Here is a 450,012-nt window from a genome sequence, read left to right as displayed (position 1 = left end):
CCTGAGCCGCGCTCTTGACCTGAAGCAAGCGCTGGGCAGTGGTTCATCGGCGGCTGCCGGCCCACGACCCAAGCGATCACTCTCCACACCAACTCAGAAAGCAAACATGACCACCCAACGCCGCGACATTCTCAAGTACACCCTGGCCGCCGCGGCAGCCAGCGCGCTGCCCGCAGCACATGCCCAGGCCCCGTCCGGCGCTTCAGCGGGAGCCGCAGCCACCGGCATCGACCCGCGCGACCGCGTCTTCATCACCAATGAAGACTCCAACACGCTGGTCGTCATCGACCCGAAGACGAACACCGTCGAGAGCACGATCAACCTGACCAGCTTCGACGAAGACCCGCGCCCGCCGTTTCGCTACGTCACCGCCGGCGTGGCGCCGACACACGCGGCGATGATCCACAAGCCGCTGTACCACGGCTGCATCGACGCCCACGGCGCGGTGCCGTCGCCCGACGGCCGGCTGCTGGCCACCAGCGGGCGTGGCTCGAGCAACATCTACCTGATTGACGCCGAGCAGCGCCGCGTGATTGGCAACACGCCGAACCCGGCCGCCGGCCCCAGCACCAACCCCGAACGGTTGAGCAGCGGCCTGCTGCTGGGCCGCGAACCGCACGAGCCCACCTTCACCCGCAATGGCCGTGAACTGTGGGTCACGCTGCGCGGCGAAGACCGTATCGCCATCCTCGGCGTTGACCAGGCGGTGCGTCAGTTGAAAGGCGCCGACAGCCCGGGTTCAACCGCCATCCGCCAGTTCCTGCCGACGATCAACGGCCCGGCGCAGGTGTGGTTCAACCGCGAGGGAACACTCGCCTTCGTGGCCAGCCAGAAGGTGTCGCAGATCGACGTGTTCCGCGTCAACCCGGGCGCCGACGGCCACAGCCGGCCGCAGCGCGTGACAACCCTGGACATCAGCGCACAGGACAAGCCCGGCTTCACGCCCTTCATGAAGACCACGCCTGACGGCGCCGAGGTGTGGTTCTCGCACAAGCTGGCCGATGCGCTGTCGTGCCGCTCGACGCAGGGCGGCTTCGACCTGATCGACAGCGTGCCGCTGGGCATGGGCGCGCGGCCCAACCACGTCGAGTTCGTCAGCAATGCGCGCGGCAGCGTGGTCTATGCCAGCCTGGCGCGCATCGACGACGGCGGGCCCGGCGGCGTGGCGTCCAGCCCCATCGCCATCATCGACCGCAGCGCCCCCGGCGGCCAGCGCAAGGTGGTGGGTACCTTCTTCAGCCACGGGCGCGAGTCGCACGGGTTGTGGACCAACCCCGAGAACACGCTGCTGTATGTGGCCCACGAACAGGACGAGCTGCCCGGCACGCCCAACGCGGGCCAGACCGTGTGCAGTGCATTTGATGTGAGCGACCCGCTGCGCCCGACCTTCATTGCGCAGATCCCCCTGGGCAATCTGACGCTGCCCTCTGGCGCGCTGCGCAACAAAAAGAGCATCAACCTCGTCTACGTGCGTGTGGGCGAGAAGGGCCAGACGGCATGAGCGGCGCGCACACCAGCCACGGCGCCAGCGCCGCGCACACCAGCGCATTCCAGCGGGATATGGACGAATCGATGGCCCGCATGATGCAGGCCATGCACAGCCCGGGCTACGCAGGCCAGGCCGACCAGGACTTTCTGGCGATGATGATTCCGCACCACGCCGGCGCTGTGGACATGGCGCGGCTGGTGTTGCAGCATGGGCGCGATCCTGTCACCCGGCAGTTGGCCGAGGAAATCATTGCCGGGCAGACGGTGGAGATCCAGAGCATGCAACGCCGACTGCACACCCTGCAGCAGCGCACAGCCAAAGGTGCGGAAGCGGAATTTCCGTCGCTGGGTGGGACGCGGGGGCCTTGATCGACAGCCCTAGGGAAAGTACCGATGAGCGCCACGGAATGAACCAAGCCACGCAGCGCTCTTGATCACCATGCTGTTCCAGTCTGCCGAGTCCCGCTATAACCAATGGGTGCGTGAGCACTACCGTTTTTTGCTGCGCAGTGCGTGGGCGCTCACTGGTTCGCGCGCCATTGCCGAAGACGTGGTGCAAGACTGTTTTGCCAACGCCTGGAAGCACCGGGAGCAACTGCGCGACGCTGCGCTGGCACGGGCTTGGCTCTTTCAGATCATGCGCCGCGCCGCCTTTCGCCAGGCCGCACCCAGCATGCAGTCGCTGGACGATGAAGAGCAGCCCGAGCAAGCGGCGCCCGACGCGGGGCTGGACGACAAACTCGATGTCGTCAAGGCGCTCGCGCGCCTGGCGCCCATCCACCGCGAGGTGCTGGTGCTGTTTTATTTCGACGACATGCCCACCGCCCAGATGGCCGAGGCGCTGGAGATCGCGCCCGGCACGGTGTTGTCGCGCCTAGCCCGTGCGCGCGACGCTTTGAAGCTGGCCATGGGGGTACCTGCGACACCCAAGGCCGATGTCAACGTTACCCCGTTTCGCAGGACCAAGACATGAGCCCCGATACCGACGCGCCTTTCCTGCCCGACAGCGAATTCGATTTGCGCGCGCGCGCCGAGTTGGCGATCGCCTTCGAGGCCAGCGACGCACCGGCACACCTGTACCGAAAGCCGCAGCCGCTGCTGGCGCGACGCGGCTTGCAGCGTTTTCTGGCGGCGCTTTTGCTGGCCGGTGGCACCAGCGGCGGGGTGCTCGCCGTGCGACCGCCAGCGATGGTGCGCGACGCGATCGACCACGAATACCACGAGCGCAGCTTGCGGGGCAGTTTCATGGAGCAGCGCCAGTTGCTCATGCACCTGGGCATGCGGGACGCCAACGTGGTGCCCGGGTTTCCCCAACTCATGCGGCCATGCGATATCGAAGGTCACCTCGCTTACCACCTCACCACGTTCTTCGAGAAGGGCGGCATGGTGACGGTGTATGCCTTTGACCAGCCTGTGGACCTGCGCGAGGCCAGCGGCTGGTGGAGCAACGTGCACTGGAAGGTGATCCGCTCGCGCGAGGGCAAGCCCTTGTTGCTGGTGGCCCAGAAAAAGAAGGCACTGGCGGTCGCGCAGACGGCACTGCAGGCACCTCCCGTGTCCGGGCCAGGCTGAGGCACCGCGTCCCTGTCAACGAATCAACCGCTCACCCCTTTCACCCCAACCGGCGCACGACGCCCAACCACCGGAGACCCCAGAAATGAACCAACAACCCACCTCGCTCCCCCGGCGCCACCTGCTGGCCGGCAGCGGCGCTGCTTTGGCTGCCGTTGGTCTGGCCAGCTTTGGCCGCACCGCAGCCGCTGCTGGTGAGACCGCGCCCGTCGCCGTGGCCGGTGCTGCCAAGCCTCTGCCAGCGTACGTGGGCTGGAAGGACCCGGCCAGCCTGATCGTGCACAGCAGCACCACCATTGAGACCAAGCGCAGTGTGTTCGGCACCAGCGTAATCACGCCGTCCGAGCAGCTCTACATCCGCAACAATCTGCCCGCGCCCGACGCCTCGATCCTGGGCAACCGCGATGCCTGGGAGATCAACATCGAGGGGGTGAAGAACCCGCGCAAACTCACGCTGGGCGACCTCAAGCGCATGGGCATCGAGACCACGGCGATGGTGTTGCAATGCTCTGGCAACGGACGCGGCTACTTCCCCAACAAGCCCAGTGGAACGCCTTGGCAAGTGGGCGCAGCAGGCTGTGTGGTGTGGAGCGGTGTGCCGGTGCGCTGGGTGGTGGATGCCCTGGGCGGCGTGGAGGCCGGCATGGCCTACCTCACCGGCACAGGCGGCGAAAAACTCCCCGATGGACTGGACCCCAAGAGCGTGATCGTGGAACGCTCGGTGCCTGCTGCCGCACTCGCCGATGCCCTGCTGGCCTGGGAAATGAACGGTGTGCCGATTTCGCTGGCCCACGGCGGCCCACTGCGCTTGATCGTGCCGGGTTACACGGGCGTGAACAACATCAAGTACGTCAAACGCCTGGCCTTCACCGCTCAGGAGACCGACGCACGCATCATGTCGCACGGCTACCGCATTTCACCGCCCGGCGCGAAGGGCGACCCGTCGCAGCCATCGGTGCAGGAAATGACGGTGAAGTCGTGGATCAACGGTCCCGGCACGGACGGCGCCCCGCTTAAAGCGGGTGACACACAGATCCATGGCGTGGCGTTTGGCGGCATGAACGCGGTGGCCAAGGTCGAGGTTTCTCTGGACGGCGGAAAAACCTGGCAGCTCGCGCGCATGGTGGGGCCCGACCTCGGCCGCTTTGCGTGGCGGCAGTTTGTTTTTGCGGCGCGCCTGCCGGCGGGCCAGTTCACCCTGGCGAGCCGAGCCACCGACACCGCAGGCAACGTGCAGCCCGAACAACGCATGGAAAACGCGGGCGGCTACAACAACACCAGCTGGGCCGACCACGCCGTGAAAGTGAGCGTGGCATGAAGCGCACAATCCAAAAACACGCGTTGGTCGCTGCCCTGTGGTCGTTGGCATTCACAGTGCTGCCCGTGCACGCCGCCGACGATGCCGCGCAACTTCAACAAGGCAAGGTGTTGTTCGGCCAAGGCGCGGTGCCTGCCTGCGCCCTGTGCCATGCGCTCAAGGACGCGGGAGCCGAAGGCGCCGTGGGCCCCAGCCTGGACGAGCTCAAGCCCGATGCCAAGCGCGTGGCCACCGCGCTGCGCAACGGCATTGGGCAGATGCCGTCCTACAACGGCAAACTCAGTGATGCGCAAATTGCCGCCCTGGCGGCCTACGTGGCCAAGGCTTCGGGTGGATCAAAGTGATGGCTGGTTGGCCACAGCGCTGCTGCGCCAACTGACAAAAAGGACGGGATCACCTGCAAACAGCGATCCCGACTGAGTGGCTGACCCAGGGCGGGTCAGCCACTCACCATCACTTGCCTGGTTTGATGTCGGGGACCACCATCCAGCCAGCCCCCATCATCACAACCGCCGGGAACTTCTCGCCGGCCTAAGTCTTGCCCAGCATGGCCTTGTGCTCGCGGTAAGCCATCAACGCTGGCGACACGCCCAGGTGATTGATCGCACCATGCTTGATGCTGCTGCAGTCTTGCTCGTCGAGCTTGCAGATCTCTGCACGCTGTTGTCAACTCTCTAGCAATGTCAACTGCGCGCCTGAAACCTGTCTCTGCGCATTACCACGATGCATGAATAGGAGTGATCGCAATCCGGCACGCCAAGGGCATTCACGTTGAAAACTCGAACGGCAGCAACCGCTGCAGAACGGTCACTCATAAACGCGGGGCGAGCGGTTTCACCGGATTGAGACCGACCGGCCACTGCCACACCGCGGGCACATTCAACCGCCCAGGGCCGACACACGCCCTCCACTCGGATCAGCAGAAACACCCGCTACACTCGCTATTCCAATTCGGGATAACGATCCCCCCTTTCCTTCCTGTTCCGTACAAAGGTCGCCATGCACTTCCATGTTCGCCCGCTGACCGCCCTGCTCTTCGCCACGCTAGCGCACAGCGCCGCCCAGTCCGCCGAAGCCCAGGTCGCCGTGGCCGCCAACTTCGCCGAGCCCATCAAAGCCATCGCCGCCGTTCTGGAAAAGACCACGGGCCACACGCTGAAGATCACGCTGGGCTCCACCGGCAAGCTCTACGCGCAGATCAAGAACGGCGCGCCGTTTGACGTGCTGCTGGCGGCCGATGCGAAGGTGCCCGAGGCGCTGGAGAAGGATGGTTTGACGCAGCCGGGCAGCCGCTTCACCTACGCCACCGGCAAGCTGGTGTTGTGGTCGGCCAAGGCGGGCCGGGTGGATGACCAGGGGGCTGTGCTCAAAGCGGCGGATCTGGGCAAGGTGGCCTTTGCTGCGCCCAAGGTGGCGCCGTATGGCGTGGCCGCGGTGGAGGCGATGGACAAGCTGGGCCTGAGCGCGGCGCTGGTGCCGAAGCTGGTGCAGGGCGAGAGCATTGGCCAGGCCTTCAACTTCGTCTACACCGGCAATGCGGACGTGGGCTTTGTCGCGCTGTCGCAGGTGCTCGCGGGCGGCCAGCTCAGGAGCGGCTCGGTGTGGGTGCTGCCGTCCACGCTGTACAGCCCGATCCGGCAAGACGCGGTGGTGCTCCAGCGCGGGGCGGGCAACGAAGCGGCGCAGGCGCTGGTGAAGCTCTTGCAGAGCCCGAGCGTCAAGGACCTGATCCATTCCTACGGCTACAGCATTTGAGCGCTGCCGTCCCATGCTCCTCACCGACTCAGACCTGCAAGCGATCTGGCTCACCCTGAAGGTGGCCACGCTGACCACGGTGATCCTGGCCGTGATCGGCACGCCGCTGGCCTGGTGGCTGGCGCGCACGCGCTCGTGGCTCAAGACGCCGGTGGCCACGGTGGTGGCGCTGCCCATCGTGTTGCCGCCTTCGGTGCTGGGCTTTTATCTGCTGGTGCTGATGGGGCCGAACGGCCCGGTGGGGCAGTGGACGCAGGCGCTGGGCCTGGGCACCCTGCCCTTCACCTTCACCGGCCTGGTGGTGGCCTCGGTGTTTTACTCGCTGCCCTTCATGGTGCAGCCGGTGCACAACGCCATGGAAGCCATGGGCAGCCGCCCGCTGGAGGTGGCGGCCAGCCTGCGCGCCTCGCCGCTGGACACGTTCTTCAACGTGGTGCTGCCGCTGTGCAAACCGGGCCTGATCACGGGCGGCATCATGAGCTTTGCGCACACGGTGGGCGAGTTCGGCGTGGTGCTGATGGTGGGCGGCAACATACCGGGCGTGACACGCGTGGTCTCGGTGCAGATCTACGACCACGTGGAAGCGCTGGAGTATGGCGATGCGCACCGGCTTGCCGCGGTGATGCTGGGCTTTTCTTTCGTCTGCCTGCTGGCGCTGCACCTTTACAACCAGCGTGGCCGAAGGAACGCCGCATGACGGCCCGCAGTACCACCGCCAACGGGCTGCAACTGCAGGCGCGGCTGGACCGTCCGGGTTTTGTGCTCGACGTGGACATGGCCCTGCCCGGCAAGGGCCTGACCGCGCTGCTCGGCCCGTCGGGCTCGGGCAAGACCACCTGCCTGCGCGTATTGGCCGGGCTGGAGCCGAACGCGCGCGGTGTCGTCCAGGTGCTGGGCGAAGCCTGGCAAGACAGCGCGCGCGGCGTGTGCCTGCCGGTGCACCGGCGCCCGCTGGGCTATGTGTTCCAGGAGGCCAGCCTGTTCGACCACCTGAGCGTGCAAGACAACATCCGCTTCGGTTTCCAGCGCACGCCGCCCGCGCAGCGCCGCCACGGCTGGGACCATGGCCTGGAGCTGCTGGGCATTGGCCACCTGCTGCGGCGCATGCCGCACGAGCTGTCGGGCGGCGAGCGCCAGCGCGTGGCCATGGCGCGCGCACTGGCCACCAGCCCGCGCGTGCTGCTGATGGACGAGCCCCTGGCCGCGCTGGACGCGGCGCGCAAGGCCGAGATCCTGCCCTGGCTGGAGCAGCTGCACGAGCGGCTGGACATCCCCGTGGTCTACGTGACGCACTCTGCCGACGAGGTGGCGCGCCTGGCCGACCACGTGGTGCTGCTGGAGCAAGGCCGGGTGCTGGCGCAAGGGCCGGTGCTGGAGCTGATGACCCGTGCCGACCTGCCGCTGGCCCACGGCGACAGCGCGGGCGCACTGGTGGAGGCCGTCACCTGCGGCCTGCAAAGCGACAGCGACCTGTGCGAACTGCGCTTTGACGGCGGCACGCTGCTGCTGCCGCAAACGCGGGCCACACCGTTGCCGGACCGCACGCCGGTGCGCGTGCGCATCCAGGCGCGCGACGTGAGCCTGTCGCTGATCCAGCCCGAGCAGACCAGCGTGCTCAACTGCCTGCCGGCCACGGTGGCCGACGTGAGCGAAGACGGCCCGGGTCAGGTGCTGGTGGGTCTGCACCTGGGGCAGGACACGCGCCTGCTCTCGCGCATCAGCCGACTCTCGTGTGAACGGCTGGGCATCGCGCCCGGCATGGCGGTGTATGCGCAGATCAAGGGCGTGGCGATGGTGCGCTGATCACTTCGTCGCGTTCGGGAAGAACAGCTGCTCGCCACCGATCTTGTAACCGGCAATGGCCGCCTGACCGGCCGGACCGGTGACCCAGTCGACGAACTTCTGGCCTTCGGCGGTTTTCACCTGCGGGTGCCTGGCGGCGCTCACCAGCATCACGCCGTACTGGTTGAAGAGGCGCTTGTCGCCTTCGACCAGCACCGCCAGGTCGGCGCGGTTCTTGAAGTTGAGCCACGTGCCGCGGTCGGCCAGCACGTAGGCGCCGCTGCTGGCGCCGATGTTGAGGGCCGGGCCCATGCCGCAGCCGCAGGCCTTGTAGCCTCTGCCCTTGTTGGCATCGGTGTCGGTCATCTTCCAGAAGCGCAGTTCGGCCGCGTGCGTGCCGCTTTTGTCGCCGCGCGAGATGAAGGGCGCGTTGGCCGTGGCCACCTTCCTGAGCGCGGCCACGATGTCGCTGCCCCGGGTGGCCGCCGGGTCGGCCTTGGGGCCGATCAGCACGAAGTCGTTGTACATGACGGCCTGGCGTTTTGCGGCAAAGCCGTCGGCCACGAATTTTTCTTCGGCCACCTGGTCGTGCACGAACAGCACGTCGGCGTCGCCCCGGCGCGCCATGTCGATCGCCTGGCCGGTGCCCAGCGCCACGACCTTCACGTCGATGCCACTCGCCTTCTTGAACTCGGGCAACAGGTAGCTGAACAGGCCCGACTGTTCGGTGGACGTGGTGGACGCCACGACGATGCTGCCTTGCGCCAGCGCGGCGGTGCTGGCCAGCAGGCCAGCGGTGATGAGGCCGGTCGCAGCCAGCAGACGCACGAAGGTGCGACGGAAAGAGATGGGCGTGTTCAAGCGGTTTCTCCCTTGACGAACAGGTGAGCCTGGGGGCAGTGGGCCTCCAGCAAGGCGTGGTTGAAAAAATCGTTCACCGGCAGGTCGGCCAGCAGCTGACCCTGCTCCAGGTAGATCACGCGGCTGGCCAGGCGCTTGACCTGACCCAGGTTGTGGCTGGCGAACACCAGCGTGGGTGGCAGGCGGCCGGGCGCGGGCGCTTCGTCGCCGAAGTCGGCGATCAGCGCCTCCACGTCGCGCTTGGCGTGCGGGTCGAGGCTGGCGGTGGGTTCGTCGAGCAGCCACACATCGGGCTGCAGCGCCCAGGCGCGCGCCAGCGCCACGCGCTGCTGCTGACCGCCCGAGAGGGCGCGGCCGTTGCGGTCGGCCAGGTGCACGAGTTCGACACGCACGAGCGCCTGCTGCGCACGGCTGCGCGTCTGCGCCCAGGGCACGCCGCTGAGCCACAGGCCCAGCTGCAGGTTGCGCCGCACCGACATGCGCAGCATGTGCGGCCGCTGGAACAGCATGGCGATGCGCGAGGCCAGTGGCACCCGACGCTGCCCCGAAGCGATGGGCAGCAGGCCGTGCAGCGCGCGCAGCAGGGTGCTCTTGCCGCAACCGTTGGGCCCGACCAGGGCCACGCGCTCGCCGGCTTCAATGGTGAGCGTGATGTTGCGCAGCGCTTCAACCTGCGCCGCCGGCCCCAGGCTCACATGCACACCGGCCAGTTCGAGCACGGTGCCCTGGCGCGCGCCCACGCCGGCCGCGCTGCCTTCGGTGGGGCGTTCGATCCTCATGCCGTGGCCATCCGCAGGTCGCCACCGTCCAGGTGTTCGCGCCAGCGGCGCAGCAGCGCCACCACGCTGTTGAGCAGCAACACCACGGCCAGCAACACGATGCCCAGCCCGAGCGCCAGCGGCAGGTCGCCCTTGCTGGTTTCGAGCGCGATGGCGGTGGTCATGACGCGGGTGAAACCTTCGATGTTGCCGCCCACGATCATCACCGCACCCACCTCGGCGATGGCGCGGCCAAAGGCGGTGATCAGCACCGTGAGCAGGGCATAGCGCTCGTCCCAGGCCAGCAGCAGGCTGCGCAGGCCCAGGCTGGCGCCGAGCGACGACAACTGTTCACCATGGCTGCGGTCGACGTCTTCCACCACCTGGCGCGTAAGCGCCGTCACCAGCGGCAGCACCAGGAGGGCTTGCGCCAGCACCATGGCCTGGAAGCTGAACAGCCAGCCCAGAAAACCCAGCGGTCCCGAGCGCGAGAGCAGCAGGTACACCACCAGCCCCACCACCACCGCCGGGACGGCCAGCAAGGTGTTGAGCAGCGTCAGCACCACGCCCCGACCCGGAAAACGCGATACCGCCAGACCAGCCCCCAGCGCCAGCCCCAGACTGCAGGCCAGCAGACAGGCCAAGGCGCTCACGGCGAGCGAGCGCAGCACGATGGCCCAGAGCCCCGCATCGCCCGAGAGGATCAGTTGCAGCGCGGTTCCCACGCTATCGGAAAAGGTATTCATAGGTTCCTGCGAAGCTTACGAGGACATGGCGGGCTTGAGAGTACGTAGTGACGCGGTATGAAGCCGCGTGCATAGGCGTCGGGCCAGCGGTGATGGCGATTGAGGCACACTCGCGCCCATGAGAAAGGTCGAGCTGTCGTATTCGCTCACGGCCCAGGGGACGGGCCGCACGCCCCACCATGCACTGTTGCGCAACGCCATGATGGACGTGCTGCACGCGGTGCGGGAACGGGGCTCGATCTCGGCCGCAGCGCGCTACCTGGGCCTGTCGTACCGCCACGTCTGGGGCCAGCTCAAAGCCTGGGAGGCCGAGCTCGGCCAGGAACTGCTGGTGTGGGAACGCGGCCAGTCGGCCCTGCTCAGCCCGTTCGGCGAGCGCCTGCTGATGGCAGAGCGGCTGGCGCAGGCGCGCCTGGGGCCGCAGATGGAAAGCCTGCGCGCCGAGCTGGAGCGTGCTTTTGCGCTGGCCTTCGAGCCCGAGACCAGCGCGGCCGGCGCCGAGGTGCTGACGCTGTACGCCAGCCACGACCATGCGCTGAACGCGCTGCAGGACCTGGCCGCCAGCCCGGTTGCCGGCGCGACGGGCCTGCACCTGGACATCCGCTTCTGCGGCAGCGTGGACGCCATCCGCGCGCTCAACGAAGGGCGCTGCGTGCTGGCGGGTTTTCACACCCAGCCGTTCGCCGACGCGACCAGCCTGAGCGCGCGCACCTACCGGCCACTGCTCAAGCCGGGCACGCACAAGATCATCGGCTTCGCCCGCCGCTCGCAGGGCCTGATGGTGGCGCCGGGCAACCCGCTGCGCCTGTGGGACATGCGCGATGTGGCCCGGCTGCAGGCGCGCTTCATCAACCGTGCCAAGGGCACCGGCACCCGCCTGCTGCTGGAGGAGCTGCTGGCCCAGGCGGGCATGGATCCGATCGACCTGCGGGGCTTTGACCGCGTGGAGAGCTCACACGCCGCCGTGGCACAGGCGATCGCCAGCGGGGACGGTGATGCGGGCCTGGGCACCGAATACGCGGCACGCAGCCAGGGCCTGGGCTTCGTGCCCCTGACCGATGAGCGCTACCTGCTGGTGTGCCTGAAATCGGCGCTGGAGCTGCCCGCTGTGAAGCGCCTGCTGGCGTTGCTGGGCAGCCAGGCGTGGCAGGCGCGACTGGACCGGCTGCCGGGGTATACGAGCGACCACAGTGGCGAGGTCGCCGCCATGAAACGCCTGCTGCCCTGGTGGCGGTGAATCAGAAAGCTTCTTTCTCGGCTTCGAGATACGCCAGGCTGGTGTACTTGCCGATGTTGCTGTCGAAGCCGTCCATGGTCTTGGCGCGGCTGGCGACGCGGGGATCTTTCATCACCAGGTCTTTGGCGCCATCGATGGGAATGCCTTCCTTGACGGCGTGCACGCTGGGCTCCCAGATGCCTTTCATGAACGTGCCGTAGGTGTCGAGCAGGTCCTTGCTGCCGCGACCGTGACCGGGCAGCCAGAGCTGGTCGCCCGCCGCCCTCTTCAGTTCGTCGTAAAACTTGAAGGTGCCGGGGTAGGAACCGTCGTCCATGTTGGCGATGCGGTTCGCCATGGCGATGTCGCCCACGTAGGTGAGCTTGTCCTGCACGATCTCGAAGCACAGGTCGGACGGGGTGTGGGCGCGGCCGTAGTGGTGCAGCTTGATCTGCACATCGCCGTAGTCGAACACCTGACCATGTTCGACCACTTTGTTGGGCGCCACCACCTTGGTGCCCAGCGTCGCCTGGTTGGTCCAGCGCTCCATCAGGCTGCGCCAGAGATTGCCTTCATTGCCCGCGATCTGGTCGCGCGTGTGGGCCAGCGCGTGAATCGGCAGGTCGGCGCCATAGGTTTCGGCAAAAGCCTGGTTGCCCAGCCAGTGGTCACCGTGGTAGTGGCTGTTGAAGACCGCGATCACCGGCTTGGGCGTCACGGTCTTGATCATGCGAATCGCCATCTGGCCAATCTGCACCGATGCACCGGAGTCCAGCACCACCACACCCTTTTGTGTGATGACGAAGATGATGCTGGCCATCAGCCCCTGGTTTTCCTGGGTTGGAAAGCCCTCTTTGGCATAGACCATCCAGACGTGCGGCGACAGCTGTTCGGGTTTCACGTCGGGCACCGGTGGCCCTTCGATGAACTCGTGCACCTGCTGGGCAAAGAGCCTCACTTCCGGAACCATGGCCAGCCCGGCCACCCCGAGCCCCGCGCCCCCCATCATGCGAAGCCACGCGCGGCGGCTGCGCGTGTTCGTGGGTGGGTTGAGGGCGTTGCCGGCCTGTGCCGGTGTGGACCGAGAGGTCATGGGGTGTCTCCTGTCTTTTGAATCGTCGAATAAGCATGTACTTATTTGATGATCATAAGACCGGAACCGCCGGACAGGCAAGCGGCAGGTCAGGTGGGCAGACGCAGCGCGATCTCGGCCACGAGCTGGCGCGCGAGCTGCAGCTTGGAGGCCTTGGGCAGGTCGGTCGTGCCCTGCGCGTCCACCAGCAGCAGGGCGTTGTCATCCTGCCCGAAGGTGTCGGGCCCGATGTTGCCGACCAGCAGCGGCACACCCTTGCGTTCGCGCTTGGCCTGGGCGTTGGCCAGCAGGTCGTGGCTCTCGGCCGCAAAACCCACGCAGAACAGTTGGCGGTTCTGGGCCCGGGCGCCCGAGGCGATACCGGCCAGGATGTCCGGGTTCTCAATGAAGGACAAGGTGGGAACCCGGCCGCTGCCGTCCTTCTTGATTTTTTCGTTGGCCGACTCAGCGGGACGCCAGTCGGCGACGGCGGCGGCGGATATGAACACGGTCGCTGTCTGGCTCAGCACGTTGAGCGTCTTCTGCATGTTCAGCGCCGACTTCACATTGATGCGTCCCACCCCACGCGGCGTGGGCAGGCTCACCGGTCCAGCCACCAGGGTCACGAGAGCACCCGCTTCGTGCGCCGCACGCGCAATGGCAAAGCCCATCTTGCCGCTCGAGAGGTTGGTCAGGCCGCGCACCGGGTCGATGGCCTCGTACGTGGGGCCGGCGCTCACCAGCACCTGCTGGCCCGCCAGCACCTTGGGCGTGAAGAAGCGCACCAGCTCGTACAGCAGTTCGTCGGATTCCAGCATGCGGCCATCGCCCGTTTCGCCGCAGGCCTGATCGCCCACGCCGACATCCAGCACGGTGGTGCCGTCGGTGCGCAGCTGGGCCACGTTGCGCTGCGTGGCCGGGTGCGCCCACATCTCGCGGTTCATGGCCGGCGCCAGGATCAGCGGCACCTTGTCCAGCGGACGCGCCAGACACATCAGGCTGAGCAGGTCATCGGCCCGGCCATGCAACAGCTTGGCCATGAAGTCGGCACTGGCCGGCGCCACCAGGATCGCATCGGCCTCGCGGCTGAGGTTGATGTGCGGCATGTTGTTGTCCGAGCCACCGGACGTGCGCTGGTCCCACTGCGAGGTGAACACGGGGCGACCCGACAGCGCCTGCATCGTGACCGGCGTGATGAACTGCTCGGCGGCCCCGGTCATGACCACCTGCACCGAGGCCCCCTCCTTGATCAGGGTGCGACAGAGCTCGGCCGCCTTGTAGCAGGCAATGCCGCCCGAGAGGCCGAGGACGATGTGTTTTCCGGCGAGGTCGTTCATGGCTTCAATGTATCAGTTTGTATGCGGTCGTGGTCAGCACATGCAGGCACAATCTCTCCCGACAGGTCTCCCGCATCACAGTGAACCGCAGTGATAATCCCCGCCTACACCTTCAACCCAACGACGAACACACAAAGCCATGCGTATCGCTTTCGTACTCCGGACCTGGATCCTTTGCGGCACTCTCGTGACACAGGTTGCCTGTGGCGGATCGGACGATCCCGACATCATCCCAACCGGGGGCGCTTTGCCCAATCTGGCGTTCGCGGACAACGATGGATACCTGCCACTGGACAAACTCAAAGCCGACGGCAGTTTTTATGCCGGCAATGAACCCGACTTTGGCACGCCAAACCCAGCCTACGCCGTCAGCAGCAAGACCGAATCGAAGTGGGCCATCGACACCTCGGCCAGCGTGCCGGCTGGCCATACGCTGAGCTACAGCTTCAAGGTCAGCGGGGTCAACGTTGGCGCTGCCGAGGTCGCCAGCCTGACCAGCAACCTACGGATCCAGGCGGACACCGGCCTGATCACCCAGAGTTGCACGGGCTTTCCCAATTGCTACGACAACCACAGCGCCCAGGACGACGAATTCCTGATCACCGCGACGGCCAGCGTCAATGGCAACAAGGGTTCTCTGACCCGCAAATTCGCGTTGCGCGTGCGCGCCAACAACTGAGCGCGTTCTGACAGTTGATCGGTCCAGCCCCACCGGGCTGGGCCCGGCCTGGTCCGTGGGGTGCCCTCTATAATCGCCATTTCCACCTCCTGCGAGCGACCGGCTCGCCCGAGACATGACCAAATTTGTGTTCGTCACCGGCGGTGTGGTGTCCTCCCTGGGCAAGGGCATTGCTTCTGCTTCCCTGGCTGCGATCCTCGAATCGCGTGGCCTCAACGTCACCCTCATCAAGCTCGACCCGTACATCAACGTGGATCCGGGCACCATGTCGCCCTTCCAGCACGGTGAGGTCTTCGTCACCGACGACGGCGCCGAAACCGACCTGGACCTGGGCCACTATGAGCGTTTCATCGAAACGCGCATGAAGAAGACCAACAACTTCACCACCGGCAAGATCTACCAGTCGGTGCTGGAGAAGGAACGCCGGGGCGACTACCTCGGCAAGACGGTGCAGGTGATCCCGCACGTCACCAACGAAATCCAGGAATTCATCAAGCGCGGCGCCGGCATCGGCACACCCGATGCGGTGGACGTGGCCATCGTGGAAATCGGCGGAACCGTGGGCGACATCGAATCGCTGCCTTTCCTTGAAGCGGTGCGCCAGATGAGCCTGCGCATGGGGCCGAACAACACGGCCTTCGTGCACCTGACCTACCTGCCGTGGATTGCCGCGGCTGGCGAGCTCAAGACCAAGCCCACACAGCACACGGTGCAGAAGCTGCGCGAGATCGGCATACAGGCCGACGCCCTGCTCTGCCGCGCCGACCGCCGCATCCCGGAAGAAGAACGCGCCAAGATTTCGCTGTTCACCAACGTGCCCGAGTGGGGCGTGATCAGCATGTGGGACGTGGACACCATCTACAAGGTGCCGCGCATGCTGCACGAGCAGGGCCTGGACGGCCTGATCTGTGACAAGTTGCGCCTGAACACACCACCCACCAGCCTCAAGCGCTGGGACGAACTGGTGCACGAGACCGAGCACCCTCAGGGCGAAGTCAGGATCGCCATGGTCGGCAAGTACGTCGACCTGTCGGACAGCTACAAGTCGGTCAACGAAGCACTGCGCCACGCCGGCATGCGCAACCATGTCAAGGTGACCATCGACCACGTCGATTCCGAGACCATGGAAGGCACGGACGCCGCTGAAAAGCTGGCGAAATACGACGGCATCCTCGTGCCCGGCGGCTTCGGCCAGCGCGGTGTCGAAGGCAAGATCAACACCGCCCGCTTCGCCCGCGAGCACAAGGTGCCTTACCTGGGCATCTGCCTGGGCATGCAGGTCGCCACCATCGAGTACGCGCGCCACGTGGCCGGCCTGAAGAACGCCAACAGCACCGAGTTCGACCCGGCCACCCCACACCCGGTGATTGCCCTGATCACCGAATGGAAAGATGCCGATGGCAGCATCCAGACCCGCAGCGCCAGCTCCGACCTCGGCGGCACCATGCGTCTGGGCGCGCAGAGCTCCGACGTGACCAGGGACACGCTGGCCCACAGCATCTACGGCGACGTGGTCACCGAGCGCCACCGCCACCGCTACGAAGCCAACGTCAACTACCTCGACCAGTTGCGCCAGGCCGGGCTGGTGATCTCGGCGCTGACACAGCGCGAGCAGCTGACCGAAATCGTCGAGCTGCCCAAGGCCGTCCACCCCTGGTTCATCGGCGTGCAGTTCCATCCCGAATTCAAGTCCACGCCGTGGGCCGGTCACCCGCTGTTCAACGCCTTCATCAAGGCCGCCGTCGAACAGCACGGCCTGCAAAAACTCAAGGCTGTGGCCTGAAACTGGAAAGCCCACCCATGAAGCTCTGCGGATTCGACGTCGGCCTGGACCAGCGCTTCTTCCTGATCGCCGGCACCTGCTCGATCGAGGGGCTGCAGATGTCCATCGACGTCGCCGGTCAGCTGAAGGCGGCCTGCACCGCGCTGGACATTCCGCTGATCTACAAAGGCTCTTTCGACAAGGCCAACCGCTCTTCGGGCACCAGCCAGCGCGGCGTCGGCCTGGAGGCTGGCCTGAAGATCCTCGATGAGGTGCGCCGCCAGCTGCAGTTGCCCATCCTGACCGACGTGCACGATGCATCGCACGTGGCCGAGGTGGCCAGCGTGGTGGACGTGCTGCAGACGCCGGCCTTCCTGTGCCGCCAGACCGATTTCATCCGCGCCGTGGCCCAGTCCGGCAAGCCGGTGAACATCAAGAAGGGCCAGTTCCTCGCCCCCTGGGACATGAAGAACGTGATCGACAAGGCCCGCGATGCCGCTCGGGAAGCCGGCCTGTCGGAAGACCGCTTTCTGGCCTGCGAACGTGGCGTGAGTTTTGGCTACAACAACCTCGTGGCCGACATGACCAGCCTGGCCGAGATGCGCAAGTCCGGCGCGCCCGTGGTCTTTGACGTGACCCACTCGGTGCAGAAACCGGGCGGCCTGGGCTCGGTCAGCGGCGGTGCCCGCGAGATGGTGCCGGTGCTGGCCCGTGCGGGCGTGGCAGCCGGGGTCGCAGGCCTGTTCATGGAAACCCATCCCAAGCCCGCCGAGGCCTGGTCGGATGGCCCCAATGCCGTGCCGCTCAGGCACATGAAGGCGCTGCTCGAAACACTGGTGGCGCTCGATGCCGTCGTCAAAAAAACACCCCTGCTGGAGAACAACTTCCAATGAGCGCATACATCATTGCGGAAGTGACGGTCACCAACGAAGACCAGATGAAACGCTACCGAGAATGGAGCACGCGCGCCATGCAGGAGTTCGGCGCTGAAGTCGTGGTGCGCGGGGGCCGTGTGGAGCCGCTCGAAGGGGACTGGAACCCGCAACGGGTGGTGGTGCTCCGGTTCAAGGACCTCGCGACCGCACAGGCCTACTACCGTTCTGAAACCTATACCCATGCCCGCCAGTTGCGGGAAGGCGCGGGCTCGATCCGCATGTTTGCTGTTGAAGGCGTTTGACCGGATTCCCGTGATCTACGTCTTCATCCTGGGATTGATTGTGTTGATCTATTTTGGATTTTTTTGAAGGACCGATATGAGTGCAATCGTTGATATCGTTGGCCGCGAAGTCTTGGACAGCCGCGGCAACCCCACCGTCGAATGCGACGTGCTGCTGGAGAGCGGTGTGATGGGCCGTGCGGCCGTGCCGTCGGGCGCTTCCACCGGCAGCCGCGAAGCCATTGAGCTGCGCGACGGTGACAAGAGCCGTTATCTCGGAAAAGGCGTCTTGAAGGCCGTCGAACACATCAACACCGAAATCTCCGAAGCCGTGCTGGGCCTCGACGCTTCCGAGCAGGCCTTCCTGGACAAGACCCTGATCGACCTCGACGGCACCGACAACAAGGGTCGCCTGGGCGCCAACGCCCTGCTCGCTGTGTCCATGGCCGTGGCCCGCGCTGCCGCTGAAGAAGCCGGCCTGCCGCTGTACCGCTATTTCGGTGGCATGAGCGCGGTGCAGATGCCCGTGCCCATGATGAACGTCATCAACGGCGGCGAACACGCCAACAACAACCTCGACATCCAGGAGTTCATGATCATCCCCGTGGGGGCGCCGAGCTTCCGCGAGGCCCTGCGCTACGGCGCCGAGGTGTTCCATGCGCTGAAGAAGATCCTGCACGACCGCGGCATCAGCACGGCGGTGGGCGACGAAGGCGGTTTTGCCCCCAACGTGGACAACCACGAAGCCGCGATCCAGATGATCCTGGAAGCCATCGACAAGGCTGGTTTTGTGGCTGGTGAGCAGATCGCCCTGGGCCTGGACTGTGCCGCTTCCGAGTTCTACAAGGATGGCAAGTACCAGCTGGCCGGCGAAGGCATGAGCCTCACCGCCCAGGAATGGACCGACATGATGGCCAACTGGGTCGACAAGTACCCCATCATCAGCATCGAAGACGGCATGGCCGAAGGCGACTGGGACGGCTGGAAGCTGATGACCGACCGACTGGGCAAGAAGGTGCAAATCGTGGGCGACGACCTGTTCGTCACCAACACCAAGATTCTCAAGGAAGGCATCGACAAGGGCATCGCCAACTCGATCCTGATCAAGATCAACCAGATCGGCACGCTGACCGAAACCTTCGCCGCCATCGAGATGGCCAAGCGCGCCGGCTACACCGCCGTGATCTCGCACCGTTCGGGCGAAACCGAAGACAGCACCATCGCCGACATCGCCGTCGGCACCAACGCCGGCCAGATCAAGACCGGCTCGCTGTCGCGCTCGGACCGCATGGCCAAGTACAACCAGCTGCTGCGCATCGAAGAAGATCTGGGTGAAGTGGCCGTGTACCCGGGCCGCGCCGCGTTTTACAACTTGAAGTGATGTCTGCGGGCCTCTTGCGCCGATAGACTCCTGCCACCATGGGTTCACGCTTCATCCCCGCCCTGCTGATCACGCTGCTGCTCGTGCTGCACGCGCAGCTCTGGTTCGGCCGGGGCAGCGTGCCCACGGTGTCGGGCATGAAGCAGGAACTGGCCCGGCTGGAGCGCAGCAACCGCGAGGCCAAGCTGCGCAACGACCAGCTGGCCAGCGAGGTGCGCGACCTGCAAGAGGGCCTGGACATGGTGGAAGAGCTGGCCCGCCAGAATCTGGGCATGGTCAAGCCCAACGAGGTCTTTGTCCAGATCGCGCAGACCCGGCCCTGAGCGGCTGAGCGTCTTTCGCGCATCACAGTCACCGCACGTCGTTGAACGCCCCACCTGTGGCCACAACGATCACGCTGCTGGGTGGTGAATCCACCGGCAAGTCCGACCTGGCGCAGGCACTGTGCCGACACCTCAACGAAGGGCTCCACATCCCCACCGCACTCGTTGCCGAACAACTCCGGCACTGGTGCGAGACCATGGGTCGCGCGCCGCGCGCCGATGAACAGTCCGCTCGCGCGGCCGAGCAGACAGCGCTCATCGCGCAGGCTGCCAGCCAGCATGGTGTGGAGCTCGTGGTGGCCGATACCACCTCGCTCGTGATCGCGGCCTACAGCGAGCTGTACTTCAACGACACCTCACTGCTGCCCGCCGCCCGGGCCGAACAGCGCGGCTACGACCTGACGTTGCTGATGGGGCTGGACCTGCCCTGGGTCGCCGACGGCCTGTTTCGCGACAGCCTGGCCGTGCGCGACGCCACCGACGCGGTGCTGCGGCGCGAGCTGCAGATCGCCGGCGTGCGTTACCAGACCATCTATGGAAAGGGGCCAGCGCGTCTGCAGCAGGCCTTGAGGGCCATCGGCAAGCACCTCGGCCGGCCGCTGCTGGCCGACGATCCGGCGCTGCGTCTGGGCCGGGGCCGCTGGGTCTGTGAGAGCTGCAGCGACCCGGACTGTGAACACCGCCTGTTCAGCCAGCTGGTGACCACCGATCACACCAAAGACCCGCCACCATGATCCCGGCACAACCCTTGCCCGACTTCCGCTCTCCCGATTTCCTGCGTACGCACGTGCGCGACTGCATGGCCTTCTACCACCCGCGGGCCATCGACCCCAGCGGCGGTCTGTTCCATTTTTTCCGGGACAACGGCGAGGTCTACGACCACCACACCCGCCACCTGGTCAGCAGCACCCGCTTCGTCGTCACCTACGCCATGGCCGTGCGCTCGGGGGCCGATGCCTCGCACCGCCAGGCACTGGCCCACGCCTTCGACTTCCTGCGCCGCGCGCACCGCGACCCCCACAGCGGTGGCTACATCTGGCTGCTGGACTGGCGCGACGGAAAAAAGACCGTGCTCGACGGCACCCAGCACGCCTACGGCCTGGCCTTCGTCCTGCTGGCGCACGCCCACGCCTTTATGGCCGGTCTGCCCGAGGCGCACGCTGGCATCGCCGAAACCTTCGAGTTGCTGGAGCAGCGTTTCTGGGAACCAGGCCACGGCCTCTACGCCGACGAGATCGGCCCCGACGGGGTGCTCAGCGACTACCGGGGCCAGAACGCCAACATGCACCTGTGCGAGGCGCTGCTGGCCGCCTTCGACGCCACCGGCGAAACCCGCTACCTGGTCCGCGCCGAGCGACTGGCCGACCACATCTGCATCCGGCAGGCGGCGCTGGCCGATGGCCTGGTGTGGGAGCACTACCGCGCCGACTGGTCGGTCGACTGGGACTACAACAAGGACGACAGGAGCAACCTCTTCCGCCCCTGGGGTTTCCAGCCCGGCCACCTGACCGAATGGGCCAAGCTGTTGCTGCTGCTCGATCAGCGCCGCCCACGCGCCGACCACCTGCCGCGCGCCAGGTTCTTCTTCGACACCGCGATGGTGAAGTCGTGGGACACGCTACACGGCGGCCTGTTCTACGGCTTCGCGCCCGACGGCAGCGTGTGCGACAGCGACAAATATTTCTGGGTCCAGGCCGAATCTGTCGCCACCGCCGCGCGCCTGGCCAGCGTCACGGGCGAAACCCGCTACTGGGCCGACTACGACCGCCTGTGGGCTTACGCCTGGCAGCATTTCGTGGACCATCAACACGGCGCCTGGTGGCGCATCCTGCGCGCCGACAACTCAAAAATCAGCGACGAAAAAAGCCCTGCGGGCAAGGTGGACTACCACACCATGGGGGCGTGCTACGACGTCCTCGACACACTGGGCCAGGGCGCGCGGCGGCTGCGCGCGACGACCTGACCCCGCCGCCGTTCACTGGAGATGGGGTGTGGCGGGCGGCTGCGCGTGCGGCTGCAGAAACACCTGCGCCGCATCCACCGGGTCAAACCGGTACATCGCACCGCAGAAGTCGCAGCCCACCTCCACCTGACCCTGCTCGGTGATGATCGATTCGATCTCGTCGCGCCCCAGGCTGCGCAGCATGCTGCTCACGCGCTCGCGCGAGCAGGTGCAGGCAAAACGCGGGCCTTCCTCGCCCGCCAGGGGCTCGAAGCGGCGCAGGTCTTCTTCCCAGAACAGGCGGTGCAGGATCGTCTCGGCGTCCAGCTCCAGCAGCTCCTCACGCTTGAGGCTGGCGGCCAGGATGGCAATGCGGTTGTAGTCCTCGTTCCGGCCGATCTGGTCTTCGTCGCTGGCCACCGCGCCCGCACCGGCCAGGTTGGCCTCGCCCTGCAGCGGCAGGCGCTGGATCAGCAGGCCCGCGGCCACCTTGTCATTCGCGGCCAACACCAGGCGTGTGTCGAGCTGCTCGCTCTGCAGCATGTAGTGTTCGATCACTTCGCTGAGCTTTTCCAGCTTCTCGTGGCGGTCACCAAACAGCGGCACCACGCCCTGGTAAGGCTGCTGGCCCGGCTGGCGGTCTTTCGGGTCGAGCGTGATCGCGCAGCGCCCCTGGTTGTTCACGTTGACCATGTGCGAGAGCGGCGCATCGGCCGCCACCTCGCCCAACACCGTGGCCGTGGCGCGCAGGCTCAGGTCGGGCTGCACCTCGGCCACGGCGAGCTTCACCGGGCCGTCGCCCATGATCTGCATCACCAGCGCACCGTTGAACTTGATATTGGCCTGCATCAGCGTGGCCGCCGCCGTCATCTCGCCCAGCAGTTCCTGCACCGCCGCGGGATAGCCGCCCGCCTGTTCGCGCCGGTGCAGGATGTCGGTCCAGGCATCGGTCAGGCGCACCAGCATGCCGCGCACCGGCAGGCCTTCAAACATGAATTTGTGGAGTTCGGACAAGGGGTTCTTTCGATTCGGTCAACGCTGGCAGATCGGGGTCAACCGATCTTTTTCAAGCCGCGCCTGAAGCGCTCCGCGTTCTCGACATAGTGTTTCGCGCTCTGGCGCAAGCCTTCGATCTGCTCGGGCGTGAGCTGGCGCACCACCTTGGCGGGGCTGCCGATGATCATGGAGCCATCGGGAAATTCTTTGCCCTCGGTCACCAGCGCGCCCGCGCCCACCAGGCAGTTCCTGCCGATCTTCGCGCCGTTGAGCACGATGGCACCGATGCCGATCAGCGATTCGTCCCCCACGGTGCAGCCGTGCAGCATGACCTGGTGGCCCACGGTCACGTGGGCGCCGATGGTCAAGGGCAGCCCATCGTCGGCGTGCAGCACGCTGCCGTCCTGGATGTTGCTGCCGGCGCCGATGGTGATGGTGGCCGTGTCGCCCCGCACCGTGGTGCCGAACCACACGCTCGCGTGCTCGCCCAGGCTCACATCCCCGATCACCAACGCGTTCTCGGCCACCCAGGCCGAATCGGCCACGCGCGGCGCCACGCCATCGAGTTCATAAATCGCCATGCCGGGTGTCTCCAATCCTGGTTGTTGTTGCGGGGCCCAGGGGGCCACACGCGAAACCTAGAATTGTAGGGATGCAGCGCCCCGATGACCGCCCCACTTCCGACATGCCCGGCACCAGCCTGAGGGAACGCGCCTTGCACACGCTCTGCATCCCCGACCCGGGCCACAAGGCCCGCGCGGCTCTGGCGCTGTGGGCCGCCCTGGGTGCGTGCGCCGATGCGGATCGATGCCTCGACGCCCTGCGCCCCAACGACCCCCTGAACCCCGTGCCCGGCGCTCCCCTGCCGGGTCGACCGGACCGACCCGCCCTGGTGCCACCCATGGACGTGCCGCACCGTTCGCCCTTCACCGCCGAGGGCCTGGCGGCGCTGTTGCATGCGGTCTGCCACATCGAATTCAACGCCATCAACCTGGCGCTCGATGCGGTCTGGCGCTTCGCCGGCATGCCCGTCGACTTCTACCGCGACTGGCTGCGCGTGGCCGCGGAAGAGGCCACCCACTTCGGCCTGCTGCACACGCACCTGCAAAGCCTGGGCTTCCACTACGGCGACTTCCCCGCGCACGATGGCCTGTGGGAAATGTGCGTGAAGACACAGCACGACATCACCGCGCGCATGGCGCTGGTGCCGCGCACGCTCGAAGCGCGCGGGCTCGACGCCACCCCGCTGATCCAGGCCCGCCTGCGCAAGGTCAACACCCCCGCAGCCCTGCGCACCGTCGAGATCCTCGACGTGATCCTGCACGACGAGATCGGCCATGTCGCCATCGGCAACCGCTGGTACGGCTGGCTCTGCGCGCAGCAGGGCCTGGACCCGCTGGCGCACTACCGCCTGCTGGCCCGCACGCACAGCGCCCCGCGCCTGAAACCGCCGTTCAACAACGTGGCCCGGCGCGCAGCGGGCTTCAGCCAGCAGGAACTTGACGACCTGCTTGGCGCCTGAGACCGCGGACCGTTCCGGCCCGACAACCCCGGTGCGGTCGCTGCCATCGGGCAAAAACCGATAATCGGGGATGACCACTGTTTCCCCCATCGCTTCCGCCGCCGATTTCAGCCAGTTACCGCTCTCGCCAGCCATGCTGGCCAACCTGCAGCAGCTCGGCTACCTGAACATGACGGCCATCCAGGCCGCCAGCCTGCCGGCCGCCCTGCTGGGCAAGGACATCATTGCCCAGGCCAAGACCGGCAGCGGCAAGACCGCGGCTTTTGCGCTGACGCTGTTGTCCAACCTGAATCCGCGCCGCTTCGCCGTGCAGACCCTCGTGCTCTGCCCCACGCGCGAACTGGCCGACCAGGTGACCACCGAAATCCGCCGCCTGGCGCGCGCCGAAGACAACATCAAGGTCGTCACGCTGTGCGGCGGTGTGCCGCTGCGCGGGCAGCTGGCCACGCTGGAGCATGGTGCACACATCGTGGTCGGCACACCCGGCCGCATCATGGACCACCTGGAGCGCCAGAGCCTGCAACTCGACGCGCTCAACACCCTGGTGCTCGACGAAGCCGACCGCATGCTCGACATGGGTTTCTTCGACGACATCGTGAAGGTCGCACGCCAGTGCCCGAAAGATCGCCAGACCCTGCTGTTCTCCGCCACCTACCCGGAAGGCATCGCCAAGCTGGCCGCGCAGTTCATGCGCGATCCCGTCACGGTGACGGTGGAGGCGCAGCACGCCGGTGGCCAGATTGAACAGCGCTGGTACCAGGTGAAGGACAACGAGCGACTGCACGCGGTGAGCCAGCTCCTGCTGCACTTCCGCCCGGCGAGCACGCTCGCGTTCTGCAACACCAAGGCGCAGTGCCGCGATCTCGTGGCCGTGCTGCAGGCGCAAGGCATGAGCGCTCTGGCGCTCTTCGGTGAACTGGAGCAGCGCGAGCGTGACCAGGTGCTGGTGCGCTTTGCCAACAAGAGTTGCTCGGTGCTGGTGGCCACCGACGTGGCCGCACGCGGGCTCGACATCGCGAGCCTGGCCGCCGTGATCAACGTGGACGTGACGCCCGACGCCGAGGTGCACATCCACCGCATCGGCCGCACCGGCCGAGCCGGCGAAAGCGGCTTGGCGCTGAACCTGGCCAGCATGAACGAGATGGGCAGCGTGGGCAAGATCGAGCAGCTGCAGGGCCGCGAATCCGAGTGGCACGAACTGGCCGAACTGGTTCCCACCGGCAACGGCCCGCTCATGCCACCGATGGTGACGCTGCACATCCAGGGCGGGCGCAAGGAAAAGATCCGCCCTGGCGACGTGCTGGGCGCGCTCACCGCCGACCTCGGCTACACGCGCGAACAGGTCGGCAAGATCAACGTCAACGACTGGTCCACCTACGTCGCGGTGGACCGCGCCATCGCCGAGCAAGTCGCCAGCCGATTGAACGATGGCCGCATCAAGGGCAAGAGCGTGAAGGTGCGGGTACTGGCCGATTGATGCCGCCGCACCGCCGCCTGCCGCCCCCCAGAACTCCCCGAAAATAGACCCATGAACGACACGAACACCCAACCGGCCCAACCGGCCCAACCGGCCCAACCCGCACTGCCCGACCGCCTCTCCATCGACCCGCGCAGCCCGCACCACGTGGCCGCCGTGTTTGAACACGACATCGGCATCCGTTTCAATGACAAGGAGCGCTTCGACGTGGCCGAGTACTGCATCAGCGAGGGCTGGGTCAAGGTGCCCTCCAGCAAGACGGTGGATCGCAAGGGGCAGCCCCTGCTGATCCAGCTCAAAGGCAAGGTCGAAGTGTTCTACAAGTAAGCCCCATGCACCGCCGCGTCTTGCTGACCGCCTGGATACCGCTGCTGCCCTGGATCGGCGCGGCACGGGCACAGGCTGCGCCTTCACCGGACGCGGCGCCCGCCTCGCCGCCCCGCCTGAACGTGCCGCTCGATGTGCTGCAGAACGAGGTGGGCAAACGTTTCCCGCTGCGTTACCCCGTGGCCGGGCTGGTGAACCTGGACCTGGCGGTGCCGCAACTGGGCTTGCTGCCGGCCTCGAACCGGCTGCGCGCCGAGATGGCGGTGAACGCGGCCGGCCCGATCCTGCAGCGCAACCAGCCGGGCACGTTCACCGTCGATTTCGCACTGCGCTACGAGCACAGCGATCGAACGCTGCGAGCCCACCAGCTCAAGGTCTACCGCATGCGTTTCCCCGGCCTGCCGGCCGACGCCGCCGAACTGCTCAACAACTACGCACCCGCACTGGCCGAACAATCCCTGCGCGAAGTGGTGCTGTACCAGTTGAACGCCCAGGAAACGGCGATGGCCGACCTGCTGGGTCTGCGACCGGGCCGCATCACCGTGACCGGGCAAGGTCTGGCGGTCGAGCTGGTCACCAGGCCGCTGTAGGCCCCGGCCGGCTGTCACTTCGCGCCTGACAACGGGTGCGATACTGCGCCCGCAGACCGCATTCAAACGATGACAGGGAACACAGCATGAGTGGGAGCCGATGGACCCTCTGGCGGGCCGCGAAAGTCCTGGCCTGGAGCCTGGCGGGCCTCTTCGTGGGCCTGCCCGTGCTGCTCTACCTCGGTTTCCTGGGTATCCAGGAAGCGAGCGAACGGCAGTGGCTGGGCAAGGCACCCACACACCCCGCCATCGACGTGCGCTCGCACGAGCCCCACACGGTGGCCCTGCTCGACGTGGGCTTCGACTCGCTGGCCACGCGCATGCGGCTCATTGAAGAAGCCAAAGAGTCCATCGAGCTGGAGTTCTTCATCTACGAGGTCGACACCGCGAGCCGGCTGGTGACGCAGGCCCTGGCCCGCAAGGCGCGCGAAGGCGTCAAGGTGCGCCTGCTGGTGGACTTTGCGCTGCCGGTCTTCAAGCTCGCGCCGCACTACGCCCAGGCGCTGGAGGTGGCCGGCGTGGAGGTGCGTTACTACAACACCGCGGGCCTGGCCCGGTTCTTCGCCTCGAACCACCGCACCCACCGCAAGCTGCTGGTGGTGGACCGCCAGAAGGCCATCATCGGCGGGCGCAACATCGCCGATGACTATTTCGACCTCTCGGAACGCTACAACTTCCTCGACAGCGACATGGTCATCGATGGCCCGGTGGTCTCGGGCATCACGGACAGCTTCGAGCTGTACTGGGCGTCGGACTGGGTGACGAACCCCATCGACGTGGCCACCGCATCGCAGCCCGTGCCCGGCCCGGAGCTGCTGGGTCTGCCTTCCCCCGCTGAAGTCGCGCTGGCCGCCGAACTGCAGCGCCACACCCCCCAACACACGTTCAGCACCTGCAACGACATGCACTTCGTCACCGACTACCCGGGCTCGGGCGTGGAGCGGCGCAAGGTGTTTCTGGAACTCACCCGGCTGGCCAAAGAGGCGCGCCAGCAGATCATGGTGGAGAGCCCCTACCTGGTCTTGCGCGACGACGGCCTCGCGGTGTTGCAGCAGGTGGCGCAACGCGGCGTCAAGCTGCAGATTTTGACGAACAGCCTGTATTCCACCGACGCGTTCTACACCGTGGCCAGTCTGGCGAATTCGCTCGATCGCCTGTCCCTGCCGAAGCTGGAAGTCTGGGCCTATGGCGGGCAAGCGCTGGCGGGCAGCGAGCGGCCCTCCGCTTCGCCGCGCTGGGGCGTACACGCCAAACGCGCGGTCTTCGACGACCACACGGTCGTCGTCGGCACCTACAACATCGATCCCCGCTCGGCCAACCTGAACTCGGAGCTGATGGTGGTCTGCCGCAACAACCGCTTCCTCGCCGAGACCCTGCAGCACAACATGCGCCTGCGTATCGCGCAGTCCCGGGCGGTGGTGGGTGCGGCCAACGCGGGCGGGCTGGAGGCTTTGGTGAAAGACGCCGACGAGAACACCCTGCTCAAGATGCGCGCCATCGCCCCGTTCGCCAACCTGCTCGACTTCCTGATGTAACGCAGCAGACCGCTCGGCGACGGACAGAGACGCCGGGCGCACAATCCCTGTTCCCCAAAACGCCATCGCCACCCCGATCCTTCGGCCATGAATCCAGCACCAGACTCCACCACCCCAACCGAACCCTCGCCGCTGTGCGAATCCTGCCAGGGCATCCAGCGCAACTGGCGCGGCGCGCCCGGCCACGCCGAGCTGCAGCAGGGCAACCACCGCAAGGAACTGCGCGGCGATGTCCAGGTGACGATCACCGGCTATTTCTGCGATCGCTGCGGTGCCCACTGGCACTACACCAACGACAAGACGAACCAGCGCGCCGGCTGGTCGCTGGCGCCCAAGTGAGCACTTCCCGCAACGGGCGCGGGTCCGCATGAAGGCGCCGCCCCGCCTGCAGGCGCTGATCGAAGAAGGTCTGATCGACTCCGTGGTGCGCCAGCTCATGAGCGGCAAGGAAGCCATGGTGTTTGTGGTGCGCTGCGGCGATGAAACGCGCTGCGCCAAGATCTACAAAGAAGCCAACAACCGCAGCTTCCGCCAGGCGGTGGACTACACCGAAAACCGCAAGGTCAAGAACTCGCGCCAGGCCCGCGCCATGGCCAAGGGCACGAAGTTCGGCCGCGAGGCGCAGGAGGCGGCCTGGCAAAGCGCCGAGGTGGACGCGCTGTACCGCCTGGCCGCCGCCGGCGTGCGTGTGCCGCAGCCCTACAACTTCTGCGACGGTGTGCTGCTGATGGAGCTGGTGACCGACGCCCACGGCGACGCCGCCCCGCGCCTGAACGACGTGCGCTTCACCCCCGGTCAGGCGCGCCAGCACCACGCCACCCTGGTGGCCGAGGTGGTGCGCATGTTGTGTGCGGGCGTGGTGCACGGTGATCTGTCTGAGTTCAACATCCTGCTCGCGCATTCGGGCGAAGCGGACGGTGAGGACTTCCCGGTGATCATCGACCTGCCACAGGCGGTGGACGCCGCCGGCAACAACCACGCACCGCGCATGCTGCTGCGCGACGTGGCCAACCTGCGCGATTTCTTCGGCCAGTTTGCCCCCGAGCTGCGGGCCACCCGGTACGGCCCCGAAATCTGGAGCCTGTACCAGCGCGGGCTGCTGAGCAACGACACCGTGCTCACCGGACGCTACACGCCGACCCACGCCGAAGTGGACCTGGCCAGCGTGATGCGCGAGATCGACGACGCGCGCGATGAAGACGCGGCGCGGCGTCTGCGCATGGCGCAGTGAGCTGCGCGGGTTGACTCATACGGGTTCGCCCTCAGCCGCGCGGGTGGTGCTGCGCCACGATGCTCTTCAGCCGCTCGCGCGCCACGTGCGTGTAGATGGTGGTGGTGGAAATGTCGGCGTGGCCCAGCAGCATCTGCACCGCGCGCAGATCGGCACCGTGGTTGAGCAGGTGCGTGGCGAAGGCGTGGCGCAGGGTGTGCGGCGAGAGCGGCGAGGTGATGCCGGCGGCCAGCGCGTACTTCTTCACCAGCTGCCAGAACATGGCGCGCGTCATGGCCTCACCGGCGCGCGAGCCGCGCGAGGTGACGAACAGGTCTTCGCTCTGCAAGCTGCCCAATACCTCGCGCCGTCCCTGGCCCAGCCAGGTCTGCAGCCAATGGCCCGCGATCTGGCCAAACGGCACCAGCCGCTCCTTGTTGCCCTTGCCGGTGATGCGCAACACGTGCTCGTTCATGCCGACGTGAAAGGTCTTGAGCGTGACCAGCTCGCTCACGCGCAGGCCGCTGGCGTACATCAGCTCCAGCATGGCGCGGTCGCGTTGACCCAGCGGCGTGCCGGTGTCGGGCGCGTTGAGCAGGGCCTCCACCTGAGCCTCGCTCATGGTCTTCGGCACGCGCATCGCCTGGCGCGCGGCCATCAGGCGCAGCGTGGGGTCGGCGGTGATGAGGCGTTCGCGCAGCGCCCAGCGGTAATAGCGCTTGAACACCGTGAGCCGCCGGTTGGCGGTGGTGGCGCGGGTCTGGGCGTGGCGTTCGGCGAAGTAGGCGTTGATGTCGCTTTCGCCGGCCTCGGGCAGCGCCGTGCCGCGTGCGGCCAGCCATTGGCCGAAGAGCGTGAGGTCGCGCCGGTAGGCGTCGAGCGTGTTGCGCGAGAGGCCCTCTTCGAGCCAGAGCGCGTCGGCAAAATTCTCCGCGCTCGCCTGGCTGGCGAGCAGCAGCGGTGATGCGGCGACGGGCGGGTCGGCGGGAAGGAGCGAAGGTCGTCGGGTTGCCATGGAAACGATGAAAAACCACGGACACTGTCACCTGCGGCACAGGCTGCGTCGGGGAAAACCCGCCCCCGCTCATAAGCGTTTACCGGGGGTGGTCTGCTATCGAATTGGGGTATTCTGCCCTTTTGTTTTCATCCCACCCAAAGGAGACACATCCATGCGTTTGATTCACAAGATCGGTCTGGGCTTGAGCGTGGCCGCGGCCATCGCATCGGGTGCTGCCGTTGCACAACAACAGCAGTTCATCAACGTGCTCACCGGGGGCCAGAGCGGTGTGTACTACCCCATGGGCGTGGCGCTGTCGCAGATCTTCGCCAAGGACATCCCCAATGCGCGCTCCACCGCTCAGGTGACCAAGGCCTCGGCCGAGAACCTCAACCTGCTGCAGGCCGGCCGTGGCGAGCTGGCGCTGGCGCTGGCCGACTCCGTGTCCGACGCCTGGAAGGGGGAAGCCGAAGCGGGCTTCCCCAAGAAGCTGGACAAGCTGCGCGGCCTGTCGGCCACCTACAACAACTACATCCAGATCGTCGCCAGCGCCGACTCGGGCATCAAGTCCCTGGCGGACCTCAAGGGCAAGCGCGTATCGGTGGGTGCCGCGAAGTCGGGCACCGAGCTGAACGCCCGCGCCATCTTCAAGGCCGCCGGCCTGGGCTACGCCGATCTGGCCAAGGTGGAATACCTGCCGTTTGGCGAGTCGGTTGAACTGATGAAGAACCGCCAGCTCGACGCCACGCTGCAGTCCGCCGGCCTGGGCGTGGCCTCCATCCGCGACCTGTCCACGTCCGTGAAGATCGTCGTGATCCCGGTGCCCGCCGACGTGGTGGCCAAGGTCGGCGACCCGGCCTACCAGCCCGCCATCATCCCGGCCAACACCTACGGCGGCCAGACCGAGGCCGTGGCCACCGCGGCCATTCCCAACTTCCTGGTGACCCACAGCGGGGTGACAGATGACGTGGCTTACCGCATGGCCAAGGCCATGTACGACAACATCGACACGCTCTACGCCGCGCACAACGCGGCCAAGAACATCAAACGCGAAAACGCCATCAAGGGCATGCCGGTGCCCCTGCACCCTGGCGCCGAGCGCTACTACAAGGAAGTGGGCCTGATCAAATAACCGGGCCCGCGGGCAGGCCTGCCGGCACTTCCCGTTGTGATGCGGCCCCGCCCCGGGGCCGTATTCATTTCTGCCAGCCGAGGATTCCATGAACGACAACGACAACAACAGCACCGACACCGGCCACACGGGCCATGGCGATCGCCTGACCGGCGGCATCTTCTGGGTCGCGATCGCCTTCTCCGCCTACCAGCTCTGGATGGCATCGTTTCATCCGCTCTCCAGCCAGGTGATCCGTTCCATTCACGTCGGCTTTGTGCTGCTGATGATCTTCGCGCTGTTCCCGCCCATGGACGGGCGCTCGGGCACCTGGCGCGCGCTGGGCTGGCTGCTGGGCATCGCGGGATTTGCCACCGGCCTGTACCAGTGGGTGTTCGAGGCCGACCTGACGCTGCGCGCCGGCGATCTCACGCAGGCCGACTGGATGGTGGGCGTGTTGCTGATCGCGCTGGTGTTCGAAGCCGCACGCCGCGTCATGGGCTGGGGCCTGCCGCTGGTGTGCCTGACCTTCCTGCTCTACGCCCTGTTCGGCCAGCACCTGCCGGGGGCCATAGCCCACCGCGGCTACGGCGTGGACCAGGTGGTGAGCACGCTGGGCTTCGGCACCGAAGGCCTGTACGGCACACCGACCTATGTGTCGTCGACCTACATCTTCCTGTTCATCCTGTTCGGCGCCTTCCTAGAACAGGCCGGCATGATCCGCCTGTTCAACGACTTCGCCATGGGCACCGTGGGGCACACGCGCGGCGGCCCGGCCAAGGTGTCGGTGATTTCCTCCGGGCTGATGGGCACCATCAACGGCTCGGGTGTCGCCAACGTGGTCACCACCGGGCAGTTCACCATCCCGCTGATGAAACGCTTCGGTTACAGCCCGGCGTTCGCTGGCGGTGTCGAAGCCACGGCCAGCATGGGCGGGCAGATCATGCCGCCGGTGATGGGGGCCGTGGCCTTCATCATGGCCGAAACCATCAATGTGCCTTACATCGACATCGTCAAGGCGGCGCTGATCCCGGCCATCCTGTATTTCGTCACCGCCTTCTGGATGGTGCATCTGGAAGCCGGGCGCAAGGGCCTCATGGGTTTGCCCAAGGACGAGTGCCCCAACCCCTGGACCGCGGTGCGCGAGCGCTGGTACCTGCTGTTGCCACTGGTGGGGCTGGTGGCCCTGCTCTTCTCGGGTTACACGCCGCTGTTCTCGGGTTCGGTGGGCCTGGGCCTGACCGTGATCCTGATCTTCGGTGCCGCGGTGATCAGCGGGGTCAAGGCCCCGGCGCTGCGCGGCCTGGCCTGGGTGCTGCTGGGCTTCGCCTGCGCCGGCTTCTTCCAGTTCGGCGTTGGCACCTTCTTCGTGGTGAGTGCGCTGCTGATCGCTTTGACCTTCATCCTGCGCACCGGAGGCGACGCCCGTGCGCTGGCGGTGAAGGCGCTGGTGGACGGCGCACGCCATGCCCTGCCGGTGGCGATCGCCTGCGCGCTGGTGGGCGTGATCATCGGCGTCATCAACCTCACTGGCGTGGCCGCCGAACTGGGCGGACACATCATCGCCATCGGCCGCGAAAGCCTGTTTCTGGCGCTGCTGCTGACCATGGTCACCTGCCTCGTGCTGGGCATGGGCATTCCCACCATCCCCAACTACATCATCACCAGCTCGCTGGCCGCGCCGGTGTTGCTGGAGCTGGGTGTGCCGCTGATCGTCTCGCACATGTTCGTTTTCTACTTCGGCATCATGGCCGACCTCACGCCGCCGGTGGCACTGGCCTGCTTCGCGGCAGCGCCCATCGCGCGTGAGAGCGGTCTGAAGATCAGCATGCAGGCGATCCGCGTGGCCATCGCGGGCTTCATCGTGCCCTTCATGGCGGTCTACAGCCCGGCGCTCATGCTGCAGACCGGCGACTGGCTGGACACCACCTGGATCGTGTTCAAGGCGCTGGTGGCGATATCGATGTGGGGCGCCGGCGCCATCGGGTTCCTGATCGGACCGCTGAACTGGGCCGAGCGCATCATGGCCATTGTGGCGGCCAGCTTCCTGGTCGTCGCGCTGCCGCTCACCGATGAAATCGGCCTGGGCGCGGTGGCGCTGTTTGTGCTGTGGCACGCCTGGCGCACCCGCCAGCAGCGTGCCCTGGGCACCGTGCGCTGACCCCATGCCCGGGCTCGGCGTCTGTCTGGCCCTGGCGGCATCGGCGGCAGCGCCGCCGGTGTTCGTGCCGGTCGAGCGCTTCACGCTGGCCTGGACGCACTCAATCGAAAAAGTGCGCTGGGAAGAGGATTACGCCGTGGTCGCCTCACCCACCGCCGGACAGCCCCCGGTGCTGCAGGCGCGGACGGCACGCGTGCGCGGCTCTGGCGCCGGCATGGAGCCGCCCGACGACGCGGTGCTGCGCAATGGCTGGTACGAGTACACCCCCCGCATGGGGTCGCCGCAGGGCCTGCGGCTCACCCGCTCGCCGTACACCGCCGACTACGCCTGGTGCGTGGACGGCCAGTGCGTGCCGCTGGGTCAATGGTTGCCGTCGGACGGCGGTGTCACCCTGCTCACCCCGTGCGCCCGGCCGCCCGCCCCGGAGCGATGACCCGGTGACTCGCCCACGGCAATGCCCAAGGTATGCTCGCGCCGGTGAACTTTGCCCAGTTGCTCTTCCCCGACTTCTCGCTCATCCTGATCGGCTACCTGCTCTGCCGCTTCACCGCGCTCGACCGCAAGGTCTGGGTACCCATCGAGAGCCTGGTCTACTATTTCCTGTTTCCGGTGCTGCTGTTCCAGTCCATCGTGAAAAGCCCGCTGGACCTGGGGGCCACCTCCAGCCTCATGGCCGCCGGCTTCACACTCGGCCTGCTGGGTATCGCGCTCTCGTATTCGCTGCCCCACTGGCCCTGGCTGGGCCGCCGGCTGGATGTGCGCCTGCACGCCGCCAGCGCACAGATCGGCTTTCGTTTCAACTCCTTCATCGCCCTGGCCCTGGCCAGCAAAGTGGCCGGGCCGCAGGGCCTGCAGCTCATCGCCGTGATCATCGGCGTGTGTGTGCCGCTGTTCAACGTGGGCGCCGTCTGGCCCATGGCCCGCCACGCCCAGAAGCACTTTGCCGGCGAACTGCTGCGCAACCCGCTGATCATCGGCACCGCCTCGGGCCTGCTGGCCAACCTGCTGGGCTTCCAGATTCCGGACTGGCTGGAACCGACGGTGAGCCGCATCGGCCAGGCCTCTCTCGCACTGGGGCTCATGGCCGCGGGCGCCGGCATGCAGCTGGGCTCCCTGCAGGCGGCCAAGACGCTGGGCGTGCTGGTGCTGACCGTGAAGCACCTGGCCATGCCGCTCATGGCTTTCGGCCTGTCCCGCCTGTTCCGGCTGGACACCACACAGACCACGGTGCTGCTCATGTTCTCGGCGGTACCGACGGCCTCCAGCTGCTATGTGCTGGCCGCCCGCATGGGCTACAACGGGCCTTATGTGGCCGGGCTGGTCACCTTGTCCACCTTGCTGGGCATGTTGAGTTTGCCGTTTGCACTGGGGTTTTTGCGCTGACGCAACGGCCCGGGACGGAACAGGCCAGTATGGCAAAATTGAGGACTTTTTTAGCGAAGTCGCGCGCAGGAAGGCCGTCCTCAGGCCGCCACGGCAGTACCCGCCCTCCGGCACGGCCTACGGCCACGACCCGCTCGTTTCCTCTGAAGGCGTTTCATGAAAATTGCGGTCGCAGGTACCGGTTATGTTGGGCTCTCGAATGCGGTCCTGCTGGCCCAGCACAACGAGGTGGTTGCACTCGACATCGTGCCGGAGAAGGTGCGGCTGATCAACGAGCGCAAAAGCCCGATCGCCGACAGCGAAATCGAACATTTCCTGGCCCACGAGCCGCTCCGCCTGAAAGCCACCACGGACAAGGAAGAGGCGTACGCCGGCGCGGACTTCGTCATCATCGCCACCCCGACCGACTACGACAGCGAGACGAACTACTTCAACACCCGGTCGGTTGAGGCCGTGATCCACGACGTCATGCGCATCAACCCGCAGGCCGTGATGATCATCAAGTCGACGGTCCCCGTGGGCTACACCGCCAAGATCCGGGCCCAGACCGGCTGCGACAATCTCCTCTTTTCGCCCGAGTTCCTGCGTGAGGGCAAGGCGTTGTACGACAACCTCTACCCGTCGCGCATCATCGTCGGCGAACGCTCCGGGCGTGCCGAGGTGTTTGCCGGTCTGCTGCGCCAGGGTGCCCGCAAACAGGACATTCCGGTGCTGTTCGTCGACTCCACCGAGGCCGAGGCTGTCAAGCTGTTCTCGAACACCTACCTCGCCATGCGGGTGGCCTATTTCAACGAACTCGACACCTACGCAGCGACCCACGGCCTCGATTCACGCCAGATCATCGAAGGCGTCGGCCTTGATCCGCGCATCGGCAGCCACTACAACAACCCGTCCTTCGGCTACGGCGGCTACTGCCTGCCCAAGGACACCAAGCAGATGCTGGCCAACTACAAGGACGTGCCCCAGAACCTGATCCAGGCGATCGTGCAGTCCAACACCACGCGCAAGGACTTCATTGCCAACAGCGTGCTCCAGCGCAGGCCCAATACCGTGGGCATCTACCGCCTGATCATGAAAGCGGGATCCGATAATTTCCGGTCTTCCAGCATTCAGGGCATCATGAAACGCATCAAGGCCAAGGGCATTCCCGTGATCATCTATGAGCCGGGGCTGGAAGGTGATCAGTTCTTCAATTCACCGATCATCAAGGACCTCGACGCTTTCAAGCAGCAATCCGACGTGATCATCAGCAACCGTATGTCCAGCAGCCTGGCCGATGTCCAGGACAAGGTCTTCACGCGCGACCTCTTCGGCAGCGATTGAACTCCAAACCCCCTTTGTTTCGTGCTGTGCGCAGACCATCGCGATCTAGCTTAAACCCCTTCTCACACCGATCAACACCATGAAGAAACGTATCAGCCCCCCCCTGTGCATTCCTTACTATCCATCTGTGTTGAGCTTAGCCACCGCCATGATCCTATTGTCTGGTTGTGCCAGCAGTGGCGGTTCAACCAAGGTTATCCCGGCGACACCCAATCCGTTCTCGATAGACGCTGCCGGGAGCAACGACCAGATCAAGGTCAACACCATGCGCGTCTTTGGAGACAGCTACTCTGATCCGGGGTACACCGGTCCAAATGGCATCTTGAACTGGGCCAGTGCATTGCAGGGAAGTGGCTACGTGACACGGGTCGAGAACTATGCAATTGGAGGTGCCCGAGCGCAGTTTTCACAAACCACATCATTTAACAGACAGCTGGCCACCTGGCGCAACAGGAATTCAGCGATATCCGAGCGCGACCTCTCCATCACGTACTTCGGCTACAACGACGTGGGTCGTAACGGCCGGTCACCTGAGGACTTTGCTGCGTCCAAGGCGGGCTACACAGAAGGCGTGAACCAGTTGGTGCAAGCCGGAGCAGCCAGCGGCACCAACCGCATCTTCGTGACCCAAATCCATGATTGGAGCCGAAACCCAGGCGTCAATCCTCTTCATACCCAAAGCATGATCGTTGACTTGAACAATCATGTGGCAGGACTGGCCAACAGCAATCCCAACATCATTGCGGTGGACCTCTACACCGTATTCAATCGCATCCTCAATGAGCCAACCAAGTACGGCTTCAACATCATCGACACAGAGAATCCTGCGCGGCACACCACAGATGCGCTGTTCTACGATGCCATCCATTTTGGTAGTCGCGGCATGGAAATCATCGCCAGAACCTATGCGCACTACCTGACGCGCGCATGGAACTGGGCCAACGCCATCGAGGCAGGCTCCGCAGCCGCGGCCCAACTGAATCAGGATATTGATCAGGGTCTTCTGGTACTGAGCATGGCAGAAAATACAAAGAACATCTCAGGCTCATCGTTCAGCCTGGTTCCACTGGGTGTGCAATCGCAAACATCGACTCCTGATCGCATGGCGCAGCATCGGTCATTCAACCACTACGCATCGGGCAACACGGCACCTGCCTTCACTGGTTTGGCCTTGAACTTCAATGCTTCTGACAACGCCTTGACCGGAGCATCCCAGATGGGCTTGGCGCTGCACCAGAAAAACGCCGGCACACAGATCAGCAGCACCGAGAGCCGTTCCAGCATCGGCTTTCAGTCGTATGCGGCCAGCCTGTACTGGATCAAACCGATGTCCGACTTCCTGTTCACCACTCACCTGTCTCAAGCCTCGCAGCGTTTCAGCCAGACTGCATCCGATGACCTGATCATGCGCACCGTTGACAACACCCGCCAGGGCAACAGCTGGTCGATGGAAAGCAAACTGCGCTACACAGTGAGCCACCCAATGTTCACGGTGACGCCATGGGCCTCTCTCACTCAAACGCGCCAAAGTCTCGATGCTGGCACATTGAAAACGCTCTACACATCCGACGTGCACTTTGATGCAACCAAATCCACAGAGTGGTTTTCTGGAGTGGGTATGGATCTGCAATTCTCGCCCATCAACCTGGCTGGTGGCCGCAAGTTGCAATGGGGTGGGAGCCTGATGCACCGGGAAAGCCTCAAACGGGAGGGGTTCGTCGTCAATATGCGCGAAACCGCCCAACCGCTGGTCGTGCAGCGCGAGCTGATTGATCGTGCGCGTATCAACCAGACTTACCTCGGACTGAATGCGCAGATGAATCTGTCCCGGCATTGGAACCTCAATGCGTCCTATGCCGCCAACATCAAGCAAGCCCGACAAACCCAGGCCGTGCAGCTGCGCGCCAATGCCCACTTCTGATCAGGCGACCCTCTGGTTTTGGCACACGTCTCCGAATCGGAGCTTTCATGAAAATTCTTTACGTTGCTGGCCGTGAGGCCAGCTATTCGCGCACGCGCATCATCCTGCGCGCCCTGACCGACATGGGGCACGAGGTGGTCACCGTCCTGCCGCCGGACCGTTCGTTCAAGAACTACCCCCGGCTGCTGTGGCAGACCCTGCTGGCCGCACCCCGCTGCGATGTGGTGCTGACCGGCTTCTACGGCCAGCTGATCACCCCGGTGATCCGCCTGCTGACGTGGAAGCCGATCGTGTTCGACATGTACATCACCACCTACGACACCATGGTGTTCGACCGCGCCAAGGCCAAGGAAGGCAGCTTCATGGCCTGGGTGTACGGTCTGAGCGACTGGCTGTCGTACAAGGCGGCCAACATCTCCATTCTGGACAGCCAGCACGTCATCGAACACTTCAAGCGCACCTTCAAGGTGGACGGCCGCAAGCTGCGCCGCCTCTTCCTGGCGGTGGACGACAAGGCCATCTACCCGCGCCCGCCAGCCGAGAAGAGCAGCGACTTCCTGGTGCACTTCCATGGCGAATACACCCCGTTCCACGGCGTTCGCCACATCCTGCGTGCTGCCAAGATGCTGGAGAACGAAGGCGTGAAGTTCCAGATCGTGGGCAAGGGCATCACCTACGAAGAAGACATGAAGCTCGCGAAGGAGCTGGACCTCAAGAATGTCCGCCTGGTCGACTCCGTGCCCTACGACCAGCTGGCCGTGCTGATGTCCAACGCCGACGTCTGCCTGGGCATCTTCGGCGAGAACACGCGCGCCTCCCTGGTGATGACCAACAAGGTCATCGAAGGCATCGGCATGGCCAAGCCGCTGATCACCCAGCGCAACGCACCGGTGCAGGAACTGCTCCGGCACGGTGAGAGCGTGTACCTGGTCGACGCCGCCAGCCCACAGGCGCTGGCCGACGCCGTGCGCACGCTCAAGAACGACCCGGCCCTGTGCCAGCGCATCGCCGACAACGGCTACCAGGCGTTCAAGGACCACTGCGCGATCCAGAAGACCGGGGAAGCCCTGCAGGCGATGTTTGACGAAGTCACGGGCAAAACCCGCACCTGAGCGGGGACAGGCACCCGGTTAAAATCGTCGGTTACCTCAGCTTTCCGACACCCATATGCAACACACCAAGAACCTCATCCTCGGCGGCGGCCTGACCGGCCTGAGCACCGGCTACCACCTCAAGAGCGACTACGCGGTCTACGAAAAACTCCACGAGGTGGGTGGACTGTGCCGCTCGGAAGAGGTCAACGGCTTCTTATTCGACTACGCGCCCCACATCCTGTACACGGTCAATCCCTATGCGCACGAGCTGATCCACACCTTGCTCAAGGGCAATCTCGAGATCAAGAAGCGCAAGGCCTTCATTTACCACGGCAAGTACGACCTTTACACGCAGTTTCCTTACCAGGCCCACCTGCATGGCCTGCCGGCCAAGGACGTCATCGAGTGCCTCAGCGGGCTGGTGGATGTGCTGCGAGACCCGGACCGTCCGAAACCGCAGAACTACCGCGAGTGGATGTACTGGCGCTTTGGCAAAGGCATCGCCGAGCAGCTGATGATTCCCTACGCCGAGCGCATCTGGACCATCGATCCCAAGCACATGAACTTCGACTGGATCGACCGTCGCGTACCCGAGCCCGACTTCGAAGCCGTGCTGCGCGGGGCACTGCAGGACGAAGATGACGAATCGGGCTTCAACCAGGAGTTCTGGTACCCCATCGAGGGTGCGATCGAATCCCTGCCCGTGGCGCTGGCCAAAGGCGTGCAGAACATCCACCTTAACGAAACCGTCACCCGGATCGACCCCGTCACCCGACAGGTGTCGTTCGAGTCCGGCAAGGTGGTGGGCTACGAAAACCTGGTCTACACGCTGCCGCTGACGCACCTGCCCAAGTTCATCGACGGCATTCCGCAAAACGTGCTGGACGCCATCAACGGGCTGCAGTTCAACCAGATCGAGTGCGTGAACATCGGCATCAACCGGCCGGACATCAGCCCCTACCACTGGCTGTACTTCCACGAAGCCGAAGATTTCATCTTCCACCGCATCAGCTTCCCGCGCAACGCCTCCGAGAAGACCTGCCCACCGGGCACCAGTTCCGTGTGCTGCGAGATTTCCTACTCCAAGCACCGCCCGCTGCGCGTGCAGGGTCGCGAAGCCTTGATCCAGGCCACGATCGACGGCCTCATCAAGGCCAAGATCATGCGCCCGGACGACGAAGTGCTGGCAGCAGACGTGCTGACCGTGGACCCGGCCTACGTGATCTACGACCTGGACTACGAAAAGAACGTCAAGACCATTCATGAGTACCTGGTCAGCCTCGACATCCATCCCACCGGCCGCTTCGGTGACTGGCAGTACTACAACATGGACCACAGCATCCTGGCCGGCAAGCGCGTCGCCGACCTGATCAACAGCCGAGCCGAATGATGCGCGGAGAGGCCTGAAACCTCTCTATCTCCTGTGCCCATGCCTTCGCCAGCCCCGCGGCCGTTTGCATGGGCTGCTTTTTGTGTGATCACGAAAGCCGGTGCGCCACGACGTGTACCGACAGCACAGACCCGAAAACATGACCCGCTCTCCTACCATGCAGCGGCTCGCCAAGTGGGCTGCTGTGATCATCCTGTCGATCACAGCGTTCTACTTCGTCGCAGCAGCCAGCAAACACTTCGACAGTATTCCGCCCATTCAGTGGGGCGCATCGGCTTGGCTCGCCATGACGGCCACGGTTTTTTGCATGTTCGTGAACTTGGTCTGTGGTGGGCTGATGTGGATGGCCTTGCTGCGTGATCAGGGCGTACGCCTGCCTGCAGCCACCGCATTCCGCATTGTCAGTATGGCCCAGGTGGCGAAATACCTGCCGGGCAATGTGGGACACCTCGTAGGACAAATCACGCTGGCCAGCGCCGCTGGCGTCCCGGTGGGCGTGTCGATCACCACCATGCTCATCTCCACCCTCTGGCTGGTTGCCACTGGTCTGAGCATGGGGGGCGCGGGACTGATCCTGTTCCTGGACACGACGGCGGTGCTTGAAGTACCCATGCCCAACGCCCCCGTCATGGCAGCCATGGGTGTTGCCGTGGCCATGAGTCCATGGGTGGCGGTCTGGCTGCTCAACCGATTCCTGCCCAAGCTGTCGCGCAAGCTAGGCAGTGGTCAACGGGTGGCACTGCCGCGCTTTCACACCGCAGTTCTGGTTGCGGTGGGGTTCATTTTCTGCTTTTTCGTCTTCGGGCTGATGCTCAAAATCCAGGCCACCTACCTGTTTGGTATTTCAGAGGGGGACATCCTGACCTTCACCCTGATGTTCACCTCGGCGTGGATCGCCGGCTACCTGCTCCCGGGTGCACCGGGCGGCCTAGGGGTTCGAGAAGCCCTGGTGGTGGCCTTGCTGGGCTCGGTGGTGGGTACCGGCACCGCCATCGGGCTGAGCGTCACCATGCGTCTGGCCACCGTGCTGGGCGATGGATTGGCCTTCCTGGTGGGAATGGGCTTGAAACTTTTTGCAAGCAATGGCGCTGCCGAACGCGTGACCTCGCACCGCACCTGAAAACCGCCAGATGAACCCACAAATGGCAGCACGCGAAACCTGGATCGATGTCCTCAAAGGTTGGGGCATGCTCTTGATCGTGGTCGGTCATGTCTGGTCGCTGAGCGACGTGTCCACCGCGTACATGTGGATATTCTCCTTCCATGTCCCACTGTTTTTCTTTGCCTCCGGCCTGACTCTCAAACCCGGCTCACAGCCGCTGAGCCGCTTCTTGCGCAACCGCGTCAGCAGCATCTTGGTCCCGTACATCCTCTATGCCTTGCTGGGCTACCTTTTCTACGTCCTGGGGTTTGCCGCAGCCGCACTGGCTGGCAAGCAGGTCGCACAGTTTGGATATGGCCTTTGGTGGCCATTGCTGGGTGCGTTTTACGGCACAGTCGGTGACGGACTGCTCGTCAACAGTCCTCTCTGGTTCCTGCCAGCACTTTTTTTGGCCTCAGGACTGGTGTACGCACTGAACCAGCGTGAGCACCCTCCGCTTCTGCGCTACGCCTTACTGATGGCGGCTTTTGCTCTTGGCGCATGGATTGAAGATCGACTGAAGCTGCCCATGAGTGCGGCTTCGGCCTTGTGCGCAGCTGTTTTCATGCAACTGGGGCTTGACACGCGCCGTTACGGTTGGCTGGAGAGACTGCGTCCAACTCAGCAATACTGGTTGCTAGCAATACTGCTGCCGCTGTCCCTTCTTTCACCGATGAACGGTGCTGTAGGTCTGGCGGGACCCACCGTCAACCATCCAATTATGTTTCTGGCTTTTGCCTTGGTGGGTATTGGACTGTCGGTGCTACTGAGCTGGCGGGTCGGGAACCGCATCCCCTGGATGGCGATGCTGGGACAACACAGCATGGGCATTCTGGTACTGCACATGCTGGTGATCAAAGGTGTGAAGGTGATATTCAGCCTGGGAACGGGTGTGAGCCTGGACACCATGGAACAGGAGTTGGGGTGGGGAGTGCTCGTGCTTGTCATCTCCGCTCTGATCATGTGGCCATCGATTTGGCTCATTGAGCGCTCGCTCCCCTGGACGTTGGGGAAACGGCACTCCGCAGGATAAGCGGGCTCACCGGAACTTCTACTGGACCAGACTGAGTGGAAAAGGCCGCCAGCCACACTGAAGCGCCGTCAACGCACTGTCTGAGCTATCCAGCCCAACCCGGTGAAACACCTGGTCGTCGTTCATGCGACTGCCCCAGCCGCTGGTGGTGAAAAACAAGTCAACCTCGCCGCGGACACGTTCATAGAAGGCGGGGGTGATGCCGCGATTTTTATAGGGAAAAGCGAAATAGCGGTAAGGCAGGTCAAAGGATTCGGACATATGGCGCATACTGCGACGCGTCTGCGACACCTGCTCATCCAGGGTGATTTCCCAATACCGAGGATGGTCACAGCTGTGTGCACCCAGCATGAACCCCCTACGCACCAGATCGGTGGCTTCCTGGTGCGTGATGTACGGTCGATCGGCGCGGAAGTAAGCATCGAGATCCACGGACAGCCTCGCTGCAACAGCGTCAAAAACAGCGCCATCAGCCTGACGAACTGACATCAGTGCTTGTCCAGGATGGGCGGATGCGTAACCCATTCGTGCCAGGATGGCGGCAACGTCAGTCTGATCCCGCTCGGAACGGGATTTCAACAGCTCCATCAAGAGACTGGCCTTGAACTTCTCCTCCACCATGGAAGAAGACGCCCCCCCCCCGAGGAAATCGGTGATCAAAAAGTGAATGGCCGGTATCCCCTTGCGCTCCAGAATGGGCGAAGCCACTTCGTAAGAAGAACGCAGGCCATCATCAAACGTGACAAGAAACCGATCAGCGCCAGCCCGTGCAATTCCTTCGGGCGACAGGTCTTCCAGTGGCTTGAAGTGGCGAAGAATTTCGTCCAGCACCCGCTCAAAACTTTCGGGAGTGTGGTAGTCGTAGAGATGCTTGATGTACGGCTTGGGGTGTGTTTCGACCGCATGAAAAATAAAAATAGGCAGTGTCCGTGCAGAGACTGCGCGAGATACCTCCAATGGAATGTGCCGCATGATCATGCGCATGCCGCGTGAGGCCGAGCGCAGGAGCTTTTCATTGACGAAGGACATGACAACCTGTGAGAGATGCGTGAAAAGTTGCTTAAGTTCGGTAGGCTGCCAGATGACCGGCCAAGGCACCCGACAGCCTCACCGCAAACGCAAAAGAAAAGCGTGTGGAAAACGCCATGCTCAAGGCAACAACCTTCTCAAGGGGGCGCGCGTGATTTGAACCGAGGAACGACATCAGGCTGTCACGCGTGATGCGCTCCAAGGAAGAAAAAATGGCTGGGTCGTTGGTTTGGGAGAGCACCATCTGGAAAAAAAGTCGCAAGCTCGATCGCGCCTTGCGAAATTGAACAAAGTTGAGCTGATACGCCACATCTGGATCGGTATGGGCTGCCATGCTTTCAACAGCAAGCAAGATGCTGGCGGTCCGCTGATCGACACGTTTCTGGGCAAAACTCGACTCAGTTGCCGACACCTGGTTGAAGCGGTAGTGGTACAGCACATCGCCCACCAGCCATGCCGATCGACAGTGCCTGTAGTACTGAACGAGAAACAACATGTCCTCTCCCACCGCGATCCGCCCATCAAAGCGCAGACGGAAATTCCGAATCAGGGCCATGCGGAACGCTTTGTTGCAGCACCCGCCCCCCACCATCTGAGTGCACAGGGTATGTTCGTACAGTGCTTTCATGCTCAACTCACCAGAGTCTCCCAGCACAAACGGCTGGGTGCCATCCGGCCGCACCCGGTCATAGGCACAGACGGCCACGTCATGCGAGGCCATCGGCTCGACCAGTTTGGTCAGAAAATCCGGCTCCACATAGTCGTCGGCATCGATGAACACAACACACTCGCCCTGTGCGGCGTCGAGCGCCTGGTTTCGAGCGGACGACACACCACCGTTGGCCTTGTGAAACACCCGGAAACGAGGATCCAGCAGGGCGAAGCGATCACAAATGGTGCCCCCTCCATCCGTAGAGCCATCGTTAACCAGCAGCACCTCGAAGTCAGAAAGCACCTGCGCCTGAACAGACAAAAGACACTGCTCCAGGAAGGGCTCGCAGTTGTAGACGGGAACGACGATGGAGATCTTTGGCATCGATGCAATGAGCGGCTCGGCAGCAGCGCGCGGCGATGTTGGGTAAACCCAACAGTATACAATTGAATGATGCCCACGAACACAGCCCCGCCGCCGTTGCACACACACAAGGATGAGGTGCAATCCCACCCGGCGTGGCGTTGGTCGTGGCTGATCGTGCTCATCGTGACGTTGAAGTCGGCCTACCTCGCCTTCTTTGTCATTCCACCAGCCGACATCCCTGACGAATCCGGGCACTACGCTTACATCAAAGATATCGCGAACGGCTCGTTTTTTCCACTGCTGGGCAATGCGACAATATTGAATGACCTCTGGATGGACCCTGCGGATAAGGTGATTCTGCACCCTCGTATCAATTACATAGTGCAACATCCTCCCCTATATTACACCCTTGCGGCAATTCCATATGCCCTCGCCAGCAAGGTGACTGACGACAGGTGGTTTCTGATCAGGATTACGAGGCTGGTTTCCGCTCTTTCGTTGGGACTGACAGTCTTGGTGGTATTCCGCATTCTGATGGATGTGGGACTGGATCCAGGACGCAGTCTGTTGGTGTCCACGTCCCTAGCGTTCATTCCTACGCTGAACAGCCTCTCAGCGGGGATTACCAACGACGTCTTTTTGCTCTTGGTGTGTGCAGTCGCCACACGCTATCTCGTCCGTTTTGTATTGGAGAATAGATTACGGGACGCCTACCTGTGCGCTATCTGGCTGACATTGGCGGGTGCAACAAAGATGACGGCATGGATCATAATTGCCGGCTTTGTGGCTGTCATGGTGCTTGAATTGCGTCAGCCCATCAAGGGCTGGTTAAGCCACACCATTGGTATCACGGTTGTGTCGCTACTTGCCCCATTGTGGTGGATGGGACGAAACCTGATGCACTTCGGCGACCCTTTCTACATTGGAATCTCGGCTGCCATTCAGCCGGTCATGCCGGGAGCCACCATGTTACAGTTCCTGGAAAGCCAGCCTTTCTTTTATTTTATGCTTGTGCATTTCTATGCACTGTTTGGTTTTTCGGGCTATTGCCAGACACCGAGTCTGGTGCACTTGTGCCAAGGAACACGGCTTACCCACATCAACAACGAGCCTTTCTTCTATTTCTTGTTCGTGTTGGCGTTGCTGGTGTTGCTCACCGTGGGTTTTGCGGCCAAGCAGGCCGGAAGATTCACCTCGCAGGTGCGGCCCCCAGAAATACCTCAATCATTGCAGGGATGGGTGCACAGCATGGTTGCGCGAAAACCCATCGGCATGGCGCTCTTGGTCATATCGATGTCGTCCGGCGTTTTCCTGTACGTTTATGCCATGCAAACCGTGCATGCCGAACCAGGCATTTTCAATGGCCTGGTCGTGAATGGTATTGCACTGGCACCACTATTGATCATTCCGTTCTCTCTCGTGGCCGTGCTGCTCGAAACGAACCCATCCAAACGACTGCCTCACCACCTGATTCTGGTTTTCGCCTTGTTCGGCATGATTTTCATCCTGCAGGCCCACAAGGCATACATGCTGGTCGGCGAGATGCGGGGCGCCCAGGGAAGGTACTTTTTTCCCTACATCCCCATGCTTTTGGCGGCCCTTGCCACGGCGCTAGTGGATCTGCGTTTCCCGATCAAGATCGCCCTCTGGATCGTATTGGGTCTCATGTTCGCCGAAATTTACACCTATCTCCAGCACGTCATACCGTTCTTTGAATCGGTAAAGATATGACGCAACAGACCGCCACCGCCCGCCAGTTTGGAAAGCTTGCACTGTTCAGTGTGCTGATGCTGCTGTTCATGTATTACCCAACGATTGAGCGGTACAAAAATAAACATGTGCTCAACGAAGGTATTGCATGGAAAGACATGCGTGTCACTGGTGAGATCACGCCGGAATTCAGTCTGCGCCAAAGCATTCGCGTTGAGCATACGGATCTTCTGCCCACCGAATTTCACAACCCGGTTTGCCTGGATATCCAATTCGCCAACTACGCAAACAGGAAAAACACTGGGCGTTTTCGGATCGTGGCATCCACAGCTTCAGCCTCCGAGGAGCGCGTCATAGAGGCCAGGAACATCGAAGACAACGAAATGGAACTGGTGTGTTTTCACAGCATCTCATTTAGAGAAATATTTCAGCAAGATTCGTGGGTGGACATACAGGGCATTGACAGCCCCCGCGGGAAATCCGTGACCACTGTCGGCAGCACTACCGCCGGTCCGCCGAGGGCGGTCATCAATGGGCGACCCAGTGACTTGACGTTGGTCTACATCGCTTCGATTCGCAAGGACCCTGAGCTGTACCAGATCAACTCGTATGTCCTGATTGTCTTTGCATCGTTGTTAATGACTGCGATCCTGCTGGCAAGTCGAACCATGGTTGCGCTTCCGGCTTCCAGAAAATAACTCCCACCCCGAAGTTACGGCGTCTTCGGGCCTCCTCTTGATCTGCACCGGGTTGAACCCATGACACTGCCTCCTACATGAATCACCCTGACCCGATGCGTGAACCTGGGTTCGAACTCCCGGATGCCAGCGACCCGGGCGACGTGGAAGTGGTCCGACTGCAGGCCCAACTCTCCTCGGCTCTTGAGGAACTCAAGCAGACCAGATCCGAGCTCGAAGCCATACAGAACTCGACGATATGGCGCATGTCATTGGCTGTTCGCGCGCCCGTCATGTTCATATTGAGGCTTCGGCATGGATGGGGTGGACTGCCTGGCCGCATTGCGCGTCATGGCGGCTGGTTTGGTCATCTCTGTGAATGGTGGAGAGACATCCAATCGTACGGATGGGGCTACTTTGGACGCGTTGCCACTTATGAACACAACCCTGGCCCAGGGTCAGGCGACCATGATCGCAACGATTACACAGCCTGGAAACATCGCTTCTCCCAAACGAAACCGGCAGCGACTATCCCAACAGACCCGTCCCCCTTGATGTCGGTGGTGCTCCCTGTGTATCGCCCCCCTTTGCACCTGCTGCAGGAAGCGGTCGCCTCTGTCCTAAGGCAACGCTATGCCAACTGGGAACTCTGCATTGCCGACGATGCATCGAACGATGAGCAATTAACAGCGTATTTGCACACACTGGAATCTCAACACGCCAACGTGCACGTCATTTTCAGAAAGACCAACGGCCATATTTCGCAATGCACAAACTCCGCGCTCGACTTGGCCACTGGCGAGTTCGTGGTTCTTCTGGATCAGGATGACCTGCTCCCTGAAGAAGCGCTGGCCGAGGTGGTCAAGTGTGTCGCCGAACATCCCGATGTGGGCATCATTTTTTCGGATGAAGACCGGATCGTCGAATCCGGAACGCGGTCACTGGGCGCCTATTTCAAGCCCGACTTCAACTACGACCTGTTCATGGGTCACAACATGGTGAGCCATCTGGGTGTGTACCGACGCAGCCTGCTCACTGCGATTGGCGGATTTCGTCGCGGTGTTGAAGGGTCCCAAGACTATGACGTGGCCTTGCGCGCCTTGGAGAGGCTGCGCCTCGATCAGGTGGTTCACATCCCTAAAGTGCTTTATCACTGGCGAGCCATTCAAGGCAGCACAGCACTGAGTCAGTCTGAAAAGACCTATACCACCACGGCAAGCTACAAAGCACTGGTGGATCACCTGGAAAGAACCGGGGTCGCGGCAGAGGTTCTGCCTTGTCGCCTGCTGCCAAATTTTCACCGAATCCGGTACACGCTGTCCTCCAACATGCAGCGCGCCACCGTGGTCTTGGCATTTGACTACCCTGTCCACCAAGTGCGCGAGTTGATCACCATGCTTGGCACCCGGGCAGGAGCCCGCGACACAAGCTTCATCTGGGTGACATCACAAGCAGTCACCGCAGCCGACATACAGACGGACCCACAATCGATCGCACCCACCATACAAGTCGTTTCTGCGCCGCCCGGTGGGTCTGCGCTGGCTCGTGTCGCCACCGCATTGCCACTGTCTGATGATCCGATCCTGGCCGTCTTGACCATGCCCTTCTCAGAAGCAACCGATGGCTGGCTGGATGAGCTCGCCAGATTCGCTGCACAACCGCGAGTAGGTTTCGTTGCACCCATGGTGGTAGACGCCGCAGACCAGATCAAGCTCGTGGACCATGGCGGCATACTATTCACCGACAACTTCCGAGCCGTCCATGCACACAAGGGGCTGCACATTGATCACACCGGCTACGCTGGCCGAGGTGCTCTGTCTCAATCATTTTCTGCCCTGTCGCCCGCGCTACTTGTCGTGCGTAGAGAATTGATCAATACAGCACTCCCTCTGACTTCGCTCTTTGGTGATCCTCTGGATTTTGTCGACCTGTGTCTGGAGTTTCGAGACCGCGGACTCGCCAATGTATGGACTCCAGAAGTCGAGCTTCGTTTCAACGATTTGCGCTTTGCTGGAAGAACCAATCTATTCACGTCACTGCCTCCTTTGAGTGCAAGACGTACAACCTGGATTCAGAAGTGGGGTCCCAAGCCAAAGGACCCCGCCTACAACCCGAATCTGTCGCTTGACGGTGATTTCTCTTTGAACTGGCGAGTCTGATGACTTCCAAACTCCATCACTCGCCTGCCACGTCACTGAACGCCGTGTGTGCTGTCGTGGTGAGCTACCACCCTGAGACGACCGTCCTCTTGGATCTGCTGAATCAGCTCGACCAAAGCGGATGTGACTTCATCCTGATCGACAACCACTCGAACAACATCGATCACTTCAAGACCAAGGCTTTGGGCTTCAACCGTTGTCGCGAAGTGATTTGCCTGCCTGAAAACTTAGGACAAGCCTCGGCTCTCAACGAGGCGCTGACGCGAATTGAAACTGCAGGTTACGAGTTGGCTTTGCTGTTCGATCAGGACAGCAGCATTGATGAAAACTTCGTTCCAGGCATGCTGACCTCCTGGAATTTGGGACAACAAATTGCACGAGGAACTGTGGCAGCCATAGGTCCGCGACTGATCGAGCCACGATCAAAAAGACGGATGCCCTTCCGCACTTTTCGAAGTCTGATCGAACGTAGTGAAACCGTTGCCGAACCACAGTCTCGGTTGATTGACACCGCTTTTCTGATCACATCCGGATGTTTGCTGGCTGTGGGTCTGCTTCCAAGGATTGGCCTCATGCGCAGCGACTATTTCATCGACAACGTCGATCTGGAGTGGTGCTTCAGAGCGAAGGCCCTCGGGTACCGGCTGTTTGGCACGGAACTCGCCACATTGCATCACCGCATTGGAGAGGACAGCGACAATGTCCTGGTTCGCCGAGGTGTCATCGTGCAACACAGCGCCTTGCGCTACTACTACTCCTCACGCAACCGCATTCATCTGCACAAGCAGCCTTACACCCCTTGGATCTGGCGCACAAAAGACATCGTTCGCTTCGTACTCAAGTCCACTTACCTGTTGATCACATCGGGTGACAGGCACAGCATCTGGATCAATCTACGACGTGCCGTGCGAGATGCGAGACATCTTTCATGACAAGCTCTCACGCCCACATCGTACATGTTGTGCAGAAAATGGTTGTTTTACTGCCTGTCTACAACGGCTCACGTTTCTTGCGTGCCCAACTGGACTCCATCCTCACGCAGAGCTTCCAGAACACGCTCATCCTTTGTCGTGATGACGCATCCCAAGACAACTCCGCTGCCATTTTGGCGGAATATGCCGCTCGGTATCCAGGGCGAATTCAACTGGTCCACGATACTCTGGGCAATCTGGGGGCAAGAGGAAGTTTCTCCCGTCTGATGGAGGAAGGGCTCAAACTTCCGGCACGTGAGGAAACGCCCGACACAGACACCTATTTCGCGTTGGCAGATCAAGACGACACATGGCACCCTGAGAAGCTGGCTGTGTTGCTTGACGAAATGCTCCAGCTCGAAAACGGCACACCGGACATACCGTGCCTGGTACACGGAGATCTGCGCGTTGTTGATCAGGACGGCAGAGAGATTGCACCCTCCATGGCCACTTACCAGGGGCTCCGGGCGGACCGCGACAGCTTGGCTGCACAACTGATCAGCAACACAGTCACAGGCTGTACCGCATTGCTCAACAGATCGCTCGTCGTGATCAGTTCGCCTGTGCCCGCCGATTCGATCATGCACGACTGGTGGATTTCACTGGTAGCCAGCGCGTTTGGCCGCCGTCGCTACGTAAAACAACCGTTGGTGAACTACCGACAACATGACAGCAACACCATCGGTGCCAAAGAATGGACAGAGCGCAACCGCTACAGGATGAAACCAGGGCTGGCGGCACTGCCGCGGAACACCTATCACGTGTTGCGTGTGCTCGCTATCGTCAGCATCCGGCTGTTCAACAACGAACACAGTCAAGCCTTTCAAGCCAACGCCCTGCAGGCTCGCACTTTTTTGCGGTATTTCGCAGCTCGCCTGACGTCGATGCAGCGCCTCAGCGTCTGGATGGCCTGTGGATTGGGCATCCCGTTTCCTCCACTCCAGCGAGCCTTGTTCCGGCTCCTGCGCACGCTATGAGCCTGTGCCTCTCAGTTGTCAGTCATGCCCAAGCCCCGCTGGCCAATTTGTTGCTGAACGACCTTGCCTATCACGCCACTCGACCCAACAGGATTCTTCTGACCAGCAATGTGCAGGAACCCGCGCCATGGAACGTTCACCAAGTGGCAGTGGATATCGCGACCAACTCTCAGCCTCTGGGATTTGGTGCCAATCACAACCAAGCCTTTCGTCGCAGCACCGAAACATTTTTTTGCGTCGCCAACCCGGACATCCGCCTTCCCCACGATCCGTTTCCCGCCCTTCTTGCCGCCATGAAAGACCCCCTCGTGGGGGTAGTTGCGCCCATGGTGGTGAGCCCGAAGGGGGCTACTGAAGACAGCGCTCGCCACTTCCCGACGCTCGCATCTCTGCTACGGAAAGCCATCGGTGGACGCGATGGCCGGTACAACATTCGTCCTTCTGCTTCGGCCGAGCCTGTACCCGTTGATTGGGCTGCCGGCATGTTCCTGTTGTTTAGAGCCTCCGCATTTCGGGATGTGGGAGGATTCGATGATAAATTCCATCTTTACTACGAAGACGTCGATATCTGTGCTCGCCTTTGGAATGCAGGCTGGAAAGTGATGGTATCGCCGCAGATCGCCGTGGTCCACGCCGCGCAGCGAACCAGCAGACGCCATCCTTTGTACATGTCCTGGCATGTCAGAAGCATGGCCCGCTACTTCCGCAAGCACCTGGGCAGACTGCCTGACACCACCGCCTCCGCAAGCTGAAGGTATGTGCTTGGCATTGCCGCCCGCCCGTTGATCTTCGGTGCAAGTCCTCGTCGCACAACCCTACAGGAGTTCCTGATGATTCTCGTGACCGGAGCCGCAGGCTTCATTGGAGCCAATTTCGTCCTTGACTGGTTTACCCAGTCGGATGAGCCAGTCATCAATCTCGACAAGCTCACGTATGCCGGCAACATGCAAAGCCTGGCCAGCCTGAAGGGCAAGCCGAACCACATCTTCGTTCATGGTGACATTGGGGATCGCGCCCTCCTGCAGCGCTTGCTTGCAGAACACAAGCCACGCGCGGTCGTGAACTTCGCGGCCGAAAGCCACGTTGACCGATCCATCCACGGCCCCGAGGATTTCATCCAGACCAATGTGGTCGGTACCTTCCATTTGCTGGAGTCGGTGCGCACCCACTGGGGCAGCCTGGACACAGAGGCCAAAGCCGCCTTTCGCTTCCTGCACGTCTCAACCGACGAGGTGTACGGCACGCTCGGCCCGGCTGATGCACCGTTCACCGAAACAACGCCTTTCGCCCCCAACAGTCCCTACTCAGCCAGCAAAGCCTCGAGTGACCACCTGGTTCGCGCCTACCACCATACCTACGGGCTGCCGGTACTGACCACCAACTGTTCCAACAACTACGGGCCGTATCACTTTCCGGAAAAGCTCATCCCGCTGATGATCGTCAACGCGTTGGCTGGCAAGCCCTTGCCCGTTTATGGCGATGGCATGCAAGTGCGCGACTGGCTGTTCGTCAAGGACCACTGCAGTGCCATTCGCCGCGTGCTGGAAGCGGGTGTTCCTGGAGAAACCTACAACGTGGGGGGCTGGAACGAAAAGCCCAACATCGAGATCGTGAACACCGTGTGCGCCCTCCTCAACGAAATGTCACCCCGTAGGGATGGCAAGGCCTATGCCGATCAGATCACCTATGTCACCGACCGGCCGGGACATGATCGTCGCTACGCCATCGACGCCAGCAAGATCCACCGTGAGCTGGGCTGGAGGCCTGCGGAAACTTTCGAAACCGGCATCCGCAAGACCGTACGCTGGTACCTGGACAACCAGCCTTGGGTGCAACAAGTACAAAGCGGAGAATATCGGCAATGGATGGACCAGCAGTACGGTAACAAAGCATGAACATCCTGCTGACCGGGAAGAACGGGCAGTTGGGCTTCGAACTCCAGCGCGCCTTGGCACCGCTGGGAACCGTTGTCGCCGTGGGAACCACCGACTGCGATCTCGCGGACGCTGATGCTGTGCGTCGCCTGGTGCAATCCGTCCAGCCGCAAGTCATCGTCAACCCGGCCGCCTACACCGCCGTTGACCGGGCAGAAAGCGACGCCCAAACAGCCCGCGCGGTCAACGCCATTGCGCCGGGAATACTGGGTGAAGAGGCCGCCAAGCTGGGTGCCTTCGTTATTCATTACTCGACAGACTACGTCTACGAAGGCAACAAAGCCGGCTACTACGTGGAATCGGACTCTACCAACCCGCAATCGGTCTATGGCCAGACCAAGCTGGACGGCGAACTGGCGCTCGCAGCAGCCAACGCTCAGCATGTCATCTTGCGCACCAGTTGGGTGGTCGGCGCGCATGGAGGCAACTTTGCAAAAACCATGCTTCGGCTGGCAGGAGACCGCGATGAACTCAAGGTGGTAGCTGACCAGTTTGGTGCGCCCACCTCGGCGGCCCTGATTGCCGATGTCACCGCCCATGTCCTGCGGCAACACCAGCACGAAGATGGTCAGGCTTTCCCTTTTGGCACCTATCATCTGGCGGCAGACGGTGAAACCAGTTGGCACCAGTACGCCCAGTTTGTCATTGGTGAGGCCCTTGTCAGGGGCAAGGTGCTGCGGGCGCACCCTGATCGTGTGCTTCCCATTCCGGCCTCGGCTTACCCCACTCCCGCAAAACGCCCCCAAAATTCCCGCCTGGATACGCAGCGCCTGCGCGCCGCTTTTGATCTGCACCTGCCTCACTGGCAACAGGGTGTGAGTCATGTCCTCCAGCAAATCCTCTGACCAGAAAGCCCCAAGATGGCACGCAAAGGCATCATTCTCGCCGGAGGTTCCGGCACCCGTCTCTACCCCGTCACGCAAGCCGTGAGCAAGCAGCTGATGCCGGTGTACGACAAGCCAATGATCTACTACCCGCTGAGCACGCTGATGCTCGCGGGTATCCGGGACATTCTGGTGATCTCCACCCCCATGGACACCCCCCGCTTCCAGGATCTGCTGGGAGACGGCAGCCAGTGGGGGTTGAACATCCAGTACGCTGTACAGCCCAGCCCCGATGGCCTTGCCCAAGCATTCATCATTGGCGAGAAGTTCATCGGTAACGACACTTCGTCGCTGGTTCTCGGAGACAACATCTTTCACGGGCACGACTTCGCCGAGCTGCTTCGCAACGCCACCCAGCGCGAAGAAGGTGCCACCGTGTTTGCCTACCACGTGCACGACCCGGAACGCTATGGTGTTGCCGAATTCAACGAGCATGGCAAGGTGCTCAGCCTTGAAGAAAAGCCGAGCCAACCGAAAAGCAACTTTGCAGTCACAGGCCTGTACTTTTACGACAATCAGGTTGTACAACTGGCCAAAGACCTCCAGCCATCCCCACGCGGCGAACTGGAAATCACCGACCTGAACCGCCTGTACCTGGAACAGAACCAATTGCGTGTCGAGCTGATGGGCCGCGGCTATGCCTGGCTGGACACGGGCACACACGACAGCCTTCTGGAAGCAGGCCAGTTCATCGCCACCCTGGAGAAGCGTCAGGGCCTCAAAGTGGCCTGTCCGGAAGAAATTGCATACCGTCATCACTGGATCAACGCTGAACAACTTGGAGCATTGGCCAAACCGTTGGCCAAAAATGGCTACGGCCAGTATCTGCAGCAGATTCTCAAAGAAGCCCTCGTTTGACAGGACTCCCCCATGAAAGCCACACCTCAAGCCATCCCTGACGTCATCCTTTTCGAACCCAAGGTGTTCGGCGATGACCGCGGCTTCTTCTTTGAGAGCTTCAACCTCTCCAAGTTTGAGGAGGCTATTGGACACCCCGTCAAGTTTGTGCAAGACAACCACTCAAAGTCGGTCAAAGGCGTGCTGCGCGGTCTTCACTATCAGGTCCAGCAACCCCAAGGCAAGCTGGTCAGGGTAGTCGAGGGAGCTGTGTTCGATGTCGCAGTGGATATTCGGCGCTCGTCACCCACGTTCGGGAAATGGGTGGGCGCCTTGCTGAGCGCTGAGAACAAACACCAGTTGTGGGTGCCGGAAGGTTTTGCTCATGGATTCGTTGTGCTGAGCGATACCGCAGAGTTCCTGTACAAGACCACGGACTACTATGCGCCTGCGCATGAACGCAGCATCCTGTGGAACGACCCCGATATCGCGATTGACTGGACAACGGATATCACACCGGTTCTTTCGACCAAAGATCAAGCGGCCAAGAATCTCCAGACCGCAGAACTGTTCGACTGAAGCGTATGAAAATAGTCTCCGTTATTCTGTCGGGTGGTGCTGGAACCCGGCTTTGGCCAGCATCTCGACAAGCTTATCCCAAACCCTTCATGAAACTGGGTGGCAGCGCTCTGCTGGAGCAGGCTATCACGCGCGGCCAGGCTTGCGGTACCGACGACGTGTACATCGTCACCAACCAGGATCACCTGTTCCTCACTCAAGGCCTGCTGGCCGCAATGAATGACCCGCCCCGGGTGCGTTACCTGCTGGAACCCAAGGGACGCAACACGGCGCCCGCCATCGCCCTGGCCGCCCTGGCCTGCCAGGCCGCCCAAGGGGACGATGCAGTGATGCTGGTGCTGCCCGCTGACCATCTGATCCCAGACACCGAAACATTTGTGGCCAATGCACTGGAAGCCGCGCGCCAAGCCCTGCAAGGCCACCTGGTGGTGTTTGGCATCCACCCCACCGGCCCAGAAACCGGGTTTGGCTACATCGAAGTTGCCAAGGTCGGGCGCCAGGCCCAGCCGGTGCTCAAGTTTGTGGAAAAGCCCGATCTGGAAACCGCCCAGGAGTATCTGGCCACAGGCCGCTACTACTGGAACAGCGGCATGTTCTGTTTCACGGTCGGCACCCTGCTCAGCGCCTTCGCCGAACACTCGCCCGACGTGCTGCACGCAGCTCGCGAGGCCATGGCCCACGCCAGCACCCAGCAGCACCCGGCCATGGGACCGGCCAGTCCGGAAAGTGTTACGCGTTTTGAAGTCCACAGCTTCGGCCTGCAACCCGACATCAGCATCGACTACGCCGTGATGGAACGCGCCGGCAACGTCACCATGGTGCCCGCCCGATTTGGCTGGAGCGACGTGGGCACCTGGCCCTCAGTCGCACGGGCCCACAGCGCAGATGCCAGCGGCAACACCCTGGGCACAGCAGACGACGCCGATTGGGTTGCAATCGACACCACCGACACCCATGTGCACATCGACAGCCACGGTCACAAGGTCGTGGCCACGGTGGGCGTCAAAGATCTGGTGATCGTGGACACGCCCGACGCGCTGCTGATCACCAGCAAGGAACAGGCGCAAAACGTCAAACGGGTGGTGGATGCGCTCAAGGAGCGGCATGTCGACAGCCCGCCGCACCAGACCACGCTGCTGCCCGCTGCGGTGCAACGCCCCTGGGGAACCTACGCCATGCTCAAGGAAGAGGTCGGCTACAAGGTCAAGCGCATCACGGTCAAGCCTGGGCAAAGCCTGAGCCTTCAGTACCACCACAAGCGAGCGGAACACTGGGTGGTGGTGCGCGGCCACGGCGACGTCCAGATCGGTGAGACGCTACATCCCACGGGACCGGGCGAATACCGCCACATAGCGCTGAACGAAAAACACCGTCTGAGCAACACCGGCGACGAAGAACTCGTCTTGATCGAAGTCCAGTGCGGTGACTACCTCGGAGAGGATGACATCGTCCGCCTGGCCGACATCTACGGGCGAAACTGATGAACGTGATACGTGCCCTCTGGGCCTACCGCGGGTTTATTCTGGGCAGCGTCAAGCGGGAGTTTCAGGTCAAGTATAGAAACTCGCTGCTGGGCGCTGCCTGGAACATCATCAACCCACTGTCGATGATTGTGGTCTACACGGTCATTTTTTCGGAGATCATGAAGGCCCGGTTGCCAGGGGTAGAAAGCATGCATGGCTTCAGCATCTACCTGTGCGCGGGCATCCTGACCTGGGGGCTGTTTGCAGAGATCGCAAACCGGTCTACCACGATGTTCGTGGACAACGCGAACCTGCTCAAGAAGCTGAGTTTTCCGCGCCTGTGCCTGCCGGTGGTGGTGGTCAGCAACGCCCTGCTCAACTTTGCCATCGTGTTTGCACTGTTTCTGGTGTTTCTGGTGTTGATCGGGCAGTTCCCCGGCGTTGTCGTCGTCGCCCTGTTTCCGCTGATCATGCTGCAGGTAGCCTTTGCTATCGGTCTGGGCATCACGCTGGGCATGCTCAATGTGTTCTTCCGGGATGTCGGGCAATTCTTCAGCATCTTCCTGACCTTCTGGTTCTGGTTCACGCCCATTGTGTATCCGGCGTCCATTCTGCCGGCCAGTGTGCAACCAATCATCCGATTCAATCCCATGGCCCGCCTGATCGCCGGTTACCAGGACGTCCTGGTGTACGGGCGCTGGCCCAACTGGGCCAGCCTCTGGCCCGTGGTGGTGCTGTCGGTACTGCTGTGCGCCTACGGTCTCTACCTGTTCCGTCGCCGGTCCGGCGAAATGGTCGATGAACTCTGAGCCACTTGGCCCTCTTACTCCAACCTAAGCGCCATGGGCACCATTTCCGTTTCCCACCTGGGCAAAGCCTATAAACAGTATCCGTCCCGATGGGCACGGCTGGTAGAGTGGCTGGTGCCGTTCAACCCGAAAAGACACACGCTCAAGTGGATCCTGCAGGAGATCAGCTTTACTGTCCAGCCCGGTGAAGCTGTCGGCATCATTGGAATGAACGGTGCCGGTAAAAGTACGCTGCTGAAAATGATCACGGGTACCACACAACCCACCACCGGTAGCGTTCAGTTGACCGGGAGGGTGGCCGCCATGCTGGAACTTGGTATGGGTTTCCACCCGGACTTCACCGGGCGACAAAACGCCTACATGGCGGGCCAGTTGCTCGGTTACTCGGTCGAAGAGATTGCGCGCCTCATGCCCGAGATCGAAGCCTTTGCCGAGATTGGCGAATACATCGACCAACCCGTGCGGGTCTACAGCAGCGGCATGCAGATGCGACTGGCCTTCAGCGTTGCCACCGCGCACCGACCCGACATCCTGATCGTGGACGAAGCGCTGTCGGTGGGTGACGCGTACTTCGTGCACAAAAGCTTTGCACGCATCAAGGCGTTCCGCGAACAAGGCACCACGCTGCTGATCGTCAGCCACGACAAGGGCGCCATCCAGTCCATCTGTGACCGGGCCATCCTGCTCAACGCCGGCCGGCTGGCCATGGAAGGTGAACCCGAAACGGTGATGGACTACTACAACGCGATGCTGGCCGAGAGGGAAAACCAGACGGTGCGGCAGGAAGTATCGGACAGCGGAAAGGTGCAAACCGTCTCTGGCACGGGCGAAGCCATCGTGCACAGCATCGCGCTGTTGAACGACGCTGATGAGCCCATTGAGATGGTGAATGTGGGGCAGCCAGTCCAGCTGAAGATCGTGGTAGGAGCCAGGGACCATCTGCCCGAGCTGGTGCTGGGCTACATGATCAAAGACCGCCTGGGGCAACCGATCTTTGGCACCAACACCTATCACCTGAGCAACGTGATCCATGACGTCCGCGCCGGTCACCTGGCGACCTATGTGTTCCGTTTCGATGCCTCGCTGGGGCCGGGCACCTACTCGATCGCCACTTCGTTGCACACCGGCGATACACACATTGCGAAAAACTACGAATGGAAAGACCTGGCCCTGGTGTTCAACGTGGTGAACCTCGACAAGAGCAGCTTTGTTGGCTGTGCCTGGCTTCCTCCCCAACTGCAATCCAGCCATGACTGATCTGTTTTACCGCGCATTCGAAGAGAAATTTCGGGGGTCAAGGTCATTGATCCGTTCGCGCCTAGATGTTTATCGGGCCTTCATTTCACCTCTGAAACAGATCTATTCCGATGCACGAGGTCTGGATCTCGGCTGCGGTCGCGGGGAATGGCTCGAAGTGCTTCAGGAGGAGGGCATTGAGCCACTGGGGATCGATCTGGACGAAGGGATGCTTGAAGCTTGTCGGGCATTGCACTTACCTGCCGTCAAAGGCGATGCTGTGGCCTATCTGGCTGCTCTGCCGAACGAGAGTCAGGCCATCATCTCGGCATTCCACATGGTTGAACACATTCCGTTCGATCAGCTGCAGGTCATCGTCTCGGAGTCGCTGAGGGTGTTGAAGCCGGGTGGGTTGCTGATCATGGAAACACCCAATCCTGAGAACATCGCGGTTGCCACCCGTGATTTCTATCTGGACCCCACCCACCAGGGTAATCCCCCCGAAAAACCAAAGTTCCCAGAAGTAGAATTTTCCAAGAAGGAAGTTCTACGTGAAGAAGTCGAGATTTACCGACAGCCAGATCATGGCTGCCTTGAAGCGAGTTGAGGCCGGTCTGGCGGTGCCAGAGATCTGCCGGGAGGTGGGGATCAGTACCGCTACTTTTTACAAGTGGCGTGCCAAGTTCGGCGGTATGGACACCTCCATGATGGCCCGCATGAAGGAGCTTGAAGACGAGAACCGGCGCCTCAGGAAGATGTATCTGGAGGAGAAGCTCAAGGCTGAAATCGCCAACGAGTACCTCGCAAAAAAGTAACACGGCCATCTCGTCGGCGCGAGATGGCCAAGGAAGTCGTGCAGCAGCGTGCCGTCGCCATACGAGTCGCCTGTGCGGTGTTCTCGATCAGTGAATCCTGCTACCGCTACGAGTGCAAACAAAACGCCGAGAACGAGGAGATTGCCAACTGGCTGATGCGCCTGACGGACAACCACCGCAACTGGGGATTCGGCCTGTGCTACCTGTACCTGCGCAACGTGAAGAATTTTGGCTGGAACCACAAACGGGTCTACCGCATTTACCGCGAGCTGGAGCTCAACCTGCGCATCAAGCCACGCAAGCGGCTGATGCGGGAGAAGCCGCAACCATTGGCCGTGCCGCAGGCTATCAATCAGGTCTGGTCCATGGACTTCATGCACGACAGGCTGGAGGACGGCAGGAATCTGCGCTTGTTCAACGTGATCGACGACTTCAACCGTGAGGCGCTTGGCATTGAGGTGGACTTCTCGCTGCCCAGTGAGCGGGTGATCCGGGCGCTGAAGCAGATCATTGCCTGGCGAGGCAAGCCGCTGGTGATTCGTTGCGACAACGGGCCGGAGAACATCAGCGGCACCATTCAGAACTGGGCCAGTGAATGGGGCATCCAGATCGAATACATCCAGCCTGGTAAGCCGCAGCAAAACGCCTACGTTGAGCGGTTCAACCGGACGGTGCGATACGAATGGTTATCCCAGTATCACTGGTCAAGCCTTGAAGAGGTTCAGGACTTCGCCACGCAATGGATGTGGTCCTACAATCACGACCGCCCGAACATGGCCCTGGGCGGATTCACCCCAAAGCAGCATCTGGCCATGGCTGCATAACCGTTCTACTTCTGCGGACTGTGGAAATTGGGGGGATTACCCCAGCGCCCCATCCCACCGCTACTGCTTTCCTTCCTGCCAGAGTATTACGGCTTCCAACGAAGCAAGATTCTGCGACTCCAACAATCTGCCCGCCTTGAACAAGATACCGATCCAAGCTTGATAGACGTCTTGGAAGGCGCCAGCCCTGACTACGCCGTGGTGGCGCAAAAGCGTGGACCGGCAGACATTCTGGAACGGTCCGATCAGGCCTTTGCCAAAGAGATCGGCTTGACGCTGAACGAACTTTGCGAGCGCCACGACCAAGCGAATGCGATGGTGCGGTCATGGGTTGCGACGCACCTCGAACTTGAAGCCAAGGTTGAACACGCAATTGAAGCGAATGCGATGTTGCGGTCGGCGCATCTCGAACTTGAAGCCAAGGTTGAGCACGCAATTGAAGCGAATGCGACGTTGCGGTCATGGATTGCTGCGCACGGCGAACTTGAAGCCAAGGTTGAACACGCAATTGAACTGGCGGCTCACGCGCAAGACCGTGCCATGCACATGGAACAGGCCTTTCAATCCCTCCACGCAAGCCGATCCTGGCAACTGACCCGACCTTTGCGTTGGGCCAGCCTGCAGCTCAGACTGCTGAGAACACATGGTCCGCAGGAGCGGCTGACAGCCCTCGTGCGCAAATTGACCGGGCGGCGCGTCATACCAACGGTCGATACAAACCGGGCCGGCCGGGATGATGTTTCTGCTCAGACGCAACTCGAAAGCGTGCCACTGTCACCTCACGCGCGCACTATTTACCTGCAATTGATCAACAAGATCAATGCATCACAAGATTGAACGGCCTGATGCGCATCCTTATTGATCTTCAAGCTGCCCAAACGGACCTTTTACCGTTTAGACGGAGCTCGACGGCGGTCATGTTGGCCAAACGCTTGCTGCAACAAGCCGTCGGCCACGAATGCCGCTTCATTCTGGACGAGCGCAACAGCGGCAATGTACTGGCCCTGAAAGAAGTGCTCGCACCCGATTCGAATGGTTGCGAATTCAGGCTGTTTTGCGTACCTCCGCAGGACCCCTCCAGTGGTCGCACAGTCTCTCGAGCTGTGTATACCGACTTCATAGAAAACAACCGGCCCGACCTGCTGATATGGCTGGGTCATGTCGATGAAGACAACCACCAGATCCTCAAGCCTTTGGATCGATACGCCCTGAGCTGTGCCACCCTGTCGCTGCGATCAGAAGAAGACCTGCCGGCAATTTTGAGCTGGCTGAACGATGCCTCAGCCGGTGCTGCCAAAACGCACGGCGCGGCGGCCACCGACCTCATGCAGTGTCTGGCAGACGAATTTAGACGGCATCCGACCAGCGACGAGGTCATTCGAAACGCGGCAAAGGCCATGGCCTACAACCGGCGCCCTGAAAAGAGGCAGTTGCTGCTCGACGTCTCTGTGCTCGCGATCACAGACGCCAAGTCCGGCATTCAACGCGTGGGGCGATCCATCTTCAATGAGTTGTTGATCTGTCCGCCCGTGAATCACACGGTGCGGGCCATCCGCTTCAGCGAAGGGCACTACCACTACGCCGATGCGTTTGCCGCCAAAGCAGGCCATGCTTTGAACACCGGATCCGACGAACCGGTCGATTTCTACCAAGGCGACATCTATTTGTCACTGGACCTGAACATGCACATCGTTTCCGAGGTCGAAGCGATTTACCGGGACATGGGCAACAAAGGCGTCGAGCTGTTTTTCATCGTCTACGACATGCTGCCGATTCAACACCCGGAATGGTGGCCGGCGGAGATTTCGCCCATGTATATGGGCTGGCTGGACTCCTTGACGCGCCATGCAAGCGGGCTGTGCTGCATATCGGCTGCTGTGGCGCGGGATGTCTCCACCTGGCTGGAACAGCACCCCCCCCAACGCGTTCGGCCAGGCCCCAGCGTACACAGCTTTCATCTGGGCGCCGACGTTCAAAACAGCCTGCCTACCATGGGGCTGCCCGAATCCGCCGAAGAAATACTGGACTCGATCCAAAACAGTCACAGTTTTTTGATGGTCAGCACCATCGAACCGCGCAAGGGACACCGCCAAACCCTGGATGCCTTTGAACTGCTGTGGAACCAAGGTCTGGATCTTAAACTGGTGATTGCAGGGCGTCGTGGATGGCTGGTCGACTCCCTGCTTCAACGCATCATCGAACACCCCGAAAATGGAAAACGTCTATTGTGGCTGGAGGGCCTCAGCGACGAATACCTCGAAAAAGTCTATGCGGCGAGCACCTGCCTGATCGCCGCCAGTGAGGGTGAAGGCTTTGGTCTGCCGTTGATTGAGGCTGCCCAGCATCGCCTACCCATACTAGCCCGGTCTTTGCCTGTTTTCAAAGAGGTGGCAGGTGAACACGCTCACTATTTCGAAGGTCTGTCCCCCCAGGCACTAGCCGTTGCCATACAGGAATGGCTGGCGCTCTACCAGGACAATCGGCATCCCCAATCCGCGCATTTTCCCTGGCTGAACTGGAAGCAGTCGGCCCAGCAATTGCTGGACGCCATAGGACTCAGCACGGGTCGGATGCTGCGAAATGCACCACGGCAAACCGAGACCTGAACCCATGCAAAATCTACAAGCGGGCTACAGCCAAAAGTCGGTTAATTCAACTGCCTACTATTTCGCATTGCTGTTGCTGGCGGTTGCAACATTTCACCCCATCATTTATGTTGGTCAAACAACTTTTGACGATTTGAATACCGCCGTCAACTACGGCAGCAACAGCATTGCAAACATAACACTGACAGCAGCCAAAAATCAGGGGCGATTTTCCTTTCTATGGGGTTATCCACTTCTGCAGGTACCTTATCTGATTGACAGCATTTATTGGCACGCAGCCACCAAAATTTTTTCTGTGCTCATGCTGCTGACCGCACTCGGCACGGTCGTTTATCAGGCATTCCGCTCACCCTGGCTCGTTGTTGCCGTCACCACGCTATTTTTGTCCCTACAACAAAATGGCTGGGAACACAATGCAATGACGGCTTACCCGTTTGCCTTCAATGCTTACGCCAGCTGTTTCTTGTTCTCATTGGCGGTATTTAGGAGATCCATCGAAACGAACAGTACAACGACGGCCATGTTAGCGGGCCTTCTTTATTTCGTCTCTTTGGGTATAGAACTGTTTGTACTCTTTTTCCCGTTATTTATATTGCTGGCCAGCATCGTTCCCAGCGGAAGATTCGAACCCCGCTACAATTTAAGAAAAAGCAGCCTCCAGATCTTCGTACAGCTGGCCAGCGTCACCACCTACCTGGTCTGCTACGTTCTATGGCGCCATTTTTTTCCTTCCGGCTATGATGGCAATCAAATCTATCATGGTAGTCTGCAGAGCATCGTCAATGTCATCTGGACTTACAGGGTAATCCCCCCAATTTCCACAGTCCGCAGAAGTAGAACGGTTATGCAGCCATGGCCAGATGCTGCTTTGGGGTGAATCCGCCCAGGGCCATGTTCGGGCGGTCGTGATTGTAGGACCACATCCATTGCGTGGCGAAGTCCTGAACCTCTTCAAGGCTTGACCAGTGATACTGGGATAACCATTCGTATCGCACCGTCCGGTTGAACCGCTCAACGTAGGCGTTTTGCTGCGGCTTACCAGGCTGGATGTATTCGATCTGGATGCCCCATTCACTGGCCCAGTTCTGAATGGTGCCGCTGATGTTCTCCGGCCCGTTGTCGCAACGAATCACCAGCGGCTTGCCTCGCCAGGCAATGATCTGCTTCAGCGCCCGGATCACCCGCTCACTGGGCAGCGAGAAGTCCACCTCAATGCCAAGCGCCTCACGGTTGAAGTCGTCGATCACGTTGAACAAGCGCAGATTCCTGCCGTCCTCCAGCCTGTCGTGCATGAAGTCCATGGACCAGACCTGATTGATAGCCTGCGGCACGGCCAATGGTTGCGGCTTCTCCCGCATCAGCCGCTTGCGTGGCTTGATGCGCAGGTTGAGCTCCAGCTCGCGGTAAATGCGGTAGACCCGTTTGTGGTTCCAGCCAAAATTCTTCACGTTGCGCAGGTACAGGTAGCACAGGCCGAATCCCCAGTTGCGGTGGTTGTCCGTCAGGCGCATCAGCCAGTTGGCAATCTCCTCGTTCTCGGCGTTTTGTTTGCACTCGTAGCGGTAGCAGGATTCACTGATCGAGAACACCGCACAGGCGACTCGTATGGCGACGGCACGCTGCTGCACGACTTCCTTGGCCATCTCGCGCCGACGAGATGGCCGTGTTACTTTTTTGCGAGGTACTCGTTGGCGATTTCAGCCTTGAGCTTCTCCTCCAGATACATCTTCCTGAGGCGCCGGTTCTCGTCTTCAAGCTCCTTCATGCGGGCCATCATGGAGGTGTCCATACCGCCGAACTTGGCACGCCACTTGTAAAAAGTAGCGGTACTGATCCCCACCTCCCGGCAGATCTCTGGCACCGCCAGACCGGCCTCAACTCGCTTCAAGGCAGCCATGATCTGGCTGTCGGTAAATCTCGACTTCTTCACGTAGAACTTCCTTCTTGGAAAATTCTACTTCTGGGAACTTTGGTTTTTCGGGGGGATTACCACAGCATCAATGCCTTTCCTTTACTGTCGCTGGATTTTGTTCACTCAGAGCACCATCAATCCTATATTTCCGGCGCCACCGGCCTGCGCCAGATTCTTGAGAATTTGCAATCCAGCAGCCTGCTAAAGGCACTTTGCGCAAGTGCTTTGATTTTTGGTCTTCTGAATAGCCAAAAACTGGCTGACCTGCAATATTCATCCATCAAGATCGGGCTGGCAGTCGCACTGGTTACCATCTTTCTACCCAATCTGCTCCTGGGTTTCGTTGAGAAACATCAGATCTGGGTAAGTGGCAATACCAGATCGTACCTCTACACCTATTATTCATTTATCGCTGTCTGCGTGTTTCTCGCTTTGCTGCTGGCGCTGCTGAGCAAACTCTCACAATCGTGCAGACCTTGGGTGCGGACCTTGATGGTAGCGCTGCTGACCTCTTGCACGCTGCTGATCACATTGGCCGTGGACGCCAGAAATCAATATATTGCTTTGGATCAAAAACTGGCTCAACGTAAAACTCAATTGGTCGAACAGGTCGTGGCAACGGAAGAATTCCAATCGATGCCTGAAGGCTCCACTATTTTGATTGGTGGTTTGATGGAAAATCACCGTGGTATAGCGGTAACTACCGATAACTTTTGGTCTTCGTTTATCAAGAAAAAAGCGACAAAACCCATGAGTTTTGACCGAGACACCTGTCCGGAAGACTCAGATTGTTATTCTCTTGTCTTTCGGCAAGCCAGTCACCAGGACAACCAGTACCTGATTTTCAGCAAACTGGATGATTCCACGCGCACCAAAAGTTCGGATTTGTGGATATTCATGCTGCCACCCATCAGCGGCATGATCATCACTGCGCCGTTTACTCCATCAACACAGCTTCCCACCCAAATTCAGATCAATAGACGCCCGATCGAGAGCCTGCAACAAAACTCCTTTGCCCAGCAGATTCGACGAACACGGACTGCGGACTCAGTTCAAAAAATCAGGCTCAGCGCGAATGTTGGACTGAACCCGAGAAGCGTGGTAATTTCAACCTTCAGCTTCCAGCCGGAAGAGTAATTTATTACACCTTGTCGCCGCTTCCAGCCATCCGAACAGACTTCGAACATCATGCCACACATTTCCATTGTTATTCCCGTGTACAAAGCGCAAGACTGTCTTGATGAGCTTTACACACGTATCAAGTACGCAGTCGAACCGATCACCCAGGATTTTGAGTTGCTGTTGGTCGAGGATTGTGGTGGCGATCGCTCATGGGAAAGAATTCAGGCCATGGCGAAAACGGATGCTCGTGTCAAGGGTATTCGTTTCAGCCGGAATTTTGGGCAACACTACGGTATCACGGCCGGCCTTGATTTCTGTGATGGCGACTGGGTGGTGGTCATGGATTGCGACCTGCAGGATCGCCCCGAAGAGATCCCGCGACTATATGAAAAAGCTCAGCATGGACATGACGTGGTTTTGGCCCGGCGCGGTAGCCGCAGCGACCCAGTCCTCAAACGCTTGACGTCCTGGGTGTTTTATAGGTTGTTCAGCTATTTGGCCGATATGGAATACGACGGTGAAACCGGAAATTTCCGCATCATGTCACGTAAAGTGGTGGCCAATTTCCGCTGCATGCGTGAACAGCTCCGGTTTTTCGGCGGCTTGGTAACCTGGCTCGGTTTTTCCACAGCCAGTATCGACGTCCAGCACGATGATCGATTCGCCGGTCAGTCTTCCTACACGTTTGCCAAACTGTGGCGCTTGGCCACCGAAACCATTATTGCCTATTCAGACAAGCCCCTGCGCCTGGCCATCCGTTTTGGTCTTACCATTTCCCTGCTGGCGTTCTGCTACGGCAGCTTCATCACTTACCACGCTCTGGTGAACGACACACCGATACAGGGTTGGAGCAGTCTGATTGTTTCGATTTATTTTCTCGGCGGCATCATCATCGGTATCCTCGGTATCCTGGGTGTCTACCTTGGAAAAACGTTCGACGAAGTCAAGCGCCGCCCACTGTATGTGGTTCGTGAAGTGACCTTTCAACCTGCTGATTTATGAAGAAATCATCGCCATGGGATAGCCGAATTTTCGGAATGCCCACTTTTGAAATCTGTGATGCGACCATCGATGAGTTGCAGGAAGCCGCCGCCAGCCCCGGCCATTACACCGTCAGGGTGCCGCCGCTGCAATCCAAGCAGCCGCTGCATGAGGCCGGGTTCTATTATTGCGATACGCTGATTCAGCCCTATTGCACATCAACCAGCTTCCATGGATTTCACGATGCAGCAGCCACCTTTTCATCAGACACATCGATTGAGGCTTTGCTTCCGATTTGTGCCTCGGCGTTCAAGCACGATCGATTTCACAAGGATTTCAACCTTCAACCAGCGTGGGCGGACTTGCGTTACTGCAATTGGCTTAGGGATCTGCATGCTGAACACAAAGTGTCAGGCCTGTATTATCAACAACAACTGGCCGGCTTCATGGCCGTCAATGGCAATCTGCTTGTACTGCATGCCCTGGCACCTGGATTCATGGGGCAAGGATTGGCGAAATATCTCTGGACCACGGTTTGTGAATCACTTTTTTCCCAAGGTCATGCTGAGCTTGTCAGTTCCATTTCCGTGAGCAACTTGCCGGTGCTGAACCTGTATGCCCGTCTGGGCTTCAAGTTCCGGGAGCCGATGGACCTATATCACAGGCTGACGCGGTGAGCTGTCTTTTTATCGCTTGTACTGTTATGCTGGCTACCTACAGGCAACTGATCATCAAATATCAAGCGCTCCGTGCTGATGAATTTACAAACAAGAAATTTTATTTCAAGATATCTCTAGAAGGCTTGATACTGTCATGAGATCCACTATTAGACAGCTGATTCGGTATGGGATAGTTGGGATTCTAAACAATATAGTCACCTATTTTTTATACCTTAGCATTACAGCCACAGGAGTGGAACCGAAGCTCGCAATGAGCCTGGTATATGTGCTTGGAATCATTCAGACTTTTTTTCTCAACAAAACATGGTCATTTCACTTTGATGGCGCCACCACCCCGGCATTGATTCGCTACATCACAATCTATATACTTGGATATGTTATTAATTTTCTGGCACTCTTGCTGCTGGTAGATAATCTTGGTTTTCCTCATCAATGGGTCATGGGTGGCTTGATAATATTCATGGCTTTATTTTTTTTCGTAGGCCAGAAATTTTGGGCGTTCCGTCCCAACCTAGCCCACCAGACAGGAAGCTGAAATTGTCTAAAGTGGCCTCCCTTATTGCCTCGAACTTGCGCGTAAAGCTCATACTATTCGGAGCCTATTCGTTCTTTGAAAATTTGACAGTTAAGTTATTGGATATTCTACCGCACCCGTTTCGATTTTTGATTTTTAAGCTTGCTCTTAAGAATTTGGGCTCAAATTCTATGATCGACTACGGAACCTATTTTCGCTACCCGTGGAAAATCAGCATCGGCAATGACGTTTCCATCAATCGGGGTTGTGAGTTTTTTGGTGCAATAGTTGCCGATGGCGCTTACATCTCCATTGGAAATCGTTGTGCCTTGGCTCCACACGTCAGGGTATTGAGTGCAACCCATGACTACCGAAGTTTGGATCTTCCCGATCAGTCCAAAAGTGTCTCCATCGGTAACTATGTCTGGATAGGTGCAGGAGCTACCATTTTACCTGGCGTGACAATTGGTGATGGCGCAGTAGTTGCTGCAAGTAGCGTTGTAACCGATGATGTAGCACCATTTTCAATAGTAGGTGGAAATCCAGCTCGTTTTATCAAATTTCGAAAAATAGAAGATACATATCCTATTTAATTACGCTTTGCGACAGAATTTCCCGTTTGCACCGGTTTTCTCGATCTCGGGCTTGACACCGGGTTATACTGGCTCAATGCCGATTTGCATGGAACTTGACCTTCAGCACCGGTGCGTGATGAGGGTGTGAAGCTGGCGGATGCTGCTGCCTTTTCGACCCTTGCGAGACCCAGCCCTTTGATCTCATGAGCCTGAGCACCGAAGCCCTGTTCACCGCAGCCCTTGGGCTGCAAGCCCCCTGGCGTGTGGAGCGCGCCGAACTCAACACCGCCAAGCGGCGCATCGACTTTGATGTGATCTGCACCGAGCGGCGCATGACCTGCCCGCATTGCGGCATGGTGGACCAAGGTATCCACGAACGCGTGCGCCGCTCCTGGCGCCACCTGGACTTCTTTCAGTTCGAAGCCTGGCTGCATGCCGATATTCCCCGCGTGAGCTGCAGCGCCTGTGGCAAGACCAGCCAGGTGCCCGTGCCCTGGGCGCGTGAGGGCAGCGGCTTTACGCTGCTGTTTGAAGCGCTGGCATTGAGTCTGTGTAAAGAACTGCCGGTGGCCCACGCGGCACGGCATCTGAGGGCCGACGCCAAGGCCCTGTGGCGGCGCATCGCGCACTACGTCAAGGTAGCCCGGACTCAGGACGACATGAGCGGCGTGCGCCACATCGGCATCGACGAGACCAGCCTGCGCAAGCGCCATGAGTACGTCACGGCGGTGCACGATCTGCAGCAAAAGCGCCTGCTCTTTGTCACCGAGGGGCGCGACCATCAGACACTCGACGCCTTTGCCAAGGACCTGGCCGAGCATGGTGGCAACGCTCAGGCGATCAGCCACGTGAGCATGGACATGAGTGCGGCCTACCTCAAAGGCGTGCAGCAGCAACTGCCGCAGGTGGCCATCTGCTACGACCGCTTTCATGTGGCCGCGCTGGCGGGCAAGGCGATGGACGAGGTGCGCGCGGCCGAGTTCAAGGCCCGACCCAATGCGGTCGCGCTGGCGCTGGGCGAGCTCGACCGCGCCAGCCGGCGCAGCCTGAGCTGGGCCATGCGCACGCACCACGCGGCCTGGAACCAGCGGCACATGCAGGCGATGTACAGCTTGCAGCGCACGAACCTGCAAAGTGCACGGGCCTGGCGCCTGAAGGTGGCGCTGGCTCAGGTGTACGAGGCGGCGGCGCACAGTCACAGCGAAGAGGTGGCCCGAGAGGGGCTGCAGCGCTGGATCGGCTGGGCCATGCGAGCGCGCCTGGAGCCCTTCAAACGGTTGGCGCGCACGCTCAAGACGCACTTGGAGGGCGTGATCGCGGGCATGCAGCAGGGGCGCAGCAATGCGTTTGTGGAGGCCATGAACGGACTGCTGCAAAACGCCAAGCGCGCCGCTCGCGGCTTCCGAACGAGCAAGAACTTCATCGCCATTGCGTACCTGCGCCTGTCCAAGCTCAAGCATTTGCCGGCCAATCCGTTCGAATACGCGGCTCCCCGCTTCGCTGGCCTCATCACGCACCGGTGCTGAAGGTCAAGTTCCATGCAAATCGGCATTGAGCCGTTATACTGTTCCGGAGGCACGACCAGTCGCGCACCCTTCAGGATACATGGCAAAATAATCTCCGGTCACGGTCTTTGGTAATTGCTCGGAAAATCTAATGAAAATACCTTTCAACAAGCCCCACATGACGGGCAAAGAGCTTTTCTACATTGCTCAGGCCAATTTCAACGGCATGCTGGCGGGTGATGGTCCATTCACCAAACGCTGCCACCAATGGCTGGAAGAGCGCACCCAGACCCGCAAGGCCCTGCTCACGCACTCCTGCACCGCAGCGCTCGAGATGGCAGCGATTCTGCTGAACATCGAGCCCGGGGATGAAGTGAGCATGCCCTCGTACACTTTTGTCTCGACCGCCAATGCATTTGTGTTGCGCGGTGCCATTCCGGTGTTCGTGGATGTTCGCCCAGATACCCTGAACATCGATGAGCGCCTGATCGAAGCGGCCATCACTCCACGCACCAAGGCCATCGTTCCGGTGCACTACGCGGGCATTGCTTGCGAAATGAACACCATCATGGATATCGCCGCCCGACATGGACTGATGGTGGTCGAGGATGCGGCACAAGGCCTGATGTCCAGCTACCAGGGGCGTGCGCTTGGATCCATTGGCCATCTGGGCTGTCTGAGTTTTCACGAGACGAAGAACATCATTTCCGGCGAGGGTGGCGCGCTGCTGATCAACGATGAGAAATTGGCTGCGCGTGCCGAGATCATCCGCGAGAAGGGCACTAACCGCAGTCAGTTCTTCCGCGGTCAGGTCGACAAATACACCTGGTGCGATATCGGGTCCAGTTTTTTGCCCGGCGAACTGGTTGCGGCGTTCCTCTGGGCACAAATGGAGGCGGCGGATGAGATCACGGCACGTAGGCTAGGGATGATGTTCAAAACCGGAGCGGTGAAGGGCGTTGAGCGCATGGATCTCGCGACATGAAACCGCCGTGCCCGTTTCGATCAGTTTCCACCGTTCAAAGGTCGATTTACCGGCCTTTCGGGGCCTCATCGAGGCCCATGGGCGCGTTGCAGGCGCACTCATCCCTGCGCCTTCTGCAAAAGCCGGTGCCGCGCCATCCACAAGTTGGAAAGTGCGAACAGCGTGTGCAGTTGCGCCGTGTTCTTGACCAATCCGCGGTAGCGCACCTTCACAAACCCGAACTGGCGCTTGATCACCCGAAACGGGTGCTCCACCTTGGCCCGGATGCTGGCCTTCACATGTTCGAGCTTGTCCATGATCGCGCCCATGGGCGTGCTCTTGTCCAACGCTTTGCGTTTGCCCGGGCGCATGGCCACGTGCCAGTTGGCATTGATCGCCTGCGTCTCCTCGCGCTTGGCCACACCCTGGTAGCCTGCGTCAGCGAACACATCGCTCTCTTCACCATGCACCAGCGCGCCGGCCTGCGTCACATCGTTGACGTTGGCCGCTGTGCCCACCACCGTGTGCACCAGTCCCGAATCGGCATCCACGCCAATGTGCGCCTTCATGCCGAAGTGCCATTGGTTTCCCTTCTTCGTTTGGTGCATCTCAGGATCACGCTCGCCGCTGCTGTTCTTGGTCGAGCTGGGTGCGGCGATCAGCGTGGCGTCGATGGCTGTGCCGTTCTTGAGCAGCAGCCCTTTGGCGGCCAGCGTGCTGTTGACGGTGGCCAGTATCTGCAGGCTGAGTTGGTGCTCTTCGAGCAGGTGGCGAAAGCGCAGGATGCTCACGCGATCCGGAATGCGCTCGCTGCCCGAGAGACCAGCGAAGTCACGGTACAGCGGCGTCTCGAACAGGGCTTCTTCCATGGCCAGGTCCGACAGGCCGAACCACTGCTGCAAAAAATGAATGCGCAGCATGGTCTCGTGTGCAAATGGTGGGCGCCCCGTGCTGGCAACCGGCGCGGCCGCTGCAATCAGCGCAATGAGTTCGCGCCACGGCACCACCAGCTCCATCTCGTCGAGGAACACAGCCTTGCGCGTGCGCCTCGTGCTCAGGTTCAGTCCCAGTTCCGCTTGTTTCTTCATGACGCCATTGTTCCTCGCCTCGCACCTTCAGACCATCGGGGACTGCACGGGGTTTTGAACACAATCCCTAGACATCTGGAACCGGTATCACCTTGCGTTTCAACCGCTGGAACAAACAGGATTGATTCGCCGACCGATAGTGCCAAGCACTTGTTCGCACAATGCTCACATGTATTATTTACTCCTTCCAAACCTCACTGCGCGCACCCGATTCATCGAATGCATGCGTGTACGGCATGTGCACACTGTGTTTCACTACATTCCATTGCATTCTTCGAAGTTTGGCTTGACAGTGGGTCGATCGGCGGGAGATTTGCCACTGACTGTGGAAGTCTCGGATCGACTGGTTCGTTTGCCTTTGTGGGTGGGGCTTGACGAATACCTCCAGACCGTGGTTGATGCAGTTTTCTCCAGCCTTGACGATTGCGTGCAATGATGGAGCCGCCCAGTGCAAACTCCAAGTCTTCCTAAACTTCGAATCCCTGTGTGGCGACTCAAGACTTGGCCCATTGTCTGGGCCTTTCTCGCATTTCTGATCCTGATACTGGCCGTGAAAGGCAAGACACCTGACTCCGAGTGGACTCCGTTCAGCGATCAATCTTCACACCTCATGGCAACAATGAGTTTGTGGCATGACCTTGATCTGCGATACACCCTTGATGACCTTGAACGCTTCAATGTCCGATTCCCTGCCGCCGATGGGCCGCGGGGCACGTTCCTGAAACAGAGCGCCAATGGCGAACTTCATTTCGCCAAGCCAGCGCTTTATGCGGCGCTAAACGCTCCCTTCTATGGCGCCTTTGGAACCGTCGGGTTTACGATCTTCAATCTGTTGGCAATCGCCATCATGGCGGCACTCACTCAACACATAGTCCGCCGAATTTTCGGTGGAACACAGAGCCACCTGATGACGGCCTCGCTGTTTCTGTTGGGGCCATTCATGGCGTGGACCACGGTCGTTCACCCAGACATCCTCATCGCACCATGCACCTTTCAGGCCTCAACCTGCTATGTCAATGGTGACCCCGAGGTGCACCCGCAAGTAGAAAGCTATTGGGGGCGCGTCAACCCGTTCGGTTTACGGTCTTGTACCCAATCCAATCCGGTTCAGTGATGCCTCGCCCGATTACCGCCAATAAACCTCTGAAACATTTATGCAAATCGCCATTGCAGGTACAGGCTATGTCGGCCTGTCCAACGCCGTTCTCCTCGCAGTGATCTTGTCGAACCGTCAATCCGAGTTTCCGGCAGATGTAGCAGACAAGGTCTATACACGCGATCTGTTTGGCAAAGACCGATTCTTCACCTGAAAGGCAACATGAAAACTGCATTGATCACCGGCATCACCGGACAGGACGGCGCTTACCTGGCCGAGCTGCTGCTCGCCAAAGGCTATACGGTGTACGGCACCTACCGCCGCACCAGTTCCGTCAATTTCTGGCGCATCGAAGAGCTGGGCATCCAGAACCACCCATCCCTGCACCTGGTCGAGTACGACCTGACCGACCTGGGTTCGAGCATCGCGCTGGTGCAGAAGGTCCAGCCGCACGAGATCTACAACCTGGCCGCGCAGAGCTTTGTCGGCGTGAGCTTCGATCAACCCAGCACCACGGCGCAGATCACCGGCATTGGGGCCCTGAATCTGCTGGAAGCGATCCGCCTGGTAAACCGCAAGATCCGCTTCTACCAGGCCAGCACCTCCGAGATGTTCGGCAAGGTGCAAGCCATTCCCCAGGTGGAGGACACGCCCTTCTATCCCCGCAGCCCCTATGGCGTGGCCAAGCTCTACGCGCACTGGATGACGGTGAACTACCGCGAGAGTTACGACATCTTCGGCAGCAGCGGCATCCTCTTCAACCACGAGAGCCCGCTGCGTGGGCGCGAGTTCGTGACCCGCAAGATCACCGATGCCGTGGCCAAGATCCAGCTGGGCCAGCTCGACTGCCTGGAGCTGGGCAACCTGGATGCCAAGCGGGACTGGGGCTACGCCAAGGAGTACGTTGAAGGCATGTGGCGCATGCTGCAGGCGGATGAGCCCGACACCTTCGTGCTGGCCACCAACCGCACGGAAACCGTGCGCGACTTTGTGCGCATGGCGTTCAAGGGCGCGGGCATCGCTGTGGACTTCCGCGGGCAGGGCGAAAACGAAACGGCAGTGGACGCTGCAAATGGGAAAGTGGTGATGCGCATCAATCCCAAGTTCTACCGCCCTGCAGAAGTGGAACTGCTGATCGGCTATCCTGCACGAGCCAAAGCCAGGCTCGGCTGGGAGCCTTCCACCACGCTGGAACAGCTTTGCCAGATGATGGTGGAAGCGGATCTTCGTCGCAATCTGGAGGGCTTTTCGTTTTGAAACACCGCGATTTACAGGAGGAACCCGGTTTGAAGATTTCGCATGGAATGCAGGAAAACGGGGTGATCACCGGCAATGTGTTCGACAAATACGGGTCCCGCAACCCGTTGGTGCGCGAGATCATGCGCGGGTTCAACAACGGCTTGGCCGATCTGGTCTCGCAAGCCGCTCCGGCCAACGTCCATGAATTGGGCTGCGGAGAGGGTCACTGGGTGCTGGAGTGGGCCCAACAAGGCATTGCCGCCCGGGGCAGCGATTTTTCCGAGAAGGTCATCGCCATGGCCCGGGACAACGCCGTCAGCGCCCAGTTGGACCCAAGTATCTTCTCCGTGCGCAGCATCTACGACATTGCGCCGGACACAGACAGCGCCGATCTGATCGTTTGCAGCGAGGTGCTGGAGCACCTGACCGATCCCTTGGCCGGTTTGGCCGCTATCCAGAGAGTGGCCAGTCGCCACGTCATTCTGACGGTGCCGCGTGAACCGATCTGGTGTGCCATGAACATGGCGCGTGGCGCCTACCTGCGGCACTGGGGGAACACACCGGGCCACTTGCAACACTGGTCCACCCGCCAGTTCATCGAACTTGCCAAACGCTATTTTGAGGTGATCGCGGTCAAGACTCCCTTGCCCTGGACCATGCTGCTGTGCCGGGTGAAAGCGCAGGCTGGGTGAACCATCGACCCCATCTCAAGCGCTGGGTTCACACCGCCAGCACCTTGCTGGCGTTTGCCGGGGCGGCTTTTGTTGTCCTGAAGATCGCAGACCACTCGGCCCAGATAGACATCACGCATTTCGGAGCCGCCTCTTGGGCCGGGCTGGCCCTTTTGGTGGTGGGGTACGGCGCCTCCAATGCCTTGTTGGCCAGGGCTTGGTGGCAACTGCTGAAATATTTCGAGCTCCAGGCGCCATGGCCGTGGACGCTGAAGACCTACGGTGTGTCGCAGATCAACAAGTACATCCCAGGCAACATTTTTCATCTGGCGGGACGGCAGGCGCTGGGCATGTCTGCGGGCATGGCGGCCCGTCCGCTGGCACAGTCGGCCCTGTGGGAACTGGCCATGCTGGCCTTGCTGGGTCTTCTGTATGGTTCGCTCGCTGCCCCCCTGGGTTGGCCCCAGATGTCAGCAACCACCGCCACCGTTTTGTGGGCATCGTTGCTGGCGTTCGGATATGCGGCACTCCGCCGCCTCGGTGCCAAGCCACTTGCCCTGGCCATGGGTTGGCAAGCGGGCTTTCTGATGATGTCGGGCACCGTCTTCATTGTGGTGCTCCTGATGAGCGGTCACACATCGGCTGTGTCCTACTCCACACTGTCCGCCGTGTGTGGCGCCTATGTGCTGGCGTGGCTGGCAGGCTTGGTCACCCCGGGTGCACCCGCGGGAGTGGGCGTGCGCGAAGCCGTGTTGTTGCTCCTGCTGGGCGGGTTGTTCGCGCCAGCAGATCTGCTCGTGGCAGTGGTCCTGGGGCGAGTGGTGACGGCCTCGGGCGATCTGTTGTTTTACCTGTACGCACTTTCCATCAAGACGAAAGCCCATGACCATGTCTGAGCACCCACGCGCCATTCATTGGACCCTGACGCCATTGTTAGCGCTCGGTGCCTGGTGTCTCATGCTGGTGATGCATGGCGCCGTGCCGTTCCTACTGTCTCCCACGTTGGCCCAAGCGGTATGGTCCACCGGGTTTTCCCAGTCGTTCGTCAATCAGTCCCTGTGGACGGTGTACGCGACCAATTTCGGCGCTCCCGAGCCAGCAGCCATGGCATTCGGTTTGCCCGGCGCTTGGCTGACCGCCCTCTATATCCAGTTGGGCCTGCAACCACCCGATGCCTACAGCGCCATGGTGGCCAGTTGGATGACGCTGGCCATGGGGTCGGCCTACGCCATGGCCCGGCACTTTTCTGTCAAGCCCGCCCTAGCGGTTCTGGCGGCGCTGGGGTGGATGAGCATGCCCGTCACGTGGGCACACGCAGGCTATTCCATGCTGTCCATCGGCATTGCCTTGCTGCCCATGTATTTCCTCAGCTCGCTGAAGTTGCTGGAGCACTGTGGGCCGGCCGACGGTGAACCGGTTCGCAAACAAGGCTTGTGGAAACTGATCTACCCGCTGGTGTGCATATTGGCCGTGTTCATGGACGGCTACAGCTTCATGTTTTTCGCAGTGGGTGCCAGCCTGCTCGGTGGTTGGTGGTGGCTGAGGACCAATCCAGTTGGGCGAAGGCGTCTCAACGTGGTGGTACTGCCACTGCATGTGCTCAGTCTGTTGGCGGCCTATTTGCTGTATGGAGCCTTCGTGGGCAAATCGGTCTATTCGGCTGCACCACTGGACTTTTTCCGTGGCTGGGGTGCCGATCTGACGTTTTTCGCTCGGCCTACGATGGGCATGCACTGGCTGCCTGACATCTTGGGATGGAGCATCGCCCGTTCCAATCAACAGTATTTTGGTGATGCCTCAGTCTGGATTACAACCTTCTCCATCCCTGTGGTTGTTGGAGGCATCTGGGCAGCATGGCGAATGGTGCGCGTACAGAGAGCAGCTTTGGGGCTGCTGCTGGTGGCGGGTTTTGGTTTTTACATGGCCATGGGGCCTTCCATTAAATTCAACTCAGTGAAAACGGAGGGACTTGCTCAGGGTCAGCTCATGCCAGCTGAAGCTGCGTTGGCGCCCACCGGCTCGGGAGTGCTGTCAAAAAAAATACCTGGTTTCAACAACATGCGGGCCAGCTATCGCTGGACAGCACTCGGTGTCTTTGGCGCCTGGGGATTGTTGCTGCTGGCGCTCTCCACACACAACAGCCGAGGTACCAAGGTGCTGGCGGCCTCGTTTATGGGTGTAGTCATCCTGCTCAACCTACCCGATCTGTCCAAAAAATGGCCGGCCTATACGTCGCACCGCTCAATGTTCTATCAAATCGAGGCCGATCTGGTAGACGACATGCGCACAGTGCTGCACAAAGGGGAACGTGTGGCGTTCCTTCCCTGGCGCAACGATTTCCTGGTCAACTACCTCGCAGCCCGCTTGAACATTGTCAGTTTCAACATTGGCGGGGACAAGAACCTGGAAAGCGCCAGAGAACACTGGCCCCGCTGGATGAGCGGTTTTTCCATGGGTCAGATCGATCCCAAGTTCGCCAGCCGCGCTGCGTTGTTGCTGGTAGAACGGGAAGCCGATGCAGTGGTATTCCCATACTTTGACATGCTTTTGGCAGCGCACAAATGGCCTCCAGCCAACACATTCAAGACAGAAATAGAACCTTCCATCGCATTCATTCGAAACTCATCTCTATTTGAAATTACCCATGGCACCAACTACGTGACCGTTCGCCTCAAACGGGAATACGTCAAATGGCCGACAGACACGTTGATAGGCAAAATCCTCTCGACCGAGTGCACGGTGTCTCCATGCCAAAGGTCCGTGAAACTCGGTGCCAATTCGCTGGCAAAGCATTCGTTTCTTGTGGACGGTTGGTCAGGGCCAGAGCCCTGGGGCCAATGGTCCGAGGGGGAAGTTGCACAAGTGGTATTGAACATCGCAGGGCAACCCCGCGGCGATCTTGAACTGCTGCTGGAGGGACATGCGTTTCTCGTTCCTGAAAAACATCCAGAACAGCAGGTCGACGTCTTCCTTGGTGATCGAAAGATCGGGCAACTGGACTATAGACTACCAAACGATGCCAATCCCTCAATCAAATCCATCACCATCCCTCGCGATTCACTGATCCATTCAACAGGGAAAATAGAACCGTGGATTTTATTGACTTTTCGATTCAAGACAATCAAATCACCCGCAGATCTTGGAATATCCACCGACTCCCGAAAAATTTCTCTAGGATTGACTTCATTGAGTTTGCATGAAAAACCTTTGACAGTACCAACCAAGTAAACAAGCGACCCCAGCTGTCGCGGCCCAGATGATATAATCGATGCCAAATGAGCCAATTTTCTCATGGTCAGATTGGTCAAGAGAAAACTGGTTCAAGATCTTGCCTAATTAATTGCACAAGCCCTTCATCCTCAATATTCCCATCGTGGCCCATCAAAGACAATGCGCATCCTTCTGACCGGCTCGGCCGGCTTCACTGGTCACCACTTTCGTGTCCGCGCCGAGGCGGCGGGCCACGAAGTAGTGCCGCTCACCGCCGATCTCACCGACAGACCCGCCCTTGCAGCCGAAGTCGCCCGCGCTGAAGCCGACGCGGTGGTGCACCTGGCGGGGATTGCGTTTGTCGGCCATGCCGACAATGCCGCGTTCTACGCGGTCAACACGGTGGGCACCACCAACCTGCTGCAGTGCCTTGTTGCCGAGACGGCTTCGGCCGTGCAGCCTAGGGTGCTGATCGCGAGCAGCGCCAACGTGTACGGCAACTGCGAACGCTCGCCCATCTCCGAAGAGCAGGCACCAGCACCCGTGAACCATTACGCCGCCAGCAAACTGGCCATGGAGCACATGGCCCTAACCTACACTGACCGCCTGCCCGTTGTCATCGTTCGACCTTTCAATTACACCGGACCCGGGCAGTCGCCCAGCTTCCTGATTCCTAAGCTCGTGGATCATTTTGCGCGCAGGGCGCCGGTCATCGAGCTGGGCAATCTGCATGTGGAACGCGAGTTCAACGATGTGCGCATGGTCACAGAAGCGTATCTCCGGCTGCTGGATGCAGGTGAGCCCGGCCAGACCTACAACGTGTGCTCAGGCCATCCATACAGTTTGCATTCGGTGCTGGAGCGACTCACCCAGCTGACGGATCATCGGCCCGAAATTCGAGTCAACCCAAACTTCGTTCGATCCAACGAGGTCCACCGTCTCTGTGGCGACCCCACGAAGCTGAAACGCTGTCTGGGCACACTGCCGAATTATTCGCTGGAGCAATGCCTATCTCTCATGCTCGGGCAATGGCAGCAACCCAGCCCTCTTCAAAGCGCGTGATTGCAATGATCTCAACTTGGCTCCACCGTCTGCTTCGCAAAGCGCCACCCGATCACAAAGAACCTCTGACAGCTCCTGCCTGGCCATGGGCGGATGAATTGGCCTGGCTGTATGAGCCGACTGAAACTCCCTGTGGTGAGCTGGCCCCGTATTTTTTGACCCAGCTCAACACCTTGTGGCCCGACCTGGACGATGCCAGAGGCATCAACATGAACTCTAGGCGGGGCTATGCCAATGCTGTGGCTTATTGGGAATCACCGCTGCGGCAACATTGCCCTGACATCGTCTGGCCGCGCAGCGAATTTCCGCCTGTTCTTTTTGAACCGGATGCCCAGACCGATCAGGATGGACCGTTGCCTTTCTCGCTAGGATTGGTTGCCATCCTGAATGTCCGCCCCGATATGGGCGACTTCGAATGCCACAGCCGCTTGGGGCGCATTCGAATGTTGCACTGGCGCCTGACGCTGGGAAGCAAGGAATACCGACATCTGGCGTTCACGCCCGAAGAGCTGGCCCAATTGCAAAGGCCTTGTCAACAACATGCAGGGAGACTGGCCCATCTATCTAAGCTGGCCGAGTTGTTGCCTGCGCTGTACACCCATCTGCCCGACCGCCTGCAACCGTTGCTGGAGGGAGACCGCCTCGCCTTCGACGCATGCTGGAAGGAGTCTGGAGATGGGCTCTTGGCCGCACTTCACTCCGCACCTCGGATCGGTCAATCTCTGGAATACACCCCGCCACCTGATATTGGAACCGCCGAGGCCAACGGCATCAACGTCGTGGGGTTTGCAACCGGTCAGTTCGGTGTGGGCGAAGACGCACGCATGGCCACGCGTGTGTTGATCCAGGCCGGGCTGAAGCCTTGCGTCTATGAACCCCCCATTCCTCTGGCAGTGGCCCACCGGCAGAGTGGCTGGATCGACCAGCACATGCAGCCAGAGCCTGCCTACCGCTTCAACCTGATCACGCTGCCGGCCGTAGACACGTTGCGGCTGCATTTTTTGCAGCAATCAGGGGTGCTGCACGGGCGCTACAACATCTGCGGGTGGCAATGGGAACTGCCCAAGTGGCCAACACACTGGAAAGGCATGATGGCCATGCCCGATGAGATCTGGGCACAGTCCCGTTTTCTTCAGGAGATGTTCAGCCAGGCTACAGACAAACCCGTCACTTACATACCGTCCGCTGTCGAGATCCCATCGTTCACGCCCAAGCATCGCCAGGATTTCAGGCTCCCCACCGAAGCGTTTGCCTTCTTGTCGGTATTCGATTGCAACGCCTGGTACCAGCGCAAGAACCCTCTGGCAGCTGTACGCGCCTTCCAAAAAGCCTTTCCCAAGACTGAGCGTGGCGTCCAGCTGATTGTGAAGATGATGAACTCACGCCCGGAGGTGCCTGAACACCAGGAGTTGATACGCCTGGCTGGTCTGGATGACCGGATCGTGATTATCGACACGTTTCTCAGCCGTGATGACATGCTGGCCTTGCTCAACTGCGCTGACGTGTTCGTGTCCCTCCACCGGTCAGAGGGTTTCGGTCGGGTGGTGGCCGAGTGCATGCTGATGGGCAAACCGGTGATTTCAACCAACTATTCGGGCAGCGTCGACTTTGCACACGAGGGTACGGCGTACGTGGTGGATGGCCCGATGATCAGCTTGAAAAAGGGTGACTACGCGGACCACGAGGGCCAGTCGTGGATGGACCCGGACATTGATCTGGCAGCAGACGCCATGAAGCGCTGCATGGACGATCCGGAAGGTACTGCAGCGATGGCCCTGCTTGGGCAGGCATACATACGGGAACACCACAGCATTGAAGCGGTGGCGAGGCTTTATGCCGAGCGCCTCAGGGCCATAGGGGTGATGTAGACACGCATGACGGGAGGTTCGGTCTTTGATCTCCGCACCCCTTAAACTAGAACGTTACCTACATCAGGTGTGTTGGCATATCAGTGCCACCGAGACCGGAGAGAAACTTGAAACTCATCATCCAGATCCCCTGCTACAACGAGGCCGAGACGCTTGGCATTGCCCTGTCTGCACTCCCGCGGGATGTGCCCGGTTTCGACAAGGTTGAGTGGCTGATCATCGACGACGGCAGTACGGACGATACGGTCAAAGTTGCGCTGGCACACGGTGTGGACCATGTGGTGCGCCACACGCGCAACCAGGGCCTGGCACGCGGATTCATGAACGGCCTTCAGGCCTGCCTTGAGCACGGGGCTGATGTGATTGTCAACACCGATGCTGACAATCAATACAACGCCGATGACATTCCTCTGCTGACCCAGCCTATCGTGGAAGGCAGGGCCGACATCGTCGTGGGTGCGCGCCCGATTCAGGCCATCGAACACTTCAGCCCTGTCAAGAAGTTGCTGCAAAAACTGGGCAGTTGGGTCGTTCGTGTAGCCAGCAAGACGGACATTCCAGATGCTCCCAGCGGATTCCGCGCCATGAGTCGGGCTGCAGCCCGCCGCCTTATGGTGTTCAGCGACTACACCTACACGCTGGAAACCATCATCCAGGCTGGTCAGAAGAACATGGCCATCACCTCAGTCCCAATCCGCGTCAATGGTGATCTACGCCCGTCTCGCTTGGTCAAGAGTATCTCCTCGTATATCCGCCGCAGTATCGTCACGATCGTTCGGGTGTTCATCATCTACCGGCCTTTCCGATTCTTCGGATCCATTGGCCTTGTCCTGTTCGCGGTAGGCTTCCTGGTTGGTCTGCGCTTTCTGTACAAGTGGCTGAGCACCGATTTTGGCTATGAAGGCCATGTGCAGTCATTGATCCTGGCCAGTTCGCTCATGGTGGTTGGTTTTCAAACCATTCTGATTGCTTTCGTTGCCGACCTGCTCTCGGCCAACCGGAAGCTGATTGAAGAAGTTCGCACCCTCGCACTGGAGAATCGGGACATCCGGCAACCATGATTGCGGTTACTGGCGCTTCCGGTTTTGTTGGCCGGGCCTTGGTCGAGCGGCTCCAATCCGATGGTCGTGCGGTACGTGCCCTCACCCGACGACAGACATCGATTCCTGGCGACCATGTGGTGCTCGGTGACATGGGTCCAGACACCGACTGGCGTTCGGCTCTCCGTGGTGTGTCCTGTGTCGTTCACTGTGCCGCCAAGGTGCATGTGATGGCTGAAGAACACCCGAATCCAGACGCAGCCTTCAACGCGGTCAATGCCGAGGGCACTCGCCGTCTCGCGGAACAGGCCGCATATGCTGGTGTGAAACGGCTGGTGTACTTGAGCACGGTGAAGGTCATGGGAGAGTCCACGCTACCCGGGCAGCCATTCACCCATACCAGCCCAGCGAACCCGCATGATGCCTACGCAAGATCCAAACTGGAGGCGGAACGGGCCTTGTGGTCCGTGGCGCGACATGCCGGCCTGGAAGTGGTGATCGTTCGGCCCCCATTGGTGTATGGCCCCGGCGTGGGAGCCAATTTTCGAGCCCTGGTCGAATGGGTCTCAAAAGGCTGGCCTCTGCCTTTCGGGTCGATTCCAAACCGCCGCTCTCTGATCGGGCTGGGGAACTTGACCGACCTTATCGCTCATTGTCTTGAACACCCCAAGGCTTCAGGGCAGACCTTCTTGGTCTCAGATGGTCGAGATCTGTCCACCGCCGATCTTGTCAACCACATCGCTGCCGCGATGAACCGCCCTGCGCGGATGGTGCCGGCTCCACTCTGGTTGCTCAATTTTCTGGGACAGGTCACTGGAAGGGGACAACAGATCAGCCGCCTCACGGAGTCACTTCAGCTGGACATCCAGCACACTCTGCGTACCTTGGACTGGCATCCACCCCATTCCGTCCAGGAAGAGCTTGTCCGGACCATTGAAGACTTCCCGAATGAAGCGACTGTTTGATCTGATCCTGTCCCTGATGCTGAGTGTCGTGTTGGTGTTGCCCATATTGGTCATTGCCAGCCTCATCCGGCTTAACTCCCGAGGCCCCGCGATCTACTGGAGCGCCCGCGTCGGGTATGACAATCGCATTTTTCAGATGCCCAAGTTCCGATCCATGAGAACGGACACCCCTGCTGTGGCCACCCATTTGCTGGAGCAACCGGAGCAGTACGTCACCCCGATCGGGCGGTTTCTGCGCAAGAGCAGTCTGGACGAGCTGCCCCAACTGTGGAGCATCCTGCTGGGAGATATGAGCTTTGTAGGCCCCCGTCCGGCGTTGTTCAACCAGTACGATCTCATCGAACTTCGGACCAAGCAGGGCGTGCACAAACTGGTGCCAGGCCTGACCGGCTGGGCACAGGTGAATGGCCGCGATGAGCTGCCCATTCCTCAAAAAGTACAATTCGACGCTGAGTATCTGCAAAGGCGGTCCTTCTGGTTTGATCTGAAAATCATGACCATGACTGCGTGGCGCGTCTTGCGCCGAGTGGGTGTCTCCCACTGACTCTCCAACTGAATCGGAACGCTGCCATGCTGAACCGCCTTGCGGTGCCTATTCTTGTGATGCCGAGATCGGCGAAGCGCTTGATCGTGCTTTTGGTTGATGCATCTCTGTGCATGCTGACTGTCTGGCTCGCTTACTACTTGCGACTTGGCGAGTGGGTCAAGTTCTATGGGGATCCCATGTGGCAGCCATGGAGCGCGGCAATAGCAGCTCTTGCCTTTGCCCTGCCCATGTTCATCGTCCATGGGCTCTATCGCGCCATCTTCCGCTACTCGGGTTTGTCTGCACTGATGACAGTCTGTAAAGCGGTTGCAATTTATGGCCTGCTGTATGGAACGGTCTTTACCGTGATCGGGGTTCCTGGCGTCCCCAGAACCATTGGGTTGATCCAACCGCTCTTGCTGCTCGTGTTTGTGGGGGCATCCCGTTTGCTTGCTCGCTTCTGGCTGGGTGGCATGTACCAAAACCAGCTAAGGTTGGCAAACTTGCCTAAGGTGCTGATCTACGGGGCGGGTAACGCTGGCCGGCAACTGGCTGCAGCCATGTCCAACAGCCATGAAATGCGCGTGGTGGGGTTCCTTGACGATGATGACCGACTGCACGGCCATGTGCTCAACGGGCTCTCTATCTACTGTCCAACAGATCTACCCGGACTTGTGGCCACTCTCGAGGTGAGCACCGTGCTGCTAGCGATTCCGTCTATCAGCCGTCAACGCCGCAACGAGATGATAGAGGGAATGTTGAAGGCCCACGTGCAGGTTCGGACCCTGCCAGCGGTCAGCGAGTTGGCGCGAGGTATGGTGAGCACCTCCGACCTGCGCGAGCTTGATATTGACGATCTTCTGGGCAGAGAGCCCGTCACCCCAAACCACATCTTGCTGGGCAAGAATATCAAAGGCAAGGTTGTGCTGATCACGGGTGCCGGCGGCTCCATCGGCAGTGAGTTGTGCCGTCAGATCCTGGCTGTCGCGCCCATCACACTGGTGCTCGTGGACCAGAGTGAGTTTGCTCTCTATGAAATTCACCAGGAATTGCAGGGGAAACTTGGTTCCAGCGACGAAATTCTGCTGGTTCCATTGCTGGCATCGGTCCGCGACACGACGCGCATGCGCGAAATCATGTCCAGCTGGCGGCCGGAGACCGTGTATCACGCTGCTGCGTACAAGCACGTCCCTTTGGTAGAACACAACCCGATCGAGGGCATTCGGAACAACACGCTGGGGACATTGGTGACGGCTCAGGTGGCAGCCGAGGTGGGTGTGAAAGACTTTGTGCTGATAAGTACCGACAAAGCGGTGCGTCCCACCAACATCATGGGTGCGAGCAAGAGATTGGCTGAAATGGCCCTGCAAGCGCTGTCAGCCAACGCGCCCGACACCCGATTTTCCATGGTTCGATTCGGCAACGTGTTGGGGTCCTCGGGCTCTGTTGTTCCAAGGTTCAGGCGACAGATTCGCGATGGTGGACCTATCACATTGACACACCCCGAGATCACCCGCTACTTCATGACGATTCCCGAAGCTGCCCAGTTGGTCATCCAGGCTGGCGCCATGGCCAAAGGGGGAGACGTGTTCGTTCTGGACATGGGTGACCGAGTGAAAATTTACGATCTCGCCGCGCGCATGATCGAATTGTCGGGGCTCACACTGCGCAGTGAGGAAAATCCCGATGGCGATATCGAGATTGAAATCACTGGCCTGCGGCCGGGCGAAAAGCTGTTTGAAGAGTTGTTGATCGGAAATGACCCGCGGCCCACCTCGCACCCGCGGATCATGAAGGCTCACGAAGAATTTCTGGCCTGGTCGCAGCTGACAACCGAGCTGTTGAATCTGGAACGCGCGCTGGACAGCAATGACACTGAAGTCATCAAGGCGATGCTTGTGCGCCTTGTGTCGGGCTACAAGCCACGCCCAATCGACGTCGACTCTGCTGGTCCAGAAAGCCGTTTGCGCTACAGCGTGTAGCCCCTCCCTAGGCGTTTCTTCGTAAGCGGTCATCCAACGTAAGCAATGGGATGAACGCCCCCACCCATAACGGCATCGACGTGCCAAAGTGGAGACATTGATCAACCACTTGTACCGAGAAGGGGCGTCCACCATGAAGCTTACGACTGATGGCATAGCCCTGGCGCAGAACGTGTTCCAGGTCCACGGAATCGACGAGCATGGCAAGGTGCTCGTGAAGAAGCAACGGCTGGCATAGGGGGCGTTCATGTACGTGCGACCATCCCACCCTTGAAGGCTTGAGCTGCGAAGTACGAAAAAAAGCTGGGGTCTTGCGACCCCAGCCTTTTTATTGGCTATCCCGAATAGATCAGCGTGGCTGACGACGCGCCACCGGACGTGCCGGGCCGCCTTCGCTGCGGCGCGGGGCGAATTCGCCACCACGCATGGCCACGCGTTCGGAGTTGCCACGATCGCTGAAGCGATCACCGCCGGCATCGCTGCGGCCGAAGCTGCCAAAGCCACTGGGTTTGCCAGCGGGACGCGCCGGGGCGCCGCGATCGGCAAAACCACGGCTTGGAGCGGCCGGACGGCTGTCCGAACGGTTGTCGAAACGACCGTCAGGACGCGGGCCGCCGCGGTTTTCAAAACGCGCGGGTTCGGCTCGGTTATCGAAACGGCCTTGCTCACCACGGCCTTCGAAGCGCGGTGCATCACCACGGCCTTCAAAACGCGGGGCGTCGCTGCGACCTTCAAAGCGCGGGCCACGGGCAGGACCACGGCGCTCGGCGTAACGCTCGTTGCCACCACGACCCGCCGGGCGGCCAGGGCCGCCGCGACCGAAGGGCTCGGCCATCGGCGCACGCTGGCGCGGCTCCAGGCCGGTGACGGTTTCCACGGCGATGCGCTGGCGCGTGAAGGCTTCGATGTCGCCGATCTTGCGGCGATCACGCAGCTCGGCAAAGGTCACGGCAAGGCCGTCACGACCGGCACGGCCGGTGCGACCGATGCGGTGGGTGTAGTCCTCGGCCTTCATGGGAAGACCGAAGTTGAACACGTGGGTGATGGTGGGCACGTCGATACCGCGTGCAGCGACATCGGTGGCCACCAGGATCTGCACCTGACCGCCGCGCAATGCCATCAGGCGGCGGTTGCGGATGCCCTGGCTCAGGGCACCATGCAGGGCCACGGCCGCAAAGTTGGACTGTTGCAAGTCGGTGGCCAGACCATCACATTCGATCTGCGTGCTGCAGAACACGATCGCCTGGTTGATACCGGTGTCACGCAGCCAGTGGTCCAGCAGCTTGCGCTTGTGGTCGGCGTTGTCGGCCCAGAACAGCACCTGCTTGATGTTGGCGTGTTGTTCCTGTGGGCTGTCGATCTGAACCTTCTGCACATGCTTGCCGCCATCGTGCATGACGCGCATGGCGAGCTGCTGGATGCGCGGCGCAAAGGTGGCGCTGAACATCATGGTCTGGCGGCGCTGGCTGGTCATGTCGTTGACATCGGCCAGGTCGTCGGCAAAGCCGAGGTCCAGCATGCGGTCGGCTTCGTCGACCACCAGGAACTGCACCTGGTCGAGCTTGATCTGCTGCGAGCGCTGCAGGTCCAGCAGGCGGCCGGGCGTGGCGACCACGAGGTCGGCGTTCTGCAGCTTGGCGATCTGCAACTGGTAAGGCATGCCGCCCACCACGTTGGCGATGCGCAGACCACGGCAATGGCGCACCAGGTCGATGGCGTCGTTGGCCACCTGCTGGGCGAGTTCGCGCGTCGGGCACAGGATCAGGGCGCCGGGGGTGGCGGCCTTGAAGTTGCGCGGGTTGGTCGGGTCCTTGCGCTTGGCGCGCTTCGGAGCCACTTCGCCGCGTGCCAGGGCATCGGCAACGCTCTGATCAAACTCGGCTTTTTCATTGGCTTCGGCCTGGGCCTGTTGTTGCAGCAAGGTGTGCAGCACGGGCAGCAGGAAGGCGGCGGTCTTGCCGCTGCCGGTCTGGCTGGAAACCATCAGGTCGGCAAAACGCTTTTCGCCTTCGCCGAGCATGGCTTTGGGCACCACATTGTTCTGCACCTGTGTGGGCTGCACGTAGCCGAGGTCGGCACAGGCCTGCACCAGCTCGGGCGCCAGACCCAGCAGCTCGAAGCCATTGGGTTCTGCGGGCACTTCAGGGGTGTCCAGCTCAACGGCCAGATCCAGCAGGTGGTCGGATTCGGTGGAAAGGATTTCGGGCGAGAAATCGCCGCGGGCTTCAAAAGAGTCGCTCATGTTCGTCCTTGCGCAGATACAGCGCAATTGATCGAATAAAGCACAAGGAAGATGCCCGCCTCATGGGCGGGCGCTCCTGGGCGCTTGATCCGTTCGTGGTTACAAAACATCAACCATCAAACGGTCAACGCGCTCGGTGCCCAGCTCAAAAGCAGGAGACACCGGGAGCGAATGGCCTCATCCGCAACGCCAGCGGCTTGAACCGTGGCGGGCTGGCTGATCCCCTTCCAGAGAAGGGGCAGACAGCACAAGAATCGGGAGGCTTTGTGTGTGAGGCAGATGCACAAATCAACGCAGTTTCCTGCGCAGCCAGCGATTATGGCAGATTTTCAGGGAAAACCCTAGAGAATATTCAAAACATCAACCCAGCACTGCAGAGACGACATGAAACAGGATGGCCGCCAGCACAGCGGTAGCGGGCACGGTGATGATCCAGGCGGCCACGATCCGCAGCACCGCAGAGCGTTTGACCAGCTCCTTCTTGTAAACCTTCTTCAGCGCCTTCTGTTCCTTCTTGGCGAATACGGCGCCTTCGGCCGCTTCGTGCAGCTTCGCGCGGCGCTTCATGTCGGCCAGCATGCGCTTTTTCTCCTGCACTTCGGCCGTCTCGAAACGCTGCAGATAGGCTTCGACCTCGGCCCGGTCTTCACCCGTGTGCCCGGCGAAGACCACCGATTCCATCTTGGCGTAGTTGACCTTGAGCAACTCGCGCAGGAAGCCCACGCCGAACACGGCGCCGATGGTGATGTGGGTGGTCGAGACCGGCATGCCCAGCTGCGAGGCCATGATGACGGTCAATGTGGCGGCCATCGCGATGGAATAGGCCCGCATGTTGTCCAGTTCGGTGATCTCCTTGCCCACGGTGCGGATCAGCTTGGCACCATAGAGCGTCAAGCCCACCGCCAGCCCGAGCGCCCCCAGCAGCATGACCCACATCGGCGTCGCGGCCTTGGTGGCAATGGCCCCCGACTTCACCGCTTCATAGATCGCCGCCAGCGGACCGACCGCGTTCGCCACGTCGTTGGCGCCGTGCGCAAAACTCAACAGCGCCGCCGAGCACACCAGGGGCCAGGTGAACAAACGATTGACACCTTCCTTGCTGTTGTCCAGTCGCATGGCCGTGCGCGCGATCGGTTTTCGCACCAGCGCCCACGCAACAACGCCAAAAAGTGCACCCGCAAGCACCGACACCCAGAAGTCCACCTTCACCAACTGTCCCAAGCCCTTGAGCAGCATGTACGTGGCAAAAGCCCAGGCCATCACCGCGATGAGCCATGGCACCGTGCGGGTGGCCGCCTCGGTCATTTCGTTGCGGTAGGTGATGCTGCGCTTGATCACATAGAGGAAGGCGGCGGCGATGGCACCGCCCATCAAGGGCGACACCACCCAGCTCACCACGATCGAACCGATGGTCGCCCAGTTGACCAGACCCCATCCCCCGGCCGCAATGCCCGCGCCCATGACCGCGCCAATGATGGAGTGCGTGGTCGACACCGGCGCCCCGATCGCTGTGGCCAGGTTCAGCCAGAGCGCACCGGCCAGCAAGGCGGCAAACATCACCCAGGCAAACAGTGTCGCGTTGGTGATCTGCTGGCTGTCGATGATGCCGCCCTTGATGGTGCCCACCACCTCGCCACCGGCCACGATCGCTCCCAAGGCTTCAAAGACTGCGGCGATGATGATCGCCCAGCCCATGGTCATGGCGCCCGAGCCCACGGCCGGACCCATGTTGTTGGCCACGTCGTTGGCGCCGATGTTCATGGCCATGTAACCGCCGACCACGGCAGAAATGATCAGCAGCCAGACCGCGGTGCTGGACAGACCCAGCACGTTCGCGCCGGTGAGCGACGCATAAAGCCCCACCAAAAGCAGAAAACCGATAGCGGAACCCAGTTGCAACACGTCCATGTGACGGGCGACGAACCTTGAGCGGGATTTTTTTGTCATGAAAGCTCTCGTGAATGACACGATTTTGACATGTTGCACTGACAGCTTTGAACGCCGCGTGCGCCTGTCGAAGCGCTGTGGCCCGTCCTGCGGAATGGGCCATCGGCGCTGAATCACCGCAGGAAATGCGAGCGATAGTGCTCCAGCTCGTCGATCGATTCGTGCACATCGGCCAGCGCGGTGTGCCTCTGGTGTTTTTTGAAGCTGTTGTAAACCTCAGGTCGCCAGCGCTTGGCGAGCTCCTTGAGCGTGCTCACGTCCAGGCAGCGGTAGTGGAAATACGCTTCCAGCTTCGGCATGTACTTCACCAGGAAACGGCGGTCCTGACTGATGGTGTTGCCGCACATGGGCGAGCCGTTTTTGGGCACGTAGCGGGCGATGAAGGCCAGCAGTTCGGCCTGCGCCTGCTCCTCATCCACGGTGCTGGCTCGCACCTTGTCGATCAGGCCGCTCTTGCCGTGCGTGCCCTTGTTCCAGTTGTCCATGGCGTTCAGCACCGCGTCACTCTGGTGGATCACGAGCACCGGCCCCTCCACGCGCGGTGTGAGCTGCGGCCCGGTGATGACGACCGCAATCTCCAGCAGGCGCTCTTTTTCGGGGTCGAGCCCGCTCATCTCGCAATCGAGCCAGACCAGATTCTGGTCACTCTTGGTCAGGACAGGGGTATCGCTCGGCGCGGCAAGTTCTGCGGCCGGCAACGAAGGGGTGGTGTGTTCGGTCATGCTGCCGATTTTCACCGATTGGCCTGTCCGCCCCGCCAGCGAGCCCGTCCGGGCCATCCCTCCCGGCACCATGTGCATGCGGTGTTGGATAGACTCCCCCTCATGGAATCCCCCGCCCTGATGCTTTCCCTCGTTTTCTGCGCCCTGCTCGTGGCCGGTCTGATCACGCGCACCGTGCTGGCCAGCCGGCAGATCCGGCACGTGGCCCGGCACCGCGCCACCGTACCGGCCGCATTTGCCCAGACCATCACACCCGAAGCCCACCAGAAAGCGGCCGACTACACCATCACCAAAGCCCGTTTCGGCCTGTTGGACACAGCCCTGGAAGCCGCTGTGTTGCTGGGCTGGACGCTGCTGGGCGGACTCGACTGGCTGAACCAAACCCTGCTCGCGGCGCTCGGTGGCGGCATGGTGCAACAGCTCACCCTGCTGGCCGCGTTTTCTTTGATCGGTGGCCTGATCGGGCTGCCATTCGCCTGGTGGTCCACCTTCCGCATCGAGGAGCGCTTCGGCTTCAACAAGATGACGCTCTCGCTATGGCTGGGCGACCTGATCAAGGGGGCCCTGGTGGGTGCGCTCGTGGGCCTGCCCATCGCCGCGCTGGTGCTGTGGCTCATGGGTGCTGCGGGCGCGAGCTGGTGGGTGTGGGCCTGGGGTGTCTGGATGGCCTTCAACCTGCTGGCGCTGGTGCTCTACCCCACCCTCATCGCCCCGCTGTTCAACAAGTTCGAACCGCTGCAGGACGAAACCCTCAAGACGCGGGTCAACGCGCTCATGCAACGCTGCGGCTTTGCCGCCAAGGGCCTGTTCGTCATGGACGGCAGCAAGCGCAGTGCCCACGCCAACGCCTACTTCACCGGTTTTGGTGCCGCCAAGCGCGTGGTGTTCTTTGACACCCTGCTGCAGCAGCTCAACCCGGCCGAGATCGACGCCGTGCTCGCCCACGAACTGGGTCACTACAAACGCCGCCACATCCTCCAACGCATCGTGCTCATGTTCGCCCTGAGCCTGCTGGGTTTTGCCCTGCTGGGCTGGGTGTCGGGCCAGATCTGGTTCTACACCGGCCTGGGGGTCATGCCGTCGCTGGATGCGCCCAACAACGCCCTCGCACTGCTGCTCTTCATGATGGTGGTGCCGCTGTTCACCTATTTCCTGTCGCCGCTTATGGCGCGTTTGTCGCGCAGCCACGAGTTTGAGGCCGACGCCTACGCCATGGCACAGACCAATGGCCAGGACCTCGCCAGTGCGCTGCTCAAGCTCTACAAGGACAACGCGAGCACCCTCACGCCCGACCCCGTGTTCGCACGTTTCTACTACTCCCATCCGCCCGCCAGCGAACGCATCGCCCGCCTGCGCGCCACCGGCACCCCGGCCTGATCCGCGTTGATGCCCCCAAAGCCCATGAACCCCATCCACCAGAACCGGCAAGCCCTGTCCGCCACTGCGGTCGTGACCCAGCTCACCCAGCTCAATGGCGACGCCGCCCAGGGCTGGAAACTGATCGACGGGGCACTGGAGAAGACCTACACCTTCCCCGACTTCCACAACACCATGGCCTTCGTCAACGCCGTGGCCTGGATCGCGCACCGGGAGAACCACCACCCCGATCTCGCCCTCGGCTTCGCGCGGTGCACCGTGCGCTACAACACGCACGACGTGGGCGGCATCTCGGTGAGTGACTTTTTCTGCGCCGCCGCGGTCGACGCGCTGCTGAAAGACTGAATGCATCTCCTGCCTGCCAACGGAACCACGCCTTGAGCAAACACCCCGCCACCCCCGCAGCCGACGCGCTGCAGCCCGGCCTGGTGGTCGCCGCCTTCGGACGGCATTGCCTGGTGGAGAGCCCCGATGGCACACGGGGCATCTGCCATCCCCGCGGCAAGAAAAATGCCGTGGTGGTCGGCGACCGGGTGGCCTGGCAGGCCACCGGTGACGAGGGCAGCATCGAACGCGTGGAACCGCGGCGCAACCTGTTCTACCGTCAGGACGAGATGCGTACCAAGTCGTTTGCCGCCAACCTCGACCAGATCCTGGTGTTGATCGCCGCCGACCCCGAGTTTTCAGAACGCCAGCTCGCGCGCTCGCTGATCGCCGCCGAAGCCGAGGGCATTCCGGTGCTGATCGTGCTCAACAAGAGCGATCTGCAACCCGCCTTCGACCAGGCGTGGGAGCGGCTGGAGAGCTACCGCCGCATGGGCTGCGATGTCCTGCCCCTGCGTCTCAAGGGCCAGACCGCCGCCGAAACCGAACAAGGCCTGATTGAGCTGGAGCAACGCCTGGCGGGCAAGACCACCCTGGTGCTCGGTCCTTCAGGCGTCGGCAAAAGCACGCTGGTGAACCGGCTCGTGCCACACGCCAAGGCGCTGACCGGTGAAATCTCGCGCGCGCTCAACTCCGGCAAACACACCACCACCAGCACCACCTGGTACTGGGTGGACGAGACGCGTTGCACCGCCCTGATCGACTCCCCGGGGTTTCAGGAATTCGGTCTCAACCACATTGAACCGATGCAGCTCGCGCACCTCATGCCCGACCTGCGCGCCACGTTGGGCCACTGCCGCTTCTACAACTGCACGCACCTGCACGAGCCAGGCTGCGCGGTGCGCGATCAGGTGATGGGCGCCGAAGACGCAGGCGGCGCGAGCAAGGAAAAAAGCATCGGGGACAACCGCTACCGGATCTATGGCGAACTGTTCGCCGAACTCTCCGCCCGCCGCAGCTATTGAGAAGGACCGCCCCCGCAGCGCTTCGCGCTACCCCCTCACGGGGGCGACACCAGCCGCCCGGCAAGCCAGCCCGGCGGTGTCCCCGGTTGGACCATGTCATTCAGTGCAAATCGCGCAGTTTCGAGATGAAACTGTAGCTCGCCCAACAGCTCATCCAATCAAGCGGGCCAGCGTCAGCAAGGCCAGCAGCAGCATCCACAGCACCACGCTGCGCCAGACCAGCCCCACGGCGCTCGCCAGGTGGGCGATCTGCGGTTCGGCCCTGGAACTGCCCTCCACGGATTCAGCCACGCCTTCAACCTCCGCGAGCTGCGCCAGCCGCACACCGAGCGCGCCCGACGTGGCTGCCAGCAACACGCCGTCGTTCCCGTGCGCAAAGCGATCGGACTCATCGCGCCAGCTGGCCACCGCCTCTTCGAAGTTGCCCACGATGGCGAAACCCAGCGCGGTCACACGCGCGGGCAGGTAGTCCACCCAGGCCCATGCGACGGCAGCCGCCTGCTGCAAGGCAACACTGGGGGTGCCATCGGGCCGGGCGCGCCAGTTGCGCGCCAGGTATTCGGCCATGCGGTAGAACACCGCCCCCGACGGCCCCAGCCCCAGCACCCAGAAAACCACAAAACAGGCCAGCACGCCAAACACATGGCGGTGGGCCGCCAGCACCGAGTGTTCGATGACCTGGCGCAGCAACTCGGCGCGAGGCAGGCTGGCCGCATCCACCCGCAGCCAGGCGGCCAGCTTCTCGCGGGCTTCCGTGTCGTTCCCGGTCTCCAGCGCCTGGCGGATGTCGGTGAAGTGGTGGCTGAACTGCCGGAACCCGACCATCACGTACAGCACCGCCACCAGCCACGCAAACGCCAGTACCGTGCTGAACGTCCAGAGTCCCCAGTACACCAGTCCGGCGACAAGCGCCGGCATCCCTGCTGCCAGCAACCAGGCCAGCCAGCCGTGGGCACTCTGCCCTGCATCGAGGTTGCGGCGCACCAGCCGCGCCCAGGCACGCAAGCCCGCATGCACCGGGTTGTCGTAGGCGAGCGGGCGCGTCTGTTCCAGCAGGAAAGCAATCAGGATGGCGAAAAAACTCATGGGGCAATGATAGTGTCAGGTTCTGCGTACGGTTGACTGGCACTCAGCGGGCGCGGCATTCAGAAGGGCGGCCCGCCCTGCACGGCCTGTCAGGCGCTGAGCAGGCGGTAAAAATTGCGCAGCATGCCGGCCGTGGCCCCCCAGATGAACCGCTCGTGCTCGCCGTCCTGGTACGGTATCGAGTACCACTCGCGCACCACACCCTCCCATTCCCAGGCATGCCGGCGGTGGTGCGCGGGGTCCATGAGGAAATCGAGCGGCACTTCAAACACATCGTCCACCTCGTATGGATTGGGCTGCAGGGTGAAGCCGGGCTGCACCAGGCCCACCACAGGCGTCACGATGAACGAGGTGCCCGTCACATAGATCGGCAGGCTGCCCAGCACCTCCACCCGATCAGGCGGCAGGCCGATCTCCTCAAAGGTCTCGCGCAAGGCCGCGGCCGTGGCATCGGCGTCCGTTTCATCAAGCTTACCGCCGGGAAACGCAATCTGGCCCGAGTGGGTGGACAGGTGTGCCGTGCGCTGGGTCAGCAACAAGGTCGGCCGCGCGTGCATCACCAGTGGCAGCAGCACCGCGGCCTGAGCTGGGATCCGGTCGGCAAACTTCACCTCGTGCCGCAACTCGGGCGTCCAGGCGGGCGGCCGTGCAAAGCGGTCACGCAGACCCTGCGCGGTCAGGTGATCGGCGTGGGCAGGCAGCAAGTTCTCCCGGAATGCGCTGGGCACCACCGGGATCAGGCGCGGATCAAAAGCAGGCAAGGTTTGAGACATGGAGATCCGAGCATAGGACACAAGGCTCTTGCCGGCCGTCCCGCCAGGAACAGCCCCAGCGGGCACAAAAAAGCCGCTCCAGGGAGCGGCTTTTTGCGAAGGAAAGCAGTCGCCGATCAAGCGCCCAGCTTTTCCTTGATACGTGCCGACTTGCCGCTGCGCTCGCGCAGGTAGTACAGCTTGGCACGGCGCACGTCGCCACGGCGCTTGACTTCGATCTTGGCGATCAGCGGGCTGTACAGCGGGAACGTACGCTCGACGCCTTCACCGTTGGAGATCTTGCGCACGATGAAGTTGGAGTTCAGGCCACGGTTGCGACGGGCGATCACCACGCCTTCGTAAGCCTGGAGGCGCTTGCGCGTACCTTCGATCACGTTGACGCTGACGATCACGGTGTCGCCAGGCGCGAATGCGGGAATGGTCTTGCCAAGGCGAGCAATTTCTTCTTGCTCAAGGGTCTGGATGAGGTTCATGGTTTCCTGTTTTCACGATCATGCCCGCGCTGCACTAAAGGCCACGAATCCGGCAAAAGCCCTGTCCAGCTGGCACCGGCGAACGGCGCTTGCTGCGGGCTGGCCCGGTCATGGCGGCCGGTCAGAGGATCGAAAAGCCTTGGATTATAGCCTTTTTGGCTGGCTCAGAAAAGACTCGTCAGCCTTGCTGAGGCGGCCGGCCGCCCTCGCCCGCTCCAGCAGCTCGGGCCGCAGGCGGGCAGTGAGCGCCAGACTCTGCTCGCGCCGGTAACGCGCGATGCGTTCGTGGTGCCCGCCCTGCAACACCTCGGGCACGGCCATCGGCCCTTGAGGGCCGTTCCAGACCTCGGGCCGGGTGTGGTGCGGGCTGTCGAGCAGGCCGTCGAGCGCCGGGTTGAAGCTGTCCTGCTGGTGGCTGCCTTCATCGCCCAGCACGCCGGGCATGAGGCGCGCCACCGCGTCGAGCAAGGCCAGCGCAGCAATTTCGCCACCCGACAGCACAAAGTCGCCCAGGCTGATCTGCTGATCGACACAGGCGTCGATGAAACGCTGATCGATGCCCTCGTAGCGTCCACACACCAGCACCGCTCCGGTGCTGGCGGCCCACTGTGTCGCGCCCGCATGGTCCAGGCGCTGGCCGATGGGGGAAAACAGCACCACGGGCGCGTGTGCATCGTCGGTTTCGGCCCGGTCGGCACGGATGGCCTGCAGACACAGCCAGAGCGGCTCGGCCATCATGACCATGCCAGGGCCACCGCCAAACGGCCGGTCGTCCACGCGGCGGTAGTTGCCCTCGGCGAAATCGCGCGGATTCCACAGACGCACATCCACCTGTTTCGACTCGAACGCGCGGCGGGTGATGCCGCTCTTGAAAAACGGCTCGAACAGCTCGGGAAACAGGGTGATGACGTCAAAGCGCATATGGGTATTCTCCCCCCTGCGCCGCTGCGCGGCTTCCCCTCAGGGGGCCGGCGCCCTTTGACCAGCAAAGCCGGATCGTTGGCGCCCACTGGGGAAGGCACCTCGCTCGCGAGCGTGCTGTGAATTCAGTTGTCGAGGTTTCTGCGGCCCTAGGGATGGCGGCGCGCCAAGGTCCAACCCAGTAAACGCCGAGGAACCGGCTTCGCCGGGCCTAAGGCGTTGTCCCCCTGGGGGGAAGCCGCGCAGCGGCGCAGGGGGGGGCTCCTAGTACTCAAGACCCCAGTCGGCGGTGATGCGGCGGGCTTTGAGATCGACGTCGTCGATGTAGGCAGCCACGAAGGGGATCAAACGTTCGGCGGGCTGCTCTTTACCGTCCACCGTTTCGGTGTATTCCATCACCAGCACCGAGTTCGGTCCGGTGGGCATGAGGTCGCGCACCACGCCCAGGTGCACGCCATCGCGGTTGACCACGGTGAGGCCGATCAGGTCGACCCAGTAGTACTCGCCGTCGGGCGTGGCCGGAAACGCACTGCGCGGCAAATAGATGCGCACGCCCTTGAGCGCTTCGGCGCCGTTGCGGTCGTCCAGCCCTTCGATCCGGGCCACGATGCCGTCGGAGTGGGCCTTGATCTCGGCCACTTTCACCCGGACGCCGCCCGCAAACGCCGAAAAGCCGCGCGCGAAGCGGGCTTCGGGCGGCTGGAGAAACCATTCGGACGATTCAAACAGTGCCGATGTGTCGGCACTGTGCGGCTGGATGCGGACCCAGCCTTTGATGCCCCATGCGTCCTGGAAACGGCCCAGCTCGATGGCGTCGTCCGGCAGGGACGCGGTGACGAACGGGCTGTTGGACATGCAGGAAAGAGGCAAACCGGCCAGCCCTGTGAGGGCCGGCCAGGCCGATCAGGCGGCGACAGCGGCCTTGGCGGCGTGCTGCTTGACCAGACGGGACACGGTGTCCGACGGCTCGGCGCCGACGCTGGTCCAGTAGGTCAGGCGGTCCACGGCAACGCGCAGGGGTTCTTCACCACCGCGGGCCAGCGGGTTGTAGAAGCCGATGCGCTCGATGAAGCGGCCATCGCGGCGGTTGCGCTTGTCGGCAACCACGATGTTGTAGAACGGGCGCGATTTGGAACCGCCGCGGGAGAGTCGGATGACGACCATGATTTATCCTTCGGATGGAGAAGCCCCAAAATCGGGACTTCAATGGGTTTTTTTGGCTGAATAAACCCCATTCATTGCAGCGCCTGAGACACACGACTGACCACCCGGCCAGCGAAACACCACAAAACCCGCGATTATAGCCCGTGTGGTACCCCCATCAGAGCGTCATCCCCAACCATTCGCCCTCCCTCACGACATGCCCCTCATCCGACCCAGCCGCGACGAAGATCTCGACGCCATCACCCGCATCTACGGCCACCACGTGCTGACCGGCACCGGCACATTCGAAACCACCCCACCCAGCGCCGCCGACATGGCGGCGCGGCGCGCCGATGTGCTGTCCAAGGGCCTGCCCTGGCTGGTGGCCGAAGAAGGTGGCCAGGTGCTGGGCTTCGCCTATGGCAACTGGTTCAAGCCGCGCCCGGCCTACCGTTTCTCGGTGGAGGACTCGATCTACCTGGCGCCGGAAGCCGCGGGCAAGGGCCTGGGCCGTGCCCTGCTGGCCGAGCTGCTGGCGAGTTTCGAGCGCGCCGGCGTGCGCCGGGTCATGGCGGTGATTGGCGACTCGGCCAACGCCGGCTCCGTCGGTGTGCACCGCGCACTCGGTTTCGAGCAGGTCGGCGTGGTGCCATCCTGCGGCTGGAAGTTCGGCCGCTGGCTTGACATCGTGCTCATGCAGCGCAGCCTGGGCGCGGGCGACAGCAGCCCGCCCGAGTCCAGCGAAAGCTTGGCATGACCGCGCGCCCGCGCAACAAGACGCTCACGGTCTGGCTCGCCGTGCTCGGCGGCAGCATGGGCCTGCACCGTTTCTACCTGCGCGGCCTGGGCGACTGGATCGGCTGGCTGCACCCCATCGCAGCGGGGCTCGGCTGGTGGGGCGTGGAACGGGTGCAGGAACTGGGGCAAGACGACAAGCTGGCCTGGGTGCTGATTCCGTTCCTCGGCGCGAGCATCGCCACCAGTTGCCTCGCCGGCATCGTCTACGCGCTGAGCGACCGCGCGAAGTGGAACGGCTGGTTCAACCCCGACCTGGACGCCGAATCGGTGGCCGGCGGCACCAACTGGCTCACCATGGGGGCTCTGGTGCTGGCGCTGCTGGTTGGAACCATTGCCTTCATGGGCAGCCTGGCGTTCGGCATCCAGCGCTACTTCGAATACCAGATCGAGGAAGCCAGAAAGATCAGTCAATAGCGCGCAGCGCGGCGGGGGTCAGTTCAGGTAAGACATGACCAGCATCACGAAGCTGAGCGTGAACAGTGCCAGCAGTGTGGACAGCCCCATTGCGGCCGTGGTGAGCTCCTGGGCCACTTCATAGCGCTGGGCAAACAGGAACACGTTGGCGCCCATCGGCAGGGCTGCGGCCACCACCATCACCGTGAGCGGCAGGCCGGTGATGCCCACCGTCCATGCCGAAAGGCCCACCAGCAGCGGCAACAGCAGGTTTTTTGACGCCGTGATCCAGAGCGCCTGGCGCAAGTGCCCGCCCAGCGGCGTGCGCGCCAGCGTCACCCCCACCAGCACCAGCGCGATCGGTCCGAACGCGCTGCCCAGCAGTTGCAGCGGCTTGTCCACGACCGTGGGCAGCGTCCAGCCGGTCTGTGCAAACAGCAGGCCGCTCAGGATGGGCAGCGGGATCGGGTGGATCAGCGCGCCCTTGAAGGCCGCCCAAGCGGTTTCCAGCACGTGCGGCACGCGCTCGCCGCCCGCGCGGGCTTCGCGCGCCACCACCAGTTCCAGCACCACCGAACTCACTGTGAGCAGGATCAGCGCGTGCACCGACACCAGGGTCAGCAGCGTCACCAGCGCCGCCTTGCCGTAGGCCAGTTCCACGAGTGTGATGCCGATCATGACCATGTTGGAAAACACGCCGCCCACCGCCATCACCACGCTGCCGCGGTTGAAACCGCGCCATGCGATCGAAGCGCCCAGCAAGCCCAGCGCCACCGGGAAGTAGGCCGCCAGCGGCCGCAGGTCCAGCGCCTGCACGTCGACCGCGCTCATGGTGCGGAACAGCAGTGCCGGGATCAGCAGCAGGAACACCAGGTTGGAGAGATCTTTCACCGCGCCCTCGCGGATCCATTGCAGACGACCGGCCAGGTAGCCCAGGCCAATGAGCAGGAAGACCGGGGTGAGCGAAGCGACGACGGGGTGGGCGGTGATGTTCACCGGGCGATGGTATCGCCGCGGTGCGCGCGCCCACAGGCCAGGGGCATTCGGACTTGCCCGTTCACTTCACACCGGCGGCCCCGGTGAAACGGTAGTAAAGGCCGTAGGGATCGGCCTGCAGCACATGGAATTTTCCTTCGACCACCACCGCGGCCTGGCTGTACTTCACCGGCTTCACGGTGCGCACTTCAACCATGCTCTCCGGCCCGCCCGGCGTGCAGAACGAACACGTCAGCGGCACCGAAGCCAGCAGGAAATGGCGCTGCTGCTCGCCCGGTTCAAGTGGCATCATGAAGCCCTGCAGCCGGATCGTCTTCTGGTCCAGCGCCGTCACCGCAGCCGGGTACACCGGCACGATGCGCTTGTTGCGGATCACCGTCTTCACATCCGTCAGCACCGACCAGGCTACGACATCGGTGCGTTGCTTGAGCGGCGCGAACGGGCTCAGCGGACTGTGTACCCCCGCGCCCTGGCCGTGCGGCACAGCCGACTGTGCACCTGCCGGAGCAGACGCAGCCGGTGACCCCAGCGGCGAGCCGAGTGTCTGTGCAAAGACGGACACCGCAGCCAGGCTCAGCAACGAAAAGACGGGGCGGGAAAAGTGATTCATGCCAACGAAGTGTCTCAAACCGTGAACGCCGCGGATCTGGCTTTGCCAGGCCGCCAGCGTTGCCCCTTGAGGGGCGGAGCGGCTAAGCGAACTACCGCTTGAGGCGGCAGTTCGGGGCGCAGCGAGCAAGCGACGGGGGTGGTCAATGACTGTGCCGCATGCCGCAGTACTTGCCAATCGCCAGACCCTTGCAGGCGGCCTGAAGTTCCGCCATGCAGACCTTTTCGCCTTTGCCCGCCTCCAGGCACCTGGCCGCGCCTTCGTGGGCCGCGGCCATGGCGCGGTGGCGCGCGATGTCGTCCTGGGTTTCCTTGTCGGCGTGTTGAGCGAAAGCGGCCGTGGCGAGCAGGGCCAAAGTCAGGGACAGCAGGTGTTTTTTCATACGGTTTACCTCGTTTGCAAAAGAGAAGTCACATCCACACGGTAGGCGCTCACGGCCGGCACAGCGGCCGCGGCGAGCGCCACGCCCAGGGCGGCCACCGGCACGCCGGCCAGCGCGGTCGGCCAGTGCCAGGCAACGATGGCCAGGCCCTGGTCGGCCATCCACAACCCGCCCAGCAGAGCGGTCAGGCCCTGCCCGGCCAGCAGGCCCAGCGCGCTGGCGAGCAGCGCCAGCCACAACGCTTCGCACAGCAACAGTGCGCCCACCTTCCAGGGCGGCGCGCCCAGCAAGCGCAACATGGCGATGTCGGCCCGGCGCTCGCGCACCGCGCCCCACAGCGCGATGAACACCGAGAGCGCCGCCACCAGCAGCAACACGGCTCCCATGCCCTGCAGCACCCGCGTGCCCACGCCCACCATGCCGAGCAGGCGCGTGATCTCCATCGCCGGTGCGGCGGCCTGCATCTTTGTCGTGGCGTTGATGAAGCGCGGAAAACTGATCGCCGCCATCGGCGTGTTGTAGCGCACCAGCGCCAGCGTCACCTCGCGCTCGGCTTCGATGGCTTCGCGGTCTTCGGCCGACAGGCTCTCGAATTCGCCCGGCGCCAGCCCTTCGTGCACGTTCCAGACCGACGCCGTGTCGGTGAGCACCAGCCAGTCCAGCACGCAGGCGCAGGGCGCGAGCACGCCCACCACGGTGTAGGGCATGTCGGCGTGTTCGTGGCCACCACCGCCCAGACCGTGTGAGCCGGTGAAACGCTGGCCCAACGGCAGCCCGGTGGCCTGCGCCACCTGTGCGCCCAGCACCGCCTGCATGGGCGCACTCCACAGCGCACCCTGCGCCAGCGCGGCGCCGTAGTGCGCCGGGTAGTCGGCGTTGGTCCCAACGATGCGGAACCCCGTCACGCTGTCGCCCAGACTGAGCGGGATCACCTGCGCCACCTGCGGGTGCGAAGCCAGCGCCTGCACCTCGGCCAGCGCCACATTGCCCGGCGGCACGTCCATGTGGAACACGCCCGCCAGAATGAGCTGCAGCGGGCTGCCCTTGGCACCCACCACCACGTCGATGCCCGCCAGATCGCGCTCGAAGGCGTGGTCAATCTGGTCCTGCGCGATCAACACAAAAGCCATCGACGTCAGCCCCAGCGTGAGCAGCAGCAGGTTCAGCGCCGAAGCCAGCGGACGCGACCACAGGTAGCGCCAGGAGAGCGAGAACACGTTCATGCATCGCTCCCCATGGCCAGCAGCTGCGCGCCTGGCACAGCCTGCAGCACGCGCGCGTCGTGCGTGGCGATCACCAGCGTGGCGCCTGCGGCCTGGGCACGCTCGCGCAGCAGCGTGAGCGCGGCGGCGCAAGCCGCGTCGTCCAGGCTGGCGGTGGGCTCGTCGGCCAGGATCACGCGCGGGCGCAACAGCAGCGCACGTGCCAGCGCCACGCGCTGCGCCTCGCCGCCCGAGAGCCGCGCCGGCTTGCGCGCGGCCAGGTGCGCCACACCGAGTGCATCCAGCGTGTGGTGCATCGCCACCTTGTCTTGCGGCAACCCGGCGGCGAAAAACACCAGACCCAGGTTGCCCGCCACCGTGAGCGCCTCACTCAGCAGCAGCCGCTGCGGCAGGAAGCCAATGGTCCTGGCCCGCCAGGCGTCGCGCGCAGCAGGCGCCAGCGCGCCCACCGATTGCCCAGCCACCACCATCTCGCCGCCCGTGGCCGAGAGCAGGCCCGCGGCCAGCGCGAGCCAGGTGGACTTGCCGCTACCGGACGGCCCGCGCAGCAGCAGCGTGCCGCCCTGGGGCACATCGGTATCGGCGAAGCGCAGCGTCCTGCCGTCGGCAAACCGGCAGGCCAGGTCGCGGGTGTGGATCACGCGGCCGGCTCCTGCGGCAGGCAGCTGGCGCAGGTGCCGTGGATCGCCACATCCACGCGCAGACCCTGATGGCCCAACCCGGCCAGCGTGCGCAAGAGATCGCTGGCCACCGCCTGCGTGGGTGCGCTGCCCTCAATCAGTCGGAACTGGCGATGGCAGGCGTCGCACTCAAAGCGCGGCGCCAGGCCCTCGTCGGTGTCGGCCAGACCGTAGCGCCAGGTGCGGGCGTCGTCGTTGGCGTGGCGCTGCAGCACACCACAGGCGGCCAGCCGGTCCAGCAGGCGGTAGAGCGTCACGCGGTTGATGTCCAGCCCGCGTGCGGTGAGCGAGGCCAGCGCCTGCGCGTGGCTCAGCGTGCCTTGCGGATTCGCCAGGAACAGGCCCAGCACGGCGCGTGTGGCCAGGGTGCGGCGCAGGCCCGCGCGCTCCAGGCGGGCCTGGATCTCGGCAGGCACCATGACGGATTCTTTGGGCGGGCGTGTGGACACGGGCATGGCTCCATTATTGCAACAAAGTTGCGTTAATATCATCGTTACTGCAATTCAGTTGCGATAGTTTATCGCCCGCCCACCATGCACAAAGCCCTACCCCAACCCGCTGTCCCGGCGATCGAACTGCACGACATCACGCTCGGCTACGACCGCCACCCGGCCGTGCACCACGTGAGCCTGCGCATCGCGCCAGGTTCGCTGCTGGCGCTGGTCGGCCCCAACGGCGCAGGCAAATCCACGCTCATCAAGGCGCTGGCTGGTGAGCTCCGCCCCATCAGCGGCACGGTGAGCGGCCTGGCCGGCCAACGCATCGCCTGGCTGCCGCAGCTCAGCGGGCTCGACCGCAGCTTCCCCGTCACCGTGCACGACATGGTGGCTCTGGGCCTGTGGCACCGCGTCGGCGCGTTCGGGCGCCTCACCGCCGAACACCGCCGCCTGTGCGACGAAGCACTGGCCGCCGTCGGGCTCACGGGCTTTGAACAACGCAGCCTGGACGCGCTCTCGGGCGGCCAGTTGCAGCGCGCGCTGTTTGCCCGCCTGATCCTGCAGGACGCACCGGTCGTGCTGCTCGACGAGCCGTTTGCCGCGGTGGACAACCGCACCACCAGCGACCTGCTGGCCCTGCTGCACCGCTGGCACCGCCAGGGCAAGACGGTGATCGTGGTGCTGCACGATCTGGCGCAGGTGCACGCGCACTTCCCGCTCACGCTGCTGCTGGCGCGCGAGCTGGTGGCCTGCGGCCCCACCGCCGAGGTGCTGACCGACGCGCACTGGGCACGCGCCCAGCGCATGCACGAGGCGTTCGACGAAGACGCCCCGCTCTGCGCGGCCACGCCGGACACGCACCCCCACACCCATGCAGCGGAGGCGTTCACATGAACGACATCGCCGTTTCACCGCTCATGGCCTGGTTGCTGGCCAACCCCTTGCTCGGCCCGTTTGCCGAATTCGGCTTCATGCGCGACGCCCTGCTCGGCTGTGTGGCGCTCTCGCTGAGCGCGGCGCCGGTGGGCGTGTTCCTGATGCTGCGGCGCATGAGCCTGACCGGCGACGCCATGGCCCATGCCATCCTGCCGGGCGCCGCCATCGGCTACCTGGTGAGCGGCCTCTCGCTCACCGCCATGACCATCGGTGGCATCGCCGCCGGGCTCACCGTGGCCGTGGGCTCCGGGCTGGTGGCGCGCAACACCGTGCTGCGCGAAGACACCAGCCTCGCCGCCTTCTACCTGCTCTCGCTCGCGCTCGGCGTGCTCATCGTCTCGGTGCGCGGCAACAGCGTGGACCTGCTGCATGTGCTGTTCGGCACCGTGCTCGCGCTGGACAACGCGGCGCTCACGCTGCTCGGCGGCATCTCGGCCACGACGCTGGTGGCGCTCGCCCTGCTCTACCGCCCGCTGGTGCTCGAATGCCTGGACCCGGGTTTCCTGCGCCAGGTCAGCCGCTGGAGCCCTGTGGCGCACTACGGTTTTCTGGGCCTGCTGGTGATCAACCTCGTGGCCGGCTTTCACGCGCTGGGCACGCTCATGGCGGTGGGCATCATGGTGCTGCCCGCGGCCACCGCGCGTTTCTGGGTGCGCCGCCTCGGCCCGCTGCTGCTGCTGGCCACCGCGCTGGCGCTGGCCGCCAGCCTGGCCGGCCTGCTGCTCTCGTACCACGCCGACCTGCCCACCAGCCCGGTGATCGTGCTCAGCCTGGGCGCGATGTACCTGCTTTCCCTGCTCTTCGCGCCGCAGGGCGCGCTGCGCCACCAGCGTCCCGCCTCGTCCCATCTGCAAGCCTAAGGATCTTTCATGAACACTTCCCTGCGCCATCACCTCATCGCCTCCGTCATCGGCCTCGCCACCGCAGCCCTCAGCCCCGCGCTGCTGGCCCAGACCACTGCACCGGTCAAGGCCGTGGCCAGCTTCAGCATCCTCGGCGATCTGGTGCGCCAGGTCGGCGGGGACCGCGTCGCGGTGGACGTGCTGGTCGGCCCCGGCAGCGACGCCCATGTGTTCCAGCCCACGCCTTCGCAGGCCAGGCTGGTGGGCCAGGCGCAGATCGTGTTCTCCAACGGCCTGGGCTTCGAAGGCTGGATGAGCCGGCTGCTGAACACTGCCAGCTACAAGGGCAGGCATGTGGTCGCCAGCCGCGGCGTCAAGCCCATCCATGCCGAAGGCGAACACGACCACAAGGCCACAGGCGGTCATCACCACGAAGAGAACGACCCCCATGCCTGGCAGTCGGTACCCAACGTCATGGCCTACGTGGGCAACATCGCCAAGGGCCTGTGCGAGGCCGACGCGGCGGGTTGCAACACCTACCAGAAGAACGCTGTCGCCTACAACGCCGAGCTCAAGGCGCTGGACACCGACATCCGCGCCACCTGGGCCGTGATTCCGGCAACGCAACGCAAGGTCATCACCTCGCACGACGCGTTCGGCTATTACGCGCATGCCTACGGCGTGAAATTCCTCGCGCCACAAGGCGTCAACACCGACAGCGAAGCCTCGGCCAAGGGCGTGGCGCAACTGGTGCGCCAGATCAAGCAGGAGCAGATCAAGGCGCTGTTCGTCGAGAGCATTTCCGACCCGCGCCTGATCGCACAGATCGGCCGCGAGACCGGCGTCAAGCCTGCGGGCGAGCTGTTTTCCGATTCCCTGTCCGACGCCCAAGGCCCGGCCACCACCTACGTGGCCATGATGCGCGCCAACACCACCGCGCTCACACAGGCCATCCAGGGCCACTGAGCGTCGCGCAGGCGCGCTGCCCCGGGGCGGCACGTGGCTACACTGGCGGGCTTTTCACCGGCCGGAGCCCCCTTTGCCTCTCAACCACCTGTTGCTCGCCCTCGCGGTGGTGTTCGTCTGGGGCACCAATTTCGTCGTGATCCGCTGGGGGCTGGACGGCCTGCCGCCGTTTCTGTTCGCGACGCTGCGCTTCACCTTCTCCGCCCTGCCCTGGCTGCTGTTCATCCCGCGGCCCACCGCGCCGTGGCGCAAGCTGGCCGCGTTCGGCGTGCTGCTGGGCGTGGGCCAGTTCGGCCTGCTGTTCCTGGCCATGCGCAGCAGCATCTCACCCGGGCTGGCCTCGCTGGTGGTGCAGGTGCAGGTGTTCTTCACCATCGGTCTCTCGCTGCTGCTGATGGGCGAGCGGGTGCGCGGTTTCCAGATCGTGGGTCTGTTGCTGGCGCTGGCCGGGCTGGGTGTGATTGCGTTGAACCTGGACGCCGCCGTGGTCACGTGGCTGGGTCTGGCCTTGGTACTCTCGGCCGCCTTCTTCTGGGCCGGCGCGAACCTGGTGGTGAAGTCGCTCGGGCCGGTGAACATGCTGCACTTCATGGTCTGGAGCAGCGTGTTTGCGGTACCACCGCTACTGGCGATTTCGTGGTTCATCGAAGGCCCAGCCCTGATGCAGAGTGCGGTCATCAACGCCACGCCGCTGGTGTGGGCCAGCGTGCTCTGGCAGGCGCTGGGCAACACTCTCTTTGGCTACGGCGTGTGGAACTGGCTGCTGGCGCGCCACCCCGCCGCCACCGTGGCGCCGCTGGCGCTGCTGGTGCCGGTGTTCGGCATGGGGGCGTCGGCACTGTCGCTGGGTGAATCGCTGCCGGGGTGGAAGCTGGGCGCTGCGGCGCTCGTGCTCAGCGGCCTGGCCGTGATCGTTCTGTGGCCCCGGCTGCGAGCCCGCCTGAACTGAGTCGAGTTACCTGGCCAGGCGAGCGAAGGTCTTCCGGAACTTGGCCACCTTGGGCGCCGCCACGGCCATGCAGTAGCCCTGGTGCGGGTTGCGTTCGAAGAAGTCCTGGTGGTAGTCCTCGGCGGGCCAGTAGTTTTCCAGCGGCATCAGTTCGGTCACGACCGGGCGGCCAAAGGCGTTGTCGTGCGCCAGTTCGTCCAGCAGCGCCCGCGCGGTCTCGCGCTGTTCGTCAGTGGTGAAGTAGATGCCGCTGCGGTACTGCGTGCCCACGTCGTTGCCCTGGCGGTTCAGCGTGGTCGGGTCGTGGATCACGAAGAAAATTTCGAGGATCTCGCGCGTGCTGATCACGGCCGGGTCGTATTCGAGCTTCACGACTTCGTTGCAGCCGGTGCGGCCGGTGCACACGTCTTCGTAACTCGGTCGTTCGGCCTGGCCGTTGCTGTAGCCGGACTCGACGTCGGTGATGCCGCTCACTTCCTTGTACACGCTCTCGGTGCACCAGAAGCAGCCGCCGCCGAGCACGATGGTCGATAGGGTCATGGTTGATTCTCCTTGGCCCGCAGTATGGGACAAGCACCAAGCACCCACCGCCCCTGGGGTCGGCCGCCTCAGGGTTGCTTCGGCCAGCCAATGCTGGCGCCCGCCAGACGGGACCGCAGCACCTGCAAGTCGTCCGGCGTGTCCAGGTCGGTGACGTAGGCATCGCGGTCGGCCTGGAGCCACTGTGTCGAGCCGGTGTTGGCCAACATCCACGCCCGCACTGCGTGGGGCCAGGGCTGCCCGGCGACCGCTTGCACGGCCTGCCAGGACAGCAGCACCGGATGACCGCGCACACCGCCGACCACGGGCACCTGCGCCTGCGTGCGCGCAGGTCGTTGCGCCCAGGCCCGCAGCAGTGGCCGGATGTCGTCGGCCACCAGCAGCGGCAGGTCCGCCACCAGCAGCATCAGGTCGGCGCCCGGCTGCTGCCGCAGGTGTTCATGCACCGCCAGCCGCTGTGAGGCCACCAGTTCGTCCGCGGGCCCGCTGTGCCGGATGACCTGCACATCGCAGCGCCGGGCCAGCGCCAGCAGGGTGTCGGCGTACGGGCCGATCACGGCGCTGATGGCCTGAATGCCCGACTGGCGCAGTGCACGCACCAGCCGCTCGAACAGGCTTTCTCCATCGATCAGCAGCGCGGTTTTGGGCACACCACCCAGGCGGCGGCCCAGCCCGGCCGCCAGGAGGGTGGCCGCCACCGGGGCGCTGGGGTGCACAGGCAGGTTCATTGGCGTACCTCCGCCCTCCGGGCTGCGGTGCGAGCTGGCTTGGGAACGGCCCGGCGCTGCGCTCATCGACTCACACCGAACAGATGGCCGGCAGGTCCGTGGGTGCTGCCCCACCGTCCAGCCAGGCCGCCTTGCCGTCGGCCACCGGCACCACCGCGGCCCGCTGAAGACCGTTCTTCGCCGCCACCACCTCGGCCATGATGGACAGCGCGATCTCGGCCGGTGTCTTGCTGCCGATGTACAGGCCGGCCGGCCCGTGCAGCGTGTCCAGCTCGGCCTCGCCCACACCGAAGTGTTCACGCAGGCGGTCGCGCCGCAGGGCGGTGTGCCGGCGCGAGCCGATGGCGCCGACGTAGAAGGCCTCGGACTGCAGCGCGTCGATCAGCGCCAGGTCGTCGAGCTTGGGGTCGTGCGTCAGTGCCACCACCGCCGTGCGCGCGTCGGGCTGCAGGCGCAGCACCAGGTCGTCCGGCATCTCGTTGCTGAGGATCACGCCGTCCAGCGTCCAACTGGCGCGCTGCTCTTCGCGCGGGTCGCAGACGATGACCTCGAAGTTCAGGCTCAGCGCCATCTGGCTCAGGAAGCGCGAGAGGTCGCCCGCGCCGATGAGGATAAGCCGGTGGCGCGGCCCGAAGTGGGTCACCAGGGCGTCGTCGGTCAACAGCGGCACGCCATCGCGCCGGCCCGGTTGCAGCTCCACCGCGCCGCTGCGCAGGTCCAGCCGGCGCTGTGTGCTGCGCCGCTCCAGGTTGGCCTGCAACAGCTGCGGCAACTGGCTGTGCGCGGCCACCGGCTCCAGCACCAGCTCCACCGTGCCGCCGCAGGGCAGGCCAAAGCGGTGCGCCTGGTCGGCCGAGATGCCGTAGCGCAGCGTGGCGGGCCTGCCCTGCGCGCACACCGCGTCCAGGCCTTCGTCGCGCACGCGGCGGATCAGGTCGTCCTCGATGCAGCCGCCCGACACCGAGCCCACCGTTTCACCCCGGCCGTTGATGGCCATGAGCGAGCCCGGTGGCCGGGGCGACGAGCCCCAGGTGCGCGTCACCGTGACGAGCAACACCGGCAGGCCTGCTGTGTGCCAGGCCTGCGCGCTGCGCAGGACCTGGGTGTCGAGGTCTTCCATGGGCTGGTTCCTTTCTGATTGTTTCAACGGGTTCCACCTGGGGTTGCGCCCCTGCGGTCTATCGGATCTGTGTGATGCGCAGCGGGACGTCTGCCGGGCCGCGCAGCTCCTCGGTGGAGCCGTCGAACCGGCCCAGAGGCACCAGGCCCGGCGAGGGCTTGCCGTCGGCATAGAACAAGGCCAGGTTGCCCCACGGCGCGTAGTAACAGAGATCCCCGGCCACCGGGGTGTGGGTCGTCGGCGCACCATGGGTGGTGAGCTTGCGCGGCAGGTAGGCCACCTTTTCGGTGGCCCCGAAGTCTTTGGCGCTCAGCGCCAGGGGCAGCAGCGAAAGAAGATCGCGTGCGATCAGCTGGTCGGTCAGTGTGGCCGTCAGCACGTGCGCGCCAACCTCCAGGCGCAGGCGAATGCCGGGCCGGGCCGGCGCGGTCTGTGCGCTCACCACACCAGCGCTGGTCGCCAGCCAGGCCAGCCAGGTCCGTCGGGAAAGGGCTTGCACGACGTGCTCACCCGCTCACGCCAGCTTGAACGGCAGCTCGCGCAGCGGCTTGCCCGTCAGGCGGCTGATGGCGTTGGCGAAGGCCGGCGCCAGCGGCGGCAGGCCGGGTTCGCCCATGCCGGTGGGCGGCTCGGCGCTGGGCACGGTGTGCACGGCGATGGCGGGCATGTCGGTCACGCGCGCCACCGTGTAGTCGCCAAAGTTCTGCTGCTCGACCACGCCGTCCTTGAGCGTGATGGCCGCCCCGGGCAGGCACATGCCCAGGCCCATCAGGGCCGCGCCCTGCACCTGCGCCTCCACCGTGCGCGGGTTGACCACCAGGTTGCAGTGCACGCCGGCCGTGACCGTGTGCAGCACCGGCTGGCCGTCCTTCACCGAGGCCTCGACCACGTAGGCGACCACCGATTCGAAGGACTCGTGCACCGCCACGCCCCAGGCGCGGCCGGCGGGCAGCTGCTTCTTGCCGTAGCCGCTCTTGTCCACCGCCAGTTGCAGCGCGGCACGGTGGCGCGGGTGCTGGTCGCCCATGAGCTTGAGGCGGTAGGCCACCGGGTCCTGGCCGGTCTCGCGGGCGATCTGGTCGATCAGCGTTTCCATGACGAAGGCCGTGTGGGTGCTGCCCACGCTGCGCCACCACAGCACCGGCACGTTGACCTTGGGGTGGTGCACCGTCAGCCGCATGGGCAGCGGGTACGGCGCGCGCATGCCCTCCACGGCGGTGATGTCGACGCCGTTCTTGACCATCATGCCCTCGAAGGGCGAACCGGTCAGGATGGACTGGCCCACGATCACGTGGTCCCAGGCCAGCACCTGGCCGCTGGCGTCAAAGCCCACATGAGCGCGGTGCAGGTGCATGGGGCGGTAGTAGCCGCCCTTGATGTCGTCCTCGCGGCTCCACAGCGTGCGCACCGGCGCACGCAAGCCGGCGGCCTGGGCCGCCTTGGCGATGGTGCAGGCCTCCACCACGTAGTCGCTGGTGGGGATGGCGCGGCGGCCGAACCCGCCGCCGGCGGACTGCACCAGCACCTTCACCTGCTCGGGCTTGAGGCCCAGCGCGCCGGCTGCGGCCATGCCGTCCAGCCCGGGCATCTGCGAGCCGACCCACAGCGTGGCGCCCTGCTCCGACAGCTCCACCGTGCAGTTCAGCGGCTCCATGGGCGCGTGCGCCAGGTAGGGGAAGACGAACTCGGCCTCGATCTTTTTCGGGGCATTGGCCAGCGGCGCCATGTCGGCATCGAAGTGTTTCGCACCGGGCTGGCCGGCCAGTTCGCGGTACTGCACCAGCTGGCGGGCGCTGTCCACCTTCTCGACCGCGCTGGTGTCCCACTCCAGCTTGAGCGCGTCGCGCGCGGTCTTGGCCGGCCAGTAACCGTCGGCGATCACCGCCACGCCCTCGGCACCGCGGTCCAGCGGCACGCGCAGCACCGCCTTCACGCCCTTCACAGCGCGCGCTGCGGTGTCGTCCACCGACTTCAGCTTGGCGCCGAACACGGGCGGGCGCGCAACCACGGCGGTGAGCTGGCCGGGGCGGCGCACGTCGATGCCGAAGTCCTGCCGGCCGCTGCTCTTGGCGGCGGCGTCCAGCCGCGTGGTGGGCTGGCCGATCAGGCGGAACTGCTTCGGGTCCTTGAGCGTGACGCTGGCGGGCACCGGCAGGGCCATCGCGGCTTCGGCCAGCTCGCCATAGCCCAGGCGCCGGCCACCGGCGCCGAGCACCGCACCGTTCTGTGTGCGCAGACTGGCCGCGTCCACGCCCCAGCGCGTGGCGGCCGCCTGCACCAGCATGGCCCGGGCGCGGGCGCCCAGCTCGCGGTACTGCGTGAAGCTGTGTTTGATGGAGTTGGAACCGCCCGTGAGGTGCATGCCAAACCGCGGGTCGGCGTAGGCCATGTGATTGGTGCCCAGCTGGCTGCGCACCTTGCTCCAGTCGGCGTCCAGCTCCTCGGCCAGGATCATGGGCAGCGCGGTCTGCACGCCCTGGCCGAACTCCAGCCGGTTGACCGTGACGGTGACGGTGCCGTCGGGCGCGATGGCCACGAAGGCGCCGGGCATCTCCACCGGCTTGAGGGCGGCGGCCTCAGCCGCAGCGCCCTGGCCCTGCGCGGCCAGCGGGAACAGGCCCAGCGCAAAGCCGCTGGCCGCGCCCAGCTTGAGGAAGGTGCGGCGCGGCAGCTCGGCCACGGGCGCCGGTGCCTGGTCGCGCGCCAGCAGCAGCTGCAGCGCGCGCGGGAGTTCTTGCATCGAATGGGTGAACATGGTGGGGGCTCCTTCAGGCCAGGGTGCGTGCGGCGTCGGCCACGGCGGCGCGGATGCGGGCGTAGGTGCCACAGCGGCAGACGTTGCCGGCCATGGCGGCGTCGATGTCGGCGGCGGCAGGTTGTTTGCCCCTGGGCAGCGATTTCAGGAACGCGGTGGCGCTCATGATCTGGCCGCTCTGGCAGTAGCCGCACTGCGCCACGTCGTGCTTCACCCAGGCCGCGTGCACCGCCTTGCCGACGCGGTCGGTGCCGCCGGTGACGGCTTCGATGGTGGTGAGCTTCTTGCCCTCGACGCTGCTGATGGGCGTGACGCAGGAGCGCACGGCCTGGCCGTCAACGTGCACGGTGCAGGCGCCGCACAGGGCCGCGCCGCAGCCGAACTTGGTGCCGGTCAGGCCCAGCGAATCGCGCAGCGCCCAGAGCACGGGCGTGGAGGGGTCGACGTCCAGCTGCTGGGCGCGACCGTTGACTTGCAGGGTGGTCATGGGGGGTCTCCTGAAAACATGGGGAACGGGGTGCGGGGTTCCCGTGACTGCAGCCCCGGGAAGGGCGCCAGTGTCGTCCTGGGCCCCCGCCCGGCGTTAGCCTGAACCTGCGTCATGTTTGCCCAATCCTGCGAGCGCGCTGCACAAACGGGCAAGGGCCGATACCATGGGCCGCCGAGACAACACCGCCCTGCCTTGCCATGCTCGCCCCTTCTTCTTCCTCACCACCCGCGCCCGGCGCGCGCGCATCCATCGTCCGGCGTTTGCTGGAGCGGGCGATCAACGGCCCGCCACAACAGCCACCCGAGATTCCGGGGCTGATGCTGGTGCGCATCGACCAGCCCTTCCAGAACATCTGCAGCGTCTATGAACCCTGCGTGGCCGTGATCGTGCAAGGCAGCAAGCGCGTCAAGCTGGGCGACGAGACCCTGTGCTACGGCGAAGACCGTTACCTGATCACGTCGATGGACATGCCGGTGAAGACGGCGGTGGTCGAAGCCAGCGCCGAGCGACCGTACCTCGGGGTGGCCCTGCGCCTGGACTGGCGCGAGATCGCCTCGCTGATGCTGGAGTCGCCCGCACCCGCGCTGGGCAACACCGCCCGCGACAGCCGCGCCATGACCACCGGCGCCCTCACCGCGCCGCTGCTTGAAGCGTTTGACCGACTGCTCGCCCTGCTGGACCAGCCCGAGCACATTCCGGCGCTGGCGCCACTGATCAAACGCGAGATTTACTACCGGCTGCTGGTTGGCGAGGCCGGCGCGCGCCTGCGCCAGATCGCCACCGTCGACAGCCAGAGCCACCAGGTCGCGCGCGCCATCGCCAGCCTCAACGCCCGCTTCACCGAACCCTTGCGGGTCGAGACACTGGCCCGCGAATCGGGCATGAGCCTGTCGACCTTCCACCACCATTTCAAGACGCTGACGGCCATGAGCCCGCTGCAGTACCAGAAGCAGCTGCGCCTGACCGAAGCCCGTCGCCTCATGCTCTCCGAAGGCATGGACGCGTCCACCTCGGCGTTTCGCGTCGGCTACGAAAGCCCGTCGCAGTTCAGCCGCGAGTACCGGCGCATGTTCGGCGCCCCGCCGTCGAAAGACATCGCCGACTTCCGCTGGCAGCAGGAGCCTGTCGCCGCATGATCCGCCGGGGTTGCCCCGGCCCTCAGCGCGCCGCCACCTCGCGCACCGCCGCCAGAAACGCCCCCAGCGCCGACTGATCGCGCCCGGTGCGCCAGAGGCAATGCGTGTCGTAGGGTGCCAGCGGCTGGGCCAGCGGCACGAAGGCCACGCCGGGCAGGCCGGCCTGCTGCAGCGCGGCGGGCACCAGGCCCACGCCCAGCCCCTGAGCGATGACCGAGACCACGCTCAGCCAGTGCCGCAGTTCAAACGCCAGCGATGGCTCAAACCCCGCGTCTGCGCAGGCGGCGAGGATACGGTCGTGGTAATCGGGCGAGACGGCGCGCATGACGATGGCAAAGGCCTCACCCTTGAGCTGATCAAGCGACAACAGCTGGGCATTCGCCAGCGGGTGCGATGAAGGCAGGCAGGCCATGAACGGCTGGCTCGACACCAGGATCTGAGAGAACCCCGCCGGCACGCGCGTGGTGTGCACAAAACCCAGGTCCAGCCGGTCGTGCACCAGCTCGACCAGCTGCTCGCTGCTGGAGAGTTCCCGCAGCGCCAGCCGCAGTTTCGGGTGCGCCGCCGCAAAGTCGCGCAGCACCTGCGGCAGGCCGCGATACAGCACCGTGCCGGCAAAGCCGATCTGCAACTGCCCGGCCAGCCCCTGCCCCACGTCGCGCGCCTCGCGCGCCGCCAGGGCGGCCTGCTCCAGCAGCGCCTGCGCGCGCGGCAGAAAAGCCAGCCCGGCAGCCGTGAGCGCCACGCCCCGGCTGTTGCGCTCAAACAGGCGCGCGCCCACCGAGGCTTCGAGCTGCTGGATGTTGAGCGAGAGCGGCGGCTGCGTCATCGCCAGCCGCTGGGCCGCGCGGCCAAAGTGCAGCTCCTCGGCGAGCACGGCGAAACAGCGCAGATGGCGGAATTCCATGAATATGTGATGCGTATTGATCAATCGGCAATCAATATTAGACAGCTATTCATGGGGCGCCGACAATCACTGTCAAACCCCTCTTCCAACCCGCCCCGGAGACACCCCATGGCCAGCCCCAAAAACACCTTCAACTGGGAAGACCCGTTCCACCTGAGCGCCCAGCTCACCGACGACGAGCGCCAGGTGCAGGACGCCGCCCGCGCCTACTGCCAGGAAAAGCTGCTGCCCCGCGTGACCGAGGCCTTCCGCCACGAAAAGACCGACGTCGCCATCTTCCGCGAGATGGGCGAGCTCGGCCTGCTCGGCCCCACCATCCCCGAGCAGTACGGCGGCAGCGGCCTCAACTACGTCTGTTACGGCCTGGTGGCGCGCGAGGTGGAGCGCGTGGACTCCGGCTACCGCAGCATGATGAGCGTGCAAAGCTCGCTGGTCATGGTGCCGATCAACGAATTTGGCTCTGAAGCACAGAAGCAGAAATACCTGCCCAAGCTCGCCACGGGTGAATGGATCGGCTGCTTCGGCCTGACCGAACCCAACCACGGCAGCGACCCCGGCAGCATGGTCACCCGCGCCAAGGCCGTGCCCGGCGGCTACAGCCTCTCCGGCGCCAAGATGTGGATCACCAACAGCCCCATCGCCGACGTGTTCGTGGTCTGGGCCAAGGACGACGGCGGCCAGATTCGGGGCTTCATCCTGGAAAAAGGTTTCAAAGGCCTTAGCGCCCCGGCGATCCACAGCAAGGTCGGCCTGCGCGCCAGCATCACCGGCGAGATCGTCATGGACGAAGTCTTCGTGCCGGAAGAAAACGCCTTCCCCGACGTGCGCGGCCTGAAAGGCCCGTTCACCTGCCTGAACAGCGCGCGCTACGGCATCGCCTGGGGTGCGCTGGGTGCCGCAGAAGACTGCTACTTCCGCGCCCGCCAGTACGTGATGGACCGCCAGCAGTTCGGCCGCCCGCTCGCCGCCAACCAGCTGATCCAGAAAAAGCTGGCCGACATGCTGACCGAGATCAGCCTGGGCCTGCAAGGCTGCCTGCGCCTGGGCCGCATGAAAGACGAAGGGACTGCTGCCGTGGAGATCACCAGCATCCTGAAGCGCAACAGCTGCGGCAAGTCGCTGGACATCGCCCGCATGGCCCGCGACATGATGGGCGGGAACGGCATCAGCGACGAATTCGGTGTCGCCCGCCACCTGGTGAACCTGGAGGTGGTCAACACCTACGAAGGCACGCACGATGTGCACGCGCTGATCCTGGGGCGGGCGATCACGGGCATTGCGGCGTTTTCGAACTGACCGGGTTCTCTCCGGAACAAGTAGGGCTGCCGTGGGCAGCCCTGCTTGTTTTCCGCATCACGTCAGGGCGTCACGCGTTTCCCGAAGATCCGGACGTCGCCCAGTTCACCCCTGCATAGATCAGGGCCGCGACGTACAGGGGCCCGAACAGGTGCTTGTTGTACCTCGCCAGCCACACCGGAAGGTAGATGTCGAAGTTGCTCTCGCGGTCTTCCGTGTACCTGGCTGCCACCGCCGTCAGCGGGCATGTCCACTCGTTCAGGGCCAGGATGATGACCTCGACCAACACCAACATCGCCAGCAGCCCGGCCAGGTGATGCCGACCCGCCCAGGACGCGATCGGCATCGCGAAGATGCAAGCGGCGAAAAAGGCCCAGGCCAGCGTGTGGATGAGCTTCACCGCCACCAGCCGAAGGTGGCTGGCGTCACGGTGTTGTGGAGCTGGAAACATGTGGGGTTGAGACGTTCAAGCAGTGGTTTCCCACCGAACCCGCACAACGGTGCGGGACGGTCCGTTTTTTTCGGGCGCCTGCTTGCTGCAAAGTGCCTGGCCTCTCACGCACCGGGCACGGGCCGATCGAAGTGCATCACGCCCTCCCGTGTGCCGGGCTTTGTATACAGCGCCACGGCGGGGTCGTCGCCGTGGTCGGCCTGCACGAACACCACCCAGGCGCCGCGCTGCGCAGCCAGGGTCTGCAGATGCCGGATGAGACACCCTGTGTCAACCCCCCCCGATTCTGAACCAGCTTGTTCCAACTCGCAGCGCAGGGTGTCGAGGCGGGCATGGCAGCCCGTCCCGTAGCGCCCTACGGCAGGGCCAACCCGACCACCCAGTACACGGCAATCCCCATCTGCACACCGAAAGCGGTGAACCGGGCCGTCACGGCGGCGGGTGAGGTCGAGGCGAGGTGGATGAGGGACTGCACGATCCGGGCGGCGAGCAGCGCCCAGGCCAGCGGGTCGGTGACGGCGGAGCGGTCCGCGACAACGGCAACGAGCATGAGCCCGCCGAAGATGGGCAGGCCTTCGAGGCAGTTCGCGTGCGCCCGGGCCAGGCGCTGCATGAAGGGCGAAAGGTTCGAATTCTCGGGGTCGAACCGGTTGGCGGGCACGGCGCCCTGCAGCACAAGCCAGGAGCGGATGCCCTCCATGAGCACCAGCAGGCACAGGGTCCAGGCGATGAATCCGAGAAGGGCTTGCAGTGTGATGCTCATGAAACGGCTCCCGGCTGATGGCGTGGGTGTGACCTGCCACGGGTGACCATGCAGCCTGACGCAATGTATCCCGCAGGCCTCCCTTTGGCACGCTTTCTGTTAGCTTCCACGCATGGCTCTCTCACTCGACTTTCTCACCCTGCCCCTCCTGGCAGCCGCCTCGCTGGTGTTCTTCAGCGTGCTGGCCGGTGTGTTTTCGGCGCGTGTCGGCTTTTCTTTTCTGCTGGTGTTTCTGGTGGTGGGCACCCTCGCGGGCGTGGACGGGCCGGGCGGACTGGTGTTCAACGACTTTCGCCTCAGTTTCTGGGTGGGCAACGTGGCGCTGGCGGTGATCCTGCTGGACGGCGGGCTGCGCACCGACATGCGCACGTTTCGCACCGGTTTGAGGCCTTCGCTGCTGCTGGCCACGTTGGGCGTGGTGCTGTGCACCGCCATCACCGGCGCGGCAGCGCACTGGCTGCTGGGCCTGTCGTGGCCGCTGGCCTTGCTGGTGGGTGCCATCGTCGGGTCGACCGATGCGGCGGCGGTGTTTTCGCTGCTCAAGTCGTCGGGTGTGACGCTCAACGAGCGGGTGGCGGCGACGCTGGAGATCGAGTCGGGCATGAACGACCCGATGGCGGTGTACCTGACACTGACGTTCATCGGTATTGCACTGGCGCTGGGCGGGGGTGGCAGCGGCACCGTCGACGTCAGCGAAGTGCTGCTGTCGCTGCTGCAACAGTTTGGCTGGGGTGCGTTGCTGGGCCTGGGCTGTGGCTGGGCCCTGGCCGAGCTGCTCAAGCGCCTGGGTCGCGGCTCGGATGGCGGCGGCGGCATCCGCGCGCTGCTGGTGGTGTCTGGTGGCCTCACGGTGTTTGCAGGCACCACCTGGGTGGGCGGCTCGGGTTTCCTGGCGGTGTACATGATGGGCGTGGTGGTGGGCAACCGGGCGCGGCGGCAGGTCAGGCCTTCGCTGTCGGCCATGGACGGCTATGCCTGGCTTTCGCAGGCGGGCATGTTCCTGCTGCTGGGCCTGCTGGTCACGCCCAGCGACCTGCTGCGCACGCTGTGGCCCGCGCTGGGTGTGTCGCTGGTGCTGATGCTGGTGGCCCGGCCCATTTCGGTGTGGCTGTGCCTGGCGCCGCTGCACTTCAAGCCGCGCGAGATCACCTTCATTTCCTGGGTGGGCCTGCGCGGTGCGGTGCCGATTGTGCTGGCGGTGTTTCCGCTGATGGCCGGGGTGCAGGGCGCGCAGACCTTTTTCAATGTGGCGTTTGTGGTGGTGCTCACCTCGCTGATGCTGCAGGGTTCGACCATTGCCTGGAGCGCCCGGCGACTGGGCGTGACCCTGCCCGACCCGGAGGACACGGCCCAGGCACGGCTGGTTTATGGCGACTTCGTGCTGGACGCCAGCACCTCGTTGGACAACCTCTGCGCCTTTTATGGACTGCCCGTCCCGGCGGGTTCCACCCAGGACATCGCCAGCTGGCTGCTCAATGAATTGCAGCGTCCGCCGGTGGTGGGCGACAGCATGCTGCTTGGACAGGCCGAGGTGAGCGTGCGCGAGATGGCGGGCCATCGCATCACACGCGTGGGCATCAAGCTGGGCTGAGCATTTCGGCGCCCGCAGGGTGTCTGGCATGGGCCCGGTCGGGCCGGCTGTACCGGTGATGGGTTATATTAATAACCAGTCGGTCATTAAATCCATGCCACCCTCCTCTCTCCCCCTCCCGCCCCCCATCGAAGAGGCCCCGCGCCAGCGCCGCGAACGCCGCAAGGAAGCGCGCCCGGGTGAATTGCTGGACGCGGCCTTGTCCCTGTTCGTTGAAAAGGGCTTTGCCGCCACGCGGGTGGAAGAGGTGGCCGCGCGCGCGGGGGTTTCCAAGGGCACGCTGTTCCTGTATTTCCCGAGCAAGGAAGACCTGTTCAAGGCGGTGGTGCGGGAAACCATCGCCGGGCGCTTTGGCGAGTGGAACCAGGAGCTGGACGCGTTCGAAGGCAACAGCGCCGAACTGCTGCGCCACTGCCTGCACGCATGGTGGGAACGCATCGGCATGACGGCGGCCTCGGGCATCACCAAGCTGGTGATGAGCGAGGCCGGCATGTTTCCCGAAATCGCGGCGTTTTACCAGCAGGAAGTGATCGGTCCCGGCCACGACCTGCTCAAACGCATCCTGCAGCGCGGCATCGACCGCGGCGAGTTCCGGCCCATGGAGCTCGAATACGCGATCTACAGCCTGATCGCGCCCATGATCTTTCTGCTGATGTGGAAACACTCCATGGCGCCGTGCTGCCCGGCCTCGCAGCAGATCGAGCCTGTGGCCTTCATCGACACCCAGCTGGACCTTCTGCTCGGCGGCATGCTGGTGCAGACCGCTCCATCCACCAACACCACCCCGCTCTGACCATGTCCTCCCACCGTTCTCCCTGGCTGAAATGGCTTCTGCTGGCCGCCCTGGTGCTGACCATTGCCCTGGGTGTAGCGCGCGCGCTGAACAAACGCAAGCTGCAGGGCGAAGCCGCCAGCACGGCCGCCGCGGCCATGCAGCAGGCACCGGTGTACCAGTTGACGCCGCAGGACGTGTTGACCGTGCAGGCACTGGATCTCGCGCAGACGGTGGGCGTGTCAGGCGCGCTCAAGGCACTGCAGACCGCGGCCATCAAGGCCAGGGTGGCCGGTGAGCTGCAGGGCCTGCAGAAGCGTGAAGGCGAGAGCGTGCGCGCGGGTGAGGTGGTGGCGCGCATCGACAGCACCGAGGCGCAGGCGCGCGTGCGCCAGGCCGAACAGCAGGCGAAGTCGGCCATGGCGCAGGTGAGCATCGCACGCCGCGCGCTCGACAACAACCAGTCGCTGGTGAAGCAGGGTTTCATCTCGGCCACCGCACTGGAAACCACCAGCAACAACCTGGCCGCAGCCGTTGCCAACCACCAGGCGGCCCTTGCGGCGCTGGACATCGCGCGCAAGACCCTGGGTGACACCGCGCTGCGCTCGCCGCTGACCGGCCAGGTGTCGGCCCGTCTGGTGCAGAACGGCGAACGCGTCGCCGTTGACGCCCGCGTGCTGGAGGTCGTGGACCTGTCCGGCTTCGAACTTGAAGCCGCCCTGGCTCCTGCCGACGCCATGGCAGTGGCACCTGGCCAGACAGCACAACTCACGGTGGAAGGCCTGGCCCAGCCGGTGGACGCCACCGTGGCGCGCATCAACCCCAGCGTGCAGGCGGGCAGCCGCAGCGTGCTGGTGTACCTGCGGGTGCCGGCGGTCGCGGGCATGCGCCAGGGCCTGTTTGCCCAGGGGCAGATCGTCACCGGGCGCATCAGCGCGCCGGCGGTACCGCTCTCGGCGGTGCGCAACGACAAGCCGCAGCCCTACATCCAGACCGTGCAGGACGGCAAGGTCGCCCACGTGCCGGTGGTGCCGGGCCGCCAGGGCCTGCACAACGGTGAGCCCATGCTGGTGATCGACGGCCTGGCGCAGGCCCCCGTGGGCACCACGCTGCTGCGCGTGCAGGCCGGCCTGATCCGCGAGGGCACGGCGGTGACGCTGACGGGCACGACCGCTGCGGGCACCGCGCCAGCACAGCCCACCCCATCGCACTGAGCAGCGCACCATGTGGTTCACCCAGATCTCGCTGCGCAACCCGGTCTTTGCCACCATGGTGATGGTGGCCTTCGTGGTGCTCGGGCTGTTTTCGTTCCAGCGCCTGAAGGTGGACCAGTTCCCCAACATCGACTTCCCCGTGGTGGTGATCACCACCGAGTACCCCGGCGCTTCGCCCGGCATCGTGGAGAGCGAAGTCACGAAAAAGGTGGAGGAAGCGGTCAACGCGATCGCGGGCGTGAACACGCTCACCTCGCGCAGCTACGAAGGCCAGTCGGTCGTCATCATCGAGTTCCAGCTGCACATCGACGGGCGCAAGGCGGCCGAAGACGTGCGCGAAAAAATTGCCATCCTGCGACCGACTTTCCGCGATGACGTGAAGGAACCGCGCGTGCTGCGCTTCGACCCGGCGGCGCGTTCGATCTGGTCGGTCGCTGTCCTGCCCGAAGCTGTCAATGGGAAAGCACCCTCGGCGGTTGAACTCACCACCTGGGCCGAGCAGACGCTCAAGAAGCGCATGGAGAACGTGCGAGGTGTGGGCTCGGTCACGCTGGTGGGCGGCACGCGGCGCGCGGTCAACATCGACCTCGACCCGGCCGCCATGGAGGCGCTGGGCATCACCGTCGAGCAGATCACCACCGCGGTGCGCAACGAAAACCAGGACCTGCCGGTGGGCACGCTCAAGACCACCGAGCGCGAACGTGTGGTCCAGGTGCTCTCGCGTCTGCAGAATCCGAAAGACTTCGAGGCCATCATCGTCGCGCGCCGCGGCGGCAGTGCGGTGCGCCTGGCCCAGGTGGCGCGCGTGAGCGATGGCACCGAAGAGGTGGAGAGCCTGGCGCTCTACAACGGCCAGCGCACGCTGCTGCTGCAGGTGCAGAAGGCGCAGGACGAAAACACCATTGCGGTGACCGACGGCCTCAAGGCCACCATCACATCGCTCCAGGCCGAACTGCCGCCGGGCGTGCGGCTGGAGCCGATCGCCGACGACTCGCGGCCCATCCGCGTGTCGGTGGACAACGTGCGGCGCACGCTGATCGAAGGCGCGTTGCTGACCGTGCTGATCGTGTTCCTGTTCCTGAACTCGTGGCGTTCGACCGTGATCACGGGCCTCACGCTGCCGATCTCGGTGATCGGCACCTTCTTCTTCATGAACCTGTTCGGTTTCACCATCAACATGATCACGCTGATGGCGCTCACGCTGTCGGTGGGCCTGCTGATCGACGACGCCATCGTGGTGCGCGAAAACATCGTGCGCCACGTGCAGATGGGCAAGCGCCCGTTCGACGCCGCCATGGACGGCACGCAGGAAATCGGCCTGGCGGTGCTGGCCACCACGCTGTCCATCGTGGCGGTGTTCCTGCCCATCGGCTTCATGGGCGGCATCATCGGCAAGTTCTTCCACGAGTTCGGCATCACCATGGTGGCGGCCGTGCTGATTTCCATGTTCGTGAGCTTCACGCTCGACCCGATGCTGTCGTCGGTCTGGCACGATCCGGAAATCGAAAAGCACGGAAAACACGCCGCGCCCGTGACGCTGTACGACAAGACCATTGGCCGCGTCACCGGCTGGTTCGACCGCGTGCAGGACGACCTGACCGAGCTCTACCAGGGCACGCTGCGCTGGTCGCTGAAACACAAGCTGGCCACGCTGGGCCTGGCGCTGGCCACCTTCGTGGGCAGCCTGTTCATGCTGCCGCTGCTGGGCACCGAGTTCGTGCCCAAGGCCGACTTCTCCGAGACCTCGCTCACGTTCCACACCCCGGTGGGCTCGTCGCTCGAAGCCACCGAAGCCAAGACGCGGCAGGTCGAGGCGATCCTGCGTGAATTCCCCGAGGTCAAGTACACGCTCTCGACCATCAACACCGGCAACGCCCAGGGCACCATGTACGCCAGCGTCTACGTGCGCCTGGTGGACCGCAAGGACCGCAGCCTGAACGCCGACACCATGGCCGCGAAGCTGCGCGACCGCCTGCGCACCGTGCCCGGCATCAACGTGACCCACGCCGGCCTGCTCGATCCGGTAGGCGGCAACAAGCAGGTCGAGTTTTCGCTGCAGGGCGAGGATCTGGCCGAACTGGAGCGGCTGACCGCTCAGGTGATGGAGCGCATCCGCCCCATCGTCGGCCTGGTGGATCTGGACGCCAGCGTCAAACCCGACAAGCCGACGGTGGACGTGGTGATGCGGCGCGAGATCGCCTCCGACGCCGGTCTGAACGCCGCCACGGTGGCGAGCAGCCTGCGCACCCTCGTGGCCGGCCAGACGGTGGGCAACTGGCGCGCGGCCGACGGCGAGAGCTACGACGTGAACGTGCGCCTGGCACCCGGGCAGCGCGCGCGCACCAGCGACCTGGAGCAACTGCCCTTCGTGGTGGGCAGCGCCACCGATGGCACGGCGCGCGTGGTGCGCCTGGGCCAGGTGGCGCAGGTGGTGGAATCCACCGGGCCGAACCAGATCAACCGGCGCAACCTCAACCGCGAGGTGGCGATCAACGCCAACGTGTACGGCCGCTCGGCCGGTGACGTGTCGGCCGATATCCGCGAGGTGCTCGACACCATCACCATGCCGCCGGGCTACCGCTACGAGTTCGGCGGCTCGACCAAGAACATGCAGGAGTCGTTCGGCTACGCGGTGTCGGCGCTGGCGCTCGCCATCATCTTCATCTACATGATCCTGGCCAGCCAGTTCCAGAGCTTCCTGCAGCCGCTGGCGCTCATGACCTCGCTGCCGCTGACCCTGATCGGCGTGGTGCTCGCACTGCTGATGTTCGGTTCGAGCATCAGCATGTTCTCGGTGATCGGCATCGTGCTGCTGATGGGCCTGGTGACCAAGAACGCCATCCTGCTGGTGGATTTCGCCATCCGTGCCCGCCGCGGGCTGGACGGCGCTGCGCCGCTGGACCGCGAAAGCGCCCTGCTGCTGGCCGCCAGGGTGCGGCTGCGCCCCATCCTCATGACCACGCTGGCCATGGTGTTCGGCATGGTGCCGCTGGCTTTTGCGCTCACCGAAGGCTCGGAACAGCGCGCGCCCATGGGCCAGGCCGTGATTGGCGGCGTGATCACCTCGTCGCTGCTGACGCTGGTGGTGGTGCCCGTGGTGTACTGCTACATGGACGATTTCGGCCACTGGCTGCGCCGCCTGTTCGGGGCTGGACGCGCCGATGACAGCGCGGCCGTCAGGGCCGCAACGGGTGGCGCTCAGTAAAATGCATCAGGATCGGCTAATATACCCACCGGAGTATCAAACATGACTTCTCAGACCCCCATCAGCTTCGACCAGGCCCGCTTCAACATGATCGAGCAGCAGATCCGCCCCTGGGAGGTGCTCGACCGTCAGGTGCTGGAGCTGCTGGCCAGGATGCGCCGTGAGGACTTTGTGCCCGCCGCCCACAAGGCGCTGGCCTTTGCCGACATGGAGCTGCCGCTGACGCACCCCGCCGTGGAGGGTGAATGCATGTTGGCACCGCGCGTTGAAGCCCGTGTTTTGCAGGACCTCGCCATCCAGCCGACCGACAAGGTGCTCGAAATCGGTGCTGGCAGCGGCTTCATGGCCGCCCTGCTGGCCAGCCTGGCTCAGCGCGTGGTCTCGCTGGAAGTCAACGAAGCCCTCGCGCGCACCGCGCGTGAAAACCTGCAGAAGGCCGGCTTCACCAACGCCGAAGTGCGCGTGGCCGATGCCGCAGCCAACAACTTTGCCGCCTGCGCCACCGAAGCGCCGTGGAACGTGATCCTGCTCAGCGGTTCGGTGGCCGAAGTGCCGCCTGCCCTGCTCTCGCTGCTGGCCCCCGGTGGCCGCCTGGCCGCCATCGTGGGCAACGAGCCTGTCATGCGCGCCACCTTCATCACACGCACCGGCGAAGCGTCGTACGTCACCGCCCAGCCCTGGGACACCCAGGCGCCACGCCTGCGGAACTTCTCCGAGCCTTCGCGCTTCCAGTTCTGAGCCGGCACACCCGCTGAAACGCTCACAGGTCCGACCCCATGATCTCCATCCACCCCGCCCAACTCACCGATTGGCTTGAACAGGCCCGCTCGAAGTCGCCGGACCTGCGCCCCGTCGTGCTCGACGTGCGCGAACCCTGGGAGTTCCAGACCGCGGCCGTCAAGCCCGATGGCTTCGATCTGGTCCACATGCCCATGCGCAGTGTGCCGGCACGCTACCTGGAACTCGACCGCAACCAACCCGTGGCCTGCCTGTGTCACCATGGCGCGCGCAGTGCGCAGGTGGTGCACTTCCTGATGCAGAACGGTTTCTCCGAGGTGGTGAACATCCACGGCGGCATCAACGCCTGGGCCCGCGAGCGGGACCCGTCCGTGCCGGTGTACTGAAACCGCCATCCTGCATTCCGCGCCTGTTATCCAAAGGAACCCTCATGACCGCCCTGTTCACCCCGTTGAAGCTGCATCCGCTTTCCCTGAAGCCGCTCGCGCTGGCGGCCTTGCTGGCACTGGGTGTGTCCGGCGGCGCACAGGCGCAGAGCCTGGTCGAGCTCTACGACATGGCGCGGGGGTTTGACACCACCGTGCAGGCGGCGCGCGCGCAGTACGAGGCGAATCTCGCCAAGGCCGATCAGGCCAGGGCGGGCTTGCTGCCCCAGGCCGGCCTGGGCGCCGGCGTCAACTGGGCGAACGTGGACAGCAGCGCAGCGGCCGGCAGCCGTAGTGCCGACAGCCAGAACCTGGCGCTTTCTGCCAGCCAGCCCCTGTACCGCCCCGCCAACCGCCTGACCCATGAGCAGGGCCAGCTGTCGATTGAGGTGGCCAAGGCCCAGCTGGACGCGGCCGAGCAGGACCTGATCGTGCGCACCGCGCAGGCGTACTTCGACGTGGTCGCTGCGCAGGACACGCTGACCTTCGTGCAGGCCCAGAAAACCGCCGTGGCCGAGCAGTTGGCTGCCGCCAAGCGCAACTTCGAGGTGGGCACCACCACCGTCACCGATTCGCGCGAAGCCCAGGCCCGCTACGACCTCGTGCTGGCGCAGGAGATCGCCGCCAGCAACGACCTGCGGGTCAAGAAGCTGGCGCTGGACCAGCTCGTGGGCAAGAACGACACCAGCCCCAGGCCCCTGGCGAGCGCTGTCACCCTGGAGCCGGTACAGCCGGCCGATCCCGAAGCCTGGGTGCTGCAGGCGCAGCGCGAGCATCCCCTGGTGCGCCAGGCCGATACCGGCTTCGACATCGCCGAGCTGGAAGTCAAGAAAGCCCAGGCCGGGCACAAGCCCACGCTGGATCTGGTGGGCCAGTACCAGGTGGCCCGCGGCCCCAGCACCACCATGCCCACGGCCGGCAACGTGCGCACCAACACCGCCAGCGTCGGCCTGCAGTTCAACCTGCCGCTGTTCGCCGGCTACGCCATCGAGAACCGCGTCAAGGAAACCCTGGCCCTGGTGGACAAAGCCCGCGCCGACCGCGAGACTGCCCTGCGCAGCATCGGCCAGGCCACGCGCAGCGCCTACTTCGGCGTGCTCTCGGGTCTCAGCCAGGTCAAGGCACTGGAAGCGGCCGAGGCTTCCAGCCAGAGCGCGCTCGATGCCAACCAGCTGGGCTACCAGGTCGGCGTGCGCATCAACATCGACGTGCTCAACGCCCAGAGCCAGCTGTTCCAGACCAAGCGCGATCTGGCGGTGGCGCGCTACAACGTGCTGGTGGGCCAGCTGCGCCTGAAGCAGGCCAGCGGCGTGCTCAAGGCCGAAGACCTGCAGCCGATCAATTCCCTCCTCGCGCGGTAAACTGCGGCACCTCGCCGGCCGGGCATGTTGCCCAGGGCTGCGCGATCCAGTGAAGGGTGATTCATGCAAGCGGTCAATGTGCTGTGCATCAAATGGGGCAAGAAGTACGGCCCCGAGTACGTCAACAAACTGCACAGCATGGTCAGCCGCCACCTGCACCGGCCGTTCCGCTTCGTCTGTCTGACCGACGATGGCGCCGGCATCGACCCGGCGATCGAGGTCAAGCCCATCCCCATGGTGGGCTTTGACGAGTTCGACCAGCGCAAACCCTGGACCTTCGGTCATGGCTGGCTCAAGCTCACCAGCTTCGCCAGCCCGCTCTACGACCTGCAGGGTCGCACCCTGTTCCTCGATCTCGACATCGTCATCCTCGACAGCCTCGACCCGTTCTTCGAGCGCGAGGGCGAGTTCATCGTGATCAAGGAGTGGGACAAGAGCGATGGCACGGGCAACACCTCCTGCTACGTCTACACCATCGGCGCCCACGCCGACGCGCTGGAGCACCTGAAGAACGACTACCCGGCCTCGATCAGCACCGTGCGCAACGAGCAGGAGTTCATCACGCTCTACCTCGCGCGCCAGGGCAGGATCAGCTACTGGCCCGACACCTGGTGCCGCAGTTTCAAGCGCCACTGCCTGCGCGGCGGCATCATGGGCTGGTTCCTGCCACCCACCATCCCTGAAGGCGCACGCATCATCGCCTTCCACGGCAAACCCAACCCGCCCGACGCGATCGCCGGCGTCAGCGGCAAGTGGTACCGGCGCGTGATGCCGACCCAGTGGGTCGCCGACCATTGGCGGTGACATCCATCCCGCTGGCGCAGCGCGGCTACCGCTTGCTGCTGAGGGGGCTGACGCTGCCGATGCTGGCCTGGCTCTGGTGGCGGGGCCGCAAGGATCCCGGCTACCGGCTGGGCTTGGCGCAACGCCTCGGCTTCATCGAACCCGCGCCCGCCTCTTTGGGCGGTCTGCTGATCCATGCGGCATCGGTCGGCGAGGTGCAGGCCGCGCGCCCCCTGATCGAGGCGCTTCGCCAGGAATGGCCCGACCACACGATCACCGTCAGCACCCAGTCGCCCACCGGCGCGCGTCAGTTGCGCAGCCATTGGGGAGGGGCCATCCAGCACGTCTTTTTTCCCATCGACACGCCGGGTGCAACGGCCCGTTTTCTGGACCGCCTGCAACCCCAGCTGGTGGTGCTGATCGAGCGCGAGCTGTGGCCGGAACTGCTGCTGCAATGCCGCCAGCGCGCGATTCCGGTGGCGCTGGTCAATGCCCGCCTGTCGCAGGCTTCCGCCCGGTCTTACCAGCGCTGGCAGGCCCTGATGCGCCCGGTGTGGGCACAACTCGCCCTGGTGGCGACCGCCGATGCGCCGACCACCGAGCGCCTGCGGGCGCTGGGCGTACCGGCTGACCGCCTGCTGGAAACCGGCAACCTCAAGTTCGACCAGCCGCTGGCGCAAGCCGGTTCACAGGCACTGCCCTGGCTGGACGGGCGCCCGGTGGTCGTGGCCGGCAGCACCCACGAAGGCGAAGAAGACGCCCTGCTGGCAGCCTGGCCGGCCTTTGCTGCGCGCCATCCTGGCTGCGTCCTGATCCTGGTGCCCAGGCACCCTGAACGCTTCGATGCCGTCGCCCGGTTGATCGATCAGACAGGACTGCCCTATGCCCGGCGCAGCCGGCAGGAAACGCTGGCGCCGGAAACAGGCGTGTACCTGGCCGACACCATGGGCGAACTCGGCCTCTGGTACGCCCACGCCAACGTGTGCTTCATCGGTGGCAGCCTGGCAGCCATCGGTGGCCACAACGCGCTCGAAGCGCTGGCCTGCGGCAAACCTGTGCTGTTCGGTCCTCGCACGCAGCATTTCCAGAGCCTTTATCAGGAGATCGAAGCCCACGGCATCGGCGAACGCGTCGCGTCGGCCCTGGAACTGCTGGAAACCGCCGGGCGCTGGCTGGACGAACCGGCCCGGCTGGCCGACAAAGGTGAACAGGCGCGCCACTTCGTCGAGCGGCAGCAGGGCAGCAGCCAGCGCAGCCTGCAGGCGCTCAAACCCTTGTGGCAACCCACGCAGCCCGGCTTGTTGACTCAGGTGTTGCAGCAGTCGCTGACGAACCAGACACTCTGGCACGACCCGGCCATGCTCACGCAATGCAGCCCCAGTCTGTTTGAACCCGAGAAAGACGCCACCGCATTGGCCACCGGCAGTGGTCGCGGTCAAGCCCACAGGCTGCAGCTTGAGGGCCAAGAGGTGGTGTTGCGCCACTACCGGCGTGGCGGAATGATGGCGCGGTTCAGCCCCGATCGCTACTGGCGCAGTCGGGCACCAGACAGCCGGGCCATGGGTGAATACGCCCTGCTGCGCCGGATGCGCGCCTGGGGGCTGCCCGTGCCAGCGCCGGTGGCAGCCAGACAGCTGCTCAGCGGCTGGTGGTACACCGCCGACATCCTGGTGGCCATGATTCCGGGCACGCAGAACGTCGCGCAACGCCTTTCACAGGCGCCGCTGGGCGACGACGAGTGGCGTGCGCTGGGCCGCGCGATCCGTCAGTTGCACGACCGCCAGGTGTTCCATTCCGATCTGAACTGCCACAACCTGTTGCTCGACGAAAGCCGGCAGGCCTGGATCGTGGATTTCGACAAATGCGAGGTCCGTACGGGTGAAACGTGGAAAGAGCAAAACCTCGCTCGACTGCTGCGTTCATTGCGCAAGGAACACACCCAACGTGAGATCTTCTGTTGGGAGGAAAACAACTGGAAGCTACTGACCACCAGCTATTCAGAAACACCGGTCGCCCGCCACAACCGTGCTGCGTCTTCCCACCTCTGACGCACCGAGCCACGTACACAACGCAAATCAGTGTTCTGGGGGCAATTCCCAGCTTTCGTCTTCGCCGTACCGATCGATGCCCACCAGGGCTTTGACGGTCCGATGGCGGAGTGTCTCTGCTCGAATTTCCCTGTTGGCCTCAAGCATGGATGCGGTGACGTATCCCCGACCATGATCAAGGTGAACGCAGATCGCGGAGTAGCGGACACGCCTGGCTTTAAGCCCCAGATGTTTTAGTCGGTCACCGAATTCACAATCTTCACCGCCGTATTGCATGCGCTCATCAAAGCCGTTCACGGCAAGAATGAACTCCTTGTGACAGGATGCATTGTGTCCGTTCCAGGTCAATTTGGCCGGACTCAGAGCATTCAACAGAGACGCTCTCCAGCCGCGAGCGGTCAGCTTCAGATTCTTGATTGACCTTTTCAAACCCTTCGAGGACAACCAGTTGATATCGAATATTTTCTGGGAAAGAATATCCTCATGAGATATCAACTGGCTGATGTGCATCGGCAGCTTGAAATAACCTCCGGACAAAAAAATCCCGTGGCCAGACAACTTCAAATGCTGCTCGACAAAATCTGCCCGAGGAATACAGTCTCCATCAGTGAATATCAGGTAGTCACCAGACGCAGCAAGTATGGCTTTATTCAGGATTTGACATTTCTGAAACCCGTTGTCCGGATGCCATACATGCCGGATCGGGACCGGTGATTCCAGTCGCATTTTTTCAACCACCGCCCGGGTGTCATCACGAGAACCGTCATCGGCAATGATGATCTCAAAATCCTGGACAGTTTGGCAGAAGAACCCCCAAAGCACCTTCTCCAGCCATTCCGGTGAATTGTATGTCGTGAAGATGACAGACGCCTTCATTTTCGGATACACCTTACGCAGGGATGACTTGGGCACACGCAGGCCCAGAATGGCACTCAATCACTCTGGGATCTTGCGAGCCGCAAGAAAAAGATAGATACCAATGACAAGCTGATCATGACACTGTAGTTATTTGTTTGCGAGTTGGCGTCGGTAAAACTCATCATGAAGTGGATGTAAGCCAATCCGCCTGTCGACATGGCCATCCCCGGGTACTTTTTACGCAGATGCCATGCCAGCCAAACCAACCCGATCATATAGGTCAAAGTGCTCAACAGGCCGAACACTCCATGATCCACCATGCCGTTGATGTACTCACTGTGAAGATGGGTCTGGTCCTTGACGATATGTGCATTGGCCTCGGCGCCCCATGTTTTTATGAACTCGATCCGCTGTGCCCTGCCATAGCCCAGCCAAGGGTTTTCATGAATCTTTTCCAGACTCCGCTGCCACATGTAAACCCTCGCACCAATGGAGGTATCGACAACATTTCTGCCCGCGCCCACACCACTCAACACCGCGCGAAGCTCAGAAACCGCAATGGAGATACGCTCCTTGGGAACCTCAAGCACTTTGGGTGCAAGAAACGGAACAGCGGCCACAAAAATGACGATCGTGATGATGAAACGATAAGAGACCGGTCCAGAGCGTCCATCGCACAAGTTCTTGCGAAGAACCACCAAACCGCAGAGAACAATCCAGGGAAATGCGAGATAAGCCCCTCTCGCTCCCGACATCAAAATGGCAGAAATATATACAAGGACACCGATAACCGCGAAAATTCTCCAGCGTGAATTTACCGTCTGCGATCCAGCGATCGGGAGCAATACACAAGACAACATGGCCAAGCCACCAGCCCAGTTGATCCGGTTTGACGGTGTTGGCCAATCGTACTGGGCATGAAGATAGCTGACGGCGATCGCTGAAAGACTTGCCAGTGTCAATGCCATCAACAACAAAAGCACTTGACCGGCAGACAACCGGATCCGTGGCACCAGAACACGGAGCGCAAACGCAATCAACAAGATTCTGAAGTCGAAATGGCGCGTCCCCCAGGGATCACTCCAATAGATCATTCCTACGGCCTTGAAGCCAAATGCAGCAAGACAGAAGTACAACCAGTATTTGACACCGGAGTACAAAACTACCTGCCCGGATGATGCTGGCGCCATGACGGGCAGGCGCCAGACAGCCCAAGCGCCCATGCAGACGATCAGAAACCAGGCCGATCCAGCCAGCTTCGTCGACGCGGGTGCCGCGACCAGCAAAGCCAGAAAAATCAACCATGCCCATCTGGGAAAACTGTTGGAAAACTGGGAAGGCAATTGAGGCTGACTCTCAAGAGTCGTCATAGGTTTCTGTCGATCTTTATCGTCGATCTTCTTGAGTCAATCAAAATACTTGCCCGGAAATAACTGCCACTCCAGATAGCCGAACAGCATCGCATGGGTTCTCGGGTTCTGCGTTCAGTGTGAGCTGGCGCCCACCACCGCGTCCGGCTTGGCCTGCCGGAGCAGGTCCAGCATGGCGGCTTCGATGCGATGCAGGGCTTCGGGGGTGTGCCCTTCAAAACGCAGCACCAGCACGGGTGTCGTGTTCGAGGCCCGGATCAGGCCAAAGCCGTCGGGCCAGTCCACCCGCACGCCGTCGATGGTGGAAATCTTGGCCGGCGCATCGAAGCGGGCCAGTTCGACCAGTTGAGCGACCACCGTGTGGGGTTCGCCTTCGGCGCAGGCCACATTCAGTTCGGGGGTGCTGAAACTGGTGGGCAGGGCGTCGAGCACGGCGTTGGCGTCCGGGCTGCGGCTGAGGATTTCCAGCAGGCGCGCACCCGCGTAGGTGCCGTCGTCGAAACCGTACCAGCGTTCCTTGAAAAAGATGTGACCACTCATCTCGCCCCCGAGCGGGCTGTCCAGTTCCTTCATGCGCGCCTTGATCAGCGAATGGCCGGTCTTGTAGATGTGCGCCACGCCGCCCGCGGCCTCGATGGCAGGCGCCAGGCGCTGCGAACACTTGACGTCGAACAGGATGTTGCCACCCGGCACGCGCGACAGCACATCGCGCGCAAACAGGATCATCTGGCGATCGGGGTAGATGTTGTTGCCGCCCCGGGTCACGATGCCGAGGCGGTCGCCATCGCCATCGAAGGCCAGGCCGAGTTCGGCGCCGGTCTCGCGCAGGGTGCGGATCACGTCCTGCAGGTTTTCCGGCTTGCTCGGGTCCGGGTGGTGGTTCGGAAAGTTGCCGTCCACTTCGCTGAACAGCTCGATCACCTCGCAACCGAGCGAGCGGAACAGCGCCGGAGCGGATGCACCCGCCACGCCATTGCCACAGTCGATCACCACCCGCATCGGGCGCTGGAGTTTCACATCGCTGACGATGCGGTCTTGGTAGGCGGGGCCGACGTTCACCTCGCGAACCCGTCCGCCGTCCGCACGCTGCCAGTTTTCGACCTCCATCATCCGGCGCAGCGCCTGGATGTCATCGCCGTAAATTGCGCGGCCACCCAGCACCATCTTGAAACCGTTGTAGTCCCTGGGATTGTGGCTGCCGGTGACCTGGATGCCACTGGAGCACAGCGTGTGGGCGGCGAAGTACAACATGGGCGTGGTGGCCAGGCCGATGTCGATCACCTCGACACCCGCCGCGACGAGACCGCGGATCAGGGCCGCCGACAGGGCCGGTCCGCTCAGCCTGCCGTCACGGCCCACGGCCACAGTGTGTTCACCCTGCTGGAGAGCCTGCGTTCCAAAAGCCAGCCCGAGGGCTTCTGCCACCTCTTCGTTGAGGGTATCGGGAACGACACCCCGGATGTCGTAAGCCTTGAAGATGGATGCCGCGAGTTGCATGGATGGGAGCTGTGGATGGCAATCCCCGCATTGTAGGTGGCGAGGCTGATCGAGGCCGGCAGCACAGGTCCGAAAACGGCCAGTCAAAAGGCGGGCGAGGTTCTAACATCGGCGCCATGGACACCCCCGAATCCACCGACGACGACGCCCGCTACCGCGCGCTGTGTTCACACGACGCCCGGTTTGACGGCCGGTTCTTCACCGCAGTCACCTCCACTGGCATCTATTGCCGGCCGGTCTGCCGCGTGCGCACGCCGCGGCGCGAGAACTGCCGCTTCTTCGAGCACGCGGCCCAGGCCGAACAGGCGGGCTTCCGGCCCTGCCTGCGTTGCCGTCCGGAGCTCGCACCACTGCAGCGGCACTGGTCCACCGAGGACGCGCGCAACATCCTCGTGCAACAAGCCACGCAATGGCTGGACAACCCGCAGAACTGGCCCGGGGCCATCGAAGGCGGCGCCACGGTGGCTCGACTCGCCTCGCGTCTGGGCGTGAGCGACCGCCATTTGCGCCGTATTTTTGAAGACCGGCTGGGCGTCTCGCCGCTGCAATACCTGCTCACGCGCAAATTGCTGGCGGCCAAACAGATGCTCGCCGACACGGCGCTGCCCATCAGCCAGATCGCCCTGGCCAGCGGCTTCGCCAGCCTGCGCCGCTTCAACGCCGCCTTTGGTGACCATTACAGCCTGAGTCCCAGCCAGATGCGCAGACAGCCGCCCAGCACCACCGGCCACGGCGACAGCACCCCGGTTCAGCTGTTCTGGCGACCACCTTTCGACGCCGCAGCGCTCTTGCGCTTTCTTGCCGAACGGCAACTGCCCGGCATCGAAAACGCCCAGCCAGAGGCTCCCCTCAGTCTGCAACGAACGGCACGGGTCGAATCCGGCGGATCGATGCACACGGGCTGGTTCTCCGCGCGATTCGACCTCGATGCCCACCGGTTGTGGCTGCAGGTGAGCGACAGCCTGCTCCCCGTGCTGCCGGCCGTGATCTGGCGGGTACGTGCCCTGTTCGACCTCGACGCCCATCCGCAGGCCATCAACAGCGTGTTGCACGCCGACTTTCCCGAGGGCGACGGTCTTCGCGTACCGGGCTGTTTCGACGGCTTCGAACTGGCCGTGCGTGCCATCCTGGGGCAACAGATCACGGTGGCGGCAGCGCGCACCCTGGCCATCCGGCTGACCGGGCGACTGGGGGAAACCATCACCACACCGCATCCGCCGTTGCACCGCCTCTTCCCGACCGCCCAGGCACTGGCCAGCGTCAGCGCCAACACGCTGGGCGAGCTGGGCATCGTGCGCCAACGCCAGGAAGCCTTGATATCCCTGGCACGTGCGGTGCTAGAAGGCAGCCTTGTGCTGAACGCCCATGCCGATGTGCGCACAACAACCCAAACGCTGCAGGCACTGCCGGGCATCGGCCCCTGGACCGCACAATACATCGCCATGCGGGCCCTGCGCTGGCCCGATGCCTGGCCCGAGGGCGACGCGGCACTGATCAAGGCGCTCGGTATCGAGGGGCGAGGCCGGGCGGCCACTCTCGAAGCCGGCCGGCAATCAACCGCTTGGCGTCCCTGGCGCAGTTACGCTGCGATTCGCGCCTGGGCCGGCACGTTTGATCTCTCCATCCCGACCTCAGGAGTACCCACACCGTGAACCACACCACACATCGGGTGAAAGCCACGATCGCATCACCATTGGGCCCGTTGCTGCTGGCCGCCACGCCCTCGGGTTTGAGTGGCGTCTGGTTCATGGACCAGCGCCACAGGCCTGCAGAAAGCCAGATCCTGGACTGGACACCCGTTCAGGACAACGCCACCCTGAACGCAGCGGCAGCCCAGCTGATCGCCTATTTTGAACAGCGCCTCGGCCAATTTGAACTTCCGCTGGATCTGTCCGCCGGCACCGCGTTTCAGTCTTCGGTCTGGCGAGCGCTGCTCGACATTCCGTTTGGCCAGACACGGAGCTATGGCGAACTGGCCCGCGCCATCGGCAAACCCGCCGCGGTGCGCGCGGTGGGCGCGGCCATCGGGCGAAATCCCTTGGGCATCGTGGTGCCATGCCACCGGGTGGTGGGCGCACAGGGCGCGCTCACCGGCTATGCTGGCGGGCTTGACCGCAAAGCGGCCCTGCTCCGGCTTGAGGGTGGCGACGGTCTGTTTGCCTGAATCGTCTGCACCATGTCGCTTTCGCTGATCGCCGAGTTCGTTCTGCTCGCAGCCCTCTGGGGCTCCTCGTTCCTGTTCATGCGCCTGGGTGCTGCCGAATTTGGCGCACTGCCCACGGCGGGTCTGCGGGTGGCGCTCGCCGCCCTGTTCCTGCTGCCGGTATTTCTCGTCAAAGGCGTCTGGGCCGACTTCCGGCAGCGCGCCAGACCCATCCTCTTCGTCGGCTTGTTGAACTCGGGCATTCCATTCGCCCTGTTTGCCTACGCCGTGATGCACATCACCACCGGCCTGACCTCCATCCTCAACGCTACCGTCCCCCTGACCGGTGCGGTGGTGGCCTGGCTCTGGCTCAAGGATCGACCGAGCGGCTCCCGCATGCTGGGTTTGCTGATCGGCTTTGTCGGTGTGACCCTGCTCGTGATCGGGAAATCCGGATTCAACGCCACCGGCGTGGCCGGCGCCGCATCCATCGGCACGACCTTGCTGGCCATGGGCGCCTGCCTGCTGGCCACCACGTGTTATGGCCTGGCCGCCAGTTTCACCAAGCGCTACCTGACCGGCGCACACCCCTTGGCCACGGCCACCGGCAGCCAGATCGGCGCTGCGCTCGGCCTGGCGCTGCCCACCTTCTGGTTCTGGCCCGAAACACCCGTGAGTCTGGGCGCCTGGGGTGCGCTCGCGGCGGTGGCCTTGTTCTGCACATCCATCGCGTACATCCTGTTTTTCCACATCATCGAGCAAGCCGGTCCATCGAAGGCGCTGACCGTCACGTTCCTGGTCCCGGTGTTTGCGCTGATGTACGGTGTGTTCTTTCTGGGCGAAAACATCACACCCTGGATGGTGACCTGTGGCGTCATCATCGTCTGCGGCACCGCGCTCTCCACCGGGCTGGTGCGCCTGGGAAGGCTGGAACGGGCAACTTGATGGCGGCACGCTGCTTATGGCGGCCGCACTCAAGACCAAACCCATTCTGAAGCGCACAAGAAAAAACCGCCGCAGTCTTGCAACTGGGCGGTTTGTCTTTAACTGGCGGAGTGGACGGGGCTCGAACCCGCGACCCCCGGCGTGACAGGCCTTAAATACCCTGTTCTTTGAGTCTTTGTAAACAGTGCACTGTACGAGTATTTGGCCTAAAATTTCGCCTCACGGGGACAATTTGGGGACAGCAGGACTTTCATGGCAGTGATCACTCAAAGAGAGAATGGAAAGTGGCAGGCAAAGATTCGGCGCCAGGGCACACCTGCGCAGAGCAAGACTTTCGTCACGAAGGCTGACGCAGAAAAATGGGCGCGCTCGGTCGAGCGCGACATTGATACAGGCGCATTCATCCCCACCGACGACGCTGCGCGACTCACGTTCGCTGAAGCAACCGAGAGGTATCGGCGTGAGGTCCTCCCAAATCTTCGCGGCAGGATGCAGGTTGAAACCCGTCTAACTCGTCTTCTTGAGACATTTGGAAAGTATTCGCTGTCATCCATAAGCGGAGCGATGGTCGCCAGCTACCGCGATGAGCGCCTGCGATCGGTATCCCCGCAGACTGTCGTTCATGAGCTTGGCCAGATTCAGCAGATATTCAAAAGGGCGACGCACGAATGGGGCATCCAATTGCCGAGAGGTCTGCCAACATTGCTCGTAAGTAAGCCTAGGCTCCCTCCCGGTAGGGATAGACGCTTAGAGGCAGGCGAAGAGGCACTTCTGCTTGATCAAGCCTCCCAGTTAACGCAACCCTGGGTTAGGGCAATCATCATTTTGGCCACAGAGACAGCGGGTAGGCAAAGTGAGCTCCTTTCCCTGACATGGAGCCAGGTGGACCTTCAGCGCCGTGTAGCCCGGCTTTTTGGCAAAGACGGCGCCGTCACCAAGAATGGAACACCTTTTCGCGATGTTCCGCTATCCTCCCGGGCAATTGCCACTTTGGAAGAACTTCCGCGCAACCTCAAAGGACCCGTCTTCCCTCTTTCCCAGAATGCGCTTCAACTAAGTTGGGAGCGCCTATGCAAATCCGCAAGAAAAAAACACCTGCTCACCCGGTTGAGATCAATGCTCGAAGGAGACGGAATGTCGGCAGAGGAGGCGGAAAGAGAGGTCAAGGCACTGGTATTTAAAAAGCGAGTACCGACCTCACTTACAACATCCCACTGGGCTGAATTGCAGCTACAGGACAAGATGCTGACAGATCTTCATTTTCACGACCTCCGACACGAAGCTACGAGTCGATTGGCGGAGCGGCTTCAATTACACGAGCTGATGAAAGTCACAGGCCATAAGACTTCTGCGATGGTTTCAAGGTACTACCTGTTGGCGCCGACCGAAAACTGAGCCACTTTTGAGGGTAGTGCCGACCCAAAACTGAGCCAGGTGAACAACCTACTCTGCTGTTTTTATGTGCAGCAGAGGACAAGGAGTGATCACCATGGACATGATTGGCAGGATCCGGCATTTGCATGCCCGGAAGAACAAATCGGAGCGCGAGATATCGCGCATGACAGGGCTCTCGCGCAACACGGTGGCGAAGTGGTTGCACGGCGAGGTGGACGGCCCGCCGAAGTACCGGCGCGGCGAACAGCCCAGCAAACTCACGGCGTTCCATGACGCACTCAGGCAGGCCTTGAAGGCCGATGCACGTCGGCCCAAGCACGAGCGGCGCACGGCCAAGGCGCTGTACGCCGAGATCAGGCGCGCGGGCTACGAGGGCGGGTACACGCGAGTGACCGACTTCATCCGGGCATGGCGCCAGAGCGAGGGTCAGGGGTCTGCGGGCAACGCCTTCGTGCCGCTGACCTTCGAGCTGGGCGAGGCCTTCCAGTTCGACTGGAGCGAGGAAGGCATGGTGATCGGTGGCATCTACTACCGGGTGCAGGTCTCACACATGAAGCTGTGTGCTTCACGGGCCTTCTGGCTGGTGGCCTACCCCAGCCAGGGCCACGAGATGCTGTTCGATGCCCACACCCGGTCGTTCGCGGCACTCGGCGGTGTGGCCCGACGCGGCATCTACGACAACATGAAGACCGCTGTAGACAAGGTCAAGAAGGGCAAGGGTCGCATCGTCAACGAGCGCTTTGCCACCATGTGCGCGCACTACCTGTACGACCCGGACTTCTGCAACGTGGCCAGCGGCTGGGAGAAAGGGGTGGTGGAGAAGAACGTGCAGGACAGCCGTCGGCGCATCTGGATCGACGCGGCCAAGATCAAGTTCGGCAGCTTCACCGAACTCAACGCCTGGCTGGGCCAGCGCTGCCGCGCGCTGTGGGACGAGGTGCGCCACCCCGAGCACACCCAGTTCAGCGTGGCCGAGATGCTCGAACACGAGCGCGCGCACCTCATGCCCATGCCGGTGCCGTTCGACGGCTACGTCGAGAAACCCGCGCGGGTCTCCAGCACCTGCCTGGTGTCGGTGGCGCGCACGGACCGCGCGATGCGCTCGGTCAGCCACCAGATGCACGCGGCGAAGTTCCCGGTGCACCGCGACATGGCGGGCTTTGACTTCGAGGTCTCGCCGGTGGACCGCAAGCTGGTGGAGACTCTGGCCACCACGGCCTTCACCGACGAGGCGCACAACGTGGTGCTGGTGGGCGGGCCGGGCACAGGCAAGACCCATCTGGCCACGGCCATGGGCGTCTCGGGCATCACCCGGCACGGCAAGCGGGTGCGCTTCTACTCCACGGTCGATCTGGTCAACGCACTGGAGCAGGAGAAGGCCCAAGGCAAGGCCGGGCGCATCGCAGCCAGCCTGCTGCGCATGGACCTGGTCATTCTGGACGAGCTGGGCTATCTGCCGTTCAGCCAGGCCGGCGGGGCGTTGCTGTTCCACCTGCTGAGCAAGCTGTACGAACACACCAGCGTGATGATCACGACCAACCTGGACTTCGCAGAATGGTCCAGCGTGTTCGGCGACGCGAAGATGACCACCGCGCTGCTGGACCGTCTCACTCACCACTGCCACATCGTGGAGACAGGCAACGAGTCGATCCGTTTCAGTCGCAGCACAGCTGCAGCCAAGAAGCGTATCAAGGCCCGCGAGCAGGCGCGAAAGAATACCTCGACGCAGGCTGAGCCCGACCCATTCTGAGCAAGTGCCGTGCTGTGCAAGCCGCTACAGGCTACGCCCTGCGCGGCTTGCACAGCGCCTTCAACACAACAACAAGGAGATCGCCGAACCAGGACAGCACCTACACTTATCCACAGCCGACCCCACAAAAGTCGGCTTCCACCCCTGGCTCAATATTCAGTCGGCACGGTGGCTCAAATTTGGATCGGCGCCGACACCTGTTCGTGGACATCTTCAGCCGCAAGGTGGTGGGCTGGCAGGTCTTTGATGGTGAGAGTGCCGAGAGCGCCGCGGGGCTGCTGGAAGACATCTGCCGGCGCCAAGGCATCAGAGCCAATCAGATCACGGTGCACTCGGACAACGGCGGGCCGATGAAAGGACAGACGATGCTGGCCACGATGCAGCGCCTGGGTGTGGCGCAAAGCCGCAGCCGCCCCGCGGTGAGCAACGACAACCCCTACTCGGAGTCGCTGTTCAAGACGCTGAAATACCGGCCGCAGTTCCCGCTCCAGCCGTTCGCTGACTTGCTCCAGGCACGGCGTTGGGTTGGCGAGCATGACCGGCAAATAGTCCAGCGTGACGAGACCATTGCCAGCAAGGATCGCGAGATCAAATACCGCCAGGCCAAGATCGACCAGCTCACGCACGAGATGGCGGTTCTCAAACGCTGGAAATTCGGACGCAGCCGCGAGCAACTCGATTCAGCCCAGGCCAGCCTGCTCGATGAGGCCATCGATGCGGACATCGCAGCCATTGAAGAAGAACTCGAACAGCTCGCGCCCAGCACCAAGACCAACCCCGAGACCCGCAAGCAGCCCAAACGCGCAGCGCTGCCGCCGGAGCTACCCCGCGTGGAGATGCACCACGAACTCGAATCCACTGCCTGCACCACAGCGGGCTGCGGCTGCACCTTGAAGCGCATCGGCGAGGACGTCAGCGAGAAGCTGGACTACACACCCGGGCTGTTCACGGTGGAGCGCCACATCCGCGGCAAATGGGCCTGCGCCAAGTGTCAGACCCTGACCCAGGCACCGGTGCCTGCGCAGATTATTGACAAGGGCATCCCGACGGCAGGCTTGCTGGCTCAGGTGCTGGTGGCCAAGTACGCAGACCATCTGCCGCTTTACCGTGAAGAAGGAATCTTTGCCCGTGCCGGCATGGCGCTACCGCGCTCCACGCTGGCCCAGTGGGTGGGCGTGTGCGGCGTGCAGTTGCAGCCGCTGGTTGGCGCCTTGAAGAACGAGATTCTCAGCCACGCCGTGCTGCACGCCGACGAGACGCCGGTGGCCATGCTCAAGCCGGGCAACAAGAAAACACATAGGGCCTACCTGTGGGCCTATGCGCCTGGGGCGTTTGAGGACATGAAAGCTGTGGTCTATGACTTCTGTGAAAGCCGCGCGGGTGAGCATGCACGCACCTTTCTGGGGGGACTGGAAGGACGCACTGGTCTGTGACGACTTCGCTGGGTATAAGCAGTCGTTCACCCTGGGCATCACCGAGGCAGGATGCATGGCCCATTCGAGGCGCAAGTTCTTTGACCTGCATGTGAACAACAAGAGCCAGATTGCAGGGCTTGCCCTGCAATACATCGCCCAGCTTTACGCCGTGGAGCGCGAGGTCAAGAATTTGCACGCTGATGAGCGGCTACAAATTCGCCAAGCCAAGTCCAAACCACTGGCTGACGCGTTGCACCAATGGATGCTGTTGCAGCGCAGGCAGATTACGGACGGCTCGGCCACCGCCAAAGCATTGGATTACAGCCTCAGGCGCTGGGGAGCACTCACGCGCTTCCTGGATGACGGGCAGTTGCCGATCGACAACAACTGGATCGAGAACCAGATCCGTCCGATTGCGATTGGGCGAGGCAACTGGTTGTTTGCGGGCTCGCTCAGAGCCGGGCAGCGTGCGGCTGCCGTCATGAGCCTGATTCAGAGTGCCAAGCTCAATGGGCATGACCCCTACGCGTATCTCAAAGATGTGCTGCAGCGCCTGCCCACGCACAAGAACCATCTCATCGCCGAACTACTGCCTCATCGCTGGCAGCCACTCCCCTCGTAACTGCAGTTCAGTACCTCCACGTCGACCGCGTCAAGGTGTGTTCGCCGGGTGCTTACCACGCAGCGACCGCCCGGCCCGCTTGTGGCTGGACTGGGCGACCACCTCCAATTTCGCGAACGCCACCCGGGTGCGCGGTCCCCATATGCTTGAAGACAGCGATTTCACGGGGCGTGTGGATCTGAGCGGGCTGCCTGCGGGTCAGGAAATTTTTTACCGGGTGGTCTTGCAAGACTTGCACAACGAGCGTGTGCTCTCCGAAGCTGTGCAAGGGCATTTGCGTTTGCCGCCAGCCGCAGTGGCTGGTCGAGCCAGCCGGGATGTGCGCTTTGTTTGGAGTGGTGATACGGCCGGTCAGGGCTGGGGCATCAACGAGGCCTGGGGCGGGATGAAAATCTACGAGCAAATGCGCAAGACCAACCCCGATTTTTTCTTGCACAGCGGCGACACCATCTACGCAGACGGCCCTATCACCGCAGAAGTGAAGCTCGCTGACGGCAGCATGTGGAACAACCTGGTGACCGAAGAGGTGAGCAAGGTGGCAGAAACCTTGAACGAATACCGAGGCCGCTACCGCTACAACCTGATGGACGCCAACGTGCGTCGCATGGCCGCCGATGTGCCACAGATCTGGCAGTGGGACGACCATGAAGTGGTCAACAACTACTCGGACTCCAAAGACTTGAGCGAAGACGTTCGGTACAAGGAAAAGAACGTTCCCTTACAAGTCAAGGCCGAGCTGGCCGCCGCTCAGCGTGAAGGTTTCGTGGCTGCCCATGGCGATCCATTTGGCAGCTCACAGCTAACCATTGCAGCATCCCAAGGACAATGTAGTCAGCATAGGTCGGCTCTTGCCCACCAAGATACGGCTGGTTCTCCAGCACCTTGCGCAGCGGTGCAAGTTCCGATCGAAACTGCGTCAAACAAGCAGGTGCTTGCCGGCAGATATCCTCCAGCGACATGCCAAGAGAGGCTTCTCGACTCGCTCGGAAGTAAGCCTGATCCAGCGGATGCAGACGGTGATACATCCTCAGCAAGGTCACCTGCCTTAGCAATGGGTGTAACTGTTGTTCCGTCCAATGCCTGAGGAAAGAGGCCAGCGAAGGATCAGCGCCAGATTGCGGCCCGAAAAGACCCGGACGATCGGGGTACGCCTCGTCCAGATAAAGCGCAATTCGCCAGGAATCACCGACCCAGCGATCACCGTCGACAAGCACGGGGACACTCCCTTGCCCTGCGGGGATCAGCCGTTCTTTTTGATGGTAACGCCAGGCAATAGTTTCAAAGTCCAAGCCTTTGTGTGCCAATGCGAGCTTGACCCGCCAACAATAGGGGCTCCAGCGTTCGCTATCGTCCGCGCCAGCCAAGTCGTATACCTTGATCATCGGTTCAAGTCTCCATTTGGCTTTCACCAAACTCAGCGCATGTAGTTGCCGCCATTGATGTCGAGGACGACACCATTAATGAAGCTGGCGGCATCGCTGCACAGGAAGGCCATAGGCCATGCAATTTCTTCCGGTTCGGCCAGGCGAGGAATTGGCATGGAGTGCGGCGGGTTCCACGGCTGATCAGCATTCATGGTGGTGCGCACAGGGCCTGGCGCTACCGCATTCACCAGCACCTCAGGTGAGGCACGGCGCACCAACCACTTCACCATGGCGTGCACACCGCCCTTGGAGACAACGTAATGCAGCGGCACGGTTTCCATGGTGCCACCTGTCCAGGCCACCACCGAGCCCATTAGCACGAAGCGACCTCGGCCGCGCTCTTTCATCCCCGGCAGCAAGGCGCGACAGAAATTGATGCTGCCAAGCACATTGACATCCATGGTCTGACCAAAAACGCTGTCAAAGTCATCGTCGGTCCAAGGCCCCCAGCCATTGACCCCTGCGTTGAGGATGCGCGTTGAGCCGGTTCAGCACGTTGACCACATGCTCCACGCTGACCTTGCCCGGTGGACCGCTCTCCAGTGCCAGCTCGATGGCCACCAGCACCGCGTCCAGACCGGCGCTGAGCACAATGGCCAGCACCTGCGCCATCACCCGGTCGCCACCCGGGTTGCGCAGCAGCCCTCGGCGCAGCCGCTGCAGGGCCTCGGGCATGTCGGCAAAGGGCGCGCCGTTCCTCAGGGCACCGGGCTTCCTCTGCAGCAGCGGGATGTAGTGCTGCCAGTCGTACCGGGTCTCGCCCGCGTTGCTCAGCCGCTCGTGGCGCGCCACGATGGTGTCGTCGGCCACGATGGCCACGCTGCCCGGGTACAGCCGTGTGCTGACCAACTGGCCGACCCGTTCGCACGGCACGGAATATCGGTTGCGCGCCACCGACACCAGGCAGGTGCTGGAGACCCGCGCGGGTTTCTCGACGTAGCCGTCGAACGGCACCGGCATGGGCATGAGGTGCGCGCGCTCGTGTTCGAGCATCTCGGCCACGCTGAACTGGGTGTGCTCGGGGTGGCGCACCTCGTCCCACAGCGCGCGGCAGCGCTGGCCCAGCCAGGCGTTGAGTTCGGTGAAGCTGCCGAACTTGATCTTGGCCGCGTCGATCCAGATGCGCCGACGGCTGTCCTGCACGTTCTTCTCCACCACCCCTTTCTCCCAGCCGCTGGCCACGTTGCAGAAGTCCGGGTCGTACAGGTAGTGCGCGCACATGGTGGCAAAGCGCTCGTTGACGATGCGACCCTTGCCCTTCTTGACCTTGTCTACAGCGGTCTTCATGTTGTCGTAGATGCCGCGTCGGGCCACACCGCCGAGTGCCGCGAACGACCGGGTGTGGGCATCGAACAGCATCTCGTGGCCCTGGCTGGGGTAGGCCACCAGCCAGAAGGCCCGTGAAGCACACAGCTTCATGTGTGAGACCTGCACCCGGTAGTAGATGCCACCGATCACCATGCCTTCCTCGCTCCAGTCGAACTGGAAGGCCTCGCCCAGCTCGAAGGTCAGCGGCACGAAGGCGTTGCCCGCAGACCCCTGACCCTCGCTCTGGCGCCATGCCCGGATGAAGTCGGTCACTCGCGTGTACCCGCCCTCGTAGCCCGCGCGCCTGATCTCGGCGTACAGCGCCTTGGCCGTGCGCCGCTCGTGCTTGGGCCGACGTGCATCGGCCTTCAAGGCCTGCCTGAGTGCGTCATGGAACGCCGTGAGTTTGCTGGGCTGTTCGCCGCGCCGGTACTTCGGCGGGCCGTCCACCTCGCCGTGCAACCACTTCGCCACCGTGTTGCGCGAGAGCCCTGTCATGCGCGATATCTCGCGCTCCGATTTGTTCTTCCGGGCATGCAAATGCCGGATCCTGCCAATCATGTCCATGGTGATCACTCCTTGTCCTCTGCTGCACATAAAAACAGCAGAGTAGGTTGTTCACCTGGCTCAGTTTTGGGTCGGCACTACCCTCAAAAGTGGCTCAGTTTTCGGTCGGCGCCAACAGGCGTGGTGTTTGGTACGAACTCAAGTGATGGGATTGATGGATGTTTAATTTGATCGTTTCGGGCGGTGGCTGGGAGCCCCATCGTGACTCGTTCGGCAGTTGGCCGCGTACTGGAGTACACCGACGCCGCCAACGGGCGTGATCTGATCCAGCACCTGTCGAGCACGATGCTGATAGGCAAGATTAGACGAATGCATGTGCGTGACAAGATGTCGGTGCGGGCCATTGCGCGGCGCACTGGGTTGTCGCTGCGATCAGCCTCCCGCAGCAAACGTCTCTTGTATCCCGATGCCCTCCCTCACAACTCCAAACGGCGCCGGGTTTGCGCCGGGATCCAAGCGTCCTTTTGCTCCGAACAATAGGCAAACGAAAAAAAGCCCGGAATGGCTCAACACCAGTCCGGGCTACACAAGCTCAAGCCAAATCAGGTGGTCATACCCACAAAACCGAATGCCTTCAGTTCTTCCCGCATATCAACAACTTCCCCTGACTTCACGCATTCAAAGGGTTGCTCCAAAACTGCCTCGTAGCGCCGAACAATGCTTGCCCCGCCGCACGCCATTTCCTTGACTACATCCACTTTTTCAATCTGGAGCCATTCAAGCATCCACGCCGCCCACTCTTTCGAACTCGCTTCCGCCAGGTGCACCGCCTCCCCATCGGCATAAACCAATCCCTTCATTCGAGCCGCCACTAAATCACTCGCGCTCTTGTTGCAGCCTGTCGAACCCACAATTTCCGCCCGAAGTTTCTCCGATTTTGCGAGACCCACGAGGTGTGCAATCGCAATCTCAATTGACCGTTCCGTTGCGGCATGGTGAAAAAATATCCCAAGGCTCAGCACTCGATCAACACTCGAATACTCAAAACCTTGCTCAATCCAGCGCAATCCATTCACGTAATCTAAGCAATCGAGACGTTTTGCAAACACCATCGCGGTGCTCTCGCATTCCAGCCGACGTTGTTCCAAAATCTTCAAGAACTCTTCATCATCTCCAGCAACATCGTTCGCCCACTTGTTCGAATCGGTCATATCAAAATCAACTTTTGTACCAAATTCTGCACTCATATCATTCTCCCAAAGTTACAACAAAACCCAACCTGCCAACACGAACATTCAGAGCATCAATAGCCACTGGATGCGCCTCAAGGAATTGATCAACACTCATTCGATCAACTTCTTTACCCTCTTCAACGATCTGCGCTGTGATATACGCCAGCTCCGCAGTTTCCGCTGGCAACTCAAACTGCCCAGCTTCAACAGCACTCTCAACCGGCTTCTCAGATACCCACAGCACCACTTTGGTTTTCGAACTCAGCACCATCGGCTCTGCAAATTCGTATCCCAAAAAATTACCAGCCTTTGCAAGTCGCTTATCAGACCCGTAATAAGCGTGCGTAATATCCTGCCTGTTGTGACCGAGCGCTTTTGAAGCATTGAATTTAGCCGATACACGCTTCATCTCACTCGACATCTCTTTCGTACCTCCCAACGTCGGCGGCAAAATACCTTTCAGCAACATCAAATCTTCCGCAAAGCCAGCACGAAGTCCGTGGCCCGTTACTCCGAAATGCTCTTTCGTCAGCCCCAACCGACTGTTGTAATAAAAATACCGACGCTCTGCCTGCTCAAGCGTCAACTCCGGCCAAGCCAGAGATTCAGACCTCTTGCATTGGCTTTTCGCGAAATCAAGCACCCGCCGCTGCATTTCACCGAACTCTCCACTCTCGATCTCAATATCCCTGGGTCGGCCATTCTTCGCCACGTTTCCAACTATCGACAGCCGATCGCCTTTATCCGACTTCCAGAGCTTGATCAGCAGCATTTCCTTCTTCCGAAGTCCAAACGCACGACCCACCATCAACATCGAAGCGTGCCTTCGATCGTTAAGCAGCGCAGCTTTGAACAACTGCTCAACATCCAATCCCGCACCCCTCCAGCTCTTTGACGACTCCGCAACGTTCTTCACTCGAAACCCCTTCGGGTGACTCTCCAAATACCGACTCTCAATCTGCGCAACGTACCGCACCAAACTAGATTTTCCTAATCTCTCGAAAAATATTTTCACCCTGGATTTTTGCGACTGCAAGGTCTTGTTCGACAACTTCCTCACCAACACCCATTGGTCAAACACCACGTCAATATGCTTCTCCCCCAGGTTCTCAATCTTCTCCAACTTGTACCCAGCAGCGTGAAGCGTCCTCGCAAAATTTCGCATCACCTCTACATCCATCCTTATCGTCCTGTCCGAGTTCACAGCTCCGTTCACTCGCAACTTCCCCTTCGCCTCTACAGCAACGTAGATCGAGTCCATCAATGCCTTCACAGCTTTCGTGTCATTTACAGCCATCTCTATCTCCTATATAGCCAGCACAAAAAATCACCCAAATTCACGACACTGTTACTTAAACGAAATTTCTTCATATCCATGGGTGTGTCAGCACCATGAATACCCTGGCCTCACAGCTTCAGGTGAGTTCGGTCGAGAGTTCTCTCGCACCAAACCGTAGGGACTTAACGTGCCCCCATCCGTGCCAGTTCCCCACAGCAGTGAGGGATGGAAGCTGGCAGCTCCCTAGTTATCGAATGTGCAAGTCCCTCACCACACGGCGAAGGCTGACCTCTCATACGAACCTAGTGCGTCGAAGCGCATGTCGAATTCGTCCCTGGTACAAGCAGGAATCGGTCGTTGACGGTGGTCTTGTGTCGGCGGAGTTTCGTTCTGTAGATGCTCTGTCGTGCAGTTTTTACCTGCAGTTCATTGATCTAGAACGACTTTTTGGCGGCAAATTGATACTCTGTATGCAGCCCTGAAGCAGAGCGATAAGAGTGAAGTTTCCCGTTCCTGGGGCCAGGAGCGAAAAATGGGCGCAGCTATGCCAACTGAGCCGGTATTCTTTTTTGTTATCCCTCGTCGAGAAGTTCAATATTCAGGCATTCCCGCAGTTGCGGATTTAAAAAACCTGTCGGCGCTGAGGCCATACCGAAAGTCTATCCCACCTCCCCACTAATGAATACTCCAAACGGCGTCACTTTTTCAACGCCTTTTGACTCTGGGTTCCATGGCGGTAGCGTGGGACTTCTTCATCGCAAATCAGAGGCCCCCCTCGCAATATTCGCAGTCTAAGACTCGTAATGTGCGTACTGCCTCTACGAAATGCGATATAGGCCACTTTTTGCGAGGAAGGCTGGAAAAAGCAGGCCCTCGTCGGGTAATCCCCCCAATTTCCACAGTCCGCAGAAGTAGAACGGTTATGCAGCCATGGCCAGATGCTGCTTTGGGGTGAATCCGCCCAGGGCCATGTTCGGGCGGTCGTGATTGTAGGACCACATCCATTGCGTGGCGAAGTCCTGAACCTCTTCAAGGCTTGACCAGTGATACTGGGATAACCATTCGTATCGCACCGTCCGGTTGAACCGCTCAACGTAGGCGTTTTGCTGCGGCTTACCAGGCTGGATGTATTCGATCTGGATGCCCCATTCACTGGCCCAGTTCTGAATGGTGCCGCTGATGTTCTCCGGCCCGTTGTCGCAACGAATCACCAGCGGCTTGCCTCGCCAGGCAATGATCTGCTTCAGCGCCCGGATCACCCGCTCACTGGGCAGCGAGAAGTCCACCTCAATGCCAAGCGCCTCACGGTTGAAGTCGTCGATCACGTTGAACAAGCGCAGATTCCTGCCGTCCTCCAGCCTGTCGTGCATGAAGTCCATGGACCAGACCTGATTGATAGCCTGCGGCACGGCCAATGGTTGCGGCTTCTCCCGCATCAGCCGCTTGCGTGGCTTGATGCGCAGGTTGAGCTCCAGCTCGCGGTAAATGCGGTAGACCCGTTTGTGGTTCCAGCCAAAATTCTTCACGTTGCGCAGGTACAGGTAGCACAGGCCGAATCCCCAGTTGCGGTGGTTGTCCGTCAGGCGCATCAGCCAGTTGGCAATCTCCTCGTTCTCGGCGTTTTGTTTGCACTCGTAGCGGTAGCAGGATTCACTGATCGAGAACACCGCACAGGCGACTCGTATGGCGACGGCACGCTGCTGCACGACTTCCTTGGCCATCTCGCGCCGACGAGATGGCCGTGTTACTTTTTTGCGAGGTACTCGTTGGCGATTTCAGCCTTGAGCTTCTCCTCCAGATACATCTTCCTGAGGCGCCGGTTCTCGTCTTCAAGCTCCTTCATGCGGGCCATCATGGAGGTGTCCATACCGCCGAACTTGGCACGCCACTTGTAAAAAGTAGCGGTACTGATCCCCACCTCCCGGCAGATCTCTGGCACCGCCAGACCGGCCTCAACTCGCTTCAAGGCAGCCATGATCTGGCTGTCGGTAAATCTCGACTTCTTCACGTAGAACTTCCTTCTTGGAAAATTCTACTTCTGGGAACTTTGGTTTTTCGGGGGGATTACCGTCGCATTTTGTATGCCAAGAGGCATCTCAAAGTGAGTTTGAGAGACGCAAGATGCGAACTCGCATTTTGTACCGCTCAGGGAGCACTTTCAGACGTTTGAACGATGCGTTTTGCGAACTGAATTATTAACAACCCAATGCAGTACAAAACTTTACCCGGATCTGTGAAACCTTCATCGTCTGGCCAGGGTATGTAATTTGTGTCTCCTGACCTTCTTTGCCACCACATATGATCGACAGATTCTTAGAAGTCAAGTTCACATATTTCCCTGCTGAACTAGAAATGCTGCCTACTTACGAACGTCTGGAAACATTCAAGGAGCGTGAATCCTCGAATGTTCTCAAGACATTTTTGGTCGTAGCAATGTAATTAAAAGCGATACCAAAGTGATTCAACGGAATTGAAAGCAAGCCGTTCTTAAGCCACCGGGGGCGAGCCCTAAGCTTGCGCTTTTATTCACATGAGCCCCAGTTTTCATGGTGGATACGTCATTTCACTCCACATTCTGTGGATGAAAATATTTTGTCCATTAGTCAGATGCTTAGGTTTTCATTAACAGAGAACAAAATAACAGATCAGCCGAAAACGGAAGATGTGTCGATACCTGCTCCACCCGATTCGGCGTCTAATCTCGCATCACCGGCTCCCGTACCGCATGCCAAACATCGAACGCTCAAACGTGATGAGGCAAAGAACAAGTCAAGCATGAAAAGCATGGCAAGTCTCTACCGGTAGATCAAAACATAATCAGAAAGCAACCATGCAAAATCATCAAAGAAACATTATTAGGGTTGATGTCGCCTACGGAAACACCAAGGTCGTCTCCGGCCACCACCTGAAAAAGCAGGTCGTTCACGTTGGTCTGAATCAATCTTCCCGAGCATCGCGCCCGAAGTTGTCGTGGATGAGGAAGCGGCTGGATTCTTGCACAATCCAGATCGAATTTTGATCGAATGCAAAGGTCAAAAACACTACACGGATCTAAAATCAACCTCAGGTGTTGTGGCGCGTGTAATTGAACAAAACTATATCGAAACCAACACTCACGAAATTTTTGTTCGTACCGCTATTCATGTCGCGATGGGTAAGAGCCGCCGTGTCATCACCGATATTGACATGGTCGTTGTCGGCTTGCCTGTATCGTTGCATTGATCGTTACGAGTTCAATGAAAAGAGTCTGCGTTGCAAACTCAGACAGTCCTCGAACCAACCGCGCTTCAAAAGAAGGGCAAACTCCTGCAGGTTGAAGTAAAAGTTTAAGACTGCATGGCTTTTCCACAGCCATCCGGCAACATGCCGTTGGCCACTCAAGATCTGAACAACGACCACGCCATCTTTCAACCGTGGTTTCTTTCAATAGTGGTCGATCGTGGGTATCGGACTCTGGATTGATTTTCGGCTGGAGCAATGACGCCCGACATCATGCTCTGTGGAAGCTACGATGGCGGTGTATCAAGCATCTTGCGCGATCTTAGCCAGTTGGTCTGTTTTGAGCATGGAACCGGTTCTCTTAAACTCGACACCATCGAATCTGGTCATAAAAGAGTTTCTATCAATCTGGGGAACAAAGTGATCGATATGGCCCCTACCTGAAGTAGGTGCGTGCGCTGGCATGGCGCGAAATTGGTTCTTTCCTATCGAGTCTTAAAGCTCGGCGCAACAATATTTCCAACCTATTCGTCACTGGGGGTGGAAGCAGCTCCTACGCGCAGGCATTACCCGACCAACTTCCAGGCTGTTCTATTTAGCTTGTGGAAGCTCCGGTCATGGCCAACTCGTGGATGTTGGCTCATCGGCTGCGACGCGATGGACGACTGAATCAACGTCTTTCATTTTTGACAATGCGCGTTTTTAATGCAAATTCTCCATAAGGCCGAGATCTATGACAAACCAAACAACTGAAGGAGATAGAAATGACGATGCGAACCAAAGGGTTCTTCGAGAAGACGGCGGAGCAATGGACGGAAGCAAGCGGAGATTTAAACATGAAGTTCACGCTGGAAGGAATTCAAAAAGCGCTGGTAGTCCTGGTGGCATTGAGCGCTCTAGGGCTCCTCTCAGGGGTGTTCGACGGTACACGACTGGAGAACCAGGTCGGCCGATGGCTCTTCTGGATTTGGATGCTGACGTGGTCGGTGGCGGTGATCGCCATTCGCGAGGAGATCGTGGCACGTCAGACTTGGGAGGAACAGGAGGAGCTGCCCTACCTGGACTGACCTCTGGCTAGATTCGGACGCTGCGGGCATGGCCAGCTGCACTTTTGAAACGAGGTAGTGACTCAAGGACCGCCCTAATTAGGTCGGTACCATCGACAAGACACCTTGCATTTCAAGAGGCCAGCCAAGAAGCAGCAGCACCAAACGCCCTTTAGCTACCGGAGCGTAGCCCTCAGAATCTGGCGGGGACTCACGCCGTGGGCAGAATACGATTGAAACGATGGTTGAAAACCAGAAGCATACTGTTTACCGATTCAAAATTTGACTTCATGAACCATCCTGTAAGCTGATCACATCGAAACAACCTTCAAGGAGAAATGAAAATGAAAAGCAGTAAACAATTGATGATAGTTGCGGTAGCAATCGCAGCCTTGACCGCATGTGGCGGTGGCAGCGATGATGCAACCTCCGGCGGCGGTGACCCGGCTGACGTGCCGTTGAGCCAAGCGCCCGCATCTGTACAGGAATACGCGGCACTGTTTAACGAAGCGAGGGCTACGGCGCGCAACTGCGGAGCAGAAGCAATGCCAGCCGTTCCTCCATTAACCAAGTTCAATCCAAAGCTACAGGCGTCAGCACAAGCACACGCTGATGATATGACAGCGAAGAACTATTTTGCACATGAACGCCGCGACGGGAAGACTCTATTGGATTTTGGATACACTGGCATAAATACGTCAGAGAACTTGATGCTTGGCTCTCCAAGTACCACGCCCAATAAGCACACCTCCGTTTGGCTTCAAAGCCCTGGCCATTGCAAGGGGATCATGAACGCGGATTCGAGAACCGTTGCTGTTGCAAGAAGTGGCCGCTACACGGTAATGGTATACGCATACTAACATTCAGCCCAACAAATGAAAATAGGCCGTTCCCGGCCCATTTTTTTACCTAACTCCTAGCGCTAGAAACAATCACCATCGTAACCGCCACATTGATACACAGTCCGGACAATCCACCTTCCGTTCACGCAAGAAGCCTTTGCTTGAACCCCGGCCCCACTATTATAGATGGAATCTGTAGGATTGTGAATAACAACACCAAACATATGTCCGGTCCATCCGTTTGGCCTTGATGCAGGCATCGACCTACAAGTATTACCATTCCCATAGAAGACAAACGAGCCAGAGCAGACCTGTGGATCAAGCGGGATCTCTCCATTCCCATTTCCATTGCCATTGCCATTGCCATTGCCATTGCCATTTCCTCCACCAGGCGGTGTCGGTATCGCCGTTGAGTTTGCCGATATGGATGTACTCACCGAACCGCGAACATTGGAAGCAGTAACCGTACAGTTGGTCCTTCCCACATTCCTCATGCTTCCAGGGCCATGGTTCGCAGACCGCCCAGCAAGCGAGTCGAGATTGCTCTCAGCGAAAGGCGTGAATCCAAAATTGGCGCCTGAACACGACATACGAAGCTGAGTCGCGTGTGGGCTACTCACGTTCAAAGTCACATTCGTACCAACCTGTGCAGAAAGGTTCTGTTGGCCATTGAATGAGGCATTGACCGTTGGTGGCATTGGGCACTTGCCAGCAATGGGAGGAAGCCCTGTGTTGGTACAGATCAGATCCTGAGGATGACACACACCATTGACACCCGACGTTCCGTTGGGGTCGTGGCGGGGTTCACGGCGCGAGTGAAGCAGCACGGTGTTCGGAGACCTTCAGAGCATCAACCCCATTTCTCGTACCTCGAACAATTTTTGCACCTGAGTGATCTGCGTGAAGCGGTGCCCACTCGAACGTGAGAATTCCTATTCGGTTGCTATGACGCCCTACCACATTGAGAGAAGGAATCGAACTCGAAACCTTCCGCGTTATGTGCACTTCTCAAGGTTGATTTCGGTCCAATTTTCGTTAGTCTTGGGCATTAACTCAGCATTTCGCCAAGAAACCGAATTCACACCTGAAGAAAATAGAATGAACACCCAACTTAGCCCCGCAGAAATTCGAAACTTAACCGGTTACCGCACACCTTCTCGGCAGTTAAAAGTCCTGCATGACCGTGGCTTCATTCGCGCCTACCGCGTGCCAGGGGGACCAGTAATATTAGAGCGGCCCCATTTCCAGTCAGTGTGCTGCGGTCAGTTTGGCAGCCCGCAAACCTCGACCAAGTCGACTGTCAACACATCCTTCTTAAGTGGCCGGCATGACGCGCCAACGCGATAAACCTGACGGCCTGCCATACCGGGTGTATGAGCGAAAAGGCCTGCGCATATACAGCATCGGATATAAACTGCCGTCCGGGAAGTGGGCCTTCCGCTATTCATGTGCAGCTGATGACAGAAACCAAATCGCTGTGCTGCGCGCGAATGCGATCACCGAATCTGCTCTGCTGGGTCAACAAGTCGCCTCGGCAGGCGGGACCCGCGACCTGATCGTCGCTTGGTTCGCACACCAAGACAGCCTGCCCCTTGGCGACCCTAACCGGCGCGCGGACTCGACATTGACAGAGAACCGGCGCGAAGCCGCGAACTTGTCCAAGGCATTCGGCCACATGGATCCCGCCGAAATCACAAAGACGGACGGCTACGCCTACCTTGACGCCTGCGCAACAGCCAAACGGCCAGCGAAAGGCAACAAAGAAATGGCACTCATGCATTTAATACTTGAGTTGTTAGCGGCGATCTAAACCCGCGTAAATCTGGCGGCGGTAAATGGTGACGGAATCCGGTGGTCATTTGTGGCGGCGGATTCTGGTGGCGGCTTTCGGTGCTGAGTGCGCCACCAACAGCAAGGGCCCCGTCAGGGGCCCTTGCTGTTGGCGTGGGAGATTCGTCGTTGTTCAGAACGGCAACTCCGGGTCAAAGTCGTCCAGCGATTCACTGTGTCACGCGCTGCTCGCGCAGCAGGTTCTGGATGACCCGGCCGTAATGGGTCCAGACGCGATCGCGCAGATCATCAAGCAACTCCATCACCGCCAAGGCCTGCTCTGGTGTCCAGGTGTCGTCCACCGTGAAGGGCAGCCCATGGTGCAGTCCTGAAGGCGGGTGCCACGGCTTCATGCTGTTTCCTTCGACGGTTTGCGCTTTGCGGTGCGCGCCCGGGCGCGTTCTTGTGCCTCCTTGTGCCGGTACGACTGGCCCTTGATACCGACAATTTCGGCGTGGTGGACCAGGCGGTCCACGAGTGCGACCACGCAGGCCGCGTTGGGGAACACTTCACCCCACTCGGCAAACGATTTGTTCGTGGTGATCAGCGTGCTCTTGTGCTCGTGGCGCCGGCTGATCAACTCGAACAGCAGATCGGCATAGCGGCTGGAATACGACAGATACCCGACCTCATCAATGGCCAGGAGCTCTGGCCTGGCGTAGTGGCGCAGCCGGGTGCGCAGTGCCGAATCGCTGTCCAGACTGGCCAGCTCGCCCAGCAGCTTGCCGGCGGTGGTGAACAGGACGGTGTGTCCCTGCAACACCGCCTGGTGCGCAATGTTCTGCGCGATCGTGGTCTTGCCGACCCCGGAGGGCCCCACCAGGATGGCGTTGCTGGCGTTTTGCAGGAACTGCAGCGTCATCAGCTCGCTCACGCTGGCCTGGTCAATCTGCTCGGGCCAGCGCCAGTCGTAATCCACCAAGGGCTTGAAGCGCCCGATGCGCGCACTGTGCAGGCGCCGCTCCATGGATCGGCGGGTTCTCTCCTGCTCTTCCCAGTCCAGCAATGTGCCCACCCAGGGTTCGGTGCAGCAGGTACTCCAGTTGGCCAGCACCCCGTGCAGTTGCAACGCCTGGGCGCGGTGTTTGAGTGTGGCCGAATCAGTTGCTGGCATCGTCACTCTCCTGCGTGAGACGGTCATAGCTGTCCAGGCTGTGGGGGCGCACGGCGATGTCGCGCGCGCGCACCTGCGCGGACAGGGCCACGCCCAGCGGGGGCGGGGTTTGCTGCTGGCGCTGGCGTTGGCGTTGGTGTTGCAGCGCCAGACGAACCGCATGGGGGTGCGGCACACCGCGGCTCATGGCATCGGCGACGGCGGCCGTCATCTGCGTGCGTCCATGCACATCCAGGAGTTCCTGCAACTCACGGGCGATGCGTCCCAGCGGCTCACCCCGCTTGGCCGCCTCTGTCAGCAAATCCTGCACCTGAGGCAGCGCGTGCACCAGGCGGTCCGTGTCGCGATGGGCTCGCGCGGCTCGCTTGTGCTGCACCAGTTCCTGCACATGGGCCTCGATCTCGATCTGCTGAGCCTTGTCCCAGCAACGCGGGTGCGTGGCCAGTGCCTGCTGGCCGTCCAGAATACGCACCTCATGCAGGCTGGCGTGCACGCTCAGGCTGCGCTGTACGTGGGTGTGGGGGATGGAATAGTCGTTCAGGTCAAAGCGAACATAGGGTGTCTTGGCCGCTGTCACGCCGCGGATCTCATCGCAACAAAACGGTGTGACCGGGATGTCCATCAGGTGCGCCTTCTCTTGGTCAAAGGCCTGCTGCACCGACAGCTGGGAGTCCTCGGGGCAGCGCCGAGCGCTGGCTGCCCCGTTCACCCAGGCATCGGCCTGGGCATTGAGATCGTCGAGGCCGTCAAAGGTGCGTCCCTCGAAGAAGGCCGTGCGGATGTAGCGGATGGCCCGCTCCACGCGGCCCTTCTCATTGCCCCGGGCCGGGGCCACGGGCCTGGCCTCGAAGCGGTAGTGCGCCGAGAGTGCCAGCAAGGTGGGATTGAAGCGGATGGCCTGCCCCCTGCGTTCGAGCACCGCGCTCTTGAGGTTGTCGTACAAGACGACCCTGGGAACGGACTCCCAGGATTCAAAGGCCTGGACGTGGCCGCGCAGGAAGTTCTCCATGTGCGCGCCCAGGAAGAAGCGCAGGAAGATGCGTCTGGACCAGGACAGGACCATCACAAAGGCCATCAGGGGTCGCCTGGCTTGCCCGATCTGGATGTGGCCGAAGTGGCCCCAGTCGCATTGCCCCTGTTCACCGGGCAAGGTGCGCAGGCGCAAGTAGGCCTGTGCTGGGGGGCGTGGACGGTGCCTGGCGACGATGTGGCGAAAGTGGTCGGGGCGTCCCTCGTAACCGCGCTCGGCGACCATGGTGTGCAACCGGCTGGCCGTGAGGTTGGGGAACTGCTTCAGGGTCTCTTCAATAAAGGGCAGGTAGGGGCTCACGCCCGAGGTGCGTTGTGCGGGCACTATGGGGGCGGCGCCGGCCTGGGTGAGCACGCGCATGACGGTCTCGCGGTGCACGCCCAGCTGGGACGAGATCGTTCCCACCGGCCAGTGCTCGGCGTGGTGGTAGCGCAGGATCTGCGCCGTGAGTTCAGGTGAAATGGCCATGTGAGTCGGTACTCCATACGGATGGTTTCGATGGGCGACGAAAGCGGCAACGCAAATAGTCCAGGCGTACAAAATTCGAGACCGAACGGCCGCAAAACTGGCACTTGCAGCGTTGACTTGCGTCTGGGATCAGAGCGGTTGTTTCGCCGGGTGGGAGTACATCAGTGCAGGGCGGTGGTGGGCTACCCTGATGCGTCACTGTTTGCTGGCGCGCCCTCCATTGCCCCTGGCGTCTGGCGTGAGCGTGACGGCCCTTGCGGCTGTCCTGGTAGCGTTTGCCGGCTGCGCGCTGGGCGCCACTTCTGGCCTGGTGCGAGCAGGCCGCGCTGCAGTAGCGCTGGCCGCGGTCGCAGTGGCTGCAGATGAGCACAGGGCAGCGGCACAGGGCGCACACAAAGCGTCTGGGCGGTGGTGACGGCGCGGGCTGGGCAGTGGGCATGGGCGCTCCATTCCCATGCGTGAGCCCATGCTATGGACAGCCACGCCCGCTTCGTGAAATACTGACAGCGGCAACGGCGCCCTCCAAAGCGGTGGGTCTCGGGGCGCGACAGTGGGTTTACCGGAAAGTGACTGTCACTGTCGCGCCTGCTTCTTACACGGGTAGGCGATATGTAACGCAAAACACCAGCGCTGCGCCATACCCCTGCGCTGACTCATGCCCGCCATGCCACGGCCAAAGCAGGCACGCCCCCCCCCCGGCACACCTCAGTGCCCTGCAGAACGGGCACCCCCCATTCAACTCAAAGGAAGTTCAAGGCATTCAGCTGACTGAAGCGGGTGAACGCGTCTGGCTTGCTCCCGACACCAGATTTACGCGGAAACTGACAGCCGTTCACATGAGTTTGGCGTGCGCATCGGACGTATTTCATCGAACGCCATGCAGGGCCTTCGGAAGCTCAAGATCAGGACAGTGAAGCGGTATGTCACCGATGTAGAGCTCGATCTGGCCATTGAGATAGGCCGCGCTAAAGGCGGGCCGAGGCACATCGTGGCGATGGCTCTCAAGACCGCGTACCTATGTTCTAGGCGCTCAGTCGAGGTTCGGGCTATCCAGCGCAATGCCATGACCGCGGAAGGCGTTGTTTGGCTGGACGGGAAGAACAAGGAAAAACCGCCTGTGCTGATCGAGTGGACGCCAGAGCTTCGCCAGACCGTCGACGAGGCGCTGCAAATCAAACGGAACAATGTCGCTGGGGCCATTTTCATTTTTGGCAACATGAAAGGCCAGCAATACACAAAGGGAGGCTGGAAGTCCGTCCTCGACGACCTGATGTTCGACTGCGTTGCTGAAGCACAGAAACGCAATATTCCGTTCAAACGATTCAGCTTGCAGGAGTGTAGGCCAAAAGGGGCAACAGACAAGCTTACAGCAGGCCACACAGACGCGAAAGACGCCTTGGGGCATACGACAGACCGATTGTTGGGACAGGTTTACGACCGACGCCAGATGAAGAAAGCTACATCTGTGCGGTGAAACGTATTCCAAAGTTTGGAATACAAATGGAAAAGGGTTAGCAGATACTTACCTGCTAACCCTTATGCTTTTTGGCGGAGTGGACGGGACTCGAACCCGCGACCCCCGGCGTGACAGGCCGGTATTCTAACCAACTGAACTACCACTCCGCAGTGGTGCAGCTTTTGCCTGAGGCTTTCGCTTCAGGCCAAGTGCCACAAACTTGGCGACCCTACGGGGATTCGAACCCCGGTACTCACCGTGAAAGGGTGATGTCCTAGGCCTCTAGACGATAGGGTCAAAACCTTGGAACTAACCGAACTTCGCATTGTATCAGTGCCTTTATCAAGACACCGGCACAAGCTTCACAAATTGTGGTGGAGGTAAGCGGGATCGAACCGCTGACCTCTTGCATGCCATGCAAGCGCTCTCCCAGCTGAGCTATACCCCCACAAGGTTTGTTGATTCACGCTTCGCATGTCACCGCTTGGTGCGAATCAGCAAGCCTCAAATTATAGGACATTTTTCAGCGATTTTGAAGTCGTGCCAAAACTGTTTGCTGATTTTGCAGTTCGAGCACCGCGTCCAGCGAAGGCGTCTGCGCCGTGCCCATGACCAGCACGCGCACCGGCATCGCCAGTTGCGGCATCTTGATGCCGTGGGCGGTGATGGTTTCCTTGATGGCCGCCGAGATGCTGGCCTTGTCCCAGGCACTGGCAGCCAGCTTCTCCGCCAGCGTGGCCAGCACGGGCTGAATGGCTGACGTGACATGCTGCGCGCGCTCTTCGGTGCTGGGCGTCACATCGGCGTAAAAGGCAGCGGCCCAGCCGGCCAGCGCTACGGTCGTATCACAGCGGTCCTTGAACAGGCCACAGATGCGCGGCAGGCGCTCGTCGGCGGTGATGCCACGTTTCGCCAGCTGCTCGGCCACCAGGGTGCTGAGCGCCCCATCGTCCATGGCCTTCATGTGCTGGGCGTTCACCCAGCGCAGCTTGGCTTCGTCGAACTGCGCGGCACTGCGGCCGAGGTGATCGAGGTTGAACCATTCGAGGAACTGCGCGCGGCTGAAAATTTCGTCGTCACCGTGGCTCCAGCCCAGGCGCGCGAGGTAGTTCACCATTGCGTCGGGCAGGTAGCCTTCGTCGCGGTACTGCGTCACGGGCTTGGCGCCGTTGCGCTTGCTCATCTTCTCGCCCTGCTCGTTGAGCACGGTGGGCAGGTGGACGTACACCGGCGGCTCTTTGCCGAGCGCTTTGAAGATGTTGATCTGGCGCGGCGTGTTGTTCACGTGGTCGTCACCCCGGATCACGTGGGTGATCGCCATGTCGATGTCGTCCACCACGACGCAGAAGTTGTAGGTGGGCGTGCCGTCGGGGCGCGCGATCACCAGGTCGTCGAGTTCGTCGTTGCGGATTTCGATCAGTCCCTTGACCTTGTCGTCCCAGGCCACGACGCCGCCCTGCGGGTTCTTGAAGCGCAGCACCGGCTTCACGCCTTCCGGTACCGGCGGCAAGACCTTGCCCGGTTCGGGGCGCCAGGTGCCGTCGTAGCGCGGCTTTTCCTTGTTGGCCATCTGGCGCTCGCGCAGCGCGTCCAGCTCGGCCATGCTCATGTAGCAGGGGTAGACGTGACCGCCGGCCACCATGTCGGCCAGCACCGCCTTGTACCGGTCCATGCGTTGCATCTGGTAGAACGGGCCTTCATCGTGGTCCAGACCCAGCCACTTCATGCCCTCGATGATCACATCCACCGCGGCCTGCGAAGAACGTTCGAGGTCGGTGTCTTCGATGCGCAGCACGAAAACGCCGCCGGTAGCGCGGGCGAAGGCCCAGGGGTACAGGGCCGAGCGGATGTTGCCCAGGTGGATGAAGCCGGTGGGCGACGGAGCGAAGCGGGTGCGAATGGGTGCTGTCATTTCAGGGTCTCTCGACGGGCCGCCCCTGGGGAGACCCGCACCCCCATGGGGGGAAGTGAATACACGAGGTGATGAACGTGGGGTTAACGCGCGCTGAGGCCGCGGTCGAGGTCGGTCTGGATGTCGGTGAGGTGTTCGAGCCCCACGGCGACGCGGATCAGGCCCTGGCTGACGCCGGAAACCTGGCGCTGCGCTTCGGTCAGACGGCCGTGTGACGTGCTGGCGGGGTGGGCGCACAGGGTCTTGGTATCGCCCAGATTGGTCGAGAGCGACAGGGTCTGCAACGCATCAAGCACATGGAATGCACGCGCGCGGGCTTCGTCGGCGTTGCCCGCCTGAACCTCGAACGACAGCACTGCGCCGCCGCAGTGCGACTGCTGGGCCATGGCCAGTTCGTGCTGCGGATGGCTGGTCAGCCCGGGGTAAAACACGCGCGCCACACCCGGATGCAACTGCAGCCACTGCGCCAGCGCCAGCGCGCGGGCGGATTGCGCCTGCATGCGGATCTCCAGCGTCTCCAGGCCTTTGAGCACGACCCAGGCGTTGAACGGAGCCAGCGTCATGCCGCCGCTCTTGAGCACCGGCAGGAAGGTTTTGGTCACCAGCTGCTGGCTGGCACACAGGGCACCGGCCATCACGCGGCCCTGGCCATCCAGGTACTTGGTGCCCGAGTGCATGACGATGTCGGCACCCAGCGTCATCGGGCGCTGCAGCGCCGGCGTGGCGAAGCAGTTGTCCACCGCCAGCAGTGCGCCCGCGTTGTGCGCGATGTCGGCCAGCGCACGGATGTCGCAGACGTCGGTCAATGGGTTGGTGGGCGTCTCGGCGAACAGCAGTTTCGTGTTGGGCTTGACGGCCGCAGCCCAGGCCGACACATCGGTCTGCGAGACAAAACTCGACTGCACGCCGAACTTGGCCAGATCCGAACCGATCAGCTTGATGGTCGAGCCGAACATGGAGTGCGAGCAGATCACGTGATCGCCGCTTTGCAGCAGACCCATGCACATCATCAGGATCGCCGACATGCCCGAGGCGGTGGAGATGCAGGCTTCTGCGCCTTCCAGTGCCGCCAGGCGCTGCTCGAAGCTGGACACCGTGGGGTTGCCGTAGCGGCCGTAGGTGTAGCCGTCTTCGTCACCCGCAAACCGCCGCGCGGCGGCTTCGGCCGAGGGCTGCACATAACCGCTGGTCAGGAACAGGGCTTCGGAGTTTTCACCGTAGGGGGTGCGCGGCACGGCGGCGCGCACGGCCAGGGTGTCGCGGTGAAGGTCGGGGTCTTTGTCTAAAGGCATGGGCGTGTTCAGGCGGTCTGGGCGTTGGGCAAGGCCAGACGCGAGTTGTCTTCCTGGCCTTCTTCGCTCTGGTCGCGGCCCTGGTTCATGCGTTCGATGGTCTCGAGCGTGATGTCGCCGGTGACATAAACGCCGTCGAAACACGAGGCGTCAAAGCCGGCCAGGTTCGGATTGAGCGAGCCGATGGCCTGCTTCATCGCGTCCACGTCCTGGTAGATCAGCGCGTCGCAGCCAATGCTCTCGCGCACCTGCTCCACCGTGCGGTCGTGCGCCACGAGCTCGCTCGAGGTCGGCATGTCGATGCCGTAGACATTGGGGTAACGCACCGGCGGCGCGGCGCTGGCCAGGTAGACCTTGCGCGCGCCGGCATCGCGCGCCATCTGCACGATTTCGCGGCTGGTCGTGCCACGCACGATGGAGTCGTCGACCAGCAGCACGTTGCGGCCCTTGAACTCGCTCGCGATCACGTTGAGCTTCTGGCGCACCGACTTCTTGCGCACGCCCTGCCCCGGCATGATGAAGGTGCGGCCCACATAACGGTTCTTCACGAAACCTTCGCGGTACGGCAGACCCAGCAACTGGGCCAGCTCCATGGCGCTGGGGCGCGAAGATTCGGGGATCGGGATCACGACGTCGATCTCGTTCGGCGGCACGGTGGACACCAGGCGCTTGGCCAGGGTCTTGCCCAGGTTCAGGCGCGCCTGGTAGACCGAGATGCCGTCGAGCACCGAGTCCGGCCGCGCAAGGTAGACGTACTCAAAAATACAGGGGTTGTGGCTGGTCTTCTCGGCGCACTGCTCGAACTGCGTGCTGCCGTCGTGGGCCACGAACAGCGCTTCGCCCGGCTGGATGTCGCGATCCAGTTCAAACCCGTTGCCTTCCAGCGTGACCGATTCGCTCGCCACCATCACGCTGTCGCCCTGCCGACCCACACACAGCGGCCGGATGCCGTAGGGGTCGCGGAAGGCGAGCAGGCCGTGGCCGGCGATCAGGGCAACCACGGCGTACGAGCCGCGAATACGCTGGTGCACGCCGCGCACCGCCGCAAACACGTCGGCTGGCTTCAGCGTGATGCCGCGGCTGACTTTTTCCAGCTCGTGGGCCAGCACGTTGAGCAGCACCTCGGAGTCGCTGTCGGTGTTGATGTGACGGTGGTCGGTCTGAAACAGCTCCTGCTTCAAGGCCTGTGCATTGGTCAGGTTGCCGTTGTGCACCAGCACCAGGCCAAACGGCGCGTTCACATAAAACGGTTGCGCTTCTTCTTCGCTGTAGGCGTTGCCCGCGGTCGGGTAACGCACCTGGCCCAGGCCGCAGTGGCCGGGCAGGCTGCGCATGTTGCGCGTGCGGAACACGTCACGCACCATGCCCTTGGCCTTGTGCATGAAGAACTTGCGACCCTGTTCGGTCACGATGCCGGCCGCATCCTGGCCCCGGTGCTGCAGCAGCAGGAGTGCGTCGTAGATGAGCTGGTTGACCGGCGCCTGGCTCACAACGCCAACGATTCCACACATGATCGGATCCTTACGGAAATAGTGACAAAAACTTCAAGGCAGGTAGCTCGCCAGAGCTGCCGGCAACAGGGGGCGCAGTGTGTGAACACTGTCCGCCATGGCATCGGCCACCACCGACGCCCGCCAGTCGGTTTCGGCACGCAAAGGGGTCATGCTGATCACCACCGTCAGGGCCAGCAGGATCAACACCCCCCGAGCCAGACCAAAGGCGCCCCCCAACACCCGGTCGATGGGCCTGAGCCCCACCGACGCCACCAGCTGTTTCACCAGCCAGGCCAGCAAACCACCCGCAAACGCGGTGGCAATGAACACCAGCGCAAACCCCGCCGCCAGCTTCAAGGCCGGCAAGGCATCCCCCATGGGCAACACCGCAGCCACCTCGTCGGCGTAGGCCTGGGCCAGCAAAAAAGCCGCCACCCAACCCGCCACGGAAATCACCTCGTACACCAGGCCGCGCCACAGGCCCAGCACCGCCGACAGCACCAGCACCGCCAGCAAAACACCATCGACCCAGTTCATGCGCCGGGGCCCGCGATAAAAAACAGCCCCATCACAAGGTCAGGATGGCGGCGGGCAGTCCGAGGGCCTTCACGCGCGCCGCCGCCTTGTCGGCCTCGGCCCGGCTCGCGAAGGGCCCCAGGCGCACGCGTATCCGCTTGCCTTGCGGCGTTTCGGCCACATGGGTGTATGTCGTGAGGCCTGCGCGCTCCAGTTTCAAACGGGTCTCGCGCGCACGGTCGGCCTCGGCGAAAGCGCCCACCTGCACCACGATGCGCACGCTGGCGGCCCCGGGTTTGTCTTCCAGCAAGGCCTTGGCCCGGGCGGCTTCGGTGGCGGTGGTGCTTTCTTTGGCAGGCGCTTCGACCTTGGCCACCGGCTTCGGTGCGGTCTTCGCAGCGACCTCGGTCGCGTCCTTCGTGGCGGGTTTGTCGGCCGCCGGCGCTGCCACCACCTCTTCACGCGCATCAAGCCCGCCACCGGCCGGCAAACGCCCCAACGGACTCTTGCTTTTGTCGATCTCTTCAGGAATCGGTTCAGGGGTCCGGGCCGGCGTAGGGGCCTGCTGGCCGGTGACTTTTTCGCCTGACAAGGGTTGCGCGGGCTGGCGTGCCGGAATCTCGATCGGAATGTCCACAGCGACAGGTCGCGGCTGCGTGTCAAAGAGCATCGGAAAGCCCATCACGCCAAGCAACACCAGCACGGCGGCACCGATCAGACGGTGACGGGCGCGGCGGCGAATGGCCTCGATGCTCTGAGGCGGAGGCGTCGTGGGGCTGCTCTGGGAACCTGAACGGGGTGTGAGCATTCGGGGGTGGACCAATACGCTTTCAAAGCCGTAGGCGAGGCGCAAAAACGCGCCAGGGCGTGATCGAGGAAGGGGTCAGGCGGTCAGGTGTTTCGCCGACAGCCGGGGTATCCCATCCTGCAAAATCCCACCCACGGTGAAGAAGGAACCAAAGACCACGATTCTATCAGCGGGGTCTGCAACCGACACCGCCGCCCGCAGGGCGTCCATGGGGCTGGAATGGCATCCTGCGACGCGGCTTTTCCCGTCCGGCGCGGTGCGTGGGTGGGCGTCGAGCAACTGGGCCAGCGCCTCGGCGCTGCTGGCGCGCGGCAACGGCAGATCCGTCACATGCCAGCGGTCGATCAGCGGCGCGATGCGCTCCAGCATGGCCCCCAGGTCCTTGTCGGCCATGGCACCGAAGACCGCGTGGGTGGTTGGGTAATAGCCCATGGCGTCCAGGTTTTCAGCCAGTGCGGCCACCGAATGCGGGTTGTGCGCCACATCCAGCACCAGCGTCGGGGTGCCAGGCACGATCTGGAAGCGCCCTGGCAACTCCACCATCGCCAGCCCATTGCGCACCGCCTGCGCGGTCACGGGCAGGCGTGGGCGCAGCGCCTCAAGGGCGGCCAGCACGCCCGACGCGTTCACCAGCTGGTTGGCACCGCGCAGCGCCGGGTAGGCCAGACCGGCGTAACGCCGCCCGCCGTGGGACGGGTGCATGGCCCAGCCCCACTGCTGCTGGTCACCGGCAAAGTGAAAGTCCTTGCCCAGGCGCCAGAGATTGGCACCCACTTCCAGCGCCCGGTCCAGCACGCTCTGCGGCGGCACCGGGTCGCTCACCACCACCGGGCGGCCGGTGCGCATGATGCCTGCCTTCTCGAAACCGATCGCCTCGCGGTCGTTGCCCAGCAATGCCATGTGGTCCAGCGCAATGCTGGTGATGACAGCACAGTCGGCATCGACGATGTTGACCGCGTCCAGCCGGCCACCCAGCCCCACCTCCAGAATCACCACATCGAGCCCGGCGCGCGACAGCGTGCGCAGGATCGCCAGCGTGGTGAACTCGAAATAGCTCAGGCTGATCGTCTCCTGATCACTTCCCTGCCCTTGGCGGGCCTGCTCAACCTCGGCAAAACCGGGCAACAGATCGCCGGCGGCCACCGCCTCACCCGCGATGCGACAGCGCTCTTCAAAGTGAACCAGGTGCGGCGAGGTGTAGACCCCGGTGCGGTAACCCGCCTGGCCGTAGATGGCTTCGAGCATGGCGCAGGTCGAGCCCTTGCCGTTGGTGCCCGCCACCGTGATCACCGGCATGTCCATGACCAGCCCCATGCGCTGGGCTACCTGCTGAACCCGCCCCAGTCCCATGTCGATGGCAACCGGGTGCAGGCGCTCGCAGTGTTCCAGCCATTCGGCCAGCGTGGAAGGGTGTTCAGGCAAGGCGATGTTCAACATGGCAGCTATTGTCCCATTGGTCTTCTGGCCCACCTGGCCGGCGGGCCATTTCTCCGACAATGGCACCATGACCATCCTCTACGGCATCCCCAATTGCGACACCGTCAAGAAGGCCCGCGCCTGGCTGACGGAACACGGCGTCGAACACACGTTCCACGATTTCAAGAAACAGGGCGTTCCCGAGGCCGATCTCGACCGCTGGCTGGCCGCCGCGGGCTGGGAAAAGCTCGTCAACCGCAAGGGCACGACCTGGCGCGGGCTGGACGAACCCACGCGCAACGCCGTGGTGGACAACGCCAGTGCCCACGAATTGTTGGTGGTGCACGCCAGCGTGATCAAACGCCCGGTGGTGGTCTGGGCCGACGGCCAGATCACCGTGGGCTTTGACGCCACGGACTGGGCACAACGAGCCAGAGCAACCCCGCCCGCCTAAAATCGCGGTTTCGCCTCCACTTTTCACACCCTCCTTCCCATGAGCACCACCCAGATCAGCGGCGTGTCCGTCACCACCCAGGCCAGCGTCTATTTCGACGGCAAATGCGTCAGCCACGGCATCACCTACCCGGACGGCACCAAGAAATCGGTCGGCGTGGTGCTGCCAGCCAACCTCACCTTCAACACCGGCGCGCCCGAGATCATGGAATGCGTTGCCGGCGGCTGCGAATACAAGCTGGCCGGCACCGACGCCTGGCTCAAGTCCGGCCCGGGCGACAAGTTCAGCATCCCCGGCAACAGCAGCTTCGACATCCGGGTGACCGAGCCCTACCACTACATCTGCCATTTCGGCTGAGCACACACATGGCCACCATTCTTCAGAACCTGCCCACGCAACAGAAAGTCGGCATCGCCTTCTCCGGCGGCCTCGACACCTCCGCCGCGCTGCTGTGGATGAAACAGAAGGGCGCAATCCCCTACGCCTACACCGCCAACCTGGGCCAGCCCGACGAGCCGGACTACGACGAGATCCCGCGCAAGGCCATGCAGTACGGCGCCGAAAAAGCGCGCCTGATCGACTGCCGCACCCAGCTGGCGCACGAAGGCATTGCCGCGCTGCAGTGCGGCGCCTTCCACATCAGCACCGCGGGCGTGACCTACTTCAACACCACGCCGCTGGGCCGTGCCGTCACCGGCACCATGCTCGTGGCCGCGATGAAGGAAGACGACGTCCACATCTGGGGCGACGGCAGCACCTACAAGGGCAACGACATCGAGCGTTTCTACCGCTACGGCCTGCTCACCAACCCCAGCCTGAAGATCTACAAGCCCTGGCTGGACCAGCTGTTCATTGACGAGCTGGGCGGCCGCGCCGAGATGTCCGCCTTCATGACGGCCAACGGCTTCGGCTACAAGATGAGCGCCGAAAAGGCCTACTCCACCGACAGCAACATGCTGGGCGCCACGCACGAGGCGAAAGACCTGGAGCACCTCAACAGCGGCATCACCATCGTCAACCCCATCATGGGCGTGGCGTTCTGGAAAGACGAGGTCGAGGTCAAACGCGAAACCGTGACGGTGCGCTTCGAAGAAGGCCAGCCGGTCGCCCTGAACGGCAAAACCTTTGACAGCCCGGTGGACCTGATCCTGGAAGCCAACCGCATCGGCGGCCGCCACGGCCTGGGCATGAGTGACCAGATCGAGAACCGCATCATCGAAGCCAAGAGCCGCGGCATCTACGAAGCCCCGGGGCTGGCGCTGCTGCACATCGCGTACGAGCGCCTGGTCACCGGCATCCACAACGAAGACACGATCGAGCAGTACCGCATCAACGGCCTGAAGCTTGGCCGCCTGCTCTACCAGGGCCGCTGGTTCGACCCGCAGTCCATCATGCTGCGCGAAACCGCCCAGCGCTGGGTGGCGCGCGCGATCACCGGCGAGGTGACCATCGAACTGCGCCGCGGCAACGACTACTCGATCATGAACACCGAGAGCCCGAACCTGACGTATGCGCCCGAGCGCCTGTCGATGGAAAAGGTGGAAGACGCGCCGTTCACGCCGCTGGACCGCATCGGCCAGCTGACCATGCGCAACCTCGACATCGTGGACACCCGCGCCAAGCTCGGCATCTACGCCAAGAGCGGCCTGCTGTCGCTGGGCGAAGGCGCGCAGATGCTGCGACTGGAAGGCGACAAGGGCGAATAAGTCCTGTCGTTTGCGCCCCTGAGAAGGCCGCTCCCCGGAGCGGCTTTCCTGCATCTGGGCGCGGCTTGCCGGGTGTCAGTGACCTTCGGCACCAGCCCCGGATGGTTCGACGACGTCAAAACGTTGATCGACCAGGTGCGGGTCGTCAAAATGCCGCCGCCCGACAAAGGCCGTGGCGTGGTGGCCCCACTGGCGCTGCGCGCCCGCATTGCGCACGCCCATGGGCCAGAACAGGTAACGCTCGCCCCGCTGCGTGCCCGCGATGATGCCGTCGGGACCGTAGAGGCTGCGATGACCACCGCCCGGCAGGGGCAGTGAGCGCAGCAGCCCCTCGGGCAAGCTCCGGTAGCGCTCGCCTTGCGGTTCGCGTGTAGCGGCCAGTCCGGTGAGGTAGTGGGTCCGGGGTGCCAGGTGCAACAGCATGCGCTCGCCCGTCGCCAGTTCGGGCGGATTGGCCGGCGTGAACAGCCATTCGATGCCGGGCTCGGGCGCAGGCTTCGCACGCAGGGAACGGGTGGGAAAAAACAGGTGGTAACAGCCGCAGGCGTGGATCGAGTCGTAGAGCAGCGGTCGGCCCTGATCGTCCAGCGTGACGCGCCAGACCAGTCCGTCCAAGGTCCCCGCGAGCAGGTCGACACTGCCGGCCGGAGGTCGCTCCGGAAACCAGGCGAGATACACCAGTTGCACCAGCGTCTTCTGCCCCTGGCGCACGAACGCGATGCGGCGGTACACCGTCGGCTGCGTGGTGTCCACGTCGGGCGTTCCGTCGCCGGCCAGTTTCAGCGCACCGATGCGGTCAAAGCCGCCCTCGACCGGCAGGGCAAACACGGGGGCATGTCGGTCCAGCAGTTGCTGCCGAAGGGCTTCGCCCAGTTGCGGAATACCCAGCGCATCGCGCGGGACGCGTGTGAATGCTTCGGTGCGGTATCCATCGCCAGGTTCGAGAGGCACGTAACGCGTGATGGGTATACCCTCCGAGGGCCCGGCCACATTGAAAGCCGCCACGGTGTCGGCCTGCCAGCGCCGCACACCGGCAGCAAAAGGCAGGCGGGTCAGCGCGTACATCCCCCACACCCGAGCAGCGGTGGAATACGCATCGGGCACGACCGCCCTGTCCAGCAGCATGGCCCGCCGATCGGGAGCAGCGCGATCCAGGTCGCTCAGCACCTGGGCGCAGTGCTGCGTCCGGGCCATGGCCCTTTCCCGGTTGTCGGACGCCGGTTCGTTGCCCGGCAACACGTCCACAACCGCCTCGGGCAGGTTGGCGATCTCGATCGCATGGGCCTCTGCGCCCAGGACTTGCAGCAGGTCCAGCCAGTCGCCGAAATCCGCCCGGTCTTGTGCAGCCTGGTCGCGAAACGACGCCGCAAAGCGGGAAACGCGCAGCTGGGGAAACCCCGCGATGCGCTGATCCTGGGCGTCGCCCACGCCGTGCTGCGCGATCTGCTGGTCCAGCAGGGAAAACCAGCGCCGGCAGCGGGTCTCCTCCGTGTCCGACGGGTCGGTGGTGCTGTCCACCGTCAGGCTGGAACAGGCCGACAGGATCAACAGCAGCAACGCCATCACGAGGCCGTGGCCAGCGTGCAGCACCTGGGTATTGGTTGCTGCGGCCCGCACGTCCAACTACTCCCGCGCGGCCTTGGCGCGCCGTTCGATCTCGGCCACCAGGCTTTCAAACCGGAGGCGGACGTTCTCTTTCAGCAGCGGCTGCGCCAGAAATCCCGGCACCGGCGATGCCAGCTCCAGTTTGCCTTTCCAGGTGAGGTCGTAGCGGTCCCGGACGCCCGGCACGCTCGTGAGCAGGTACTCCCCTTCGAGGTGCCTGAAATCGCCCCGAACCAGCTTCACGCCGATGCGTCCCGGCGGGTCCTCCTCGACCTCCAGCACGACATTGAGCGTCATGGTGAAAAACAGGATGTCTGCGCTGCCGCTCTGCTCGACCACCACGCGCCCGGGCATGCGCTGCAGGACCACGCTGCGGTCCATGCCCGTGATCCACTTCGCCGTGTTGTCGTAGTCGGTCAGGGTGGCCCAGATGACGCTTTGGGGAGCCAGCACGGTGGCGTGCATGCCGATCGCCACCATGCGGCCTTGACGGGTGGCCGTGATGTCGATGGGCTCGGCGCCCGCCAAGGCTTCTGGGTGTGCAATGGGTGCCATACAAAGCGCCAGGAAAAACCGCCTGGCCATGCGCAAAGTGTTTGGATCCCTCATGTCTCCGCATGCTACAGCGGTGTCGCCGCTGCCGTGCAGGCGCGGGTTCAAGCCCCCGCACCCGGCGCTCGACCCACCCTGAAACCGCTCAGACCACCACCGGCTCGGGCTCCAGCCGGATGCCGAAACGCTCGTAGACACTGGTCTGGATCGCCTTGGCCAGCGTCATGACTTCACCACCGGTGCAGGGGTGGCTGGGCCCTCCGCGGTTGACCAGCACCAGCGCCTGTTTTTCGTACACGGCGGCGTTGCCCACGCTCTTGCCCTTCCAGCCGCAGGCATCGATCAGCCAGCCCGCCGCCAGCTTGATGCTGCCGTCTGGCATCGGGTAGTGCACCACCTTCGGGTCGCGCGCGATGATGTCGGCGCACTGCTCGGGCGTGACGGTGGGGTTCTTGAAGAAGCTGCCGGCGTTGCCGATCACCGCCGGGTCGGGCAGTTTGGCGCGCCGGATCGCCACCACCCAGTCAAAGATCTGCTGGGCGTCGGGCGCGTGGATGCCGGTCTCGGCCATCTTGCGTTCCAGGTCCAGGTAGCCCAGCACCGGCTTCCAGGGTTTGGGCAGCAGGAAGCGCACGCGGGTGATCAGCGCCCGACCCGCCAGGCCGAAGCTGCGCGCATCCGTTGGTGCGTGCTTGAACACCGAATCGCGGTAGCCAAAACCGGATTGCGCCGCATCGAGCGTGAACGCGCGACCGGTCTGCAGGTCAATGGCGTCGAGGGAATGAAACCGGTCCTGCAGTTCCACGCCGTAGGCACCGATGTTCTGTACCGGCGAAGCCCCCACCGAGCCGGGTATCAGCGCCAGGTTTTCCAGCCCGGGCCAGCCCTGCTCCAGCGTCCAGGCCACGAACGGGTGCCAGCTTTCGCCCGCACCGGCCTCCACGACCCAGCCCTTGGCGGTTTCTTCCACCAGCCGGCGACCCAGGATGTCGACCTTGAGCACCAGTGCCTTGATGTCGCCCGTGATCACGAGGTTGCTGCCCCCGCCGAGCACGAACACCGGGGCGACCCAGTCGGGTCCGGACATCAAACCGGCGAGGTCCGCCTCGGAGCGCAGGCGCGCGAAACGCTGGGCCCGCGCCGCGATGCCAAAACTGTTGAAGGGCTGGAGCGCCACATTGTTCTCGACTAACATCCGAAGATTGTCTCACCCACGCTTTCTGGAACCACGCACCATGCCTTCTTTTGACACCGTTCTCGAAGCCGATCTTGTGGAAGTGAAAAACGCGGTCGAACAGGTCGCACGCGAAATCGGCACCCGCTTTGACTTCAAGGGCACCAGCGCCGGCATTGAACTCAAGGACAAGGAAAAGGAAATCACCCTGTTCGGTGATGCCGACTTCCAGCTCACCCAGGTCAACGACGTGCTGGTGGCCAAACTGGCCAAGCGCGGCGTGGACGTGCGCTTCCTCGACGCCGGCAAGGTCGAAAAGATCGGAGGCGACAAGGTCAAGCAGGTGGTGAAAGTCAAAAACGGCATCAGCACCGAAGACGGCAAAAAAATCCAGCAAACCCTCAAGGGCAGCAAAATCAAGGTGCAGGGTGCCATCCAGGGCGACGCGGTGCGCGTGACCGGCGCCAAACGCGACGACCTGCAGGCCGCCATGGCGCTGATCAAGAGCGAGCTGAAAGACCTGCCTTTGTCGTTCAACAATTTCAGAGATTGAGCTCACCCCCGCGCCGCGCCTGAGGGCGCGTCACCCCCTCAAGGGGGCGGCGCCTTTGGGCCGGCAAAGCCGGACCCTCGGCGCCCTCGGTCAAGGCACTTCATGCGCACATCGTTTCTTTGTCCCGCACTGCTTCTGGCCCTCGTTGCCAACGCCTCGCTGGCGCAGTCGGTCGCGCTCTCGGGCATGAGCGGCAGCAAGGCGCTGGTGGTGATCGACGGGGGCGCGCCCCGGTTCCTGAGCGCGGGGCAGACGCACCAGGGCGTGCGCCTGATCAGCGCCCAGGACGACACCGCGGTGATCGAGATCGAGGGCAAGCGCCAGACATTGCGGGTGGGTGATGCGCCGGTGAGCGTGGGTCGCATGGCCGCCAGCAGCGGCGGTGGCCAGCGCATCGTGCTGACGGCCGATGCTCGTGGGCACTTCATGCCGCAGGGCCAGATCAATGGCAAGACGGTGCAGTTCATGGTGGACACCGGGGCCACCGGCATCGGCATCGGCGAAGCCGAAGCCCGGCGCATCAACCTGAAGTTCGAACAAGGACAGAAGGTCCAAATGAACACCGCCAATGGCGCGGCCAACGGCTACCTCATCAAGCTGGATTCGGTGCGTCTGGGTGATGTCGTGGTGTACGACGTGGCGGCCATCGTGTCGCCGCAACCCATGCCCTTTGTGCTGCTCGGCAACACCTTCCTCACCCGCTTCCAGATGCAGCGCACCAACGACCAGCTCACCCTGGAAAAACGTTTCTGACCGTTCAGGCCTGCGCAGCCGTCACCACGATCTCGATCTTCCAGTCCGGGTTGGCCAGCGCGGCCTGCACCGTGGCACGCGGCGGCGCGGTGCCCGGCACCACCCAGGCGTCCCACACCTCGTTCATGATGCCGATCTCGCGGATGTCGGTCAGGTAGATCTGTGCGCGCAGGATGCGCGACTTGTCGCTGCCGGCTTCCTGCAGGCGCTGCTGAACCTGGTCGAGCACGTCCTGCGTCTGACCCCGGATGTGTGTATCGCCCCGTTCGGGCACCATGCCGGCGAGGTAGACCACGCCGTTGAAAACCGCCGCTTCGCTGTAGCGGGCCGCCACGCCGTGGCGCTCAATATCCTGGCTCATTTGCTTTTGGACCCCAGTTTGCTTTCTTTGCCGGCGAACAACCGGTTGATGTTTTCCGCGTGGCGCCACACCAGCAGGATGCCCATGACCGCCAGGCTCAACACCATCACATTCGGGGCATCCCAGGCCACCTGGCGGCCAAACAGGTAGTACGCCGGAGCGAACACCGCGGTGACGATGGAGGCCAGTGACGAGTAACGAAAGAAGAAGGCCACGATCACCCAGGTGGCCAGCGTGGCGAGACCGAGCCAGGGGTTGAAACCGAGGATCACGCCGGCCGCCGTGGCCACGCCCTTGCCACCCTGGAAGCGGAAGAACACCGGATACAGGTGCCCGAGAAAAGCCGCCAGGCCGACCAGCGCCACCGTGCCGTCGCCCAGCCCCCAGGCATCGCCCCACCACTTCACGGCCACCACCGGCAGCCAGCCCTTGAAGGCATCCAGCAGCAGCGTGACGATGGCAGCGGCCTTGCTGCCCGAGCGCAGCACGTTGGTGGCACCAGGGTTTTTGCTGCCGAAGGTGCGCGGGTCGTTCAGGCCCATCGCGCGACTGACCAGCACGGCAAAAGACAACGAACCGATCAGGTAGGCGGCCACGGTGGCGATGGCGGGGTAGAGGGATTCCAAGGCGACGTCCTCGTTGTTGTTCTGGGGGATCGCGTGTCCAGCGCGCGCGGGCGGTTCCGGTCGCCTATTCTGCCAGCGCGCACTGCACGGCCCTGGCCCCCAGCGGACCGCTGAGCACGGCCGGATCGATCCCGACCAGGAAACCGCGCCGCCCACCGTTGATCCAGATCTTCGGCAGCGCCAGCACCGTGGACTCCACCCACACCGGCATGTCGCGCTTGAGGCCAAAGGGCGAGGTGCCGCCCACAAAATAGCCGCTGTGCCGGTTCGCCACCTCGGGCTTGCAGGGCTCGACCGACTTGGCGCCGATCTGCCGCGCCAGGTTCTTGGTGGACACCGTGCGGTTGCCGTGCATCAGCACCGCCAGCGGCTTCGCCGCCTCGTCCTGCATGATCAGCGTCTTGACCACGGCGAAGGGATCGAAGCCCAGCACCGCCGCGCTGTGCTGAGCGCCACCGTGCTCCAGGTACTCATAGGGGTGCTCGGTGAAGACCACGCCATGGGCCTTGAGCCAGGCGGTGGCGGGGGTTTCAGAGATGTGGGTCTTCTTCGCCATCACTGGGCGGGATCGCGCAGTTCCCAGCGGATTTTGTCAATCTCTTTGAGCAGTTCGGGCGACAGCGCCGTGCCCCACGCATCCAGGCATTCGTCCAGCTGCGCCAGCGAGGTCACGCCGATGATGGTGCTGGCCACGCGCCAGTTGGTGTAGCAGAAGGCCAGCGCCAGTTGCGCCGGCGTCATGCCGTGCTCGCGGGCCAGCGCGTTGTAGCGGCGCGCGGCATCCAGCGCTTCCGGCCGGCCCCAGCGCTGTTTGCGCATCGAGTCGTACAGCGCCATGCGCCCGGCGTCGCCCACCAAGCCGTTGGCGTCGTATTTGCCGGTCAGCAGGCCGAAGCCCAGCGGTGAATACGCCAGCAGCGACACGCCCAGGCGGTGGCCGGTTTCGTCGAGCCCGTTTTCGTAGCTGCGGTTGATCAGGCAATACGGGTTCTGCACCGTGGCCACGCGCGGCAGCCCGTGCTGCTCGGCCAGGCGCACGAACTCGTGCACGCCGTAAGGTGTTTCGTTCGACAGGCCCACCGCCCGCACCTTGCCCGCTTTCACCAGATCGGCCAGCGCTTCGAGCTGCTCCAGCACGGAAACACCCGGCTTGTCTTTGGCCGGATCGAAATACAGCGCGCCGAAGGCGGGCACGTTGCGCGCCGGCCAGTGGATCTGGTAGAGGTCGATCACGTCGGTCTGCAGGCGCTTGAGGCTGGCCTCGCAGGCCTCGATGATGCCGGCCTTGCTCACCTCGGGGCGCAGCCAGGGCATGCCGCGGGCGGGGCCGGCCACCTTGGTGGCGAGCACGAGTTTTTCGCGCGCGCCCGGGGTCCTGGCGAACCAGTTGCCGAGGATGGTTTCGGTGGCGCCGCAGGTTTCTGCCCGGGCGGGCACGGAATACATCTCGGCCGCGTCGATGAAGTTGACACCCCGTTCCAGCGAGCGGTCCAGGATCCGGTGGGCATCGGCTTCGTTGACCTGTTCACCAAAGGTCATGGTGCCGAGGCAGATGGGGGTGACTTGCAGGGCGCTGGCGCCCAGTGAAACAGTGTTCATGAAGAAGTGTGCAAATGCGTATGGCGTGAAATCGGAAGACCGAAACGGTCTATAAGTTTAGGGCCGCGGGAATGCCCCGTGTGTCGCCCGTGAACCCGTCTGCCTGATTGCTCTGGAGTTGCCCATGTACCGATTCAAGCCCCTGTACCTGCTTTCTGCCCTGGCCTTGTGTGTCGCCGTGGCGGGCTGTGGCACGCCCGGCCGGGGTCCTGGCCCAGGGCCCGACCGTTCTGGCCCAGCCACTGGAACCGCGCTTGATATGCCCGTCGCGGAAGCATTTGCACCAGGGCGCTCGGCCGTCAAACCCGCCCTCGCCCGCGAGCTCAATGCCCTCGCGCAACGGCTGCAGGGGCGAGGCTATTCGCGCCTGCGCATCGTGGGCCCCGGCGACGAGACGGGCCGTGCAACGTCCAACCGGCTGCTGGCGCTGGACCGCGCGCACAGCGTGCGCGATTACCTGATCGCACGCGGTCTGTCGGTAACGCGGCTGCAGGCCGAAGGCCTGGCGGCGAGCCGCAGCCTGGAAATCCACGTCACCGCGCCGCCCGGTCGCGGCTCCCGCTGAGGGTCTTCACGCCAGCGCCCGGGCCCGCGCCTCTTCCTGCTGGCGCAACACGCGACGCTGCACCTTGCCGGTGGTGGTCATGGGCAGGGACTCGACGAATTCGATCTCTTTCGGGTACTCGTACGGTGCGAGCTTGCCCTTCACATGGGCCTGCAGTTCCGCCGTGAGACGCGCTTCAAACCCGGCATCACCCAGGCTTCGCCCTGGCTTGGCGTTGAGGTATTCCTGCGCCAGCACCACATAGGCCTTGACCACCGCACCGCGCTCGGCGTCGGGCTTGGGCACCACCGCCGCGTTGGCCACCGCCGGGTGCTTGACCAGGCAGTTTTCGATCTCGCCCGGCCCGATGCGATAACCCGCGGCCTTGAACACGTCGTCGGCCCGGCCCTGGTACCAGAGATAGCCCTCGGCGTCGCGGATGGCCATGTCGCCGGTGCGGCACCAGCCGCTGGCCATGTCGCCGGTGAACTTGGCGCGCGTGGCGGCCTCGTTCTTCCAGTAGCCGAGGAAAAAGATCGGGTCCGGGTCGCCGTGCACGTCCAGCCGGTGCACCGCCACGTCGCCCGGCACGCCCACCGGGCATTCGTAGCCCTCGTCGTCGATCACCGCCACCCGGTGCCCGGGGTAGCCTTTGCCCATCGACCCCGGCTTGGCCGGGTAGAGCCGCGCGCAGTTGCCCACGATGTAGTTGATCTCGGTCTGGCCAAACATTTCGTTGACCGTCACGCCCAGCTGCTTCTGGCAGTAGGCGAACACCGCGTCGCCCACGGCCTCGCCCGCGCTCATGATGGCCTGCAGCTGCACCCGGAACTGTTTTCGCGGCTGGGGATAGGCTTTCATCATGGCCTTGAGCGCGGTCGGAAACAGGAAGGTGTGCGTGACGCCGTGGCGCTCCATCAGCTCAAACGCGGCCTGCGGACTGAAGCGGCCGTTGAAGGCCACGATGGGGCGGCCGAAATACAGCGAGGGCAGCAGCGCGTCCATCAGGCCACCGGTCCAGGCCCAGTCGGCCGGTGACCAGAACACCGCCTGCGAAGGCTGGGCCACATCGAAGGGATCAAAGCCGAACCAGTTCTGGCTGCAGACAAACCCCGTGAGGTTGCCGATGAGCGCGCGGTGCGGAATCAGCGCGCCCTTGGGGTTGCCGGTGGTGCCGCTGGTGTAGATCAGCACCGCGGCTTCGTCCGCCAGGGTGTCCACCGCCTTGAACCGCGCGGAAGCCGAAGCCAGCAAGTCGGACCACGCCAGCGCACCCGGTGCCGGCGCTTCGACCGCGATCAGGGCGCGCAGCTGCGGGCACTGCCCGGCCACGGATTGCACCGCGGCCAGTGTGCTGGCATCGCAGATCGCCACCACCGCCTCGCTGTCCTGCAGGCGGAACTCCAGCGCCTCGGGGCCGAACAGCTGCGACAGCGGCATGCCCACCGCCCCCATCTGCAGCACGGCCATGTAGGCCACGGCGGTCTCGAAGCGCTGCGGCATCACGATGGCCACCCGGTCGCCGCGTCGCACGCCGAGCGCCGCCAGGGCGCTGGACAGGCGGTTCGCCTGCTGCTGCAGCTCGGCGTAGCTGTGGTGGCGGTCGGGCTGCCCCGGCGCGGTGGCGACCACCGCGGTCTGCTGCGCCGTGGCCGGATCGGCGGCCCAGCGGCGCGAGCAGACGGCCGCCATGTTGAAGCGGCGAGGCACCTGCCAGCCAAAGCGGCCATGCAGATCGGCGTAGTGGTCGGGGGTGTCGCTGGCTTGACGCTGGCGCATGAAGGGTCTCCGTCTCGTCTTTATGATGAATCGAATGTACCAAGCCCTGAAAGACTCGCGCAGCACGTTTGTGCCGATCCGCCACCTGTCCTACCACGTGCGTCAGTGGGGTGAACCGGTGCCCGGACAGGCGCCGCTGGTGCTGGTGCACGGCTGGATGGACGTGTCGGCTTCGTGGCAGTTCATGGTGGACGCGCTGAAGGCCGATCGCTGGATCGTCGCGCCTGACTGGCGCGGATTCGGCCTCACGAAAGCGCGCATCGGTGCCGGGCCGCCCCAAACCGATGCGAGCCCCCTCGGGGGGCAGCGAGCACACGAAGTGGCCAGCGTGGGGGCCACATGCCCGGCCCCGGACAGCTACTGGTTCCCCGACTACCTGGCCGACCTCGATGCCCTGCTCGACCATTTCGCGGATGAGCAGCCGGTCGATCTGGTCGGCCACAGCATGGGCGGCAACGTGGCCATGATGTATGGCGGTGTGCGGCCGCAGCGCATCCGCCGGCTGGTCAACCTGGAAGGCTTCGGCCTGCCCGCCACGCGCCCGGCCCAGGCGCCCGAGCGCTACGCGAAGTGGATGGACGAGATCAAGGCCCTGCACCGCGGCGAGATGGACCTCAAACCCTACGACTCGATCGAAGGCGTGGCCCGGCGCCTGATGAAAACCAACCCGCGGCTGCCGCAAAACAAGGCCGACTGGCTGGCGCAACACTGGGCCGCGCCCGATGCCCAGGGCCGCTGGCAGATCCTCGGGGACGTGGCCCACAAGGTGGTGAGCGCCCACCTCTACCAGGTGGAAGAAGCGCAGGCGATCTACCGCCGCATCAGCGCACCGGTGCTCAGCGTCACCGCCAGCGACGACAGCCTTTCACAGTGGTGGAAAGGCCAGTTCACGCTGGCGCAATACCTGGAGCGCCTGCAGGCGGTGCCCAGCCTGCAGAACGCGGTGATCCAGGACGCGGCCCACATGCTGCACCACGACCAGCCGGAAGAACTCGCCCGGCTGATCGAGAACTTCCTGATCTGAGAGGCTGCCCTGAGGCTATGCCGGGCCGTCAGTGCCAGGGGACGGCTGGCATGAGAAAATCGCGGATTCTGTCAACGGCGGCTTCCCGCCTGTCCGGCTGACTCCCATCCCCGAATTCCGATTGAGGCCCCATCATGGAAGCAGAACGCGTCAACACCATCCGCAGCCAGCTCGAAGACCTGACCACCCGCGTGGTCGAGTTACGGAGGTATCTTTGACTACGATGCCAAAGCATCCAAACTGAAAGAAGTCGAATCCGCGCTGGAAGACCCGACGGTCTGGAACGACCCCAAACGCGCCCAGGACCTGGGGCGTGAGAAAAAATCGCTCGAAGACGTGGTGCACGTGCTGGACCGCCTCACCGGTGAGCTGTCCGACAACACCGAGTTGTTCGAGATGTCGAGCGAGGACGGCGACGACGCCGGGCTGATCACCATCGAAGGCGAGGCCGCCAAGGTCGCGGTCGAGGTGGAGAAGCTCGAATTCCGCCGCATGTTCAACAACCCGGCCGATCCGCTGAACTGCTTCCTGGACATCCAGGCCGGCGCCGGCGGCACCGAGGCCTGCGACTGGGCCAGCATGCTGCTGCGCCAGTACCTGAAGTACTGCGAACGCAAGGGCTTCACGACCACGATCGAAGACGAGACCGCGGGCGACACCGCCGGCATCAAGGGTGCCACGATCAAGATCGAGGGCGACTACGCCTTCGGCCTGCTGCGCACCGAAACCGGTGTGCACCGCCTGGTGCGCAAAAGCCCGTTCGACTCCTCGGGCGGACGCCACACCTCGTTCGCCTCGGTGTTCGTCTACCCCGAAATCGACGACTCGATCGAGATCAACATCAACCCGGCCGACGTGCGCACCGACACCTTCCGCGCCTCCGGCGCGGGCGGCCAGCACATCAACAAGACCGACTCGGCCGTGCGCCTGACGCACATCCCCACCGGCATCGTGGTGCAGTGCCAGGATGGCCGCAGCCAGCACAGCAACCGCGACGTGGCCTGGAAACGCCTGCGCTCGCGCCTGTACGACTTTGAGCTGCGCAAACAGCAGGAAGAGCAGCAGAAGCTGGAAGACACCAAGACCGACGTGGGCTGGGGCCACCAGATCCGCAGCTACGTGCTGGACAACAGCCGCATCAAGGACCTGCGCACCAACGTCGAAATTTCCGCCACACAGAAAGTGCTGGACGGCGATCTCGACGCCTTCATCGAAGCGTCTCTCAAACAAGGAGTCTGAGCATGAGTTCACTGCGTGAAGGCCCCTCCACCGTGGTCCGCCGGGAAGACTACACCGCACCCGCCTACTGGATCGACACCGTCGACCTGAGCTTCGACCTTGACCCGGCCAAGACCCGGGTGCTCAACAAGATGCGCCTGCGCCGCAACCCGGACGTGGCCGCGCAGGCGCTGCGGCTCGATGGCGAAGACCTGAACCTGGCGCGCGTGCTGGTCAACGGCGCAGGCTGCTCGTTCAAGATGGACGGCAACCAGCTGGTGCTGGAAAACCTGCCCGACGGCGACGCGCCGATCGAGCTTGAAATCTTCACCACCTGTTCGCCCGAGAAGAACACCCAGCTCATGGGCCTCTACGTGAGCCAGGGCACGTTCTTCACCCAGTGCGAGGCCGAAGGTTTCCGCCGCATCACGTATTTCCTGGACCGTCCGGACGTGATGGCGAGCTACACCGTGACGCTGCGCGCCGACAAGAAGCTCTACCCGGTGCTGCTGTCCAACGGCAACCTGGTCGAAGAAGGCGCGCTGCCCGATGGCCGCCACTTCGCCAAATGGGTCGACCCGCACAAAAAACCCTGCTACCTGTTTGCGCTCGTGGCCGGCCAGCTGGTGGCGCGTGAGCAGCGCATCACCACGCGCAGCGGCAGCAACCACCTGCTGCAGGTGTTCGTGCGCCCCGGCGACATGGACAAGACCGAACACGCGATGAACTCGCTGATCGCCAGCGTGATCTGGGACGAAGCCCGCTTCGGCCTGCCGCTCGATCTGGAGCGCTTCATGATCGTCGCCACCAGCGACTTCAACATGGGCGCGATGGAGAACAAGGGCCTCAACATCTTCAACACCAAGTACGTGCTGGCCAACAGCGCCACCGCAACCGACACCGATTTCGCCAACATCGAGTCGGTGGTGGGCCACGAGTACTTCCACAACTGGACCGGCAACCGCGTCACCTGCCGCGACTGGTTCCAGCTCTCGCTCAAAGAAGGCCTCACCGTCTTCCGCGACCAGGAGTTCAGCATGGACCTGTGCGCCGAGCCTTCAGCGCGCGCGGTCAAGCGCATTGAAGACGTGCGCGTGCTGCGCACCGCGCAGTTCCCCGAAGACGCCGGCCCGATGGCGCACCCGGTGCGGCCCGACAGCTACGTCGAGATCAACAACTTCTACACCGTCACGGTCTACGAAAAAGGCGCCGAGGTCGTGCGCATGATGCAGACCCTGGTGGGACGCGCCGGTTTCGCCGCGGGCATGAAGCTGTATTTCGAACGCCACGACGGCAGCGCCGTCACCTGCGACGATTTCGCGCAGGCGATGGCGGACGCCAACCCGGACAGCGACCTCGCCCGCCTGCTGCCGCAGTTCAAGCGCTGGTACAGCCAGGCCGGCACGCCGCTGGTGCGGGCCCGCGGGGTGTACGACGCTGCAGCGCGCAGCTACACGCTCACGCTCACGCAAAGCTGCGCCCCCACGCCCGGCCAGGCGGCGAAAGAGCCGTTCGTGATCCCGGTCGCCATCGGCCTGCTCGACGCCCAGGGCCATCAGCTGCCGCTGCAGCTCGCACACTGGACCCAGCCCGAAGCCGGCACCCGCACTTTTGTGCTGACGCAGGACAGCGAAAGCTTCACCTTCGTCAACGTGGACGCCGAACCTGTGCCCTCGATCCTGCGCGGCTTCTCGGCGCCGGTGGTGCTGGACGCCGAGTACACCGATGCGCAGCTGCTGAGCCTGCTGGCCCACGACACCGACGCCTTCAACCGCTGGGAAGCCGGCCAGCGCCTGGCCCTGCGCCGCGCGCTCGGCGCCATTCGCGCCGAAGGCCCCGTGGCCAGCGAACCGCTGGATGCCGCTTACCTCGACGCCATGCGCGACGTGCTGCGCCACCCCACGCTGGACGCCGCGTTCAAGGAACTGGTGCTCACACTGCCGGGCGAAACCTACATCGCCGAGCAGCTCGACGTGGTCGATCCGCAGCGCGTTCACGCGGTGCGCGAGACCATGCGCGGGCAGCTGGCCGAAGCCCTGTTTGACGACTGGGCCTGGGCCTTTGAAGTCCACAAGGACAACGGCGCCTACCGCCCCGATCCGGTCAGTACGGGCCGCCGCGCGCTGGCCGGCCTGGCCCTGAGCATGCTCTGCCTGGCCGCACGCAAAACCGGCGATGCGGTCTGGCCCGGCAAGGCCTACCAGCGCTTCAAGGACGCCGGCAACATGACCGACCGCTTCAACGCGCTCTCGGCCCTGGTGGTCAGTGGCCAGCCGCTGGCGCTGGACGCACTCGCCCGCTTCCACGCCATCTTCCGCAGCGACGCCCTGGTGATCGACAAGTGGTTTGCGCTGCAGGCCGGCGCGCCCGACCGCGGTGGCAACGTGTTGCCCGCCGTGCGCCAGTTGCTGAACCACCCGGACTTCAACCTGAAGAACCCCAACCGGGCGCGCAGCGTGATCTTCAGCTACTGCAGCGCCAACCCGGGCGCCTTCCACCGCAACGATGCGTCGGGCTATGTGTTCTGGCGCGAGCGCGTGATCGAACTCGACGCCTTCAACCCGCAGGTCGCTGCCCGCCTCGCGCGCGCGCTGGACCGCTGGAAGAAACTCGCCGAACCCTACCGCAGTGCAGCGCGCGAAGCCATCGCCCGCGTGGCCGCGAAGCCCGATCTGAGCAACGACGTGCGCGAGGTCGTGACCCGCGCCCTCGCGGAATGACAGCCCCTTGCGTGCCGTGCTTATCAGCCCGGCCCGGGGCTCACACCGCTTCGCGGGTCGCTGCCCCCGAGGGGCGGGCCTTGCTTGGGGCGGCCCGGCGCTGCGGCCTGTTGCTGGACTTATCGAAAAACGTCAGGAACTGAAATGACCAAACGCATCTCCCTCACCCGCTACCTCGTCGAACAACAGCGCGTCGACGGCCACATTCCCGGCGACCTGCGCCTGCTGCTCGAAGTGGTGGCGCGTTCATGCAAGAGCATCAGCCAGGCCGTCAACAAAGGCGACCTCGGTGGCGTGCTCGGCGCCGCCACCACGGAAAACGTGCAAGGCGAAATGCAGAAGCAGCTCGACATCATCGCCAACGAGGTGCTGATCGAAGCCAACGAATGGGGTGGCCACCTCGCCGCCATGGCCAGCGAGGAAATGGAGGGCATCTACGTGGTGCCCAACCGATATCCGAAGGGCGAATACCTGCTGCTGTTCGACCCGCTCGACGGCTCGTCCAACATCGACGTCAATGTGTCCATCGGCACCATCTTTTCGGTGCTCAAGAAAGGCAACGACGACCCCGACATCATCGATCCGGTCAGCGAACAGGACTTCCTGCAGGCCGGCAGCCAGCAGGTCGCCGCCGGCTACTGCGTGTACGGCCCGCAGACCACCCTGGTGCTGACCGTGGGCGACGGCGTGGCCATGTTCACCCTCGACCGGGAGCAGGGGTCGTTCGTGCTCACCAAAGAGCACCTGCAGATCCCCGCCGACACCCAAGAGTTTGCCGTCAACATGAGCAACATGCGCCACTGGGACACCCCGGTGAAGCGCTATGTGGACGAATGCCTGGCCGGCAAGGAAGGCCCGCGCGGCAAGGACTTCAACATGCGCTGGGTGGCCAGCATGGTGGCCGACGTGCACCGCATCCTCACGCGCGGCGGCGTCTTCCTGTACCCCTGGGACAAGCGCGAACCCGACAAGCCAGGCAAGCTGCGCCTGATGTACGAAGCCAATCCCATGAGCTGGCTGATCGAACAGGCGGGCGGCGCCGCCACCAACGGACGCCAGCGCATCCTCGACATCCAGCCGACCAAACTGCACGAACGCGTCAGCGTGATGCTGGGCTCGAAGAACGAAGTCGACCGCCTGACCAGCTACCACAGCACGCTATAATCTTGGGCTACAAGCCGGTGTAGCTCAGTCGGTAGAGCAGCTCATTCGTAATGAGAAGGTCGGGTGTTCGATTCATCTCTCCGGCACCAAGTAAACAAAGGAAAGCCCGCTATCTTAACGATAGCGGGCTTTTTCTTTTGGGTTGGCTTGTAGACCATTTGCAGACAAATCGCGTCAAACCCTTTGTGTTTCCCCCGGTTTGGCGAGCGCCACCATGGGCGTGTTTTCAGGGCCAAAACACACGCTGTGTTCGGAGCAGGCCTCGCAGGTGGGCGAGCGGCAGATCGGCAGCTCTTCGCGCAGGCAGAGCTGTTTGTAGAGGAACTTCTTCCACCGCATGTGCTGCGTGTTGCGGGCCGCCAGGGCCGGAAACCAGTGGTCGATCAGTTGCGACAGGGCCTCGCGCGAGGGCAGGCCCATGTCTTGCCACAGGTGCTCATCACCCAGCGTGGCGCAGGCCATGGCCCACGACACTTGGCGCAGCTCGTCGGCCGAACCGGCCGCCATGTCGGCGTGCTCCAGCAGCAGGCTCATGACGTCGTCGACCTCATCGCGCCGGCGTTGCATCCGCTCGGCCAGGGCGCGCCAGTCGGGTCGGGGAGTGGCCAACTCGGGCATGGGGGTTCAGGCCGGTGCGGCGGCGTGGGTGTAGCACTTCTTCGGGCAGATCTTCGAGCAGGCGGTGCAGCCGATGCACAGTTCCTGGTGCGCGATGGTCATGACCTTCTTTTCGTATTCCTCGTCGTCGTCATCGTCGTCGAGGTTGACCGAGATGCGCTCGCCTTCGTCGGTCAGACCCACGAGTTCGAGCACGCCGCGCGGGCAGACCTTGAAGCAGCGGCCGCAGCCGATGCATTTGTCCTCGTCGAGCGAGGCCACGAAGGTCGGCGTCCAGGTGGCGCCGCTGGGCAGGGTGACGCTGAAATGTTCGCTCATGAAACAAACTCCTTGGCGGTGTGAGCGACTTCGTTCAAGGCACCCGTGGAACCGGCTGTGCCGGGCCACCAGGTGCGTCCCCCTGGGGGGAAGACGCGAAGCGGCGCAGGGGGGATCAGGTGATTGCGGCGACGGCCTTGCGCAGGTCCATCAGCGTGGCGTGGGTGTCGTGACAACGCTGCGCAACCGAGAGGATGTTTTCCCAACCCGTGGGCAGGTCCTCGGACAGGTCGTGCAGGTCCATCTTGGCCTGCGTGGCCTGCGCGTTGGCCTTCTTCAGGCGCGCCTTGAGTTCGTCGGCTTCGGTGCTCATGGTCAGGCTCCGTACTGGGCGACAGCGGGAAATTCGCGGATCATGGCGACGGCTTCGGTCAGGAACTTGGTGCCGGCGTCGGACAGCTTGGCCAGCGAGGGGAATCCGAAGCGGTGCACGTCGCGCAACTGCTTGTTGACGACCACCAGGCGGCCGGCGATCAGCACCATGCGGCCAAAACCTTCGTGGCTCATCTTCATCATGGGCGACACCATCTGGCCGGTCTCGCGCTCGATCGCGACCGCGATCGCGTTGTAGAAGATCTCCAGATGCCACAGGGTTTCCGGGTCCGGGTCCCCGAGGATGGGCAGGGCGCGGCGCTCTTCGGCGGTGTGGATGAAGGGCTTGAGCAGCTGCAGATCGGTCTTGCCTTCCCAGCTGCCGTGCGTGTCCTGCGCGCGCATCTGCTTGATCAGCTGCTGCACGAAGGGCGTGTTCAAAAAGGCCTCGTCGCTCTCGGGCGCGAGTTCGGGGGTGGCGGTGGCGTTCATGGGGTGACCTCGTCGTCTTCAAAATCGAATGCGCGTTCGCTGTCCTTGGCCATGGCCTTGCGCAGCCAGGGCGGCGGCGTGCCTTGCAGCACGGCCTGCAGCTTGTCCAGGATCTCGGCGATGTTTTCGGGTTGCGGCACCTTGATCGGGTGGATCTTCATGGCCACGACACGCGCCGCACCCGAGCCGCCGATGGCGGCCACGTAGAGGATCGCGCAGTCCTTGATGGCTTCGAGCTTGGGCGCGAGCTTGTCTTCGTCGCCGTCTTCTTCGAGCTTGTCGCCGAACTCGAAGCTCTCGACAAAGTGGTGGCCGGTGGCCGAGATCTCGTAGACATCGATGCTCTTGGCCCAGCCGAAGTGCGCGTCCACGCGCTCCTTGTCCTGGGTGGCGAAGGCGATCTTCATGGTGGACTCCTGGGTCAGGCGCTGGCGGCTGCCAGCGGGGTGGGTGGGAGGGGTTCGTGGTGGTCCATGCGCCTGGTGGCCAGCTGCGCTTCGGGCGTGAGCGGCCAGTCGCCCGCGTGGTGGTGGGCGATGCGCTCGATCATCAGGTTGGCGATTTCAAAAATCAGGTTCATCGTGCCGCGGTAGCCCACCGACACTTTGTGCGCGTTGCCGATGCGGTCGAACACCGGAAAGCCCACGCGCAGCAGCGGCTTGTTCAGGCGCTCCGCAGCCTGTCGGCCGTGCGAATGCGTGACCAGCAGGTCGCAGTCGGCCCCGGCCAGCTCCAGGTCTTCCAGGTCGCCGAGCAGCACCTGCTCGGCCGGCAGCAGCTCATGGGCCTTAGATTGCGTGGTGCTGATGCAGCAGGTCAGCTCGGCGCCCATCTCGTGCAGCAGGCCGCCCAGGGCCAGCATCAGGTCGGGCTCGGCGGCAATGGCCACCTTCATGCCGCCGGTGTAGAAGTGGCCGTCGAGCATGGCGTCGAGCAGCTGGCTGCGCTGGCGCCGGTACTTGGCCGGCACGGGCTTGCCCGAGAGCAACGAGAGGCGCTGCAGGAAACGGTCGTTGCTGGCCAGGCCGGTCAGGCGCTCGAAGATCTCCAGCGGCGTGCCGGCGATATTTTCCAGCGCCTCGGCGCCTTCGCGCGTCTGCTCGCCGATGCCCAGCGTGAAGGCCGAGGCGCCCGCGGCGCGGATCTGCTCCAGCGTGGTGCCGCCGAGTGTGGTGCCGCGCCAGTCGGGCGCGATGTGGCCGTCGAGCGATCCCGAGATGTCGGGCAGCACGATGGGATTCAGGCCAAACGCCTGGATGATCTCGCGCAGCTCGTCGATGTCGCTGGGCGTGAGATGGCTGCCGGGCAGCAGCGTGACCTGGTCGGCCACCACCGGCAGCGGCTTCACCTGCGACTTCACGATGGCGGTGATGGCGTGTTTGAAGCCGTCTTCAAACGCGTCCACGTAGTCGGGCGTGGAGACGTAGATGATCTCGGTGTCGGCCAGCTCGGGCTGGCGCTTGCGCGCGGTGACGAGGTAGCCGTCCACATCATCGCCCTTGGTTTCAGTGAGGCCCGTGGAGCAGATCGCGATCACCTTGGGCGCGGCGCGCTTGCGGATGTTGAGCAGCGCCGCCTCGATGTTTTCGTAGCCACCGAGGATGGTGGTCACCTCGTTCATGGCCGTGGTCTGCAGCGGGATCGCTTCCTTGAAGTGGCGCACCAGCAGCACCAGACCGAACGAGGTGCAACCCTGCGAGCCGTGCATCACCGGCATGCAGGCGTCCAGACCGAGGAACGCAAAGCTCGCGCCCAGCGGCTGGCTCATCTTGAGCGGGTTGACGGTGCAGGCTTTTTTGGATTCGACGACGCGGGCCATGGGGTGCTTTCGGTGCGGGTGAATCAGACGGGAATCTCTTCGGGCTCCAGGCCCATGGCGTTCGCCGCCACCGCACTGAGGTGGTCGGTCGAGGTGCCCGTCACGGTGGGCGTCAACGCGCCCAGGGTTTCGCCGTCGTCGCCCCAGGGCGCGGGGATGCGCACCTGCTGCCACACCGGGTTGAAGATGGCGCGGTCGATCTCGTGCACCAGCTCGACCATGCCTTCGTAACCGCCGTAGGGGTGGTGGCGTTCCTGGTTGATGTCCAGCCAGGGCATGCGCGCCTTGAGCGCCACGAACTGCGAGCGGCCACCGCTGAGCATGATGTCGGCGCGCGCTTCTTTCAGCATGGCGTACATCTCGCGCGGCGTCATGTCGTCGATCATGTGGGCGTCGGCGCCCTCGCCCATGATCTCCTTGATCTTTTCCTTGTCTTCCTTGGTGCTCTTCTTGACGCTGGTGCCGACGATTTCCATGCCGCCCTCCTGCAGCGCCGCCACCACCGACCAGGACTTCACACCGCCCGTGATCAGCAGCACGCGCTTGCCCTGCAGGCGTTTCTTGTATTCGGCGATGCGCTTGTAGGCGCGTGCTTCTTCCACCACGATCAGGCGCTCGGTGCGTTCGATGAGTTCGGCGTCGGCACCCTGCTTCACCAGCAGGCTGGCGATCTGGCGCAGGGTCTCGCTCATGTCGCTGATGCCGTAGAACGAACCTTCGAAATACGGGATGCCGTAGCGCTGTTCCATCTTGGTCGCGATGTTGATCATCGACTTGGAGCAGACCATCATGTTGACCTTGGCCCGGTGCGCGCTGGCGATCTCGTTGTAGCGGCCGTCGCCCGAGATGCACGAGAGGATGCGGATGCCCAGGGCGTCGAGCAGCGGCTTGACCTGCCAGAGTTCACCGACCAGGTTGTATTCGCCAATGATGTTGATGTCGTAGGCGGTGGTGAACTCGGGTTCGACGGTGCCGATCACGTAGTCCAGCAGGGCTTCTGCGCCGAGCTTGTTGCCGAGGTTCTTGGGGCCGGCGAAGCCGGGCGCGTTGACCGGGATCACCGGCTTGCCGAACTTCTCGGCGGCTCGCTCTACTGCACCATCATGACCCTGGCCTACCGGCCGCAGATGGCCACGGTGCGGCCGCGCGTGATGCTGATGCCGAAGGCCGACAGCAGCCGCACGGGCAACCTGGTCTACGACACCCTGGGCATGGTGGAGACGCATATCGTCACCAAACTGCTGGACTTCATCGCCGACGCCCACAGCAACAAGATCAACCTGCCCTACGCGGACGTGATCGTGAGCGGCGGCAAGGGCCTGAAGAACCCCGACAACTTCAAGCTGGTGTTCGAACTGGCGCGGGTGCTCGGCGGCGAGGTCGGTTCCACCCGCCCCTGCGTGCAGGCCGGCTGGGTCGAGGCCGCCCGACAGGTGGGCCAGACCGGCAAGACGGTGCGTCCCAAGCTCTACATCGCCGCCGGCATCTCGGGCGCGGTGCAGCACCGCGTGGGCATGGAGGGCTCGGACGTGATCGTCGCCATCAACACCGACCCGAACGCGCCCATCTTCGAATTCGCCCACTACGGCATCGTCGGCAACGCGATGCTGGTGCTGCCGGCGCTGAGCAAGGCGTTCGCCGAACACCTGTCCAAGCGCAGCCAGCAAGTCGCCTGATCCCGTCCACCTCTGGGGAACGCCATGAAAAAACCCTCTCAATTCGATGCCATCGTGGTGGGCGCGGGGCCCTCGGGCAACGCCTGCGCCTACACCCTGGCCAAGGCCGGCCTCAAGGTCCTGCAGATCGAGCGCGGCGAATACCCGGGTTCGAAGAACGTGCAGGGCGCCATCCTCTACAGCGACGCGCTGGAGAAGATCATTCCCGACTTCCGCGACGATGCGCCGCTGGAGCGCCACATCATCGAGCAGCGCGTCTGGGTGCTCGATGACAACAGCTTCGTCGGCACGCACTACCGCAGCGACGACTACAACAAGCCGCCCTACAACCGCTACACCATCATCCGGGCGCAGTTCGACAAGTGGTTCAGCTCCAAGGTGCGCGAAGCCGGCGCACTGCTGATCTGCGAGACCACGGTCAACCACCTCATCATGGACGGCGAGCAGGTGGTGGGCGTGCAGTGCGACCGCGAAGCCGGCGACGTCTACGCCGACGTGGTGATCATGGCCGACGGCGTGAACAGCACGCTGGCGCGCAAGGCCGGTTTCCACGGCGAGATCAAGGACAGCAACGTCGCGCTCGCGGTGAAAGAGATCCTCTTCATGCCCGAAGACACCATCCGCCAGCGCTTCAACATCGGCGAAGAAGAAGGCGTGGTGATCGAGATGGTCGGCAAGATCACCGACGGCATGATGGGCACCGGCTTCCTCTACACCAACAAGGAATCGCTCACCATCGGCATCGGCTGCATGCTGGGCGATTTCAAGGGCAGCGTGAACAAGACCAGCCCCTACGCCCTGCTCGAAAAGCTCAAGCAACATCCTTCCATCGCTCCGCTGATCCAGGGTGGCGAGATGAAGGAGTACGCGGCCCACCTGATCCCCGAAGGCGGCTTCTACGCCATCCCCAAGGTGTATGGCAACGGCTGGATGATCGTGGGCGACTCGGGTGGTTTCGTCAACGCGGTGCACCGCGAAGGCTCCAACCTCGCCATGACCACCGGGCGCCTGGCGGCCGAGACCGTGATCGCGGCCAAGGCGGCGGGCAAGCCCATGAGCAAAGCGGTGCTCAAGTCCTACAAGACCGAGCTCGACAAGAGCTTCGTCATGAAAGACCTGCACAAGTACCGCGACATGCCCGATGTCTTCCACAAGAACAACCAGTTCTTCACCACCTACCCCGAGCTCGTGTCCAAGGCCGCGCACAAGATGTTCACGGTCGATGGCGTGGACAAGAAGACCAAGGAACGCGAGATCCTTTCAAGCTTCCGCACCTCGCGATCACTCACCGGCCTGGTGGGCGACGCCGTCAAACTCTGGAGGGCTTTCCGATGAACGCCGTTGCCGTGAATGTCGAAGAGAAACTGTTTCAGAACCGCTACCGGGTGGACGCGGGCCGGCCCCACATCCAGATCAAGGACCCCGAGATCTGCGCCAACGACTGCGCGCAGAAGTCCTGCACCTACGTGTGCCCGGCCTCCTGCTACAAGGCCGAAGGCAACGGCAGCGTGACGCTGATCACCGACGGCTGCCTGGAGTGCGGCAGCTGCCGCATCATCTGCTCGGAGTTCACCAATGTGAACTGGGAGTACCCGCGCGGCGGGCACGGCATCCTATTTAAGTTTGGATAACACCCCGTTGCTTGCTCACTGCGTGTAGCCGCATCCCCCTCAAGGGGCAATGCCTGCGGCCCGGCAAAGCCGGTTCCGCGGCATTCTTGGTTGGCGCTTCTTCACGCGTGGCAGGCCTGCTACTTACGCACTTCCTGGAGTTCTCATGCCCCGTCCTCAACGCCACGTCTTCGTCTGCACCCAGAACCGTCCGCCGCAGCACCCGCGCGGCTCCTGTGCCAGCAAGGGCGGCACCGCCGTGCTGCAGGCTTTCTGGGCCGAGCAGCAGAAGCGCCAGGACTACGACCAGCTGTCGATCACCTACTCGGGCTGCCTCGGTCCCTGCGACCAGGGCGCCAACGTGCTGGTCTACCCGGAAGCGGTGATGTACCGCAACGTGACCGATGCCGACGTGGCCGAAATCTTCAACAGCCACCTCGAAGGCGGCGTGCCGGTGGAACGGCTGCTGGCGCCCAAGGCTATCTGGTGAACCTCTTCACAGGGGTCGAAACGAACGACTTTTTTGGTGGCGAGGTCTCACCCACCATCACGCACCTGGTGGAGCAGGCGCGCGGGGGATCGCGCGACGAGGCCGCTGCCCTGCTGTGGACCGCCTGCGCCATGGCACCGCAAAGCCTCCCGGTCTACTACCTGCTCTACAAGCTGCATGCGGGTCTGGGTCAACTGGATCGCGCGGAACAGGCGGCCTTGAAAGGGCTGGATGCGGCGGCCCGGGCTGCGGGGCTGAACGCCGACTGGCGCCAGGTGCAGCCGGGTGACTCGGACTTCGCATCGCCCGGTCCCGCACGCTTCTGGCTGTTCACGATCAAGGCCCTGGCGTTCATCCAGCTGCGCCGCGGCCAGCGCGACGCCAGCCAGGGCCTGGTGGAGCAGATCGGTCGGCTCGACCCGAGCGATCAGGTCGGTGCCAGCGTGGTCCGTGCCCTGCTGGCCGAGAGCCAGGCCCAGCCGCGACGCTCCTGACAGGACCGTCAGGACAGCACCGGAGCGCCACCCACAACGCATGAAACGGCCCAACCCAGGGCACCGCCGGGCCGGCTTTGCCGGACGGCCAGTGCCGCCCCCTTGAGGGGGTCGCGCGAAGCGCGGCGGGGGTGTTTCATCTCAAGCGGGCGTGAGCTTCTCAATGCCGCCCATGTAGGGCCGCAGCGCCTCGGGCACCGTCACGCTGCCGTCGGCATTCTGGTTGTTCTCCAGCACCGCCACCAGCGCGCGGCCCACCGCCAGGCCGGAACCGTTGAGCGTGTGCACCAGCTCGTTCTTGCCCTGGGCGTTCTTGAAGCGCGCCTGCAAGCGGCGCGCCTGGAAGGCTTCGCAATTCGAGACCGAGCTGATCTCGCGGTAGGTGCCCTGCGCCGGCACCCACACTTCGAGGTCGTAGGTCTTGCTGGCGCCAAAACCCATGTCGCCGGTGCACAGGCTCATCACGCGGTACGGCAGGCCCAGCTTCTGCAGGATCGCCTCGGCATGGCCGGTCATGGCTTCCAGCGCTTCGTAGCTCTTCTCGGGGTGCACGATCTGCACCATCTCGACCTTGTCGAACTGGTGCTGGCGGATCATGCCGCGCGTGTCGCGCCCGGCGCTGCCGGCCTCAGAGCGGAAACACGGCGTGTGGGCCGTCATCCTGATCGGCAGCTCGGCCTCGGCCAGCACGGTGTCGCGCACGACGTTGGTCAGTGTCACTTCGCTGGTGGGGATCAGGTAGAGCGCCTGCGTGTCCGGCATCTCCTCGCCTTCCTGTCCGCCCTTCCTGACGGCGAACAGGTCGGCTTCGAACTTGGGCAACTGCCCCGTGCCGCGCAGGGTCTCGCCGTTGACGATGTAGGGTGTGTAGCACTCGGTGTAGCCGTGTTCCTGCGTCTGCACGTCGAGCATGAACTGGGCGAGCGCGCGGTGCAGGCGGGCGATCGGGCCGCGCATGAAGGTGAAACGCGAACCCGAGAGCTTGACGCCAATGTCGAAGTCCAGACCCAGCTTTTCACCGATGTCCACGTGGTCGCGGACGTCGAAGTCGAAGACCTTGGGGGTGCCCCAGCGGCGCACTTCCACGTTGCCCTCTTCGCCCGCGCCCACCGGCACGCTCTCGTGCGGCAGGTTGGGCACGGCCAGCAACAGACCTTGCAGCTCGGTCTGAATGACTTCCAGTCGCGCGGCGGAGGCTTCCAGCTCGGCCTTCATCGCGCCTACCTGCGCCATCACCGCGTCGGCCTCGGCGTGCTGGCCCTTGCCCTTGAGCATGCCGATCTGCTTGGACAGGCTGTTGCGCTGGCTCTGCAGCTCTTCGGTGCGCGTCTGCAGCGTCTTGCGCTCGGCCTCCAGCGCGCGGAATGCTTCCACGTTCAGGAAAGCCTGGGGCTGTTTGCGGGTCTCGAGCCGGGCGATCACGGCGTCGAGGTCTTTTCTCAGTTGGACGATGTCAAGCATGTGGAAACCGTAGTTGGGGGGGTCAGTGCAAGTGATCGATCAGCGATGGGCCATCGCCATCGATCTTCAGGCCCTTGGGCAGCGGGAACTTGACCGTCTCGGTCAGCCCGTCCATGGTGCGCACAGAAATCGCGCCCAGTGCCTTGATGCGGTCGATCACCTGGCGCACCAGGATCTCGGGCGCGGAGGCGCCGGCGGTCAGGCCCACGCGGGCCCGGCCTTCGAACCACTCGGCCTGCAGCTCGTCGGCGCTGTCCACCATGTGGCTGGGCGTGCCGAGCTTGAGCGCGACCTCGCGCAGGCGGTTGCTGTTGGAGCTGGTGGGGCTGCCGACCACGATCACCAGATCGACCTGCGGGCTGAGCAGCTTGACGGCATCCTGCCGGTTCTGCGTCGCGTAGCAGATGTCCTGCTGCTTGGGCTCGCGCACGCTGGGGAAACGCGCCTTCACCGCGGCCAGGATGCTGGCAGCATCGTCCACAGACAGCGTGGTCTGCGTCACCACCGCGAGTTTCTCCGTCTGCGCCGGCGCCACGCGGGCCACATCGGCCGCGTCTTCGACCAGGTGGATGCCGCTGTCGAGCTGGCCCATGGTGCCTTCGACCTCGGGATGACCCTTGTGGCCGATCATGATGAATTCGAAGCCTTCCTTGTGCAGCTTGGCCACTTCCACATGCACCTTGGTCACCAGCGGACAGGTGGCGTCGAAGATGCTGAAACCGCGCGCCTGCGCTTCCTCCTGCACGGCCTTGCTCACGCCGTGGGCCGAAAACACCAGCGTCGAGCCCGGGGGCACGTCGGACAGTTCCTCGATGAAGATTGCGCCCTTGGCCTTGAGGTCGTTGACGACATAGGTGTTGTGCACGATCTCGTGGCGCACATAGATCGGCCGGCCGAACTTGGCCAGCGCGCGCTCCACAATCTCGATCGCGCGGTCCACGCCGGCGCAGAAACCGCGCGGTTCGGCCAGGATGACTTCTTTCGGCTCGTCCATCACAGCACCCCGATCAACTGCACTTCAAAACGCACCGGCTGGCCCGCCAGCGGGTGGTTGAAGTCGAACAGCACCGCGCCGTCTTCGCGCACCTCCACGGCCGAGCCGGCGAAGTTGCCCAGACCGTCGGGCGTGGGGAACTGCACCACGTCACCGGCCGCGTACTGCTCGTGCGGGTCACCCAGCTTGTTGAGCAGCTCGCGCGCCACCCACTGCACCATGTCCGGCTGGCGCTCGCCAAAGGCCTCGCCCTCGTCCAGATCGATCACGGTGCGGCTGCCCTCCTCCAGACCGATCAGGTGCTGCTCGATCGCGGGAGAAAGCTGACCCGACCCCAGACTCAGCGTGGCGGGCTGGCCTTCGAAGGTGTCGATGATCACCTGGCCCTGCGGTCCGGACATGCGGTAGTGCAGGGTGAGAAAGGAACCTTCTTGGACTTGGGACATGGTGTTCAGACGGGAGTTCGGGGAGGTGAATGGTGTGAATCGGCGTGCCGGGCATCACGGCGTCGGACACGGCAACGCGCCGATCAGAACCCCGTATTGTAAAAAGCAGGCTGGACCAGGGAGAAAAACATGAATGGCCTTGCCGGAACCGGGCTGAAAAGCCTGCCCCACGACGCGCGCCCGCGCGAAAAACTGCTCGCACGCGGCCCGTCGGCGCTCAGCGACGCCGAACTGCTGGCGCTGCTGCTGCGCACCGGCATCCCCGGAAAACACGTGGTGCAGCTCGCGCAGGAGCTGCTGAACACCTTCGGCGGTGTCGGCGGTCTGCTGCACACCGGGGCCGAGGCGCTCAAGGTCATCAAGGGCCTGGGGCCGGCGAAACGCGCCGAGGTGGTCGCCGTGCTCGAACTCGCGCGCCGGGCGCTGGCCCAGGAACTGCAGCAGAAAGCCCTGTTCGACAGCCCGAAGGCGGTGCGCGAATACCTGCAGCTGCAACTGGGCGCCCGCAACCACGAGGTGTTTGCCGTGCTGTTCCTCGACAGCCAGAACCGGCTGATCGCGCTCGAAGAGCTGTTCCGCGGCACGCTCACGCAGACCAGCGTGTACCCGCGCGAGGTCGTTCTCAGGGCCCTGCACCACCACGCCGCCGCCGTGGTGCTGGCGCACAACCACCCCAGCGGCGAGGCCCGCCCTTCGCGCGCCGACGAGGCACTCACCCAATCGCTCAAGGCCGCGCTGGCGCTGGTGGACGTGCGCGTGCTGGACCATTTCATCGTGACGCGGGACAACGCAGCCTCCATGGCAGAGCTCGGTCTGATCTGAAGGTCTTGGCGCCTGCGAGAGAATCGCGCCACCATGAAACTGCGCTCGTTCGCCGAACTCAAGACGCTGCAGAAGGTGATCGCCCAGCGGACGGCCGCCGAGGTGGCAGCGCGCGAGGCCGAGCGCCTGCGCCTGCAGCGGGTGGACCGGGAGAAGCGCCTGTTTGAGCTGGCGGTAGGCCCGGTGAAGCCGCTGGTCACCGCGCGGCGTGTGCACCACCCTCAGCGGCATGTGGACCCCTTGCCGCGCCAACGCCTGCTGGACGAAGCGTCCGTGATGCGCGAGGCACTGTCCGACGACTTCGATGTCGAAACCCTGCTGCACACCGACGACCAGCTGAGCTTCCGCCGCCCCGGCCTGGGGCCCGACGTGGTGCGCAAGCTGCGTGAAGGCCGCTGGAGCATCCAGCGCCAGATCGACCTGCACGGCCTGCGCGTCGACCAGGCCCGCGAGGCGCTCGGCCGGTTCGTTCGCGAGGCGCACCAGCACGGGCTGCGCTGCGTGCGCGTGGTGCACGGCAAGGGCCTGGGCTCGCCCGGCCGCGTGCCCGTGCTCAAGGGTCGGGTGCAGCGCTGGCTGGTGCAGAAGAACGAGGTGCTGGCCTTCGTGCAGGCGCGCCCGGCGGATGGGGGTGCCGGGGCCATGGTGGTGCTGCTGCGCCCGGCCTGAGCGGGTTCAGCGCGGCAAGAGACGCATCTCGCCTTGCAAGATCTGGATATCGAAGCGCGAGAGAAAGGCCTGCCCCAGCAGCGCCTGACCACCGTCTTCACCCACCAGCCCCACGGCCACCGTGGTGCCGGCCAGCCCGAGGTGGGCCGCCTGCACCGGCACGTTGCGCAACAGCCGGCCCGGCAGCAGGCCGTTCGCGGTCTGGAACGTGACGTTCTGCCCGCCCTCCAGCCCAGCGCTGCGGGCGAAGGCTTCGCTCACCGTGACCGAACTCGCCCCGGTGTCGATCAGGAACTCGACCGGCTGGCCGTTGACGCGGCCGGCCACGCGGAAATGGCCGTCCGGCCCGCGCGGGATCACCAGCTCGCCGTCACCGCCCTCATGGGCCATATAACTGGCCTGCTGACGGCGCTCCAGCTGGTCAAAGCCCAGGTAGAACGCGCCCATGAGCGCGAGCCAGAACAGCGTGATGCCCAGTGCGCCGCGGCGCGTGGTCCGTGCCACGCTGGTGTCAGGGTCGCTCATGGGCTGCTGCCTTCAGACGCCGCCGGCCCGGTTGCGCATCCAGTCGGCGGTCTTGAAGAAACTCTCGCGCAGGCGCACACGCAGGTCTTCAGGCACCCCCGTCTCGCCCATGGCCTGGTCCATGCAGGCCAGCCACTGGTCGCGTTCCTGGACGCCGATGGCAAACGGCATGTGCCGCTGGCGCAGGCGCGGGTGGCCGAAGCGGTCTTCGTAGTGCGAGGGGCCACCGAGCCAGCCACAGAGAAACCAGAACAGCTTCTGTCGCGCGTCATCCAGCGTGCTGCCGTGGGCGACGCGCAGCTCGTGGTAACCGGGCTCGATGTCCATCAGGTCGTAGAAGCGGTCCACCAGCGCGCGCACGCGCGCTTCGCCGCCGATCCATTCAAACGGGGTGGAGGGAGAGGCGGGAGATTCAGAGGTGTTCATCGTTGTCAAACCGCGGCGCGCCGAAGCGTCTCAACCACGGGCGTTTTCAGGATGCTGCGCAGCCCCCACCAGCCCGCCATCAGGGCCAGCAGGCCACCGGCCACGCTGCCGGCCAGCGGCACCCACAGCGAAGGCTGCCAGCTGAACTGGAAGGCGTATTTCGCCAGCGCCCAGCCCACGGCCATGGCCACCAGCGAAGCCAGGAAGCCGGCCAGCAGGCCCACGCCCAGCAGCTCGATGCGCTGCACGTTGCGCAACAGCTGCGAGCCCGCGCCCACGGCGCGCAGGACCGCGAACTCGCGCTCGCGCTCGCCGCGCGTGGCGGTGATGGTGGCCAGCAGCACGATCAGGCCCGCCGCCAGCGCAAAGGCGAACAGGAACTCCACCGCCTGGATCACCTGGCCCAGCACGCGCTGCACCTGGCCGATGGTCTGGCTCATGTCGACGTTGGTGATGTTCGGAAACTGGCGCACCAGCGTGTTGTCAAACTGCGCGTTGCCCTGTGGCGCCTGGAACGCGCTGATGTAGGTGACGGGCACCTCGGGCAGATCGGCCACCGGGAAGATCACGAAGAAGTTCACGCGCATGGAACCCCAGTCCACCTTGCGCAGGCTGGTGATGCGCCCCTGCACCGGCTGGCCGGCGATGTCGAAGCCGAGCAGGTCACCGAGCTTCAGACCCAGCTCTTCGGCCAGGCCCTCTTCCACGCTCAGGCCTCCCGCTTCGTCCTCGGTCCAGCGCCCTTGCGTGACCTCGTTGTGCGGCGGCCGTTGCGCCGTGTTCGACAGGTTGAACTCGCGCTCCACCAGGCGCTGCGCGCGGTCGGTGGCGTAACTCTCAGGCGCCACCGGCTGCCCGTTCACCAACACCAGGCGGCCGCGGATCATGGGGTACCAGTCGAAGCGCTGCACACCCGCCTGGCGCAGCGCCTGCTGGAACGGCTCGCCCTGCTCGGGCTGCACGTTGATGACAAAACGGTTGGGCGCGTCGGGCGGCGTGGCGTTGCGCCAGCTGGCGATCAGGTCGGTGCGCAGCAGCACCAGCAGCACCAGCGCCAGCAGGCCCACCGCCAGCGAGCTGATCTGCACCACCGCGTAGGCCGGCCGCGCCGAGAGCTGGCGCGTGGCCAGCACCAGCGCGCGCGGGGCGGTGGCCTCGTTCACGCTGGCGCGCAGCAGGCGCACCGCGCCGTAGCTGGCGAGCGCGAACACCGCCACCGCGGCCGCGAAGCCACCCACGGCGATCAGCCCCAGCATCAGGTCGCGGCTGGCGGCGAGCAGCAAGGCAGCAAAGCCCGCCACCCCCAGGCCCAGCACGGCCAGCGTGGCGGGCTTGAGCTGCCCCACGTCGCGGCGGATCACGCGCAGCGGCGGCACCTGGGCCAGCTGCAACACCGGCGGCAGGCCAAAGGCCAGCATCAGCGTGAGCCCCATGCCCAGGCCGAGCAGCACCGGCCAGATGCTGGCCGCCGGCAGCGCCGACTCCACCAGCCCGGCCAGCAGCAACACAAACACGTGGTGCAGCGCAAAGCCCAGCACCACGCCCAGCACGCTCGCGCCCAAGCCGACCAGCACGAATTCGAAGGTGTAGGCGCGCGCCATCGTCCCCTGCGACAGGCCGAGCACGCGCAGCATGGCGCAGTCGTCCAGGTGGCGCTGCGCAAAACCGCGCGCCGCGATGGCCACCGCCACCGCCGACAGCAGCGCTGCCAGCAGGGCCACGAGGTTGAGGAATTTTTCGGCCCGCTCCAGCGTCTGCTGCATGGCCGGCTGACCGCCTTCGAGCGATTCCATCCGCAGACCGCGCACACCGGGCATTTCGATCTGCGCCTGTGCCCATTGCACGAACTGCTTCACCGCCGGCTCGTTGCCGGCCACGGCGAGGCGGTAGGTCAGGCGGCTGGCGGGCTGCACCAGGCCGGTGGCGGGCAGGTCAGCGGCGTTGATCATCACGCGCGGTGCGAAGGTCAGGAAGCCGGCGCCCCGGTCCGGCTCGGCGACGATCACCTTGTCGATGCGAAAACGGCTGTCGCCCATCAGCAGCGGCGAGCCAACCTGCAGGTCGAGCGACACCAGGAGGGCCGCGTCGACCCAGGCGGTGCCGGGCGCGGGGATGTCGCGCGTGGGCGCATCCGGCGCCTGCGGCCCGTCGGCCACGCGCAGGGTGCCGCGCAAGGGGTAGCCGGTGTCCACCGACTTCAGCGCCACCAGCTTGGCGGCGCCGCCGTCTTCGTCGCGCGCGCGGCCCATGGTGGGGAAACCCAGCGTCTGCGTGGTCTGCAGCCCCAGCGCCTGCGCCTGCTGCGCGAACGCGGGTGGCGTGGCGTTGTCGCTGCTGATCACCGCATCACCCCCGATCAGCGCCCGCGCGTCGCGCGCCAGTCCGCCCTGCAGCCGGTCGGCAAAGAAGCCCACGGCGGTGAGCGCCGCCACCGCCAGCGTCACCGCGACCAGCAGCAACCGAAGTTCACCCGCGCGCCAGTCGCGCGTCAGCGAACGCCAGCCCAGGGACCAGAAAGAAACAGCAAGGGGAGCAGGAGCGACAGCCATGCCGCGACCTTAACTGAATTGATTCACCCCTGCGCCACGTCCGCATTCGCGGAGGAGGCACCCCCTCAGGGGGCGATGTGAGTGGCCCGGGAAAGCAGGTTCCACCGCATCCTGGGGCTGAGGCACACGCTCCGGAGGGGTCGATCGCATCAGCCGGAGCGCTCTCGAACCGGGAGCGTAGCGAAACTGGCTATGCGAGGCAGCATCCGGAGCGAGCTGCACAAAAACCCAGAACGCGGCGGAACTGGCTCCGCCAGGCCGCTCGCGTTGCCCCTTGAGGGGCGGAGCGGTTACGCGAAGCGAACAAGCGACGGGGGTGGTCTCATTTAGTGCCGAAAATGCGGTCGCCCGCATCGCCCAGGCCCGGCACGATGTAGCCGTGCTCGTTCAGGCCGCGGTCCACCGCCGGGGTGTAGACCGGCACATCCGGGTGGTGGTCGTGGAAGGTCTTGAGACCTTCGGGACAGGTCACGAGGCAGACGAAACGGATCGAACGAGGGTTCGTCTGCTTGAGCCGGTCCACCGCGGCCACGGCGGAGTTGCCGGTGGCCAGCATGGGGTCGAGCACGATCACGTCGCGCTCTTCCATGCCACTGGGCATCTTGAAGTAGTACTCCACCGCCTGCAGCGTCTTCGGATCGCGGTAAAGGCCGATGTGGCCCACGCGCGCACCCGGAATCACCTGCAGCATGCCGTCGAGAAAACCATTGCCCGCGCGCAGGATGGAGGCGAGCACGACCTTCTTGCCGTCGATCACGCGCGAGGTCATTTTCTCCAGCGGGGTCTCGATCTGAATCTCCTGCATCGGCATGTCGCGCGTGATTTCGTAGGCCAGCAGGGCGCTGAGTTCGTGCACCAGCTCGCGGAAACTCTTGGTGCTGGTGTCCTTGCGGCGCATCAGCGTGAGTTTGTGCTGGACCAGGGGGTGATCGATGACGTGGACGTCGCGGCTCATCGGCGAACTTTCAAAAAAACGGGTAGACGGGGCATGGCCGGAACGGCTCTGCCGACAGGAAGTCGAGTTTATGCCCGAAGCATCCCCGCTGCGGGCGAGGCCGCAGAGCCGCGCAGAACGGCGCCTCAGGCGACAGCGGCCACCGGTGCCACAACCAGCGGCTTGGGCACGGCATCAAAGACGATGCGCTGCGCGTGCGAATAACACAGGAAGCGCATGTGGGTCGCGCGACCGATGGCGCAGAGCCCCACGCGCTGGGCAACTTCGAGCCCCATCTGCGTGATGCCGCTGCGCGAGATCACCACCGGCACCCCCATCTGCGCCGACTTGATGACCATTTCACTGGTCAGGCGGCCCGTCGTGTAGAACACGCGTTCACCGCCAGGCAGGCTCTCCTGCATGGCCATCCAGCCGGCGATGGTGTCCACCGCGTTGTGGCGCCCCACATCCTCGACGAAGAACTGCAGCTCGCCGCCGACGAACAGCGCACAGGCGTGCACCGAGCCCGCCACCTTGTAGGTGGTGTCGCGCAGCCGGATGGTGTTGACGATGTCGTAGAGACTGGACTGGCGCAGCACCGCGTCGGGCGGCAGGCGGATGCTGTCGACGTCGTCCATCAGGTGGCCGAACACGCTGCCCTGGCCGCAGCCGGTCGTGACCACCTTGTGGGCGGTCCGGTCCTCGATGCTGTGAATGCCGTGGCGGGTCTTGACCGAAGCCGCGCCCACGTCCCAGTCCACGGTGATGGATTCGATCTCGTCCACCGACGCCACCAGCCGCTGGTTGAGCAGGTATCCCAGCACCAGCCATTCGGGATGGCCACCCAGGGTCATCAGCGTCACCAGCTCGCGCTTGTCCACATACACCGTGAGGTCGCGCTCCGCGGGTATGAAGATCGACTCGCGCAGGCCATGCTGGTTCATGACCTCAACTTCGCGTGTCAAGGGTGCACGGGCCTGGGTGAGGTGGGGCAAAGGCATGGCAGCAGACTACAACAATTTCGAGGGGAACAAAGTCAAAGGGCCGGCAACCGAAGGTGCGGCCCTTTCAAACACAGGCAAACCGGGAATGGGCGGCGCCGTGGCGAATCACTTGCCAGTGGGAACAGCCGCCGGCGCCTTGCCGCTGGGTGGACTGGCTGCCGTCGTCGCCGGAGAATGCGCACCCGCGGCTTCGACCGGCTTGGCCACGGCGGTCGCGGCGGCCGACACATACGTGAACGGTCCGGGATCGGCACAGGCCGGCAGCGCTGCAGCGGGCTTGACGGTCTTTCCACTGGCCGCAGCGGTCTTGAAGTAGCTGGCGGCGGCGCGGTCCATGGACAGGCAGAGCTTGTAGGCGTCGACCTTGCCGGCGTGCGCGGTCTTGGCCTTGGCTTCCTCGGCCTTGGCCTTGGCCGCGTCATCCAGCACCGGTGCGGGCAGCTTGGCCATCACGCTGGCCGAACCGGCGAGCAACAGGGAGATCAGCAGGATTCGTTTCATCGCAAATGTCCTTGGAGGGGGTTCAGGCTTTGGCCACCGCGTCGGCGGTGGGCGCCGACCGGGCTGGCTGGCTGCGCTGGGCGGGGATCTTGCCGGCCTTGACGTCGTCGTACCAGAGCTCGTGGTGTTCCTTGGCCCAGGCCTCGTCCACGTAGCCGGTGCGCATGGCGCCATACGCGCCCTTCGTGCCGACCGTGCCCATGTAGATGTGGCCCATGATCAGCGCCATCATGATCAACCCGCCCACGATGTGCAGCATGTGGGCAATCTGCATGTCGCCGCGCAGGTACAACATGCCCGGCACCAGCTTGTCGAGGAACAGGCCGGAGCCCACCACCACGATGCCGGGGATGGTCACACCCCACCAGAACAGACCTTTTTCACCGGCGTTGAAGCGGTGCGAAGGCACTTCCTTGTCGCCCAGCATGCCGCCCAGTTTGGACAGCCAGACGAAGTCGGCGGCGCTGGCGATGTTGTCCTTGATGAAGGTCACGACCACGATCAGCAGCGACACGGCGAAGAGCGGGCCCATGAAGTTGTGCGCGTTTTTCAGCGCAAACGTGAGCCAGCCGAACAGCGTGCTGCCGATCACCGGCAGGATGAAGAACTTGCCGAAGGCCATCACGATGCCCGAGATGGCCAGCACCACGAAGGCGATGGCGTTCGACCAGTGCGCCGCGCGTTCGAAGGGCGTGAAGCGCTCGATCTTGCGTCCGGTGTCCTTCAGGTGCCCACCCAGCGGACCCTTGGTCACGTAGAAGATGGCCAGGGCCAGCAACACGATGAACAGCAGCGCACCGCCATAGGGAATGAGCCAGTTGTTGCGCACCTGGCGCCAGGCTTCGCCGGCGTTGGTGAGGCGCGAACCCGGGTACTGCACGAAGGGCTGGATCAGGTTGCCGGCTTCCGGCGCCTGGCTGACGGGCAGGCTGCTGTAACCGGTAACGCCCTTGCCCACGTCGCGCCACATCGGCGCGTTGTTGCCCGGCTGCACCTGCTTGCGCTGGGCGTTGGTCTGGTTGGCGTAGTCCGGATCGTTGCTCGCATCGGGCGCGATCTCGAAGATGTTGGCGCTATTGATGCCGCCAACGGCCGCGGGCGCGGACTGGGCAGCGGGTGGTGCCGGATCGTCAGGCACAGGTGGGTTCTGGGTGGTCTGGGCGCTGGCCCAGCTGGCGCCGAGCGCCAGCAGGGCTGCGACGCCCCAGCCACGCCAGGCCGCGGAGTTCAGGATGGGGTGCCGGTTCATGGCTGTCCCTTCAAGGCTTGGCGCCCATGCGGGTGTAGTCGTTCTGGCCGTACTGGGCACGGCTCTTGAGCTGCTGCTCCCAGCTGCCCTTGTCACCGGCCTTCCAGCCGGTCTGGGCATACTGGCTGCTGCCCACACCCTGGAAGGGCGCATCGTCCTGTTTGACGCCACCGCCGGTCATGTCCTGCGGCTGCTCGCCACAGGCCGCCAGACCCAGCACCGCCATCATGGCCAGCAGACGCATGGTGATCCTGATTTTCATCATGACTTGGTCTCCTGTGCGGTGCCGTAAGCGGTGCCCCAGCCCCAGACTTCGGCGCCCTTGCCACGGCGCAGCACGCGGGTGCGGAAGATGTCGGCCACCACGTCGCCGTCACCAGCGATCAGGGCCTTGGTCGAACACATCTCGGCGCAGGCCGGCAGCTTGCCTTCGGCCAGGCGGTTACGCCCGTATTTCTCGAACTCGTCCTGGCTGCCGTGTTCTTCCGGTCCTCCGGCGCAGAAGGTGCACTTGTCCATCTTGCCGCGCACGCCAAACGTGCCTTCGGAAGGAAACTGCGGTGCGCCAAAGGGGCAGGCGTACGAGCAGTAGCCACAGCCGATGCAGACGTCCTTGTCGTGCAGCACCACGCCTTCGTCGGTGCGGTAGAAGCAGTTGACCGGGCAGACCGCCATGCAGGGTGCGTCGCTGCAGTGCATGCAGGCCACCGAGATGGATTTTTCGCCCGGCACGCCGTCGTTGAGGGTGACCACGCGGCGGCGGTTCACGCCCCACGGGACTTCGTGTTCGTTCTTGCAGGCCGTGACGCAGCCGTTGCACTCGATGCAACGCTCGGCGTCACAGATGAATTTCATTCTTGCCATGGTGTCGTTCTCCTGATTTTTCCGCCGGGCTGCCCCAAGGAAAAATGCGTTCCCTCGGGGGGCAGCGCATTACACGAAGTGAAAAGCTTGGGGGTCATGGTTATGCCCGCTCTACATTGCAGACCGTCGTCTTGGTTTCCTGCATCATCGTGACGATGTCGTAACCGTAGGTGGTGGCCGTGTTCACCGCTTCACCGCGAACCACCGGGAAAGCGCCATCCGGGTAGTGCGGCTTCATGTCCTGGCCCTGCCAGTGTCCCGAGAAGTGGAACGGCAGGAACACCGTGTCGGGGCCCACGCGATCCGTCACCAGCGCCTGCACGTTGATGCGTGCTCCGGTGGGGGTGTGCACCCAGACGCGCTCGCCATTGCGGATGCCGCGCTCGCTCGCCGCCGCCGGGTTGATCTCGACGAACATCTCCTGCTGCAGTTCGGCCAGCCAGGGGTTGGAGCGGGTTTCCTCGCCACCGCCCTCGTACTCGACCAGGCGGCCCGAGGTCATGATCAGCGGGAATTTTTCGTGAACCTTGTCGTCCACGTTCTTCTGCTGCAGCGACTTGTAGAGCACCGGCAGGCGCCAGCGGTTCTTCTGGTCATCATGGCTGGGGTACTTGGCCACGAGATCGGGGCGCGTGCCGTAGATCGGTTCGCGGTGCTGCGGAATCGCGTCGGGGAAGTTCCACACCACGGCGCGGGCCTTGGCATTGCCGAACGGATGGCAGCCGTGCGCCATGGTGACGCGCTGGATGCCGCCCGAGAGGTCGGTCTTCCAGTTCTTGCCTTCGGCGGCGGTTTTCTCAGCCTCGGTCAGGTCGTCCCACCAGCCCAGCTTCTTCAGCAGCACGTGGTCGAACTCGGGGTAACCGGTGGTGATCTCCGAACCCACCGAGTACGAACCGTCTTCGGCCAGCAGGCTCACGCCTTCTCGCTCGACGCCGAAGTTCGCGCGGAAGTTGCCGCCGCCCTCCATGATGTGTTTGGAGGTGTCGTACAGGTTGGGCGAGCCCGGGTGCTTGATGGCGGCGGTGCCGTAACACGGCCAGGGCAGACCAAAGTAGTCACCGCTCATGTCGTAGCCGGTTTCCTTGTCGACCACTTTGCCTTTGCATTTGAGGGACTTCACATCGAAGGCGCCCATGTTGCGCATGTGCGCCTTCAGGCGCTCCGGGCTCTGCCCGGTGTAGCCGATGGTCCAGACCGAGGCGTTGATTTCACGCAGGATATCTTCGGGCACGGGCTCGTCCAAGCCCTTGACCTTCTGCATCTTGTAGTTCTTCGACAGCTCGGCGCCAAAGCCCAGCTTCTCGGCGAACTGGTGCATGATCATGTGGTCGCTGCGGCTCTCCCACAGCGGCTCGATGACCTTCTCGCGCCACTGCAGCGACCGGTTGGACGCGGTGCACGATCCGCTGGTTTCGAACTGCGTGGCCGCCGGCAGCAGGTACACCGCGCGGTTGGGGTTGAGGTCTTCGGGCTTGCCGGGCATGGCCGCCATCGACGCCGTGGCCGAAGGATACGGGTCCACCACCACCAGCAGGTCGAGCTTGTCCATCGCTCGCTTCATCTCCAGGCCCCGCGTCTGCGAGTTGGGCGCATGGCCCCAGAAGAAGATGCCGCGCAGATTCGGGCCCTGGTCGATCAGCTCGTTGTTTTCCATCACGCCGTCGATCCAGCGCGAGACGGTGATGCCGGGCTTTTCCATCATGCCTTCGGCGTACTTGGACTTGATCCAGTCGTACTCCACGCCCCAGACCTTGGCGAAGTGTTTCCACGAGCCGGCGGCCAGGCCGTAGTAGCCCGGCAGCGAGTCGGGGTTGGGGCCGACGTCGGTGGCGCCCTGCACGTTGTCGTGGCCACGGAAGATGTTGGTGCCACCACCGCTCTTGCCCACGTTGCCCAGCGCCAGCTGCAGGATGCACGACGCACGCACCATGGCGTTGCCGATGGAGTGCTGCGTCTGGCCCATGCACCAGACGATGGTGGCGGGCTTGGCTTCGGCCAGCATCTTCGCCACCTTGAACATCTGCTCTTCCTTGACGCCGCAGGCCTCTTCCACCTTGTCCGGCGTCCACTTGGCCAACACGTCTTCACGCACCTTGTCCATGCCATAGACGCGGTCGTTGACGTACTGCTTGTCTTCCCAGCCATTCTTGAAGATGTGGTGCAGCAGACCGAACAGGAACGGGATGTCGGTGCCCGAGCGGATGCGCACGTACTCGTCGGCCTTGGCCGCGGTGCGGGTGAAGCGCGGATCGACCACGATCATCTTGCAGCCGTTTTCCTTGGCGTGCAGCATGTGCAGCATGGACACCGGGTGCGCTTCTGCGGCGTTGGAGCCGATGTACAACGCGCACTGGCTGTTCTGCATGTCGTTGTACGAGTTGGTCATCGCACCGTAGCCCCAGGTGTTCGCGACGCCGGCCACCGTGGTGGAGTGGCAGATGCGCGCCTGGTGGTCGCAGTTGTTGGTGCCCCAGAAGCTCACGAACTTGCGCAGCAGGTAGGCCTGCTCGTTGTTGTGCTTCGAAGAGCCGACAAAGTACACCGAATCGGGACCGCTGGCCTCTTTCAGCTCGTTCATCTTGGCGGTGATCTCGTTGAGCGCCACGTCCCAGCTGATGCGCTGGTATTTGCCATTGACCAGCTTCATCGGGTAGCGCAGGCGGTACTCGCCATGGCCGTGCTCGCGCAAGGCGGCGCCCTTGGCGCAGTGGGCGCCGAGGTTGATCGGCGAATCGAACACCGGCTCCTGGCGAACCCAGACGCCGTTTTCAACGATCGCGTCAGTGGCGCAGCCCACCGAACAGTGGGTGCAGACGGTGCGCTTGACTTCGATCTTGCCGGTGCCGTCGATGGACTTGCCTTCGGCGGCCTTGGCTTTCTTCACCAGCGTGAGCTGCGTGGCGGCCAGACCCACACCGACCCCGAGGCCGGAACGGCGCAGAAAGCCGCGGCGGTCCATGGTGGGCAGCGCGGCCGACAGGCCCCGCTGCAGGCTGTGGACGAAGGAGGTTTGTGCACGGGCGCCGTGGGCGCCGGGCGTGGAGGATTTTTTGGTCAGCAACATGGGGTTCTCCTGCTGGCTCAGATCTGGGTGGTCTTGTAGTACTGCTTGACGTGGTCCGACAAGCTGTAACCACCGCCCTTTTCAGGCGCCGGCCGGGCCGCCACCTCGGCCGTTTCTTCGGTCTGCACGCGGGGCAGGAGGGTGGCGACCGCCGCCAGGGCCCCCACGGTGGAAGCGCCGGCGAACAGCCGGCGGCGGTTCAGGCGGGTGCGGCCTTGAGGGGCCTCGGGAAGGGGCTTGCTCATGCATGTCTCCTGGTTGATCGAAAGCCCTAAGGACGCCGGATGTAACGACCTGTGGGCTTTTTGCATATGCGAATCTAACCGGCGCACCGACTCTGTGCAAGCGAGACCTGACACTCTTGACAGGGGTATGCCCAACCCTGCCATGTGGGTGGTATGCGGCGCTGCAGCATCGGTGACTGCTTCAAAATTCATAGCCAAAATCGTGCCATCAGTGTTTGCTTATGAAGCATCCGGCGACAGTGTTGGCAGATAGCCCGTCACCATGGGCGTGACAGCCCAGCACCTCTGCTGAATTTCAGGGATAACCCGTATACCGTTTCCGTGAGGCTTCGCATCCCGCGTCAAGCTGTCCAAGCCGCTTGCGACAAATTGTCGCAAGCCGACCATCACGACCGCTGTGTCAACCCGTGTCCAGGTGTCGTGTATTGGTCAATGACCCAGTGTTTTGATCGGCTTTATCCGTAGAATCCTCCGCGGTGGAACCCACCTCATTCACCCCCTTCCCCGAAAAGAACCTCGAAGGCTGGCCCGACTGGTCGATCCTGATCGTCGACGACGAACAGGGCATGCTCAACTTCCTGGTCAAGACCCTCGCCCCGCGTTGCCAGTTCGTGATGAGCGCGAGCAGCGCCGAAGAAGGCGCGGAATGGCTGCGTGGCCACCACGCCGATCTGGTGATCCTCGACATATCCCTGCCCGGCAAGAACGGCGTGCGCTGGCTCAAGGAACTGCGCGAGCAAGGCTTCACCGGCGAGGTGATCCTGATCACCGCGTTTGCCGATCTGGACACCGCCATCGAGGCCCTGCGCGCCGGTGCCTCGGACTTCATCCTCAAGCCTTTCCGGGTGCCGCAGATCCTCAACGCCGTGAAGCACTGCTACGAGCGCTCGCGCCTGCGCCGCGAGAACTTCGTGCTCAAGCGCGCCGTGGCGCCGCTGGCCATGGGCGGCCCGGCGCTGGTCGGCGATTCCACCGCGATGCAGCAGCTGCGCGAAGCCATCGCCCGCGTGGCGCCGGTGAACAGCACGGTGCTGCTGCAGGGCGAATCGGGCACGGGCAAGGAGCTCGTGGCGCGCGAACTGCACGCACAGGGCCCGCGCGCGGCCGGCCCCTTCGTGCCGGTGAACTGCGCGGCGGTCTCGCCCGAGCTGATCGAGAGTGAACTCTTTGGACATGCCAAAGGCGCGTTCACCGGCGCCACCCGCGCACGCGACGGCCTGTTCCACTACGCGCAGGGTGGCACGCTGTTCCTCGACGAAATCGCCGAGCTGCCGCTGCCCATCCAGGCCACGCTGCTGCGCGCCATCGAAGACCTGCAGATCCGCCCGGTGGGCAGCGAACAGCTGATGCCGGTGAACCTGCGCATCATGGCCGCGACCAACCGCCGCCTGGCCGATGAAGTGGCGGCCGGCCGCTTCCGCAAAGACCTCTTCTTCCGCCTGCAGGTGGTGGACCTGACGTTGTCGCCGCTGCGCGAGCACAAGGACGACATCGCCCCGCTGGTCGAGCATTTCATGGGCCAGCTCGCGCCCGCGCTCGGCGTGGCGCCGCTGCAGATCAGCGAACCGGAAATGGACTTCCTGCGCCAGTACCACTGGCCCGGCAACGTGCGCGAGCTGCGCAACCTGGTCGAACGCTCGCTGATCCTGGGCTCGCTCAACGTGTCGGCGCTCTACCCGGGCGACACGCCCCGGCAGGCCATCACCCCCGGCGCGGGCCCGACCGACCTGCACACGCTGGAGAAACGCCACATCCTCGCGGTGCTGGACTCGGTGCTGGGCGACAAGACCCGCGCCGCGCAGTTGCTGGGCGTTTCGCGGCGCACGCTGGAGCGGCGCGTGGCCGAATGGAACACCTTGTGAAGGCGCCCCCGCCGCGCTTCGCGCGACCCCACCAAGGGGACAACCCGATGCAGCCTGGCAAAGGTTCTATGGATCGATGTCAAGCGGGAGAGACAAAGCGCTGGGGATCAAACGGCTGGCCGCTGCGCCAGACGGCAAAGGCGATACGCAGCAGCTTGCGAGCCAACACCACCAGAGCCTCGGTTGTCTTCAGCCCCCGCAGTCGCAACGCCTTGTACGTGCCTTCAAACGTCTTCGTATGACAGGCCGACATCGCAGCCAGGTACATCTGGCGTCGCAGCGCCGGTTGTCCCCGCTTGGAGAGCCTTCTCCTGCCACGGCTGCTGCCCGAATCACAGGCGCGCGGGTCCAGCCCGCTGTAGGCCACCAACGCATCGCCGCTGGCAAAGCCCGCCTGCGCCAGCACACTGGCGAGCAACGCACTGCTCTGTGGCCCCACGCCCACGATGCTCTGCAGCAGCTTGCGCTGCGCGCGCAACGGCGCATCGTCATCGAACAACTGCATGATGCGTGCATCGATGGCTTGGAGCAACGCGGCGAAGGCCGCATCCAGGGCCTGGACCTGGCAGGCGATGGCCCCATCACAGCCTTGCAGCGACTGGCGCAGTGCCGTGCGCTTGCTCACCGCCGTCCAGCGCTGGCCCAGCAGGCACTGCACCTGAGACAGCAGGACATGGGGTACCTGCCACAGGCGCAGGCGGGTGTGCTGCTCGGCCACGTAGCGGGCGATCACGTGGGCATCGACCCGATCGGTCTTGGCGCGAGCCCCCAGGGCCTTGGCGTAGAAGTACACGTCGCGGGCGTTGAGCACGAACACCTGCAGACCTGCGGCACTGGCCAGGGTGGCGAGCAGCTGGTGGTAACGCCCAGTGGACTCCACGGCCAGCGCCGCACCGTCTGGCAGCTCACGCAGCCAGGCACTGATGGCGTCGGCCTCGTTGGCGATGCTGCGGCATCCTGCTTGATCATGGACCGCGGTCACCAGCTCGGCCTTGGCCACATCCACCCCGATAAACACGTTGACCTCTTGCATGGCGCTCTCCTGAGAGAAACAATGACAAGTGTTGGGGTGGACATTCCCGCCAGCCGCGTTGGCTTGCTCAAAGATCGGCGCTACTGGGTGCCGCTCAGTTCCTTATCGACGCTGGAAGGCGGGGTGGGGGCAATCTTTGCCAGTCGGTCTGAGCCGATAGCCGGAAGTTCAGGCCCTCCACCCCAACACCTCAACCATACAAGCCGGTTCTGCCGGGTTCCTGGAGGAGGCACTTCGCGCCGGAGTTGACCCGGCATGATCCGCTACAAGCCCCGCTGGCTCGCCACCTCGGTGCGCAACAAACTGCTGGCGATGGCGCTGCTGCCGCTGCTGGTGGTGTTCCCGCTGCTGGTGCTGGCCATCGCGGTCTGGAGCAACATCACCTACGACCGCCTGCTCATCACCAAGGTGCGCAGCGATCTGGCGGTGGCGCGCGGCTATTTCGACCAGGTGCTGATTGAGGTCGGCAGCGGCACGCGCGGCGTGGCCGGCTCGCAGCGGCTGCTGAGCGCCATGCAGCCGTCCGAGACCGTCCCCCAAGGCCAGACCGATGCGGCGTTGCGCGAGCGCCTGAGCGAGGCCCGGCGAGGGCTGGGGCTGGACTTCCTTCTGCTCTACGGCACCGACGGCCAGCCGCTCGGCAGTGCCGAAGACAACGGCCCGCATGCCGCCCTGCCGCTGGAGCTCCAGCGCCTGGTGCCCGAAGCCACCTTGGGACCCGGATCGCGATCGGCGCGCCTCATGCGCCTCGACACCATGGCCATCGCCCGCATGGCGCCCCAGCTGATGCCCCGCCTGCACATCCCGCTGGTGCCCACGCGCAACGCCGCCCCCGATGCGCGCACCACCGAAGACCGCGCCATGGTCGTGATCTCGCTGCAACCGGTGCGCGACGCTGCGGGGCGCACCACTGCCCTGCTGGCGGGCGGTCTGCTGCTCAACCAGAACCTCGACTTCATCGACCACATCAACCGCATCGTCTACCCCGACGGCGCCCTGCCCTTCGGCAGCGAAGGCACGGCCACGCTGTTCCTCGACGACGTGCGCATCACCACCAACGTGCGGCTGTTCCAGGACCAGCGCGCCATCGGCACCCGCGTCTCGCAGACCGTGCGCGACCGCGTGCTGGGACAGGGTCAGACCTGGCTGGACCGCGCCTTTGTGGTCAACGACTGGTATGTGTCGGCCTACGACCCGCTGCTCGACGCCACCGGTCAGCGCATCGGCATGCTCTACGTGGGCTACCTCGAAGCACCGTTCCGTCTCGTTCGCCTGGCCATGATCGGCGTGATGGGGCTGATCTTTCTCGCCGTCATGGCGGTGTCGGCCTGGTTTTCGGTGCGCTGGGCGCGCAGCATCTTCAAGCCCGTGCAACAGATGAACCAGACCATGCAGCGCGTCGAAGACGGCGAGAACCGGGCGCGCGTCGGCGCCCTGCCCGCGCGCGACGAACTCGGCGCGCTGGCCGGCCACCTGGACCAACTGCTCGACGCTATCGACGAGAAGACGCACGCGCTGCAGCGCTGGGGCGAAGAGCTCGACCACAAAGTGGCCGACCGCACGCGCGAACTCGAAGCCAGCAACGCCTCGCTGCAACTGGCGCAGCAGCAACTCGTCAAGAGCGAGAAGCTTGCGGCCATTGGCCAGCTCACCGCCAGCATTGCGCATGAGATCAACAACCCCATCGCCGTGATGCAGGGCAACCTGGACCTGATGCGGGAAACCCTGGGCGAACACAGCCAGCCGGTGCAGAGCGAACTCAGGCTGCTGGACGAACAGGTCGAGCGCATGCGCATCATCGTGACGCAGCTGCTGCAATACGCGCGCCCCACCGAATACGCGGGCTACGTGGAAAGCCTGGATCTCAACCGCACGGTGGATGACAGCCTGGTGCTGGTAGCGCACCTGCTCGCGCAGACCCGCATCGAGGTGGTGCGCGAGCTGCAGGCCACGCAGCGCGTGGGCTTCAACCGGCAGGAGCTGCAGCAGGTGATCATCAACCTGCTGATCAACGCCATCCAGGTCATGCCGGAGGGTGGCACGCTGCGGCTGGCGACAACGGACTGGTGCACCGCGGACAGTGCCCTGTGCGGTGCCGAACTGAGCGTGCAGGACACCGGACCGGGGCTGGCCCCCGCCGTGCAGGAGCGGCTGTTCCAGCCCTTCTTCACGACGAAGAACGATGGCAACGGCCTCGGCCTGTGGATCAGCCAGGGCCTGCTCGAACGCTACGGTGGCAGCATCACGGCAAGCAATCGCAGCGACGGCCGCGGCGCCACATTCAGCGTGCGCCTGCTGACCGAGCCGCGGGCACCCGACGCCGCGCGGGCAGGAACCCACGATGGCCGCCCCGGTGCCGTTGCGTGATCCTGCGCGGCCGCGGGATCAGGCCAGCATGTCGAACCCCTGCGTCTCCACCCCGATGAAGGCGCGCGTGAACCCCGCCAGTGCGGCATAGAAGCGCGCCTTGGGGTGGGCCGCAATGGCGTCACACATCGCCGGTGCCCAGGGCTGCACATGGGTGACAAAGAACTTCTGCTGCTGCGTCAGGTTGGCCACCTCGACCTCGTCGCCCGCGATCAGGTAGCGCATGACTTCGCACAGGTAGGCGAAATGGTCCTCGGTTTCCGACATCGTGTCATCGCGCCCGAGCCCGAGCGCTGCGAGGTCGCTGCGCAAGGCTGCCAGCGGCTTTTCGTTCAGGAAACCGCTGAGGTAATGAGAACCAAACAGAAACACCTCGGCCCGGCCCACGCCGCCGAACAGGGCGTCGAACTCGGCCACCACGGCTGCTTCGTCGATCGCACGCGCCGCGGCCACCACTTCGCGCCAGGGTTCTTCGAGAAAACCACCCGCTGCGGGCGCCTCGGTCACGGCCACGCGCAGCTGTGCCATGAGCGCCGGCGACGGTGCGGCGTAATACAGCGCGGCCAACAGGCCATAGACTTCGGCGCGGGCGGTTTCCTCGTCAAGCACAGAAGACACGGAAATCTGGTTGTTCATGGTCACAGGTCGGTGATGCGGGTCTCGCCCGGGTTCGAATAGATGTCCACCACGCGGCAGTCGCCGCACATTTTCAGGCGCTCCAGCGCCTCGCCCTGGAACATGGCGTGGCCGCCGAGCTTGGCCAGCATGACTTCGATGCCCTTGAGGGTGCCGAAGGGTTTGCTGCAGCGGATGCATTGATACGGCTGTGCTTCGTTGAGCACGCGCAGCTGCTTGCGTTGCTCGCCGAGCAGCAGGCGCGGCTGCAGGGTGATGGCTTTTTCGGGGCAGGTCTTTTCGCACAGGCCGCACTGCACACAGTTCTTCTCGATGAAGCGCAGCTGCGGGCGTTCGGCGTTGTCCTGCAGCGCGCTGGCCGGGCAGGCGCTGACGCAGCTCAGGCAGAGGGTGCAGGTGTCCTGGTTGACGCTGATCGTGCCCAGCGGCGAGGCCGCGGGCAGTTCGATGGTGTCGGCGGCGCGGGCGTGCGTGGAGCTGTCCTGCACCAGGTGGTCCAGGGCCAGTTCCAGCGTGGCGCGCTTCTCGGCCTGAACCGCAAAGCTGGCGCGGCGCTTCACGCCCTGGGCCGGCGCTTCGCCCAGTTCGGCGTCGAGCGCCATCAGGTCGCGTGCATCGCGGGCCTCGATCAGCTTGAAGTGGCGCCCGCTGTAACCCAGGCCGCTCACGATGGCCTGCGCCACCGCCATCTGCTCGCGCAGCGCGTCGCGGTACTGTGGCGCTTCCTCGCCGGTCATCAGCACCCAGACCTGCGAGGCACCGTAGGCGAAGGTGGTGAGCCACACGTCCAGCCCGGTCGACGCGGTGTGCCACAGCGGCAGCGGGATCACGCGCGCGGGCACGCCGCGCACCGATTTGTCGAGCGCGGCGGCACGGCCCAGATCGCCGATCAGTGCGGCCCCGGCTTCCTGGCTGTGCAGCAGAAAAGCCGCGTCTCTCCCCCCCGCCTTGGCGTAGGTGGCCAGCAGGGTGCGCAGCTTCACGCCCTGCTCGCTGGCGCGCGGGTAGGCGTAGCTCAGCGCGCCGGTGGGGCAGACGGTGGTGCAGGTGCCGCAGCCGACGCAGAGGTTGGGGTTGACGATGATCTGGTTGCGCTTGAGGTCGCTGCTGATGGCCGAGGCCGAGCAGATGTCGACGCAGGCGTTGCAGCCCACCTTCTCGTTGCGGCCGTGGGCGCAGAGCTTCTGCTTGTAGGTGAAGAACTTCGGCTTCTCGAACTCACCCACCAGGTCGCGCAGCTGGATCAGCGCCTGCATGGCCGCCGCATCGTTCAGGCCGCCAGGCAGGTGCATGTAACCCTGCGGCAGCGCGTGCTGGCTGAAGGCCGGTGTCTTGCGCAGGTCCAGCACCAGGTCAAACTTGTCGCTGTGCGTCTGCGGCTCGCGCTGGAAGTTGATGGCCCCCACGGCTTCGCAGGCCTTGACGCAGGCGCGGTGCGAGCGGCAGCGGTCCATGTCGATCTGGTAGTCCAGGCCGATGGCGTCTTCGGGGCAGGCGGCGATGCAGGCGTTGCAGCGCGTGCAGAGGTCGAGGTCGATCGGGTTGCGGGTGGTCCAGCTCACGTCGAAGGCGCCGAGCCAGCCCGTGATGTGCGGCGCATCACCGCCGATGACGGGGTAGCGGCGCGCCTGCATGCCCGCGCCACCCACGGCCATGAGGGTCACGTCCAGCGCATCGCTCACCAGCCCGGCGGCGCGTTCGGCGTCTTCCAGCGCCCCGATGATCAGCAGCCGGCCTTCGCTGGTGTAGGTCACCGTGGGCACGGGTTCGGCGTCGGGCAGGCGGGCGGCGGCGAGCAGCGCAGCCATCTTGGGTGTGGCCATCGCGGCCTCGCGGCCCCAGCCCCCGGTCTCGCGGATGTTGACGAAGCGGATCGGCCGCACATCGAGAGAGACCGCGCCCTCGGTCTGCTCCGAGAGTTCGGCAAACAGCCGGCTTTCCTGCGTGCAGGCCACCACCAGCTCGTCGCTGCTGCGGCAGGCCTTCTGGAAGGCGGGTGCGTCGCGGCGGCAGAGCGTGGTGTGCAGGGTCAGGTCTTCATCCAGCGCCTGGCCCAGGGCCTGGGGGTTCAGGGGCATGGTCTGGTTGCAGTTGCAGATCAGCGTGGTCATCGTGGGTTTCTTGTGGTTCCGGCTGGGCGACCTGTTCGGTCGCACCGGCCTGGGGTGCCTGAGCCTCTTCGGGCTCTGCGGCGTGTTCTTGGACGGCGGCAACGGAGGCCGCCGCCGGGGTTTTCACTTCGTTGGGGTCGTCCACCAGTTTCAGGAATTGTGCGCCGACCATCTTGGCCATTTCGACGGCGGACAGCGGGCTGGGCTTCGAATAATCATCGATGTAGATGTCGAGCCCGTCCATCACGTTGTAGTGCGGATCGGTGAAGAGCTTTTTCACCGCGGCGTTGCGCACGTCCGCTGGCACGCCGCGCGCCACGAAGGGCTTGAAGTCACCGTCCAGCGACAGGCGGGCCACGTCTTCCAGCGTGGGTGCGGGCGGCGGTTCTGCCGGCTCGGCGGGCAGCGTGGGCGGCACCAGACCGTCGACGGCACCTGGCACAATCACCGGCGCCACCACCGGTGCCACGGCCGCCACGGGTTCGGGCGCCGGCGGCTCGGCGGGCAAGGGTTGCCCGGTGCGCACCTGCACCTTGCGGCGCGACCAGCGCGAGAAGAAGTTGTCGTCTTCGGACGTCATGTTCGCGCAGGCAGGGGCAGGCCGGGGTGCACCTCGGCCGCGCCGCTCTGGTGGCGGTCGGCCCGGGCGCGCGCGGCGCGCAGGAAGTCCATCATCATCGGACCACTGTCGAGCAGGCCCTGCATCTCTTCACCCGGCGTGAGGTGGAACTCGGGATGCCACTGCACACCGAACACATAGCCAGGACCGGTGTGGCGGATGGCTTCGATGATGCCGTCCTGCGTACTGATGGCTTCCACCACCAGCCCCTCGCCCAGCCGGTCCACACACTGGTGGTGGATGCTGGTGACACGGTGCGGCGCGCTGTTGCCGTACAGGCGGTGCAGCGTGGAGCCGGTTTCGAATTGCACGTCGTGTATCAGCCGTTCGTAGCGCGTGGTGTCCTGGTGGTGGGTTGCCCCGGGGCGCTGAGACGGTATGTCCTGCACCAGGCTGCCACCAAAATAGACATTGATGAGCTGTGCGCCCCGGCACACCCCGAACACCGGCTTGCCCGCATCCACGAAACCGCGCAGCAGATTGAGCTCATAGCGGTCGCGGATGGCGTCGCCGGCCCAGGCCGGGTCGCGCAGCGTTTCGCCATAGGCCTCCGGACAGATATCGATGCCGCCCTGCAGGACCAGCCCGTCGAGAAGGTCAACGATCTCGGTCATGGGCGCTCGGTTGGCCGACAAGGGACTCTCCTCGTCGACGAAGGGCACCATCAACGCGATAGCGCGGTGGGCCATGATCCAGTGCGCCATCGTGCTTTCCAGAAATTGCAGCCGCTTCTGCGGCAGCCCCAGACCGGCCGGGGGGTGGTGCAGCAGACGGGCGCTGATGCCGATGCGAAGTGTCATGGTTTCGGACCTGTGCCGTGTTTTTCGGTGGAGATGCGCACTGGCTGACCGAAGCGGTCGGTCAGCGGCTTGAAACTGTCGGGCCGCTTGCGGCGTTTGGGTTCGGGCTGGTAGGTGGCGTCCACAAAACCGCGCAGCCAGTCCACCACCTCGTCGGCCGCCGCGACCTGGTCCACGCGCTCCTGCGCGTCGAGCCAGCGCCCTGCATCGTGGTAGCTCAGCGTCACGGTCTGCGGCACCGCCATGGGCTCGCCATCGAGCAGCTGCTCCTCGTCGGCGCGCCAGACGACCCAGAAACAGGGCTGGGGGCTGTTCAGGTTGAGGAAATACCCTTCGGCGTCATCGCGGAACAGTTCGACGCGAAATCGCGGGAACAGCCAGTGGGTGGATGACGGATCGGCCGCAGGCTGCAAGGGCTCGACAGCCTGCGGCTCGTGCCGCGTGTCGGGCGCGGCGGATCCGGTGTCTTCGGGGCTGCCGCAGGGCAGCACATCGGCGAGCACCCAGCGCCAGGGCTGCCAGCGGCTCATGGGGCCACTGACGGGTTCGCGGCGCATGACCACATCCACCTCGATGGCCGGGCGGTGTGGCGCTGATGTCTGGACAGGTTCGGTTGTCATGGGCAGACCCGCAATGTAAGCCATCGCCCGGCGGCGCCGCATGACCCACCGGGTTCACCCCAGCCACCCTGGTGTCTTGCGCGGGAAAACCCGAAGTCCGGACGCATGGCCCGGCGAGGCTTCAGAAGCTGAGCGCTTTTTTGCTCATGCCCGCTCAGTAGGTTTCCAGGTGCAGGCGCCCTTCGCGCTTGAGCGAAGCGCCCAACGAGTCCCAGTTCAGACCGGCCTGGGTGGCCACGTCGTGCAGCGCCAGCACCACACCTTCTTCCATGCTCTTCAGGCCGCACACGTAAAAGTAGGTGTTGGAATCCTGCAGCAGCACGGCGAGGTCGGCGGCGCGTTCGCGCATCGCGTCCTGCACGTAGCGCTTGGGCGCACCCGGCGTGCGGCTGAAGGCGAAGTGGATGTCGATGAAGTCCTTGGGCAGGTTCTGCAGGGGGCCGAAGTACGGCAGCTCTTCCTTGGTGCGGGCGCCGAAAAACAGCATCAGCTTGCCGCCCTCGAACTTGCCGCTGGCGCGCAGGCGCCGGCGCCACTCGGTCATGGCGCGCATGGGCGCCGAACCGGTGCCGGTGCAGATCATGACGATGTTGGACTTGGGGTGGTTGGGCATCAGGAAGCTGGTGCCAAACGGGCCGATCACCTCGACCTGGTCGCCCACCTGCAGGTCGCACATGAAGTTGCTGGCCACGCCGCGCACCGGCTGACCCGAATGGTCTTCCAGCACGCGCTTGATGGTGAGCGAGAGGTTGTTGTAGCTCGGGCGTTCGCCGTTGCGCGGGCTGGCAATGGAGTACTGGCGCGCGTGGTGCGGCCGGCCTTTGGCATCGGTGCCGGGCGGCACGATGCCAATGCTCTGGCCTTCGAGCACCGGGAAGGGCATGCCGCCGAAGTCGAGCACGATGTGGTGGGTGTCGTAGTCGTGGCCGGCCTGTTTGCCCACTTCGGTCACGCGCACGTTGCCGGTGACGGTGGCGGTCACCGTCTTCTGCGCGGCCTTGGGGCCGTAGAGGTTGGTGTAGGCGTGGGCGGCGCTCCAGGGCGGGATGGTGGCGCCGTAGGCGGCGGACTTGAAGGTGTCCTGGCCGGTGGGGTCGACGGGTGTTTCGACGGCGGGTTCGGCTTCGGCTTCGGTCTCGGTGGTGGCCGGTTCAGCTACTGCATCGCCCACGAGTGCGGCGCGTTCGGCCGCCGACAGTTCAGCCGGCAGGTTGTCCCAGCTGAGCTGCTCGGCCAGCGAATAGGCCTTGATGCGCGGCATGGTGCGGTAGTTGTCGATCGAGCCGGTGGGGCACGGCGAGATGCAGTCGTTGCACCAGTTGCACTTCTCGGCATCGACCACGTAGTTGCGCGAGTCGTGCGTGATCGCCTGCACCGGGCAGATCGCCTCGCAGGTGTTGCAGCGGATGCAGATTTCAGGGTCTATCAGGTGCTGCTTGATCACAGCCGATTCAGCTGGCGCGTTCATGGGTGTCTCCGGTGGTCTTTTTGGGAGTGTAGGTCTGAGTTCTGCTGGCGGTTCGAGAAGTGGTTTTGCGTTGGCGTGGCGCCGCGCGACACGGCGCGGCTGACTCCGTTCGTGTCCCCCGCCGGCCAGCGGCCGGCTCCTCCTTGACCTCACTGCGCCAGCCACACCGCGTCGCGCTCGTGGGTACTCGCGCAAGGTAAGAGACAGCTTCCCTTCCTGCGCGAAGTCTGTCGCCTCTCCGGAGCACGTGTCCCATCCAGGGATGCCGCGGAACTGGCTTCGCCAGGCCGCAGGGCATCGTCCCCCTTTTAAGGGGGAAGCCGCTTCAGCGGCGCAGGGGGTTAGCCAAAACGTACATACTCAAAGTCCACCGGCTGGCGGTTGATGCCCATCACCGGCGGCGCGATCCAGTTGGCGAACTTGCCGGGATCGACCACGCGGCCCATCAGGCTGGCGACGAAGGCGCGGTCGCCCTCGCTGGGCAGCCAGTTGTCGCGGTTGGCGTTCCATTCGGACTCGGACACCACGCGGCCATCCGGTGCGACCTTCACGCCCTTGAGCAGGCCGATGTTGCGGTGGAAGGCCTTGTGCGGCACGGTCAGGCGGAACGGGATGCCGGCCTTCTCGATCACCTTGTTCCAGCGTTCCACGCCACCGATGCTGTCCTTGATGTAGTCGTCGCGCAGCACTTCGTTGAGCGCGTTGAGCATCGGCACTTCTTTTTCGACCAGTTGGCCGTTCTGCACGTTGAGCACCTTGTAGAACTGGCCGCGCAGCTGGTGGTCGTCGGTGCGTTTGCCTTCTTCATAACGGCCCTTGAGGCCGGTGCTGTAGAAGGTGGCGGCGTTGCTGGATTCGTCGGCGCCGAAGAGGTCGATGGTGACGCTGAAGTGGAAGTTCAGGTAGCGCTGGATGGTCGGCAGGTCGATCACGCCGGCGGCGCGCAGCTTGGCCGGGTCGTCGGTCTTGAGCTCGTTCATCACCTGGCAGGTGCGGTTGATCACGCGGCTCACGCCGGACTCGCCCACGAACATGTGGTGCGCTTCTTCGGTGAGCATGAACTTGGTGGTGCGGGCCAGCGGGTCGAAGCTGGATTCGGCCAGGGCGCAGAGCTGGAACTTGCCGTCGCGGTCGGTGAAGTAGGTGAACATGAAGAAGCTCAACCAGTCGGGCGTCTCTTCGTTGAAGGCTTCCAGGATGCGCGGGTTGTCGGCGTTGCCGCTGTTGCGTTCCAGCAGGGCTTCGCCTTCTTCACGGCCGTCCTTGCCGAAGTACTTGTGCAGCAAATACACCATGGCCCAGAGGTGGCGGCCTTCTTCCACGTTCACCTGGAACAGGTTGCGCAGGTCGTACTGGCTGGGGGCGGTCAGGCCCAGGTGGCGCTGCTGCTCGACCGAGGCGGGCTCGGTGTCGCCTTGCGTCACGATGATGCGACGCAGGTTGGCGCGGTATTCGCCAGGGATGTCCTGCCAGGCGGCTTCGCCCTTGTGGTCACCGAAGTGGATCTTGCGGTCGGCTTCGGCGGGGTTGAGGAAAATGCCCCAGCGGTAGTCGGGCATCTTCACGTGACCGAACTGCGCCCAGCCCTGCGGATCGACGCTGACCGCCGTGCGCAGGTAGACGTCGAAGTTCTGCGAGCCGTCCGGGCCCATGTCGTCCCACCATTTGAGGTAGTTGGGCTGCCACTGCTCCAGCGCACGCTGCAGCGTGCGGTCTTCGCTCAGGTTGACGTTGTTGGGGATCTTGTCGCTGTAGTCGATGGTGGACATGTTGGTCTCCTGGGTATGGTGGATCAGACGCGGTTGAAATCGAAGGCTGCCTTGTCGCCTTTGCCGTAGACCTTCAGCGCGCCCTTGTCACCGACAGCGTTGGGGCGCTGGAAGATCCAGTTCTGCCAGGCGGTCAGGCGGCCGAAGACGCGGGTGGCCATGTTTTCTTTCTGCGCGAAACGCAGGTTGGCTTCCATGCCGGTGAGCGCGTCGGGCGACATGGCGGCACGTTCTTCGAGCGCCATGCGCACTTCGTCGGCCCAGTCGATGTCGTCGGGCGCGGCGGTCACCAGGCCCAAAGCCAATGCGGCGTCGGCGTCAAGTGCTTTGCCGATGGCGCCGCGCGCGGCTTCCATGGGGCCGGTCTCTTCATAGAAACGGCGCTGCAGGCGCGACTGGTCGTTCACCATCGGCAGAAAGCCGAAGTTGAACTCGCTCAGTTGCAGCTGGGGCGCCTTGTCGGCGTCGTCCGGCAGGGCCAGCATGTAGGCGCGGTCGGCGCAGAAGGCGAGCTCGGCCAGCGTGCCGGCGAAGCAGGAGCCGGCTTCGATCAGCGCGAACAGGCTGCGCGAGGACACATCGAGGCGGGCGAAAGTCCGGCGCAGCGCGCCGATGGTCTCGCGCACGAACCAGTGGTCTTTGTTCGCCAGCATCAGGGCGTCGTTGGCCAGCACGGCGGCCGCGTCGCCTTCGGTCTTGAGCACCCAGGTGCCGATGTCCAGCTCGTTGGTGCGCAGGTTGAGGATGGCGTCGTCCAGCTCGCGCCCCATCTGCAGCGGGTACCAGGCGGCACCTGCGGCTTCGATGCCGGCGATGTCGGTCGGCTGAGCGCCGCTCGGCGCTTTCAGGGTGATGGTGGCGTTGCGCCTGGCGCGGTCGATGGCGACGTTGACATAGGTGTAGGCGATGCCGTCGGCGCTGTCGGTGCGTTCCACGCGGGGCAGGCTCACGCCCTTCCCATCGGCTGGGCGGTCGCTCTGGGCGGCCAGCTTGGCGGCGCGCTCGCTCACGGCGGCGGCGAACTGCTGTGGCTTGGCCACGGCGTCCACCAGGCGCCAGTCCACGGCCTTCTGGCCACGCACACCTTCGCTGGTGGTGCAGAAGATGTCGGCCAGGTCGTGGCGCACGTGGCGCTTGTCGGTCACGCGGGTCAGGCCGCCGGTGCCGGGCAGCACGCCGAGCAGCGGCACTTCAGGCAGGCTGACCGCGCTGGAGCGGTCGTCCACCAGCAGGATCTCGTCGCAGGCCAGGGCCAGCTCGTAGCCGCCACCGGCGCAGGCGCCGTTCAGGGCGGCCAGGAATTTGAGGCCGGAGTGTTTGCTGGTGTCTTCGATGCCGTTGCGGGTTTCGTTGGTGAACTTGCAGAAGTTCACCTTCCAGGCGTGGGTCGAGACACCGAGCATGAAGATGTTGGCGCCGGAGCAGAACACGCGGTCCTTGCCGCTGGTGACCACCACGGTGCGCACTTCGGGGTGCTCGAAGCGGATACGGTTGAGGGCGTCGTGCAGCTCGATGTCCACGCCCAGGTCGTAGCTGTTGAGCTTGAGCTTGTAGCCGGGGCGGATGCCGGCGTCTTCGTCGATGTCGATCGCCAGCGTGGCGGTCGAACCTTCGCACTTGAGTTTCCAGTGGCGGTACTGGCTGGGATCGGTGCGGTAGTCAACGGTGGTGATGGCAGTGGTCATGGCTGTCTCCTGTTTGTGGGGTGGCGCGGGGCGGGAATACAAGGGGTGCCGACTTGCAATCACTCACCGGTGGGCACCGAATGATGTGAATAATAATGCAGCTTTTTAAGAACGTCAATGCATTTTTATGCATATTACAAAATACCCAGCACCTCTCGAACCTGGGTGCGCAGGCCGTCAAAGGCGTCGTCCACGCTCTGGCCACTGGTATTGAAGTGCAGGTCCGCCTTGGAATAAAAGGCCGACCGACCGGCCAGGATGCGCTTCAAATCTTCCATGGCTTCGCGGCTGGCGGCCATGGGCCGCATGTCGCCCTGCGCGGCCACGCGGCCCATGTGGTCGGCGGGGTCGGCCTGCAGCCAGACGGTGGTGCAGTGCGTGAGCAGCAGGTTGAAGTTGGCGGCGTCCGACACCAGGCCACCCGGTGTGGCGATCACCACCTCGGGGTAGATCTGGATCGCTTCTTCGAGCGCACGGCGTTCGTAGCGCCGGTAGGCCGGCGTGCCGTAGAGCGCATGGATTTCGTTGATGCTGCAGCCGGCGAATTTTTCGATCTCGCGGCTGAGCTCGATGAAGGCGTAGCCCAGGTCGTCGGCGAGTCGCTGACCCAGCGTTGACTTGCCCGCGCCGCGCAGGCCAATGAGTGCGATGCGGGCCTGTCGCCCGGCGTCGTTCACCGGCGCGGCGTGCCCATCCAGCAGGCCGCCGATGGCCAGACGCACGCGTTTCAGATCGGCCTCGTTGCGATTCTCCAGCAGCTCGCGGATCAGCAGCCATTCGGGCGACGAGGTGGTCACGTCGCCCAGCAGCTCGGTGAGCGAACATTGCAGTGCGTGCGCCACCTGCAACAGCACCAGGATGGAGGCGTTGCCGGTGCCGTATTCGAGGTTGGCGAGGTGGCGCTCTGACACGTCCGCCGCCAGCGCCACGGCCTTGCGTGTCATGCCGCGGCGCGAGCGCAGCGTGCGCACCCGCTCGCCCAGCGACACCAGAAACGGGTGGCGTGGCGGCTCGTCGGCCTCTGCAGCGCCGGATGCGGCTTCGGGCACAAGATCAAGGGCGACCGGTTCTTTCATGGGCATCGGTGATTTAAGGGTTATCCCTGCGGGGGCTTGCTTTCTGGACAAACATGCATTTTAATGCATGAACCCAAAGACGCAGAATAGTGCATTTATAGCGCCAATCCCGCGCGCCGACCAGCCCTGTTGATCAACCCACCCGAGTCCCGACATGACCACAACGCCCCTGCTTCCCAATTTCCTCGCCGGCCGCTGGCAAGACGGCTCCGGCAACGGCGCCACCCTGCTCGACCCGGTGCTGGGCACGCCGCTGGTGCGCGTGAGCAGCGCCGGGCTGGACCTGGCCGACGGTTTTGCCTTCGCGCGCGAACAGGGCGGCGCCGCCCTGCGGGCACTCACTTACAGGCAACGCGCCGCGCTGCTGGGCGAGATCTTGAAGGTGTTGCAGGCCAACCGCGACGCCTATTACGAGATCGCCACCGCCAACTGCGGCACCACCACCAGGGACTCGGCGGTGGACATCGACGGCGGCATCTTCACCCTGGGCTACTTCGCCAAGCAGGGTGATGCCCTGGGCGACGCGAAGCTGCTGCTCGACGGCGAGCGCATCCGCATGGCCAAGGACCCGGTGTTCCAGACCCAGCACATCCTGAGCCCCACGCGCGGCGTGGCACTGTTCATCAACGCCTTCAACTTCCCGAGCTGGGGCCTGTGGGAAAAGGCCGCGCCGGCCCTGCTCTCGGGCGTGCCGGTGATCATCAAACCCGCCACCGCCACCGCCTGGCTGACCCAGCGCATGGTGAAGGACGTGGTGGACGCCGGCATCCTGCCCGCGGGCGCGCTCTCGGTGGTGTGCGGCTCGTCCGCCGGCCTGATGGACCAGCTCGGCCCCTTTGACGTGGTGAGCTTCACCGGCTCGGCCGAAACCGCGCGCATCATCCGCAGCCACCCGGCGGTGGCGCAGCGCTCGGTGCGTTGCAACATCGAGGCCGACAGCCTGAACAGCGCCCTGCTCGACCCGGCGGCCGCCGCGGGCGACGAAGCCTTCAACCTGCTGGTGAGCGAGGTCGTGCGCGAGATGACAGTCAAGAGCGGCCAGAAGTGCACCGCCATCCGCCGCATCTTCGTGCCGCGCGCGCTGTACGACGCCACCGCCCAGGCCATCGGCGCCAAGCTGGGCAAGACCACCGTGGGCAACCCGCGCGTTGATGCCACGCGCATGGGCGCGCTGGTGAGCCGAGAACAATTCGACAGCGTGATCGCCGGCATCGCCCACCTGAAGACCGAAGCCGAGGTGCTGTTCGACGGCAGCGCCACCGCGCTGGTGGACGCCGACCCGGCCGTGGCCGCCTGCGTGGCGCCGGTGCTGCTGGGTCACCGCCAGCCGACACAAGCGAAGGTGCTGCACGAGGTCGAGGTGTTCGGCCCCGTGGCCACGCTCATGGCCTACGACAGCCTGGAGCAGGCGCTGGAGCTGATCCGCCGAGGCGAAGGCTCGCTGGTGGCTTCGGTCTACAGCAGTGACCCGGCCTTCATCGCACACGCCGCCGCCGAGCTGGGCTCCAGCCATGGCCGCGTGCACGCCATTTCGCCCGACGTGGCCGCAGCGCAGAGTGGCCACGGCAACGTGATGCCCATGAGCCTGCACGGCGGCCCGGGCCGCGCTGGCGGCGGCGAAGAGCTTGGCGGCCTGCGCGCGCTGGGCTTCTACCACCGCCGCAGCGCGGTGCAGGGCAGCACGGCGGCACTGGACGTGCTGGCGACTTCCGGCACACCATTCAAGCCCTGAGCACCCGTTCGCCCTGAGCCCTTCGACAGGCTCAGCCCGAACGGCGCTTTTGCAGCAGTACAAACAGGAGACAGACATGCCCCACGAAACCGCCGCCCCACCCGAACGCTTCAATTTCGCGAGCCACCTGATCGCACTCAACGCCGGCCGCGCCGGCAAGACCGCGCTGATCGACGACGCGGGCACGCTCACCTACGGCCAGCTGGCTGACCAGGTGCAGCGCTTCTCGGCGGCGCTGCAGGCGCTGGGCCTGAAGCGCGAAGAGCGCGTGCTGCTGCTCATGCACGACTGCAGCGACTGGGTGGTGAGCTTTCTGGGCGCGCTGCACGCGGGCGTGGTGCCGGTGGCGGTGAACACGCTGTTGACCGCCAAGGACTACGCCTACATGCTGGCCGACAGCCGCGCGCAGGCGGCCTTCGTTTCGGCCGCACTGCTGCCCACGCTGCAGACCGCACTGGAGACGGGCGGCCACGAGGTGAAGCACCTCATCGTCTCGCGCGCGAAGGACCCGCTGCCCGCAGGCGCGCACGACTTCGCGGCGCTGGCTGCGGCCCATGCCCCCGCTGAACCAGGTGCAGAAGGCGCCGACACGCACGGCGACGAACCGGCTTTCTGGCTCTATTCCTCCGGTTCCACCGGCGCGCCCAAGGGCACGGTGCACACGCAGTCCAGCCTCTACTGGACCGCCGAGCTCTACGGCAAGGCGGTGCTGGGTCTGAAGGAGAGCGACACCGTGTTCTCCGCCGCCAAGCTGTTCTTCGCCTACGGCCTGGGCAACGGCCTGTCGTTTCCGCTGAGCGTGGGCGCGAGCGTGGTGCTGATGGCCGAACGGCCCACGCCGCAGGCCACTTTCAAACGGATGGTCGACCACCAGCCCACGGTGTTCTACGGCGCGCCCACGGGCTACGGCGGCATGCTGGCCGCGCCCGACCTGCCGGCGAAAAGCGCGGTCGCGCTGCGCCTGTGTTCGTCGGCCGGCGAAGCGCTGCCGCGCGACATCGGCGAGCGCTGGACCGCGCACTTCGGCTGCCAGATCATCGACGGCATCGGCAGCACCGAGATGCTGCACATCTTTCTCTCCAACCGCCCGGGCGACGTGCGCTACGGCACCACCGGCAAACCCGTGCCGGGCTACGAGGTGCAGCTGCGCGACGAAGACGGCAGCGTGATCACCGGCCACAACCTGATCGGCGACCTCTACATCCAGGGCCCGAGCGCCGCGCTGCTGTACTGGAACAACCGCGCCAAATCGCGCGACACCTTCCAGGGCAACTGGACCAAGAGCGGCGACAAGTACACCCGCGACCCCGACGGCTACTACACCTACGCCGGCCGCAACGACGACATGCTCAAGGTCAGCGGCATCTACGTCAGCCCCTTCGAAGTGGAAGCCACCCTGGTGCAGCACCCGGCCGTGCTCGAAGCGGCCGTGATCGGCAAGACCGATGACGACGGCCTGACCAAGACCAAGGCCTATGTGGTGCTCAAGGCCGGCGCCCAGGCGACGGAAGCCGAGCTGCAGGCCTTCGTGAAAGAGAAGCTCGCGCCCTACAAGTACCCGCGCTTCATCGAGTTCATGACCGAACTGCCCAAGACCGCCACCGGCAAGATCCAGCGCTTCAAGTTGCGCGAACTGGAGAACCAGCGCCTGTTTGTGCGCCGCTGACACCGCCTGAAACGCCGCTCGTCCCGTTCACGACCCAAACCCCGGGAAAACCCGGGTGTCGCAGACTTGATCTGGTTCTGAAACATAACGAAACTCGCACCCCATCGTAGACAACGGAAAACAAGGGTTCGACATGCTTCATAGATGGGGACGGGGACTGGCACTGGTACTGGGATTTGCGCTCGCCGCGGCGGCACACGCAGGCGACGAAGGCGTCACGTCCACCGAGATCCGGCTGGGCGCCTCGCAGGTGCTCTCGGGCCCGCTGGGGCCGCAGACCGTGCAGTACGGCGAGGGCGCGCGGCTGCTGTTCGACGCGGTCAACGCAGCCGGCGGCATCCACGGGCGCAAGATCAGCTTCACCACCCTGGACGACGGTTTTGATCCCAAACGCGCGGTGGAGAACTCCCGCAAGCCGCTGGACGAACACAAGGTGTTCATGCTCTTCAACAGCACCGGCACCGCCCAGACGGCGGCCGTGCTGCCGATGCTCAAGGAAACAAAAACCATCCTGTTCGGTCCGGTCACGGGTGCGTCGGCCTTGCGTGACACCGTCAACCCCCACGTGTTCCACGTGCGTGCCGGTTACGCCAACGAGTCCACCCGCATCCTGTCCCAGCTCAAGCAGATAGGCGTCACCCGGGTCGCCTTTTTCTATCAGGACGACGGGCTGGGCAAGGCCCTGCTGGCCGAAGTCAGGAAGTCCTCTGCAGCAGAGAATCTGCCGCTGGCCGTCGAGGTCAAGGTCGATCCGGCCGCGCCCGATTTCGCGGCCGCTGCGGCCGCCACGGCGCAGGCCAATCCCCAGGCCGTCATCGTCGGCACCGCGGGACTGACGTTCACGAACTACGTCCAGGCGGTGCAGGCGACCGCCACCCGCCCGGTGTTCTATGGCTTCTCCGTCGCCAGCCTGGATGGCATCAACCGGGTGCTGAAAGACAAGGCGCGCGGCATCGTGCTCGCGCAGATCATGCCCTCGCTGCGCAACAACGCAGTACCCGTGGTGACCGAATACCTGAAGCTGCACGCCGCCAGGTCGCCCGACACCCCTCCCTCAGCCTCCCAGTTCGAAGGTTTCGTGCACGCCCGCCTGCTGGTCGAAGGCCTCCGGCGCACGGGACGGGAGCTGAGCACCGCCAGCTTCATCCGGGCCATGGAAGGCGCGGGTGAGCTCGCGTTCGGCCGTTTCACGGCCCAGTACTCGCCCCGATCACACAACGGCTCCAACTACGTGGAGCTGGCGATCATCGACGCCGCGGGACGCTTGCGCTACTGATGCCGGCTGCGACCGGCTGACACCCTCAGTCAGAAGGCGCCGGCGTCAGGGCGCGCCAGCGCCGATGCGGGCAGGCCAAACACGCGGTCGAAGAGCCAGGTGAAGACCACCGTGTAGACCAGGAAAAACAGCAGCAGGCCCAGGTTGGCCACCAGCGCCGCCCACAACGAGAGGCCGAGCCAGATGGCCATCACCGGCACCAGGATCATCGCCAGCCCAACTTCGAAGCCGATGCCGCCCGCCGCCAACGCGAGCGGCCCTTGACCGGCTGCCGTGCTTCCCAGCGCTCGAAGAAGAAGTTGAACCCGCAGTTCCAGGCCAGCGCGATGCTCGACATGGTGAGCGTGAGCGCCAGCGACGACAGCGGCGCCTGTCCAAACACGAACATGAGCACCGGAGCGACAAAAGCGACGGCGAAGGTTTCGTAAAGAACCGCCTGAACGATCCGGCGGGCGCGGGGGGCAAGATGAAGTGGCATGGGAAGGGCGCGATTGTGGCGTCTTCCGCAACCGTTGCCCGAATGCCCGCCCCCCCAAAGCGTGGTGAGTCCGCCGGCAGGCACTTGCAAGAAGCCAACCGCATCGCCAGGTGCCGCCGAACATCGACAAAGCCCCGCATTTGCGCCAAAGTGGTGATGCAATTGACCGCATGGGGTTTACGACACAAGCATGGGGGACAGTGTTCGATTACAGTGACTGAACACGAAAGACTTCCCCGGCGAGGATCCGCTACTGACCATGTTTTCCAGCCTGAAATTGCCCAACAACGAAATCGGACAGGCCCTGGCGGGTTTTCGGGGTGCCTTTCGCAGCGTGGGTGTGTTCAGCGCCATCATCAATCTGCTGATGCTGGTGCCCTCGCTCTACATGCTGCAGGTGTATGACCGCGTGCTCTCCAGCCGCAACGAGACAACGCTGATCATGCTCACCCTGATGATCCTGGGGGCGTATCTGCTCATGAACGGCCTGGAGTTCGTGCGCAGCTTCGTGCTGATCCGCGTCGGCGCCCAGCTCGACATGAAGCTCAACAAGCGGGTGTACACCGCCTCCTTCGAGCAGAACCTCAAGAAGTCGGGCGGCAACGCCGGCCAGGCACTGCAGGACCTGACGACGATCCGTCAGTTCCTCACCGGCAACTCGCTGTTCGCCTTTTTTGACGCCCCCTGGTTCCCGATGTACCTGCTGGTCATCTTCCTGTTTGACTGGATCCTGGGTGTTTTCGCCGTCGGGGGCACGATCATTCTGGTCATCCTGGCCTACGTCAACGAGGTTGTTTCGCGCAAACCGCTGGCCGAAGCCAACGGCATGGCCGTGACCGCCGGCGCGCTGGCCACCAACAACCTGCGCAACGCCGAAGTCATCCAGGCCATGGGCATGCTGCCCAACCTGATGTCGCGCTGGTTCAAGCTGCATGGCCGCTTCCTGCAGCTGCAGGCCGAAGCCAGCGAAAAGGCGGGCATCGTCACCGCCACCAGCAAGTTCGTGCGCATCTCGCTGCAGTCGCTGATCCTGGGCCTGGGCGCGTTGCTGGCGCTGGAAAACCGCATCACCCCCGGCATGATGATCGTCGGCTCCATCCTCATGGGCCGCGCACTGGCGCCGGTCGACCAGCTCATCAACGTCTGGAAAGGCTGGTCGTCCACCCGCAGCGCCTACCAGCGCCTGAGCGAACTGCTGGCCAGCAACCCGGCCCGCCGCGAAGGCATGCCCCTGCCCAAGCCGCTGGGCAACCTTTCTCTCGAAAGCGTGACGGCCGTGCCACCGGGCTCCAACGTGCCCGCCCTGCGCAACCTGAGCCTCACGGTGGCCGCGGGTGATGTGGTCGGCGTCATCGGCCCCAGCGGTTCGGGCAAGTCCACCCTGGCGCGCCTGCTGGTGGGCGTCTGGCCGGCCGCCGCCGGCAAGGTCCGCCTGGATGGTGCCGACGTGTTCCAGTGGAACAAGGCCGAACTGGGCCCGTACGTGGGCTATCTGCCGCAGGACATCGAACTCTTCGGTGGCACCGTGGCCGAAAACATTGCGCGTTTTGGCGAAGTGGACTCGCTCAAGGTGATCCAGGCCGCCGAGCGCGCGGGTGTGCACGACATGATCCTGCGCCTGCCGCAAGGCTACGACACGCCGCTGGGCGACGGTGGCGCGGGCCTTTCGGGAGGTCAGAAACAGCGCATCGGGCTGGCCCGGGCGATGTACGACGACCCGTCGCTGATCGTGCTGGACGAACCCAACTCCAACCTCGACGACACGGGCGAACAGGCGCTGCTCTCGGCGATTGCCGACCTGCGCAAACGCGGCAAGACGCTGGTGATCATCACGCACCGGACCAACGCCATCGGCATCACCAACAAACTGCTGTTCCTGCGCGACGGCATGCCCCAGATGTTCGGCCCGACCAAACAGGTGCTTCTCGATCTGGCCAAGGCCACCCAGCAGGCGCAAGGCGCCAATGGGGCTGCGCCGCCGCGCCTGGCGGTGCAGAACCCGGCCGCCGCCACACCCGCACAGCCACCGGGCCCCATCACCGACAAGACAGCCGCCCCCCCCGCCCCCACGGCCCCGGCGGCGCCCGCCACCGGCGAGACCGCCTGAACCCGCCGTCGAACCGATCACTTCCGGAGTGCCCACACGATGACCACCAACGCCATGGCCGTGACCGACGCCCACATCCGGTCAGAAGAAGAGGACAACCCGGTCAAGACCGACGTCCGCTCGCATGCCCGTCTGGGCTGGTGGCTCGTGCTCTTGGGTCTGGGCAGCTTCCTGATCTGGGCGACGTTTGCGCCGCTGGACAAGGGCGTTCCCATGGGCGGCACGGTCACCGTCGCCGGCAACAAGAAGGCCGTGCAACACCTCACCGGCGGCACGGTTGACGAGATTTTCGTCAGGGAAGGCGACACCGTCACCGCCGGGCAACCGCTGGTGCGCATGAACAGCGTGCAGGCCCGGGCCAACGCCGAAATCACCCGCATCCAGTTCCTGGCCGCGCGCATCACCGAGGCCCGCTTGCTGGCTGAACGCGACGGGCGCCCCAGCCTGGTGTTTCCACCCGACATCCAGGCCAGCGGCAACGATCCGCGCGTGGCCACCACGCTCGCCGTTCAAAAACAGCTCTTCGAGTCCCGCCAGGGTGCACTGCGCAGCGATCTGGCCGCCACAGAGCAGAACATCTTCGGACTGAACGCCTACGCCGCCGGTGTCGAAGAGTCGCGCCAGGGCAAGCTGCTGCAACTGCGATTGCTCCAGCAGCAGATCGACGGCATGCGCGACCTGGCCAAAGACGGCTACATGCCACGCAACCGCTTGCTGGAACTGGAACGCAATCACGCCCAGATTGAAGCCTCCATCGCGGAAGACACGGGCAACCTCGGCCGCAACCAGAGCCAGGTCAGCGAACTGCGCCTGCGGGCCCTGTTGCGCCAGCAGGACTACCAGAAAGAAGTGCGCACCCAGCTCACCGAAATCCAGCAGCAGGTGGATGCGCTGCGCAGCCGGCTGGAGGGGCTGGACTATGAACTGAACAACGCCGAAGTGAAGGCACCGGTCAGCGGCATGGTGGCCGATGTCAGCATCTTCACCGAAGGCGGCGTGGTCTCGCCCGGCTTTCGCATGATGGACATCGTTCCGCTGGACGAGCCCCTGATCGTTGAAGGCCAGGTGCCGGTGCACCTCATCGATTCGGTGCACCCGAAGTTGCCGGTCGAACTGATCTTCTCGGCCTTCAACCAGAACACCACGCCACGCATCCCTGGCGTCGTCACGCAGGTCTCGCCCGACCGCCTGGTCGACGAACAGACCGGCATGCCCTACTACCGCATGCGTGCCGAGGTCACACCCGAAGGCCGCAAGCTGCTCGCCGATCTGCAGGTGCGCCCCGGCATGCCGGTCGAACTGTTCGTGCGCACCGGCGAGCGAACACTCATGAACTACCTCCTGCGCCCCCTGCGCGACAACTTCCGCATGTCCATGACCGAGGAGTGAGCACCGTGGACGCCAACCCCATTCGCCCCAGCACCCGATCCGCGCAGCGGCGGATGCGCCTGATCTGCCTGAACGTGGCGCTGGCCTGGGCCACCTCTGCCGGCGCCGAAGCGCTGGACCTGGCCCGTGCCTACGAGGCCGCGCGCCTGAACGATCCCACCTTCCGCGCCGCGATCGCAGCGCTCGATGCAGGCAGGGAAGAAAAAATCCTCGGGCGGGCACAACTGCTGCCCAGCATCGCCGCCACCTATTCCACCAACCGGAACACCACGCGGTCGACCCAGGGCCAGGTCACCGCATCCACCGAAGCCACCCAGAGCAGCACGGCCACCAGCACCAGCACCATCACCAACGACCGGCTGCAGACGTCCAATGCATTCACCGGACCCCTCGCCGGCCAGCCCCGGGAATCGCAGCGCCGTGTCACGGATTCGGAAACCGACACCCACACGGACAGCACCGGGCACTCGACCGTTGACGAAACCGAGATCGAAACCAACAAGTTCCGGGACACCCGAACAGCCCTGCAGCTGCGCCAGCCCCTGATCAACTTCGGCGCCATGGCCGGCTACCGCCAGGGCAAGGCCCTGAGCGCCGCCAGCGAAGCCCGGTTCCGGAGCCAGCAGCAGGAGCTCATGGTCCGGGTGGCCGAGGTCTACGCGGGTGCCCTTTTTGCCGAAGAGAGCCGGCGGCTCGTGCTCACCCAGCTCGTCACCCTGACCGAGCAGCAGACCACCAACGAGCGCATGCTCTCCAGTGGCGAAGGCACCTTGACCGATGTGCTGGAAACCCGGGCCAAGCGCGCGCTCGCAGAGGCCCAACTCATCGAGGCCGAAGACGCGCTGCTGGTCGCCCGCAACCGCCTCATCGCGATGACCGGTGTTCGGGCAACCGCTTTCGCCCCCCTGAAAACCGACATCGTCACCTCGTCGACCCTGGCCTCCACCCCTGAAGACTGGCACGGACTGGCCCTGTCGCAGAACGGTCTGCTGGAAGCCCTGCGCTACCAGGTCGAGGCGGCCCACCAGGAGGTCAGCAAGGCTGAAAGCGGCCACTATCCCCGACTGGATCTGGTGGCGTCCGTGGGACGCGACAACTTCCGCTCCAACGTCAACCCGATCTCGAACACCACCACGAGCGCCAGCGACTCCACCAGCGCGAGCTCCACCACCGGCTCCACGTCCAGCGTGTCGACCGGCTCGGCCCCCCTCCTGAACGAGAGCGTCAACTCGAACTACACCACCACGTCCAGTTCCGCCGCCACCTCCAGCTCCCGGTTCAACGCCGAGCAGAACCTCAGCACCCGCCGGCGGACCACCAACCATGTGGTGGGCGTGGAGCTCAACATACCGCTGTATTCGGGCGGAGCCGTGTCGGCCAGAACCCGCCAGGTGGCGGCCCGCCTGGCTCAGGCCCAGGCCGAGATGGACGCCCGCGTGGACGAGGTGCTGCTGGAACTGAACCGCCAGCTCCGCCTTCAGCAATCCACCACCTTGCGCGTGCAAGCGCTGGAGCAGGCCGTGGAATCCGGTCGCATCGCCGTCGACGCGACCATCAAGAGCACGGCCGCCGGGGTGCGCACCAACCTCGACGTGCTCAACGCCCGCGAGCGGCTGGTGATCGCCGAACGCGAGCTGGCAGACGCCCGCTACGCCCACCTGCTCGCCTTCCTGCGCTTGCGCTTCAACGCGGGTGTGCTCACCGAAGGCGACCTGATGCAGCTGGCTGGTCGGTAGGCGCCGGACGCCAGCGCTCCCCCAGCAAAAAGGGCCCGCAGATGCGGGCCCTTTTTGCTGGAAGTGATACCCAACCGGGCTCAGGTTTCTTTGGAGATCTTGATGCTCGGAAATTTCGACGAGAAGTCCTTGGCCTGCTTCGCGATCTTGATCGCCACCTGGCGAGCCACCGACTTGTAGATCTCGGCGATCTCGCCATCGGGGTCGGACACCACGGTGGGCATGCCGCTGTCGGCCTGCACCCGGATCGACATGTTCAGCGGCAATGCACCCAGGTAATCCATGCCGTATTCGGCCGCCATTTTCTTGCCGCCATCGGCGCCGAAAATGTGTTCGGTGTGACCGCAGTTGGGGCAGCAGTAGACCGCCATGTTTTCCACGATGCCGAGGATGGGCACACCCACCTTTTCAAACATCTTGATGCCCTTGCGCGCGTCGAGCAGGGCAATGTCCTGCGGCGTGGTCACGATCACCGCGCCGGTGAGCGGCACGCGCTGGGAGAGCGTGAGCTGGATGTCGCCGGTGCCGGGAGGCATGTCGACGATCAGGTAGTCCAGGTCTTTCCAGTTGGTCTGGCGCAGCAACTGCTCCAGCGCCTGCGTGGCCATGGGGCCGCGCCAGATCATGGCTTCATCCTTGTCGACCAGGAAACCGATCGAGATCACCTGCACGCCGTAGTTCTCCAGCGGCTCCATGGTCTTGCCGTCGACGCTTTCGGGCCGGCCTTCCACACCCATCATCATGGGCTGGCTGGGGCCGTAGATGTCGGCGTCCAGGATGCCGACCTTGGCGCCCTCGGCGGACAGCGCCAGCGCCAGGTTGACCGCCGTCGTGCTCTTGCCCACGCCGCCCTTGCCCGAGGCCACGGCGATGATGTTCTTCACGCTCGGCAGCAGCTGCACGCCACGCTGCACCGCGTGCGGAATGATCTTGCTGGTCATGTTGATCGACACGTTCTCCACCCCGTCCACCGACTTGGCTGCCGTGATCAGGGCGCGACGCAAGGCAGGCATCTGGCTCTTGGCCGGATAGCCGAGTTCGACATCGAACGACACGTCTCCGTACTGCTCGTTCAGGTTCTTCAGTGCCTTGGTGGACACAAAGTCCTTGCCCGTGTTCGGGTCGGTCACGGTCTGCAGGGCATTGAGCAGCGCTTGTTGGTCGACGGCCATCGAAAGATCTCCTGAGGGAAAGACGTGGGTGGATATGCAGAAGTGGCCCGAAGTCTAACGCCCCGATGCCACACCCACCGCCGCACGGGCAAACACACAGCGGACGTGAGGGCTTGACGCGTCAGGCGCTGGCGACCGGGGCCGCCTAAAATCACGGGTTCCCCCGAAAGAAAGCCCCCAGCCATGAGCCCGCGTCGCCTGTTCGTCACCACCGCCCTGCCCTATGCCAACGGCCATTTCCACATCGGCCACATCATGGAGTACATCCAGGCCGACATCTGGGTGCGTTTCCAGCGCATGCAGGGCCACGAGGTGCACTTCGTCTGCGCCGACGACGCGCACGGTGCGCCGATCATGATCGCGGCCGAAAAGGCCGGCAAGACACCGCAGCAGTTCGTGGCCGACATCGCCGCCGGGCGCAAGCCCTACCTGGACGGTTTCCACATCGGCTTCGACAACTGGCACAGCACCGACGCCCCGGAAAACCACGAGCTGGCGCAGGACATCTACCGCGCGCTCAAGGCCAATGATCTGATCGAAACCCGCACCATCGAACAGTTCTTCGACCCACAGAAGAACATGTTCCTGCCCGACCGTTTCATCAAGGGCGAATGCCCCAAGTGCGGCGCCAAGGACCAGTACGGTGACAACTGCGAGGTCTGCGGCGCCGTCTACGCACCCACCGAGTTGAAGAACCCGTATTCGGCGCTCTCCGGCGCCCAGCCGGTGCTGAAAAGCTCGGAGCACTTTTTCTTCAAACTGTCCGACCCGCGCTGCCTCGCCTTCCTCGACCAGTGGACGCAGAGCGGCGCGGTGCAGCCCGAGGTGCTGAACAAGATCGCCGAGTGGATCGAGCCTGGCGAAGACGGCAAGCCCAGGATGGGCGACTGGGACATCAGCCGCGATGCGCCCTATTTCGGCATCGAGATCCCTGACGCACCGGGCAAGTACTTCTACGTCTGGCTGGACGCGCCCATCGGCTACCTCGCTTCGCTCAAGAACCACTTCAGCAAGACCGGCCGTGACTACGACGCCTTCATGGCCGACCCCACCACCGAGCAGTTCCACTTCATCGGCAAGGACATCATCACCTTCCACACCCTGTTCTGGCCCGCGATGCTCAAGTTCAGCGGCCGCAAGGTGCCCAATGCGGTGTTTGTGCACGGCTTCCTCACCATCAACAACGGCGAGAAGATGAGCAAGAGCCGGGGTACCGGCCTGAACCCGCTCAAATACCTGGAACTCGGCATGAACCCCGAGTGGCTGCGGTATTACCTCGCGGCCAAGCTCAGCGGCAAAAACGAGGACGTGGACTTCAACCCCGAAGACTTCATGGCCCGGGTCAACAGCGACCTGGTGGGCAAGTACATCAACATCGCATCGCGCGCCGCAGGCTTCATCGCCAAGCGTTTCGATGGGAAGCTGGGCGAGGTCTCGGCCGACGGCGACGCGCTCCTGGACCACCTGGAAGTGGCCGCCCCCAGCATCACCGAGCTGTACGCCGAGCGCGAATACGGCAAGGCCCTGCGCGAGATCATGCTGCTGGCCGACCGTGTGAACGCCTACGTGGACCAGAACAAGCCCTGGGAACTGGCGAAAAAAGAAGGCATGGAAGGCCGGCTGCACGACGTGTGCACCACCTGCATCGAAGCCTTCCGCCTGCTCACGCTCTACCTCAAGCCCGTGCTGCCCGCGCTGGCGAAAGACGTGGAAGCCTTCCTCAACACCGCCCCGATGGTGTTCGCCGACGCGAACCGCCTGCTCGGCGCCGGCCACGCCATCGGCGCCTACCAGCACCTGATGCAGCGCGTGGACGTGAAGCAGCTCGACGCCTTGTTTGAACCGCCACCAGCGCCCGAAGAGCCGAAGATCGTCCCCGGTGGTGAACCCATCGCCGACACCATCGGCATCGACGACTTCGCCAGGATCGACCTGCGCATCGCGCAGATCGTCAACTGCGAAGCGGTGGAAGGCTCCACCAAACTGCTGCGCCTCACACTCGACGTGGGAGAAGGCCGCACGCGCAACGTGTTCAGCGGCATCGCCAGCATGTACAAGCCAGAAGACCTGGTGGGCAAACTCACCGTGATGGTCGCCAACCTGGCGCCACGCAAGATGAAGTTCGGCGTCAGCGAGGGCATGGTGCTCGCCGCCAGTCACGCCGACGAAAAGGCCCAGCCCGGCATCCACATCCTCAACCCCTGGCCGGGCGCCCAGCCGGGCATGCGGATCCACTGACCGCCATCGATGTTCGAACCCATCCGCGGTTTCACCAGCCTCAAGCGCACGCCGCAGGCCGACCTGAAGCTCGGCACCGTGCTGGCTTTCGTGGCCGGTGCGACCAACGCGGGCGGTTTTCTGGCGGTGGGCCAGTACACCTCGCACATGACGGGCATGGTCTCGGCCATGGCCGACAACCTGGTGCTCGGCCAGTTCGTGCTGGCCGGCGCCGCACTGGCCGCGGTACTGGCCTTTCTGCTGGGCGCCATGAGCACCGCCTGGCTGGTGAACTGGGGCATGCGGCTGCAGCTGCGCAGCGCCTACGGCCTGCCACTGCTGATCGAAGCGGTGCTGCTGCTGGTGTTCGGCATCTTCGGCGCCGCCATGAGCCTGTGGCACACCGTGTTCCTGCCGGTCACGGTGGTGCTGCTCTGTTACATCATGGGACTGCAGAACGCCGTGATCACCAAGATCTCGCAGGCGCGCATCCGCACCACGCACGTGACCGGTCTGGTCACCGATCTGGGCATCGAGCTGGGCAAGCTGCTGTACGTGAACCGGCATCCGGACATGCGACCGGTGCGCGCTGACCGCGAACGCCTGCGCGTGCATGCGCAACTCGTGCTGAGCTTCCTGGTGGGCGGCATCGCCGGTGCCCTCGGCTTCAAATACCTGGGCTACATCAGCACCGTGCCGCTGGCGATCACGCTGCTGTTGCTGGTGATGCGCCCGGCGCTGGACGACTGGAAGCGCCTGCGACCCGACTGAGCGGGCTCAGCGGCTGCGATCCAGATCCGGATCGCGCACCGACATCGTGGAGACCACCCGCAGATCGGGGTTGAACACCACCGTGAACAGCTTGGCGTCGCCTTCGTTCGGACCATCCCGGTAACGCCAGTCGTAGTGGGTCTCCTGCTTCAGCGCGTAAGGCGTGATTTTCATCGGCTTGCCCAGCATGCGCCGCACCTCCTCCATCGGCATGCCGGGCTGGATGCGCTCGAAGTTGTGTGGCGCGAGCACCTGGCGCAGCGCGGCCATCTTGCCGTCGGCCCCGATGGTGATCTGGTAGTTCTGATACCCGGCGGGCTGCCGGTTGTACTCATAGATCTGAGCCCCGTCGTCGCCCTCCCACACCGCTTCGGGCGCGCCGAACCGCTCGCGCACATCGGCCTCGGTGGAAACGCCTTCTTCCAGTTCGCTGATGTTCTGCGGGTCGCAGGCCGTCACGCCCAGCAGGAGGCCGAGCGCCAGGGTCAGCCCAGCGAATCGGTGTGGTTGGCTTTTCATGGTCGGGTGCCCCTTCATGCCGTTTGCAACGGAAAAATCAGTGTAAACCCCCATCCAGAACCGTTCTGCCTGTAAGTTCCGGTCATCGTCGCCAAAGGTAACATTTGCGCATGCTGAAAAACCTGCCTCCGCTGGCCCCGTTTCGCCCTCGATTGCTGAACGACCTCAAAGGCTACAACGGCGAGAAACTGGTCAAGGACATGGGCGCCGGTGCCACCGTGGGCATCGTGGCCCTCCCGCTGGCGATGGCGTTTGCCATCGCCAGCGGGCTCAAGCCCGAGGCAGGCCTGTGGACGGCCATCATCGCGGGCTTCATCATCTCCGCCCTGGGCGGCACATCGGTGCAGATCGGTGGCCCGGCCGGTGCCTTCATCGTCATCGTCTACGGCATCGTCGAGCGTTATGGCGTGGCCAACCTGCTGATCGCCACCGCCAGCGCGGGTGTGCTGCTGTTCCTGCTCGGCCTGTTCCGGCTCGGCACCCTGGTGCGCTACGTGCCGGTGAGTGTGGTGATCGGGTTCACCAACGGCATCGCGGTGCTGATCGGGCTGTCGCAGGTGCGCGACTGGCTGGGGCTGGACATTGCCAAGATGCCGGGCGATTTCTTCGGCCAGATCGGCACGCTCAGCCAGCACCTGCAAAGCTTCAACCCCTATGCGTTCGGGTTGGGAACGCTGTGTGTGATCGGCCTCTTCATCTGGCCGCGCCTGTGGGCGGTGGATTCGCAGTTCCGCCGCCAGCTCGACCAGATCCACACCGTGAGCGCGCTCAAGGCCACCTCGCGCCTGCCGGCACCGGTGGTGGCGCTGGTCACGCTCTCGCTGCTGGCCTGGGCCATGAGCATGCCGGTGGACACCATCGGCAGCCGGTTTGGCGGCATTCCGCAAGGGGTTCCTGCGTTCGCGCTGCCGGCGTTCTCCTGGGACACGGTGCGCCTGCTGGTCACGCCCACGCTGACCCTCGCGCTGCTCGGCGCCATCGAGTCCTTGCTGTGTGCCCGCGTGGCCGACCAACTGAGCGACACACCCAAGCACGACCCCAACCAGGAACTCATGGCGCAAGGCGTGGCCAACGTGGTGGTGCCTTTCTTCGGCGGCATGCCGGCCACCGGAACCATCGCCCGCACCGTGACCAATATCCGCTCGGGTGCGGTGTCGCCCGTGGCCGGCATCGTGCACGCAGCGACGCTGGCCGCGGTGGTGCTGCTCGCGGCCCCCATGGCCCAGCACATACCACTGGCCGTGCTGGCCGGCGTCCTGCTGTTCGTGGCCTGGAACATGGGGGAGTGGCGCGAGTTCGGCCGCCTCAAACAGTTCAGCAACCACTACCGCCTGATGATGGTGTCCACCTTCCTGGTGACCATCGTCTTCGACCTGACCGTGGCGGTGGAGCTCGGCCTGGTGATGGCCTGCTTCCTCTTTGTGCGGCGCCAGAGTGACATCTTCCGGGCCGACCCGCTGGCCAGCAATCAACACCAGCTCACCTACCGCCTCTACGGTTCGCTGTTCTTCGGCGCCGTGGCCAAGATCGATCCTATCGTCACCGCGGTGGAGCAGGGCCCCGCAGGCATGAACGTGATGCTCGACGCCAGCCAGCTGATCTCGCTCGACACCACCGGTCTCGACGCACTGGAGCAGTTGCACAGGACGGTGGAAAAGCGCGGCGGGCATCTGGGCATGGTGGGTGTGAACCCTCAACCGCGATCGCTGATCGAGCGCTCGGGTTTTGCCGCCCACCTGCACACCTTCCACTGAAAACCCCAGCCGCAGGGTGACCGCCATGACCGTTCAAACCCTGCCGCACGACCAGCCCATCGCAGCGCGCATCGACTGGCTGTTCGGCCTGGCCGAACGCCACGCCCAGGAGTACGCGAGTCCCGAAGCCTCGCTGGCCCGGCAACGCCACCTGGCCCGTCATCCGACGGCCATCCTGGTGCTCAAGTGCATGGACGGGCGCATCAACATCCCGGTGGCCACCCAGACGCCCAAGGGCATCATCCAGCCGTTTCGCAACCTGGGTGGTTTCTTCCAGCTTGGCTGGCCCCACCTGGGCGAGACCCTGGTGGCCAGCGTGGACAAGGTCATGCGCTCGGGCCGGCAGGCGCTGGTGCTCATCACCTACCACCACTCGCGTGGCGATGAGCGGCGCGGCTGCGCCGGATTTCACTACCGCACCGCAGACGCCCGGGCCCACACCTTCGACATCCAGCGCGAAGTGTCCACGCTGTTCGGCGCCGGACATGGCAGCGTGTACCCCCTGGTGTGCGGCTTCGAGACCGACGAAGACGCCCTCGTCGTGCACGGGCAAGACGGCCAGACGCTGAACATGGCCGATCTGGGCGCCCAGGACATCGACAGCCTGCCCCAGCGCCTGCAGCAGTTGCTGCCCGACATGCCCACCCAGATCCGGCACGACCTGCTGCCGCTGCTGATCGGCAATCTGGCCCACATCGCCGACATCCGCGGCCACACGCGCCGGCTGGACATCGAGCACCGCGAGTGGATGATCTGCGTCGGCCGCGGCTTCGACTGGCTGCACCTGCCCAATGTGGCGCTCATCATCGGCCCCTACAGCCCCGATCTCGCCGATCCGATCCGGCAGGCAGCCGGCATCATCCAGGCCAACATGCGCGCCGGGCGCATCCCGGACGACGGTTTTCTGCTTTTTTCGTCGGTGCCCTATGAAGACATCGGTGTGGACCGTGCCCGCGCGGTGCTCAAATCGCGCTTCATGGCCCGGTTTGCCGCCGACGTGGTGCGCGAATCCCATCCGGACCTGGCGGCACGGATGACGGTGCGCCAGACGGTGCTCAACTGGCACAGCCGGGCGGTGGAAGCCCTGGACCGCTAAAATCGCCGGTCCAGCCCCAACCCACCCACCGACGAACACCATGTCCTTCTTCGCCCGCCCGCACTACGCGTCTGACGCGACACAGTTCCTCGACAAGCTCAAGGCCGACAAGCCACAGCTGGAGCGGGAGCAGCGCGAGGGCCGTTCGCTGCTGTGGGACAAGCAGGTCGACCGCGACTTCCAGTCCCAGGCCACCGCCTCGACCGTGCCCCAGCAGCCCTACGTGTACCAGACCGGTTCCGACCACACCTGAGCGCCGATCGCGCCCGCGGGTCCCACCCATGAGCAACGAGGCCAGCACACTCGACGTCGCCCCCGAAGGGCTCGACGCGGTGATGCCCGCTGTGGTGGACCAGGTGGCGCTGGCCCGCCTGTACGGTGAACCGCTGTTCACCATGCCGCGCGACCTGTACATCCCGCCGGATGCGCTGCAGGTCTTCCTCGAAGCTTTCGAGGGCCCGCTGGACCTGCTGCTTTACCTGATACGCAAGCAGAACTTCAACATCCTCGACATCCCGATGGCCGCGGTGACGCGCCAGTACCTGAGCTACGTGGACGAGATCCGCGCCAGCAACCTGGAGCTGGCGGCCGAATACCTGCTGATGGCCGCGATGCTGATCGAGATCAAGTCACGCATGCTGCTACCGCCCAGAAAGACGGCCGAGGGCGAAGAAGCCGAAGACCCGCGCGCCGAGCTGGTGCGCCGCCTGCTTGAATACGAGCAGATGAAACTGGCCGGTCAGCGTCTGGCCGAGATGCCGCAATACGGCCGCGATTTCCTGCGTGCGCAGGTTTTTGTCGAGCAGGCGCTGGCGCCGCGTTTTCCGGACGTGGCTGTGCTCGACCTGCAAAGCGCCTGGCGCGACATCCTCAAACGCGCCAAGCTGGTCCAGCACCACAAGATCAGCCGCGAAGAGCTCTCGGTGCGCGAACACATGAGCATCGTGCTGCGCCGCCTGCAGGGCAAAAAGTTCGTCGAATTCGGCGAACTCTTTGACCCGTCCAGGGGCCAGCAGGTGCTGGTGGTGACCTTCATTGCCATGCTGGAGCTGGCCAAGGAAACCTTGATCGAATTGACCCAGGCCGAGGCATTTGCCCCGATTTACGTGCGCCTGGCCTACACCCCGAATCCATGACCACCCATTCCTTTGACGTCCTCATCATCGGCAGCGGCCTGGCCGGTCTCACGGCCGCCCTGCGCCTGGCGCCCACCCACCGCGTGGCGGTGGTGACCAAGCGCGGCATCTCCGACGGCTCCAGCAACTGGGCCCAGGGCGGCATCGCCGCCGTGCTGGCCGAAGGCGACAGCTACGCCTCGCACGTGGACGACACCCTGGTCGCAGGCGCCGGCCTCTGCGATCTCGAAGCCACCCGCTTCACGGTGGAAAACGCACCGGCCGCCATCGCCTGGCTGCAGGAACTGGGCGTTCCCTTCTCCACCGAGAACGGCGCCCTGCACCTCACCCGCGAGGGCGGCCACAGCCACCGCCGCATCGTGCACGCCACCGACGCCACGGGCGCGGCCGTGCAGACCACGCTGAGCCAGCTGGCCCGATCCACCTCCGGCATCACATTCTTCGAGAACCACATGCTGGTCGACCTGATCACCGACAGCAAACTGCCCGACCACAAGCCCGGCGCAGCCCCCATGCGCTGCCATGGGGCCTACGTGCTCGATGTGGACCGCGACGAGGTCGAAACCTTCAGCGCGCCACACACCATCCTGGCCACTGGCGGCGCGGGCAAGGTCTACCTCTACACCACCAACCCCGACACCGCCACCGGCGACGGCATCGCCGCCGCCTGGCGCGCCGGCTGCCGCGTGGGCAACATGGAATTCATCCAGTTCCACCCCACCTGCCTCTACCACCCACACGCAAAGAGCTTCCTCATCACCGAAGCCGTGCGCGGCGAAGGCGGACAGCTCAAACTGCCACCGCGGCTGGGCAGCCACCGCTTCATGCCCGACCACGATCCGCGCGCCGAACTGGCCCCGCGCGATGTGGTGGCCCGGGCCATCGACTTCGAGATGAAGAAACACGGTCTGGACTGCGTGCACCTGGACATCTCGCACCACAGCCCCGAGTTCCTGCAGGAACACTTCCCGAACATCCTGGCCCGCTGCGCCGAACTCGGCATCGACATCACGAAGGAGCCGATCCCGGTGGTGCCCGCCGCGCACTACACCTGTGGCGGCGTGGTCACCGACCTCGAAGGTCACACGGACCTCAGCGGCCTGTACGCCGTGGGCGAAACCACCTGCACCGGCCTGCACGGCGCCAACCGCCTGGCCAGCAACTCGCTGGTGGAATGCATGGTGTTCGCCCAGGCAGCCGTGGGCGCGATACGGGCGGCCGACGCACCGCAGCCTCCCGAACTGCCGCAGTGGGACGAAAGCCGCGTCACCGACGCCGACGAACAGGTGGTGATTTCACACAACTGGGACGAACTGCGCCGTTTCATGTGGGACTACGTCGGCATCGTGCGCACCGACAAACGTCTCGAACGCGCCGCCCATCGCATCACCCTGCTGCAGCGCGAAATCCACGAGTTCTATTCGCAGTTCCACGTCACGCGCGACCTGCTCGAACTGCGCAACCTGGTGCAGGTGGCCGACCTGATCGTCATGTCGGCCATGATGCGGCACGAAAGCCGCGGCCTGCACTTCAGCCGCGACTACCCGGACCTGCTGCCCGAAGCCAAGCCGACCATCCTGGTGCCTCCGGCACGGTGAAACGGCGCCCAAGGACCGCGAATCGCGCTCAAGTGCACCCATCTGGAGCTATGCAGGCGTTGCAGCCAGCGCCGGCGCGGTTCTCGCGCTAAAGTAGGGGGATGCCCACCACCGCCGATCCGGACACCGTGAAGTCGACCTCCGCACAGGCCCATCCCGCGGCCAGTGCGGCTGCGGCCAGCTTTGCTGTGTTGGTCGGCAAGCTGGACTACCTGAGCGCGCCCGAGATCGAAAGCGTGCGTCAGGCCTACCGGTTTGCCGACGAAGCCCACCTGGGCCAGATGCGCAAGAACGGTGACCCGTACATCACCCATCCGATCGCGGTGGCTGCCCAGTGCGCCGAATGGAAGCTCGATGCCCAGGCCCTGATGGCCGCGCTGATGCACGATGCCATCGAAGACTGCGGCGTCACCAAAGAGGACCTGGTGGAACGGTTTGGTGCTCCGGTGGCCGATCTGGTCGACGGACTGACCAAGCTCGAAAAGCTGGAGTTCGACACCCGCGAACAGAACCAGGCGGAGTCGTTCCGCAAGATGCTGCTGGCCATGGCCAAGGATGTGCGCGTCATCCTGATCAAGCTGGCCGACCGCACGCACAACATGCGCACCATGGGCGACATGCCGCGCAGCAAATGGAAGCGCATCAGCAGCGAAACGCTGGAGATCTACGCTCCGATCGCGCACCGCCTGGGCCTGAATTTCACCTACCGCGAACTGCAGGACCTGGCCTTCCGCTTCCTGCATCCGTGGCGTTACGAGATCCTGTCCAAGGCGCTGAACAAATCGCGCAACCGCCGCAAGGACCTGATCGCCCGGGTCCAGGGTGAAGTGGAGACCGCGTTCCGGAAGTTCGGGCTTTCCGTGCGCACCATGGGCCGCGAGAAAACGCTCTACTCCGTCTACCGCAAGATGGACAGCAAACACCTGTCGTTTTCTCAGGTGACCGACATCTACGGCTTTCGCATCGTCGTACCCGAACTCAGCGACTGCTACACCGGCATGGGTGTATTGCACCAGCTCTACAAACCGCTGCCTGGCAAGTTCCGCGACTACGTGGCCATCCCCAAGGTCAACGGCTACCAGTCGCTGCACACCACGCTGATCGGTCCGTTCGGCACCAACATCGAATTCCAGCTGCGCACCCACGCCATGGACGTGGTCGCCGAATCCGGTGTGGCCGCGCACTGGCTTTACAAGGCCAGCGAACCCAACAGCGACACCTCGCAACGCCTGGGCACGCAGTGGCTGCAGTCCTTGCTCGACATCCAGCAGGAAACCCACGACGCCAGCGAGTTCTGGGACCACATCAAGATCGACCTGTTCCCGGACGCGGTCTATGTGTTCACCCCCAAGAGCAAGATCATGGCACTGCCCCGGGGGGCGACGGTGATGGACTTCGCCTATGCGATCCACAGCGACGTCGGCAACAGGACCGTTGCGGCCCGGATCAACAGCGAACAGCGGCCGCTTCGCACAGAGTTGAACAACGGCGACATCGTCGAGATCATCACCAGCGAAACCGCCGAGCCCAACCCGGCCTGGCTCTCGTTCGTGAAGACCGGGCGCGCGCGCTCCAAGATCCGCCACCACCTCAAGACCCTGGCGCAGGATAAGTCGAACGAGCTGGGCGAGCGCATGCTGGGTCAGGCCCTGAGATCGGAAGGCATCGCCACCCTGCCAACCGAAGACGGCCCCTACAAAACCACCTGGGAAAAACTGCTGCGCTTCACCGGCAACAAGACACGCAGCGAGCTCCTGTCGGACATTGGAATGGGCAAGCGCATTGCCAGCATGGTGGGCAAGAAACTCGCGGTGCTGTTGTCTGAAACCGGCCTCAAGCCCGACGCCCTGCTGATCAGCACCGAACGCTACGCCAGCGGAGAGGACGAATCGGTCTCCCAGGGCGTGGTCAGCCTGGACGGCAGCGAAGGCCTGTCGGTGCAATACGCCTCGTGCTGCAAACCCATTCCAGGCGACCGCATCGTGGGCTATCTGGGGCGAGGCGAAGGTCTGACGGTGCACGCCGAGGACTGCCCCACGGGCAGGCGCCTGCTCTCGCGTGACAGCGAGCGTTTCCTGCAGGTGGAGTGGGCCGACGAACCGGTGCGCCCCTTCGAAACCATGGTGGTCGTCACCGTGACCAACGGCAAAGGCGTGCTGGCGCGCGTGGCTTCGGCCATCGCTGCGGTCGAAGCCGACATCACCCACGTGGATATGGGCGACGAACCGGCCCAGACAGCCACCGACATCCGCTTCTCGGTCTCGGTGCGCGACCGCCAGCACCTGGCCGACGTGATACGCAGCCTGAAGCGAACCACCTCGGTCCTCAAGGCCCAGCGTTTCAAGCCCGCCAAGCCCTGACAGCCTGACAGATTTTTCAAGGCGCCGTGGGCGCCACCGGGTAGTCCACCGACAGGATCTCAAGCTCCTGTGCACCGCCAGGGACCACCAGACGCACCACGTCGCCCACACGGGCCTTGAGCAGGGCCCGGGCCACCGGGGAAACCCAGCTGATCTGGCCTTGGGCGCTGTCGGCCTCATCGACACCCAGAATGGTGACGCTGGTTTCAGCGCCAGACCCGTCGGCATAGCAGACCGTGGCACCAAAAAACACCTGGTCACCCCCGTGGTGCATCGACGCGTCAACCACCTCGGCAATCTCCAGGCGCTGGGTCAGAAAGCGGATGCGGCGGTCGATCTCTCGCAAGCGCTTCTTGCCATAGAGGTAGTCGCCGTTTTCGGAGCGGTCGCCGTTGCTGGCCGCCCAGTGCACGATCTCCACGATCCTGGGGCGTTCGTCGTCGATCAGGGCGAAGAGTTCGCTGCGCAGGCGCTCGTAGCCGGCGCGCGTGATGTAGTTGATGCCTGAAGGTGCGGATGGTGGCGGTGCAACAGCACCATCTTCATCACCGTCGGCATCGGACTCGCGGGTGAAGGCCTTGCTCATGATTGCCGGGCTCCTGGACGATGGACGCGACAGAAACGAAAAAGCCTGCAGCTTTTGGCTGCAGGCTTTCCATTTGGTGCGGCTGGCAGGAATTGAACCCACGACCCCTTGGTTCGTAGCCAAGTACTCTATCCAGCTGAGCTACAGCCGCTAAGCTTTGAATTATAGCACGGGTTTTCTGGTAGGCCGTGTTGGACTTGAACCAACGACCAAAGGATTATGAGTCCTCTGCTCTAACCAACTGAGCTAACGGCCCGCAAGGCGACGATTGTAGGGGCAGCGACCGTGGCGCCAGCGGGCTTCAGCCCTGTTTGCCGTGGCTCAGGGCGTTGCTCACCAGCTTGGCCGTCACGTCGACGATCTGGATCATGCGGTCGTAGGGCATGCGCTGTGGTCCGATCACGCCCAGTGTGCCCACCACCTGGCCATCCACCTCGTAGGGTGCGGTGACCACCGACAGGGCTTCGAATGGCACCACCTGGCTCTCGCCACCGATGTAGATGCGCACCCCATCGGCCTGCGCCGATACGTCGAGCAGGCGGATGAGCTGGGTCTTCTGTTCGAACAGGTCGAACATCCGCCGCAGGTTGCCCATGTCGCTGGAAAATTCGCTCACCGAAAGCAGGTTCCGCTCACCGGATACCACCACCTCGTCCTGTTCACCCGTGGCGTCCTCGCCGATGTTCACTGCGGCCTGCATGAGCGAGGCGATCTCGCCCCGCAGCGCATCCACCTCCACCTTCAGGCGCGACCGCACTTCCTCCATCGTCAGCCCCGAGTAGTGGGCATTGAGGAAGTTGGCCGCTTCCTGCAACTGGGTCTGGCTGAAGTTCACTTGGGTGTGGATGATGCGGTTCTGCACATCGCCATCGGGCGACACCAGGATCACCAGCACACGGCGCTCGGACAGGCTCAGGAATTCGATGTGCCGGAACACCGAGGCGCGTCGTGGCGCCATCACGACGCCCACAAAGTGCGACAGGCTGGACAACATCTGGGCGGCGTTGCTGATGACGCGCTGGGGCTGCCCCGCTTCGATGCCGTGCGTCCCCATGTCGCCCACCGCGGAGAACCCTTCCCGCCGCACCGTGAGCATCGTGTCCACAAACAGCCGGTAGCCCCGCGCCGTGGGAATGCGGCCCGCCGAGGTGTGCGGACTCGCGATGAGACCCAGTTCTTCCAGGTCGCTCATGACGTTGCGGATGGTGGCCGGCGAAAGCTCCAGCCCCGCTGCCTTCGCCAGCGTTCGCGAACCCACGGGCTGCCCGTCGGCGATGTATCGCTCGACAAGAGCCTTGAGCAACAGTTTGGCGCGGTCATCCAGCATGGCAGCCATTCTAAGGAGGCGCAGCGCCCGAACACGGAACGGTGGGTTTTGTACACAACAACTGTATTCACTGGCACACGAATTGCTGAGCAGATCGAAAGGCCATTCGTGCCAGCGGTTCGTGCACCAAGGGCGTCCAGACGCCCACCCTTGGTGCAGCGAGCGGCCACGGATCCGTCGAGGCAGCGAAGTGCCCCCGTGACGCTCCGCTATCGCCGGCCGGATGGCTTTTGTCGTGTCCCCACCCTGTTGTTCATCTGGAGAAAATTCATGAAGTCTGCTTTCAAACCTCTGGCCCTCGGCTCTGCCGTTTTCCTGACCGCACTCGGTGCGCAGGCCCAGAGTTCCGTTTCGGTCTACGGCCTGCTCGACCTCAGCATGGGCTCGACCAAGGCCCCGGGTGGCGCATCGGTCAAGTCTGTTGACAGCGGAAAAATGACCACCAGCTATTTCGGCTTTGGCGGCAAGGAAGATCTGGGCGGCGGCCTGTCGGCGGTATTCAAGCTGGAGAGCTTCATGCGCGCCAACACCGGCGCCCAGGGACGGTTCGACGGAGACCCCGCCTTCTCACGTTCGGCCAACGTCGGTCTGTCCCACCAGGACTACGGCACGTTGACCTTCGGGCGCAACACCACCGCGCTGTTCGTTTCCACACTCATGTACAACGCCTTTGGCGACTCCTTCGGCTACTCCCCCAGCATCCGCCACTACTTCACCAGCGGCACCACCACCGGTGACACCGGCTGGAGCGACTCCTTCGCCTACGCCAGCCCGACGTTCGGCGGCGTGCGTTTTGGTGTCTCGGGTGCGAACAAGAACAGCGGCTCCACCGTCAGCAACGGCGGCAACTGGAGTGCCAACGTGGGTTACGGCGCTGGCCCCGTGTCGGCATCGCTGGTCGTGCAGCGCGTGAAGAAAGACGGCGCCAGCCCGGTGGCCGACACCCGCACCACCCAGCTCGGCGGTTCTTACGACTTCGGCGTGGTCAAGGCCTTCGCCCAGTACGGCGAAGTCGAAAACCTGAGCACCCCCAACACCTACAAGATCAGCGGTCTGGGCGCACGCTTCCCCATCGGCACAGGGGCCCTGCTGGCGCAATGGGGCCAGATCAGCCCCGAGACCGGCGCGGATCGCAAAACCCTGTCGTTCGGCTATGTGCACTCGCTGTCCAAGCGGACCGAGGTGTACGCCGTGGGCATGAGCGACAAGGTGGAAGGCCTGTCCAGCGGCTCGGGTTACTCCCTGGGTATCCGTCACCGCTTCTGATGCGATCGGGGCGTTGGGCAACCCCTCTGGAACAGGGCTGTCCGGGCTGGCATGCGCCGTCCGGACAGTTCCAGTTTGTCGGTCGCGCACCGGAACGCACCCCCACGTGCAGTGCGGCTGAATCACAAGGGTTTTCAGGCGGGTCGGTGCCTTGCGGCTATGTTGTAATTTGGGCATGAGTCTGCCGCCCGACACCCGCTCCGCACCCGCCCCTGCCGTGCGAACCCTGCGTTTTTCGCATGTGGCCATCATCGGCAAATACCAGGCCCCGGGCTCGCGCGACGTGGTGGACGAAGTCGCCCATTTCCTGCACGACGAAGGCTGTGACGTTTCCCTGGAACGTGAAACCGCGCTGAACACCGGCCTGCTGCAATACCCTGCCCTGGACGTGCCCGACATCGGCCACGCCTGTGATCTGGCGCTGGTGGTCGGTGGCGACGGCACCATGCTGGGCATCGGACGTCAGCTTGCGCGCTATGGCGTGCCGCTCGTGGGCATCAACCAGGGACGCCTGGGTTTCATCACCGACATTCCCTTTGGCAGCTACCGGGACAAGCTGCGTGCCATCCTGCATGGCGAGTTCGAAGAAGACCCGCGCGCGCTGATCGCGGCCAGGGTCTGGCGCGATGGCCAATGCGTGTTCGAGGCCACCGCGCTCAACGACGTGGTGGTCAACCGCGGTGGTGTGGCCAGCATGATCGAGCTGCGCGTGGAGGTGGACGGCCATTTCGTGGCCAACCAGCGCGCCGACGGCCTGATCATCGCCACCTCGACAGGCTCCACCGCCTATTCGCTGTCGGCCGGCGGGCCGCTGCTGCACCCGGCCATTGGCGGCTGGGTGATGGTGCCGATCGCGCCGCACACGTTGTCCAACCGCCCCATCGTGCTGCCGGCCCAATGCGAAATCGCGGTCGAGATCGTGTCGGGCAAAGACGCCAGTGCCAATTTCGACATGCAATCCCTCACCAGTCTGCTGCACGGGGACCGCATCGTGGTGCGGCGCTCCGAGCACACGCTGCGCCTGCTGCACCCGGTGGGCTGGAGTTACTTCGACACGCTGCGCAAGAAGCTGCACTGGAACGAAGGCGGCTGAATACCGGTCAAAATACGACCGCTTCATCCACCGTTGCTCCTCTCCCTTTCACGCCCATGAGCCTCAGACGCATCGTTTTGCGCGACTTCGTCATCGTGCAGTCGCTCGACCTCGAACTCGAATCGAGTTTCAGCGTGCTCACGGGCGAGACCGGCGCCGGCAAGTCCATCCTGATCGACGCCCTGCAGCTGGCACTGGGTGCGCGGGCCGACAGCGGCGTGGTGCGCGAAGGCGCTGCGCGGTGCGAGATTGCCGCTGAATTTGATCTGCCGCCCCATCTGGCGCCCTGGCTGGAAGAACAAGGTTTCACTCGCGAAGACAGCCTGCTGGTGCGGCGCACCGTGGATGCCGATGGCCGCAGCCGCGCCTGGATCAACGGCAGCGCCGCCACCATGGCGCAACTCAAGGCCCTGGCCAGCGACCTCGTGGACATCCATGGGCAGCACGCCTGGCAAAGCCTGACCCGGTCCGATGCGGTGCGGGCCCTGCTCGACGGCTTTGCCGGCATCGACACCACAGCCGCCACCCAGGCGTGGACCCAGTGGCGGTTGCGCCGCAAGGCACTGGAAACGGCCACCGAACGCCAGAGCACCCTGCACCAGGAAAGCGAACGGCTGGCCTGGCAGATTGCCGAGCTCGACAAGCTCCAGCCCGCCGACGGTGAATGGGAAGAACTCAACAGCCAGCACAGCCGGCTGGCCAATGCCCAGGCCTTGCTGGACGCGGCCAACGCGGCCACGCTGGCGCTGGAAGAGGAAGAGTCCAGTGCCGCAGCGCTGATCCACCGTGCGCTTTCAGCCTTGCAGGCCCAGGCCGGCATCGAACCTCAATTCAACGAGCCGGTGCAAGCGCTGGAAGCGGCCCTCGCCCAGGTGCAGGACACCGTGCACAGCCTGCACCAGTACAGCCGGCGCACCGACCTCGACCCCGCCAGCCTGGCTGCGCTGGACGAGCGGATGGGTCTCTGGATGTCGCTCGCCCGGCGCTACCGTCGGGCCCCCGAGGAGCTGGCAGCGCTGCATGCGCAGTGGAAGTCGGAGCTCGCCGGCGTGGATCAGGCGCTGGATCTGGCCGCCCTGAACGCGGCCGAGCGCGAGGCCTGGCAGGCTTTCGCCGCCGAACTGCAGACCCTGAGCAAACGGCGCCAGCAAGCCGCACCCAAACTCTCCAAAGCGGTCACCGAAACCATGCAGACCCTGGGTTTGCAGGGCGGCCGCTTTGAGGTGGCGCTGCAGAAGCTCGCCGAACCCCAGGCCCACGGCTGGGAACAGGTGGAGTTTCTGGTGGCGGGCCACGCTGGCGTGAGCCCGCGCCCGGTGGGCAAGGTGGCGTCGGGTGGCGAGCTCTCGCGCATCGCGCTCGCCATCTCGGTCGTCACCAGCCAGCTGGGCCAGGCGCCCACGCTGATCTTTGACGAGGTGGACTCGGGCATCGGTGGCGCCGTCGCCCACACCGTGGGCCAGTTGCTACGCCAGCTGGGCCAGGACCGCCAGGTGCTCGCCGTGACCCACCTGCCCCAGGTCGCCGCCTGCGCCGACCACCACCTGCTGGTGAGCAAACAGCTGCAGGGCCCGCAGACCCTGAGCACGGTTGCCCCCATCACACGCGATCACCGGGTCGTCGAGCTCGCCCGCATGCTCGGCGGCAACGAACGCTCCGAAGTTTCGCTTGCCCACGCCCGCGAGCTGCTCACGCCATGAACGCCACCGTTCTCCCGCCTGCCGCCGGCGACAGCGAAGTGCCCCCCGCGATCGAGCTGGTGCTGATCACCGGCATGTCGGGCTCGGGCAAGTCGATCGCGCTGACCGCACTGGAGGATCTCGGTTTCTATTGCGTGGACAATCTCCCACCGGAACTGCTGACCTCGTTCATCGCCCTGGAGCAGAGTCATCGCGCCAGCAAAGTGGCCATCGCCATGGATGTGCGCAGTGCAGCCTCCCTGCCGGGTCTGCCCGAACGGCTTGAGCAGGTCAGGAACCAGCCTGGACAGAACATCCATTTGCGCACCGTGTTCCTGGAAGCGACCACCGACACCCTCGTGAGGCGCTTCTCCGAAACGCGGCGACTGCATCCGCTTTCGCTCAAACAAGCCGACGACCAGCACCGCGCGCTCACCGACGCCATCGAACACGAACGAGAGTTGCTGTCGGAGCTGCGTGAAACTGCGCTGGTGCTTGACACCAGCCTCATCCGGCCAGCCCAGCTGCGCAGCCACATCAAGGACCTGCTGGGTACCGGACAAGCCCCGCTCACCCTGGTGTTCGAGTCCTTTGCCTTCAAGCGTGGCGTGCCGATGGACGCCGACTTCGTCTTCGACGTGCGCATGCTGCCCAACCCGCACTACGAGCCCGCACTCAAACCCCTGACCGGGTGCGACGAACCGGTGGCCCGCTACCTGGCCGAACAGGCCGAGGTGCAGGCCATGGAGCAGCAGATCGGCGCATTCCTGCGCCATTGGCTGCCCCAGATGCTGAGAGACCACCGCAGCTATGTCACCGTGGCCATCGGCTGCACCGGCGGGCAGCACCGCTCGGTCTACCTGGTCGAGCGCCTGGCACAGGCTTTTGCGGCCGACTGGGCCACCCGGCTGCGGCACCGTGAAATCGATGGCTGGCCAGCCTCTGCGCGATCCGCCATGCCGTGATCCAGGGCGCAAAGCGCGTGGCCATGCGGAGCCTCAATCGGGCAGCTGCATGAGCAACTGGCGCACGGGTGCTGGCAGGCCCAGCCTGTCAAGGCCCTCCATGTCCACCCAGCGCCCGCTGTCATCGCCAGACACCGGCGTGTGAGACATCTCCAGCAACAACGGATGCAGGCGCAGTTCACGGTGCGTGAGGCTGTGCGCCACCGGCGCCAAGGCCTGCATGCGGCCGGTGTTCGGCGGCAGCACTGCCAGGGCCGAGGCCTCATCGGCAAACACGGGCGTGCAAAACAGACCGGCCCAGATGCCCGCGTTCGGACGGCGTTCCAGCCAGATCCGGTGCGCCCCGTCGTTTGACGGTGAACGCAGAACCAGCAGCCACCAGCTTTCGTGTCGCCGCTTGAGGGTTCGGGTCTTGACGGGATAGCGGCTGGCCGTGCCGTCCTGACCCGATCGGCACAGGACCAGCACCGGACACGCCGCACACGACGGCCGGCTGCGCGAACACAACGTGGCTCCCAGGTCCATCAGCCCTTGCGTGTAAGCCACCATGTCGCCCGCTGCGGGTTGCTCGGGCAGCAAGGCCTGCGCGATCTCCCACAGACGGCGCTGCTGCGCGGCCTGTGCCAGGTCCCCGTCAAACGCCAGCAGACGCGTGAGCACGCGCCGCACGTTGCCATCCAGAATTGAAATCCGCTCGCCATGGCAGAACGCGGCAATGGCTGCCGCCGTCGACGCGCCAATGCCCGGGAGGGTCTGCAGCTCGGTAGACGTTGACGGGAAAACGCCCGCGTGCTGTGCCACCACCACCTGGGCGCAGCGGTGCAGGTTGCGCGCCCGGCTGTAGTAACCCAGACCACTCCAGAGCGCCAACACCTCATCGGGTGTTGCGCTGGCCAGGGCCTGCACGTCCGGGAACCGCGCCAGAAAGCGCGGAAAGTAGTCCAACACGGTGCTGACCTGAGTCTGTTGCAGCATGACTTCGGACAGCCACACGCGGTAAGGGTCGCGCGTCCCCTGCCAGGGCAGCCCATGGCGCCCGCTGTGGCGTTGCCACTGCATCAGCACCTGTGAAAATTCGACAGGCAGGGCGGCTCCGGCAACCGCTGGTTTCCCGCATTCCGTCGCAACACTCATGCCGCAATGGCTTCGGCTTCGGGCGAGGCAAGAAGGTGGTTGGTCAGTTCGGCCAGCTTGGCGTCGGTCAGGTTCAGCTGGTTTTGCTGGCTCTGCAACTCACGGATGCGTTCATCCAGCCCGCCCGCGGCCTGCTGGATGCGCGAGACGGCTTCGATGCGGCGGGTGAAGTTGCGCCGACGCTCGCGCAATTGCGCATCCAGCTGGGCCGCGGCCGACTTGTTCCAGAGCTCCACTTCGTTGACTGCGGTGTCGTACACCACGCGCAGACGGCTCATGAGCGCGCGCGCCAGCCGCTCGGCAAATTCCGGTTGCGCCAGCCGCAGGGCGTTGCCCAGGCTCAGGTATTGCAGGTGGCTCTTTTCGATCAGCGCGAGGTCTTTGTGGTAAGCCGAAAGCTGGGGCGGCGTGGGCGGTTGCAAAGAAAACCCGTACTCCGTGTTCAGGTTCTTGAAGCTGCCCTCCAGCATGGACTGGATCTCTGCCGCCAACTGATCGGCCCGGTTCAGATCAACGGCCAGCCGCTCGAAGGCCTTGCGATAGGCGCTCCGCACACCGAGCTTGATACCCGGCTGCTTGAGCGCTCGCGCCAGCTCCGACACGCGGCTCTTGAGATTCGTGTTGCCCAACAGGGCAAACAGGTCTTTGAGCAGACGCAGGTGCACCGAGCGCACCGCCTGGATCTTGGCACCGCTGGCATCAAAATCGGCCTGCTCCTGTTCGATGCGCAGTCGCATCTGCTTGATCACGCCGGTGTTCTTGCCACGCAGGCCGTCCAGTTCCTGGATCTGCTCCAGGATGTCGCGGGCCCGGGTGTGCACCAGTCGACCGGTTTCCTGGCGCAACGACTGGATGCCTTTGGACACCGCTTCGGCCAGGATGCGCCTGCGCCGACCCAGCAAGCCTTCGCCCAGGGCGGCTTCGAATTCCTTCAGGTTGCTCGCCTGCAGCAGCTTGTCGTCCCGGCTGACCTTGGCCAGCAAACCCTTTTGCGCGGACACCGCCAGCACCTGCTGAGGCGACAGCCCCAGGATCTCGGCCGAGTCGGAGCGCTGCGAAGCGATCTGCAATTGCACCTGCTCGGGCGAACTCAGCGCATCCCACATGGTGTCGATCTTGTTGAGCACCACCAGGCGCGAGGCCTTGTCCTCCCCCACCACGGACAGGTGCTCCCGCCAGATGCCGAGATCGGATTTGGTCACGCCGGTGTCGGCCGCCAGGATGAAGACCACCGCGTGCGCCTGGGGCAGCAGGCTGACCGTCAACTCGGGTTCGGCACCGATGGCGTTGAGCCCCGGGGTGTCCAGGATCACCAGTCCCTGCTTGAGCAGGGGATGGGCCATGTTGATCAGCGCATGGCGCCACTTGGGAACCTCGATCAACCCGTCCACGCCGACCAAGGGGTTTTCGTTCGGCGTTTCGTCGTTCCAGAAGCCCAGGGAAGCGGCCTCGGCCTGGCTGACGCGGCGCACTTCGGCGACTTTCTGGATCGCGCGCGCGAGTTGCTGGGAATCGTTGACGTCCAGGTCCACCCGCTCCCATTTGTCGGGGGCGTTGCGCCAGTCCAGCAGCGACTGGGGTTGCAAGCGGGTTTCAATCGGCAGCAGCCGCAGGCAGGGCGGCACTTCAGCGTCGTAACCCAGCTCGGTGGGGCACATGGTGGTGCGCCCGGCACTGGCCGGCATGATGCGCCGCCCGTAGCCAGCGAAAAAGACCGCATTGATCAGCTCGGATTTGCCACGCGAGAACTCGGCCACGAAGGCCACCATGATCTTGTCGTTCTTGACCTGGGCGTGCAACTGGTCCAACCGCTCCCGCACCCCCGCTTCCAGCAGGTCGTGGTCGCTCAACCAGTCAGACAGGAGCTTGAGTCGCAGAGCAAACTGCTTGCGCCAAACACTGTGCTCGTCAAATTCCTGATTGAAAGTCATGTCACTTTTTTCTGCGTTCTGGGCAATATAGCATCGGCCCGGCTTTCAGGCGCGCTGGCAATGTGGGCAGAAAAACGACGAGCGCTGGCCCTGCCGGATGGCCCGGATCGGCGTCGCACAAACCCTGCAGGCCTGCCCCTCCCGACCGTACACCATGGCATCGAGCTGGAAATAGCCGGTCTGACCCTCGGCGCTGGAAAAGTCACGCAAGGTGCTCCCGCCCAGGGCCAGGGCACGCTGCAAAACCGCCACAATGGCACCCTGCAGGCGCGCCGCCCGGGGCCGGTTGATCCGGTCAGCCCTCAGCGTGGGCCTCAGACCCGCCATGAACAGCGCCTCCGACGCGTAGATATTGCCCACGCCCACGACGATATCGCCCGCCATCAGCACCTGCTTGATGCTGGCGCGGCGTTGCTGCAAGGCCTGATGGAACATGACGGGCTCAAACCCGGCCTCCAGCGGCTCCACACCCAGCCCGCCCAGCAGCTTGAGCGCCCGTGGGTCGGCCAGCGACTCGGCATGCACCACGGCACCAAAGCGCCGTGGATCGTGAAGCCGCAGCGTGCCGCGGCTGGTCTGCAGCTCAAAATGGTCGTGCACCCCACGGGGCGCCAACTCGGGGGCGAACTGCAGACTGCCCGACATGCCCAGGTGCAACAGCAACAAACCCCGATCCAGGTGCAGCAGCAGGTATTTTCCACGCCGCGTGACACGGCCCACGTTTTGCCCGATCAGTGCCTCGGGCGCACACCCCAGCGGCCAGCGCAGGGGTTTGCCCACCTGCACCCGCAGCACGCGGGCTCCCGCAATGCGATCGGCAAAACTCCGGCGGGTGACTTCAACTTCGGGCAGTTCGGGCATGGAACAAGGTGCTTTTTTCGGTGGATGCCGGAACAGTTCACAGGCCTTCGGATCACAACCCGTACCCATCCACCCTTCCATTATCATGAACGAATGAATACCCTGCACAGCCCCGTCGCCACCCAGGCCCATGGGCACCAGAAACCCCTTGCATGGTGGTTTCGAGGCCTGTTGGGCGCATCGCTGCTGGCGGGCGCCTGCGCCACCCAGGCCCAAGGCACGCCGCCTTCCGTGGGGGCCACCCCAGCCGCCGCAGAGGCCGCCGGGGTGCGCAACTCCGACCTGGATGCCCCGCTGTTCTACCAGTTGTTGCTCGGTGAGCTCAATGTGGGTTCTGGCGAACCCGGCACCGGTTACTCCCTTTTCCTTGACGCGGCACGCAAACAGAAGGACGCCCAACTGTACCGGCGAGCCGTGGACATTGCCCTGCAGGCGCGCTCGGGCGAAGCGGCCCTGACCGCCGCCCAGGCCTGGTCCAGGGACTTGCCCGACTCGCTCGACGCCGACCGCTTCGTGCTGCAGATCCTGCTCGCTCTCAACCGGCCCGGCGAAACAGGTCCGGTCTTGAGCTCCCTGCTCGCCCGCTCGCCGGCCGCCGAGCGCAACGACTCCATCAACGCGATTCCACAAACCTATGCCCGTGTCGCCGACAAGGCCCTCGCACTGAAGGTGGTCCGGGAGGCGATGACGCCCTTCCTCCAGCAACCGAAGCACGCCGCGGCAGCCTGGACCACCCTGGGGCGCATGGAACTCGCGCAGGACCAGTTCATCCAGGCGCTGGAATCGGCCCGCCAGGCACAGGCGGCTGAGCCCGGATCGGTGTTTCCGGCGCTGCTCGCCCTGGAGTTGATGGAGCGGGGACAGAAAGACGCCGAACCCCTGGTGCGCACGCAATTGCAGGCCAGCCCGCCTTCCGTTGCCAACGGCACCGCCGTGGCCCTGACCTACGCACGGATCCTGCTCGACCTGCAGCGCAACGCCGAAGCCCGCGCCCTGCTGGAGCGCCTGACCCAGGCCCAACCCGAACTGCCTGAGCCCTGGCTGCTGCTGGCCTCGCTGCAGGTGCAGGACAGCACCGCCCATGCCGCCGCCACCGCCTCGCTGCAGAAATACATGGGCCTGGCCCGCCAGTCCGGTGACGAACGCAGCGCCCGCGGCCTGACCCAGGCCTATCTGCTGATGGCCCAGGTGGCGGAGAAGCAGAAAGACTTTGTGGCCGCCAACGCCTGGCTGGACCGGATTGAAAACGCCGACGAAATCATGGCGGCCCAGATGCGGCGCGCTTCGCTGCTGGCACGCCAGGGACAGATGGCCCAGGCGCGCGCGCTGCTGCGCAGCCATCCCGAACGCCGCCCCGAAGACGCCCGGCTGAAACTCGTGGCCGAAGCGCAGCTGTTGCGTGATTTCAAGGACTGGCAGCAGGCCTACGAGGTGTATGGCGAAGCCGTCACCCGCTTCCCGAACGACAACGACCTGATCTACGACCAGGCCATGATGGCCGAGAAGGCGAACCGGCTGGACGCGATGGAAGGCCTGTTGCGCCAGCTGATCGCCACCAAGCCGGACCACCACCACGCGTACAACGCCCTGGGCTACTCGCTGGCCGACCGCAATGTGCGCCTGCCCGAAGCGAAGCAGCTGATTGAGAAGGCCGTGGAACTCGAACCCGATGACGCCTACATCCAGGACAGTCTGGGCTGGGTGGAGTTCCGGTTGGGCAATGTCCAGCGGGCGCTGGACATCCTCCAGGGCGCCTATGGCAAGCGCCCCGATGCCGAAATCGCGGCCCACCTCGGGGAGGTGTTGTGGGCACAGGGCCAACGCGAACAAGCGCTGAAGATCTGGCGTGAAGGACTGCTGCTGTCAAGCGACAACGAGACCCTGCAAGGCACCCTCAAACGCCTGCGGGTCCAGCCATGAATCTGGAAGCGGACAGGGGCGCATGGTCACGCCGCCACGCGATGCTGGCAGGACTGGCAACAGCCATCCTGCTCGCCGGCTGCGCTGCCCCCCAACGCAACACCGTCCCGGGCGAAGCCTTCTGGAGCGGGCGACTGGCCCTGATTGTCGAGAGCGACCCACCACAGTCCTATTCCGCCAGCTTCGATCTGCGCGGTTCGCCCGCAGCGGGCGAACTGCAACTGAATTCACCACTGGGCAACACCCTGGCCCGGGTGCTGTGGAAACCGGGCAGCGCCGAACTGCACCAGGGTGAACGCGTCACCCGGCGCCAGAACCTCGATGAACTGACCACCGAATTCGGTGGCACCACGCTGCCCGTGGCGGCCCTGTTTGCCTGGCTGCGGGGGCAGGCCAGCGAGGCCGATGGCTGGCAAGCCGATCTTTCGCGCCAGCCCGAGGGGCGGGTGAACGCCCACCGCCTTCTGCCGCTGCCCGCCGCCGAACTGCGCATCGTGTTCGAGCCATGACACCGGCCCACCCCCGCCCGGTGCTGCGGCACCTGCTCGGCGTTCCTGCGCCCGCCAAACTCAACCTGTTCCTGCACATCACGGGTCGCCGGGCCGACGGCTACCACCTGCTGCAGTCGGTCTTCATGCTCATCGACTGGTGTGACCGGCTGGATGTCGAACTGCGCACCGACGGTGGAATCAGCCGCCAGGACCTGCAGCCGGGCCTGCTGCCCGCCGACGACCTGACGCTGCGCGCTGCCCGGGCATTGCAACAAGCCACCGGTTGCCCGCTGGGCGCGCACATCACGCTGGACAAACGGATACCGGCTGAAGCCGGCATGGGTGGCGGCTCTTCGGATGCGGCGAGCGTGTTGCTGGCGCTCAACCGGCTCTGGGGCCTGGGACTGCGGCGAAACGAGTTGTCCGCCATCGGCCTTCAGCTGGGTGCCGACGTCCCCTTTTTCCTCGGCGGTCACAACGCCTGGGTCGAGGGCATCGGCGAGCAGATCACACCCGTTTCACTGCCCCCTGCGCGGTTTCTGGTGGTCAAACCGCCTGGAGGCGCATCCACCCAACGCATTTTTGCTTCGCCTCAGCTGAAGCGCGATACAAAAACTGCTACAATCCAAGGCTTTGCTGCAAACGACACACAAGATCTGCCGCGGCTCGATATCCAGAACGTTCTGGACTTCGGCCACAACGATCTTCAGCCCGTGGCCCAGGCCATCTGTCCCGAAGTGGGGCAATGCCTGGACTGGTTGTCCGCTCAGGGCCTGCAAGGCCGCATGACCGGATCGGGCACCGCGGTGTTTGCGCAAATGCAGCATCCGCTGGATGAGATTTCGGTCCCTGGTGACTGGACTGTCCGCGAATGCAGCAACATGGATGCACATCCATTGCTTGACTGGTGCAACGATTAGAATATCGGCTTGCGCACAGCCCCGGCAGTTGATGCGCAACCTGCGACATGTTTTTGGGTTGTCTGTCCGGCTTCATCGCCAAACAGATGACCTGCGTAGGGGAGTCGCCAAGTTGGTAAAGGCACTGGATTTTGATTCCAGCATGCGAGGGTTCGAGTCCTTCCTCCCCTGCCAGATTTTTTCGAAACACGTACCGGCCTGGCCGCTTTGATACACATGAAGCGGCCACTTTTTTTGCCGTAGATGCAGCTGGGAACACCATGCAAGTTCAACCCCCGGATTTCATGATCTTCACCGGCAACGCCAATCCGGTGCTGGCGGCTGAAATTGCCCAGCACCTCGGCACCCAGCTCGGTTCGGCCAACGTAGGCCGCTTCTCCGACGGCGAAGTCACCGTGGAAATCACGCAAAACGTGCGTGCCCGCCACGTCTTCGTGGTCCAGTCCACCTGCGCACCGACCAACGAAAACCTGATGGAGCTGCTCATCATGGTCGACGCGCTCAAGCGCGCTTCGGCCGAGCGCATTTCCGCGGTCATCCCCTATTTCGGCTATGCCCGCCAGGACCGCCGTCCGCGCTCCAGCCGCGTGCCCATCACCGCCAAGGTGGTGGCCAACATGCTGCAGACCGTGGGCGTGAACCGCGTGCTCACCATGGACCTGCACGCCGACCAGATCCAGGGCTTCTTCGATATCCCGGTGGACAACATCTACGCCTCGCCGGTGCTGCTGGGTGATCTGCGCCAGAAAAACTACGAGGACCTGCTGGTCGTCTCGCCCGATGTGGGTGGTGTGGTGCGCGCGCGTGCGCTGGCCAAGCAGCTCAACTGCGACATGGCCATCATCGACAAGCGCCGCCCCAAGGCCAACGTGTCGGAAGTGATGCACGTGATCGGTGACATCGATGGCCGCAACTGCGTGATCATGGACGACATGATCGACACCGCCGGCACACTGGTCAAAGCCGCCGAGGTGCTGAAAGAGCGCGGCGCCAAACACGTCTACGCCTATTGCACCCACCCGATCTTCTCGGGCCCGGCCATTGAACGCATTGCCAAAGGCAATGCGCTGGACGAGGTCGTGGTGACCAACACCATCCCGTTGTCGCAGGCCGCCCAGGCCTGCTCCAAGATTCGCCAGCTCACCGTGGCGCCGCTGATGGCCGAAACCATCGCGCGCATTGCCTCGGGTGAGTCGGTCATGAGTTTGTTTGCCGATCAGGACAACCTTTTCTAAGGCCTGACAGCAACAAAAAGCAGGCCGCCCTGCACATTCAGCAAGCGGCCTTTTTCAACCGAGGCGTTCTGGTCGCGGAACCCCTCAACAGGAGTCAGTTATGCAATTTGTCGCTTTTGAGCGCGCCAAGCAGGGTACGGGTGCGAGCCGCCGTCTCCGCATCACCGGTCGCACGCCCGGTATCGTTTTCGGTGGCGAAGCGCCTGCCACCACGATCGAACTCGATCACAACGCCTTGTGGCATGCCCTGAAGAAAGAAGCCTTCCACGCTTCGATCCTGGACATGGAACTCGCCGGCACGACCCAGAAAGTGCTGTTGCGCGACGTGCAATACCATCCCTTCAAGCCCCTCGTGCTGCACGTGGACTTCCAGCGCGTGGACGACAAGACCCGCCTGCACAAGAAGGTGCCGCTGCACTTCGTCGGCGCTGAAGAGTCGCCGGCCGTCAAGACCGACAAGTGCGCTGTCAGCCACGTGATGACCGAAATCGAAATCGAGTGCCTGGCCACCCAGCTGCCCGAGCACATCACCGTGGATCTGAGCAAGGTCACCACGGGCACGACCGTTCACACCGGCGACATCGAGCTGCCCAAGGGCATCAAGCTCGTGCTGCACGGCCGCACCAACCTGACGGTGGCCACGCTGGTCGAGCCGATCAAGGAAGTGGTTGTCGCTCCGGTGGTGGCCGCTGTCGACGACAAGAAAAAGGGCAAAGGCAAGAAGTAATTTCTGCCCTGGCGGTCCGGTGCCGGATCGCCTTGCCCCTCGAAGGCCCGCTCACGCGGGCCTTTTTCGTTCCTGCCACAGGATAATCTGCGCATGATCAAGCTCATCGCCGGCCTGGGCAATCCAGGCCCTGAATACGAACACACGCGCCACAACGCCGGCTTCTGGTGGGTGGATGAGGCCGCGCGCCTGCTCAAGGTCTCACTGCAGATGGAGCGCAGCCACTTCGGCCTGGTTGCGCGCACGTTGGTGGGTGGGCAGAACGTCTGGCTGGTCGAACCGCAGACCTTCATGAACCTCTCGGGCAAGTCGGTGGGTTCGCTGGCGCGGTTCTTCAAGATCGCTCCCGAGGAGGTGCTGGTGGTGCACGACGAGCTCGACCTGCCGCCCGGCGAAGTGAAGCTCAAGAAAGGGGGAGGTCACGCTGGCCACAATGGTCTGCGCGACATCCACGCCCAGCTGGGCAGTGCCGACTACTGGCGGCTGCGCGTGGGCATCGGGCACCCGGGTGACAGGAACGAAGTGGCCAACTGGGTGCTGAAAAAGCCTTCACCGGACGACCGCATCGCCATCGCCCAGGCGCTGGACCGCAGCCTCAAGGCCCTGCCCCAGCTGATCGCCGGCGAAATGGACAAAGCCACCGCGTTGATCCACACCAGCAAACCGCCTCGGCCCAAACTGCCAAGGCCTCCGAAAATGGATGCGGTGAACGATCAGGTGGTCGGAGCCGATGGCGCGTCGGTCGCTGCCGACAAGGGCTGACCCGCTTTCTGCAGGCGCTGGTATTTCTGCCAGAGCGTCTCGCGGCTCTCGATGTACTCAGGGTTCACCGGGATGCAGCTGACCGGGCAGACCTGCATGCACTGGGGCTCGTCAAAATGCCCGACGCACTCGGTGCACTTGGCGGGGTCGATTTCGTAAATCTCTGCGCCCATGTAAATGGCCTGGTTCGGGCACTCGGGCTCGCAGACATCGCAGTTGATGCACTCGGCGGTGATCATCAGGGCCATGGTTCGTGCTCCTGATCAGACCTGCAAGGGCCGCGGCGCCAGGCGCTGCGCCACCGCCGGACTGACCATCTGCGACACATCGCCACCGAGGGTGGAAATCTCGCGCACCAGCGTGCTGGAAATGCACTGCAGCTCGGCCTGCGGCAGCAGGAACACGGTCTCCACGGCCGGGTTGAGTTTGCGGTTCATCGCGGCCATCTGGGCCTCGTAGTCGAAGTCGGTCAGGTTGCGCACACCGCGCACCACGGCACAGGCGCCCTGCTGGCGGCAGAAATCCATGATCAGGCCTTCGAACGGCAGCACACGGATCTGCCCGCCCAGGCTGGCCACGGCTTCGGCGGCCATGTCCATGCGCTCCCGAAGGCTGAAGCGGGTCTTCTTGTGGTGGGCCATCGCCACGGCAATGATCACTTCGTCGAACAGCAGCGCGGCGCGGCGGGCCACGTCTTCGTGACCCAGTGTCAGCGGATCGAAGGTGCCGCTGTAGACCGCGATACGGGGGTTTCTGGCGGCCGGGGAGAGCTCGGAATTCATGCCGGAATTATGCGCGAGGGGTCTCGCCGCCGTGGGACCAGCGGCAAAAGTCACTGAGGCGGCAAGGGCCGCAGCAGGTGAAAGGCCACGACACCGGCCTTGCCCTGGCGGTGCACCTGAAGCCCCAGCTGGGCGAGCTCGTCCGCGCTCCAGATGCGCGGCGCCTCCAGGTAGATCAGGCCATCTTCGCGCAACGCCTGGCGCGCTGCCTGCAGTGCGGCGCTGAACAGTGCCTCATGGGCGCCATCGGCAAACGGGGGGTCGAGAAACACCACATCGAGCGCCTGGCCGCGGCGCTGCAGCAGCGCAGCCACGCCGTCGCCACGCTCCACCCGCACCGCATCGGCTTTCAGACGCGTTTTGATCCCTTCCAGGGTCTTGACCAGATGGGTGTCGTTGTCCACCAGCACCACCTCGGCCGCGCCGCGCGAGGCAGCCTCCAGACCGAGCGCACCGGTGCCCGCGAAAGCATCCAGGCAGCGCAGGCCGGTGAGGTCCTGGCCGAGCCAGTTGAACAGGGTCTCACGCACCCGCGCCGGCGTGGGCCGCAAGCCGGGCCGGTCGGCCACGGGCAACTTGGTGCGCTTCCAGAGCCCGCCAATGATGCGGACCTCGTGCGGTGCGTTGACGGTGGGGCGTGGCGCGGGTTTTTTCATGCACCGAGCTTACCAAGCCAGTGTGTCGGCGGAGGATTCCCCTCGGGGACACCGCCGGGCTGCTTTCGCCAGAAGGCTGGTGTCGCCCCCTTGAGGGGGTCGCGCGCAGCGCGGCGAGGGTGGGTCATCGCTCTGCGCCAACCACCACGGTCACCATGCGATCGGGCTGCAGCACCCGGGCAAAGGCGCGCCGGATGTCGGCCACGCTGACGCGCTGCACCTGGTCGGTCCAGGTGTCGAGGTAATCCAGCGGCAGACCGTTCCACGCGATGTTGGACACGTTGTCGAGCAGCTTGCGGTTGCTGTCGATGCGCAACGCGAAACCGTTGATCAGGTAGTCCTTGGCGGCCTGCAGTTCGGCCTCGGTCGGCCCCTGTTCGACGAACCGGCGCACCACATCCCGCGCCACACCGATGGCCTGATCGGCCTGGTCGGGCCGGGTGGTCAAGCCCAGCTGGAAAGCGCCCGCGTGCAGCCCGGGCGCAAAGTAGCTGTAGACGCTGTAGCTCAGTCCGCGCTTCTCGCGCACTTCGGTGGTCAGGCGGGACACAAAACCGCCGCCACCCAGGATGTAGTTGCCGACAAACAGGGGGAAAAAATCCGGATCGTTGCGCGGCACGCCCGGCTGCCCGATCAGCACCTGGGCCTGTGCCGCCGCAAACGGCAGGCGCTGCGTCTGTTCGCGAGCCAGTGGCTGCACTTCGGGCACCGGCGGCAAATCATCGCAACCGTGCGGCTGCACGGCGGCCATGAATCGGCCCACGATGCGGTCGGCAGCTTCCCGGTCGATGGCACCCACGAGGCTCACCTGCGCCCGGCAGGCCGCCACATGGCGCCGGTAGAAAGTGCGCATGTCCGCCACGCTGATGGCGCCCAGGGTCTTGGCGTCGGCTTCGAAGCCATAGGGGTGGGTGCCGAACACGGCGCGGGAAAAGGCGCGACCGGCGTGTGTGCCGGGTCGGTTCTCGGCTTCCTTGAGCGCGGCCAGCGTGCGCTCGCGGTCGCGCTGCCAGATCTTCTCGGGCCAGGCCGGTGCCGCCAGCTGGCGCGCGGCCAGAGCGACGGCGCGCTCCAGCAGCGCGGGCTCGGTGAGCGTGCGCAGGGACAGGCTGAAACGGTCACCGCTGGCGTTCGCGCCGAACTGGGCGCCCAGATCGGCCCAGGCTTCGCCCAACTGGTTTTCATCCAGCGCTTTCTGGTCGCCCTGGGCCAGCACGCCGGCCAGCAACAGACCAGCCGTGGCGCCGGCCAGTCCGGCCTGGCTGGCGGGATCGCGGCGACTGCCGCCGTCAAAATTCAGCTGAACATCCAGCATCGGGATCGACGGGCTGGCCACGAGATAGACACGTGCGCCGCTGGCGTGCGTCCAGTGTTGCACCGGAATCGCGGCTTGAGCGCCCGTGAGCGCCCCCAGTCCGGCGAGCAGCAGCGGCAACCATCGGCTGCGGGTCAGGAAACGGGAGAGGGTCGGCATGCGTGGAGATCGTGCAGGTGGGGCGGATCAGGTGGAACGGCTCAATGACGCGAGAGCGCGGGTCGGGGCGTGGTTCTTTGCTCCGCGGCCTCTCGGCGCGAGGGATCGGGCACCAGCACCGCGGTGCTGAGCTGCTCGTCGCTGAAATAGCGCTTGGCCACCGCCTGCACCTGGGCCGCCGATACCTGGCGCAAGCGGCTCATGAGGCGCTCGCCGGTGTCCACGTCCATCCCTTGAACCCAGTAGCTGCCCAGCTCCTGCGCCTGGTTGAACACCGAGTCGAGCTTGTAGATCTCGCCGGCCATCCATTGCGTCTTGACGCGCTGCAGCTCGGCCTCGCTGATGCCTTCACGGGCGATGCGGCTCACCTCGGTCCGGAGTGCGGTTGCGGCGGTGTCCGTGGACACCCCCTGGGCCGGCACGGCGATCAGCATGAACAACTGCGGACCGCGCCCCATCAGGCCATACGAAGCGCTGGCGCTGTCGGCGATGCGCTGGCCGCCGCTGCCCGTGCCCTGCACCAGCGAGCGCTCCAGGCGGGCGCCGCTGTAGCCATCGAGCACGGCCGAGAGCACGGTCAGCGCCAGCGCGTCCTGGCTGGCGGCATCCTCACCACCGCTCCAGCGCGGCACCTTGAAGCTCAGCGCCACCATCGCCTGGTCCGCGGCAGCGCGGTAGTCCAGCCGCCGAGGCCCGGCCTGCGGGGGCTCTTCGCGTGGCTTGCGCGGCGGTACCGCGCGCGCCGGTATGCGGCCGTAGATGCGCTCGGCCATCGCATGCACCTGAAGCGCGTCCACATCGCCGGCGATCACCAGAGCCGCGTTCGACGGCGTGTACCAGCGCTGGTAGAAATCGCGCACGTCTTGCGGCGTCATGGCCTCCAGATCGCTCATCCAGCCGACCACGGGCCGGCGGTACGGGCTGGCCTGGAACACCATGGCGCTGAGCGCTTCGAACATGCGGGCGCGCGGCGACTCTTCGGTGCGTTGACGGCGCTCTTCCTTGATGACCTCGATCTCGCGAACGAACTCGTCGTCGGCCCACTGGTTGCGGGCAAAACGGTCGGCCTCCAGTTCCATCATGGCCTCCAGCCGGCTGGCGGGCACCTGCTGGTGGTAGGCGGTGGCATCGCGGCTGGTGAAGGCGTTTTCGCGCCCGCCCAGGGCCGCCACGCGGCGCGAAAACTCGCCGGGCTTCATGTCGGGCGTGCCCTTGAACATCATGTGCTCCAGCGCATGCGCCACGCCGCTGGTGCCGTCCACCTCGTCCATGGCGCCCACACGCACCCAGAGCATGTGGGCCACCGTGGGCGCGCGCCGGTCGGGTTTGACGATCAGCGCCATGCCGTTGGAAAGCGTGAACTGCTGCGCCCGGGTTTCGGCGGAAATGGCGCTGGACGTGGTGGCGGCACCGGCCCATCCCACAGAACCGGCCAGCGCCAGCAGGACCAGAGCACGGCCCCAGAGAGAGTGAAAGCTGCGTTTCATAGAATGGTGAAGATACAAGAGATTCCCAAATGTTCTCGTTCTTCCGAAAAAAGCCCCCCACCCCTCCCGAACCCGCGCCCGCTCCCGCTGCTCCGGCGCCCATCCCCAGCGCCGCACCGGTTGCCCCGCAGGCACCCGCCCTGGTGATCGCGGCACCGGTGCCGGTTGCACCACCCGTGGCTGAGCCCCGCAAGGGCTGGCTCGACAAGCTCAAGGCCGGTCTGCGCAAGACCGGTTCGAGCATCGCCACGGTGTTCACCGGCACGCAGATCGACGATGCGCTCTACGAAGAGCTGGAAACCGCGCTGCTGATGGCCGACACCGGCGTCAAGGCCACCGAGCACCTGCTGGCCGACTTGAAAAAGCGAGTCAAGGACAACAAGACCACCGACCCCGCCGCCGTCAAGGGCCTGCTGGCCGAGTCCATTGCCGAACTGCTGGCGCCGCTGCAGAAGCGGCTGGTGATCGGCGAGCACAAGCCCACGGTGATCATGGTTGCGGGCGTCAATGGCGCGGGCAAGACCACCTCCATCGGCAAGCTCACGCGCCACCTGGCCAACGAAGGCGCCACCGTGCTGCTGGCCGCGGCGGACACCTTCCGCGCCGCGGCGCGCGAGCAACTCGCCGTCTGGGCCGACCGCAACACGGTGGAGATCATCACGCAGGAAGGTGGCGACCCCGCTGCCGTGAGCTTTGACGCCGTGAGCGCGGGCCGGGCGCGCGGCAGGGACGTGGTGCTGGTGGACACCGCCGGCCGCCTGCCGACCCAGCTGCACCTGATGGAAGAGCTCAAAAAGATCAAGCGCGTGGTGCAGAAGGCCGACGCCACGGCTCCGCACGAGGTGCTGCTGGTGATCGACGGCAACACCGGGCAGAACGCGCTGACGCAGGTGAAGGCGTTCGACGAAGCGCTGGGCCTCACCGGCCTGGTGATCACCAAGCTCGACGGCACGGCCAAGGGCGGCGTCATTTGCGCCATTGCGCGCGAAAAGCCGGTGCCGATCTATTTCATTGGCGTCGGTGAAAAGCTGGAAGACCTGGAAACCTTCGACGCGAAAGAGTTCGCTCAGGCGCTGCTGAACTGAACGGTGTGGTCCCCGCGCTCCGCCGCTGCGCGGGTCGCTGCCCCAGCATCGGGAGGGGACCCGGTGCATCCCGCGTCCGGGGGCTGATCCGGCTTGGGGCGGCCCGGCGCCGGACCGCTGAACCGACCTACTCCCCGGCTTCGCTGTAGTTGCGCCACTGCTTCATGGCGTTGCGCAGGGTCAGCACCTGCCGTTCGAAGCGCGGGCAGGCCTGGCACATGGCCATGTGCAGGCGCAGGGCCAGCCGTTCGCGCAGGGGCAGCGCCCGGTCCTCGCGCGCGATCAGCAGCGCGGACACTTCCTTGCAGGTGCGGCGAAACGGGTAGGTGGCTGTCATCGTGTCGGGGCTTGTGAAAACCAGTTGAGGTCCAGGCACTCGCGCAGGCGAAGGCGGGCACGGTGCAGCTGGACGTAGAGGTTGGTCGGCGTCAGCGCCAGTTCCTTACAGATCTCCTCACTCGACATCTCCAGCCACTCGCGCATCAGGAACAAACGGCCCTGCACCGCTGGCAGCTGGTCGGTGCAGGCCTCCAGGATGGCAAAGAACTGGCGACTTTTCAGGTCCTGCTCCGGGTTGCCCCAGTCGGCCGGCTTCTCGGCGAAATGGCCATCGGCCCTGAAGGCCATGAATTCCAGCGGATCGGCGTTGTCGTCGTCCGAGCCGCTGTCGAACGTCACCTCGCGCTGGCGCTGTCGCATCGAGTCGATGATCTTGTGTTTGAGGATGCCGATCAGCCAGGTCTTGAGCTGGGAGCGGGCCTCGAAGGCCTGCGGCTTGGCCAGCGCAGCCAGCAGGGTCTCCGACACCGCGTCCTCGGCCCAGGCGTCGTTGCGCAACTGCAGGCGCGCGAAGCGCATCAGGTAGCTGCGCTGCTCGACCAGTTGCTGCTCGAAGTCGGTGGAGGGGTGGGATGGCATGGTGGTGTGGGTTGGCCGCCAGTGTAAGGAGTGGAGCAGCCGGTCGACCAACGGGTGCCCACCGGAGAAACCCGAGGTCACTGGTTAACATCCCCCTCGGCACCCACCCCCACGACACCCTTCCGCCCGACGACCGCGCCATGCACGCCGCCTCCCTGCCGCTCTGCAGCCTGCCGCGCCAGCTTCGCTTTGCCGCGCTGTTCAACGGCGTGCGAAGCCGAGCGGCGCCCACGGCGGCCATGCCCGATGCTGGATAAGGCCATCCAGCAGGCGTTGCGCCCGCTCATGACGCGGGCCGCGCGCACCCTCGTGCGCCTGGGTGTGGGTGCCGACGCGATCAGCTTCGCGGGCTTTGCCATCGGCATGGCGGCCGCAACGGCCATTGCGTTCCAGCATTTCCTGCCGGGCCTGGCCCTGCTGATGCTGTCGCGCCTGATGGACGGCCTGGACGGCGCCGTCGCCCGCGCCACCCGGCCCACCGACCGCGGCGGGTTCCTCGACATCACGCTCGATTTTCTGTTCTACGCCGCCATCCCGCTGGCCTTCGCCATCGCGGATCCGGCCGCGAACGCCCTGCCCGCCGCGGTGTTGCTCGCGGCCTTCATCGGCACCGGCAGCAGCTTCCTGGCCTTCGCCATCGTGGCTGAGAAGCGGCGGCTGCAGTCCGTCGCCTTCCCGGACAAGAGCTTCTATTTTCTGGGCGGCCTGACCGAAGCCACCGAAACCATCGCCGCGTTTGCCGCCATGTGCCTGTGGCCCGGCCACTTCGCGTTCATCGCTTATGGCTTTGCCGCGCTGTGCGCCATCACCATCGCGCTGCGCATTGGCTTGGGCTGGCAGCGGTTTCGCTGAGCCTGCGCCTCAACTCAGACCAGACACCGGGATGCACGCGCCATGGATCGCGCGTGCCGCGTCGGAGGCCAGGAACAGCATCACGTCGGCCAGCGCCTCCGGCGCCACCCATTGCGAGGGGTCGGCATCGGGCATGGCGGCGCGGTTCTCGGGTGTGTCGATGATCGAAGGCATCACGCAGTTGACGTTGATGCCCTGCCCCTTGAGCTCGGCCGACATGGACTCGGTCAGGCGCATCAGCGCGCTCTTGGACGCCGCATAAGCCCCCATCTGAGCACCGCCCTTCAACGCGCCCAGGGCACCGACGGTGACGATGCGGCCGCCGCCGCCCGCCACCATGCGCGGCACCACGCTGGCCGCGATGGGCATCAGGGCGCGCACATTGAGGTCGAGCAGGAAGTCCAGTGTCTGCGCGCTGGTGTTGTGCACGGCATCGCCCATGCGGAAGCCACCCGCCAGGTGGCACAACACGTGCACGCCGCCAAAGCAGGTGGCGGCATGGGCCACCGCCAGCTCCACCTGGGCGGCGTCGAGCAGGTCGAGCTCCGTGCAGCTCAGCACTTCGGTGTCCGGCCCGTACACGCGCCGCAGGGCCTCGCCGTTGCGATCCAGCAGCACCAGGTGGTCACCGCGGGCCGCAAAGGCGCGGGCCACGGCCTGCCCGAGGTTGCCGGCTGCGCCGGTGATGAGAACGGTTCGGGCCTTCGGGTTCATGGGGTTCCTCCTGAGCGCCGGGCGCGGTGGTAACTGCCGTCGCCGCGGCTGAACACCTGGTCGGTGGGCAGCACGTCGCCGGGCTGCAGCTCGGAGGCCCGTGCGGCGTGATCGTACAGCGGCGCGAAGTCGATGCGGGTGAACTCCAGCAGTTCGTCGAGGTCACGGATCACGAAATAGCTCTCCTGGAAATCGTCGATGCGGTAGTTCGTGCGCATCACGCGTTCAAGGTCGAAGCGTATGCGGTTGGGCGAGGGGCTGTCCAGACAAAACTGCGATTCGGTGTAGGACGAGGCGATGCCCGAACCGTAGAGCCGCAGGCCATCGCCCTGCTGCAGCAGGCCGAACTCCACGGTGTACCAATAGACACGCGCCAGCTGCGCGAGCTTGCCGAGCTGCTGCGCGCGCAGGCCGCCCTGGCCATAGGCCTGGATGAAGTCGGCGATGGCCGGGTTCATCAGCATGGGCACGTGGCCGAACACGTCGTGGAACACGTCGGGCTCTTCGAGGTAGTCCAGTTCGTGCGGCCGACGGATGAAGTTGCCCGCCGGGAAGCGGCGGTTCGCCAGGTGGTCGAAAAACACCTCGTCGGGCACCAGCCCGGGCACCGCTACCACCTGCCAGCCGGTGCGCGGCATCAGCACCTCGCTCAGGCGTCGGAAATCGGGAATTTCATCGGCGCCGATGGGCAGGTCGCGCATGCCCTGCACGAACTCGTCACAGGCGCGCCCGGGCAGCAGCTTCGTCTGGCGTTGAAACAGCGTCCTCCAGGTGGCGTGGTCGGCAGCGGTGTAGTGCTCCCAGCCTTGTGAGATGGTCCAGTCGGCGCTCTCGGGCTGTGCGGCGGCTCCGGCGGCCAGGCCGTGTTTGGTGGGTTCGGGTACGGTGGTTGCCATGGTCACTCCGCGAGGGGGGCCACCGGGGTGTAGGCAGCGTCGGCGCGCGTGGCCCAGGCGATGTCGCGCGTGGACAGACCGCCCGCGTCGTGCGTGGTCAGCGTGACCTCGACGCGGTTGTAGACGTTGAACCACTCGGGATGGTGGTCCATCTTTTCCGAGACGATGGCCATCTGCGCCATGAAGCCGAAGGCCTGCGGGAAGTCGGCGAAGTGGAACGTGCGCCGGATCGCGCCGCCCTCACGGTTCACCGTCCACCCGGGCAGGCTGGCCATCAGTTCGCGGGTGTTCTGTTCATCCAGGGGGGTCATGAAATGTCTCCTTCGTTGTTGGGCCTCCAGCCTGTGGGCTGTGACCGGCTGTGCAGTTTGCGCCGCATCGCAGACAATTTGCTCTCGTATTCACCGCCCGACCGGCGCCTTTTGAAGAAACCCTTTCATGAACACCGACATGAGCGAAGATTCCTTGCACCCCTCGTTACTCGACCGGCTGGATCGCCGCATCCTGTCGGCCCTGCAGGCCAACGGGCGCATCAGCAACCAGGAACTCGCCCACACGGTGCACCTTTCTCCGGCGCAGAGCAACCGGCGCCACAGGCGGCTGGAGGAGGCGGGTTACATCCAGCGTTACGAGGCGCGGCTGGACGCGCACCGGCTCGGCCTGGGTGTGACCGCCTTCGTGCACGTGTCGATGGAGCGTGGCCAGCACAAGGAGGTGCTGAAGTTCCAGCGCACCGTGGGCAAGATGCCCGAGGTGCTGGAGTGTTACGCCGTGACGGGCGATTTCGACTACGTCTGCAAGATCGTCGCGCGCGACCTCAAGGGCCTGTCGGACTTTTTGCTCGGCACGCTGGCGCAGCTGTCGGGCGTGAGCGGCGTTCGCTCCAGCATCTGCCTGAACGAGCTCAAGTGCACCAGCGCGCTGCCGCTGGATTGAGTTCGCTGCCCCGGATCAGATGGCCCCGAGCGGCGGCAGCACGGTGGCCGTGCAATCACCAAAGCCAATGCTCTGAAACCCGTTGCGCGTGCAGCGGCCGCGCAGGGTGATGCTGTCGCCGTCTTCGAGGAAGGTGCGGCGTTCGCCGTTGCCCAGGGTGATGGCCTGCTTGCCGCCCACCGTGAGTTCGAGCAACGAGCCGGCCTGCTCGGGCTTCGGGCCGGAGAGCGTGCCCGAGCCGAACAGATCGCCCGCCGAAAGCGCGCAGCCGTTGACCGTGTGGTGGGTCACGAGCTGGGCCAACGACCAGTAGGCGGCGTGCGCGGCGTTGGAGCGGCTGATGACTTCGGGGGCGTGGCCTTCGGCGCGCATGCGCGCCGTCTGCAGCAGCACGTCGAGATCGATGTCGAACGCACCGGCGCTCTGACTGGCCTCGGCCTGCAGATACGGCAGCGGCGCCGGATCGCCCGCGGGCCGCTGCAGGGCCTGGCGGAACGGCGCCAGCGCTTCGAGGGTCACCATCCAGGGCGAGAGCGTGCTGGCGAAGTTCTTTGACAGGAAAGGGCCGAGCGGCTGGTACTCCCAGGCCTGGAAGTCGCGCGCGCTCCAGTCGTTGAACAGGGTCACGCCGAACACATGGTCTTCGGCCGCGGCCAGCGGGATGGCGTGGCCCATGGTGTTGGGCCGACCGATCACGTAGCCGAGCTCCAGCTCCAGGTCCAGCCGCCTGGTCGGGGCGAGCATGGGCGCGTCGGCGTCGGGGCCCTTGATCTGCCCGAGCGGGCGGTGAAAGCCCTGCCCGCTGGGCTGGATGGTGGAGGCGCGGCCGTGGTAGCCGATGGGCACCCACTTGTAGTTGGGCAGCAGCGGGTTGTCGGGCCGGAACAGCTTGCCCACCGCCGTGGCGTGGTGGATGCCCACATAGAAGTCGGTGTAGTCGCGGATCTCGCAGGGCAGGCCCAGCTCCACGGCGCCCTGCGCATGCAGGTGCCGCGACCATCGGTCTTGCTGCGGGCTGCCGGCAGCCAGACCGGCGCTGATCTGCGCGCGCAGTTCGCGCCGGGCCTCGGGCTTGAGCTGGAGCAAGCGGTTCATGTCGCTGAAGTCGATGAGGTCGGTGGCCCGCAGGTCCAGCACCTGGTCGCCGATGGCCACGCCGATGTGCCACCCGGGGTCGCCCTCCGGCTTGAAGCGGCCGAAGGGCAGGTTCTGGATGGGGAAGTCGCTCGCGGGATCGTTGGCGGATTCGACCCAGCTGCGCAAGGTCGGGTTGTGGGTGTGATCGATGGTGGTCATGGCTTGGCCCGCCTCAGTCCAGGGCCTTGAATTCCCGGTCGTGCATCCAGGCGGCGTGCTTGGGTGCGCGCTTGGTCTGCGCCCATTCGTTGAGCATGTCCCACTTCACTTCGTCGAGGTCCTTGTGCATGCGCGGCGTGCCCACGTCGGCACACAGCTCCAGCCGGTGGCCGTTGGGATCGAAGAAGTAGATGCTCTTGAAGATGGTGTGGTCGGTCGGCCCCAGCACCTCGATGCCCGCGGCCTGCAGCCGTGCCTGGGTGGCTTCGAGCATCTCCAGGCTGCCGATCTTGAAAGCGATGTGCTGCACCCAGTCCGGCGTGTTGGTGTCGCGCCCCATTTCAGGCGCATTGGGGAGCTCGAAGAAAGCCAGCACATTGCCCTGCCCCGCGTCCAGGAACACGTGCATGTAGGGGTCGGGCGCTTTGGTGGACGGGACCTGGTCTTCGGCGATGGCCAGCACGAAGTCCATGTTCAGATGCTTGACGTACCACTCGACGGTTTCCTTGGCGTCCCTGCAGCGGTAGGCCACGTGGTGGATGCGGTCGATCTTCAAAGTGCTCATGGTTCAGTCTCCGGTGGATTCGGTTGGCAAGGCGCTGCGGTGGATCAAGATCCCTTTCGGCCTGGCGCTGGATGAACCCGGAGAATACCGGCCCCGGCAGGGTCTGACAGAAACTTTGCGACAGCAGGGTTTCTCGCCGCCGGGGTGGGTCCGTCAATCCAGCTTGATGTTGGCTTTGCTCACCAGGCGCGCATAGCGGTCCTGCTCCGACTTCAGGAACCTGGCCGCGGCGTCCGGCGAGGTGGGATTGATGAGGTTGTCCTGCTTGGCCATGGTGGCTTTGACGTCGGGGTCGTTGAAGGCCGCCACCACGGCCTTGTGCAGGCGGTCCACCTGCGCAGCTGGCAGGCCCTTGGGGCCGATCATGGCGAACCAGCCGGCCACGTCGACGTCCGGGAAGCCCTGTTCGGCGAGGGTCGGCACGTCGGGCAGCGACGCCACACGCTCCTTGCCCATGACGCCGATGGCCTTCATGCGACCCGAGGCCAGGTGGCCCTGGGCGGCGGCCACGGCGGCCACACCGAACTCGACCTGTCCCCCGATGATGTCGGCCATCATCGGACCCATGCCCTTGTAGGGAATGTGTTGCACCTGCACGCCGGCTGCGTCCACAAACATCTCGCCTGCCAGGTGGATGATGGTGCCGTTGCCCGACGAGCCCATGTTGAAAGCGCCTGGCTTGGCCTTGAGCAGCGCCTGCATGTCCTTGGCGTTCTTCACCGGCACTTTGGCCGGGTTGACCACCAGCACGAAGGGCGAACCACCGACCACGCTGATGGGCGTGATGTCGGCGAGGCTGTCGTAAGGGAGGGTCTTGAACACGCTGGGGTTGACCGCGTGGTTGTTCGAAATGAAGGCCACCGTGTTGCCGTCGGGCGCGGCCTTGACCAGCGCCGAGGTGCCGGTGATGCCGCCCGCACCGGGCAGGTTTTCGATCACCACGGACTGGCCGCCGAGCGCCTTGGACAAGGCGTTCTGCGCAGCGCGCACGATGGTGTCCACACCCGAGCCGGCGCCCACCGGCAGGATCACGCGCAGCGGCGCGCCGGACTGCGCCCAGGCCGGCGCCGAGGCAAAAAGGCACGAGGCGGCCACGGTGATGAGGGTGCGGCGGCTGATGGACTGGGTGATGGTCTTGGTCATGGTTGTCTCCTGGTTCTGGTGGAAAAATCGGGGATCAAACGGCAGCGGGAACAGGGGCCCTGGTGAGGCGGGCAAGCACTTCTTCGGTGTGCTCGCCGATGGCGGGCAACGCACTGCGCACGCCCGGGCGGCGTCCACCCATCAGCAGCGGCAGCAGCACCACCTGTGTGGTGTCACCGGTCTCGGTGGTCATGGGCACCAGGCCGCCGGAAGCGATCAGGTGTTCGTCGTGCACCAGCTGGTCGGGGCGGACCACCTTGGCGTAGGGCAGGCCGGCGGCCTGCAGCTTCGCGCACAGGGTTTCCAGGTCCTGGTGTTGCAGGGTTTCGCCCAGCTTGTGCAGCAGCTCGGGGCGCACGGCCACGCGCTGGGCGTTGGTGGCCAGGGCCGGATCGCTGGCGAGGTCGGGCCGCTCAATCACCTGGCACAGCGTGGCGAACTGCTTGTCGCTCACCGCACCGACGAACAGCTGTTCACCACCGGCCACCGTGAAGGTGTCGTACACGCTCCAGGCCGAAATGCGCGAGGGGAACGGCGGCGGCACCTCGCCCGTCATCTGGAACTGCTGCATGTGCTGCGAGGCCAGCAGCACGCAGTTTTCGAACAGTGCACTCTGGACCTCCTGGCCCTGGCCCGTGCGTTCACGCTCGCGCAGCGCGGCCAGCACGCCGATGGCGCCGAACATGCCGCCCATGATGTCGTTCACCGAGCTGCCCGCGCGCAGCGGGCGGCCCACGGGGCCGGTCATGTAGGTCAGGCCAGCCATGTTCTGCACCACCTCGTCCAGCGCCAGGCGGCTCTCGTAGGGGCCGGGCAGAAAGCCCTTGTGCGAGACGTAGATGAGTTGGGGGAACAACTCGCGCAGCGCTTCGTGCCCCAAGCCCAGCTTGTCCATCAGGCCGGGGCGGAAGTTCTCCAGCAACACATCGCACTGGCCGATCAGTTCCTTCGCCGCGGCCAGACCCTCTTCGGTCTGGATGTCGAGCACCACGCTCTTCTTGTTGCGGTTGAAGCTGCGGAAGAAACCGATGCCCAGGCCCGGCAGGGTGCGCGTCTTGTCGCCGCCGGGCGGCTCGACCTTGATGACCTCGGCGCCGAGGTCGGCCAGGATCATGCCGCAGGTCGGGCCCATGACCATGTGGGTGAACTCGATGACGCGCACGCCTTCGAGGGGGAGTCCTGTGGATTCGGTTGGCATGGCTTGTGATCAGGTCGGTGAAAGGAAAAGGTCTTCAGTGGGCCGCGGTGGCGGCCAGCGCCGTCTTCGGCAGGCCGGCGCGCCAGAGCGCGCCGTGGGTGGGTTCGCCCGGCAACCAGCCCACCACCTTGGCGCGCAGCGCCAGCAGCTTCTCTATATCGATGCCGGTCTTCACGCCGCATGCCTGCAGCATGAAAGCCAGGTCTTCGCTGGCCGCGTTGCCGCTGGCACCGGGCGCGTGCGGGCAACCGCCGATGCCGGCGAGCGAGGCGTCGAATCGGCTCACGCCCACTTCGAGCGATGCGTACACATTGGCCAGGGCCAGGCCGCGCGTGTCGTGGAAGTGACCGCAGCAGAAACGGTCCCCAGCGATCTTCATCGCCTGCTCGAACAGCTCGCGCACCGAATGCGGGTCGGCGTAGCCCACGGTGTCGGCCAGGCTCACGCGGTCGGCACCGGCGTCGAGCAGGGCCTGCATCAGGCGCAGCACTTCGCTGGTCTTCACCTCACCCTGGATCGTGCAGCCGAAAGCCGTGCCCACGCCGCCTTCGATCAGGGTCGGGCTGCCGGCCGCGTCGCGCGCGGCGCGGATGCGCTTCATCTCGTTCACCACTTCGTCGGGCGTCTTGCGCAGGTTGGCCAGGCTGTGCGCGTGGCTGGCCGAGAGCGGCAGGATCATCAGGTGGGCGCCGCCCTCGATGGCGCGCTCGGCCCCTTTGAGATTGGGCACCAGCACGCTGGCTTTCAGGCCCGGCAAGGTCCTGGCGAAGGCCAGCACCTCGGCGGTGTCGGCCATCTGCGGCAGCAGCCTGGGCGGCACGAAGGAGCCGACCTCGATCTCGCGCTGGCCGGCCGCGAAGGCGTCGGCGATCCACTCGCATTTGTGCACGGTGGACACCCGGGTCTGGATGCTCTGCAGACCATCACGAAGACCGACTTCGCGGATCACGGCCTGGGCGGGCCATGCGGAATGAAGGGACTTGTTGCTCATGGAAGCGGAGTTTATGATTTCCACAAACAACATCAAGTGACCATATGGAAGGCTATAAATTCCATTTTGGAACTTAAACACAGGGTTTTCCCCATGCGCGACCTCGACCTCAAATCCCTGCGGCTGCTGGTGGCCGTGTGCGACCACGGCAACATGAAAGACGCCGCGGCGCAGGAACACATCGAGCCTTCGGCCATCAGCAAGCGCATCGCACAGCTGGAAGACGCGATCGGCATCCAGGTGCTGGTGCGCGGGCGGCGCGGCGCCGAGCCCACCCCGGCCGGCCGCGCCCTGCTGGAGCACGCCCGCAACGTGCTCTTCACCATGGACCGCATCGAGGCCGACATGGCCGCCTTCAAGGGCGGCATCAAGGGCCAGGTGCGCGTGGTGGCCAGCGCCTCGGCGATCGCCGAATCGCTGCTTGACGACCTCACGGCCTTCATGCGCGCGCCCGAGCACCAGGACATCAAGGTGGACATCGAAGAGCGCTTCTCCAGGGACATCGTGAGCATGGTGCGCGAGGGCGTGGTGTCGCTCGGCGTGTGCTGGAGCAACATCGATTTCGGTGGTCTGGAGCACCGGCCCTACCGCCGCGACGAGCTGACGCTGGCGGTGCCGCTGGACCACCCGCTGGCGCAGCACGAGGCGCTGCACTTCGAGGACACGCTGGCCTACGAACACGTGGGCCTGCCACCTTCCACAGCGGTCCACACCATGCTGGGCCGCGCGGCCGCCAAGGCCGGGCGCCACATGAGCTACCGCGTGGTGGTGTCGAACTTCGACGCCGCTTTCCGCGTCGTGGCTGCGGGCCTGGGCATCAGCGTGGTGCCGCGGCAGGTGAGCGAGATCTACGTCTCGGCCGGGCAGGTGCGCATCATCCCGCTGCTGAACGACTGGGCCCACCGCGAGTTCGCGATCTGCTACCGCCGCCACGGCGACCTCACGCCCGCGGCCGGGCGGCTGCTGGAATTCCTGGTGGATCAGGCCGCGCAGGCGGACGCGCTGGCCGCCTGAGCCGCCGGACTCACATGAACTGCACGCCCTTGCGCCGCAGCACCCATTTCTCGACCTCCACCGCCAGGAACACCGCCGCCGCCAGCGCGGTGATGAGCAGCCAGGAAGGCCCGTCCAGCGCGGCCGTGCCGAACAGCGCCTGCATCGGTGGGGCGTAGGTGATCAGCAGCTGCAACACGATCAGGATCACGCTGGCCCACAGTGCCATCGGATTGCCCGTGAGCGTGTCGCGGCTCAGCGCGGACGCCACAAAATACCGGGCGTTGAACAGGTAGACCAGTTCGCCGAACACCAGCATGTTGACCACCGCGGTGCGGGCCACCTCGATGCTGTTGCCGCGCGCGAGCTCCCAGTTGAAGACGCTGAACGATGCCGCCACCATCAGCAGGCTCACGAAGACGATGCGCGTGAAGAGCAGCCGGGTGATCAGGGGTTCGCCCGTGGGGCGCGGCGGGCGCTCCATGATGCCCAGCTCGGCGGGTTCGAAAGACAGCGCCAGCGCCAGCGTGACGCTGGTGACCATGTTGATCCACAGGATCTGCCCCGCCGTGACCGGCATGGCCAGGCCCGCAAACACGGCCAGCAGGATCACACCGGCCTCACCGCCGTTGGTGGGCAGGATGAACAGCAGCGCCTTCTTGATGTTGTCGAACACCGTGCGCCCCTCGCGCACCGCGTGGGCGATGGTGGCGAAGTTGTCGTCGGTCAGCACGAGGTCGGCCGCCTCGCGCGCCGCGTCGGTGCCGCGCTGGCCCATGGCCACACCGATGTCGGCGGCCTTGAGCGCAGGCGCGTCGTTGACGCCGTCGCCGGTCATGGCCACCTGGCGGCCCTGGGCCTGCAGCGTGGCCACCAGGCGCAGCTTGTGTTCGGGGCTGGCGCGGGCCACCACGTCGGTCCGGGCCAGGCGTTCGCCAAGCGCGGTGTCATCGAGCTGATCGATCTGCACGCCGTTGAGCGGCTGGCCCGCTTTCAGGCCGATCTGCTCGCCGATGGCCGCCGCCGTCACGGCGTGGTCGCCGGTGATCATCAGCACCCGGATGCCGGCCTGCTGGCATTCGGCCACCGCCGCCACCGCCTCGTCGCGCGGCGGGTCCATCAGCCCCACCAGCCCGAGCAGGGTGAAGCGCGGCGTGATGTCGGCCACGTCCAGCTCGCGCGTGCCGGCGGGCCACTCGCATTCGGCCAGCGCCAGCACGCGCTGGCCCTGGGCCGCCGCCCCATCCATGCGCACCTGCCAGGCCGCATCGTCCAGCGGGCCGTTGCTGTCCTTCACGCACAAGCCGAGCACGCGCTCTGGCGCGCCCTTGATCAGGGCGAACAAGTGGCCCGCGTGGTCGTGGTGCAGCGTCGCCATGTAGCGGTGTTCGGACTCGAAGGGAATGACGTCGATGCGCGGCGTGCGCTCGCCCGCTTCGGCCAGGTTCAGCCCGGCCTTGAGCGCAAGTGTGAGCAGCGCGCCCTCGGTGGGGTCGCCGGCCAGGGTCCAGCCGCCCGCTTCATCGCGGTGCAGTTGCGCGTCGTTGCACAGCAGGGCGCAGCGCGCCAGGCCTTGCAGGCCGGTGTGGGTGGCCACGTCCAGCGGCTGATCGCCCCGGTGAAAACCGCCTTCGGGCGCATACCCCGTGCCGCTCACGCTCAGCGTGTGTTCGCCCAGCATCACCTGCACCGCGGTCATCTCGTTCCTGGTCAGCGTGCCGGTCTTGTCGGTGCAGACCACGCTCACCGAACCCAGCGTCTCGACCGCGGGCAGGCGCCGCACCACCGCGCGGTGCTGCGCCATCGCCGCCGTGCCGATGGCCAGCGTGATGGTGACGATGGCGGGCAGGCCTTCGGGAATGGCCGACACGGCCAGACCGACCACGACCAGAAAGATATCGAGCGCGGGCATCTCCCGCACGTAGTAGCCGTACAGGAAGGTGATCACGCTCACCACCACGATCACCGCGGTGATCTGGCGCGCAAACTGATCGAGCCGCCGGGTGAGGGGTGTCACCAGCGTGGGCACGCCGCCCACCATGCTGCCGATGCGGCCCATCTCGGTCCGCGCCGCCGTGGCCACCACCACGCCGCTGCCCTGCCCCACGCCGACCACCGTGCCGGCATAGGCCATGCACAGTCGGTCGCCCAGCGGGGCGGCGCCCACCACCGCGGCCGGGTCTTTGTCGGTGGGCACCGATTCACCGGTGAGCGCGGCCTCGTCGATGCGCAGGTTCTTGACCGAGAGCAGCCGCAGATCGGCCGGTACGCGGCTGCCCGATTCGAGCAGCACCACGTCGCCGGGCACGAGGTCGCCCGCGTCGATCTCGTGGCGGTCGCCATCGCGCAGCACCATGGCGTGGCTCGCCAGCATGGCGTGCACGGCTTCGAGCGCGCGTTCGGCCTTGCCCTCCTGGATGAAGCCGATCAGGGCGTTGATGATGACCACGCCGAAGATCACGGCGGCGTCGACCAGATCGTCCAGCAGGAACGTGACCAGCGCCGCCGCCAGCAGGGTGTAGATCAGCATGTTGTGGAACTGCCCCGCCAGGCGCCACAGCCAGCTGGGGCGCGCTGCCGCGGCCAGGCGGTTGGGACCGTGCGTGAGCAGGCGCGCGGCCGCTTCGGCGGGCGTCAGCCCCGTGGCGCTGCTGTCCAGGGCCTGCAGCACCTGGTCTGGTGCCTGGGCGTGCCAGGGTGTCTGAGGGTCATCATGGGCGGGATGAGGCAGGGGGTGGGTGTCGGGGCGCATGGAACAACCATAACCCGAACGCCATGACACCGGCCACCGGCGCGATCAGGTTTCCAGCGAAGCCATCGCCGAGGGCGACCATTCCAGCGCGCGGTGGTCAAAGCCCGCGACCAGCGTGGGCTTGACGACCTCAAAATACGGCGAGACGTCAAAATCGCGCGGGGTGAACAGGCTGTGGTGGCGCACGTGCAGCACCTGGCGCACGCAGTCGGGGTGCCGTGGGTCGTCGGTCGCGGTCTCTTCGACGATGGGCAGGATGGGGTAGAGCACGGTCTCGAAAGCCTGCGCGATCAGGGTGGAACAGATGGCGCGCGTGGGGTCGCCGCTGCCCACGGCCAGCAGGCGCCGGCGCCAGCGCACCGGCACCGGTGGCGTGGGCAGCAGGTAGCGCGCGAGGTCCAGGATGTTCTTGAGGTCGTAACGGTGGCCGATGCGCTGCACCGCGAAACGGCAGACGGCCTGGACCTCGTCGATGCGCAGGCTGGCGGGGCGGCAGATGCGGCAGTGCAGCCCCGCGTAGGTGCCCAGCGGCACGGCGCGCACGCCCTCGCGGATGTCGGCCTCCACCACCATCAGCGGGCCGCCCGGCTGCAACGGCCCGACACAGAGCGCCGCGTGCGACCAGGTGGACTGCGTGAGGTACTTGATCGCCGTGCTCACGCGCGTGGTGCCTTCCACCAGCACCACATCGGCCGGGCGCAGCGCCGCGGCCAGCAGGCGCTGGTCGGTCGGAAAGCCGATGGACGCCGACCGGCCCGGCTTGGTCAGGTAGCGTGCCAGCGCACGCCCGATGGCTTGTCTGATCATCTGCGCCTCCCGGTGTAAGAATGTCGCAGTTTCGGCGACTCAATCCGAACAATGCCAACAAGGAATGGTCGTGAACATCCGGAAAATCTTGCTGCTGCTGGTGGTGCTTCTGGGCATTGTGGCCTTCTTCGCCTTCGGTCTGGACCGCTACTTCAGCCTCGCGTTCCTCAAAGAGAGCCAGGCCAGTCTTGCGGCGCTGCGGGAACAACAGCCGCTGCAGCTGGCCCTGGGCTATTTTCTGGTCTACGTCGCGGTCACCGCGCTCTCGCTGCCCGGCGCCACCATCGTCACGCTGGCCGGCGGCGCGATCTTCGGCCTCGGCTGGGGCCTGCTGATCGTGTCGTTTGCGTCCAGCATCGGCGCCACCCTGGCCTTTCTGACCGCGCGCTTCCTGCTGCGCGACAGCGTGCAGGCGCGCTTCGGCCAGCGCCTGGCCGAGATGGACCAGGGCATCCAGAAGGACGGCGCGTTCTACCTGTTCACCCTGCGCCTGATCCCGGTGGTGCCGTTCTTCGTGATCAACCTGTTGATGGGCCTGACCCAGATGAAGGCCTGGACGTTTTACTGGGTCAGCCAGATCGGCATGCTGGCCGGCACCGCCGTGTACGTGAACGCGGGCACCCAGCTCGGCCAGCTGGAATCGCTGCAGGGCATCCTGAGCCCCGGCCTGCTCGGCAGCTTCGTGCTGCTCGGCCTGTTCCCGCTGATCGCGCGGCGCATCGTGGAAACGGTGCAGAAGCGCAAGGTGTACGCCAGGTGGGCCAGCGTCCGCCCCGCGAAGTTCGACCGCAACCTGATCGTGATCGGCGCCGGTGCGGGCGGCCTGGTGTCGGCCTACATCGCCGCCGCCGTCAAGGCCAAGGTGACGCTGATCGAAGCGCACAAGATGGGCGGCGACTGCCTGAACTACGGCTGCGTGCCGAGCAAGGCGCTGATCAAAAGCGCGACGCTCGCGCACCAGATGCGCCACGGCGCGAACTATGGCCTCTCGGACACCACGCCCAAGTTCAGTTTCAAGACCGTGATGCAGCGCATCCACGACGTGATCGCCGCCATCGAACCACACGACAGCGTGGAGCGCTACATCGGCCTGGGCGTGGAGGTGCTGCAGGGCTATGCCAGGCTGGTGAACCCGTGGACGGTGGAGGTGGCGCTGAATGGCGGTGGCACCCAGCGCCTGACCGCTCGCAGCATCGTCATTGCGGCGGGTGCCCGGCCTTTTGTGCCTCCTCTGCCGGGGCTTGACGAAGTCGGCTACGTGACCAGCGACACGATGTGGGACGCGATCGCGAAGCTCGAAGAAGTGCCGAAGCGCCTGGTGGTGCTGGGCGGCGGCCCCATCGGCTGCGAACTGGCGCAGGCCTTTGCGCGCCTGGGATCGCAGGTGACGCAGGTGGAAATGGCGCCGCGCATCATGCTGCGCGAAGACGCCGAAGTGAGCGCGCTCGCCACAGCCGCGCTGGAGACCGATGGCGTGGCGGTGCTCACCGGGCACAAGGCGCTTCGCTGCGAAGTCCTGGACGGCGAGAGGGTGCTGGTGGTGGAACACGCGGGTGCTGAAAAATCCATTCCCTTCGACCAGCTCATCTGCGCCGTCGGCCGCGTGGCGCGTCTGCAGGGCTACGGGCTGGAAGAGCTGGGCATCCCGACCAACAAGACGGTCGAGACCAATCAGTACCTGCAGACGATTTACCCCAACATCTACGCCGCCGGCGACGTGGCAGGGCCCTACCAGTTCACCCACGTGGCGGCGCACCAGGCCTGGTACGCGGCGGTGAACGCGCTGTTCGGTGATTTCAGGAAGTTCAAGGCCGACTACTCGGTGATTCCGTGGGCCACCTTCATCGCCCCCGAGGTGGCGCGCGTCGGCCTGAACGAGCAGGAAGCCAGGGAAAGGAACATCCCCTACGAAGTCATCAAATACGGCATTCACGACCTTGACCGCGCCATCGCCGACAGCGAGGCCCACGGTTTCGTGAAAGTGCTCACCGTGCCCGACAAAGACAAGATCCTGGGCGTGACCATCGTCGGCACGCACGCGGGCGACCTGCTGGCCGAGTACGTGCTGGCCATGAAACACGGCCTGGGCCTGAACAAGATCCTCGGCACCATCCACACCTACCCCACGCTGGCCGAGGCCAACAAGTACGCAGCGGGTGAATGGAAGCGCGCCCACGCGCCGCAGAAGCTGCTGGCCTGGGTAGAAAAGTTTCACACCTGGCGCCGGGGTTGAACTGTTGTTGCGTCCCAGGAGTCCACACCACATGACCTCCCGCCGCCAGACCCTCGCCCTGTTCGCCGCCAGCGCCCTGCTGCCCTGGCCAGCCATCGCCCAGACCACCTTCGACCACACCTACGCCGCCTGGGACGCGCTGCTGAAAAAACACGTGCGCTGGCTGCCCGACGGCAAGCAATCGCGCGCCAGCTACAAAGGCTTTGCGGCCGACCGCGCCGCGCTGAAAACCGTGCTCGATGGCATGAGCGCCGTGCCCCAGGCCACCTTCGACGGCTGGAGCCAGCCGCAGCAGATGGCCTTCCTGATCAACGCCTACAACGCCTTCACGGTCGAACTCATCCTCACGAAATACCCGGACCTGAAATCCATCAAGGAACTGGGCTCCTTCGTGCAGTCGGCCTGGAAGAAGAAGTTCTTCACACTGCTCGGCGAACAGCGCCACCTCGACTGGATCGAACACGAACAGCTGCGCCCGCGCTACAACGAGCCACGCGTGCACGCCGCCGTCAACTGCGCCAGCATCGGCTGCCCCGCGCTGCGCGACGAAGCCTTCACCGCTGTGAAGCTCGAAGCCCAGCTCGAAGACGGCATGCGCCGCTTCATGGGCGACCGCACACGCAACCGGGTCCGGGGCAACCAGGTCGAAGTCAGCAGCATCTTCAAGTGGTTCCGCGAAGACTTCGAAAAAGGCCACGGCGGCTTCAAACAGGTGGAAGACGTGTTCGCGAAATACGCCGAACAGCTGAGCAACCAGCCCGCCGAGCAGGCCGCGCTGAAGGCCAGAACGCTGGGCGTGAGCCACCTCGACTACGACTGGTCCCTCAACGACGCGGGGCGCTGAGCGATGGACCGGGCGCCCGCAGGCCGTGATCCGTCAGTCGCCAGGACGCTGCTCCTGAACATCGGCCAGCTGGTTCATGGTCTTCAGGATCACGTCAGGCGCGTAGCGGATGTTCATGAACTCGCTCATGCTCAGGGCAGGCCAGGCCAGCGCGATGCGGTAGCGCCCCGCCAGCGCATAGACCTTGTTGTCGACGATGAACATCTCGTAAGGCAAAGCGGCCATGTGCTCCAGCCCTGTCGCACCGAGGCTGCCGACCCACCAGCCTTCGCCGCGCCCCGTATCGTTCAGCGCCACACCGAACACCGCCAGCTTGCGGTCGGCCATGACCACCTCGTACACCTTGGCGGTGGCGCCCACGCCGTTGGCCAGCCGCTTGCGCACCGTCTGCAAGGCCTCGTCAAAACTGCCGAAACTGCGCAGTTCGGCACGGAAGGAATCGAAGCGCTCCATGGACGTCATGTACTGGTAGTTCGCCAGCCGATCGGCCGGCACGTCACCACCGAAACCGTTGCCCGGCCCCAACGCCCTGGCCAGCCGCGCCTGCACCGAGCGGGCCGCTGCTTCGGCCTGCGGATACGCCTGTCGCAGGTAGGCCCGGTACCAGTACTCCGGCGTCGTGTACGACACGCGGCCGTCGCGCTGCACGCCGACCCGGATCGCTGCCGCCACGACGGCGCTGCCGCCCGCTGCCCGGATGGCCTGCAACATGGCGTTGTCGCTCACCAGCACCACACCGCCCGCCTCCAGCCCCTTGGGCAGGTGGCGCCCCAGCAGGGTGAAACCCTCGGCCTGCAACTTTTTCTCCACAGCCCCCATCTGCGCCTGCAACTCGCCCGCCGGCAACGGCGTGCCGCTCGTGTAAGGTGACAGGGCCTGACAGGTCGAGACCACCATGAACAGCCATCCAGCCAGCAGCAGTTTTTTCATCTTGCAGGTCTCCTTTAAGGTTGGAACGAACCTTAGCGCTGCCGCGGTGATCCCGCATCAGGGCTATTCCCATGCCGGTTGGGGTATTCGGGCTGTGCGCGGGCTTGTCGCCCTGACGCTGGCGGCGGCCGGCATGGCGCAGGCCGCGTCGCCCCTGCCTCCGCTGCTGCAGGCCGACGGTGCGCTGCACCCGGCCTGGCGCTTCGTGGGTTTTCCCAAAAGACACAGCGATCTGCCCGCCACCCGCTTCGAGGCCGCCCGCGTGGACGGCCAGGCCGCACTCCAGGTGGTCACCGCGTCGTCCTACGGCACGCTGGTGCACGAACTGAAAGACGCGGCCCAACCCGCGCGCCTGCAATGGCGCTGGCGCCTCGACCAGCCGCTCTCCGGCGGCCAGGCTCCGCCGAACCTGCTCACCAAGGCCGGCGACGACGCCGCGCTCAAGGTCTGCGTGATGTTTCACCACCCGCTGGGTCGCGTTCCCTTCGTGGAACGCACGGTGCTGCGCATCGCGCGGGGCATCAGTGGCGAGCGGCTGCCCGCGGCCACGCTGTGCTACGTGTGGGACAGCGGCCACCCGGCGCCGCTGCAGGGCGCCAACCCCTACACCCGGCGCGTGCGCTTCATCAGCCTGCAAGGCCAGGACGCGCCGCTGGGCCAGTGGGCGGGCGAAAGCCGCGACTTGGCGCAGGACTTCGCCGCGCTCTTCGGCGACGAACTGCCCGCTGGCGCGGACATCCCGCGCGTGAGCAGCGTGCTCATCGGTGCCGACAGCGACAACACCGCCAGCCGCAGCGTGGGCTGGGTAACCGATCTGCGCTGGGCCGACGACCCGCCCTGAAACACCCCGTACCATCGGGGCCCATGCACCACGGCATCCAGAAACTCCTGCTGCTCGGCGCCGGTCATGCCCAGCCCCGCTGAGCCCAACCCGGCCGACCGCAGCGCCTGGGCGGTCTTCCTGATCTTCCTGCGCCTGGGCCTCACATCCTTCGGCGGCCCGGTCGCCCACCTCGGCTACTTCCGCACCGAATTCGTCGAACGCCGCCGCTGGCTCGGCGAAGCCGCGTACGCCGACCTCGTGGCCCTGTGCCAGTTTTTGCCCGGCCCGGCCAGCAGCCAGGTCGGCATGGCCATCGGCCTCTCTCGCGCTGGTTACGCGGGCGCCTTCGCCGCCTGGGCCGGCTTCACGCTGCCCTCGGCCATCGCGCTGATCCTGTTCGCGCTCGGCCTCGCCAGCGTGGGCGACGCCGTGGCCCCCAGCGCGCTGCACGGCCTGAAAGTGGTGGCCGTCGCCGTGGTGGCGCAAGCCGTCTGGGCGATGGCGCGCAGCCTCTGCCCCGACGCGCTGCGGCGCACGCTGATGCTGGCCAGCGCCGCCCTGTTGCTCTTCTGGCCCGGCACCGCCGCGCAGCTGTTCGCCATGGCCGCCGCCGCCCTGCTCGGCCTGGCGCTGCTGCGGCCGCCGGCCGATGCACCGCACGAAGCCCTGGCCATGCCGGTGGGTCGCCGCGCGGGCGCGGCCTGGCTGGCCCTGTTCTTCGCGCTGCTGCTCGGCCTGCCGCTGCTCGCCGCCGCCCTGCCGACGCAGACGCTCGCGCTGGTCGACGCCTTCTACCGCGCCGGCGCTCTCGTGTTCGGCGGCGGCCACGTCGTGCTGCCGCTGCTGCAGGCCGAAGTCGTGCCCACCGGTTGGGTCAGCCAGGACGCCTTTCTCGCCGGCTACGGCGCCGCGCAGGCCGTGCCCGGCCCACTGTTCACCTTCGCCGCCTTCCTCGGTGCGTCCATGAGCGCCGCGCCCACCGGCTGGCCCGGTGGCCTGATCGCGCTGCTGGCGGTGTTCGCCCCATCGTTCCTGCTGGTCGCGGGCGCCCTGCCGTTCTGGGAAAACCTGCGCCGCCAGCCGCGCGTGCGCGCCGCGCTCATGGGCATCAACGCCGCCGTGGTCGGCCTGCTGCTCGCTGCGCTGTGGAACCCGGTCATCACGAGCGGGATTCGCGGGATGGGCGATGTGCTGCTGGCCGGGGTGGCGCTGGTGGCGCTGATGAAATGGACATGGCCGACCTGGGTGGTGGTGGCGGGGTGTGCGGGGGTGATGCCGTCACTCGGCTTCTTTTGGTGATCTGATTTATCTTTCCAGTGCACAAACCAAGCTGACTCATGCAAACCCATACCTCGAAAGAAAGCATTGACTCGTTCATCGACGCCGTTCGGCACGATCCTTCGGCCTATTTGGCTTCCCAGCTGTAGAGGTCATTGCTGCACACCGCTATCAGTACACCCAACAGAACATCCCGAATTTTTGGAGGATCTATGCTCCTAGAAAACACTGTCACCCCTTGGTCAACCCTTGTCGCCGACAAGACCCGTATTGCGGGGTTCATGGGCAACAGAGGCATCCTGCATGACACAACCCGTTCAATTGTCAAAAGATGGACCCATAAATCCTGGGTTTGCTGCGCAACTTCGTACAAAGGCATTGACCGGCGTCCCTTGTTTCGAACCGACCCTTTTCGCTACTCTGAGTTGTTTTTTCTCGACGAGGCAACTGCATACGCAGCTGGGCACCGCCCCTGCAACTACTGCCGCAGAGAAGCCTTGGTTCTGTTCAAAACCATTTGGTGTGCAGTGAACCGTACAGGGGCGCCTCCGAACAGCGTTCAAATGTCAGAGATTGATACCCAACTCCACAGCGAACGGGTGGTTCGCGGCGGAAGCAAAGTGAAATATACAGCGCCCATGAATTCACTGCCATTTGGCACCATGTTCGAACACGACCACAGCGCATACCTGATCGGAAAGCAAGCAATTTATCTGTGGTCGGCATCTGGGTATCACCCTGCCGAACTTGCTCCTGCTTCAGAAGTCCATGTTCTGACGCCCGCCTCAGTGGTTGCTTCGTTCTCGCATGGCTTAAAACCTCAAGTTCACGACAGCGTATCGAAGTAGCTCGCCCAGCTTGTGGCATCCTTTCACTCAACCGCTGGAGGCCCATCATGACCATTTCCGTTGAAGACCTCGCCGCCCAGGCCCTCGACCTGCCTGCGGAGGACGGGGCCAAGCTCGTCGAACGGCTGATCGCGAGCTTTGAGCCCCGCTCTCCGTCAGAAGTGGCCTGGCTGGCACTGGCCGCCCGCAGGCGCGATGACGTGCGCGCGGGCAAGGTGGCCATGGTGCGGGTGGACGATGCAATCGCTCGCGTTCGCGCCCGCATCGCGTGAGCTGCTGGCTCCATCCGGACGCCGAGGTCGAGCCGGCCGATGCGGCCGTCGCCGATCTCGAACACCGAACACTGACCTGCGGTGGAACAGGAGACCCATGAAACTCGGCTACACCATCATCTACGTCCCCGACGTCACCGCCTCGCTGGCCTTCTTCGAGCAGGCCTTCGGCTTCTCGCGCAAGTTCCTGCACGAAAGCGGCACCTACGGCGAACTCGACACGGGTGAGACCACGTTGTCCTTCGCCGCGCACGAGCTGGGTGACATGAACTTTGCCGGAGGGCATGTGCACGCGGACACGTCTGCTCAGCCGCTGGGTTTCGAGATTGCGCTGGTCACGGACGATGTGCCGGCCGCGCACGCCCAGGCCATCGCCGCCGGAGCCCACGAGATGGCGGCGCCTTCGCAGAAGCCCTGGGGGCAGGTGGTGTCGTATGTGCGTTGCCCGGACGGCACTTTGGTGGAGCTGTGCACGCCGACAGCTGCCTGAACCGTGGACCGTTTGCCGGCCGATTACCCGCTCGCCGCCAGCGAGGCCGTGCCGAGCACCCTGACCGGGAAGCGCGTGCATTACGCTTGAATCCGCGCCCGGCAACGGGCTGGCATTTCAATCGTTCGCGGTAGCCGCCTCAAGGTTTGGCCAGGTGCCAGACCCCGCCGCGAAAGCCGTCACCCGAACGGTCCCCTGGCTTCTTGTCGTTTGCCCACCGGTACAGAGGCCGGCCTTTGTACGCCCACTGCTGCTGACCGTCTTCGCGCACGATCAGCGAATAGTCACCGGCCGCCTTGGCGCCTTCCCTGGCCAGCATGGGTGGCCAGCTCAGGATGCAGACACCCGTGCACACGCTTTTGCCCGGTGTGGTCAGGTCGTTGTCCCACCAGTAGAGGCTCATGCCTTTTTCGTCGGTGATGACACCCTCGGTGGCCTGGGGCTGGGCCCCGGCGACCGACATCCACACCACCAGGGCCAAGGCGGAGAGGGCTTTCAGAGAAGAAGGGAAAGCGCGCATGTCTGTGTCTCCTGGGTCAAATGACCACTTGCACTGTAGGAGTGGCAGGCCGGGCGCCATTGAGCAGAATCAAGAAACGGCCGTTCCTGTTCTCTGGCGTCGTGTGGCGCATGGCAGGCGAACCCTGCAGAGGGTCCCATCAGGCCCACCCGATCCGCCTGCCTTGCGCTGCAAAATTCCCTCATGAAATCCGGCAACACCTCCGTCTGTGTCTCTGACGCACCGGCGCCGCAGCACACGCCCCGGCGACCGGTCGAGGCCTGGCGTCTGGGCGTGATCTCGGGAGCGGCCGTCGCCGCCCTGTGCTTCGCCTATCTGGTGGTGCTGGTCATTGGCCTGGCCACGCTGCCCTCGCCCGATCACCCGGTGCAGCAGCCCTGGTTTGCGCTGCTGGAGCTGCTGATCCTGTTCATCGCGCCCGCGATGGTGGTGCTCGCGGTGGCCATCTGTGGCTCAGCGTCGCCCGGGCGTTTGCCGCTGGCGCTGCTCGGACTGGTGTTCTTCGCCATGTGTGCGCTCACCACCAGCGCGGTGCACTTTTGCATCCTTGTGCTGGGCGGGCACGCGGCGTTCGCTGGCGAGCCCTGGTCCACCCTGGTTTTTTCGTTCCGCTGGCCGTCGTTGGCCTACGCGCTCGACATCCTCGCCTGGGATGTCTTCTTTCCCCTGGGCGCCCTCTTCCTCGCGCCCGCCGTGCGGGGCGCGGGGCTGGCCAGAGGCGTGCGCGCGCTGCTGGTGATCAGCGCCGTGCTGGCGCTGGCGGGCCTGGCGGGCGTGGTGCTGGGCGACATGCAGGTGCGCCTGATCGGTGTTGTCGGTTATGCGCTGTGTTTCCCGGTCGCGGCTGCGATGCTGGCGCTGCGGCTTCACCGGGAGCGCCGCGCGGTCGCGGGCTGAGACATTGGCGCCGGTTTGGCCGATCATTGCCGCGGGCATTCTGCTCACCAATCCCATCGAAACGCACCAGGAGGACACCGTGCAAACCGTCACCATGCCATTGCAGCTCGCGCCGACCAGCCTGACCCAGCCCATCTTGCCGAACTGGTCGTTCCATCTGTTCAACGTGAACCTCGGCTCGTCGTCGAACCCGGCGGTGGAACAGGCCGCGCTGGTGAAGGTGGGCAGCTACGGCCGACAGATCGGGCACCTGGCCGAGGCGCTGGAACTGATCGTGAAAAAGACGAAGCTGCTGGAGAGCCATGAACTCACGCAGGACGAGAAGGACGTGCTGCAGGTGTTCCTGGGTGACGTCTCGGCGATCCGGCAGATCAAGTCGTCGCAGCCGGCGGCGTAGGCCGGGTCCGTGCTTCGGGCCGCCATGGCGCCGAACCGCCCTACCCGAGATCTTCGTGGAGGCAGAGGTAGTTGCCTTCGGTGTCCTTGAACCAGGCGGCCTTCTCGGCACCCAACACGCAAACGTGTTCCACGGTCTTGAATCCCGGCAGGTCGTAGCTCTCGAACACCACACCCGCCTGCTTCAGTTTGGCGACGCTGGCAGCGATGTCCGGGACCTGGAAGCTGATCGCGGTGTGCTCGGCTTTGGTGCCCTCTGGCTTGGGGAAGAGCGCGAGGGTGGTGCCGCCCATCTGGTAGGTGAACTTGCCGTCGGGACGGAAGCCGCCGGGCGTCAAGCCGAGGCAGCGTTCGTAGAAGGTTCTCGCCCGGTCCATGTCGATCACGGGGAGCATGGTGGTGACGGAGGCATTGGCCAGCATATGCAGTCCTTTCGCTCGATCCCGCCGGTCTCGCACAAGAGCTACCGCGCCTGTGTACCGAGGGCGGGCCATCAGCATAGGCACAAATGCGGTCGCGCGCCAGTCCCGCCATGCGGCTCTTGTGGCCAGCACTGCTGCGTTTCGCCGGAGCGGTCGCTCAGCGGGAGAACGGCTTCATTTGCCGCGCAGGCCCTCCTGCTCCATGAGCAGGTAGGTGTTGTAGGCGTTCATGCGGTTCGCAAACTGGAACATCGGCATGTTTTCCCAGGCGCTCCAGTCGGTGCCGGCGTAGGCCTCTTCAAACGGCACCATCTCTTCCGATGCCTTGCCCATGGTGCTGCGCAGGTAGCCGAGGTAGTCGCGGATGACGCCGATGTCCTTGCGCGGGTCGGTGGACGCTGCCCCGTGACCGGGCACCACGGACTGGGCGTCGAAGGTGAGCAGGCGGCTGAGCGCGCTGATCCACTGGTCGCTGTTGGCCTGGCCCACAAAGGGCAGGCGCCCGCTGAAGATGAGATCGCCGGCAAACAGCACGCGCTCACCCGGCACGTAGACCGCCAGGTCTTCGGGCGTGTGCGACGGCCCCACCTGCTCGACCACAAAACGCGCGCCGGCCAGCTCCAGCGTGGTGGCGCCATCCAGCCAGCGGTCGGCAGGCACCAGCCGGGTCTGGTCATTCACCCAGGGCGCCAGTTCGGTGCGCGAGGCCTCCAGCCGCTGCTGGGCCGTCTCCGAATGCAGGTATTCCCGCGCGGCGCTGTGGGCAATGATCTGCGCGCCCTGGGCCTTGAAGGCCTGCAGGCCGTAGATGTGGTCGGCGTGGTAGTGGGTCACCAGCACGTGCGTGACCGGCTTGGGGGTGATCTCGGCGATCTTGCTCAGCAGGCGTTGCGCCAGCGCGGGCGAACCCAGCGCGTCGATCACCACCACGCCCTGCGGCGCTACCACGACACCGGCGTTGCTGATGAAGTTCTGGTTGGCGGGCGTGCCCAGCGCGGCCAGTCCTTGCACGTAGTAGGTGTTGGGGCCGACCTTCTGGAGCGTCATGTCGGGTGCGGGCTGTGCGCCCACCGCGGAAGCCGTCAACAGCAGCAGCGCCGAAGCGCCGTGGGCCAAGGCGCGTGGGAGCCGCCGCACCGCGGCAAACAACGGATTCAACATGATCGGCTCCTTCAGCGTTGAAAAAACGCGCTCAGTGCTTGGCCGGCGCGGTGGCTTTGGCGGCGGCGTCGAAGCCGCCCTTGGCCTTCCATTCTTCCATGCCGCCCTGCAGGATGCGCAGGTTGTCCCAGCCCGCCACGCGCATGGCAAAACCGGCCTGGGCCGAGAGCGAACCGGTGTTGCAGTAGATCAGAACGGGTTTGTCTTTGGGGATGGTGTTGCGCTTGGCCAGCACCTGGCGCCAGTCCATGTTGATGGCGCCGGGGATGTGGCCCTTGGCGAACTGGCCGGCGTCGCGCGCGTCGATGACCAGCATCTTCTTCCACTCGTCGGCCGGGATCTGCTCGGCAAAGATCACGCCACCGCCATAGTCCACGAACTCCAGATACGCCTCCATCTCGTCGACGGCGATGGCCTTGTTGTCGGCGTGGGCGGTGGGGGCCAGCAGCAGGGTGCTGGCGGTGAGGGCGGCCAGGGCCAGGGTGCGGATTTTCATGGGGTCTCCAGTTTCATAAATATAAATATCAGCAATAACGGATATTGTCGCTGGACCACAGCAGCAAACGGTCGAGGGTTTCTACTGCTCCAGGCGCGTTCAACGGGCCGTGATCGATTGCTTCAAATCGGCCAGCCAGCTGCGGATGCGCTGCGCATTGGTGCCGCGATCGATCTTTCCCAGGCGTGAGCGCGAGCGCATGTCGACGCGCGAACCACTGCCCTCCGGCGCGATGCGGATGGTCACTTCGTCGGCAAAGCCGAACAGGCGGCTGGTGGCCACCGCTTCGATGCGGCCTTCTTCGGCATCGCTGGCAACCACGGTCCAGCCACGCGCCTGCACCAGCAGCAGGGCCTGCTCGAACACGGCTGGGGGCGCTTGAGGAACGATCAGCGGCGCCAGGTCCGGGTAGCCCGCGCGCTGCTGCTGCGCCACCGCATCGCCGGGGTAGGCCATGGGGTTGGGCATGTCCCAGAACTCGGGTGGGTTGTCGGTGTCGGTGCTGATGTCGTTGATGGGCGGGTAGGTGCGGGTGGCGTAGTCCCATTGCAGCGCCATGCCCAGCACCGGTAGCGCCAGCAACACCCCCAGGAGGCCGGGCACCACCGCGCGCCGCTGGCGATGCGAGCGGAACAGACCCGCCAGCGACAACACGAGGCCCAGCGCGGCGGCGTAGACCGCCCACTCCGCAATCTGGAGACCTTTCAAAAAATGCCACCAGCCCTGGCGGTAGCCGATGCCGGCCACCAGCACGGTGCCGATCGAGGCCAGCCCGAGCAGCAGACCGGCCAACGGCAGTCTGGATCGCCGCGTTGTGCTTTCACGGTCCATCGCGTGCGAGGAAGTGGTGGTGCTCATATTCATACTTGGGCGTCTGTGGAAGGCGCCGACCCGTTGCGCCGGTTGATGGCGTAGTCAGTGATCTGGCCCTTGAACGGCAGCATCAGCATGCCGGGCAGGCGAGCCACCTCGTGCGGGTCGGTGTGGTCGTGGATGCCGATGGTCATGCCGAGTTGGCCGGCGCGCGGTTGCTCGCGGTAGGTGCCGAACAGGCGGTCCCACCAGGTGAGGTTGAAACCAAAGTTGGAATTGCTCTCGTCGTCTTCGACCGAGTGGTGCACCCGGTGCATGTCGGGCGTGACGAGGAACCAGCGCAAGGCCCGGTCCACCGCCGCAGGCAGGCGGATGTTGCCGTGGTTGAACATGGCACAGGCACTGAGCAGCACCTCAAAGATCACCACCGCCAACACCGGCGCGCCCAGCAGCGTGATGGTGGCGAACTTGATGCCCATGGACAGCACGATCTCGATGGGGTGGAAGCGTGCGCCGGTGGTCAGGTCGTAATCGAGGTCGGCGTGGTGCACCCGGTGCAGGCGCCAGAGCGCGGGCACGGCGTGCACCATCACGTGCTGCAGCCAGATGACGAAGTCCATCGCCACCACGGCCAGCGGCACCGCGAGCCAGTACGGCACGTCAAAGTTGTTCAGCAGCCCCCAGCCCTTCTCCACGCCCAGCGCGGCCATGCCCACCGCGGCGGCCGGGAACACCAGGCGCACGATCACCGTGTTGAGAAGCACGATGCCCAGGTTGGCGGTCCAGCGTTGCTGGCGGGTGAGCTGGAGCGCGCGTCGCGGCGACGCCAGCTCCCAGAGGGCGACGAGGGCAAACACGCCAAAGAAGAAGCCCATCCGGATCAGCGGCTCGTTGGCAAGGACAAATTGTTCAAAGTTCATGGTGGCGGCAGCTGGTTCAGAACACCAGCACCTTGTCGGCCTCGGCCGTCCAGTCGGCCAGCTGCGCCAGCGTGGAGCGCGTCGCGCCAGCCACCACGTCGCCCTCGTCCAGGCCCCGTGCATCCATGCAGGTGCCGCACAGCGCCACCTCGCCCTTGCGCAAGACCTTGCCCAGCATGAGCTGCACGTTGTAGTAGCCCTCGGGCACTTTCTGACCTGCCTTGGCGCAACCCACGGCATCGGCCATGAGGAACACGCGCACCTGCACGCCGTCCTTGGCGGTCATTGCGCCTGCCAGTCGCAGGCCGTTGTAGGCGCGCTCGTTCCCATAAGGGGCATCGTTGAGGATGAACAGCACAGAACCCATGGCGAACTCCTGATGTTTGAAATCAATCGGCCTGGGACGCCAGCGGCAAGCCAGCGGCCTGCCATTCGCTCACGCCGTCGGACACCTTGCGTGCCCGGTAGCCACGCGCCTGCAGCAGCGCCACGGCTTCGTCGGACAGCAGGCAGAACGGGCCACGGCAGTAAGCAACGATGTCTTTGTCGCGCGGCAGCGAAGCGAGGTGTCTTTCCACCTCGGCCAGTGGCATGGAGCGCGCGTAGGGCAGGTGGGCCACGGCGTATTCGTCGCTCGGGCGCACGTCGATCACCACCACCTCGCCGCGCCGGGCCTGCTCCATCAGCGCCTGGCGGTCCACCGGTGCCAGCTGGGCGGGGTGGGCGGCCATCTGGTCGAGCGCCAGGCGCAGTTCCAGCAGGTGCTCTTCGGCCACTTCGCGCAGCTTCACGCCCAGGCCCGCCACGTCGGAACCCGTGAGCCGGTAGTGGATGAACTTGCCTTCGCGACGGCTGGTCACCAGCCGCGCATCGCGCAGCGCTTTCAGGTGGGCGCTGGCGAGCTTGATGTCGATCGACAGCTCGGCCGCGAGCGCGTCGACCGACTTTTCACCCTGCGCGAGCATTTCCAGCAGCTCCAGCCGCTTGGGACTGGCCAGTGCTTTGCCGATGCGGGCGACCTGTTCGTACAGCAGGTCCTTGAGTTGGCGGTTATTCATGCCGTCATTCTAACGATCATTAGATTGATGACCAAAACCCGACGCGGTTGTGGGGACATGGGCGCACGGCTGCCGGATGCGGAACGGCCGGTGGCGCTCAGGGCTTCGGCCCTGGCGGCGGGTCAGCAGCCGAGCAGGTCCGCGAGGTTCAGCAGATCGCGCGCGTGCAGCGTGTTGGCCGGGTCGGGCGACACGTCTTTCGGCTGCCCGGCGCCGAACTCCAGCGGGCGCTCGATGTACGCGGTCATCAGGCCGCAGGCGCGGGCGGCGGCGAGGTCGTCCTGGTGCGCCGCGACCAGCATCACCTCGGCCGGCGCGGCGTCGAAGGTCTGCGCCACGCCGAGGTAGGTGCGCGGGTCGGGTTTGTAGGCGCGGAACACCTCGGCCGAGAGCACGCAGTCCCAGGGCAGGCCGGCGCGCTTGGCCATGTCGGTGAGCAGGCCGATGTTGCCGTTGGAGAGCGTGCAGATCAGGTGTTTCGATTTCAGGCGGGTCAGCCCGGCCACGCTGTCGGGCCAGGCATCGAGCCGGTGCCAGACGCGGTTGAGATCGGCGCGCTCGGCGTCGCCCAGGTGGTCCAGGCCGAAGCGCGGCAGCAGCTCGTCGAGGATCAGCCGGTGCAATTCGTCGATGCGTGTCCAGCCGAGTTCGCCCGATCGCACGCGCGCCATGGCCGGCTGGTAGCCCGCACGCCAGGCGAGCGCGAAGGCTTTGGCGTCGACCTGCGGGTGGCGTTCGCTCACTTCGCGCACGATGCTGCCGTGCCAGTCGACAACGGTGCCGAAGATGTCGAAAGCGAGGATGCGGGGCACGGGGTTCATGGGTGGGTGCCTTTCAGGCTCTCAGAGCCAGCGGCGCACGCGCCGGGTGTAGGCCGTGTAGACCTCGCCGAACAGCGTGGTGAGCACACGCTCTTCGGGCTGGATCTGGAAACGGGTGATGTAGAGCACAAACACCACCGGCCCCAGCAGCGGCCAGGCGGCGCCGAGCCAGACCGCCCAGGCGGTCAGGAACATCACCAGCCCCACGTACATGGGGTTGCGTGTGAAACGGTAGATGCCGGTGGTGACCAGCGCCGTGGTCTTGCGCGGGGCGAGCGGGTTGATGGTGGTGTGGCGCCGCAGGAAGGCGACCAGACCCATGAAATCGAAGCTGGCGCCCAGCAGCGCGAGCACCAGCGCCACCGCGCGGCGCGTGCCTTCGGGCCACGGCAATGCGGGCCCGAGCGCGGCAAGCGCCCACATGGCCAGCGCCAGCAGGAGTGCCACCACCGGCGGCGGGATTTTGAGTTCGAGCGCTTTCAAGGCGAATCCTTCATGGCGACGAAACGGGCCGCGACAACAGGCGCGCCAGCCCCCAGGCCAGCCCCAGCCAAAAACAGAGCAGGAAGGCCCAGCCGAACGGCGTCGGCATGCACCAGCCCCAGCCGCAGGCGCCGTCGTTCTGCAGCAGCCAGGGCACGCCCAGCGTATGGAACAGGTAAACCGACAGGTACGGGATGGCGGCCAGCACGCCGATGGGGCTGTCCAGATAGCCCGGAAACCAGGCCCCGGGCAACAGCACCGCACCGTACAGACCGACGATCCAGGCGAACACCTTCCAGGTGCGGCGCGGCTTCATGCGGCTCTCCTCTTTGACCACGACTGTTCGGAGCGAAGACGGGGATCGCCGATGTTGCCCCGGTTGCCACCGCGCATGAAAGCCAGCGGGCGCCTGACATGCACACCTCGCGAAAGTTGAAAGACGCGTCCTTCGGCGCACGACAGCCGCACACCCTCACCCCGTGGCCTCAGACCACGCGCAGGCGCACGCCGTCAGCCTCGGCGGCGATGATCTCGCCCACCTCGGCCGCCGCCGCAAAGCCGTGCCGCTCAAAGATCGCCAGCACCTCGGCCACCGCCTCGGGCGCGCAGGCCACGAGCAGGCCGCCGCTGGTCTGCGGGTCGCTCAGCAGGGCCTGGTCCACCGGCTGCAGGCCGGCGCCCAGGCGCACCTCGTGGCCGTAGGCGGCCCAGTTGCGGCCGCTGGCGCCGGTGACCATGCCTTGCGCCGCGAGCCCGCGCACGCCGGTGATCAGCGGAACACGCGCCATGTCAATTTTCACCGTGGTGTTGGAGCCGCGCGCCATTTCCAGCACGTGGCCGGCGAGGCCGAAGCCGGTGATGTCGGTCAGCGCGTGCACGCCGTCGAGCTTGGCCAGGTCGGGACCGGGGGTGTTGAGCTTCGTGGTGTTGGCGATCATCTGCGCGTAGCCTTCGGCGGGCAGCGCGTCCTCCTTCAGCGCGGCCGAGAGCACGCCCACGCCGATCGGTTTGCCGAGGATCAGGCGGTCGCCGGCTTTGGCGTCGGCGTTGCGCTTGACACGCTTGGGGTGCACCAGGCCCATGGCGACCAGGCCGTAGATGGGTTCGACCGAGTCGATGGTGTGGCCACCCGCGATGGGGATGCCGGCGGCCCGGCACACGTCCTGCCCGCCTTGCAGGATCTTGCCGATGGTCTCGGTGCTGAGCACGCTGATCGGCATGCCCACCAGGGCCAGCGCCATGATGGGCGTGCCGCCCATGGCGTAGACGTCGCTGATGGCGTTGGTGGCGGCGATGCGGCCGAACTCGTAGGGGTCGTCCACGATGGGCATGAAGAAGTCGGTGGTGGCGATCAGCGCCTGCTGATCGTTGAGCTGGTACACCGCCGCGTCGTCCGCTGTCTCGATGCCGACCAGCAGCTCCTTGGGCATGGGCATCGCGGCCGTGCCCTTCAGGATATCGCTCAGCACACCGGGTGCGATCTTGCAGCCGCAGCCGCCGCCGTGCGAGAGGCTGGTGAGGCGGGGTTCGGTCTGCTGGTGGGTGGTGGGGGCGTTCATGTGCGGGGGATCTCCGGTGCGTGCAGTGGGGCACTCTGGCTGGGTCGGCCAGGGTGGCATTTCTCTTACGGTTGTTCAGGCTGGCGCACGTCGGCCAGCAACGCCAGCAGGGCGGCCTGCTCGGCGCGCGGTTCGAACAGCGGCGCTCTGGCCGAACATTGTGCTTGCAGTTGGCACAGCAGGCCGGCATCCGAGCCGATGTCCGCACGGGCCTCTCGCAACAGAGCCGCCAGCGCGGCGGCATCGCCCGGCGGGAAGTAGCCGCCGTAGCCGGCGCCCAGCATGCCCACGTTGCCCGCGATGCGCGAAGCCAGCACCGGCGTGCCGCACAGCGCAGCCTCCATGATCACGTGGGCACCGCCCTCCATGCGGCTGGTGTGCACCAGCACATGGGCGCGCTGGATGCGCGCGCGGGTCGCGGCATGCGGCTGGATACCGAGCCAGCGGTAATGGGGGCAGGCGAGCGCGGTCTGGCGGGCGGCTTCGCCCAGCGCCGGGTCCAGCGCGCCGCCGATGTGGTCGATGAAGATGCCTTCGTCGGGAGCGATCAGCCGCGCCGCTTCAAACAGGGTCTGCGGCGATTTTTCGTCGCGCAGATGGCCCACCATGACGGCCCGCAGGTGGGCGCGGGTCTTGGGCAGCGTGGCGCGCCGCGTGCTCGACTGGAACACCACGCGGCACTTGGCGCGCAGCGCTTCGGGCAGTTCCAGCGGCCCCTGCTCCTGCAGCACGATGAGGCGCTGCGCCAGCACCAGCGAGCGCTGCGCGCTGGCGTCGCTCTGGATGTCGCGGTAGAGGTCGGTGCCGGTGAGCGCGAGCACCAGCGGTTTGCGCGGGTGCGCCTGCGCCCAGGCGGCCACGCTGGCGGCCGAGCGGCGCGCGTGCAGCGCGAGCAGGATGTCCGTGCCGTCGTCGGTGGTTTTTGATTCGGGCCATGCCTTCGCCAGGCGGACCGCATAATGCCCGCGAAGCAGGTGCGCCCAGCGGCGCGCGGTCTGCCAGTTGCCGTTGTTGGCATCGGCCAGGGCCGGGGTGACGATGCACAGAGAAGGTTTTTTCATGGGTGTGAATCTGAGCTCAGCGATTGTGTCCGATGCCGAATCCGCGCGCTGCGGCGGCAAAACGTGGCTGGCGGAAGCGCTGCGCGAAACGCGCACGCGCAGCCTGGCGCTGTTTGACGCCTACGAGGCCGCGCTCGGCCCGGGCCTGCGCGTGCCCAACACGCCCGAGCTGAACCTGCCGCTCTGGGAGCTGGGCCACATTGGCTGGTTTGCCGACTGGTGGCTGGCGCGCAATCCGCAGCGCCACCGGGGCGTGCGTGCCGACCCGTTGGCCACGCGCAGCCCCGCACGCCAGACCTCGCGCAGTGTGAACGCCGACGCGCTCTACAACTCCAGCCTGGTGGCGCACGACGCGCGCTGGCGGCTGGACCTGCCCGATGCCGACGCCGTGCGCGCCGACCTCGACGCCAGCCTGGCCGACACGCTGGCCCTGCTGGCCGACGCGCCCGAAGACGACACCGGCCTGTATTTCTTCCGCCTCGCGCTGTTCCACGAAGACATGCACGCCGAGGCCGCGGTCTACATGGCGCAGACGCTGGGCTTCGATCCGCAGGTTCAACACCCGGCCGCCCCGGCCACGGCGCGCCGGCCGCAAGCCCTGCGCATCGCGGCCACGGACTGGACGCTGGGCCGCAATGGCCCCGGCTTTGCCTTCGACAACGAACTCGGCGCGCACGCGGTGTCGGTCGGCGCCTTCGAGATCGACGCACGGCCCGTCACCTGGGCGCAGTTCCTGCCCTTCGTCGAAGGCGGCTCTTATGTGCAACGCCAGTTCTGGAGCACCGCGGGCTCGATCTGGCGGCTCTCGCAGGAGCGGCAGGCCCCGCGTTACCTGCGGCAAACCCCGCAAGGCTGGGAGCAGCAGGTGTTTGGCCGCTGGCAGCCGCTGGACCCGGTCGCACCGGCCAGCCACCTCACGGCCTTCGAAGCGCAAGCCTGGTGCGCCTGGGCCGGGCGGCGCCTGCCGACCGAGGCGGAGTGGGAAGTGGCGGCGCAAGACCCGGCCTTCGAATGGGGCGCCGTCTGGGAATGGACGGCCAGCGCCTTTGCGCCCTTCCCCGGCTTTGTGGCCCATCCTTACGTGGACTATTCGCGCCCGTGGTTTGACGGCCGCCCGGTGCTCAAGGGCGCGAGCTTGGCCACCGCGCCGCGCATGCGCCACCCGCAGTACCGCAACTACTTCACGCCCGAGCGCAACGACATCGTGGCGGGGTTCCGCTCGGTGCGCGCGGTCTGACACCCTCCCTCGCGATTCCACGCCGGTCCCCATCTCTGGCTTCCCCCAGAGGGGGCAGGGGTCGATCCGTTCAGGCCGGTGCAAAGAACACGCTGAACCAGCCGCGCGCATCGCTCCAGTGGGTTGACGGGCCGAAGCCCGCTTCGCGCAGCAGCGCGTCGAAATCGGCCGGTTGCCACTTGCAGGAGTTCTCGGTGTGCACCCGCTCGCCATCGGCAAAGTGGCGCTCGCCGCCGGGCCAGCGCACCGTCTGCGCGCCGTCGGACTGCAGGTGCATCTCGATGCGCGAATCGGCCTCGTTGAAAAAGGCCACGTGCTGCCAGCGCGCGGGCGCGAAGTCGGTGCCCAGCAGGGCGTTGGTGTGCAGCAGCAGGTTGCGGTTGAAGGCCGCCGTCACGCCCAGCGGGTCGTCGTAGGCGGGCTCCAGGATGGCCTTGTCTTTCACCCGGTCGACGCCGATCAGGATGCCGCCGCCCGGCCCGCCCGCGGCGCAAACGGCGTGCGCCTGGCGCAGCAGGGCCAGCGCCTCGGCGGGGTTGAAGTTGCCGATGCTGGAGCCGGGGTAGAACACGCAGACCGGCGCGGTGCTGAGGTCGTGCCGCGCCAGCCAGTCGGTGGCGGCGGGCGGCAGGGCCAGCTCGGCCGAGAAGTCCATGCCCAGCCCCAGCATGGGTATCCCGCGGTGGCGCTGCCGCAGCTCGCCCATGGTTTCGCGCAGGTAGTCCACCGAAATGTCCACCGCCACATAGGCGCCCGGCCGCAGGACGGGGAACAGCCCCGCGGCCTTGGCGCAGCTGCCCGCGCCCAGGTCGACCAGCACCGCGCCCGCCGGCACCTGCTGCGCCATGGCGGCACCGTGCTCGCGGAAGATGGCGGCCTCGGTGCGCGTGGGGTAGTACTCGGCCAGCTCGGTGATGGCGTCGAACAGGCGCGAGCCCAGCGCGTCGTAGAAGAACTTGGGCGCGACGCGCGGCGGCGTCTGATTCAGCCCCGCGGCCAGCTCGGCCTGCACGGCCGCCAGGTCTTCGCGGTGGATCTGTACAAAATGGGCGGTGGGTGTGTCGATGGGCATGCGTGGTGGTTTCCGTTCAGACCGGGTTATACCGGGTGGACCGTCTCTGCGGTCGGCTGCGTCCGGCTTTTCTTGCAGGGGAATCCCCGCATGGCCCCACCCGGCGCACCGGCGCCGTATCGCGGTTTAATACGCCTCCCCGTCCCTCTTTACCGGATAGCACCATGAAACCACTGTCTTATTCACGCACCGTTCGCGCACTCTTGACCTGCGCCGTGCTGGGCCTCTGCACCCTCGCGCAAGCGCAGCAGGTGTTCCGCGTCACCGCCATCCCCGACGAGTCGCCCACCGAGCTGGCGCGCAAGGCCGGCCCGCTGATGCAATACCTCGAAACCCAGCTGGGCATGAAGGTCGAATACATCCCCGTGACCGACTACGCGGCTTCGGTCGAAGCCCTGGTGAACAAGAAGGTCGACATGGCCTGGTTCGGCGGCTTCACCTTCGTGCAGGCCAACGTGCGCTCGGGCGGCAAGATCATCCCGCTGGTGCAGCGCGCGGAAGACGAGAAGTTCAAGTCGGTCTTCATCACCAGCGACCCGGCCGTCAAGACCCTGGCCGACCTCAAGGGCAAGGACGTGTCCTTCGGTTCACAAAGCTCCACCAGCGGCCACCTGATGCCGCGCGCCTACCTGATGGAAGCCGGCCTCAACCCCGACAAGGACTTCAGGCGCGTGGCCTACAGCGGCGCACACGACGCGACCATCGCGGCCGTGGCCTCGGGCAAGGTGCAGGGCGGCGCGCTCAACATCTCGGTGTGGGAAAAGTTCGTCGCCGACAAGAAGGTCGACACCACCAAGGTGCGCGTGATCTACACCACCCCACCCTACTTTGACTACAACTGGTCGGTGCACGCCGACATGCCCGCCGCCACGCGCCAGAAGCTGTCCGACGCCTTCCTCGCGCTGAGCCCGGCCACCCCCAACGGCAAGCAGATCCTCGACCTGCAGCGCGCCAGCAAGTTCGTGCCGACCAAGGCCGAGAACTACAAAGGTATCGAAGCCGCCGCGCGCAGCGGCAGCCTGCTCTGAGAGGCTGAGAGTCTTTCACTCATGCCCGCTCACCACGCCAAAACGCACCCACTCCGCGTTGCAAATGCGCGCCATAGCCCAAGCTATGGCTGTGCTTTGCGCCTTGATTGGACACGTTGTGGCGCGTTGCTCGGCCACGCCCGAAAAACTCTCAGCCTCTGAATCGGAGTCCCGCGCTTGAACATCGACCTGCAGGGCGTCAGCGCCCGCCACCCCGCCGCCCGACCGGGCGCAGCGCCCGCCCTCAAGGGGCTGACGCTGCGCGTGGCCCACGGTGAGCAGGTGGCCGTGATCGGCCCCTCGGGCGCGGGCAAGACGACGCTGCTGCAGGTGGTCGCCTGCGCCATGCAGCCCCAGGCCGGCACGCTGCAGCTGGAAGGCCAGTCGCCCTGGCAATTGCCGCGCCGTGACCTGCAGCGCCTGCGCGGGCGCCTCTTTCTGGCGCCGCAGGTGCCGCCGCTGCCGCCGCGCCAGCGCGTGGTGACGGCCGTGCTCGCCGGTCGCCTGCCGGCCATGGGCCTGTGGCAGAGCCTGCGCTCGCTGTTCTACCCGGTCGACATTCCGGCGGCTTTTGAAGCGCTGGACCGCTTCGATCTCGCCGACAAACTCTTCGAACGTGTCGACCGCCTCTCGGGGGGTGAACGCCAGCGTGTCGGTCTGGCGCGGGCGCTGCTGGCACCCGCTTCGCTCTGGCTGATCGATGAGCCCTTGTCGGCGCTCGACCCGGCGCGTGCGCGCCAGGCCATGGCCACGCTGCTCAACGGCGCGCGCGAGCACGGCGCCACGCTGGTGACCACGCTGCACCAGGTGGAAGTCGCCCTCGAACATTTCCCCCGCATCGTCGGTCTGCGCGACGGCGCGCTGGCTTTTGATTTGCCGGCGGCACAGGTCACACGCGAGCACCTGGCCCGCCTGTACGAGCAGCACGAAGACGAGCTGCACGGCCCTGCCCCGCTCGATGCGGCCCCGCCAACCACACCGCAACCGGTCGTCATGCACTGCCGGTGATCATGAAACACCCCCCGCGCCGCTTCGCGTGCCTTGCAGGCCGCAGCACCGCCAGAGTCGGTGCTTCTTCGAGCTGTCCAAGTCTGCGCAGGCAGACTTGGAGCCGCAGCTCTCAGCCCCCCTCCAGGGGGGCGCAACCAGCCGCCCGGCAAAGCCGGTTCTGCGGTTGCTGCTGGATTCATGCACCTCGCCATGGCTGAGCTGCGCTTGCGCCTTCCGCCCACCCGCGATCCGGCCTGGCTCGGCCGCGTGTTCTGGAGCCTGGCCGCGCTGGTGCTGCTGTGGCCGCTGCTGGTGGCGACCGAGTTCAAACCCTGGGTGCTGCTGGCGCCCGAGAGCCTCCAGGTCAGCGGGCATTTCATCGGCAGCTTCTGGCCGCTGGCCCACGGCGGCGAGTTCCTGGCCATGGTGGCGCGCGAGACCTGGCGCACGGTGGCCATGGCCACCGCCGGCATGACGCTGGCGCTCATCGTGGCGCTGCCGCTGACCCTGATGTCCACGCGCGTGCTGTCGATTTCGGCGCTGGCCGGCCCGATGGCCCGCGGCCCATTCTGGCTGCGCCAGAGCGTGCGCTGGCTGCTGGTCGTGTTGCGCAGCATCCCCGAGCTGGTGTGGGCGCTGGTGTTTGTGCGCGTGGTCGGCCTGGGCCCCACGGCCGGCGTGCTGGCGATCGCGCTCACCTACGGCGGCATGCTGGGCAAGGTGTACGGAGAGATCCTGGAAAGCGGCGAGACCGATGCCACGCAGAACCTGCTGCGCAACGGCAGCGGGCGCCTGCAGGCCTTCTTTTACGGTCTGCTGCCGGCCAGCGCGGCCGAGCTCACCAGCTACACAGTGTACCGCTGGGAGTGCGCGATCCGCTCGTCGGTGGTGCTGGGTTTCGTGGGGGCGGGTGGCCTGGGCCAGCAGATGGACAACTCGATGAAGATGTTCAACGGCGGCGAGGTCGCCACCATGCTGCTGGTGTTCATGGCACTCGTCGCGCTCGCCGACCGCGTGAGCGCGGGGCTGCGGAGGTCGCTGGGATGAACAAACCCCAGGCCGCGAATCAGACCTACCGGCTGCCGCCGCCGCTGTTCAACGCGCGCTGCAAGGCCTGCTGGTTCAGCGCCGCTCTGGTGCTGCTGGTGGTGGCGAGCTTCTGGTCGCTCGACCTGCAATGGGCCCAGTTCCTGTCGCTCGAAGCGGCGCAGAGCATGGGCCGCTTCCTGGCCGAGTTCGTGCCGCCCGACACCTCGCCCGCGTTCCTGAAAAAAGTCGCGCTCGGCACCTGGGAAACGCTGGCCATGTCGGCGCTCGGCACGCTGCTGGCGGCGCTGGCCGGGCTGGCGCTGGCGCTGCCCGCCAGCCGACTGCACGAGGGCGATGCCGCGCACAGTCGGGCACCCACGCGACTGCTGCTCAACGCGCTGCGCAGCATCCCCGAGCTGGTGTGGGCCGCGCTGCTGCTGATCTCCGCCGGGCTGGGCCCCTTTGCCGGCACGCTGGCGCTGGCGCTGCACACCACCGGCGTGCTCGGCCGGCTGTTCGCCGAAGCGATCGAAAACGCGCCGCCCGGCCCCGGTGATGCGCTGCGTGCGCAGGGTGTGGGCAACGGCCGCGTGTTCCTCTACGCCACGCTGCCGCAGGTGCTGCCGCAGCTCATGAGCTACACGCTCTACCGCTGGGAAAACAACATCCGCGCCGCCGCCGTGCTGGGCGTGGTGGGCGCGGGCGGTCTGGGCCAGCTGCTGGCTTTTCACATGGGCCTGTTCCACATGGGCAAGACCGCCACCATCCTGGCCGCGATGCTGCTGCTTGTGGCCTTCGTGGACGCCGCCAGCCACGGCTCGCGGCGCCTGCTCACGCGCTGAAGACAACGAACAAGGTGGACATGACGACCGACAACGACATCTCCATCGCGCTCTACCGCAGCAAGGCCGCGGGCTACGACGCCTCGGCCGAGTTCACCATGCCGCTGCGCCGGCGCACCATCGCGTTGCTGCAGCTGCAGCCCGGCCAGACCGTGCTCGACGTGGGCGCCGGCACCGGCCTGAGCTACCCTCTGCTGCGCGCGGGCGTGGGCGACACCGGCCGCGTGCTGGCCTTCGAGCAGAGCCCCGACATGTTCGCGTTCGCGCAGCAACGCGTGCAGCGCGAAGGCTGGGCCAACGTGTGGCACGTCAACGCAGCGGCCGAAACGGTGCAGCTGCCGACGCTGGCCGACGCGGTGCTCTTCAACTACACGCACGACATCTGCCGCAACCCGGCGGCGGTGGCCAACATCCTGCGCCAGGTGAAGCCGGGTGCGCGCGTGGCCATGGCGGGCATCAAGTACTTCCCCTGGTGGACCGGCCCGCTCAACCTGCTGGCCTGGCTGAAGAACCGGCCCTACAACGCCCGGGCCGCCGATCTGTGGGAACCCTGGAGCCACGTGGCCGCTCAATGTGAAAACTTCCACTGGAACAGCACGCAATGGGGCATGGGCTACATCGCCAGCGCCACGCTGAAAGGACCACCCCGATGACCGCCACACCTGCCCCACAGGCCGCTCCCAACGGCCTGGCCCGGCGCTACACCAGCGTGCGCGCCCAGACGCTGGCGTTGGCCGCGCCCTTGAGCGAGGCCGACTGCCAGGTGCAGTCCATGCCCGACACCAGCCCCGCCAAGTGGCACCTGGCCCACGTGACGTGGTTCTTCGAGACCTTCGTGCTGGAACGTTTCGAGCCCGGCTTCCAGCCTTTCCACACCGCCTTTCGGGTGCTGTTCAACAGCTACTACCAGGGTGTGGGCGAGCAGCACCCGCGCCCGCAGCGCGGCCTGGTCACGCGGCCTGGTCTGGCCGAAGTCAAGGCCTACCGCGCGAATGTGGACACGCGCATCGCCGCCCTGCTGTCGCGCACGGACCGCCCCGAGCTGCGCGAACTGATGGAGCTGGGCCTGCAGCACGAGCAGCAGCACCAGGAGCTGCTGCTCACCGACATCAAGCACCTGCTGGCGATGAACCCGCTGAACCCGGTCTACCACCCGCAATGGCCGCTGAGCAGCGTGGTCGCCACACCGGTGGACTGGGTGGAATACGCCGGCGGCATCGCCCAGGTGGGGCACGCGGGCGCCGGTTTCGGATTCGACAACGAAGCCCCGCGCCACGCCGTGCTGCTGCGGCCCTACGCCCTGGCCAACCGGCTGGTAACCCACGGCGACTGGCTGGCCTTCATGGACGGCGGTGGCTACCGCGACCCGCGCTGGTGGATGGCGGCGGGCTGGGACTGGGTGCAGGCCCAACAGGCCGTTGCGCCGCTCTACTGGCAGGCCACCGACGGCGGCTGGACCAACTTCACGCTGCACGGCCGCGTGCCGCTGGACCCGCACACCCCGGTGGTGCACATCAGCTGGTTCGAGGCCGATGCCTACGCGCGCTGGCGCGGTGCGCAGGACGGGCTGGCGCTGCGCCTGCCGACCGAGACCGAGTGGGAGTTTGCCGTGCAGACTCTGGGCGACACCTGGCAGAAACAGGGCAACTTTCTGGAGAGCGGTGCCCTGCACCCGATGCCGCTGGCGCGCAGGACACCCGGCCCGCGCCAGATGGGCGGCGACGTCTGGGAATGGACCGCCAGCCCCTACACCCCCTACCCCGGCTACCGCCCCTGGGCCGGCGCGGTGGGCGAATACAACGGCAAGTTCATGGTCAACCAGATGGTGCTGCGCGGTGGCTCCTGCGTCACGCCGCGCTCGCACATCCGCGCCAGCTACCGCAACTTCTTCCCCACCGACGCGCGCTGGCAGTTCAGCGGGGTGCGCCTGGCACGGGATCTCTGACACACCATTCAAACAAGGAGCACTTCATGAAAAGACGACACGCCCTGAGCCTCATGATGGCCAGCGCGACGGTGCTGCTGACGGGTTGCGCCAATGGGGCCACCGCTGCAGGGTCGGCCGACCAGGGGCCACCGTTTCGCACCATGAGCGACGCAGCGGCCGACAAGCTCATGCTGCTGGGCCACGACCCGGTGGCCTACTTCACGCAGAACGACGCCGTGGCCGGCAACCCCGCGATCCAGGCACAACACCTGGGCGTGACCTGGCGCTTCGCCAGCGAGGCGAACAAGGCCGCGTTCCTGCGCGAGCCCACCAGATACATGCCGCAGTTCGGCGGCTTCTGCAGCAACGGCATCAACTACGCCGTGCCCTGGGGCGCGGGTGGTGGCCCCAACACCTGGCGCATCTACCGCGGCAAGCTGTATGTGTTTGGTGGGCAGTCTTCGCGCGACCAGTTCGAGATGGACACCGAGCTCAACCTGCAGCGCGCCCACCAGTACTGGGACAGCGAAATCGCCGGCTCCAACCCACTCTTCGTGCGCTACAAGCGCCTGGTCTTCCGCGTGCCGCACTACAAGAGCGACGCCGCACTGCAGGCCGAATGGGAAGCCAAACGCGCGGCCGGCACGCTGCCGGTGATGCCGGGCGGGCCTCAGGTGGTGCCGGCGGCGCCTTGAACCTGACGGGGGTTCCAGTCAAAGTCAACTGCGGGTGGCGCTTGCCGACCCCTGTGCGGTCTGCAGTTGAGTCGGGTCGAGCAGCAGGTAGCCTGCAAAGCGCCCGGTGTCCCTGTTGCCGTCGTCGCTGACGACGACGATCCGCTCCAGTCCGTCGACGAAGGCAGTACTCACGCCCTCGGCCTTCCCGAAGCCGCTCAAGCCGGGCACCGTGACCCGGAGCGCCGGCGCACCGGGCTCGCCGCTCCAGCGCCACAGGTCAAAGCTGGTCCGTTTGCGAGAAACAGGGCCACCAATGACCAGATACGCACCCAGGGCGGGAACGTAAGACAAACCCCGGATGCCCTGGCCGCCAAGATCCAGTTCTTCGAGCACAGGCGCGATACGGGGTGCTTCATCCGATTCAAAGATGGCGGTGGGGTTGACGACACTGGCTATGAGCGCCCGGCCGTCGCGCAACGGGCTGCGGAATCCGATCAGCAGTCGCTTCTGGTCGGGGCTCATTTCAAGGGCTTCGATGTTGAGTCCACCACCGCCTTTGACGTCCCGCACCTCGGCCGCTACCGCGAGCACAGCATGTTGCTTCACAAGGGCCTGTTTCAAGCCGTCGACGACCTTGGCGTCGACCACCCGCGCACCTTCAACCCGGAACCGGACGAGCCTTTCACGGGACTTCTTCTTGCCACCATCGTCATCGCGCGAGTGCGAGGTGATGGCGTAGACAAACCCTGCCCGGTCGATGGCCAGTCCTTCGAGGTCGTCGAGTTTCCAGAATTCGCTGAACATCTGAAACAGCCCGGCTGTGAGCGCCGTGCTGTCGACACCGCCGCCGGCATCCAGGGTGACCAGACTCAAAGGGTGGCTCCTCTCGTCCTCCACCACGAGAAAACGCCCGTCCGGCAGTTGAACGATCGCCGACGGCTCGAAGATGCCGGTCAAGGGCTGGAAGGCTGTCGCCAGTTTGTTGGTCATGTGGGCATTGTGTACTTGTGCCGTTCCGATGCGCATGCCGAACAGGCTCGCGTTCTGCATTCAACGGATCCGTCGGTGCGCTGCTGACCGTCGTGTTTCTGGTCGCTCGTTCGCATGGCCGTATGGCGGCGCAGGGTCGGACCGCAACATGGCGGCGTCATCCGGCCACTGGGCACCAGACCTCCAGCCGTGGTGTTGCCGCGGCTCAGGAACTCGCCCAGGCAGCTCAAACCGCGTGCAGCGCGCGCAAGGCATCGGCCTGCGCCAGCGTCTCGCGGTAACCGGCGTCCATGGCGCGCTCGCGGAACTCGCGCGAGAGGCTGACCCAGTAGCCGAAGTCGGGCTTGAGCACCTGGTCGGCCATCCTGGCGTCGGCGTCCACCAGCGCCAGCTTGCGCAGATCACCCTCGCGGTAGCGCTGTGCGCCGGGCGGCGCGCGGTCCAGGTGGGCGGTGGCGTCCACCGCGAGCACCCGTTGCGCGCCCAGCGCGCGCGCCATGCGCACCGGCAGCGGGGTGGACCAGTCGGCATCCACATATTGCTCACCACGGATGCGCACCGGCGCAAAGCGCCCTTCGATGGCGGCCGAGGCCTGCACCGCCAGGCCCACGTCACCCGCGGTGAAGGCCATGGCCACGCCGTCGCGGCGCCGCGCGGCCACACAGGCCATGGCGATGGGCATGTGCTCCAGCAGCGGGACGGGTGAAGCGCTGCGCACGAGTTCGGCGATGGCGGTGCCGCTCAGGCGTTCTTCGGCCCCGAGCGCCAGCCGGGCCAGGCTCCAGGGTTGCATCTCCAGCGCCAGGGTTTCGATGGCGCTAGCACCGAGTCCGGCCGCGCAGAGGCTGCCCACCAGCGCACCGGCCGAGGCACCGACGATCAGGTCGGGCCGCAGGCCGAGCTCTTCCAGCGCCTTGACCACGCCCACGTGCACAAAGCCGCGCGGGCCACCCGAACTCAGCACCCAGGCGGTGTGCACCGGGCGGCGCAGCGGTTCGGCGCGGGGTGCGTCGGGGCCATCGTGGTCGCGGTCGGGCTGGAGGGTGCAGCCGCCCAGCGTTGCCGCGCCGGCAAGCAGCAGGTGGCGACGCGTCAGGCCCGAGGGGATCACGGTGCTGTGCCGCGTCAGGCCCACGCGCCGCCGCCGGGCAGGGTCGCGGCCAGCCCATGACCCGGCGGACGAACGGGAACGGTCATGAGGGCATCTCCAGTGGATGGTTCCGGTCCGGTGGTGACGCCGGGGTCGGCGCAGCGGGCAGTGTGGCGCTGTGCCCCGGGGCGCCGGCGCCGTGAGCTACCGGCGCCGCGGCAAGTTCGGCGTAGGGCGCGGGCCAGCCCAGCAGGGCGCTCGCGGCTTCGCAGCGCTGGCGCAGCTCGTGGGCATCGCGGCCGCCCAGGTGCGTGATGCCGTAGCGGTAGCTGCCCAGCCATTTGAAATCGCGCTCGATGGAGCCCTGCGATTTGGGGTACTGGAACAGCAGGCCGTCGGGGAAGGCGCTGGCGAAGGCCTGGCGCAAGGCGGTGTCGGGCAGCTTGACCCGGTCGGCCGGATCGAAGGCGCGGTAGACGAAGCTGGCCGCGGCGCCGGCGGTGGGTGCGCTGCGCGGCACGGTGTCGGGGTCCAGCCCGTGGGCGATGGCGATCTCGATGGCGTGCAGATCCACACCGAGCACGCGCTGGTAGAGGTCTGAATACTGCGAGGCCATGCGCGGGTTGAACTCGATCACGGTGAGCCGGTCGCTCGCCGCGTCGTAGAAGAACTCCATGTTGAACAGGCCGTGCGTGAAGCCCACTGCGAGCAGGAAGCGCCGCGCCACGTCGAGCGCGCGCGCCTGCACGGCGGGCGGCAGCGCGCTGGGAATCTGGTGGCGCATGAAGGCCTGGGTGCCGGGGAACATGATGGCGTCGACCACACCGATGGCGCGCACGTCGCCGTTGAACACCACGCCGTCGAGGTTGAACTGGTCGGCCGTCACCGGTGCCTCCAGCAGCATGCGGTGGGCGCTGGGCACTTCGGGCCCCAGGCGCTCGTGCAGCAAACGCTCGAAGGGTTCCACCAGGCGGCGGATCACCCAGAGTTCCCAGGCGCCGAAGCGGGTGTGGCGGTACAGCTCGGCGTGGCTGTCGACGCGGCGCGCGAGCACCGAAAACGCGGCCTTGACCGGCTTCACGAACAGGGGATAGGGCAGGCCCTCGGGAATGGGCGCTCCGTATTCGGCGTCGAGCAGCTGGAAAGGCACGTTGGCCTCGGGCGCCACGCGCTGCAGCACCTGGCGCGCGTAGAACTTGTGCTGGCAGGCCAGGATGGCGGCCACCGGTGTGCCGGGCCAGCCCATGCGCTCGGCCAGCAGGGCCGCGGCCAGCGCGCCGAACTGCTCGTTGCTGGACACCACGGCGGACCAGCCCCGCGCCGGGGCACGGCGGGCCAGGCCATCGACGAAGCGGGCCATGTCGAACCAGGCCAGGCGCGCGTTGCTGGGGAAGGAAAACAGGTCAAAGCCGTCTTCGTCGAAGCGAAGGCCCATCGTGCGGGCCAGGCGCAGATGCGCCACGGCGTCCCAGTCGTGGTTGAAGAGCAGCAGGGTGCGGTCGGCGAACAGCATGGGAGAGCAGTTCTTGTTGAAATACACCGGAGAGTAACGAATTCCAGGACATCGCCCAAGAGACGGCGCCTGGAACAACCGTCGCGCCGGAGCCGGAATTCTTACAGGTTCAGCCCGGATGCAGTCGCAACAGGCGCCCATTGCGTTCGTCGGTCAGCAGGTAGATGAAACCATCGGGTCCTTCGCGCACATCGCGCACGCGCGCGTTGAGGTCGGGCAACAGGCGCTCTTCTTTCACCACACGGCCACCGCTGATGTCCAGCCGCGCCAGGTAGCGGAACTTGAGCGAGCCCGCGAGCAGGTTGCCCTGCCAGGCCTTGCCGTAGCGTTCGCCCTTCACGAAGGCGAGGCCCGATGGCGCTATCGAGGGTGTCCACTGGAACACCGGTTGTTCCAGCCCGGCCTTGGCGGTGATGCCCTCGCCGATGGCGCCGCCGCCGTAGTTTTCGCCGTAGGTGATGACGGGCCAGCCGTAGTTCTTGCCGGCCTCGGGGCGGTTGATCTCGTCGCCGCCCTGGGGGCCGTGTTCGCTGGTCCAGAGCCGCCCGTCGGGCCCGAGCACGGCGCCCTGCAGGTTGCGGTGGCCCAGGCTCCAGATCTCGGGCAGTGCCCCGCTGCGGCCCACGAACGGGTTGTCGGGCGGCACGCTGCCGTCCTTGTTGATGCGCACCACCTTGCCGTGGTGGTTGTCCAGCGTCTGCGCGTCTTCCTTGCGGCTGAAACGGTCGCCCAGAGTGAGAAACAGCGTGCCGTCGGCCGCTTCAACGATGCGGCAGCCAAAGTGCGCACGGCTGCTGAACTTGGGTTGCTGGCTGAAGACCACCTTCACGGCCTCCAGCCGCGTGGCGTCGGCAGACAGCCGGGCCGACGCCAGCGCGGTGGAGTTGCCGCTGCCGCGGGCTGCGGGCTCGGCGTAACAGAAGTACACAGTGCGGTTGCGTGCAAAGTCGCGATCGGTGATCACGTCCAGCAGACCGCCCTGCCCGCCCGCGTCCACCGGCGGCAGGCCGGCCAGCGGCTCGCTCAGACGGCCGTCGGGCGCCACCACGCGCAGGCGCCCAGGGCGCTCGGTCACCAGAAAACGCCCGCCATCGATGAAAGCGACGCCCCAGGGGTTCTGCAGACCGCTGGCGACCACTTCAACACGCGGCGCAGGTGTCTGGCCGTGGGCCAGGGTGCCCAGCAGGGCGAACATCAGCAGCGCGAGGCGCTGGATCGGGATCAGAATCGGCAGGTGCATGACAAGGCCCTCCAGATGGAAACGGTTGGTGCCCGATCAGGGAGCTCAGGTTCCCGCTTCAGCCGAACGGGCGCACGCCAAACAGCCAGGCGTGGGCCCAGAACACGAACAGCGCGTACAACGCCAGCCCGCCCACCAGCGCGATGGCGTCGTTGGCGCCACCGGCCGGCAAAGCGGGCACCGGGCGCAAGGCACCGGCCAACGCGCGGCGCTTGAGGGAGATGCGGTCGGCCACGGCCCAGGCCAGGAAACCACCGAACAGCAGCACATCGGCCAGCGTGCCCCCGGTGACCGACTGGGCCAGCAGGTGCGCCAGCGCCCAGAGCTTGACGGCCAGCAGCATGGGGTGTTTCGCCGCGGTCTTGATGCGACCCGGCAGGTAGGCCGCGAGCAGCAGCACGAACACCGGCAGCATCAGCAGCGCGGCCAGGTGGCGAAAGCCGCCCGGCAAGGCGTAAAGCAGCACCGGCGTCTCGCGCGCTACGCCGTAGCCCCAGACGATGAGCGCCAGCCCCGCGAACGAGGCCAGCGAATACAGGCCCTTGAAAGCGTTCTCGCCCAGCTGGGCCGCCAGGCGGTTGCGACCGCCGGGCGAAACGATGGCGATGCTGTGCACGCCCAGAAACAGCACCAGACCCAGAACCAGCCACACCATGTTGAACTCCTGTGCCCTGACCCGGGCCGCAGGGCACCGTGCCCCGCTGGGGGCCACTGTAGCGGCTTGGGCTCAAGTCCGCAGCGTGCCGGGTCTTGCTGATCGATGTGCCGCCTGCAAGCATGGCTCCGGAGCGCGATCCCGGGGGCATGCAAAGGTCCAAGCCCAGGGCACCGCCGGGCCGGCTTTGCCGGACGGCCAGTGCGCCTTGCAGGCCGCAGCCTCGCCAGAGTCGAGGCTTCTTCTGTCCGTCCAAGCCTGCGCAGGCAGGCTCGGAGCCGCGGCCCTCAGCCCCCGGGGGGTAGCGCGAAGCGCTGCGGGGGTACTTCAGCCGTGCATGCCTTCGAGCAGATCGGCCAGTTCGTCGGCGTGTTCTTCTTCCACCGCCAGGATCTGCTTGAGCAGGCCGCAGGTGGTCGGGTCCTGGTCGCCGAGGTACAGGATCATGTCGCGGTAGCTGTCGATGGCGATGCGCTCGGCCACCAGGTTCTCCTGGATCATCTGCGTCAGCGTGTCGCCGGCCACGTATTCGGCGTGGCTGCGCTGGCTCAGGCTGTCGGGCGAAAAGTCGGGCTCACCGCCCAGCTGCACGATGCGCGCGGCCAGCAGGTCGGCGTGGCCCTGCTCTTCGTTGGAGTGGATCAGGAACTCGGCCCCCACGCTCTGGCCGTGGATGCCACGCGCCATGAAGTGGTGACGCCGGTAGCGCAGCACACAGACGATCTCGGTGGCCAGCGCCTCGTTGAGCAACTTGACCACCTGGTCGCGGTCGGCGCCGTAGCCGGCGGTCACGGCACCCGCCTCGATGTGCTGGCGTGCCTGGCTGCGTAGGGTGGCGATGTCGGTGAGCAGGTGGACGGCGTTCATTGTTTGACCATCAGTTCGTTCTTGACGCTGGTGACGCCTTCGGCGGCGCTCGCCAGCTGGCTCGCCAGGTCGATCTGTGCCTGGCTGTTCACAAAGCCGGTGAGCTGCACCTCGCCCTTGAACGTGACCACGCTGATGTCGAAGCTCTTGATGTCGGGATCGGCCAGCAGGGCGGTCTTGACGCGGCCGGTCACGGTCGCGTCATCGATCTTGGTGCCCACGGTGCTGGGCGTGCCCTTGAGGGTGACGGCGTTTTCAACCTCGGTCACACCGGCCACGCTGCGCGTGATCGCGAGTGCCTGGTCGATCTGGGCCTGGCTGTCGACAAAGCCGCTGAGCTGCACGGTGCCTTTGCGGGTTTCAACCTGCAGGTCAAAGCTCTTGACAAGATCGTCGGCCAGCAGGGCGGACTTGACGCCGGAGGTGATGACGGCATCGTCCACCTGGGTGCCCAGCGTGATGCTCGGCGCGGGTTCCTGCACCATCTCGGGCGGCTTGTTACAGGCCACCAGCGTCAGGGCGGCCAGGCCGATGAGGCTGCCGGCCAGCAGGAATGTCGGTTTGCGTTGGGTCATGGGGTACTCCAGAAAAAAGAAAATGGGTGGGGGGGAAGCGGGTTCAGCGGGCGAGGTAGCCGCCGTCCACCGGGTAGTACGACCCGGTCACGAACGACGCGCGCTCCGAGGCGAGCCAGACCACCAGCTCGGCCACTTCTTCAGCGCGACCCAGGCGCCCGATCGGATGGGCGGCGACCAGCAGGGCGTTGGCCGCCGGGTCCTCTTCGAGGCCGCTGATCATGGGCGTGTGGATGAAGCCGGGGCCGACCGCGTTGATGCGCACGCCCTGGGCGCCGTATTCGAGGGCGGCGGCCTGCGTGAGGCCCACAACGCCGTGTTTGGCTGCGGTGTAGGCCGACGCGGTGGCGAAGCCGACCGCGCCCAGAATCGACGCCACGTTGACGATGGCGCCGCCGCCATGGAGCAACATGGCCGCTATCTGCGCACGCATGCCGTAGAACACGCCGTTGAGGTTGATGTTGATCACCTGTGCCCAGGCGTCGAGCGGGTAGTCGGCCAGTGGCGCGGCGGCGCCGCCGATGCCGGCGTTGTTGCAGGCCACGTCAAGACGGCCGAAATGTGCCATGGCCTGGGACACCAGGGCCTGGCACTCGTCGGCGCTGCCCACGTCGGCCGCGACAAACAGCGACTCGCCGCCCTGCGACCGCACCAGCGCGCCGGTTTCGACGCCGGCGTCGGCATCGATGTCCGACAGCACCAGCAGCGCGCCTTCGCGCGCGGCCGTGAGGGCAATGGCCCGGCCGATGCCCGAGGCGGCACCGGTGACAAGCACCACTTTGTTTTTCAGCATGGGTTCCATCCAAAGGGGTGCAGCCTGGGGCTGCACGCTGCAGACCCCGTCGCTGGTGCGAGCCAACAGCGGGGATGTGGATGGACCTTAGGTGTCGGAGCGCCGGGCGTCTGTGCGCTGCCAGACCAAGCGCGGATTCAGCCCGCTCGCGCGGGCGCCGGCGCCGCAGCGGTTTCGGTGGTGACGAGCCAGATGCCCAGACACACCAGCGCCAGCGCGATCAGGTTGCGCCATTCGAGCACCGTCTCGCCCAGGAACAGGGCCGAGAGCAGCGCGCCGAACACCGGGATCAAAAAGTTGAACACCGTGACCTGCCCCACCCGGTTGTGCTTGAGCAGCGCGGCCCAGAGCGCAAAGGCCGCCGCCGAGAGCACGGCCATGTAGCCCAGCAAGGCCAGGGATCCAACTCCCCAGCCCGTGATGGCGCCGCCACCGGCCAGCCCGCCCAGCAGCAGCACCAGCCCGCCAATGGCGAGCTGCCAGGTGGTCATGACCATCGGGTCCAGCCGCTGCGACACGCGCTTGCCGTAGATGCTGGCGGCCGAGAGCACGAAAGCCGCGATGACGATGAAGCCTTCGCCCAGCAGGGTGAAGCTCGCGTCCAGCCCTTGAACGCCGCGCAGGTTCACCACCATCACACCGACAAAACCGACCGCACAACCGAGCGCCTTGCGGCGGCGCAGCCGGTCGTTGGCGTAGATGAAGTGCGCCAGCAGCACGCTGAAGAAGGTGCCGGTGGCGTTGAGGATGGAGCCCTTCACGCCGGTGGTGTGGGCCAGCCCGACGTAGAAGAACACGTATTGCAGCGAGGTCTGCGCCAGCCCGAGCAACGCCACCTGGCGCCATTGCCCCGTGGACAGCGCCCACACCGGCTTGCCCATCAGGCGCGCGATCACCAGCAGCAGACCACCCGCGAGCAGGAAGCGCCAGCCCGCGAAGGCCAGCTGCGCCGCCGTGTCGCTGCGGGCAATGCCGAGCAGCGCATAGCCACCCTTGATGGCTGGGTAGGCGCTGCCCCAGAGCAGGCAACACAGCGTGGCGAGCCCCACCAGGTTGCGCGGGCGGCGGAAGAACGCGGCTCCGGGGGCGTGCGCGGAAGAAGCGCCCGTGGGCCGGGCACTGTCGCGGGCCGTCATCCGTGCGGCGCGGCCTTCACGAAGGCACCGCCCTGGTACAGCGCGGCCGGGTCGTGGCGGTCTATGGCCGGCTGGCGCGCTTCCACCGCCGGTCGGAACACGTCGGAGCTGTCCTGCGGGCGGTAGCCAATGTGTTTCGCGGGCGTGTTGTCCCACCAGCTGGTCTGGTTGTCGGACACGCCATAGATGATGCTGTGGCCAACGATGGGCGCGGTGAGCGCGGCCACGATCAGGCGCTCCAGGTCGTCGTAGCTCAGGTAGGTGGCGAGCATGCGGCGGTCGCGCGGCTCGCTGAACGACGAGCCGATGCGCACGCTCACGGTCTCGATGCCCCAGCGGTCCCAGTAGAGCTGGGCCAGGTCTTCACCGAAAGCTTTCGAGAGACCGTAGAAGCCGTCGGGTCTGGGCGCGGTTTGGGGTGTGATGACTTCGTCCTGCCGGTAGAAGCCGGTGACGTGGTTGGAGCTGGCGAAGACGATGCGCTTCGTGCCGTGCTGGCGCGCCGCTTCGTAGAGGTTGACCATACCGACGATGTTGCCGGCGAGTATAGGTTCCCAGGGCTGCTCGGTGGAGACCCCGCCCATGTGCACCACGGCGTCCACGTCCGCCAGCATGGCGTGCACGCGGTCCTTGTCGGCGAGGTCGGCGGTGAAGACCTCTTCGCCCGCACCCGGGGCGCCGAGGTCGCTGCGGTGGCTCAGGCGCAAGACCTCGCAATAGGCCTTGAGGCGCGGGCGCAGCTCGCGGCCCAGGTTGCCGGCGGCACCGGTGAGCAGGAGGCGGTTGAACTTCAATGGGGTTGCGGGCTGGGCAAGCATGGTGGGGGCTCCGAAGAAAAATCAGCTTTTGAAACGGCCAGCCAAGGCCTGCGCGCTGTCGCGCAACAGATTCTGGTCGGCGCCCACAGCGACGAACAGGCAACCCTGTTGCACGTAATGGCGCGCCAGGGTCTCGTCGCCGGTCAGGATGCCCGGGGCCTTGCCGCAGGCGCGGATGCGGGCGATGGCGTCGTCGATGGCGGCGAGCACCTCGGGGTGTTTGGGGTTGCCCAGATGGCCGAGCGCGGCCGAGAGATCGCCGGGGCCGATGAAGACACCGTCGATACCGTCCACGTTGGCGATGGCTTCCAGGTTCTGCAGGCCCAGCACGGTTTCCACCTGCACCAGCACGCAGATTTCTTCGCCACAGCGGTGCGCATAGTCCTTCACGCGGCCGTAGCCACTGGCGCGCGGTGCGCCCGCGAAACCGCGCACACCGTGCGGCGGGTAGCGCGTGTAGGCCACGGCGTTGCGCGCCTCGTCTTCGGTCTGCACATAAGGCACCAGCAGCGTCTGAACGCCGATGTCGAGCAGGCGCTTGAAGACCACCATGTCGTTCCACGGTGGGCGCACGATGGCCGAGGCCTTCGTGCCCTTCATGGACTGCAGCTGCGACAGCAGCTCGGGCAGCTCGTTGGGCGAGTGCTCCATGTCCAGCAGCAGCCAGTCGAAGCCGCTGTCGGCCAGGATCTCGGTGCTCAGGTGGCTGCACAGGTGCGACCACAGGCCGATCTGCTTGGTGCCGGCGTGGATCGCGTGCTTGAAATGGTTGACGGGCAGGTCCATGGGTGTCTCCGTTGGAAGGTGGGGGTCGCCGGGTTCCGGGCGCTCGGCGCCGGTCTGTGGCTTCAGTTGCCGGCGATCTGGAAGTTGGCCGCCGATTCCAGCGCGCGCACCAGGCCCGAGTGGTCCCAGGCCGCGCCGCCCAGGGCGACGCAGCTGTTCATGAGCTGGGCCGCGCTGGCAGTGTGCGGCAGGCTGAGGCCCAGCGCCTTGGCGCCTTCGAGCGCGAGGTTCAGGTCTTTCTGGTGCAGCTCGATGCGGAAACCGGGGTTGAACGTGCGCTGGATCATGCGTTCGCCGTGCACCTCCAGGATGCGGCTGGCCGCGAAGCCGCCCATCAGCGCCTGGCGCACCCTGGCCGGATCGGCGCCGGCCTTGGCCGCGAACAGCAGCGCCTCGCCCACGGCCTCGATGTTGAGCGCCACGATGATCTGATTGGCGACCTTGCAGGTCTGGCCGTCGCCCACGCCACCCACCAGCGTGATGTTCTTGCCCATCAGTTCAAACAGCGGCTTGACGGTGGCGAACGCGGCCTCGGTCGCACCGACCATGATGGTCAGGCTCGCGGCCTTGGCGCCCACCTCGCCGCCGGACACCGGCGCGTCGATGTAGTCACAGCCCAGGGCCTGGATGCGTTTGGCGTAGTCCTTGGTGGCGATGGGCGAGATCGAGCTCATGTCCACCACCGTTTTTCCAGCAGCGAGGCCCTTGTCCAGCCCGGACTCGCCAAACAGCACCTCGGCCACGTGCGGCGTGTCGGGCACCATGAGGAAAATGATGTCGGCCGCGCGCGCCACGTCGGCCGCGGTTTCGCAGGCCTTGGCACCCGCATCCAGCAGCGCGGCCGGCACGCCGCTGCGCGACTGCGCAAACAGCTCGTGGCCCGCGGCCAGCAAATGACCCGCCATGGGCGCGCCCATGATGCCCAGTCCGATGAATCCCAGTTTCATGTTGATGTCCTTTAAGCGTAGGGGAAGAGCAAGCCGCTTCAGCGCACCAGCGCCGGCTGCTTGTTGTTGAATGTCCAGCCCGGTATCAGGTACTGCATCGCGACCGCGTCGTCGCGCGCGCCCAGGCCGTGCTGCTGGTAGAGCTGGTGTGCTTTCTGCACCTTGTCCATGTCCAGCTCCACGCCCAGGCCCGGCTGCTGGGGCACGTCCACATAGCCGCCTTTGATCTGCAGCGGTTCTTTGGTCAGGCCCTGGCCGTCCTGCCAGATCCAGTGCGTGTCGATGGCGGTCACCTTGCCCGGCGCGGCGGCGGCGCAGTGGGTGAACATGGCAAGCGACACGTCGAAGTGGTTGTTGGAATGCGAGCCCCAGGTCAGGTCGTGCATCTGGCAGAGCTGGGCCACGCGCACCGAGCCCTGCAGGGTCCAGAAATGCGGGTCGGCCAGCGGGATGTCGACCGACTGCAGCATCAGGCTGTGCGCCATCTCGCGCCAGTCGGTGGCGACCATGTTGGTGGCGGTGGGCAGGCCGGTGGCGCGCTTGAACTCGGCCATCACCTCGCGGCCGGAGAACACGCCCTCGGCGCCACACGGGTCTTCGGCGTAGGCCAGGGTGTTGCGGTGGTCGCGCAGCAGGCGCACCGCGTCTTTCAGCAGCCAGCCGCCGTTGGGGTCGAGCGTCACGCGCGCCTGCGGAAAACGCTCGTGCAGCGCGACGACGGCCTCGACCTCGGCTTCGCCACGCAGCACACCGCCCTTGAGCTTGAAGTCCTGGAAACCGTAACGCGCCTGCGCGGCTTCGGCGAGCTTCACCACCGCCTCGGGCGTGAGCGCGGCTTCGTGGCGCAGGCGCTGCCAGTCGTCCGCCGCGTCGGGCTCGCTGCGGTAGGCCAGGTCGGTCTTGTTGCGGTCGGCGATGTAGAACAGGTAACCCAGCATCTGCACGCGCTCGCGCTGCTGGCCCTCGCCGAGCAGGGCCGCGACCGGCACGCCGAGGTGCTGGCCCAGCAGGTCGAGTAAGGCGGACTCCACGGCGGTCACGGCGTGGATGGTCACGCGCAGGTCAAAGGTCTGGTTGCCGCGGCCGCCGCTGTCGCGCTCGGCGAAGCCGCTGCGCAGGCTGTTGAGCACACGGTTCCAGGCGCCGATGGGCTGCCCTTCGATCAGGGGCCGTGCGTCTTCCAGCGTCTGGCGGATTTTTTCGCCGCCCGGCACCTCGCCCACGCCGGTGTGGCCTGACGAGTCGGTCAGGATCAGCAGGTTGCGGGTGAAAAACGGGCCGTGCGCGCCGCTCAGGTTGAGCAGCATGCTGTCGTGACCCGCAACGGGGATCACTTGCAATCGGGTGACGGTGGGGGTGGCGTTCATGGGCGGTGCGTGAGGACAGGACAACAACGGCAAAACCGTTTAAGTTGACAGTCATCATACAACTTAGGTGAAGCCACCCCATCCGGGATAACCCTCGATTCACCCCTCCCTCACGACTTCAGGCGGCCTGGGTCTCGCTCTTGCGCAGGCGTTCGCGGCTGTTGGACAGGTGGGTGCGAATGGCCGCGCGGGCGCTGTCCACGTCCTGATCCCGGATCGCGTTGTAGATGCTCTCGTGCTCCAGGTGCACGCGCCGCAGGTACATCAGGCGGTTCGGGTCCTGGGCCGCGGCGGTGGCCAGGCGTACCCGCGGAAAGACACCCGGACCGAGCGAATTCATGACTTCGGCGAAGTGGCTGTTCTGGGTCGCCAGCGCGATCTCGCGGTGGAACTGGAAGTCGGCGTTGGCGGCGTCCTGCCCGGCCTCGATGGCTTCGGAGAAGGCATCGAGGGCGGCCTGCATGCTGACCAGATTCGCCTCCGTGCGGCGCGCCGCCGCGATGGCCGCGGCCTCGGTCTCTACGCCGATGCGCAGCTCCAGCAACGCAATGGTGTCGCGCAAGGTACCGAGTTGCTCGGGCCGGATGCGAAACGGAGCGCTCTCCTCCACCTTCAGCACGAAGGTGCCGATGCCGTGGCGGGTCTCGGCCATATTGACCGCCTGCAGGGAGGAGATGGCTTCGCGCACCACGGTGCGGCTGACGCCGAACTCTTCCATGATGGACGCCTCCTTGGGCAGCTTGGTGCCCGGCGGATAGTCACCGCCGCGGATGCGGCCGACCAGCACCTGCGCCAGCTCGGACGACAGGGTGCGCGATTTGTTGCTGCGACTGGAGAGATCCCGATTCATTAGGGTAAGCCTGATGTTTGCTGCTGGAGTCATCTGCTAGATTAGTTGTACGACAACTGATGATGAGATGTTTGCAACCAATGTAGCAGATGCATCACCTTGTTGGATAGGTCGTTCACCCTCTGATTCGCCCGAATTGCTTGCCCCTTCAAACCAGCGCCCCGGCGCCCAGGAGATACCGAGATGACATTCCGCAGAACCCTGATTCAGCTCGCCGTGGCCGCCGCGGGCACCTGTGTGTTCGGCCTGGCTTCGGCGCAGACCGTGCTCAAGGCCGCCGACGTGCACCCCGCCGGCTACCCCACTGTGGTGGCGGTGGAGGCCATGGGCAAGAAGCTCGAAGCCGCCAGCCAGGGCCGCTACAAGTTCCAGATGTTTCCGGGCAGCGTGCTCGGCGACGAGAAGGCCATGATCGAGCAGACCCAGGTCGGCGCGATCCAGTTGCTGCGCACCTCGCTCGGCCCGGTCGGCCCGGTGGTGCCCGAGGTGAACGTGTTCAACATGCCCTTCGTGTTCCGCGACGTGGCCCACATGCGCGCCGTGATCGACGGCCCGATCGGCCAGGAACTGCTGGACAAGATCAGCGCCAGCCCGGCCAAGATGGTCGCCCTGGCCTGGATGGACGGCGGCAGCCGCAGCCTCTACACCAAGAAGCCGGTGCGCTCCCCCGCCGACCTCAAGGGCCAGAAGATCCGCATGATGGGCAACCCGCTGTTCGTCGACACCATGAACGCCATGGGCGGCAACGGCATCGCCATGGGCTACGGCGAGGTGTTCACCGCGATCCAGACCGGTGTGGTCGATGGCGCGGAAAACAACCCGCCCAGCCTGTACACCGCCAACCACTTCAAGGCCGGCGCCAAGTACTACACCCAGACCAACCACCTCATCATTCCCGAGATCCTGGTGATGTCCAGGGTGGCCTGGGACAAGCTCACGCCCGCCGACCAGACGCTGATGAAGAAGCTGGGCCGCGAAGCCCAGCTGGAGCAGCGCAAGCTCTGGGACGCCGCCGTGGCCGACTACAGCGCCAAGCTCAAGGCCGAGGGCGTGGAGTTCATCGCCATCGACAACAAGCCTTTCTTTGACGCCACCGCCCCGGTGCGCGCCAAGTACGGCGCCCAGTTTGCCGACCTGATGAAGCGCATCGGCGAAGTGAAATAAGCCGAGCCTGCGCCCGTCGCCCCTCCAGTCACCCCGGCCTTGCGCCGGGGTGCCGCTTGCAGAAAACGATCCATGAAATCCCTCTACGTCGCGGCGATGGACCGCCTTTACCTGGCCTGCATCTGGGCCGCCGGCGTGGCCATCGTGTGCATGTCGCTGATCATTCCCTGGGGTGTGTTCACGCGCTATGTGCTGGGCACCGGCTCGCAGTGGCCCGAGCCCATCGCCATCCTGCTCATGATGGTGTTCACCTTCATCGGCGCGGCCGCGGCCTACCGCGCCAACGCCCACATCGCCGTGACCATGCTCACCGACGTGCTGCCGCCACCCCTGCGCGCGCTGTGCGCCTGGCTTGTGGACTTGTGCATGGCCGCGGCCTGCGCCTTCGTGGCCTGGTACGGCACCAGCCTCAGCCTGGGCACCATGGGCCAGTCGATCAGCGAACTGCCCTGGTTGCCGGTGGGCGTGACCTACGCGGCCTTGCCGCTGGGCTCGCTGTTCACGCTGCTGTTCGTGATCGAACGGCGCTGGATCGGCCCGCAGGACCACCGGCGGCTGATGCGCTACGAAGAACCGGAAAAGACCGACCGGGGCGCCGCCCTGGCCCACGGGGAGAGCCGCTGATGGACGCGTTCGTGCTGATCGGCAGCTTCATGCTGCTCATGGTGCTGGGCGTGCCCATCGCCTTCTCGCTCGGGCTCGCTGCGCTGGTGGGTGCCCTCTACATCGACATCCCGCTCGACGCGGTGATGATCCAGATCGCTTCGGGCGTGAACAAGTTTTCGCTGCTCGCGATTCCCTTCTTCGTGCTGGCCGGCGCCATCATGGCCGAGGGCGGCATGGCGCGGCGCCTGGTCGCTTTCGCCGGCGTGCTGATCGGTTTCGTGCGCGGCGGCCTGTCGCTGGTCAACATCCTGGCCTCCACCTTTTTCGGTGCGATTTCCGGTTCCTCGGTGGCGGACACCGCCTCGGTCGGCACGGTGCTGATCCCCGAGATGGAGAAGAAGGGTTATCCGCGCGAGTTCGCGACCGCCGTCACCATCAGTGGCTCGGTGCAGGCGATCCTGATCCCGCCCAGCCACAACGCGGTGCTGTATTCGCTCGCGGCCGGTGGCACGGTGAGCATCGCCGCGCTGTTCATGGCCGGCGTGTTGCCAGGCCTGCTGATGGGGCTGACGCTCTCGGTGCTGTGCCTCTACAAGGCGAAGAAACACGGCTACCCCAAGGGCGAGGTGATTCCGCTGAAGCAGGCGCTGAAGATCTGTGGCGAAGCCATGTGGGGCCTGATGACCATGGTCATCATCCTCGGCGGCATTCTCTCGGGCGTGTTCACGGCCAACGAGTCGGCCTCGATCGCGGTGGTCTGGGCCTTCTTCGTGACCATGTTCATCTACCGCGACTACCAGTGGCGCGACCTGCCCAAGCTGATGCACCGCACGGTCAAGACCGTGACCATCGTCATGATCCTGATCGGCTTTGCCGCCGCTTTCGGCTACATCATGACGCTGATGATGATCCCGCTGCGGGTCACCACCTTCCTCACCGAACTGTCGGACAACAAGTACGTGATCCTGGCGCTGATCAACGTGCTGCTGATCGTGCTGGGCACGCTGATGGACATGTCACCGCTGATCCTGATCCTCACGCCCATCCTGTTGCCGGTGGTGAAGATGATGGGCGTGGACCCGGTGCACTTCGGCATGATCATGATGGTCAACCTGGGCATCGGCCTGATCACGCCGCCGGTGGGCACGGTGCTCTTCGTGGGGAGTGCGATTGCCAAGCTCAAGATCGGCGTGGTCTCCAAGGCGCTCATGCCGTTTTTCGTGGCGCTGTTCGTGGTGCTGCTGATGGTGACCTACCTGCCCTGGCTGTCGCTGTGGCTGCCGCGCACGCTGGGCCTGTGAGACCCGAAGCCATGACACAGCGCTTCGTTTTCATCTCGCACGCCGACAGCGGCGACGTGCACACCCTCGCCCTGAACGCCGACGGCGACTTGCGGCCGGTGTCCGCCGTCACGCCCGGCGGCACGCTCATGCCCATGGCGCTGAGCCCCTGCGGGCGATGGCTCTACGTGGCCCGGCGCAGCGAACCGCTGGCCGTGGTCACGCTCGCCATCGACGCCTCCACCGGCCAGCTGCAAGCGCTGGGCGAAGCCGCCCTGCCCGGCAGCATGGCCTATGTGTCGACCGACCACTCTGGGCGCTGGCTGTTCGCGGCCTCGTACCCGGCCAACTGCGTGAGCGTGAGCCCCATCGCCGACGGCGGCATCGCGGGCGAAGTGCAGCAACTCGTGCCCACGCCGCCCCACGCGCACGGCATCCTGAGCGCGCCCGACAACCGCCATGTGCTGGCCACCAGCCTGGGCGGCGACCAGGTGCTGCAGTTCCGCTTCGATGCCGCCACCGGCCAGCTCAGCCCCAACACGCCGGCGGCCTGGCCGCAGCGGCCCGGCGCCGGTCCGCGCCACATCCGCTTCCACCCCAACGGGCGCTTCGTCTACCTGCTCAACGAGCTGGACGCCACGCTCGACGTGCTGGCCTACGACGCCGCCGCGGGCACGCTGGCGCATGTGCAGACCGCAGTCACCGTGCCACCCGGCTTCAGCGGCACACCCTCCGCGGCCGACCTGCACCTCACACCCGATGGCACCCTGCTCTACACCAGCGAGCGCACCAGCAGCACCCTGGCCGCGTTCGCGGTGGACGCCAGCACCGGCCGCGTCGAGCCCCGGGGTCACACGGCCACCGAAAACTGCCCGCGCGGCTTCGCCATCACGCCCGACGGCCAGCACCTGCTCGCCGTGGGCCAGCTCTCGCACCACCTGAGCCGCTACCGCATTCACCCGGCCACCGGCGCGCTGGCCTTGCAACAGCGCCTGCCCATGGGCCAGAACCCCAACTGGATCACTTTCAGCCACCCGGCTCGATGAGCCACACACCCCCGGAGCACCACCCCATGAAATTTGCCAGACGCACCCTCTGCCTGTCGCTCGGCGCCGCCGCCCTGATGCCCCTCGCCGCCTGGGCCCAGGACTGGCCGGGCAAGCAGCCGATCCGGATCGTCGTGCCCTTCCCCGCTGGTGGCACGTCCGACGTGCTCGCGCGCCTGATCAGCCTGAAGATGACCGAAAAGCTCGGCCAGACGGTGCTGGTGGAAAACCGGGCCGGCAACGCCGGCAACCTGGGCGCCGATCTGGTGGCCAAGTCGCCCGCCGATGGCTACACCTTTGTGCTGATGGACGTGGGCAACCTCACCATCAGCCCGGCGCTCTACAAGCTGCCCTTCGACGTCATCAAAGACTTCGTTCCCGTGGCCATGGTCGGCTACTCGCCGCACCTGCTGGTGGTGAGCACCAAGGTGCCGGCCAGCAACATCGCTGAACTGGTGAAGTACGCCAAGGCCAACCCCGGCAAGCTGAATTTCGCCGCCGCAGCCGGCATGGGCAGCGCGCCCCACATGGCGGGCGTGCAGTTTGCCCGGCGCAACGGTATCCAATGGAACTACGTGCCCTACAAGGGCGGCTCGCAAGCCATGACCGACCTGGTCGGTGGCCACATGGACGTCACCTTCAACGGCATGGTCGCCACCTACCCGCACGTCAAGGCCGGCAAGCTCAAGCTGCTGGCCGTTTCCAGCGCCAAGCGCTTCGGCGAACTGGGTGACGTGCCCACCGTCAGCGAAAGCACGCCCAACTTCCTGACCGGCAGCTGGCAAGGCCTGCTGGCCCCGGCCGGCACGCCACCGGCCATCGTGGCCGCGGTGCACGCCGAGGTGCAACGCATCACCGCGCTGCCCGACATCAAGGAGAAGCTGCAGTCCCTCGGCCTGGAACCGTCACACATGAGCGCGGCCGATTTCAATGCCTGGATCAAGGCCGAAATCCCCGCCATGGCGCAGATCGTCCGCGAAGAAAAGATCACCCTCGAATAAGCCCCTCGGCGGCGCCCCCGGGCGCCGCGTTCCTGCACCCACCGGAGACAACACCATGAAAAAATCCCTCATCACCCTGCTCGTGGCCGCGACCACCAGCCTCAGCGCCTTCGCCTGGCCCGACAAGCCCATCACCCTCGTCGTGCCCTTCCCGCCCGGCGGCTCCACCGACCTGATCGCGCGCACGCTGTCGGGCAAGATGGGCGAGAAGCTCGGCGGCGCCACCGTGGTCGTGGAGAACAAGGCCGGCGCCACCGGCACCATCGGCGCCACCTACATCGCGCGCGCGCCGGCCGACGGCCACACGCTGTTCGTCTCCTCGCTCGGCCCGTTTGTGATCGCACCGCACCTGTTCAAGGTCACCTACGACGCCCTCAAAGACCTGGAGCCCATCACGGTGGTCGTGCAGGCGCCCAACGTGCTGGTGGTGCCCGCCGCGTCGGCGCGCACGTCGGTTGCCGAAGTGATCGCCTACCAGAAGGCCAACCCGGGCAAGATGAGCTTCGCCTCCTCCGGCAACGGCAGCAGCGACCACCTCACCGCCGAACTCTTCTGGCAACAGACGGGCACCAGCGGCGTGCACGTGCCCTACAAAGGCGGCGGCCCGGTGATGAGCGACCTGCTGGGCAACCAGGTGGAGTCGTCGTTCATGAACATCAACACCGCCCTGCCGCAGATCAAGGCCGGCAAGCTGCGTGCCCTGGCCATCACCAGCGCCAAGCGCTCGCCGCTGCTGCCCGATGTGCCCACGCTGGAAGAAAGCGGCGTGAAGGACGCCAACGTGCAGTCCTGGCAGGCCGTGGCCGCGCCCAGGGGCCTGCCCGCCGACGTGAAGAAGCGCCTCCACGACGCCATCGTGGCGAGCATCAACGACCCCGCCGTGACGCCGAAGCTGCTGGAGCTGGGCTTCGAGGTGGTGCTCAACACCCCCGAGCAGTTCGCGGCGTTCCAGGCGTCGGAATACGCGCGCTGGCAGAAACTGATCACGAGCCGGAACATCAAAGCAGATTGATTTGACCCACCCCCGCCGCGGGGACGGTCTACCCCCCGCGCCGCCTGCAGCGTCACCCCCCGGGGGGGCGGCGCTGGCGGCCCGGCAAAGCCGGTTCCGCGGCGCCCTGGGTTGGGCTACCCCTCCCTTTGCGATGTCATTTGTCCACCAGCGGCTTTCTTCCTCTCTTTCGTGATATTCCTCTTTTCATGAGCAGCCTCTCCTCTCCTGTACCGCGCGGCATCCGCATGCACCCGGCGGACAACGTGGCCATCGTCGTCAACGACGGTGGCCTGAAACCCGGCGCCGCGCTGGCGGACGGGCCGGTGCTGGTGGAGGCGGTTCCCCAGGGTCACAAGGTGGCGCTGGTGGACCTGCCGGCGGGCACCGCCGTGCGGCGCTACAACGTGGTCATCGGCCACACCGGCGTGGCCATTCCGGCCGGCGGATGGGTCAACGAGCAGCGGCTGGTGATGCCGGCGGCGCGTTCGCTCGAAGGCCTGCCGGCGTCCAATCCGCCCGCCCAGTTGCCACCGCTGGCCGGCCACACCTTCCAGGGCTACCGCAACACCGACGGCAGCGTGGGCACGCGCAACCTGCTCGCCATCACCACCACCGTGCAGTGCGTGGCCGGCGTGCTCGACTTCGCGGTCGATCGCATCCGCAGCGAACTGCTGCCGCTGTACCCGAACGTGGACGGCGTGGTCGGTCTGGAACACACCTACGGCTGCGGCGTGGCGATCGACGCGCCCGACGCGATCATCCCCATCCGCACCTTGCGCAACATCTCGAGCAACCCCAACTTCGGCGGCGAGGTCATGTTGCTCAGCCTGGGCTGCGAGAAGCTGCAGCCCGAGCGCCTGCTGCCGCCGGGCTCGATTCCGATCAGCGATCAACGAGACAGCGAACTCGATGTGGTCACGCTTCAAGACGACGCCCACGTCGGCTTCATGTCCATGATCGATTCCATTCTCCGGCAAGCCCGTGTGCACCTGGAACGCCTGAACCGGCGCCAGCGCACCTCCTGCCCGGCGTCCGACCTGGTGGTGGGTGTGCAGTGTGGCGGCAGCGACGCGTTTTCCGGCGTTACCGCGAACCCGGCCGTGGGCTACGCCACCGACCTGCTGGTGCGCGCCGGCGCCACCGTGATGTTCTCGGAAGTGACCGAGGTGCGCGACGGCATCGACCTGCTGACCACGCGCGCGGCCAGCCCCGACGTGGCAGATGCCATGGTGCGCGAGATGGCCTGGTACGACGCCTACCTCAACAAAGGCCTGGTGGACCGCAGCGCCAACACCACGCCCGGCAACAAGAAGGGCGGCCTGTCCAACATCGTGGAAAAGGCCATGGGCTCCATCGTCAAAAGCGGCACCGGCCCGATCCACGGTGTGATCGGGCCCGGCGAGAAGGTCAAACAGAAGGGCCTGATCTTCGCCGCCACGCCGGCGAGCGACTTCATCTGCGGCACGCTGCAGCTCGCCGCCGGCATGAACCTGCACGTCTTCACCACCGGCCGCGGCACGCCCTACGGCCTGGCCGAATGCCCGGTGATCAAAGTCGCCACGCGCGACGACCTGGCGCGCCGCTGGCACGACCTGATGGACGTCAACGCCGGGCGCATCGCCAGCGGAGAAGCCACTATCGAGGACGTGGGGACCGAGCTGTTCCAGCTGCTGCTGGCCGTCGCCAGTGGTAAAAAAACATGGGCCGAACACTGGAAGCTGCACAACGCCCTGGTGTTGTTCAACCCGGCCCCCGTCACCTGAACCGACTGGACCGCCTCTGAACTGTCATGGACGCCGAAACGCTACCCGGCCTGCTCGAACCGGCCCGTTTTGAGGGCGGGTTCGATGGCCGATCTACGGCGCTCTTCCTGCTGCACAACGAGCGCGGCATGGCTGTGGCCGTTTGCAACCTGGGCGCCCGGATCCTGCAGATCGTGGTGCCCGACCGCGACGGTGTGCCGGGTGATGTGGCGCTGGGCTACGACAGCCTGGACGACCTGCTCCAGGGCGCGCCGTCCATGGGCGCCTTCATCGGACGCTACGCCGGGCGCATCGCCCAGGCCCGCTTCACGCTCGACGGTCACGAGCACCAGCTGGTCGCCAACGCCGGCCCGCACTGCCTGCACGGCGGCCCGCGCGGCTCGCGCCACCGCGTCTTCGAGGCCCGCCAGACCGACGCCCATACGCTGGAACTGCAGCACCGCTTCGACACCGCGGACGACGGTTTCCCCGGCACGCTGGCCCTGCGCCTGACCTACCGGCTGACCGAGCACAACGAGCTGGTGATCGAACACGTAGCCACCGCGGTCGAAGGCCACGGGCCGGCGAGCTTCACCTGCCATGCGTTCTTCAACCTCGACGGCCCCGGCCATGCGCGCATCGACGGCCACCGGCTGGAAGTGCGCGCCAGCCAGCTGCTCGCCACCGACGCCGACAACATCCCCACCGGCGAGCGCACGCCGCTGCGCGACCACCCGCTGGACCTGCGCACCCCGCAGACGCTGGGCAACCTGCCCGACATCGACCACAGCTACGTGATCGACGCCGACCCCCACACCACCAGCCTGCGCCTGTGCGCCCGCGCCGACAGCGAAGCCAGCGGCCGCACGCTGGAGGTCTGGACCACCGAACCGGTGCTGCAGGTGTACACCGCGGGCCAGCTCGGCACAGGTGGGTCGGCCGACATCGGCAAACGGGGTGTGGTCCACGGGCCGCGCAGCGGGCTCTGCCTGGAACCCCAGCAGTTCCCCAACGCCCCCAACTGCCCGGGTTTCCCGTTCAACCGCGTCACGGCCGAGCGGCCTTACCGCGCGCAGACGCGTTACCGGTTCGGTGTGCTGAACGGATAGACCTCAGCCCAACAATGCCGCCAACCCGCCTTCGGCCTCGAAACGCTGGTTGCGGTAGGTCAGGCGGGTCGGCCCGTCCCACACCGGCTCCCGGCGGCTGTGCCGCGGATCGCCGGGGTAGCAGATCACGCGGCAGCCGTCTTGATCGAAGGGTTCGGGCTCGATCAGCGCGGGCGGCCGGCTGCGCGCAGCGGCCTGCACCTGGGCCACATCGGCCAAGCGGCTGAGCTGGCAGAGGCTCATGATCTGCGGCGGCGCCAGGTCGATCTCGCCCGCCCAGTAGCGCTTCAGCGCAGCGCGCGGGGACAGCCAGACCGCTTCGGTGGCTTCGAAGGTGCAGTGGCTGGCGTCCTGGCCCGCCGGGGCCGCGGCCACGAAGAAGCGCGTGTCGAAGCGCTTGTTGGTCACCGAAGGCTGGCGCGGCGTGACCCAGCGCGACCACGGCAACAGGCTCGACACCGCCAGCGGCTGGCCCAGGCGCTGCACGGCAGCGGCAAAGGCCAGACCCGTGAGCGTGTGCTCACGCACCTGGGTGGCCAACCGCGCCCCGTCGCAACCGGCTGAAAGTGATTCGTGCAGGCCCAGCAACAGGCTGCATTCTTCAAAGGTCTCGCGCAGCGCGGCCAGGTGCAGCCCCACCGCGGTGTCCGGATCCAGCCCGGGTTCGGCCAGGGCGCTCAACAGCTCGGCCGCCGTGCGGTCCAGCGCAGCCGGATCCACCTGCCGGTCGGCCGCATCGAGCTTGCCGCCCGGAAACACGTGCACGCCACCCAGCACACCCGAGTTGCCGTGCCGGCGCACCAGCAGCACCTCCAGCCCGGCAGGACCGTCGCGCAGCACCATCACGGTGGCAGACGCCAGGGGCGGGGTGTGAATCACATCGGAGTTGATCGGTATGGCCATGCGGGCATTGTCCACGAGCCTTGCCCATGCCGGTCCCTTCACGCCGCCCCGTCCGGCGTCCGAGCAGACACCCGCAGCGGTCCGAAAAATTGGCGTGTCGCTCAGGCGGGCAGGAACAGTGACTGCAGATCGCTGAGGAAATCGAACCCGCGTTCGGTTGGTCGGACCCAGCCATCGGCCATCACCAGCCAGCCGCGGCGCACGCCTTCGTCCAGCGCCGTGGCCACGCTGGAGAGCGGCAGCCCGGTGCGGGCCGAAAAGTCCTGCAGCTCGAAGCCGTTGCGCAGGCGCAGCGCGTTGAGCATGTACTCGAAAGGCAGATCGCGCCGCGCCACCTCTTCCACACTCACCACCGCATCGCCCGCGCGCGCCTTGTCCATGTAGAGACGCGGTTCGCGCGCACGCACCTGGCGCACCACCCGGTGGGCAAAACTGAGCTTGCTGTGGGCACCGGCGCCGATGCCGAGGTAGTCGCCGAACTGCCAGTAGTTCAGGTTGTGCCAGCAACGGTGGCCTTCGCGCGCGTAGGCCGAGACCTCGTAGCGCGCCAGCCCCTGTTCGCCCGTCAGCTCGGTGATGCGGTCGAGCATGGCGTAGGCGTCGTCGTCTTCGGGCACCCGCGGCGGGAACTTGGCGAACACCGTGTTGGGCTCGATGGTCAGGTGGTAGATCGAGATGTGCGGTGGCGCGAACGCCAGCGCGGTGCGCATGTCCGTTTCGCAATCGGCCAGCGTCTGCCCCGGCAGCGCGTACATGATGTCCAGGTTGAAGGTGTCGAAGGCGATCGCCGCCTCTTCCACCGCGGCGATCGCCTGCGCCCGGTCGTGCACCCGGCCCAGCGCCTTCAGATGGTCATCGTTGAAGCTCTGCACCCCGATGGACAGGCGCGTGACGCCGGCCTGGCGGAAAGCCCTGAAGCGGTCCTTTTCAAAGGTGCCCGGGTTGGCTTCGAGCGTGATCTCGGCATCGGCGTCCAGCCGCAGCAGCGCGCGCACGTCGCCCAGCAGGCGGTCGATGGCTTCGGGCGAAAACAGGCTGGGCGTGCCGCCACCAATGAAGATGCTGTGCACCGAGCGGCCCCAGATCAGCGGCAAGGCGGCTTCCAGATCGGCACGCAAGGCGTCCAGGTAAACCTGTTCGGGCAACGCCTGACCGGGCGCGCTGGTGGCGCTCCACTCGTGCGAGTTGAAGTCGCAATAAGGGCACTTCTTCAGACACCAGGGCAGGTGGATGTAGAGCGCGAGCGGCGGCAGGCCCTGCAATTGCAGCGTGCCGGGTCTCATCCAGTGGCGGATGTCGCTCCAGTGTGGCCCTTCCGGCGGTGGGCTGCCGGCCGCGCCGGGCAGCGCCACCCGGACCTCTCTGGGCGTGTTCATGCGTCGGCCTGGGGCGCGAACCACCGTTCACGTATCAGGTTCAGCATCTGTTGCGCCGCTTTTCCGCGGTGGCTGTTCGCGTTCTTTTTCTCGTCGCTCAGCTGGGCGAAGGTGCAGCCGAACTGCGGCAGGAACATCACCGGGTCAAAACCGAAGCCGTTGTCACCGATGGGCTCGCGCGTGATCAGCCCCGGCGCACGACCGCTGGCCACCAGTGGCTCCGGGTCGTCGGCGCTGCGCACCGCGACCAGGGTGCTCACCAGCGCGGCGCGCCGGTCTTCCACATGCGACATCTGCTCCAGCAAGGCGCGCACGTTGTTGGCGTCGCCCTTTTCATAGCCGAACTGCGTCGCGTAGTAGGCGGTGTCCACGCCCGGCAAACCGCCGAAGGCCTCCACGCACAGGCCGGCGTCGTCGGCCAGCGCGGGCAGGCCACTGACCTGCGCCGCGTGGCGCGCCTTCGCCAGCGCGTTCTCGATGAAGGTGCGGTGCGGCTCGGGCGCTTCCGGAATGCCCAGTTCGGACTGGCGCACCAGTTCCACGCCGAGCGGCGCAAACAAGGCCTGCAGCTCGGCGAGCTTGCCTTTGTTGTTGGACGCGAGGACCAGTCTCATCCGGGCCTCTCAGACCAGGCCAAGGCTCTGCTTCTGCAAGGCCACCAGTTCGGCCACGCCCTTTTCGGCCAGCACCAGCAACGCGTCCATTTCCTGGCGCGTGAACGCCACGCCTTCGGCCGTGCCCTGCACTTCCACAAAATGGCCGGCACCGGTCATCACGACATTCATGTCGGTGTCGCAGGCCGCGTCTTCCACGTACTCCAGATCGAGCAGCGGCAGGCCCTTCAGAAGGCCGACCGAAATCGCGGCCACATGGCCCTTGATCGGCGAGGTGGTGACCTTGCCTTCGGCGAGCAGCTTGCTCACCGCGTCGTGCGCCGCGACGAAGGCGCCGGTGATGCTCGCGGTGCGTGTGCCGCCATCGGCCTGCAGCACGTCGCAGTCCAGCGAAATGGTGCGTTCACCCAGCGCCTTCAGATCGAACACGGCGCGCAGCGAACGGCCGATCAGGCGCTGGATTTCCTGCGTGCGCCCGCTCTGTTTGCCCTTGGCCGCTTCGCGGTCGCTGCGGGTGTGGGTGGCACGCGGCAACATGCCGTATTCGGCCGTCACCCAGCCTTCGCCGCTGCCACGCTTGTGCGGCGGCACCTTCTCTTCCACCGACGCGGTGCACAGCACCTTGGTGTCACCGAACTCGATCAGCACCGAGCCCTCGGCGTGGATGGTGAAACCCCGGGTGATGCGCACCGGGCGCAGGGCATCGGTGGCCCGTTGGCCGGGTCGTGTGGAAACAGTCATGAATACCTCAATCAAGTCGTGAATCAGTCAAAGGGAGGAACGGCCAGCTCGCCAGGTAACAAGGCCCGGAACGCGGCGGAACCTTTGCCGGGCCGCACGCGTTGCCCCTGGAGGGGCGGAGCGGTTACGCGAAGCGAACAAGCGACGGGGGTGGTTCATTTTCGCCAGGCCGCACGCGTTGCCCCCTGTGGGGTGACGCCGAAGGCGGCGCGGGGGTGTCAGGAATTTTTTTCGGCGGTGCGCCGGATCGCTTCGTTGATTTCTGCAATCGACTTTTCGATCGCCGCGTCGTCCAGGTCTTCGATGGTCGGGTCGGCCACGCCCGACTGGATGGTGGAGGCGAACACGCCTTCTTCAATGTCTTCGGTCGACACCCGCGTGGTCTGGAATTCGTCGGCCGTTTCCCACTCCATGGCCAGCACGGTGACGTTGTCGCAGCGCTGTCCACCACGCTTGAGGGCCATCTCCACCAGCTCGGGAACCGCCTGCTCCAGCGGATTGCGGGCCAGTTCGGCGGCGATCTCGAAGTCCTTCACCGTGCCCCAGAGGCCATCCGAGCACAGCAGCACACGGTCGCCCTGCAACAACTGCACCGGTCCCGACAGGTCAAACACCGGCTTGGCGGGCGAACCCAGACAGGTGAAGAGGATGTTGCGGTTGATGTGCTGGGTGGCCTTGCCCAGGTGGGCCTGCTGCTCCATGTAGGAATGGTCCCGCGTTCGCGTCAGCAACTCGCCATCGCGCACGAGATACAGGCGGGAGTCGCCACAGTGCACCCAGTGCATGTTGCCGCGCTCCATCACGGCCGCCACCAGCGTGGTGCGCGGCGTGTCGAGCATGCCTTTTTCGGCGGCGTAGCGAATGATCTGGTGGTGCGCCGCCATCAGGGCGCTGGAGAGGAACTCCGGCACTTCACGCAAGGTGGGGTTGGCGGCCTTCTGGAAGTAGGCTGAGAAGGTCTGCAGGGCGAGCTGGGCCGCCATCGCCCCTTCAGGGTGCCCCCCCATGCCATCGGCCAGCACGAACAGGCCTGACTCGCGCGTGTACGCGTAGCCCATGCGGTCTTCGTTGCGCTCGCGGCCACCCTGACGGCTGATCTGGTAAACCGAAAACTTCATCGGAACTTGGTCCCGGCGGCGGTCGATTTGCGCGGCGACTTCTTGTTGTCGGAAACGATGTTGTCAAACTGCAGACGCATCTTTTCAGCCACGGTCAGTTTGGTGTAGCTGCGTTCGGTCTCGCGGCTCAGCTCTTTCTGCAGCGCAAACACCGATTGCGGGCGCGACAGCGGATCCAGCGACATGCACCACTCCACCACCTCGATCAGGTTGTCGGAGTAGACGCCGCGCAGGCGAGAGAGTGCCAGCGACAGGCGGTCTTTTTCCAGCCGCTGCGGGGCGTCGTTGGGCGGGTAACCCTGCATGCTGGCGTAGATGCAGGCGCCGATGGCGTAGATGTCGGTCCACGGGCCCATGCTCGAATCGCGCCGGTACATCTCGGGTGCAGCGAACCCGGGCGTGTACATCGGGCGAATGAAGTTGCCTTCTTTGCTCAGCACCTCGCGTGCCGCACCGAAGTCGATCAGCACCGAGCGGTTGTCGTCGGTGACGAAGATGTTGGCCGGCTTGATGTCGAGGTGCAGCATCTTGTGCTGGTGCACGATGCGCAGGCCGCGCAGTACCTCGTCGTACAGCGAACGGATGGTGGACTCGCGGAACACCTTCTGCTTCTTCAGTTCGCGTGCCGTGATGATGAACTCCTGCAGGGACGCGCCCTCCAGATAGTTCATGACCATGTAGACGGTCTCGTTTTCGCGGAAGAAGTTGAGCACGCTCACCACCGACTGGTGAGAGATCTGTGCCAGGGCGCGGCCCTCTTCGAAAAAGCTCTTGAGCCCCAGCCGGTACAACGAGAGTTTTTCGGGCTGCACCTGCGGCAGCAATTCGCCCGGACCGCGTGTGGCCAGCGACGACGGCAGGTATTCCTTGACCGCGACCTGCTGCCCTTCGGTATCCACAGCCAGGTAGACCACGCCAAAACCACCGGCTGCGAGCTTGCGCACAATGCGATAGCCGCCGATCACGGTGTCCGGTGGCAGCGGTGCGGGTTTGACCTTTGACATAATTCGGATGGGTTCCGGAACGCCTCGTTTTGGACCACTCAACCTGATGGGACACAGTTCAATGGCAGTTTACAGCATGACCGGCTACGCCACGGCCCAGACCGGCGGGGCCGCAGCCACACTTGCCAGCGAGTCCCCGCGCGAAGCCAAACCGGGCCTGGGCATCGAAATCCGCTCGGTCAACAGCCGCTTTCTCGACCTGACTTTCAAACTCGCGGACGACCTGCGCGGCACCGAACCCGCCCTGCGCGAACTGCTGGGCGCTTCGCTCAAGCGTGGCAAGGTGGAGGTGCGGGCCTGGGTCGAGGGCCGCACCGACGCCGGACCACGCGCACCCAGCGCACCGGAGCTGCAGAAGCTGGTGAGCCTGCAGGACAACGTCCGCGCCTGGCTGCCCACCGCCGCCCCCCTGTCGGTGGCCGAGGTGCTGCAACTGACCACGCGCCAGACCGGCAACCCCGGTGAGCTGCACGAAGCCCTGCTCGCGCTGGCCCAGACGGGCCTGGACAAACTGCTCACCGCGCGCGAACGCGAAGGCCAGCGCCTGGCAGCCATGCTGCTGGACCGGCTCAAGCAGCTGCGCCAGCTCGCCAAAGACGCCCAGCCCCTGATTCCCCAACTGGTCGCGCAACAGCGGCAGCGCTTCATCGACCGCTGGAACGAAGCGCTCGGTGCCAGCGCGGCTGCCGGTGGCACCAGCAACACCCTCACCGGCGAGGCCGCCCAGGATCGTGCGCTGACCGAAGCCACCGCCTTCGCGATCCGCATCGATGTGGCCGAAGAACTGACCCGCCTGGACTCGCACCTGGTGGAAATCGAGCGCCTGATCAAGAAAGGCAGCGATGTGGGCAAACGCCTGGACTTCCTGATCCAGGAACTGCACCGCGAAGCCAACACCATGGGCTCCAAATCGTCGAGCCTGGAACTCACCCGCATTTCCGTGGACATGAAGGTGCTCATCGAACAGATGCGCGAGCAGGTCCAGAATTTAGAGTAGGGTTTCGAGGAGGTTCATGCCACCGCAAAACGACCTCTAAGTTGTTGATTTTTCAATGGAAACTTCTTTCATGGCGTAGCACAGCAATCCAGGCTAGCTCAAGCTTTGCGATGGGTTCATTGGTGGGTTCGAGGGCGAATCCACCCGTTCCGGGCGATCCCCGGAACAGGAACCCATCAAACACTGCTGGAGGCTGCGCCATGACTGGGTTTACACAAAATGTTTCAGATAGAACGCTGCGAGCTTGGCTGAATGCCGGGCCCGTGGACAGGATGATCGGTGGTGGACTGATCTTCTTTGCCAAGGAATCCTCCGCCCAACGGGGGCAAGCCTCCTGGATTCTGCGCTACCGCTTTGGCGGACGCCTACGCGAGAAGGTGCTGGGACGCTACCCAGACGTTTCCCTCAAAGACGCCAGAGAGCTTGCCCGGCGCGACCGATCGCAGATCCAGCAGGGCATCGACGTGGGCGCACAAAAGCGCTTGGAGAAGCTCAAGGCACTTGAGATGGAGGATGTCCAGGGCCTGGGGCATCTTTGGTATGAGCGGTACATCCTGAAGAACGTCAAGCATCCCCAGGTCGTGGAACGTGTGTTGCGGCGCCACATCTATCCCGTGATCGGCAAGCTCGCGATCAACGAGGTTCGGCCACACCACATCGATGGAGTGCTTACCAAGATCGTCGAAGCCGGCGCTCCCACTGTCGCCAACGACGCGATGCGCTACCTGTTCCGCATGTTCCACTTCGCTGCGAAACGAAAGTGGACCGAAGCAAATCCGGTTGCAGGATTCGACATCTCGGATGCTGGCGGAACGGAGACGCCACGTGAACGGTGGCTCAGCTACGAGGAACTCACGGCGCTGGCGCAAGACATGCGCGAAACGGCGAACTTTGGACGCATCAACGAGCTCTCTGTCTGGCTCCTGCTGGCGCTGTGCGTGCGCAAGATGGAACTGCTCTCCGCCAAATGCACGGACTTCGATCTTCGTAGCGGCGTCTGGAAACTGCAACGCAGCCAGACCAAGACCAGCGCGTACATCGAGATCCCGCTTCCTCGCCAAGTGATCGTCTGGCTCGAAGAAGTGATCCTATTCGCCTGCGGGAACCCGTACCTGTTCCCCGCGCGCCGCCTTATCCGCGTGAAGAATGGCCAACCTCGGCAAAACCGCTTCGGGCACATTAGTCCCGACACGCTCAACGTGGCGCTGAAGCGCCTTCCACGAAAGGACGTCGAGCACTTCACGGTGCATGACATGCGCCGGACAGCCAGGACACAACTGAGCGCACTCGGCGTGGACCCCTTCGTGGCCGAGCGCGCACTGAACCACAAGCTGCGGGGTACCCAGGGCATCTACGACCGGCACGACTACTTTCCGCAGCGCCGCCAGGCCTTGCATCAGTGGGCGGAAATGCTGGGGGCCATCAGTAGAGGCGATCCTGTCGACTTCACCGCCAGTCGGCGGCAGGGAACCTCGGGACAAAATGCCATCCCCCATCTGCCCGGCAAGCTCCCCCACTCCATCGTGGCCAGGCAGGCGGCCAATGAATGAACGGCACCGATAACGGGCACACAGTGCAGTCCAGGCCTGCCGAGCGAAACAATCGCACTCCGACCGCTGTGCGCAGTTGCGGCAGGCCTGCAGTGATGGGGCATAGGTTGGCGATTCACTTCTTTTGAGAACCGCCGAGCGCCGCCTGTCGATTTGCGCCCTAGCTGGAGCATCCAGCAGAACGACCGCAACGCCACCGGTGATCGGAGGAAACATGGTATGCGCCTCGGGATTGGCGCTGCATTGGAACGAGGCTTCTGCCGGCAGATCTCGGTGGCATTCAGGCGCACGATGCGAATTTCACCTCCGGTTACCGGGCGGCAACGTTTACCTTGTGCGCGATCTTCGACTCGAGTGCGCTGCGATCGGCAGCCACAAACGTCACACGACCCTCGCAGACCAGTTCAAGAGAATCATGGGCGCGCACATTGAATGTCACGCTTCGGGGTCCCAATCGTTCAACCCAACCCGAAAGACGAATCTCTGCGCCAGGAGGTATAGGTCCACGGTGTTCCAAGTGAATGCTGCGGCCCACGACAACCTCTCGTTCGTGGTCAACGTGCCGCTGCATTTCTTTGATGCAGATAGATTCGACGACGGCCACGAGATACCCCGTAGCGATGCACTCAATGAGCGTCTCAGCGTAACCACGCCCATGCGGCAACTGCGTGAACAGCGAGCGGGCGGTTTGATGAGACGGAACGACATAGACCTCGTCGAAGGAGATCTGGCTGATGCTCTCATGGTTCATGGATCGGGACGGCTCGCGCCAACGTGGATGATGACCAGAGCAATATCCCCGGCGATGCCCACACCAGTCCACGAGAAATCCTGTCCGAATTTCGAGCATTTCGCGATCAGGCCTTACCTGCGAACAGAAAGCCGGTCGCACTCCAACCGAAAGGCACATCCACTGCATGCCTTTGGCGAACGCGCATAAGTCGGCTCAATACGCCCCTCCAGGATCGCTTCGCGGCGACGCACAAGGGCGACGATTTCCTCGACTCCCAGCAATTTCACACTTTGCGAACTGCGTGTGTGCCTGCCCGTCGGGCTTGCGAAGCTCACGAAGGCTTGTGGCTCGACGACCTCCCCGGTCTGTGCCTCGATCACCAATTTCTGCACCGACAGTTGGATTCGGTCAGTTTCATGAACACGAGCTGCAAGACGCGTCTTGAGTTCGACCAGTACCAACATGCCATTGGCACGACGGTACACACGATCGACTCTGGCAACGAGGCGCAAGGGATGCCGCATGCGAAAGAGCCTCTCCATATAGACCAGTTCGGCACCGGCCAGCTCTCGCGGTCGGGAGGCCCGTTCGCCAGACCGATGGCGGCCCATCCATAGCAGCGCCAGCCACAGGACAAGCGCAACGAAACCGGCGAGCACATACATGGCAGACCAGGTCATGGCAGCCCCCTGTCGCTCATCGCCTTCGCACACCAGGCAACCACGATGCGCAGTACGCATCGCACCCCGATCACTATCCCAGGCGATCGCGCCATGATGCGGCAGCCCATTGGTGCCACCCGGTAGTACGTCGCAACCAGGGCTCTTCCCCAGCACTGGCGCAGGAGCACCGCATCGCGGTACGCGCGAAGTACCTGCGTCTCCGATGCATCCGGGCCAAACACGAAGGTCGCCACGAAGCACCGGCGATCCGCCGTCGCTGCCACGCCCTCTTCCCAATACCGCTGGTGGGCCACCTGCCCTCGGGCCATGGCCTTTCGCTGCTTCGGGGTAGCCCGCTCCCCATGGAGATGGGCCAGCTGCACTCGCTTCTCGCAGAAGCCCATCTCGGCCAAATCCTTCGCGGCCACCTCGCCCTGACGCCCCATTCCTTGTCTTGGCATATGCACCTCACTCAGCCAGGCTCGGCCCGAACACATCGTTGGTCACGCCCGCGGAAGCCAGCACCTCGCGGCCCGCCGATGCCAGCACAGGGCGAGGACCGTCGACGGCAAAGATTCCGTACTGCACCAGCAATCCGTCGTAGGCCAGCACGCGCAGCCGGTTGACCCGCTTGCCACCTTTCGGAAATCGCACCAGCTCGTCATACAGCCGCGGGTTGTCCGCACGCGCCAGCTCGAACACCAGCCGAACCGGCTTGGAATCCTGTTGTGTGTTTCCGTTCATGCGATCTCCCCTGCCCCGCGGTCGCGGCCGGGGGCTATCGCGCTGGCGGCATAGTTCTGCCCGGCGAGCTGGAATCCGCGGACGTTGGCGAACATCGGCTCCTTGACCTCGTGGATCCGGTGCTTCGGGAACGCCGCCTTCACGGCCTTCTTGAACAAGAAGGCACCACCGCCCACCAGAATGATGTTCTGCAGGCTCTCCGGCGTCTCGATCCACTGGCGCATCGTCGACACCGCCTGCTGCGCAACGCTCTCGGCCAGGGGCAAGTGCCGACCCATGTCGTAGGGTTTCTGGAAGATCACAGGCGACTTGCCGGAGCGCAAGGCCAGGTCGATGGCGTCGTAGTCGCGGTACGGCGAGCCGATATCCTTGGAGATCTCGGCTGCCAGCAGCCGCAGCACGTCCGACATGCCACGGTTGATCGAATGCGACTGTTTCTGCACCAGGCGCATGCCACGCGTGACCAGCCAGTCGAAGGTGCGAGAACCAGGGTCGATCACCAGGCTCTGCTCGGTTCCGATGGTTGCCATCTTCTTGTGCTCGGCCGCGTAGTGGACCAAGGCACCCTGCGGTTGGGCAACGGCCATCGCTTTGGCGACGGTGACGGTCTTCCCGCCGCCTATCTGATGTTCTCCTGCCATGGTCTTTTCCAGGGCCGATTTCTTCAGCGAGAAGAGCGCCACCGGCAACCCGACGATCAGCAGATCGATGTGGGACACCTTCATCATGCTGAGCGCGCCGCGCAGCAGGGCCATGTATTCCGGAGACTCGGTGTACTCGTCGTGCAGCTGTTTGGCACGGAAGGTGTCGGCCGCCAGGCCGACGTCGGGCCCGACCTCGTAGAACAGCGGCCCGACCGGGATGCAGACGGTTTTGCGCCGTTCGCTGGCCGGCCAGTGAGGCGTCTCTCCGCTGGACGGATAGGCGACGGACGGAAAGCTGGCGCAGCGGATTTCATTTCCCACGACGCCAGTGACGAATTTGGTGTTGCCGGACCCGACATCCACCGCTCGGACGATCAATTCCATGTGAGTGCTCCAAGTAAAGAACCATGTCGATCAGCATCGGCACGCCGATGCCTCCACGCCACGCGCAATCCGCCCGGAATGCCCCGCATTTCGGCATCAGGCTCTCTCTGCCGTCATCCGGGTGGAACGACAGCGACGATGCACTGACACCTGTCGCTGGCCTCTTCCTTCGAGACTTGCGCGTGTGTCACCACGGTCTCACTGCTTTGGCACTCGTCAACCCCGAACGCAAGCCACTGCTCCATTCAGCGGTGCTTGTCCCACACCCGCCTTGAGCGCCCCGTGTTGGACCAGAGGCAGGCGGTTCGCCTGTCAAGCCCGCATGCAGCCTCGCTCTGCCGCCCTGCGGGACACTAAATGGCCCCTATCAGGCCGTCGCGTCGGCGCAAGCGCCACCGGCAACCCAGGTTTCATGCCGTCGCATTGCCACGCCTGCATTGACCTGCAAGCCACTTTCGTCATCCACTACAGGTTCCCGAGGGCCAACCTTGGCCCGCTCCATCGCGGAGCAAAAGGCGTCGCAGTCGTTACCTGCCCTTCAAGCCCCGGTCCTGAACCGGGGTGGCCGTCGCCCCCGAGGCGACCGCCCCGAGGTTCTCTTTCGTAGTGCATGTGCCTATGACCTTCGCCAGCCCTGTGGCTGGGCGCTCCCAGAAGCGCGTCAAGGCCATCGATCTCCCGACCTGGCACCCGATGCCGGCTCCCGATCCCGCCATTACTGAGCACGCGTGTTTCACGCCGCAAGCGGTTGTGCTTGCCCCCGAAGGGGCTCCCCGCTTGTCCCCGCTCAAACGCTCGACACCGCCCTGGACTTTCGGTCAGGGGCGGACCCATGCGCGCGAATGGCGCTGCGAATTCCAGGATTGATCCACCAGATAGCGCGAGACCTGATCTCGGCGCCGATGCGACTGTTTGCCCTCGAGGCAGCAGTGCGTCACCAGCCTCCGCCGTTGCAGAAATGCATATGCGGAGCCGGATCACACGTTTTCATTTTTAAGACCGACCGAGCTGGCCCTGCACGCGCATGTGGCTGGCGCAACCCCTGGGTCGGTGGCGCATGTCGTGGTCGCGTGCGCCGCCGTGATGAATCGACCTCCCGCACCAGCGGCTGACGGAATCCGTCGCTGGTGCTGGCCTTACCGGATTCCTGCCAGTGCGCCGTTCGGGCGGCGTGCTGTCCCCTTTGATTTGGAGAACACCATGACGACCCCTTCCACTCAGTCAACCAATCCCATCAGCGCGAGGCGCATACCCGGCACAGATCGGCCACGGCGGCAAGCCTGGACAGACAAGACACCCCAGGAAATCCTTGCCCGGCTGCGGCCCGGCCATGCCGATCCCATGCGCGTGCTGGAGACACTGATCGAGCTGTTCAACACCCGGCACACGGCGCGCGAGAAAACCGTCTCGCACAAGACCCGCGCCGAGCGCGCCCGCTTCCTGCGGCGTTTCTTCCTCGACCTCAAGCTGAAAGCTGGCTTCCACACCGTGCCAGATCCGCGCAACCTGGGACAGAAGCATCTGCACGCAATGGTGCAGGTGTGGCAGCGCGAGCATCTGGCACCCGCGACGATCCAGACCTACCTGTCTTTTCTGCGCGGATTGGCATCCTGGATGAACAAGCCCGGCCTCGTGCTACTTCCGGCGCGCTATGGCTTGTGCCTGGAGGAATACCAGCGCCATGAGTACGCCCAGCACGACAAAAGCTGGAGCGCGCACGGCATCGATGTGGAAGCCATCCTCGCCCAGGTCACGCAGTACGACGCACGGATCGCGGCCTCGATGCGGCTGATGCACACGCTGGCGCTGCGGCGCAAGGAATCGGTGATGTTCCGCCCTTTTGAACACGTCGCGCCCTTCGAGGACACGGGCCTGCCTGCCGAGCGCCGCAAGGCGGATGAGTACGTGTGGATCAAGGGCAAGGGTGGGCGCGTGCGCTGGGTCGCGCTGGAAACGGAACAACAGCGGGCCTCGGTGGCACTGGCGCGCTCGCTGGTCACAAGCCGCGACGCCCACCTGGGCCACCCAGCGCTCGACCTGAAGCGCAATCTGCGCCGACTCGACTACGCCCTGGAGAAGTTCGGAATCACGAAACGCCTAGCGGGCACCACGGGGCATGGACTGCGCCATGGCAATGTGAACGATCTGTACGAGAGCATTGCGGGCGTGCCGTCGCCCGTGCGTGGAGGCGGAACCGTAGCCGCCGATGTGGACCATGCGGCACGACTGGCCGTGTCCGAGCGGGCCGGCCATTCGAGGGCCAGGGCTTCCGGCGCCTATATAGGAGCGGTACTGCCCAAGCAACCCACCGGCAACCGAGGCCCAATCTCCCCTCTTTGAAGAACCCGTGTCAGGCAACGCGCAAATCAGCCTCGGCTTTGCCGTTGGCAAGCGCTTCGACAAACCACTTGGGCTTGCGACCGAAGCCTGACCAAGTGTGGCCCGCATCGTCCTTGTACTTGACGCGACCAACTTCGGGCCTGAGTCTTTTGGCAGTACCGTATGCATTGCGCGAAAGGCCGTCCAATCCCAGGTCGGCGGCAGTGATGCCGTAGTAGGCTATCGCCTCTTTCATGCGGGCAATCACCCCTGCCTTCTCTGCAACGCGGGTTTCCTCCCGCTCCCTTTGCAGCTTGGCAATCTCTGCGTCGATTTCTAGAGCCGTCCGTTTGCGAACCATAGCAGTCTCTGGATATTGAGTGCGCGGAATTGCGCGGTCATGCGGCGCAAGGCATGGTGACCCAACCGCACTACAAGTCTATAGCAGTACGCATCCGGCTCGGTTTGGGAGTCCAATCGGCCAGCCAATCACAGCGCTGGCGATACGTCGAAGTCCTCGTCGGGATAGATCGCCGCGCCGCGCGGGCGTATTCCATCCGCTTCCACTTCGTCCTCGGACAGGCCGAAGCGCGACAACGCTGCGCAGCGCGCCAGTGCTTCGGTGGACTCGCCCACCTTTCCGATATGGACGGCCTCTCCGTCGCGCACAACGCGCACATTCCATTGCTGCATGCTCATTCGGCTTCTGCCTCCGTGAGAGTCCTGGATTCGGACTGGTTAGATTCACTGCCCGCATGGAAGAACCCGAAGCGCGCCCAGGTGCGAGGATCAACTTCGATGGGGCCTGCGCGCTTGGAGTCGAGATTGACCACCACCCCATGCTGCGCGAGCCGCCCCCTGGAAAACAGTTCGTAGAGCAGCTGCGCCGCGAAGCGCACCGCCACGTCGTTGACGAACAGCCCCTGGGATGCCAGCGACATGCGAACCGAGCAGGACGGCTGGTTGTCCTCGGGAGCCGTGTCGTCGAGCAGTTCAGGAAACAGTTCGGTCACGCACGGCAGCCGCGGCTCCGTTGCCCGCGGGTCCAATGCCCTCCCGCCTTCGGGCTGGCCGAGCACCACCTGCGCCATGGCTTCCGTGTTGCCCAGGTCGAGCCAGTAGCGGTAGCGGCTGGTGTCCCGCCAAGCGATGCGGTGCAGCGCACCCCGCGCCGAGCGGCTGTCCACGCAACTGATCAGCAAGTCCGTACCCGCCCAGTAGCGCTGGCCGTTCACATGCTCCTCATAGCGCATCGGGTGGGCGTCCCAGTCCAGGCCGTAGAACTGGTTCAGGCGGTGGATGGTGACCAACGCCTTGTGCCTGCCGATGTCGGCGGCGCTGTAGAGCTGCCGACCGACATTCGCTTCGCTGACACGGTCGGCGTCGAAGGCGGTGACGTGCAGGCCGCAGGGATGGCCCAGGGCGCGCATCGCAATGTCCAGGCGCGCGAGGCACGCCGCCATCTGCGCCCCGTTGCCGCCCACGCCGACCAGATGCACCGCAACGCGGCGTTCCAGCAACTTCGGATGAATCAGGTGTTCCACCAGCGCCTCCAATTCCATGTCCTGCCGTCAGTCTCTCGCGGGGAGGATGGCTTTCAAGCGCGGTGCCAGCGTCGCACCAAGCGCAGCACCCAGCCATCGCGGCCTGCACCGGGCTCCCCTACATCCGGCATGGATGCCAACGCCTGCGGCCCCTGCCACGGATGGTGCGGCAGCGATTTGTAGAGCCCGTTGATCACCAGCCGGAAGCACGCCACCGGCGCGGGCTGGTCCAGCAGCCCGAACACCCCGGCCACCTTGATGCCCTGGTCGTCCCGGTCATCGTCGGCCGACCAGAAGGCCGGGCCACGGCCATGCGTGTGCAAGTCCACCGCTACCGACTCGTCGCTGGCCATCGGCGGCCTGCGGTAGTCGATGCGCACGGGCGAGGCACGTTCGGCCTCGCAGATCGCCAAGCGCAGCCGCCCGGTGCTGCGCGAGTAAATCAGCACCCCGGCGGCCTCATCGGGCAGGTGCTGCCGCCCATAGGCCACGAATTCCTCGATCATCCTGATCGGCAGTTGCCCGAAGCTGAACCGCAGGGACTCCTGCACCTCCCCGTAGGGCAGGCGCATCGCAGGGGGCTCCAGCCCCAAGGCGGTGATGCTGTCGAGCCAGTCCAACCGGGTCTGCACGAACCAGCCGTTGCGGGCGACCACAATGCGCTGGCCGTTGGCCATGTCCGGCAGCGCGCCGAAGCGCGGCGCGGCCACAACGGGGCAGGCGGCGAGCAGGGCCTGGTCCCTGGGGTCTATCGTGTACGTCATGGGGCCTCCGGTTCGCCGAGCAGTTGGCCCAGCGTGGTCTTGGTATCGACCAGCACCCGTTCGGGAAAGCGCTTGAAGCGCTGGTTCAGCATGTCGCGCCAGAATGCATAGGAACCGCCCCGGTAGTTCAGCAGCTTGCCCGCCACGTTGGGGTGCGTGAAGTAGGAGTGGAAGAACGCATCGTTCCAGGCACCGATCTTCTCCACGGTCGTTCCCTCGGGCACCGGCACGTTGCCCTGGCAGATGTGGCCGTGGGCATTGACATTGAAGAACGGGGCCTGGAACAGCGGCGTGCCCAGCGTCGGGCGGCGGCTGCCCTTGACCGCCCACACCCGCCACGCTCGGCTGGAGGCCCCGAAAACCAGCCCCGGCAGCGGCACCGCCTCACCGCGCTCGCCACCGCCGAAGGATTCGGCATGGTCGGCGCCCACGCGGAACGCGATGTGCCTGCGCGCCGGTGGTGCCCACCACACCAGCACGTCGCCATGCACGTAAAGCACGGTCTCAGGCAGAAAGCCGCCGTGCGCGGCCCGCTGGAGCAAGGCCGAGGCCAGTTCCCGCGCCGCCTGGGCGGTCATGGCCCGTCCCGCGCCGATGACTGGCGCACCGTCCACGGTCAGAACCTCATGCACGGTGGCAAGCGCGCCACCCGAGCGTCCGTGGTACAGCAGCACGGCCTGATCCAGCGTCAGCACGTCGTCCGTGGGTGTGTGGATGGAAAATTCCGCTTCGCTCATCTTCGATGACCTCCTGCTGTCAGTGTCCAGCGGACAGCGCGTGGATCAAGCGGTCGATCAGTCCGATCGCCTCGAAGCGCTGGCCCATGCGGTGGAACCACGCCCCGAGCGCACCGGGGTCGCTCATCGGAATCTGCGCCTCGCCCATGCGGTCGCAGAACTCAGCCTGATGCGCCATCTGGAGCAGGTCGTCGTAGATGCGCGTGGTCACATCGCCCTCGTCCCAGGACAGCACCGCGCCGAAGCCGATGTACTCGCCGTCCATGTCGGGCAGGAACTCGTCGGTGATCGTCAGGCGCGACAGCGCCAGCGCATCGGCGGCGATCTGGCGCATCCGCGGGTCGGTGAGCGTCTTGGCCGCATGCCGCAGGTTGCACGGTTTCCACGCCTTCTTGCCCTTGGACCGCCGCTCGCCCTTGCGGGGCAGTGAGAGCCAGTTCCGCGCCCATTCGGGGTAGGAAGCATCCAGCTTGCCGCGCGTGACCATTTCCTCGCGCATGGCGTCGCGTTCGGCCTCGTCGCAGTCCTCGCACATCATGTCCAGGGCGGCTTCCTCGTCCATTTCGCCCTGCCAGTACACGTAGGACGCCACGTCGCAGGCGATGTCGGGGGTGAACAGCGGGTACACATGGCGGCTCTGTTCGCGCAGCACTTGCAGAACCGTGGCCCCCAGGTGCGGCATGGCGGCATTGAGCGCCTCCAGGCCCTCGCCCACGGCCCACTCGGCCTCGCGGTATTCGCACCAGTACAAGTCGAGTTGGGCGTAGGCGGTCTGCCGATCGCCGCGCATTGCCGGGCGGTGGCCATGCTCATCCAGTACGCTGACCGCGAAACGCGGCTCCAGGCACTGTAGCGGCCCGACCTGCCGCTTGACCCAGGCGTCGATGGCGCGCTCGCACGCCTGGAGCGGGTCGGACTCGCTCTCCGGCAAGTCCCCTTCACGCACCGCGCCCGCCTCGATCAGGAAGCGGCACAGCGCCGCGTTGGCCCGAGCCTGGGAATTCGATGCAACGGTCAGCGGCACCCCTGCGCCCAGGCCCGGCAACGCCAGGAACGGCGAACAGGGCAAGACGGTGAGCGCCTTCATGGCAATGGAACCAGCATGTCGCTGGTGGCGCTGGCCCGGTGGACAGAGGCGGCGTGGTGCTGCTCCTCCAGCATCCGATGCGCGAACTGGCTCCAGGCCGACGAACGGGTCTGCACGCTGCGACGCGACAAGGCGCGGGACAGCTTGCCCGTCGCACCCAGGTTACCGCGCTCCACGGCCTGCACACGCTCCAGCAGCGCCGCGAGGCGTGGGCCGGATGGTGCTGGCCGCACGGCGTCATGGGTGCCCGCGCCCTTGGTGCCCACGGCCTTGCGAAAAACAAAGTCCTGCCGCCCGTTGGCGACCTCGCCCGCCTCGACCTCGGCGCTTACGAGTTCGGGAAACTGGGCGCTGTACAGGTCGCGCACTTCGCGTGGCGCGAGGCCGGGCACGTCCGGCAGCAGGATGCCGTTGTAGGTGAAGGTACGCACGATGGGGGTGATTTCGATCGACATGGGGATGGTTCCTTGGGTTCGGATGCGGCCACCATGGCGATGGCCTTGCGGTCAGTCTCTCGCCGGACGCCTCCGGCGCAAGGGTGCTGCGGCGGGTCATCCGAACAGGTCGAAGGACTCGCCACTGCCCGCCGCCGCGCCAGCCGTTGCGGCCTGCGGCGCGGCTTCCCCGCCATCCGCCCCATCGTCATCGTCTTGCAGCGCCGGGCTGGCCGTGGTCGCAGCCGTGGATGCCGGGGCTGGCTTGGCAGCAGGCGGCTTGGGGGCTGCGGCTTTGGCCGTCGCATCGCTGGCCTTCTTGACCGATGCCGCCTTGGCCGCCTCGATCACTTCCTTGGTGGCCTCGGCCTGCTGCGCGAGGCTGCGCCGGACTTCGCGGTAGCCGCATAGCGCTTCAATGAAGCCTGTGTCGAACTCCTGCGGGGTCGCCGTCAGGCTCAGGGGCTGGGCCAGCGCGGGCTCGCCCGTGTCCTGCCTGGGCTTGGGAATCACGTTGACCGTCAGGCGGCCGGATTTCTCGTCGGCGCTCACCGTCATGGTGAGCGTGGCACTGCAAGCCAGCGCGAACAGTTCCTCGAACATCGTCATGTCATGCTCCTTGGTGGAATGGGGGGACATGGCCCCGTGGGGGGCCGTCCAGACCATGCTAGAACCGGCTCCCCCGCTGTCCAGGGGCCAATCCGGCATCAGGCCAGGGCCGGTTCTGGCTGCGGTTCGGCTGCGGTGTCGGTGGCCTCGGAGCCTTCCACTTCATCCGCTTCGCCGCTTCCGTCCTGCGCTTCATCGGCCAGGATCGGCTGGCGCGGATAGCACATCACGGCGGGCACGGTGCCTTGGTAGGCGAACCCCGGCACCTTGAGCAAGGCCGCGATGAACTCCTGCTTCTTGCCCGAGCGCGCCACCTTGAAGCCTGAGCCCATCGCCTTCTTCAACCCCACCTCGGCCGCGAGACTCTCCAGTTCGCTCATCGTGAACAGGTCGAGGAATGCCTTGTCCCACTGGAAGTACCGGCCTTCATCGACCTCGGCGTAGTTCAGGAGAAGTTCCAGGTCACTGGTGCTGACGCCGAAGGCAGAGGACGCGGTGGCGGCTTGCAGCAGTCGCTCCAGTTGTGCCTCGGGTGCGGCATCAGCGCGTTGCAGCCCGCCTCGCACACCGAAACCTGCGCGTCCGGGCTGGCCCGCGATCCGCTCGAAGGCGTTGCGGAACTGCGCCTCGCGCAGATCGGCACCGCGCCCGGCCAGCGCCAGGGCGATCAGCACGCGCTGGCTGCGCTGCGGTTGGGCCATCAGGGCCTTGGCCAGCCATTTGCGCCACTCCGACAGGCGGTGCGCCACCACGCGCTGCGGGGTCTGGTTCGCTGGTGCGACGGCTGCGGGTTTCGCAGCGCTCTTGTTCCTTTTGCCAGCCTTCGCACTCCCCTTGCCCGCTGCCTCGGCCACTGCCGCCTGCGCATCGCGCTGCGCCTTGCGCCACAGGGCGACCTTCTGGCTGTTGCACGCAGCATCGAAACAAAGCGACCGCGTGACCTCGCCGTAGCTGCCCGGCATCGCGGACACCGAACAGCCGAAGGACTGGCACCCCTGGCAGGAGGTGTACTGCGGGGCACCAACACCCAGGTCGCCCTCGGCGGTCAGCGGCAGCGGCGTGAAGCCATCGGACGCCTTCACGATGCGGATGACCGGGAACTCGTCGCGCAGCGCGTCGGCCCGGGCCTGGACTGCCTGCAAGGTCAGTTCCTCGAAATGGCTCGGGTGCTGGCAGTAGCCCTCGCCCAGGGATTCTGCGAACAGGCCCGCCTGCCGCGCCGAGTTGTGCGCGCAGCCGCCGCACTGCGCCGTGTCGAAGATCGCATCGGCCAGCCGACGCGCATAGCGGCCCAACTGCGCCTTGAGCACGGCCACCGGCACCTTCTGCGCCAGGATGCCCTCGAGCACGGTGTCCTGCTTGTCGGGGGGAATGCCCGAGAGCAGTTCGGCGTGGCCGAGCAGGATGGTGCGGCTGGTCAGCGCCTGCAGCACGGCAGGCGTACAGGCCAGCAGCGCCAGCCGCCGCTCCAGCACCTCGGGCGACCAGCCCATGAGGCGGGCGGTTTCCTCCTTGTCGCCGCGCTGGCGCAGGAGCTGGCGCTGGGCCGCATGGGCTTCCTCGGCGGGTGACATGTCCTCGCGGTGGTAGTTCTCGATCACCGACATGGCCTCGGCGGTCTCGTCGCTGGCGTCCTTGATGACCACGGGCATGTCGTAGCCGTCTCCGAATACGTTCCTGGCGGCACGCCAGCGGCGTTCGCCCGCGATGATTTCGTAGCGGTCGGTGCCCGGAATCGGTCTCACGACAATGGGTTCGAGCACGCCGACGGCGCGGATGCCCTCCTCCAGTTCGGCCATCTTGTCGGGATCGAAGTACGTGCGCGGGTTCCTGCCCTGGACGATCCTGCGGATCGGCAAGGTGGGCTGGCTCGGGTGGGGGGTATCGGTCACGGTGCCTCCTGTCTGCATCGGGTGGGATGCAGCCATGCTCCCGCGGCCCGGCTCACCTTCAAGGGTGCTCGCGCCCCTCGTCGGCGGGCGAGCGAACCATCTCCACCCAGGCTTGCAGCGCCAGTACCTGTTCGGCGCGGGCCGCTTCCTCCCGCGAGCGGAAAGTCACGTCGCCGGGCGCATTCAAGTCCTGCCTGCGTCTGTCGCAGACGATGCGCCACTTCTTGTCGGGGTAGTTGCTGCTGATGCAACCGCAGGCCCCGCTCGGATAGCGCACGCCATGGACATACCAACCGCCGTGCCGCCAGCGCGAATAGCCGGGCGAACGCGAGGTATCCAGCATGCGGAGCACCTGCTCGAAGGCTTCGGTTGCCGTGCAATGGTTCTGTGCCACGATGGCCCCTGCAATGCCTTGAAACACGTCATCCGGGCAAGGCAGCAATGCGGCGGTGTCGCGCATCGTCTGAGCGACAACCGAGTCGAGGTACAGGCCCTCGATGGGGCGTCCCTTGCTGGCGCAGTGGATGCAAAGGTCGCGCACGGCCACGGCAATGGCCATCGCGGTGAGGTAAGTCGTCATCTCCTTCTCCTTGAAACGGAGCGGCCATCGTTTCAGGCCGTGTGGCGACTTCAAGGTCAGGAGGCTACGCGCCGGGCTGCGCAACGGCGCACCACTGCGCCCATTCATCCATCAACCTGCGGCATTCATCGAAGCGATCGGGGCGGCGGTACAGGGCACACGGCGAATCGTGCTATCCCGCGAGGCAACCACAAGCGGTAGCCGCTGGGATCTCCCTTGCAGTTCTGGCTACGCAGGTACCGCCAATCGCTGGGCTTTGCGCTGAATCAGCTCGCCATATCTTGCGCTGACAGCCTCCGCGTCCGTGCATTGCAGTTGGAGGGACACGGCCTCGGCCACGCGCCGCCTCACCGAGGCCAAGTGGCGGGCCTCTGCAGGCGTCGGCATGCAGACAGGCCAGCCGGCTTCGTACAGCAGGTGCGCAGGAATTTCTGCTTCCGCCGCCTGCCGCTGCGCGGCGCGTTCCTTGGCTTCGAGGAGCTGCGCCCGCAACGCAGGATCGAGCAGCGCCGACGCCACGTCTCCGAGCCAGTACCCGGCCTGGAAGGAAAACGTGCTGCGCGCCTCCAGCCGCACCAGTTCCCGGTAGACGGCAGCGTTGCCCTCGCAGCGCGCCGCCGCCTGCAGGTCGCCGCGCGAGGCCAGCACGCAGAAGGCACAGGACACGCGACTGCTGCCATAGATGCGGTAGGCTTCATGCAGGACGCCACCACGCTGGCCGATGTAGTCGAGCACGTCCTGGCGCTGCCAATGGACGATTGCGTTCCAGGAGAGTCCGATGCCCCGCGCGCGGGTCAGCAATGTGTCGGATTTGGCGACTGGCTGGCGTGCCCGCGCCGTGCTCTCCTGCCAGCGCAGGCCGACAGCCGAGACCACCGGCCCGGTCGGATGCCGAGCACGCATGGCCCGCGCGAGAACCTGAGATTTCATTTCCGAGGTGCAGAACCTCTGCGATGCTGAACTCCAGGGCATGATCAGCTTGACGCACGACAGTGTGCGATAGCGCTCCACATTGGCGGCCCAGCGCGACAGCCAGCGATCCAACATGTCACCGGCCGGTCGGCGCACAGTCACCAGTTCCCAGCCCAGCCGCTCCGCAAGCCGCTCGCATACAGGGGCCGAATCGCGCCATTCGATACGCCCGAGGTCGCTATGGATCAGGGCGCGGGGACCTGCATGGCCGATCCCGTCCAGATGGGCCTGCACGCGGTAAGCCAGCGCCTGGGAGTCCTTGCCGCCGCTCACGCCCACATACACCGGCGCGTGGCCTGCCAGGGCGGTGTCGATCACCGGATCGCGGGCGACGCCGAAGCGCTGCGTGGATGGCATGAGAAGGGCTTGCGGCGCCAGGTGCTCGACCGGCGCCAGCCCGGGCAGTTCGATCTGTTGCACGATGGGCCTCCTGAAATCCAGGATAGGCAGCGCCATGCGGCATCAAGGGCTCAGGTTCGTCGCCCAACAGCTGCGAGACAATGCGCTGATGTGCGATGTCCATCTCGTCGAAACACGCCGAACCACCGAACCCGCTCCGGCGGGGCAGCGCTGCAGCTATTGCAGCGAGCCGTTGCACGGGCGGTGCGTCATCGTCGCAGGCTATCTCGACGACGGATCGCAAGAGCTGTACTGCTTTGCCTACCACGAGGACTGCGCATGGGACATGGAACATGACGACGAAGTGATCGAGACCCGCGAGGGCTGCTTCGACTACGGCACCCCGCTGACCATCGGCGCACTGCCGACAGTCGTAGCCAATGTCGTTCCCAGCCCGCCTGCCGGTGCATCGCGGATCGCCGCCGAGCAGGGAGCCCCATGACCTCCTGGAAGCTCAAGCAGACTGCGCAATGCGCCAAGTGCCCCTGGAGAGTGGACGTCGACCCGCACGAAATCCCGAATGGCTACAGCGTGGACAAGCATGCTGCGCTGGCATCCACCATCGCCGCGCCGGGCGCGCTGCCGGATCCTGGCGCGCCCCTGCGTGTGATGGCTTGCCATGAAACCGAGGACGCCCATTGCGTGGGATGGCTGCACCACCAACTGGGCCAGGGCAACAACCTCGCGTTGCGATTGCGCATGCTTTCCTGCGCGAACGCGGGCGAATTGCGGCTGCGCGGCGCACAGCACCAGACCTTCGAGGCCACCCTGCCTCGCGAAGCCGCACACGCGACGACGACGCCTTCCGGAAATGGATATACAGAGATGCCGCCCTGGCAACCTCGGCGCAGAAACGAAGAGACCGCACTGGATCAATAAAATCGAACCTTGCGCACGACGCAACCCATCAACGGGCTATTCACCATCCGACAAACAACGAGACCGACAACCATGGCAACTGCGAAAAAGACCACCGCTCCAGTGAAGAAGGCCGCCAAGGCACCGCCCGCCGCGACCGGCATCCGTCCGATCAAAGACACGTTCACCAAGAGCGCGCTGATCAATCACCTGGCCGAGCAATCGAGCGTCGAGCCCAAGGCCGTGAAGGCCGTCCTGGCCGCCCTGGAAGCCACCGTGCTCGGCTCGGTCAACAAGAAGGGCGCGGGCGGGTTCACGCTTCCCGGCCTGCTCAAGATCGACGTACAAAAGGTGCCTGCCAAGCCCAAACGCAAGGGCATCAACCCGTTCACCAAGGAAGAACAGGTTTTCGCGGCCAAGCCGGCCACCGTGCGCATCAAGGCCCGCGCCCTCAAGAAGCTCAAGGACGCCGCGCTCTGATGCGATGCGACAGTAGCGGCCCGGTCAGCCGGGCTGCCCTGTCGGCATGACCCGTTCCGACCTGCACCGCCCTACCATGCGCTGCAGCCGCTGCTGCACCATAGAAAGGTGCTCGGGAAATCGCGTGACGTTGGGATCGCTGGTTTCCCGGCCCCACCAGATGCTGGCGTAGTCCGAGACCGCGCCGTTGTAGCCGCAGTCCGGGCCGTCCTCCTCGAACTCCGCGCACAGGCGCCGCAGGGCCTCGCGGAAAGTCAGCCGACGCACGGCGACCAGCACTGCGGGGTTCCACACGACCCAGACGTTGCCCCAGAAATCGCGGGCCGCGTCGTTGCCCGAGCACTCGAAGAACCTGTCGTAGGCCTCGCCCACGTCGAAACGCCCCTCCGGTGCCTTGATCCCCTCGGTCCAGCGCGCCGAGGGCGCAACCCAGGCCTCCAACACACAGCCTCCCGCGCCGTACTCGCCGTACTCGTAGGCCACGGACAGCGATTCGCTCAGGCAGATCCCGGTGCCGGTGTAGCTGCATGATGCCGAGCGCCGAAACCCCTCCCGCAAGATGCGCCGCCCGCTCGCGCTGCGCGTGCCATGGAAGAGCGGCCCCAGGCGGCCATCGGTACTGGTGTCCATGCCCTGAGCTTCCCAGCGGAGCCTCCCGGTGCAAGGTCGCCGCCCACCGCGTCAATCATCGAAAAGCCTGAGCTGGGCAGCCACTTTCGGTTGCGACGCCTGACGCACCACCGGCCTGCGCTCGGGCCGCGCATCGCTCCTGTGCGCCCGTGCGGGATGGGGCACGGCGGGGGAAACGGTATCGGTGCGCTGCGGCTCGGGCTCGCGCGCCTGCCGCGCCTCGATGCGCCGCCGCCAGCCGCCCAGCACATGGGCTGGCGTGTACCAGCGGCTCCAGACCTCGTTGCTCAACGAATTGCCGTGCAGCACGATGGCCGGGATATGCAGCAGCGAAGCCTGGAGATAGGTCATGTGGACACAGCACAGGTCGATGTCGATGCAGGTTGCGTGCATCGCGCCCTGGTAGTTCAGGCCCGCCTGCTGCAGCGCATCGGCCATCGCGATCACCATGCCGCCCGCGCCGGAGGCTGGCTCCAACACGTCGAGGAAGCCCTTCGCCCTGGCCTCGGCCCCGTCGCCGACCAGCATGCGCGCCATCATCTGGGAGACGTGGTAGGGCGTGAAGAACTGCCCAGCCCGATCATTGCCCAGTTCGAGCTGCATGTAGACACCACCGAGCACGTCGCCCAGTCCGCCCGCGGCGCAGCGCTGCTCCATCGCGAAGGTCAGGTGTCCCAGCATGCGTGGGAAGCTCTCGAATACGTCGCGCGGATACCTCTTCGCGATCTGCAGGTAGCGCGCCTCGCGTGCGTAGAACTGGCGCCGGTCCACCGCGTTGCTGAACGACAGGCAGGACAGCTCGACGAAATCCGAGAACACCTCGTGCGGGTTCCAGCGGTGAGCGGTCTTGCGGATCAGTTGCAGCAGCTCCTTGGTGTGGTCGGTACCGTCCAGGTCCATCGCCATCCTTTCGCACCCGCCCATGCGGGTCGTCCAGAACAGCATCCCGCCCGGCAGGGGCGGGTCAACGGCACCGCCCGGCCGTCAGGCAGCAGCCGGTGCGCGCCCTCAGCCTTCGGCCGCCAGTCAGCCAGCCAGGCAGGCGGCATGGCGCGATGGAAGCGCACCCGTGCCCAATAGCGCCTTGCGCGGGCGCGCACGGCCTCGCGGTGGCAGCGGCTGCCGCTCGGCACGGCCCGCCGGGCAAGTTCACCGTCTTTCACCCGGCGCTGCACCGTCGTCGCCGAGTTGCTGCCAGTCTCATTTCGGAACCACCTTACGGAGCCGTGCTCACCCTGCAAGGGCACAGCTGCCAGCGTTGCTGCGGCGTCGTCCGGCCTACTCCACAAATGAAGGATTCATCAGATCGATCCCTGCCCCTTTGCATTTGATCCACGGGCCGCCGGGATGCTCCTGGCCGTCCCAGGCCGCGAGCGCCGCAAGGGCATCGGCCGCATGCTCGTAGCAATACCGGCGCTCATAGCCTTCGAAGTTCAGTCCGACCACGAGGCCGGTCGTGAAACTGAAGCGATGCAAGCCACACACGGCAGTGCCGATGACGCGGAGTTGGATGTAGCCTTGCGAAGCCAGGAAGGCTTCGAGTTCAGCTGTCGGGCCGTCTTCCTGAACACGTCGGCGAACGCGTTTCAACATGTGCTTCCTGGGAAAACGGAGGAGCGTTGTACTGCGGCGGAGCCGCTCACTCGACGATGGGCACCGGCTCGCGGTCCTCGAACGCCGACTGCACCGCCTCGACGACGCGCAGGGCCAGCGCCTTGTCTTCGAGCACTGCGTACTCCCTTGTCAGCTTGCCGGAGACCCGCCAACCGTTCTCCTTGATCGACCGGATCATGCGTACGGCATCAGGATCTGGCATCTCCAATACGTCCTTGATGCGGCGTTGCGCGACCTCGAACCGGATCAGCACGCGGGCCTCATCCGCCATCTCGTGCCGGATCGTGTTGGCGACGAGCTGGGCCGTGTAGACCGCGTGTTCCGTGAGATCCGGGTAGCGCCAGGCCGCATCGGCGTCCTCGTAGGCGTCGAACACGAGGTTCGAGCGCACGCCGTCTTCGTAGGTGAGCATCTCCCCGAAGCGGTGGGCATCGTCGTAGCGCCGCATGAAGGGGCGCGAGAACACCTCCAGGACGCGGTCGTATCCATGGCCGAACTCCCGCACGCCGGTGATAGTGGCCGACACAGGAAGGATCACGCCCGCGGGAAGGGCCCGATCGCGCTGCAGCGTGTCGTTGATGAGGAAGCGGTGGATGCGTCCGTTGCCGTCGCTCATCGGGTGGATGTAGACGAAGCCGAACGCGATGACGGCCGCGCGCGCCAGCGCCTCCCGTCCGCGCGTCGCCTGCTCGAACGCTTTGAGCCCGTCCAGCATTCCGTCCAGCGCAGCGAAGTCCGGGCCGATGTAGTGGACGATGTCGTCGCGAATGGTGGCCTGGCCCACGAAGACCGGCGATCGGCGCACGCCGAAGCGAAGCGCGGTTTCGCCCAGGATGCCCTTCTGCAGCACGGTGAGGCTGTCGATGCCCAGTGGCTCCTCGAGCTTGCCGCAGTGCTCGGCCATGACATGGGCAAACCGCTTGATGCGGTCGGTCTTGTCCGCCTCGTGCTCGATCAGGAAACTCGCCCGCGACTCCTTGAGCGTGAGCCACGCCGCGGCGCGCATCAGCACGTCCTCGCCGAACTGGCGGTCCAGCTCGGCGATCGCCCCGAAGGGATCGAACTGCAGCGCTTGGCCGAGGGCCGGGGTACGGCGCACGAGCGGACAGAACGCCGGGGTGCCCGGCAGGTTGTTGTTGATGCGCCAGCGCCGCTCCCGGACGGCCTCGGTGCGTGTCAGATAGGCGTCGGCGGACACCGCATCGACATAGGTTCCTGCGGCCAGGTCCGGCACGTCGAGCCGGTGCCCGGTGAGCCACTCGTAGAAGAAGCCGGCACGGCGTGCGTACTGCCCGAAGGGCTCAGCCCGGCACCACCGCTCCAGCGGCTCCGGCCCACAGGCTGCGAATAGCCGCGCGAAGAATTCGAGGTGGATCTCCTCGTACTTCAAGCCAAACTCGAAGTGGCCAGCGAAGCTGTCTGTCGGCCGGTAGACACCTGGATATTGGGTCAGGATGCGCTCGGGTGACTCCCGCACCGAGCGGGTGGTACCGATGGTCGATTCCACCCGCAGGGGCTGCACCAAGGCGATGCCGTACTGAGCCTCCAGGGCCTTGAAGCCAATCTGCATGTTACAAAAATCCCCTTATTCGCCTCAAAAAATGATGATTATCAACTCCGTTGGAGCAAAAACACTTCGGCATATGGTTACATAAATACGCTGACAACCCAAGAAAAACGATGATTAATGGCCGATATGTTGGAAAAACACCTCCGCACAAGCCGATGGCAGGGAGCACCACCGATCAGTAATAGCGTGACGCTCCCGGCCAGGTCAATGCCAACGCCGATGCCGATGCCGCCAGAAATCTCCCGCAGACCGGGGCGCTTGCGCGGCACTCCTTCATAAACGCCAACTGCTGCGCCGCGGCTGCCCTCACACTAGGGACTCCCTCGCTTCCCTTGCGGAAGACTTCCCAGCTCCGGCTGGGCGTAGCAGTCGTTACCTGCCTCTACGGGATTCGCCGCCATCGCCCGCGTGCGGTGGCAAAGCCATGCGCAGCATTGGTGGTCGCCGCCATCTGAGCGGCAACCCGGCCGACAACGGGATTCCGAGCGATCCCAGCCTCTCCTTCGCCGCCGGCCAGCCCACCATGGCTGCACGTCGGCGGCTTCTTCATTTCCCGCCACCCTTGCGGTGGCCAAGCAGTGGGCGAGTCGCCTGGGTCTTCAGGCCCAACCCCCGCCCTCCCTTTGACAGGAGAATTCACATGCAAGCAGAAACGCTCCAGGCGGCCCACCGGCCGCCTGAGATTGAGCGCACCCGCGTGGCAGTCGCCCTGCCACCGGATGCGACCTCCTCCGGCGAGGCGCTTTTCGTGCCGATCACCTGGGAAGATACGAACGACGACGGGGTGGGACGGCCCCGGATCCTGCGGGATCCGCACGATGCGCTGCCCTGCTTCACCAGCCGGAGACTGATCGGCTTCCTCTGCCAGGACCGGGCCACGCGCACGGTCGATGGCAATCTGAAGCTCTGGTACGGGGAGGTCAGCCCCGAAGACTACCTCCGGCTGTGGCGCGAGGCCCTCAAGAGCCCCCTGACGCCAGCGCAGCTGGCCGAGCGGCATGGCCTGTGCCTTCGCGTCACGCTGTGCGCAACCCTCGACAGGGTGCGCGGCATGCGCTGCCCCTGGCCGAATGCTCCATTCGAGACCTTCGAGCATCTGGAGGCCTTCTATGGAACGCGGCTGATCCACATCACGGCTGAAACCGGCGAGACACGCTTCGGGCTCTCGCTCGACCTGCGCGAGCCCGAGGCCGCGCGCCATACGTTCTACGTTGAATCGCTGCTGGCCCAGACCGGGGACACGCAGGCCGGGATGCGCGTGACGCTCGGGCGCGTGGCCCAGCCCCCGTACCGCCTGCCTGTCTTCGACTGGCAGGCCAACCTGTTCGAGGAGGCCACGCCATGAGCCACCGCGTCGAATACCAGTGGGCCGCGTTCCACGTGCCAGGCGCTCCGCTCGGGCTGGCCCAGGACCGCTACATCATCGCCATCGAAGGCGGCGACAACACCGTGCGCTGCGGAACCCACGGCAGACGTGCATGCAGTTGGAACGCCTGCATGGTAGGTGACCGCTCGCAGATCCTGCGGCAGGCCGTTCAGGCTGCCGGTGCCTGCGAGAACGGCAGCTTGAGGCCCCATGGACGCCGCTGGATGCCGGAGACCTACATCCGCCAGATCCGCTATCTGCTGGACGCGGCCGCCGCCACGCCCCCGCAGGGATCCTGGCATGCGCGGCTGCGCGCTGCGGCGGACCACCCCGCCATCGAGGCGCTGCGCCAGCTCGGCCTGGAACCGCGGCTGGAAACCCGCGACGGGCAGCAGCAGGCTCTCGTCGAGCCACGGCCCGAGCACCATGGCGCGTACTTCGCGCTGATCGATCGCTACGCCAGCGGACTGCCTGCGCGGTGCTGGATCGAGGTGTGCGGACTGCCGACCTCGTGAACGTCCGGCATCTCCTGGAGAAAAGCCCTGCCGCCATGCGGCAGGGCTTTCGTTTTCCAGCTCACGCCTGCGCGCGTTTCACGCCACGCGCCGTTCCTGCCCCGGCTCCGCACCTCGCACAACACGAAACGGCGGCAACCCCGCGATCAGACGCCGCCCCCACGGGGTGCTTCCGAGCCGCGTATCCAGCACCGTGATGCGGCCGCGGTCCTCGCACGTGCGCAGCAGCCGGCCCACGGCCTGCGCCAGCCGGATACCAACCTCCGGAACGCTGCGCTCCATGAAGGCCGACCTGCCTTGGGCCTCGATCCATTCGCGCCGGGCCTGCTCCACCGGGTCGTCGGGCACGGCGAACGGCAGCTTGGCCATGATCAGATGCGTGCAGTAGGCACCGGGCAGGTCCACGCCCTCGGACAAGCTGGCCAATCCGAACAGGACGGAGCGCTGGCCCTGGTCGATGCGCACCCTGTGCCGTTCCAGCAGCTCGCGCTTGGACACCGTCCCCTGCATCAGCACCTCCCCGCGCAGCGCGGACGGCAGGGCCTGCTCGACCTGGTGCATCTGGCGGGCCGACGCGAACAGCACCAAAGCGCCCGCCTGGGCCGCCAGCAGCGGAGGCAGCCGCGCCGCGACCTCCTGCGTGTGGGCCTCGGCATCGCGCGGGTGCGAGCGCATGCGGGGCAGGTGCAGTTCGGCCTGGGCCTGGTGATCGAAGGGCGATGGCAGGTTGAGCGCACGCACGCTGCCGTAGACATCCAGGCCGGACTCCTCCAAGAAGAGGTCGAACGATCCGCAGGCCTGCAGCGTCGCCGAGGTCAGCACCGCCGCGCCGGCGCGCTCCCAGAGCAGCGCGCGCAGGCGCTCCCCGCCGCTGATCGGTGCCGCACACACGTGGTACTCGGCCGTGCCGCCTGTCCTGCCGCCGCGCTCGACCCAGCGCGCCATGGGCTTCCCGCCATCGGGCACCGGGCACAGCATTCCGTCCCAGGTAGCGGCCAGGTGCTCCGCGCTGCCGAGGCAGGCACCGAGCGCCGCGACGTGGGGCTGCGCGGCCACCGCATCCTGGCGAGCGCGTTCCAACGCTGCATTCCGTACGGAACCCAGGGCCTCTCGGAGTGCCGCGGCGGCCGCGCGGATGCGGCTCCCCGCCTCGGCGATGCCCGGCGGCAGCGCGCCATGCGGGAAACGGTGAACCTCGCCGTCGTCGCCGAACGCGCAATGCCGGGACAATGCCGCGTGCAGCGCCGCCACATCCGTGCCGAGGCGCTGCCCCTCATTCTCGACGGCTTCCACCAACCCGCGGTCCAGCCGCAGGGCGCTGCCCGCCTCGGCCGCCACGGCGGCGGCCTCCTCAGCCCAGCGCGCGGCGCCGAGCACCGCGTGCCGCGACGCGCTGCGAGCGGCCGCCTTTGCTGGCAGGCCGTGGGCCTCGTCGAACACGAAGAGGGTTTCTGACGGGTCCGGCAGCAGCGCCCCGGGCTCCATCTCCAGCGCGGCCAGCACGAGGTCATGGTTGGCCACGATGACGTCCACTTCCTTGAGCCGCTGCCGGGCGGCCTGGTAGGGGCAGCGCGCGTAGTCCGCGCAGCGCGGCCCGAGGCAGCCCTGGCGGTCGGTGCTGATGCGGTTCCAAAGACCGTCCGGGATCGGCTCCGGCCATTCGTCGCGGTCGCCGGACCAGCTCTCGCCCGCGAAGGCATGGGCCAGCCGCCCTTCCAGGCGCACAGGCTGCGCCAACGCATGCGGGACCGGCGAGCCTCCGAGGTCGGCGACGGGCTGCTGGGCCTGCGGCCGCAGCAGCTTGGCCGGGCACACGTAGCGCCGCCGACCCTTCGCCAGTGCGCAACTGAACGCGACCGGCAGGTGCCTCTGCAGGGCGGGCAGATCCTTCGCCATGAGCTGCTCCTGCAGCGCTACAGTCGAGGACGACACGACCACGGTGCGTCCGCGCGAACGCGCGAGCACGATGGCCGGCAGCAGGTAGCCCAGGGTCTTTCCCGTACCGGTGCCGGCCTCGATCGCAGCGATACGCTGGGCTGGTGGCCGCAAGCCTTCTTCCGCGTCGCCAAGGCTGCCCAGGGCCTGCGCCACCTCGGCCATCATCACGAGCTGCCCCCGGCGGCTCGTGTAGTCCGGCATGGCCTCGCGCAGCGCGCGCAGGCAGGTCTGCATCTGGGATTTTTCTGCATCGGTGAGCATGCGGACAGCTTCTCGCGACATGCGGCGTCTTCAAGAGCCAGCACTCGCCGGGACGCCGAGACCCTGCACGCGCGCCGCCCGAAGCCCCATGCCCGCGGGGCTGCCTTCGTACCCCAGAAACAGCAACGCCCGGCCCGCCATCCAAGGCGGTCCGGGCGTTTTATTGCGCTCCTATCTATTTCGTTTGTCGGCCTCAGCCGATCTGGACCACGACCAGCACGGCGTCCAGGGTGCTGCCATGCTGCGCGCAGAACCGCTCGCAGGGCTCTGCCGCCCGGTCTCTCAGGCCAGCCTGTCGGGCCAGCGCGAGCAAGTGCAGCAACGCATCCGACGGCGCGAAGAGCACATCGCGGCCTTCTCCATCGACCCACAGGATGGCACCGGGCTCGGACTCGGGCCGGGCCGACGCGATGTCATCCACTTCATCGGCATAGTTCGACAGCAGGTCCTCCAGCCAGTCGGCCTGGTTCTCCCGCAGTCTCGCCGTCTCGACGTCCAGGCCGTGTGCGCAGGCGAGTGCCTTGCGCGCATGGAGCAGCACCTCCTCCAACATTGCGCTGTGCGAGAGCACGCCAGCCTGCGCATCGCTGATCCACAGCCAGGCCAGCACCCAGGCGCCGCCGTCGCCGACCGAAGTGGTGGTGTGGTCGTCGATCTCCGTGTCGTCGTCCGCATCGATAGTCGCGCGGGCCGCCGAGACGTAGGGATCGTCTCCGGGCACCGCGAAAGCCCGGATGCACTCTCCGATGGTCAGGCCCCCTGCGCACAGGGCTTCCAGGGAAGGGATGCCTGGTACCGCACCCGACGCCGGTACGGACGGCGCAGTTTCGCGGGACTGGTCCTGGTTGGCCGACTCGCGCAGGTAGTGGCGCGCTCGCTCGATCACGGCCCAGCAGTCTCCGGTGGCAGGCTCATCGTTGCTCTCGGCGAACCTGAGCGCGTACGCCAGCAGGTCGTCGATGAGCGTTCTCGGATCGGTGTTCATGTGGTTTCTCCTTCATGAAAATGAAGGGGCGCTACCCCCAGGGGCCAGCGCCCCTGGGGGTAATGGATGTGATGCCGGTAGCACGCCGGTGGCAGGCGCCGGGACTAGTGCACCGCGGCACCCAGATGCATCACGGTGTTCAAGAGGGTGTATTCCAGGGTCTGCTCGGCGTACTCGCTGCCGACATAGCCCCAAACCTCCTCGTCGCGGTCCTCGACGCGCCGTCCAGTGACGCGGTCCACCACGTAGACGACGATGCCGTAGACCTCGCCGTTGACCCAGGCGTTGTATTCATCGAGCACGCCGCGACAGTACCGCTCGGCTTCCTCGGCGAGCTTGGCCGCCACTTTGGACGGCGGGACGTCCAGGCCCGAGGCTTCGACCAGCGCCGCCATGGCCTGCGTCCGTGTCGCATAGCCGCCGATCCAGGTGGTCCCCCCGTCGAGGGAATAGTGCACGGCCGGCGGATCGCCCCGGCCGCCGGCCGTGCCGGACCAGCACGCTTCGCCAACGCCCAGTTCGCGCAGCACGTTGGACCGGATGTTGTCCTCGGCGTCCTCATCGGGCACCCAGATGGCACCGCCGCGCGTGGTGTCCCAGCGACACTGCATGCCATGGCCGGTCACGCTGTAGACGACGCCGCCATGGTCGTAGATGTCGAGCAGGACCGCCAGCGGGTAGCCGATGCTGCCTGCCGCGAGGGCACGCTCCCAGGCCGCCTCCGCCTCGCTTTCGCAGAGCAGGTTCGCCAGGTCCTTGAGCTTGTCGTGCCAGCACGGTGCCAGGTCGTTCCACCAGGGAACGTCGAGGAACTGCTTGGCGATGTAGTCGAGCGCGAACTCCCAGCCTTCCTGGTGGACGGCATCCTCGACCGTCTGCAGGACCGCGTTCCACGTGGCTGCCTTGTCGCGGCTGCGCAGGAGGTTGCCCAGCGTCGCCATCAGCGAGCGGTTCTTGCGGAGCGAAGCGACAACGCAGTCGGCCAACTGGCCGGACACACCCTCGTCGCCGAGATCCTTGTTGCCGTCGCCGTCGCGCCCCAGGGCGTGGAAGAAGTACCCCTCCTCGTCGCGCCGCGCGCGCCGCCCTCGGTGGTACAGACAGCCCATGGCATGGCCCTCGGCCAGGGGGTTGCAGCGCTCCGCGTCGTCATCGATGCACAGGCCGCCGGCCACGATGAACCTCTCCATCATGACCATGCGCTCCTCGGTGTCCGGCGGGATACGCAGCACTGCCTTGACGTCGATCGCCTCTTGCGCGTCGACCGCGCCGACGAAGGCCACCTCGGAGAGCGATTCACGTGCGTCCTCGACGCCGGGAAGCGCCAGCCCCCGGATGGCGAAAGGAACCCCTTTCACGGCAACGACCGTCTCCGGCCGCAGGTTGGAAAGAATCTTGACTTGGTGTTTGTTCATGATGGCTCCTTGAACAAGTCGCGGGGCCGTCCCTGCGCGGGAAGCGTCCCGCTAGGGTTGACAGGTGTCCTTTGCCGGTGCGGCGCGGGACATCGAAAGGTTGCCGACGCGCGAAACTGCGCATGCAGCGCGGGCGCGGGGCACAATGAAAATGGAAAGCCCCTGAGCGGATCCGCGCAGGGGTCAAGAAAACGGACAACCCGGCAGGGGCTGCCACACGGCGGAAAACGGGCCACCCGTTGACAGGTGGCGCGATCGCAAAGCGGACACCGTCCGCATGTCTCACAAGGCTACGATTCGCTCGATGAGCAGGCTGGCAGCTTGCCTGTGACGGCGCGCAGCGCCGAAAGCCTGATCACTCTATCACCCACTGCCGCAGCGTTCAATATGCGGCGCGGTCGAGGTCTGCCTCAACCGTTCCTTGCCCGGCGTGATGTGGACGCCAATGCGCAGGGCGAGATCCAGCAGCTTCGCGCAACCCTGGTCGTCCTGCAGCAGGCTGCATGTCCCCCTTCTGCTGCAACACCCCGTCGCATCCTGCGGCGCATGGTCGCCACCCGCATTCGCCCGCCGAGCCAGGCGTTCGCGGCTCGCGGTCGCGCGACTGCGGCGGCAGCTACCGCATCCCGGCCCACACTCAAGGCTCACCCGCTTCCTGCAAGGAAGCCCCGGCCATGCCGGGCGTCGCAGTCGTTACCTGCCCGGCGCGGATCCGTCCCGCCAACCACTTCCACCTGGGAGCACCGTCTCCCTTGGAGCGGTGTTCCCGTCCACCCCTGGAGAACACCATGCACACAACCTGCTCCGACAGTGTCGGTCCGGCACAGGACCACGCCGCCATAGACCTCGAAGAGCTGCTCGGGGACGGCGAAGCCCAACTCGTCTACGAAGGGCTCTACCGCCTGCGTGAAGCCAAGGTCGAGGCACTGGGCATCGTGCGAGCCGCAGGGCTGAGCCCCCATGGCCGGCCCTTCGAGCCCTGGGACTTCGGCGTTCCGCAGATCGACCAGTTGCTGGGCCGCCTCGGTGCCGACCCCGTCGAAGCCTCCCCCACCACGCCGGAGTGCTGAGATGGGTCCGACGCCATACCAGTACCTGCCCCTATGGGCCAAGGTCGCGATCGAACGGCTCGACGCGGACGCCGCGCTGCGCAGCGAGGCCATGCTCGACGAGCTGCTGGACAGCTACGCACGGTGCTACGCAGAAGTGGTCGATGCGCAGACCCGCGATTCGGCAAGGCACATCTGTCGGCGCCGTTTCATCGGCTCGTACACCGAACCGCCGCGGCCCGAGCCCGTTCCGCCCGGAACCTTGCGCCTGGTCCGGCTAGCGCGCGAAGGCGCACTCAGCACCGGCGACCGCGTGGCGACACAGCGGCTGGGCGAATGCGAGGTCACCCGCGTCCACGACCAGCACTCGATCGAGGTGCGTGATCCGTCCACCGGGCGGCACTACTTGATCAGCGGCCTGGATTTCGGAACGGACGCACGCGTCGTGGAAGTCGAAGCGGCCCGCGGCGCGACGGCCCCTTGATCCGAGCACACGAACCGGCCACCAAGGGCCGCCCTTTCCATAGATCCGGTGGACAGGCGTCGCCTGCCCGCCATGCCATTACTGGAGTACATCATGTCCATTCCCAAAGCCATCGAAGGCGCGATGAACCGCTGGAACTCGGTGGAGACGGCGTTGCGCGCCGCCAATCCAGGTGCCAGCAAGGAAGACATCTACCACGCCACCGCCGACGCGATGAACCGATCACTCGGTCTGCCACAGGGCGAACGGCGCACCGTCTTCGACGACGGCACCTACCGCGTGCAGGTCAGCCGCCTGTTCGCCGTCATCGCGCGCAAGGATGGCGCCGAGTTCTACGTGCCCACCCACCACGCCTGGTTCGACCGCGTCGCCACGGCGGATTGCCGCCGCACCGTGGAAGATTTGCACGCCGAGCTGGTGGCCACCACTGCCTGATCGGAGGACTTCGCATGTCCATGCCACGCCCCCCTGCCTGCCCGATGTGCTCGGGCGAAGGTGCCCTGCTGGGACCGCTGGGCTCGCTGAACTGGTTTCGCTGCCGCCACTGCGGTTGGGATTTCAGCCGGCCACGCCGCCAGAGACCCCGGCCATCCGCAGCCGCCACCCCTTCACAGGCGAAGTCACCATGAGCGACACGTCTGCGCAGCACCTGCTGACCCATGCCGAGCCCCTGGTCGCGATCTCGATCGCGCATCTGCGCCCAGCCACACGACAGCGCCTGGCCGACGGCGATCTGTCGGTGATCGCCTATCCCAACGACTACGGCGGATTCGTCTACGTCGGCTCCGCCGACGAAAACATTCCAGACGAACCCGAGCTGGTCCCGATCTTCGCAGCGGCGCAGGCAGTCGGCATCATCTGGATCAAGTTCGATGCCGACGCCGAAGCGGTTGAAGGCTTCGACACCTGGCCGTGTACTTCCGGTTGATCGACCGCCATATCGGCGATCTGCCGACGTGGTACTGGTTCAAGGTGCATGGATTGCCTGCTTCCTGAACCTTCCCGATAGACCAACCCCACCGCACCGCGCGGTGGGGAGCCGGCCCCCATCGCCCGCGCCGCCGGGGTTTCGCGCGGCCCCCACACCCTGTCTCTTCGCCCTTCCGCGGCGCCCCTTCAGTCCGCCTCGATGCCAGCGCGCAGCGCCGCAGCCAGCACCGTATCGCGCAAACGGGCGTTCCGTGCCAACGGCCCGCCGATCCGGCGCCCGCCTAGCACACCGGCCAGCCGGTCGCCAAACAGCGCCAGCGCAGAATCGCGGTCCCGCTGGCGCGACATCCACAGCAAGCCATCGATATCGTCGAACTGCCGGTGCAGCGCCTGGGCCCACAAGGCGGTGTCCCGGTAGTCGCGCGACGGGCTTGCGATCAGTTCCTGCTTGGGCACCTTCAGGCGATGCAGCCCTTCGCTCGTGAGGTCCACGAGCTTCAGGTCGCGGGCGGGCACGAGTTCACCATGGCCGCGGTGCGCGAATTCGTCGAGGTCCACGAACTTGTCGGGCGCGTCGATCGGCACTTCGTGGAACACGGTCTCGAAGATCGCGCAGTCCAGCGTCGCGCCGCCGTACAGGTACGGCACGACCTGGCCACTCGCGTCGTGGATCGGCGCGAAGCGCGTCGGCTTGCGCAGTTGACCGGCCGCGTCCACCCCCGGATTGAAGCTCTCGGGGGCGAACGCGGTGTCGTGGATGACGTGGATCACCTGGCCGGCTGGCCAGCGATCGAACAGGGGATCGAGCGGCGGGACCGGCGCGCGACAGCTCAAGCCGCGCTCCCCTGGGCATCGCGCTGCGCGGTTTCGACGACGGCCTGCGGGTCACTGGCCAGCAGATCGACCGGGCGCGCACTGCCCGGCAGCCCGCCATTGTTCGAGGCGAACCACAGCGCCAGCTTCCAGGACGATTTGCGGCTACCGAAGGCTTCCAGCACGTCCTGGACCGCCTTGATCGGTTTACCGTTCTCGAACTGGAAGGCCGGGTAGACATCGCGTTCACGCGCCGCCTTGTCCGGGTGCGACACGGCGAACACCTGGCGGCGCTTGCGCCAGTTGTCGGCCAGCGCCGCACGGTTGCTCGCCTGCGAGCCGTTGGCGTCGGCCAGTTGCTCGGCGGTGAAGAAGCCGAACTCGTTGAGCAAGCGCGCATGGCGGGCGGCAAGCCGCTGCGCCATCTCCAGATCGGTGGCGCTGGGCGCGAGCATGCGCGCAGCCATGAAGTCGACCATTTCCGCCATGCGGCGCTCGCGCACCGCGGCCACCTTCTCGGCGAGCAGCCGGTCCAGCAGCGGCAACGATGCCAGCAGCGTCCTGGATGCCGCCTCGTCCGCCACTTCCAACACGAAGGCCTGGCCTGCGTGCGACGGGCGACCGCGCCCCTCATGGCGCACCGTAAGTACGTCGCCCTGCAGCGCGAGAGAGGCTGCTTTGCCCATGACATGCACTCCTATCGACCTTGTTGATGAAATTCTAGTTCATCAGATCATTTTGGTCAAAACACCTACAAAAGATCCTCGGGGCGTGATGTATCGGCAGGTCCCGCTTCGCCACCATCAATCGTCGAACCTGGCCATCCCTTCCCGCTGAAACCGCCCTGGGCCACTTCCCGGTGACGCGGACAGGAAGCAAACTGACACGGCTTCCCTGGCTGCGGTCCCTGCCGACCGTCCAGCCCACCCGAGTTCTTCGGGCGTCGCGGTCGTTACCCGCCCAACGCAGCTCCGCTGCCAAGCACCGCGCCGGGTTCTCCGGCCCCAGTTTCCGCGCCGATCCGGCGCCGCTCCGTTTTTTTCACCCATCCCGCGGCCCATCGCCGCGCCATGCCGTGCCATGTCCGTTCGCGGGCCTGGTCGCGGCCCACCCATTCAGAAAGGCCATCCATGACCACTGTCGCCGAAACCCTCTGCGCCATCGAGCGCCGCGCCGAGCGCGCCATCGTGCAGGAGTTGCGTCTGATGACGCAGGAGATTCTTGCCATGCGGACCCAGCTCACGCTCGCGGACCGCGCGCACGCCGATGCGCTGTTGCTCAAGCTGACCCACCTGGAACGCTGCCAGCAGGTCGATACCGTCGCGCCCTGCCCCATCGCGCCGTCCGCCGCGTCCACCGGGCAAGGGTTTCCCATGCTCCCGATCGACTCGCTGGAACCGCTGCAGCCGGACCGCTACCTGGTCCATCTCTACGGCCACGAACTGGGCGATCTGGAGCGCGCGGTCCTCGTCGAGACACTGGCCTCGGCCGCCCAATTGGTGCGCCAGCACCAAGCCGAGCGGCCCCAACTGGTATGGGAAGTGACCCACAACACCACCACGGGCGAACTGGCTTTCCTGGGTGATGACGACACGCTCGTCGCCAGCATCTCGCCCTGCGAGCCGCTCACGCCGGAAGTGCAGCCGCTGGTCGCCGACGCCTGCAAAGAGTTCTGCAAGGGAAGCCTGACGGCACTGCGGTGCCTGTTCATCACCCCCGTGCAGGCGCAGCCGGAGCCTCTGGCCGCCTGAAACTGCGGCGCGCGGGTGCCTTTGTGCCCGCCGTTGATTCCAACACCCCCCGGGGCTCGCCCCGTGGGGCGGGCTCCTTCGCACCACACAGTGCGCTTCGCCACTGCACGCCTGCGCGCTGCGGCGGCCAGGAGACCCCATGTCCTTACTACCTTTCGAGAATCTCAAGGCGCGCGCCAAGCGCGCCCTGGACACCCGGATCGCCCGCTGCGACCCTTTGCTGCACGGCATCGGCTTCGATTCCGAAGCCGCATGCCTCGCGCTGATTCCCTGCGCCGTGCTGGACGACGATGAGCGCGCGTCACTGCGAACCATGGCCCGGAACGCCCGTGATGGCTCGGACCTTGCGCAGCGCGCCCGCATGCACGCCGAAGCGAACCGCTCCGACTGGTCGCAGTGGCTGCAGCGCATACGCCAGACGGGCCATCACCGCATCAACCAGTGGGACGTGCGCTGCGTCAAAGGGCTGATCGCGCACTTTCCCGAGTGTGTAAGCCAGCGCCAGCGCCGTGCCGCCATCGCCTGTCATGTGGACGATGAGACCGACGCCTGGATGCTTGCTTTCGCGGACGCACCGCGACGCACGGAGATCGGGCCATGAATTTCTGTACACGATCCGACCCGCCCGTTCCAGACCTGAGCTGGAGCGACGACGGCTGGTTCACACAGTTCCTGCCCAACACCAAGGCGGGCGAGGACGCCTGGCGTGTGATGGCAACGCACACGGACGGCACCGGCAAGGTGCTCTCCGTCCACGCGGCGGACACCATCCGCCAGCTTCGCGCGAAGGGATACACCGTCGCCAAGGCAAGGCGCACCGGCAAACGCTCCGGTGCTAACGACGACGCCTTGCTGGCAGAACTCGCGAAACCGCAAGCGCCGCGCTCATAGCAGCCGCGCTCCACGGCTGGTAGCACAACAGCCCGCTCGCGCCATGGCCGCTCGCGGCAGCGCGAAAAGCACACGGTACCGCCGCAAGCGGCACCGCCACCCTGGCCCGCCGTTCACCGGCGGGCGTTTTCTTGACCCCGAGGGGCACCGACGCCCCGCGGGGGCGCGTGCGCCTCATTTTGATGAGGAAGCAACATGCACGATTCCATCCAAACGGAGGGCGCACCGCTCTCCGAAGAAGAACGCATCGCCGCCAACCGCACGGCGATTTTCTCCGCGCTGCGCGACGAAGGCGTCCTGCGGGCTGCGGTCAGCTACACCGGCTCCGGCGACTCGGGCGGCCCGGAGGGCGTCCGTTTCGAGATGCCGGACGGTCCCCGTGAGCTGGACGAGATGCCAATGGCACCGCAGTACGTGGAGTCCAGCCAGTACGTCGACGGCGCATGGCAGACCACGGTCAGCCTGGACGACAGGCCGCTCGACGACGCGCTCACCGACTTCGCGATGGATGCGGTCGAGCAATACTTCGGCGGCTGGGAAAACGAAAGCGGTGCCTCGGGCGAAGTGGTGTTCGATGCCACGGCATCCACCGTGGTCATCGAGCACAACAGCTATTTCATCGACTCCGAATACTCGGAGATCCGCGTATGAAGGCGCACGTCTCGCTTGCCTGCTGGCCGGGCCTGCGGCATGAAGCGGCGGCAGCGTTGCTGTGCGACCCGATCGAGGAACCGCTGTTCGGGCGGCTTTCGGCTGAACACGTCCAGTTGGTACCGCAGAGCCTGGGCTGCCTGGACGAAGCGCTGGCCGATGCGCTGTGCGCCGCCCATCCGGGCACGCGTTTTCGGCTGCATGCCAACGTCCAGGTACTCCCCAGGCGCCGACTGGCCGACCTCAGCGGCTTCGCGCTGCACGCCGACTGGTTCGCGCAGGCCGCGCGCATCAGCCAGCGGCTGGAGGCACCGGCGTACACGGCGCATGCCGGACGCCGCTGCGAAGCGGATCTGCCCCGCATGCTGGACGACGCGCGCCGCTGCGCCGACCTGTTCGGCTGCCCGGTCGGCGTCGAAGGCCACTACCCCTCGGCCGGCGATGTCTGGCTGGTGTCGAGCTGGGCAGAGTACCGCGCGGTGTTCGAGTCCGACGTGCCTTACGCGCTCGACCTCTCGCACCTGCACATCCTGGCGACCCGCACGGGCTGCCACGAGGCCACGCTGGTGGCCGAGATGCTGGCCTGCGAGCGCTGCATCGAGATCCATGTCAGCGACAACGACGGCCAAGGCGACTGGCACCAGGTCTGCGCAGAGCCGCCCTGGTGGCACCCACTGCTGCAGCACATCCATCCCCACGCGGTGGTGTTTTCCGAAGGCAACCACCGCAGAGCAAGGAACAACCATGTCCACTGAAAATCCCCAACAGCACCCCACTTTCCTGGCGCAGGCCGACGGCACGCTGGCCCTCAACCAGGCCGGCATCGAACTCCAGACCCGCTACCGTCAGGTGAAAGCCGAGCACGACGCTCTGGATGCAAGCTGGGCCGGCGCCTTCCTGGCGCGGCTGTTCGCACAGCATGCCTGGCTGGACGCCGTGAGGCTGTCCTTCGCGGTTTCCGCCGAGTACGACGATAGCGGGGGCTACTTCCGCTCCATCTCCTGCCACATCCTGTCGGCGTGCGCCGTGCCGCAGCATCCCCTGCCTGAAGAACTGCTCACGGAGGGAGAATTCGACTCGGACACCGCCGAGCAGATCGTCGAGCAAGAAATCGAGGACAGCGAGTTCGATCTCTATACGTGCCTCTCGGAGACTCCCAGCGGCTACGACGATCTCGACCTGACGCTGGAGCGCAAGCCCATTGCGGAATTGCTGTGTGCCAGCCCCATCGACGGGCATGCGGCATTCCGTGCCTGGGGACTGGGGCAGGCCACCACCCGATAGCACCATGGCGGGTTCGCGCAAGACGCCGGCCCGCACGGTTTCGCAGCCCTGCGCTCCGCAGCCTGCGGCAGCGGCCATCGCGCCACCCGCGATCGGCGAGCATTTCCGCCGCTGTTCCGTGGCGCCGCTCGGGGGCGCGGACACCACGCCCGCGCCACGGCCACACTGGACCTGCTTCCATCGCCCCCCTGTGGGGGCTTCCGGCGCTCTGCGCTGGCGGCGCGGCCGTTACCCGCCCCTTGCCTTCAACGCGCCGGCCCTATCGCCGGCACGTCCCTTCCATCCGGGAACACCGTTCCCGATGCTGGGCTGGTGTTTCCCTCTCCGGAGAAAACCCATGTCCTATCAAACCATGACCATCGGTGCCTCGCCCTGCGAGGAAAGCTGCGCCCAGGTGGGCCATCCCGACTACGAGGCGCGATCCCGGCGTGAATGCCTGGTCTTCCGGCGCATGCTCGAACGCCTGTTTCCCTTGGCCGATGATGTGCCCGCCCGGTTCGCCGTGATCAGCTCTCCCCACGAGTTCGGCACCTACCGCGAAGTCTGCGTGCGCTACGAAGACTCCGATGCCCGTGCCTGCGACCACGCCTATGCGGTCGAAGCGAACACGCCCGCCCAATGGGACGCGATCGCGCGCTACGAGCTCATCTGGATCGAACGCAAGGACCAACTGCAGCGAGCAGTCCTGCGCGGCGATCTGCAGCCGCAGGAGGTACCGACGGTCTACCGCGGCAACGGCATCCCGGACCTGCCTGCGGATCACAGCTTCAGCGAACTGCTGACTACGTTTCCCCTGTAGTTCGCGAAAAGCACGGCGCCGCTGCATCGACGACAAAACAAGACTTTCACTGGTCTTGACCTTCTAACGGCCCGCAACCGTCTTCATTCCTCTCACCCACACCGGGGCCGTGTTGCCCCAGCGGGTGCCGCGGCCCTTCATTTTTTCCAAGGAAACCCCATGGCACTCGCAGTTTTCATTCTTCCGTCACGAGCCCGTTTCACCTCAGGTCAGGTGGTTGTGACCACCGGCGTCGGCGCGCTGATCGGCGAAGGCAGGCTCGACCCGGCACCGTACCTTTACCGTCATTTTTGCGGCGACTGGGGCGATCTCGACGACTGCGATCGGTGCCTGAACGACGCCGCACTGCAGTCCGGTGAGGATCGGCTGTTCTCGTCCTACCAGGTCGCGCCCGACCTGAAGCTCTGGATCATCACCGAGTGGGACCGGAGCGTGACCACGCTATTGCTGCCCAGTGAATATTGATCTCAATCAGCCTGGAAACCCCAGTGCTTGTCCAAAGCGGTTGCGAAGGACGAACACGCGGATTTGTCCAGGATGGCCAGGAAGTCCTCCCGGCTAACGGGCGGGGCCTTGAACCGTTGAGCATGCCGCCCAGCACCTTCGCCACCTCCGGCCCGACCTGGAGCAGTGCGGCCAGGAATGTGCCCGGATCCACGGAACGAACCGCGAGCTAGCGGCGCGAGGTGAGGCGTGCAATGTGGTGGCGGCGCAGTTGGCGGATCTGACTCCTCTGCTGGGCCGACTGGCCGAGGCGACGAACAAGAGCCGGGACTACCACTGACGGGGCAAGACGGCAGTCCGTCGCCACGGCAAACGGCCTGCCAATCCGGGCGGTGAGAGAGGCAACTACGCATCCAGCGCGACGCACACCGGCAGCGCTCCCATACTGACCCGCGCATCCTGGCCACGGCCAACGCACGCCCTATGGGCGTTCCCGATCCCGCTCGGGCGTCGCGGTCGATACCCGCCCCGCCGCCACGGCAGCCCTGAGCTGCCCGCCACCACACACCTTGGCTCCTCCGCCTGCGCGCAAGAGGCCAGGGCCGTGATCTTTCGTCCATCCCATCCGGGGAGCTCGCCTCCCCGATGGGTCGGTGCGTTCCCCGCCTTCCTTCGGAGAACCACCGATGGCACGCACCACTGCGCCTTCCTTGTGGCTTCCGGGCTTCGACCCGGATGTCCCAGACACCCCTGAGCCGTCTGTTGAGACGGACTTGTTCGCTGAACTGCCTGCGCCCCAGGCACCCGTTTCCAACCCCATCCAGCTCGCACCCGTCGCCCTCGTGGCCGACGCGCCCATGGACGCCGCGGCTGAGGTCGAAGTCGAGACCGAAGTCCCGAGCACGGCACCGCGCGCCAGTTGGCGCGTGCTCACCGGCGCCAAGCGCGACACGCCCCGATCCCTGTGGCCCATGCTACAGCGCGAGCACCTGTCCGGCCTGGTCGGCACGGCCACCAAGTTCGACGCCAACGTGGCAGCGATCCAGGCCCTGCAGGCCCTCGAAGCCGGCCAGCGTCAGCCGGATGTCGCCGAGCGCGCTCAGTTGCTGCGCTTCACCGGCTGGGGCAGCCTACCCGCCGCCTTCAACCTCGAAGGCACCGATCTGGCCTGGCGCCGCCGCGCCGAGGAACTGCAGGCGCTGCTGCCCGCCGAGGACTACGAGTCGGCCCGCGCCTCGGTCAACAACAGCCACTACACCGAGGTCCATGTGATCGAGGCCATGTGGCAGGCCGTGGAGCGCTTCGGCTTCACGGGCGGGCGCGTGCTCGAGCCCGCAGCCGGCGTCGGCCACTTCCTCGGCGCGATGCCGCGCGCGCTCGCCGAGCGCAGTTCGGTCACCGCCGTCGAGATCGACCAGTTGTCCGGCCGGCTCCTGCAGACGCTGTACGCACCGCACGGTGCCGACGTGCGCATCGCGCCCTTCGAGAAGGTGGCGCTGCCCGAGAACTGGTTCGACCTGGCGATCGGCAACGTGCCCTTCGGCAACTATCCGGTCGCCGACACGGGCCCAAAGCCTTACGCGCGCTTCCGCATCCACAACTACTTCTTCGGCCGCGCGCTGGATCTGGTCCGCCCTGGCGGGCTGGTGTGCTTCATCACCAGCACCGGCACGATGGAGGCGCGCGCGGACGCTGTGCGCGAATACGTCGCGTCCCAAGCCCAGTTGCTGGGCGCGATCCGGCTGCCGCAGGGCGCGTTCGCCGGCCTCGCGTCGACCGACGTTCAGACCGACGTCCTGTTCCTGCGCAAGCGCCGCCCCGGCGAAGCCGTGAGCGGCGCCTGGCTGGAGCGCGTGATGGTGCCCGATGCACTGCGGCACCCGCGCTGCGCGCAGAAGTACCTGCAGATCAATGCCTGGTACGCCCGGAACCCCGACTTCTGCATCGGGCAGGTCACGCAGGAGAGCAATGGCTACGAGGAAGTGCCGACCGTCGTGTTCGAGGGCGACCTCGAGCCGGCGCTAGCGGAGCGCATCGCGCTGCTGCCCAGTGGCGTGTATGAAGCGGCCAAGCCAGTGGCGTTGGCGTCCGTCCGGGCAACCGTGCCTGCCGAGCCTGGCGCGCGCCCCGGAAGCTACTGCGTCCATCACGGGCGCGTGCACCGGGTCGAAGGCACCGAGCTGGTCGACCTGCATGACAGCCTGAACGCCACGCAACGCGCCCGCATCACGGGCCTGTGCGCGATCCGGGACCATGCCCGGGCACTGCTCGACGCACAGCTGGCGCAGGACGGCGACGAAGGGCTGGCCCATCTGCGCGCCATGCTCAACGGTACCTACGACCGCTATATAGCGCGCCACGGCTGCCTGAGCACCCGGGCCAACGCGCTGGCCTTCCGCCGCGACCCGGACTACCCGCTGCTGCTCTCGCTGGAGCACTACGACGAAGAGTCGGACACCGCGCGCAAGGCGGCGCTGTTCACCCAGCGCACGCTGCGCCGGGTATCGGCGCCCACGGCGGTCGGCGAACCAGCCGAGGCGCTGGCCACCTCGGTCCAGTGGCGCGGCCGGGTCGATCCGGCCTACATGGCGCAGTTGCTGTCGGCGCCCGAGGAGGAGGTGCTGGCCGCGCTGTCCGAAGCCGGGCAGATCTTTCCCGATCCGGCGGACGGTGCTTGGAAGACCTCCGACGAATACCTGTCGGGCAACGTCAAGGAGAAGCTCAAGCAGGCGGCACTGTCCGGCCCGGCCTTCCGCCGCAACGTGGAGGCGCTGGAGCGGGTGCAGCCCGAAGACCTGCAGCCTGCGGCCATCGAGCCGCGCCTGGGCGCGGTGTGGATTCCGGCAGGCGACGTAGAGGGCTTCATCCATGAGGTGCTCGAACTCAAGGACTGCCAGGTGTCGTACTCGGCCGAGGCCGGCGCCTGGTCGGTGACCTACCCGGAGTGGAGCGCGCGGCACAACGTCAAAGTGACTCAGGAATGGGGCACCACGCGCATGAACGCCATCGAGCTGGTGCAGGCCGCGCTGAACGTGCAGGTGCCGACGGTGCGCGACCGCCATCCGGCCACGGACCGCTACCACGTCAATCCGGAGGAGACGCTGGCGGCGCGGGAGAAGCTCGGGGCGCTCAAGGACCGCTTCGCGGCCTGGGCCTTCGAGGACACCGAACGGCGCGAGCGGCTGTGCCGGGTCTACAACGACCTGTTCAACGCCACGCGGCCGCGGCATTTCGACGGCTCGCACCTGAAGCTGCCGGGGTTCTCGCAGTGCTTCGATCTGCATCCGCACCAGCGGGATTCGGTATGGCGTGTGGTGCAGACCGGCAACGTGGGTCTGTTCCACGTGGTCGGCGCCGGCAAGACGGCGGTGTGCGTGATCGCGAGCATGGAGATGCGCCGCCTGGGCTTTCTCGCGAAGCCCTGCCATGTGGTCCCGAACCATATGTTGGCGCAGTACACGGCCGAGTTCGTGCGCCTGTATCCGCAGGCGTCGGTCTTGATGGCCGGAAAGGAGGATCTGGAAGGCGACCGCCGGCGCGAGCTGGTGTCGCGCATCGCCACGGGCGATTGGGATGCGGTGGTCATCACGCACTCGAGCTTCGAGCGCATCCGGATGTCGCCGCAATTCACCGAGGACTACATCGCGGAGGTGATCCATGAGATAGAGATGGCTGTGCGCGCCGAGAACAGCGATGACCGGAGCAACCGGATCATCAAGCAACTCGAAGCGCAGAAGAAAAGCTGGAAGGTGCGCCTGGAGCGTCTGGCCGCCGACAAAAAGAAGGACGACCTGCTGACCTGGGAGCAGTTGGGCATCGACGGCTTGTTCGTCGACGAGGCCCACCTGTTCAAGAACCTGTACCGGTTCACCAAGATGACGCGGGTCGCGGGCCTGCCCCTGTCCAACTCGGAACGCGCGTTCGACCTGTACCTGAAGACGCGCTACACGATGAAGCTGCACGGGAACGCGCAGCGCGGCGTGGTCTTTGCGACGGCGACGCCAGTGGCCAACACCATGGCCGAGATCCACACGATGCAGCGCTACCTGCAGCCCCGGCGGCTGGAGGAGTTGGGCCTGCAGCAGTTCGATGCCTGGGCGGCCACCTTCGGCGAAAGCGTCACAGCGCTGGAGATCGCGCCGGACGGCAGCGGCTACCGCATGCACACGCGCTTCGCGCGCTTCATCAACGTGCCGGAGCTGATGTCGATCTTCGGCGAGGTCGGTGACATCCGCACCGCCGAGATGCTGAACCTGCCGGTGCCGAAGCTGCGTGGCGGCAAGGCGCGCACGGTGGCCTGTCCGGCCAGTCCGGCACTGAAGGCCTATGTGCAGACGCTGGTCCAGCGTGCCGAAGCGATCCGGAATGGGCATGTTGATCCGACCGAAGACAACATGCTCGCGGTCACGAACGATGGCCGCGCGGCTGCGCTGGACTTCCGGCTGGTCGCGCCGACGGCGAAGTTCGATCCGGAGGGCAAGGTGGGTGCCTGCGCCCGCGAGGTGCTGGCGATTTGGCAGCGCACGGCGGACTTCCGCGGCGCGCAGATGGTGTTCTGCGACCTGTCCAGCCCCAAGGGCGGCAAGGTCTTCAGTGTCTACGAGGACCTGAAGCAGCGGCTGATGGATGCCGGCATCCCGGAGCGCGAGATCGCGTTCATCCACGACGCCGAGACGGACGTCCAGAAGGCTACGCTGTTCAAGGCGGTCCGCGAGGGCCGCGTGCGCGTGCTGCTGGGTTCAACCGGCAAGATGGGCGTGGGCACCAACGTGCAGACCCGCCTGGTGGCGCTGCACCATCTCGACGCGCCGTGGCGTCCCTGTGACGTCGAGCAGCGCGAGGGCCGCATCCTGCGCCAGGGCAACGAATGCGAGGAGGTCGAGATTTTCCGCTACGTGACCGAACAAAGCTTCGACGCCTACATGTGGCAGACGCTTGAAACCAAGGCGCGCTTCATCGCGCAGGTCATGCGCGGCGACAAGGGCCTGCGGGCCATCGAGGACGTGGAACTGGCCACGCTGAGCTACGCCGAGGTCAAGGCCCTGGCGTCGGGCAACCCGATGGTGATCGAGAAGGCTGGCGTGGACGCGGAAGTGGCCAAGCTCTCCACCCTGTTCTCGGTCTGGCGCAACCAGCGCTGGACCAACGAGAGCGAGGTGGGACGGTTGCCGATGCTGATCGCGTCGCTGGAACAGAAGGCCGCGTTGCTTGCCGCAGATGCCGAACAGGTCGAGCCCCAGACCATGGGGCAGATCGCCCTGGAACTGGGAGGCCGGCGGATCGCCGGACCTGACGCGGTGGGTGACGGCTTGCGCGAACTGGTGAAGACCGCGAAGGCAGCGGCCCGCACCAGGCCATCGGTGAGCGACCAGCTCGTAGGCCGTTTCGGCGGCTTCGATCTGGGCCTGCAGACCATCGGCGGAGAAGCCACGCCAACGTTCTATCTCGCGGGGCGCTGCCGCTACGACGCCGAGCCCTACCAGACGGGACCTGGCATCGTGTCCGCGCTGCTGGCAGCCCTGGCGTCCGTCGCCGAGCAGCAGGCGAAGACCAGTGAGCAACTCGTCGTACGGCGCAAGCGGCTGGAAGACCTGCAGATCGAGCTGGTCCGCCCCTTCGAGCACGAGGGCCGGCTGACCGGGCTGTTGGTTCGCCAGCGCGAACTCGTCAAGGCGCTGGACCTCGACAAGGACGTGGCTGGCAGCGCCAGTCTGGATGGAGAGGCGGCGGCACGCCAGGCCGCATGAGTTCGCGCCCCACTACCGCAAGGTGGTGGGGCGCTTTTTCTTGCCCTGATGCACATCACCGCGAACAGTGGCGGAAAAACCTGCGCGATCCGACAAGGTGCCGCCGTTGAAAACGGCCCTGCCCAGCTGGGGGTTTTGGGTGGCGAACCGCGCCAGTCATCCCGACGCGAATCGGATTTCGCCATACTGGAACGGCTTCCCGTGGGCATCGCGTCCACAAAGCCTTCATCGACCGCCTTGGCTGTCCTGAAGTCCAGCCTCGCTGGCGTCGCAGTCGATACCTGCCCTCGAGTTCCCCGGCATCGTCCGGGATGGCTGCCTTGGCAGCCATGAGTTCCGGTCGGCCTTCGGGCTGACGCATGCACATGGTCGACGGCCCCTGAGTCGCCGGCCACCGAGCGAAGGTCCTTGCCGCAAGGCACCGGGCCTTCACATCCCACGTCAGCCCCAAGGCTGGCGCCAAGCCGCTTCGCGTCCGCGAGGCATACCCGAACGGGGACCCCAGTCCCCGCCAGGGTTGGGCGTTCCCCTTTTTCATCGAAGGAGAACGCCATGTTCGCTGCCCTTGCAGCCAGAGAGTCGCACCGCGTTCCGGTGCTGTTGGGTGGATCGGGCCTCACCCGCCCGGCCCCCTTGCCGCAGCCCAAGCTTGCGGTACTGCTGCGTCCCCTGCCCTGCCTCGGCAAGTGCGGGGGCCGCCCGTGTGCGGACTGCCGCGAGGCAGCTTGACCATGCCGGTCGATCTGTACCGCCGGCGCATCGCCGCCACCGTGGTCGAACTGGCCCGGGAGGATCCCTTCCTGGTCAAGGAGGTCATCGCCCGTCTGCGCGCAGCGGGCGAAATCGAAGCCGACGATCTGGTCTACCTGGACCGGATCGCCGACCGCTGGATCGGCATCGCCGAAGCCAACGCCCGGCAGGAAGCCTCAACGCACGCGCGTCAAGCGCGCGGGTAGCGAGGCACCCTTCGCCTGGGCCATGGCCGAGGCGATCTTGTCCAGCAGTTCCGGACGGTCCTCGGCCAGCGTGCCGGCCCATCGGGCCAGCGCCTGGTCGAGATCGTCCTGCGTTCGCGCCCCATCGACGTCGATACCGACTCTTCGGAGTTCCTCGATTTCGGTGGGCGTGAACCGGAGTGAATGGCCTGCACGAAGCATGTGTGGGCTTTCGAAAGCGGTGGAATGCCAGCTTAGCAGGCCAACACATCGCCACAACCCTGGGAGACTGACGCCTCCCACTGGGGCATGGCGCGTGCATCCCGCAAGCAAGGAGAAAAACCATGACCGTGAACACATCCCGCGCCAAGCCAAGGCGTAGTGCCATCGGCATCGAGGAAGAGCGCGCCTGGGTATCCTTCTACCGGCGTGCCGGCAAGGATCCCGCGATCGCGGCGGAAGTGCTGGCCCAGTTGGACAGCGATCCCGAGATGAAGCGCGAGCATCTGGCACTGTACCTGTGCTGCCGCGAGTCGCTGCGCCTGCGCCAGGCGCGCGAGGCGCGCAATCAGCGGTTCGGCCGGTTCGTGCGCTGGCTGCTCGGCGGCCTGTTCATCCGGTTTCCGGTAAATGTGCGGCGCGCATTGGGACGTGGAAGCGACCTCGCCGCAGCCTGCCTGCCCGAGGAGCATTCCGAGCCTGCCACGGCCCAGATCCAGCGTCTGGGGAAAAGCCCGAAGGTACGTGCCGCCCGCGCGGCATTCAAGGCACCCTCCATCAGCGAGATACCTGCCTCCCCATCGGCGGATTCGGCAATGGTGGATTCGGCGCCCCGAGCAGCTCAAGCCACTGGCTGAGCCATGCATCCCATTCCCCTGGCCGCGTGGCTGGGGGAATGCGGTGCTTCGCCCCATGGGCAGGCTAACGGCCCTACTTCTTGGGGCAGGCTCACGCCGCCAGGCAACGCGCAACCTCCCGGTCGATCATCCAATGAAGGAACTGCGTATCCTGCGAAACGCCCCAATAGTGCGCCTTGCACTTCGCCACATACGCATCCAGATCCGCACGCGTGCGGATACCGGCAGGCTCGATGTCTGTCAGCCAACGGAAATACTCGATTTCCTTCTGCGTCAAACGGATCTGGGAACCCAGGCGGATCATGGAGAAACCTCTTGATGGTCACCATGCTGACGCAAAACAACGTGCTTGAGGACAAATTAACGGGCCCTGATCAAAAAATTTCCTGAGTGGCAGCAGAGTAATTTTCGAGTGTCACGGGACTGCCATATGCCATGCCTCCGGCTTTCCAGATGTTGGCGAATGGCCACGTTTCGGCGCATTTCCCATCCGGCCCCGCGAACAAACGCCCGCCACCGCCACGATTTCCAGCCGACACAGGTTTTCCCCCTTGTGATGCGGCAAACCCAGGGGCACAGTCCCAATACCGGTCGAGGGCCTGATCAGGGCCTCCGGTCGCTTGCTCACGTCACAGCCCATCCAGCCAAGACCATCGTGCCGGCAGCCGTTGCGCACCTCCATCAAACCGCGGACGCCATCCCCTCGGCGACCGGCGCTGCCCTGCATTTCGATCCAGGAGAGCGATGTGGGAAACGCGCTCACAACCTCCTATCCGCGCATAGCACTGCTGGGTGCGCCGTGCATCTACCGCTTCATCGCCGCGAGCAACTCTCGGCGCCTCGCATGGGAATCCCGTCGGATTCTCTTGTATAGCGGCATGGTATTTGCGAAGCCCACAAGGCATCCCAGAACCCGTGTCGGCATTGCCACACAAGGAAGGAAACATGCACACCCATTGCATTGAGCAATTGCGCGGGCTCGCCGAGCCTCTGGCGGCTCTCTCGCTGACCCACCTGACACCCACCACCCGACAAAAGTTGCACGCAGACGATCTGTCCGTCAATGCCTACCCCACCGACTTTGGAGGCTTCGTATACGTAGGCTCGCCGCGCTACCGCATGCCTGCGGAGTCCGATCTTGCAAAGATCTTCGAGGCTGCAGAGCAAGCTGGCATCGTCTGGCTCAAGTTCGACAGCGAAGCGCCGACCGTCAAGGGCCTGCCGACTTTCACGCCCCAAGACACTATCCTCTGAGGCCCCGCGACGCCAGCGCACTGCGTCCGGGGCGGACACCTTGACCTCTGTCACTCCATGGGCAAGGCGTCGGCATCTGCCCGCAAAGCCTCCAGATCGATCACCGCATCGGCCATGCCGGCCAACTCGGGCGTCTGAGAGACGAAGAACTCCCGGTGATAGCCGCCCAGTCGCAGCACCTCGCGCTTCATCGCCCCGAACATGCGCTTTCGGTCCGGGTCGAGGGCCCCGTCTGCTTCATCCGAGAACAGGGTCTCGTAGCGCCGTTCGCCAGCCTGCGCCAAATACAGTGCCACCGCCCGCACCAGGCATTCGTTGATCCAGACCCGCTCCCCTCCACTCATCAGCCGCACACTCTTGCTCTCCCCTGAATCGGCGTCATGCACCAGGATGTCGAAGTCCTCCCGTTTCTCGCCCTTGGCCGTCTCCCCCTGCGTGAGGATGGAGACCGTGAAGCGCGGGCCGTAGCACGCCAGCAGCAAGTCGTTCGCCAGTCCCGACAAGGCCGGCCCCGCATCGTCGATCGCCAGCGCAATCAAACCATCATTGCTCATGCACCGCGCCAGCAGGGCCCAGTCGCCCATCGCGCTCTCGATCCGCAGGGCACGCCGATGCGCCGCAGCCCGACGTTGTGCCAGGGCATCCAGCTGCTGACGCAGCGCCGCCAGGCTCTCCAACTCCTTCAAAGCGTCTACGTGCGAGCCCTGTGCATTGCCATGCGCGGCGATGGCGCGATCGCGTGCCGACTCGGCAATGACCAGCTGCTGGGGATCAAAGGGTTCCGGCAAAGTGCGCAGGACGGCATCCAGCCGGGCCAGCGCCTGCTTCAGCAGGTCGGACTGCTGCGTCCGCCGCGCGTCGATGGCCTGCATGGCGGCGGTAATGGCATCCCGCTCCTCCCGCTCGGCAACCGCTTCGGCCGAGGAATCGTCCCTCTCGGGATCTCCAAGGCCGTCCAGTTCGGCCTGAACCTCGGTCAAGCGCTGGCGCGCGACCTGAATCTCTTCCGCCTTCGCCGCCAGCAGGGCAAGTCGCGATGCGCGGCTGCGAGCGCGCTCCTGGCGATGCTCGGCGGCTTCCAATTGGCCGCTCGCGGCTGACAGCGACTGGACACGCGCCTTGACGGCCCGGCCCTCCCGCTCGACCTCCGCCTTCTCGTCGCCCAAACGCCGCAGCACCGCATCGGCGCTGGGAATCAGCGCCTGCGCCTCCCGTGCATCGGCCAGCAGTTGGCAAGCTCCCTGCAGCGGCATCCCGGCGCACGGCACCTCGGCGGTCAGGCCCAAACGGCGCCTGAGTGCCTGCGCCTGCAAGACAGCCTGCCCTGCCTCTCGTTCGATACCCTGAACCCGCTGCACAAGGATGCGCAACTGGCCCTTGGCCTGCTCCCACTCCGCCACCTGGTCTCGGCGATGACGCGCACGCTCGGTGCGCAGTTCCAGCAACTGCTCTGCCAGCGGCAAACGCCGCAATGCGTTGTGCACCAGGTGCTCCCGCTCCAGCAAGGCATGGCACCGGCTCCGTACGTTCTCCAGCCGTTCTCGGCGCTGCAGGGCCTGCGCCCCCCGCTGCGCAACACGGCGCATGAGCCGGTCCAGCCGCTGGCGCGCATCCTGTTCGCGCCCCGCCAGGTCCTGCAGAACCACTCGGCCCGCTCCCTGCGCAGCTTCCCGCTCCTGCAACAACTGGCCCCGCCGCGCGTCGGCCTCGCGCGCCTGCTCGCGCTGTGCCGCGGCCCGGGCGTGGGCCTGGCGCGCCTCCTCCAGCGCCGACGCCGCCGCTGCCACCGCCGCCTGCGTCCGGGCGGCACGCGCCGGCGCATCGGCGGCATCGGCCCGCGCGCGGGCGAGCCGTTCTCCCTCGGCGTCCAAGGCAGAGGCCTCCTGGCGCAGCGCTACCAGCCCTGCCTTCAACAGCTTGGCGGTCTCACCGGCCTTGCGCCCCAGCTCGCGGATATGCTCCTGCCCCAGCAGGTCGGCCAGCAGCGTTTTGATCTCCGCGTTGCGGTAGTCGCTGAGCTGACGCTTGCACTGGGCTCCGAAGACCGACGTGAAGAAGGTATCGGCGCTGCCGCACAGGTGCTCCACGCAACGCGTATAGGTGTCCACCTTGCCGTCCGACACCGTGCCATCCTCCAGTGTGACGGGGCGCCATGCGCCCGCATCGGAGAGTGCGAACAGGAAGGCCTCCGTCCGGCGCCGACCGTTGGGACGGATCACGATCTGGGAGCGATAGCTTTGGCCTTCGAGCGCCCAAACCAGCTCCTTCTCGTTCTCCGGAAGGTAGACATGGTCGTAGTAGCTGAAGCCGCCCGCGCCCGCTGCGGACGCACGCGAGGGCATCGTGAGGTACGGGTGCATGTTGTCGAGCACCGTGGTCTTGCCGCGCCCGTTGGCACCCGCGATGGCGACCAGCTCGGCCCCATCGCACAGTGCCTCGAAGTCCAGCGTCAAGGCATCCAGGCCCAGGCCATCCCGGATCCCGCGAAAGCCCTTGAGGGTCAGGGAAAGTAGTTGCATGGCGAAGTTCTCCATGGGTTTGACGCACCCAGTTTCCCGTGAAAGCCCGGGGAAGCAAGGGCTTGAGCGCCGTGGCCGCCCCTCTCCGGCACTCTGGCAAGAGGATGATCGAGTCATGCTGCAAAATTCCTTTTTCGTTCAATGGCTTATCGAAATCGACAAGAGAGGTAAAATCGTCCGTCAAGGATCCTCCCTCCCACCGCCATGAACACGCTCAATCGCATCAAACGCTCCGTCGCCAACCGCAGCGACGATGTGCTGCTGCGCAGCGAGTTCGACCAGTTCGGCAGTGCCGCGCAGGTCGGCCGCGCACTGCGCGAACTGGTGCTGGACGGCACGCTGGTGCGCCTGGGCCTGGGCGTCTATGCCAAGGCCAAGCCAAGCGTGCTGACGGGCAAGCCGATTCCGGTGCGGCCGCTGGAGGTCCTGGCCCCCGAGGCGCTGAACAAGCTGGGTGTGACCGTCATGGCCAGCCGCTTGACCGAGGCGTACAACGCCGGACACAGCACCCAGGTGCCTGCGGGCATCGTCTTCAACGTCGGCCGACGCCGCATCGCCCGCAAGCTGGGCTTCAACGGCAAGGCGATCCAGTACGAACACGCATGAGGGTGCTGGCACCGCAGCGGCGGGAACTGATCGAGGCGCTCATCGCGGAAGCCACTTCCGGCGGAATCACTGCGGGCCTGCTGGAAAAGGACGAGCACCTGACCGATGCGTTGCGGGCCCTGTTCGCCTTGAGGCTTGAGGGTATGCAACTGGTGTTCTGTGGTGGCACCAGCCTGTCCAAGGCCTACGGGCTAATCGAACGCATGTCCGAGGACGCGGATCTGAAGGTGGTGCTGCCGGATGCGGGCCAAGTCCCCCGCGCCGAGGTCCGCCGCCGCCTTTCCGCGCTGAAGGCCCAGGTGGCCGAAACGCTGGCCGGGATCGGCCTGGTCGAGGACAAGGGCAAAGAACTGGCCTTCAACGAGAACCGGTACTTCTGCAGTGAGTGGAGCTATGCGCGGCACTATGCATCCGCCGCGGGGCTGCGCCCTCACCTGCAGATCGAATTGACGGCACGCACTCCGGTTTTGCCTCCACAGGTGCGCCGTATCACCACGCTGGCCGACCAACTCGCCGGCCGCTCCGATCAAGCCTTCGAGGTCCCGGTGGTCGCCGTAGCCGAAACGGTCGCGGAGAAAGTCCTGTCATTCCTGCGCCGCTACGCACAGCATCGCGCCGGGCTCATGCGCCAGGCCTGGGACACGGCCCTGGTCCGGCATCTCTACGACGTGCATTGCATCCGCCAACGCCAGCCTGAGATGCTGAGCGCAGCGCAGCGGGCCTTTCCTGCGCTGGTCGCAGGTGACCAAAAGGAGTTCGGCACCCAGTTCCCGGACTTTGCCACGGCCCCTCGTCAGGTGCTGAGCGGCGCGCTGCGGCAGGCCCGTGCGGACGCGAAGATCCAGGCGGAGTTCACCGGCAACCTGCTGCCGCTGGTCTATGGGGGCGGCACACCGGCATTCGCGCAGGCTTTCGGCGACTTCGACGCGGTCGCCGAAGCGCTGCTGGAAGTGCTGCCGTAGCCCTGCCCACCGGACGCGTCAGGCCGCCAGCCGCATGGGTTCCAAGGGCTGGTCTTCGGCATCCCGCTCGCGCAATAGATCCGCTGCAATGTCCTCGGGTGTCGCTTCCTCCAGCGCGGCAAGGCATCTCAGCAGCGGTTCGGGGTTGACCTCGGACACCTGGGCCCAGGCGCGCAGCTTGTCCTCCATCCTCGCCATGCGCGAGATGCCGGCCATGCGCGTGCGCACCACGGGCACGATGCGGCCCTCGAGCTTGGTCTCCGCGGCGTCGGCAAGGATCCGTTGGATGGCCCCGCGATCCACGGATCCCCGATCCTCCTCTGCCACGGTCCAGCGCACGCGCACGCTGGCACCGGCGATGTCCTGCCGTGCAACCGCTTCGCGCAAGGCCTCGAGATCCGGGCGGCCCTCGAACACGATATCCATGGTCCGGCGCGCCGGAGTGGGCTCCAGGGTGCAGCAGGCCGAATCCGCGCCCACTTCCCACAGCAGAAATCCCTTCTCCCCCTCTTCTCCATAGTGAAAGCGGCCGATGGAACCCGCATAGGCGATCAATTGCGCACCCGCAAGCCCCTGCTGCGCCCAGGTCTGGTGCCGATGGATATGGCCGAGCATGAAAGCCTGGGCCTCGGCGGCAAACAACGCCCCGGTCGTGAACTCATGATCGAAACCAGCCATTGGCACGCCGTGCTCGCTCACGCAACCGAACACCGTGCCGTGGGACACGCCGATGGTGGGCAGTCCTCGGCTGCGCGCGATCCGGTGTGACGGCGCAAAGCCGCAGAGCAGCCGGGCGAGTTGCTCTCCCACAGCCTGCGCCGCGTGCGTCGCCCCGGCGGTAGCCGCCACGGTCGCCTTGTTGACAGTGGGTAGACAGGAGAACAGCGCTACCGCGCGATCCGGTAAAGCGCCGAAATGCCATTGCGGGGAAGCGATCCAGTCGCCCTCACGGGTCAGGGCCACCTGCTGGATCCGGTCGGCCACGTGAATCGGGTGGCGCCCACCGACCGAGCGGAAGATGTCCAAGGTACCCGGGGGCTCGTGCGAGTAGGTACCCTGCAACAGCAGCACCGGGCAATGATCGGCCAAGCGCCGCACCCGCTCCACCAGCCGCGCTGCGGCGGGCGAATGCAGGTCCAGCGCGTGATCGGTCGCGTCCCCGGACATCACGGCGGCCTGCGCCCCCTGCGCCACGGCCCGCTCGATGGCAGCGCCGAAGCAGCGCTCGGCCTCGGCGAGTGTCCTTGTTCCATAGTGCAGGTCGGAAAAGTGTGCGATGCGCATGGTCTTCTCCTTCAGGCACCCAGGCCCAGTTCGGCGTCGATCTTGTCGAGGTAGCCTTCCGGGTCTTGGGCGTACCTGTCGAGCTCGTCCCACGCACGACCGCGGCCGTGGGGGTTGATCCGCCAGCCATGGCCCCAGCGCAAGGCCGCGTATGCGGAGTAGCGCTCCGTATCACCGCCCATGGCCCGGACGCGCGCCAGCAGTTGCGCGAGCGTAGGTCGCGCCTGCTCCAGACGCGGATGGCCGGCACCGGCGGGCGCATCGGCAGTTTCGCCTCCCCCGGCCTCCTCGCCCGTTCCTGCGTCCTGATGCGCCTCGGGCTGCCCTTCGAGCACCTGGGTTGCAAGATGGGCCTGCTGGATCGCCGTCTCTTCATCCTCGTGCTCGCGCAACAGGGCCGTCACGTCCACGGGGGCCTCCAGTTCGATGATCCACTGGGGCACGCGCACCGCCCGCCCCTGTTCGTCGATGTGCGGCACATCCCTGAGCACCTTCGTGAGGAAGAACGTCGCGCGATCACGTCCCAGGAAGCCGGAGATGCGTCCGCCGCGCATCATGGCCATGGCCTGGAAGCGCTGGATGGCCGCGCTCATCGCATAGAAGCTCGTGGTGGGAAGCTCCAGCGCGCTAATGGAACGGATGCCGGGAATGAAGAACAGGAACCGGCCCGTGAGATTGCACTGGCGCGCCTGGTACTCGGGGCAGGATTCCGGATCGCAGAGGCCGCCGTTTTCTTCGCGCAGCACGGTCTTGCGCCCGCCAAAGATACGGATCGCGCGCCGCCCCGTGTCGTCCACCGGGACCGGTGCATGGCGCATGCAGTGGCGCACCAGGCCATCGGGCGAGTACTGCGACCAGAACCGCTTCTCATGGGTACCCCAGGCCGCCAGCTCGTGCGGCATCACGGTCTGCCAGTGGTCGGCGGGGAAGACGACGGGAAAGCGGTAGAGACGGTGGCCCTGGCCTCGGTCTTCGCCGTAGGCATCGAGGATCTCCCGGGCGGTCTCCGGGTTCGCGAAGTCCGACGCTCGCACCGTGAACCAGGGCACGTTGCGCGGCACCAGCGGGGATTTGAGCTGCGGTATCGCCTGCGCCAGCCGCCGTTCGATCTCCTCGAAGGACCGGCCCTCGTCCACGCCCTGCCTGTAGATGGCCTTGGCCTCTGGATGCTCGGCGGCCTTGCGGGTCAGGACCATGATGCCGGGGCGGATCTTTCCCCCGGTGGGGATGCGTGCCGGGGCCTGGCCCAGCAGGGTGTGCAAGGCGACCGGCCCGCCCTGCACCGAAACGACAGCGTTTGCCATGTGGCGCTCCTTCATGAAACGTCGGGGTTGCGACGCTTCATGCTCTCGCGTGATGCCAAGTGTTCAACCCCCGGCAGCAAGGCTTCCAGCCGACTGCCCCGTCCGGTCATGCGCTGCCGGGAGCACAAAAGGCAAGCGAACTAAGCCGCCGGTGATGGCAGCGCGGGCATGGGCTGCTCAGTCCGCCACGCCCAGCATTCACCGTTGGCGACGGCCTTCTCCTTGGCGGTACGCTCCTTGGCCCCGGCAAACGCACTCACAATGTGCAGTGGAATGGGCGTGGCACCGCCGTCCAGCAACAGCGCATTTGGAAAGACTCCACCCTGCGGCGCGTCGTAGCGCAGCGGCTTGAGAAAGCGCCTTTCCTGTCCGACAAGCGCATCGATCAAAGGGCACTCGTGGACGCCCTCCAGCGGTATCCATTGATCGCTTGCCAGCATCAGGCTGGCCGAATCGATCTCGTAGGTCAATTCACGGCGGGCGCGTATCAACGCCGCGATCATGAGCCGGATCCGACGTCCGGTGTCGGCGTCGCGCGCCTCCAGCAAGGAAGCGTGAACACGCGCCAGGCGCTCCCAACTCTTGGTGGGCATCAGCAACGGCGCATCGGGCATGTGGCGGATCCAGATCCGGCAGGCGTGATCCGCACGATCGCAGGCCTTGAACTCGCCGATCACCAACGCCAATGGCGCATGCCCATCGTGGGGCTGCAGGATGGCCAGCTTTTCCCGTCGGCGCTGGGCGGTATCAGCTTTGGTGGATTCCTGGAATGGCTCGGGGACATAGAGACGCTCGGCCAGTGGGATGCCCTTGACATCGATGTCGGCCGCCGCAGCGAGCAGGTACTTGCACAGGACACCCTGGTTGCGCTTTCCGGCCATGGCGGGCGTCCACCGGTTGAAGCCGGCACGCTCGAAAAGAAAATGCATCACGGCGCGAAGCGACATGCGCCGTCTCGGAACCGTGATCTCTGCCGGCGCCAAGGACTCGCCCCTTGGCAGGGCGTGGCCCTGGGTCCTGGTCCATGGAAAGTCCACGCGCAGTTCCACTCGACCTGGCTCAGGCTCCAGCACGGCTTCTCCCACGAGTTCGCCCAGCCCGGAAAGCGCCGCGTCGGGTTCATAGGAGGGGCAGGAGGGGTGATGGTCCTTACCGGTTTCGGGCATGCGTTTGACCACGTACTTGCGATGGCGGGCCACATACATCTCCACACCACCGGCGACACACAGGCAACGCGGCCGCTCAGCGTCGTCATGGATCGACGCAAGCGCCAACTGGAGGCCCGGATCCGTGGCTGCAAACACACGGCCGTGGATTGAGAAGTGCTGCACAGGGAACACCGGCAGGCCGCCGTCGCCACTCGTTGCCGCCGCACCTGGTTGCAAACCATTTCTTCCTGGACCATCGAAGAAAATCTGCTCCTGCATGCTGCCTCCCCCTTCTGAGGACAATGCCACGCACGCATGCTGGGCCATCGTTCCGCTACAGGCCAGCCGAATTCGTAACGGAATCAGCAGGTTTTCGGCATTGATGGCACAGAACTTTGCCATGGTGAAGGACGAACCCATCCCATCGCCTCATTGATAGGCCACCGCTCCGCCAGGCCGCGGCCAGCATGCCAACTGCACGCAGTGGACAGGCCGCACAAAGCCCGTGGTTCTCTCGCATTCAGCCGACCAACGCATCCGCGCTTTGCATCGCCTTGCCGTTCTGCAGCATCCGCCTAAGGTAGCCCACCAAGATCCGCCATTCATGGCGCGAGAAGTCTGCCAAATGAGCGTTCTGCACCGCGGCCAGAATGGCTGGCACCTCGGCAACGGTGCTCTCCCCGGCCTCCGTGAGCTGGACATGGATAACGCGCCGATCCTCGACACTTCTCACACGCTTGCAGAGGCCCTTCTTCTCGAGTCGATCAAGAGCCCGCGTCACGCCGCCCGCGTCCATTTCGAGATCTTGAGCGAGTTCCGCCACCGTTGGCCGTTGGCGCGCCTTGATCTTCACCAGCGGCCCCCATTGAGTGCTGGTCAGCCCGTGCTGATGGAGGCGTATGTCGGTGTTCCGCACTATCGACGCTGTGACGCGGCGCATCAGGTAGCCGATGGTCTCTTCCTGGTAGTAGCCAGAGGCTTCATAGAATTCAATCGGCACAAGGTTGTCTTCCATGCGAGGAAGGCCGCGGCCGAACTGATCTGCATCCACGTACAACGGACGACAAGTTTCACCATGCGGCGAAACGTTCGGTTGCACGCTCGTCTCCAGATCCGCGCCCCCAAGATCGTCGTCCGGGCCGATAGCACCGACGACTTCATCCCAGTCAGAGTCCAGCAGATACCGCCGTGCCACCAACAAGATCCGCTCCACTTCATCCTCGCCCCGCATGCCCCCGCGGACGGTGCTCGCGAGCGATTGCAGCTGTGCCAACGCCGTCTTGCCTCCGAGGGATGCCGTATCGACGATCTCCATGAGTTTCAAAGCCAGTCCACGTTCGCGGCTAAGCCGCTCTTCCAGACAGGACAGAACCTCGGCGAGTTCCGGCTTGCGCTTCCGCAGCACCCCATGCAAATACAGCTCTCCATTGACGCACAGGAGGTAGCGCGGGAATTGCTGCACGCATAACCGGATTGCCTCGAAATCAACGCTCGACCGATCGGCACCGTCGGCGTCAACCGGTGCCAGCAACCCAAGCATGCCAATGGCAAGCGCACGATGCGAGCGCAGTATGGCGGCGACGGCTCGATCCTGTGCAATGGGAGCATCACTGGATCGAACGCCCGTGAAGAGCAGCGCAGCCGACGCGTCCCGAAGAACCTGCTCCGCGCGGGACTGGAGACTCCATTCCTGGGCAACAGGGCACCGTTGCGACGCCATCACGATGACGTCGCACCCCTGGATCCTGGCGGCCGCACCAACGGCTTCCGCAAGGTGGCACGACACCAGGGCCAAAGACGCGCAGCGAATGCCACGTGCCGCCGCGCTCGATTTCGCGTTTGACAACACCACGTCGGAATCGCCGAAGGCTGCGCGATGCAACGCACAGGCCAAGGCCGTTGGGGGTACGTCGACGCCCCTCATCGCGGCCGGATCTGGAAAGGCATGAAGGAAGGTAATCTTCGCGCCCAGCCGCTCCGCCAATTCGATCGCGGCGGTCATGTTCTCATCCGATGCCGACGTTCCATCAACAGGTACCAAAAAATGCTCATACATACTGGGCATCCATCAGACGAGACTCCAGAAGGAGTAGCCTGGGCCGCGGCGCTGAATCGGCTTCATCAATCTCCCCTGCTTACACCAGATCGCGCGTCAGCTCTTCCATCGCGTGCTGTCGGCGTGGAAACTGTTCTCTCACCGCGCTACGTTCGGCGATTCCCAACAGCAGGCCCACCTGCGCCTCATCCGCACCTCTGGTGTAAAGGCGATCGGCCACCGTATGCCGCGCAGTCAGCGCTGTGACCTGCTTGAACTCAGCGTAGCGGAACAGCTTGCGATAGGTTTCCTGGATGCCGCGGCACAGAAAACGGCGCTGCCCAGCCTCGCCATACGGCGTGATTTCGAAGCCCTTGCCGCTGGCGGACAGGAACAGGCGGCTACCCGGAGCCAGGCCGCGATATTGACCTTCGACTCCGAGGCCAGCCCCGCGCCGAATCCGATCCGCGAGATAGGCGTCCAAGGCTTCGTCCAGACGTGCGCTGTGAAAATACAGGGGCCGCGCACGCGAAGTAATAGACACATCCTCACGCAGCACTGAGACCCTGCGCACGCCGCCTGCAAGATCCAAATAGTCCCGAATCTCCAGACGCGCGATTTCAAGTGGCCGGGCACCGATCGCAAACAACATGTAGTACAGCGCCAGATCCTCCAGAGGGTGCTGGCTGCGTCCCCGGATTCGCAACGCTCCTGCCGCGATCTCCATTTCACTCAGAATCGGGATGTTCCTGGCCACTGGCTCGGCAGGAGGCTCAAGGCAGTCAAGCGCCGACAGCAGAGCGGCACGATGCAGACGCAGTCTCCGAACGAACGCCGCGCCATCCTCGTTCAGCCCATCAATTCCTGCGTTGCTGGCGAGGTGGGTCGCCACAGATTTGATGCGTTTCTCAACCGCCGTGCGGGACACTTCGTGCAGCGCCGCCACGGCATCATAGGTCGCGCCATCGAGCACGGCGCGCAGCATCGCAATGGACAAGTCCCACGATGGACGCGGATGCCGGAGATCGTCGGAGAGTTCCTGCTCTTGCACGCCGCGCGCCCCTTTCAATGCGACAGTTCCATGAACGCATCCTGACGCTCCACGGCGTGCCACGCCAGCCGAAATCGCATTGGAGTCCAGGGGATTTCGACTCTAAGCACTTGAGCCCTGCTCACTCCGGTAATCCGATCAACGAATCCTGGACACCCGGAACAGAGGCCCTGCCAAAGCTTCGTCGCCGACAGACTCCGCCTGCCACTGCCAGTCTTGAACCTCTCTGAGAGGTGCTGCGAAGCGCATCGCTCAATACAGAGCCTATAAGCCGCTGCTCTGGACATGGCGGCTGAGCACTCGAAAACGGTTTACCTCAACGAACTAGCGGCACCTTGCCGACGATCGGAGGTACGTTGAGCAACTCACCATACTTCGCCAGGACTGATGCATCAACTTCATCGGTCTCGGTGAAGTGGGCAGACAATGCACTTGATACCTCTCGGTTACTGCAATTTGCTGTTCGCGCCGCAAGGGCCGCGCGAAGCTCAAACAGGCAAAGGCGAAGCAAGGCCATAGCTCTGATCGGCTCAGACAGCTGCCACTATCTCGGACATGGTCACGACCTGATCAGCGCGGTGCCATGCGAATGGCGCCATCTACCCGGATGTGGCAGCATGAGCGTGTCTCCTTGTATGTTGGCTTCCGACCCCGCACCTGGCGTTCCGCACAGCGCCACTGCCGAAGTGTTTGGGGAATGCGACAATCGTAATAATTGGCCCCTGCAAGGGCGATGACGGATTGCCTCAATCAACTGATAAATAACTTCTTTCGGCCCGTGCGACCGGCGTTGGCCCCTTCGATCACACGCCATGCTGCAACCCGTCTTCACCGCTCCCATCTTTGCCGTGCATGGCCTGCTGGACGGGGCACGCGGCAAGGGGCTGGCCACGCAAGAATGGCTGGAGGGCGTGCTGGGGCGCGCAGGCATCAGCGAATCGCTGCTGGAGCTTGAGGATTCGCGCGTCACCGTGGAGCAGTTCAACGCGCTGTTTATCGCCGTCAAGGACAGCCTGAACGACGAGTGCCTGGGCTACCTGCATGGGCGGCCCATGCTCCCGGGCAGCTTCGCGCTCATGGTGCGCAGCGCGTTCACTGCCCATTCGTTGTCATACGCCCTGCGTCGCCTGAGCGAATCCTTCGCCCTGCTGCAGGACGACGTGGCGCTGGTGCCGGTGACCGAGGGCACGCTGGGGGGCATCGCGCTGGAAATGCGCGGCGGCCAGGGGGCGCATGCCGACTTCCTGCACGCACATCTGCTGCGCGTGTTCTGGCGCCTCCTGGTGTGGCTGCACGGCGGCCGACTGGTGCCGCAGCGATTCGACTTCAATTTTGCGCCGCCGCTCCATGCGATGAGCTACGGGCGCATCTTTTCCGGCACGCTGTGCTTTGGACAGCCGCGCACCGCCGCCTGGTTCGACGCCGACGCCTTCACACAGCCGGTGCGGCGCGATAGGGACGCGCTGCAGTCCTTCCTGCGCGCTACGCCCGGCAACGTGGTGGGGCCGTACCTGAACGAGCGCAGCGCCAGCGCGCGGGTTCGCATGGTGCTGCAGCGGGCCAGCCCCGAATGGCCCGACCTGGCCGTCACCGCGCAGCGCCTTCACATGTCGGTGAGCGCGCTGCAGCGGCACCTGGCCTCCGAGGGCACTTCCTTCCAGGCGCTCAAGGATCAGTTGCGGCGCGACATGGCGATCGTGCGCCTGACCAGCAGCGAAACCTCGCTCGTCGCCATCGCAGCCGACCTGGGCTTCACCGACAGCACCGCCTTCCAGCGCGCATTCAAGGTCTGGACCGGCAGCGCGCCGGGAGCTTACCGTGCCCGCTCGCGCAGCGGACAGCGCCCTGCATAAAGGTATCTGACCAATTCCGGCACGGCCACGGAACCGTGCAAGTCGCAACTACTCACCCGTAAGCGACGCGGCACTCCGTTGCTGGCCAAAAAACCTCCGTCAATAACCCCATGAAAGGACCTTGCTGCAAGGTCTGGCAGATGCGGCAGGCTCCATGCACTACCTGCCCTCTATCGTCAAGCGAACGCCCTCGTTGAGTTCATCTCGAAGTTGTTGGGTGGTGATGTCCCCGGTACGCCAGCTCGACAGGTTCCATGCAGTCACTGCGGTCAGGATGGAGATGATGCCCTCTGCATCCCGTTCCGGGACACCATGCAAAGCGCCTATGAAAAGTTGCCGAAGACGTTGCTCAAAATCAAGCCGCATGGTGAGGATTGCGGGTTGCTTCAATGCGCGCGTGACCAGATAGGCGTCCCACATATGCGGTGCCTGTTCAAACACGTCACAGAAGACGCCCATACCCGCCCTCATCCTGGCGCTATTGGTACGAGCCCTCTTCATGCTTGCCTCGAGCGCTGCGATATAGCCGGAATGCCAATGCAGATATGCGGCGGAGAAGAGCACTTCTTTAGAGCCGAAATAGCGATAAATAGTGGCCAACGAGACATCGGCTGCGTCCACCACATCCCTGACTTCCACTGCACCAGCGTTCTTCAACAGAAGGTCTAGCGTTACATCGACAATCCTCTGGCGTCGCTCTTGTTGATAGGAGGGAAGACTTTCAACGTCCGGTACCGTGCGCTCACTCTGATTCATTCAATCCCCATCCTGTTCACTGTTGACACCTTGAAAGGCACGCTGAGCATTGTGCCGCGCATTGAGTTTAGATGTCAGGACTTACGCAGCCGTCATTCCCGCGAAGGCGGGAATCCAGCGGCAGCACTGAAGCGGAGAACTGGATTCCCGCCTTCGCGGGAATGACGAGGTGCTTATTGCGTAAGTCCTGGAGGTATTCGATTTCATTGGCCTCTTGCCCGCCAGATTGAGCACGTCCAACCGCAGCAGCGCATGGAAGCCGTCACGAGCCGCCCGTCGCTGCTGATGGAGGTGAGCCAGGCGGCCACGGTGGCTCATGTTCATGTACATGACCGTTCATTCGCTGGAACGCGCGAGCAGCCCGCCGTTCGCACGAGTGAAGAGATGAAAACGGGGCGAGGGGTTCTGGGGGCTACCCGAAACCCTCGCCCCGTTCTGTGGCGGCAGCGCCTGGCGTCAACCGCGATTGAGCTGCAGCAGGACGTAGCCCAACGTGCCATTCTCAACCAGCGTCTGCGCCTCGACGACCTTATCGAGCGGGAAGGTCGTACCGATCCGCGGGCGCAGCTTGCCCTTGGCCATGAGGTCGAGAACGGCCTCGGAATGGGCCTTCATCTCGTCTGGAACCTCGCCGAGACCGATCGCGCCGAAGTAGCGCACGGCAGGCCACCGCTTCGAGTACACGACGGGCTGCAGCAGATCGACGCCGGCGTCACCCTTCTCCAGGTTCAGCACCAGGATCGTCCCGAAAGGCGCGAGAGTCTCGAAATACTTGCCGAATTCGTCGCCCCCGATGTGATCGACGATCATGTCGACACCTCGGCCGTTGGTCAGCTCCAGCACCCGGGCATGCACGTCCTCAGTGCGGTAGTTGATGGTGTGGTCCGCACCCGAAGCCCGTGCAAACTCCGCCTTCTCATCGCCGCTGACGGTACCGATGACGGTGATGCCGAGCGCTTTGGCGACCTGGACGAAGCCGGTGCCAAAGGCGCCGGCCGCGCCAATCTGAAGGAGCGTTCCGGGCAACGCACCGGGGTGCTTCTGGTCAGCGCGCGGCTTGCCGCCATAGCCCTCGCGGAGCGCGCACCAAGCCATCGCGTAGTAACCAGCCGTCGCGGCATCGTCGAGATCGACGCCTTCCGGAACCACGACGAGCTTATGGGCGGGAACGACGAGCTTCTCGCGACCGAACCCGCGGCCCTCGTCACCAGGGCTGGTCAGCATCGTCACCAAGTACACCGGCTGGCCGACCGACACATTCGTGACGCCCTCGCCCAGCTTCTCCACGACGCCAGAGCCTTCCCAGCCAGGAACGGCGGGCAGGAACTGCGGCCAGGGGTAGAAGCCACGGCGGTAGTTGACGTCGGCTCTGCCGATGTCCACCGCATGGGTGCGGACGAGCACCTCACCCGGACCGGGTACCGGATCGGGCACTTCGTGGATCTTGATGACGTCGGGTGTCCCGAGCTCTTTGAAATATGCTTCTTTCATAGCGATAGTCCTCTTTTGGTGTTCAAGGTTCGCGGTAGATCGCCGCGCAGCCAGTGCTCATCAGTATGGTTTTCCGACTGGGAAGGTGCTTGTGCCTGAAATCCCAGGACTTCTTACTTGAAGAAACCGATGAAATCGTCAAGAAAGTCATTGATAGAACGCGGCGGGTGACCGGTCATCTTTTCGACGCCATCGCCGGTGTCGTTCATATCGCCCCGCTCGTACATCTGGTAGAGGCCGCGCAGCGCCTTCGCGCCGTAAGCGTTCAGTCCAACGTCGCGCAGATCCTGTTCCGCTTCTTCGAAGGTGTTCTTGACGTACGTGATCGGTCGACCGAGTCGCTGCGAGAGCAGCTCAGCGAACTGTCCGTACGAGATCGGTGCCGGGCCCGTGATGAAAACGATCTCGTTCTTGTGCTGGTTTTTGATCAGCACCGCTGCCGCCGTGTCGATCACATCACGCCCGTCAACGTACGCGATGGTGTTCGTCGCGGTCACCGGGGCCACGATCTTCGAATCCTTCTTGACCATCTCGCCGAACTTCAGGATCAGCGTCTGCATGAAGGTGCATGGGTAGAGGAGTGTGTAGGGCACGCCGACCTTCGCGAGGTACCGATCGGTAGCACCGTGATCCTGAGACAGCAAGCTGATCTCATCGATGTGGTCGGCCGTGTAGCCCGAGAGCTTGGTGATGCCGCGAATCCCGGTCTCTTTGGCCACATCGATGATCTGCTTCTGCAACTCAACCATCTCGGCCACCACCGGAGTCACGATGAACAGTTGATCGCAGCCGGTCATGACTCGGCGAAGATCCTCGCGGTTGGTCATGTCGCCAACGACGATTTCCACTCCGGGAACTTCACGCCGCAGGATCTCAGCGCTTTTTTCGGTGTGTGCGAGGCAGCGGACGGATTGTCCGGCAGCCACGAGTTGCTTGGTCATGGGGAGGCCAAGCTGGCCAGTTGAACCCAGAACACAGATCATTGCTTGCTCCTTTTAGAACTTTACGTGAACGGTCGCCGCCGGATGCGGCAATCAGAGGCTATGCACTTCTAGGTAGTGCATTTTTCAAATAATACAGAATCAGATTCTTGTTATGATCTGGTAGAAACCCTTGCTGACTTCATGTCAGCAGCAACGATGCACCGACGCTGCCTCCTGTATTCACGGTCAACATAGAGAAGGTGGCGTGCGCCAACTTCGGTACCATTTGTCGCTACTTCGGGACACTGCGATGCTGCCGCTCAGATTCATCGAGCACTGGTTTCGCAGCTTGCACTGGCATGTCATCGATCCGCTGACGGACGAGAATCCGAGCCGTTCGCGAACGCCTTGCACGCTTCGATGACGCGAGGTTTCCCGTTCTGTGGGAAGCGTCGAATGTTGTGAGGATCGTCTAGTTCAGCGAGCTACTCGACCGATGGAGCGCGCCCCAACCTTTCATCGGTGAGAACGCAAGAAAGCGCTACTGTGCGGCTTCAGCAGTGGGCAAGAACGCGGCGAGCTCCGTACGGACATTCCAAGCGTTGAACTCCCCGGGTTTACTGCCGCTGCGACAAGTAAGTCTTGCATCTTGGTTTGCACCAAGAAAAGGTCGAGGAGATGCGGCCGAGGACGGCGATTCACGCGACCTTGCGCTCGCTCCCCGCCCAGAATGGCTCGCGCAGCGCCGTCTTGAGGATCTTCCCAGCGCCCGACAAAGGCAGCGCATCACGGAACTCGACACTGCGCGGGCACTTGTAAGGGGCAATCAACTGTTTGCAGTGCGCAATCAGTTCTTCGGCCTCGATGGATTGCCCCGGCTTGTTGACCACCACGGCATGAACGGACTCTCCCCATGCATCACTGGGTATGCCGATGACGGCACAACTGGCAACGCAGGGATGCTGGGCCAATGCGTTTTCAACCTCAGCGGAGAAAATGTTCTCACCGCCACTGATGATCATATCTTTGAGCCTGTCGGCAATGAAGATGAACCCGTCGTCGTCCATCCAGGCGCCATCGCCGGTATGCATCCATCCGTCGCGCAAGGCTTGCGCAGTGGCTTCGGGCTTGTTCCAGTATCCCTGCATCACGTTCGGCCCGCGCGCGATCACCTCCCCCACCGTGCCACGAGGCACCTCAGTCCCTGCGGCATCCACAATGCGTAATTCGACACAAAATCCTGCGCGCCCTGCCGCGCGCAGTTTGCCCAGATTGCGCCCCTCAGCGCTGTGGTAGTAAGCCGGATTGATAGTGGCCAAGGGAGAGAGTTCTGTCATACCGTAGGCCTGCGAGAAACCCACGCCGGGCAACGCCTCCATGGCACGATCCAAAACGGCCTCCGAAATCGGCGATGCCCCGTATGTGACCGACTTCAAGGAGCTCAGATCACGCATCTTCTTCATGGTCGGATGATCGACCATCATCTGGATCATGGTGGGCACCAACACCGCATGCGTGACGCGACAGCGCTCGATGGTGTCCAGCACAAGCTCCGGACTGAAAGCGGGCACGATCACATGAGTGTTTCCCTCCAGCCAATGCGCCATGGCCAGCCCCATGTCCGCCAAGTGGAACATGGGGGCTGCATGCAGATAGACGCTTCCTGGGTCGGCCATGCCTGCGGCCCGCACGGCCAAGCCCGAACTGCACATGTTCGTATGACTCAGCATCACCCCTTTGGGAAATCCGGTCGTGCCCCCCGTGTAGAAAATTCCGGCCAAGTCCTCTCCGCGACGCACGGCGTCGGGCACGGGCATGGATTGGGCCAGCAACTGCTCATAGCCCATCATTCCATCAGGCACCGATCCTTCGCCGCAGTAGATTACGTCACGCACTACCAGCGCCTCTGCCCTAAGCTGCTTGACCATGGGCACGAACATGTCGTCGACCAGCAAAATGGTAGACCCGGAGTCATTGAGCGAATAGGCGATCTCGGCGGCAGACCAGCGTATGTTGCAAGGATTGAGCGCGCCGCCCCCCCAGGGCACCGCCATCTGGTATTCGAGGTAGCGATCGGAATTGAGTGCCAACATGGCCACCCGATCGCCCGTTTGCATGCCCATCTGCTGCAACGCTCCCGCCAGCCGTGCGACGCGACGGATGAATTCACGGAACGTATGTTGCCGCTCGCCGAATTGAACGGCGATTCGGTTGGGATGCAGCTGCGCTGCACGGTGTAGGGCTTGCGTCAAGTACATAGATCTGTCTCCTGGTGGCCAGCATGGTTCATGCCTTTTCTTGTCGAGAGAAGCCTAGTAGTTACCGCCAATCGAAGCGATTGCAAAACACGGCTATCGGCTGACAGTTCACATCAACTTGCAGCACCCGCCTCCCCCATGAATGCCTTGCCATTCATGATTTCCATCATCCTTGTGGACAACAAGTTGTAAGGCGCGCGAACGAGAAGATTGAAGGTCGATGCGTTCTTGGACGATGCCGGGATCGCGCCAGAAAGTGGCGCGCGGCGATCAGTTCGGTTCGTTGCTGCGCTTCACCGACCCCACGGCACAATGGCCCTACTTTCTGACAGAGCTGTTGTTGCGCATCCCCTGGAGGCTGGTGGTCGACTGGCCGACGAAAAGTTGCCTGTCGAGCGACTCGACTTTGCCAACGGCCAGACATGTCCACGACGGCTGCCGCGATGCATAGCCTCAGATGCGACCGGCGGCCGAAGGAGCATCATCCCAAGCACTGCAGGAATCTTTGCGTCGCGACGTGAGCGTCATGCGGCTCAATCCACTGCCGACTCGCTGGCTCAACTGGTTCTACTAGATGAGCCCGTGCCGCGCTCCTTTGCTTCCGCCTGATGCGAGAGTGCAGCCAACGCAGCTACAGCCCGACGCGCCAGCCGTGTCAGGCAATGGAGCTCAGCTGCCGACATGAAGTGAAGTGTCTACACAATGGCTGGACTACCAGTCAAGCTTGACAGTCACATACGCCACGTTACGGCGAGAACTAGTCTTCTCCCTGGGGTCGAATGCCTCTGGCCAGAAGACTGATGAACACTTCTGCAACTTGATCACCTGTCAGTGTTCCATCGGCGTGGTACCACTGTGAAATGGAACCGATCGCCCCCATGAACCAGAAGACAGCCAATCTAGCATCGCAGGGGACGATCGAGCCATCTTCCACCCCCTCCTCAAGAATCTTGCGAAGCTGAAGATCGAACTTCCGGCGCCTCAGTGTGATCTTTTTTCGGTCTGCAGGTGTCATCGCAGAGAAATCGTGCAAGATCGCCGGAGCCCCCATCTGGTCCGTCAAGTGCGAGATGTAGTTCTTCATGAACGCAATGATCCGACCGTACCCAGTAGCCTCCGAGGCGATAGCGTCCTTGAGCACCTGATCGCCAATCTTCATTGCCAGTTCATGACACTCGTAGATCAACTCCTGCTTGTTCTTGAAATAGTAGTACAGCGCAGGTTTGCTGACATTCAATGCCTTGGCGATCTCGTCAAGTGACACGTTTTGGGACCCATGGCGGCCAAAGGCCCTCGATGCCTCGGCGATCACGGCCTGCCTTTTCAGCTTGTGCTGCTCGTTAGCGCTGCTGACTGCGTTATTCCACCTAGCGACTTTGGCGGGTCGTGTGGTGCCTACACGCGTCTGCGACTTCGGCTCGGCGTCGGTGGACTGACTCATAAAGATTGGTTTTTTTGCCTTGCGGAAAGGGCAAAGTTACTTAAAGGGGCATGATAGCAAGAGGGCAAGACGCGAACACTTCGCCGCACCCGCACCCTCATCACCAGGCTCCTTCAGCGTACTGCCTCTTCCTTCTCACCCATCGGGTGAGTTTGCTTGATCAGATCCAAGCCTCGCGAGCCATGACATTGCAGCCCGTCAGCTCGAACCAGCTACCGCCATCGATTCTATTTTACTTTAGAGTCAACTCTTTTTCCGTCCAGTAAGGGAAATTACCAGTTCTCACCCTGGACATCGAGAAGAAGAATCCGAGGGTTGCAAAGAAATGCCTGTGAAGGAGAGAGATGCCAGATCCAGTGGTGGTTTCCGAAGTGCGGAATCGGTCTCTGTGGATCCGATTGAACCGACCGGAGGCAATGAACTCGCTCTCGCCGTCAGTGCTAAAAGCTGTCGACAAGGCGCTGGACGAAGCACTTGAACAAGCTGATGTCATGACGGTAGTGCTCACTGGCACCGGTCGTGCCTTCTGCGCAGGTGCCGACCTCAAGTACATCAACGACCAACTGGGCGATCGCGGCACTAGTGGGTTTCTGGAAAGCGTCCAGCGCACCACGAATCGCTTGGATCGATTCCCCAAGCCCATCATCGCCGCGCTCAACGGATTGACTCTTGCCGGCGGCCTTGAGCTTGTGCTGTGCTGCGACTTGGTCATTGCAGCCCGCAGCGCGAGGATTGGCGACGCGCACGCCAACTACGGCCTACTTCCCGGTGGCGGCGCGTCGGTTCGCCTCCCCCGAACCATTGGCCTCACACGCGCGAAATATCTCCTTTACACCGGCGAGTTCGTGACGGCCGAGGAAATGCGGGAGGCCGGTTTGGTCAACCGGGTCGTGGACGATGCGCAACTGGAAGCGACAACCCAAGAAGTCGCGGACTTGATAGCCACCAAGAGTCCACTGGGCCTGCGTCGCATGAAGGCGCTGATAGATGATGGACTCGACCAGCCCGAGGACACGGCACTTCGCCTTGAATCGCTGGCCTCCGAGGTTCACACCCTCAGTTCCGACTTCCGGGAGGGACTGCAGGCTTTCGAGGCGAAACGTCCGCCCCGGTTCACCGGCAAGTGACCCCGCAGCCTAGTCATGAACATGCACCGTAGATACGAGGCACTTCAATGTCTTTTATTCGACGCCTATCGGCTGGTACCAGTTATTCGGACTGTTCCTTTCCGCGCTGCATTGACCCGATTGGCTCATGACTGCCCCGTTCAAGCACGGGCCATAGAAACGACTACTCCATCCCCTCTTACTTCAAGCTAAACCAAAATGAATCTGCAGCAACTCAAGGCGCGTTTGCGCCTACCAGTGATCGCATCGCCGATGTTCATCGTGTCCTATCCCGAACTGGTCATTGCCCAGTGCAAGGCTGGCATCATCGGATCCTTCCCCGCGCTCAATGCGCGTCCCGCGCATGTACTGGACGAGTGGCTGAACCGCATCACCACCGAGTTGGCCGAATACGACCGCCTGCATCCCGAGCAGCCTTCAGCGCCCTTTGCAGTCAACCAGATCGTGCATAAGACCAACGAGCGCTTGCACCAGGACATGGAGCTGTGCGTCAAATACAAGGTGCCGCTGGTGATCACCTCGATGGGTGCGCAGACTATGGTCAACGACGCGGTGCATTCCTACGGGGGCTTGGTGATGCACGACGTGATCAACCAGAAGTTTGCCCGTAAAGCGATTGAAAAAGGCGCCGACGGCCTGGTTCTGGTGGCCACAGGCGCGGGTGGCCACGCTGGTCGCCAGTCGCCCTTCGCCTTGGTTCAGGAGACACGCGCCTGGTTCGATGGTCCGATCGCGCTATCGGGCTCCATTGCCCACGGCTCCTCCATCCTCGCAGCCGAAGCCATGGGTGCCGACTTTGCCTATATCGGTTCGGCGTTCATTGCGACGCAGGAAGCCCATGCGCAGCCCGAGTACAAGAAGGCAGTCATCGAAGGCAGTGCTGAAGACATCGTCTACACCGACTTCTTCACGGGCGTTTGGGGTAACTACCTTGGCCCGTCCATCGTCGCCGCCGGCATGGATCCGCAGAACATGCCAAGTGCTCACCCTTCCGACATGGATTTCGGCGGCCCGGAAGGCGGTCCCAAAGTCAAGGCATGGAAGGACGTCTGGGGCTGCGGTCAGGGCATCGGTGTGCTGCACGACATCCCGTCGGCAGGCGAGTTGATCCAGCGCTTTGCCGATCAGTACCTTGCGGCCCAACAGCGCCTCGGCCGACGGGTCGCCTGAGTCACTGTACAACGCCGAAGTCATTCACGAAGACCTTGTTGGGTCAAAGACTCGAATGAGTCATGCTTGACCTTCTGATCGATAGAGGGTGGCACCCATTTTTCCGCTCAACAACCCTCCCGCGAAAGAGTCCTGAACTGCCTAAGCGTAACCCAATCTGCCTCCCGCCTTTATTCCACCTTGGCTGAATGCTATGAATTCAAGAGCATTTGGCAACGCCAGGAAATTGAGGTCTTTTGCCAGCCCAGCGAGACGTTCCGTCATTGTCCCGTTGGAGACCAGGTTGTAGCATTTCTGTGCTGAATACGCATGCATTCCATATTCCGCACAACACTGCAACAACAGGAGACAAATATGGCGAATTACAAGCTGCTCATCAACGGTGAACTGGTCGATGGCGCATCCACCATGGAAGTCATCAACCCCGCCACCGAAACGGTACTGGCCCTGTGCCCCCGCGCCGACGAGGCGCAAATGGAGGCCGCCATTCAAGCGGCAAAAGCCGCCTTCCCAGCCTGGTCTCGCCGCCCCATCGCGCAGCGCAGGGACTTGTTGCTGAAACTCGCTGACACAATGGATGCGCAACAGGAGGATTTGGCGCGCGTGCTGACCCAGGAGCAAGGCAAACCGCTCGGCGAAGCCACGACCGAGGTTTTATGGACGGCTCTATTCATCCGTGGCATTGCCAGCCAGGAACTGCCGGTCAAGATTCTTGAAGACAGCGAGACCATGCGCGTTGAGCAGCACCGGCTGCCGCTGGGCGTGGTGGGCGCCATCATTCCCTGGAATTTCCCACTGCTGCTGATGGCATTCAAATTGCCCGCCGCCCTGCTGGCTGGCAACACGATCATTATCAAGCCAGCCCCCACCACGCCTTTGGCCACCTTGAAGATTGGCGAGATCATGGCCGGCACTTTCCCGGCGGGCGTGGTCAACGTCGTCACCGACCAGAATGACCTGGGCGGCTATCTGACCCAGCACCCGGACGTGGCGAAGATCTCGTTCACAGGCTCATCCGCCACTGGGAAGAAAGTGATGGCATCCGCCGCAACCTCCCTCAAGCGCCTGACCCTGGAGCTGGGTGGGAATGATGCCGCCATCGTCCTGCCGGGCGCTGACCCGGCCAGCGTTGCCCAAGGCATCTTCAATGGGGCTTTTTTGAATGCCGGGCAGGTCTGCATCGCGGTCAAACGCGCTTATGTGCATGAATCAATTTATGACGACGTGGTTGACCGCCTCGCAGCCCTGGCAAAACAGGTGGTGGTAGGCAACGGATTGGACCAGGGCACAACCATGGGGCCCATACAGAACCGGATGCAATATGCAAAGCTCAAGGAATTCCTGGAAATAGCCAGGAAGGATGGCCGTATCGTGGCAGGCGGCGAAGCCGAGGGCCAAGCCGGATTTTTCATCCGTCCAACCATTGTCGCCGACATTAAGAATAGCTCACGACTGGTTCAAGAGGAGCAGTTCGGGCCGGTCTTGCCTGTCATCAAATACTCCGACCCTGAAGAAGCACTGACCAGCGCAAACGATTCCCCCTGGGGCCTGGGTGGTTCCGTCTGGGGGGCGGATAGAGAAAAAGCGCGCGAGATTGCGTTGCGGATGTATTCAGGCACGACCTGGATCAACAAGCATCTTGATATTGGCCCCGCAATTCCCGTTTGCGGCGCCAAACAATCTGGAATGGGCGGAGAACTGGCCGAGGAAGGATTGCTGGAATTCACGCAGCTTCACATCATTAACGAAGCCCGCTGATTTTCATGGGTTGAACCTGGGGATTCTCTCTACGGATCCCCAGGACGCAGCGCTACTTTGGACCGTCGCCCTCAAAGCGATGAGCACAAATGCCCGCCGTCCACCGGCACGCAGGCGCCGGTCATCCACGACCCGGCCTCGGTCGCGAGCAGCAGGAACAGGCCGTTCAGCTCTTCCGGTTTGCCCAGGCGGCGCATCGGGACGCGCTGGATGAGCGCCTTGCCATAGGCGGTGTCCCACATGGCATCGGTCATCTCGGTGCTGATGTAGCCCGGCTCGATGGCATTGACGCGGATGCCGTGGCGCGCCCATTCGAGCGCAAGGCTTTTGGTCATGTGTACCACTGCGGCCTTGGACGTGGCATACAGCATGGCGCCCGGCATCACGCGCTCGCCCAGGATGGATGCGATGTTGATGATGGAGCCGCCCCGCCCGGCATCCACCCAGCGCTGCGCGGCACGCGCGGCCACCAGCCACACGCCGCGCACGTTGGTCGCCATCAGCGCGTCGAAGTCGGCCGCAGGCAGCGTGAGCGACAGGCCGTCGTTGGCAGCCCCGGCGTTGTTGACCACCACGTCGAGCGTGACGCCCAAGGCGTCCAGTTCGGCAAAGGCGCCGTCGATGGACTGCTCGGAAGCCACATCCATTTCCAGCACCGTGACTTGCGGCGCACCGAGTTTTTCGAGTTCCAGCGCGAGCTTGTCGAGCCGGGCCTTGCGCCGCGCCGCGATCACCACCTTGGCCTTGCAACCGGCGGCCAGCCGGGCAAAGTTTTCGCCCAGGCCCGACGAGGCCCCCGTGACCAGCACCTGCTTGCTGGCCAGCATTGCACCCAGATCCATAGCGTCTCCTCTTCAGCGTTCACCATCGATGTCGCGAGGTTAGCGCAGGGCCCTCCGGCTATGGGGATGCCGCCTGCCTGCATCCGTCAAAAGAGGCTTCTTGTCAGCCGATAGAGACGATCCGTCATTGCCGCACCAAACACCGTTTCCTACGATCGCCTGCATCCCTTGAGGCACCCGGAGCGTCGCACAAAAGCACGCCACGGTGCCGACGTTCCGGCCCGATCGGCCAAGGCGTTGAGGGGCAAGTTCTGGAGACAACAAATGCTGCAACAGTCCGCCATGGAGTTGTCCATCGGCCATGTAGATGTGATGGAAACGGTCCTTGAAGGCCGCTTCCAGCACTGGGATCTTTCTTCCCCGGCAAAGCCTGCCGCAGTCCAGGCGACGCTGCAACGGCACGAATTCGCCGGGGCTTTCCTTGTGCATACCGTGACCGAACCCGGCGTCGGCCAGCTTCTGTCTGGACATTCGCCATTCGATGAGGTGCTCTGCCTGGGGCTGCAGCTGAACCTGAGCGGCCGGGTGCAGTTGCAGCAGTGGGACGCACCGGTTTGCGAGGGCGACATGTTCCTCTGGCGCACCGACCAGCGGCAGAACCATGAGGTGCTGGAGCGCACCCACAGCGTGTCGCTGATGATTCCCTGGCAGCTCATGCGCGAGCAGTTGCCGAGGCGCAAGCAGCCGCCGACAGCCTGCCGCATGGATAGCCGCACAGGCGTGGGCTCGCTGCTGAGCCAGCACCTGATGGGGCTGGCCAAGGAGATCGGCGCCATGCCGCCCTCTGCACACCTTGCCCTGTGCCGCACGGCGATCGGGCTGCTGGATCTTGCGTTGCCAGAGCCGGAGAGCGCCACCCGGTTCACGGCCATGGCCGCGTTGCGCGAACGGGCGCTGGCCTACATCGCCCAGCATTTGCACGAGGATGACCTGAGCCCGGCACGCATCGCCGCCGCGCTCGGCATTTCGCGGCGCTACCTGCACGCGCTGTTTGCGCAGGGCGACACCACGGTGGTCGGCCACATCCTGGAAAGCCGGTTGCAGGCGTGCTGGCGGGCACTGATTGACCCGGCCTGCAGGCACCAGCAAATCTCGCAGATCGCCTTCCACTGGGGCTTCAACTCCACCAGCCACTTTTGCCGCGCATTCAAGCAACGCTTTGGGATGCCGCCCAGCGATGCGCGCGGGATGGGAGTCCATGGCCCGGCCATGGGCCAGGCCCGGCCAGCCGGGTTTTCCCTTGTGCACGCAAAGTCACTCGCCATGCGCTGGCGGGCAAGACGTGCATGGGCTGAATGCCGACGATAGGCCAAGTCTTCCACCCTTCACCTTCACAGCACCCACTTTCCGAGGAACGACCCCATGCTGCCGCAACTGCACCGCCAACCCTGGATGGACAGCGACATCGAGACCTTTCGTGACCAGGTTCGCCGCTACATCGCCGCCGAGATGGCTCCGCACCTGCCCGTCTGGCGCGAACAGGGCTACATCCCGCGCGAGGTCTGGCGGCCCTTCGGCGAAATGGGTTTCATGCTGCCCGAGCTGCCCGAGGAATACGGCGGCGCCGGGGCCAGCCTCGCCTACCAACTGGTGGTGCAGGACGAGCTGACAAAGGCCGAGATGCCGAACAACGTCACGGTGCACAGCATCGCCTCGCACTACATCATGGACTTCGGTACCGAGGCGCAGAAGCAGCGCTGGCTGCCCAAGCTGGGCAGCGGCGAGATGCTGGTCGGCATCGCGATGACCGAGCCGGGCTGCGGCACGGACTTGAAAGCCATATCCACCCGCGCGCGCCGCGATGGCGACCACTACGTGATCGACGGCGCCAAGACCTTCATCACCAATGGCTTCACCTGCAATCTGCTGATCGTGGTCGCGCGCACCGGCGAGGCGGGCAGCCGGGGCCTGTCGCTGATCGTGCTGGAGACAGAAAACCTGCCCGGATTCCGCGTGGGCCGCCTGCTCGAGAAGATCGGCATGCCCGCGTCGGACACCGCCGAACTCTTCTTCGACGGGGTGCGCGTGCCGGTCGATCAACTGCTGGGCGGCGTCGAGGGGCATGGTTTCAAGCAGTTGATGGGCCAGTTGCCCTACGAGCGCATGTCCATTGCCGTGCCAGCGGCAGCCGTCATCGACCGGGCCGTGGAGCTGACCATCGAATACACGAAGGAGCGCAAGATTTTCGGCGCGCCGCTGTTCGACATGCAGACCACGCGCCACAAGCTGGCCGAGCTGGCCACCATCGCCCACGTGGTGCGCACCTTCGTCAACGACTGCACCCAGCGGCTGCTGGACGGCACGCTGGACGACGAGGCCGCCTACATGGCCAAGTGGTGGTGCACCGAGCAGCAGTGCCGCGTGACCGACGAGTGCCTGCAATTGTTCGGCGGCTATGGCTTCATGGCCGAGTACCCGATCGCGCGCATGTACGCCGCCTCGCGCGTGCAGAAGATCTACGGCGGCGCGAACGAGGTCATGAAAGAACTGATCGCGAGGAAGCTGTGAACGCTGCGCACACGTTGCAAGGACTGCTGCAAAGGCCGCTGCACGGCGTCCGTGTGGTGGAGTTCGAGGGCATCGGTCCAGGCCCGTTGGCCGCCATGATGCTGGCCGACATGGGCGCCGAGGTGACGGCGCTGGCGCGGGCCGAGCAGGCCGCCGGGGCGCAGTCGCTGGGCGGGGCGGCGGCCAACCCGCTGCACCGGGGCAAGACGGTCGAGATCACCGACCTGAAGTCGCCCGGCGGCAAGGCGCGCGCCCTGGATCTGATCGCACAGTCCGACGTTTTGATCGAGGGCTTTCGCCCCGGTGTGATGGAGCGGCTGGGCTTCGACCCCGCCGAATGCGCGGCGCTCAACCCCCGGCTGGTCTATGGCCGCATGACGGGCTGGGGCCAGGACGGCCCGCTTGCCCAGGCCGCCGGCCATGACCTGAACTACGTGGCGCTGACGGGCCTGCTGTCGCTGTCGGCGCACAGGGGGCAAGCGCCCATCGTGCCGCCCTCGGTACTCGGGGACGGTGCCGGGGCGCTGGGCATGGCTTTTGGCATCGCCTGCGCGCTGGTCGATGCACGGGCCACTGGTCGTGGCCGGGTCGTGGACGCCGCCATCATCGACATCGTGGCCATGCTGGGCACGCTGGTTCATTGGATTCGCGCCAACGGGCAGATCGACGGCGCACAGCCCAGCCCGTTCCACGATTCGCCGTTCTACGACGTGTACGCCTGCGCCGACGGCGGCTTCATCAGCCTCGGCGCGATCGAGCCGCCTTTCCACGCACTGCTGCTGTCCAGGCTGGGCCTGACGGACGTGAACCCCGCCGACCAGTACGACACGGCGACCTGGCCAGCGCTCAAGGCGCGCATCGCAGCCCTCATCCGCAGCCAGCCCAGGGCGCACTGGTGCGCATTGCTCGAAGGCAGCGACGCCTGCTTCGCACCCGTGCTCAGCCTCGCCGAGGCGGCGCGGCATCCGCACAACGCGGCACGGGGCATCTACCAGACCACCCCTTCCGGCGCCATCGAAGCGGCCCCGGCCCCACGGTTCCAGGCACTCAACGCAACCACCACCCAGGAGACAAAGAAATGACTGCTAACACCCACATCGTCCGCGGCTGCCCGTCCACCACCGGCAACGAGCGCCAGCTCAACACCACCACGCTGATCCGGCACGCCGCGCGCACCCACGGGGACCAGGAGATCGTCTACCGCACACCCGATGGCGGCTGGGACCGCTACACCTATGCCGACTGCTACGCCCGCGTCTGCCGCAGCGCCAATGCCCTGCGCGCGCTCGGTGTCGGGCCCGGCGACCGCGTCGGCATCCTGGACTGGAACAGCCGGCGCCATTTCGAGCTGTACTGGTCCATCCCCGGCCTGGGTGCCGTCATGTTGCAGATGAACCTGCGCCTGGGCGCCGAAGACCTGGGCTACGTGGTCGGCCACAGCCAGGTGTCCTACGTGTGCGTGGACGAGACATTGCTGCCCATTGCCGAATCCATTGCAGCGAATTCGCCCCAGATCAAGGGCTGGATCGTCATGACCGACAAGCCGCTGGATCAGATCAAGACCACGCTCAAGCCGCTGCTGCACTACGAAGACCTGCTGGCCGCCGCCGACACGAAGATCGACTGGCCCGAGATCGACGAAACCTCGGCCTACAGCGCTTGCTATACCACTGGCACCACGGGCCGGCCCAAGGGCGTGTACTACTCGCACCGCGGCATCTACATGCACTCCACGGGCATGGCCACCAACCTGGGCATGACGCTGGACGACTGCGTCATGCTCATCACCCCCATGTTCCACGGGCAATGCTGGGGCCTGCCGCAGGCCGCCACGCTGCTGGGCGACAAGATCGTGCTGCCGGGCCGCTACGCCGCCGAAGACACCAAGCCGTTGGTGGATGCCATGATCGCCGAGGGCGTGACGGTCACCAACGGCGCACCGGCCATCTTCCAGCCCATGCTGCAGTACATCGAGACGATGCCGGTCAAGCCGGACTTCAGCCGCATGCGCATGCTGTCCGGCGCGAGCGAGCCGCCGCTGTCGATGATGATCGGCTTCTATGAACTCACCGGCGCCGAGGTGGTGCATGGCTACGGCGCCACCGAAGCCACGACGCTGGTGACGATGAACCGCCTCAAGTCCACGCTCAGGAAGCGCCTGACCGAGGAAGAGCGCTGGAACCTCAAGCGCAAGCAGGGCCTGGTGCTGACCGGGGTGGACATCCGCATCGTCGATGCCGACGACAAGGACTTGCCGCACGACGGAAAGTCGGCGGGCGAGATCTGCGTGCGCGGCCCCTGGATCACGGCCAGCTACCACGACATGCCCGATTCCGGCGACCGCTTCCTGGAAGGCGGCTGGTGGCGCTCGGGCGATGTGGGCACGGTGGACGAGAACGGCTACCTCAAGGTCACCGACCGCATCAAGGACGTAATCAAGAGCGGCGGCGAATGGATCTCTTCCATCGACATGGAAAACCTGCTCATGGGCCACCCGGCCGTGCGCGATGCCGCCGTGGTCGGCGTTCCGCACCCGAAGTGGCAGGAGCGGCCCCTGGCCTTGGTGGTGCTCAAGCCCGGCCAGCAGGCCACCCAGGAACAACTCAAGGAACACCTGGGCAGCGCCTTCGCCAAGTGGCAGTGGCCCGACCAGGTCCTGTTCGTCGAGGCCATCCCCAAGACCAGCGTCGGCAAGCTCGACAAGAAGCGCATCCGCGCCGAGCAGGCAGACCGCTACGCCGAGTGACACCACTGTGCGCGACACCCACTTTCTACCCTGGAGAACCCCATGAACGACCATGAACCCGTAATCGTCGGCGCGCTGCGCACCCCCGTGGGCAAGCGCGGCGGGCGCTTGCACAAATGGCATCCCGTCGATCTGATGGCCGAGACGCTGCGCCAACTGGTCGAGCAATCCGGCGTGAACCCGGCAGACCTGGACGACGTGATCGTCGGCTGCGTGCTGCAGTGGGATCAGCAGCACGGCAACCTGGCCCGCCATGCCGTGCTGGCGGCGGGGCTGCCCGAATCCGTCCCGGCGGTGACGGTGGACCGGCAATGCGGCTCCGGCCAGCAGGCGGTGAGCTTTGCAGCACATGGCATCCAGGCCGGTGCCTACCAGTTGGCCATTGGCGGCGGGGTGGAGTCGATGTCGCAGGCGCCGCTGCCGCCGTCGTTCAAGCCCGGCGCGCCGCTGGGCTCGCAATACAGCCCGCGCGAACTGGCGCGCTACCAGGACAACCCGCTGATACCGCAAGGCGTGTCGTCGGAGTTGCTGAACACGCGCTTCGGCCTCACGCGCGAGACCCTGGATGCCTCCGCCGTGCGCAGCCACAAACGCGCCGCCGAGGCGATTCAGGCCGGTCGCATCAAGGATCAACTGGTGCATCTGACTGAGGATCCGGCCGACCCGAACAGCCCCGTCGTCGCCGCCGACGAGGGCGTGCGCCCCAACTCCGACCCCGAGAAGCTGGCCACGCTGAAAGCCGTGTTTGCCGCCGACGGCGCCACCACTGCCGGTAATTCGTCGCAGATCAGCGATGGTGCCGCCGCGCTGCTGATGGCCAGCCGCGCCTATGCCAAGAAGCACGGCCTGAAGCCGCGCGCGCGCTTCGTCAGCACGGCAGTGGCCGCCGCCGACCCGGTGATCCAATTCACCGCCGTGCTCGACTCCACCCGCAAGGCGCTGAAGGAGTCGGGCCTCACCATCAACGACATCGACCTGTTCGAGGTCAACGAAGCCTTTGGCGGCGTGCCGTTGATGTTCCAGAAGGAATTCGGCATCCCCGACGACCGCCTGAACGTCAACGGCGGCTCGATGGCCATCGGCCATCCGCTGGGCTCCACCGGCGCGCGCATGCTCACCGACCTGTTGTACGAACTGGAGCGCCGGGGCGCCCGCTATGGCCTGCAGACCATCTGCGAGGCGTCGGGCACGGCCAACACCACCATCATCGAGCGGCTGGCATGAGCGGGGCCACCATGAGCGAAACCAGCGAAGTGCTCGTCAGCCGCGAAGGCGCCGTCGTCACCCTGACCATCAACCGCCCGCGCGCGAAGAACAGCCTGAACGGCGCGGTGTTTGCGGGCCTGTCCGCACAGTTGGCGCAACTGCGCGACGACGATGCCGTGCGGGCCGTCGTCATCACCGGCGCCGAGGGCGTGTTTTGCGCCGGTGCCGACATCACGGCGTTTGACGTGCTGCGCGCCACGCCGCTGCTGGGCGACCGCTCGGCGACGGGCTGGGACTTCTTTGCGGCGCTGGGGCGTTTTCCCAAGCCCGTCATCGCGGCGGTGGAAAAGCTCGCGCTGGGCGGCGGCACCGAACTGGCGCTGGCCTGCGACATCGCCATCGCCGGCGAGTCCGCCAAGTTCGGCGTGCCGGAAGTCAAGCTGGGCGCCATCCCCGGTGCGGGCGGCACCCAGCGCCTGGTTCATGCCATCGGCAAGTCCAAGGCCATGGCCCTGCTGCTGACTGGCGATTTCATGGACGCCCGCAAGGCTTGCGACGTCGGCATCGTGGCCGAAGTGACGGCGGACGGCCAGGCCCTGCCGACGGCGCTGGCGATGGCCCGCCGGATTGCGGCCAATTCGCCGCTGGCCGTGGCGCTGGCCAAGGATGCGGCCCTGGCCAGCTTTGAAACCCCGCTCGCCCAGGGCCTGGAGCATGAGAAGCGCAATTTCGTCGTCGCCTTGCGTTCCGCCGACAACCTGGAAGGGCAAGCCGCATTCCTGGCCAAGCGCACCCCCCAATTCACCGGCCAATAGCGCCCGTCCGTCACCTCACAAGGAAAAACCATGCAACTCAATTCCGACATTTCCGCCGTCATCACCGGCGGGGCTTCCGGCCTGGGGTCTGCCACGGCCCGGCGCCTGGCCAGCCATGGCGTCAAGGTCGCCATCTTCGACATGAACGAAGCCGTCGGCCAGGCGCTGGCCAACGAGCTTGGCGGCGTTTACTGCAACGTGGACGTGACGTCCGAGGAGCAGGTGGACGCCGCCTTCGCCAAGGCCCGCGCCGCCATCGGGCAGGAGCGCATCCTGGTCAATTGCGCCGGCACGGCCGACGCCGCCAAGACCGTCAGCCGCGACAAGAAGACCGGCGAAATCCGCCCGAGCCCCACGGATCGCTTCAACCGCATCGTGCAGATCAACCTGGTGGGCACCTTCCGTTGCATCGCCAAATCAGCCGCGGGCATGTTGACGCTCGCGCCGCTGGCCGACGGTGATCGCGGCGTCGTGGTCAACACCGCTTCGGCGGCCGCCGTGGATGGCCAGGTCGGCCAGGCCAGCTACGCCGCCAGCAAGGCCGCCGTCATGGGCATGACCCTGCCCATCGCGCGCGACCTGATGGACGAAGGCATTCGCGTCAACACCATCCTGCCGGGGCTGTTCGGCACGCCCCTGCTGAAAAGCCTGCCCGACCCCGTCCAACAGGCCCTGGCCGCTTCCGTGCCCTGCCCCAAGCGGCTGGGCGAGCCCGACGAGTACGCGCAGGCGGTCGAGTTCCTGGTCACTTGCGGCTACATGAACGCTGAGTCCATCCGCGTGGATGGCGCCCTCCGCATGGCGCCGCGCTGACGCCTTGAGCCGTTGAAGAGCTGCGGATAGCCGTCGCACGCCGTCGTGAGCACTCGCCATGATTGACCTGCATTACGCGCCCACACCCAATGGCTGGAAGATCTCCATCCTGCTGGAGGAACTGGAGCTTCCCTATACGGTGATTCCGGTCAACATCCGCGCTGGGGAGCAATTCAGGCCGGAATTCCTGGCGATCAGCCCGAACAACCGCATTCCGGCCATCGTGGACCATGCGCCGCTCGACGGCGGCGGCCCGCTGTCGGTGTTCGAGACCGGCGCCATCCTGGTTTATCTGGCCCGTAAAACCAACCGGTTTCTGCCCACGGATCTGCGCGGCTTCACCCAGACCATGCAATGGGTGATGTGGCAGGTGAGTGGGCTGGGGCCCATGCTCGGCCAGCATGGCCACTTTGCGCTGTATGCGCAGGAAAAGATCGCCTACGCCATCGAGCGCTACCGCGACGAAGCGGCGCGGCTGTACCGCGTGCTCGATACCCAGCTCGGCAAGACCGGCGCCTATGTCGCTGGCACCGAGTACGGCATCGCCGACATCGCCTGCTTTCCCTGGGCCATGACCCACAAGGCGCAAGGCTTCACGCTCGACGACTTTCCCCACGTCAAGCGCTGGTACGCCAGCGTGCGCGCCCGGCCGCAGGTGCAGGCGGGGCTGGCGGTCGGCAAATTCGAGAAGGAGCCGCTGGACGACGAAGCAAGAAAGAACATGTTCGGCCAGAAGGCCAAGGAGATGGCACACCGCATGTCGCCCAACAACCAGCGAGAAACACCATGATCGAATTCTTCTTCGACTGCTCCAGCCCCTGGACCTATCTCGCCTTCCACAACATCCAGCCGCTCGCCGACGAACTGGGCGTCGAGGTCACATGGCGGCCCATCCTGGTCGGCGGCATCTTCAACACGATCAATCCGACCGTCTACGCCTCGCGCGAGACGCCGGTGCCGCAGAAGGCCCGCTACCTGAAAAAGGACCTGGCGGATTGGGCCCGCTCGACGGGGCTTGCGATCAAGATGCCGCCGACGGTGTTTCCCGTCAACAGCGTGAAGGCGATGCGCGGCTGCGTCTGGCTCGGCAACGACATGGTGCCGTTTGCCCGCGCCATATTTGAAGCCTATTGGGGCGACGACCAGGACATCTCGCAGGATTCGGTGCTGGCGGACGTGTGCCAGCGCGTCGGCATCGACCCCGCCCCATTCTTTGCAGGCATCGGCGAGCCAGCGATCAAGGATCAGCTCAGGGCCAACACCGCTGAGGTGGTCGCGCGCGGCGGCTTTGGCTCGCCGACCATCTTTGTGGACAAGACCGACATGTATTTCGGCAATGACCGCATGCCGCTGATCCGCGAAGCCGTGCTGCGGCTGCAAGGGAAGACGGCCTGATGCCGCAGGCCAGGGTTCACCCATCCATTCATCTCACCACCACAGGAGACATCATGCAAAAAAGACAATTCATCACCATGCTTTCCGGCGCCATGCTGACGGGCGTTTCCGGCCTGGCCCGTGCGCAGGGCGCGGCCACCCCCGGCGTGACCGATCGCGAGATCAAGATCGGCCAGACTCTGCCACTCAGCGGCCCGGCTGCAGGCTATGGTGCCGTCGGCAAGGCCATGTCCGCATGGTTTGATCTGGTCAACGCCGAGGGCGGCGTGAACGGACGCCAGCTCAAACTGGTGTTCGGCGACGACGGTTTCAGCCCGCCGAAGACCTTGGAGCAGGTGCGCCGCCTGGTGGAGCGCGAGCAGGTGGCTTTCCTCGCGGCCCAGATCGGCTCGTCCCCTCCGCTGGCGACGCGCAGCTATCTCAACAACGCCAAAGTACCGCAGCTCTTCGTTGTGTCCGGTGCCACCACGTGGCTGGACGACGCGGCCAAGTTCCCCTGGAGCATGGGCTGGCTGCCCCTGTACACCGACGAGGGGCGCGCCTTGGCCAAGCACATCCTGCAGACGCGACCGAACGCAAAGGTCGCCATGTTCTACCAGAACGACGACGCCGGTAAGGATGTGCTGCGTGGCGTGAAGGAGGGCTTGGCCGCCGCCGGGAAGCAGCTCGTGCGCGAAGATTCGCACGAGGTGTCGGATCCGACGGTGGACTCGCAGATCGTCTCCATGCAGGCCTCGGGCGCGGACGTGCTGGTGGCGTGGGGTTCGCCCAAAGCCACCCTCCAGTCGCTGCGCAAGGCCCATGACATCGGCTGGCGCCCGGCGATCTACATCAACCCGAGCGCATCTTCGGTGCCCGCAGTGCTGACTCCGGTGGGGCTGGACAAGGTCAAGGGCGTCATGAGCGCCGCCTTCCTCAAGGATCCGAGCGATCCGACCTGGAAGGACGACCCTGGTACCTTGGCCTGGAATGCCTTCATGGACAAGTACAACAAGGGCGCGGCCAAGGAGTACCTCGCCGTGCTCGGTGCCAGCGTTGGACAAACGGTGGTTCAGTTGCTCAAGCAGTGCGGCAACGACCTCTCGCGCGAGAACATCATGCGCCAGACGCGCCGCCTGGACATGGAGCTGCCCATGATGTTGCCGGGCTTGCGCATCAAGACCAGCGACGCCCGTCCTCACCCGATACCGGACATGCGCATCCAGCAGTTCGACGGTACGAGCTGGAAGGTGATGCCAACCTGACGGTGGCGGACGAACGCAGCGATGGAACCGATCCTTTCCGTACGCGACCTGACGATCCGCTTCGGCGGTGTCGTCGCGCTGGACGCCTTCTCGATGGACGTGCCCGAGGGCAGCATCTTCGGCCTGATCGGGCCGAACGGTGCTGGCAAGACGACCTGCTTCAACTGCATCAGCGGCCTGTACCGGCCCACACACGGCAGCGTGCGCTTCGCAGGCACCGAACTGACGCGCCTGCCGCGCCACGGCGTCGCCCGGCTGGGCCTGAGCCGCACGTTCCAGAACGTGGCGCTCTACCCCTCGCTCACGGTGCGCGAGAACGTGATGGTGGGCGCGCATGCGCGGCTGCCGGTGTCGATGCTGGGCGCCGCGCTGCGCACGCCCGCCGTCCGCGCCGCCGAGGAAGAAATCGCGCACTCGGCTGACGCGGCGCTGGCCACGCTGCGGCTGTCCGCGTATGCCGACCGGGGCGTGGCGGAGCTGCCTGTGGGCATCCAGCACCGCGTGGAAATCGCGCGGGCGTTGGTGACGCGACCCAAGCTGCTGCTGCTCGACGAACCTGCCGCTGGCCTCACCGCTGGCGAGGTCGATGAACTGCGCGAGGTGCTGCTGCGCCTGCATGAAGAGTTGAAGTTGAGCATGGTGGTCGTGGAGCACAACATGCGCTTCGTGATGAAAACCTGCTCCGACCTCGCGGTGCTGAGCTTTGGCCGCAAGCTCGCCCAGGGCTCGCCCGAGGAGGTGGCCAACAACGACGCCGTGCTCGATGCCTATCTGGGAGGTGTGCTGTGACCCAACGGCTTGAAATCCGCAACCTCGCGGTGGCCTATGGCCGCACGGCGGTGGTGCATGGCATCGACCTGCACGTTCAGGCGGGCGAAATGGTGGCGCTGCTCGGCGCCAACGGCGCGGGCAAGACCTCCATCCTGCGCGCCATCAGCCACCAGCAGGTGACGGCCACGGGCACGCTGCGCTTCGAGGGCCAGGACATCATCGACATGCCTGCACCTGCCATCGCCTCGCTGGGCATCGCGCACGTGCCGGAGGGGCGCGGCACCTTTGGGGACCTGACGGTGCTGGAGAACCTGCGCGTTGGTGCGATCCATCGCCGCGACAAGGACGGCATCGAGCAGGACATCGCCCGCATGCAGACGCTGTTCCCCAAGCTGTCCAGCCGCGCGAAGCAGGCGGCGGGCACCCTCAGCGGCGGCGAACAGCAGATGCTGGCCATCGCCCGCGCGCTGATGATGCGCCCCAAGATGCTGCTGCTGGACGAGCCCTCGTTCGGCATCGCGCCGCGCGTGACGCAGGAGATCTACGAACTCCTGCACCAGTTGCGCGAAACCGAGCACCTCACGGCCCTCATCGTGGAGCAGAACGCCCAGGTTGCGCTGAACCTGGTCAACCGGGCCTATGTGCTCGAAAGCGGACGCATCACCGCCCAGGGCACCGCTGCCGAGCTGCGCGAAGACGACGCCGTGCGCCGCAGCTACCTCGGCCACTGAACAAACAAAGGTTCACCATGCAAGCATTTCTTCACCAGATAGCTTCGGGCCTGGCGGCGGGCGGCATCTATGCCAGCTTGGCCATCGCGCTCGTGCTCATCTACCGCTGCACTTCGTCCGTCAATTTCGCGCAGGGCGAACTGGCGATGTTTTCCACCTACATGAGCTGGGCGCTGGTTCAGGCTGGCGCGTCGTGGTGGGTAGCCTTCGCCGTCGTGGTCGTGGGTGCCTTCCTGCTCGGGCTGGCGCTGGAGCGGGTCATCTTCCAGCCCCTGCGGCACAAGCCGGTGCTCTCGGTCGTGGCGGCCAGCATCGCGCTGCTCATCATCTTGAACAGCCTGGTCGGCTGGCTGTTCGGGCATGAAATGCTGGAGTTCGCCACGCCTTTCGGCGGTGTCCTTGGCCGTGCCGAGCCCTATCTCTCGGCCCATGAGGTCGGCGTTCTGCTCGTCACCCTGGCCGAACTGGCGGCGGTGTTCGTGTTCTTCCGCTTCACGCGCTTCGGCCTGGCGATGCGCGCGGTGGCGGTGAATGCGCCGTCGGCGGAACTGTCGGGCATCAGCACCAACAAAGTGCTGGCCGTGGGCTGGGGCCTGGCTGCGGTGGCTGGTGCCGTGGCGGGGCTGATGGCCGCGCCCATCGTGTTCCTGGAGCCGTCGATGATGATGGGGCCGCTGATCTACGCATTGGCGGGCGCGCTGCTGGGCGGCATCGCCAGCCCCGTGGGCGCCGTGGCCGGGGGCTTTGCCATCGGGGTGCTGGAGAACCTGCTGGGTGCCTACGTGGTCGGCAACGACCTCAAGCTGACCTGCATCATGCTGCTGATCATCGCGATGCTGGTCTTGCGGCCTGCGGGCATCTTCGGCAAGACGGCCCAGGTGAGGGTGTGAGCATGAGCACCGTGAACACCCCCCTCACCCCCCGCTCGGCGCCAACGCCCGCCTGGCTGCGCTGGGCGGCCCCGGTGGCCGGACTCGCGCTGCTGGCCTGGTCCTTCGGCTGGCAAAGCTACCCGCTGTACGTGATGACCCAGGTACTGATCTACGGCATCGCCATCATGGGCCTGAACCTGCTCACCGGGTACACGGGCCAGATCTCGCTCGGCCACAGCGCCTTCTTCGCCATCGGCGCCTATGCGGCGGCGGTGCTCTCGCACCAGTTGGGCTGGCCGTTCTACGTGGGCGTGCCGGTGGCGGCGCTGCTGTGCTTCGGGGCCGGCTTCCTCTTCGGCTTTCCTGCGCTGCGGCTGCCCATGCTCTATTTGGCGCTGTCCACCTTCGCGGTGGCGGTGGTCACGCCGCAGGCGCTCAAGTGGAAGAAGATCGAGTGGCTGACCGGCGGCGTGGCGGGCATCGTGCTGGAAAAGCCCGTGTTCCCAGGCATGCTGGCCGACCGGGCGGACTGGGCCATCATGGCCTGCGCCGCGGCCTGCGCGCTGTGCGCCTTCCTGCTGGCGCGGCGGATCCTCGGCGCACAGTTCGGCCGCCTGGTGGACGCCTCGCGCGACCAGCCACTCGCGGCGGCGGCGGGCGGGCTCAACATCACTGCCCTGCGCACGCAAATGTTCGGCCTCAGCGCGGCGTTCACCGGCCTGGCCGGTGCCCTGAGCGTGGTGGCAGGCCAGTTCGTCGCGCCCGAGAACTTCCCCTTCCTGCTGTCGGTGTCCCTGCTGGTGGGCAGCTTCGTGGGTGGGGTGCGCAGCCTGTGGGGCGCCTTCCTGGGTGCTGCCTTCATCGTGCTCACGCCCAACCTGGCCGAGAGCGTGTCGCAATCCGCCCCGTGGATGATTTTTGGCTTCGCGCTGCTCGCGGTGGTCTTCCTGGCACCTAATGGTGTGAGCGGCTGGATTGCGGCCCTTTGGCGCAGCAGAGCAAGTTCTTCTTCATCCGCCTAGCCGTAAGCGCTTTCCAAGTGTTGGCGGCGACCACGGCGCCGCTGTCAACACCGCTTCGGCCGCCGCGCTGGCGCCTGAAATCCTGACCCATCAAGGAACGTCAACATGTCTGGAAATCCGATCCTGCTCGAAAAGGATGGCGCTGTTGCGATCATCACCCTCAATGCGCCCGAGAAAAAAAATGCGCTGAGCCGGTCGGTCATCAACCTGCTCGCTGGCGTCATTGCGGATGTCGAACGCGATGGCTCGATTCGGGCGTTGCTGCTGCGCGGCGAGGGCCGGATGTTCAGTTGCGGCGGCGACATCGACGAAATGGTGGCCGCAGGCGATGCGTTGTCCACCCTGGTCGATGACGAGTTGAGTGTGGCCGAAAGCATGATTCCCCAATTCGCGAGCCTGCCGTTCCCGGTGGTCTGCGCCGTACAAGGCGCGGTCGCCGGGGGCGGTCTCGCGCTGGCCTTGGCGTCTGACTACCTGATTGCCGCCCATGGAACGAAGTTTGTGGCGGCCCATACCGGCCTTGGATACCCAGGGGATCTTGGCATCAGCTGGCTCCTGCCGCGCGCAGTGGGCGGGCGGCGCGCACGCGACATGATCCTGACTAATCGCGCGGTAACTTCGGACGAAGCCCTGGCCTGGGGATTGGTCGAGAAAGTGGTTCCCGGCGAGAGCCTGCTGGAGGAAGCGCGGCGCATGGCGATGCAATTCTCGGCCGGCCCGACGCAAGGTTATGCGGGCGCCAAGCGCCTGCAACTCGCGGCCTTCCAGGGTGATTTGGCGGCCTCCTTGAGGCTGGAGGCGGCCGAGATGAACCGGGCCTCAAAAACCGCAGATTCTCTGGAGGCGGTTCGCGCCTTCGTCGAAAAACGGACGCCGCAGTTTATCGGGCGCTGACCGGTATGAATCACACGCAGCATCGTCCTGGTAAGCCAGCCATCCTCGCGCGCTCTGAGGCACGGGACGGACTGGACGCCGTGTCCTGGGACGAGTTGCGCCGCCAGGTCGCGGCCATGGCTGCGGGGCTGCGCCGGATGGGCGTCGTCGAAGGTGATCGGGTGGTGGCTTACCTGCCCAATATTCCCGAAACCATCGTGGCCTTCCTGGCTTGCGCCAGCATCGGCGCGATCTGGTCGGTGTGTTCCCCGGACATGGGCACGCACAGCGCGCTGGATCGGGTCCAGCAGATAGCGCCCAAGGTCTTGCTGGCCGTTGACGGCTACCGCTACGGCGGCAAGGTCGTCGCCAACCCTTCCGGCGGCCTGCTCTCCAAGGCCCACCCCCTGGGCGCCACAGGCTTGGCGCAATGCAACGAACTGGTCGAGCAACCGCGCGGCACGGCCGACGCACGCCAGGTTCAGCCCGCACGCTTGCAGGCGCGACGGCCCTGTACCTGACGCCCATGCATGCCCAGCGCAAGCTGCTCAAACGGCTGATCGCCAATGTGGGCGCGGCTTTACGCCATGTTCGGGCAATTGCGGAACAGTTCAGGGGCAGCGACCCCTGGGCTGCATTGGTGCGCTACGTCAGCGAGCGCATCGCACCGGGCAGCGGCCCGCAGCCGCCTCCAACGGCGCTCGCAGGGGACGGGTAACTGCGGTTTTTAGGTTCAATTGCCTTCCCGCGCTTATGGGTCCTGCGCTGGCAGCTACTGAATCCGTAGCGAAGTGCAGCCGCTCACATCCCCGCGTAATTCGGCCCGCCCCCGCCCTCAGGCGTCACCCACACGATGTTCTGCGTCGGGTCCTTGATGTCGCAGGTCTTGCAATGCACGCAGTTCTGCGCGTTGATCTGCAGCCGCTCGGTGTTGTCGTCGTTCTTCACGAACTCGTACACACCCGCCGGGCAGTAGCGGCTTTCGGGACCTGCGTACTTGGCCAGATTGATGCTCACCGGCACGCTCGCATCCTTGAGCGTCAGGTGCGCGGGCTGGTTCTCTTCGTGGTTGGTGTTGCTGATGAACACGCTCGACAGCCGGTCGAAGGTCAGCTTGCCATCGGGCTTGGGGTACACGATGGGCTTGCACTCCGCCGCAGGCTTGAGGTACTGGTGGTCGGCCTTGTCGCGGTGCAGTGTCCAGGGGATGTGGCCGCGCAGCACGAACTGTTCAAAGCCGTTCATCAGCGTGGCCGTGGTCAGGCCGTACTTGAACCAGTTCTTGAAGTTGCGGTCCTTGTTCAGCTCGGTGTAGAGCCAGCTCTTCTCGAAAGCCTCGGGGTACGCCTTGAGTTCGTCGTGCTGGCGGCCTGCGGTGACGGCGTCGTAGATGGCATCCGCCGCCAGCATGCCGGTCTTGATGGCGGCATGGCTGCCCTTGATGCGGCCCACGTTCAGGTAACCCGCATCGCAGCCCACGAGCGCGCCGCCCGGGAAGATGGTCTTGGGCAGCGCATTGATGCCGCTGGCGTTGATGGCGCGTGCGCCGTAGGACAGGCGCTTGGCCGTGATCTCGCCCTGGTCGTTCTCGAAGTAGTAGCGCACGTTCGGGTGCGTCTTCCAGCGCTGGAACTCCTCGAACGGGCTCAGGTACGGGTTCTGGTAGCCCAGGCCGGTGACGAAGCCCAGGGCCACCTTGTTGTCGTCCAGGTGGTACAGGAAGGCGCCGCCGTAGGTGTCGTTCTCCATGGGCCAGCCCGCGGTGTGCATCACGAAGCCGGGCTGGTGCTTCTTGGGGTCGATTTCCCACAACTCCTTGACGCCGATGCCGAAGCTCTGCGGGTCGCGGCCTTCATCCAGGTGGTACTTGGCGATCAGCTGGCGGCCCAGGTGGCCGCGTGCGCCTTCGGCGAACACGGTGTACTTGCCCAGCAGTTCCATGCCCAGCTGGAAGTTCTCGGTCGGCTCACCGTCCTTGCCGATGCCCATGTTGCCGGTGGCAACGCCCTTCACGGAGCCGTCATCGTTGTACAGCACCTCGGCGGCGGCAAAGCCGGGGAAGATTTCCACGCCCAGCGCCTCGGCCTGCTCGCCCAGCCACTTGGTCACGTCGCCCAGGCGCACGATGTAGTTGCCGTGGTTGTGCGCGAAGGGGGGCAGGAAGACGTTGGGGACGCGAAAGCCGGACTTCTCGGACAGGAAGATGTAGGCATCGTCTGTGACGGGCTGGTTCAACGGCGCTCCCTTGGCCTTCCAGTCGGGGATGAGTTCGGTCAGCGCCTTGGGGTCCATGATGGCGCCCGAGAGGATGTGCGCGCCGGGCTCGGAGCCTTTTTCCAGCACCACCACGGACACGTCCTGGCCTTTTTCTGCCGCCAGTTGCTTGAGGCGGTTGGCGGTGGACAGGCCCGCCGGGCCGCCTCCGACCACGACCACGTCGTATTCCATGGATTCGCGCGGGCCGTATGCGTCGGTGGTGTGTTCAGCCATGTCCATGCTCCAGAGCCACGGTGGCGGGGCCTCTTACAGCGCCTTGACCAGTTCCGGCACGGCCGCGAACAGGTCGGCCTCCAGCCCGTAGTCGGCCACGCTGAAGATCGGCGCCTCGGGGTCCTTGTTGATCGCCACGATCACCTTGGAGTCCTTCATGCCCGCCAGATGCTGGATGGCGCCCGAGATGCCTGCGGCGATGTACAGCTGCGGCGCGACGATCTTGCCCGTCTGACCCACTTGCAGGTCGTTGGGGGCGTAGCCCGCATCGACGGCTGCGCGGCTGGCGCCGATGGCGGCGCCCAGCTTGTCAGCCAGGGGGGTCATGACTTCGTCGAACTTTTCCTTGCTGCCCAGGGCGCGGCCGCCGGAGACGATGATCTTGGCGGCCGTGAGTTCGGGGCGGTCGCTCTTGCTGACTTCGCGGCCCACGAAGCTGCTCTTGCCTGCGTCGGCGACGGCGGCTGTCGTCTCGACGGCTGCGCTGCCGCCGGTGGCTGCTGCCGGGTCGAAGCCGGTGGTGCGCACGGTGATGACCTTGGTGGCATCACCGCTTTGCACGGTGGCGATGGCGTTGCCTGCGTAGATGGGGCGCTCGAAGGTGTCGGCGCCGACCACCTTGGTGATGTCGCTGATCTGGGCCACGTCGAGCTTGGCGGCGACGCGCGGGGCGACGTTCTTGCCGCTGGCGGTGGCGGGGAACAGGATGTGGCTGTAGTTGCCCGCGATGGCCAGGACTTGCGCGGCGAGGTTTTCTGCCAGGCCGTCCTTGAGGCTGGCACCGTCGGCATGGATGACCTTGGCGACGCCTGCGATTTGGGCGGCGGCAGCGGCTGCGGCGCCTGCGCCTTCACCGGCTACCAGCACATGCACGTCGCCGCCGCAGGCGGCTGCTGCGGTGACGGTGTTGAGGGTGGCGCCCTTGATGGTGGCGTTGTCGTGTTCAGCAATGACGAGTACGGACATTCAGATCACCTTCGCTTCGTTCTTGAGTTTTTCGACCAGGGCGGCCACGTCGGCCACCTTCACGCCTGCGCCGCGCTTGGGCGGTTCGCTGACCTTGAGGGTCTTGAGGCGCGGGGCCACGTCCACGCCCAGGTCTTCGGGCTTGAAGGTGTCAAGCTGCTTCTTCTTGGCCTTCATGATGTTGGGCAGGGTGACGTAGCGCGGCTCGTTCAGGCGCAGGTCGGCGGTGACGACGGCGGGCAGGGTGATGGAGAGGGTTTCGAGGCCGCTGTCCACTTCGCGGGTGACGGTGGCCTTGCCGTCGGCCACTTCCACCTTGCTGGCGAAGGTGGCCTGGGGCAGATCGGTCAGGGCGGCGAGCATCTGGCCGACCTGGTTGTCGTCGCTGTCGATGGCCTGTTTGCCCAGGAAGACGAGGCCGGGCTGTTCCTTGTCCACCAGGGCCTTGAGCAGTTTGGCGATGGCCAGGGGCTGCAGTTCGGCGTCGGATTCGACGAGGATGCCGCGGTCGGCACCAATGGCCATGGCGGTGCGCAGGGTTTCCTGGCACTTGGCGTCGCCGCAGGAGACGGCGATGACTTCGGTGACGGCGCCCTTTTCTTTCAGGCGCACGGCTTCTTCGACGGCGATTTCGTCGAAGGGGTTCATGCTCATCTTCACGTTGGCGATGTCCACGCCCGTGCCGTCGCTCTTGACGCGCACTTTGATGTCCTTATCGACTACCCGCTTGACTGGGACGAGAATTTTCATGGGAGGGCTTCCTTTCGGGATTCAGGCCGCCAGGGGCACGGCCTGGCGTTCACGCGCGGCACGCTGCGCGCTGGAGGTGATCATCACCGTCGCCTCGCCTTCGATGACGACAGTGTCCTTGACGCGGCAAACGGTGGACAGCACGGCCCGCGCCTTGGCCAGGTCCACCGACACCACGGTGACGGTGGCATGCACCGTGTCCCCCGGCTTGACCGGCGCCTTGAAGCGCAACTGCTGTCCCAGGTAGACGGTGCCCGGCCCCGGCAGCCGGTTGGCGACCGCTGCGGAAATCACGCTGGCCGTCAGAAACCCGTGCGCGATGCGCCCGCCGAAGCGCGTCGTGGCGGCGAATTCTTCATTCAGATGCACCGCGTTGGTGTCGCCGGAAACGCCCGCGAACATCACGATGTCTGCTTCGGTGATCGTCTTTGAGAACGTCGCGCTCATGTCCGGTTGCAGGTCTTCGACGTCGTAGCCGTTCTGGTCGTTCATCCTGTCTTCTCTCGTTAAAGTTGATCGTCCGCCAGAGCCAGCGTGCTGGCAGCACCGCCCGTGACGATGTCGCGCAGCATCGGCGCCTGCACCAGGACGTGCGCAGCGTAATGGCTGGCCGTGGCGCGCTTGGCACCGAGAAAGCCCGCGTCGCCCGCACCCGCCGTGAGCTGCGCCGTGGCGGCCTCGGCCATGCGCGCCGACAGCCAGCCGCCGATCACGGTGCCCGCCAGCCGCAGGAAGGGCACGGCGCCCGCCGCGCACTGCGCGGGTTGAGCGTCGTGGGCCAGCAGCCAGTCGGCCGCCTCTTGCAGCGCACGGGCCGAAGCCGCCAGGGCACTGCCGATCTGCGCCAGCACGGCGTCGGGCGCCTCGGCCAGTCGGCGCGCATCGCCGTCGATGCGGAACAGCAGCGCCTTCAGCGTGCGCCCGCCCTCGCGTGCCAGCTTGCGGCCGATCAGATCGTTCGCCTGGATGCCCGTGGTGCCTTCGTAGATGGTCGTGATGCGCGCGTCGCGCATGTGCTGCGAAGCGCCGGTTTCCTCGACGTAGCCCATGCCGCCATGCACCTGCACGCCATCGGACGTGATGCCCTGCGCGCTGTCGGTACACCAGCCCTTCACCACCGGTATCAGCAGGCCGACCAGGGCCTGCGCCTGCGCGCGCTCCTGCGCGTCGGCGTGGCCCGCGGCGCGGTCCATCTGGCCCGCGCAGAAGTAGGCCAGCGCGCGCATGGCCTCGGTGCGGGCCTTCATGTCCATCAGCATGCGCCGCACGTCCGGGTGGCCTGCGATGGCGGTGCTGCCACTGAGCAGCGGCTTGCCCTGCACCCGCTCCAGCGCATAGGCGCGTGCGCGTTGGTAGGCGCGCTCGGAGATGCCCACGCCTTCCAGGCCCACGTTCAGCCGTGCGTGGTTCATCATGGTGAACATGCAGGCCAGCCCCTGGTTCGGCTCGCCGACCAGGTAGCCGATGGCACCGCCGCCGTCGCCAAAGCTCATCGACGCCGTGGGGCTGCCGTGGATGCCCATCTTGTGCTCGATGGAAGTGCAGGCCAGGTCGTTGTGTTCGCCCAGGGTGCCGTCGTCGTTGACCAGGTACTTGGGGCACAGGAACAGCGAGATCCCCTTCACGCCCGGCGGCGCATCGGGTAGGCGCGCCAGCACGAGGTGGACGATGTTCTCGGCCATGTCGTGCTCGCCCCAGGTGATGAAGATCTTGTTGCCGCTGACGCGGTAGTGGTCGCCCTCGGGTACGGCGCGGCTGCGCAGCGCGGCCAGGTCGGAGCCTGCCTGGGGCTCGGTGAGGTTCATGGTGCCCGTCCAGCGGCCTTCGACCATGGGCGCCAGGAAGCGGCGCTGGAGTGTGTCGCTGCCATGGTGCGCAATGGCTTCCACCGCGCCCAGCGTGAGCATCTGGCACAGGCTGAACGCGAGGTTGGACGACTTCCACATCTCCAGCACGGCGGTGGACACCAGCGTGGGCAGGCCCTGGCCGCCCCATTCGGTAGCAGCGGGCATGCCGTTCCAGCCGTTCTCGCAGAAGCTGGCCCAGGCGTCGCGAAAGCCGTCGGCGGGCGTGACCTGGCCATCGTGCCAGCGCGCGCCCTGCACGTCGCCGGGGCGGTTCAGCGGGTCCAGCACGCCAGCGGCGTAATTGGCTGCCTCCTGCAGGATGGCTTCGACCAGGTCGGGCGTGGTTTCTTCATAGCCGGGCTGGGCGCAGATCGCGTCCAGGCCACCGACCTCCTTCATCGTGAACAGCATTTCGCGCAAGGGCGCGGTGTAGACAGACATAGTGAATTCCCATAGTGATGACAATCAGGCGCTTTCCGGGGTCAGCTGCGACGGACGCAGTTCTCGTGCAGTCTCTTGCGGAGCCGCCAACGTAGGGCCGCCGTGCTTGATGAACGCCAGGGCGATGGCACCGAGGACTCCGAAACCGCCAATCACCACGAAGTTCTGCTCCAGCGGCAGTTCCAGCGCGACGATCTGGCCGATCAGCAGCGGCGCAGCGATCGCGCCCAGGCGCCCTACGCCGGAGGCCATGCCGATACCGGTCGAGCGGATGGACATCGGGTAAAACTGCCCGCAGAAGGCATAGGCCACCAGTTGCGCGCCGGTGGTGCAGGCGCCGACCGCGCCGATGATCAGGTAACGCACCTCGGTCGAGGTCTGGAAGGTCATCAGGTACAGCAGCACGCCGCCCAGCGCATACATCGCCACCAGCACCCACTTGATGTTGAACTTGTCGGCGAGCCACCCGCCGCCCACGGCACCGACGATGGCACCCACGTTCAGCGCGATGACGAAGCTGAGGGCAGACCCCAGGCTGTAGCCAGCCATCGCCATCAGCTTGGTCAGCCAACTGCTGAGCGCATAGACCATAAACAGGCCCGAGAAGAAGGCGACCCAGAACAGCACCGTGCTCAGACCCCGCCCGTCCTGGAACAGGCGAGCAACAGGCGCACCCGCCACGCGGTCGGCAGAGGGCACGACAAACTGCGTGCCCGCCAGGTACTTGACCCCTGGCTGGAGACTATGGGCCACTTCGGCCAATTCGTCGTTGCGTTGGCGCGAGATCAGGTAGGTCATGGACTCCGGCACGAACTTGAGGACGAACGGAATCAGCAGCACGGGCACCCCCGCTGCGATGAACACGGCCTGCCAGCCGTACTCGCCGATCAACTGCTTGCCCAACACTGCGGCCAGGATGCCGCCCAGTGCATAGCCCGAGGTCATCAGCGCCGTCATCAGGCTGCGGATCTTCTTGGGCGAGTACTCGACCATCTGCGCCACGATGACCGGCAGCACGCCACCAATCCCCAGGCCCGCGATGAAGCGCACCACGCTGAAACTGACGGGGTCCTTGGTGAACCCAGCGGCTGCAGTGAATACGCTGAACAGCATGATGCCGATGGAGAGGGCCCAGCGTCGGCCGATGCGGTCCGACAGCGTGCCCAGAAGCATGGCGCCGAACATCATGCCGAACAAGGCCGAGCTGGCCATGAAGCCAGCGGTTGATGCGTTCACGCCCATCTGCTGCATGATGGACGGCAGGGCGATGCCGACCACGGCGATGTCATAGCCGTCGATGATGAGAATCAGCAGGCACCACAAAAGTACCTTGACATGAAAGCCGTTGAATTTGGCCTCGTCGGCGAGCGTCTGCATATCGATCTGGTGCATGTTTGTCTCCTTTATTTGGTTGGCCCTGGATCGTGGATGCAGCGGTCGTCGCCGCACCGCTCCATATCGTCCGGAGCACGCAAGGAATCGTAGGTTCCGGTGCTGCGAGCCGCGATGACGAAACACCCCGATCAAATGACCAACGGCCCCTTTCTGACAACTTTTCAAGGCCTCCGTAGCAGGAGAACCTAGAAGGCGCGAGATGTCGAACTGCAGGCTAATGTGGAGTAATGAGTCCCAGCGCATCCGGTGCGTGCTCATCCGTACGACTCTAGGCAATTCGTCTGGCGAAATAGCGCAGTTGTCTTCCCGCGCGACGGCGACGATATGCTATGTCTCAAAAGTAGCGACCAACTGCGCCAAACGGCGCGACTGGTCATTGAGCGCCCGCGAAACAGCAGCCTCCTCCTCCACCAATGCAGCATTCTGCTGGGTGGCCTGCTCTATTTCGTTGAGCGAGCGCGCGATGTCCTGCACGGTGTCCTTTTGGGCAACTGCGACGCAGGAAATCGACTGGATGGCCTCGGTCACATCCTGAACCGAAGCGACGATGCCGTTCATGCGAGACGCCGCATCCTGCGCCAGCGCCCCCCCAGACGCCACACTGCTGACGGAAGCATCGATCAACCTCTTGATGTCATCGGCAGCCGATGCCGAGCGGCGAGCCAGACTCCGAACCTCTTCCGCCACCACAGCGAATCCACGCCCCTGCTCGCCCGCGCGTGCCGCCTCGACGGCAGCATTGAGGGCCAGGATATTTGTCTGAAAGGCGATCCCGTCAATGATGCCGATGATCTCCTTGATCCGTTGTGCCTTCGCGTTGATTTCCCGCATGCTCAGCATCACCTGGTCGACGATCTCACGGCCCTCCCCGGCCGCGCCAGCGGCACTGCGGACCATCTCGTCGGCTTGGCGGGCGGACGATGCCGAATCGGATACCGCACTGGACAGCATGTTCATGGAGGCAGTAGTGAGCTGCAGTTGGCTCGCCACCGTTTCGGTGCGCCGTGATAAATCCGCATTGCCTGCGGCCACCTCATCCGAAGCTGTTTCGATAGCTGCGGCACTCGTGACCACGTCGCCAACCAAGCGGCCAAGAGAAGCCTGCATCTGCGCCAAGGCATCCATCAAGGCAACAATCTCAGTGCTCCCCTGGCCTCGGGGGATATTGGCCGTGAGGTCGCCCCTGGCCACCCGCTTCGCGATCGACACTGCCCTACTCAAAGGCCTCGCGATACCGCGTGCAATGATCCACGCCGCAGTGACCCCGATCAGGGTTGCCACCACGGCAATCCCAAGCTGCACCACGCGAGCCAGCGATGCCGTTCGCTCAGCCTCGGCATAGCGGGAGCGCCCGGCAGCCGTGCTCGCGTCCACGGCAGCGTCCACGCTTCGCGCCCACTCGTCGAAGCTCATTTTCACGTTGGCAGTGAACCCACCAACCAGCACGGTATCAATTTCGGCACTGCCATCCGTCGGCAGCACGGCCTTGCGAGTCAGGACCTGATCGACAAACTCCAGTGCGGACTCGGAATCCGCTACCTTGTCCATCACTTGAGCCAGTCCGGGAACATCAAGAAATCGACCGGTTGCCCCTGACAATGCGCTCTTGGCCTGGCCGTATTCTTCGCGCGCACGGCGGACGGCCTGGATATAGAACTCGGCATCATCCTGCTGGGTCGCCAAAATCACCGACAGCGCATTGATGTAGATGCCGTCAATGCTTTTGCGCATCTGGGCCGCCTGGGCTGCGACGTCGGTGTAGGACGTCAGCGCTAGCCGCGAATCTCGCTGCATGGCGTGCATCTGCCAGAACGTGACGAGAGTACTGCCGATCAGCAATGACAGCACCAGCCCGAATCCCAGTGCCAGGCCAGCCGCAACGCCTCTCCTGCTCCAGGTGCGCGGCTTGCTCCGCCAATTGACGGACGGCAGCCACGCAGCCAACTGACTCATAGACAGTCCCCCAAATCGCCACAGTTCGTGGCACTAAAAATAGACAATGGAACGCTACTGCTGGATCCGGCTCTGGAGCTCGCAACTCAGACGCAACCGTCTGTCATGTCGCATCGGATCTGTACCGTGGAAGGATGAAATATCCCAATGCAGGAAGCAGTATCAGCGCGCCCAGCATGTTCCACAGGAACATGAAGGCCAGCAAAATCCCCATGTCGCCCTGGAACTTGATGTCCGAGAAAGCCCAGGTGGCCACACCTGCAGCCAGGGTGACGCCCGTGAGAATCACGACCTTGCCTGTGAAGGTCAGCGCGCGGTGATACGCGACCGCCAGGGAGTCACCACTGCGCATGCACGAAAGCATGACCGTCAGGATGTACAGCGCATAGTCCACGCCAATGCCCACGCCCAGCGCGATCACGGGCAGTGTCGCCACCTTCACTCCGATGCCCAGCCATGCCATCAGCGCCTCAGCCAACACAGAAGTCAGCATCAGCGGCAGCACAGCCACCACCACCGCGCGCCAGGAACGGAATGCAATGAAGCTCAACACCGCCACCACGCCGTACACGAGAGCCAGCATTTGCCACCAGGCACTGCGGACCACCTGGTTGGTGGCCGCCTCGATGCCCGCGCTGCCCGCCGCAAGCTGGAAAGTGACCGTCTCGTCGTTGTAGCGCTGCGCAAAATCCTCCACTGTCTTGGCAACACGATCCAGGGTATCGGCCTTGTGGTCTTTCAAGTACACATACAGTGTGATGAGGTTGCAACTGTCGTTGTACAACTCGCGTGGCGCGCGCGAGGTGATGTTGTTGAGCATGTCCTGGCTCGTTGGCAAGTCGTACCAGCCGGGATAGCCCTCGCTGAAACCCACCATCATCTGGCGGTTGAGCAGAGCCAGCGAGTTGGTGGTCTCGACCTCTGGAATTTGGCGCAGTTGCCACTCCAGCCCATCCACGCGCTGCAGCACATCGTAGGTATTGCACAGGGTGTCCGGTGTCTTGATCATCACCGCGAAAAGGTCGCTGCTGGCACCGATTTTCTCGGTCATGAACTGGACGTCGCGGTTGTACCGCGAGTCGGCGCGCAACTCCGGCGCGCCGGGATCCAGATCGCCAATCTTCAGGTGCTGCGAGCCCAGCCAGCCCACCACCGCCAGGACTGCCCCGCACGACAGTGCTGTGATCGCGCCCCTGCGTGTCGCAAAGAAGCCCAGAGCACGCCATAGCCAGCCGGCCTGTTCGATGGAACTTGCCTGTTCAGCCTTGAGACTGCGCGCCGCTGCCCTTGCGCTCACACCGGTATAGGACAGCAGGATGGGCAGCAGAATCAGGTTGGTAAAGATCAATACGCCCACGCCCAGGCTGGCAGCCTGCGCCAACTCGCGGATCACGGGAATGTCGATGACCAGCAGCACCGCAAAGCCGACAACGTCCGCCAACAAGGCCGTGAGGCCCGTGAGGAACAGGCGGCGAAAGGTCAGGCGCGCAGCCACCAGCCGGTGCGCTCCCCGGCCAATGTCCTGCATGATGCCGTTCATCTTCTGCGCGCCATGGCTCATGCCGATGGCAAAGACCAGAAAGGGCACCAGGATGGAGTACGGGTCCAGTTGCTGACCCAGAACGGACAGTAACCCAAGCTGCCACACCACCGCCACCAGCGAACTGACCATGACCAGCAGGGTGCTGCGGATGCAGTGGGTATAGAGGAACACCGCAACGGTCGTGATGGCCACGGACAGCACGAAATACAACAGAACTTCGCGCAGGCCATCCACCAAATCACCCACGAGCTTGGCATAGCCGGTGATGTGGATGCCTATCTGCGGACTGTCGTAGGTCTGGCGGATGCGCTCCAGGTCGCTGGCAAGGGCGGCATAGTCCAGTTCTCCGGCGTCCGTGCGAGCCAGCAGCGGCACAAACAACGCGCTGGCGCGTCCATCGGCCGATACCAGTTGACCGATTTCACCCGAACGCGCAACGTTGGCTCGCAACTCGTCGGCCTTTTGCGGTGATTCGTCGTATTGCTGCGGGATCACCGGCCCGCCGTCCAACCCATCTTCGGTCACGGCCGACCAGCGCACGTTGGGGGTCCACAGCGATCGCATGTAGGGCCGGTCCACGCCAGGCAACAACAGCACTTCGTCGTTGATCTTGCGCAGCGTCTCCATGTAGGCGGGGTCGTAGATCGATCCCTCCTTGGCCTCCACGCCAATGCGCACCGCATCGCCCAGCCCCGTGAGCTCCAGCTTGTTGGCCAGGTAATTGACGATGTAGGGATGGTGCGACGGGATCGTCTTTTCAAAACTGGCATTCAGGCGCAAATGCGTCGCCTGAAAGGCCAGCACGGCAGTCACCAGCAGGCACAGCAGCAGCACCAAGGGGCGGTGATTGAACAACAGACGCTCCACCCACGAGCCGGTCTTGGGATTGAAAAGCGCCAGATCCATGGAGGTCTGATCCTGGGATGTTGGCGAAGGAGATGTAATCACGATTTCGCTCTGGCGGGGGGAGGATAAGAAGATTCGGCTGCAGCGAGCCGGGAGGCACCCAGGAAACCGACACCGACAAACGTACGGGGAGAGACTTCAAGGGCGCCAACCAGCGGCAGGCCGGATGCGAGCACCCTGGTCATGGACGCCGCTGCCGTGGGCAGCACCATCAGATCCCCAGCCTGGCTGACTGCCACCACCCCGCCCTCTGCAGACGATGGGCGCAGAGACAGGATGGACGCGACGGACGGCACCTGGATGGTTTGGAACCGGTCGTTGTTCCATCGCAGAACCGTGCCGCGCAGCCCGCCCAAAAGGAGCGCGCCGTCGGACTCCATCGCCTGGCAATAGAAGCTGCCGCCATAGGGGCTGGGCACCGCATCGAAGGTCTCACCGTCATCGAGTGATCGCAGGAGCAACCCTTGCTCACCTGCCACATAGGTGGTGCCGCCATACCGGCGCACGCTGTACAGGTGCAAGCCGCGCGGGTTGCCCGCCTTGGTGCTGCGTTGTTCCCAGGTAGTGCCGCCATCTGCGGTTTTCATGAACAGGCCAAAGGCGCCGACGGCCACTCCATTGCGTTCATCGCGAAAGTGGATGTCGAACAACGCGGCGTTGTCCTTCATCGCAGGCGAGCCATCTGTTTGCAGCCGCCATGTGCTGCCGCCGTCCTGTGTCAGCAGCACCGCGCCCGAATGGCCAACCGCCCATCCCAACTGGGCACTGTGGAAGGTCAGCGCGGTCAGGGTGACACTGACGGGAACCGATGCCTGCTGCCAGGCAGTTCCCCCATCGTCGGAGAAAGCAACCACCCCGCGCTCACCGCATGCCACCAAACGGTTGCCCGCCTGCTCGATGGCCAGCAATACACCAGCGGCCGGTCGGCGCGCGGGCAAAGCTGCCCGATGCACGGGCTGCAGCCAATTGGCCGCTGCTCGTGCTGCCATGGGCGGCGACAGGAACCCCAAAGAGGCGGCCGCCAAACCACCGGCTTTCAGCAGGGCACGCCTGGTCGGCGCCCCTCCTGGAGATGAAAGCAGCTTCAATTTAGGCCCCTCAGCGCACGCCTTCGCCCGTGATCGAGTCCGGCGTGAACTTCATATCAGGCTGCTTTTCCAGAACACGGAACTGCTTGTTGCCCCGTGCTTCGTTGTAAACCGTTGAGTAGTAGCCGCCACGCAGCACGTCGTACGATGGATCACCGCGGAGAATCACCGCAGGCAAGCTCGGAATGACCATGGGCAGCGTGTGCGTGACCTTGGCCAGCTTGCCTTGTGCGTCGTAACGCTCGGCAATGAGTACCAGCGCGCTGTCTTCGTCGAAATAGAAGCGTGAAGTGGGATACACGTGGCGCTGCCCGGCCTTGAGCTTGGCCTCTACCTCCCAGACACGGTGCAACTCCCAGCGAACGTACTTGGGATTGAAGTGGTCTTTCATGGCCACCTCGTCCAGGCTGGCCTGTGCAAAAGCGTTGGTGTTGTACGGCACGTACATTTCGCGCTTGCCCACCAGCTTCCAATCGTAGCGGCCGGTGCCACCGAAGAACCCTTCGAATTCATCGAAATTCTGGATGCCGCCAGACATCGGGTTGGGCACGTCGCAGCACACCTGGGGCAGCTTGCGGACTCGCCGCTGGCCTGTCAGGTATTGCCAGGTCTGCGTCTTGTCATCGTCAACATTGTTGCGAATCACCATCTTCTCGCCGGCGCGCAGTGGCGGCGCAAAGGTGTCCATGCGGTACAGCTTGTAAATGGGGTCCGCATCGAACTTCTCGGGCGTCATGGCCGGGTCGTAATACGGCGATTGCATCACCTTCGTTCCGGTGGTCATGCGCACGGGTTTGCCGTCCAGGAAACGCACCGCAGTACCCTCGTCCTCAATCGTCGTTCCTTGCCAGCGGAACAGATTGTTCAGCATCACCTCTTCACCATTTTGCGGAATCGGGAACGGCAAACCGCCGATGGCACCACGCGGCAACCCTCCCCCGGAACCCGACTCCAGCGTGGCGCGCGTCGCGTTCTTGAAAGTGTTGTCGTACACCCACTGCGGCGCGCTGGCCGTGCGTCGGGTGGTGTACACCTGCAGATTGAAGGTGTCCGGGTACTTCGCAATCATTGCCTTGATGCCGTCGGCCAGCTTGTCCCCATACTGGGCCATGTTTTTGGCATCGATGGTGAACAGCGGTTTGTCTTCGCCAAAGGGGTTGGGTATACGGCCGTCGTTCGAGACGACCTGGCGCGTGCCGCCATCCCAGGCCGGAATGGTTCCGTCCTTGTTGCCTGCGCGCTCTCCGCCCAGCGGCATAAGGGTGGTCTTGAGCTTGGCCGCTTCGGCGGCGCTCACGCCGGCAAAGGCAGGTACCGCCGCGAAAGCCAGCAGCAAAGCAGCGATGAGTGACTTCAGCGTGTGATGTTGGGTGGACATGAAATGGTTCTCCTGGTGAATCAGAATGCGCGGCTGAGCGTGAACGAGATGAAGTCACGATCACGCAGCGTTTGTGCAAACGAGTAGGTGTTGGCGGTGTTGAAGATGTTGTCGGCCGAGCCGTAGTACCTTGTGTACGACAACGCAGCCTTCCACACTCCCAAATACGTCGCATCCACCCCCAGCGTGACGTCGCCACCCTTGTGCGGCCCCATCGGACCGGCCGCGCCCTTGCCCTTCGGGTTGTACGAAACGCTGATCGATGGCGAAAGATCCAGGCCATCCATCACGTTGTAATAGTTCGGCGAGTAGCTCACGCGAAGGCTCAAAGCATCCCGTGTGACACCCGGATCCAGCACCGTCGGGCCGCAGTTGCTCTTGCAGCTCAGCATGCGGTTCCATGCCACTTCACCCATCAGAGTTGCCGATGAGGCAATGAAAGACGGGCCCAGCATCGCCAGGGCATTCACATTGATGTGTCCAGTAGTACCCACCGCGTACAGCGGGTTACCCGAGGTGCTGATCGCCGGGGCGCCATAGAAGCTCGTTGACGGCAGCGACTGGAGCGGCGAGTTATGGCGGATGGACGCTTCAGCCGCCAAGTTGAAATTGCCCACTGTCTGGCTGATACTGGCACCGAACGCGCGGATACGCTCCGGGAATACCAGCGAATACGTTCCCTGATCCATCGATGTCGCCGACGGCACGAAATTGAAGGCCAGTTGCGGAAGCTTGGCGTGGTACTGGATCGCGTAGAGGCCAATGTCGGCGTCTTCCACACGCGTCTTCAACGCGAAGCCGAATTGCTTCTTGCTAGACGGCTCCGAGTCTTGTGTACGAGTCAAGTACGGCCCCGGCCCCACAAAGATCCGCTCCCCACCCGCATCCAGTAAGTCCCCGGAAGAGAAGTAGCTGCCCGCCGCGGGCAGACGTGTGCGGCGCCAATCGTATTGCCAGTACGCGGCCACTGACCACTCCGGTGAAATCTGGAGCTGGCCCGAGAGCTGCCCCACAGGCATCACGAATTCCTTGGCAGGCGTGGACGGAACCGAAGCGAGCTTGATCACATCGAACGGCGCCATGCCACCCGCGATGGCATTCCCAGAATAGAACAGGCTTTCACCCCACAACAAGGAATGCCTGCCTGCCTTGACCTGCGCACGCATTTCATCCGTTGGCTTGAAGTTGGCCCAGACGAAAGCATCCAGTATTTCCGCTTTGCGTCCGTGGAGGTTACGGGTAGCGTCAGTGAACTCGTTGTAGGGCACCGACAAGGAATTGGCCGTGCCTGGTGAATTGTTGCTATTGGTACGGTTATAAACCGTATCGTACCAAGCGGCACCGCTTACACGAAAGCCAATCGTCTTTCGAAAATCGAAATCGAGCTCCGACAACAGATCGATTCGGTTGGATATCGGGCTGCCCTTCTTGAAGTTCTGGTCTCCGTCATCCGTGCTCATCATGTTTCCACCAGCCGCCGGGTTCACATAGCGAGCCAGCGGCGAACCGGTGCGCAGTCCCCCGCTGTACTTGAGAGTGTTGTCAAACCGGATATTGACGTCTGGATTCCCGGTCTCGATTTCAACTGCTTGGCCATCTGTGACGAACAGCAGAGTAGCGACAGCCGTCGCCATCATCTTGAACGGCAGGCTTAAATGTGCGTAGCGATTTTTCATTCGTTGTCTCCTAATAATTCTCTCGGTTCGGCCCCGAACCGGCGCGCGACGCTCTTTGTCGTCTTGGCCGGGAACCAGAAGGCGTTCCAGTCCGTCTGGTGCAGGCCCGGAACGGCCTCGAAGATCGTGGCCACTTGGGCAGGGCATCAAGCCACTTGGTGTCGCCGATGCCCCGCGATGTGCCGCTTATCTGTCAAGAAAGGCCACGGCCCGTGCCGGCGCCGCGCTGGTGCCCACGAGGTTCAAGGGGAAGAAGCCCACCATGAACCCTTTGGATGGCAGCGCCGCGAGGTTGTGCATCTGCTGCACGATGAAGGCCTCCTTTTCCTGGATGGCGAAATGGCCGTCCCAGATCGCCTTGCCATCACCCGTTTCCTGGAAGATCTTGCGCATGACCGGAAGCGGTCGATCCCACCCAGGAGCATCAGTGCCCAACACCTTGGCTCCGGCGTTGGCCAGGAAAAGCGTGCCCTCGCGCGACATGCCGGGATACACCCACCATTCAGGATTGCTAGGCTCGTAGATCTCCTGGCCCGTGCGCAACAACACGGCATCGCCCGGCTCGATGGGCCGCCCAACGGCATCAATCGCCTCCTGGAGTTCAGCGACGGTGTAAGCATCGTTGCGCCGTTGAAATTTGCGCATATCCAGCACCATGCCGTGGCAGAACAACTCCTGCAGGTCGATCTGGTGGAGCTTCCGCGCCGGCTTGCCTTCAACCAGATTCCCGCTGTGATACGGCGCATCCACATGGGTACCGCAATGCGAGTTCATGTCGTTCAGCATTTCCTCGCCCCACCCCTCGCCGTGGGGCAGGTCATGCTGAGCGCAACAGAAGATAGCCATCATCCGATCTCGCCCTTTGGCTTCTGGTCTTTGAAAGTCGACCAGCGGCGCGATCACGTTGGCGACGGGCTTAAGCATCTCAGGAACCGCATTGCGCAGTTCAGGATCGATGGGACGGGTCAGGCAGACAAGTCGTGGCTTCATGGGATTTCCTACGGATGTGATGTTGATGCTGGAGGGGTTCAGGTTGGTAACGATAAATTATTTTGGGTACCATTGAAACATCAAAAAGGTACCGAATCAATGCATTTGATACCTAAAAACATGGGTGAAAACCCGCATGAAGCGCGGATACTGGACGAACGGCAATTCTTCGAAGAGTTGACACGCTTCGTCCCGGAAGAAGCTGTCCTCGACACCCAGCATCGAATTGGTCGCTGCGGTCACACGAGAACCTGGCGCGCGGTTGATAGAACCCGGTCAGGCGCCCCTTCTTAATACACGCCGCATCCGGGAACAGCGCCGATCCGCCCCGGCCTGTCGGTCGCCCTCTGTCACTCCTGTGCTTCTGGGTAACGCCGAAGGTGGCGCGGGGCGAACCTCATTTCAAACCAGAACCACGCCGCCGTCGTACAGGATCGACTGGCCGGTCATGCCCGCGGCACCCGGCGAAAGCAGGTAAGCAGCCAGTTCGCCGATCTCCTCGGGGCGAATGACGCGACGTATGGGAATGCGCGCTTCCAGAGCGGCTCGCAAGGCGTTCTTGTCAGTTCCGGTCAGCTTGGCCTGATCGGTGAGAAGGTCGTCCATCATGTCGGTAGCCACCAGGCCGGGACAGATCGCGTTCACCGTGATGCCTTGCGCGGCGGTCTCAAGGGCCACGCATCGCGTCAGGCCGACCACTGCGTGCTTGCTCACGTTGTAGGCGCTCTGGTTCACCGAGCCCCACTTCCCCGCAGTGGAGGCGATGTTGACGATACGCCCCGCCCCTTGCGCGACCATGTGCGGAATCACCGCCTGCATGAGATGCACGCAGCCCATCACGTTGGTCTGGAAGAGGCGCTCGAAATCTTCAGGTTCGAGTTGGAGAAACGCAGCGGACTTGTAGACCCCCGCGTTGTTCACGAGTCCGTCAATCCGTCCCCAGGCAGCGTGCAGCTCCGTGACCGCCGAGAGTACGGCCGCCCGGTTCGATACATCGAAGGCGCGCACCTCGACCGATGCACCGTCGCGGCCGAGCACTTCCTGGGCCGACCGCAGCTTGTCTGCGTTGCGCCCGGTGATGCACACCTGAGCCCCCTGCTCTATCAGGTTCCGGGCGATCTCCAGGCCGATACCGCTGCCACCGCCGCTGACGATGATCTTCAGGCCGTCAAGTTTCTTCATTTCACACTCTCCTCTCGGCGTTACGCCAGAACTTATCCCTGATTTCGCGCTTGAGTACCTTGCCGGTGGCGCTGCGCGGCAGGTCGGTCCAGACCTCCACCGACTTGGGCGTCTTCACTCCGCCCAGTTGTTCGCGGCAGATGCGCAGCAGCGCATCCGAATCGACGGCCTGGCCTCTCTTGGGCTGCACCACCAGCTTGATCGCTTCGCCCCATTTTTCGTCGGGCACACCGATGACCGCGCAGTCCTCGACTTCGGGCTGGGCGCAGACGACCGACTCGATCTCAGAGGGGTACACGTTGAAGCCCCCGGTGATGATCATGTCCTTGCTCCGGTCCACGATGTAGAGGTAGCCATCCTCGTCCAGATAGCCCACGTCGCCAGTGCGCAGCCAATCGCCATGCATCGCTTCCTGCGTGGCGGCGGCGTTCTTGTAGTAGCCCACCATCACCAAAGGGCCGCGCACCTCGATCTCACCCGTCTGCAAGCGCGGGACTTCGCAACCATCGCTCCCCACTATGCGCAAATCCGTCAGGATGGTCGGCTGCCCGCAACTGCGCATGCGCTTGTCCAGCGCCGGGTCTCCCGGCCGATGGTCTTGCGGCTTCAGGAACGTGCAGGTGGACGGCGCTTCGGTCTGCCCGTATCCCTGGGTCATGACCGGCCCGAAGACGGAAATAGCCTCCGCGATCTTCGCCTGCGCCGAAGGCGCGGCACCGTACACAAAATACTGCAGCGAGCTGTAATCGTGCTGGCGCACATGGGGATGCGCCAGCAAGGCATACAGCGCCGTAGGGGGCAGGAACAGGTGGGTGACCCGATGCTGCTCGATGCTGCGCATGACTTTCTCGGCGTCGAACCCCTCCAGGATGACGTGTGTCGCACCCTGCGCGGTCAGGATGACCGAGAGAGCACCAGCGCCATGCGTCAGCGGAGCCACGACGAGATGAACGACCTGCCCCTGCGGCGGCAAGGCTGCGCTCAGGTTGGCGACCTGGGCAATCCAGTTCAAATTGCAGTGCATGACACCTTTGGGTCTGCCCGTGGTGCCCCCGGTCGGGAAGATGGACACCATGCGATCCGGACGAGCCTCTCTGGCCGGCGCCTGGCTGGCAGCCGTCTTGCACAGGCTCTTGAGCGAGTCTTCGCCAGGGCCATCGATGGACACGAAACGGATCGACCGTTTGGTCCGCTCCTTGTACGTTGCCGCCGCGTCGGCCAGCCGCGCATCGTAGAGGACCACGTCCACATCGAAGGATTCGAGAATGTGGATGTTTTCCTCCACGCCATTGCGCGCATTCAGCGGCACCCAGACAGCCCCTGCGCGGCTCATGCCATAGATGCACTCCAGCACCGCGCAACTGTTGGGCGCGTAGATGGAGACCTTGGTGCCTTCGTCCACACCCAGCGATCGCAAGACATTGGCGATCCGGTGGCTGTTTTCATGGACTTGCGCGTAAGTCAGTTTCTCCCGCGCGTCCAGGCAAAAAATCCGCTCCGGGTGCAACCGGTAGCCCTTGTCCAGATACTCAAAAATTTCCACGACGCTTGTCCTTTCTCAATTGCCCACGCGTTCCAGAATGGAGGCCACCGCCACGCCCTCCTCCACGCCCAGGAAGCCCCCGCCGTTCTCTTGCAGTGCAATGCGCGCGCCTTCCACCTGCCTGGGGCCGCACTGCCCGCGCAATTGCTGCGTCAGCTCGAAGATCTGGGCCAGACCGGTGGCGCCGATGGGGTGCCCCCGGCATTCCAGTCCGCCCGAAGGATTGATCGGAATCCGGCCACCCAAGGTAGTGGCGCCCGATTCAGCCAGGATGCCGCCTTCGCCCAATGGGCACAGCCCCAGCAGCTCGGTGATGAACAACTCGCCAAAGGCCGTGGCGTCATGCACTTCGACGACGTCGATATCCTGCGGCCCGATCCCAGCCACCTCGTACGCCTTGCGCGCAGCACGGGTGGCAGCGTGTTGTTCGAGATCCTCCCAGGCGCGCTCCTTGCCAGACACGAGTTCGTAGGCGCTCACCTTGATCCGCGGCCCGCTCAGGCCCAGCCGCGCCGCGCCGCGCTCGGTACACAGAATGGCCGCCGCCGCGCCATCGGCGAACGGCGAGCACATCGGCACCGTCAAGGGATAGCTCAGGGGACGTCCGGCCAGCACTTCCTCGACCGTGAACGGCTTGCGGAACTGCGCGCGGGGGTTGTGAACCGAGTGCCCGTGGTTCTTGGACGCGATCACAGCCATCTGCCGCTGGGTCGAGCCGAAGCGCTGCATATGCGCGCGACACAGGGTGGCGTACAAGTCCATGAACGCCGTCCGGTGTCCAATCGCCGCCCCTTCGGGCGGGGGCGGCGCCCCCAGTCGGTCCATGCGCTGCATGGTGGCGGGCACATCGTGCACATCCATACCGCCCTTGAACATTTCCATCACACGCTGGTCATACAGCTCCTGGCCGTAGGTCATCTTTTCCACGCCGATGGCCAGTGCCACGTCGCCCGCGCCGGAGCGCAGGTATTGAAGCGCCAGCCAGACCGCCGTCGATGCCGAGGCGCAGGCATTCTCCATGTTGACGATGGGTATCGAGTCCAGCCCCGCAGCGCGCAGTGCGATCTGGCCCGCGATGTTGGCTTGCCCTTCCACCACGTCCTGACAGGCATTGGAGAAAAACGCGGCCTCGATGTGCTTCATTTCGGCACCGGCGTCGGCCAGCACCTCCCGCAACGCCTCGGTGGTCAATTGCTTTACGGAGACTTCTGGCCTTCTGGAGAAGACCGTCTGGGCAACGCCCGCGATATAAATAGGTTCCATGGTCATACCTTTTTGGATGCTTGTGCGATGACTTCTTCGAGCTTGCCTACGAGTTGCGGATTGATGGTCGCCTTCCACTTGGCGTAGGGCCGCCGAACCAGGATCCGCCACTCGTCGAGTTCGGCGGGCGTCGGGATGTAGACATCCACGCCCGCACGGCGCAGCGCCTCTTCATCGGCCTGTTCATTGGCGCGGGTCAGCCGGGTGATTTCCTTCGCGGTGTCCTGCGCAGCTGCGCGGACGATCTTCTGATCCTCGGGACTCCAACTGGCCCATATGGGATTGGCGATGCTGATGTGCAGGAGCTCCGTGAATGCATTCCACTTGGTGACGTACTTCTGCCCCAGCGTGACCGCTTTGGCAGCGATCGCCTGTTCCTGCGTCAGCGTCACGCCGTCCACCGCATCGGACGCCAGCGCCGCCTGCGCCTCGGCCCAGGGCATGCTGGTGGGGTTGGCACCCAGGGCGTTCATGACGTCCTGGAACATGGGGCTGCCCACCACGCGGACTTTCAGCCCTGTCATGTCGGATGCCTTGGTCAGCCTGCGCTTGGAATTGAACAACTGGATGTAGCCGTACTCCGCGGACGCCAGGATTTCCATGCCCGCCTTGCTGCGCACGATGCCGTAGTAGTCCTCGGTCAGCGCCTTGGACGCCAGGACCGCATCGACCTCCTTGCTGTTCGTCATCAGGAACGGCAGGGCGAACGCGGCCATGTCCTTGACGGTGCCCGAATAGTTCACGCCGGTACCGACGATGATGTCGATCGCCCCTTGCCGCAGCGCCACGAGTTCCCGATCCTGCTGGCCCTGCACCAGACTCGAACCAGGGTACAGCTTGATGGCGATGCGGCCGGACGTGCGCTCCCGGACAGTGTTGGCGAACAGGTCGGCCATCTTGTACCAAAGCGGCCCCGGCGGGGAAACCATGGAGAGGCGGTATTCCTTCTTGTATGAGGAACTTTGTGCGTGGCTGAGGCCGGGCATGGCCAAGCTGGCCGCAGCCGATGACAGGATCAAGTCGCGGCGTCGAATCATGGGTGTCTCCTTTGGGGTTGAAAGTCAGGTTGGCGCATCAAAATCGCGCATCAAAAGCCGCTGATCCGTGGCAGCCACAGGGCCAGTTGAGGCCAGAAAATGACTGCTGCGATGGCAGCGACGAAGCTCAGGAAGAACCAGCCGACCCAGCGGAACGTGGACTCGATGGGCACCTGGGCGATGCGGCAGGCCACCAGCAGGTTGACCGCGAGCGGCGGCGTAAACTGACCCAGGGCCATGACCATGGTCAACAGCACCGCGAACCACACCGGGTCCCAGCCGAAGTGCTTCACCAGCGGGGTCAGCAGCGGCAGGAACACCATGAAGACGGTCACGCCCTCCAGGAAGATGCTGATGACCTTGATGAGGATCAGCGTCAGAACGAGCGCCCCGATGGGGCCGAGGCCCAGTGAACTCAGCCAAGCAACGACAGGGTCGGCAACACCCAGCGTATTGATGCAGTAACCGAACACGCCGGTGAAGCCCACGATAATCAGGATGACAGCGGAAATCTTCGCGCTCTCCGCGAAGATGTCGTAGAGGTCGGCCAACCCGATAGTTCGGTGGATAAAAATGCCGATGAAGAGCACCCACACCGCAGCCACCACTGCTGCCTCCGTCGGCGTAAACAGGCCCGCGCGCATGCCCCCGAGGATCAGCACGGGCGTCACCAGCCCCCAGCTGGCTTCGCGCAGGCTTTTCCAGAAAGGGGGGCGCGGCAGCTTCGCCTCGACAGCGCCGAACTGGCGGTGCCGCGAGATGAGCCACGCGGGCAAGATCAAGGCCAGCCCGGCCAGCACGCCGGGAATCAGGCCCGCAGCGAACAGCGCTGGCAGCGAGACGCCCGGCACCATGACGCTGTAGATCACGAACGCGAGCGACGGAGGAATGAGAATGTCGGTGGCCGTCGCCGAGCCGATAACCGTTGCGGAAAACGCAGGGGGATAGCCCGCGCTGCGCATCGCGCCCAACATGACGGCCCCGATGGCACCAGCAAGTGCCGCGCCCGATCCCGAAATGCCGCCCAACACCATGGCAACCAGGATGGCGGCGATCGGCAGCATGCCCGGCCCGCGCCCCAGCACTGCCATGGCGAACGTGACCATGCGGGACGCCACGCCGGAGCGGTCGAATGCACAGCCGACCAGAACGAACATCGGCAAGGCGAGCAGCGGGTACTTGGCGATGCTGGCATCGAAACTCTGCTGCAGTGTGTACAAACCCCACCAGGGCATGTCCGCCCCCATGAGAACGACCACCGCTGTACCGCTGAGTCCTAGGGAAAATGCGATCGGGACTCCAGCGAGCATCAGCCCGAAGAACAGCCCCAGGAGAACGATGGCTTCGGTCACAGCTCGGCCTCCTGCGATGCCTTGGCAGTGCCTGCACCTCGGCTCTTGCTCCAGTGTGCGCCGATGGCCCGCAGCGCCACCGGCACCGCCAGCACGCTCAGGATGCCCGTGTACCACCAGCGCGGCAGACCCAGGCCGGTAGAGGTCTCTTCAAACTGGAACTCTTGCCAGCCCGTCCGCGCCAGCAGCACGGCCAACAGCGCGAAGAGCAGCACGGTGGCGACCGTCGTCAGCCAGGCCAGCAGACGGCGGCGAACCGCGGAACCGCCTGCATAAAAAAACTCGATCCGGATATGCGCATCCTGGGCGGCGACGGCCGCAGTCCCCGCCAGCGCCAGGGCTACCAGCAGGAAGACCGAAAACTCCTCGGTCCACGCCAGGGATTGGCTGGTCACGTAGCGCGCGACCACATTGGTCAACGTGATCAGGAGCAGCAGCGCCATGATGACTGCGCCGAGCCGCTCCTCCAGAGCGTGTTTTTTCCGTGCAGTTTTTGATGCGCGCATTAGAATGGTACTCCAGATGAATTTGGGATACCATTTGGCCATCTCAGGGTACCAATGTCAATCAACTCGATACCGAGAAGCAGCTAGGACAAACCCTAGGAAGAGCTCCGTGAAGACAGCGGATACAACACCGAAGAAGAGCTCCTAGTGGTACCGTTGAGCTTTATAAAGTTCTATCAACGATGGCCGCGACCAATGAAAAAGTTTCTTGATGACGAGGCGTTCCATGCGGAACTGACCAACCTGTTTCTGTCGGAAGGCATGCGCGCACTCACCGTGGGAAGCATCGCTGCACGTCTGCGATGCTCTAGACGTCGCCTCTACGAGCTTGCGCAGACGAAGGAGGAGCTCTTTTGCCAAGTAACCCAGCGACACTTTGACACCGCGCTGGCGGCTGGTGACGCTGTGCTTGAGCACGCACAGGGCGACCTCGCCGAGATACTGACGCAGTATTTATGGGTTGGAGCAAAAGCAGGTGCTCAACTCAGCACGCCCTTCTTGGAGGATCTCGAAGCATTTCCCGAGGCCAAGAAGATCTTTGACAACTATCAGAATTTACGTGTCGCACACGCGCAAGGACTCATAGAACAAGGCATACGCCAGGGCATTTTTGTGCCTTGCCACACCTTGCTCGTCATTGAAGCCTTACGGTCGGCGGGGCAGAGATTGAGACATCCAGACTTCCTGACCCAAGCAGGCTTGACGATGGATCAAGCTTTTGAAGAGTTCTACCGCATCTTCCTTGGCGGACTTCTAGCGCAACGCCCGGCCGGCGCCGCAAAGGAGCAGCAAACGCGACGTCAGCCAGCGAAGGCCCGCCAACAGGTGCAATGAAACGCTGGCTGCGCGCTACCAGTTCTGTCGCCGCTGCCGCCTCGGCCTCGACGTATACCTGGCCCTCGCCCTCGTCCACGCCCAGCATCTGGGCTGCGCGCATGCTTGGCGGGCACGCGGGGAGCGCTTGCTCGCCTACGCCAACACGGGGATTCACCTAGCTGGAATGCAGTAAATTTACTTTAGAGTAAGTTCATTTACTTCATGCAATTTTCCATTGGTCTGGCATCCACCCTAGAACCACTTGCAGGAGACGCGCGTTGGAAGACATATTTATAGTTGGAGTGGGAATGACCCCATTCGGTCGGCATCCCGATAAGGACATCAAGCAGCTCACGCGCGAGGCGACCGGGGCCGCGCTTGTGGACGCGGGGATACGACAGGACGATCTGCAGGCCGCCTTTTTCGGCAATACCTCCCAAGGTCACATGGAGGGTCAGCACATGATCCGCGGGCAGATCGCCTTGCGCGCCATGGGGATCGGCCACATTCCCGTGGTGAACGTCGAGAACGCCTGTGCCAGCGGATCGTCCGCGTTCGTGCTGGCCTGCAACCATGTCCGTTCAGGTGCCGGCGATGTGGCGCTAGCCATCGGCGCGGAGAAGATGTTTTCCACCGACAAGCAGAAGATGTTCTCGGTCTTCGACAGCGCCTGGGATCTGTCCCGGGCTGCGGAGAATCGTGAGGAACTGATGAAGCTCGGGCGCGATGTGGGGTCTCCTCGTTTTCAGTGCAATAAGTGACGGTACGAAAAGCTAGCACTGGCGCGG

The 450,012-nt window shown here is 64.6% G+C and carries 429 protein-coding genes, 7 tRNA genes and 12 pseudogenes; 231 read left to right on the top strand and 217 right to left on the bottom strand.

Annotation, left to right across the window (positions count from 1 at the left end):
• Positions 1-106 precede the first annotated feature (106 nt).
• The 9 genes from AC23D4_RS21890 (at position 107) to modC (ending at position 7,936) form a co-directional block, all read left to right on the top strand.
• Positions 107-1,501 (top strand): YncE family protein, encoded by a 1,395-nt coding sequence (locus AC23D4_RS21890; protein ID WP_161124572.1) that lies wholly within the window; start codon positions 107-109, stop codon positions 1,499-1,501.
• Entirely contained in the window at positions 1,498-1,857 is a 360-nt protein-coding gene (locus tag AC23D4_RS21885; RefSeq protein ID WP_008904210.1) for a DUF305 domain-containing protein, read from the top strand. Before AC23D4_RS21890 ends, AC23D4_RS21885 begins: the two co-directional genes overlap by 4 nt.
• Positions 1,858-1,927: 70 nt before the next feature.
• A complete protein-coding gene (locus AC23D4_RS21880) occupies positions 1,928-2,461 on the top strand; it encodes an RNA polymerase sigma factor (protein WP_050813810.1) in 534 nt (177 codons plus the stop codon).
• Positions 2,458-3,060 carry a hypothetical protein gene (locus AC23D4_RS21875; RefSeq protein WP_008904212.1) on the top strand — a complete coding sequence of 201 codons (603 nt, stop codon included), beginning with the start codon at positions 2,458-2,460 and terminating at the stop codon, positions 3,058-3,060. The genes AC23D4_RS21880 and AC23D4_RS21875 overlap by 4 nt, the downstream gene beginning before the upstream one ends.
• Before the next feature lie 85 nt (positions 3,061-3,145).
• Positions 3,146-4,378 (top strand): SorT family sulfite dehydrogenase catalytic subunit, encoded by a 1,233-nt coding sequence (sorT, locus tag AC23D4_RS21870; protein WP_062405656.1) that lies wholly within the window; start codon positions 3,146-3,148, stop codon positions 4,376-4,378.
• The gene (sorU, locus tag AC23D4_RS21865; RefSeq protein WP_008904214.1) at positions 4,375-4,722 is read left to right on the top strand and encodes a SorU family sulfite dehydrogenase c-type cytochrome subunit; all 348 of its coding nucleotides are present in this window, start codon (positions 4,375-4,377) and stop codon (positions 4,720-4,722) included. Before sorT ends, sorU begins: the two co-directional genes overlap by 4 nt.
• Positions 4,723-5,377: 655 nt before the next feature.
• Positions 5,378-6,133, top strand: coding sequence for a molybdate ABC transporter substrate-binding protein (gene modA / locus AC23D4_RS21860; RefSeq protein WP_472887778.1), 756 nt, complete (start codon positions 5,378-5,380; stop codon positions 6,131-6,133).
• A gap of 13 nt (positions 6,134-6,146) precedes the next feature.
• A complete protein-coding gene (modB, locus tag AC23D4_RS21855; protein WP_472887777.1) occupies positions 6,147-6,830 on the top strand; it encodes a molybdate ABC transporter permease subunit in 684 nt (227 codons plus the stop codon).
• Positions 6,827-7,936, top strand: a complete 1,110-nt coding sequence (gene modC, locus AC23D4_RS21850; protein ID WP_472887776.1) for a molybdenum ABC transporter ATP-binding protein — start codon at positions 6,827-6,829, stop codon at positions 7,934-7,936. The genes modB and modC overlap by 4 nt, the downstream gene beginning before the upstream one ends.
• Here modC and AC23D4_RS21845 read toward each other — a convergent pair whose 3' ends face one another.
• The 3 genes from AC23D4_RS21845 to AC23D4_RS21835 are packed head-to-tail and all read right to left on the bottom strand — an operon-like array spanning position 7,937 to position 10,280.
• A complete protein-coding gene (locus AC23D4_RS21845; protein ID WP_472887874.1) occupies positions 7,937-8,716 on the bottom strand; it encodes an ABC transporter substrate-binding protein in 780 nt (259 codons plus the stop codon).
• Between the two features lie 56 nt (positions 8,717-8,772).
• Entirely contained in the window at positions 8,773-9,555 is a 783-nt protein-coding gene (locus tag AC23D4_RS21840) for an ABC transporter ATP-binding protein (protein WP_472887775.1), read from the bottom strand.
• Positions 9,552-10,280: an ABC transporter permease gene (locus AC23D4_RS21835; protein WP_472887774.1), complete on the bottom strand. Its 729-nt coding sequence runs from the start codon at positions 10,278-10,280 to the stop codon at positions 9,552-9,554. Before AC23D4_RS21835 ends, AC23D4_RS21840 begins: the two co-directional genes overlap by 4 nt.
• 118 nt (positions 10,281-10,398) lie before the next feature.
• Between AC23D4_RS21835 and AC23D4_RS21830 the strand changes: the two genes are divergently transcribed.
• Positions 10,399-11,517 (top strand): substrate-binding domain-containing protein, encoded by a 1,119-nt coding sequence (locus tag AC23D4_RS21830; protein WP_472887773.1) that lies wholly within the window; start codon positions 10,399-10,401, stop codon positions 11,515-11,517.
• Between the two features lies 1 nt (position 11,518).
• Here the strand turns inward: AC23D4_RS21830 and AC23D4_RS21825 are convergent, their stop codons facing one another.
• Both AC23D4_RS21825 and coaBC read right to left on the bottom strand, forming a co-directional pair.
• Positions 11,519-12,589, bottom strand: a complete 1,071-nt coding sequence (locus tag AC23D4_RS21825) for an MBL fold metallo-hydrolase (RefSeq protein ID WP_472887772.1) — start codon at positions 12,587-12,589, stop codon at positions 11,519-11,521.
• Between the two features lie 89 nt (positions 12,590-12,678).
• Positions 12,679-13,905 carry a bifunctional phosphopantothenoylcysteine decarboxylase/phosphopantothenate--cysteine ligase CoaBC gene (gene coaBC, locus AC23D4_RS21820; RefSeq protein ID WP_472887771.1) on the bottom strand — a complete coding sequence of 409 codons (1,227 nt, stop codon included), beginning with the start codon at positions 13,903-13,905 and terminating at the stop codon, positions 12,679-12,681.
• A gap of 139 nt (positions 13,906-14,044) precedes the next feature.
• Here coaBC and AC23D4_RS21815 point away from each other — a divergent pair, with 139 nt between their 5' ends.
• From AC23D4_RS21815 to AC23D4_RS21780, 8 genes are all read left to right on the top strand, one after another.
• A complete protein-coding gene (locus tag AC23D4_RS21815) occupies positions 14,045-14,584 on the top strand; it encodes a hypothetical protein (protein WP_472887770.1) in 540 nt (179 codons plus the stop codon).
• Between the two features lie 115 nt (positions 14,585-14,699).
• Positions 14,700-16,367, top strand: a complete 1,668-nt coding sequence (gene pyrG, locus AC23D4_RS21810) for a CTP synthase (protein ID WP_472887769.1) — start codon at positions 14,700-14,702, stop codon at positions 16,365-16,367.
• A 17-nt stretch (positions 16,368-16,384) separates the two neighbouring features.
• Positions 16,385-17,239 carry a 3-deoxy-8-phosphooctulonate synthase gene (gene kdsA, locus AC23D4_RS21805; RefSeq protein WP_472887768.1) on the top strand — a complete coding sequence of 285 codons (855 nt, stop codon included), beginning with the start codon at positions 16,385-16,387 and terminating at the stop codon, positions 17,237-17,239.
• Positions 17,236-17,523, top strand: a complete 288-nt coding sequence (locus AC23D4_RS21800) for a DUF1330 domain-containing protein (protein ID WP_472887767.1) — start codon at positions 17,236-17,238, stop codon at positions 17,521-17,523. Before kdsA ends, AC23D4_RS21800 begins: the two co-directional genes overlap by 4 nt.
• A gap of 76 nt (positions 17,524-17,599) precedes the next feature.
• Positions 17,600-18,883: a phosphopyruvate hydratase gene (gene eno, locus AC23D4_RS21795; RefSeq protein ID WP_226465707.1), complete on the top strand. Its 1,284-nt coding sequence runs from the start codon at positions 17,600-17,602 to the stop codon at positions 18,881-18,883.
• 38 nt (positions 18,884-18,921) lie between these two features.
• Positions 18,922-19,206, top strand: a complete 285-nt coding sequence (locus AC23D4_RS21790) for an FtsB family cell division protein (protein WP_472887766.1) — start codon at positions 18,922-18,924, stop codon at positions 19,204-19,206.
• Positions 19,207-19,262: 56 nt separating this feature from the next.
• The gene (locus tag AC23D4_RS21785; protein WP_472887765.1) at positions 19,263-19,940 is read left to right on the top strand and encodes an AAA family ATPase; all 678 of its coding nucleotides are present in this window, start codon (positions 19,263-19,265) and stop codon (positions 19,938-19,940) included.
• On the top strand, positions 19,937-21,169 hold the full coding sequence (locus AC23D4_RS21780; RefSeq protein ID WP_472887764.1) for an AGE family epimerase/isomerase: 1,233 nt from the start codon (positions 19,937-19,939) through the stop codon (positions 21,167-21,169). Before AC23D4_RS21785 ends, AC23D4_RS21780 begins: the two co-directional genes overlap by 4 nt.
• Before the next feature lie 12 nt (positions 21,170-21,181).
• Here AC23D4_RS21780 and hslO read toward each other — a convergent pair whose 3' ends face one another.
• Positions 21,182-22,162 carry an Hsp33 family molecular chaperone HslO gene (hslO, locus tag AC23D4_RS21775; RefSeq protein ID WP_472887763.1) on the bottom strand — a complete coding sequence of 327 codons (981 nt, stop codon included), beginning with the start codon at positions 22,160-22,162 and terminating at the stop codon, positions 21,182-21,184.
• Between the two features lie 38 nt (positions 22,163-22,200).
• A complete protein-coding gene (locus tag AC23D4_RS21770) occupies positions 22,201-22,725 on the bottom strand; it encodes a gamma carbonic anhydrase family protein (RefSeq protein WP_472887762.1) in 525 nt (174 codons plus the stop codon).
• 71 nt (positions 22,726-22,796) lie between these two features.
• Here AC23D4_RS21770 and AC23D4_RS21765 point away from each other — a divergent pair, with 71 nt between their 5' ends.
• The 7 genes from AC23D4_RS21765 to AC23D4_RS21735 all read left to right on the top strand — a co-directional run bounded on the left by AC23D4_RS21765 (position 22,797) and on the right by AC23D4_RS21735 (position 28,826).
• Positions 22,797-23,666, top strand: coding sequence for a ferritin-like domain-containing protein (locus AC23D4_RS21765; RefSeq protein ID WP_472887761.1), 870 nt, complete (start codon positions 22,797-22,799; stop codon positions 23,664-23,666).
• A 70-nt stretch (positions 23,667-23,736) separates the two neighbouring features.
• Positions 23,737-25,143 (top strand): ATP-dependent RNA helicase DbpA, encoded by a 1,407-nt coding sequence (dbpA, locus tag AC23D4_RS21760; RefSeq protein ID WP_472887760.1) that lies wholly within the window; start codon positions 23,737-23,739, stop codon positions 25,141-25,143.
• Between the two features lie 51 nt (positions 25,144-25,194).
• Entirely contained in the window at positions 25,195-25,470 is a 276-nt protein-coding gene (locus AC23D4_RS21755; RefSeq protein WP_472887759.1) for a DUF3297 family protein, read from the top strand.
• 5 nt (positions 25,471-25,475) lie between these two features.
• Positions 25,476-26,060 carry a DUF1439 domain-containing protein gene (locus tag AC23D4_RS21750; RefSeq protein WP_472887758.1) on the top strand — a complete coding sequence of 195 codons (585 nt, stop codon included), beginning with the start codon at positions 25,476-25,478 and terminating at the stop codon, positions 26,058-26,060.
• A gap of 86 nt (positions 26,061-26,146) precedes the next feature.
• A complete protein-coding gene (locus AC23D4_RS21745) occupies positions 26,147-27,595 on the top strand; it encodes a phospholipase D-like domain-containing protein (protein WP_472887757.1) in 1,449 nt (482 codons plus the stop codon).
• Between the two features lie 87 nt (positions 27,596-27,682).
• A complete protein-coding gene (locus AC23D4_RS21740; protein WP_472887756.1) occupies positions 27,683-27,934 on the top strand; it encodes a hypothetical protein in 252 nt (83 codons plus the stop codon).
• 28 nt (positions 27,935-27,962) lie between these two features.
• A complete protein-coding gene (locus AC23D4_RS21735; protein WP_472887755.1) occupies positions 27,963-28,826 on the top strand; it encodes a PA4780 family RIO1-like protein kinase in 864 nt (287 codons plus the stop codon).
• A gap of 31 nt (positions 28,827-28,857) precedes the next feature.
• Here AC23D4_RS21735 and xerD read toward each other — a convergent pair whose 3' ends face one another.
• Entirely contained in the window at positions 28,858-29,820 is a 963-nt protein-coding gene (gene xerD, locus AC23D4_RS21730; RefSeq protein ID WP_472887754.1) for a site-specific tyrosine recombinase XerD, read from the bottom strand.
• Positions 29,821-29,974: 154 nt separating this feature from the next.
• On the opposite strand from xerD, the gene AC23D4_RS21725 reads away from it, so the two are divergent.
• The 10 genes from AC23D4_RS21725 to AC23D4_RS21680 all read left to right on the top strand — a co-directional run bounded on the left by AC23D4_RS21725 (position 29,975) and on the right by AC23D4_RS21680 (position 42,359).
• Positions 29,975-30,934, top strand: coding sequence for a TAXI family TRAP transporter solute-binding subunit (locus tag AC23D4_RS21725; protein ID WP_472887753.1), 960 nt, complete (start codon positions 29,975-29,977; stop codon positions 30,932-30,934).
• Between the two features lie 88 nt (positions 30,935-31,022).
• On the top strand, positions 31,023-33,074 hold the full coding sequence (locus AC23D4_RS21720; RefSeq protein ID WP_472887752.1) for a TRAP transporter permease: 2,052 nt from the start codon (positions 31,023-31,025) through the stop codon (positions 33,072-33,074).
• A gap of 4 nt (positions 33,075-33,078) precedes the next feature.
• On the top strand, positions 33,079-33,507 hold the full coding sequence (locus AC23D4_RS21715) for a DUF1850 domain-containing protein (protein WP_472887751.1): 429 nt from the start codon (positions 33,079-33,081) through the stop codon (positions 33,505-33,507).
• A gap of 44 nt (positions 33,508-33,551) precedes the next feature.
• A complete protein-coding gene (locus AC23D4_RS21710) occupies positions 33,552-34,457 on the top strand; it encodes an AEC family transporter (protein ID WP_472887750.1) in 906 nt (301 codons plus the stop codon).
• Positions 34,458-34,613: 156 nt separating this feature from the next.
• Positions 34,614-35,780 (top strand): nucleotide sugar dehydrogenase, encoded by a 1,167-nt coding sequence (locus AC23D4_RS21705; RefSeq protein WP_472887749.1) that lies wholly within the window; start codon positions 34,614-34,616, stop codon positions 35,778-35,780.
• Between the two features lie 79 nt (positions 35,781-35,859).
• Positions 35,860-37,701: a GDSL-type esterase/lipase family protein gene (locus AC23D4_RS21700; RefSeq protein ID WP_472887748.1), complete on the top strand. Its 1,842-nt coding sequence runs from the start codon at positions 35,860-35,862 to the stop codon at positions 37,699-37,701.
• 47 nt (positions 37,702-37,748) lie between these two features.
• The gene (locus tag AC23D4_RS21695) at positions 37,749-38,813 is read left to right on the top strand and encodes a glycosyltransferase family 4 protein (protein ID WP_472887747.1); all 1,065 of its coding nucleotides are present in this window, start codon (positions 37,749-37,751) and stop codon (positions 38,811-38,813) included.
• 55 nt (positions 38,814-38,868) lie between these two features.
• Positions 38,869-40,185, top strand: a complete 1,317-nt coding sequence (locus AC23D4_RS21690; RefSeq protein ID WP_472887746.1) for a protoporphyrinogen/coproporphyrinogen oxidase — start codon at positions 38,869-38,871, stop codon at positions 40,183-40,185.
• Positions 40,186-40,342: 157 nt separating this feature from the next.
• The gene (locus AC23D4_RS21685; protein WP_472887745.1) at positions 40,343-41,305 is read left to right on the top strand and encodes a lysylphosphatidylglycerol synthase domain-containing protein; all 963 of its coding nucleotides are present in this window, start codon (positions 40,343-40,345) and stop codon (positions 41,303-41,305) included.
• Between the two features lie 22 nt (positions 41,306-41,327).
• Complete coding sequence (locus AC23D4_RS21680) at positions 41,328-42,359, top strand: acyltransferase family protein (RefSeq protein WP_472887744.1); 1,032 nt, start codon at positions 41,328-41,330, stop codon at positions 42,357-42,359.
• An 18-nt stretch (positions 42,360-42,377) separates the two neighbouring features.
• Here the strand turns inward: AC23D4_RS21680 and AC23D4_RS21675 are convergent, their stop codons facing one another.
• Both AC23D4_RS21675 and AC23D4_RS21670 read right to left on the bottom strand, forming a co-directional pair.
• Positions 42,378-43,388: a polysaccharide deacetylase family protein gene (locus AC23D4_RS21675; RefSeq protein WP_472887743.1), complete on the bottom strand. Its 1,011-nt coding sequence runs from the start codon at positions 43,386-43,388 to the stop codon at positions 42,378-42,380.
• Positions 43,389-43,419: 31 nt separating this feature from the next.
• The gene (locus tag AC23D4_RS21670; protein WP_472887742.1) at positions 43,420-44,424 is read right to left on the bottom strand and encodes a glycosyltransferase family 2 protein; all 1,005 of its coding nucleotides are present in this window, start codon (positions 44,422-44,424) and stop codon (positions 43,420-43,422) included.
• 66 nt (positions 44,425-44,490) lie between these two features.
• Here AC23D4_RS21670 and AC23D4_RS21665 point away from each other — a divergent pair, with 66 nt between their 5' ends.
• The 18 genes from AC23D4_RS21665 to AC23D4_RS21580 all read left to right on the top strand — a co-directional run bounded on the left by AC23D4_RS21665 (position 44,491) and on the right by AC23D4_RS21580 (position 63,764).
• Positions 44,491-46,137, top strand: coding sequence for a glycosyltransferase family 39 protein (locus AC23D4_RS21665; RefSeq protein WP_487623668.1), 1,647 nt, complete (start codon positions 44,491-44,493; stop codon positions 46,135-46,137).
• A complete protein-coding gene (locus AC23D4_RS21660; RefSeq protein ID WP_472887740.1) occupies positions 46,134-46,814 on the top strand; it encodes a hypothetical protein in 681 nt (226 codons plus the stop codon). Before AC23D4_RS21665 ends, AC23D4_RS21660 begins: the two co-directional genes overlap by 4 nt.
• A 77-nt stretch (positions 46,815-46,891) precedes the next feature.
• A complete protein-coding gene (locus AC23D4_RS21655) occupies positions 46,892-48,952 on the top strand; it encodes a glycosyltransferase family 2 protein (protein WP_472887739.1) in 2,061 nt (686 codons plus the stop codon).
• Entirely contained in the window at positions 48,952-49,884 is a 933-nt protein-coding gene (locus AC23D4_RS21650; RefSeq protein WP_472887738.1) for a glycosyltransferase, read from the top strand. Before AC23D4_RS21655 ends, AC23D4_RS21650 begins: the two co-directional genes overlap by 1 nt.
• 38 nt (positions 49,885-49,922) lie before the next feature.
• Positions 49,923-50,900: a glycosyltransferase family 2 protein gene (locus AC23D4_RS21645; protein ID WP_487623667.1), complete on the top strand. Its 978-nt coding sequence runs from the start codon at positions 49,923-49,925 to the stop codon at positions 50,898-50,900.
• Complete coding sequence (locus AC23D4_RS21640) at positions 50,897-51,652, top strand: glycosyltransferase family 2 protein (protein WP_472887736.1); 756 nt, start codon at positions 50,897-50,899, stop codon at positions 51,650-51,652. Before AC23D4_RS21645 ends, AC23D4_RS21640 begins: the two co-directional genes overlap by 4 nt.
• A gap of 78 nt (positions 51,653-51,730) precedes the next feature.
• Positions 51,731-52,795, top strand: a complete 1,065-nt coding sequence (gene rfbB / locus AC23D4_RS21635; protein ID WP_472887735.1) for a dTDP-glucose 4,6-dehydratase — start codon at positions 51,731-51,733, stop codon at positions 52,793-52,795.
• A complete protein-coding gene (gene rfbD, locus AC23D4_RS21630) occupies positions 52,792-53,679 on the top strand; it encodes a dTDP-4-dehydrorhamnose reductase (RefSeq protein WP_472887734.1) in 888 nt (295 codons plus the stop codon). The genes rfbB and rfbD overlap by 4 nt, the downstream gene beginning before the upstream one ends.
• A 15-nt stretch (positions 53,680-53,694) precedes the next feature.
• The gene (gene rfbA / locus AC23D4_RS21625) at positions 53,695-54,576 is read left to right on the top strand and encodes a glucose-1-phosphate thymidylyltransferase RfbA (RefSeq protein ID WP_472887733.1); all 882 of its coding nucleotides are present in this window, start codon (positions 53,695-53,697) and stop codon (positions 54,574-54,576) included.
• Between the two features lie 12 nt (positions 54,577-54,588).
• Complete coding sequence (rfbC, locus tag AC23D4_RS21620; RefSeq protein ID WP_472887732.1) at positions 54,589-55,134, top strand: dTDP-4-dehydrorhamnose 3,5-epimerase; 546 nt, start codon at positions 54,589-54,591, stop codon at positions 55,132-55,134.
• A gap of 5 nt (positions 55,135-55,139) precedes the next feature.
• Positions 55,140-56,615 carry a mannose-1-phosphate guanylyltransferase/mannose-6-phosphate isomerase gene (locus tag AC23D4_RS21615; RefSeq protein WP_472887731.1) on the top strand — a complete coding sequence of 492 codons (1,476 nt, stop codon included), beginning with the start codon at positions 55,140-55,142 and terminating at the stop codon, positions 56,613-56,615.
• Positions 56,615-57,406: an ABC transporter permease gene (locus AC23D4_RS21610; protein WP_472887730.1), complete on the top strand. Its 792-nt coding sequence runs from the start codon at positions 56,615-56,617 to the stop codon at positions 57,404-57,406. Before AC23D4_RS21615 ends, AC23D4_RS21610 begins: the two co-directional genes overlap by 1 nt.
• A 33-nt stretch (positions 57,407-57,439) precedes the next feature.
• Positions 57,440-58,663: an ABC transporter ATP-binding protein gene (locus tag AC23D4_RS21605; RefSeq protein WP_472887729.1), complete on the top strand. Its 1,224-nt coding sequence runs from the start codon at positions 57,440-57,442 to the stop codon at positions 58,661-58,663.
• On the top strand, positions 58,656-59,249 hold the full coding sequence (locus AC23D4_RS21600; RefSeq protein ID WP_487623666.1) for a class I SAM-dependent methyltransferase: 594 nt from the start codon (positions 58,656-58,658) through the stop codon (positions 59,247-59,249). The genes AC23D4_RS21605 and AC23D4_RS21600 overlap by 8 nt, the downstream gene beginning before the upstream one ends.
• Positions 59,194-60,281 (top strand): IS3 family transposase gene (locus AC23D4_RS21595; RefSeq protein WP_472887725.1). Its coding sequence is split into 2 segments (ribosomal slippage): positions 59,194-59,446 and positions 59,446-60,281, totalling 1,089 coding nucleotides; the frame shifts between segments, so codons are not numbered across the junction. Before AC23D4_RS21600 ends, AC23D4_RS21595 begins: the two co-directional genes overlap by 56 nt.
• 171 nt (positions 60,282-60,452) lie before the next feature.
• A complete protein-coding gene (locus AC23D4_RS21590; protein ID WP_487623665.1) occupies positions 60,453-61,118 on the top strand; it encodes a hypothetical protein in 666 nt (221 codons plus the stop codon).
• Positions 61,119-61,198: 80 nt separating this feature from the next.
• Positions 61,199-62,887 (top strand): glycosyltransferase family 4 protein, encoded by a 1,689-nt coding sequence (locus AC23D4_RS21585; RefSeq protein WP_472887727.1) that lies wholly within the window; start codon positions 61,199-61,201, stop codon positions 62,885-62,887.
• Between the two features lie 4 nt (positions 62,888-62,891).
• Positions 62,892-63,764, top strand: a complete 873-nt coding sequence (locus tag AC23D4_RS21580; protein WP_472887726.1) for a hypothetical protein — start codon at positions 62,892-62,894, stop codon at positions 63,762-63,764.
• Here AC23D4_RS21580 and AC23D4_RS21575 read toward each other — a convergent pair.
• Positions 63,730-64,817 (bottom strand): IS3 family transposase gene (locus AC23D4_RS21575; RefSeq protein WP_472887725.1). Its coding sequence is split into 2 segments (ribosomal slippage): positions 63,730-64,565 and positions 64,565-64,817, totalling 1,089 coding nucleotides; the frame shifts between segments, so codons are not numbered across the junction. The genes AC23D4_RS21580 and AC23D4_RS21575 overlap by 35 nt on opposite strands.
• 39 nt (positions 64,818-64,856) lie before the next feature.
• Here AC23D4_RS21575 and AC23D4_RS21570 point away from each other — a divergent pair.
• The 7 genes and pseudogenes from AC23D4_RS21570 to rffA all read left to right on the top strand — a co-directional run.
• Positions 64,857-65,936, top strand: a complete 1,080-nt coding sequence (locus AC23D4_RS21570; protein ID WP_472890561.1) for a hypothetical protein — start codon at positions 64,857-64,859, stop codon at positions 65,934-65,936.
• Between the two features lie 51 nt (positions 65,937-65,987).
• Positions 65,988-66,923 carry a glycosyltransferase family 2 protein gene (locus AC23D4_RS21565; protein WP_472890562.1) on the top strand — a complete coding sequence of 312 codons (936 nt, stop codon included), beginning with the start codon at positions 65,988-65,990 and terminating at the stop codon, positions 66,921-66,923.
• 35 nt (positions 66,924-66,958) lie between these two features.
• Positions 66,959-67,579, top strand: coding sequence for a GNAT family N-acetyltransferase (locus AC23D4_RS21560; protein ID WP_487623664.1), 621 nt, complete (start codon positions 66,959-66,961; stop codon positions 67,577-67,579).
• Positions 67,580-67,715: 136 nt separating this feature from the next.
• A complete protein-coding gene (locus tag AC23D4_RS21555; RefSeq protein WP_472890564.1) occupies positions 67,716-68,117 on the top strand; it encodes a GtrA family protein in 402 nt (133 codons plus the stop codon).
• 359 nt (positions 68,118-68,476) lie between these two features.
• Positions 68,477-68,689: pseudogene (locus AC23D4_RS21550) on the top strand (DapH/DapD/GlmU-related protein); the annotation flags it as partial.
• Between the two features lie 185 nt (positions 68,690-68,874).
• Positions 68,875-70,197, top strand: coding sequence for an ISL3 family transposase (locus AC23D4_RS21545; protein WP_472890565.1), 1,323 nt, complete (start codon positions 68,875-68,877; stop codon positions 70,195-70,197).
• A gap of 157 nt (positions 70,198-70,354) precedes the next feature.
• Positions 70,355-71,098: pseudogene (gene rffA / locus AC23D4_RS21540) on the top strand (dTDP-4-amino-4,6-dideoxygalactose transaminase); the annotation flags it as partial.
• Between the two features lie 161 nt (positions 71,099-71,259).
• On the opposite strand, the gene AC23D4_RS21535 reads toward rffA, so the two are convergent.
• Positions 71,260-72,228, bottom strand: coding sequence for an IS5 family transposase (locus tag AC23D4_RS21535; protein ID WP_487623663.1), 969 nt, complete (start codon positions 72,226-72,228; stop codon positions 71,260-71,262).
• A gap of 121 nt (positions 72,229-72,349) precedes the next feature.
• On the opposite strand from AC23D4_RS21535, the gene AC23D4_RS21530 reads away from it, so the two are divergent.
• From AC23D4_RS21530 to AC23D4_RS21470, 13 genes are all read left to right on the top strand, one after another.
• Positions 72,350-72,664, top strand: a complete 315-nt coding sequence (locus AC23D4_RS21530) for a DegT/DnrJ/EryC1/StrS family aminotransferase (RefSeq protein WP_487623662.1) — start codon at positions 72,350-72,352, stop codon at positions 72,662-72,664.
• Between the two features lie 114 nt (positions 72,665-72,778).
• Positions 72,779-73,342, top strand: a complete 564-nt coding sequence (locus AC23D4_RS21525; protein ID WP_472889823.1) for a hypothetical protein — start codon at positions 72,779-72,781, stop codon at positions 73,340-73,342.
• Between the two features lie 40 nt (positions 73,343-73,382).
• Positions 73,383-73,538, top strand: a complete 156-nt coding sequence (locus AC23D4_RS21520) for a hypothetical protein (protein WP_472889822.1) — start codon at positions 73,383-73,385, stop codon at positions 73,536-73,538.
• 8 nt (positions 73,539-73,546) lie between these two features.
• Positions 73,547-74,581, top strand: coding sequence for a GDP-mannose 4,6-dehydratase (gmd, locus tag AC23D4_RS21515; protein WP_472889821.1), 1,035 nt, complete (start codon positions 73,547-73,549; stop codon positions 74,579-74,581).
• Positions 74,582-74,610: 29 nt separating this feature from the next.
• Positions 74,611-75,255, top strand: a complete 645-nt coding sequence (locus AC23D4_RS21510; protein ID WP_472889820.1) for a class I SAM-dependent methyltransferase — start codon at positions 74,611-74,613, stop codon at positions 75,253-75,255.
• Positions 75,252-76,130: a hypothetical protein gene (locus tag AC23D4_RS21505; protein ID WP_472889819.1), complete on the top strand. Its 879-nt coding sequence runs from the start codon at positions 75,252-75,254 to the stop codon at positions 76,128-76,130. Before AC23D4_RS21510 ends, AC23D4_RS21505 begins: the two co-directional genes overlap by 4 nt.
• Positions 76,117-78,462 carry a hypothetical protein gene (locus AC23D4_RS21500; RefSeq protein WP_472889818.1) on the top strand — a complete coding sequence of 782 codons (2,346 nt, stop codon included), beginning with the start codon at positions 76,117-76,119 and terminating at the stop codon, positions 78,460-78,462. The genes AC23D4_RS21505 and AC23D4_RS21500 overlap by 14 nt, the downstream gene beginning before the upstream one ends.
• 162 nt (positions 78,463-78,624) lie before the next feature.
• On the top strand, positions 78,625-79,506 hold the full coding sequence (locus AC23D4_RS21495) for an NAD-dependent epimerase/dehydratase family protein (protein WP_472889817.1): 882 nt from the start codon (positions 78,625-78,627) through the stop codon (positions 79,504-79,506).
• Positions 79,473-81,374 (top strand): glycosyltransferase family 4 protein, encoded by a 1,902-nt coding sequence (locus AC23D4_RS21490; protein WP_472889816.1) that lies wholly within the window; start codon positions 79,473-79,475, stop codon positions 81,372-81,374. The genes AC23D4_RS21495 and AC23D4_RS21490 overlap by 34 nt, the downstream gene beginning before the upstream one ends.
• Before the next feature lie 107 nt (positions 81,375-81,481).
• Positions 81,482-82,435, top strand: coding sequence for a glycosyltransferase family 2 protein (locus AC23D4_RS21485; RefSeq protein WP_472889815.1), 954 nt, complete (start codon positions 81,482-81,484; stop codon positions 82,433-82,435).
• Positions 82,432-83,379: a UDP-glucose 4-epimerase family protein gene (locus AC23D4_RS21480; RefSeq protein WP_472889814.1), complete on the top strand. Its 948-nt coding sequence runs from the start codon at positions 82,432-82,434 to the stop codon at positions 83,377-83,379. The genes AC23D4_RS21485 and AC23D4_RS21480 overlap by 4 nt, the downstream gene beginning before the upstream one ends.
• Complete coding sequence (locus tag AC23D4_RS21475; RefSeq protein WP_472889813.1) at positions 83,363-83,923, top strand: sugar transferase; 561 nt, start codon at positions 83,363-83,365, stop codon at positions 83,921-83,923. The genes AC23D4_RS21480 and AC23D4_RS21475 overlap by 17 nt, the downstream gene beginning before the upstream one ends.
• 26 nt (positions 83,924-83,949) lie before the next feature.
• Positions 83,950-85,887, top strand: coding sequence for a polysaccharide biosynthesis protein (locus tag AC23D4_RS21470; RefSeq protein WP_472889812.1), 1,938 nt, complete (start codon positions 83,950-83,952; stop codon positions 85,885-85,887).
• A gap of 349 nt (positions 85,888-86,236) precedes the next feature.
• Here AC23D4_RS21470 and AC23D4_RS21465 read toward each other — a convergent pair whose 3' ends face one another.
• The 3 genes from AC23D4_RS21465 to orn form a co-directional block, all read right to left on the bottom strand.
• On the bottom strand, positions 86,237-88,129 hold the full coding sequence (locus tag AC23D4_RS21465; RefSeq protein ID WP_472889811.1) for a DEAD/DEAH box helicase: 1,893 nt from the start codon (positions 88,127-88,129) through the stop codon (positions 86,237-86,239).
• 360 nt (positions 88,130-88,489) lie between these two features.
• Positions 88,490-90,076 carry an inorganic phosphate transporter gene (locus tag AC23D4_RS21460; protein ID WP_472889810.1) on the bottom strand — a complete coding sequence of 529 codons (1,587 nt, stop codon included), beginning with the start codon at positions 90,074-90,076 and terminating at the stop codon, positions 88,490-88,492.
• A 113-nt stretch (positions 90,077-90,189) separates the two neighbouring features.
• The gene (orn, locus tag AC23D4_RS21455) at positions 90,190-90,798 is read right to left on the bottom strand and encodes an oligoribonuclease (protein ID WP_472889809.1); all 609 of its coding nucleotides are present in this window, start codon (positions 90,796-90,798) and stop codon (positions 90,190-90,192) included.
• 102 nt (positions 90,799-90,900) lie between these two features.
• Between orn and AC23D4_RS21450 the strand changes: the two genes are divergently transcribed.
• Genes AC23D4_RS21450 through rsgA form a run of 3 tightly spaced genes read left to right on the top strand, consistent with a single transcriptional unit; the run spans position 90,901 to position 93,524 of the window.
• Positions 90,901-92,175, top strand: a complete 1,275-nt coding sequence (locus AC23D4_RS21450; RefSeq protein WP_472889808.1) for a M48 family metallopeptidase — start codon at positions 90,901-90,903, stop codon at positions 92,173-92,175.
• A gap of 24 nt (positions 92,176-92,199) precedes the next feature.
• The gene (locus AC23D4_RS21445; protein ID WP_472889807.1) at positions 92,200-92,520 is read left to right on the top strand and encodes a 4a-hydroxytetrahydrobiopterin dehydratase; all 321 of its coding nucleotides are present in this window, start codon (positions 92,200-92,202) and stop codon (positions 92,518-92,520) included.
• A 32-nt stretch (positions 92,521-92,552) separates the two neighbouring features.
• Positions 92,553-93,524: a ribosome small subunit-dependent GTPase A gene (gene rsgA, locus AC23D4_RS21440; RefSeq protein WP_472889806.1), complete on the top strand. Its 972-nt coding sequence runs from the start codon at positions 92,553-92,555 to the stop codon at positions 93,522-93,524.
• Positions 93,525-93,674: 150 nt separating this feature from the next.
• Here the strand turns inward: rsgA and AC23D4_RS21435 are convergent, their stop codons facing one another.
• The 6 genes from AC23D4_RS21435 to rpsP all read right to left on the bottom strand — a co-directional run bounded on the left by AC23D4_RS21435 (position 93,675) and on the right by rpsP (position 97,941).
• On the bottom strand, positions 93,675-94,610 hold the full coding sequence (locus AC23D4_RS21435; protein ID WP_472889805.1) for a CobD/CbiB family protein: 936 nt from the start codon (positions 94,608-94,610) through the stop codon (positions 93,675-93,677).
• Between the two features lie 89 nt (positions 94,611-94,699).
• Positions 94,700-95,383, bottom strand: coding sequence for a CoA pyrophosphatase (locus tag AC23D4_RS21430; protein WP_472889804.1), 684 nt, complete (start codon positions 95,381-95,383; stop codon positions 94,700-94,702).
• Positions 95,384-95,499: 116 nt separating this feature from the next.
• A complete protein-coding gene (gene rplS / locus AC23D4_RS21425) occupies positions 95,500-95,856 on the bottom strand; it encodes a 50S ribosomal protein L19 (protein ID WP_177138265.1) in 357 nt (118 codons plus the stop codon).
• A 144-nt stretch (positions 95,857-96,000) separates the two neighbouring features.
• On the bottom strand, positions 96,001-96,777 hold the full coding sequence (gene trmD, locus AC23D4_RS21420; protein WP_472889803.1) for a tRNA (guanosine(37)-N1)-methyltransferase TrmD: 777 nt from the start codon (positions 96,775-96,777) through the stop codon (positions 96,001-96,003).
• Positions 96,778-97,041: 264 nt separating this feature from the next.
• A complete protein-coding gene (rimM, locus tag AC23D4_RS21415; protein ID WP_472889802.1) occupies positions 97,042-97,632 on the bottom strand; it encodes a ribosome maturation factor RimM in 591 nt (196 codons plus the stop codon).
• Between the two features lie 48 nt (positions 97,633-97,680).
• On the bottom strand, positions 97,681-97,941 hold the full coding sequence (rpsP, locus tag AC23D4_RS21410; RefSeq protein ID WP_305725452.1) for a 30S ribosomal protein S16: 261 nt from the start codon (positions 97,939-97,941) through the stop codon (positions 97,681-97,683).
• Between the two features lie 196 nt (positions 97,942-98,137).
• Between rpsP and AC23D4_RS21405 the strand changes: the two genes are divergently transcribed.
• Both AC23D4_RS21405 and AC23D4_RS21400 read left to right on the top strand, forming a co-directional pair.
• Entirely contained in the window at positions 98,138-98,677 is a 540-nt protein-coding gene (locus tag AC23D4_RS21405) for a GNAT family N-acetyltransferase (RefSeq protein WP_472889801.1), read from the top strand.
• A complete protein-coding gene (locus AC23D4_RS21400) occupies positions 98,674-99,132 on the top strand; it encodes a hypothetical protein (RefSeq protein ID WP_472889800.1) in 459 nt (152 codons plus the stop codon). The genes AC23D4_RS21405 and AC23D4_RS21400 overlap by 4 nt, the downstream gene beginning before the upstream one ends.
• 18 nt (positions 99,133-99,150) lie before the next feature.
• Here AC23D4_RS21400 and AC23D4_RS21395 read toward each other — a convergent pair whose 3' ends face one another.
• From AC23D4_RS21395 to AC23D4_RS21370, 6 genes are all read right to left on the bottom strand, one after another.
• Positions 99,151-100,107 carry an AEC family transporter gene (locus AC23D4_RS21395; RefSeq protein ID WP_472889799.1) on the bottom strand — a complete coding sequence of 319 codons (957 nt, stop codon included), beginning with the start codon at positions 100,105-100,107 and terminating at the stop codon, positions 99,151-99,153.
• A 61-nt stretch (positions 100,108-100,168) separates the two neighbouring features.
• A complete protein-coding gene (locus AC23D4_RS21390) occupies positions 100,169-100,717 on the bottom strand; it encodes a DUF3299 domain-containing protein (protein ID WP_472889798.1) in 549 nt (182 codons plus the stop codon).
• Positions 100,718-100,859: 142 nt separating this feature from the next.
• On the bottom strand, positions 100,860-101,099 hold the full coding sequence (locus AC23D4_RS21385) for a hypothetical protein (protein ID WP_472889797.1): 240 nt from the start codon (positions 101,097-101,099) through the stop codon (positions 100,860-100,862).
• Positions 101,100-101,104: 5 nt separating this feature from the next.
• On the bottom strand, positions 101,105-102,322 hold the full coding sequence (locus tag AC23D4_RS21380; RefSeq protein ID WP_472889796.1) for an ABC transporter permease: 1,218 nt from the start codon (positions 102,320-102,322) through the stop codon (positions 101,105-101,107).
• Positions 102,319-102,963: an ATP-binding cassette domain-containing protein gene (locus tag AC23D4_RS21375; protein WP_472889795.1), complete on the bottom strand. Its 645-nt coding sequence runs from the start codon at positions 102,961-102,963 to the stop codon at positions 102,319-102,321. The genes AC23D4_RS21380 and AC23D4_RS21375 overlap by 4 nt, the downstream gene beginning before the upstream one ends.
• The gene (locus AC23D4_RS21370; protein ID WP_487623661.1) at positions 102,960-103,451 is read right to left on the bottom strand and encodes a Fur family transcriptional regulator; all 492 of its coding nucleotides are present in this window, start codon (positions 103,449-103,451) and stop codon (positions 102,960-102,962) included. The genes AC23D4_RS21375 and AC23D4_RS21370 overlap by 4 nt, the downstream gene beginning before the upstream one ends.
• Positions 103,452-103,535: 84 nt before the next feature.
• Between AC23D4_RS21370 and aztA the strand changes: the two genes are divergently transcribed.
• The 4 genes from aztA (at position 103,536) to AC23D4_RS21350 (ending at position 107,132) form a co-directional block, all read left to right on the top strand.
• A complete protein-coding gene (aztA, locus tag AC23D4_RS21365; protein ID WP_472889793.1) occupies positions 103,536-104,333 on the top strand; it encodes a zinc ABC transporter ATP-binding protein AztA in 798 nt (265 codons plus the stop codon).
• Entirely contained in the window at positions 104,330-105,235 is a 906-nt protein-coding gene (locus AC23D4_RS21360; RefSeq protein WP_472889792.1) for a metal ABC transporter permease, read from the top strand. The genes aztA and AC23D4_RS21360 overlap by 4 nt, the downstream gene beginning before the upstream one ends.
• A 9-nt stretch (positions 105,236-105,244) precedes the next feature.
• Positions 105,245-106,183 (top strand): metal ABC transporter substrate-binding protein, encoded by a 939-nt coding sequence (locus tag AC23D4_RS21355; RefSeq protein WP_472889791.1) that lies wholly within the window; start codon positions 105,245-105,247, stop codon positions 106,181-106,183.
• Positions 106,184-106,256: 73 nt separating this feature from the next.
• Positions 106,257-107,132 (top strand): EamA family transporter, encoded by an 876-nt coding sequence (locus tag AC23D4_RS21350; RefSeq protein WP_472889790.1) that lies wholly within the window; start codon positions 106,257-106,259, stop codon positions 107,130-107,132.
• A gap of 6 nt (positions 107,133-107,138) precedes the next feature.
• Here AC23D4_RS21350 and msrA read toward each other — a convergent pair whose 3' ends face one another.
• From msrA to AC23D4_RS21320, 6 genes are all read right to left on the bottom strand, one after another.
• Positions 107,139-107,672, bottom strand: coding sequence for a peptide-methionine (S)-S-oxide reductase MsrA (gene msrA / locus AC23D4_RS21345; RefSeq protein ID WP_472889789.1), 534 nt, complete (start codon positions 107,670-107,672; stop codon positions 107,139-107,141).
• A gap of 68 nt (positions 107,673-107,740) precedes the next feature.
• Complete coding sequence (locus AC23D4_RS21340) at positions 107,741-108,400, bottom strand: nucleotidyltransferase family protein (protein WP_472889788.1); 660 nt, start codon at positions 108,398-108,400, stop codon at positions 107,741-107,743.
• A 70-nt stretch (positions 108,401-108,470) separates the two neighbouring features.
• Complete coding sequence (locus AC23D4_RS21335) at positions 108,471-109,520, bottom strand: XdhC family protein (protein WP_472889787.1); 1,050 nt, start codon at positions 109,518-109,520, stop codon at positions 108,471-108,473.
• Positions 109,521-109,578: 58 nt separating this feature from the next.
• Positions 109,579-110,019, bottom strand: a complete 441-nt coding sequence (locus AC23D4_RS21330; RefSeq protein WP_472889786.1) for a cyclophilin-like fold protein — start codon at positions 110,017-110,019, stop codon at positions 109,579-109,581.
• 15 nt (positions 110,020-110,034) lie between these two features.
• Complete coding sequence (locus AC23D4_RS21325) at positions 110,035-112,275, bottom strand: xanthine dehydrogenase family protein molybdopterin-binding subunit (protein ID WP_472889785.1); 2,241 nt, start codon at positions 112,273-112,275, stop codon at positions 110,035-110,037.
• Positions 112,276-112,288: 13 nt separating this feature from the next.
• Positions 112,289-112,762, bottom strand: a complete 474-nt coding sequence (locus AC23D4_RS21320; protein ID WP_472889784.1) for a (2Fe-2S)-binding protein — start codon at positions 112,760-112,762, stop codon at positions 112,289-112,291.
• A gap of 200 nt (positions 112,763-112,962) precedes the next feature.
• On the opposite strand from AC23D4_RS21320, the gene AC23D4_RS21315 reads away from it, so the two are divergent.
• Positions 112,963-113,901 (top strand): AraC family transcriptional regulator, encoded by a 939-nt coding sequence (locus tag AC23D4_RS21315; RefSeq protein ID WP_472889783.1) that lies wholly within the window; start codon positions 112,963-112,965, stop codon positions 113,899-113,901.
• Between the two features lie 22 nt (positions 113,902-113,923).
• On the opposite strand, the gene AC23D4_RS21310 is transcribed toward AC23D4_RS21315, so the two are convergent.
• On the bottom strand, positions 113,924-114,808 hold the full coding sequence (locus AC23D4_RS21310) for a LysR substrate-binding domain-containing protein (protein WP_472889782.1): 885 nt from the start codon (positions 114,806-114,808) through the stop codon (positions 113,924-113,926).
• A gap of 108 nt (positions 114,809-114,916) precedes the next feature.
• On the opposite strand from AC23D4_RS21310, the gene AC23D4_RS21305 reads away from it, so the two are divergent.
• A complete protein-coding gene (locus AC23D4_RS21305; RefSeq protein ID WP_472889781.1) occupies positions 114,917-116,104 on the top strand; it encodes an acyl-CoA dehydrogenase in 1,188 nt (395 codons plus the stop codon).
• 70 nt (positions 116,105-116,174) lie between these two features.
• Here AC23D4_RS21305 and AC23D4_RS21300 read toward each other — a convergent pair whose 3' ends face one another.
• From AC23D4_RS21300 to AC23D4_RS21290, 3 genes and pseudogenes are all read right to left on the bottom strand, one after another.
• Positions 116,175-116,504, bottom strand: coding sequence for a hypothetical protein (locus AC23D4_RS21300; RefSeq protein WP_487623660.1), 330 nt, complete (start codon positions 116,502-116,504; stop codon positions 116,175-116,177).
• Between the two features lie 155 nt (positions 116,505-116,659).
• Positions 116,660-116,785 (bottom strand): annotated as a pseudogene (locus AC23D4_RS21295) (AAC(3)-I family aminoglycoside 3-N-acetyltransferase); the annotation flags it as partial.
• Between the two features lie 125 nt (positions 116,786-116,910).
• Positions 116,911-117,318 carry an MAPEG family protein gene (locus AC23D4_RS21290; RefSeq protein WP_472889779.1) on the bottom strand — a complete coding sequence of 136 codons (408 nt, stop codon included), beginning with the start codon at positions 117,316-117,318 and terminating at the stop codon, positions 116,911-116,913.
• A 112-nt stretch (positions 117,319-117,430) separates the two neighbouring features.
• On the opposite strand from AC23D4_RS21290, the gene AC23D4_RS21285 reads away from it, so the two are divergent.
• From AC23D4_RS21285 to AC23D4_RS21245, 9 genes are all read left to right on the top strand, one after another.
• Positions 117,431-118,909, top strand: coding sequence for a potassium/proton antiporter (locus AC23D4_RS21285; protein WP_472889778.1), 1,479 nt, complete (start codon positions 117,431-117,433; stop codon positions 118,907-118,909).
• 94 nt (positions 118,910-119,003) lie between these two features.
• Positions 119,004-119,702 (top strand): TetR/AcrR family transcriptional regulator, encoded by a 699-nt coding sequence (locus tag AC23D4_RS21280; RefSeq protein ID WP_472889777.1) that lies wholly within the window; start codon positions 119,004-119,006, stop codon positions 119,700-119,702.
• 2 nt (positions 119,703-119,704) lie between these two features.
• Complete coding sequence (locus tag AC23D4_RS21275; RefSeq protein ID WP_472889776.1) at positions 119,705-120,895, top strand: efflux RND transporter periplasmic adaptor subunit; 1,191 nt, start codon at positions 119,705-119,707, stop codon at positions 120,893-120,895.
• A gap of 10 nt (positions 120,896-120,905) precedes the next feature.
• Entirely contained in the window at positions 120,906-124,100 is a 3,195-nt protein-coding gene (locus AC23D4_RS21270; RefSeq protein ID WP_472889775.1) for an efflux RND transporter permease subunit, read from the top strand.
• 42 nt (positions 124,101-124,142) lie between these two features.
• Positions 124,143-124,838, top strand: a complete 696-nt coding sequence (locus tag AC23D4_RS21265; RefSeq protein WP_472889774.1) for a protein-L-isoaspartate O-methyltransferase family protein — start codon at positions 124,143-124,145, stop codon at positions 124,836-124,838.
• Between the two features lie 38 nt (positions 124,839-124,876).
• Positions 124,877-125,224 (top strand): rhodanese-like domain-containing protein, encoded by a 348-nt coding sequence (locus tag AC23D4_RS21260; RefSeq protein WP_472889773.1) that lies wholly within the window; start codon positions 124,877-124,879, stop codon positions 125,222-125,224.
• Between the two features lie 44 nt (positions 125,225-125,268).
• Complete coding sequence (locus AC23D4_RS21255; protein WP_472889772.1) at positions 125,269-126,624, top strand: TolC family outer membrane protein; 1,356 nt, start codon at positions 125,269-125,271, stop codon at positions 126,622-126,624.
• 63 nt (positions 126,625-126,687) lie between these two features.
• Positions 126,688-127,428 carry a glycosyltransferase family protein gene (locus tag AC23D4_RS21250; protein ID WP_472889771.1) on the top strand — a complete coding sequence of 247 codons (741 nt, stop codon included), beginning with the start codon at positions 126,688-126,690 and terminating at the stop codon, positions 127,426-127,428.
• Positions 127,425-129,455 carry a 3-deoxy-D-manno-octulosonic acid kinase gene (locus AC23D4_RS21245; RefSeq protein ID WP_472889770.1) on the top strand — a complete coding sequence of 677 codons (2,031 nt, stop codon included), beginning with the start codon at positions 127,425-127,427 and terminating at the stop codon, positions 129,453-129,455. Before AC23D4_RS21250 ends, AC23D4_RS21245 begins: the two co-directional genes overlap by 4 nt.
• Positions 129,456-129,482: 27 nt before the next feature.
• Here the strand turns inward: AC23D4_RS21245 and AC23D4_RS21240 are convergent, their stop codons facing one another.
• From AC23D4_RS21240 to AC23D4_RS21230, 3 genes are all read right to left on the bottom strand, one after another.
• Positions 129,483-130,391, bottom strand: a complete 909-nt coding sequence (locus tag AC23D4_RS21240) for a glycosyltransferase family 2 protein (RefSeq protein ID WP_472889769.1) — start codon at positions 130,389-130,391, stop codon at positions 129,483-129,485.
• The gene (locus AC23D4_RS21235; protein WP_472889768.1) at positions 130,388-131,683 is read right to left on the bottom strand and encodes an O-antigen ligase family protein; all 1,296 of its coding nucleotides are present in this window, start codon (positions 131,681-131,683) and stop codon (positions 130,388-130,390) included. The genes AC23D4_RS21240 and AC23D4_RS21235 overlap by 4 nt, the downstream gene beginning before the upstream one ends.
• A gap of 114 nt (positions 131,684-131,797) precedes the next feature.
• Positions 131,798-133,180, bottom strand: a complete 1,383-nt coding sequence (locus tag AC23D4_RS21230; RefSeq protein ID WP_472889767.1) for a phosphomannomutase/phosphoglucomutase — start codon at positions 133,178-133,180, stop codon at positions 131,798-131,800.
• A 116-nt stretch (positions 133,181-133,296) separates the two neighbouring features.
• Between AC23D4_RS21230 and AC23D4_RS21225 the strand changes: the two genes are divergently transcribed.
• The 9 genes and pseudogenes from AC23D4_RS21225 to AC23D4_RS21185 form a co-directional block, all read left to right on the top strand.
• The gene (locus AC23D4_RS21225) at positions 133,297-134,832 is read left to right on the top strand and encodes a DNA-3-methyladenine glycosylase 2 family protein (protein WP_472889766.1); all 1,536 of its coding nucleotides are present in this window, start codon (positions 133,297-133,299) and stop codon (positions 134,830-134,832) included.
• Positions 134,829-135,344: a methylated-DNA--[protein]-cysteine S-methyltransferase gene (locus AC23D4_RS21220; RefSeq protein ID WP_472889765.1), complete on the top strand. Its 516-nt coding sequence runs from the start codon at positions 134,829-134,831 to the stop codon at positions 135,342-135,344. Before AC23D4_RS21225 ends, AC23D4_RS21220 begins: the two co-directional genes overlap by 4 nt.
• 12 nt (positions 135,345-135,356) lie before the next feature.
• Positions 135,357-136,268: a DMT family transporter gene (locus tag AC23D4_RS21215; protein WP_472889764.1), complete on the top strand. Its 912-nt coding sequence runs from the start codon at positions 135,357-135,359 to the stop codon at positions 136,266-136,268.
• A gap of 252 nt (positions 136,269-136,520) precedes the next feature.
• The gene (locus AC23D4_RS21210) at positions 136,521-137,663 is read left to right on the top strand and encodes a tyrosine-type recombinase/integrase (protein WP_472889763.1); all 1,143 of its coding nucleotides are present in this window, start codon (positions 136,521-136,523) and stop codon (positions 137,661-137,663) included.
• A gap of 94 nt (positions 137,664-137,757) precedes the next feature.
• Positions 137,758-138,747: pseudogene (gene istA, locus AC23D4_RS21205) on the top strand (IS21-like element ISAisp6 family transposase); the annotation flags it as partial.
• A pseudogene (gene istB, locus AC23D4_RS21200) lies at positions 138,745-139,413 on the top strand (IS21-like element helper ATPase IstB); the annotation flags it as partial. The pseudogenes istA (AC23D4_RS21205) and istB (AC23D4_RS21200), both read left to right, overlap by 3 nt.
• A 14-nt stretch (positions 139,414-139,427) precedes the next feature.
• Positions 139,428-139,772: pseudogene (locus AC23D4_RS21195) on the top strand (DDE-type integrase/transposase/recombinase); the annotation flags it as partial.
• 144 nt (positions 139,773-139,916) lie between these two features.
• A pseudogene (gene tnpC, locus AC23D4_RS21190) lies at positions 139,917-141,450 on the top strand (IS66 family transposase).
• Positions 141,338-142,114 (top strand): annotated as a pseudogene (locus AC23D4_RS21185) (alkaline phosphatase D family protein); the annotation flags it as partial. The pseudogenes tnpC and AC23D4_RS21185, both read left to right, overlap by 113 nt.
• A 61-nt stretch (positions 142,115-142,175) precedes the next feature.
• Here the strand turns inward: AC23D4_RS21185 and AC23D4_RS21180 are convergent.
• The 6 genes and pseudogenes from AC23D4_RS21180 to AC23D4_RS21155 all read right to left on the bottom strand — a co-directional run bounded on the left by AC23D4_RS21180 (position 142,176) and on the right by AC23D4_RS21155 (position 149,208).
• Entirely contained in the window at positions 142,176-142,832 is a 657-nt protein-coding gene (locus tag AC23D4_RS21180) for a glutathione S-transferase family protein (RefSeq protein ID WP_472890595.1), read from the bottom strand.
• 32 nt (positions 142,833-142,864) lie between these two features.
• A complete protein-coding gene (locus AC23D4_RS21175) occupies positions 142,865-143,347 on the bottom strand; it encodes an SDR family NAD(P)-dependent oxidoreductase (RefSeq protein WP_472890596.1) in 483 nt (160 codons plus the stop codon).
• Positions 143,343-144,749 (bottom strand): annotated as a pseudogene (gene istA, locus AC23D4_RS21170) (IS21 family transposase); the annotation flags it as partial. The gene AC23D4_RS21175 and the pseudogene istA (AC23D4_RS21170), both read right to left, overlap by 5 nt.
• A 542-nt stretch (positions 144,750-145,291) precedes the next feature.
• Complete coding sequence (locus AC23D4_RS21165; RefSeq protein ID WP_472890597.1) at positions 145,292-145,936, bottom strand: hypothetical protein; 645 nt, start codon at positions 145,934-145,936, stop codon at positions 145,292-145,294.
• A 1-nt stretch (position 145,937) separates the two neighbouring features.
• Positions 145,938-147,218, bottom strand: coding sequence for a phage integrase N-terminal domain-containing protein (locus tag AC23D4_RS21160; RefSeq protein ID WP_472890598.1), 1,281 nt, complete (start codon positions 147,216-147,218; stop codon positions 145,938-145,940).
• A 902-nt stretch (positions 147,219-148,120) separates the two neighbouring features.
• Positions 148,121-149,208 (bottom strand): IS3 family transposase gene (locus tag AC23D4_RS21155; protein ID WP_472887725.1). Its coding sequence is split into 2 segments (ribosomal slippage): positions 148,121-148,956 and positions 148,956-149,208, totalling 1,089 coding nucleotides; the frame shifts between segments, so codons are not numbered across the junction.
• Between the two features lie 962 nt (positions 149,209-150,170).
• Here AC23D4_RS21155 and AC23D4_RS21150 point away from each other — a divergent pair.
• The 5 genes from AC23D4_RS21150 to AC23D4_RS21130 all read left to right on the top strand — a co-directional run bounded on the left by AC23D4_RS21150 (position 150,171) and on the right by AC23D4_RS21130 (position 154,117).
• Positions 150,171-150,422 carry a hypothetical protein gene (locus tag AC23D4_RS21150; protein ID WP_487623659.1) on the top strand — a complete coding sequence of 84 codons (252 nt, stop codon included), beginning with the start codon at positions 150,171-150,173 and terminating at the stop codon, positions 150,420-150,422.
• Positions 150,423-150,677: 255 nt separating this feature from the next.
• Positions 150,678-150,863, top strand: coding sequence for a hypothetical protein (locus tag AC23D4_RS21145; protein WP_472890593.1), 186 nt, complete (start codon positions 150,678-150,680; stop codon positions 150,861-150,863).
• A 320-nt stretch (positions 150,864-151,183) separates the two neighbouring features.
• A complete protein-coding gene (locus tag AC23D4_RS21140) occupies positions 151,184-151,486 on the top strand; it encodes a hypothetical protein (RefSeq protein ID WP_472890592.1) in 303 nt (100 codons plus the stop codon).
• Positions 151,487-151,809: 323 nt separating this feature from the next.
• Positions 151,810-152,325 (top strand): CAP domain-containing protein, encoded by a 516-nt coding sequence (locus AC23D4_RS21135; protein ID WP_472890591.1) that lies wholly within the window; start codon positions 151,810-151,812, stop codon positions 152,323-152,325.
• A gap of 1,309 nt (positions 152,326-153,634) precedes the next feature.
• Positions 153,635-154,117: a hypothetical protein gene (locus AC23D4_RS21130; protein ID WP_472890590.1), complete on the top strand. Its 483-nt coding sequence runs from the start codon at positions 153,635-153,637 to the stop codon at positions 154,115-154,117.
• A 190-nt stretch (positions 154,118-154,307) separates the two neighbouring features.
• Here the strand turns inward: AC23D4_RS21130 and AC23D4_RS21125 are convergent, their stop codons facing one another.
• Genes AC23D4_RS21125 through istA (AC23D4_RS21115) form a run of 3 tightly spaced genes read right to left on the bottom strand, consistent with a single transcriptional unit; the run spans position 154,308 to position 156,749 of the window.
• Entirely contained in the window at positions 154,308-154,490 is a 183-nt protein-coding gene (locus AC23D4_RS21125; RefSeq protein WP_305335885.1) for a hypothetical protein, read from the bottom strand.
• A complete protein-coding gene (gene istB, locus AC23D4_RS21120) occupies positions 154,487-155,251 on the bottom strand; it encodes an IS21-like element helper ATPase IstB (protein ID WP_472888557.1) in 765 nt (254 codons plus the stop codon). Before istB (AC23D4_RS21120) ends, AC23D4_RS21125 begins: the two co-directional genes overlap by 4 nt.
• Positions 155,238-156,749: an IS21 family transposase gene (gene istA, locus AC23D4_RS21115; RefSeq protein ID WP_472890610.1), complete on the bottom strand. Its 1,512-nt coding sequence runs from the start codon at positions 156,747-156,749 to the stop codon at positions 155,238-155,240. The genes istB (AC23D4_RS21120) and istA (AC23D4_RS21115) overlap by 14 nt, the downstream gene beginning before the upstream one ends.
• 847 nt (positions 156,750-157,596) lie before the next feature.
• On the opposite strand from istA (AC23D4_RS21115), the gene AC23D4_RS21110 reads away from it, so the two are divergent.
• Positions 157,597-158,223 (top strand): site-specific integrase, encoded by a 627-nt coding sequence (locus AC23D4_RS21110; protein WP_472890168.1) that lies wholly within the window; start codon positions 157,597-157,599, stop codon positions 158,221-158,223.
• 72 nt (positions 158,224-158,295) lie between these two features.
• Here AC23D4_RS21110 and AC23D4_RS21105 read toward each other — a convergent pair.
• The 9 genes from AC23D4_RS21105 to folC all read right to left on the bottom strand — a co-directional run bounded on the left by AC23D4_RS21105 (position 158,296) and on the right by folC (position 165,663).
• Positions 158,296-158,372 (bottom strand) — tRNA-Asp (locus AC23D4_RS21105).
• Between the two features lie 54 nt (positions 158,373-158,426).
• Positions 158,427-158,502: transfer RNA gene (locus AC23D4_RS21100), tRNA-Glu, on the bottom strand.
• Positions 158,503-158,577: 75 nt separating this feature from the next.
• Positions 158,578-158,653 (bottom strand) — tRNA-Ala (locus AC23D4_RS21095).
• 75 nt (positions 158,654-158,728) lie between these two features.
• The gene (gene gltX / locus AC23D4_RS21090; RefSeq protein ID WP_472890167.1) at positions 158,729-160,117 is read right to left on the bottom strand and encodes a glutamate--tRNA ligase; all 1,389 of its coding nucleotides are present in this window, start codon (positions 160,115-160,117) and stop codon (positions 158,729-158,731) included.
• A gap of 83 nt (positions 160,118-160,200) precedes the next feature.
• A complete protein-coding gene (locus AC23D4_RS21085) occupies positions 160,201-161,409 on the bottom strand; it encodes an O-succinylhomoserine sulfhydrylase (protein ID WP_472890166.1) in 1,209 nt (402 codons plus the stop codon).
• An 8-nt stretch (positions 161,410-161,417) separates the two neighbouring features.
• The gene (gene purF, locus AC23D4_RS21080; protein WP_304920511.1) at positions 161,418-162,920 is read right to left on the bottom strand and encodes an amidophosphoribosyltransferase; all 1,503 of its coding nucleotides are present in this window, start codon (positions 162,918-162,920) and stop codon (positions 161,418-161,420) included.
• Positions 162,921-162,953: 33 nt separating this feature from the next.
• Entirely contained in the window at positions 162,954-163,439 is a 486-nt protein-coding gene (locus AC23D4_RS21075) for a CvpA family protein (RefSeq protein ID WP_472890165.1), read from the bottom strand.
• A 31-nt stretch (positions 163,440-163,470) separates the two neighbouring features.
• Positions 163,471-164,226, bottom strand: a complete 756-nt coding sequence (locus AC23D4_RS21070; RefSeq protein WP_472890164.1) for an SPOR domain-containing protein — start codon at positions 164,224-164,226, stop codon at positions 163,471-163,473.
• A gap of 75 nt (positions 164,227-164,301) precedes the next feature.
• Complete coding sequence (folC, locus tag AC23D4_RS21065; protein ID WP_472890163.1) at positions 164,302-165,663, bottom strand: bifunctional tetrahydrofolate synthase/dihydrofolate synthase; 1,362 nt, start codon at positions 165,661-165,663, stop codon at positions 164,302-164,304.
• Positions 165,664-165,730: 67 nt separating this feature from the next.
• Here folC and AC23D4_RS21060 point away from each other — a divergent pair, with 67 nt between their 5' ends.
• Genes AC23D4_RS21060 through argG form a run of 3 tightly spaced genes read left to right on the top strand, consistent with a single transcriptional unit; the run spans position 165,731 to position 167,802 of the window.
• Positions 165,731-166,096 carry an arsenate reductase gene (locus AC23D4_RS21060; RefSeq protein WP_472890162.1) on the top strand — a complete coding sequence of 122 codons (366 nt, stop codon included), beginning with the start codon at positions 165,731-165,733 and terminating at the stop codon, positions 166,094-166,096.
• Positions 166,097-166,135: 39 nt separating this feature from the next.
• Entirely contained in the window at positions 166,136-166,453 is a 318-nt protein-coding gene (gene ppnP, locus AC23D4_RS21055) for a pyrimidine/purine nucleoside phosphorylase (protein WP_472890161.1), read from the top strand.
• A gap of 8 nt (positions 166,454-166,461) precedes the next feature.
• The gene (argG, locus tag AC23D4_RS21050) at positions 166,462-167,802 is read left to right on the top strand and encodes an argininosuccinate synthase (protein ID WP_472890160.1); all 1,341 of its coding nucleotides are present in this window, start codon (positions 166,462-166,464) and stop codon (positions 167,800-167,802) included.
• A 75-nt stretch (positions 167,803-167,877) separates the two neighbouring features.
• Here the strand turns inward: argG and AC23D4_RS21045 are convergent, their stop codons facing one another.
• The 3 genes from AC23D4_RS21045 to murB form a co-directional block, all read right to left on the bottom strand.
• A complete protein-coding gene (locus tag AC23D4_RS21045) occupies positions 167,878-169,419 on the bottom strand; it encodes a hypothetical protein (RefSeq protein WP_472890159.1) in 1,542 nt (513 codons plus the stop codon).
• A 6-nt stretch (positions 169,420-169,425) separates the two neighbouring features.
• Positions 169,426-169,962: an SRPBCC family protein gene (locus AC23D4_RS21040; RefSeq protein ID WP_472890158.1), complete on the bottom strand. Its 537-nt coding sequence runs from the start codon at positions 169,960-169,962 to the stop codon at positions 169,426-169,428.
• Positions 169,963-170,104: 142 nt separating this feature from the next.
• Entirely contained in the window at positions 170,105-171,154 is a 1,050-nt protein-coding gene (gene murB / locus AC23D4_RS21035; RefSeq protein WP_472890157.1) for a UDP-N-acetylmuramate dehydrogenase, read from the bottom strand.
• A 40-nt stretch (positions 171,155-171,194) separates the two neighbouring features.
• On the opposite strand from murB, the gene AC23D4_RS21030 reads away from it, so the two are divergent.
• A complete protein-coding gene (locus AC23D4_RS21030; RefSeq protein ID WP_177138396.1) occupies positions 171,195-171,686 on the top strand; it encodes a YajQ family cyclic di-GMP-binding protein in 492 nt (163 codons plus the stop codon).
• A gap of 102 nt (positions 171,687-171,788) precedes the next feature.
• Positions 171,789-172,439 (top strand): retropepsin-like aspartic protease family protein, encoded by a 651-nt coding sequence (locus AC23D4_RS21025; protein WP_472890156.1) that lies wholly within the window; start codon positions 171,789-171,791, stop codon positions 172,437-172,439.
• Positions 172,440-172,443: 4 nt separating this feature from the next.
• On the opposite strand, the gene AC23D4_RS21020 is transcribed toward AC23D4_RS21025, so the two are convergent.
• The 4 genes from AC23D4_RS21020 to AC23D4_RS21005 all read right to left on the bottom strand — a co-directional run bounded on the left by AC23D4_RS21020 (position 172,444) and on the right by AC23D4_RS21005 (position 175,025).
• A complete protein-coding gene (locus tag AC23D4_RS21020) occupies positions 172,444-172,800 on the bottom strand; it encodes a RidA family protein (RefSeq protein WP_472890155.1) in 357 nt (118 codons plus the stop codon).
• Positions 172,797-173,426: a glycerol-3-phosphate 1-O-acyltransferase PlsY gene (gene plsY, locus AC23D4_RS21015; protein WP_472890154.1), complete on the bottom strand. Its 630-nt coding sequence runs from the start codon at positions 173,424-173,426 to the stop codon at positions 172,797-172,799. Before plsY ends, AC23D4_RS21020 begins: the two co-directional genes overlap by 4 nt.
• 64 nt (positions 173,427-173,490) lie before the next feature.
• Positions 173,491-173,982 (bottom strand): aminoacyl-tRNA deacylase, encoded by a 492-nt coding sequence (locus tag AC23D4_RS21010; RefSeq protein WP_290971525.1) that lies wholly within the window; start codon positions 173,980-173,982, stop codon positions 173,491-173,493.
• The gene (locus AC23D4_RS21005; protein WP_472890153.1) at positions 173,982-175,025 is read right to left on the bottom strand and encodes an aldo/keto reductase; all 1,044 of its coding nucleotides are present in this window, start codon (positions 175,023-175,025) and stop codon (positions 173,982-173,984) included. Before AC23D4_RS21005 ends, AC23D4_RS21010 begins: the two co-directional genes overlap by 1 nt.
• 124 nt (positions 175,026-175,149) lie before the next feature.
• On the opposite strand from AC23D4_RS21005, the gene AC23D4_RS21000 reads away from it, so the two are divergent.
• On the top strand, positions 175,150-175,590 hold the full coding sequence (locus AC23D4_RS21000; RefSeq protein WP_487623658.1) for an OmpA family protein: 441 nt from the start codon (positions 175,150-175,152) through the stop codon (positions 175,588-175,590).
• 6 nt (positions 175,591-175,596) lie between these two features.
• Here the strand turns inward: AC23D4_RS21000 and AC23D4_RS20995 are convergent, their stop codons facing one another.
• Positions 175,597-177,348 (bottom strand): acetate--CoA ligase, encoded by a 1,752-nt coding sequence (locus AC23D4_RS20995; RefSeq protein WP_472890151.1) that lies wholly within the window; start codon positions 177,346-177,348, stop codon positions 175,597-175,599.
• A gap of 34 nt (positions 177,349-177,382) precedes the next feature.
• Here AC23D4_RS20995 and AC23D4_RS20990 point away from each other — a divergent pair, with 34 nt between their 5' ends.
• From AC23D4_RS20990 to AC23D4_RS20970, 5 genes are all read left to right on the top strand, one after another.
• Positions 177,383-178,372 (top strand): alpha/beta fold hydrolase, encoded by a 990-nt coding sequence (locus AC23D4_RS20990; RefSeq protein WP_472890150.1) that lies wholly within the window; start codon positions 177,383-177,385, stop codon positions 178,370-178,372.
• Positions 178,373-178,506: 134 nt separating this feature from the next.
• A protein-coding gene (prfB, locus tag AC23D4_RS20985) for a peptide chain release factor 2 (RefSeq protein WP_177138409.1) occupies positions 178,507-179,611 on the top strand; the annotation gives its coding sequence in 2 pieces (ribosomal slippage) (positions 178,507-178,587 and positions 178,589-179,611; 1,104 coding nt in all).
• Between the two features lie 2 nt (positions 179,612-179,613).
• The gene (pepN, locus tag AC23D4_RS20980) at positions 179,614-182,310 is read left to right on the top strand and encodes an aminopeptidase N (RefSeq protein ID WP_472890149.1); all 2,697 of its coding nucleotides are present in this window, start codon (positions 179,614-179,616) and stop codon (positions 182,308-182,310) included.
• A 144-nt stretch (positions 182,311-182,454) separates the two neighbouring features.
• Positions 182,455-183,474, top strand: a complete 1,020-nt coding sequence (locus AC23D4_RS20975) for a class 1 fructose-bisphosphatase (RefSeq protein ID WP_472890148.1) — start codon at positions 182,455-182,457, stop codon at positions 183,472-183,474.
• Positions 183,475-183,487: 13 nt separating this feature from the next.
• Positions 183,488-183,563: transfer RNA gene (locus tag AC23D4_RS20970), tRNA-Thr, on the top strand.
• An 85-nt stretch (positions 183,564-183,648) separates the two neighbouring features.
• Here the strand turns inward: AC23D4_RS20970 and AC23D4_RS20965 are convergent.
• The 7 genes and pseudogenes from AC23D4_RS20965 to AC23D4_RS20935 all read right to left on the bottom strand — a co-directional run.
• Positions 183,649-184,092, bottom strand: a complete 444-nt coding sequence (locus tag AC23D4_RS20965) for a nitrogen fixation protein NifQ (RefSeq protein WP_472890147.1) — start codon at positions 184,090-184,092, stop codon at positions 183,649-183,651.
• A gap of 6 nt (positions 184,093-184,098) precedes the next feature.
• The gene (gene fdxB / locus AC23D4_RS20960; RefSeq protein ID WP_472890146.1) at positions 184,099-184,410 is read right to left on the bottom strand and encodes a ferredoxin III, nif-specific; all 312 of its coding nucleotides are present in this window, start codon (positions 184,408-184,410) and stop codon (positions 184,099-184,101) included.
• A gap of 115 nt (positions 184,411-184,525) precedes the next feature.
• Positions 184,526-184,723 (bottom strand): CCE_0567 family metalloprotein, encoded by a 198-nt coding sequence (locus AC23D4_RS20955; protein ID WP_472890145.1) that lies wholly within the window; start codon positions 184,721-184,723, stop codon positions 184,526-184,528.
• A 2-nt stretch (positions 184,724-184,725) separates the two neighbouring features.
• Positions 184,726-185,214, bottom strand: a complete 489-nt coding sequence (locus AC23D4_RS20950) for a NifX-associated nitrogen fixation protein (protein ID WP_472890144.1) — start codon at positions 185,212-185,214, stop codon at positions 184,726-184,728.
• Positions 185,211-185,621 carry a nitrogen fixation protein NifX gene (gene nifX, locus AC23D4_RS20945; RefSeq protein WP_290971502.1) on the bottom strand — a complete coding sequence of 137 codons (411 nt, stop codon included), beginning with the start codon at positions 185,619-185,621 and terminating at the stop codon, positions 185,211-185,213. Before nifX ends, AC23D4_RS20950 begins: the two co-directional genes overlap by 4 nt.
• A 14-nt stretch (positions 185,622-185,635) precedes the next feature.
• Positions 185,636-187,033, bottom strand: coding sequence for a nitrogenase iron-molybdenum cofactor biosynthesis protein NifN (gene nifN, locus AC23D4_RS20940; protein ID WP_472890143.1), 1,398 nt, complete (start codon positions 187,031-187,033; stop codon positions 185,636-185,638).
• A 23-nt stretch (positions 187,034-187,056) separates the two neighbouring features.
• Positions 187,057-188,121, bottom strand: a pseudogene (locus tag AC23D4_RS20935) (nitrogenase component 1); the annotation flags it as partial.
• Here AC23D4_RS20935 and AC23D4_RS20930 point away from each other — a divergent pair.
• From AC23D4_RS20930 to AC23D4_RS20910, 5 genes and pseudogenes are all read left to right on the top strand, one after another.
• Positions 188,113-188,709: pseudogene (locus AC23D4_RS20930) on the top strand (electron transfer flavoprotein subunit alpha/FixB family protein); the annotation flags it as partial. The pseudogenes AC23D4_RS20935 and AC23D4_RS20930 overlap by 9 nt on opposite strands.
• Positions 188,710-188,733: 24 nt before the next feature.
• Positions 188,734-190,044, top strand: coding sequence for an FAD-dependent monooxygenase (locus AC23D4_RS20925; RefSeq protein ID WP_472890142.1), 1,311 nt, complete (start codon positions 188,734-188,736; stop codon positions 190,042-190,044).
• A complete protein-coding gene (locus AC23D4_RS20920) occupies positions 190,041-190,340 on the top strand; it encodes a ferredoxin family protein (protein ID WP_290968227.1) in 300 nt (99 codons plus the stop codon). The genes AC23D4_RS20925 and AC23D4_RS20920 overlap by 4 nt, the downstream gene beginning before the upstream one ends.
• Positions 190,341-190,485: 145 nt before the next feature.
• Positions 190,486-190,809 carry a (2Fe-2S) ferredoxin domain-containing protein gene (locus AC23D4_RS20915; RefSeq protein WP_472890141.1) on the top strand — a complete coding sequence of 108 codons (324 nt, stop codon included), beginning with the start codon at positions 190,486-190,488 and terminating at the stop codon, positions 190,807-190,809.
• Positions 190,806-191,303, top strand: coding sequence for a tetratricopeptide repeat protein (locus AC23D4_RS20910; RefSeq protein ID WP_472890140.1), 498 nt, complete (start codon positions 190,806-190,808; stop codon positions 191,301-191,303). Before AC23D4_RS20915 ends, AC23D4_RS20910 begins: the two co-directional genes overlap by 4 nt.
• Before the next feature lie 141 nt (positions 191,304-191,444).
• Here AC23D4_RS20910 and serS read toward each other — a convergent pair whose 3' ends face one another.
• Genes serS through AC23D4_RS20895 form a run of 3 tightly spaced genes read right to left on the bottom strand, consistent with a single transcriptional unit; the run spans position 191,445 to position 194,204 of the window.
• The gene (serS, locus tag AC23D4_RS20905) at positions 191,445-192,764 is read right to left on the bottom strand and encodes a serine--tRNA ligase (protein WP_472890139.1); all 1,320 of its coding nucleotides are present in this window, start codon (positions 192,762-192,764) and stop codon (positions 191,445-191,447) included.
• A 22-nt stretch (positions 192,765-192,786) separates the two neighbouring features.
• On the bottom strand, positions 192,787-193,758 hold the full coding sequence (ispH, locus tag AC23D4_RS20900) for a 4-hydroxy-3-methylbut-2-enyl diphosphate reductase (RefSeq protein WP_472890138.1): 972 nt from the start codon (positions 193,756-193,758) through the stop codon (positions 192,787-192,789).
• Positions 193,758-194,204: an FKBP-type peptidyl-prolyl cis-trans isomerase gene (locus tag AC23D4_RS20895; RefSeq protein ID WP_472890137.1), complete on the bottom strand. Its 447-nt coding sequence runs from the start codon at positions 194,202-194,204 to the stop codon at positions 193,758-193,760. Before AC23D4_RS20895 ends, ispH begins: the two co-directional genes overlap by 1 nt.
• Positions 194,205-194,333: 129 nt before the next feature.
• On the opposite strand from AC23D4_RS20895, the gene radC reads away from it, so the two are divergent.
• Complete coding sequence (gene radC / locus AC23D4_RS20890; protein ID WP_472890136.1) at positions 194,334-195,026, top strand: RadC family protein; 693 nt, start codon at positions 194,334-194,336, stop codon at positions 195,024-195,026.
• A gap of 33 nt (positions 195,027-195,059) precedes the next feature.
• On the top strand, positions 195,060-195,695 hold the full coding sequence (locus AC23D4_RS20885; protein WP_472890135.1) for a Smr/MutS family protein: 636 nt from the start codon (positions 195,060-195,062) through the stop codon (positions 195,693-195,695).
• Between the two features lie 6 nt (positions 195,696-195,701).
• Here AC23D4_RS20885 and AC23D4_RS20880 read toward each other — a convergent pair whose 3' ends face one another.
• The 11 genes from AC23D4_RS20880 to AC23D4_RS20830 form a co-directional block, all read right to left on the bottom strand.
• Positions 195,702-196,220 (bottom strand): retropepsin-like aspartic protease family protein, encoded by a 519-nt coding sequence (locus AC23D4_RS20880; RefSeq protein ID WP_472890134.1) that lies wholly within the window; start codon positions 196,218-196,220, stop codon positions 195,702-195,704.
• A 12-nt stretch (positions 196,221-196,232) separates the two neighbouring features.
• Positions 196,233-196,646, bottom strand: a complete 414-nt coding sequence (locus AC23D4_RS20875; RefSeq protein WP_472890133.1) for a group II truncated hemoglobin — start codon at positions 196,644-196,646, stop codon at positions 196,233-196,235.
• Between the two features lie 5 nt (positions 196,647-196,651).
• Positions 196,652-199,195 carry an ABC transporter permease gene (locus tag AC23D4_RS20870; RefSeq protein WP_472890132.1) on the bottom strand — a complete coding sequence of 848 codons (2,544 nt, stop codon included), beginning with the start codon at positions 199,193-199,195 and terminating at the stop codon, positions 196,652-196,654.
• Positions 199,196-199,517: 322 nt separating this feature from the next.
• Complete coding sequence (upp, locus tag AC23D4_RS20865) at positions 199,518-200,150, bottom strand: uracil phosphoribosyltransferase (protein WP_472890131.1); 633 nt, start codon at positions 200,148-200,150, stop codon at positions 199,518-199,520.
• 125 nt (positions 200,151-200,275) lie between these two features.
• A complete protein-coding gene (locus AC23D4_RS20860) occupies positions 200,276-201,130 on the bottom strand; it encodes a formate dehydrogenase accessory sulfurtransferase FdhD (RefSeq protein ID WP_472890130.1) in 855 nt (284 codons plus the stop codon).
• Positions 201,131-201,238: 108 nt separating this feature from the next.
• A complete protein-coding gene (locus AC23D4_RS20855; RefSeq protein WP_472890129.1) occupies positions 201,239-201,634 on the bottom strand; it encodes a hypothetical protein in 396 nt (131 codons plus the stop codon).
• A gap of 22 nt (positions 201,635-201,656) precedes the next feature.
• Positions 201,657-202,883, bottom strand: a complete 1,227-nt coding sequence (locus AC23D4_RS20850; RefSeq protein ID WP_472890128.1) for a formate dehydrogenase subunit gamma — start codon at positions 202,881-202,883, stop codon at positions 201,657-201,659.
• Between the two features lie 10 nt (positions 202,884-202,893).
• Positions 202,894-203,148, bottom strand: coding sequence for a hypothetical protein (locus tag AC23D4_RS20845; protein ID WP_472890127.1), 255 nt, complete (start codon positions 203,146-203,148; stop codon positions 202,894-202,896).
• A complete protein-coding gene (gene fdh3B / locus AC23D4_RS20840) occupies positions 203,145-203,747 on the bottom strand; it encodes a formate dehydrogenase FDH3 subunit beta (RefSeq protein WP_472890126.1) in 603 nt (200 codons plus the stop codon). Before fdh3B ends, AC23D4_RS20845 begins: the two co-directional genes overlap by 4 nt.
• 100 nt (positions 203,748-203,847) lie before the next feature.
• Positions 203,848-206,814: a formate dehydrogenase subunit alpha gene (locus tag AC23D4_RS20835; protein ID WP_472890125.1), complete on the bottom strand. Its 2,967-nt coding sequence runs from the start codon at positions 206,812-206,814 to the stop codon at positions 203,848-203,850.
• Positions 206,815-206,831: 17 nt separating this feature from the next.
• Positions 206,832-207,059 (bottom strand): formate dehydrogenase, encoded by a 228-nt coding sequence (locus tag AC23D4_RS20830; protein WP_472890124.1) that lies wholly within the window; start codon positions 207,057-207,059, stop codon positions 206,832-206,834.
• A gap of 476 nt (positions 207,060-207,535) precedes the next feature.
• Between AC23D4_RS20830 and AC23D4_RS20825 the strand changes: the two genes are divergently transcribed.
• On the top strand, positions 207,536-208,921 hold the full coding sequence (locus tag AC23D4_RS20825) for a sigma-54-dependent transcriptional regulator (RefSeq protein WP_472890123.1): 1,386 nt from the start codon (positions 207,536-207,538) through the stop codon (positions 208,919-208,921).
• A gap of 79 nt (positions 208,922-209,000) precedes the next feature.
• On the opposite strand, the gene AC23D4_RS20820 is transcribed toward AC23D4_RS20825, so the two are convergent.
• Entirely contained in the window at positions 209,001-209,954 is a 954-nt protein-coding gene (locus AC23D4_RS20820; protein ID WP_472887523.1) for an IS110 family RNA-guided transposase, read from the bottom strand.
• A gap of 255 nt (positions 209,955-210,209) precedes the next feature.
• Here AC23D4_RS20820 and AC23D4_RS20815 point away from each other — a divergent pair, with 255 nt between their 5' ends.
• The gene (locus AC23D4_RS20815) at positions 210,210-212,321 is read left to right on the top strand and encodes a sensor histidine kinase (protein ID WP_472887522.1); all 2,112 of its coding nucleotides are present in this window, start codon (positions 210,210-210,212) and stop codon (positions 212,319-212,321) included.
• A gap of 18 nt (positions 212,322-212,339) precedes the next feature.
• Here AC23D4_RS20815 and AC23D4_RS20810 read toward each other — a convergent pair whose 3' ends face one another.
• The 9 genes from AC23D4_RS20810 to AC23D4_RS20770 form a co-directional block, all read right to left on the bottom strand.
• The gene (locus AC23D4_RS20810) at positions 212,340-212,957 is read right to left on the bottom strand and encodes a TorD/DmsD family molecular chaperone (protein WP_472887521.1); all 618 of its coding nucleotides are present in this window, start codon (positions 212,955-212,957) and stop codon (positions 212,340-212,342) included.
• A 2-nt stretch (positions 212,958-212,959) separates the two neighbouring features.
• On the bottom strand, positions 212,960-215,035 hold the full coding sequence (locus tag AC23D4_RS20805) for a 4Fe-4S binding protein (RefSeq protein ID WP_472887529.1): 2,076 nt from the start codon (positions 215,033-215,035) through the stop codon (positions 212,960-212,962).
• Positions 214,995-215,648: a DUF3306 domain-containing protein gene (locus tag AC23D4_RS20800; RefSeq protein ID WP_472887520.1), complete on the bottom strand. Its 654-nt coding sequence runs from the start codon at positions 215,646-215,648 to the stop codon at positions 214,995-214,997. The genes AC23D4_RS20805 and AC23D4_RS20800 overlap by 41 nt, the downstream gene beginning before the upstream one ends.
• Entirely contained in the window at positions 215,645-216,487 is an 843-nt protein-coding gene (locus tag AC23D4_RS20795) for a gamma-glutamyl-gamma-aminobutyrate hydrolase family protein (protein WP_472887519.1), read from the bottom strand. The genes AC23D4_RS20800 and AC23D4_RS20795 overlap by 4 nt, the downstream gene beginning before the upstream one ends.
• Positions 216,484-217,107: a DUF3305 domain-containing protein gene (locus tag AC23D4_RS20790; protein ID WP_472887518.1), complete on the bottom strand. Its 624-nt coding sequence runs from the start codon at positions 217,105-217,107 to the stop codon at positions 216,484-216,486. Before AC23D4_RS20790 ends, AC23D4_RS20795 begins: the two co-directional genes overlap by 4 nt.
• A 154-nt stretch (positions 217,108-217,261) precedes the next feature.
• Complete coding sequence (gene boxA / locus AC23D4_RS20785; RefSeq protein ID WP_472887517.1) at positions 217,262-218,575, bottom strand: benzoyl-CoA 2,3-epoxidase subunit BoxA; 1,314 nt, start codon at positions 218,573-218,575, stop codon at positions 217,262-217,264.
• Between the two features lie 341 nt (positions 218,576-218,916).
• Positions 218,917-220,344 carry a benzoyl-CoA 2,3-epoxidase subunit BoxB gene (boxB, locus tag AC23D4_RS20780; RefSeq protein WP_472887516.1) on the bottom strand — a complete coding sequence of 476 codons (1,428 nt, stop codon included), beginning with the start codon at positions 220,342-220,344 and terminating at the stop codon, positions 218,917-218,919.
• 23 nt (positions 220,345-220,367) lie between these two features.
• Positions 220,368-222,029 (bottom strand): 2,3-epoxybenzoyl-CoA dihydrolase, encoded by a 1,662-nt coding sequence (boxC, locus tag AC23D4_RS20775; RefSeq protein ID WP_472887515.1) that lies wholly within the window; start codon positions 222,027-222,029, stop codon positions 220,368-220,370.
• 134 nt (positions 222,030-222,163) lie between these two features.
• Positions 222,164-223,105: a helix-turn-helix transcriptional regulator gene (locus AC23D4_RS20770; RefSeq protein WP_472887514.1), complete on the bottom strand. Its 942-nt coding sequence runs from the start codon at positions 223,103-223,105 to the stop codon at positions 222,164-222,166.
• Positions 223,106-223,259: 154 nt separating this feature from the next.
• Here AC23D4_RS20770 and AC23D4_RS20765 point away from each other — a divergent pair, with 154 nt between their 5' ends.
• The 3 genes from AC23D4_RS20765 (at position 223,260) to AC23D4_RS20755 (ending at position 227,779) form a co-directional block, all read left to right on the top strand.
• Positions 223,260-224,837: a 3,4-dehydroadipyl-CoA semialdehyde dehydrogenase gene (locus AC23D4_RS20765; protein WP_472887513.1), complete on the top strand. Its 1,578-nt coding sequence runs from the start codon at positions 223,260-223,262 to the stop codon at positions 224,835-224,837.
• A 76-nt stretch (positions 224,838-224,913) separates the two neighbouring features.
• The gene (locus AC23D4_RS20760; protein WP_472887512.1) at positions 224,914-226,503 is read left to right on the top strand and encodes a benzoate-CoA ligase family protein; all 1,590 of its coding nucleotides are present in this window, start codon (positions 224,914-224,916) and stop codon (positions 226,501-226,503) included.
• 133 nt (positions 226,504-226,636) lie between these two features.
• Positions 226,637-227,779, top strand: coding sequence for an ABC transporter substrate-binding protein (locus AC23D4_RS20755; RefSeq protein WP_472887511.1), 1,143 nt, complete (start codon positions 226,637-226,639; stop codon positions 227,777-227,779).
• Between the two features lie 29 nt (positions 227,780-227,808).
• Here the strand turns inward: AC23D4_RS20755 and AC23D4_RS20750 are convergent, their stop codons facing one another.
• Complete coding sequence (locus AC23D4_RS20750) at positions 227,809-227,970, bottom strand: chlorhexidine efflux transporter (protein ID WP_472887510.1); 162 nt, start codon at positions 227,968-227,970, stop codon at positions 227,809-227,811.
• Positions 227,971-227,984: 14 nt separating this feature from the next.
• Positions 227,985-228,257, bottom strand: coding sequence for a chlorhexidine efflux transporter (locus tag AC23D4_RS20745; protein ID WP_472887509.1), 273 nt, complete (start codon positions 228,255-228,257; stop codon positions 227,985-227,987).
• 259 nt (positions 228,258-228,516) lie between these two features.
• Between AC23D4_RS20745 and AC23D4_RS20740 the strand changes: the two genes are divergently transcribed.
• The 3 genes from AC23D4_RS20740 to AC23D4_RS20730 are packed head-to-tail and all read left to right on the top strand — an operon-like array spanning position 228,517 to position 233,489.
• The gene (locus AC23D4_RS20740; protein WP_472887508.1) at positions 228,517-230,364 is read left to right on the top strand and encodes a type I secretion system permease/ATPase; all 1,848 of its coding nucleotides are present in this window, start codon (positions 228,517-228,519) and stop codon (positions 230,362-230,364) included.
• A 39-nt stretch (positions 230,365-230,403) separates the two neighbouring features.
• On the top strand, positions 230,404-231,753 hold the full coding sequence (locus tag AC23D4_RS20735; RefSeq protein WP_472887507.1) for an HlyD family type I secretion periplasmic adaptor subunit: 1,350 nt from the start codon (positions 230,404-230,406) through the stop codon (positions 231,751-231,753).
• A 5-nt stretch (positions 231,754-231,758) separates the two neighbouring features.
• Positions 231,759-233,489 (top strand): TolC family protein, encoded by a 1,731-nt coding sequence (locus AC23D4_RS20730; RefSeq protein ID WP_472887506.1) that lies wholly within the window; start codon positions 231,759-231,761, stop codon positions 233,487-233,489.
• Between the two features lie 80 nt (positions 233,490-233,569).
• On the opposite strand, the gene apbC is transcribed toward AC23D4_RS20730, so the two are convergent.
• Positions 233,570-234,661 carry an iron-sulfur cluster carrier protein ApbC gene (gene apbC / locus AC23D4_RS20725; protein ID WP_472887505.1) on the bottom strand — a complete coding sequence of 364 codons (1,092 nt, stop codon included), beginning with the start codon at positions 234,659-234,661 and terminating at the stop codon, positions 233,570-233,572.
• Between the two features lie 183 nt (positions 234,662-234,844).
• Between apbC and metG the strand changes: the two genes are divergently transcribed.
• Together metG and AC23D4_RS20715 are read left to right on the top strand one after the other, a co-directional pair.
• Positions 234,845-236,899 carry a methionine--tRNA ligase gene (gene metG / locus AC23D4_RS20720; protein ID WP_472887504.1) on the top strand — a complete coding sequence of 685 codons (2,055 nt, stop codon included), beginning with the start codon at positions 234,845-234,847 and terminating at the stop codon, positions 236,897-236,899.
• A gap of 9 nt (positions 236,900-236,908) precedes the next feature.
• On the top strand, positions 236,909-237,649 hold the full coding sequence (locus AC23D4_RS20715) for a YoaK family protein (protein WP_472887503.1): 741 nt from the start codon (positions 236,909-236,911) through the stop codon (positions 237,647-237,649).
• A 6-nt stretch (positions 237,650-237,655) separates the two neighbouring features.
• Here the strand turns inward: AC23D4_RS20715 and bamE are convergent, their stop codons facing one another.
• Positions 237,656-238,168, bottom strand: a complete 513-nt coding sequence (bamE, locus tag AC23D4_RS20710; RefSeq protein WP_472887502.1) for an outer membrane protein assembly factor BamE domain-containing protein — start codon at positions 238,166-238,168, stop codon at positions 237,656-237,658.
• A 110-nt stretch (positions 238,169-238,278) separates the two neighbouring features.
• On the opposite strand from bamE, the gene AC23D4_RS20705 reads away from it, so the two are divergent.
• From AC23D4_RS20705 to AC23D4_RS20680, 6 genes are all read left to right on the top strand, one after another.
• On the top strand, positions 238,279-239,922 hold the full coding sequence (locus AC23D4_RS20705; RefSeq protein ID WP_472887501.1) for a SulP family inorganic anion transporter: 1,644 nt from the start codon (positions 238,279-238,281) through the stop codon (positions 239,920-239,922).
• A gap of 25 nt (positions 239,923-239,947) precedes the next feature.
• Entirely contained in the window at positions 239,948-241,018 is a 1,071-nt protein-coding gene (locus AC23D4_RS20700; RefSeq protein WP_472887500.1) for a hypothetical protein, read from the top strand.
• Positions 241,019-241,058: 40 nt separating this feature from the next.
• On the top strand, positions 241,059-241,271 hold the full coding sequence (locus tag AC23D4_RS20695; RefSeq protein ID WP_472887499.1) for a DUF3460 family protein: 213 nt from the start codon (positions 241,059-241,061) through the stop codon (positions 241,269-241,271).
• Positions 241,272-241,299: 28 nt separating this feature from the next.
• The gene (locus AC23D4_RS20690; RefSeq protein WP_472887498.1) at positions 241,300-242,154 is read left to right on the top strand and encodes a segregation and condensation protein A; all 855 of its coding nucleotides are present in this window, start codon (positions 241,300-241,302) and stop codon (positions 242,152-242,154) included.
• Positions 242,151-243,752 carry an L-aspartate oxidase gene (gene nadB, locus AC23D4_RS20685; RefSeq protein WP_472887497.1) on the top strand — a complete coding sequence of 534 codons (1,602 nt, stop codon included), beginning with the start codon at positions 242,151-242,153 and terminating at the stop codon, positions 243,750-243,752. Before AC23D4_RS20690 ends, nadB begins: the two co-directional genes overlap by 4 nt.
• 101 nt (positions 243,753-243,853) lie before the next feature.
• Positions 243,854-246,112, top strand: a complete 2,259-nt coding sequence (locus AC23D4_RS20680; RefSeq protein ID WP_472887496.1) for a RelA/SpoT family protein — start codon at positions 243,854-243,856, stop codon at positions 246,110-246,112.
• Positions 246,113-246,128: 16 nt separating this feature from the next.
• Here the strand turns inward: AC23D4_RS20680 and greB are convergent, their stop codons facing one another.
• The 4 genes from greB to hrcA all read right to left on the bottom strand — a co-directional run bounded on the left by greB (position 246,129) and on the right by hrcA (position 248,025).
• On the bottom strand, positions 246,129-246,698 hold the full coding sequence (greB, locus tag AC23D4_RS20675; protein WP_472887495.1) for a transcription elongation factor GreB: 570 nt from the start codon (positions 246,696-246,698) through the stop codon (positions 246,129-246,131).
• Between the two features lie 74 nt (positions 246,699-246,772).
• Positions 246,773-246,849 (bottom strand) — tRNA-Arg (locus tag AC23D4_RS20670).
• Positions 246,850-246,877: 28 nt separating this feature from the next.
• Positions 246,878-246,954, bottom strand: a tRNA-Ile gene (locus tag AC23D4_RS20665).
• A 45-nt stretch (positions 246,955-246,999) separates the two neighbouring features.
• On the bottom strand, positions 247,000-248,025 hold the full coding sequence (gene hrcA / locus AC23D4_RS20660) for a heat-inducible transcriptional repressor HrcA (RefSeq protein ID WP_472887494.1): 1,026 nt from the start codon (positions 248,023-248,025) through the stop codon (positions 247,000-247,002).
• Between the two features lie 270 nt (positions 248,026-248,295).
• Here hrcA and AC23D4_RS20655 point away from each other — a divergent pair, with 270 nt between their 5' ends.
• From AC23D4_RS20655 to rapZ, 4 genes are all read left to right on the top strand, one after another.
• Positions 248,296-249,291, top strand: coding sequence for a porin (locus AC23D4_RS20655; RefSeq protein WP_472887493.1), 996 nt, complete (start codon positions 248,296-248,298; stop codon positions 249,289-249,291).
• 175 nt (positions 249,292-249,466) lie between these two features.
• Positions 249,467-250,384, top strand: coding sequence for an NAD kinase (locus AC23D4_RS20650; protein WP_472887492.1), 918 nt, complete (start codon positions 249,467-249,469; stop codon positions 250,382-250,384).
• Between the two features lie 56 nt (positions 250,385-250,440).
• Entirely contained in the window at positions 250,441-252,084 is a 1,644-nt protein-coding gene (recN, locus tag AC23D4_RS20645; RefSeq protein ID WP_472887491.1) for a DNA repair protein RecN, read from the top strand.
• Positions 252,081-253,028, top strand: a complete 948-nt coding sequence (rapZ, locus tag AC23D4_RS20640) for an RNase adapter RapZ (RefSeq protein WP_472887490.1) — start codon at positions 252,081-252,083, stop codon at positions 253,026-253,028. Before recN ends, rapZ begins: the two co-directional genes overlap by 4 nt.
• A 33-nt stretch (positions 253,029-253,061) precedes the next feature.
• Here the strand turns inward: rapZ and mutY are convergent, their stop codons facing one another.
• The 3 genes from mutY to mutM form a co-directional block, all read right to left on the bottom strand.
• The gene (gene mutY / locus AC23D4_RS20635; protein ID WP_487623657.1) at positions 253,062-254,087 is read right to left on the bottom strand and encodes an A/G-specific adenine glycosylase; all 1,026 of its coding nucleotides are present in this window, start codon (positions 254,085-254,087) and stop codon (positions 253,062-253,064) included.
• 71 nt (positions 254,088-254,158) lie between these two features.
• Positions 254,159-256,093, bottom strand: coding sequence for a dynamin family protein (locus AC23D4_RS20630; protein WP_472887488.1), 1,935 nt, complete (start codon positions 256,091-256,093; stop codon positions 254,159-254,161).
• Positions 256,094-256,138: 45 nt separating this feature from the next.
• Positions 256,139-256,954, bottom strand: a complete 816-nt coding sequence (gene mutM / locus AC23D4_RS20625; protein WP_472887487.1) for a bifunctional DNA-formamidopyrimidine glycosylase/DNA-(apurinic or apyrimidinic site) lyase — start codon at positions 256,952-256,954, stop codon at positions 256,139-256,141.
• 93 nt (positions 256,955-257,047) lie between these two features.
• Here mutM and AC23D4_RS20620 point away from each other — a divergent pair, with 93 nt between their 5' ends.
• The 7 genes from AC23D4_RS20620 to pth all read left to right on the top strand — a co-directional run bounded on the left by AC23D4_RS20620 (position 257,048) and on the right by pth (position 263,009).
• Positions 257,048-258,874, top strand: coding sequence for a tetratricopeptide repeat protein (locus tag AC23D4_RS20620; RefSeq protein ID WP_472887486.1), 1,827 nt, complete (start codon positions 257,048-257,050; stop codon positions 258,872-258,874).
• Positions 258,871-259,383, top strand: coding sequence for a lipoprotein insertase outer membrane protein LolB (locus tag AC23D4_RS20615; protein WP_472887485.1), 513 nt, complete (start codon positions 258,871-258,873; stop codon positions 259,381-259,383). Before AC23D4_RS20620 ends, AC23D4_RS20615 begins: the two co-directional genes overlap by 4 nt.
• Before the next feature lie 23 nt (positions 259,384-259,406).
• Entirely contained in the window at positions 259,407-260,285 is an 879-nt protein-coding gene (gene ispE / locus AC23D4_RS20610) for a 4-(cytidine 5'-diphospho)-2-C-methyl-D-erythritol kinase (RefSeq protein ID WP_472887528.1), read from the top strand.
• A gap of 97 nt (positions 260,286-260,382) precedes the next feature.
• Positions 260,383-260,459: transfer RNA gene (locus tag AC23D4_RS20605), tRNA-Gln, on the top strand.
• A gap of 86 nt (positions 260,460-260,545) precedes the next feature.
• Positions 260,546-261,520: a ribose-phosphate pyrophosphokinase gene (locus tag AC23D4_RS20600; protein ID WP_472887484.1), complete on the top strand. Its 975-nt coding sequence runs from the start codon at positions 260,546-260,548 to the stop codon at positions 261,518-261,520.
• A 100-nt stretch (positions 261,521-261,620) separates the two neighbouring features.
• Entirely contained in the window at positions 261,621-262,247 is a 627-nt protein-coding gene (locus tag AC23D4_RS20595; protein WP_472887483.1) for a 50S ribosomal protein L25/general stress protein Ctc, read from the top strand.
• A 93-nt stretch (positions 262,248-262,340) separates the two neighbouring features.
• Entirely contained in the window at positions 262,341-263,009 is a 669-nt protein-coding gene (gene pth / locus AC23D4_RS20590; protein WP_472887482.1) for an aminoacyl-tRNA hydrolase, read from the top strand.
• Here the strand turns inward: pth and AC23D4_RS20585 are convergent.
• The 5 genes from AC23D4_RS20585 to AC23D4_RS20565 all read right to left on the bottom strand — a co-directional run bounded on the left by AC23D4_RS20585 (position 262,961) and on the right by AC23D4_RS20565 (position 267,408).
• On the bottom strand, positions 262,961-263,257 hold the full coding sequence (locus AC23D4_RS20585; protein ID WP_472887481.1) for a YfhL family 4Fe-4S dicluster ferredoxin: 297 nt from the start codon (positions 263,255-263,257) through the stop codon (positions 262,961-262,963). The genes pth and AC23D4_RS20585 overlap by 49 nt on opposite strands.
• Before the next feature lie 15 nt (positions 263,258-263,272).
• Positions 263,273-263,791, bottom strand: a complete 519-nt coding sequence (coaD, locus tag AC23D4_RS20580) for a pantetheine-phosphate adenylyltransferase (protein WP_472887480.1) — start codon at positions 263,789-263,791, stop codon at positions 263,273-263,275.
• A gap of 50 nt (positions 263,792-263,841) precedes the next feature.
• Positions 263,842-264,447 (bottom strand): 16S rRNA (guanine(966)-N(2))-methyltransferase RsmD, encoded by a 606-nt coding sequence (gene rsmD / locus AC23D4_RS20575; protein ID WP_472887479.1) that lies wholly within the window; start codon positions 264,445-264,447, stop codon positions 263,842-263,844.
• 124 nt (positions 264,448-264,571) lie between these two features.
• Positions 264,572-265,921, bottom strand: a complete 1,350-nt coding sequence (locus tag AC23D4_RS20570; protein WP_472887478.1) for a M16 family metallopeptidase — start codon at positions 265,919-265,921, stop codon at positions 264,572-264,574.
• A 41-nt stretch (positions 265,922-265,962) separates the two neighbouring features.
• Entirely contained in the window at positions 265,963-267,408 is a 1,446-nt protein-coding gene (locus AC23D4_RS20565) for a M16 family metallopeptidase (RefSeq protein WP_472887477.1), read from the bottom strand.
• Positions 267,409-267,437: 29 nt separating this feature from the next.
• Between AC23D4_RS20565 and ftsY the strand changes: the two genes are divergently transcribed.
• A complete protein-coding gene (gene ftsY, locus AC23D4_RS20560) occupies positions 267,438-268,493 on the top strand; it encodes a signal recognition particle-docking protein FtsY (RefSeq protein ID WP_472887476.1) in 1,056 nt (351 codons plus the stop codon).
• Positions 268,494-268,620: 127 nt separating this feature from the next.
• Here the strand turns inward: ftsY and AC23D4_RS20555 are convergent, their stop codons facing one another.
• Positions 268,621-268,830, bottom strand: coding sequence for a zf-HC2 domain-containing protein (locus tag AC23D4_RS20555; RefSeq protein ID WP_472887475.1), 210 nt, complete (start codon positions 268,828-268,830; stop codon positions 268,621-268,623).
• Positions 268,827-269,411, bottom strand: a complete 585-nt coding sequence (locus AC23D4_RS20550; protein ID WP_472887474.1) for a sigma-70 family RNA polymerase sigma factor — start codon at positions 269,409-269,411, stop codon at positions 268,827-268,829. The genes AC23D4_RS20555 and AC23D4_RS20550 overlap by 4 nt, the downstream gene beginning before the upstream one ends.
• Positions 269,412-269,657: 246 nt before the next feature.
• Here AC23D4_RS20550 and AC23D4_RS20545 point away from each other — a divergent pair, with 246 nt between their 5' ends.
• Entirely contained in the window at positions 269,658-270,263 is a 606-nt protein-coding gene (locus AC23D4_RS20545; protein WP_472887473.1) for a CDP-alcohol phosphatidyltransferase family protein, read from the top strand.
• A 9-nt stretch (positions 270,264-270,272) separates the two neighbouring features.
• Here the strand turns inward: AC23D4_RS20545 and AC23D4_RS20540 are convergent, their stop codons facing one another.
• From AC23D4_RS20540 to AC23D4_RS20530, 3 genes are read right to left on the bottom strand one after another with little or no spacing between them, the layout of a single operon-like run.
• Positions 270,273-270,977 (bottom strand): SDR family NAD(P)-dependent oxidoreductase, encoded by a 705-nt coding sequence (locus AC23D4_RS20540; RefSeq protein ID WP_472887472.1) that lies wholly within the window; start codon positions 270,975-270,977, stop codon positions 270,273-270,275.
• Entirely contained in the window at positions 270,974-271,873 is a 900-nt protein-coding gene (gene phhA / locus AC23D4_RS20535; protein ID WP_472887471.1) for a phenylalanine 4-monooxygenase, read from the bottom strand. Before phhA ends, AC23D4_RS20540 begins: the two co-directional genes overlap by 4 nt.
• A 2-nt stretch (positions 271,874-271,875) precedes the next feature.
• The gene (locus tag AC23D4_RS20530; protein WP_472887470.1) at positions 271,876-272,184 is read right to left on the bottom strand and encodes a 4a-hydroxytetrahydrobiopterin dehydratase; all 309 of its coding nucleotides are present in this window, start codon (positions 272,182-272,184) and stop codon (positions 271,876-271,878) included.
• 127 nt (positions 272,185-272,311) lie between these two features.
• Here AC23D4_RS20530 and AC23D4_RS20525 point away from each other — a divergent pair, with 127 nt between their 5' ends.
• Positions 272,312-272,809, top strand: a complete 498-nt coding sequence (locus AC23D4_RS20525) for an Lrp/AsnC family transcriptional regulator (RefSeq protein ID WP_472887469.1) — start codon at positions 272,312-272,314, stop codon at positions 272,807-272,809.
• 15 nt (positions 272,810-272,824) lie between these two features.
• Here AC23D4_RS20525 and fahA read toward each other — a convergent pair whose 3' ends face one another.
• From fahA to AC23D4_RS20500, 5 genes are all read right to left on the bottom strand, one after another.
• Positions 272,825-274,105, bottom strand: coding sequence for a fumarylacetoacetase (gene fahA / locus AC23D4_RS20520; protein ID WP_472887468.1), 1,281 nt, complete (start codon positions 274,103-274,105; stop codon positions 272,825-272,827).
• Between the two features lie 13 nt (positions 274,106-274,118).
• Positions 274,119-274,661: a VOC family protein gene (locus AC23D4_RS20515; RefSeq protein WP_472887527.1), complete on the bottom strand. Its 543-nt coding sequence runs from the start codon at positions 274,659-274,661 to the stop codon at positions 274,119-274,121.
• A gap of 162 nt (positions 274,662-274,823) precedes the next feature.
• Complete coding sequence (locus AC23D4_RS20510; protein WP_472887467.1) at positions 274,824-275,813, bottom strand: Bug family tripartite tricarboxylate transporter substrate binding protein; 990 nt, start codon at positions 275,811-275,813, stop codon at positions 274,824-274,826.
• A 34-nt stretch (positions 275,814-275,847) separates the two neighbouring features.
• The gene (locus AC23D4_RS20505; protein WP_472887466.1) at positions 275,848-277,011 is read right to left on the bottom strand and encodes a CaiB/BaiF CoA transferase family protein; all 1,164 of its coding nucleotides are present in this window, start codon (positions 277,009-277,011) and stop codon (positions 275,848-275,850) included.
• Between the two features lie 34 nt (positions 277,012-277,045).
• Positions 277,046-278,002 (bottom strand): hydroxymethylglutaryl-CoA lyase, encoded by a 957-nt coding sequence (locus AC23D4_RS20500; RefSeq protein WP_472887465.1) that lies wholly within the window; start codon positions 278,000-278,002, stop codon positions 277,046-277,048.
• Between the two features lie 93 nt (positions 278,003-278,095).
• Here AC23D4_RS20500 and AC23D4_RS20495 point away from each other — a divergent pair, with 93 nt between their 5' ends.
• Complete coding sequence (locus tag AC23D4_RS20495; RefSeq protein ID WP_472887464.1) at positions 278,096-279,016, top strand: LysR family transcriptional regulator; 921 nt, start codon at positions 278,096-278,098, stop codon at positions 279,014-279,016.
• Between the two features lie 10 nt (positions 279,017-279,026).
• On the opposite strand, the gene AC23D4_RS20490 is transcribed toward AC23D4_RS20495, so the two are convergent.
• Together AC23D4_RS20490 and AC23D4_RS20485 are read right to left on the bottom strand one after the other, a co-directional pair.
• Positions 279,027-281,747, bottom strand: coding sequence for a cation-translocating P-type ATPase (locus tag AC23D4_RS20490; protein WP_472887463.1), 2,721 nt, complete (start codon positions 281,745-281,747; stop codon positions 279,027-279,029).
• Positions 281,748-281,792: 45 nt separating this feature from the next.
• Complete coding sequence (locus AC23D4_RS20485) at positions 281,793-282,554, bottom strand: YiiX/YebB-like N1pC/P60 family cysteine hydrolase (protein WP_472887462.1); 762 nt, start codon at positions 282,552-282,554, stop codon at positions 281,793-281,795.
• A 64-nt stretch (positions 282,555-282,618) separates the two neighbouring features.
• Between AC23D4_RS20485 and AC23D4_RS20480 the strand changes: the two genes are divergently transcribed.
• A complete protein-coding gene (locus AC23D4_RS20480; protein ID WP_472887461.1) occupies positions 282,619-284,787 on the top strand; it encodes a dihydrolipoyl dehydrogenase family protein in 2,169 nt (722 codons plus the stop codon).
• Between the two features lie 31 nt (positions 284,788-284,818).
• Complete coding sequence (locus AC23D4_RS20475; protein ID WP_472887460.1) at positions 284,819-285,631, top strand: DUF547 domain-containing protein; 813 nt, start codon at positions 284,819-284,821, stop codon at positions 285,629-285,631.
• A 33-nt stretch (positions 285,632-285,664) separates the two neighbouring features.
• Here the strand turns inward: AC23D4_RS20475 and AC23D4_RS20470 are convergent, their stop codons facing one another.
• Entirely contained in the window at positions 285,665-286,561 is an 897-nt protein-coding gene (locus AC23D4_RS20470) for a hypothetical protein (RefSeq protein WP_472887459.1), read from the bottom strand.
• Between the two features lie 94 nt (positions 286,562-286,655).
• On the opposite strand from AC23D4_RS20470, the gene AC23D4_RS20465 reads away from it, so the two are divergent.
• From AC23D4_RS20465 to AC23D4_RS20445, 5 genes are all read left to right on the top strand, one after another.
• Complete coding sequence (locus AC23D4_RS20465) at positions 286,656-287,402, top strand: DUF3047 domain-containing protein (protein ID WP_472887458.1); 747 nt, start codon at positions 286,656-286,658, stop codon at positions 287,400-287,402.
• A 66-nt stretch (positions 287,403-287,468) separates the two neighbouring features.
• A complete protein-coding gene (gene chrA / locus AC23D4_RS20460; protein ID WP_472887457.1) occupies positions 287,469-288,683 on the top strand; it encodes a chromate efflux transporter in 1,215 nt (404 codons plus the stop codon).
• 191 nt (positions 288,684-288,874) lie between these two features.
• Positions 288,875-289,510: a hypothetical protein gene (locus AC23D4_RS20455; RefSeq protein WP_472887456.1), complete on the top strand. Its 636-nt coding sequence runs from the start codon at positions 288,875-288,877 to the stop codon at positions 289,508-289,510.
• A gap of 47 nt (positions 289,511-289,557) precedes the next feature.
• Positions 289,558-289,782 (top strand): addiction module protein, encoded by a 225-nt coding sequence (locus AC23D4_RS20450; RefSeq protein ID WP_472887455.1) that lies wholly within the window; start codon positions 289,558-289,560, stop codon positions 289,780-289,782.
• Positions 289,783-289,879: 97 nt separating this feature from the next.
• Entirely contained in the window at positions 289,880-290,272 is a 393-nt protein-coding gene (locus AC23D4_RS20445; RefSeq protein WP_472887454.1) for a VOC family protein, read from the top strand.
• Between the two features lie 139 nt (positions 290,273-290,411).
• On the opposite strand, the gene AC23D4_RS20440 is transcribed toward AC23D4_RS20445, so the two are convergent.
• The gene (locus tag AC23D4_RS20440; protein ID WP_472887453.1) at positions 290,412-290,792 is read right to left on the bottom strand and encodes a COG4315 family predicted lipoprotein; all 381 of its coding nucleotides are present in this window, start codon (positions 290,790-290,792) and stop codon (positions 290,412-290,414) included.
• A gap of 183 nt (positions 290,793-290,975) precedes the next feature.
• On the opposite strand from AC23D4_RS20440, the gene AC23D4_RS20435 reads away from it, so the two are divergent.
• Together AC23D4_RS20435 and AC23D4_RS20430 are read left to right on the top strand one after the other, a co-directional pair.
• Complete coding sequence (locus tag AC23D4_RS20435) at positions 290,976-291,689, top strand: hypothetical protein (RefSeq protein ID WP_472887452.1); 714 nt, start codon at positions 290,976-290,978, stop codon at positions 291,687-291,689.
• Between the two features lie 79 nt (positions 291,690-291,768).
• Positions 291,769-292,086 (top strand): hypothetical protein, encoded by a 318-nt coding sequence (locus tag AC23D4_RS20430; RefSeq protein ID WP_472887451.1) that lies wholly within the window; start codon positions 291,769-291,771, stop codon positions 292,084-292,086.
• A 40-nt stretch (positions 292,087-292,126) separates the two neighbouring features.
• Here the strand turns inward: AC23D4_RS20430 and AC23D4_RS20425 are convergent, their stop codons facing one another.
• From AC23D4_RS20425 to senB, 12 genes are all read right to left on the bottom strand, one after another.
• Positions 292,127-292,507: a VOC family protein gene (locus AC23D4_RS20425; protein WP_472887450.1), complete on the bottom strand. Its 381-nt coding sequence runs from the start codon at positions 292,505-292,507 to the stop codon at positions 292,127-292,129.
• A 174-nt stretch (positions 292,508-292,681) separates the two neighbouring features.
• Positions 292,682-293,668 (bottom strand): MBL fold metallo-hydrolase, encoded by a 987-nt coding sequence (locus tag AC23D4_RS20420; protein WP_472887449.1) that lies wholly within the window; start codon positions 293,666-293,668, stop codon positions 292,682-292,684.
• Between the two features lie 31 nt (positions 293,669-293,699).
• Positions 293,700-294,164, bottom strand: coding sequence for a rhodanese-like domain-containing protein (locus tag AC23D4_RS20415; protein ID WP_472887448.1), 465 nt, complete (start codon positions 294,162-294,164; stop codon positions 293,700-293,702).
• A gap of 99 nt (positions 294,165-294,263) precedes the next feature.
• A complete protein-coding gene (locus tag AC23D4_RS20410) occupies positions 294,264-295,022 on the bottom strand; it encodes a DUF1499 domain-containing protein (protein ID WP_472887447.1) in 759 nt (252 codons plus the stop codon).
• Positions 295,023-295,024: 2 nt separating this feature from the next.
• Positions 295,025-295,897, bottom strand: a complete 873-nt coding sequence (locus AC23D4_RS20405) for a sterol desaturase family protein (protein WP_472887446.1) — start codon at positions 295,895-295,897, stop codon at positions 295,025-295,027.
• A gap of 16 nt (positions 295,898-295,913) precedes the next feature.
• Positions 295,914-296,264, bottom strand: coding sequence for a DsrE/DsrF/TusD sulfur relay family protein (locus AC23D4_RS20400; RefSeq protein ID WP_472887445.1), 351 nt, complete (start codon positions 296,262-296,264; stop codon positions 295,914-295,916).
• A gap of 22 nt (positions 296,265-296,286) precedes the next feature.
• The gene (locus AC23D4_RS20395; RefSeq protein ID WP_472887444.1) at positions 296,287-296,955 is read right to left on the bottom strand and encodes an ArsR/SmtB family transcription factor; all 669 of its coding nucleotides are present in this window, start codon (positions 296,953-296,955) and stop codon (positions 296,287-296,289) included.
• Between the two features lie 122 nt (positions 296,956-297,077).
• The gene (locus tag AC23D4_RS20390; RefSeq protein ID WP_472887443.1) at positions 297,078-297,776 is read right to left on the bottom strand and encodes a haloacid dehalogenase type II; all 699 of its coding nucleotides are present in this window, start codon (positions 297,774-297,776) and stop codon (positions 297,078-297,080) included.
• A 21-nt stretch (positions 297,777-297,797) separates the two neighbouring features.
• Positions 297,798-298,259 (bottom strand): methyltransferase family protein, encoded by a 462-nt coding sequence (locus AC23D4_RS20385; protein WP_472887442.1) that lies wholly within the window; start codon positions 298,257-298,259, stop codon positions 297,798-297,800.
• Positions 298,260-298,269: 10 nt separating this feature from the next.
• The gene (locus AC23D4_RS20380; RefSeq protein WP_472887441.1) at positions 298,270-298,575 is read right to left on the bottom strand and encodes a hypothetical protein; all 306 of its coding nucleotides are present in this window, start codon (positions 298,573-298,575) and stop codon (positions 298,270-298,272) included.
• 169 nt (positions 298,576-298,744) lie between these two features.
• A complete protein-coding gene (gene selD, locus AC23D4_RS20375) occupies positions 298,745-299,818 on the bottom strand; it encodes a selenide, water dikinase SelD (protein ID WP_472887440.1) in 1,074 nt (357 codons plus the stop codon).
• A 65-nt stretch (positions 299,819-299,883) separates the two neighbouring features.
• Positions 299,884-300,879 (bottom strand): selenoneine biosynthesis selenosugar synthase SenB, encoded by a 996-nt coding sequence (senB, locus tag AC23D4_RS20370; protein ID WP_472887439.1) that lies wholly within the window; start codon positions 300,877-300,879, stop codon positions 299,884-299,886.
• On the opposite strand from senB, the gene senA reads away from it, so the two are divergent.
• Positions 300,878-302,116 (top strand): selenoneine synthase SenA, encoded by a 1,239-nt coding sequence (senA, locus tag AC23D4_RS20365; protein ID WP_472887438.1) that lies wholly within the window; start codon positions 300,878-300,880, stop codon positions 302,114-302,116. The two genes, senB and senA, sit on opposite strands and share 2 nt — an antisense overlap.
• 70 nt (positions 302,117-302,186) lie before the next feature.
• Here the strand turns inward: senA and egtD are convergent, their stop codons facing one another.
• On the bottom strand, positions 302,187-303,188 hold the full coding sequence (egtD, locus tag AC23D4_RS20360; RefSeq protein ID WP_472887437.1) for an L-histidine N(alpha)-methyltransferase: 1,002 nt from the start codon (positions 303,186-303,188) through the stop codon (positions 302,187-302,189).
• A gap of 164 nt (positions 303,189-303,352) precedes the next feature.
• Between egtD and AC23D4_RS20355 the strand changes: the two genes are divergently transcribed.
• The 7 genes from AC23D4_RS20355 (at position 303,353) to AC23D4_RS20325 (ending at position 309,699) form a co-directional block, all read left to right on the top strand.
• The gene (locus AC23D4_RS20355) at positions 303,353-304,216 is read left to right on the top strand and encodes a putative selenate ABC transporter substrate-binding protein (protein WP_472887436.1); all 864 of its coding nucleotides are present in this window, start codon (positions 303,353-303,355) and stop codon (positions 304,214-304,216) included.
• A 177-nt stretch (positions 304,217-304,393) separates the two neighbouring features.
• The gene (locus AC23D4_RS20350) at positions 304,394-305,224 is read left to right on the top strand and encodes a phosphonate ABC transporter ATP-binding protein (protein ID WP_472887435.1); all 831 of its coding nucleotides are present in this window, start codon (positions 304,394-304,396) and stop codon (positions 305,222-305,224) included.
• Positions 305,225-305,404: 180 nt separating this feature from the next.
• Entirely contained in the window at positions 305,405-306,253 is an 849-nt protein-coding gene (locus tag AC23D4_RS20345; protein WP_487623656.1) for a PhnE/PtxC family ABC transporter permease, read from the top strand.
• Positions 306,250-307,077: a phosphonate ABC transporter, permease protein PhnE gene (gene phnE / locus AC23D4_RS20340; protein WP_472887433.1), complete on the top strand. Its 828-nt coding sequence runs from the start codon at positions 306,250-306,252 to the stop codon at positions 307,075-307,077. The genes AC23D4_RS20345 and phnE overlap by 4 nt, the downstream gene beginning before the upstream one ends.
• 20 nt (positions 307,078-307,097) lie before the next feature.
• Positions 307,098-307,730, top strand: coding sequence for a class I SAM-dependent methyltransferase (locus AC23D4_RS20335; protein ID WP_472887432.1), 633 nt, complete (start codon positions 307,098-307,100; stop codon positions 307,728-307,730).
• Positions 307,727-309,022, top strand: coding sequence for an ergothioneine biosynthesis protein EgtB (gene egtB, locus AC23D4_RS20330; RefSeq protein ID WP_472887431.1), 1,296 nt, complete (start codon positions 307,727-307,729; stop codon positions 309,020-309,022). The genes AC23D4_RS20335 and egtB overlap by 4 nt, the downstream gene beginning before the upstream one ends.
• Positions 309,023-309,048: 26 nt before the next feature.
• Positions 309,049-309,699 carry a YHS domain-containing (seleno)protein gene (locus tag AC23D4_RS20325; protein WP_472887430.1) on the top strand — a complete coding sequence of 217 codons (651 nt, stop codon included), beginning with the start codon at positions 309,049-309,051 and terminating at the stop codon, positions 309,697-309,699.
• A 24-nt stretch (positions 309,700-309,723) separates the two neighbouring features.
• Here AC23D4_RS20325 and AC23D4_RS20320 read toward each other — a convergent pair whose 3' ends face one another.
• The 14 genes from AC23D4_RS20320 to AC23D4_RS20255 form a co-directional block, all read right to left on the bottom strand.
• A complete protein-coding gene (locus AC23D4_RS20320; protein WP_487623655.1) occupies positions 309,724-310,731 on the bottom strand; it encodes a DUF3616 domain-containing protein in 1,008 nt (335 codons plus the stop codon).
• Positions 310,732-310,897: 166 nt separating this feature from the next.
• The gene (locus tag AC23D4_RS20315; protein ID WP_472887428.1) at positions 310,898-311,806 is read right to left on the bottom strand and encodes a patatin-like phospholipase family protein; all 909 of its coding nucleotides are present in this window, start codon (positions 311,804-311,806) and stop codon (positions 310,898-310,900) included.
• A 58-nt stretch (positions 311,807-311,864) separates the two neighbouring features.
• Complete coding sequence (locus tag AC23D4_RS20310; RefSeq protein WP_472887427.1) at positions 311,865-313,274, bottom strand: ATP-grasp domain-containing protein; 1,410 nt, start codon at positions 313,272-313,274, stop codon at positions 311,865-311,867.
• A 109-nt stretch (positions 313,275-313,383) separates the two neighbouring features.
• Complete coding sequence (locus AC23D4_RS20305; RefSeq protein WP_472887526.1) at positions 313,384-314,469, bottom strand: PQQ-dependent sugar dehydrogenase; 1,086 nt, start codon at positions 314,467-314,469, stop codon at positions 313,384-313,386.
• Positions 314,470-314,572: 103 nt separating this feature from the next.
• A complete protein-coding gene (locus AC23D4_RS20300; protein WP_472887426.1) occupies positions 314,573-315,169 on the bottom strand; it encodes an NnrU family protein in 597 nt (198 codons plus the stop codon).
• A gap of 327 nt (positions 315,170-315,496) precedes the next feature.
• Positions 315,497-316,036, bottom strand: a complete 540-nt coding sequence (locus AC23D4_RS20295; RefSeq protein WP_472887425.1) for a ferritin-like domain-containing protein — start codon at positions 316,034-316,036, stop codon at positions 315,497-315,499.
• Positions 316,033-316,611 (bottom strand): BON domain-containing protein, encoded by a 579-nt coding sequence (locus AC23D4_RS20290; RefSeq protein ID WP_472887424.1) that lies wholly within the window; start codon positions 316,609-316,611, stop codon positions 316,033-316,035. The genes AC23D4_RS20295 and AC23D4_RS20290 overlap by 4 nt, the downstream gene beginning before the upstream one ends.
• 43 nt (positions 316,612-316,654) lie before the next feature.
• Entirely contained in the window at positions 316,655-317,404 is a 750-nt protein-coding gene (locus AC23D4_RS20285; protein ID WP_472887423.1) for an SDR family NAD(P)-dependent oxidoreductase, read from the bottom strand.
• Between the two features lie 137 nt (positions 317,405-317,541).
• Positions 317,542-318,540, bottom strand: a complete 999-nt coding sequence (locus tag AC23D4_RS20280) for a DMT family transporter (protein WP_472887422.1) — start codon at positions 318,538-318,540, stop codon at positions 317,542-317,544.
• Complete coding sequence (locus AC23D4_RS20275) at positions 318,537-319,358, bottom strand: NAD-dependent epimerase/dehydratase family protein (protein ID WP_472887421.1); 822 nt, start codon at positions 319,356-319,358, stop codon at positions 318,537-318,539. Before AC23D4_RS20275 ends, AC23D4_RS20280 begins: the two co-directional genes overlap by 4 nt.
• A gap of 21 nt (positions 319,359-319,379) precedes the next feature.
• A complete protein-coding gene (locus AC23D4_RS20270; RefSeq protein WP_472887420.1) occupies positions 319,380-320,144 on the bottom strand; it encodes an HpcH/HpaI aldolase family protein in 765 nt (254 codons plus the stop codon).
• Positions 320,145-320,206: 62 nt separating this feature from the next.
• Positions 320,207-321,091, bottom strand: coding sequence for a 2-hydroxy-3-oxopropionate reductase (locus AC23D4_RS20265; protein ID WP_472887419.1), 885 nt, complete (start codon positions 321,089-321,091; stop codon positions 320,207-320,209).
• A gap of 38 nt (positions 321,092-321,129) precedes the next feature.
• Complete coding sequence (gudD, locus tag AC23D4_RS20260) at positions 321,130-322,458, bottom strand: glucarate dehydratase (RefSeq protein WP_472887418.1); 1,329 nt, start codon at positions 322,456-322,458, stop codon at positions 321,130-321,132.
• Positions 322,459-322,576: 118 nt separating this feature from the next.
• Positions 322,577-323,308 carry a FadR/GntR family transcriptional regulator gene (locus AC23D4_RS20255; RefSeq protein WP_472887417.1) on the bottom strand — a complete coding sequence of 244 codons (732 nt, stop codon included), beginning with the start codon at positions 323,306-323,308 and terminating at the stop codon, positions 322,577-322,579.
• Between the two features lie 183 nt (positions 323,309-323,491).
• On the opposite strand from AC23D4_RS20255, the gene AC23D4_RS20250 reads away from it, so the two are divergent.
• From AC23D4_RS20250 to AC23D4_RS20215, 8 genes are all read left to right on the top strand, one after another.
• Positions 323,492-324,472, top strand: a complete 981-nt coding sequence (locus AC23D4_RS20250; RefSeq protein WP_472887416.1) for a TRAP transporter substrate-binding protein — start codon at positions 323,492-323,494, stop codon at positions 324,470-324,472.
• A gap of 72 nt (positions 324,473-324,544) precedes the next feature.
• Positions 324,545-325,096 carry a TRAP transporter small permease gene (locus AC23D4_RS20245; protein WP_177138877.1) on the top strand — a complete coding sequence of 184 codons (552 nt, stop codon included), beginning with the start codon at positions 324,545-324,547 and terminating at the stop codon, positions 325,094-325,096.
• Entirely contained in the window at positions 325,096-326,379 is a 1,284-nt protein-coding gene (locus tag AC23D4_RS20240; protein ID WP_472887415.1) for a TRAP transporter large permease, read from the top strand. The genes AC23D4_RS20245 and AC23D4_RS20240 overlap by 1 nt, the downstream gene beginning before the upstream one ends.
• 11 nt (positions 326,380-326,390) lie before the next feature.
• Entirely contained in the window at positions 326,391-327,404 is a 1,014-nt protein-coding gene (locus tag AC23D4_RS20235; protein ID WP_472887414.1) for a lactonase family protein, read from the top strand.
• Positions 327,405-327,430: 26 nt separating this feature from the next.
• Positions 327,431-328,405 carry a Bug family tripartite tricarboxylate transporter substrate binding protein gene (locus AC23D4_RS20230; RefSeq protein ID WP_472887413.1) on the top strand — a complete coding sequence of 325 codons (975 nt, stop codon included), beginning with the start codon at positions 327,431-327,433 and terminating at the stop codon, positions 328,403-328,405.
• Between the two features lie 55 nt (positions 328,406-328,460).
• Positions 328,461-329,417, top strand: a complete 957-nt coding sequence (locus AC23D4_RS20225) for a Bug family tripartite tricarboxylate transporter substrate binding protein (RefSeq protein WP_472887412.1) — start codon at positions 328,461-328,463, stop codon at positions 329,415-329,417.
• Positions 329,418-329,605: 188 nt separating this feature from the next.
• Positions 329,606-331,162 carry a galactarate dehydratase gene (gene garD, locus AC23D4_RS20220; protein WP_472887411.1) on the top strand — a complete coding sequence of 519 codons (1,557 nt, stop codon included), beginning with the start codon at positions 329,606-329,608 and terminating at the stop codon, positions 331,160-331,162.
• A gap of 26 nt (positions 331,163-331,188) precedes the next feature.
• The gene (locus AC23D4_RS20215) at positions 331,189-332,250 is read left to right on the top strand and encodes an aldose epimerase family protein (protein ID WP_472887410.1); all 1,062 of its coding nucleotides are present in this window, start codon (positions 331,189-331,191) and stop codon (positions 332,248-332,250) included.
• 3 nt (positions 332,251-332,253) lie between these two features.
• Here AC23D4_RS20215 and AC23D4_RS20210 read toward each other — a convergent pair whose 3' ends face one another.
• The 6 genes from AC23D4_RS20210 to AC23D4_RS20185 all read right to left on the bottom strand — a co-directional run bounded on the left by AC23D4_RS20210 (position 332,254) and on the right by AC23D4_RS20185 (position 338,006).
• Positions 332,254-333,153: an NUDIX hydrolase gene (locus tag AC23D4_RS20210; RefSeq protein WP_472887409.1), complete on the bottom strand. Its 900-nt coding sequence runs from the start codon at positions 333,151-333,153 to the stop codon at positions 332,254-332,256.
• 101 nt (positions 333,154-333,254) lie between these two features.
• Positions 333,255-334,436 (bottom strand): radical SAM family heme chaperone HemW, encoded by a 1,182-nt coding sequence (hemW, locus tag AC23D4_RS20205; RefSeq protein WP_472887525.1) that lies wholly within the window; start codon positions 334,434-334,436, stop codon positions 333,255-333,257.
• A gap of 89 nt (positions 334,437-334,525) precedes the next feature.
• On the bottom strand, positions 334,526-335,143 hold the full coding sequence (gene rdgB / locus AC23D4_RS20200) for an RdgB/HAM1 family non-canonical purine NTP pyrophosphatase (protein WP_472887408.1): 618 nt from the start codon (positions 335,141-335,143) through the stop codon (positions 334,526-334,528).
• A 9-nt stretch (positions 335,144-335,152) separates the two neighbouring features.
• Complete coding sequence (gene rph, locus AC23D4_RS20195; protein ID WP_472887407.1) at positions 335,153-335,884, bottom strand: ribonuclease PH; 732 nt, start codon at positions 335,882-335,884, stop codon at positions 335,153-335,155.
• A gap of 218 nt (positions 335,885-336,102) precedes the next feature.
• Positions 336,103-337,002, bottom strand: coding sequence for a PP2C family protein-serine/threonine phosphatase (locus AC23D4_RS20190; RefSeq protein ID WP_472887406.1), 900 nt, complete (start codon positions 337,000-337,002; stop codon positions 336,103-336,105).
• Complete coding sequence (locus AC23D4_RS20185; RefSeq protein ID WP_472887405.1) at positions 336,999-338,006, bottom strand: serine/threonine protein kinase; 1,008 nt, start codon at positions 338,004-338,006, stop codon at positions 336,999-337,001. Before AC23D4_RS20185 ends, AC23D4_RS20190 begins: the two co-directional genes overlap by 4 nt.
• Positions 338,007-338,067: 61 nt before the next feature.
• Here AC23D4_RS20185 and AC23D4_RS20180 point away from each other — a divergent pair, with 61 nt between their 5' ends.
• Together AC23D4_RS20180 and AC23D4_RS20175 are read left to right on the top strand one after the other, a co-directional pair.
• The gene (locus tag AC23D4_RS20180; RefSeq protein ID WP_472887404.1) at positions 338,068-339,003 is read left to right on the top strand and encodes a YicC/YloC family endoribonuclease; all 936 of its coding nucleotides are present in this window, start codon (positions 338,068-338,070) and stop codon (positions 339,001-339,003) included.
• Between the two features lie 272 nt (positions 339,004-339,275).
• Positions 339,276-340,553, top strand: coding sequence for a tyrosine-type recombinase/integrase (locus AC23D4_RS20175; RefSeq protein WP_233250758.1), 1,278 nt, complete (start codon positions 339,276-339,278; stop codon positions 340,551-340,553).
• 310 nt (positions 340,554-340,863) lie between these two features.
• Here the strand turns inward: AC23D4_RS20175 and AC23D4_RS20170 are convergent, their stop codons facing one another.
• The 5 genes from AC23D4_RS20170 to AC23D4_RS20150 form a co-directional block, all read right to left on the bottom strand.
• Positions 340,864-341,304 carry a thioesterase family protein gene (locus tag AC23D4_RS20170; protein ID WP_108500034.1) on the bottom strand — a complete coding sequence of 147 codons (441 nt, stop codon included), beginning with the start codon at positions 341,302-341,304 and terminating at the stop codon, positions 340,864-340,866.
• A gap of 113 nt (positions 341,305-341,417) precedes the next feature.
• A complete protein-coding gene (locus AC23D4_RS20165; RefSeq protein ID WP_108500033.1) occupies positions 341,418-341,966 on the bottom strand; it encodes a PD-(D/E)XK nuclease family protein in 549 nt (182 codons plus the stop codon).
• Entirely contained in the window at positions 341,963-342,277 is a 315-nt protein-coding gene (locus AC23D4_RS20160) for a CFI-box-CTERM domain-containing protein (protein ID WP_369882169.1), read from the bottom strand. Before AC23D4_RS20160 ends, AC23D4_RS20165 begins: the two co-directional genes overlap by 4 nt.
• 139 nt (positions 342,278-342,416) lie before the next feature.
• On the bottom strand, positions 342,417-342,692 hold the full coding sequence (locus AC23D4_RS20155; RefSeq protein WP_108500031.1) for a hypothetical protein: 276 nt from the start codon (positions 342,690-342,692) through the stop codon (positions 342,417-342,419).
• Entirely contained in the window at positions 342,689-343,720 is a 1,032-nt protein-coding gene (locus AC23D4_RS20150) for a PRTRC system protein D (RefSeq protein WP_108500030.1), read from the bottom strand. Before AC23D4_RS20150 ends, AC23D4_RS20155 begins: the two co-directional genes overlap by 4 nt.
• A 1,200-nt stretch (positions 343,721-344,920) precedes the next feature.
• On the opposite strand from AC23D4_RS20150, the gene AC23D4_RS20145 reads away from it, so the two are divergent.
• The gene (locus tag AC23D4_RS20145; RefSeq protein WP_108500028.1) at positions 344,921-346,060 is read left to right on the top strand and encodes a phage integrase N-terminal domain-containing protein; all 1,140 of its coding nucleotides are present in this window, start codon (positions 344,921-344,923) and stop codon (positions 346,058-346,060) included.
• Between the two features lie 10 nt (positions 346,061-346,070).
• Here AC23D4_RS20145 and AC23D4_RS20140 read toward each other — a convergent pair whose 3' ends face one another.
• The 11 genes from AC23D4_RS20140 to AC23D4_RS20090 all read right to left on the bottom strand — a co-directional run bounded on the left by AC23D4_RS20140 (position 346,071) and on the right by AC23D4_RS20090 (position 355,078).
• Entirely contained in the window at positions 346,071-346,400 is a 330-nt protein-coding gene (locus AC23D4_RS20140; protein ID WP_108500027.1) for an H-NS histone family protein, read from the bottom strand.
• 128 nt (positions 346,401-346,528) lie between these two features.
• Positions 346,529-346,738: a hypothetical protein gene (locus AC23D4_RS20135; protein ID WP_108500026.1), complete on the bottom strand. Its 210-nt coding sequence runs from the start codon at positions 346,736-346,738 to the stop codon at positions 346,529-346,531.
• Entirely contained in the window at positions 346,735-347,601 is an 867-nt protein-coding gene (locus AC23D4_RS20130; RefSeq protein ID WP_233250756.1) for a PRTRC system ThiF family protein, read from the bottom strand. Before AC23D4_RS20130 ends, AC23D4_RS20135 begins: the two co-directional genes overlap by 4 nt.
• Positions 347,602-347,636: 35 nt before the next feature.
• Positions 347,637-348,347 (bottom strand): PRTRC system protein A, encoded by a 711-nt coding sequence (locus AC23D4_RS20125; RefSeq protein WP_108500025.1) that lies wholly within the window; start codon positions 348,345-348,347, stop codon positions 347,637-347,639.
• Positions 348,344-349,084, bottom strand: coding sequence for a PRTRC system protein B (locus tag AC23D4_RS20120; protein ID WP_108500024.1), 741 nt, complete (start codon positions 349,082-349,084; stop codon positions 348,344-348,346). The genes AC23D4_RS20125 and AC23D4_RS20120 overlap by 4 nt, the downstream gene beginning before the upstream one ends.
• A gap of 19 nt (positions 349,085-349,103) precedes the next feature.
• On the bottom strand, positions 349,104-350,153 hold the full coding sequence (locus AC23D4_RS20115) for a PRTRC system protein F (RefSeq protein ID WP_108500040.1): 1,050 nt from the start codon (positions 350,151-350,153) through the stop codon (positions 349,104-349,106).
• Between the two features lie 14 nt (positions 350,154-350,167).
• Entirely contained in the window at positions 350,168-350,626 is a 459-nt protein-coding gene (locus tag AC23D4_RS20110) for a PRTRC system protein C (protein WP_108500023.1), read from the bottom strand.
• Positions 350,627-350,722: 96 nt separating this feature from the next.
• A complete protein-coding gene (locus AC23D4_RS20105) occupies positions 350,723-351,214 on the bottom strand; it encodes a PRTRC system protein E (RefSeq protein ID WP_108500022.1) in 492 nt (163 codons plus the stop codon).
• Positions 351,215-351,312: 98 nt separating this feature from the next.
• Positions 351,313-353,106, bottom strand: coding sequence for a PRTRC system ParB family protein (locus tag AC23D4_RS20100; RefSeq protein WP_108500039.1), 1,794 nt, complete (start codon positions 353,104-353,106; stop codon positions 351,313-351,315).
• A gap of 58 nt (positions 353,107-353,164) precedes the next feature.
• Positions 353,165-353,686 (bottom strand): hypothetical protein, encoded by a 522-nt coding sequence (locus AC23D4_RS20095; RefSeq protein WP_108500021.1) that lies wholly within the window; start codon positions 353,684-353,686, stop codon positions 353,165-353,167.
• Positions 353,687-353,914: 228 nt separating this feature from the next.
• The gene (locus tag AC23D4_RS20090) at positions 353,915-355,078 is read right to left on the bottom strand and encodes a phosphoadenosine phosphosulfate reductase domain-containing protein (protein WP_162016906.1); all 1,164 of its coding nucleotides are present in this window, start codon (positions 355,076-355,078) and stop codon (positions 353,915-353,917) included.
• A 1-nt stretch (position 355,079) separates the two neighbouring features.
• Between AC23D4_RS20090 and AC23D4_RS20085 the strand changes: the two genes are divergently transcribed.
• The 3 genes from AC23D4_RS20085 (at position 355,080) to AC23D4_RS20075 (ending at position 356,395) form a co-directional block, all read left to right on the top strand.
• A complete protein-coding gene (locus AC23D4_RS20085; RefSeq protein WP_108500019.1) occupies positions 355,080-355,499 on the top strand; it encodes a hypothetical protein in 420 nt (139 codons plus the stop codon).
• Complete coding sequence (locus tag AC23D4_RS20080) at positions 355,496-355,936, top strand: DUF6283 family protein (RefSeq protein WP_108500018.1); 441 nt, start codon at positions 355,496-355,498, stop codon at positions 355,934-355,936. Before AC23D4_RS20085 ends, AC23D4_RS20080 begins: the two co-directional genes overlap by 4 nt.
• A gap of 72 nt (positions 355,937-356,008) precedes the next feature.
• Positions 356,009-356,395, top strand: coding sequence for an HU family DNA-binding protein (locus AC23D4_RS20075; protein ID WP_108500017.1), 387 nt, complete (start codon positions 356,009-356,011; stop codon positions 356,393-356,395).
• A 24-nt stretch (positions 356,396-356,419) separates the two neighbouring features.
• On the opposite strand, the gene AC23D4_RS20070 is transcribed toward AC23D4_RS20075, so the two are convergent.
• The 4 genes from AC23D4_RS20070 to AC23D4_RS20055 form a co-directional block, all read right to left on the bottom strand.
• Entirely contained in the window at positions 356,420-357,025 is a 606-nt protein-coding gene (locus tag AC23D4_RS20070; protein WP_108500016.1) for a hypothetical protein, read from the bottom strand.
• 51 nt (positions 357,026-357,076) lie between these two features.
• Positions 357,077-357,970 (bottom strand): N-6 DNA methylase, encoded by an 894-nt coding sequence (locus AC23D4_RS20065; protein WP_233250754.1) that lies wholly within the window; start codon positions 357,968-357,970, stop codon positions 357,077-357,079.
• A 333-nt stretch (positions 357,971-358,303) separates the two neighbouring features.
• Positions 358,304-358,618 carry a hypothetical protein gene (locus AC23D4_RS20060; RefSeq protein ID WP_108500015.1) on the bottom strand — a complete coding sequence of 105 codons (315 nt, stop codon included), beginning with the start codon at positions 358,616-358,618 and terminating at the stop codon, positions 358,304-358,306.
• Between the two features lie 46 nt (positions 358,619-358,664).
• The gene (locus tag AC23D4_RS20055; protein ID WP_108500014.1) at positions 358,665-360,209 is read right to left on the bottom strand and encodes a Fic family protein; all 1,545 of its coding nucleotides are present in this window, start codon (positions 360,207-360,209) and stop codon (positions 358,665-358,667) included.
• 640 nt (positions 360,210-360,849) lie between these two features.
• Between AC23D4_RS20055 and AC23D4_RS20050 the strand changes: the two genes are divergently transcribed.
• Together AC23D4_RS20050 and AC23D4_RS20045 are read left to right on the top strand one after the other, a co-directional pair.
• Positions 360,850-361,554: a hypothetical protein gene (locus tag AC23D4_RS20050; protein ID WP_108497890.1), complete on the top strand. Its 705-nt coding sequence runs from the start codon at positions 360,850-360,852 to the stop codon at positions 361,552-361,554.
• Positions 361,551-362,090, top strand: coding sequence for a hypothetical protein (locus AC23D4_RS20045; protein WP_108497889.1), 540 nt, complete (start codon positions 361,551-361,553; stop codon positions 362,088-362,090). Before AC23D4_RS20050 ends, AC23D4_RS20045 begins: the two co-directional genes overlap by 4 nt.
• A 78-nt stretch (positions 362,091-362,168) precedes the next feature.
• On the opposite strand, the gene dinG is transcribed toward AC23D4_RS20045, so the two are convergent.
• The 3 genes from dinG to AC23D4_RS20030 form a co-directional block, all read right to left on the bottom strand.
• The gene (dinG, locus tag AC23D4_RS20040) at positions 362,169-364,289 is read right to left on the bottom strand and encodes an ATP-dependent DNA helicase DinG (RefSeq protein ID WP_162016920.1); all 2,121 of its coding nucleotides are present in this window, start codon (positions 364,287-364,289) and stop codon (positions 362,169-362,171) included.
• A 193-nt stretch (positions 364,290-364,482) separates the two neighbouring features.
• Complete coding sequence (locus AC23D4_RS20035) at positions 364,483-365,274, bottom strand: hypothetical protein (protein ID WP_108498269.1); 792 nt, start codon at positions 365,272-365,274, stop codon at positions 364,483-364,485.
• A gap of 104 nt (positions 365,275-365,378) precedes the next feature.
• Positions 365,379-366,689, bottom strand: a complete 1,311-nt coding sequence (locus tag AC23D4_RS20030; protein ID WP_108498268.1) for a hypothetical protein — start codon at positions 366,687-366,689, stop codon at positions 365,379-365,381.
• Between the two features lie 788 nt (positions 366,690-367,477).
• Between AC23D4_RS20030 and AC23D4_RS20025 the strand changes: the two genes are divergently transcribed.
• The 4 genes from AC23D4_RS20025 to AC23D4_RS20010 all read left to right on the top strand — a co-directional run bounded on the left by AC23D4_RS20025 (position 367,478) and on the right by AC23D4_RS20010 (position 369,150).
• Positions 367,478-367,759, top strand: coding sequence for a hypothetical protein (locus tag AC23D4_RS20025; protein ID WP_108498267.1), 282 nt, complete (start codon positions 367,478-367,480; stop codon positions 367,757-367,759).
• 1 nt (position 367,760) lies between these two features.
• Positions 367,761-368,222, top strand: a complete 462-nt coding sequence (locus AC23D4_RS20020) for a hypothetical protein (protein WP_108498266.1) — start codon at positions 367,761-367,763, stop codon at positions 368,220-368,222.
• A 93-nt stretch (positions 368,223-368,315) separates the two neighbouring features.
• Positions 368,316-368,657 (top strand): hypothetical protein, encoded by a 342-nt coding sequence (locus tag AC23D4_RS20015; protein ID WP_108498265.1) that lies wholly within the window; start codon positions 368,316-368,318, stop codon positions 368,655-368,657.
• Between the two features lie 190 nt (positions 368,658-368,847).
• Positions 368,848-369,150 (top strand): DUF5983 family protein, encoded by a 303-nt coding sequence (locus tag AC23D4_RS20010; RefSeq protein WP_108498270.1) that lies wholly within the window; start codon positions 368,848-368,850, stop codon positions 369,148-369,150.
• A gap of 188 nt (positions 369,151-369,338) precedes the next feature.
• Here the strand turns inward: AC23D4_RS20010 and AC23D4_RS20005 are convergent, their stop codons facing one another.
• Positions 369,339-369,986 carry an RES family NAD+ phosphorylase gene (locus AC23D4_RS20005; RefSeq protein WP_162016921.1) on the bottom strand — a complete coding sequence of 216 codons (648 nt, stop codon included), beginning with the start codon at positions 369,984-369,986 and terminating at the stop codon, positions 369,339-369,341.
• A complete protein-coding gene (locus AC23D4_RS20000; protein WP_108498263.1) occupies positions 369,983-370,651 on the bottom strand; it encodes a hypothetical protein in 669 nt (222 codons plus the stop codon). The genes AC23D4_RS20005 and AC23D4_RS20000 overlap by 4 nt, the downstream gene beginning before the upstream one ends.
• Positions 370,652-371,095: 444 nt before the next feature.
• On the opposite strand from AC23D4_RS20000, the gene AC23D4_RS19995 reads away from it, so the two are divergent.
• The 10 genes from AC23D4_RS19995 to AC23D4_RS19950 all read left to right on the top strand — a co-directional run bounded on the left by AC23D4_RS19995 (position 371,096) and on the right by AC23D4_RS19950 (position 382,488).
• Entirely contained in the window at positions 371,096-371,716 is a 621-nt protein-coding gene (locus tag AC23D4_RS19995; protein ID WP_162016922.1) for a hypothetical protein, read from the top strand.
• A 139-nt stretch (positions 371,717-371,855) separates the two neighbouring features.
• Entirely contained in the window at positions 371,856-372,317 is a 462-nt protein-coding gene (locus tag AC23D4_RS19990) for a hypothetical protein (protein WP_108498261.1), read from the top strand.
• Positions 372,314-372,607, top strand: coding sequence for a hypothetical protein (locus AC23D4_RS19985; protein WP_108498260.1), 294 nt, complete (start codon positions 372,314-372,316; stop codon positions 372,605-372,607). Before AC23D4_RS19990 ends, AC23D4_RS19985 begins: the two co-directional genes overlap by 4 nt.
• Positions 372,608-372,802: 195 nt before the next feature.
• Positions 372,803-373,258: a DUF6878 family protein gene (locus AC23D4_RS19980; RefSeq protein WP_108498259.1), complete on the top strand. Its 456-nt coding sequence runs from the start codon at positions 372,803-372,805 to the stop codon at positions 373,256-373,258.
• Positions 373,255-374,013 carry a hypothetical protein gene (locus AC23D4_RS19975; protein ID WP_108498258.1) on the top strand — a complete coding sequence of 253 codons (759 nt, stop codon included), beginning with the start codon at positions 373,255-373,257 and terminating at the stop codon, positions 374,011-374,013. The genes AC23D4_RS19980 and AC23D4_RS19975 overlap by 4 nt, the downstream gene beginning before the upstream one ends.
• The gene (locus AC23D4_RS19970; protein WP_108498257.1) at positions 374,003-374,542 is read left to right on the top strand and encodes a hypothetical protein; all 540 of its coding nucleotides are present in this window, start codon (positions 374,003-374,005) and stop codon (positions 374,540-374,542) included. Before AC23D4_RS19975 ends, AC23D4_RS19970 begins: the two co-directional genes overlap by 11 nt.
• A gap of 337 nt (positions 374,543-374,879) precedes the next feature.
• Complete coding sequence (locus AC23D4_RS19965; protein ID WP_108498256.1) at positions 374,880-375,341, top strand: hypothetical protein; 462 nt, start codon at positions 374,880-374,882, stop codon at positions 375,339-375,341.
• A 159-nt stretch (positions 375,342-375,500) separates the two neighbouring features.
• Complete coding sequence (locus AC23D4_RS19960) at positions 375,501-375,806, top strand: hypothetical protein (protein WP_108498255.1); 306 nt, start codon at positions 375,501-375,503, stop codon at positions 375,804-375,806.
• A 752-nt stretch (positions 375,807-376,558) separates the two neighbouring features.
• Complete coding sequence (locus AC23D4_RS19955; protein WP_472887402.1) at positions 376,559-381,532, top strand: DEAD/DEAH box helicase; 4,974 nt, start codon at positions 376,559-376,561, stop codon at positions 381,530-381,532.
• A gap of 731 nt (positions 381,533-382,263) precedes the next feature.
• The gene (locus AC23D4_RS19950; RefSeq protein WP_063460634.1) at positions 382,264-382,488 is read left to right on the top strand and encodes a hypothetical protein; all 225 of its coding nucleotides are present in this window, start codon (positions 382,264-382,266) and stop codon (positions 382,486-382,488) included.
• Here AC23D4_RS19950 and AC23D4_RS19945 read toward each other — a convergent pair.
• Positions 382,459-382,689 carry a hypothetical protein gene (locus tag AC23D4_RS19945; protein ID WP_060984120.1) on the bottom strand — a complete coding sequence of 77 codons (231 nt, stop codon included), beginning with the start codon at positions 382,687-382,689 and terminating at the stop codon, positions 382,459-382,461. The two genes, AC23D4_RS19950 and AC23D4_RS19945, sit on opposite strands and share 30 nt — an antisense overlap.
• Positions 382,690-382,811: 122 nt before the next feature.
• On the opposite strand from AC23D4_RS19945, the gene AC23D4_RS19940 reads away from it, so the two are divergent.
• Positions 382,812-383,324 carry a hypothetical protein gene (locus tag AC23D4_RS19940; protein ID WP_108498253.1) on the top strand — a complete coding sequence of 171 codons (513 nt, stop codon included), beginning with the start codon at positions 382,812-382,814 and terminating at the stop codon, positions 383,322-383,324.
• 91 nt (positions 383,325-383,415) lie between these two features.
• On the opposite strand, the gene AC23D4_RS19935 is transcribed toward AC23D4_RS19940, so the two are convergent.
• Positions 383,416-383,628, bottom strand: coding sequence for a hypothetical protein (locus tag AC23D4_RS19935; RefSeq protein ID WP_060984118.1), 213 nt, complete (start codon positions 383,626-383,628; stop codon positions 383,416-383,418).
• 641 nt (positions 383,629-384,269) lie between these two features.
• Here AC23D4_RS19935 and AC23D4_RS19930 point away from each other — a divergent pair.
• Positions 384,270-384,578, top strand: a complete 309-nt coding sequence (locus AC23D4_RS19930) for a DUF5983 family protein (protein ID WP_108497751.1) — start codon at positions 384,270-384,272, stop codon at positions 384,576-384,578.
• A gap of 50 nt (positions 384,579-384,628) precedes the next feature.
• Here AC23D4_RS19930 and AC23D4_RS19925 read toward each other — a convergent pair whose 3' ends face one another.
• Complete coding sequence (locus AC23D4_RS19925) at positions 384,629-387,097, bottom strand: DNA repair protein (protein WP_108497750.1); 2,469 nt, start codon at positions 387,095-387,097, stop codon at positions 384,629-384,631.
• Between the two features lie 204 nt (positions 387,098-387,301).
• On the opposite strand from AC23D4_RS19925, the gene AC23D4_RS19920 reads away from it, so the two are divergent.
• Together AC23D4_RS19920 and AC23D4_RS19915 are read left to right on the top strand one after the other, a co-directional pair.
• Entirely contained in the window at positions 387,302-387,703 is a 402-nt protein-coding gene (locus tag AC23D4_RS19920) for a DUF6088 family protein (RefSeq protein ID WP_108497749.1), read from the top strand.
• A complete protein-coding gene (locus tag AC23D4_RS19915; protein WP_108497748.1) occupies positions 387,700-388,665 on the top strand; it encodes a nucleotidyl transferase AbiEii/AbiGii toxin family protein in 966 nt (321 codons plus the stop codon). The genes AC23D4_RS19920 and AC23D4_RS19915 overlap by 4 nt, the downstream gene beginning before the upstream one ends.
• An 18-nt stretch (positions 388,666-388,683) precedes the next feature.
• On the opposite strand, the gene AC23D4_RS19910 is transcribed toward AC23D4_RS19915, so the two are convergent.
• The 5 genes from AC23D4_RS19910 to AC23D4_RS19890 all read right to left on the bottom strand — a co-directional run bounded on the left by AC23D4_RS19910 (position 388,684) and on the right by AC23D4_RS19890 (position 395,487).
• Positions 388,684-389,949, bottom strand: coding sequence for a metallophosphoesterase family protein (locus AC23D4_RS19910; protein ID WP_108497747.1), 1,266 nt, complete (start codon positions 389,947-389,949; stop codon positions 388,684-388,686).
• Between the two features lie 11 nt (positions 389,950-389,960).
• A complete protein-coding gene (locus AC23D4_RS19905; protein WP_162016924.1) occupies positions 389,961-391,253 on the bottom strand; it encodes a recombination directionality factor in 1,293 nt (430 codons plus the stop codon).
• A 140-nt stretch (positions 391,254-391,393) separates the two neighbouring features.
• Positions 391,394-392,821: a DUF1173 domain-containing protein gene (locus tag AC23D4_RS19900; RefSeq protein WP_233250267.1), complete on the bottom strand. Its 1,428-nt coding sequence runs from the start codon at positions 392,819-392,821 to the stop codon at positions 391,394-391,396.
• A 100-nt stretch (positions 392,822-392,921) separates the two neighbouring features.
• Positions 392,922-394,403, bottom strand: coding sequence for a MarR family transcriptional regulator (locus tag AC23D4_RS19895; protein WP_242455374.1), 1,482 nt, complete (start codon positions 394,401-394,403; stop codon positions 392,922-392,924).
• Positions 394,404-394,536: 133 nt separating this feature from the next.
• On the bottom strand, positions 394,537-395,487 hold the full coding sequence (locus AC23D4_RS19890; RefSeq protein WP_158276409.1) for a site-specific integrase: 951 nt from the start codon (positions 395,485-395,487) through the stop codon (positions 394,537-394,539).
• A gap of 812 nt (positions 395,488-396,299) precedes the next feature.
• Here AC23D4_RS19890 and AC23D4_RS19885 point away from each other — a divergent pair.
• Positions 396,300-397,340, top strand: coding sequence for an AraC family transcriptional regulator (locus tag AC23D4_RS19885; protein ID WP_108497104.1), 1,041 nt, complete (start codon positions 396,300-396,302; stop codon positions 397,338-397,340).
• A 159-nt stretch (positions 397,341-397,499) separates the two neighbouring features.
• Here AC23D4_RS19885 and AC23D4_RS19880 read toward each other — a convergent pair whose 3' ends face one another.
• From AC23D4_RS19880 to AC23D4_RS19860, 5 genes are all read right to left on the bottom strand, one after another.
• Entirely contained in the window at positions 397,500-398,096 is a 597-nt protein-coding gene (locus AC23D4_RS19880) for a TetR/AcrR family transcriptional regulator (protein ID WP_108497103.1), read from the bottom strand.
• A gap of 456 nt (positions 398,097-398,552) precedes the next feature.
• Entirely contained in the window at positions 398,553-399,587 is a 1,035-nt protein-coding gene (locus AC23D4_RS19875) for a quinone oxidoreductase family protein (protein ID WP_108497102.1), read from the bottom strand.
• A 113-nt stretch (positions 399,588-399,700) separates the two neighbouring features.
• The gene (locus AC23D4_RS19870; protein ID WP_158276408.1) at positions 399,701-400,528 is read right to left on the bottom strand and encodes an NmrA family NAD(P)-binding protein; all 828 of its coding nucleotides are present in this window, start codon (positions 400,526-400,528) and stop codon (positions 399,701-399,703) included.
• A gap of 680 nt (positions 400,529-401,208) precedes the next feature.
• Complete coding sequence (locus AC23D4_RS19865) at positions 401,209-402,768, bottom strand: long-chain-fatty-acid--CoA ligase (RefSeq protein WP_108497100.1); 1,560 nt, start codon at positions 402,766-402,768, stop codon at positions 401,209-401,211.
• 757 nt (positions 402,769-403,525) lie between these two features.
• Positions 403,526-404,209, bottom strand: a complete 684-nt coding sequence (locus tag AC23D4_RS19860; protein WP_108497099.1) for a TetR/AcrR family transcriptional regulator — start codon at positions 404,207-404,209, stop codon at positions 403,526-403,528.
• Positions 404,210-404,553: 344 nt separating this feature from the next.
• On the opposite strand from AC23D4_RS19860, the gene AC23D4_RS19855 reads away from it, so the two are divergent.
• The 3 genes from AC23D4_RS19855 (at position 404,554) to AC23D4_RS19845 (ending at position 408,264) form a co-directional block, all read left to right on the top strand.
• Complete coding sequence (locus AC23D4_RS19855; protein WP_108497098.1) at positions 404,554-405,336, top strand: enoyl-CoA hydratase/isomerase family protein; 783 nt, start codon at positions 404,554-404,556, stop codon at positions 405,334-405,336.
• A 198-nt stretch (positions 405,337-405,534) separates the two neighbouring features.
• Positions 405,535-406,506: an NAD(P)H-dependent flavin oxidoreductase gene (locus tag AC23D4_RS19850; protein ID WP_472887401.1), complete on the top strand. Its 972-nt coding sequence runs from the start codon at positions 405,535-405,537 to the stop codon at positions 406,504-406,506.
• A 354-nt stretch (positions 406,507-406,860) separates the two neighbouring features.
• Positions 406,861-408,264, top strand: a complete 1,404-nt coding sequence (locus tag AC23D4_RS19845) for an aldehyde dehydrogenase family protein (protein ID WP_298704290.1) — start codon at positions 406,861-406,863, stop codon at positions 408,262-408,264.
• A 71-nt stretch (positions 408,265-408,335) separates the two neighbouring features.
• Here the strand turns inward: AC23D4_RS19845 and AC23D4_RS19840 are convergent, their stop codons facing one another.
• Positions 408,336-409,106 carry an SDR family NAD(P)-dependent oxidoreductase gene (locus tag AC23D4_RS19840; RefSeq protein ID WP_298704292.1) on the bottom strand — a complete coding sequence of 257 codons (771 nt, stop codon included), beginning with the start codon at positions 409,104-409,106 and terminating at the stop codon, positions 408,336-408,338.
• A 264-nt stretch (positions 409,107-409,370) separates the two neighbouring features.
• On the opposite strand from AC23D4_RS19840, the gene AC23D4_RS19835 reads away from it, so the two are divergent.
• The 17 genes and pseudogenes from AC23D4_RS19835 (at position 409,371) to AC23D4_RS19755 (ending at position 424,623) form a co-directional block, all read left to right on the top strand.
• Positions 409,371-410,414, top strand: coding sequence for a helix-turn-helix domain-containing protein (locus tag AC23D4_RS19835; protein WP_298704295.1), 1,044 nt, complete (start codon positions 409,371-409,373; stop codon positions 410,412-410,414).
• A gap of 54 nt (positions 410,415-410,468) precedes the next feature.
• Positions 410,469-411,614: an acyl-CoA dehydrogenase family protein gene (locus AC23D4_RS19830; RefSeq protein ID WP_472887400.1), complete on the top strand. Its 1,146-nt coding sequence runs from the start codon at positions 410,469-410,471 to the stop codon at positions 411,612-411,614.
• 26 nt (positions 411,615-411,640) lie between these two features.
• Complete coding sequence (locus AC23D4_RS19825) at positions 411,641-412,696, top strand: CaiB/BaiF CoA transferase family protein (RefSeq protein WP_197905065.1); 1,056 nt, start codon at positions 411,641-411,643, stop codon at positions 412,694-412,696.
• Positions 412,693-414,360: a long-chain fatty acid--CoA ligase gene (locus AC23D4_RS19820; protein WP_042919594.1), complete on the top strand. Its 1,668-nt coding sequence runs from the start codon at positions 412,693-412,695 to the stop codon at positions 414,358-414,360. Before AC23D4_RS19825 ends, AC23D4_RS19820 begins: the two co-directional genes overlap by 4 nt.
• A gap of 42 nt (positions 414,361-414,402) precedes the next feature.
• A complete protein-coding gene (locus tag AC23D4_RS19815; RefSeq protein ID WP_042919595.1) occupies positions 414,403-415,584 on the top strand; it encodes a thiolase family protein in 1,182 nt (393 codons plus the stop codon).
• Entirely contained in the window at positions 415,581-416,381 is an 801-nt protein-coding gene (locus tag AC23D4_RS19810; RefSeq protein ID WP_108500011.1) for an enoyl-CoA hydratase/isomerase family protein, read from the top strand. Before AC23D4_RS19815 ends, AC23D4_RS19810 begins: the two co-directional genes overlap by 4 nt.
• Positions 416,382-416,411: 30 nt before the next feature.
• Entirely contained in the window at positions 416,412-417,194 is a 783-nt protein-coding gene (locus AC23D4_RS19805) for an SDR family NAD(P)-dependent oxidoreductase (protein ID WP_108500010.1), read from the top strand.
• A gap of 58 nt (positions 417,195-417,252) precedes the next feature.
• Complete coding sequence (locus AC23D4_RS19800) at positions 417,253-417,984, top strand: glutathione binding-like protein (protein ID WP_472887399.1); 732 nt, start codon at positions 417,253-417,255, stop codon at positions 417,982-417,984.
• Positions 417,981-418,589, top strand: coding sequence for a 2-hydroxychromene-2-carboxylate isomerase (locus tag AC23D4_RS19795; RefSeq protein ID WP_472887398.1), 609 nt, complete (start codon positions 417,981-417,983; stop codon positions 418,587-418,589). The genes AC23D4_RS19800 and AC23D4_RS19795 overlap by 4 nt, the downstream gene beginning before the upstream one ends.
• A 53-nt stretch (positions 418,590-418,642) precedes the next feature.
• A complete protein-coding gene (locus AC23D4_RS19790; RefSeq protein ID WP_472887397.1) occupies positions 418,643-419,833 on the top strand; it encodes an ABC transporter substrate-binding protein in 1,191 nt (396 codons plus the stop codon).
• A 21-nt stretch (positions 419,834-419,854) separates the two neighbouring features.
• The gene (locus tag AC23D4_RS19785) at positions 419,855-420,622 is read left to right on the top strand and encodes an ABC transporter ATP-binding protein (protein WP_108497942.1); all 768 of its coding nucleotides are present in this window, start codon (positions 419,855-419,857) and stop codon (positions 420,620-420,622) included.
• Entirely contained in the window at positions 420,619-421,335 is a 717-nt protein-coding gene (locus tag AC23D4_RS19780) for an ABC transporter ATP-binding protein (protein ID WP_472887396.1), read from the top strand. The genes AC23D4_RS19785 and AC23D4_RS19780 overlap by 4 nt, the downstream gene beginning before the upstream one ends.
• 17 nt (positions 421,336-421,352) lie before the next feature.
• A complete protein-coding gene (locus AC23D4_RS19775) occupies positions 421,353-422,225 on the top strand; it encodes a branched-chain amino acid ABC transporter permease (RefSeq protein WP_108497940.1) in 873 nt (290 codons plus the stop codon).
• 2 nt (positions 422,226-422,227) lie between these two features.
• Positions 422,228-423,229 carry a branched-chain amino acid ABC transporter permease gene (locus AC23D4_RS19770; protein WP_472887395.1) on the top strand — a complete coding sequence of 334 codons (1,002 nt, stop codon included), beginning with the start codon at positions 422,228-422,230 and terminating at the stop codon, positions 423,227-423,229.
• Positions 423,230-423,334: 105 nt separating this feature from the next.
• Positions 423,335-424,123: an enoyl-CoA hydratase/isomerase family protein gene (locus AC23D4_RS19765; RefSeq protein WP_472887394.1), complete on the top strand. Its 789-nt coding sequence runs from the start codon at positions 423,335-423,337 to the stop codon at positions 424,121-424,123.
• Between the two features lie 20 nt (positions 424,124-424,143).
• Positions 424,144-424,464 (top strand): annotated as a pseudogene (locus AC23D4_RS19760) (AMP-binding protein); the annotation flags it as partial.
• Between the two features lie 24 nt (positions 424,465-424,488).
• Positions 424,489-424,623, top strand: a complete 135-nt coding sequence (locus AC23D4_RS19755; RefSeq protein ID WP_472887524.1) for a hypothetical protein — start codon at positions 424,489-424,491, stop codon at positions 424,621-424,623.
• Between the two features lie 280 nt (positions 424,624-424,903).
• Here AC23D4_RS19755 and AC23D4_RS19750 read toward each other — a convergent pair whose 3' ends face one another.
• From AC23D4_RS19750 to AC23D4_RS19665, 18 genes are all read right to left on the bottom strand, one after another.
• A complete protein-coding gene (locus tag AC23D4_RS19750) occupies positions 424,904-426,592 on the bottom strand; it encodes an electron transfer flavoprotein-ubiquinone oxidoreductase (RefSeq protein ID WP_472887393.1) in 1,689 nt (562 codons plus the stop codon).
• A 33-nt stretch (positions 426,593-426,625) separates the two neighbouring features.
• Entirely contained in the window at positions 426,626-427,558 is a 933-nt protein-coding gene (locus AC23D4_RS19745; RefSeq protein ID WP_472887392.1) for an electron transfer flavoprotein subunit alpha/FixB family protein, read from the bottom strand.
• Positions 427,559-428,308, bottom strand: a complete 750-nt coding sequence (locus tag AC23D4_RS19740) for an electron transfer flavoprotein subunit beta/FixA family protein (protein WP_472887391.1) — start codon at positions 428,306-428,308, stop codon at positions 427,559-427,561. It abuts the gene before it with no gap.
• A gap of 21 nt (positions 428,309-428,329) precedes the next feature.
• Complete coding sequence (locus tag AC23D4_RS19735; protein WP_472887390.1) at positions 428,330-428,800, bottom strand: MaoC family dehydratase; 471 nt, start codon at positions 428,798-428,800, stop codon at positions 428,330-428,332.
• A 14-nt stretch (positions 428,801-428,814) separates the two neighbouring features.
• Positions 428,815-430,596 (bottom strand): acyl-CoA dehydrogenase, encoded by a 1,782-nt coding sequence (locus AC23D4_RS19730; RefSeq protein WP_472887389.1) that lies wholly within the window; start codon positions 430,594-430,596, stop codon positions 428,815-428,817.
• Between the two features lie 24 nt (positions 430,597-430,620).
• Positions 430,621-431,988, bottom strand: coding sequence for an MFS transporter (locus AC23D4_RS19725; protein WP_472887388.1), 1,368 nt, complete (start codon positions 431,986-431,988; stop codon positions 430,621-430,623).
• Positions 431,989-432,318: 330 nt separating this feature from the next.
• Positions 432,319-433,944, bottom strand: a complete 1,626-nt coding sequence (locus tag AC23D4_RS19720) for a methyl-accepting chemotaxis protein (RefSeq protein ID WP_472887387.1) — start codon at positions 433,942-433,944, stop codon at positions 432,319-432,321.
• A gap of 103 nt (positions 433,945-434,047) precedes the next feature.
• Positions 434,048-436,393: an efflux RND transporter permease subunit gene (locus tag AC23D4_RS19715; protein ID WP_162016934.1), complete on the bottom strand. Its 2,346-nt coding sequence runs from the start codon at positions 436,391-436,393 to the stop codon at positions 434,048-434,050.
• Between the two features lie 38 nt (positions 436,394-436,431).
• Entirely contained in the window at positions 436,432-437,481 is a 1,050-nt protein-coding gene (locus tag AC23D4_RS19710) for a WD40/YVTN/BNR-like repeat-containing protein (protein WP_472887386.1), read from the bottom strand.
• 10 nt (positions 437,482-437,491) lie between these two features.
• On the bottom strand, positions 437,492-438,859 hold the full coding sequence (locus AC23D4_RS19705) for a DUF1329 domain-containing protein (RefSeq protein WP_162016936.1): 1,368 nt from the start codon (positions 438,857-438,859) through the stop codon (positions 437,492-437,494).
• A 20-nt stretch (positions 438,860-438,879) separates the two neighbouring features.
• Complete coding sequence (locus tag AC23D4_RS19700) at positions 438,880-440,535, bottom strand: DUF1302 domain-containing protein (protein WP_242455376.1); 1,656 nt, start codon at positions 440,533-440,535, stop codon at positions 438,880-438,882.
• A 186-nt stretch (positions 440,536-440,721) separates the two neighbouring features.
• On the bottom strand, positions 440,722-441,525 hold the full coding sequence (locus AC23D4_RS19695; RefSeq protein ID WP_162016937.1) for a cyclase family protein: 804 nt from the start codon (positions 441,523-441,525) through the stop codon (positions 440,722-440,724).
• A 402-nt stretch (positions 441,526-441,927) separates the two neighbouring features.
• Entirely contained in the window at positions 441,928-442,707 is a 780-nt protein-coding gene (locus AC23D4_RS19690) for an SDR family NAD(P)-dependent oxidoreductase (RefSeq protein WP_472887385.1), read from the bottom strand.
• 1 nt (position 442,708) lies between these two features.
• Positions 442,709-444,250 (bottom strand): class I adenylate-forming enzyme family protein, encoded by a 1,542-nt coding sequence (locus AC23D4_RS19685; protein WP_472887384.1) that lies wholly within the window; start codon positions 444,248-444,250, stop codon positions 442,709-442,711.
• Positions 444,251-444,265: 15 nt separating this feature from the next.
• Complete coding sequence (locus AC23D4_RS19680) at positions 444,266-445,519, bottom strand: thiolase family protein (RefSeq protein WP_472887383.1); 1,254 nt, start codon at positions 445,517-445,519, stop codon at positions 444,266-444,268.
• The gene (dctP, locus tag AC23D4_RS19675; RefSeq protein WP_472887382.1) at positions 445,516-446,550 is read right to left on the bottom strand and encodes a TRAP transporter substrate-binding protein DctP; all 1,035 of its coding nucleotides are present in this window, start codon (positions 446,548-446,550) and stop codon (positions 445,516-445,518) included. Before dctP ends, AC23D4_RS19680 begins: the two co-directional genes overlap by 4 nt.
• Positions 446,551-446,600: 50 nt before the next feature.
• Positions 446,601-447,860, bottom strand: a complete 1,260-nt coding sequence (locus tag AC23D4_RS19670; protein ID WP_242455481.1) for a TRAP transporter large permease — start codon at positions 447,858-447,860, stop codon at positions 446,601-446,603.
• 38 nt (positions 447,861-447,898) lie between these two features.
• Complete coding sequence (locus AC23D4_RS19665) at positions 447,899-448,450, bottom strand: TRAP transporter small permease (protein WP_162016943.1); 552 nt, start codon at positions 448,448-448,450, stop codon at positions 447,899-447,901.
• Positions 448,451-448,603: 153 nt separating this feature from the next.
• Between AC23D4_RS19665 and AC23D4_RS19660 the strand changes: the two genes are divergently transcribed.
• On the top strand, positions 448,604-449,242 hold the full coding sequence (locus AC23D4_RS19660; protein ID WP_162016944.1) for a TetR/AcrR family transcriptional regulator: 639 nt from the start codon (positions 448,604-448,606) through the stop codon (positions 449,240-449,242).
• Positions 449,243-449,532: 290 nt separating this feature from the next.
• On the top strand, positions 449,533-449,985 hold the full coding sequence (locus AC23D4_RS19655) for a thiolase family protein (RefSeq protein WP_472887381.1): 453 nt from the start codon (positions 449,533-449,535) through the stop codon (positions 449,983-449,985).
• The last annotated feature ends 27 nt before the right edge of the window (positions 449,986-450,012 follow it).

It is taken from the genome of Hydrogenophaga sp. L76, assembly GCF_057654755.1.
The sequence above is the reverse complement of the archived record's forward strand: the minus strand, read 5'-3'. Positions and strand labels throughout refer to the sequence as shown.

Bases quoted from the DNA above. Each gene is read 5' to 3' on its own strand.
- pyrG (WP_472887769.1), top strand. From the start codon at position 14,700: ATGACCAAATTTGTGTTCGTCACCGGCGGTGTGGTGTCCTCCCTGGGC.
- dctP (WP_472887382.1), bottom strand. From the start codon at position 446,550: ATGATTCGACGCCGCGACTTGATCCTGTCATCGGCTGCGGCCAGCTTG.
- AC23D4_RS21565 (WP_472890562.1), top strand. From the start codon at position 65,988: ATGCCACACATTTCCATTGTTATTCCCGTGTACAAAGCGCAAGACTGT.
- AC23D4_RS19840 (WP_298704292.1), bottom strand. From the start codon at position 409,106: ATGGATCTGGGTGCAATGCTGGCCAGCAAGCAGGTGCTGGTCACGGGG.
- AC23D4_RS21145 (WP_472890593.1), top strand. From the start codon at position 150,678: ATGACGCCCGACATCATGCTCTGTGGAAGCTACGATGGCGGTGTATCA.
- AC23D4_RS20965 (WP_472890147.1), bottom strand. From the start codon at position 184,092: ATGCCCGAGTTGGCCACTCCCCGACCCGACTGGCGCGCCCTGGCCGAG.
- AC23D4_RS20880 (WP_472890134.1), bottom strand. From the start codon at position 196,220: ATGAGCGACCCTGACACCAGCGTGGCACGGACCACGCGCCGCGGCGCA.
- AC23D4_RS21875 (WP_008904212.1), top strand. From the start codon at position 2,458: ATGAGCCCCGATACCGACGCGCCTTTCCTGCCCGACAGCGAATTCGAT.
- AC23D4_RS20490 (WP_472887463.1), bottom strand. From the start codon at position 281,747: ATGCGCCCCGACACCCACCCCCTGCCTCATCCCGCCCATGATGACCCT.
- AC23D4_RS20160 (WP_369882169.1), bottom strand. From the start codon at position 342,277: ATGGCCCGAGGGCAGGTGGCCCACCAGCGGTATTGGGAAGAGGGCGTG.
- modB (WP_472887777.1), top strand. From the start codon at position 6,147: ATGCTCCTCACCGACTCAGACCTGCAAGCGATCTGGCTCACCCTGAAG.
- AC23D4_RS20855 (WP_472890129.1), bottom strand. From the start codon at position 201,634: ATGAAACGAATCCTGCTGATCTCCCTGTTGCTCGCCGGTTCGGCCAGC.
- kdsA (WP_472887768.1), top strand. From the start codon at position 16,385: ATGAAGCTCTGCGGATTCGACGTCGGCCTGGACCAGCGCTTCTTCCTG.
- AC23D4_RS20715 (WP_472887503.1), top strand. From the start codon at position 236,909: ATGTTCGAACCCATCCGCGGTTTCACCAGCCTCAAGCGCACGCCGCAG.
- AC23D4_RS20065 (WP_233250754.1), bottom strand. From the start codon at position 357,970: ATGCTGTTCTGGACGACCCGCATGGGCGGGTGCGAAAGGATGGCGATG.
- AC23D4_RS19870 (WP_158276408.1), bottom strand. From the start codon at position 400,528: ATGACCAAGCAACTCGTGGCTGCCGGACAATCCGTCCGCTGCCTCGCA.
- AC23D4_RS21315 (WP_472889783.1), top strand. From the start codon at position 112,963: ATGCTCGCCCCTTCTTCTTCCTCACCACCCGCGCCCGGCGCGCGCGCA.
- AC23D4_RS20565 (WP_472887477.1), bottom strand. From the start codon at position 267,408: ATGAAACGCAGCTTTCACTCTCTCTGGGGCCGTGCTCTGGTCCTGCTG.
- AC23D4_RS21040 (WP_472890158.1), bottom strand. From the start codon at position 169,962: ATGGCACCCATTGCACACCCAGAAGCCTTGGCGGGCGCCGAGCCCATC.
- murB (WP_472890157.1), bottom strand. From the start codon at position 171,154: ATGTTAGTCGAGAACAATGTGGCGCTCCAGCCCTTCAACAGTTTTGGC.
- AC23D4_RS20320 (WP_487623655.1), bottom strand. From the start codon at position 310,731: ATGCAGAACGCGAGCCTGTTCGGCATGCGCATCGGAACGGCACAAGTA.
- AC23D4_RS20325 (WP_472887430.1), top strand. From the start codon at position 309,049: ATGAAAAGACGACACGCCCTGAGCCTCATGATGGCCAGCGCGACGGTG.
- AC23D4_RS20815 (WP_472887522.1), top strand. From the start codon at position 210,210: ATGATCCGCTACAAGCCCCGCTGGCTCGCCACCTCGGTGCGCAACAAA.
- AC23D4_RS20155 (WP_108500031.1), bottom strand. From the start codon at position 342,692: ATGAACGGAAACACACAACAGGATTCCAAGCCGGTTCGGCTGGTGTTC.
- AC23D4_RS20085 (WP_108500019.1), top strand. From the start codon at position 355,080: ATGGGCCTCCTGAAATCCAGGATAGGCAGCGCCATGCGGCATCAAGGG.
- AC23D4_RS20080 (WP_108500018.1), top strand. From the start codon at position 355,496: ATGACCTCCTGGAAGCTCAAGCAGACTGCGCAATGCGCCAAGTGCCCC.
- AC23D4_RS21360 (WP_472889792.1), top strand. From the start codon at position 104,330: ATGAACGACATCGCCGTTTCACCGCTCATGGCCTGGTTGCTGGCCAAC.
- AC23D4_RS20480 (WP_472887461.1), top strand. From the start codon at position 282,619: ATGGTCGTGAACATCCGGAAAATCTTGCTGCTGCTGGTGGTGCTTCTG.
- AC23D4_RS20740 (WP_472887508.1), top strand. From the start codon at position 228,517: ATGTTTTCCAGCCTGAAATTGCCCAACAACGAAATCGGACAGGCCCTG.
- AC23D4_RS20850 (WP_472890128.1), bottom strand. From the start codon at position 202,883: ATGAACCGGCACCCCATCCTGAACTCCGCGGCCTGGCGTGGCTGGGGC.
- rdgB (WP_472887408.1), bottom strand. From the start codon at position 335,143: ATGAGACTGGTCCTCGCGTCCAACAACAAAGGCAAGCTCGCCGAGCTG.
- AC23D4_RS19960 (WP_108498255.1), top strand. From the start codon at position 375,501: ATGGCACTCGCAGTTTTCATTCTTCCGTCACGAGCCCGTTTCACCTCA.
- AC23D4_RS20150 (WP_108500030.1), bottom strand. From the start codon at position 343,720: ATGGAATTGATCGTCCGAGCGGTGGATGTCGGGTCCGGCAACACCAAA.
- AC23D4_RS20835 (WP_472890125.1), bottom strand. From the start codon at position 206,814: ATGTTGCTGACCAAAAAATCCTCCACGCCCGGCGCCCACGGCGCCCGT.
- ftsY (WP_472887476.1), top strand. From the start codon at position 267,438: ATGTTCTCGTTCTTCCGAAAAAAGCCCCCCACCCCTCCCGAACCCGCG.
- recN (WP_472887491.1), top strand. From the start codon at position 250,441: ATGAGCCTCAGACGCATCGTTTTGCGCGACTTCGTCATCGTGCAGTCG.
- AC23D4_RS21130 (WP_472890590.1), top strand. From the start codon at position 153,635: ATGACGCGCCAACGCGATAAACCTGACGGCCTGCCATACCGGGTGTAT.
- AC23D4_RS20095 (WP_108500021.1), bottom strand. From the start codon at position 353,686: ATGACGACTTACCTCACCGCGATGGCCATTGCCGTGGCCGTGCGCGAC.
- egtD (WP_472887437.1), bottom strand. From the start codon at position 303,188: ATGCCCATCGACACACCCACCGCCCATTTTGTACAGATCCACCGCGAA.
- AC23D4_RS20110 (WP_108500023.1), bottom strand. From the start codon at position 350,626: ATGTCGATCGAAATCACCCCCATCGTGCGTACCTTCACCTACAACGGC.
- AC23D4_RS20070 (WP_108500016.1), bottom strand. From the start codon at position 357,025: ATGGACACCAGTACCGATGGCCGCCTGGGGCCGCTCTTCCATGGCACG.
- AC23D4_RS20145 (WP_108500028.1), top strand. From the start codon at position 344,921: ATGACGACCCCTTCCACTCAGTCAACCAATCCCATCAGCGCGAGGCGC.
- AC23D4_RS19665 (WP_162016943.1), bottom strand. From the start codon at position 448,450: ATGGCCAAATGGTATCCCAAATTCATCTGGAGTACCATTCTAATGCGC.
- AC23D4_RS21180 (WP_472890595.1), bottom strand. From the start codon at position 142,832: ATGATCAAGGTATACGACTTGGCTGGCGCGGACGATAGCGAACGCTGG.
- AC23D4_RS21650 (WP_472887738.1), top strand. From the start codon at position 48,952: ATGACTTCCAAACTCCATCACTCGCCTGCCACGTCACTGAACGCCGTG.
- AC23D4_RS21290 (WP_472889779.1), bottom strand. From the start codon at position 117,318: ATGAGCATCACACTGCAAGCCCTTCTCGGATTCATCGCCTGGACCCTG.
- AC23D4_RS20410 (WP_472887447.1), bottom strand. From the start codon at position 295,022: ATGAGCACCACCACTTCCTCGCACGCGATGGACCGTGAAAGCACAACG.
- AC23D4_RS20895 (WP_472890137.1), bottom strand. From the start codon at position 194,204: ATGTCCCAAGTCCAAGAAGGTTCCTTTCTCACCCTGCACTACCGCATG.
- folC (WP_472890163.1), bottom strand. From the start codon at position 165,663: ATGTTGAACATCGCCTTGCCTGAACACCCTTCCACGCTGGCCGAATGG.
- AC23D4_RS21025 (WP_472890156.1), top strand. From the start codon at position 171,789: ATGCGCACATCGTTTCTTTGTCCCGCACTGCTTCTGGCCCTCGTTGCC.
- AC23D4_RS20615 (WP_472887485.1), top strand. From the start codon at position 258,871: ATGAATCTGGAAGCGGACAGGGGCGCATGGTCACGCCGCCACGCGATG.
- AC23D4_RS20830 (WP_472890124.1), bottom strand. From the start codon at position 207,059: ATGAGCAAGCCCCTTCCCGAGGCCCCTCAAGGCCGCACCCGCCTGAAC.
- AC23D4_RS19680 (WP_472887383.1), bottom strand. From the start codon at position 445,519: ATGACCATGGAACCTATTTATATCGCGGGCGTTGCCCAGACGGTCTTC.
- AC23D4_RS21010 (WP_290971525.1), bottom strand. From the start codon at position 173,982: ATGGCGAAGAAGACCCACATCTCTGAAACCCCCGCCACCGCCTGGCTC.
- AC23D4_RS19670 (WP_242455481.1), bottom strand. From the start codon at position 447,860: ATGCTCGCTGGAGTCCCGATCGCATTTTCCCTAGGACTCAGCGGTACA.
- AC23D4_RS21225 (WP_472889766.1), top strand. From the start codon at position 133,297: ATGGACACCCCCGAATCCACCGACGACGACGCCCGCTACCGCGCGCTG.
- modC (WP_472887776.1), top strand. From the start codon at position 6,827: ATGACGGCCCGCAGTACCACCGCCAACGGGCTGCAACTGCAGGCGCGG.
- AC23D4_RS21125 (WP_305335885.1), bottom strand. From the start codon at position 154,490: ATGAAGCCGTGGCACCCGCCTTCAGGACTGCACCATGGGCTGCCCTTC.
- AC23D4_RS21495 (WP_472889817.1), top strand. From the start codon at position 78,625: ATGCGCATCCTTCTGACCGGCTCGGCCGGCTTCACTGGTCACCACTTT.
- AC23D4_RS21790 (WP_472887766.1), top strand. From the start codon at position 18,922: ATGGGTTCACGCTTCATCCCCGCCCTGCTGATCACGCTGCTGCTCGTG.
- AC23D4_RS21560 (WP_487623664.1), top strand. From the start codon at position 66,959: ATGCCCACTTTTGAAATCTGTGATGCGACCATCGATGAGTTGCAGGAA.
- AC23D4_RS21470 (WP_472889812.1), top strand. From the start codon at position 83,950: ATGCTGAACCGCCTTGCGGTGCCTATTCTTGTGATGCCGAGATCGGCG.
- AC23D4_RS21600 (WP_487623666.1), top strand. From the start codon at position 58,656: ATGACTGATCTGTTTTACCGCGCATTCGAAGAGAAATTTCGGGGGTCA.
- pepN (WP_472890149.1), top strand. From the start codon at position 179,614: ATGAGTTCACTGCGTGAAGGCCCCTCCACCGTGGTCCGCCGGGAAGAC.
- AC23D4_RS19835 (WP_298704295.1), top strand. From the start codon at position 409,371: ATGCTGCAACAGTCCGCCATGGAGTTGTCCATCGGCCATGTAGATGTG.
- AC23D4_RS20475 (WP_472887460.1), top strand. From the start codon at position 284,819: ATGACCTCCCGCCGCCAGACCCTCGCCCTGTTCGCCGCCAGCGCCCTG.
- AC23D4_RS19865 (WP_108497100.1), bottom strand. From the start codon at position 402,768: ATGTACTTGACGCAAGCCCTACACCGTGCAGCGCAGCTGCATCCCAAC.
- AC23D4_RS20275 (WP_472887421.1), bottom strand. From the start codon at position 319,358: ATGCTTGCCCAGCCCGCAACCCCATTGAAGTTCAACCGCCTCCTGCTC.
- AC23D4_RS21755 (WP_472887759.1), top strand. From the start codon at position 25,195: ATGAACGACACGAACACCCAACCGGCCCAACCGGCCCAACCGGCCCAA.
- apbC (WP_472887505.1), bottom strand. From the start codon at position 234,661: ATGGCCGTCGACCAACAAGCGCTGCTCAATGCCCTGCAGACCGTGACC.
- AC23D4_RS19690 (WP_472887385.1), bottom strand. From the start codon at position 442,707: ATGAAGAAACTTGACGGCCTGAAGATCATCGTCAGCGGCGGTGGCAGC.
- fahA (WP_472887468.1), bottom strand. From the start codon at position 274,105: ATGACCACCATCGATCACACCCACAACCCGACCTTGCGCAGCTGGGTC.
- AC23D4_RS20235 (WP_472887414.1), top strand. From the start codon at position 326,391: ATGACACAGCGCTTCGTTTTCATCTCGCACGCCGACAGCGGCGACGTG.
- mutM (WP_472887487.1), bottom strand. From the start codon at position 256,954: ATGCCCGAACTGCCCGAAGTTGAAGTCACCCGCCGGAGTTTTGCCGAT.
- AC23D4_RS21770 (WP_472887762.1), bottom strand. From the start codon at position 22,725: ATGGCGATTTATGAACTCGATGGCGTGGCGCCGCGCGTGGCCGATTCG.
- hrcA (WP_472887494.1), bottom strand. From the start codon at position 248,025: ATGCTGGATGACCGCGCCAAACTGTTGCTCAAGGCTCTTGTCGAGCGA.
- rplS (WP_177138265.1), bottom strand. From the start codon at position 95,856: ATGAACCTCATCCAGACCCTTGAGCAAGAAGAAATTGCTCGCCTTGGC.
- AC23D4_RS20750 (WP_472887510.1), bottom strand. From the start codon at position 227,970: ATGGCCATCTGGCTCGGCCTCTCGTTGTGGGCGGCGCTGGTGGCCAAC.
- AC23D4_RS20845 (WP_472890127.1), bottom strand. From the start codon at position 203,148: ATGATGAAAATCAGGATCACCATGCGTCTGCTGGCCATGATGGCGGTG.
- AC23D4_RS19885 (WP_108497104.1), top strand. From the start codon at position 396,300: ATGCTGCAACCCGTCTTCACCGCTCCCATCTTTGCCGTGCATGGCCTG.
- AC23D4_RS20055 (WP_108500014.1), bottom strand. From the start codon at position 360,209: ATGCAGATTGGCTTCAAGGCCCTGGAGGCTCAGTACGGCATCGCCTTG.
- AC23D4_RS21680 (WP_472887744.1), top strand. From the start codon at position 41,328: ATGGCAGCACGCGAAACCTGGATCGATGTCCTCAAAGGTTGGGGCATG.
- AC23D4_RS21310 (WP_472889782.1), bottom strand. From the start codon at position 114,808: ATGGAATTCCGCCATCTGCGCTGTTTCGCCGTGCTCGCCGAGGAGCTG.
- AC23D4_RS20820 (WP_472887523.1), bottom strand. From the start codon at position 209,954: ATGCAAGAGGTCAACGTGTTTATCGGGGTGGATGTGGCCAAGGCCGAG.
- AC23D4_RS21535 (WP_487623663.1), bottom strand. From the start codon at position 72,228: ATGAAGAAACAAGCGGAACTGGGACTGAACCTGAGCACGAGGCGCACG.
- AC23D4_RS20540 (WP_472887472.1), bottom strand. From the start codon at position 270,977: ATGAACCCGAAGGCCCGAACCGTTCTCATCACCGGCGCAGCCGGCAAC.
- AC23D4_RS20270 (WP_472887420.1), bottom strand. From the start codon at position 320,144: ATGGACCTGCCCGTCAACCATTTCAAGCACGCGATCCACGCCGGCACC.
- AC23D4_RS21490 (WP_472889816.1), top strand. From the start codon at position 79,473: ATGGCAGCAACCCAGCCCTCTTCAAAGCGCGTGATTGCAATGATCTCA.
- AC23D4_RS20310 (WP_472887427.1), bottom strand. From the start codon at position 313,274: ATGCTGTTCGCCGACCGCACCCTGCTGCTCTTCAACCACGACTGGGAC.
- AC23D4_RS20170 (WP_108500034.1), bottom strand. From the start codon at position 341,304: ATGAACCATGAGAGCATCAGCCAGATCTCCTTCGACGAGGTCTATGTC.
- AC23D4_RS19920 (WP_108497749.1), top strand. From the start codon at position 387,302: ATGAACACGCTCAATCGCATCAAACGCTCCGTCGCCAACCGCAGCGAC.
- AC23D4_RS21465 (WP_472889811.1), bottom strand. From the start codon at position 88,129: ATGAGCGACTCTTTTGAAGCCCGCGGCGATTTCTCGCCCGAAATCCTT.
- AC23D4_RS20485 (WP_472887462.1), bottom strand. From the start codon at position 282,554: ATGATCAGACAAGCCATCGGGCGTGCGCTGGCACGCTACCTGACCAAG.
- AC23D4_RS21880 (WP_050813810.1), top strand. From the start codon at position 1,928: ATGCTGTTCCAGTCTGCCGAGTCCCGCTATAACCAATGGGTGCGTGAG.
- metG (WP_472887504.1), top strand. From the start codon at position 234,845: ATGAGCCCGCGTCGCCTGTTCGTCACCACCGCCCTGCCCTATGCCAAC.
- AC23D4_RS19915 (WP_108497748.1), top strand. From the start codon at position 387,700: ATGAGGGTGCTGGCACCGCAGCGGCGGGAACTGATCGAGGCGCTCATC.
- AC23D4_RS19695 (WP_162016937.1), bottom strand. From the start codon at position 441,525: ATGAAGCCACGACTTGTCTGCCTGACCCGTCCCATCGATCCTGAACTG.
- rpsP (WP_305725452.1), bottom strand. From the start codon at position 97,941: ATGGTCGTCATCCGACTCTCCCGCGGCGGTTCCAAATCGCGCCCGTTC.
- AC23D4_RS20875 (WP_472890133.1), bottom strand. From the start codon at position 196,646: ATGAACACCTCTGAATCTCCCGCCTCTCCCTCCACCCCGTTTGAATGG.
- AC23D4_RS20995 (WP_472890151.1), bottom strand. From the start codon at position 177,348: ATGCGCCAGCGTCAAGCCAGCGACACCCCCGACCACTACGCCGATCTG.
- AC23D4_RS20690 (WP_472887498.1), top strand. From the start codon at position 241,300: ATGAGCAACGAGGCCAGCACACTCGACGTCGCCCCCGAAGGGCTCGAC.
- gltX (WP_472890167.1), bottom strand. From the start codon at position 160,117: ATGACAGCACCCATTCGCACCCGCTTCGCTCCGTCGCCCACCGGCTTC.
- AC23D4_RS20510 (WP_472887467.1), bottom strand. From the start codon at position 275,813: ATGACCAAGACCATCACCCAGTCCATCAGCCGCCGCACCCTCATCACC.
- AC23D4_RS20990 (WP_472890150.1), top strand. From the start codon at position 177,383: ATGTACCAAGCCCTGAAAGACTCGCGCAGCACGTTTGTGCCGATCCGC.
- AC23D4_RS21445 (WP_472889807.1), top strand. From the start codon at position 92,200: ATGAACCCCATCCACCAGAACCGGCAAGCCCTGTCCGCCACTGCGGTC.
- AC23D4_RS20450 (WP_472887455.1), top strand. From the start codon at position 289,558: ATGACCATTTCCGTTGAAGACCTCGCCGCCCAGGCCCTCGACCTGCCT.
- AC23D4_RS21305 (WP_472889781.1), top strand. From the start codon at position 114,917: ATGGCCAGCCCCAAAAACACCTTCAACTGGGAAGACCCGTTCCACCTG.
- AC23D4_RS19970 (WP_108498257.1), top strand. From the start codon at position 374,003: ATGTCCACTGAAAATCCCCAACAGCACCCCACTTTCCTGGCGCAGGCC.
- AC23D4_RS21780 (WP_472887764.1), top strand. From the start codon at position 19,937: ATGATCCCGGCACAACCCTTGCCCGACTTCCGCTCTCCCGATTTCCTG.
- garD (WP_472887411.1), top strand. From the start codon at position 329,606: ATGAGCAGCCTCTCCTCTCCTGTACCGCGCGGCATCCGCATGCACCCG.
- rfbB (WP_472887735.1), top strand. From the start codon at position 51,731: ATGATTCTCGTGACCGGAGCCGCAGGCTTCATTGGAGCCAATTTCGTC.
- AC23D4_RS19950 (WP_063460634.1), top strand. From the start codon at position 382,264: ATGCCGGTCGATCTGTACCGCCGGCGCATCGCCGCCACCGTGGTCGAA.
- AC23D4_RS20585 (WP_472887481.1), bottom strand. From the start codon at position 263,257: ATGGCCCTGATGATCACCGCCGAGTGCATCAACTGCGATGTCTGCGAG.
- gmd (WP_472889821.1), top strand. From the start codon at position 73,547: ATGAAAACTGCATTGATCACCGGCATCACCGGACAGGACGGCGCTTAC.
- AC23D4_RS19730 (WP_472887389.1), bottom strand. From the start codon at position 430,596: ATGTCTGTCTACACCGCGCCCTTGCGCGAAATGCTGTTCACGATGAAG.
- AC23D4_RS20025 (WP_108498267.1), top strand. From the start codon at position 367,478: ATGCACACAACCTGCTCCGACAGTGTCGGTCCGGCACAGGACCACGCC.
- AC23D4_RS20075 (WP_108500017.1), top strand. From the start codon at position 356,009: ATGGCAACTGCGAAAAAGACCACCGCTCCAGTGAAGAAGGCCGCCAAG.
- AC23D4_RS21255 (WP_472889772.1), top strand. From the start codon at position 125,269: ATGACCGCCCTGTTCACCCCGTTGAAGCTGCATCCGCTTTCCCTGAAG.
- AC23D4_RS21020 (WP_472890155.1), bottom strand. From the start codon at position 172,800: ATGAGCCAGGATATTGAGCGCCACGGCGTGGCGGCCCGCTACAGCGAA.
- AC23D4_RS21725 (WP_472887753.1), top strand. From the start codon at position 29,975: ATGCGTTTGATTCACAAGATCGGTCTGGGCTTGAGCGTGGCCGCGGCC.
- AC23D4_RS20505 (WP_472887466.1), bottom strand. From the start codon at position 277,011: ATGCCAACCGAATCCACAGGACTCCCCCTCGAAGGCGTGCGCGTCATC.
- AC23D4_RS21460 (WP_472889810.1), bottom strand. From the start codon at position 90,076: ATGACAAAAAAATCCCGCTCAAGGTTCGTCGCCCGTCACATGGACGTG.
- AC23D4_RS20525 (WP_472887469.1), top strand. From the start codon at position 272,312: ATGAACACCGACATGAGCGAAGATTCCTTGCACCCCTCGTTACTCGAC.
- AC23D4_RS20225 (WP_472887412.1), top strand. From the start codon at position 328,461: ATGAAAAAATCCCTCATCACCCTGCTCGTGGCCGCGACCACCAGCCTC.
- AC23D4_RS21400 (WP_472889800.1), top strand. From the start codon at position 98,674: ATGACCGCGCGCCCGCGCAACAAGACGCTCACGGTCTGGCTCGCCGTG.
- AC23D4_RS19660 (WP_162016944.1), top strand. From the start codon at position 448,604: ATGAAAAAGTTTCTTGATGACGAGGCGTTCCATGCGGAACTGACCAAC.
- AC23D4_RS21665 (WP_487623668.1), top strand. From the start codon at position 44,491: ATGATGCCCACGAACACAGCCCCGCCGCCGTTGCACACACACAAGGAT.
- AC23D4_RS20185 (WP_472887405.1), bottom strand. From the start codon at position 338,006: ATGTCAAAGGTCAAACCCGCACCGCTGCCACCGGACACCGTGATCGGC.
- AC23D4_RS20255 (WP_472887417.1), bottom strand. From the start codon at position 323,308: ATGAATCGGGATCTCTCCAGTCGCAGCAACAAATCGCGCACCCTGTCG.
- AC23D4_RS20955 (WP_472890145.1), bottom strand. From the start codon at position 184,723: ATGAGCACCGAAGCCGACGAACTCAAGGCGCGCCTGAAGAAGGCCAAC.
- AC23D4_RS21720 (WP_472887752.1), top strand. From the start codon at position 31,023: ATGAACGACAACGACAACAACAGCACCGACACCGGCCACACGGGCCAT.
- AC23D4_RS21265 (WP_472889774.1), top strand. From the start codon at position 124,143: ATGACTTCTCAGACCCCCATCAGCTTCGACCAGGCCCGCTTCAACATG.
- AC23D4_RS21250 (WP_472889771.1), top strand. From the start codon at position 126,688: ATGCAAGCGGTCAATGTGCTGTGCATCAAATGGGGCAAGAAGTACGGC.
- AC23D4_RS20300 (WP_472887426.1), bottom strand. From the start codon at position 315,169: ATGGTGTGGCTGGTTCTGGGTCTGGTGCTGTTTCTGGGCGTGCACAGC.
- AC23D4_RS20285 (WP_472887423.1), bottom strand. From the start codon at position 317,404: ATGCTGAAAAACAAAGTGGTGCTTGTCACCGGTGCCGCCTCGGGCATC.
- AC23D4_RS20440 (WP_472887453.1), bottom strand. From the start codon at position 290,792: ATGCGCGCTTTCCCTTCTTCTCTGAAAGCCCTCTCCGCCTTGGCCCTG.
- AC23D4_RS21085 (WP_472890166.1), bottom strand. From the start codon at position 161,409: ATGCCTTTAGACAAAGACCCCGACCTTCACCGCGACACCCTGGCCGTG.
- istB (WP_472888557.1), bottom strand. From the start codon at position 155,251: ATGCCAGCAACTGATTCGGCCACACTCAAACACCGCGCCCAGGCGTTG.
- AC23D4_RS20755 (WP_472887511.1), top strand. From the start codon at position 226,637: ATGCTTCATAGATGGGGACGGGGACTGGCACTGGTACTGGGATTTGCG.
- AC23D4_RS21610 (WP_472887730.1), top strand. From the start codon at position 56,615: ATGAACGTGATACGTGCCCTCTGGGCCTACCGCGGGTTTATTCTGGGC.
- xerD (WP_472887754.1), bottom strand. From the start codon at position 29,820: ATGGCAACCCGACGACCTTCGCTCCTTCCCGCCGACCCGCCCGTCGCC.
- AC23D4_RS20125 (WP_108500025.1), bottom strand. From the start codon at position 348,347: ATGACGTACACGATAGACCCCAGGGACCAGGCCCTGCTCGCCGCCTGC.
- rapZ (WP_472887490.1), top strand. From the start codon at position 252,081: ATGAACGCCACCGTTCTCCCGCCTGCCGCCGGCGACAGCGAAGTGCCC.
- AC23D4_RS19820 (WP_042919594.1), top strand. From the start codon at position 412,693: ATGACTGCTAACACCCACATCGTCCGCGGCTGCCCGTCCACCACCGGC.
- AC23D4_RS20175 (WP_233250758.1), top strand. From the start codon at position 339,276: ATGATCGGTGGTGGACTGATCTTCTTTGCCAAGGAATCCTCCGCCCAA.
- AC23D4_RS21750 (WP_472887758.1), top strand. From the start codon at position 25,476: ATGCACCGCCGCGTCTTGCTGACCGCCTGGATACCGCTGCTGCCCTGG.
- ispH (WP_472890138.1), bottom strand. From the start codon at position 193,758: ATGGACGAGCCGAAAGAAGTCATCCTGGCCGAACCGCGCGGTTTCTGC.
- AC23D4_RS21320 (WP_472889784.1), bottom strand. From the start codon at position 112,762: ATGACCACCCTGCAAGTCAACGGTCGCGCCCAGCAGCTGGACGTCGAC.
- AC23D4_RS19655 (WP_472887381.1), top strand. From the start codon at position 449,533: ATGACCCCATTCGGTCGGCATCCCGATAAGGACATCAAGCAGCTCACG.
- AC23D4_RS20735 (WP_472887507.1), top strand. From the start codon at position 230,404: ATGACCACCAACGCCATGGCCGTGACCGACGCCCACATCCGGTCAGAA.
- AC23D4_RS20925 (WP_472890142.1), top strand. From the start codon at position 188,734: ATGAAAAAACCCTCTCAATTCGATGCCATCGTGGTGGGCGCGGGGCCC.
- eno (WP_226465707.1), top strand. From the start codon at position 17,600: ATGAGTGCAATCGTTGATATCGTTGGCCGCGAAGTCTTGGACAGCCGC.
- senB (WP_472887439.1), bottom strand. From the start codon at position 300,879: ATGAAAAAACCTTCTCTGTGCATCGTCACCCCGGCCCTGGCCGATGCC.
- AC23D4_RS21890 (WP_161124572.1), top strand. From the start codon at position 107: ATGACCACCCAACGCCGCGACATTCTCAAGTACACCCTGGCCGCCGCG.
- AC23D4_RS20550 (WP_472887474.1), bottom strand. From the start codon at position 269,411: ATGCCATCCCACCCCTCCACCGACTTCGAGCAGCAACTGGTCGAGCAG.
- AC23D4_RS19775 (WP_108497940.1), top strand. From the start codon at position 421,353: ATGCAAGCATTTCTTCACCAGATAGCTTCGGGCCTGGCGGCGGGCGGC.
- AC23D4_RS20790 (WP_472887518.1), bottom strand. From the start codon at position 217,107: ATGACAACCGAACCTGTCCAGACATCAGCGCCACACCGCCCGGCCATC.
- AC23D4_RS21280 (WP_472889777.1), top strand. From the start codon at position 119,004: ATGCCACCCTCCTCTCTCCCCCTCCCGCCCCCCATCGAAGAGGCCCCG.
- AC23D4_RS21335 (WP_472889787.1), bottom strand. From the start codon at position 109,520: ATGGAAGACCTCGACACCCAGGTCCTGCGCAGCGCGCAGGCCTGGCAC.
- rfbC (WP_472887732.1), top strand. From the start codon at position 54,589: ATGAAAGCCACACCTCAAGCCATCCCTGACGTCATCCTTTTCGAACCC.
- AC23D4_RS21165 (WP_472890597.1), bottom strand. From the start codon at position 145,936: ATGAGTGCAGAATTTGGTACAAAAGTTGATTTTGATATGACCGATTCG.
- AC23D4_RS20595 (WP_472887483.1), top strand. From the start codon at position 261,621: ATGCAATTTGTCGCTTTTGAGCGCGCCAAGCAGGGTACGGGTGCGAGC.
- AC23D4_RS21840 (WP_472887775.1), bottom strand. From the start codon at position 9,555: ATGAGGATCGAACGCCCCACCGAAGGCAGCGCGGCCGGCGTGGGCGCG.
- AC23D4_RS19980 (WP_108498259.1), top strand. From the start codon at position 372,803: ATGCACGATTCCATCCAAACGGAGGGCGCACCGCTCTCCGAAGAAGAA.
- AC23D4_RS21645 (WP_487623667.1), top strand. From the start codon at position 49,923: ATGGTTGTTTTACTGCCTGTCTACAACGGCTCACGTTTCTTGCGTGCC.
- AC23D4_RS21215 (WP_472889764.1), top strand. From the start codon at position 135,357: ATGTCGCTTTCGCTGATCGCCGAGTTCGTTCTGCTCGCAGCCCTCTGG.
- AC23D4_RS20415 (WP_472887448.1), bottom strand. From the start codon at position 294,164: ATGAAAATCCGCACCCTGGCCCTGGCCGCCCTCACCGCCAGCACCCTG.
- AC23D4_RS20140 (WP_108500027.1), bottom strand. From the start codon at position 346,400: ATGGTTCGCAAACGGACGGCTCTAGAAATCGACGCAGAGATTGCCAAG.
- coaBC (WP_472887771.1), bottom strand. From the start codon at position 13,905: ATGAACGACCTCGCCGGAAAACACATCGTCCTCGGCCTCTCGGGCGGC.
- AC23D4_RS21580 (WP_472887726.1), top strand. From the start codon at position 62,892: ATGCAAAATCTACAAGCGGGCTACAGCCAAAAGTCGGTTAATTCAACT.
- AC23D4_RS21075 (WP_472890165.1), bottom strand. From the start codon at position 163,439: ATGAACTGGGTCGATGGTGTTTTGCTGGCGGTGCTGGTGCTGTCGGCG.
- AC23D4_RS21555 (WP_472890564.1), top strand. From the start codon at position 67,716: ATGAGATCCACTATTAGACAGCTGATTCGGTATGGGATAGTTGGGATT.
- mutY (WP_487623657.1), bottom strand. From the start codon at position 254,087: ATGCAGTGGCAACGCCACAGCGGGCGCCATGGGCTGCCCTGGCAGGGG.
- fdh3B (WP_472890126.1), bottom strand. From the start codon at position 203,747: ATGGCAAGAATGAAATTCATCTGTGACGCCGAGCGTTGCATCGAGTGC.
- AC23D4_RS20700 (WP_472887500.1), top strand. From the start codon at position 239,948: ATGACCGTTCAAACCCTGCCGCACGACCAGCCCATCGCAGCGCGCATC.
- AC23D4_RS20555 (WP_472887475.1), bottom strand. From the start codon at position 268,830: ATGACAGCCACCTACCCGTTTCGCCGCACCTGCAAGGAAGTGTCCGCG.
- AC23D4_RS21745 (WP_472887757.1), top strand. From the start codon at position 26,147: ATGAGTGGGAGCCGATGGACCCTCTGGCGGGCCGCGAAAGTCCTGGCC.
- AC23D4_RS20030 (WP_108498268.1), bottom strand. From the start codon at position 366,689: ATGAACAAACACCAAGTCAAGATTCTTTCCAACCTGCGGCCGGAGACG.
- AC23D4_RS20015 (WP_108498265.1), top strand. From the start codon at position 368,316: ATGTCCATTCCCAAAGCCATCGAAGGCGCGATGAACCGCTGGAACTCG.
- AC23D4_RS20345 (WP_487623656.1), top strand. From the start codon at position 305,405: ATGCACCTCGCCATGGCTGAGCTGCGCTTGCGCCTTCCGCCCACCCGC.
- istA (WP_472890610.1), bottom strand. From the start codon at position 156,749: ATGGCCATTTCACCTGAACTCACGGCGCAGATCCTGCGCTACCACCAC.
- AC23D4_RS21700 (WP_472887748.1), top strand. From the start codon at position 35,860: ATGAAGAAACGTATCAGCCCCCCCCTGTGCATTCCTTACTATCCATCT.
- AC23D4_RS19715 (WP_162016934.1), bottom strand. From the start codon at position 436,393: ATGGATCTGGCGCTTTTCAATCCCAAGACCGGCTCGTGGGTGGAGCGT.
- sorT (WP_062405656.1), top strand. From the start codon at position 3,146: ATGAACCAACAACCCACCTCGCTCCCCCGGCGCCACCTGCTGGCCGGC.
- AC23D4_RS21380 (WP_472889796.1), bottom strand. From the start codon at position 102,322: ATGAACGTGTTCTCGCTCTCCTGGCGCTACCTGTGGTCGCGTCCGCTG.
- AC23D4_RS21235 (WP_472889768.1), bottom strand. From the start codon at position 131,683: ATGACGACTCTTGAGAGTCAGCCTCAATTGCCTTCCCAGTTTTCCAAC.
- AC23D4_RS19990 (WP_108498261.1), top strand. From the start codon at position 371,856: ATGTCCTTACTACCTTTCGAGAATCTCAAGGCGCGCGCCAAGCGCGCC.
- AC23D4_RS20600 (WP_472887484.1), top strand. From the start codon at position 260,546: ATGCAAGTTCAACCCCCGGATTTCATGATCTTCACCGGCAACGCCAAT.
- AC23D4_RS20800 (WP_472887520.1), bottom strand. From the start codon at position 215,648: ATGACGTCCGAAGACGACAACTTCTTCTCGCGCTGGTCGCGCCGCAAG.
- AC23D4_RS21210 (WP_472889763.1), top strand. From the start codon at position 136,521: ATGGCAGTGATCACTCAAAGAGAGAATGGAAAGTGGCAGGCAAAGATT.
- AC23D4_RS19725 (WP_472887388.1), bottom strand. From the start codon at position 431,988: ATGCACCAGATCGATATGCAGACGCTCGCCGACGAGGCCAAATTCAAC.
- sorU (WP_008904214.1), top strand. From the start codon at position 4,375: ATGAAGCGCACAATCCAAAAACACGCGTTGGTCGCTGCCCTGTGGTCG.
- serS (WP_472890139.1), bottom strand. From the start codon at position 192,764: ATGCTTGACATCGTCCAACTGAGAAAAGACCTCGACGCCGTGATCGCC.
- AC23D4_RS19735 (WP_472887390.1), bottom strand. From the start codon at position 428,800: ATGAACGACCAGAACGGCTACGACGTCGAAGACCTGCAACCGGACATG.
- boxC (WP_472887515.1), bottom strand. From the start codon at position 222,029: ATGACCACTGCCATCACCACCGTTGACTACCGCACCGATCCCAGCCAG.
- AC23D4_RS21545 (WP_472890565.1), top strand. From the start codon at position 68,875: ATGAGCCTGAGCACCGAAGCCCTGTTCACCGCAGCCCTTGGGCTGCAA.
- AC23D4_RS20680 (WP_472887496.1), top strand. From the start codon at position 243,854: ATGCCCACCACCGCCGATCCGGACACCGTGAAGTCGACCTCCGCACAG.
- AC23D4_RS19705 (WP_162016936.1), bottom strand. From the start codon at position 438,859: ATGTCCACCCAACATCACACGCTGAAGTCACTCATCGCTGCTTTGCTG.
- AC23D4_RS21800 (WP_472887767.1), top strand. From the start codon at position 17,236: ATGAGCGCATACATCATTGCGGAAGTGACGGTCACCAACGAAGACCAG.
- dinG (WP_162016920.1), bottom strand. From the start codon at position 364,289: ATGCTCACCGATGCAGAAAAATCCCAGATGCAGACCTGCCTGCGCGCG.
- AC23D4_RS19770 (WP_472887395.1), top strand. From the start codon at position 422,228: ATGAGCACCGTGAACACCCCCCTCACCCCCCGCTCGGCGCCAACGCCC.
- AC23D4_RS21005 (WP_472890153.1), bottom strand. From the start codon at position 175,025: ATGAACACTGTTTCACTGGGCGCCAGCGCCCTGCAAGTCACCCCCATC.
- AC23D4_RS21655 (WP_472887739.1), top strand. From the start codon at position 46,892: ATGAATCACCCTGACCCGATGCGTGAACCTGGGTTCGAACTCCCGGAT.
- aztA (WP_472889793.1), top strand. From the start codon at position 103,536: ATGCACAAAGCCCTACCCCAACCCGCTGTCCCGGCGATCGAACTGCAC.
- AC23D4_RS21690 (WP_472887746.1), top strand. From the start codon at position 38,869: ATGCAACACACCAAGAACCTCATCCTCGGCGGCGGCCTGACCGGCCTG.
- chrA (WP_472887457.1), top strand. From the start codon at position 287,469: ATGCCCAGCCCCGCTGAGCCCAACCCGGCCGACCGCAGCGCCTGGGCG.
- AC23D4_RS19880 (WP_108497103.1), bottom strand. From the start codon at position 398,096: ATGAATCAGAGTGAGCGCACGGTACCGGACGTTGAAAGTCTTCCCTCC.
- AC23D4_RS20305 (WP_472887526.1), bottom strand. From the start codon at position 314,469: ATGTTCGCCCTGCTGGGCACCCTGGCCCACGGCCAGACACCTGCGCCG.
- gudD (WP_472887418.1), bottom strand. From the start codon at position 322,458: ATGAACGCCACCCCCACCGTCACCCGATTGCAAGTGATCCCCGTTGCG.
- AC23D4_RS20620 (WP_472887486.1), top strand. From the start codon at position 257,048: ATGAATACCCTGCACAGCCCCGTCGCCACCCAGGCCCATGGGCACCAG.
- fdxB (WP_472890146.1), bottom strand. From the start codon at position 184,410: ATGAGCGAACATTTCAGCGTCACCCTGCCCAGCGGCGCCACCTGGACG.
- AC23D4_RS21500 (WP_472889818.1), top strand. From the start codon at position 76,117: ATGACCATGTCTGAGCACCCACGCGCCATTCATTGGACCCTGACGCCA.
- AC23D4_RS19795 (WP_472887398.1), top strand. From the start codon at position 417,981: ATGATCGAATTCTTCTTCGACTGCTCCAGCCCCTGGACCTATCTCGCC.
- AC23D4_RS20915 (WP_472890141.1), top strand. From the start codon at position 190,486: ATGCCCCGTCCTCAACGCCACGTCTTCGTCTGCACCCAGAACCGTCCG.
- AC23D4_RS20105 (WP_108500022.1), bottom strand. From the start codon at position 351,214: ATGACGATGTTCGAGGAACTGTTCGCGCTGGCTTGCAGTGCCACGCTC.
- AC23D4_RS19855 (WP_108497098.1), top strand. From the start codon at position 404,554: ATGCCAGATCCAGTGGTGGTTTCCGAAGTGCGGAATCGGTCTCTGTGG.
- AC23D4_RS21705 (WP_472887749.1), top strand. From the start codon at position 34,614: ATGAAAATTGCGGTCGCAGGTACCGGTTATGTTGGGCTCTCGAATGCG.
- AC23D4_RS20695 (WP_472887499.1), top strand. From the start codon at position 241,059: ATGTCCTTCTTCGCCCGCCCGCACTACGCGTCTGACGCGACACAGTTC.
- AC23D4_RS20885 (WP_472890135.1), top strand. From the start codon at position 195,060: ATGAAACTGCGCTCGTTCGCCGAACTCAAGACGCTGCAGAAGGTGATC.
- AC23D4_RS19945 (WP_060984120.1), bottom strand. From the start codon at position 382,689: ATGCTTCGTGCAGGCCATTCACTCCGGTTCACGCCCACCGAAATCGAG.
- AC23D4_RS21830 (WP_472887773.1), top strand. From the start codon at position 10,399: ATGAGAAAGGTCGAGCTGTCGTATTCGCTCACGGCCCAGGGGACGGGC.
- AC23D4_RS19985 (WP_108498260.1), top strand. From the start codon at position 372,314: ATGAATTTCTGTACACGATCCGACCCGCCCGTTCCAGACCTGAGCTGG.
- AC23D4_RS20215 (WP_472887410.1), top strand. From the start codon at position 331,189: ATGGACGCCGAAACGCTACCCGGCCTGCTCGAACCGGCCCGTTTTGAG.
- purF (WP_304920511.1), bottom strand. From the start codon at position 162,920: ATGTGTGGAATCGTTGGCGTTGTGAGCCAGGCGCCGGTCAACCAGCTC.
- rsmD (WP_472887479.1), bottom strand. From the start codon at position 264,447: ATGAAAAAACCCGCGCCACGCCCCACCGTCAACGCACCGCACGAGGTC.
- AC23D4_RS20295 (WP_472887425.1), bottom strand. From the start codon at position 316,036: ATGAACGCCGTCCACCTGCTCACCGACATCGCCACCCTACGCAGCCAG.
- AC23D4_RS21340 (WP_472889788.1), bottom strand. From the start codon at position 108,400: ATGAACCTGCCTGTGCACCCCAGCGCCCCGGTGGCGGCCACCCTCCTG.
- AC23D4_RS19720 (WP_472887387.1), bottom strand. From the start codon at position 433,944: ATGAGTCAGTTGGCTGCGTGGCTGCCGTCCGTCAATTGGCGGAGCAAG.
- AC23D4_RS21765 (WP_472887761.1), top strand. From the start codon at position 22,797: ATGCAGCGCCCCGATGACCGCCCCACTTCCGACATGCCCGGCACCAGC.
- AC23D4_RS20975 (WP_472890148.1), top strand. From the start codon at position 182,455: ATGACCAAACGCATCTCCCTCACCCGCTACCTCGTCGAACAACAGCGC.
- AC23D4_RS20445 (WP_472887454.1), top strand. From the start codon at position 289,880: ATGAAACTCGGCTACACCATCATCTACGTCCCCGACGTCACCGCCTCG.
- AC23D4_RS20455 (WP_472887456.1), top strand. From the start codon at position 288,875: ATGCTCCTAGAAAACACTGTCACCCCTTGGTCAACCCTTGTCGCCGAC.
- argG (WP_472890160.1), top strand. From the start codon at position 166,462: ATGGCCACCATTCTTCAGAACCTGCCCACGCAACAGAAAGTCGGCATC.
- AC23D4_RS20020 (WP_108498266.1), top strand. From the start codon at position 367,761: ATGGGTCCGACGCCATACCAGTACCTGCCCCTATGGGCCAAGGTCGCG.
- AC23D4_RS20545 (WP_472887473.1), top strand. From the start codon at position 269,658: ATGCTGGATAAGGCCATCCAGCAGGCGTTGCGCCCGCTCATGACGCGG.
- trmD (WP_472889803.1), bottom strand. From the start codon at position 96,777: ATGCGCTTTGACGTCATCACCCTGTTTCCCGAGCTGTTCGAGCCGTTT.
- AC23D4_RS21480 (WP_472889814.1), top strand. From the start codon at position 82,432: ATGATTGCGGTTACTGGCGCTTCCGGTTTTGTTGGCCGGGCCTTGGTC.
- radC (WP_472890136.1), top strand. From the start codon at position 194,334: ATGAATGGCCTTGCCGGAACCGGGCTGAAAAGCCTGCCCCACGACGCG.
- AC23D4_RS21160 (WP_472890598.1), bottom strand. From the start codon at position 147,218: ATGGCTGTAAATGACACGAAAGCTGTGAAGGCATTGATGGACTCGATC.
- AC23D4_RS19860 (WP_108497099.1), bottom strand. From the start codon at position 404,209: ATGAGTCAGTCCACCGACGCCGAGCCGAAGTCGCAGACGCGTGTAGGC.
- AC23D4_RS21405 (WP_472889801.1), top strand. From the start codon at position 98,138: ATGCCCCTCATCCGACCCAGCCGCGACGAAGATCTCGACGCCATCACC.
- dbpA (WP_472887760.1), top strand. From the start codon at position 23,737: ATGACCACTGTTTCCCCCATCGCTTCCGCCGCCGATTTCAGCCAGTTA.
- AC23D4_RS21670 (WP_472887742.1), bottom strand. From the start codon at position 44,424: ATGCCAAAGATCTCCATCGTCGTTCCCGTCTACAACTGCGAGCCCTTC.
- AC23D4_RS19910 (WP_108497747.1), bottom strand. From the start codon at position 389,949: ATGCGCATCGCACACTTTTCCGACCTGCACTATGGAACAAGGACACTC.
- AC23D4_RS21825 (WP_472887772.1), bottom strand. From the start codon at position 12,589: ATGACCTCTCGGTCCACACCGGCACAGGCCGGCAACGCCCTCAACCCA.
- AC23D4_RS21885 (WP_008904210.1), top strand. From the start codon at position 1,498: ATGAGCGGCGCGCACACCAGCCACGGCGCCAGCGCCGCGCACACCAGC.
- AC23D4_RS19830 (WP_472887400.1), top strand. From the start codon at position 410,469: ATGCTGCCGCAACTGCACCGCCAACCCTGGATGGACAGCGACATCGAG.
- AC23D4_RS21270 (WP_472889775.1), top strand. From the start codon at position 120,906: ATGTGGTTCACCCAGATCTCGCTGCGCAACCCGGTCTTTGCCACCATG.
- bamE (WP_472887502.1), bottom strand. From the start codon at position 238,168: ATGAAAAGCCAACCACACCGATTCGCTGGGCTGACCCTGGCGCTCGGC.
- AC23D4_RS20805 (WP_472887529.1), bottom strand. From the start codon at position 215,035: ATGCCCCTGAACCCCCAGGCCCTGGGCCAGGCGCTGGATGAAGACCTG.
- AC23D4_RS21695 (WP_472887747.1), top strand. From the start codon at position 37,749: ATGAAAATTCTTTACGTTGCTGGCCGTGAGGCCAGCTATTCGCGCACG.
- AC23D4_RS20290 (WP_472887424.1), bottom strand. From the start codon at position 316,611: ATGACCCAACGCAAACCGACATTCCTGCTGGCCGGCAGCCTCATCGGC.
- AC23D4_RS20045 (WP_108497889.1), top strand. From the start codon at position 361,551: ATGAGCCACCGCGTCGAATACCAGTGGGCCGCGTTCCACGTGCCAGGC.
- AC23D4_RS21835 (WP_472887774.1), bottom strand. From the start codon at position 10,280: ATGAATACCTTTTCCGATAGCGTGGGAACCGCGCTGCAACTGATCCTC.
- AC23D4_RS20245 (WP_177138877.1), top strand. From the start codon at position 324,545: ATGAAATCCCTCTACGTCGCGGCGATGGACCGCCTTTACCTGGCCTGC.
- AC23D4_RS20165 (WP_108500033.1), bottom strand. From the start codon at position 341,966: ATGACCTGGTCTGCCATGTATGTGCTCGCCGGTTTCGTTGCGCTTGTC.
- AC23D4_RS20230 (WP_472887413.1), top strand. From the start codon at position 327,431: ATGAAATTTGCCAGACGCACCCTCTGCCTGTCGCTCGGCGCCGCCGCC.
- AC23D4_RS21685 (WP_472887745.1), top strand. From the start codon at position 40,343: ATGCAGCGGCTCGCCAAGTGGGCTGCTGTGATCATCCTGTCGATCACA.
- AC23D4_RS21135 (WP_472890591.1), top strand. From the start codon at position 151,810: ATGAAAAGCAGTAAACAATTGATGATAGTTGCGGTAGCAATCGCAGCC.
- AC23D4_RS20120 (WP_108500024.1), bottom strand. From the start codon at position 349,084: ATGAGCGAAGCGGAATTTTCCATCCACACACCCACGGACGACGTGCTG.
- AC23D4_RS21030 (WP_177138396.1), top strand. From the start codon at position 171,195: ATGCCTTCTTTTGACACCGTTCTCGAAGCCGATCTTGTGGAAGTGAAA.
- AC23D4_RS19845 (WP_298704290.1), top strand. From the start codon at position 406,861: ATGGCGAATTACAAGCTGCTCATCAACGGTGAACTGGTCGATGGCGCA.
- AC23D4_RS20405 (WP_472887446.1), bottom strand. From the start codon at position 295,897: ATGAACTTTGAACAATTTGTCCTTGCCAACGAGCCGCTGATCCGGATG.
- AC23D4_RS20240 (WP_472887415.1), top strand. From the start codon at position 325,096: ATGGACGCGTTCGTGCTGATCGGCAGCTTCATGCTGCTCATGGTGCTG.
- AC23D4_RS21275 (WP_472889776.1), top strand. From the start codon at position 119,705: ATGTCCTCCCACCGTTCTCCCTGGCTGAAATGGCTTCTGCTGGCCGCC.
- AC23D4_RS20770 (WP_472887514.1), bottom strand. From the start codon at position 223,105: ATGAAAGAACCGGTCGCCCTTGATCTTGTGCCCGAAGCCGCATCCGGC.
- AC23D4_RS19850 (WP_472887401.1), top strand. From the start codon at position 405,535: ATGAATCTGCAGCAACTCAAGGCGCGTTTGCGCCTACCAGTGATCGCA.
- nifN (WP_472890143.1), bottom strand. From the start codon at position 187,033: ATGGCCCGCGTCGTCGAATCCAAAAAAGCCTGCACCGTCAACCCGCTC.
- AC23D4_RS20010 (WP_108498270.1), top strand. From the start codon at position 368,848: ATGAGCGACACGTCTGCGCAGCACCTGCTGACCCATGCCGAGCCCCTG.
- AC23D4_RS19810 (WP_108500011.1), top strand. From the start codon at position 415,581: ATGAGCGGGGCCACCATGAGCGAAACCAGCGAAGTGCTCGTCAGCCGC.
- AC23D4_RS21640 (WP_472887736.1), top strand. From the start codon at position 50,897: ATGAGCCTGTGCCTCTCAGTTGTCAGTCATGCCCAAGCCCCGCTGGCC.
- AC23D4_RS20190 (WP_472887406.1), bottom strand. From the start codon at position 337,002: ATGAAGTTTTCGGTTTACCAGATCAGCCGTCAGGGTGGCCGCGAGCGC.
- AC23D4_RS21605 (WP_472887729.1), top strand. From the start codon at position 57,440: ATGGGCACCATTTCCGTTTCCCACCTGGGCAAAGCCTATAAACAGTAT.
- AC23D4_RS20210 (WP_472887409.1), bottom strand. From the start codon at position 333,153: ATGGCCATACCGATCAACTCCGATGTGATTCACACCCCGCCCCTGGCG.
- modA (WP_472887778.1), top strand. From the start codon at position 5,378: ATGCACTTCCATGTTCGCCCGCTGACCGCCCTGCTCTTCGCCACGCTA.
- AC23D4_RS19875 (WP_108497102.1), bottom strand. From the start codon at position 399,587: ATGAAAGAAGCATATTTCAAAGAGCTCGGGACACCCGACGTCATCAAG.
- ppnP (WP_472890161.1), top strand. From the start codon at position 166,136: ATGAGCACCACCCAGATCAGCGGCGTGTCCGTCACCACCCAGGCCAGC.
- rph (WP_472887407.1), bottom strand. From the start codon at position 335,884: ATGACTGTTTCCACACGACCCGGCCAACGGGCCACCGATGCCCTGCGC.
- nifX (WP_290971502.1), bottom strand. From the start codon at position 185,621: ATGAAGATCGCCTTCGCCACCCAGGACAAGGAGCGCGTGGACGCGCAC.
- AC23D4_RS20650 (WP_472887492.1), top strand. From the start codon at position 249,467: ATGAGTCTGCCGCCCGACACCCGCTCCGCACCCGCCCCTGCCGTGCGA.
- AC23D4_RS20920 (WP_290968227.1), top strand. From the start codon at position 190,041: ATGAACGCCGTTGCCGTGAATGTCGAAGAGAAACTGTTTCAGAACCGC.
- selD (WP_472887440.1), bottom strand. From the start codon at position 299,818: ATGAACGCCCCCACCACCCACCAGCAGACCGAACCCCGCCTCACCAGC.
- AC23D4_RS19800 (WP_472887399.1), top strand. From the start codon at position 417,253: ATGATTGACCTGCATTACGCGCCCACACCCAATGGCTGGAAGATCTCC.
- AC23D4_RS21060 (WP_472890162.1), top strand. From the start codon at position 165,731: ATGACCATCCTCTACGGCATCCCCAATTGCGACACCGTCAAGAAGGCC.
- AC23D4_RS21390 (WP_472889798.1), bottom strand. From the start codon at position 100,717: ATGAATCACTTTTCCCGCCCCGTCTTTTCGTTGCTGAGCCTGGCTGCG.
- AC23D4_RS20745 (WP_472887509.1), bottom strand. From the start codon at position 228,257: ATGCCACTTCATCTTGCCCCCCGCGCCCGCCGGATCGTTCAGGCGGTT.
- AC23D4_RS21660 (WP_472887740.1), top strand. From the start codon at position 46,134: ATGACGCAACAGACCGCCACCGCCCGCCAGTTTGGAAAGCTTGCACTG.
- AC23D4_RS20765 (WP_472887513.1), top strand. From the start codon at position 223,260: ATGACCACAACGCCCCTGCTTCCCAATTTCCTCGCCGGCCGCTGGCAA.
- AC23D4_RS20250 (WP_472887416.1), top strand. From the start codon at position 323,492: ATGACATTCCGCAGAACCCTGATTCAGCTCGCCGTGGCCGCCGCGGGC.
- AC23D4_RS20035 (WP_108498269.1), bottom strand. From the start codon at position 365,274: ATGAACACCGATCCGAGAACGCTCATCGACGACCTGCTGGCGTACGCG.
- upp (WP_472890131.1), bottom strand. From the start codon at position 200,150: ATGAGCCGCGACGTCCACGTCATCGATCACCCCCTGGTCCAGCACAAA.
- AC23D4_RS21735 (WP_472887755.1), top strand. From the start codon at position 27,963: ATGAAGGCGCCGCCCCGCCTGCAGGCGCTGATCGAAGAAGGTCTGATC.
- AC23D4_RS21615 (WP_472887731.1), top strand. From the start codon at position 55,140: ATGAAAATAGTCTCCGTTATTCTGTCGGGTGGTGCTGGAACCCGGCTT.
- AC23D4_RS19940 (WP_108498253.1), top strand. From the start codon at position 382,812: ATGACCGTGAACACATCCCGCGCCAAGCCAAGGCGTAGTGCCATCGGC.
- AC23D4_RS20355 (WP_472887436.1), top strand. From the start codon at position 303,353: ATGAAACCACTGTCTTATTCACGCACCGTTCGCGCACTCTTGACCTGC.
- AC23D4_RS21520 (WP_472889822.1), top strand. From the start codon at position 73,383: ATGCAAATCGCCATTGCAGGTACAGGCTATGTCGGCCTGTCCAACGCC.
- AC23D4_RS21230 (WP_472889767.1), bottom strand. From the start codon at position 133,180: ATGCAACTCGCGGCATCCATCTTCAAGGCTTACGACATCCGGGGTGTC.
- AC23D4_RS20495 (WP_472887464.1), top strand. From the start codon at position 278,096: ATGCGCGACCTCGACCTCAAATCCCTGCGGCTGCTGGTGGCCGTGTGC.
- AC23D4_RS20795 (WP_472887519.1), bottom strand. From the start codon at position 216,487: ATGACACTTCGCATCGGCATCAGCGCCCGTCTGCTGCACCACCCCCCG.
- AC23D4_RS20655 (WP_472887493.1), top strand. From the start codon at position 248,296: ATGAAGTCTGCTTTCAAACCTCTGGCCCTCGGCTCTGCCGTTTTCCTG.
- senA (WP_472887438.1), top strand. From the start codon at position 300,878: ATGGGTGTGAATCTGAGCTCAGCGATTGTGTCCGATGCCGAATCCGCG.
- AC23D4_RS20500 (WP_472887465.1), bottom strand. From the start codon at position 278,002: ATGAGCAACAAGTCCCTTCATTCCGCATGGCCCGCCCAGGCCGTGATC.
- AC23D4_RS21355 (WP_472889791.1), top strand. From the start codon at position 105,245: ATGAACACTTCCCTGCGCCATCACCTCATCGCCTCCGTCATCGGCCTC.
- AC23D4_RS21325 (WP_472889785.1), bottom strand. From the start codon at position 112,275: ATGTTCACCCATTCGATGCAAGAACTCCCGCGCGCGCTGCAGCTGCTG.
- greB (WP_472887495.1), bottom strand. From the start codon at position 246,698: ATGAGCAAGGCCTTCACCCGCGAGTCCGATGCCGACGGTGATGAAGAT.
- AC23D4_RS21000 (WP_487623658.1), top strand. From the start codon at position 175,150: ATGTACCGATTCAAGCCCCTGTACCTGCTTTCTGCCCTGGCCTTGTGT.
- AC23D4_RS19895 (WP_242455374.1), bottom strand. From the start codon at position 394,403: ATGACCGCCGCGATCGAATTGGCGGAGCGGCTGGGCGCGAAGATTACC.
- AC23D4_RS20705 (WP_472887501.1), top strand. From the start codon at position 238,279: ATGCTGAAAAACCTGCCTCCGCTGGCCCCGTTTCGCCCTCGATTGCTG.
- AC23D4_RS19900 (WP_233250267.1), bottom strand. From the start codon at position 392,821: ATGGGTTCGTCCTTCACCATGGCAAAGTTCTGTGCCATCAATGCCGAA.
- AC23D4_RS21430 (WP_472889804.1), bottom strand. From the start codon at position 95,383: ATGTCTCAAACCTTGCCTGCTTTTGATCCGCGCCTGATCCCGGTGGTG.
- rfbD (WP_472887734.1), top strand. From the start codon at position 52,792: ATGAACATCCTGCTGACCGGGAAGAACGGGCAGTTGGGCTTCGAACTC.
- AC23D4_RS19805 (WP_108500010.1), top strand. From the start codon at position 416,412: ATGCAACTCAATTCCGACATTTCCGCCGTCATCACCGGCGGGGCTTCC.
- AC23D4_RS19905 (WP_162016924.1), bottom strand. From the start codon at position 391,253: ATGGCAAACGCTGTCGTTTCGGTGCAGGGCGGGCCGGTCGCCTTGCAC.
- AC23D4_RS20335 (WP_472887432.1), top strand. From the start codon at position 307,098: ATGACGACCGACAACGACATCTCCATCGCGCTCTACCGCAGCAAGGCC.
- AC23D4_RS19815 (WP_042919595.1), top strand. From the start codon at position 414,403: ATGAACGACCATGAACCCGTAATCGTCGGCGCGCTGCGCACCCCCGTG.
- AC23D4_RS20380 (WP_472887441.1), bottom strand. From the start codon at position 298,575: ATGAAGCCGCGCCGCACCTGGAAGGTGTTCGCCTGGATCGTCGGTCTG.
- msrA (WP_472889789.1), bottom strand. From the start codon at position 107,672: ATGACCCTATCGACCATCGTGCTCGGCGGCGGCTGCTTCTGGTGCACC.
- AC23D4_RS20000 (WP_108498263.1), bottom strand. From the start codon at position 370,651: ATGGGCAAAGCAGCCTCTCTCGCGCTGCAGGGCGACGTACTTACGGTG.
- rfbA (WP_472887733.1), top strand. From the start codon at position 53,695: ATGGCACGCAAAGGCATCATTCTCGCCGGAGGTTCCGGCACCCGTCTC.
- AC23D4_RS19975 (WP_108498258.1), top strand. From the start codon at position 373,255: ATGAAGGCGCACGTCTCGCTTGCCTGCTGGCCGGGCCTGCGGCATGAA.
- AC23D4_RS21435 (WP_472889805.1), bottom strand. From the start codon at position 94,610: ATGAGTTTTTTCGCCATCCTGATTGCTTTCCTGCTGGAACAGACGCGC.
- AC23D4_RS21475 (WP_472889813.1), top strand. From the start codon at position 83,363: ATGAAGCGACTGTTTGATCTGATCCTGTCCCTGATGCTGAGTGTCGTG.
- AC23D4_RS19750 (WP_472887393.1), bottom strand. From the start codon at position 426,592: ATGGCTGAACACACCACCGACGCATACGGCCCGCGCGAATCCATGGAA.
- boxB (WP_472887516.1), bottom strand. From the start codon at position 220,344: ATGTCCACCATCGACTACAGCGACAAGATCCCCAACAACGTCAACCTG.
- phnE (WP_472887433.1), top strand. From the start codon at position 306,250: ATGAACAAACCCCAGGCCGCGAATCAGACCTACCGGCTGCCGCCGCCG.
- AC23D4_RS20870 (WP_472890132.1), bottom strand. From the start codon at position 199,195: ATGGCTGTCGCTCCTGCTCCCCTTGCTGTTTCTTTCTGGTCCCTGGGC.
- AC23D4_RS21260 (WP_472889773.1), top strand. From the start codon at position 124,877: ATGATCTCCATCCACCCCGCCCAACTCACCGATTGGCTTGAACAGGCC.
- AC23D4_RS20420 (WP_472887449.1), bottom strand. From the start codon at position 293,668: ATGTTGAATCCGTTGTTTGCCGCGGTGCGGCGGCTCCCACGCGCCTTG.
- AC23D4_RS20760 (WP_472887512.1), top strand. From the start codon at position 224,914: ATGCCCCACGAAACCGCCGCCCCACCCGAACGCTTCAATTTCGCGAGC.
- AC23D4_RS19765 (WP_472887394.1), top strand. From the start codon at position 423,335: ATGTCTGGAAATCCGATCCTGCTCGAAAAGGATGGCGCTGTTGCGATC.
- AC23D4_RS21715 (WP_472887751.1), top strand. From the start codon at position 33,079: ATGCCCGGGCTCGGCGTCTGTCTGGCCCTGGCGGCATCGGCGGCAGCG.
- AC23D4_RS20470 (WP_472887459.1), bottom strand. From the start codon at position 286,561: ATGAAAAAACTGCTGCTGGCTGGATGGCTGTTCATGGTGGTCTCGACC.
- AC23D4_RS20280 (WP_472887422.1), bottom strand. From the start codon at position 318,540: ATGACGGCCCGCGACAGTGCCCGGCCCACGGGCGCTTCTTCCGCGCAC.
- AC23D4_RS19700 (WP_242455376.1), bottom strand. From the start codon at position 440,535: ATGAAAAATCGCTACGCACATTTAAGCCTGCCGTTCAAGATGATGGCG.
- AC23D4_RS20425 (WP_472887450.1), bottom strand. From the start codon at position 292,507: ATGCTGGCCAATGCCTCCGTCACCACCATGCTCCCCGTGATCGACATG.
- AC23D4_RS19930 (WP_108497751.1), top strand. From the start codon at position 384,270: ATGCACACCCATTGCATTGAGCAATTGCGCGGGCTCGCCGAGCCTCTG.
- AC23D4_RS20570 (WP_472887478.1), bottom strand. From the start codon at position 265,921: ATGCCGACCCTCTCCCGTTTCCTGACCCGCAGCCGATGGTTGCCGCTG.
- AC23D4_RS21450 (WP_472889808.1), top strand. From the start codon at position 90,901: ATGGAATCCCCCGCCCTGATGCTTTCCCTCGTTTTCTGCGCCCTGCTC.
- AC23D4_RS19790 (WP_472887397.1), top strand. From the start codon at position 418,643: ATGCAAAAAAGACAATTCATCACCATGCTTTCCGGCGCCATGCTGACG.
- orn (WP_472889809.1), bottom strand. From the start codon at position 90,798: ATGACCGAACACACCACCCCTTCGTTGCCGGCCGCAGAACTTGCCGCG.
- AC23D4_RS20860 (WP_472890130.1), bottom strand. From the start codon at position 201,130: ATGCCTTTGCCCCACCTCACCCAGGCCCGTGCACCCTTGACACGCGAA.
- AC23D4_RS20060 (WP_108500015.1), bottom strand. From the start codon at position 358,618: ATGTTGAAACGCGTTCGCCGACGTGTTCAGGAAGACGGCCCGACAGCT.
- AC23D4_RS21140 (WP_472890592.1), top strand. From the start codon at position 151,184: ATGACGATGCGAACCAAAGGGTTCTTCGAGAAGACGGCGGAGCAATGG.
- AC23D4_RS20400 (WP_472887445.1), bottom strand. From the start codon at position 296,264: ATGGGTTCTGTGCTGTTCATCCTCAACGATGCCCCTTATGGGAACGAG.
- rimM (WP_472889802.1), bottom strand. From the start codon at position 97,632: ATGTCCAACAGCCCGTTCGTCACCGCGTCCCTGCCGGACGACGCCATC.
- AC23D4_RS20630 (WP_472887488.1), bottom strand. From the start codon at position 256,093: ATGACTTTCAATCAGGAATTTGACGAGCACAGTGTTTGGCGCAAGCAG.
- AC23D4_RS20435 (WP_472887452.1), top strand. From the start codon at position 290,976: ATGAAATCCGGCAACACCTCCGTCTGTGTCTCTGACGCACCGGCGCCG.
- pth (WP_472887482.1), top strand. From the start codon at position 262,341: ATGATCAAGCTCATCGCCGGCCTGGGCAATCCAGGCCCTGAATACGAA.
- AC23D4_RS21740 (WP_472887756.1), top strand. From the start codon at position 27,683: ATGAATCCAGCACCAGACTCCACCACCCCAACCGAACCCTCGCCGCTG.
- AC23D4_RS20530 (WP_472887470.1), bottom strand. From the start codon at position 272,184: ATGACCCCCCTGGATGAACAGAACACCCGCGAACTGATGGCCAGCCTG.
- AC23D4_RS20950 (WP_472890144.1), bottom strand. From the start codon at position 185,214: ATGAACGCCACCGCCACCCCCGAACTCGCGCCCGAGAGCGACGAGGCC.
- boxA (WP_472887517.1), bottom strand. From the start codon at position 218,575: ATGAACGCGCCAGCTGAATCGGCTGTGATCAAGCAGCACCTGATAGAC.
- AC23D4_RS19995 (WP_162016922.1), top strand. From the start codon at position 371,096: ATGACCACTGTCGCCGAAACCCTCTGCGCCATCGAGCGCCGCGCCGAG.
- AC23D4_RS20395 (WP_472887444.1), bottom strand. From the start codon at position 296,955: ATGAATAACCGCCAACTCAAGGACCTGCTGTACGAACAGGTCGCCCGC.
- AC23D4_RS21585 (WP_472887727.1), top strand. From the start codon at position 61,199: ATGTTGGCCAAACGCTTGCTGCAACAAGCCGTCGGCCACGAATGCCGC.
- egtB (WP_472887431.1), top strand. From the start codon at position 307,727: ATGACCGCCACACCTGCCCCACAGGCCGCTCCCAACGGCCTGGCCCGG.
- AC23D4_RS20135 (WP_108500026.1), bottom strand. From the start codon at position 346,738: ATGAGCATGCAGCAATGGAATGTGCGCGTTGTGCGCGACGGAGAGGCC.
- AC23D4_RS20265 (WP_472887419.1), bottom strand. From the start codon at position 321,091: ATGAAACTGGGATTCATCGGACTGGGCATCATGGGCGCGCCCATGGCG.
- phhA (WP_472887471.1), bottom strand. From the start codon at position 271,873: ATGGCAACCACCGTACCCGAACCCACCAAACACGGCCTGGCCGCCGGA.
- AC23D4_RS19925 (WP_108497750.1), bottom strand. From the start codon at position 387,097: ATGCAACTACTTTCCCTGACCCTCAAGGGCTTTCGCGGGATCCGGGAT.
- AC23D4_RS20180 (WP_472887404.1), top strand. From the start codon at position 338,068: ATGGCAGTTTACAGCATGACCGGCTACGCCACGGCCCAGACCGGCGGG.
- AC23D4_RS19740 (WP_472887391.1), bottom strand. From the start codon at position 428,308: ATGAAAATTCTCGTCCCAGTCAAGCGGGTAGTCGATAAGGACATCAAA.
- AC23D4_RS19935 (WP_060984118.1), bottom strand. From the start codon at position 383,628: ATGATCCGCCTGGGTTCCCAGATCCGTTTGACGCAGAAGGAAATCGAG.
- nadB (WP_472887497.1), top strand. From the start codon at position 242,151: ATGACCACCCATTCCTTTGACGTCCTCATCATCGGCAGCGGCCTGGCC.
- AC23D4_RS20050 (WP_108497890.1), top strand. From the start codon at position 360,850: ATGCAAGCAGAAACGCTCCAGGCGGCCCACCGGCCGCCTGAGATTGAG.
- AC23D4_RS21815 (WP_472887770.1), top strand. From the start codon at position 14,045: ATGCGTATCGCTTTCGTACTCCGGACCTGGATCCTTTGCGGCACTCTC.
- AC23D4_RS20130 (WP_233250756.1), bottom strand. From the start codon at position 347,601: ATGGAATTGGAGGCGCTGGTGGAACACCTGATTCATCCGAAGTTGCTG.
- AC23D4_RS21285 (WP_472889778.1), top strand. From the start codon at position 117,431: ATGGCTCTCTCACTCGACTTTCTCACCCTGCCCCTCCTGGCAGCCGCC.
- AC23D4_RS19745 (WP_472887392.1), bottom strand. From the start codon at position 427,558: ATGTCCGTACTCGTCATTGCTGAACACGACAACGCCACCATCAAGGGC.
- AC23D4_RS21385 (WP_472889797.1), bottom strand. From the start codon at position 101,099: ATGAAAAAACACCTGCTGTCCCTGACTTTGGCCCTGCTCGCCACGGCC.
- hemW (WP_472887525.1), bottom strand. From the start codon at position 334,436: ATGAGACCCGGCACGCTGCAATTGCAGGGCCTGCCGCCGCTCGCGCTC.
- AC23D4_RS19965 (WP_108498256.1), top strand. From the start codon at position 374,880: ATGTCCTATCAAACCATGACCATCGGTGCCTCGCCCTGCGAGGAAAGC.
- AC23D4_RS21070 (WP_472890164.1), bottom strand. From the start codon at position 164,226: ATGCTCACACCCCGTTCAGGTTCCCAGAGCAGCCCCACGACGCCTCCG.
- AC23D4_RS20390 (WP_472887443.1), bottom strand. From the start codon at position 297,776: ATGAACCCCGTGCCCCGCATCCTCGCTTTCGACATCTTCGGCACCGTT.
- AC23D4_RS21675 (WP_472887743.1), bottom strand. From the start codon at position 43,388: ATGTCCTTCGTCAATGAAAAGCTCCTGCGCTCGGCCTCACGCGGCATG.
- AC23D4_RS19785 (WP_108497942.1), top strand. From the start codon at position 419,855: ATGGAACCGATCCTTTCCGTACGCGACCTGACGATCCGCTTCGGCGGT.
- AC23D4_RS20810 (WP_472887521.1), bottom strand. From the start codon at position 212,957: ATGAACAACCAGATTTCCGTGTCTTCTGTGCTTGACGAGGAAACCGCC.
- coaD (WP_472887480.1), bottom strand. From the start codon at position 263,791: ATGAATTCCGAGCTCTCCCCGGCCGCCAGAAACCCCCGTATCGCGGTC.